This window comes from Engelhardtia mirabilis, from assembly GCF_007748095.1.
Taxonomy (GTDB): Bacteria; Planctomycetota; UBA1135; order UBA1135.
On the sequence record NZ_CP036287.1, the window covers coordinates 6,168,671 to 6,630,043 of the forward strand.

Here is a 461,373-nt window from a genome sequence, read left to right on the forward strand (position 1 = left end):
CGATGACCTGGACCTCGGAGGGCTCGTCCGGCGCTGCGTCGAGCTGGACCCAAGTGCGGGTGAAGTAGCCCGAGCGCGGATCGGCCGTCCGCGTCGCCATGGGCACCTCCGGCAGGGCGCAGAAGCCGTGGCGCACGCGCAGGGTCACCGCGCTCGGGTCGGGCGTGGTGGCGCGCACCTCGGGCCCCGGGTCGTCGCCGGTGAAGGTCAACAGCACCTCGACGGTCGAGTTGTCGGCGAAGGTTCGCAGGCCGTCGGCCAGGATCGCGCTGCGGTCGCGCGCCAGGCTGAAGGAGCCCTGGCCGGCCCGATCGAGGGCCTTGGCCACGCCGTGGGCGTCGCGCAGGGCGAGGTCGGTCAGGTCCACCAGCACGCGGCCGTCCTGCTCGGCCACGATCGGCAGGGCCGCGACGACGCTCTCCGCGAAGGCCTCGCGCGCGGCGCGCTGCACCTGTTCATCGTCCAGCGCGACCCGCGCGTCGAGGTTGGGCGCGACCAACTGCAGGCTGCGCCCCGCGCGGCGGGTGACGAGCACGAGATTGGTCCCGATCTGACCGCGGTCGAGGCCCACGTCGTTGGAGCCCAGGCCGCGCACCAGGGCCTCGACGTAGAGCATGGGGGCCGCGTCGGACGAGGCCGGAAACTGCGCCAGGAGCAGACCGGCGTCGACGTCGTGGTAGAGGTCCACGAAGCCCTCGCGGCGCTCGAGGCCCGCGGTGCGCTCGTCGATGGTCGGCAGGGGCGCGGTGGCCCATTCGGGCCGCTCGGGCTCGGCCGCGACTTCCGCCACCTCTTCGAGCGGCGGCGTGGGCAGGGGCGCGATCGGCGCTTCTTCCTGCCGCGCGGCGGCGGGGGGTCCACCGAACGTGCCGGCGGCGAGCAACAGCGACGATCCGATCCCGAGGCGGCGGAGCTTCATGCCGCCTCTTGTAACCTGGGGCCCTGCGCCAAGCACGGCGCGGCACACCATGGATCGACGCACCCTCGCCCTCGCCCTGCCATTGCTCGCCGCATGCGGAGGGAATAGCGCCGACCAGGACTCGGCGACATCGGAAGGGAGCACGGCCGGCGCTGCGGACGAGCAACGCGCGCAGCTCGTCGACTGGCTCGGCTTCGAGCCCCCTCAGACCGCCAAGCTCGACGTGCTGTACACCCTTTGGGAGGACCAACGCACGCCGCGCTCGCCCGCCGACGGCGCGGGCTCCGCGCGCTTCGTCGGCCCAGCGCCCGAGGCCGAGGTCGGGCGTCCGGCGCGCTTCGAGTTGGACTACACGGCGGGCCCCTTGGGAGTCGCCGAGGGCGGCGCCATCTACCTCCAAGCGCCACCCTTCTGGGGTTGGAGCACGCCCCAGGCCGCGGAGCCCGCCGCGCCCGGCTACACCACCTTCGAGTGCGACGCGCAGGACCTGCGCTTCGAGGCCCGGGCGATCGACACGCAGCTCTTGGTGGCGGTGGTGCGCGGGCGCGACCTGGCCCCCGGTGAAGTGGTCCACATCGTCTACGGCGCCGGGCCCGCCGGTGTGCGCGTGGATCGCTACGGGGAACGGGACACGCGCCTGTGGCTCGCGGTCGACGGCGACGGCGACGGGGTGCGCGCCCTGGTCGACGACGCGGAGCTGGCCTTCGACGTGGCGCCCGGCCCGGCCTCGCGGCTGTTGTTGCACCTGCCGGCCACGGCCCATCCGGGCGAGACGATCACGGCGACCCTGGCCGTGGTCGACGGGACCGGTAGCGATCGCGTGGAGTTCGAGGGCGCGATCGAGGTCGAGGGCCTGCCGGGCGACGAGGCGCCGCGGCGCTTCGAGTTCGGCGCCAGTGACTCCGCCAGCCGTCGCATCGAAGTCGTCCTGCCCGAGGCGATCTCGACCCTGCGCCTGGTCGCGCGGGTCCTCGACGAGGCGGGCGAGGTCCTGACCGAGACCGAGTCCAACCCCTGCCGCGTGAGCCCCGCCAAGCGCGTGTTGTTCTGCGACCTGCAAGGGCATTCGGGCCTCTCCGACGGCACGGGCACGCCCGACGACTACTACACCTACGCGCGCTACGTGGGCGGGCTCGACGCCGTGGCCTTGACCGACCACGACCGTTGGGGCCTCGAGCCGCTCGAGACCACGCCGGAGCTGTGGGACACGATCCTGGCCGCCTCGCAGGCCCACGACGAGCCGGGGCGGTTCCTGGCACTGACCGGCTTCGAGTGGACCAGTTGGCTCTTCGGCCACCGCCACGTGGTGCACCTGGGTGCGGCGCGACCGCTCCTGTCGGCCTTCGACCGCGACTACGACACGCCGCCGGAGTTGTGGGCGGCTCTCGATGGCACCGACTCGCTCTCGATCCCCCACACCCTGGCCGGCGGTCCGGTGGCGGTGGACTGGAGCGCAAAGCCACCGCTCGAGATCGAGCCCGTGGTGGAGTTGGTCTCGGTCCACGGCTCCAGCGACACGCCCGCCGATCCGCGACGGATCTACTCACCCGTGGACGGGCACTGGTTCGAGGACGTGCTCGGGCGCGGCTACCGCTACGGCATCATCGGCAGCGGCGACGGCCACGACGGGCACCCAGGCATGGCGCACCTGTCCGCGCCCTGTGGAGGTTTGGCGGGGATCCTGTCCGAGGACCTGACCCGCGCCGGCTTGCTTGAAGCTCTGCGCGCGCGGCGTTGCTACGGCACCTCCGGCGCGCGCATCGTGCTGCGCACCAGCCTCGCCAGCCAGCCCATGGGCGCCCAGATGTCCGCCGCCGACGTGGGGCCCGAGCCGCAGCTCCTGATCGAAGTCTTCGGCACCGCGCCCCTCGAACGCATCGAGATCGTGGACGAAACCGGGATCGTCGTCGCCGTCGACGGCGCCAAGGAGCTCGAGCTGCGCGCCCTGGTCCCGATCCCGCCGCCCGCCGCCGGCGGCCTGTTGCGCGTGCGCGTGCTGCAGACCGACCGGCACATGGCCTGGTCGAGTCCGTACTACTTCGATTGAGCGGGGTAGACGCGCGTGGCGTGTCGCAGGCCCGGCCGGCGCTCTTCAGGCCAGCCCCGTGGTCTGGGCCGGCATGAAGTTCTGCGACCAACGGATCGGATCAGAGACCAGGGCTACTGCTGTCCGAGCACCACGTCGAGACCGTTGGTGAGCATGAGTGCTCCACCGACGTCCAGGGAGGCCGCTTGGCTGTAGATCGCAGCACCAACGATCTGACACGAATCGGGGATCTCAACCTGGAACGACACGCCGGGATTGGCGCTCAAGATCAGCCGCGACGCCGAGAGGTCGCAGAGCAGCGTTCCCAACGAAGGCAGGGGAACATTGGTCGCGACCGCCGAGACCACGAGGAAATCGACCACGGCACCAATCTGGAAGCTCGAATGATCGACGACCGGGTCCCAGACGGTTCCGACCACCGGACCCTGGCTCTGACCTATCAGTAGGGCCGCGGGATTGGGAGGCACCCCGAGGCGGACCACCTCGGAACTCGCCAAGGACGAGACGAGCGTAGTCGAGACAGCCGGAGCAGTTGGAACAGCCTCCCAGTTGCCAGCCTCGTCCTTCGCCCTAACGGCGAAGCCATAAGTCGTGTCGAGCACGCCTGGATAGCTTGCGGACTGTTCAGCGGTCGTCAGCCAAGGCTCGAGCGTTCCACCGTCAACACTGACGTACACCCGGTGGAGTTCGATTCCGGACCCGATGTCGGTTGAGCTCCAAGTCAATCCCACCTCGGCGCAGCCCGCGATCGTCGGGAGCAGCCCGACGACGGTCTCGGGCGGATCGACATCCAGCGTGTTCGTCCAACTTGGCGTCAGGATTGGCTGGTTCGAGTCGAACGTGATCGACGCCACGTTCTGGATGACGGTGCCAGTTACGAGGCCGGCCGCGGGAAGGACGTCGAACAAGACAGCGCCCTCACCGTCCGGGGGCGTCAGGTTGGGGGGCAAGAACCCGCCGAACGGGTCCTCGGGAGGGAGACCCGTAGCCGGATCTACCGAACGGAATCGCCAGGTGACTTCGCCGCTCGAGGGCTCGAGCTGACCGAAGACCTGCACCTCCAACGCCGTCGATACGGGTACCTGTAAGGCGAAGGACGTCCCTGCCGGCGGAAGTGCGGCCTGATCTCCGAAGGAGACGGCGCCGAATCTGAAACTCGACAGGTCCACGAGGGCGGGATCGAGCGTATCCCGGATGACCACTTCCTTCGCCGGAGCGGTGGCCATGTCGGGGTCGTTCTCGAACTGGATGGTGTACCGCAGAGGCTGCGAAGCTGCGACGTACGCCTGCGGCCCCACGCCCTTGGAACCGCCCTTGGCATTGGGGTCCCACGAGTTGATGACTTCGATCACGTGGGCCTTCACGTTGGACGAGATATCGAGTGCCGCGATCTGGCCGACCAGCACGTCCCCGTTGAGTCCGAGCAGTTGGCCCAAGCCCTCGACGAGCCCGCTGGAGTCGTAGTAGCAGACCTCCCCTCCCTGGGTCCCAGGAGCAGTCGTGCAATCGAAAGTGGCGAGTAGCTCCGGCGGCAGCAGGGGGCAGAACGTCTGGCCTGCGGGCGACGAGGCCGTGCACGACGAAGTCGAGACGGCCGCGCAGCTCACTGTGGGGTAGAGCAGCTGGAGTGCCAGACCGAGGCAACTGATCGAGCTGGGCTGACAGCCGGGGTTGGCGAAGTCGTGCCCATACCAGGGGACGAACTTGGCCGCGAGCTCGGCGACATAGGCCGGCATCTCGGCCTCGGGTTTCGGCGCAAAGCCGAACATGTGCTGGTAGGTGTAGCTCTGTTCGCCAACAACGTAGGTCCCGTTGGCAGAGAAGGCACTCTGCAGCACCTTGTCGCCCGCGAGCGACCAGTAGAGGTCCCCATTAGGCGAGAGAATCGCGAGCTGCTGCTCCCAGGTGCCGTCGGGCTTCTGGACCATGAAGAAGTGGAGATACCCGGGCGAACCGGGATCCCCCGGGCCCACAGGCTTCTGACCTGCGGTGCCGCCGACGCTGCCCGGCAGAGCGGGCAGAGCGGGCAGAGCAGGCAGAGCAGGCAGAGCGAGGTTGGATTCGGAGACTGCGACTTGGGCGTTCAGCGAATCGAAGAACGACTCGGCGATCGCCGTCTCCAGGGCCACCGCTCCGCTCGCCGGTCCGATCAGGCGCAGCTTCACCGCCCTCCCCTCTCCAGCCGCCAGGCGTGGAATCAAGATCGACTCGGTCACGTCCTCGGCAGGCACGACGAAACCCACCTGCTCCCCAAGCTGGTAGCCCACCCCGCCCGGGATAGTCACGCTGACCACCCCCATGTGGGCATCCGCGTTGCCGCTGTTGCCGTAGGTCAGCCAGAAGTTCTGCTCGCTCCCAGCGAGAATCTGCCCAAACCCGGAGATGTCGACCCAGAGCTCTGGACCGGTCGACGGCACCACCTCGAATGACATCGGCACCACGAAGACTACTTGCCCGCCTTCTTCGACGACGACGTCGCGCAACCCGAGTGGTTGGCCTGCGAGATCGAAGGTTGCTTCGAGCGAGCTCCCAGTCACGCTGACCTCTGTGGCAGCAGCATAGAGGTCGGGCGCAGACCCCGAAGCGAGGCGTACCTGGGGCAGGAGGGGGATTGAAGGCCCGGAGACGACGACTGTGACGTATTCGCCTTGACCGCCCTGGCCCGGATGGACTGCCCCCTCGACGCACTTGCCGAGACTGCCAGCGGCGTGGATCGCCGCCACTTCCTCCGATTCCAGTGCGCGGCGGTACAGCGACACCTCGTCGAGGGATCCGTCGAAGAAGCCGATGTTCTCGGCCTGACCGAGAGTCAGAGGTGCCGAGACCTGAGGAATCGTCGTGCCGACGATGGCAGAGCCGGCTGCCACTCCGTCGACGAAGATCGTGAGCTCGATTCCGCGCCGGACGACGGCCAGGTGGTACCACTGACCAACGGTCGGAGTGAAGGGCACCTGAGGGCTGAACGACGAGGGCGTGGAGGGTCCGTTGATATGAAAGTTGAGGGCTCCTCCGCCGAGCGCGAAGAACCACTTCTCTTGGTTACCCGGGCCCTCGTCCTGCCCGATCAGAATGTCACCGGGGTGCCCCACGGACCCACTGCCAGCGGTGTCGAATCTCGCCCACAGCTCGATCGTGAAGTCGTCGCCACCGAGGTCCCAGACCGGACTGTCCGGGATGCTGACGAAGTCGTTGGCACCGTCGAAGGACAAGGCGCCCGCTACCAGCCCGGGCACCGGCGTCGGCCCATTCGCGTGGGCGCCGTCGAGCCCAGCGACGAGATCTTCGGCTCCATCCGTTGAGGTCTCGTCGAGCGGCCACCAGGCGACCGCATTCGTCGGGAGTGGCAGGCACTCTTGCACCGCGACCGGATAAGAGTGCAAGAACGACGCGAAGGCCATCGCGCACAACAGCTGCAACATGAGTATCTCCAGGCTTCTTCGGGGCGGTCGAATGACCGGACTCAAGGTCTCGAGCGACCCTAGCCGAGTCCTCGGGAGACCGCAACTCGGCCAGTCCTGACCAACCGGACGACGGAGCGCCGACTCACAAGGACAGGCCCCCGGACTTGCGCCTGGCCCGTGGGGCGTCCCAGAAGGGCGCAGGCCAGCGGCCCGCCCGCCGCCGCGATACTCGCCGATCGCTCCGACGCTCGCACGGGGGGGGGGGCGAGGTGCGACCCATGCCCCCAGGGCCGCGCCCGCCGCCGGCGGCCTGTTGCGCGTGCGCGTGCTGCAGACCGACCGGCACATGGCCTGGTCGAGTCCGTACTACTTCGATTGAGCGGGGTCGACGCGCGTCGTCACGCCGCGCGGGACGTGGATGTCGAGGGGCCAGGACTCGATCAGCTCGCCGCCCTCGCCTGCGTAGAGCTCGAGCACGAGTTGGCGCGCGCCCTCCGGCACGACGCTGAAGTGGACGCAGGCGGGGGTGTCGGAGCGCAGGGTGCCGAGTTGGGCCGGCGTCGGCTCGGGCGAGTCGGCGGCAACCCATTGCAGCAGGGCGCGAGCATTCGGCGGCAACGTCAGGTCCGCGGGGAGCTCGACGTCCAGAGATCCGGACCATAGCTCCAGCTCGAGGGTGTTCGTGCCCTCCGCGAAGCTGCGCCGGGCGCCCAGGGGGATGGGGTAGCTGCCCAGGTCCACGCTGGCCCGCAGCGGCACGTGCGCCGGCACCGACAGATCCAAGCGGCCGTCCCCGTCGAGCCCGCTGCCCCACTGCCTCTCGGCGTCTGCCGTCAATTCGAAGAAGGCGCCGGCCGCTGGCTCGCCGTTGTGTCGCAGGTGCACCGCGACCGTTGCTGCGGGCTCGGCGTCGAGCTCCAGCGCGACGGCGCGAGTCTCGCCCGGACCGAGCGGCACGTGGAAGTGGGTGGCCCAGTCGCGCGTGATCACGCTCTCCCCGAACTGGACCAACAGCAGGTGATTGCCCGCCGGCAGGCCGTCGAGGATGAACGCCCCGTCGGCGTCGGTGGTCGCCTCGAAGGGCCCGGTCTCGATGATCGAGACGCTGTGGCCGGCGAGGTGGCGCGCCGGCGGTCCGACGATCCGCCCCTCGATGCGGCCGGTGGGCTCGAGGTCGAGGTCGCCGAGGTCGAGGAATCCGGAGGGAGCCCTGCGGAGCTCGGTCAGGCGCGCGAAGCGGTCGTCCGCCGTCCGGGCGTGGACGCGCATGGCCAGGGGCGCGAGGTCGTCGAAGTGGAAGCGACCGTCCTCGCCGCTGGTGGTGGTCCGCCGCTTCGGTCCCCTGGTGAAGCCGATGCCGCCCAAGTGGACCGCGGGGGCCGCGGGGTCGCCGTCGAAGCCGCGCACGGACGTGCTCGAGTAGCTGTCCTGATTGCGAAGGACGGCGGCCATGGGATCGGAGTCGAAGGCTTCGACCCCGTCGATCCCCTCGCGCACGGGTTCGACGCGACCGAGCTCCCCCTGGGCCAACACGACCAGGGCGCCGGCGACCGGCGCGCCGTCGCGGACCACGCGACCGCTGAGCGACGGCGCCCGTGCAAGACGCAGGATCTGCCCCTCGCCCGCGGCCCGCTCGGACAGCACCACGGCCCGCGATGCGTAGCCTTGGGCGGCCACGTCCAGGACGTCACTCCCCGGTTGCGCGTAGAACTCGACCCAACCCTCGTCGGTCCGACGCTCGCTGCGGGCGGCATAGGCGAGTCGCGGCGTCGGGTCGGTGCGGTACTCGGCGGCGAAGCGGTCGACTTCGATGACCACGAACGCCAGGGGCTCACCGGTCGCATCGTCCACCAGTCGCACGCGACAGGGCGGACCCAAGGGGAACAGGACGAGCTCGATGCCCTCGGCGCCAGGCTGCACGGGCATCCCGAAGTAGGGCTCCTCGTAGCCGGCCGCCCGGGCACTCAGGATGCTGCCTTCGATCGACGGCAGGGGCACGTCGAAGCGCCCGTCCTGGTCCACCTCGAAGCTCCAGCCCGGAGCCCACCGTCGAGTACTGACGACGGCGCCGGTCAGGGGCGCGCCGGAGGGGTCCAAGACTCGACCGCGCGCGCGCGGCGCCCGCTCGAGCCGGATCTCGCCGACCTGCAAGGCCTGCAGCGCCGCGACCTCGACCGACATCTCCCGCTCCAGAAAGTTGGCTGCGAGGACCGTCGTGCGCCGTTCGCCGGGCTCCACGTGGTCGCTGGTGAAGTACCCGTCGGGGTCCGACCGCACTTGCGGCGCGCCGGAGACGAGCACGATCGCGTCCGCGAGGCCCACACCCTGGTCGTCGACGATGCGACCGGACACGACCCCGGCGTCCTGCAGCACCAGATCGCCGACGTCAGTCACCGCGCCCTCGCGCGCGTCGAGCTCGGCCCATTGGGCGGAGCGCTCGGCGCTGAACTCGACCTCGCGCTGCTGGACCGTCGGTGGGCCTTCGAGGCGCAGGAATGCCCGCGGCGCGCCCTTGCCGGGCACTTCCAGGAAGAACGAGCCGTCCAGCGCGGAGGTCGCGCTGACCGACCAGTCGCGGCCGCTCAGGTGGAGCGACACGGCTGCGCGCGGACTCCCGTCACCGTCCACCACTCGACCCACGAGGCGCGCCGCGGCGGCGCCCGGCTCCGCGCTCCGGTCGGCGAACACGCTGGCCTCGCGGCGAGCCTGGGCGACCACGACCGCGGGCCCGCCCGGCTCGATCGAGACGGGAGCCATGGCCAGCTCGGGTTCCACGAGCGGCGCCGTGAGTCCGGCGGGCGAGCTGGCCCGCTCGTCGGGGCCGCGGTCGAGGAGGACGAACAGGGTTACAGCGCCCAAGAAGAGGGCGGCGACGAGCTTCGACATGACCAGGACTCCGGCTCCGAGGGTTGCCGTTCCGGCGGCCAACTGCGTGGCTCCGGTGGGCGCGAGATCGGGTCGGATGGAGATCGGAAGCGCCGGCACGATCGCGGCCAGGCCGCCCCCGGCCCGGTCGCGCTCGAGCGAGTCGCGCAGCAACTCGAGCCCGCGGCGCACGCGCCAGCGCACGGTGTCGGCGGGCACGTCGAGCGTTCGGGCGATCGCCGCATTCGAAAGCTCGCCCTGGAAGCGCAACAGGAGCGTCGACCGGAAGGGCTCTTGCAGTGCCTTGAGGTGCTCCCACACGCGCTGACGCTGTTCGCCCACCTCGAGCAGTTCAGCGGTCGAGGGCAGGGCCTCACTCGCCGCCACGGCGCGTTCGCGCCGAAGACGCCGTCCGTCGGCCCGTCGCACGCGCCACAGGAAGCGGCGCAGGCCGAGCAAGAGCCGCCCGCGGTCCACCGCCACGGTGCCACCGCGCGAGGCCGCCAACCAGGCCTCCTGGCAGGCGTCGTCGGCCAGGGTCGGGTCCGACACCAGCCGCAGGGCCAGGTTGCCGAGCCAGCGCAGGTCCGCCAGCTCGCGCCCCAGGCCAGTGGCGTCACGCGCCGCCCTGTCCGAATTCCATTCCATCCAGCACTCGAAACCCCGCCCGCGCCGCGAACGCGAACGGCAATCGGAGGAATCCTGGCTCGCACGGTAGACGATCCACGGCCGACGTGGCGACCCGGAGATCGTCGCCTCCGAGCCCGGGTCGTCGGCGCGGCCTGGCGAACGATGCGGCCTATCGCGGCCGCAGCAGCAGGTCCCGATCCGCCTCGCGCGCCGCGGCCCGTCCGGCCTCGATGTCGACGCGCTTGAGGATCAGGCCGCCCACCACGAAGAAGGGCAGGACCGAGAGGATCGCCAGGCGCGGCTCGTCCGTCTGCCGGACGACCAGGAAGAAGGCCGCCGGTCCGAGCACCCCGGCGAACTTCTCGAGCACCGCGAAGATCGCGAAGAACTCGCCTGACTTGTGCCTGGGAATCATGCTCGCGAACAGGGAACGCGAGAGGGCCTGGGTTCCGCCCATCACCAGCCCCACGCTGATCGCCAGGACCAGGAAGTGGGTCTCGTTCTGCATGCCGTAGGCCAAGAGCGTGATCAGCAGGTAGAAGCCGACGCCGACCAGGATCGCCGGCCTCGTTCCGATGCGTGCCGCCAGGCGGCCGAAGCCGATGGCGCAGGGCACGCCCACGAACTGCACCAACAGGATCGACAGCAGCATCACCGACTGGTCCAGGTCGAGCAGGCCGCCGAAGAAGACTGACATGCGGATGATCGTGCCGATGCCGTCGTTGTAGATCAGAAACGCCACCATCATCAGGAAGGCGTGGCGGTAGGAGCGCAGCTCGCGCAGGGTCTCGCCCAGACGCACCACGGCCACGCGCAGGGATCCGCGATCACCGGTCTCGTCGGGCTCGATCAGCCGCGGCGGCTCGGGCACGCGCAGGAAGAGCGGGATCGAGAAGACGCCCCACCACAGGGCCACGGACAGGAAGGCCAAGCGCGTGGGCAGGGTCGCTTCGGCCGGCGTCAGGCCCTCGCCCGAGGGCAGCCCGAACAGCTCCGGCTTGATGATCCAGGCCAGGTTGAGGGCCAGCAGCAGCCCGCCGCCAAGGTAGCCCAGGGAGTAGGCGCTGGTGGACAGGCGATCCATCTCCTCGCCCTCCGCCACGTGCGGCAAGAGCGCGTCGTAGAAGACGAAGCTGCCCGAGGCGCCGATGTTGGCCAGTCCGAAGAGCACCACCGCCAGGTAGGCGTCGCCCGGTCCGATCAGGAACATCGCCGCCGTGGCGGCCACGCCCAAGACGAGGAAGCAGCCCAGGAGGCGTTTGCGGATCGCGCGGTAGTCGCCGAGGGCTCCCAGGAGCGGCGCCAAGAGCGCGATCGTGAGCAGGGCGATGGTGGTGCCCAGGCTGAACAGCTCGGCCGACTCCGAGTCGGTCAGCCCCTCGGAGGCGACGCGCTCGAAGTAGATCGGAAAGACGGCCGTGACGATGACGGTCATCATCGCCGAGTTGGCCCAGTCGTAGAGGGCCCAGGCCCGCTTGGGCGGGGAGTCGAGGGCGAGGCGCGAGAGCACGCCCCCACCCGCGGATGCCGGCCGGTCGTCGCTGGGGTTGGTCAAGGTGGCGCGAGGCTAACCCGCCCCCGCGCCGATGCGAAGTGGCGGCCCCGAACGGCGCGCGGCCGCCGGCGGGATCTTCCGCCGGCGGCCGCGAACCGCGTCGCCCGGCCTCAAGCCGAGCGCAGCTTGGGCGTCAGCCCCGGGCTGATCGTGACCCGGTTGCGTCCGCCCGACTTGGAGCTGTAGACCGATTCATCCGCCAGCCGCATCAGGTGATCGATGTCGACGATCCCCGGCTCGTACTGCGCGACGCCGACGCTGACCGTCACGTTGCGCTTGAACTTGCCGAACTCGACCACGTTCTCCTCCACGGCCGAGCGCACCCGCTCGGCGATGTGACTCGCGACGTCGACCGCGACGCCCGGGCAGATCACGAGGAACTCCTCGCCACCCATGCGGGCCGCCAGGTCCTGACGCCGCAGGGATTGCCGCAGCACGCGGGAGGTCTCCTGCAGCACGACGTCGCCGACGTCGTGTCCGTAGTCGTCGTTGACGCGCTTGAAGTGGTCGATATCGAGGGCCACCACGGAGATCGGCGTGTCCGTGTCCATGGCGTGCTTCCAGGTGCGCTCGAAGTGAGCCATGGCGCAGCGCCGGTTCGGCAGCTTGGTCAGGAAGTCCGTGTTCGCGGCCTCCTTGAGCTGTCGGTTCAGGCGCGTCATCTGCATCGCGTTCTTCATGTGGATCTCCTGGTCGCGCTCGACCTGCTCCTGCAGGCGCACCAGTCGGATCCCCGCCCGCAGCCGCGCGAGCAGCACGCGCGGGATGAAGGGCTTGGTGATGAAGTCATCGACGCCGGCCTCGAAGCCCTCGAGCACGCGCTCTTCGTTGCCGTCGCCGGTGAGCAGCAGCACGTAGATGCGCTTACCGAAGCGCGAGCGGCGCAGGGCCTTGCAGAACTCGAGCCCGTTCAGGTCGGGCATGTTCAGGTCGGTGACGATGATCTGCGGGCGCAGCTTCAGGGTCATCGCCAGGGCCTCGCGACCGTTGCGGGCAGTGTGGACCTCGTGGCCGGCCTCCTTCAGGTGCCGCGCCAGGACGCGCAGGGAGAGGGGGTCGTCGTCCACGGCGAGCACTCGCACCGGCAGCTCGGCGGCCTCGACGACCTCGATCACCTTGTTCCCGGACAGTTGCTGCTCGAGGTTGGCCGAGCGCACCCGCTCCGCCATGTCCTCGGTGGGCAGCTCGAGCACCGCCCCCCACTCGACCCAGTCGGCGACGACCTCGTCGCAGAGCTCGGCCAGGTCGATGTCGCCGGCGTCGAGTCGGCGACGCAGCAGGTTGAGCTGCTCGAGCAGGACCGGATCGGCCTGGCGGCCGGCCATGCAGTACTTGGCGATGATCGCGCCGTCCACCAGCACCTGGAAGAGCTGCATCGAGCTCTCGTCCAGCGAGTCCTCGCCGGTCTCGTCCTCCAGGTACATGACCACGTCCTGGAAGCGCTCGGGCAGCCCCCAATCGGCCATCAGCGACGCGGCGACCTCGCAGTGGTTGATCCGGAACGCCTCGGTCTCGAGCAGCTTGCGGTCCAACCCGGGGTCGGACGCGAGGCGATCGATGATCTCGGCGTAGTCCTCCGGATGGGTGCAGGCCAGGGCCAGCTCGCCGATCGCCGCCATCAGGCCGCAGGTGAAGGCCTCCGCCGGATCGGCGCGCCCCAGCTCACGGCTGAGTTTGGACGCCGCGATGCCGCAGGCCAGGGACTCCGACCAGTAGCCGTCGTAGTCGAAGCGGGTGCAGGCGCCGGACCGGTTGCCGGTCACCAGGGTGAAACCCAGCGCGACCGTCGAGACCGTCTTCAACCCCAGGCGCATCGCGGCCTCGTTGAGGCTCGAGATGGGACGGCTGGTGGAGACCTGCGCCGATGTGGCCAGCTTGACGATCCGACCGGTGAGGGCCGGGTCCGCCTGCATTGTCTCGATCAGCTCGTCGATCGAGCAGTCCTCCTCCTGCGTAAGGGTGAGAATGCGCATGCCGACGCCACTGGGCGAGGGCAACTGACCGGTGGCTTTGAGCTCTTCGAATTCCTTACGGAACATCGGGCGGGGGGCGTTGGGGTAGAGCGGGCGGGTGGAGAGAAATGTCGCCTTCGCGACTCAGGCCAACTCGGCCTCGAGGGCAGTGCGAACGCGCTCGTATTGGGTCTTGGACTGCTCGACCAAGGGACGCGCGCCATCGACATCGCCGCCCCGCCCGGCGCTTTCGATCGCTCGGCACAGCTCGGCAAGGGAGAAGGCCCCGAGGTTCCCGCAGCTGGACTTGAGCGCGTGGGCCACGCGGCTCAGGGCCTCCGAATCGCCGGCGCTGAGGGCCTCGTCCATGGCCTGCAGACGTGCCGGCGTGTCATCCATGAACATTGACACCAGATCGGCGAATAGCTCCGGATCGTCGTCGCCGCCGAGAGCCTTGAGGCTGGCGACGATCTCGAGATCGAGTAGCGACTTGTCGTCGGAGTTGTCCAAGGGGGCCGAACCGGGGGGGGGGGTGGATGGCGAGTTCCTGCAGACGGACCAGCTGGGGTCCGACTGCAACCGATCTGGTTTCGGCGTCGCCGAGGTCCACACTCAAGACGCGTCGGCGAATCCGGGACCCGGTCGCCCGCCAGACCTAGAACAGCGGCCTGGGAGGGGTTCTGGTCCCTCAGCGGTGCCCGAAAACCCCGCGCACGTGGCGCTCGAGGTGGGCCTCGAGCAGGGGGTCGTCGGCCGGGACCTCGGCCAGGTCGGCCACCCGCCCCATGACCCCGGGTTCCAGCCCACAGGGTCGGAAGCGCTCGAAGCCGGCCAGATCGTTCGAGACGTTCAGGGCCAGGCCGTGCCAGGTGACCCAGCGGCGCACGGCCACGCCGATGGAGCAGACCTTGTGGCCGCCGGCCCAGACCCCGGTCAGGCCCTCCCGCCGCTCGCCCTCCACGCCCAGGTCCGCCAGGGTCCGCAGGACGACCTCTTCGAGGTCGCGCAGGTAGGCGTGCAGGTCCCGCCGGCCGAGCGGCAGGAGGAACAGGGGGTAGGCCACCAACTGCCCGGGTCCGTGCCAGGTGGCCTCGCCGCCGCGCTCGATCTCGACCAGGGGCAGGTCGAGCCCGTCGGCCGCGCCCTCGGGAGTTCGGCGACCGAGGGTGACGACTTCCGGGTGCTCCAGCAGCAGCAGCTGGTCGCAGACCTCCCCGGCTGCCCGCTGGGCGACCAACTCCTGCTGCAGATCACGCGCGCGGGCGTAGTCGAACCGCCCCAGCCGCCGAACCTCGAGCTCGGGACCCAGGGGCGGCCGGGGCGTCGGCGGTGTCGCCGGTCCGCCCGTCACTCGGGCTTCTGGTAGATGTGAACGGCCATGCGGTGCACCGCCTCGGCGGCCTCCATCATGGCCTCGGGCAGGGTCGGGTGGGCGTGGATCGTGCGCGCCAGGTCCTCGGTGGTGGCGCCCATCTCGATCGCCAGGGCCGCCTCGGCCACCAGCTCGGTGACCTCGGGCCCGACCATGTGGACCCCGAGCACCTCGTCGGTCTTGGCGTCGGCCACGATCTTCACGAAGCCGTCCGTCTCCATCAGGCTCATGGCCCGACCGGACGCGGCGAAGGGGAACTGGCCGGTGACGACCTCGATGCCCTTGCTCTTGGCCTCGTCCTCGAGCATCCCGACCGAGGCCATCTCCGGCGCGGTGAAGATCACCGCCGGTACGCAGCGCACGTCGTAGCGCTCGTTCTGTCCAGCGATCACCGCTGCGGCGACGAGGCCCTCCTTGCTGCCCTTGTGGGCCAGCATGGGCTGACCGGCGATGTCACCGATGCAGTAGATGTTCGGGACCTTGGTCCGCATCTGATCGTCGACGGGGATGAAGCCGGGCTTCTCGGTCGAGAGGCCGACCTTGTCCAGGCCCAGGCCCTCGGAGAAGGGCTTGCGACCCACGGTGCACAGGATCTGGTCGCACTCGATCACGCGCGACTTGCCCTCGACTTCGATGCGGACCTCGAGGCCCTTCTTCTTGGCCTCGTAGCCCTTGGCGAAGGCGTTCGCGATGAAGTCGATCTTCATCTTCTTCATCGAGCGCTCGATGACCTTCACGCAGTCGCGATCCTGGCCGGGGAGCGCACCCGCGGTGGCCTCGACCACCGTGACCTCGGAGCCCAGCTTGCGGTACATCATGCCCAGCTCGAGCCCGATGTAGCCGCCGCCGATGACCAGGAGGCGCTTCGGCAGCGCCTTGGGCGCCAAGGCCTCGGTCGACGACCAGACGCTCTCGCCGAACTCGAACCCGGGGATCGCCAGGGGCACAGAGCCCGTTGCGATCACGATGTCGTCGCACTGGATGGTCTGCTTGCCGTCCTTGCCGGTGACGCTGACCGTGTTCTTGTCCACGATCGTCGCCGCGCCGTAGACCACCTCGCAGCCGTGGTTCTTGAGCAGGATGCCGACGCCGCCGGTCAGCTTGGCAACCACGCTGGCCTTCCAGGACACCAGCTTTTCCACGTCCAGGCTCATGCCCTCGACGGTCAGACCCAGGGCGCTGGCCTTGCCGATCTTGTCCATCAACGAACCGGCCGCGATCATCGCCTTGGAGGGGATGCAGCCCACGTTGAGGCAGGTCCCGCCCAGGGCGTCCTTCTCGACGACGGTGACTTGTTGGCCCAGTTGCGCCAGACGGATGGCGCAGACATAGCCCGCGGGACCGGCACCGATGACGACGACTTTGCGGCTCTTGGCCATGGAGAGTGAGGAGGCTTCGGAGGTTGGAGCTTGGGTCCGCTACTCGCGCGGGATACCGAGCCAGAAGGCGGAGTAGACGAGCGGCGCCAGGAACAGGGCCGGCAGCCAGAAGTAGGCGATCGGGGCGGTCACCAGGAACAGCCCGAAGAACACCGAACGCACCACGCTCACGTCCAGACCTGCGGCGCGCGCCAGGGCGGCGCACACGCCACCGAGCACGGAGCCTTGGCGAGGACGGAGGAAGGTGCGATCGGAGCGCGGCATGGCTTGGTGCGGGAAGACTCTGTTCCGAGGGCTCAGGGCCGAGGGCTCAGGGCCAGAGACCGAGCCTCGTGCCAGGGAGGCGGCCCCGGGAATGCGGTACCCGGATTCGCAGGCCCCGGAATGGATGACTTGATTCGGCGCGACTAGAGCGGGAAGGCGCCGTCGCCCTTCTGGGCCTCGCCGTGCTTCTCGGCGACGCGCAAGAAGTCGTTGTACTGGCGTCGCAGGTGCGTCGGGACCTCGGCGTAGATGTCCTCGACCAGCGAGCGCAGGGGCATGGGGTCGACGATCTCCTGGGCGTGGATCTCGGCATCGATGGTCGCTTCGTGGCGCGCGCGCAGGCCGGCCAGCCCGCCCTCGGGCAGCGAACCACGCTTGGTCAAGAGGCGCTCGAAACGCAGGATCGGATCCCGGTCGCGCCACAGCTCGACCTCGGCCTCGTCGCGGTACTTGGTCGGATCGTCCGAGCTGGAGTGGCCCATCAGGCGATAGGTGCGCAGCACCAAGAGGGCCGGGCCGGCGCCTGCCCGGGCGCGACCGATCAAGGCCGCCATGGCCTCGTGCACGGCTACCGCGTCGTTGCCGTCGACTTGGAACCCGGGGATGCCGTAGGCCTTGGCCTTGGCGGCGTAGGACACGCTCGCGGTCTGGGCCGACGAGGGCACCGAGATCGCCCAGCCGTTGTCGACGCAGACGAAGACGCAGGGCGCCTGCCACACACCGGCGAAGTTCATGCCGCTGTGAAAGCCCGAGGAGCTGGTGGCCCCGTCGCCGAAGAAGATGGTGTGGACCTCGTCGGTGCCGCGCTGCTTGGAAGCGTAGGCAGCACCGACCCCGTGTGTGATCTGCGTGCCGATGACCGACGACCAGCTCGGGTAGTTGGTGCCCTTGTGCTGGAAGTGGTTGCACATCTGCCGCCCCTTCGCCGTGTCCATCGAGTTGCAGTACATCTGCGCGATGTACTCGGATAGCGGCAGCCCGCGCAGCAGGGCGGCGCCGCCCTCGCGCAGGCCCGACCACATCCAGTCCGTCGGGCGCATGGCCCGCGCCGCCCCGGCCATGGTGGCCTCGAGGCCCAGCATCGACCCCACGAAGCCGATGCGCCCCGCGCGCTGCAACTTGAGCATGCGCTCGTCGACGCAGCGCACGAAGAGCATCTCGCTGAACACTTCGTTCAGCCATGCGTCGTCGTAGCCCGGGAAGTCGGGCGACAACTCGCCGGTCTGGTCGACGAAGCAATCGTGGATCTGCACGGTCGATTCCAAGGGTGCGTCTCGAGGTTGGTCGGTTCGGAGGGAAGGGCCCGCTGCGGGCTCAGAGGGCCAGGAGCACCGGGTCCTCGAGCAGTTCCTTCATCCGCACCAGGAAGCGCGCACCGTCGGCGCCGTCCGCCAGGCGGTGGTCGACGCTGCACGACAGGTTCATGTAGTGGCGCACCTCGAACACGTCGCCGTCGGGCGTCTCGACCACGCCCGGACGCTTGACGATGCGGTGCACGCCGAGGATCGCGACCTCGGGGAAGTTGATGATCGGCGTGGCCAGGATGCCGCCGATGTTGCCCGCATTGGTGATCGAGAAGGTGCTGCCGGACAGCTCCTCCGGCTTGACCTTGCCCTCACGGGTACGGCCGGCCAACTCGTTCAGGTCGCTGGCGAGCTCGAGCACCGCCTTGGAGTCGGCCCCGCGGATCACCGGCACGATCAGCCCGTTGGGCGTGTCCGTGGCGATGCCGAGGTCGACGTAGTTGTAGCGGACGATCTCGTTCGTGCTCTCGTCCAGCTTGGCGTTGAGCATCGGGAAGTCACGCAGTGCGAGGGCCGCCGCCTTCATGATGAAGGGCATGTAGGTGACCTTGATGTCGCGCTTCGCGCCGTAGTCCTTCGCGCGCGCGCGCACCGCGACCAGCTCGGTCACGTCCAGCTCCTCGACGACCGTGAAGTGCGGCGCCGTGTACATGGAGCGCGACATGGCCTCGGCGATCTTGCGCCGCACGCCGCGGAAGGGAATGCGCGTCTCGCGCTCGGTGGGCGCGAGGGAGACGGGTGCGGGCTTGGGACTCGCAGCTGCCGGCTTGGTCGCGACGCTGGCCTTGGCTGCGGTGGTCGCAGCCGCCGGGGCCGCAGAACCGCCGCTGGCGAAGGCCTCCACGTCCGCGCGCCGGATCACGCCGTTGCGCCCGGATCCGGGCACGCTGGACAGGTCGATGCCCAGATCGCGCGCGACCCGACGGGCGCTGGGAACCGCCAGCACCTTGCCCCCGGGACGCTCGATCGGCGCGTGGGCGCCGTTGGAGCTGGGTGCGGCCGCCGCAGCCGCCTTCGCGGGGGCTGCTGCGGGCGCGGCCGCGGCCGGAGCTGACGCCGACGAGCCACCGCCAGCGGTCTGCAGCACGAAGATCACCGAACCCACCGGCACCACGTCGCCCTCGTTCGCGCGCAGCTCGCCGATCGTGCCGGCGGCCGGCGAGGGCACCTCGACCGTGGCCTTGTCGGTCATCACCTCGACCACCGCCTGGTGCTCGTCGACGGCGTCGCCCGCGGCTACCAGCCACTTGACGATCTCACCCTCGGCGATGCCCTCGCCGATGTCGGGCAGCTTGAACTCGAGCGTGCCGCCCGTCGCAGCCGCCGGAGCGGCGACCGTGGCCGTGCCCCCACCACCGGAGGCGCCGCTACCACCGCCCGCAGCACTCGCGGCCGCGCTGGCCGGTGCCGACGCAGCGGCGCTGCCGCCACCGGAGGTTTCGAGCACGAAGATCACGTCCCCCACCGGAACCACGTCGCCCTCACCGGCGCGCAATTCGGCGATCGTGCCGGCCGCTGGCGAGGGCACCTCGACCGTGGCCTTGTCGGTCATCACCTCGACGACCGCCTGGTGCTCCTCGACGACGTCGCCGGCAGCGACGAGCCACTTGACGATTTCACCTTCGGCGATGCCTTCGCCGATGTCCGGCAGCTTGAACTCGAGAGCCATGGATGGTCGGTGGGGTGTTGGCCGAGGTGTCGGCCGTGCAGGTGTGCGGGCGGGGTGGGCGGACGGGGGCGGGCAGGCGAGGGCGGGCGCAGCCTGCGCTAATAGCGCGCGGTGCGCTCGATGGCATCGAGCACGCGGCGGGCGTCGGGCAGGTAGTGGTGCTCGAGGGTGTTGGGGAAGGGCGTGTCGAAGCCTGCGACGCGGGCCACGGGCGCTTCCATGTACTCGATGCAACGCTCGGCGATCATCGCGCTGATCTCGGCGCCGAAGCCGCAGAAGCGCGGGGCCTCGTGCACGACGACCACGCGACCGGTGCGCTTGGCGGCCTCGATCACGCCGTCCTCGTCGAGCGGCAGCAGCGTGCGCAGATCGACGATCTCGGTCTCGATCCCGGACTCGGCCGCCGTGCGGGCCGCTTCCTCGCAGACCGCGACCATCGCGCCGTAGCAGAAGACCGTCACGTCGCCGCCCTCGCGCACCATACGCAGGGTGGACAGGTCGACGGTGTACTCACCTTCGGGAACCTCGCCCTTGATCTTGCGGTACAGAGCCTTGGGCTCCAGGAAGAGCACCGGATCGGGATCCTGGATCGAGGCGATCAGAAGCCCCTTCGCATCGTAGGGCGTCGACGGCACCACGACCTTGAGGCCGGGCGTGTGGCAGAAGTAAGCCTCGCCTGACTGGCTGTGGTATAGCCCGCCGCGGATGCCCCCGCCGAACGGCGTGCGGATCACCATCGGCGCCGTGTACTGACCGCCCGAGCGGTAGCGCAGCTTGGCCGCCTCACTGACGATCTGGTCGAAGGCCGGGAAGATGAAGTCCTGGAACTGGATCTCCGCCACCGGACGCAGGCCGTTCATGGCCATGCCGATCGCCGCGCCGACGATGCCGTCCTCGGAGAGGGGCGTGTCGAAGCAGCGGTTCTTGCCGAACTCCTTGGTCAGGCCCTCGGTGGCGAGGAACACGCCGCCCTTGGGGCCCACGTCTTCGCCGAACACGCAGACCGTGGGGTCGGCGGACATCGCGGTGCGCAGGCCGTCGTTGACGGCTTGGATCAGGGTCAGGTTGGCCATGGGTCGGTTCGGTTCGATCGGGGGGGCCGACGCGTGATCGGACGTCGGGGTCGGGTCGGGGATGTCTGGGGGCCCGAATCGCAGTCGTTGGAGCGCAGACGGTGGAGCAGGACCAGCGAGGCGCAGTCGGCGCCTCGCTACCCGCGGCTCGCCGTCAGAGCGGGAAGGAGCCGTCGCCGGCCGCCGCGTCGCCCTTGCGGGCGGCGAGGTCGTAGGCCTCCTGGCCCTGGGCGCGGAGGTGGGCGGGGATCTCGGCGTACACGTCGGAGAAGATCGTCTCGAGTCCGGGGTCGGCTGCCGCCTGGGCCTCCTTGACCGCGGCGTCGATGCGCGTGCGCGCCTCGGCGTGGAACTGCGCGCGGGAGTCGGGCTCGACCAGGCCGCGGCTCTGCAGGTAGCGCTCGAAGCGGTCGACCGGATCCTTGGCCTTCCACTCCTCGACCAGCTCGGCCGGCACGTAGCGGGTCGGGTCGTCGGAGGTCGAGTGACCGCCCATGCGGAAGGTCTTGGCCTCGATCAGCGTCGGCCCGTCACCGGCGCGCGCGCGGGCCACCGCGTCGGCCACCACCTGGTGCACGGCCAAGAGGTCGTTGCCGTCGACGGTGACGCCGGGAATGCCGTAGGCCTCGCCCTTGACCGCGTAGCCGTCCGAGGCGGTCTGCTCGTCGGAGGGGCAGGAGATCGCGTAGCCGTTGTTCTGACACAGGAACACCACCGGCGACTTCCACACGCCGGCGAAGTTCAAACCCGAGTGGAAGCCCAGGCTGGACGTGCCGCCGTCGCCGAAGCTGCAGATGGCGACGGTGTCCTCGCCGCGCTGCTGCATGGCGTAGGCCGCGCCCACCGCCTGGGGGATGTGGGTGCCGATGGGCGAGGAGATCGAGACGAAGTGGATCGGATCGACGAAGCTGAAGTGCACCGGCATCTGCCGGCCCTTCGCCGTGTCGCGCTCGTTCCCGAACATGTTATGCATCATCTCGACGGGCTCGACGCCGTGGTACAGCGCCATGCCGAAGTCGCGATAGCTGGGGAAGAACCAGTCGCTCGCACGCAGGGCACTGGCAGCGCCCACCTGGGTCGCCTCGACGCCGAGGTTGGGGATCGAGAAGTCGATCCGGCCGGAGCGCTGCAGCTTGAGGCAGATCTCGTCGAAGACCCGCACCATGATCATGGCGCGGTAGCAGCGCATCAGCTCGTCCTTGGACAAGGACGTCACGTGGCCGTTGACGCTGCCGTCGGGCTCGATCACAGAGAGGGGGCTGGTACTGGTCATGGTCGTTGTCACGCGCCGGGGATGCGGTCGAGCTCCCGGGCGGGGTCGTAGGTCTCGGGGAGAGCGGCGGCACGATCCTCCATCCGCGCGCGCACCATGCGCTCGGCGAAGAACTCCGCCGCCTTGTAGCTCGAGCGAACCAGGGGGCCGGCCGCGGTGTAGAGGAATCCGAGCTCGTCGCCGAGCGCGCGCAGCCCGTCGAACACGGCGGGCTCGACGTACTCGCGCACGGGGGCGTGGTTCGGGGTCGGCCGCAGGTACTGGCCGATGGTCAGGAAGTCGACGCCTGCCCCGCGCAAGAGACCCATCGCCTCGCGTAGCTCATCGGTCGTCTCACCCAGGCCGACCATGATCGACGACTTGGTGAAGACCGTGCCCGACTCTGCCTTGGCCTGGGTCAGGGTCTGGAGCGAGCGCTCGAAGCTGCAACGCGGGTCGCGGATCTTGCGCTGCAGGCGCGGCACCACCTCGACGTTGTGGGCCAGGACGTGGGGCCGGGCCGCCATCAAGGTCGACAGGGGCGCGCCGATGTAGTCGGGCACGAGGGTCTCGACGATCGTGTTCGGGCTGCGCTCGCGCAGGGCGCTGACGCAGGCGGCGTAGTGGCCGGCACCGCCGTCGGGCAGGTCGTCGCGGTCGACGCTGGTGATCACCAGGTACGAGAGGCCCAACTCGGCCACGGCCTCGGCCACGTGGGCCGGCTCGGCGGGGTCGGGCGGCGCGGCCTGCTGCACCGTCTTGACCGCACAGAAGCGACAGCGGCGGGTGCACTCGTCGCCGAGCACCATGATCGTCATGGTCGCCCGCTGACCCTTCCAGCACTCGCCCACGTTGGGACAGCGCGCCTCCTCACAGACCGTGTGCAGGCCCAGCCGCCGCGTCATCTCCTTGAGGCGCGTGTAGCCCTCGCCGCCGGGCAGCGGGACCTTCAGCCAGGGCGGCTTGCGCTCGAAGCGCGGACGCGTCGGCGCGGTCGACCCAGCGGTGGCCCCGTGGTGCTCGCTCCTGGGAGCGGACGCGTCGCTGGCGGGGGCGCCGGACGCGGGGTGGGCCTGGTCTTCGGGGGACTCCATCGGGGCGAATTTTGGCCCGAGAGAATAGCACAGCGGGGGGGGCGGCCGGCGCCCTCGGAGGCGGGGGCGGCCGGCCCCGCGCCGATGAGCCATCGGGGTCACCGGACCCAAGCGAAGGGGGCTTCCAGGGCGCGCTGGCACCCTGGAAGCCCCCCTTGCGCGGGCACGGCGATCCCGGAGCCTTGCCGGCCCGGGTCGGCGAATCAGTTCACGAAGGGATCGAGCTCCCGACGCAGGGTCGGGGTGTCCAACTTCGACAGGGCGCGGACCTGGATCTGGCGCACGCGCTCCACGCTGACCTTCAGGTCGTCGGCGACCTCCGCCAGGGTGTGCTCGCGCTCGTAACCCAGGCCGAAGCGCTTCCTGACCACGAACTGCTCGCGGTCGGAGAGCTTCGCCAGGGCCTGCTCGAGTCCCTCACCCAGGGTGACGTCCTCCAAGCGCGTCGAGTAGGGCCCGTCCTCGTCCTGCTCCTCGGTTAGCAGGTCACGCAGGCGGTTGCCGTCGCCGTCGTCCCCGCCGAAGTCCGCGTCCAGGGAGTAGGCAGAGCGCGCCGCGCCCAGGGCCGACTTGACCAGGTTCTCGGTCAGGTCGGTGATCTCGGCGATCTGTTCGGCCGAGGCGTTGGTGTCGCCCAGGCGGATCTGCGCCTGGTTGATCTGCTTGAGCGCCTTCTGCAGGTACACGGGCACCCGCACGGTGCTGCTGCAGTTGTAGAGGTAGTTGCGGAAGGCCTGGTTGAGCCAGTGCACCGCGTAGGTGCGGAACAAGAGCCCGCGGCGCCAATCGAAGCCATCCACGGCCCGGAACAGGGCGGCGCTGCCCTCCTGGATCAGGTCCGAGCGGTTGATCGAGGAGTGCGTGTAGCGCTCCACGTTGATCAGGACCAGGTAGAGGTTGCGCTCGACCAGCTCCGTGCGCAGGGCGTGGAGCTCGGCCGCCCGCCGCAGGGCGCGCTCGTCGGCCTTGTTCTTGCGCGGGGTCTCGCGGCCCAGGTCGAACCACTGCACGGACATCTGGCCGATGCCGTCCAGGAGCTCGCCCTCGTGGCCGGCGGCCTCGCGCGCGACGCCCAGCCGCAGCCGCGCGAACTCCACGCGGCGGGCCAACTGGGCCTCGGGCTCACGCCCGATGGTCTCGATGCGCTCGATGTCCCCGCGCAGCTGCTCCAGCAGTCCTGCGGCCGGACGGCGGGCGCCCTCCGGCAGGGCTCGGCGCCAAGTGGTCGGGTCGGAGATCTCGAGCAGCATTCCGTCCCGGTCGAGCTCGGCGATCAGTTCGAGGCAGCGGGCCTCGAATGCGTCGGGATCGGCGGCGAAGCCGTCGAGAATCGGGTCGAGTTCGCGGTGGGAGAGGATCTTTGCAGCCATGGGATGGGTGGCCCTGCGGCCTGCAGGTCCTACGAGCGAATCGCAGGGAGTGCAGCCGCGGATTCCAGAAAAATAACTCTACAGAGAGCTAACGCTGGCGCCGGTACGGGCCCTGCTCGACATAGCCTCGCAACACCTGTGCCGCCGGAAACTCCAGGGGCCATCTAGCGTTCAAGTTCAAGTCAGAGTCCCGGTTCACCTAGGTGCTCCAGGCCCGTAGAGGCGCTCGACCGCCCAGGGTTCCTGACAGTTGTAGAACCCTCTCGTGAACAGCCGAGCCGATCGCGGTTGCATACGCATGGCCGTCGGGGAGGCTGACTGGAATCCGAGAGAAGTGAACCGATCGGTCCTGAACCCGGGTCGAGGGCGTCCTAGCCCACGTCGGTCACCAGGATTCGGGCTAGCCTGCGAGGGACCCTCGCGTCTCGATGCCCGTTCCCCAGCCCACCGCCGCCGACTCTCGGGCCTCTACTTGGGATGCCGTCCAGGGGACTTTCGACGTTGCCATCGTCGGGGGCGGCGTGGGCGGAGCGGCGGTCTTCAGCGAACTCGCGCGGCGGGGCTACCGCTGCCTGCTCGTGGACCGAGGCGACTTCGCCAGCGGAACGAGCCAGGCCTCAGGGATGCTCGTCTGGGGCGGCCTGCTGTACCTGCGGCGCCTTGAACTCGCGACGGTCGTTCGACTCTCGCGCGCTCGTGACGAACTACTGCTCACCGATTCACACGCCGTCCGAACGGCGGCCTTCCGCTTCTTCACACGCCCGGGCGGCCGACACCCCTGGATGGTCAGGGGAGCTCTGGAGGCCTACTGGTTGCTCGGCGCCGGCCGGCGGGGACGCCCCCGCCGGGGAGGAATGCCGGGGACCCGCGACGTCCTGGCCCCGGACCGCTTCGGCCGCTCCTACAGCTACGAGGAGGGCTACCTGGCGACCTCCGATGCCCGCTTGACCCTGGATTGGATCCTCGCCGCAAGCGATGGGGAGCGCGTCGCGATCAACCACGCCGAGCTGGTCGGTGCGGACCGCTCTGCAGGACGGCGCCCGTCTTGGGAGCTCGAGCTCGTCGACCGGCGGACGGGCCACGCTCGGACGGCCCGAGCCCGAACCCTCGTCGTCGCCGCCGGGGTCTGGGCCGACGACGTGGCGCGCCGCTGCCAGCTCGCCACGCGCCACCGGCACGTGTTCTCCAAGGGGGTCTACCTGGGTCTTCCGCGGCCGCAGGGGCTCGAGGAGTTCCTGGCCATCGACATGGGCCGCCACGGCGACACCCTGACCCTGACCCCTTGGGGGCCGATCGCGCTCTGGGGCCCGACCGAGACGGGTATAGAGACCATCGACGAAGGCCTCGCGCCCACGCGCGACGACGTCCGTTTCCTCCTGGACGCGGCCAACGAGAACCTCGCCGGACACTTCACCGGTGCCAATGTCGTCTCGCTGCGCTGCGGCATCCGGCCCCTCGCGGTGCCCGACAGCTACGACCGCAAGGTCTACCCCCTGGATCTCTCTCGGCGCTGCGTCGTCGACGTGGACGCCGCGCGCGGGGGGCTGACGCTGTACGGCGGCAAGATCACCTCCGCCCGCGACCAGGCGCGCCGGGCCGCCCACGCGATCGGGCGCCTGGTCGAGCCGACCGGGACGCCGGCGGCGGGGCGGACCACGGCCGATCCTCCGATCACGGACCTCGGCCTCGGCGGCCATGCGTCGCCGGTCGTCGACCCTGAGCACGCCCGCGATCACGAGTCCTGCGCGACCCTCGACGACTACCTGCGCCGGCGCACGACCATTGCCCAATGGATCCCTCGCTTGGGCTTGGGCCGTGCCGACGAGAATCGTGCGACCCTGCAGCGCGTGGCCGGGATCATCGAGGGCGCCGACCGGGCCAGCGCCGCAGTCGACGAACTCGCGGACCGGGCGCGGGCTCAAGACGACCTCCTGGGGCTGCTCTGATTCCACCTTCCTGCGCCGCCATGAAACCCACCGTCGACCTGCCCCACGAGCCCACCTGCGCCTGGCCGTTCTTCGACTCGGACGACGAGGCCGCGGTGCTGCGGATCCTGCGCGACGGCAACGTCTCGACCCATCCGGTCATCCGCGAGCTCGAAGCCGACTGGGCGCGCTTCACCGGGCGCCGCCACGGCCTGGCCCACGCCAGCGGGACCGCCGGGCTGATGGCGGCCTTCTTCGCCCTCGACCTGCAGCCAGGCGACGAGGTGCTCGTGCCGACGGCGACCTTCTGGGCTTCGGTCCTGCCGATGTTGTGGTTCGGGCTCGTACCCGTCTTCTGCGAGAGCGAGTCCGAGCGACTCGGCCCCTGTCCGGTCGACATGGCGCGCCGCATCACGCCGCGCACCCGCGCCATGGTGGTCGTGCACCTGTGGGGGCTGCCGGCGAAGATGAGCGAACTGCGCGCCCTGGCCGACCAGCACGGTCTCGCAATCGTCGAGGACGCCAGCCACACCCACGGCGCCACCTGGCGCGGGCGGGCCTGCGGTTCCCTGGGGGACGTCTCGGTGCTCAGCCTGCAGGGCGACAAGCTCGCGCCGGCGGGCGAGGGCGGGATCCTGCTCACCGACGACGACCAGATCCACGAGCGCGCGACCTGCCTGGGCGACATCACGCGGATCATCGAGCTGGACTCCGTCGCGCGGCGCTTCGCCGCGACGTCCTTCGGGGTCAAGACGCGCATCGCGCCGCTGTCGGCCGCGCTTGGCCGCTCGCAACTGGCGAAGCTGCCGGACTTGAACGCGCGCAGGAACGCCAACCACCGGCGCCTGTGCCTGGCGCTCGAGGCGCTCGGCTTCGAGACCTTCCTCGGCCCCGACCACGTGGAGCGGGTCTGGTTCGAGTTCATCGTCCGGCACCGCGACCCCGCGCGCGACGTCGACGCCCTGATCGAGCGGCTCACACGCGAGGGCTGCCGCGCCGCCGCGCCGCGCTATCCGCTGCTGCACCAACAGCCGTTCTTCGCCGAGGGCCACTGGCGTCAGATCGCGCGGGTGCCGTCGAGTGACGCGACGATGGCAGGCGTCGACGAGCTGGCCGACACCGCCCGCGAGAACCGCCGCCTGATCCGGCTCCCGAACTTCCCCGGCCCCGACAACGGCATCGTCGACCAGTACGCAGAGGCCTTCGCCCGCGCCGTCGAATGAAGCTGCGCCTGGCGAGTGCCGCACTGCACCTGACCCACCTGGCGGTGATCGGCTTCTCGACCCTGGGCTGGCTGTGGGCCCCCGCGCGGCCCTACCACTTGGCCCTGGCCGCGCTGATCGCTGCGTCTTGGTTCGTGCTCGGGCCGCTGGTCGGTCAGCCGGGGCTGTGTGCGGTGACCGCGGTGCAGCACCGCATCTGGGAGCGCCTGGCAGTCGAACGCCCGCAGAGCTACGTGGTCTTCCTGGTCGAGCTCGTCACCCGCCGCCCGGCGAACCCCGTCACCGTCGACCGCATGACCCAGGCAGTCTTCTACGCCACCACCGTGGCCTCGATCGTGCTCTTCGCGACCGAGCACTGAGCGGACCGTTCGCTCCCCGTGCCGAACGCGCGCGGCGGCGTCCCCCGCATCGGAGGGACGCCGCCGCGTCTCGATCGTCGCTCAGGGCCGAAGCGGCCCGGCCGAGCTCACTCCGCGATCGCCTCTTCTTCGGAGTAGCTCTTCTGCTCCTCGGTCGGGATGTAGGGCTCGATGTGCGCGAGCTGCTCGGACTCCTTGATCAGGTTGCGCGCGATCACGAGGCGCTGGACCTGGTTGGTGCCCTCGTAGATCTGGAGGATCTTCGCGTCCCGGAAGCACTTGGCGATCGGGTAGTCCTCCATGAAGCCGTAGCCGCCGAAGATCTGCACCGCGTCGGTGGCGACCTCCATCGCCGCGTCGGTGGCGAAGCACTTCGCGATGGCCGCGTTCTTGGTGATGTTCTGCTCACCGGCGTCGACCGCGGCGGCGCAGGAGTAGACCAGCCAGCGCGCGGCCTGGGTCTTCATGGCCATGTTGGCCAGCATCTCCTGGACCATCTGGAACGAGGAGATCGGCTTGCCGAACTGGATGCGCTTGTTGGCGTAGACCGTGGCCAGCTCGAGCGAGCCCTGGGCCGCGCCGACGCCCTGGGCAGCGACGCCCGGACGGGCGTGGTCGAGGGTCATCATGGCGTGCTTGAAGCCCATCCCGGCGCGGCCGCCGAGTAGGTTCGCATGGGGTACGCGGACCCCATCGAAGTGCGTCTCCACCACCGGCACGGTGCGGATACCCATCTTGTCCTCGACCTTGCCGATGGTGAAACCGTCGGTGCCCTTCTCGACCAGGATGGCGCTGATGCGGCGCGACTTGCTGGTCGGATCGGTGACGCAGAAGACGGTGTAGATGTCCGCCACGCCGCCGTTGGTGGTCCACTTCTTCTCGCCGCGGATGATCCAGTCGCCGTCCTTGCCGCCCTCTTGCTCGGCGCGCACGGCCAGGCCGCCCGCGTCGGAGCCGGCGCCCTTCTCGGACAGGCAGAATGCGCACAGCTTCTTGCCCTCGGCGACGAGCGGCAGCCATTTCGACTTCTGCTCTTCAGTGCCGCCCAGGACGATCGGGAAGGAGCCCAGGGCGTTGACCGCGAAGGCCACGCCGAAGCCCGAGTCGGCCCGCGCCAGCTCCTCGGTCACCATCGCCAGGGCGAGCACGCCGGCGCCCACGCCGCCGTACTCCTTGGGGATCCACGTCTTGAGCAGGCCGGCCTCGGCCACTGCCTGCATCGCTTCGTGGTTGTACTCCTGCGCCTTGTCGAACTTCGCCGCGTTGGGGCGGACGTGCTTCTCGGCGATCTCGCGGGCCTTGTCGCGGAGCTCGAGGGCGAGGTCCGAGAAGATGACGTTGTGGGGCATGCTGGCTGGCTCCCCGGTCGAGCTCAGAGGGGGGACGACCGGTCGGGGTTCCTGTGGGGTCGTCGGGAACCGCGGGGGTCAGATCCGACGAGCAGAGCCCCGGATCATAGCGCCTGGCGGGGCCCGGCTGACCGCGCGACGACCAGGAGGCGACCGGGTCCGAAGCCGGGGAGCGTCCGGGTCTCGATCAGGCGGGCTTCGTCGAAGCCCGAGGCCGCCAAGCGGCGCGAAATCTCGTCCCAGGTGTACAGGCGCAGGCGCTCGACCCAGGCCGCCACCGGATCCCGGCCGCGCTCGATCCGCACCCGCTTGACCACGGTGGAGCCGCCCGCGAGTCGACGGCCTTCGCGCAGGGTCAGGCCGCCGACCCGCCGGACCGAGCGCGGCACCAGGCGCGCGGCCGTGTCATCGGGGTCGGGCAGGTCGAGCACCAGGCTGCCCCCGGGCCTCAGCACGCGGGCGAGTTCGGCCAGCACGGCCAGGTCGCCGTCCTCGCCGTGGTAGCCGAAGCTCGAGAAGAGCGACAGCACCAGATCCACGCGGCCGGGAGCCAGGGGCAGCCGACGCAGATCCGACCGCACCAGGGACGCTGTGGGCCTCCGCCGGCGGGCCTGGGCCAGGCGCGCCGCCGAGAGGTCCACGCCGACGCTCCGGAACCCTGCGCCCAACAAGGCCCCGAGGTGTCGCCCGGCGCCACAACCGGCGTCGAGAGCAAGTGGGGACTGCCCCTGCTCGGGCCCTCCCCCGGGGGGCCAACCGAGGACCCGAGTCAAGGATTGGAGTTGGACATTGGCCTCGAATGGCCCGCGGTGGCCATAGGCGACCTCGACCAGTGGGCCGAACGCGGCTCGGTACCAATCGTCACGGCGAGGGGTGGGCATGGCGGCAGTTGGCGCTTCGGGATGGCCCGGCGAGCTGGACGAGCGTAGGCAATCCGCGACCCACTCGGACCTGCTGCCCCGCCCCCGACGCTTCGCGGCCTGACGGCTAAATGACGTCGGCGACAACGCCCCCTTCCCCCCCCACCAAAGCGCGCTAGGCTCGCTGGAGACCCGCCCCCCCACGATCGGACCTCAGCTCGAGGCACCAACCTCGACCTGCCCCCCCGAATGGGCGGGGTAGGCTTCCACCGGACTCCTCGCTACCCGGATAGACGTCTATCCAGCCAGTGCTCGGCACACTGGCGCTGTCAGCAAATCTGACGGCCGACGAACCTGCCAGACCCGCCTGCCCATGCAATTCATCAGCACAATCAACGCAGCCAACGCCGCGCGGAGTCTTCCGCTCGCGCTGATCGCCGCCGCCAGCCTCGCCGCCTGCTCCGGCGGAAACGGCGCCGTCGAAACTCCGCTCCAGCTCCAGATCGGATCAGTCGATCCTCAGTTGGCCCAGATCGACCTGGGGCGAAAATTCTTCTTCGACGAGCGCACCTCCGCACCGCAGGGAGTCTCTTGCGGCATGTGCCACAACCCCTCCAAGGGTTGGGGTGATGACCGCCCTCAGGGCAAGGGCGTGCAGGACCACACCCTCGCCGGTGACGTCGACGGTGACGGGATGCCTGACCACGAGGGCACCCTGGCCGTGGCCGGCAACTACTTCAAGACCATCCTGACGCCGCGCAACACACCGACGATCTACAACGCGCACGTCTTCCCGAACATCTTCTGGGACGGGCGCGCCGGTGACCTGGTGCACCAGGCGCAGTTCCCCGTCGAAGCCGGGTTCGAGATGAACACGAGTTGGGACGCCCACGTGCTGCCGATGATCTCGGCCGACCCCGAGTACACCCAGCTCCTGACCGATGCCTACGGCGACGGGGCGGCGACGAAGCAGCGACTGATCGAGGCGATCGGCGCATACGAAGCCACCATCAGCGTCTTCGACACGCCCTTCGACGACTACGAGGCCGGCAAGCTCTACGCCCTGAACAAGCAGGAGAAGCGAGGCCACAAGGTCTTCTTCGGCAAGGGTGGCTGCTTCCAATGCCATCCGGCTCCGCTCCTGACCACCACCGGCTACGCCAACACAGGCGTGCCGACTGCCGGCAGCTTCGCGCTGAACGGCGGCGTCGACCTGGGCCGCGGTGTGTACACGGACCTGACCCAAGATCCTCCGGTCGACATCGACAACCCCGCGGACTACGCCAAGTTCAAGATCCCGCAGCTCCGCATGGTTGGTGTCACGGGCCCCTACATGCATAACGGCGCCTTCTCGACCCTCGAGGAAGTGGTCGAGTTCTACGACCAAGGCGGAGGACCCGACCTCTCGGGCACTGGTACCAAGGATCCGCGCATCGTCCCGCTCGGCCTGTCTCCAGGCGAGAAGGCCGCGCTGGTCGCATTCCTCGAGTTCGCACTGACCGGCGACGAGATCAAGTGAGAGGGAAGGAACAAGCGACCATGAAGACCACGACCAACTGCCTTGCCGCCGCCTTCGCCGCGGCCGCGCTCGCGCCCGCTGCCCTGGCGCAACTGCCCCCCACCCAGACCGACGCCGGTGGACGCAACGTCCCCAACATCGGTGTGCACGACATGAAGAAGACCGCCGCCGAGAACGGCGGTCGGATCCCCTCCGGCGGCATCACGCTGCTGCCCGGCACGGTGCTGCCCAACAACCCCAAGCCCCTGGGCTGGGTATTGACGGCGGCCAACCTGTACCTGCCCGACACGGCCGAGCCCGGGGTCGGTGATCAGGCGGCGCTCAACGCCACCTACGCCCTCACCAGCGACGACCAGTACCCCCTCGACCTCGACTTCTCGAACTCGGACCCGAGCGGTTCGATCGACAACTCGGCCGTGGACGTGAACGGCGACCCGATCCACTTCAACCTGCACTGGCCGCAGGGCGAGCCCGACAAGTTCTGGCTCACGGATGTGGGCCTCGAGCCCAATTCGCCGGTCGACGATCTCGAGGAGATCGTGAACGACATCTACAAGACCGGCAACCAGTCGCGCGTGCAGGAGGCCCTCGACATCCTGCTCGGCACCAACGTCTCGGGTGCGCTGACCAACCGCGCCTACCTGGGCTTCGAGCTCTTGCACTACAAGGGCCGCAAGGACAACCAGACCTTCGACCCGGTGACGCGCAACCTCGAGATCACCCAGCTGTGGTACGGCAACGAGATCCGCTCGAGCCACAACATGGTCAAGGTCCCGGCCCACGGTGACTACACGATCACCTGGAAGATCCGCGGCCTCGGCGATCCGGGCCCGAACCACGAGTTCGCCTTCCCGATCGACGAGTTCACGGCGATCCCGATGAAGAAGACGGCGAACTCGCTCTTCTGGTTCAGGAACGCCTGGGTCTGGAAGTGGTTCGATGTGGTCGACCCGCTGCCCGGTGACGTGCGCAAGTACTCGCTCGAGCAGTTCTTCCAGATCCACACCGGGACGCCGTTCGACGAGTTCGGCCAACCGGTCCCGAGCTACGCCGACGTGAACCCGGGCGACGCGCGCTACTGGCTGTACGTCAACCGCAAGATGGACATGGGTTCCTACGTCGGGGGCCAGGGTGACATCACCAGCCTGACGCGCTTCCAGCAGTACGACCTCGACCAGGACGGGCGCATCGGCGGCTACCTCGCCAACGGCACGGACACGGGCCTCGCCTACGACGGCGCGACCAACTCCCAGGCCCAGTTCAACAGCTACGGGAACCAGGAGTACGCGGTCCCGCTGCTCGACTGGAGCCAGGGCCCGACGACGATCCCCTTCTTCGGCTACGACTCCAGCTTCACCACCGTGCGCAAGGGCCAGGGCTTCGACCTGACCGTGCGCTACGGCCAGGGCCTGTCCCAGGCGGGCATCTACGTCTGGGGTTGGCGCGAGCATCCGCCGCGCATCAACTGGCTCGAGTCCTACGCCGAGGGTGAGATCCTCGCCTCGGGTGCGCCCAAGGACTGGCGCTTCGGGCACAAGTGGGACGAGGTCCAGGCCCTGGGCGTCGACGCGATCGGTGACCTGGTGCCCGAGAAGGCGCTGCACAACGCTCTGATCGAGTACGGCGCCAGCGCCGGAACCTCGGCCGACCGCCGCACCTTCCTGCGCAAGACCAAGAACCTCATGCCGCAGATCGCGGATCGGCGCGGCCTCCCGGCGACCCCGGGTGTGCTCGCGTTCCCGAACCCCGAGGCGGACCTGAACCTCTTCTACGGCAACCTCGACATCTGGGGCGACATCGAGCGCATCTCGGCCGCCGGCAAGAAGACCTGGACCGAGGGCGACAAGATCAAGGTCACGATCTACAACGACGACGCGGTCACGCGCTACTTCCGCGTGGTCGACTTCGGCACCACCGACTACCAGTACAACGGCCTCGACATGGGTCTGCTCGACTGGAAGCCGGTCTTCGGGTTCCCGCAGATCGCGGCCATGGCCTGGAGCGGCCTGTTCGGCGCCCAGGGCTACGCCGTGGACCACTGGTCCACGACGGCGCTCAACGGCACCGGCAACCCCTTCTACGTCGACCCGATGTTCGCGGACCTGCCGAACTTCTGGCAGCCCGGTGTGCGCGACCTGAAGCACGACTACGACGACCTGACCGGCTTCAGTGGCCCGGGCTTCCACGTGGTCCAGGACGGGGTCTTCTCGGTCTGGGGCAACAACCAGTTGGCCAGCAAGCCGACCGGCGACGCCAACATCTGGAACTACTCGTACGGCAAGCCGATCCCGCCCAAGTCGGTGCGGACCTTCGACGTCGAGATGCCCCGCGCCGCGGCCCTGAACAACGGCGCGATGTACATCTTCGACCCGCAGTTCCACTTCACCTCGATCTTCACCAACCACCCGGTGGCCGAGCTGGTCCCCGAGGGTCTGGGCGAGTGATCCATCGCGGGGTGGATCCCGGGATCCACTCCTGAGCGACCACGCGGGCGGGCGGGCCGAAGGGCTCGCCCGCCCGCGGTCGTTCGGCCGGAGTTTGCGAACAGTGCTGTAACCACGGGGGGTGCCGATCGTCCTGGTGGGGGCGCCACCGACTATGCTGCTGACCACCCCCGCCGATGGACCCGACCGATCACTTCACCGTCCCGCTCCTCGACCGCGCCGCCAAGGAGCGCCGCGAGTTGGCAGAGCTCGCGCCCTTCGCCCTGAAGTCGGCCCAGAGCGGTGGCCGTAGGGTGCCGGAGGGGCCGGACCTCTTGCGCACGGACTTCGAGCGCGACCGCGACCGGATCGTGCACACGACCGCCTTCCGGCGGCTGATGTACAAGACCCAGGTCTTCGTCAATCGAGAGGGGGACCACAACCGCACGCGCCTGTCCCACAGCCTCGAGGTGGCCCAGGTCGCGCGCTCCGTGGGCGGGGCCCTGCGGCTGAACGACCCCCTGTGCGAGGCCCTGGCCCTGGCCCACGACATTGGCCACCCGCCGTTCGGGCACCGCGGCGAGTGGGCCCTCGACCGCCAGATGAAGGACCACGGCGGCTTCCGTCACAACGCCCAGGTGCTGCGCGTGATCGACATTCTCGAGCGCAGAAGCCCGGACTACGCGGGGCTGAACCTGACCCGCGAGACGCGCGAGTCCCTGCTCAAGCACGAGAAGGCGGAGGACTGGCCCGAAGAGTTCGGACCCAAGCCGCGCCACCCCTACCTCGAGGCCCAGGTCGTCGACCTGGCCGATTCCACCGCCTACAACGTGCACGACGTCGAGGACGGCCTGCGCGCGCAGATGTTCAGCGAGGCCGACCTGGAGGCCGGCTCTCGCCTGTGGCGCGAATCGCGCGAGCGAGTCGAGGCACGGCATCCCGGTTTCTTGAGCAACACGGCGGACCGCCAGTTGCGCGTCAAGCGCATCTCGAACGAGCTGATCAAGCGCTGCATCGAGGACCTGATCGAGGCCTCCGCCCACGCCATCGCCGCAGCCGGTCTGCAGCAGCCGGACGACGCCCGCCGTCGCCACGAGATGACCATCGGGCACTCCGCCGAGCTGGCGCCGGAGGTGGCCGAGCTACAGCAGTTCCTGTACCGCTCGTTCTATCGCCACCCCCACCTGCAGCGCCTGACCGAGTACGCCTCGGACGTGATCGACGTGCTCTTCCAGGCCTACCTCCGCGCGCCCCAGGACCTGCCCCCTTGGTACCGCTCCTGGATCGACCAGGTGGGTCTGGAACGAATGGTCTGCGACTACGTCGCCGGCATGACCGACCGCTTCGCCGAGTCCGAGTACGAGCGCATCACGGGGCGACGGCCGTTCGGCCCCTCAGGCACCTGACGCCGTCAAGGCGCGCGGTCGACCCGCGCCGTGTTGCTCACGGAGGTGACCGAGCCACCCTGGGACGGGTCGAGGGTCGCGAAGGCGAAATCGAGACTCATCCCCGCGAGGCCGGGAGCGCCCGCGGCGACGCCGATGGCGGCCATCGCGCGGCCCAACTCGTCGAGCTGGCCCAGAGTGTTCATGAAGGGCAGCGTGTTCGGAGAGCTGAGCAGGCAATCGAACACGAAGTCCTGCACCAGCGGAATCGTCAGCCCGCCGATCGCGGCTCCGGGTGACGTGCCACGGCCCAGGGCCGGGTTGACGTCGCCAGCCGCGCCGAGCCCGCGTGGAGCGTGAAGTCCACCGTGCAGCCGATCGAGACGCCGACTACCGCAAGCTTGATCGCGAGGACCTCGACGGCGACCCTCGCGACCGATCCCAGGGGGTACTGGCAGACGACGTTCAGGACCGACGAGCCCTCCGCGGCCAAGCGGACGCACGGGCCGAGCCGTTGCCCATGCCGTCCACGATGGTGAAGAGGGACCCAACCAGGTGGCCGGGCGTCAGGGTCGGATCGCAGCTGTCCGCCATGGACTCGAGGCGCAGGCCGTGGATCGGCTCGAATCGCCAGCGCGGCTCCACAGCGGGCCCAGGGTCGAGCCCGTCAGGTAGCTCGAGATGGAGACCGGGCGTGGAGTGCTGGACTTCGTTCATCGAAATCGCGATTCCCGTCGGCCTCGATCGATCGCTTCCCGCCGACGCCGTGTGGCGCGACGCGGTGCTCGCGCCGCGTGTTCCGTCCCGGCCTCACCCCGGCCCCGAGCCTCACTCGCGCGCGACGACCAGCTCGCAACTGCCGGGACCGACGCCCTCGCGTCGCATGCGCTCCACGAGTCCGCTGGGCTCGTCGGGGTCGGGCTGGAGCAGCACCAAGTCCACGAGCTCCTCGGCGGCGACGTCGAACTGGAAGCGGCCGTCCGCCCGCAGCCACCATTCAGCGAGGACCCGCTCGCCGCGGACGAGTCGCACCAGGTTGCCCTCGACCGGGGTCCCGTCGTCCAAGCGCACCGACCCGACCAGGGGCTGGGCCTCGCGTAGAGCGAGTTCGACTTCGCGCGAGCCGACCACGACGTCCAGGGGTCGCGAGGGCGCCCAGCGGCTTCGAAGTTCGCCTGGCAGCAACTCCACAGAGGTGGTCAGCTCAACCATCTCGGCGTCGAGACCGGTCAGCTCGAAGCGTCCGCGATGGTCGCTCACGGTCCTGGCCCAAAGTCGGCGGGGCGCCGCGGGCGGGGCCACGGTCTCGGCGACGGGTGCCGCCCAGCTGGCCTCGACCAGCACCTGACCCAAGGCTCGACCCGCCGCATCGCGGGTCGCGCCGGCGATCGAATCACCGCGCCGCAGCTCGAACTCGAGGTGCTCGACGACCCGCGCCCGCGGGACGATCACCGAGCGCTCGAAGCCGCGGTTCGAGCCCGGCTCGCGGATCGACACACGGTAGGTCCCCGCGGCGAGGTCGCCGAAGTGGAAGCGGCCCTCGCCGTCGGTGTGGCCGCGTCGCTCGTAGGTGAGGTAGCTGCCCTGAGACTCGTCCAGGTCGCGCCGCAGCAGCCCGCGCCCTTGGTCGTAGCCGGCCAAGACAGCCTCGACTCCCGCTCGAGGCCGTCCCTCGCCATCGACGACGCGGCCGCGCAGGATCGATCCGCGCGTCAGGTCGATCACCGACAGGTCGACCGATTCCAGCTCGAACTCGTCCTCGGGAAAGTCGACCACGCGCGTGCCGAACTCCTCGTGCCGCACCAGCAGTTGGTGGGCGAGGTCGGGGTCGAGCCGCTGGAACTCGAACACGCCGCGCAGATCGGTGGTCGCGTCGACCCAATCGGTTCGCACTCCGTCGATGTCCGACGCCGCCGCCACGGCCACGACCAGCACGCCCTCCAGTGGCAGGCCTTCGTCGTCGACGACTCGCCCGAAGGCCCTGCGAGCGGGACGCAACTGGAAGTCGAGCTGTACGTCGCTATTCGGTGCCGCTGGCGGAATCACCCGCTGGGCACTGCCGTGCTCCGGCGCGCGCACGTGCAGCACCGACTGGGGCCGAGCGGCCACGCCCCTCAGCCGGTACTCACCGCTCCGGTCGCTGGTGGTAGGCACGCGGAAACGCCAGTCATCGGCGATCTCGGCGCCGGCGATCGCCTCTCCGCTGATGGCATCGGTGATGCGCCCGAACACGTCGACCCCCGGAGCCAGGGCCTGGTCGACCCGCCGCGTCTCGTTCACCGCCAAGTCCACCAGCCGCTGGGAGACTCCGACGACGGCCGGGTGGGCGATCGACGCCACGGCCCAGCCCCCGGGGAGCTGGGACGCCGAGAAGCGCCCCTGGTCGTCGGTCTCGCCGCTCGCCAGGAGCCTGCCGTCCCGCACCCACAGATCGATCGTCGCACCGACGAGGGGCGCCCCGTCCTCGGCCCGAGTGAGCACGAACTCGACCGCGGCGCCCGGGCCCAGCCGTGTGCGCAGGGTCGAACCACCATAGGCCTCCTCGACGATCGCTGGCGCGAAGCCTGGCGCTCGGACGCAGACCTCGTAGATGCGCGCGGCGCGCACCGCCGCGCTCCATTGGCCGGCCTCATCGGTGCTCGCGGCCGTGATCTCGATCCGGCGGTCGAACAGTGCGGCGTCGAGCACCGCGAAACCTGCCAGGGGTGCGATGGCCAGGGTGATCTGCGCGCCGGCGACCGGATCGCCGGCGCCGTCGACCACGATGCCCTCGAGCAGCTCGAAGGGATCCTGGGCCTGTTCGGACTCGACTTCCTCCTCCACCGGCTCCGGCGCTTCCACGACCCCCGTCGACCCGATCGGCAGGTTGGGCTCGACGTACCGCTCCCCGGGCAGAACGGCCCAAAGCAGGCCGCCGGCGAGCAGCAACAGGATGAGGATCGGCAGGGAGCGCAAGGTTGACCTGGGGGCGCTTCCGGCGCGGGCGGGCTGGAGGCGGGGATTCGCCCACCGCAGACATCGGGACCGCGTCGGTGTTGTCAGCTTTACCCGACCGCGTCGCCGCGGTCACGCCTCCAGACACAGACGGCACTCTGTCGGCCCCGGCCCGAACGGCGAGCGGGCGCTCAGAGCGAGGTCCGAGGACCCGTTCCGAGCGCCCGCAGCGCACCTGGCGCGTCAGGGGACGAGGTCGAGGTGCGTGGCGTTGCTGACCGTCGACACGAAGGGCAGCGGGCTGAGGCCGATCGTCAGGTAGGCGAAGTCGAGGCCGACACCCGCCAGGGAGGTGGCTCCGGCCGGCACGGTGACCGTCGCGGCCGCGCGGCCCAGGTCGTCGAGCGTCCCGAACGTGTTCGAGAAGGGCGCGACGTTGGCCGACGTGAGGGTGTAGTTCAGGAAGGCGTCGAAGTTGAGCGGCAGCACGAGGCCGTCGAGGGGCAGTCCGGGCGCCGTGCCCGAGGCGCTACCGAGCACGAAGTAGAGCTGGCCGGCGCGCTTGCTGCCCGCACTGAGCTGCAAGGTGTGCGTCCCGCCGGCGGCGACCGAAACCTCGGTCGGCGCGGCCGCGAGGCGCCGGGCGCGGACCTTCGAGATGCTGCCTTGGCCGTTCGTGTAGTTCATACGCAGGGTCACCGAGCCGTCGTCCTGCATGCTGAGCGGACGACCGCCACCATTGCCGAACTGGACGCCGCCGCCGCTAGTGGGGCTCTCTACCACACCGCCGCCGAGGTCGAGCAGGCTGCCGTCGGCCAGGTAGACGATCCGCAGACCGTCCGTCGGATCCCAGTGCCACTGGCCGCTGGTCACCGGCCCCAGCAGCGGATCGGCGGTCACCGACGGCGCGAAGGCGATCTGGCCGAAGTTGTTCATGTAGTGAGAAATGCCGTTCAGGCTGCGCCAGGTGAGGCCGCCGGTGCCGGGAGCGACGTCGCCTTCGCGGGCGATCAGCTCGATCGCACCGGGCTGGCCGGTGAACATGCCGGTGTCGTTGAAGTCGTCGATGCCAGGACCCGAGAAGATGCCTTGGAAGGCGACCGTACCGTTCTGGCCCAGGGCCAGAGTGCTGTTGTTGAAGCCGGTGAAGACCGCGCCGGGCACACCGGGGACCGGATCGCCCACGCGCATGATCCCGACGTCACCGAGCAGGGAGACCTTGACCAACGCCGAATCGCCGGGCCCTCCGTTGAGGCCGGCGTTGAGCAGCGCCTCGCCTTGCGCGTTGAAGGCGTTACCGCTGGTGCTGATGTTCCAGTTGAAGCCGAGGGGCTCGGTGTACTCGACGCTCGAATAGGGCGACGGATCGCCCTCCCGGATCAACTCGACGTTGCCGCCGCCGGGGATGTAGAGCAGCAGGGCGCGGTCGTTCGAGTCGGCCACGGGCACCGGGCCGGAACCGATCACGTAGCTCACGTCGAAGAGCATCAGGTCGGACACGTTGATCTGGGAGATGAAGGCCGGGCTGACCCGGTCGATCAGCTGACCCGCACCCACCGGATCGCCCTCGCGCGCCACGATCGAGACGTTGCCGGGGGTGCCGATGAACCAGGCGTTCTCGTTGACGCCCGTGACGACGTCGCCACCTTGCAAGCTGGCCTTGAAGAAGGCGATGCCGTTGTCGTTCAGGCCCGACGTCTGGTGGCTGAGGCTCGAGAAGCTCTGCTTGTAGGTCGCGCCGACGGTGCCGGGGGCCGGATCGCCCTCGCGGGCCAGGACCTGGAAGTTACCGGGGGTACCGAGGAACAGGGCGCTGTCGTTGGTCGTGTCGATCGTCACGCCACCGTCGTTCAGCGGGCTGGCGAAGAGGATCGTCCCGTTGCCGCTGATGCGCTGCGAGCTGCTCAATCCGGCGGAGGTGCTGTTCAAGGTCGCGCCGGGGATCGTGCCCGACGGCTCCGGATCACCGGAGCGCAGGATCAGCGTCAGGGACTGGGGGCTGTCGCCGTAGAACAGCGCGCGATCGGTGGTCGAGGTCGCCGACCCACCGGCGAAGCGCCCGCGGAACAGGACCTTGCCGCTGTCGTCGACGACGGCCGAGTCAAGGCTCGAGAAGGTCTCGCCGGCCGCGAGGCCGGGCACGGTCGCGGTCTCGACCGCCAGGTGAACGGCCTGGTCCTGGAGCAGGGTCTGGGACAAGGCGGCTGCCGGAGCACAGGCCACGAGAGCCGCGGCGAGCAGAGGTCGGGTGTAGCTGGACATGGCGAGGTTGGACTGTGGCCGCGAGCCGGCGGCCGTCGGTGGTTGGGTGGGGACTCACTAGGGCGATCCCTCGCTCCCGATTCTGCCCGGAATCTGGCTTCGCGGGGATTCCCCCAGGGAAAACCCTGCGGACACATGAGTTCCGCCCGAATCAACCTGAAGCTGCCCCTCCCCAGGCCGTCCGAGCGCTGGGGAGGGGTGGAAGGCGCCCACCGAAAGACACCCCGGCCGGAGGCTCCCGATGGGCGAGGCGCCTGGGAGAGCCGGGCGCCGGTTCGGTGCGGACGGGGCTGGCGGGCATCGAGCCCACCCGGCGCCGTCCGTTGACGGATCAGGGGCGCGGGCTGCGGAAGCCGAGGATCAGCCGCTTCCACCAGCTCTCAGGGGCTGATTGGGACCCGCTGGAGGCTGTCTGGGTGGAAGACTCCTCGATCGACCCGGCCCGGCCCTCGAGGGCCGTGAAGATCGGCTCCACCAAGTGGTCGTGGGGTCGCGCAGTGTAGTCGGAGCGGTCGTCGGGCACGGCGTTGCAAGGGTACCGCACCCAGCACCGCGCGGGGGCCACGTGCGTCGACGGGACGACGACGCCCTGGGCCCGCCAGGGGCACTTCCTCCCCGCCGCCCGGCTGCCCATACTCCCGCTGCGCCCATGGCTCGTACGCCCTATCGATTCCGCGACCCCCGACTGCTCGAGCTCGCCCTGACCCACGCGTCGTCCACGGGGGGCGAGGACAACGAGCGCCTGGAATTCCTCGGAGACGCAGTCCTGGACCTCCTGGTGGCGGAACACCTGTTCCAGGTGGACCCCCGGGCCAGCGAAGGCGAGCTGACCGAGCGCAAGGCCATGGTCGTGTCGCGTCAGAGCCTGGCCCTTGCAGCCAAGAGCCTCGACCTGGACCGCGAGGCGCGGGTCGGCCGCGGCCTGCGCGACAGCACCCTGCCGCGCTCGGTCTTGGCCAACCTTTACGAAGCCATCCTGGGGGCGATCTACCTCGACGGCGGGCTCGAAGCCTCGCGCGAGTTCGTCGACGAGAGCCTCGGTGAGGCCCTGGGGGTGGCCGCGCGCCAACCCGGCGGCGCCGAACCCAAGCAACGCCTGCAGCACCTGGCCCAGACGCGCACCGGATCGCCGCCGACCTACGTCGTGGTGGCGGAGCGGGGTCAGGCCCACGCCCGCGCGTTCCTGGTCGCGGCCCAGATCGATGGCGACCGCTTCCCCAGCGCCTGGGGGCGCACCCGGAAGGAAGCCGAGCGCTGGGCCGCCCTCGAGGCGCTGCTGGTGCTCGACGACGGGAGCGGCGTGTGAGCCCGGGGTCCACCGTCGCCGATCGGGCGGCGATCGGCGCGGCGCTGGCGGCGACGGCGACGTTCGCGCGCCTGGTGGACGCCCTGCAACGCGATCAGGGGGTCTCGGCGGGCAACCTGTGGGGCTCGTCCCAGGCGTTGGTCCTGTCGCAGCTCCTCGGTCGCCACCAGGGGCCGTGGCTGGCGGTGACCTCCTCGGAGGCCGAGGCCGAAGCCTTCACGGCCGACCTCGTCACCTTTGGCTGCGAGCCGCTGCACCTGCCCGCCCGCGACAGCGAGCGGATGGGCGACGTGGACGCCAGCGCCGTGCGCGCGCGACTGCAGCTGGCCCAGGCCCTGGCCGGACCGCCGGAGCGCCGACCGCGGCTGATCGTCGCCTCCCAGCTCTCGATCCTGCAGCCCCTGCCCGACGCGACCCAGCTCGAAAGCCAGTTCCTGCACCTGCACGTGGGGCAAGAACTCGACGTGGAGGCGCAACTCGAGCGTTTGGTGGCCGCCGGCTACACCCGCGAGCCCCTGGCCGAGGCGCCGGGCGAGGTCAGCCTGCGCGGCGACGTGCTCGACGTCTTCGCCTTCGCGGCCGACGTGCCCCTGCGGATCGAGCTGTTCGACGACCAGGTCGAGTCCCTGCGGACCTTCGACCCCGAGACCCAACGCTCGATCGAGAACCAGAAGCGCGCGGCGATCTGCCTGGCCGCCGACGTCGGTGGCATCGAGGACGGCCACGGCGCGGCGCCGGCGGCGCTGCTGGCCCCCACCGCCGTCTTCGTCGAGGTCGAACCCCTGCGGATCGAGGACTGCCGCGGCGGCCTGCGCGGACGCTCGACGTCACACTCCCACGCGCTGGCGCAGTTCCTCAAGGTCCTGGCGCGGCACCCGTTGCTGCAGTTGCAGAGCCTGCCCACCGGGCGCCTCGACTTCGACGCGAAGACGGTTCAACGCCTGGCGGTGGGCCTGCCGGCCTCCCCCGGCGCCCTGCAGTCGGTGGCCCGCGCCGGCCGCGAGCTGCACGTGTTCTGCAAGAGCGAGGTCGAGCTCGAGCGCTTCGAGGCGCTGCTCGCGGAGCACGGTCACATCGACGGCCTGCAACTGCGCCTGGGCGAGATCGCCAAGGGCTTCGAGCTGCCCGACGCCGGCATCGTCTGCGTCAACCACCACGAGCTGGCCGGGGTCGGCTCCGCGCGACGGGTCAAGGCCGAGCACCGCCCCCACCGGGTGCGCGCCCTACGCTCGTTCTTCGAGCTGAAGATCGGCGACCTGGTGGTGCACGCGGTGCACGGCCTGGCCCGCTACCTGGGCCTCGAGCGCATGGCGCGCTCGGGCGGCGAAGAGGACCACCTGCACCTCGAGTTCGCCGAGGAGGTCTCGGTCTTCGTGCCGGCCTGCCGCATCGACCTGGTGCAGCGCTACATCGGCACGGGTGGCTCCGCGCCGAAGCTCGACAAGCTCGGCAGCGGCGCCTTCCGCAAGCGCAAGGACAAGGTCGAGAAGGCCCTGCAGGACCTGGCCGCCGACCTGCTCGAGCTGCAGGCCGTGCGCGAGACGCGCAAGCGCGAGCCCTGGGACTCCGACGACAAGCTCGTGGAGGACATGCTGCGCGCCTTCCCCTACACGGACACGATCGACCAGGCCTCGGCCGACAAGGAGATCACCGCCGACCTGACCGGCACGCGACCGATGGATCGCCTGCTCTGCGGCGACGTGGGCTTCGGCAAGACCGAGGTGGCCGTGCGCGCGGCCTTCCGCGTGGTGGCGGCGGGCGGACAGGTGGCGGTGCTGGTGCCCACGACCGTGCTCGCGGGGCAGCACGAGCGCTCCTTCCGCCGGCGTCTGGCGGGCTTTCCCGTGCGCGTCGAGGCCCTCAGCCGCATCAACAGCGGCAAGACCGGCAAGACCATCGTCGCCGACGTGGAGTCCGGCCGCGTCGACATCCTGATCGGCACGCACAGGATCCTGTCCAAGGACGTGCGCTTCCAGCGCCTGGGGCTGGTGATCATCGACGAGGAGCAGCGCTTCGGCGTCAAGCACAAGGAGCACTTCAAGTCCCTGCGCGCGACTGTCGACGTGCTGGCCCTGTCGGCCACGCCGATCCCGCGCACGCTCCACATGTCCCTCTCGGGCGTGCGCGACATCAGCGCCCTGTCGGTGCCGCCCGAGGGGCGTCACGACGTGGAGACGAAGATCTGCAATCGCGATGACCTGGGCCTGATCCGCGACGCGATCCTGCGCGAGAAGGAGCGCGGCGGGCAGGTCTTCTTCCTCCACAACCGCGTGACGACGATCAACGGCTTCGCGGACGAGATGCGCCAGCTCGTGCCCGAGTGCACCTTCGCCATCGGCCACGGCCAGATGAGCGCGCGCGAGCTGGCGCGGGTCATGGGTCGCTTCGAGCTGGCCGAGGTCGACGTCTTGGTGGCCACCACGATCATCGAGAACGGCATCGACATCCCCGCCGCGGGCACGATGTTGATCGACGACGCCGACCGCTTCGGCCTGGGCGAGCTGCACCAGTTGCGCGGCCGCGTGGGTCGCGGCGGGCAGAAACCCTACTGCTACCTCTTGGTGGATCGCACGCGCCCCATGCGCGCCATCGCCAAGGAGCGGCTCAAGGCCCTCGAAGAGCTGAGCCACCTGGGAGCGGGCTTCCAGATCTCGATGAAGGACCTCGAGATCCGCGGCGCCGGCAACCTCCTGGGCCCCGAGCAGTCCGGGCACATCGCGGCCATCGGCTACGACATGTACTGCCGTTTGCTGAAGCAGACCGTCGACATGCTCAAGAGCGGCAGCCTGTCCACCGAGAGCATCGTCGCGGCGGACGTGGGCCTGGCCCCGGGCGAGAGCGTCGAGCTCGAGCTGGGCGTGCGCGCGTACATCCCCGAGGACTGGGTGCCTGCCTCGGACGACCGGCTCGAGCTGCTGCGGCGCCTGGACTCGATCCACGAGCCCGCCGAGGCCGTTGCGGTGCAGGAAGAGCTGCGCGACCGCTTCGGCCGCGTGCCCCCGGAGACCCGCATGCTGCTGCGCGTCTTCCGCCTGCGCGCCGCGTTGTTGCCGATCCAAGTCACACGCCTGGCCTGGCGCGAGGACTGCTACCTGCTCGAGTTCGCCGACCGCGTGCTGCTCGAGAGTGCCTTCGCGCGCGACGGGATCGAGATCCGCCCCCTGCGCCAGGGCGTGGCGCTCTTGGTGCTACCCCGTGATGTGAAGGGGCCGGAGGCCGGTTTGGCGTGGCTCGAGAAGCTGCTGCTGTGAATCGCCGGCCTCAGCCCCCCGAGGATTCCTGGCGGACTCCGAGCTCTTCGATCAGGCCCGCCACGAGCTGCTCGGCCCAGCGCGCCGACTCCTCGTCCGAACGCTGGCGGTAGAAGACCGCTATGCGCCGCTGCTCCCACAGGAGGCGCTCGGCGTCGGTCGTCGCCTCGCGGGAGAACTGCACCAGCCCCTGCTCGAGCAGCCGGCGCGAGGACTCGCGGCCACCGGCCACGTGCTCGATCTGCGATTGCATTAGCAGGGCCTGGTAGGGCAGCTCGAGGGGCCCCTCGGTCCCACGCGCGGAGCTGACCTCTGTGAGCAGTGCCCCCAGCTCGGACTCGCGCCCCAGGCTCGCGAGCGCGGCCAGGTGGGTGTCCTGGGCGCGGGCGGGCCAGCGGCCCAGGCGCGCGCCGGCCAGGTCGAAGCGCTCGCGGATGCGCGCGATCTCGTCGAGGTGCGACTCGATGCGCCCCATCCGCAGTTGGTTCCTGATGCACCTCAAGCGATGGATGTCGGTCACCAGCGCTTCGGGGCCGCGCACCACCTCCGACAGGGCCACGGCGTCGGCGAGCAGCACCTCGGCCTCGTCGAGACGACCCATCTGGCTGAGCAGCTCCCCCACGTCCCCGAGACCCGCGACCGACTCCGGGTGCTCCCGGCCGTGAACGCCGAGGGCCGTGTCCAGGGACTCCCGGGCCAGCTCGAGCGCCGGCTCCAGCTGACCCTGGAACTGCAGCAGATCACCGAGGAGCCCGCACAGGTAGCCCACCCGGGTGCAGTTGTCGCCGCAGCGCGCACGGGCCCGCGCGAGGCCCTCCTCGTAGGCGGCGCGCGCCTCGTCGTAGCGACCCGACTGGGCCAGGGCCGCGCCGAGCCCGGTCAACGCCTGCACGAGGTCGAGCTCCAGATCGGCTGCGCGGGCGATCTGGAGCGCCTCACGGTGCAGGTCGATCGCCAGCTGCTTGTCCTGCGAGTAGACGTACACCTGCCCCAGGACGTTGAGCGCCTTGCACTGATCCGTCGTGGTCAGGATCTCGCGCTCCTGCAGGAGCGGCTCCAACAGCTCCCGCGCCTCGTCCAGTCGCCCCTGCTTGCCGAGGGTGATTGCCAGGCCTACCCCCAGGGAAGCCAGGGCCGCGCGAGTCTCGGCCGTATCGTCCCGCCCCCCCTGGGACTCGAGCAGCTCGATCGCCCGGCGCAGGTCCTGCTCGGCCAGGTCGAAGCGACCGATGGTGCGATTGGCCGTGGACAGCACGCCGCGCAGCTCGGCCTCCACCAGCGGGCGATCGCCGAAGCGCTGACCCGCGGCAGCCGCGGCGGCATCGATCAGCTCGGCGATGGTCAGGCCGCCTCCCGCATCACTGGCCAAGTGGCCCTCGAACAGCTCGACGAACAGGAACTGCATCACCTCCAGCCTGGCGGCAGCCGACTCCATGGCCCGGGTCTCCGCCTGCTCGGCGACAGCTCGGGCCCGGGCCTCGCGGGTGCGTTCGCGTTCGAGCTCCAGGTTCTGCAGCGCGACCAGCGTGCCGGAGACGACGACCGAGACGAGAGCCACCAGCGCCCAAGCACAGGCCGCCCGGTGCAGGCTCGCGAACTTGCGGAGGTCGTAGAGGGCGCTCGGCGGGTGCGCCGAGACGGGCCGACCGTCGAGGACCCGGCGGATGTCGTCGGTCAGCGCAGCCACGCCCGCGTAGCGCTCCGCCGGCCGCGGGGCCAGGGCCTGGGCGACGATCGCGTCGAGCTCGCGGGTCAGAAGGCGCGGCAGGCCCAGGTCGCGGGACGCCAGTCGCCGGAAGTGCCCGCTGGCCTGACTCGCCAGGGCCGGGCCCACGCCCGCTCGGAAGTCGAAGGGCAGCTCACCGCCGACCAGCTCATGGAGCAGCACGCCCAGCGAATAGACGTCGCTGCGCGCGTCCAGCCCGGCGCGCACGCCGCGCAGTTGCTCCGGCGAGGCGTAGTCGACGGTGCCCAGGAACTGCCCGCCGCCGGTCTGACTGACCGCGCCCGTCGACTCGCCGCGGTCGACCAGGGCCAGGCCGAAGTCCAGCACGACCGGCTGGTCGTCCTGGTCCACGAGGATGTTCGAGGGCTTCAGGTCCAGGTGCAGCACACCCCCCCGGTGGGCGTGCTCCACGGCCTCGCAAACGCGCAGGAAGCAGCGCAGCACACGGCGCAGGTCCGCGGGCCATTCGCGAGCCTGCCGCCAGCGATCGAGCCGCACCCCGTCGACCCAGGCCATCGCCAGCAGGGGCACCCCGTCCACGTGGTCGTAGCCCAGCACCGTGACGATGCCCGGGTGGCGCAACCGTGCTGCCGCCTCGATCTCGCGCTCGAAGCGACGCAGGGCCCCCGAGCCCGCGAAGCGCCCGTCGACCAGGCGCTTGATCGCGAGCTGGCGACCGGTACTCGACTGCAGCGCGCGGTAGACCACGCCCTGGCCGCCGCGGGCCACCTCCTCGACGATCTCGTACTCGCCGAGAGGGCCCAGCTCGAGGGGCTCGAGGGCCAGGGCCAGCTGCGCCAGCCAGGCGTCGTCGCTCTCGTCGCTGCCGAGGCCGAAGCCCGCGAGATCGCTCTCCCGATCACGACCGACCATCGCCGTCCTCCTCCTCGCTCAACTGCTCCGCGATGCGTTCCCGCAGGAAGCTCCGCAGCCGCGTGCGGACCTTGTACACGGCGTCCACGGTGGTGGCTTGGCCCGTCGCAATGGCCTCTGGCGACTCCCCGGCGAGCAGCCGCTCGAAGGTAGCGATCGAGCTCTCCTCGAACGCGGCTCGAGCCTTGGCCATGGCCAGGCGCAGGTGGTGAGCGCGCCACTCCGCCTCCCACAGGTCGTCGACGTCCTCCGCACCGGCCGCCAGCTCGTCGATCGGCACCGCATCGGAGCCGGACCGGCGCCCGTACAAGCGAGCGACCTCGTTGCGCACGCAGCGCCTCAGGTAATCGCGGAAGCGCCCCTGGCCCGAGTCGTAGCGAAAGCTACGCAACCGCTCCGCCAGGCGCATCATCACCGCCTGGCGGACGTCCTCCGCGTCGCTGACCTGCAGACCGCGCCGGCGCGCGTAGCGCACGATCAACTCCCGGTACGTGACATCGAACTCACTCCAGGCGAGGTCGTCTGCGCAGTCGCGTACCCGCGACAAGAGGCTCGCGCGGGTACGCTGCTCCATGGGCCGCCAGTGTAGTCCGACCACGTGTGGCGCGGGCTCGACGGCCATCGCCGACTCAGCGTTGGTTGGTCAGGACGCTGATGGAATCGGCGCCGAAGTCCGCGCTCACCAGGTCCGGGCGCCCGTCGCCGTCGACGTCCGCGAGGGCCAGGTCGCGGGGCAGCTCTCCCAGCGCGAACCGCATGGGGGCGTCGAACAGGGCGCCATCCCCCGAGCCGAGGAACACGAAGGCCGCGTCCTCGGCGTAGCTGCAAGCGGCGAGGTCCGGCAGACCGTCCCCGTCGATGTCCAGGGCGGGGGTCAAGTGCTCGAGCCCGCCGGGCATGTCGAAGGCGACGGGCGCGGAGAAGGCGCCGCCGCCCGTGCCCAGCATCACGGCCACTCCCCCGGCGGTGGACACGGCGAGATCGCCGACACCATCCAGGTCCAGGTCGGCCACTTGCGCCGACCGGGCCGCCGAGCCCGGGTCGAGCCACACCGCCGGCGCGAAGTTGCCGTTGCCCAGTCCCCGAACCAGGGCCACGCCGGCGCCGCTCGGAACGCAGACCAGCGCGTCGGGCTTGCCGTCGCCGTCGTAGTCGCCCGCGGCGATCTTGGAGCTGTTCCCGCCACCCTGCTTGTACGCGGGCGACTGCAGCGTTCCGTCGCCGACGCCGCGCAGGTAGGCGAAGGTGCCGAGCGCGCAGCTCGAGGCCACCACGTCCAGCGCCCCGTCCTGGTCGAAGTCGGCCAGGGCCAGGGAGCAGGGCGCAAGGCCGGCGGCATAGGCCACCGGCGATTGGAAGGTCCCGTCCCCCAGGCCCAGGAAGACCGACGCCTGGCTGGTGTTGGAGCTGGCCACGATCAGGTCGAGGTCCCCATCACCGTCGAGGTCGCCCGCGACCAGGTCGTCACCGCGTCCACCCGCGAAGTACTGCGACGGCGGGCCGAAGCTCCCGTCGCTCTGACGCAGGACCACGGTCAAGGTCCCCGAGAGCAGGTTGACGGCCGCCAGATCGATGTCACCGTCGCCGTCCAGGTCCGCGGGGACCACGGCCCCGGGGTCGTAGCCAACAGCCACGTTGATCGTAGGCTCGAGGCCGCCCGAGCCGTCGCCGAGGTAGAGCGAGGTCGCGAGCGCTGCATCGATCGACGCGGCCACGTCCGGCACGCCGTCCTCGTTGAAGTCGCCGATCGAGACCGAGCTCGTGTTGCCGGTGCCGACGGCCACGGGCGCCGCGAAGCTCCCGCCGCCGAGGCCGGTCAGGTAGTTGACGCCGACGAAGTCGCTGGCCGAGGCGACCACGAGGTCGTCGATCCCGTCACCACCCAGGTCGACGGCGACGATGTCGCGGAGGAAGGGCCCGCCGTACACGTCGACGGGTGCCGAGAAGGTCCCGTCGCCGTTGCCCCGACGCACCTGGATGTAGACGCTTCCCGTTACCGCCAGGTCCAGCACGCCGTCCTGGTCCACGTCGCTCAGCGCAACCGCGGCCCAGGCCTCGTAGCCGGTCGGCAAGTTGAAGGTCTCCGCCACCGTGAAGGCGCCGCCACCCTGGTTCACGATGGACGTGATCTCGGCCGATCCGCCGGTGACGAGGTCCGGCAGGCCGTCGCCGTTGAGGTCTCCCACCTGCATGGACCCGATCAGTCCGGGCACGGCCGGGCTCGACGGCGCCAGGAGCTGGCCGCCACCCAGGCCGATGTGGATCGTCAGACCTTGTCCGGATGCCAGAACCAGGTCGGTGATCCCGTCGCCGGAGAAGTCCGCGACGGCGCTGTCGTAGACAGTCCCCAGGCCACTGACGACCTGCTGGGCGGCGAAGCCACCGCCACCCGTGCCCGGCAGGATCCACGCGTGGTCGGTGAAGAAGAAGGTCAGGATCAGGTCGGGGATTGCGTCCCCGGTGAGCTCGCCGACCTCGATCGACGACACGTCGGGGGCGTCGATCGCGGCTTGGGCCACGAAGCGGCCGTCGCCCACCCCGAGCAGGGGCACGACCCGCGCGAAGTCATCGATCACGACCAGGTCGTCGATCCCGTCGGCGTTCAGGTCGCCGACCGCGGCGCGACTGCCCTCGCCGGCCTGGCGCCCCGGGAACAGGGGCAGGTCGCCCTCGCCGAAGACGAGTCGCACGGCCCGGGTGAAGGCGAAGCCGCCGGTGGCGGCGGGATCGAGGAGCACCGACTGTCCCACCACCTGCTGTCCACAGAAGCTCGCGGGGATCGCGGCGATCGGCGCGAGGGGCGCCGAGCTGCCGGCGCCGTCCAGGGTCACGGGCAGGACCGCGACGAAGGGTGTGGGGTAGGCCGTCGCGCCGAAGGCCGGCAAGGGCAAGGGCACCGCATCGAGTCCGATCACCAGGGCCCCCAGGGCACCGGCCGGTCCCTGCGACACCCGGAACGCGATCGGCTGCCCGATCAGGGGCGCGCCGCTGCTCGAGAGGCGCGGCATCCCGGCGCTGCCGGTCGTTCCCTGGCCGAGGAACTCGTGGACCGCAGGACAGGCGGGGGTGGTCTGGGCGCCCGCTGCCGACGGCGCCAGCAGCAGGGCGGACGAGGCGAGGGCAGCTTGGGCGAGTCGTTGCGTTTGAAGGGTCACGTTGGGTCCTCGTGCAGATGGCGAGCAAGGTCGTCCGGGCGCGGACCCGGCCCCGGGGGCCGGTGCACCGAGGGGACTATCGAGGCTGGACTGCGGAACGGACAGGGAAACGAGGAACAGCGGCCACGCGCTCGCAAGGTCCAGTCGACGCGGAGCTTGCGCGCGCGTCGCCGGCGCCCCGGCCGCGCGCGCGGGGTCGCCCGGACGCTCGCGACGCGGGCCGGCGATCTGCGGGCCGGTCCCTCAACGATCGAGACACGGCGCTAGCCTCTATCCCGCGGGCGCCCCTGGCGCGGCGACGCCCGCGGACGCCTCCTTCCCCCACTTCCCGACCGACCATGCTCTCTTCCGTCTTCCTGGCTTCGATCTCCAGCGCGGCCCAGCTCGCCGAGTGGGCCGTTCCCCTCGCCCCCTCGCCGCAACCCGCGACCGCCGAGATCGAAGCGTACCGACCGGTCCTCGACGCGCTCGGCGGGCTCGTCGGTCGCGACCGCGTGCGCCTGTCCGGCGTGCCCCTGGCGGACGGCGGCACCGTTCGAGTGAACCTGCGGTCGATCCGGCTCGATCGACTCGAGCTCGGTCTGCGCGTCGATGGTCAGCCGGCGCCCGACGTGCTCGCCGGGCTGGACCTGAGCCTGTGGCGCGGAACGGTCGACGGGGATCCCGGCTCCGACGTGGCCCTGAGCTTCTCGAACCACGGCGTGCGCGGCTGGGTGCGCGCTGGCGGCACGCTGACGCACCTCCTGCCCGTGCCCGCGGAGGGCGGCGATTGGTCTCGCTCGACCACCTGGATCCTGTCCGAGGAGGAGCTGGCCGAGTTCGGCTTCGAGAGCGACTTCGCCTGCCACGCGGACGACGCGACGCAGGCCGCAGGACGTACGCCGCGAAATGCCACCGAACCCGCACGCCACGGTTCCCCGCCCTTGGTGCCCAAGGACGTCTCCACCAGCGCGGACAGCCCCTGCCTGCTGCGCACCTGCTCGATCGCGCTCGAGACCGATTTCGAACACAACCAGCTCTTCGGCGGCAGCGTCCCCGCCCAGGTGGCCTACACGACGTCGCTGCTGGGGGCCATCTCGGACCTGTACGAGAGCGAGCTCGGCGTGCTGCTGACCTTCCCGTACCTGCAGCTCTACACGACCCCGGCCGATCCGTGGAGCACCCCCGAGACCGGCTTCGCGGTCCTCGACTACCTGTTCGAGGTCAAGGCCGCCTGGGAGGGCGCGATCCCCGGCGGCGCGCGGCTCGGGCACCTGCTCTCCGGTGCTTTCCTGGACGGCGGCGTGGCCTTCATCGACGTGCTCTGCGAGGAGTCCGGCGCCTACCCATTCGGCGTGACCGCCAACCACGACGGCTCCACGAGCTTCCCGGTGGCGGTCGGCCCCTTCAACTGGGACTTCACCGCGACCTCCCACGAGATCGGACACAGCTTCGGCGCGCACCACACCTTCGCCTGGCAACCGATCATCGACGACTGCCCGTCGGTGTGCAGCTCGAGCGGCACGCTGATGAGCTACTGCCACCTCTGCCCCGGGGGTATCTCGAACATCCAACTGGCCTTCCACCCGCTGGTGCGCGAGTACCTGCTGGACGAGATCGTCCACTGCCTGCCCCTGGCGTCGGGCGTCGTGGTCGAGCCGCCCCTGGCCTGGGATCCGAGCGCGTCGACGCCGATCGTGGCCCGGGTCGGCGGCACCCCCGTGGGCCCCGTGGAGCTCTCCTGGCGCTTCGCACCCGCCGATCCGTTCCAGCAGCTCGCGATGACCGACCTCGGCGGCGGCCTGTGGAGCGCGGACCTGCCGCCCGCGCCCTGCGGCACGGCGCCGGAGTTCTTCGTCGGCTACACCGACACGGGTTGTGGTGCAGCGAGCAGCCCGGTCTTCACCCCGCCCGTCGCGCACGTGGAGGTCGTCTTCGAAGACGACTTCGAGACCGACAAGGGCTGGACCGGTGGCCTCGCAACCGACACCGCGAGCGCCGGTCTGTGGGTGCGCGCCGCGCCGGTGGGTAGCTACGCCGAGGCCTACGAGGACCACTCGAAGGCGGGCACCCTCGCTTGGATCACCGAACCCCACGCCGGGGGCGAGGCCTTCGCGAGCGACGTGGACGGCGGGGTGACGACCCTGGTCTCGCCGCTCATCGACCTGTCCGCCGGCGACGCGATCGTTCGCTACGAGCGCTGGTACCACAACATCGCGGCCATCGCCCCGGGCCTCGATTCGTTCCAGGTGGACATCACCGACGACGGCGGCCAGAGCTGGGTTGCGGTCGAGACCGTGGGTCCCTTCGGCGAGCAGGCCACGGGCGGCTGGCATCCGCACCAGTTCCTGGTCTCCGACTTCGTCGCACCCACGGCCCAGGTGCAGGTGCGCTTCGTGGCCAAGGACTCCTTCGACACGACCGTCGAAGCCGGGCTGGACGACTTCCTCGTCTACCGCGCGAACTGCACTGTGTGCCAACAGGACCTGGGCTTTCAGGGGCCCGGCGACCTCAGCCTGAACCTGTGCGGCGATCCGCTCGCGCCGGGCGGGAGCGCCGACCTGGTGCTCGCGGGCGCCGACCCGGGCGCGCCGGTCTGGCTCGTCGGCTCCCTGGTCACCAATCCGATCCCGATCTTCGGGGGCACGCTCGTGACGGTCCCCAACGTGCTCTTGATCGTGGGCAACGCCGATGCAGCGGGGAACTTCGAGTTGCCCGGCCTGACCAGCACGGTCGCGGTCCCGTTGACCCTCTACCTGCAGGGCCTAGCGGTGGACCTGGCCCTGCCCGAGCTGATCGAGATCTCGAACGCCCTCGCGGCCCAGTACCTGCCGTAGCGCACGGGCTTCGGTCGGCGTCGCGGTCCCGGACGGGACCCGGTGGCCGACCGCGCGGGCGGCGAGCCTGTTGCGGCACGCCCGGTGGACGGGCGAAGATGGCGCCCATGATCGCCGCCAGCCTGCTGCTCGTGCTCCAGACCGCCGGACCGCCGGTGGCACCCGGTGCCGCCGCCCAGGGCGCAGAGTGGATCGCCGTCGACGGTGTCCTGGCCGTGGCCGGGGACCGCGTCATCACCCGCCAGCAGTGGGACCGCTCGGTCCAGATGGCCAAGGCCCAGAACCCGGTGGCCACCCTCGAGCAGGAGCAGGAGCTGCGCTTCGAGGTCATGCGCTCGGAGGTCATGGCCCTGCTCACGGCCCAGGCCGGCGAGGAGCTGGAGGTCCCGGCCGAGATGGTCGAGGCCCAGGTGCGCTACCGGCGCGAGATGGAAGAGGACGCCCGCGGGGTCGTCGGCTACCGCGACGCCCTCGAGGCCTCCGGCATCGACCCCCTGGACATGGAGCGCGCCACCCGCGACCAGCTCTACCGCGGCCAGTGGGAGGCCTACGTGGTGGGCGACGAGAACTACGCCGGGGGGCGGCCGGAGGTGGACAGGTTCATCCGACCTGGGGAGCTACGGACGGTCTACCGACTGGCCAAGGACACCCTGTCGCGGCCCGAGACGGTGACCCTGCAGGTGCTCGAGCTGAACAACAGCGCCACCGGCGGCCAGGAGAACTCGGAGGCCATGGCGGCCCAGATCTTCGACGAGCTCGAGGCCGGCGCCAGCTTCCGCGAGATGGTCGACCTGTACAGCGCCGCCCACCGGGAGACCGACGGGGTGGTCGAGAACGTGCCCGTGCCCGCCTTGATCCCGGCCCTCAAGACCTTCATCGAGGGCGCGACGCCGGGCGCGATCTCCGAGGCCCTGCCCCTGGTGGACCGCACCGGTGGGATCAACGGCGTGCAGATCGTGCGCCTGTTGGAGCGCCAGGAGGGCGAACCGCCGCCCGAGTTCCGCACGCCGACCCTGCAGCGCAAGCTGCGGGACCAGGTCACCGAGCAACGCGAGCAGCGCCTGCTCGAGATTCGGCGCCTGGAGCTGGCCCGCAACTCCTACTCCTGGATCCACCCGATGATCCAGCCGCCGGCCCGTCCGCAGGGCCGGTGAACCCCATTCCCGGGTCCCTCCGAGGGGGTCAGGGGGAGGCAGGCGAAATTCTCGCCGCTATACTCTGAACCCCTCGAACCGCCGACCGTTGGGTCCGAACGTCGAGGGGGGATCCGTCCGGATCACTCCGAGTCGGGCCAGCTCCGAGGGTGGCCGGAACCGGAGGAGCGGCGAAAGGGCGCCCAAGGATGCGGGTCGAAAGGGCTGGACCAGACGGTTCAGCCAGCCGGCTCGGTCCTAACGTCCGATTAGGCCCCCCCCCGTCCAGACCTCCCCGTCCAGACCTCCTCGTCCAGACCTCCTCGTCCAGACCCCCCATCGCCGGGCCGTCCCCACTGACTCGGTCAGCGTCGCGGCCTGAGACCCGACCCGCCCGAGACCCGACCCGCCCGAGACCAGCCCGCCCGAGACCAGCCCGTCCGAGACCCAGCCCTCCCCGTTACCGGCCTCGCCCCAGCAATCGGCCCCCACCCACCGGTCATGAGCCAACAGGACTACAGCCACATCCACGTCGAGACGACCCTTCCCAAGCCCTGGGAGGAGGAGCAGACGTTCAACGACGTTCTGTACGACTGGATGGGGCGCGCTCCGTGGCTGGCGATCTCGTTCGCGGCCCACATCGTCTTCTACTTCATCCTCGCCGCGATCCCGTGGGACGAGATGAGCAAGAAGGAAGAGGTCATCCTCCAGGCCGACATCATCACCCCGCCGGAGGAGATCTTCGAGGAGCCCGAGGAGGAGGAGATCGAGGAGATCGAAGAGGAGATCATCGAGGAGCCGATCATCCAGGACTCCGAGGTGGTCGAGGAGACCGACGACGTCTCGGAAGACCTCGATTCGGACCTCCCCGAGAGCCCCTTCGACTCGAACCAGTTCAACGACGTGATCGGTATCGGCGGTGGCGCCGGTGGCGGTGGCGGCAAGACGGGCGGGCGTCGCTCGGGTCGCAAGAAGGTCGGCAAGGGCGTCGAGAAGGCCCTCCTGGCCGGGCTCGAGTGGCTCAAGGACCACCAGAGCGAGGACGGCCACTGGGACGCCGACGACTTCCCGGTCGAGTGCGACAAGGAACCGCCCTACTCGGACGGTGAGGGCTCGGCTCTGCACGACGTCGGCCTGACCGGCCTGGCCCTGCTCGCGTTCCTCGGCTTCGGGGACACGATGAACGACGGTCAGTACCACGAGACGATCCGCTCCGGGATCTCCTGGCTGCAGAAGCAGCAGGATCGCTCGACCGGCCTGATCGGCGAGCAGACCGCCAGCAACTTCATCTACAACCACGCCATCGCCGCCCTGGCCCTGTGCGAGGCCCAGTACGGCGCGCCGAACCCGATCCTGAAGAAGTCGGCGCAGAACGCGGTCAACTACATCCACCGCGCGCGCAACCCCTACTCGGCCTGGCGCTACCAGGTCCCGCCGGACAACACCAACGACACGTCGGTGACCGGCTGGATGGTGTTCGCCCTGTCGGCCGCCCAGGACGCCAAGTTGAACGTGGAGACGGACGCTTACCGCGGCTCGCTCTCGTGGTTCGACGAGGTCACCGACCCCACCACCGGCCGCACCGGCTACACCCAGATCGGTGAGGGCAGCGCGCGTCCGCGCCACCTGCAGGAGTTCTACAAGGCCGAGTACACCGAAGCCCTGACCGCCGTGTCGGTGCTGTGCCGCGTGTTCATCGCCAACATCCTCAATGAGCCGATCAAGGACGACGACCGCCAGAAGGAGCTCGTCGAGCGCGGCATCGAGTTGATGATGGAGCACCTGCCGGAGTGGAGCGAGGACGGCTCCCTCAACGACATGTACTACTGGTACTACGCTAGCTACGCCCTGTACCAACTGTCGGAGCAGTACAGCAGCGCCTGGACCAAGTGGGAGAAGGCCCTGTCCGATGCCCTGCTGCCCAGCCAGCGCACCTCGCCGCCCTGCTTCGAGGGTAGCTGGGACCCGATCGGCCCCTGGGGTCACGAGGGTGGACGCGTGTACTCCACCGCCATCGGCGTGCTGTGCCTCGAGGTGTACTTCCGCTACGGCAAGGTGCTCGGCTCGCGCTGATCCGCGCGATCATCCACGCGCTGAGCGAGTGCCCAGGCGAGGCCCGCCGGTCCCCGGACCGGCGGGCCTCGTCCGTTCGGCGCGCCTGCGCGGATCGGCAGCCGGCCTTAGACTCGCGCCATGGTCACGATCCGCTCGCACTTCGTCGCCGCCACGCTGCTGTTGCTCGTCCCCGGCTCCGCACTCGCCGCGGGCCCGCCCCAGGAGCCAGACACCGGAGGTGGGCAGACCGGAGTCCTGGGGCTCGGAACCAGCGGCGAGTTGAAGCGCCGGACCGGCGCCCTGGACCGGCTGCCACGCAAGACGTGCGCGGCGGTGGACCGCGGCCTGGACTGGTTGGCCCGTCACCAGCGCCCCGACGGGGCCTGGGACGCCGACGGCTTCGGCAGCCTGTGTGCGGACGAGCCCTGCGGTGGCCCCGGCCCGAAAGATGGCGATGTGCGGGCCACGGCCCTGGCCCTCTTGGCCCTGACCGGCGGCGCCCAGTCCCTGCGCGACGGCGAGCACGCGGACGCGGTGCGCGCCGGCGTCGCCTTCTTGCGACGGCAGCAGGACGCCGAGAGCGGAGCCATCGGCCGCGCGGAGACCGCCCCGGGTCTCGAGATCGCGCCCGTCCCGCCGGCCCTCGCCCTCGAGACCCACGCCCTCGCCACCGCGGCCCTGTGCGACGCCTGCGCCCTGACCCGCGATCCGATCCTGGCCCCCTCCTGTCGGGCTGCGGTCGAGCATCTGGTCACCGCGGTCGAGGGCTCGCGCGCCGACGGCGACCGAGCAGCCGGCGAGGGAGGCTCGGCGCAGGGCCGCCCGGTCGCAGCCACCGATAGGGCTCGCACCGAGCGCGATCTGCCGGCCGGCGCGATCCGTTGGCTGCCGCCGGTCGTGGCGATCCTGCGCGACGCCGAATTCACCGTCCCGGCCGACGCCGTCGGAGCGATGGTCGCCAGCCTCCGCGCCGAGGGCGCCGAGGGCGCCGAGGGCGCCGAACTGCGACCGATGGCTGTCGCCCTGGGCCTGCGCCTGTTGCCCGCCGGCGCCGAGATCGATGGCCGGCGCGCCGCGATCGCGGCCGGACTGACGCCCGAAGGCCTGCAACCCCTGGTCGCCGATCCGGCCGAGCGCTGGTGTGCGGCGTGGCTTCTGCGCGAGCTCGACGACGCGGCGCGGCAGCCCTTGGAGCGCGCCCTCGACGCCGCGATCCTCGAGACGCGCGGCTCGCTCTCCGGTTGCATCGGCGGATCCTTTCCACCCGTGGCCGGGCTCGACGGCGGCCGCGTCGAGGCCACCGCCCTGGCGCTGCTCGCGATCGAAGCGCGCGCCGGGAACGAGCCGCTCGATCGAGATTGAACCTGTCGGGCGATCGCCCGTTCCGTACTGCACGAGACAGGAACCGCGGCTTTCTCCTCGATTCGAGGCGCACCGGCGCCGCGCGCACAAGGCGCGCGGTGCGGACGCCAGGAATCCGAATCACGGAGGGCTGCGATGGTGCAGCGTTCGACACGTGGCGTCGATGCAATGGGCGCGAGCTCGATCCGGGCCTACGAGCCCGAAGACTCGTTCCACGACGTGCTCTACGACTGGATGGAGCGGGCCCCGTGGCTCGCGATCTCCTTCGCGATGCACCTGGTGTTGTACTTCATGCTCGCGGCGATCCCCTGGAGCGCGATGCAGAGCCAAGAGGTTCCGATCCTCAACGCGCGCATCGATCCGCCCGACGAAGTCTTCGTCGAACCGGAGGTCGAGGAGATCATCGAGAAGATCCCCGTGCCGATCGAAGATCCGGTGCAGGTCGTCGAGAACGTCAGCGACGTCGACGCGATCTCCGAGGACCCGGCGGAATCCGACGACCCGTTCGAAGCGCCCTTCGCGCCGTCGAACAACAACAACGCCGTGATCGGGATCGGCCCCGGCGGGGGGTTGGGCGGCGGCGGAGCTGTCGGCCGCCCCGGTCGCAGGCCGCAGACCCCAGGACCCGTGCTGACGTCGATCGCACTCGGCCTCGAGTGGCTGGCCGAGCACCAGTCCCCCGACGGCCACTGGGACGGCGACGACTTCGCCTACCAGTGCGACCGCGGTGGACCCCCGGCCGACGGTGAAGGATCGCCCCTGCACGACGTGGGCCTGACCGGCCTCGCCGTGCTGGCCTTCATGGGCTGGGGCGACACTCCGGAGAGCGGCGACTACGCCGACAACATTCGCCGCGGCCTGGCCTGGCTGCGGCGCAGTCAGGACACCGACTCCGGTCGGATCGGTGTCGCCGTCAGCTCGAATTCGATCTACGACCACGCGATCGCGACCCTCGCCCTGTGCGAGGCGCAGGCCATGGCGCCGGCGCCCATGCGCGGGCGCGCGGCGCAGAGCGCGATCGACTTCGCCCAGCGCGCGCGCTCGGCCTACACCGGCTGGCGCTACCAGTACCCGCCCGACGGCACGGCCGACACGTCGGTCACCGGTTGGATGGTCCTGGCCCTGTCGGCCGCGCGCAAGGCGGGGCTCGCCACCGATCCGGCCGCGTTCCGCGACGCCCTGGGGTGGATCGACGAGGTCACCGACCCGGCCACCGGCCGCACCGGCTACATGCAACCGGGCGAGGGTGTGGCGCGACCGAAGCACTTGATCGACGTCTACCCGGCGGAGCTCAGCGAAGCGATGACCGCGGCGGGCCTGCTCACGCGCGCCTTCGCCTCCGACGCCCTCGACCAGCCCTTGGCCGCGACAGACCATTCGCGCGAAGCGATCGATCGAGGCGTCGAGTTGCTGCTCGCCCTGCCGCCCCATTGGACCGAGGACGGCGCCGGCGTCGACCTCTACTACTGGTACTACGCCAGCTACGCCCTGTTCCAACTGGGCGGGAGCCACCCGTCGGCTTGGAAGCGCTGGGAGAAGGCCCTGGTCGACACCCTGCTGCCGGCCCAGCGCCAGTCACCCGCTTGCTTCGAAGGGTCCTTCGATCCGATCGGACCCTGGGGCGAGGACGGCGGGCGGGTCTACGCCACAGCGATCAGCGTGCTGTCGCTGGAGGTGTTCTTCCGCTACGAGCGCTTGGACGAGCACTGAGCCGTCCGGTGGCTGGGCGTCCGGTTGGGCGTACGGTGGCGTGGGCCAAATGGTCCCGCCACCGTACGCCCACGCCACCGTACGCCCAACCGGACGCCCGGATCGTTCAGACCACGCGTCGGTGCAGCAGCTTCATGAACTCGACGATGTTGGCCTTGTCGCACTTGCGCAGGCCCCCGTCGGACTCAGAGCGCAGGGTCACCGTCGTCGAAGGCACGCCCTCCGGCCCCTCGACCTTGATGGTCACCCGCGAGTTGCCGCTCAAGGGGCGGGCCTTGCGCTCGCAGTTGAGCACCCCATTGGCCTCGTCCTCCGACATCAGGCTCCACCCGGGGAGATCCTCCACCAGCTCCTTCGCCGTGGCGTAGATCCCGTCCTTGAGGCTCGGGACGCGCAGGGGCTTCAGGTGCTGGTGCGATTGGTTGTCGCTGGACTCGAACGAGCTGGCCATGGAACTGGAGGGTCTCGGGGCTCCCGATCCGCTCAGGCTTCGATCGTCGCGACGCGCTTGGCGAGGCGGCTCTTGTAGCGCGCCGCCGAGTTGGCGTGGATGATGTGCTGCTTGGCGGCCTTGTCGATCTGCTTGGCCGCAGCGCGCATGGCTTCGTTGCCGGCTTCCTGCGACTCGGCGACCAGCACCTTCTTCATCGCCGTGCGCATGCGGGTGCGCAGGGTCTTGTTGCGAAGGCGACGCTCCTCGTCCTGACGGTGGCGCTTCTTGGCTTGTGCGGTGTTCGGCATGGGGTGTGGGTCGGGGCGCCGTCGAGGCGGGCCCTCAGGTTGCTGTCTTGGCTACGCCTCCCGATGCGCGGGAAGCGGAAGTGGATCTGTCGCGGCCGGAGCCCCTAGCGCAGGGACTCCATCTTCTGGCCGACCTCGCGGAAGCCGATGTCGACCTCGAAGACCCTCGCGAACCAGACGCGGGCGGTCTCGCGGTCACCTTGGCGCTCGGCGAGGAGCCCCAGAGTGTACAGGATGTCCTTGGCTCGCTCCTCGCTGTCCTTGAGCCCTTCGAGCGCCTTCTGGAACTCCTTGGCGGCCAGGTCGGGGAAGTCCTTGGCCAGGAAGCAGCGCGCCTTGACCTCGGGCACCTCGCGCCGCAGACGGGGGTCGTCCTGGGCCTTCTGGAGCTCGGCCAGGGCCCCGTCGGGATCCCCCGACCGCAGCAGCCGCCGGGCCAGGCCCAGGCGCAGGGTCGCGTCGCCGGGGCGCAAGGCCGTGCGGGCCCGCAGGTCCTCGAGTTCGTGGGCCTCCAACTCGGCCTCCAGCTCGGCCGCCCGGGTGGCGTCGCCGTCCTTGTCCGCCGCGCTCATCTGGCGCTTGAGCACCTTCGAGCGCAGGTCGCCGGCCCGACTGACCAGGTCGAAGTCGTCGCGGCGGTAGTCCTTGGCCCGATCGATCAGGTCCCAGGCCGCCTCCGGATCCCCGAGCTTCTCGTGCATCTCGGCCATCTGCACCATCAGCGCCGGGTCCGAGGGGTTGTCCGCGAAGCGGTCCTCGAGGCGCCGCAGCTCGTCGCGCAGCTCGTCGTCCGACAGGTGCAGGCGCTTCTGGCGCTCCAGCACCCGGGTCTGGTCGGCGTCGGCCAGGCGCTCCCGGCTGTGGCTGGCCGTGTCCAGGTTGCCCTGGGTCAGGGAGATCTCCGCCGCCAGGTTCTTGCGCGCCTTGAGGGCGTCCTGGTCGCGCGGATCGGCCTGCAGCGCCCGCTCGTAGAACTCCAGGGCCCGGGTGTGGTCCCCGGTGGCCGACATCATCGCCCCGGCGCGCTTGAGCCCCTCGGCGTTCTTGGGGCTGATCTCGGCCACGAACTCGTAGACCGCCTTGGCCGAGTGCTTGTGGCCGGCCAGCTCCAGCGACTCCCCCAGGAGCAGGTTCGCCTCCTCGTCGAGGGGCGCCGCCTTCAGGTAGTCCTCGAGCGCCCGCGCGGCGGCCATGTATTTCTTGGCCTTGAACAGGGCGTGGGCCTTGGACAGGGGCAGGGCCCCTCGCAGGGCCTTGCTGAAGCGGCCCGGCGGCTTGGCGTCGTGGCGCTTCTTCAGGGCCGAGCGCAGGCCGGCCCGGGCCTCGCCCTGATCGGGATCGACGTCCAGGAGCTGACGGTAGAGCTCGACCGCGAAGTCGAAGTTCTTGCGCCGGATGGCCTCGTCGGCCTTTTGCAGGTGCTTGGAGAAGTCCACGGATGGGGCTAGGTGGGCCCTGAAAAGGGCGCGGGAAGGTATCCCGGGGGGTCCCGGGGGTCAACGCAGGCGCGCCGCTGCCCCTTCCTACCCGCGCGGCGGCGGCCTACTATCGTTCGCTTCGCCCGGGGCCGACCGAATCTCCGACCGCCCCCCGCGCGGCGCCCCTTCGCCCTCCAGTCAGCCTCCCGACCAGCGCCAACGATGGCCGACGAGCTCGAATTCGACCTGACCCTGTATCCCGAACCGGTCCTGCGCAAGCGGGCCGAGGCGGTGACCGACTTCGACGCCGGGTTGAAGGCGATCGTGGAGGCCATGTTCCGCTGCATGGCCACGGCCGGGGGCGTAGGCCTGGCCGCGCCCCAGGTGGGCCTCAAGCGGCGCATCCTGGTGGCCAACGCCACCGGCGAGCCGGGCGACGACCTGATCCTGGTCAACCCCACGATCTTGGAGCGCACCGGGTCGACGACGGTCTACGAGGAGGGCTGCCTCTCGTTCCCCGGCATCTACGCCGAGGTCGAGCGCCCCGACCGTTGCAAGGTCCGCGCCCAGGATCTCGAGGGCAACGAGTTCGAGGCCGAGTTCGAAGGCTTCCCCAGCCGGATCGTCCAGCACGAGTACGACCACCTCGAGGGAGTGCTGCTGGTGGATCGCATGTCGCCGGCGGACAAGACGCGCCACCGGGCGGCGCTCGAGGAGTTGGTCTGCGAGTTCAAGCACCGCCGGGCCCAAGCGACCGCGGCCAAGTCCGGCGTCGCGCCGCGCCGCGGACTGCCCGGCGCGCGCCGCTGATCCGGCGCTCCCCCGGACGAGCGGTGCAGACGACCTTCGAAGCCAAGCGACTGAGCCCCCCGCCCGGCGGCTCGGTCGTCTCGATCGGCGTCTTCGACGGGGTCCACCTGGGGCACCAGGCGATCCTGGCCCGCAACGTCGAGGTGGCCCGCGAGGAGAGCGCGGTGCCCACGGTGGTGACCTTCCGGCGGCACCCGAAGAAGGTGCTCCTGGGGCGCTCGCCGAAGCAGATCACGACCCTCGAGTACCGCATCGAGCTGTTCCGCCGCCTGGGGATCGAGCACGTGGTCGCGCTCAATTTCGACCAGCGTCTGCGCGACCTCTCGGCCGCGGACTTCACCCGCGAGCTCCTGGTGGAGGGTCTGGCCGCCAAGCGCTTCGTGCTGGGCTTCGACAGCAAGTTCGGGCGCGGCCGCGAGGGCTCGCCCGCCTTCCTCGAGAGCCTGGGCCACCGGGTCGAGGTGGCGCCCAAGGTCGTGGTCGACCAGCGGCCGGTCTCCAGCACGGCGATCCGCGAGGCGGTCGAGCTGGGGGACCTCTCCGGCGCGGCCGCGATGCTCGGCCGGCCGGTCTCGGTCCTCGGCCGCGTGGTCCACGGCGACGCCCTCGGCCGCCGCTTGGGCTTCCCCACGGCCAACCTCAACCTGATGCAGGGCCTGCACCCACCCACCGGGGTCTACGCCTGCTGGGCCCGGGTGCTGGCCGACGACGAGACCCGGCCCCGGGGCCCGGCCCTGCGGGCGGTCACCAACATCGGCTTCCGCCCCACGGTCACCGACGGGTCGATGGACTCCGATCCGCGGGTCGAGGTGCACCTGCTCGACGACTCCATGGACCTCTACGGCCGGCGCATCGAGGTGGAGTTCGCGGCCGCCCTGCGGGGCGAGATGCGCTTCGACAGCGTCGACGACCTGGTGGCCCAGATCGCCCTCGACGTGCGCGCCGCCCGCGAGCGGCTGTCGGCCTGAGGAAGACTCGCGGACCCGCATCGACGGGCCGAGTGGTGCCCCCGAAAGTGCCCTGCGAAGTTATTCGTCCACTCAGGTCGAGGAGCCTGGTTGACGGCGCCCCCGGCCATCGGGACAATCCCCGGCCGCGAACGGCCAGATAGCTCAGTTGGTAGAGCACTTGACTGAAAATCAAGGGGTCGCCGGTTCAAATCCGGCTCTGGCCACCACTCGCGCTCCCCGTCGGTTGCACGCCAGTTGCGGCGCTCTCTCGCGCGAACGCGCCGCGGGGGTGCGCGAACGCGCCGCGGGGGTGCGGGGGCCGAGACCGAGTGACGAGCCGTAGTCACGAACGACCGAGTCACGAGCAGGTGTCGACATGACTGCCACGGATCGCCACCGACCGCGGGTCATCACCAAGAGCGACCCGACCAAGCTCGCCATCGAATGGGCCGACGGCGGCTCGACCACATTCACGGCGGTCGAGCTTCGCAACCTCTGCCCCTGCGCCCACTGCGTCGACGAGCACAGTGGCATCCGTCGCCATGACGCCGCTACCACGCCCGCGGACCTGACCACACGCGACGTAGCGCTGGTCGGGCACTACGCCCTCTCGATCGACTTCAGCGACGGGCACTCCACGGGGATCTTCCCCTACCGAATGCTGCGCGCAGCGGGCGACGCGTGAGCGGCGAAGCAGCACCGGCCGCCGCGCTCGAAGCGGCGATGGGCGCGCTGCAGCGCAGCCTCAGCGCTGGGGTCGAGCCGAACCCGGCCCTGGCCGTGGCGGTGCTTGTGCCCCTCGGACGGCTCTTGCTCGAGGGCTCCCTCGACGGCGTCGACCAGACCATCTCGGTGCTGGTCGACCTGGTGGACCCCAGCGGCGCCAACTGGCGCGAGGCGGTGGCAGTCGGCGTCATCGCCCGCGAGCGGGACTTCGCGGCGCTGCTGGACGACCCCACCAGCGACCCGGCCGACCTATCCGACGCACGGACCGACCTCGAGGCGCTGTTCTGCGCCAGCGACGCCCTCGGCGAGCCGGTCCCGGAGGCGCTGCGCGAGCGGGTCTCCGCCCGCGACGGCGAACTGGAAGCGCGTCTGTAGCCGGAAGGGCGAGGAGGACGCTCTCCCGCAGGCGGGCGCCCCATGCGCCGTGCCCCTGACCGCGGTCGGCGCCACGAAACGCCCGCGAGGACCCTTCGCAAGACCGCCCCCGCTGTGTCACGCTTGCACGCAATGCGTCGACGCCCCGCGTGGGCGACGCCGCGCTCCGAGGGATCTGCGCGTCAGGTTCTCTCGATGGAATCCCCATCCCGCGATCGTTCCAACTCGGAGCTTCATCTCATGAGATCTCTCTTTTTAGGAGCCACCCTCGCTGTGGCCTGGGTCCCCACCGCCATGGCGGGGAACGAGGCCGACAACGACTGGCTCGAACTCGACTCCCAGCTCGGAGGGCTGGGGGGTCCAGCGGCCTATCAGGGGTCAGGAGTCGACGTCGGCGTGCTCATTCGCCCGGCCTACGTCGATTCGTCCGACTTCCCGAACGTCGATGGCGAGAAGTTCGGCGGCTTCGTCCTGGACGACGCGCGCCTGTTCGCCTCCGGAAACTACGGCCAGTTCGACTGGCGACTCTCGATGGACTTCGCCGAGGGGGCAGGTGGCCTCCCGGTCGAGGCCGGTCCGCCCCCCGACGGGCAGACGTTCCAAGCGGAGCTGCTCGACGCCTACGCGCGCTGGCAGTTCTCCGACGCCTTCGGCGTGCAGATCGGTCAGTTCAACTCGCGCGACGCCTTCTCGGGTGACGTGTACCAGGGCCGACTCCTGTTCGCCGACCGCAGCATCGTTGGACGCCAGTTCAACGAGTTCGACCTGGGTCTGCAGATCGACGGCTCCTACGGCAACCAGGAGTATCCCGAGCTGGAGTGGGCGCTCAGCGTCCTCAACGGCAACGACGGCCCGGAGGACGATCTCGACCTCCGCGCGCGCATCGACATCAACGCCCTCGGCAACGGCGGCAGCGTCACCGAGGGTGCTTACGGCGTCGAGAACGAAGCCAACGGGACCTTCGGCCTGTTCTGGGGCAGCGACGGTGACGTCGACGGCGCCGGCAGCAGCGGCACGATCTGGGGCGCCGACTACCGCGGGAACTACGGTCCCTTCGGTCTGGGCGTCGAGTACTTCGACTTCGACGACGACGCGGCCCTCGCGGCCGACTTCGGCATGGACTCCGCCCAGGTGCTCGGCGCCTACGCCAGCTACCTGTTCGGAGCCGAACAGAACTGGGAAGCCGGCGTGCGCTGGGAAGACGTCGATTCGGCCATGGGTCCGACCCGCTGGACCGTGGGCCTGAACTACTACGTCTCCGGCCACGACATCAAGTGGCAGCTGAACTGGGTCGACACGGACTCCGACGTGGCCGCCGCCAAGGGCAGCTACCTCAAGCTCGGCTTGACCATCGGCATGTCCGCCGAGGCCAACTAGACACGCCGCCTGCGGGCGGAGCGTGAACGACGAGGGGGGCCCCGCGCGCGTCGCGGGGCCCCTTTCACGTTCGGGTGCGCGCCCGGACCGGGCAGTCCGTCAGTCGCTCGCCGTCGGGATCACCGGGGCCAGGTCCCAGTCGAACAGGGCCGGGACGCCCGTCTCGCCGCGGAAGAACTCCAGGTACTCGGCCAGGGGCTGCAAGCCGACCTCGGCGCGGCGAGCGTCGACCCCCACCGGATCGATCAGGGGTGCGACGACCTGGGGTTGCTCGCCCATGGAGAAGATCTGCGAGCCGTAGAGCTGGGGTCGACCGAGCCCCAACTCGAGCCGGTCGTACATCAGGGCGAAGTGGCCACCAGGCACTCGCCCGGCCTGCCACTCGGCGCGCACGAAGGGCAGGGCGGCGGCCATCAACGCCTTGTCGCCCGAGTGCTGCACGATCAGGAAGGCCGCCCGCGCCGCCTCGTCGCCGAAGCGCTCGGGGTCGATCCAGCCGACCTCACCGAGCAACTCGACCATCCGCGCGGTGTTCTCGCGGTCGATGGCGACCATGCGCGAGACGACGTCCGACGACGAACCGGACTGCAGCTCCTCGCGCACCGCCTGGTCGCGCTCGCCGCGCTCGATCAGCTCGGCGGCGATGGCTTTGCGCCGATCCGCGGGCAGCTGCGGCGCCTCGACCACGACCAGGGGCTCGAGCTCGAGCGCCGCCGGCTTCAAGTTCGAGGGGCGATAGAGCACTCCCGGCTCCGTCCCGACGAGCAGGCCTTGCGAGGTCCGCCGCACGGGCACGCGATCGATGCTCCCGTAGAGGAAGAGGTCCAGTCCGTGCTCCGTCAGCCGGGCCAGGTGGTACTGGGTCTGTCCGTCGCGCCGCCAGACCACGCGCCCCGGCGCGATCGAGAGGACGTTCGCAGCATCGGCCTCGGCCGACTCCCACACCCCGACCAATGCCCGCTCCCCGCCGACCGGGCTGGCGCAACCCGCGAGCAGGAGTCCCCCGGCGGCTGCGAGGGCCAGGGCACGGAACAGGGGCGAGGCGAGCTGGCGGGGGCGCACGCGGGCGGGCCGGGGCTGAGCAGTCATGGGATCGCCTACGCGGGCTGACCCTGGATGTTGTGAACTGGTCCGCAACCCGCGCCCCGAGCACGCCCCACCGCCCACCGCGCCCATGACCGACTCCGACCGCCCCGCCAATCGCCTCGCTAGGGAGACCAGCCCCTACCTGCTCCAGCACGCCCACAACCCCGTGGACTGGTACCCGTGGGGCGCAGAAGCCCTCGAGCGCGCGCGGAGCGAGAACCGGCCGATCTTCCTGTCGGTCGGCTACTCCGCCTGCCACTGGTGCCACGTGATGGAGCACGAGTCCTTCGAGAACGCGGAGCTCGCGCGGCTCATGAACGAGCACTTCGTGAACATCAAGGTCGACCGCGAGGAGCGACCGGACGTGGACGAGCTCTACATGAAGGCGGTCCAGGCCATGACCGGCCAGGGCGGCTGGCCCATGAGCGTGTTCCTGACGCCACAGCTCGAGCCCTTCTTCGGCGGTACTTACTTCCCGCCGGTCGGACGCCAGGGGATGCCCGGCTTCGGGCAGATCCTGACGGCGATCGGAGAGCGTTGGGCGAAGGACCCCGAGCTGCTGCGGGGGCAAGGTCGAAAGATGGCGCAGATGTTGAGCCAGGAGGCCCGAGCCGCCACGGCCACGAGCCTCGACGAGGGCCTGCTCGACAAGTCGCTGGAGCAGCTCACCGAGAACTTCGACGCCACCTGGGGCGGCTTCGGCGACGCGCCCAAGTTCCCCCACGCGATGGACATTCGCCTGCTGCTGCGCCACTGGAAGCGCAGCGGTTCGAAGCCGGCGCTCGACATGGCGCGGCTGACCCTCGATCGCATGGCGGAGGGCGGGGTCTACGACCAGCTCGGCGGCGGCTTCCACCGCTACAGCACGGACGAGCGCTGGTTGATCCCGCACTTCGAGAAGATGCTGTACGACAACGCCCTGTTGATCCCGGCCTACCTCGAGGCGCACCTGATCTGCGGCGAGGGGCGCTACGCGCGGGTGGCGAGGGAGTGTTGCGAATGGGTCCTGCGCGAGATGGTCACGCCCGAGGGCGGCTTCGCCAGCACCCAGGACGCCGACAGCGAGGGCGTCGAGGGCAAGTTCTTCGCCTGGACGCAGGAGCAGTTGAACGAGGTGCTCGGACCGCAGCGGGGTGGCTGGGCCGCGGCCTGGTTCGGAGTCACGCCGGACGGCAACTTCGAGCACGGCTCCTCGGCCCTGTGGCGCCACGGCGCGCCCGATGAAGTGGCCCGAGAGCTCGGCGTCGACGTGGATCGCCTGACCGGCGCCATGGAGGGCGCGCGGGCCGAGCTGTTCGCCGCGCGCGAGCAGCGCGTGCGCCCGGCCACCGACGACAAGGTCCTGGCCGCTTGGAACGGGCTGATGATCGGCGCCTTGGCCCGGGCCCACCAGGTGCTCGGCGACGGGCGCTACCTCACCGCGGCTCGGAACGCGGCGCGCTACCTGCTCGAGGGCATGCGCCAGGACGACGGGCGCCTGTTCGCCACCGCGCGCCACGGGAGGGCCCACTTGGATGCCTATCTCGACGACTACGCCTTCACGATCAGCGGCCTGCTCGACCTCTACGAGTCGGACTTCGACCCGCGCTGGATCCGCGAGAGCCTGGCCCTCGAGCGCGTCCTCGCAGAGCGCTTCCGCGACGACGAGCGGGGCGGCTACTTCACCGTCGGCGCCGATTCCGAGCAGCTCCTGGTGCGGCTCAAGAACCCCCACGACGGAGCCCTGCCCGCCGGCATCGCGGTCCATGCCGGCAACCTCACGCGTCTGGCGGCGCTGACGGGTCGCGCCGATCTGGACCAGGAGGCCAGCCGGGTGATCGAGTCCGTGGGCGAGCTGGCCAACCGCTACCCGATGGCCTTCGGCCAGCTCCTGCAGGTGGTGGCGTGCCGCGAGGCCGGCCTGCGCGAGGTCGTCGTCGCCGGAGCCGCGGACGATCCCCGTGCGGCGGAGATGCTGGCTGCCCTGCGCGCGCGCTTCGACCCCGATCGCGTGGTGGCCCTGGCCACGGCTGAGGGCGACGCCGAACTGCTGCCCCTCCTGGCGGGACGCGCGCCGAAGCGGGGCGAAGTCCGCGGCTACGTGTGCCGCCGGGGCGCTTGCGACCTGCCGGTGGACTCGGCGGCAGCCCTGGTGGCCCAACTCAGCTGAGGGCCCCTGGTCCGCGAGCGAGCCGCGCGGGTCGTGTAGACTCCGCGACCCGCGCCGTTCCGGCCCCCCCCGAAAGACCACCATGGCAGCCCCCCGAGTCCTCATCACCGGCGGCGGCCGCGGCATCGGCCGCGCCATCGCCCTGCGCTTCGCCCGCGAGGGCGCCCGCGTCGTCGTCGCCGCCCGCTCCTCCGACCAGCTCGACGCGGTCGCCAAGGAGATCGACGCCGCCGGCGGTCAGGGCCTGGCCGCCAACATGAACGTGGCCGACCACGGCTCGGTCGAGGCCGCCGTGTGGCGCGCGATCGAGTTCATGGACCAGGGCATCGACGTCCTGATCAACAACGCCGGCGTGTTCGACGTGAAGCCCTTCGACAAGGTCCGGCCGGGCGACTGGGAGTTCATGATCGGCACCAACCTGACCGGCGCCTTCCTGGTCACCTCGGAGTCCCTCGAGTACCTCGAGGACGCCGAGCGGCCGCACATCATCAACATCGCCTCGGTCGCCGCGCGCCAGGGCTTCGCCGGCAACACCGCCTACTGCGCCAGCAAGGCCGGCCTGGTGGGCTTCTCGAACGCCCTGCGCGAGGACCTCAAGGCCCAGGGCATCGACGTCACCACCGTCTACCCGCCGGCCACGGACACCACGATCTTCGACGGCGTCGACGGCGACTGGGATCGCTCGAAGATGCTCTCGCCCGAGGACGTGGCCGAAGCCGTGTACCAGGCCTGGGCGGCAGCCGAACGGCCGACGGACGTCGAGATCCCGGCCAAGGGCTGACGCATCTCCGCGGGGCTGGACGGCCGCAAGTAGGCGGAACGAACGGTGGGTGGGCGCAGGGCGCCCACCCACCGTTCCATTTTCGCTGGCCCGTGAAGATCGGAGCCGGCCGCGTGTCAGCCGCCGAGCGTGGCCGCGAGGGCGTCCGTCAGCTCGATCGGCGCGGGCAGTCCCAGGTCGATCGCGACCGCCTGGAGCCACACGGTCGCGCCGGCGAGTTGGGGGTCGTCAGGAATCGCCACGGCGAAGTTCGCGCCGCCCGACGCCAGGTCGCCGCTCGCCAGCAGCAGCGGCGGCAGGCTGAGCAGCCACTCGCCCAGCCCCGGGAGCGCGAGCCCGCAACCGCCCAGGTCGAGGCCAGAAGCGCCGGCGAAGAGCAGCGCGGCGCCGCCGATCGCCTGTCCACCTTCGACCGACAGGTTCAGGCTCCCGCCCAGGGGCGCGACCGGTGAGCTGGACGCGAGAGTTGCGGGGTTGCCGGCACAGCCCGTGACCGCGAGCACCGAGGCCGGTCCATAGCGGGCCAAGGCGGCGTCCCCGGCGGTGCTGTTCCTGAAGGTGCCGCCGACGTAGAGCTCAGCCTCGCCCGCGACCGACGAGACGTGGAGCGCGAGGCCCTGGTGGTCGAGGCCCGCGCCTTGGTCGACCCATTGCCCGCCGGTGAGGCGCGCGACTCGCCCCTGGCTCGGACCGAGGGGCGGACCCGGACCCACGGCGGCAAACAGCGCCGGCCCCGCCCTATCGTCGAAGCTCGTCAGGGCAAAGACCGTGTCGCCGTCGTCGAAGTCGTCGTCCTCGCCGACGGGCGCCCACGTGCTCCCGTCCCAGCGCCGGACGAAGCCCAACCCGGGGCTGTTGCCGCCCCGCCCGACATAGAGCGCCGGGCCCGAACCGTCGTCGAAGACCGCCAAGGACCGCGCCGTGTTGCCCACGCCGGACCCCACGGCCGACCAGGTCGAACCGTTCCAGCGCCCGATCCCGTTGACCACGACGCCACCCGCCATCGTGATCCCCCCGGCCGCGTAGAGTTGCGGACCGGTCCCGTCGTCATGCACGACCATCGCGTAGGCCGGGCCGCTGAGCCCGGTGCCCACCGGCGTCCAGCTCACGCCGTCCCAGCGGGCGATGTACTTGGCCGGACCGCCGCCCGCTTCGACGAAGGCGCCGCCGGCGTAGAGGGCCGGACCCGAGCCGTCGTCGAACACGCACAGGGAGTGGATCTGGCCCGTGGGGCCGTCCGTCCCCACGCCTGAGAAGCTCGCCCCGTCCCAACGCAACAGGTGCCCGGGCCCTTGGAAGAGTGAGGAACGGAAACCGCCGGCGTAGAGGGCCTCGCCGCTGCCGTCGTCCCATGCCAGGAGGGCGTTCACGAGCACGTCGCTGAACGGGTTGCCCAGGGGGCTCCAGCCACTGCCGTCCCAGGCTGCGATGGCGTTGACGGTCGAGCCCCCCGCGCTGACGAAGGTGCCGCCGGCCACCAGCAGGGGTGTGCCGCCGACCGTGAAGTCGGCCAGGGCTCGAACCTCCCCGCCGGAGACCGCCGTGGTCGACTCAGGCACGGCGGACCAGGCGCTACCGTCCCAGCGGGCGATGTCGTTGACCGCCTTCGGCATGAACGGCCCGGTGTTTTCGAAGTCGCCGCCGGTGTAGAGCTGCTGACCGGCGCCCTGGTCCCAGGCCGCCAGGGCGCGACTGGTTCCGACGGGGCCGTTCCCGAGCTTCGCCCACGTACTGCCGTTCCACTGCCTGGGCACCCCGTCGAAGACCGGCCCCTGCATTGCGAAGACCCCGGCAGCGACCAGGTGCGGCCCGCTGCCGTCGTCCCACACCTCGAGGTCCCGCACGCCGAGGTTGAGATCTTGCCCCACCGCTAACGTGCCGACGGCGCTCCAGGCGCTGCCGTCCCAACGGGCCACGTCCGATGCCGGAGCTCCTCCAGCCTCGCTGAAGTCGCCGCCGACGAAGAGCGCGGGGCCCGTCCCGTCGTCGAACGTCCGCAGGGTCTGGACGTAGGTGCCCGTCGACGAGCCGATCCCATCGGGCCCACTCGGCAGTGGCGTCCAAGTCGCCCCGTCCCAAGCGACCACGTGGTGAGGGACCGGATCGAATCCAGTTCCGTTGAACTGCCCACCCGCGAACAGGCGTGGACCACTGCCGTCGTCGAAGACCTCCAGGTCGCGCACGCCGCTCGAGGGGTAACCCACCCCGGAGCCCACCGGGAACCACTGGGTGCCGTCCCACTTGGCGATGTTCAAGACCGGGGTCGAGCCCGCAAGGGTGAAGGTGCCGCCGACGAAGAGCGCGGGTCCGGAGCCGTCGTCGTGGACGATCAGCGCCGAGACCAAGGGCTGCACGCCGGTGAAGACGGAGGACAGACCGCCACTGAGGGCGGTCCAGGTACTGCCGTCGAAGCGTGCGATGGAGTCCGCCGCGACACCGCCCGCGGTCGCGAACCTGCCGCCGACGTAGAGCGCGGGACCCGTGCCGTCGTCGAAGCTGCAGATGGCGTTGACGTAGTTCACCGGACCGCCGCCGACGCCGCCGCCCACATCGCTCCAGGCGGAGCCGTCCCAACGGGCGACGTTCGAGGCGGGGACGCCTCCGGCCATGGTGAAGTCGCCGCCCGCGTAGAGGGCGGGACCCGTGCCCACGTCGAGCAGGGCCAGCTCGGCGACGTAGCCGTCGGTGCCCGGCTCCGCACCGAAGGTCGGCAGCCAGGCCAAGCCGTCACCGGGCGCTTGACGGGCCCCGGCGTGGGGCGAATGAACGAAGAGGGCGCAGGCCAGGGCCAGGCCGGTCGCGTTGGAAAGGTTGAGCATCGTCGACTTCTCGAGGGAAGGTCGGAGCCCAGTAGCGGCTCCGAAGGCCCTTCGACGTTAGTCGAGGTGGCGCGCTGCCGATAGCCACGCCCGCCGGGTTCGACGCTCAGGGCGCGGTGCCGCGCTCGGCGTCGAGTTCGACCGCGCAGTCGGGCCCCTCCCACAGGCGCAGGCGTGTCAGTCGCGCGCTCCCCAGACCCGCCAAGCCCTCGGCGAGTTCGGCCCACAGGGCCAGGGCCACGTTCTCGACCGTCGTGATCGTGCCCTCGAGGAAGGGCACGTCGCGGTTCAGGTGCTTGTGATCGCACGGCTCGTAGACCCGCTCGCGCACCACCCGCATCAGGTCCACCAGGTCGACGACCATGCCCGAGCGCGGATCGACGGACCCGCGCACGCAGACTTCGAGGTGGAAGTCGTGGCCGTGGTCGCCGTAGCAGGGCCCGTAGAGGGAGCGGTTCTCGGCCTCGGAGAGGGAGCGGTTCTCCAGCCGGTGGGCGGCGCTGAAGCGGGTGCGGTGGATCAGTTCGACTTCGGGGTTCGTCACGGGGGGAATGTAGACGCTTCGCGGCGTGTGTAGGCGTTCGTACGGTGCCAGGCACAAAGCCGCCGCCTAACGGGGTCCGGCTGCCGCCGACGGCGGCAGCCGGACCCCGTTAGGCGGCGGCTTTGTGCCTGGCACCGTACGAACGCCTACACACGCCCAAACCTCCCGCGCACGGTAGATTCTTGAGTCGGCGGTCCCTCGGGTCGATGAGATCGCTAACCTGCCCGGCTCGGCGTCCCCGGACCGACTCCCCGGCGCCACCTCTCCCGATGAGCATCAAACGTGTCTGGATCGTCGAGGGCTGCATCTCCTGCAACCTCTGCGAAGACCTCTGCCCCGAGGTCTTCGAGGTGCCCGCGGGCGACACTTCGCGCGTGGTCAAGGGCCACGAGAAGCTCCTGACCGGGGATGCGGACATGGACGACAAGATCCGCGAGGCGGTCGAGTCCTGCCCGGTCGAGGTGATCGAGATGGACGAGGACTGAGCCGCACGCGGGGGCCCGAGCCTCCCCGCGAACACCACAGCGGGCCCGCCGAGGACTTCCCCGGCGGGCCCGCTGCCGTTCGACCCGCGCGGGTCGCTCCGTCCGCCCCTGGTTGGTGGGTCTAGCGCGGCCCGCCCCGTCCCCGTTCGGTCGCGGGTTGGGGCGTCGGTCGGGGGCGCTCGCCGCTCGGGCGCTCGGTGCCGCCGCTGGGGCGGCTGGCCGGCTGCTCGGACGGCGCGGAGCGACCGACCGGGCTCGCGCCGCGACTGGTGGCGGGCGTCGGTCGCACGACGGGCGCCGGCTGGCCGCCGGGCGCAGGGCTCGCTCCGCCGCCCGGTCGAGCGGTGGGGACGGCGCCGCGCTCGGACTCGGCGCCAGGCGCGCCCTGGGACGCGGCGCGGCGCCGGGCCGCGGGTCCCGCCGGCGGCTCGCTGGCCTCGAGGGCCCGGATCTGCTCCTCGGAGGGCAGCGCGTCGCTGCGCGCGTCCTGGACGCGCCGAGCCCCGGGCCCGCTCGGCTGGTTGTCGCCCGCCACGCTCGCGCGGTGCTGGGCTTGGGCTTGGAAGGCCCGCCTGAAGGCCTCGATGCGGGTCGTCTCGGCGTCCAGGTCGGGTGCCGTGCGCTGGCCCGCGGCGTTCACCAGGCGGCGGTAGCCGACGATGAACTCGTCCCGCGACACGGAGCCGTCGGTGTCGGCGTCGAAGGCGCGGAACTCGCGGCTGGAGAGCCCCGTGCGCACTGCCTCGAGCCAACCGATCGAGCCGTCGCGGTCGGAGTCGGCGCGACCGAAGGTGGCGCTGGCCCGGCGCAGGTCGTGGCTGGCGGCATTGGCGGCGCTAGCGGCCCGGCGATGGCCGGCGGGGCCAGGCAAGGGATCGGCGACGGGCTCCTGCTCGGTCAGCCGCACTCCGGGCCCGTCGGTCGCAAGCTCCTGACCGGCGCCTGCACCGGGAGCCCCGGCGGCGAGCAGCGCCAGCGTGAGGCCGCCGAGGGCGATCTGGCCGAGGAGGTGGTGCATGGACAGAAGTCCTGTCGGAAGGCGCGCGGGCTGACTGACCAGCGGCGGCGCGGCGTTCCGAGGGCTGGAACCGACCCCAGGGGGAGCGGTTGGCCCTGAGAGACGAGCGAAGCCTGTGCCAGCGCGCGGCCAGGTGCCCGGATCTCACCGAACCCCCTGGCGGCCATGGCCTTGCGCCTGCGTGCCACCACGGGGTCGGGTGCGGCAAGCGGCCCCCAACGTCCTCTCGAGGGGACAACGGCTGCCATCCCCGCACTGCTATCCTCCGCCCTCGTGCGCTCTACCCAACCGTTCACCCTCCGTCGAGCCCCCCGCGCCGGCTTCGCCCAGGCCGCGACCCTGGTCCTGGTCGGCATCCTGGCCGGCCTGGTCCTGCAGGCCGTCTTCGATCGCTACGCCACGGACACCACCGCGCGCCAGGTGGCCGAGGTGGACCAGGTCCGCGGCCTGATCGAGCGCACCTTCGTGCAGCCCCGCGATTCGGAGCAGCTGCTCGACGGCGCCCTGCGCGGGATGCTGGGCGAGCTCGACCCCTACTCGAAGTACTACGACAACACCGAGACCGGCGACCTCGAGCGCCAGACCTCGGGCCTCTACGACGGCATCGGCGTGCTGTTCGCGCCCATCCCCGAGCGCTGGCGGATCCTGCACCCGCTGCCCGAGTCGCCGGCCCTGGCCGCGGGCTTTCGCGTCGGCGACCTGCTCGTGACGATCAACGGCGAGCCCGCCGCCGAGCTCGAGCTCGAAGCCGTCCGCGCCCACTTCGCCGATGGTTCCAAGGGACCGGTGGCGGTCGAGGTCGAGGGCCTCGACGGCGAGCGGCGCGAGCTCGAGGTCCAACCGGCCCGCACCACCGACCCCACCGTGCGCCGCGTGCGCATGATCGATAACGGCGGCGACGCCTTCGACCGCGTGGGCTACGCCTCGATCGGTTCCTTCAGCCGCCGCACCCCGGGCGAGTTCGACGAGGCCGTCGACGGCCTGCGCGACCGCGGCGCCCGGCGCCTGGTGATCGACCTGCGCGGCAACCGCGGCGGCGTGCTCGGCGCGGCCCTCGCGATCGCGAACCGCTTCGTGGAAGAAGGGGCCCTGCTGCAGACCGAGTCGCGCGCTGGCCTCGAGGTGACCTACGCACAGTCCGGTTACGCCAAGTACGCCGACATGTCGGTGGCGGTGTTGATGGACGGGATCTCGGCCAGCGCGTCGGAGGTGCTGGCGGGAGCGCTGCAGGATCACCGGGCGGCGGTGCTCGTGGGCGAGCGGAGCTACGGCAAGGGGACGGTGCAGAGCCTGACGCCCCTGCACGAGTTGGATGGGGTCGTGCGGATCACGACGGCCGTGTACCGCACGCCGTCCGGACGGCTGATCGAGCGCAGCTTGGGTGGAGCGTGGAAGGCCGGGCTCGAGCCGGACCTGGCCGTGACGCCGGCCAGCGACGAGCAGGCCCAGCTGATCGCCCTGTACCTGTCGCGCTACGGCCCGCCCCTGGAGCACTTGAGCGCGGTGCTCGCCTGGCAGGAGAGTTCTGGGTTGGCGCTCGTGGCGCCGCCCCCGCCGGATCCGGTGCTCGACGCGGCGCTGGAGCTGCTCGCCGGGCGTCGACCGGTGCACGTCGCGGAGTCCGGCCAGTGAGGCCCGACGGCCCGATCCTCGGGATCGAATCGTCCTGCGACGACACGGCCGCGGCGGTGGTGCGCGATGGGCGCGAGGTGCTGTCGTCGATCGTGCGTAGCCAGATAGAGGAGCACTCGGCGTTTGGCGGGGTGGTGCCGGAGGTGGCGGGGCGCAGCCACCTGGACCACATCATCGCGGTCGTGGATCGGGCGTTGGACGACGCGGGGGTCGGCCTCGATGACTTGCGCGCGATCGCGGTGACGACGCGGCCGGGGTTGATCGGCTCGCTGCTCGTGGGCCTTTCGGCTGCGAAGGGGCTCGCCTTTGGGCGCGGCCTGCCGATCGTGCCGGTACACCACATCGAAGCCCACGCGTACGCGGGGACGATGGAGTTGGACGAGGACCCGTACCCCTGCGTGGCGTTGGTGGTTTCGGGCGGGCACACGGCGCTGTACCGCATGGAGGGCCACGCGCGGATGGAATGCCTGGCTCGTACGCTCGACGACGCCGCGGGTGAGGCGTTCGACAAGGTGGCGAGCTTGCTCGGGCTGCCGTATCCCGGCGGACCGTCGATTGCCGCGTTGGCTCCCGAGGGGAACCCCAAGGCGATCCAGTTCCCCCGCTATCGAGCCAAGCCGGAGCGCCCGAGCTTCTCGTTCAGCGGATTGAAGACCGCGGTGCTCTACCACCTGAGGGGCCAGAACGCGCTGAACCCCACGCCCGCCCCCGAAGACATCGCCGACCGCGCCGACGTGGCGGCCAGTTTCCAAGAAGCGGCCGTCGACGCCCTGGTCAAGCCGACGATCCAAGCCGCCCGCGACCAAGGCGTGCAGACGATCCTCGTCGTCGGCGGCGTCGCGCGGAACGAGCGCCTGCGCGCCAAGCTCAGCGAAGCCGCCGAGGCGGCGGGCCTGCGCGCGGTGTATCCCGCGCCGACCTACTGCACCGACAACGCGGCGATGATCGCCGGGCTCGGGCATCACCTGCTCGAGGCCCATGGGCCGGCGGATCTCGAGCTGGACGCCAGCGCGCGTTGATCGGACCTCGCACTCAGGGACCGAGCGACTAGGCTGCAACGCCCATGGCCCTCTCGATCCTCTTCGTCCTCGCAGGACTCGCCGTGCTGATCTTCGGCGGCGAGCTGCTGATCCGCTGCGCGACCCGCATCGCGAGCCTGGCCGGTGTCAGCCCAGCCGTGGTCGGCCTGACGATCGTCGCGGCGGGGACGTCGATGCCCGAGCTCGTCGTCTCGGTGCGCAGCGCCCTGGCCGGCAGCGATTCCCTGGCCGTGGGCAACGTGATCGGTTCGAACAGCTTCAACATCGGCGTGATCCTGGGCCTCGCCGCGCTGATCGCGCCCATCTCGATCGCCGGCCGAACGGTCCGGCTGGAGTGGCCGGTGATGCTCCTGGCCGCGGTCCAGCTCTACCTGCTCGCGCGGGACGGCCAGGTGGACCGGATCGAGGGCGCGGCCTTCCTGGTGGCCTTCGTGGCCTTCGTCGCCTACACCCTGAAGATCGCGCGCAGCGAGATGGTGCCCGCCGAGATCGAGCAGTTCGCCGCCACCGCCGGGCCGCCGGCCGAGCCGCGGCCCTGGACCCGGAGCATCCTGGGCGTGATCGCCGGCTGCGCCCTCCTGGCCGGCGGCGCCGAGCTGCTGGTCATCGGCGCCACCGACCTGGCCCGCTCCCTCGGTGCCTCCGAGGCCGTCATCAGCCTGACCATCGTCGCCGCCGGCACCAGCCTGCCCGAGCTCTCCGCCTCGGTGATCGCCGCCCTCCGCGGCCGCGGCGACGTCGCCGTCACCAACGTGATCGGCTCCAACATCTTCAACGTCCTGGGCATCGCCGGCACGACGGCGACGATCTCGCCTCTGAGCGTCTCCACCGAGCTGATCGAGCGCGACCTCCCGTGGATGCTGGGCTTCTCGCTGCTCCTGTTCCCGCTAATGCGCAGCGGCTACCGCATCAGCCGGGTCGAGGGCGCGCTGCTGTTGGTGGGGTACGGGGTTTACCTGGCCCTGCTGCTCGGGACGTAGTCCGGGGCGCTCCGTCCACGGCCACTCGGCCCGCGAGCGGACCGCGCCGCCGCCCGGGAGCCGGCCAGAGCTCGATCCACGAGTTCGATCCCGGAGCGACTACCGTTGCGGTCCCGGCGTCCTCCTCCCCACAGCCAGCGCGCGGCGTCGCGTCGTAGGATTGCCCGTTCCTGCCCGTGCCCCCCCCTCCCACCATCTCAGCGCCCCCCGCTCCCGGATCCCGCGTCCTCGCGCGGGACGAGGAGTGGATCGTGCGTACCACCAGGCGCGCCTCGACCGGGGGTCACGCCGTGTACGTCACCGGGACCTCGGACCTTGTCCGAGGGCGCGACGCGGTCTTCCTGACGGCCCTGGACGCGATCGAGGAGCTGCGGCCGGAGGAGACCAGGCTGGTGGCCGACGGTTCGCCGCGCTTTCGCACCAGCCGGCTGTATCTGGAGAGCCTCCTGCGCCGCACCCCGCCGGCGGGCACGGCCCTGTCCCTGGGGCACCGAGCGGCCCTCGACCCAGCGGACTACCAGCTCCAGCCGGCCGTGAAGGCCCTGGCCCAGCCTCGACCGCGGATCCTGATGGCCGACGGCGTGGGCCTGGGCAAGACGGTCGAGGTCGGGATCCTGCTCGCCGAGCTGATCGCCCGCGGCCGCGGCGACCGGATCCTGGTCGTGTGCCTGAAGTCGATCCTGGCCCAGTTCCAGAAGGAGCTGTGGTCGCGCTTCACGATCCCGCTGGTACGCCTCGACTCGGTCGGCATCCAGCGCGTGCGCTCGAAGATCCCGTCCACCGAGAACCCCTTCTACTTCTTCGACCGCGCGATCATCTCGATCGACACGCTCAAGAAGGACCGCAAGTACCGGCGCTTCCTCGAGGAGAGCCGCTGGGACGCGATCGTGATCGACGAGTGTCAGAACGTCGCCGATCGCTCGGGCGCGCGCACGACCAGCGCAGGCGCGTCGCAGCGCTATCGCCTGGCGAGGCTGCTGGCGCGCACGACGGACGCGTTGATCCTGACCTCGGCGACGCCGCACGATGGCAAGCCCGAGTCCTTCGCGAGCCTGATGAACCTGCTCGAGCCGACGGCGGTCGCCGACCCGTCGAACTTCACCAAGGACGAGGTCGAGGGCTACTTCCTGCGGCGCTTCAAGAAGGACGTCGCGGGCGAGGTCGGCGAGGCCTTCCGCGAGCGCGAGCTGCGGCCGCTGCACATCGACGCGGGGCGTGAGGAGTGCGCGGCCCTCGCCGCGATCCAGGCCGCGACGTTCAAGACGGTCGAGCGGGTCAAGCACGGCAAGGGCAAGGGGATCCTGTTCCGGACGCTGCTCCTGAAGGGCTTCCTGTCGTCGCCGGCGGCGTGCCTGGAAACGATCGGTGAGCGCCTGAAGAAGCTCGACGCCCTGGATGCCGCCGGCCAGGACGCGGAGAACGTCGCGCACGACCGCGCCGCGCTCGAAGCCATCGCCGAGAAGGCCGGCGCCGTCGAGCCCGCGGTGTTCTCCAAGCTCGCGCGTTTCCTCGACGAGATGCGGCCGCTGCTCGACGACGGCGAGCGCGTGGTCGTGTTCTCCGAGCGCATCGCGACCCTCAAGCTCCTGCAGGAGCGCCTGTGCGCCAAGAAGGGCGCCGGCGGCCTCGCGCTGAAGGCCGACGCCGCGCCGATCTTCCACGGCGCCCTCGACGACCAGCGCCAGCGCGAGCTGCTCGAGTCCTTCCAGGCCGCCGACTCCAAGATCCGCGTCCTGCTCGCCTCCGACGCGGCGTCCGAGGGCCTGAACCTCCACTTCCACTGCCGCCACCTGGTGCACTTCGACCTGCCCTGGTCGCTGATCACCCTCGAGCAACGCAACGGCCGCATCGACCGCTTCGGCCAGCCGCGGACGCCGATCATCACCTACCTGATCACGCGCACGGACGACGAGGCGCTGAAGGCGGACCTGCGCGTGCTCGACGTCTTGTGGGCCAAGGAGCAGGTCGCGCACGAGCAGCTCGGCGACGCCGCGATGCTGATGAACCTGCACGACGCGGAGGCCGAGGAAGAGCACCTGGCGCAGACGATCGAGGAGGAGGCGGATCCCGAGGGCGCCTTCCTGTCGCCGGCGCAGGCCGATGCGCTGCTGGCGCTGTTTGGAACGGGCTCGGAGCCGACGCCGGAGCGGCGCGAGCCGCTGCGGCTGTTCCCCGACGACCTCGACTACGCGCGCGAGGCGTTCGAGCAGGCCCTCGGGCCCGACACCGACCTGATCGAGTGGCACGAGAACCTCGCGGGCTTCACCCTGCGCCCGCCCGACGACCTGTTGCGCCGCTTCGACTACCTGCCGCCCGAGCTGATCCGCGCCGAGGGCAAGAAGCAGAACGCCGAGCTCAAACTCACCACCGATCGCCGCCGAGTCGCCGACGCCCTCGACGCAGCGCGGGCGAAGAGCGACGCCTGGCCCGAGTGGCAGCTGTTCTGGGAGCTGAACCCGGTCAGCCAGTGGCTCGACGACAAGGTCCTCGAGGGATTGGCGCGGCACGAGGCGCCGGTGATCCCGGTGAGTGAAGGTTTGGCCGAGCGCGAGGTCTGCTTCGTGTTCCAGGGAATCCTCTCGAACGAGCGCGGCCGCGCCGTCGTCGTCGAGTGGTTTGGCGTGAGCTACGCCGGCGGGAGGAAGACGGGGATCCGTTCGCTCGAGGCGCTGCTCGAGGCCACTGGCCTCCGCGCGGGGCCGCCGAACCGTGGCGGACTCGATCAGGAATTCCTCGACGCTCTGGGAGAACTCCGCCGCTTCGCCGTCGGCTCAGCACGAACTCACCTCGAGAGCGTCGCCAAACGGCGCGAGTCAGAACTCGCCGACCTCCTGGACGAGGGCCTGCACCGCCTCGAGGCCTGGCGCGCCAAGCGCGTCGCCCAGCGCGAAGCGCGCCGCCGCAAGATCGCCGAGAAGGGCCGCCAGGCGACGACCTTCGAGCGCAAGCGCTTCGAGGCGGAGAAGCAGAACGAAGACGAGATCCACGCCGAACGGAAGGCGTGGATCAAAGAAGAGATGACAACCGTCGACAAGCCGTTCGTGCGGTTGGCGGCGGTCTTGATCAAGGAGAAATGAAATGCCTAGGAAGCGAAAGGAGAAGGAACCTATCGACTATGGCCCGAAGCAAGCGCTGAAGGACCTGACAGACGAGATCAGGGCGGTCGAGTGCAAGATCCGGAACCTGATCGGCGATGCTCACTGGGGCACTGACGGCGCTCACAAAGAAGCCGTTCTTCGAGCACTGCTTCGCGAGCGGCTACCAAAATCGCTCGACGTCGCAACGGGGTTCGTCCTTCACCGCGATCAACGCTCAAGACAAGTTGACATCCTAGTGATCGAAGGCTCGAAGCCCGTCTTCATGCGCGACGGCGACTTTGTGATCTGTGGAGCCGACGCGGTCGTCGGGATGATCGAGGTCAAGTCCGACACGACAAGATGGGCCCCCGGGGACTGGAGCGACGCCATCTCTCACCTGCAGGATTCCGCGACGCCGTGCCGCCAACGCGCGAATGAGCATCGTACTCGTCCGCCGTTTGTCGGCCTGTTCGCCCTCCACGGAAACGAGAACGCGGCGAATAACGCCATGAAGGCGGCGGCGTCACTTGGGGACCCCACCACCTCGTCAGTCAACCATCTCTGCGTAGGGTCCGAGTACTTTTGCCGGATCGAAGAATCATCGGATGGCCCGACCACACAGGGCGGCGACACGACCTACGTCTGGCAAGGCTACGAGCTGACAAGCCTGGCTTTCGGCTACTTCATCGGGAACCTGATGGCTTGGATCGACATCGCCCACGGCGACGAGCACGTCTACCGCTATTTCCCGGTCGATAAGCAGGACGGACCGAAGCTCGACGCGGTGCGCGTGTTGGATTGAACCATGCCCCTCTCCCTCCCCGGCATCCACAACGACGGTGAGTTCTTCTCCGAGCACTACCTGCAGGCGGTGCTCGAAGGCGACCTCGCCCCGTTGTTCAAGCGTTGGGCGGAGGAGCACCAGGCCGGCGCGCGCGCGCGCCTCCCCCAGGACGCCCTGCTCGGCCTCGCCGAGAAGTGGTTCGCGGCGCGCGCGCGGGCCGACGAGGCGGACGGCGCGTCCGAGACCGACACGCTCGCGCGCCTCGACGCCGCGCGCGACTTCCACGCGCACCTCCTGGAGGCGCTCGGCTACGACCGGGCCCCCGACGCCCACGTGCTCGAGGACGGCAGCGCCCTCCCTGTCGCCCTGACCCTCGAGCGCGACTCGCGGCCCTTCCTCCTGGTCTGCGAGACCGCCTTCGCGCGCGGCGACGACGACGACCCGCTCGACACGGCCCCCTTGCGCGCGCAGCTCCCGCCGGGCACGCCCGAGACCACGCCCCTGCCGAAGCTCGGCCGCGGCGCCGCCACCTGGCGCGAGGTCCTCGACGAGCTGGTCTTCCGCGAGGAGCGCGCGCCGCGCTTCGTCCTGCTCCTCACCGGCGGCGAGGCCGTCCTCGCCGAGCGCCACAAGTGGGGCCAGGGCCGCGCCCTGCGCTTCGACTGGTCCGAGCTGTTCGGACGCAAGGACAAGGCCGCCGCCCGCGCCGCCGCGGGCCTGTTGCACGCCGAGGCCCTGGCCCCCGACTCCGGCCCGCCCCTGCACGACGAGCTGGACGAGAACAGCCACCGCCACGCCTACGCCGTCTCCGCCGACCTCAAGTACGGCGTCCGCCGCGCGGTCGAGCTGATCGGCAACGAGGCCGTGCACTTCAAGCGCGAGCGCGACCGCGCCGCCAAGCAGCGCCAGGAGGTCTTCCACGAGGGGCCCGAGTTCGAGGCGGAGCTGACCCGCGACTGCCTCACCTACCTCTACCGGCTGCTGTTTCTGTTCTACGTCGAGGCGCGCGGCGCCGAGCTGGGCGTCGTGCCGATGCAGAGCCGCATCTACCGCGACGGCTACAGCCTCGAGAGCCTGCGGGCCCTCGAGCTCGTGCCCCTGCACACCGACGCCGCGCGCAACGGATTCTTCCTGCACGAGAGCCTCCAGCGCCTGTTCGGCGTCGTGCAGGGCGGCTTCCCGCCTGGTGCGACGGACGACCCCGCCGACCTGTACGCGACGGCCCACGACGACGAGAAGCCCCTGCACGACTCGTTCCTGATGGACGGGGTCGCGAGCCCGCTGTTCGACGACGCGCGCCTGGGGCCCCTTGGCGGCGTGCGCCTTCGCAACTGGGTCGTGCAGGAGGTCCTGCAGCTGTTGTCCCTGTCCGCCGAGCGCCGGGGCAAGAGCCGCGGGCGCATCTCCTACGCCCAGCTCGGCGTGAACCAGCTCGGCGCGGTGTACGAGGGGCTGCTCTCCTACACCGGCTTCTTCGCCCAAGACGACCTGTACGAGGTCGCGGCCAAGGCGGACGTGCCCAAGCTCGAGAAGCCGGAAGAGCGCGAGAAGGTCCGCACCTACTTCGTCGGCGCCTCGCGCGCGGGCGACTACCGCGAGGACGAGTTCGTGCGCGACACAGGCGGCTCGCGCGTGGTGCACGAGCGCGGCACGTTCCTGTTCCGCCTGGCGGGGCGCGACCGCGAGAAGTCGGCGAGCTACTACACGCCCGAGGTCCTGACGCGGTGCCTGGTGAAGTACTCCCTGCGCGAGCTGTTGTACGAGCCGCAGAGCGAGGAGGAGCTCGGCCGCGCACCGCTCGTGTTCAAGCTGTCGGCGCGGGAGATCCTCGACCTGACCGTGTGCGAGCCGGCCATGGGCTCGGGCGCGTTCCTGGCCGAGGCGGTGGACCAGCTCGCCGATGCGTACCTGGCGCGGCGGCAGGAGGAGCTGGGCGAGACCCTGCCGTCGGACCGCTACGCGCGCGAGAAGCGGCGGGTGAAGGCGCGGCTGGCGACGAACAACTGCTACGGCGTCGACCTGAACCCGGTGGCCGTGGACCTCGCGAAGACGAGTCTGTGGCTGGCGACGTTGTACGAGGGCGGCAAGTGCCCTTGGTTCGGGCTGCGGCTCGCCTACGGCAACAGCCTGGTCGGGGCGCGGCGCGAGGTGTTCAGGGTCGGCGACCTGACGACCAAGGGCTCCAAGGCCGAGCCGAACTGGTTGGGGCAGGCGCCTGAGGCCGTGCCGTTCGTGAAGGAGGGCGGCGAGCTGCCGCGCGAGGCCGACTTCGCCGCGGGCGGGGCCGATTGGTCCCTGCCGCCGCGGCCGAAGCACAGCGTGTACCACTTCCTCGTGCCGTCGGACGGCATGGCGCCGTTCGGCAAGGACAAGGTGGTCAAGGAGCTGGCGCCAGAGGACGCCGAGCGGCTGCGGAAGTGGCAGAAGAAGTTCACCGTGCCGTTCACGAAGGACGAGGCGCGGCGCCTCGAGCGCTTGTCGGACGCGGTGGATCGGCTGTGGGCGGAGGTCTGTCGCGAGCGGGTGTTGGCGACGGCGGCGACGGACGACCGCATTCCGGTGTGGGAGGAGCCGGAGGCCGAGGGCGAGCTGTGGCGGGAGGATCTGGCGGCGACGGCGAGTGGCGGGGACGCGACGGCGAGCCTGGCGGCGGAGGGGTCGTGGTCGGGTGGGGACGACGGCGGGCTGGCGGATCCGGCGGGCTCGAGCGACGAGGAGCTGTCGGGGGAGCAGTCCGAGGCCCGGGCCGAGCGGCGGCGGGACGCGCGGCTGAACCCGCGCGTGCAGGATCAAGAGGCGGTCGCGGCGCGGCTCGAGGAGGCGTCGAGCGCGAGTCGGCGATTGCGGCTGATCATGGACGCGTGGTGCGCGCTGTGGTTCTGGCCGGTGAAGGAGTCAGCGCAGCTGCCGAGCCGAGCGCAGTGGTTGGCGACGCTCGAGTTGGTGTTGACGGGCAAGTTGGATGCGTCGGTCACCGATCCGCTGATGACCCAACAGCTCACGTTCGGGGACGAGGCTGTGGCGCCGAGCGAGGGCGCGGTCGCCCCCGCGAGTCTGGCCGACCCCGCGAGCGGCGCCATGGCCGCCGCATCGACGGCGACGTTGACCCTGCCCGAGGTCGATGGCCGGAGCCTCCCCGCCCCCCTCGCGCGTCTGAGCGAGCTCGAAGACGAGCTGGCCCAACTCCGCGCCGCGCACGGCGAAGCCCTCGGCACCGCCGACGTGGACGCGATCACCAAGGCGACGCCGTGGCTTCAAGTCGTCGCCCGCCTCGCGACGCGATACCGATTCCATCACTGGCACCTGCGCTTCGCCGAGGTCCACGCGCTCCGCGGCGGATTCGACCTGATCCTCGGGAACCCGCCGTGGATCCTCGTCTCCTTCAACGAGCAGGCCGTCCTGGCCGACTTCGAACCCGCCGTTGACCTCCGGAAGCTCAGCGCCTCAAAGGTCGCGAAGCAGCGAACACGCATCCTCGATACGTTCGATGCGGCGAACCTCTACATCGGCGAACTCGAGGCTCAGACCGCCACGCAGGACTACCTCGGTTCGATCCACAACCAGCCCCTCCTCCAGGGGATGAAGGCGAACTCGTACAAGGCCTTTGTCACCGTGGCCTGGCAAGTCACCAGCGCTCCAGGCACCGTCGGAATGATTCACCCTCCAGGAGTGTTCGACGACCCGAAAGGTGGGGCTCTCCGACTCGAGGTCTACCGCCGACTTCGGCTCCACGCGCGGTTCGTCAACATCCTTGCACTCTTCGAGATCGGAGTACTTCGCCCGTACGCATTGAACGTCTACGGCCCACGACAGGAAGATCAGCCCTTCCTCATGATCTCGAACTTGATCCATCCAAGAACAATCGACTCGGCTGTCTCTCACGACGGTCTCGGGGTCACCCCCGGCATAAAGAGCGCCGACGGGGCCTTTGAGACTCGCGGCCACCGCCGAAGGCTCGTCTACGTCGGCCTATCCGAACTCGCACTCTTTGCAAGGCTCTATGACAAACCCGGAACTCCAGCCTCAAGCGCCCGACTGCCGACGGTTCACAGCATCGAGATCTTGTCGGCACTGGGCCGTCTGTCTCAAGGCTCAACTCGACTTGGCGACGTGGCCCATTACTCGACGCAGCTCTGGAACGAGACGAATGCACAGGACGACGAGACGATCGCTCGGCAGACGACCACACCAAAGGAGGAGGCTGGCCTAATCATCCAGGGCCCTCACTTCTACGTTGGATCGCCGCTCTACCAGACCCCCCGTGAGAGCTGCAAGAGCAAGGGCGACTACAACAGCATCGACCTCACCGCGATCCCCGACGACTACCTCCCCCGCACCAACTACGTCCCCGCCTGCCGCCCGACCGTCTACGCCGAGCGCACCCCCAAGGTCCCCTGGAACGGCCGCCCGGTCACGGACTTCTACCGCTACGTCAATCGTCGAGCGATCAGCCCGACCGGCGAGCGAACGCTGATCCCGTCGATCATGCCTCCGGGAGCTGCGCACATCGACGGCGTGCTTTCGGTCACCGCGGAGCTGGAAGTCATCGCGACTCTTGCAGCGTTCGCCGTTTCCCTTCCAGCGGACCTGTTCATCAAGACCACAGGCAAGTCGGACTGCCGCAACGACTTGCTTTCCCGACTCCCGCTACCAGAGGCCTGCGGCGCGCCTCCGGCTCGACTGCGACTTCTTCGACTTGTCTGCGTCACCTCTCACTACGCGGACCTGTGGAGCGAGCTTCAGCCCGACGCGAGCAAGAGTCAGGTCTTCGCGTCGAACGACCCTCGGCTGGAACACTTGGGTCTCGAGCGATGTGGGTGGTCGCGGTCAGTTCCACTCCGCACCGACCTCTCCCGCCGCCAAGCCCTCGTCGAGCTCGACGTCCTCGCCTCTAACGCCCTCGGCCTCACCCTCGACGAGCTGCTGACGATCTACCGCGCGCAGTTCCCGGTGCTCCAGCAGTACGAGCGCCAGAACCGCTACGACCAACACGGCCGCCTCGTCCCGACGTCCGAGACCATCGGCGACGAGAAGGGCGTGAGCCTCCTCAAGCTCGCCGACCGCCTGGCAGAGCAGGTCGGCTTCGACTCGACCCGCCCCTACCCCGACGGCGCCCCCGAGACCGAGGAGCTCCTGGCCGGGCGCGCCCACCTGGCCAAACGCGACGCCGAGATCCTCGCCGTCCCCGAGCGCCCCACCCTCCGCGACCTCATGACCCCCACCGAGGTCACCTACCACGACCACCCGACGCCCCCGAGCGCCGGCGCCACGCGCACCCGAACCGAAACCCTCTGGGCCCTCCGCTACACCGACCCCGGCCTCGAGCCCCGCCTCGAACGCACCTACCCAACCCCGTGGACCCGCCACGACCGCGAGACGGACTACACACGTTCGTGGCGTTCGCCGCTGATCCCATAACTCAACGTCCATAGAATCGAGGAGAGACAATGCCGGAGCACGACGCTGCCCCTGAGATTGAAGAACTAGCGGCAACCGCCGTAGACACCGAGCCTGACCGCCCTGGACGACTCAGAAGTATCCTCGTCCGCAACTTCCGAGCAATCGGCGCCACAGGGGTCGAGATTGAGCTGGATGACATCGTGGTCCTCGTTGGACCGAACAATGCAGGTAAGTCATCGATTCTTAGGGCCTATGAGCTCGTGATGGCGGAAGGAACGGGAGATGAAGCGCTCGACCTCGACGACTTCCCCAATCGACAGGTCATTGAGAACGCCCTCCCAACGATCGAGACGACAACCGCTCTTGGGGGTGGCCGTCCACCCGCCGCAAAGTACATCTATGCCGACACGGAAACAGGAGAGAGGCTCGTCAAAGAACGCTGGGTTTGGCATATCCCGGGGGCCAAGCCGGTCCGGCAGGGCTTCGATGTCGAACTCGGTCAATTTGTCGATGAGAAGCCCTGGGGGTTCGCTGGAGTAGCGAAGCCGAATCGTCCGCGGCCTCACGTAGTTGGCCCCTTCATGACCCCAGCGGACATCTCGGATCGCGTATCAGGGATCCTGTCTTCCGCGCTGAAGAAGCGACAGAAGAACCTCCGCGAAGACGAGGGACCTAATGGCCAGGCATACCGTGAGCTCACGGCCCAGCTCGCTTCACTCCAGAGCAGCCTCGCGGAAGCCGAACGCGGCGCTGTCGCTGGCATCGAGGCTCGAATATCCGAGCACCTCGGCAGCGTCTTCGGCGGCTTCAATGTCCGAGTGGACGCCCGAGCAGAAGATCAGCTCGAGAAGTCGCTTTCGCTTTTCAAGTCAGCGCCCATTCTCCGCATGGGGCGAACAGCTGAACAGGCAACCGATCTTTCGCGTCAAGGAAGCGGAACATGCAGGGCCCTCTTCTGGGCGACTCTGATGGCCCTAGCAGAGTCGAGCGCGGACGGTGAGACAAACATGCCGACAGACCTCCTCATCGTTGATGAACCTGAGCTGTCGCTCCACCCTGACAGGATTCGGTCGGCCGCCGACGCACTCTACACTCTCGCCGAGCGAGATGGCTGGCAGGTCATGATCGCCACACACTCGCCAGTCTTCGTCGATTTTCGCCGCGACCACACATCGATCGTCAGGGTCGAGATCGACGACGACCACACCGCCACGGGCTGCACGATCTTTCGACCCTCGAAAGCTCATTTTGATGACGACGACCGACAGAACCTAAAGCTGCTCAACATCTGCGATCCGCACGTGGCCGAATTCTTCTTTGGCGGCCGCGTCGTCGTAGTCGAGGGCGACACCGAGTATGCAGCCCTCCAACTTGCAGCAAATTCGATCGAAGACGATACGAGCGACGTCCACGTCGTTCGGGCTCGCGGCAAGTGGACAATCGCGTCCGTAGCGAAGATCTTGAATCAATTCAACGTAGGATACTCAGTCCTTCACGACTCAGATGCGATTAGCGACGCCCCGCAGTCGCCATGGGCGGCCAATCAACGAATACTGGATGCCACTGCGCCCGGGCGCGAAACTGAGCGGGTTCGGCTTGTTGCGTCGGTTCCCAACTTCGAGGAAGCGTACCTTCAGTCAACAGCGACCGCCGACAAACCCTACCGAGCCGTCAAGAGGCTTACCGAATCGCCAGAAGCCATGGCGCGTGTTCAGCAGCTGCTCAGGTCACTTCTCTCTCCGGACCAAGCGATCCCCGAAGGCGCCGTTGAGTGGAGCAGCATGGACGACCTTCGCCATGCGGTAGCCGAGGCTGCAGCAGCCGTGCAGCCCACGGTGGGAGCACGAGTGGAGTAGCTGCCCTCCACAACCGCGTCCGCGCCAGGGCCGCCGCGGCGAGGGCGGCTAGCGCGCGGTTGGCGGCGCTGTCCAGGCTCTCGGTGACGCGGGGGACGTCGAAGCGAGGCTCGGTTCCGAGCGGCGCGTCGAGGCCCGGGCGCAGGAGCGCCGCAAACGTCACTTGAAGCCCACCCTCTCCGAGACACGGTCGGGTCCGAATATGGGTGGGTGGCGCACCTCGCCATGCCACTCCAGGACGCGATCGACCTCGCCGAGTTCCTCGTTGATCTCACGTGTCGGTGGTATCGTTCCAGGCTCGGTGCGCCGACCGTCGGAGGCCCGATCGAGATCGCCGCGATCGAAGAGCACCAGGACGTTCGCTGGGTCGAGCGCAAGTACGACGACCACGCGGACCTGATCGCCACGGAGCGCGATGACCAATGACCGACCGATCGAGAGGAGAGTTCGAGGACGGCTACTTGGCGGCTGACGCGGAGCTCGCTCCCGGTGGGTTCGCGGCCACGGTCGTGCTCAGCGGCATCAGCCTTGGCGCGATCCAGGGCCCTGCGCCCGCGCCGATGACGATTCGATTCAACTTCAGCGAGGACGCCGCAGCGATCGCTGACGACCGGCCGACCTTTGCGGAGGTCGCCGCCTACGTTCTGGACAAGAACGCCGAGCTGCACCGTCGCCTGAGCTAGTGCGGATCTTCTGGGAGGAAGAAGTGCTGGGCTGCGCGGCCTGGTCGCGAGCACCTCGACGGCACCGCTCTGGCGCGGGTTCGCTACCGGTCTCGGCGTGCCGCGGATCGCGGCCGTCCGCTGAGCCACTGCACGCCCGCTCGAAATCTCGGGTCTCAGCGGTAACCTTCTGGGCCGCGGGCCGGTCTAGCTGGGCGGCAGGGCGCCTCGCCCTCTGCCCTCCCCCAGCATGGCCAAGCCCGTCGACAGCTCGGATTCCGAGGACCGCGAGGACGGTATGAGCCGGCTCCAGATCGAGAACTTCGCCCACCTGCGCTCGGTGGACATCGCGTTCGGGGACCTGACGGTCCTCGTCGGGCCGCAGGCGTCGGGCAAGAGCCTGACCCTGCAATGGCTCAAGGCGGCGCTCGACGGCCGGAACATCGTCAAGGCGCTGACCGACGCCGGGCACCCGGCGGACGAGCCGGCGCACCTCGTCGATCTGATCTTCGGCGTCGGCATGGGCAGCGGCTGGAGCGCCGACAGCTCGGTCCGGTGGGAGAACCGCGCCGTCGATCCGGGCTCCCTCTCGAGGCGGGGCGACAAGCAAGGCAAGGCGCGGCTGCTCTACATCCCCGCCCACCGCGCGCTCCTGATCAACGACGGCTGGGCCCAACCCTTCCAGAAGCTCGGCCCCGACACGCCGGTGGTGGCACGCCTGTTCAGCCAGTGGCTGTTCGAGCTGTTCCGCCCAGCCCTGGACGGCGGCGCCCTGTTCCCACGCGAGCGCGTCCTGAAGAGCGAGTACCGCGACCGGATCGACGCCGCCGTCTTCCACGGCGGTGAGGTCTCGCTACGGGAGGACGAGGGGCGGGTGCGTCGGCTGCATCTCACTCACGGGGACGTCCAGCTCCCGTTCATGACCTGGACCTCGGGACAGCGTGAGTTCACGCCGCTGCTCTTCGGTCTCTACAGCGCGCTCCCTCCGCGCAAGCAGACCAAGGACGAGCACCTCGAATGGGTCGTGATCGAGGAGCCCGAGATGGGCCTGCATCCCGAAGCGATCACGGTGGTCCTCCTGCTGTGCCTCGAACTGCTGTCCCGCGGCTATCGAGTGGTCGTCTCGACGCACTCGCCGCTGGTCCTCTCGGCGGTCTGGATGCTCCGCCGCCTGCGTGAGATCGGAGCGGGCCCCGAGTTCGTCTGCGACGCCTTCGACGTCCCGGCACGAGGGAAGACGAAGGACGTCGCGAACGCGGCCCTGGACAGGGGTCGCTCCCTGCGGACGTTCCTGCTCAAGCACGGGCCTGACGGTGTGGTGTCGAAAGACATCTCCAGCCTGGATCCGGGGTCCGAGGACGACGACGTGTCCGGCTGGGGTGGCCTGGCGGGGTTCGGCTCGCACTTCGGCGAGACGGTCCGGCGCGCGGTCGAGGCGTCGCGGCGATGACGGGGCCGGTCGAAGGCGCGCTGAAGGCGAAGAGCCCGCTCCGGGCGCAGGTGAAGGCCGGCGTGCGAGCCATGCGACGGCGCGATCGCGGATCGATCGAGAAACCGGCTCGACCGATGATCGAAGACAGCCTCGACCTCGACTCGGCGACGGCGGCGTCGCGCGGGACCGCGCGGTCGTGGGACTACCTGCTCGGCGCTCGAGAGACCGGACGCCTGGTCGCGGTGGAGATCCACCCGGTCAAAGCCGGCAACGTCACGGAGATCCTCGAGAAGCGCCGCGCGAGCGAACGGCTCCTCGCGCGGGAGCTGCGTGCGAGCGAACGCGTCCATGCCTGGGTGTGGATCCCCTCCGGCCGCAGCGACTTCGGGCCGTTCGAGAGAGACCGCCTGCGGCTCGACCAAGAGGGCGTGCGCCTGGTGTCGAGGCCGGCCTCGGCCGCCCGGCTCGGGCTGAACGGCGTCGCCCCTCGACCCCGCCGTCGCTGATCGCCCGGCGCGGTTCGGCGCCCGTCGATCGCGCCGGCGACTCTCCGTCAGGGCCCCACCGCGAGCGCCAGCCCCTGACTCAGCGCGAACCCGAGCGCTGCCCCCGGATCCAGCACGGCCGCCTGCAGGGTCAGGTCGAATCCCCCGGGCACCACCGGAAAGCTGGTCGTGAGGGTCACCTCGCCCGAACCGGCGCCCGCGCCCCCCATCGGGAGCGCCCACGGCCCCGGCAGGATCGGGTCGAGGAGGATCGTGCAGCCGCCGGCAAGAGGCAGATCTCCGGCCCCGCCGCCGAAGACGACGAACGCGACGCTCGGCGCCACGGCGTTCGACACCCCGAGCGTGAAGCGCGCACCGGAGGCGAGGCAGCCGTCCAACGTCAACGTCGGCACGAAGCCGCCCGTTCCGGCGCAGCCCGTGCCATAGCTCGCGACCGACCCGGGACAGGGGTCGAGCAGGTCGAAGACGTAGGCGGCGCCGGTGCCGGTCACCTGGACGGCCCGGTAGGCGCCCACGAGGAGTCGCTCGCCCGCAAGGGCGACGCGGTAGCCGAACTGGTCCCCGCCATTCGCGTCGGACGCCGTCAGCTTCTGGACCTCGTTCCACCCGGCGGCATCACGCTCGAACAGGTAGGTCGATCCGGCGTCGACGCCGCCGGCGTGGTCCTCGAGGCGCGCGCCGGCCGCCAGACGGTCGCCCTCGACCGCGACGGCGACACCGAACTGGTCGTTGGAGCCCGCGTCCGTCGCGACCAGCTTCGCGGACTGGCTCCAGACGGACCCCGTCCGAGCGAAGACGTAGACCGACCCCGCTCCACCACCGCCGGCGTGGGAGTCGCGATAGGCCCCCGCGGCGATGGTGTCACCGTCGATCGCCACCGCTTCGCCGAGCTCGTCGAACGGCTCGCCATCGTCCGCCACGAGCTTGGCGTCCTCGGCCCAACCGCCGGCCTCGCGCTGGAACACGTAGACCGCTCCGACACTGGACCCATCCGACGTGTCGGCGTATGGGACGCCGACGACCGCCGTGTCGCCGTCCAAGGCGAGTGTTCGCCCGAACTGCAGGAGGTCGTTCGAGTCCGACGCCGTGAGCTTGGCCGTCTCCACCCAGCTCGTGCCGCCGAACTCGAAGACGTAGACCGCCCCGGCGCGCTCGAAGCCGCTGTGGTCGTCCTCTTCAGCGCCCACGAGGATCGTGGCCCCGTCGACGGCGACCGACCACCCGAAGAGGTCGCCCGCCGCCCCGTCGGCCGCGACCAGCTTCGCCTCCTGAACCCAGCTCCCGCCCGTTCGGCGAAAGACATAGGCGGCTCCGACGTTGAGCGCCGCGCCCTGGTCAACGCGCGGCGCGCCGACGACCGCCACTTCGCCATCCAGGGCGACGTCGTAGGCGAAAGCGCCGCTGCTCGCTGCGTCCGATGCGAAGAGAGCCGCTTCCTCGATCCAGACACCGTCTTGCTCGACGAAGATGAACGCCCGGCCAGCGTTCGTCGACGAACCCACGCTGGCGCTCGAGTCGCCGATCAACGCGACCGGGCCGTCGAGCGCGAGGGCGCTGCCGAAGCCGCCTCCGGAAGCGGCTGTCGTGGGCAGCAGCTTGGCTACCTCGGTGGCGTAGATGGGATCGTCGGACGGGAGCGCGAGCAGCGCGAGGGGCAGCGCGGCGAAATGGGTCCACATGTTGGCGAGACTACCCACACGGACGGCCAGGATGCGAGCCTGCGGGTCATGGGTCGAGGAGCGACTGCGCCCGGTCGTGATGGGCCCACTCGTCGAATCGAGAGAACTGGGCGAGCCCTGTCGTGGCCGACTCATCCAGTGGCGACGTCGGGCAACATGGGGCGACCCCCGCAGCCGTGCCGATCGAGGTACTCGGTTGTCGCCAGCTCCGGCGCGAGCGCCACGTCTGGAGTGAGCAGGACGGACCCGTCAACCCGTTGGCCGGCCCATCGCAGCGAGTCCCGGTAGATGTGCGCGCTCGCCATCGCGTCCATCAGGCTTGCTCGCGCCGTGCGGTACTTGGCGTCGTAGACGCCGAACCGGAGATCGCGGCCGTCGGCCTCGTCGACGACCACGATGTCCGGGATCCGCGACTTCGAGATCGACCAGGGCCCCGCCTCGCACCCCGAAGGGAGGCTCGGGAACCTGGGCTGCAGGAGGATGGTGAGCCGGCGGCCATTGGCTTCGCCGCTCCAAGCGGCGTCGGCGTTCACGTGCAGGTCGCGGGGCACGCTCCGGGTCCAGGCCAGCTCGGCGTGCTCGTCCCGTAGCTCCCGAGCCATCCGCACGAAGCACCATCGCTCGTACACCTCCCACGTCGGGCTCAGCCAGTGCCGCTCGGCGTTGCGCTCGCCGCCGATGCCGCGGCGCAGGGCGCGCCACCCACAGCTCCACGCCCGCGCGTAGGCCGGGTCGGCGTCGACGGCGACCAGGCCCGCCGACGTCACCTCGTGGCGGCGGACGGACGGAAACGGCTGGCGACGCAGGCGGCGGGTCAGCTCGCGCTCGACGCCGACGAGCACGCGCCGACGCTCGGGCCAGCGCTTGGCGAGGGCGCTGCGAGTCGCGCTCTCCTCGTCGTCGGCCAGCGCGAGGCGCTCCAGGACCCGCAGAAGCGACCGCGTCCGCGCCAGGGCCGCCGCGGCGAGGGCGGCGAGCGCGCGGTTGGCGGCGCTGTCCAGGCTCTCGGTGACGCGGGGGACGTCGAACCGCGGCTCGGCACCCGTCGGCGCCTCGAGGCCCGGGCGCAGCAGCGCCAGCGTCGCGGGGTTCCGTAGCGCCGTGCGCGCCGTCCCGCGATCCACGCGGCGCACCCGGTGCGCCGGCCGGTCCTCGCGCTCGGCCACGAGGCGGGCGCGCGGGCGCCGTACCACCTCGTCGAGCGCGCGCAGGAACGCCGGCGCGTTGCGGCGCAGGCGCTCGAACTCGATCCAGGGGTTCTGCGCCGCGTCGAGGCGCCCGACGCGGGTGGTGGCGGGCTCGACGCCGAGGACGAGCGCGGGGTCCTCGGCCCACAGCTCGTCGACCATGGCGTCGAAGACCTCGCGGCCCGCCTTGCGCGGGTCGGGCGAGACGTCGAGGCGAAAGCGCGCGACGGCGCGATCGCCGATTCGGGCCTCGGCGGCGACCTCGCCGGCGTAGAAGCCCGGGAGCCAGCGCCACGCGCGCTCACCGAGGCGGGCGTTCGGCGCGGGCTCCAGGGGCTCGTCGTCGACGACGACGGCGTCGACGGTGCCGGTCGGATCGACGAGTTCGTAGCGGCCGATCTCGCGGAAGCCGCCGGTGACCTCGGGCGCGGGGACGACGCGCTCCGGCGCGCCCTCCGGATTGCCGGACGTCGTGCGCACCCGCAGCACGGTCGCGACTGGGCGCGGCGGCTGATTCGTAGTCCCGGCAGCGGCAACGCTCGGATCGTGAGGCAGGGACTCGCCGGCCAGATGGACCCGTCCGGTGGAGTGCGAGTTTGCAACACTCGCGCCCTACTCGCTCGTAACGCCGCTCGAGCTCTCTCGTGACAGTCGTCGGTCAGCTCAAGCCGATGCCTAGGTTGCCTGCTCTGATCCCCCGTGCACCGTGGAACCAGCGCGAATCAGCGACTCCATCGACTGCACCGCGTCGGTTCTTCCAGACCAATCAGCCGGAGCGGAAAGGGCGGCGAGCCGGTCGGCGATACGTCGAGAAAGTACAGGATCCTCGGTCGCCGCTCGGGTCAATCGTTCGACAGCTTTGGCCGAGTCCCGAAGGAACCGCTTGGGTGAAAAGAGGAGAAAGTGAGCCGGCACCCTTACGCGGCGGCCCTCCGCCGCCCACGACCAGTAGGCGCCGCTGACCCGACGCAGGTGCTCGACGGTCAGCCCCTCGAAGTCGAAGTCGAGTGCTCGGTTCTCGGAGTCGATCAAGCAATAGCTCAGAACCAACGGTCCGGCGACCGAGGCCACGTCGTGCTCCTCGATCGTGACGTTCCTGGGCCCAAAGAGGTGAAACGCTGGGTAACGGAACATGGCGCCCAAGACCTGCGCGTAGGCCGCGTACCGCAGGTCGAACCAGGTGGCTAGGAACGCTTCACGGAGCTGCTGCAGATTCTGGTCATCGGTCTTCTCCACCTCCGAATCGGCAGTGAGCTGGCAGAGGTGATCGAGGCACGCGAAGCCGATCCTGACCGGGATCATGCTCCAGTGGGTGCCGATGGACTCGTTGACCAACGGCGCAGCGGACAACGGCAACAACCGTCGCCCGACCTCGTCGAGGTGAACCCGAAGCCCTTCCAAGTGTTCGATTGCCGAGGGGTCCGCTCTATCCCGACCGCGTTTCCGCCGTGGATGGGGGATCAGTGCGAGGATCTTGTTGGTGACTCTCGAAGCTGCCGTGGCGCCCGGGGGAACGTGATCGGCTCGGACCTCTCCCGCGGCCTCGCTCGACAGGCTTCGCGGGAGCCAACTCCATGCAGGGACGTTGTCGTCGATCGCTCGCCGTAGGGCGACGGCCGAAGACGGCTCGAGGTTGTCGATCAACTCCTCCAGGGTGGGGCGCGCGATCAGCCGAAGGATCGACTCGTACACCTCGAGCTGCTGCCGAGGGGTGAGAGGTCGGCCGCTAGGGTGACGCTCGGTCGCGCCTATCGACATGACCGCGACCCTTGCCTCGAGAGGCGGCGTGTCTACCTCTCGGGGCTCGGCGTGCAGCTCGTCGAGCGTCTTCGGAGCCAACTGCGTGCCGAGCGTGACGGCCCGAGGCTCCGCTACCTCCTGCCAGGCCTTGTTGAAGTGCTCGAGACGGTCAGGCTCCTCTATCACCTCTGCCATCGCGATCGCCGCGGCCTTGGCCTCGACGAGCAGGACTCGGAAGTTGACCTCGATCTCCTGCTGATGTTCAACTTGCTCGCGACAGCGCACAGCTTCGGGCTCGGAGTCACTCCAAGTCGGCACAACAGTCACGACCCTGTCCCGTCCGTCGAGCGAGGATTGCCCCGCATGAAACGTAGCTCGTCGCGTGCCCAGCCCGTGGGCAATCGGGTTGCGGCAAGCGCGATACAGCGCCAAGGCAAATGGCCGGAGCTCCTGCAGGTAGAACTTGAAGGTCCTCATGCCGGCGCCCTGCTGCGTCGCCGTACCAGAATCGAGCGCACCCAAGTACTCGATCGCGGCAAAAGCCGACCGCGCGCCGTGCTCGGCTGGATCGACCAGCCGGCTCGCGGGCGAAGCTGCAGCCAGGTCCAAGATCCGGATCTCGGACTCGATCGACGCGGCCACGCCTTCGAGGTGCAATCGTGCCTCGGAAGGAGAGAGCGCTCGCCGAGGCTGGCCCGCGACCCCCGGGAGGTGCGCGAGGGCTATGCCAGGGTGCGGCCGCATCTCCAGCGGGCGCTCGCGCTGTCGAGTCGCCTCTTGGCGCTCAGCCGCGAGCGATTTGAAGGCCATGCGCGCGTCGGCCGCCGCCGCCGTCATCCACGATGGGAGGCCGACCTCCTCGATGATCGTGGGCAGGTCAGGCCAGTCTGGCTGTAGGTAGATCCACGCCGCTGTCCTAGCGATCTTCAGGTGGACTTCGCTAGGGTCCTCGAGAAAGCACTTCGCATACTCGTAGAGATCAATCTTGAGATCTGCGTCTCGGAACCAATCGGGCCACTCGCCAGTTCGCTCTTTGATCTCACGACACGCTTGAAGTCGCGCACTATCTTCGATGAATCCGCGGACGAGGCTGAGCGCGCCGCTCACGTCGTCGGGAGGCCGATATCCGTCCCATCGATTCTCCATGTCGTGTGGGACCGAGGGGTCAAGCAGTCGCTTGCACCAGCACATCACGGTAGCCGGATCGGTCAGGCCGTTGATCGACGGCCGCATGGGCATTGACTGAGGGGTCGGCGCGGCCTGACGCCTGCGGGGCTTGCCCGTCTGCTTCGACGCGCCCTGTCCTCGCTGCTTGCGATTCTTCTTCGGTCGCTCCTTGCCACGTGATTGGCCGCTCCGCTTCTTCTTCATGATCGATAGATTAGCCGTCGACGATCACAACGGAACTCGACTCCAAGATTTGGCGCGGGCCCGCACGGCAACCCTCGGTCTCACAGGCGAGCATCCGGCAGCAGCCCTCGAGCCCCTTGCTCCCCCGAGTCGATGCCGATCCACCACGCCATCTGGAAGACCGGCGACATGCCCACCCCTCTTCTCCCGCGCTCGCCTGGCCACCGAGCTGGACCTTGAGCGGATGATGGAGCAAGCGCCGGCGATCCTGTCCGGCGAGTGGATGCTCACCGACCGCCAGGTCCGGAACGAGCACGGCGAGTTCATCGACCTCCTCGCCGTCGCGCCCGACGGCTCGCTCGTCGTGATCGAAATCAAGCGCGAATAGACGCCCCGCGAAGTTCTCGCCCAGGCGCTCGTCTACGCGACCTCGATCGATAGGCTCGTCGCGACCGACGTCATCCGGATCTACCGCGCATACACCGACGGCCGCAGCCTGAGCGAGGACTTTCACGCCCGCTTCGGTGCGCCCCTCGATGAGGACACGCTCGGTGACACTCACCAGATCGTCATCGTGGCCGCCGAGCTCGACCCCGACACGGAGCGCATCGTCGACTACGTCGCTTACCGCGGCATCACGATCAACGTCGTGCTGTTCCAGGTCTTCCGCCACGTGTGGCTGGACGCTCCACTCCGCGAACCACTCGCGCCAGCCCTCGTCGTCCAACGCCGCGGCCGGAAAGCCGAATGCGTGCCGACTCAACGGGACGGGATGGTCGATCCACAGCCGCCGATGCAGCTCTAGGTCGGCGCGGCCCTCACGATCGGCGGCGAGCCAATCGGCGACTAACTGCTCGAAGTCCGGATACCACGGCAGGCGCTCGGCGAAGACCTCGGGCTCGGCGAGCAACTCGTCACACGCGGCTCGCAGGCCGGCATCGGTCGACAGGTCGGGCATTGGCTCTCCTTCTCGAACCGGCCTCGGCTAAAGATCATCACTCGTCAACAGCTTCAGGTACCGCGGAAACACGAACAGCTTCTCGCGCCCGTGCACCTCCTCGCGCAGGATCCCGATTGTCGCGAGCTCGCGCAACCACTTCGAAGCCGTCTGGCGCACGACTTCGCAGCGTTCCGTGACGTCGCCGATCCGACAGTAGGGCCGTTCGAATAGCAGTTGGACGAGTTCGTGGCTGTAGAGCTTCGGTGCCGCCTCGCGAAGCTCCGCGGCCGTCTGGCCCATCAGGAGCTCGATCGCCTCGACCCTCGCCAGGGTCCACCTCGACGTCTGAGCGATCCCGTCCAGCACGTACAGGATCCACGGCTCCCAAGCGTCGTCGCTAGTGACCGCGCGCAGGCTGCAGTAGTACTCATCGCGGTGCGCGATGATGTACCGGCTCAGATAGACGATCGGCAGGGGGAGGAGGCCCGCCTGGACGAGGAACAGGCTGTTCAGGATCCGACCGGTCCGCCCGTTGCCGTCGATGAAGGGGTGGATCGCCTCGAACTGGTAGTGGGCGACCGCGAGGCGGACGAGCGGGTCCGGCTCCTGCTCTTCGTTGACGAAGCGCTCCCAGTTGGCGACGAGCTGTCGCAGGTGCCCTTCGCCGCTCGGTGGCGTGTACACGACCTCGCCGGTCTGGGCGTTCCTCAGGGTCGTGCCGGGGACCGACCGTACGGTCATGTCGATGCCGCGGAGCCGGGTGCAGATGCGCTCGGCGAGGCCGGTGGTGATCGGTCGCCGCTCCAGGTCGCCGAAGGCCTCGAGCAGGGCCTGCGCGTAGCGACGCGCCTCCTTCGTCGCGGGGTCGCCGGCGACGTCGCTCGCGACCTCCCGGAACAGCGCGTCCGTGGTCGTGACGATGTTCTCGATCGCTGAGCTGGCTTGGGCCTCGAGCAGGGGCATCGTCCGGATCAGGATCTCTGGGCTCGGGAGACGGCCGGCGGCCTGGCCGACCTCGGCGAGGGCACGACTGGCGTCGATGCACCGCTTGAGGACCGCCTTGGTCTCGAGTTCGCCCGGGGGGGGCAGTAGGGGGAGCTCGTCGTAGGGGCGGGTCGGATCCCAGGGAGACATGGCGGGTTGGGGGTCGGAGCCGGGCGGCCTCAGGACGTGTTAGCCCGAGTGACAGGTCGGCCAAACGCGTCAAGAACCGAGGCGGAAGTTACCACGTCCTAGCAAGTACCAGGCAGCACGCTCCGACAGGACGCGGGCCCGGGAACGGCCGGCAGGCCGAATCGTGCCGGCTGCTTCAGGCCCAATGGGTGGTGTCTACGCGTTTCGCGAATCCCGCAACCTCCTGTCTTTGAAGCCCTTGGACATTGTCACGGCGCTCTACCTGGCCGGCCAGGAGCTCGCGACCGCCCTCGAGCTCAGCCTCTCGGAAACCAAGGCGTCAGTCGACCGAGGCGTCGCGGCCGGGATCCTGGGACCTGGGGTGCAACCGAAGGCCAAGCCGTCCGTCATTCGGGGGGCGCTGCTCGAGTTCCTGACCCATGGGGCTCGGTACGCCTACTTCGTCTCGCCGGGTCGGGTCGGCCGAGGGTTGCCCACCGGTCGCAGCGCCCCGCCACTCTCCGACCTGGACCAGCCGGGCTCCGACCCGCCCCTGGTCTGGGCCGACCCCGATGGCGAGGTCCGAGGACAGGTGATCGAGCCGCTCTATCGCACGGTCCCGGCGATCGCGCGCAAGGACCCGGCCATGTACGAACTGCTCGCCCTCGTCGATGGCGTTCGGTGTGGCGCGACGCGCGAACGGGGACTCGCCGTCGCGGAGCTCGAGCGCAGGCGCCTTCATGATCCGAACTGATGATCCGAACCCCGCGCGGCTCGAGGCGGCCGCCGCTCGGCTCGCGAGGCTGGTCGGCCATCAGGCCTTCGCCGTGGAGGTCCGCGACTACTGCGCGCGCGGGCCCCGCGCAGGCAACTGTCACGCGCTGCACGTGTGTCACGCAGACAGTCGCACGCGGCCAATGAGGCCCACTGAACAGGAACCCTCAGCTCGTCAGGAGCCCAGCAAGAGCCGCGGCAACTCCCGCCGCATCGCATCGGCCATCTGTGCCGCCGTGGGCACCGCAGGCCGTTGCTGTCGAGCGATCTCCGGCGCACGCGAGAGGTCGTCGTTGTCCGCCGAACAGAACCGATCGATCGACTCGCGGATCTTCTTCGCGCGCTTCGCCGTGAGCTCGGGCCGCAGGACCGACGCCCGATCCACCAGCACGCCGAGGTCCGGGGCGAAGAGGGTCAGCGTGTCGAAGACGTACAGGAGGTCCTTGGAGCGCTTGTGCTCACCCGTGCGGTGGTTCGGCCCGGCCTCGCGCTGGGGAAGCACCAACATCTTCTGGCACAGGTACGCGATCGGGTTGACGACGTGCAGGGTCTCGTCCCCCTCGGACTCCAAACGGCAGGTCCAGGGCTCGTGCAGCAGGAGATCCACTCCTTCCAGGCGCTCGGCGACGACGCCGCCGAAGGCCTGGGGTTCCCGTGCGAGACCGCCGGTCCTGGGCGCGATGAACTCGAGGTAGCCCTCGGTGCCAGGGAGGACGTAGCGGTGCTTGGCTCGCTCGCTGCCCGACAGGGCCTCGACGAACCCTGACGCTTCGAGGGCATGCAGGATCCTCGCGTCGCTCCGCAGGGCGACCTCGAGGTCGCGGTTCGCGGCGATGTCTACATCCTCGGTCCGGACCGGCTCGAAGGCCGCGGTCGAGGCCAGCTCGTGGTGCCTGAACAGGCGATGGGCCGTGCCCCCGACCACGACGAGACGATGTCCCTGGCTCGCCAGGGCCCCTGCGGCACGCTTCAGCACTTGCTCGGTCACGACCCCCCCTCGTCCAGGAGCCCGATCCGTTCCATGATCTCTTGCGCCTGCTCGGCCCCGCGGGTCGGGTGGTCCACCACGTCGAGCCAGCACTGCAGCACGTCCGCCGTCGGCACCCCGTCGCGGACGACGGCGCCCCTGAAGACCGACTGCGGCGCCGTCGGTCGTCGAAGGTAGATGTCCTGTGCTGACCGATCATCGACTCGGTGTAGGCCGAGGCTGTCGAGCCGCGGGGTCAGGGTCGTGTCGGGATCCTCGTGGTAGAAGTGGATCGGGCCACCGAGCACGTGGCCAAGGCCCAGGCTGCGGCACGCTTCGAACAGGCCGAGGCACATCCAGGGACGGCGATGGCCCGGACCTTGCTCCAGTTGCCGGCGGCGCTCCTTCGATTCGAGTTCGAGCAGTCGCCGCAGCTGCTTCGCGGGGTCGCCCGACGGTAGGTCGAACCGCACGCGGACGTCTCGCGCCTGCCCTACCGTGTCGCTCCTCCATGCGTCGAGGAGATCCCGGAGTCGAACCAGGCGCAGGGATCGCGTCGAGCGTTCGAGGAAGCCGTGGTCCTCGAGATCCGCGAGGAAGCGCGAGACCATCGACGTCGACACCCGGGCGCGGTCGGCCAGGTCGGTCGCGTTGCGGATCGGACCGCGATCGGCCGTCAGCAGGTCCTCGTCGACGCGTGGAGCCAGGAGGACCTTGAGCATCCATTGGCGGAGGTCGGTGAAGAGCTTGGCTCGGGCCGCCGGCTGCGCGGCGGGGTTGGTGCGAGCGGAGTCCGCTGCAGGTTCGGCGCTGAGCAGAGCTCCAGCGCCGCCCTCGGCGTGCTGCGGATCGAACAGACTCACGATGCCGTGGGGGTCCACGACGCCCCAGGCGGCCTCGCCGTCGACCCAGCGGCAGTACTCGCCGAGCCTCTCGATCATCGCGGCCGAGATGGGCGTCGCGACGACGATCGCCATCGGGCGACGACCTCGTTCGCGGCTCGCCGCCTGGCCGGTCAGCAGGCCGTCGGCCAGGGCGCGGCGCAGGGTGTCGAAGCCGGCGCTACCCACCGCGCCCCGTAGATGGGCTTCGTAACGGTCGTTGGCACGACCGAATGGGATAACTGTCGGGTGTCGCGACCCTCGAGCTCCATCGACCTCGAGCTCGACCGGATCGTCGACGGTCCAACCTTCGCCTTCGAGGACGCCCGAGAGTCGCGTCGAGGCGGCGGACAGGAGCAGTTGGATCTTGCTGGTCATGGGGAGCCCGGGTCATCGGCGATCATGGGACCTTATATAGGCATGTTCCTCCATATACGCAACCTTGCCCATATACGCAGGAGCCCGCTCCCTGGAGCTACCCTCCCACGAAGCTTCCATGAGACCGCCCATAGGAGCCGTAACCTCCTGATTGGAAGCCCGTTGGCACAATGCCTCGACCGAGGCCACGTCCGCTTCCGCCCCGCCCACCGTTAGCACCCGCTCATCCCCGGCCGGCCATTCGACGCCCCCACAGGCCCGTCATCCCCTGCCCTGCCCCCCCCAATGCTCCCCTCCGTCCTTGCCCGCGAGACGCGTCAGGCCGTCCTCGACTACCTGCGGACCACCCTCTCCCTCGCGGACGAGGACCTCGAGCGCGCCCTCTTCGACTTCCTCGACGGGCCCGACGGGCTCTTCCGCGGGCCCTTCGTGGATGTGCGGCTGCCCTTCCTGGTGTCGGCGGAGCTCGACGACGAGGACGCACCGATCGACGTCCGCCCGCCCTTCCCGCCCTTCGCCCACCAGCTCGAGGCCTGGGAGCGGCTGTCGACCAAGATCTACCCGCAGCCGCGCCACACGCTGGTGACGACCGGCACGGGGTCCGGCAAGACCGAGTGCTTCCTGATGCCCATCCTCGACCATTGCCGGCGCGCGGTGGCGAAGGGCGAGCCGGGCATCAAGGCGATCATCCTCTACCCGATGAACGCCCTGGCCACCGACCAGGCGCGGCGGCTGGCGAAGGAGCTGTGGGACCGCGACGACCTCGACGGGGTCAGCGCGGGCCTCTACGTCGGCGGCGAGACCGACCAGAAGAAGCCAACCCGCGAGCACCTGATCGGCGACCGGCACACGCTCCGCAAGGACCCGCCGGACATCCTGCTCACGAACTACAAGATGCTCGACTTTCTGCTCCTGCGGCCGGAGGACCGCGGGCTGTGGGAGCAGAACACGTCCGACACCCTGCGCTACCTCGTCCTCGACGAGCTGCACACCTACGACGGCGCCCAGGGCTCGGACGTCGCCTGCCTGATCCGGCGCCTCAAGGAACGCCTCTCGATCGAGCGCGGGCGCCTGTGCTGCGTGGGCACCTCGGCGACCGTCGGCGACGGGGACAGCGAGAGCCGCAAGAGCCTGGTGCGCTTCGCCGAGCAGCTGTTCGGCGAGCGCATGGACCCCAAGGCCGTCGTGGGCGAGCAGCGGCTGTCCGTCGACGACCTGCTCGGACGCCGCAGGCACGCGGCGACCTGGCCCGAGGCCGACGCCGCCGACCTCGCCGCCGACCGCTTCGACGACGGCGCCGCGTGGATCGCCCGCCAGACCGAGCTGTGGTTCGGTGAGCGCGTCGATGACCCGCGGGACCTCGGCGCGCGGCTCCTGGAGCACGGCACGCTGCGAGCCCTGCTCGAGGCCCTGGGCGGCCGCCCGGCAGAGTGGCCGGAGCTGGACGCGCGCCTGGTCGAGACCCTCGACGGCTGGGGTGGCCTCGACGCCGAGCGCCGCTGGCTGCTGGTCCAGTCGTTCCTCGGCCTGGTCTCGACAGCCCGCGATCCGCACAACACCGCTAGCCTGCGCCCCTTCCTCACCGTTCAGGTCCAGCTCTGGATCCGCGAGCTACGGCGCCTGCTGCGCGAGGTCACCGACGCGCCCTCCTTCGCCTGGGCCGACGCCCTGCCCGAGGACTCCGGTCCCGGCCTGCGCCGCTTCCTCCCCATCGGCCACTGCCGCGAGTGTGGCGCGAGCGGCTTCGCCTCGACCACACGCGAGGGCACGCCCGTCCTGTCCGACGACCCCGCCGACGTCGGCCGCGACTGGGTCGAGCACAGCCGGCGCGCGCGCTTCCTCGTGCCGCGCCCGGGCGAGGCGACCGGCTTCGGCGTCGAGCGCAACACCCTCGAGGTCGCCGAGACCGACACGGGCGCCGCGGACCGGCGCGACGGCGCGGCCTGGCTCCCGGTCCTGATCTCCAGCGAGGTCACCGACGGCAAGCGACCGAAGTTCCGCGGTCGCTGCCCCGAGTGCGACTCGGACGACGCGCTGCTGATCCTCGGCTCGCGCGCGGCGGCGCTGCTCGGCGTGGCGACCAGTCAGATCTTCCAGTCGCCCTTCAACGACCAGCGCAAGCTGCTGGCCTTCTGCGATTCGGTTCAAGATGCCTCGCACCGTGCCGGGTTCCTCGGCGCCCGGACCTTCCGCTTCGACCTGCGCGCGGCGATCCAGGGCACCCTCGAGGCGCGCGCTGAGGGCGAGCCGCCGCGCCTCGACGCCTTCGCGCGCGACGTGCTCGAGCACTGGACGAAGCAGGAAGGCGCGTCGCGGGCCATCGCGAGCCTGTGGCCGGCCGACCTGCGCGACCGCGGCGAATGGGCCCGCTTCCACGACGCGAACGGCGAGGGCGCGCACGCCGACCTCGCCGAGCACCTCGTCGCGCGACTGTCGTGGGACCTGGTGCTCGAGTTCGGCCACCGGGCGCGCCTCGGGCGCACCCTCGAGCGCACCGGCTGCTCGACCGTCCGGCTCGACCCCGCTCGCTTCGAGAGTTGTCTCGATCAGCTCGCCCTCGACGTGACCGAGCGCGGCCTGGGCGACGGCCTGTTCGCCGAGCTCGACCGGAGTGCCCTCGCTCACTTCCTGTGGGGTTTGTTCGACCGCACGCGCCTGCGCGGCGGCGTCATGCACCCCTTCCTCGGCGCCTTCGCGCGCGAGGGCGGCGGCTGGTTCCACCTGACGCGGCGCCGCAACCCGTTGATCTCGCCCTTCGGCAAGTTCTCGCGCCTGCCGCGCCTGTTGACCGACACGAAGGGCGGGTCCGATTCGACCTTCGACCTGGTCCCCGGTGAGGGCCGCCACCGCACCTGGTTCCGCGACTGGGCCGAACGTGCCCTCGGGCTGCCGGCCGACGCGGACTCGGTGCGCGAGCTGTATCGCTTCGCGCTCGACCGTGCGCTGGGCGCCGGACTGCTCGTCGATACCGTCCAGAAGCGAGGCGGCCGAGCCTTCGGGCTGAAACCCGACGCACTCGAGCTGGTCCGCGATCCGGTCACCCTGGCCTGCGACACCTGCCGTCGCACCCTCGCCGTCGACGTTCCCGACTCCCGTCTCGGGCGCGCCTGCCCGCAGTACCGCTGCACCGGACGCCTCGAGCCCGAGTCTGCCCTGCGCCGCCGCTCAGACCCCTTCGGCTACTACCGGCGCCTGTTCCGCTCGGGACGCCTGTCGCGGGTCGTCGCCGCGGAACACACTGGCCTGCTCGACCGCAAGCGCCGGGAGCAGCTGGAGGACGCCTTCAAGGCCGACGGCGACGAGCGCCCGATCGACGCCCCCAACCTGTTCGTCTGCACGCCGACGCTCGAGATGGGGATCGACATCGGTGATCTGTCGGCGACGGTGCTGTGCTCGGTCCCGCCGGCTCCCGCCAACTACCTGCAGCGCGTCGGCCGCGCGGGGCGCAGCACGGGCAACGCCTTCTGCGCGACCCTCGTCCTGTCGCGGCCGCACGACCTGTACTTCCGCGCGGAGCCCCAGGAGATGCTCGCAGGCGAGGTGCTCGCGCCGGGCTGCTTCCTCGACGCGCCGCACATGCTCGAGCGGCAGCTGACCGCCCACGCCATGGACGCCTGGGCCCTGGAGGCGTCCGCAGACGTGAAGCTGCCCAAGACCCTGGAGGCCCTCGGCGACAAGCCAGAGGAGTCCGCCTTCCTGCAGTCGTTCCTCGCCTTCCACGGCGAGCGTCGCGGCGAGCTCACGGACCGGTTCGTCGCGCGCTTCAAGGAGGCCATGCGCGACGGCGACGGACTCTCGGACGGCACCGTCCGGCGCATCGAAGAGCTGGGCCGCGGCACCAGGCTCGTCGAGCGCGTCGCCACGGCCCTGCGTCGTTCGTCCGACGAGCTGCGCGAGCTCGCGAGCAAACAGAGGAAGGTCCGGCGCAGGCTGGCCGAGCTCGAGAGCGCCCCTGACGCCAAGGAGGTCGAGGCGGAACGTGACGAGCTGGAGACCACGCGACGGATGCTCGGCCGCCTCAAGGGTGAGCTGGCACGCAAGTACCCCCTCGCGATCCTGGCCGACGAGGGCGTGCTGCCGAACTACGCCTTTCCCGAGGCCGGTGTGACCCTCGAGTCGGTCGTGGCCGAGCGCCCCGATGGCGACGGCAAGCCCCAGTACCGGTCCTACGAGTTCGTGCGGCCCGCCAGCAGCGCCCTGCGCGAGCTCGCCCCTTTCAACACCTTCTACGCCGACGGGCGCCATGTGCGCATCGACGAGATCGACGTGGGCGGCAAGAACCGCTCGCTGCTCGAACGCTGGCGCCTGTGCGCGAGCTGCCACCACTCCGAGCGCGTCGAGGACGACGCGCCGCCCGCCGGGGCCTGCCCGGCCTGCCGCGACCTGGCCTGGGCCGACCAGGGCCGCGTGCGCACCCTGGTGCGCTTCCGCCGCTCGCGCTCGCTCGCGAACTTGGCCGAGGTGGTGACCGCCGACGACTCCGACGACCGCGACGAGGCCTTCTACGAGACCTTCGGGCTGATCGACGTCGAGCAGCGGCACCTGCACGGCGCCGTCGCGGTCGAAGACCTGCCCTTCGGCGTCGAGTACCTGGTCGACCTCGAGCTGCGCGAGCTCAACCTGGGCGCCAGCGGCGAGACGAACGCGCGCGGCTTCCCCCTGGCCGGCGAGGAGTTCGGTGGGCGTGGCTTCGAGGTCTGCACCGAGTGCGGCAAGGTCCGCATGGGGCCGGGGCTCGACGTGCGCCACGCCGCCTACTGCTCCGGCGGCAAGACCGGAAACAAGGAACGGCTCGAGACCGTCTTCCTGTACCGCGAGCTGACGTCCGAGGCCCTGCGGCTGCTGGTTCCGGCCGTCGTGCTCGACGACCAGGCGCGGCGCGCGAGCTTCAAGGCCGCCCTCGCGCTCGGCTTCCGGCGCCACTTCCGCGGCCGCCCGGCGCACCTGGTGATGCGCGAGGTCGAGGAGAGCCTGCCGGGCGGCGCCAAACGGCACTTCGTCGTCGTCTTCGACGCGGTCCCCGGCGGCACCGGACACCTCGCGGGCCTGTGGAGCGGCCGTAAGTTCATGGACGTCCTGGCTGCGGCGAGGACCGCGCTCGAGGCCTGCGGGTTCTGCAACGAGCATGGCACCGACGGTTGCTACCGATGCCTGTTCGCCTACGAGGATCAAGGCCGCCTGCCGCTGCTCTCCCGTGCCACGGCGCTCGAGATGCTGGAGACGATCCTCGCGCGCGCCGCGGACCTGAAGCCGGTGAACTCGCTGTCGGAGGTCAGCGTCGCCATCCGCCAGGACAGCGAGCTCGAACGCCTGTTCGATCGCGCCCTGGTGGCCTGGGCCAAACGCACCGAGGACGTCGTGCTCGAGGACGACCCCCAGCGCGGCGAGCACCGCTGGCGCCTGACGGTCGGCGATTGCGCTTGGGCCGTCGAACGGCAGGTCCGCGTCCTCGGAGATGGTCGCGCTCTACACGAGACCGTTCCCGACCTGGTCTTCCGTCCTGCGGACGGCAATCCAGAGGTATCGACCATCGCCGTCTACCTGGACGGCGCCCTCTGGCACGTCAAGCCGGGCAAGGAACTGGGGGGTATCGCCGACGACATGCGGCGCCGCGACGGGCTGCGCCACGGAAAGGGTTGGTCGGTCTGGTCCTTGACCTGGCAGGACGTCCAGGCGTTCCTCGACGACGACCCGGCCTGCGCTCCGCTGCCACCCCTGCCGAGCGACTCCGCCGCCAATCGCAGGCAGGCGGCCGCGAGGCTGGGCGAGAACGAGCTCGCCCAGCTCGTCGAACGCGGAGCGCTGGCGGGACTCCTGGCCCAGCTGCGCGATCCGAATCCGATCCGCTGGAGCCGCCTGTCGGACGCGATCCTGATCGGCTGGACTGCCGCCGGCCCCAACCTCGGCGCGGCGGCAGCCGAGACGATCGAGTCCAGCCTCGAGCACGACGCGGGCCTGCCCGACCTGACCCCCCGAGCCGCGGCAGCGCCCGATCGGGCCTTCCGCCGCGCCGCAGGCGACCGCTGGCGAGGGGTCTTCGCGTCGATTCCGACGGCCGGCGTCGCCTCGGGCGACCTGAGCAACGCACGCGCCCTGCTGCGCCTGCAGGACGACGCCGAGGCGCGGGCGAACCCCGATTTCCTGCCGACCTGGCGGGCCTACCTGCACGCCACGGGCTGGCTCCAGTTCATGTCCGGCGAGCTGCGGGTCGTGACCACCGAACAACTCGATGCAGCCGTCGTCGACCCTTACACCGTCAACCGCGGGACGGCGAGTCGCGCGGCTGAGCACTAGCAAGCTGAGAAAAATCGTCCGCCACGGTCGCGACGCAGATGGTTCGAATGGGTCGCCGCGCCCTGGCACTCTCGGCCGCTCTCGTCGTCACCGGGCTCGCGGTGCTGATTCTCGACGACGGACTGCCTACTCCGTTGCTCGAACTGCATCGCGAGCCCGGACTGCATCAGCGCCATCGTCGGGCTCAGCCGACTTCGCCCTCTGCGCGTCGATCCTGAGCCAGGCGGTCTCCGGCCGCAGGCTCTGGCCGCCAGCGATGCACGGGTGGTCGGCGACGAAGCCTCGCACCCGCTCGCGCGCGGCTTCGTCCGGCGGCTCGGGGAACTCGGACGGAGCGCGCACGGAGGCCGGTTCTCTCCCTCGCCGATGAGCTGGCCGCCGGGGGTCCGGACGCGACCCTGCTCCCCGTCAGCCCCGAGGAGGCCGGGCAGGGGTTCTCAGGAGCGGCGACATCTTTCGGCCGGACGCCAACCAACTGCAAGAAATTGCAGTCCACCCGGCAGTCCACGGTCACCACTCGCGCCACGGGAGGTGAACCCACTCGCGGGGTCCGTCTTTTGCGGCATGTCGTCGGAAGAGGGGCGCCGCCATCGGCCCCAGGAGGCCCCTCCCATGATTCGCGTGCTACTCGTCGCCGGCCTCTCGGCGATCTTGATCCAACCCGTCCTCGCCCAGTGCGAGCTCGAGCCCCTCAGCCCCCAACTCCCGGCCACCTACGCAGAGTTCGGCGCTTCGATCGCGATGGCCGGCGACACGGCGGTGGTCGGGCAGCCGGGGCACTTTGCAGACCAGGGGCGCGTCAGCATCTTCCACCGCCAGGGGCCCGCTTGGGTGCTGGAGGCCGAGTTCAGCGGCTTCGACTCGGTGGTCGGTGATCGCTTCGGCGCGGCCGTCGACATGGTGGAGTTCGATGACTGGGTGGCCGGCTCGGCGGACAGGCGGCGCATCGCGGTGACGGCGCCGGGCGTGGACCTGCCGGGCAACGCCGCGGGCGCCGTGTACGTGTACGAGTCGCGCACGAGCGTGAACGACGGCGCGTGGGAGTTGATCGGCGTTGCCCAGGATCCCGGCTCGACCACGACGGTCGGCGGGTTCGGCGCGGCGGTGGCTATCTCGAAGGAGCTGCTGGTGGTCGGCAGTCCGCTCGACGACGCCGCCGGCGGGCCCGCCGGCGCGGCCCACGTGTTCGAGGTCGACAGCGAGCTCGTCCAGGTCAACCACACCATGGTCCTGTTCGACCCGAGCCACCATCCCTACCAGCGCTTCGGCGCGGCGTTGGACGTGCGTAGCTACTCGATCCTGGTCGGTGCGCCCGACGACCACGCCCTCTCGTCGGGAGCAGGTAGTGCGCACCTGTGGAGCGCGCAATACGGCGCCACGGTCAGCTACAAGGGAGAGTTGCAGGCGGACCCGACCGTCGACCAGGCCTTCGGCAGCTCCGTCTCGATCTCCTCTCCGCCCTCGAGCAGCTTGACGCTGGTCGCCGTGGGCGCGCCGCACCGCTCACCTGGCCAGGCCGGTCGCGTCTACATCGGAAAGTTCGGGTACGACTACTTGACCGGTTCGCCCTACTGGGGCTCGGAGATTGCCGAGATCGACGCCCCCGACCCGCAGGCGGGCGACCGCTGGGGCTGCCAGGTGCTGGCCGACGGCGACCGGCTCTTCGTCGGCGCCGGCGGCGCCGAGCTCGTGGCCGAGTTCCACGCCAACGACGTCCTCGAGTACGAGCTCGAACGCCAGTGGTCCTCGGTGACCGCGCCGGGAACCTCGGGCTTCGGTGAGCTGCTCGCCGCCAGCGATGACGACCTGCTCGTCGCCCTGCCGGGCGCCCACGGCGAGGTCGCCTACGGCGGTACCGTGCGCGACTTCCCGCTGGTCGGCTGGCTGTGCCCCGAGATCTGCGACGGGCCGCGTCTGCCGCTGTCCGGCGACGTCGCGGACGGCACCGGCTCCGCCGTGGCCCTCTCCGGCAAGACGCTGGTCGCCGGCGCTCCGCTGGCTCCGGGTGGCGGGTCGGCGACGATCTTCCGCCTCGACGGCGAGTGTTGGAGCGGCGCGCCGCTGCCGAGCCCCGAGTACCTGGATGCCGGCGATCGCTTCGGGGCCTCGGTCTGGGCCGACCGACACGACCGCTTCGCCGTCGTCGGCGCTCCCGGTGACGACAACTACGGCGCCACGGGCTCCGCACCCGGACCCGGCAGCGCCCACCTCTACGCACGCTCGAACGGCGAATGGCACTACGAGGCGAACCTGTGGAGCTTCGCCGTCCCCCAGGGCGGCGAGTACGGCCGCAGCGTCGTGGTCGGCGAACAATCCATCTTCGACGACTACGCCGCGGTGTCCTACATCGACTGGGACGGTGCCGGCGCCGTGCGCACCTTCCGCAGGGCCGGCCCGGGGAGTTGGGTGCAGAGCCTAGGACTGCGCGCGCCGAACGCCGCGCCCGGTGACGACTTCGGCGCCTGCATGGCCGCACGCGCCTGGGCCCTCTTCGTCGGCGCCCCCGGCGCTCGGGAGGTGCACTGCTACTCGACCAACCACGGCAACGCCGAGCACCTGCTGACGATCGGCGCCCCCGTCGACGCCGCGGGCTTCGGCGAGCGCATCGCAACGAATTCCAAATGGCTGCTGGTCGCGGCGCCCGAGGCCGGCCGGGTCTTCGCCTGGTGGCGCAACGACGAGCTGGACGGGTGGAACTACATCGGGGAGATTCCGCCTCCCACCGACGGCTACGACCTGGGCTTCGGCGCCGACGTCGCCGTCGCGTCCGAAGGCCTCTGCGTCTCGGCGCCCGGCTCGGGCGCAGTCCACGTCTACGAACGCAAGGGCGGCCAGTTCGTCCACCTGCGCCGCTACGACGCCCCCGGCGCGGGCCCCGGGGCCCAGTTCGGCGCTCGCATCCACGCCTTCAACGACCGACTTGCGGTGGGCGCCCCGGGCCAGGCTGAGGTCTACGCCTATGGCACCAAGCTGCCGCCCGGCTCCTTCGAGGGCGACGTCCACGCGATCTCGCTCAAGACCGGCGGGGTCCAGCCCCTGCGCCTGGACGCCGGCGTCGAGCGCGCGGGCGACATCTACTGGGTGCTCGGCTCGGTCACCGGCGTCGGCTCCACGCCCTTCCTCGGGGTGGACCTGCCGCTGGTTCCGGACGCCTACTTCAACCTGCTCCTGACCGCGCCGGGCGCCTCGCCGTTGCAACCGTCGCTCGGCCTGCTCGACGACGAGGGCCGCGCGACGGTCCAGGTCAGCGTGCCCCCGGGCCTGGGCCCGGAGCTCGACGGCCTGTGGGTCTGGCACGCCTTCTTCACCCTCGTCTCGCCCTTCGCCAGTGAGGCCGAGCACGTGAAGCTCTACTTCTGAGCCCTGATGCGCGCGAAAGACGGCACCGCCGGCCCAACCGGGCTGGCGGTGCCGCCTTCGTTCGGGGCCTGCTTCGACGGGCAATTGCGGGGGGTGGCTCACGAGGCCACCACAGGTCCGTATCCTGCGCCGCCGACGCCCCACGACCGAAAGCACCGACGCCACCCCCGGATCGCCAGCATGATCGTCTCGGTCGCCCTCGTCCTCGTCGGTCTGGCTCTGTTGGTCCTGGGTGGCGAGGTCTTGATCCGCGCCGCCAGTCGCATCGCGGACCTTGCGGGGGTCAGCCCGGCGGTGGTCGGCCTGACCGTCGTCGCGGCGGGGACGTCGATGCCGGAGTTGGTGGTGTCGCTGCGCGGGAGTTTGGGCGGGAGCGACGCCATCGCCGTGGGCAACGTGATCGGCTCGAACTCGTTCAACATCGGGGTGATCCTGGGTGTGTGCGCGTTGGTCGCGCCGCTGAAGATCACCGGTCGCACGGTTCGGCTCGAGTGGCCACTGATGCTGCTGGCGGCGTTCCAGCTCTACTTGTTGTCGCGGGACGGGCGAATCGATCGGCTGGAGGGGACCTTCTTCCTGGTGGCCTTCGTCGCCTTCGTGGCCTTCTCGCTGAAGATCGCGCACTCGGACATGGACCCGGGCGAGCGGTCGCAGTTCGCCGCGGCGGGAGTGCCAGGGCCCCGGCGGCGGCCGCGTGCCCTGGGCTACTCCGGGCTGAACGCCGCGCTCGGCTGCGGCCTCTTGGCGGGCGGCGCCGAACTCTTGGTCGTGGGCGCTACGGACCTGGCGCGATCGGTGGGCGCCACCGAGGAGGTCATCAGCCTGACCATCGTCGCCGCGGGCACCAGCCTGCCAGAGCTCTTCGCCTCGATCGCGGCGACGCGACAGGGCCGCGCCGACGTCGCGATCAGCAACGTGATCGGGTCCAACATCTTCAACGTCCTGGCGATCGTCGGCGTGGCCGCGACCGTTCGTCCGCTGAGCGTCTCTGCCGAGCTGATCGCTCGGGACTGTCCTTGGATGCTCGGGTTGTCGGTGCTGCTCTTGCCGCTGATGCGTAGCGGCTATCGGATCAGTCGGGGAGAGGGGTTGTTGCTGCTCGGAGCCTACGGCCTCTACCTGGAGATCCTGTTGAAGAGCTGAGGCGAGCCCGTCTCGACCGGGCTGACGCGCATTGCGCGAGGGGCGGTCCCGAGTTCCGTCACGACTAGGAAGTTGCGGACTGCGCTACGAGTTCCTCGATCGCGGGACCGCTCGCGCCGACGATTGTCCTTGTTGGGCACAAAGAATTCGAATCGGGCTGAAACCCCCTTCCGTGCCTGTCGGTAATGGTGGGCCAGACAATCCACCGTGTCCGACGGGAGGCCGAAATCATCATGCGGAAGTTCACCGTTTTCATTGTCGTCGTTGTCGCCGTGGTCGTGGCCCTCCTGCTCTCGACGGTCGGGGATGGGCGGTCGGCCGCCCACCCCCCTGCATCGAGTCGGCACGCCGAAGCTGGTTCGGTCGAGCTCGCTCCGATTCAGCAACCCGCGGCGCGAGGATCGGAACAGGAGGTGCGTGAGGAACAGGCTCCGCCCATCGCCCCGGCCGCAGATCAGGCTCCCGACGAGGAGCCTGGCGGCCCCTACTGGATCCGAGGCAACGTCTTCGATCGCAGCACCGACACGCCGGTGGCGAACCTGGTCGTCTGGACCGAGCGAGCCCTCACCCTGGAAAACGGGGTGCCCTATTCGGTGACCGACGAGTTCGGCGCCTTCGCGATCGAAGTTCCGCCGGGCACCCATGTCCTTGTCTTCCCACAACCCTTGGAGGGCGTCTTCTCTCCAGCCCCGGAGGAGGTCGTCGTGATCGGTGCCGACGTGTTCGTCACTTGCTACACGTACTCCGGTCCGCTGGCGACCCTCGCCGGCCACCTGCTGAGCGACGAGGGAGCCCCCCTGCCAGGAGTTCGCCTCGAGTTCTCGCCGTTCGAAGAGATGGTCGAGTTCCAGGGCAGGTCCTTTCCCCGCGCCGCGGCGACCCTACTCGGGACGGCGCAGACCCAGGACGACGGCTCGTTCCGCATCGAACTCCCGCCCGGCGAGCTCGTCGTTCACTCGAACGACTTCAAGGCCAACCCCTCCACCTCGCTGGGCGACGTCTTCAAGTCGGTCGTGATCGAAGCTCGACCGGGCACCAATCCGCCTCTCGAGTTGACCGGCGTCGCTGCGTCGGCGTGGGAGGGAGAGATCATCATCAACGGGAGCGTGAACCTGAGTCAGTCCTACATCCTCGCCTCGACTCCCGCGAGGGGCGAGTTGAGGGTGCATTTGGACGAGACCAGGACGGGGGCCCGGTGGGTGGCCGGCCCGCCATTCCAACTCGGCTCCCTCGCCCGAATTCATCTCGTGCTCGACGACGGCCGTGAGATCGTCCGAGAGCTTCTTCTGGTCGAGGGCCGACAGGAGATCGACTTATGAATTTGAAAGCACTTCTGGCAGGCACGGTGCTCGCCGTCCCCGTCTTCACATCCAGCGCGTTCGCCGGCCAATGGGCCGAGTACAGCGAGGGCTATCACTTCGGATGGCCCGGACACGACGGCTGGCCGGGCGACACCCCGGCCGGCCATCCGGGTGCCCCTCCCGGATGCCCGCCCAACGGTGGCCCGGGCGGCCCATCCCTACCCGGCTGGCCTGCTCCCGAAGGGGGCGACGCTGGTCCCGGCGGCGTCGCAGGCATGGGGGGCCCGGGATATCCCGGGACCTCGGGCCAACCCGATGGCGGCAACGGTGGTCCCGGTGGTGCGGGCCATGGCTACTCGCCGCCAAGCAACCAAGGTGGTCAGGGCGGCCCCGGCGGACCCGCATTTGGCATCGGCAATGGTGGCAGCGGTGGCATGGGAGGGGACGGCGCACCCGGCGGCACGGGCGGAACGGGCGGCCACGCTGCTGGAGGGGAAGGCGGCACGGGCGGACCAGGGGGTGACGGCAACGGCCAGTGGGCCGAGGGTGGAACCGGCGGCAAGGGCGGCAATGGCCTCGTGGGTGGCGATGGCGGCCCAGGCGGCACGGGAGGCGATTCCGGTCTAGGCGTCGGTTCGCTGGACGGCAACGGTGGAGATGGTGGTGACGGTGGCAACTCGCCTGCCAATCCGGGTGACGGCGGGCCGGGCGGCGAGCCCGGCAACGGAGCAAGCACGGGCTACGAGTCGTCCGGCGAACCTGGCGAGCCGGGCAATCCTGGTAAGGCCACTGGCGTCGCGACACCGGGCGCGCCGGGGCCCTCGAGTGGTCCCTCTGCATGGGAGGTCGGGTGGTCCTCCGTCATAAGTTCCGTCGTCGATGAGGCCGTCGAAATCGGTGTCGGCTTGTTCACCGCAAAGTGGCTGAAGAAGAAGTGACTGGGCTGGCGCGTCCTGTTGCGTGTCAAGGGGAGGCTCCGGTTCACTGCCCCTTGGCTCGGAGCCCCTTGGGAAGTGAGAGGCTCGACGTAGCTCCCACTGATCCCGGCTACCGTGTCATCGCGACCTGATCTCGGCGCATCCTTGGCACTTCGCAGTGTCGCCGTGTCCGTGTGGTTCGTCGAGTCGCGTAGTTGGGCGTCCCCCGATCGCTACATCGGGGGACGCTCGATCAGGCGTCCTTCAGCGGCCGCCGCCCGTCGGGGCCGAGGCCTCGGCGGTCCGTTCCTCGACCGGCGGGCTCTGCCACAGGATCTGGTGGATCTTCCACGTGTCGTCTTCCTTGACGAGGTGCAGGTAATCCTGACCCCAGTCGGCGATGAGCTTGCCGCAGGCGGTCTTGTCGGCGACGTCGTAGACCTTGATCTGGAAGGGCTCGAGCTCGCCGAGCTTGTTGCCGGCGTTCCAGGTGGTGGCCAAGCTCGTGGCCTGGTCGAAGGTCATCAGGCTGGGGCCCTGGTACTCGGCGGAGTCGTCCTCTCGCCAGTAGCCCATCTTCTGTACATCGGGCGAGAGGGCGTCCTCCAGGCGCTCGGGACGGGCCTCGTAGAAGGCGAGGACGTAGTTCTCGATGGACTCGTGAACGGCCTTCTCGTCTGCCGTCATGCGCTTCGCCTGCGGAGTGGCGAAGGCGATGGAAGCGGCGGCGAGGGCGATGGCGGAGATCGGGATGAGTTTGTTCATGGTTTGCCCTCCTCGGGCTGGTGCGGACGATACGGGGCTGCCAGCGAGGGATTGCGGCAATCCGGGTTCGCACACACGGCTTGCGCGGACGTGACCCATTCGAAACTGGGTTCTCGGAATCGGATGGAACCCGTCGCGCCGGTCCCGACGGTGGAGCCCGCGGGTTGCGTGCGAGTCAGCGCCGCTCGAGTCTGTGCGCGAGCCAGGCACGGGCGAAGGCCCAGGCTCGATCCGCGGACGTGGGCGGCAAACCGAGCACCCCCGCCGCATCACGCAGGGTGAGCCCCGAGAAGAATCGCAGACACACCAGCTCCGCGTGCAGCGGGTGCGGTCCACGCAATGCCTCCAGGGCCTCGTCCAGATCCAGCAGGGCGCCAGGATCTTCCTCGACCGAGAGGCTCGCGTCGTCGGCGGTCAGTCGCCGCCAACCTCCACCGCGCTTGACCGCCCCCTTCTCGCGCGCGCGATCCACCAGGATCCGTCGCATGGTGCGGGCCGCGACGCGGAAGAAGTGCGCGCGGCTGGCCCAGCCGACGCTCTTGTCCACCAGCCGCAGGTAGGCCTCGTTGACCAGGGCCGTGGGCTGCAGGGTGTTGCCGGGTCGCTCGCCGGCTAGTTGCAGGTCGGCCAGGCGGCGCAGCTCGTCGTAGAGCACGTTGAACAACTGCTTCGACGCGGCCTCGTCGCCGGCGTCGACCTGTTCGAGGATGCGGGTGACGTCGGTCAAGATCGGGCCTCGCCCTTGTTGCCCGCGCCGGCCGCTTCGAGTTTGGCCAGGATCCCGCGGGCCTTGTGGACTTCCAGGTGGTCCGGCCCGACCGCGGACTCGAGCAACTCGCAGGCGCGGCGCACGACGTCGAAGCCCTGCGCGCCCTCCCCCGCCGCCACCAGTGCTCGACCGTAGCTGAGCAGGATCGCTCCTCGCCGGGGGTGGCCCAGCGGCAGGCCTTCCGAGCGCGCCACGCCGTCCGCGCCCAACGCCACGGCACGCTCGACTTGCCCCATTTCGCGGGCCGCGCCTGCCACGTCGGACAGGGCCGCCATGACGAGCTCGTGCTCCCGTCCGAACTGGGCCTCGAGCCCGGCCAGGGCTTCCTCCAACGTCGACAGGGCCAGCTCCGCGCGCCCCGCATCGAGCTGGGCACGGCCCAGGGAGACCAGCATCAACAGCGTGTTCACGTGCTCGTCGCCGAGGACTAGGCGCGCGCGGGCTGCAAGGTCGGTGAGCTGCTCCACCGCGGTCTCGTGGTCGCCGAGCACCGATAGCAACCGCGCGTGGTTCCCCGCCAGGCTGAGGGTGTGGATGTCGTCCGCGCCGTGTACGGCGCGGCTGCCGGCCAGGCCCTCGCGATAGGCCCGGGCCGCCTCCTCGGTCCGACCGAGCTGTTCCAGCACCGCGCCGAGGTTGCTGAGCGCGCGCACCACCGTGATCGAATCCGCCCCGAGGGCGCGGCGCCCGGACTCCACGGCCCGGCGAAAGTGCCGCTCGCTGGCGACCCAATCACCCTCGTTCATCACCAACACCCCGAGGTTGTTGTGGGCGTCGATGGTGCGTTGATCGTCTTCGCCGGCCACCGCCGTCCAGCCCTCGAGGCAGGCCTCGTAAAAGGGTCGCGCCTCGATCAGGCGGCCCAAGCTGCGCAGGCACACCCCGTACGACTTGAGGCTCTCGAGGGTCTCGGGGGCGCTGAGTCCGAGGCCTTCGCGGCGCAGATCCACGGCGCGGGCCAGGGGCGTGGTCGCGCGCTCGAAGAGACCGAGTTTCAACAGCGCCTCGCCCTGGGACTGCAGCAGCGTGGCCTGAACCAGGGGTTCTGCGGACAACTCCGCGTCGATCGCTTCGCTGGCGGGATCGAACACCACCAGGGTCGAGACGCGCCGCGCGACGGTGGTGAAGTTCACGTGCTCGAGCCCGGCTTCGAGTCCGGCCAGCAAGTCGGCGCGGCGATCGTCCGCAAACCCAGCGCGTTCGAGCCCAGCGGTCGCGGCGAGCAGCAGCTCCGAGCGCATCGTGCTGCCGAGTTGCGCGGGATCCACACCGCTCAGGCGCGAGCCCTGGAAACGCGTGACCGGGTCCAGGGCCCGCTCGGCCCGCTCCAGCTCGCGCGCGAAGGCCGCTGCCGTGGGGTGGCGCCGACCGGGATCGCCTTCGGTCGCGCGGCGCACGATGGCGTCGATGTCGCGCTCGCAAATTTGGCGCAGGTGGGTCACGTCCACCGCGCAGCGCTCGATCTGGCCCAGCTCGGCCAGTCGCTGGCTGGGCACGATCGGGACACGCTGGCCCACTCGCCGGCGCAGCTCGGCCAAGTCCAGTCCCGCGAACTCCTTCGCTGGACTCGGCGTGGTGCCCGTGACCAACTCGAACAGCAACACCCCCAGGGCGAACACGTCCGCGCGCCCGTCGACGTCGTCCGGACCGGGCGCCAGGGCCTGCTCCGGCGCCATGTACTGGGGTGTGCCGACGAAGGCCGAGCGGCCGAGCCCACCCTCCTCACCCAACGCCGCCGCGCTCGCCACGCCGAAGTCGATCACCTTGGGCACCGGCTTGCCGTCCACGTGGGCCACCAAGACGTTGGCTGGCTTGAGGTCCCGGTGCACCACGCCGTTGCCGTGGGCGTGGTCCACCGCCAGAGCCACCTGCCGCAGGAGCACCAGCCGTTCGCGCAGAGCCAGGCCGCGCTCGTCGGCGTAACGAGTCAGCGGCGCACCGTCGACGCGCTCCATCACCAAGAAGGGTCGCCCATCCTCGGTCACGCCAGCGTCGATCAGGCGCGCGATCGCGGGATGGTCCATCAGGGCCAGGGCGCGCCGCTCCAGGTCGAAGCCATCGAGGAACGCGCCGCCGGCTCGGCTCCCGCGCAGGACCTTCAGCGCGGCCGCGGGCAGGTCCGTCCCATCGCGCCGGGCGAGGAAGACCTCACCACCCCCGCCCGAGCCCAGCCGCTCGAGCAGCCGGTAGGCCCCGACCCCATCGCCGGGACCCAACTCGGTCCCGTCGGCGCCCGAGAGGAACCCCTCGGCCTCCGCGTCCGCCGCCAGGAGGCCCTCGACGAAGGCACGCAGCTCGGGTCGCTCGGCGCAGTGGCGATCCAGGAACTCGCGTCGCGCCGCGGGGTCGGTCCGCTCGCGCGCCCCGTGGAACAGCTCCTCCTCGTCAGACGCTGGGAGCGGGAACGAGGAATCGGCCATGGTTGCACCCGCCGAGCCGGTGCGGGGCCCGCGGCGAGGGCGCGATCATAGCCAGGCGCGCCCCGCCCGTGGCGGGACGCGCCGCGCACCGATCACGGCCCGACCGTGACCTCGAGGCTGTCGCTCCAAAGCGGCGCGAGCTGGGCGTCGAGGCCCAGATCCAGCCCGAAGCGGAAGGTGTAGGCGCCGGCCGGCAACAGCGCGCCCGTCAGGATCGACGTCGGGCCGAGGGGCACGATCGGAGCCCACAGGGTCGGCACGGGCAGGGCCGAGGGCAGCCAGGCCAGGCTCGGCGTCAGCCAGAAGTTCCCGAAGGGCGTCTCGGCCCAGACCCACCACTCCGCGGGTGTGAAGAAGTAGTCGCCGGGGTCCAGGGACGCGCTGACCGTCAGGGGCGCGCCGGCGGCCAGGTCCAGGAAGCCCCCGACGCCGTTGCCCACGAGGGTCGGCGCCGGGGCGAGGGCGAACTCGTGCAGGTAGATGTCCTGCCAGCCGTTGGTGTCCGGTCCGGCCAGGTTGGTGGCGACCGACTCGAAGACCACGGTGCGACCGTCGGCAGACAGGGCCGGAGTCTTGGAGTGGTTGTTGGCCTCGCTACCCGACTGCGCCGGCGAGCGGCGCGTGTTGACGCCGTTCTGGCGATCGAACACGAAGACGTCGTAGAAGCCGCCGACGTCGCCGACCACGAGGTCCTTGGCCCAAGAGCCAAAGGCCACGAAGCGACCGTCGGCCGAGATCGACGGATCGTGACTGATCCCGGAGCCCGCGTCGCCATCGAGGGCAGTGCTCACGCGGATCGTGGTACCGGCCAGGCGATCGCGCAGGAACACGTCGAAGGCACCGTTCGTGTCGCCGGTGAATCCCACGCTCGCGCGGGACTGGAACGCCACGAAACGCCCGTCGGCGGAGATCGAGGGACCCTGGGAATCCGAGGCCGCTTGCTGTCCGAGGGGGCCGACACTCACGCGCTCGAGCGTGCCCAGGACCCGGTCGAACACGAACACGTCGGGGCTGCCGTTGGTGTCACCGGGCACCAGGTTGCTGGCCTGGGACGTGAACGCCACGAAACGACCGTCGTCGGAGAGCACCGGGTCGTAGCAGTTGTTGTCGACCTGCTGCCCTCCCAATCCGATCGTGATGCGCTCGAGGGTCCCCGCCCCGAAGTCGCGCACGTAGATGTCCCGGCCGGTGGGGTCTGCGGGCGCGAAGTTGGTCGACAGGGTCGAGAACGTCGCTACCGAGCCGTCGGCGTCCAAGGCCACCCAACTCGCCCCCTGGTCGGCGATCTCCCCGCCCAGGTTCCTGCTGAGCATGATCGTCGCGCCGGTCACAAGGTCGTGCCGGAAGACGTCGGGGTCGCCGTTGGTGTCGTCGTCCACCAGGTTGGTGGCCGCGGACTCGAAGGCTACGTAGCGACCGTCGCGGGAGATGGTGCAGCGCGAGCTCTTGCCGTTGGCCTGGGCGCCGCTCGAGCTGACACTGGCGCGCTTGGTGATCCCGGTTCCGCGGTCGTGGACGAAGATGTCGTCCACACCGTTGGTGTCCCCGGCGACCAGGTCGCTGGCGCCGGAGAGGTAGACGACGATCGAGCCGTCGCCGGAGATCGCCGGCGTCCAACTACTGAAGTTCGAGGGGCCCGAGCCGGCGTCGACGCTGATCAGCTCGGTGACCGAAGGGAGCTGGGCGGCGGAAGTAGCGGACAGGGCCAGGGCGGCGAGGGCGGAGCTTGCGGCGGGAGAGAAGGACATGGCTGGCACGGTTGGATGGGAGCTCGGGGCCGCCGATCGCCGGCGGGGACCCACTCGGAGCCCCATCCGACGACTCCGGCGCCTGTGGCGGGCAATCCGCTGAAATCTCCGCGAGCGGGGCGGCCCGCGCCCCGGCCCGCTCAGCGGCGGACCTGAGCCGTGCCCTTGCCCCGCGTGACCGGCCCTCGGGCCGCTGCTAGGACGGAGGCCCTCGACCCCACATCTCCCACTGGCCCCGAAGGAACCGATGCTCCCCGCTCTGCTCCTCGCGCTCCCCGCCGTCTCGCCCTCGCCCGTTCACCAGGAGGCGCCGGGCCCCGACGAGCCGACCGGCGGCGACCGCTTGATCGCCACGGTCCCCGACGACTACGCCCTGACTCGGAGCTACCAGCTCCCAAGTGGCTCCACCGGGAGCTCTTCCCTGCCCGTGACTTGGAGCCCAGATGGCACGCGAGTCGCCTATTACGGCGAGCGCGAGGGCGAGCTCTACGCGATCCTGAACGAGGAGCCCACCGGCGAGCAGGCCGACCTGGCCAACGCGCCCGTCTTCTCCGCCGATGGAGAGCACGTGGTCTGGTCCCACGCGAAGTCCAAGCGCGGTGGCAAGGAGGAGTGGCGCATCGTGGTCGACGACAGGCTCGCGGCCAAGGCGGACTGGGCCGGGCTGCCCGCCGTCTCCGAGGACGCGAGCACCGTGGCCTTCTGGACCAGGCCTGGTCACGAGGTCGACCAACAGGGCATCAGCGACATGCGGGACATGGTGCTGGTCTGTGCCCAGCGCAAGGGTGAGCGCTACAAGACCGTCGAGAGCGATGAGTACCCGTCGGCCGCGGTCATCGAGGCCCCGAGCCTGATCGAGCGTGGGCGGCGGGCGGCGGCTCCAGCGTTCGACGGCGTCCGGCTGGTCGTGGCCGCCGTCGGCGGCAAGCGCGACGAGCTGCTCTTCGAAGCCACCACCTTCGTGGTCCAGACCCTGCTGCACGGCGACAAGCCGCGGATCGCCGTCGTCACCTGGGATTGGGAAGCCACGCAGCCCGAGGGCACGCCCGAGGGCTTCCGCGCGCTGAGGCTCGAGGTCGACGGCCGCAACCTGGCGACCAACGCCGACGCGGCGGGGTCGCCGGCCTTCAGCGCCGACGGCAAGCACGTGGCCTTCATCTACAACCGCGCTGACAAGTTCGGCGTCGGACTCGACTCGACCCTGCTGCCGACCGGCGAGCACCCGATCACGCGAGTCGAGCCGTCGCCCGACGGGAAGCAACTGGCTTGGATCGCGCACCCGGGCGGGTCCTTGCAGGTCGCATCGTGGCTCACGCCCCAAGCCGGCCAGGTCGTCATGGGCGGCAAGGCACTCGTGGTGCGCGCGGCAACGAAGAAGAGCGCCGATCCCGAGGCCGGCCCCGAGTTCGACCACATCGGCCAACTGACCTACTCGCCGAACGGCGCGCACCTGGCCTACACCGCGCGCGACGGCGAAGGTTGGCACGTGGTGCTGGACGAGGAGCGCGCCGGGCCCTTCGAGCAGCTCGGCGAGCTGCACTGGACCGCCGAGGACCGCGTGGAGTTCGGCACCCGCGCCGGGCGCGAGCTCCGGTGGTGCGGGCTGGCGGCGAACTAGCCCCGCCCCGAGGACGCCGCGTCGGTGGCTCGATCCCCGGCGGGGCCACCCCCACCGGCGATGGGGCCCGAAACCCGGCCGGGGGCGCGAGGTCGGCGGCCCAGGCCCGCCCCTCCGGACGCTATAGTCTTCGCCCGTATGAGCGCAGAGATCCCCGCGTGGTTGGCCCTCGAGAGTGGCCTCGTGATGCAAGGGCGCGCCGTCGGCGCCGAGGGTGAGAAGGGTGGCGACCTGGTCTTCAACACGGCCATGTCGGGCTACCACGAGATTCTCACCGATCCGTCCTATGCCGGGCAGGTGGTCCTGATGACCTACCCGCAGATCGGCAACTACGGCGTGGTCGACGAGGACGCCGAGAGCGCGCGCGCGTGGCCGGAGGCCTTCGTGATGCGCGAGATGTCCTCGATCCACTCGAACCACCGGGCCACGAGCTCGCTGCCGGCCTGGCTGAAGGAGCAGGGCATCGTGGCCATCGACGGGATCGACACCCGCGAGCTGACCAAGCACGTGCGCGAGCGGGGCAGTCTGCGCTGCGTGGTCTCGACCACCGACGGCGACACCACCAGCCTGGTGGCCAAGGCCAAGGCCACGCCCTCCACCGACGGACGCGACCTGGCTTCGGTCGTGACCACCGGCGCCCCCTACACCTGGGCCGAGGGCTACCACGAGAGCTACCCCCACGAACTCGGGCGGGCCTTCGACGGCGCCGGCACCAAGGGCGGCGGCGAGCGCATCCGCGTGGTGGCCTACGACTTCGGCATCAAGCGCAACATCCTGCGCAGCCTGGTGCACTGCGGCTTCGACGTGACGGTGGTGCCCGCCGGCACGCCCGCCGACGATGCCTTGGCCCACGACCCCCAGGCGATCTTCCTCTCCAACGGCCCCGGCGACCCCGCCGCGGTCTCGAGCGGCATCGCGGCGGTCAGCGATCTGATCGGCAAGCGACCGATCTTCGGCATCTGCCTCGGGCACCAGATCCTCTCGATCGTGCTCGGCGCCAAGACCAGCAAGATGCCCTTCGGCCACCACGGCGCGAACCACCCGGTGCGCGACCTGCAGACGGGCAAGATCGAGATCACGAGCCAGAACCACTCCTTCGCGGTCGAGACGGACTCCCTGCCCGACCACCTGGAGCTGACGCACCTGAACCTCAACGACCACACGGTCGAGGGCATGCGTCACAAGACCGAGAAGGTCATGAGCGTCCAGTACCACCCGGAAGCCGCACCGGGCCCGCTGGACGCCGGACACCTGTTCTCGCGCTTCCGCGAGTTCGTGGCGGGCTGAAGGCCGCCGCGCGGGTGCGGACGCGCCGTTGCCGCCGGTCACGTGTGGTGGCGGTAGGAGCCCGGTCCGGTTGGCGGCCGTGCGCGGCAGATCTCGGCGATCGAGGGTAGCTTCGGGGCAGGCCCTGCTCCTCCCGGACAACTGCGCGAAACCGCCGCCAATGCTCCCCATCCTGCTCTGCGTTCCGCTGGCCTCCGACTGCGCCCCGCCGATCGCGCCCATCGCACTCGTCGGTCAGCCGACCCCCGATGGCGGGTCCCTGAGCATCGTCGTCGACCTGGCCGTCAACTCCTCCGGCGACTGGCTGGTGGTCGCCGACACGACGGCCACGACGAACATCGTCGACGACGTCGTCCTGTCTCCCACGGGCGTGGTCTACACCTGGGGCCAGTCCTTCGCCGAGCCGCCCGGCTCGACGCTGATCGCGGTCGCCCAGGAGCTGCAGCTCTCCGACGACGGCGTCGTGATGGCGCTCTTGCTGCTCGACGACCCGGCAGCCCTGCCCTCCTACGGCGGCCTGCACGTCGGCAACACGCTGGTGCTGGGAGAGGCGGAGCCGCTCGCTCTTGCGCCCTTCGCGCCCGGGAGCACCCTCGACGCGGGCAGCGACCTCTCGCTCGTCAGCGCGGGGAAGTTCGCCACGCAGGGCTTCATCACCCAGCCGGGCATGCCCGGCACGATCAGCGTCCTGATCACCGCCACGGTCGATCCCAAGACCGGCGCACTCCAGTCCCTGGCCGTGCCCTTCACCGAGGGGGACACCCTGGGGGGCGGCCAGGTGATCGGGTTCAACCAGTACTCCCCCGTGCTGAACGAGGCCGGGCAGCTCGCCTTCTCCGCGCTGATCGACCCCCCGGGCCCCCCCGCGGCTCGCTCCGCACTGTTCATCGACGGCCAGCTCCTGCTCGAAGAGCTGACGCCCGCGCCGGGGGTCGGGGTCACCCTGTCGAAGCTCGGGCGCTTCGACATCAACGCCTCGGGCCAGTGGGCGGCGCGCATCGCGGTCGCCTCGAGCTCGGACACCGACGGCGTGCTGCTGGTGGGTGGCGAGGTCTTGGCCCGCGAGGGCTCGCTCCTGTCGGGGAACCCCGCCCTGCCCCTGCGCACGATCTCCGAGTCGCCGGTGTTCCTGTCCGACGTCGGCAACGTCCTGTGGGCGGGCGATCTCGGCCTTCCCGTCCCCTCGGGCCAGCGGCGCGCTCTGTTCGTGGGCGACCAGGTCCTCGTGCGCGAAGGCGTCACCGTCGTCGACGGCGCGACCGTAACCCAACTGGACCTCGGTAGTGACGGCTTCGCCCAGAGCTCCAGCGGGCGCTACGTGATCTTCGAGGCCAAGCTCTCCGACGGTCGACAGGGCGCCTTCCTGGTGGACCGCGAACCGTCCCTCGCCAGCCCCGTCGCCGGCGTCACGGCGCTCTTCGGCTGCAACCCACTCGCGAGCTGCCTGGCCCCCACCGGTGGGTCCCTGGCCCTCGGCGCCAGCCTCCAGCTCGGACTCGCGGGCGGTCAGTCGCCCTCGGCCTCGCCCTTCCTGCTCCTGGCGGACGCGCCGCTGTTCACCCTCGCCCCCTGCGGACTGGAGCTCCCGGGCATCGGCGAGCTGCTGCTCTCGCCGGCGCCCCCCAACCCCTTCCTGATCCTCCCGGGCAACCCCGGCGCGGACCCCGCGCCCTTCACGCTCACGGTGCCGAGCACGCCCGGCCTCGCCGGCGTCCCCGTGTGGACCCAGGGCCTGTTCGTGGACTCCGGTCCGCAGCCCCTGCGACTCTCGAACGCGCTCGAGCTGCTGCTCGTGACCTGACCCGTTTCGCTACGCGAGCCGTGGCCGCGCCGGTCCGCGGATCGCCGCCGCGGACTGGTGCTCAGGGCAGTCGCCAGTGCCAGCGCAGGACGATGCAGGTCAGCGCGAGGAGCGCGGCGAGGACCACCCACACCGGACGCGCGCATTCCGCCGCCGGGTTCCGCTCGGCGCGCTCGTCGTCGATCAGGGCCGCGACCAACACGTAGGGCATCAGCGGTACCCAGATGCGACCGGCCTCGCCGCGCACGACCCCCGACAGGTCGAGCAGCAGCAGGCTGATCGCGAGGGTCCAGGCCACCGACGCGGCCAGGCCGCCCTCGCGCCGCGTCAGGCGCGCGATCAAGAGCACGCCTAGGGGCGGTCCCGCAAAGACGAACAGGTCCCAAAGATTGAAGAGGACCCAGGCCCCGTAGGAGCGTCGCGAAGTGAATTCCTCGGCGTGGACGCCCAGGGCCGCGCGCAGGCCGGCGATCGGGTCATAGCCGACGAGCATGGGCACGAAGAAGCCCAGCGCACAGACCGCGGCCGCCAGGGCCATGGGCGCTGCCACATCCCGGCCCGGGCGCGAGCCCCGCGCGAGTGACGACGCCGCGGCCATCAGCCCGCCGACGGCCATGAAGATCGGCGCGCCGAAGGAGCAGAACACGCACACACCCGCCAGGGCTCCGGCGCTGGTGGCCAAGGCCCAACGCTGCGCGGCGTTCCGACCGGGCGCGGTGGCCGTGGCCAACAGGGCCACCACGGTCAGTAGCAGCGGCACCAAGAGCTGGTCGAAGGTCGGCGTCATCAGCGCCAGGCCGGGGACCAGCGCAGTCAGCGCTCCGATCCCCGTGGCCCGCGAACGGCTCGCACCGAGGGCGCGTGCGAAGGCGGCGCAGGCGAGGGGAGCGAGGCTCGCGACGGCCAGCAGAACGAGCGCGCCGAGTAGTGCCGAGGCCACGTGAGCGTCCTGGGTCGGCGGTCCGCGTAGTGGCTCTCGATAGCCACCCGCCTCGCCGCGAGCCACGAGTGCGCGCTCCAGGCCCGGCGACGACGTGACCAGTCCGTGCAGTGCGCGATAGAAGACGATCGGGCCCGGCGGGTGGGCGCGGGCGTGGGTCGGCAGGTCGGGCAATAGCTCGTCGAAGCGCGCGAGGAACACGCCCACGTCGCGAGCGTCCTCACTGACGGCCACCGTGTGGTACGAGGTGAAGCCCTTCGACAGGGTCCGGCGCACGAGCACGTCGACGGCTCCGTGGCCGTCTTCCATGGCCGCCAACGACGTCGTCAGGCCAAGGCTGCCGATCGAGGCCGCCAGCAGCCAACCCGTCACGACGAGCCGGCCGGCACGATCGAGCCTCGCGCTGCCTGCGCCGACCACGAGGGCGATCAGCACCACCGACCACAGCACCGCGCCGGCCACCCCGTGTTCAGGGGTGGCCTCGCGCAGGCCCCATTGCCACTCCGGCGGCCAGGGCGCCGGGCCGCGCAGCAAAGGCGTGGCGTCCCCGGCTACCGCCGCCAGAAGCGCCACGGTGACAGCGGCGGCTGCGATGGTGGCTACGCGGGGGGAAGAGAGGACGCGGGGCATGGAGTCGCGGCGAAGACGCGTCGTCAGCGGGGCCGGCTGACCCCGACCGGGCCATCGACTCGTGCCTCCGCACGACGGGGCCAGGACAGTAGCCGGTGGGCCCTGCCGGCGACAGCCGCGGCGCACGGGCGGCGATGGACTCGGGGCGCCCGCCGAGTCCAAGATGCTCGCTCTCCCCACTCCCCATCTGCCCGAGAGCGACCCCATGCCCCTGATCGAGATCAAGTCCCTCCCGCCCGCCGACCCCCTGGACCGTTCCGCAGTCCTTGCGCGGGTCAATCGAGCGGTCGCCGACGCCGCCGGCCTGCCGATCGTCGCGGTCTGGTCCGTCTGGACCGAGCTGGAGCCCGGTTGCTACGTCGAGGGCGAGAGGGCCGCTTCCGAACAGCCCACGGGCACCCATCCGCCGATCGTCCGCATCGTGGCCTACGAGGGTCGGCGCAATGACACGGTCGTGGCCATGCTCGAGGCCGTGGCCCAGGTGCTGGGGGATGCCCTCTGCGACGGTGAACCCAATGTCTTCGCAACCTATGAGGAAGCTCGCTCCGGACGGGTCTTCACCGGCGGCAGGGTGCGATACACCGACTCGGCCGACATCGCGCCGCCCGCCGAGGCCTGAGGATCTCCTGCCCCCCGTCCTCCCGACCGGCCGACGACGTCCTCCACTGCTAACCCGACCCCATGAACGAACCTGTCCTCTACTACACCCCTGGCACTTGCGCCCTGTCCGAGCTGATCTGCCTGGAGTGGATCGGCGAGCCCTACCGCCTGTGCCGGGTGGCCCGCGACGAGCGCGCTAGCGAGGCATTCCTGGCGCTCAACCCCCACGGCTCGGTGCCCGTGATGCGCTTCGGCGACCGCGTGATGGCCGAGAACCTCGCCCTGCTCCTGCGCCTGGCCGACACCAACCCGTCCGCCAAGCTCGCCCCCCCGGCGGGCAGCCCCGAGCGCGACGAGCTGCACTTCTGGCTCTCCTACATCGGCAGCCGCTTCCACGTGGCCTTCTACCCGGTGTTCAAGGCGTCGCGCTACTCCGACCGTGAGGACCTCGCCGAGCACCTCAAGCAGCAGGCCCTGCTGCAGGTCGGCAAGGAGCTGGCCTTCCTCAACGAGCGCTTCACCGGGCGCCAACACGCGGTCGGCGACTCGCGTACCGTCGTGGACGCCTACTTCAGCGCCACCGGGCGTTGGGGTCGGCGCTTCTTCGACTACCCGGCCGTGAGTCCCGAGTTCGACCGCTACCTGAAGGGCCTCGAGGCTGACCCTGGCGTGGCCCGCGCCCTGAAGATCGAGGCCGGCGAGATCGAAGGGCCCGACGGCGCTCTGCTCGGTCACGTCGCACTCGCCTGACGAAAGACTCACGATGCGCCCGCTCGCTCTGCTCTCGATCCTGACGATGTTCGTCGCCGCCGCACCCGCCGCAGCGGCCCGCCAGGACGAGCCCGAGCGCTGGCGCTGCACCCTGGACCTGGGCGACGAGGAGCTGCCCTTCGAACTCGCCATCGAGGGCGAGCGGGCGTTCATCGTCAACGGGTCCGAGCGCATCCCGGTGGTGGAGTTCGAGCGCACGGCGGAGCGCCTGGCGCTCGGCTTCCCCCACTTCGACTCGAGCATCGAGGCCACGCGGCGCGCGGACGGTTCCTTCGAGGGCACCTGGCGCAAGCACCGGCGCGGCGACGACGTGGCCCAGGTGCCCTTCCGCGCGACGCCCGGCCTGCCCTGGCGCTTCGAGCCACGAGGCGGCATCGGCCCCGCGCCCGACCGGGTCGCCGGGCGCTGGCGGGTGGACTTCGAGTCTGACGACGCGGACGCCGTGGGCCTGTTCGAGCCTACCGGTGACGGACTGGACGTGTCCGGTACCTTCCTGACGCGCACCGGCGACTACCGCTACCTGGCCGGCGAGTTCGCCGCCTCGACCCTGCGCCTGTCCTGCTTCGACGGGGCCCACGCCTTCCTGTTCGTCGCGACCCTCGAGGGCTCCGGCAAGCTGTCGGGGCACTTCCGCTCCGGCAACTGGTGGCGCGAGGCCTGGACCGCGGTGCGCGACGACGACGTGGCCCTGCCCGACGCCTTCGGCGAGCTCGACCTGCTCGAGTCGGGCAGCGTGGACGAGGTGCTGGTGCTCACGCCCGACGGCACCGAGCACACCCTGGGCGCCCTCGCAGCCCCCGCGGACCGACCGGTACCCCGCGCGACCCTGGTGCAGATCCTGGGCACCTGGTGCCCCAACTGCCTGGACGAGACCGAGTACCTGAAGCAGCTGCACGCGCGCTACGCGGACCGCGGCCTGTCGATCGTCGGTCTGTGCTTCGAGCTGTCCGGCGACGCCGCACGCGACCGGGCGCAGATCGCGCGCTACCGCGAGGTGCGCGGTGTGCCCTACCCCATGGCCCTGGCCGGCGAGGCCGACAAGCCGGCGGCGGCCGCTGCCCTGGGCCTGGTCGATCGCGTGCTGTCCTTCCCGACCACGCTCTTCGTCGACGGTCGCGGACTCGTGACCCGGGTCCACTCGGGCTTCAGCGGCCCCGCCACCGGCGAGGCCCACGCGCACCTGCGCGAGGAGTTCGAGGGCACGATCGAAGACCTGCTCGCCGCGGAGCCGACCCAGGACGCGACCTGGGCCGAGTTGACCAGCGAGGACTGGTTCGACTGGAGCGCCTTCGCCGGCGCCACCTGGACCTTCCGCGACGCCGCCGACGGTGTGCGAGAGGTCCACGAGGACGTGCACGGCAGCGGCGTGCCGACCATCCGCGAAGAAGTGCATCCCGTGCGCTTGGCCGGCAGCACCGTGTTCATCGGCGAAGAGCCGTGGATCCTCGATCGTCGCGCGCGGGTCCTGCGCCGGGCCGGCCAGCCCCTGCGGCGCCTGTCGCGCGACTCCATCGCGCCCCTGGTGTTGGAGGACTCCACCGAGCCGGCCGAGCTCTTCGGGCTGCTCGAGCACGAGTCCGCCCTGAAGCGCCGCGAAGCGCTGGTAGCCATCGGCTACATGGCGCGCTATCGCAGCGACGTGACCCTGCCGGACCTGGCGCCGTTCATCACGGCCGAGGACCCGGCCGTGCGCCGCGTCGCCGCCGCCATCGCCGGCGCCGCACGCCAGGGCGCCTCGCTGGAGGCCCTGGCCGCGGCCCTCGACGCCGCCGATCCGCGCCTGCGTGCGATCGCGGCCCACTCCCTGGCGCTGATGGGCGAGTTGCCGGACGCGTACACGCAGCGGCTGGCGCGGGCGGTGGCGACCGATCCCTTCCCTTCCGTGCGCGGCGAATGAGCGGCGCGCGGCTCGGGTTCACCCGGAGCCCCGCCCCGTTCCTCCCGGCTGCCCGATAGGTTGGCGGATCCGCAAGCTGCGGACCCTGCCACCTGATCGAGGCCCTTGAATGAAACTGCGCATCGCCCTTGCCCTCGCTGTCTCGCTGCACCTCGTCGCCTCCGCGCGGGCCCAGAGCTCCGAGCAGGGTGGCGTGCAGCTCGAGACCCTCGCCGCGACATCCTCCGACTACGCCGCCAACGACAGCGCGTACGCGGTCGCGGCCCACGGCGGCGTCGCCTACATCGCGGGCGAGGGGAGCAGTCCCTACGGCAGCCGCTGGTTGATCCGCGCCCGATCGATCGCGAACGGTGCGAAGCTCTGGTCGGTGGACTTCGCCCTCCAGTCGGGCATGTTCGACGCGGAGGTCAAGGACGTGGCTCTCGCGCCGGATGGCACGACGCTCTACGTCGCCGGCCGCCTCGCCGCCTCTTCGCCCTTCGACACGGACGCTACGGTCCTGGCCCTGGACACCCTCGACGGAAGCATCCGCTGGGTGGCGCAGATCGACGGCGCGGGCGCGGGGGACGAAGCGGCGGCCCTGGCCATCTCGCCGGACGGGCAGAGCCTAGCGCTCACCGGCCACGTGGTGGACGGGACCCCCGGCCTCGGACACCGCCTGCTGGTGGCCGTGCTGGAGCCCGCCACCGGCGACGTTCGATGGGACTGGCGCTTCGACGCCGATCCGGCCACCGACGACGTCGACAAGGGCGTCGACGTGGCCTTCGCTCCCGATGGCGCCGCGGTCTTCGCCTGCGGCATCGTCTCGCCCCCGCAGAGCGGCACGGTCTACGGGACCTACGCCCTCGCCTCGGCGACGGGCCAGCTCGCGTGGTCGCACCACTACACCGGCGCCTTCGCGACCGAGAGCGCGCCCCTGGAGCTTTCGACCAACGGCAGCCAGGTGGTCGTCGTCGGCCGCCACGAGTACACATCGAGCTCCGCCGTGCTCGACGGGACCCTGGCCCTGGATGCGAGCTCCGGCCAGCAACTGTGGACCACCTCCGGCCCTGGTCAGGTCGGCATCAACAGCTCCCGCGCGATCGACACCGACGGCGCCGACTTCTTCGTCGCCGAGGCCAAGGCCAACACCTTCGAGGGCTCGAAGTGGATGGCGGTCAAGCTCGACGGCGCAACCGGCGCGCGCCTGTGGGAGAGCCCCTTCACCCTCTCCGCCTGGCCCCTGGCCAGCCTCGATCCCGTGGCCGTGGCCCACGACCCGGCGACGAACACGGTGCTGGTCGCGGGCACGCGGGACCTGAACGGGCTCTCGGCCAGCGACGACATCAACCCGATGACCCTGGCCTACGACGGAGCCACCGGCGCCGTGCAGTGGCTGCGGGTCTGGGACTCGCCGAGCTCGACCAGCGACCGGACCTTCGACCTGGCCCTGGACGGCGCGCGCCTGGTCACCGTCGGCTCGAGCTTCGTGCCGGCCGAGGGTCTGGGCATGGGCGTGCGCTGCCGCGAGATCGCGAACGGCAACCCGCCCTGGAGCACGATCATCCAGGCCCAGGGGGCCGCGGCTGATCGCCCCGATGCGCTGGTGATCGACCCCCAAACGGGCGACCCCTTCAGCCTCGGCATGCTCTTCGGCGGGGCCAAGGCCGTGGCCAAGATCGTTCGCATCGAGCGCGCTTCGGGCGCGACCCTGTGGAGCTACGTCGACGACCCGGGCACGGTCAGCGGCGGCACCTTCCTCGCAGGTCGCCTCTCCGCGGACGGGCACACCCTGTACGCGCTGGGCTACGACGGCGAGGACGTGCTCGCGGTGGCCCTCGACGCCCACACGGGCGCGCTCCTGTGGCGGCGGACCATCGACGGTCCGGCCGGGCGCAAGGATCGCGGCCGGGACCTGCTGCTCTCGGCCGACGGTCAGACCCTGTTCGGCCTGGCGACGGTCGACTCGTCGACGATCGTGGTCAACCCGGGCGAGGAGGAGGCCATGCTGACCCTGGCCCTCGACGCTGCCAGCGGTGCGGACCTGTGGTCGGCGGTCCACGACCCCACCACCGAGGACGAGAAGGGTCTGCGCCTGGTCCTGTCCCCCGACGGGTCGAAGCTGTTCAGCCTGGGCACGCGCGACACGCTCGTCGGCGCGCCGCTACAGGACGACATCGAGGTCGCCGCCTACGACGCGGCCAGTGGCGCCTTCCTATGGGCTGGCGGTTACTCGGCCGGCGCCGTGCCGATCTCCTCGTGGAACGACAAACCCCTCGCCGGCCGGGTCAGCGACGACGGGGCGCGGCTGGCGATCGTGGGCGCGAGCGACGGCTCCTGTTGTGACGACGGGCGCGCGGCCCTGTGGGTCGTGGACACGACCAACGGCGCGCTGATCCTGCGCACCTTGGCGCCGCTCCCCGGCGAGGACTTCGAGCCCCGTGCCGCCGCGTTCACGCCCGACGGCTCGCGCGCCGTCGCTGTCGGTAACGTGGGCAGCTCGCTCGGCACGGGCGCCGTCGCGATCGACATCGCGAGCGGCCTGGCGCCGTGGGCGTCGACCTACCCGCTCGGCGGCCCGACCCCACCGGCCGTCTTCACCAGCCTCGACGCCGTCGTCATCGCGGCCGACGGGGCTACGGCCCTCGCCGCCGGCCGCGACCTGGACCACCGCCTGTTGACGATGGGGATCGACGTGGCTTCCGGGACGGAGCTGTGGCGCGCGGTCTTCGACCCGCCCGGGGCCACCGACGCCGTCACGACCAAGGGCGCGCGGGCGGTGGCCTACGACGACTTGCGACGGCTGGTCTGGACGGCGGGCGACGGTCCGCTCGTGGGCACCGACGTGGACGGCCTGGTCCTCGGCTATCGCGACCCGACGCTGCTCGGCCAGGAGTCGACTCTGTCCCTGTCCGCCGGTGGCAGCCAAGCCCTGACGGCGCGCGCGGGGCCCAACTTCGCGGGTGACTTCCACCTGCTGCTGGGCTCGCTCACTGGAACGACTCCGGGTTTGCCCCTCGGGATCGGCACCCTCCCGCTGAACGTCGACAGCTACACCCAACTGACCCTGAGCGAACCCGGCTCGAGCTTCCTGCCGGGGTCCTTGGGCGTGCTCGACTCGACTGGCAGCGCGAGCCTCGCGCTCGTTGTCCCCGCGGGCACCAACCCGGCACTGGCCGGGCTCACCGTGCACCACGCCTTCGTCGCGCTCCACGTGAGCGCCACGGAGCTCTCGTTGTCCCTGGTCTCCAACGCGATCGGCGCGACGCTGGTTCCCTGACCGCCCCGCTACGGCGCGAACACGACCTCGTCGAAGCGCGCCACCACCTCGGGCGGCGAGCTGAACGAATAGGCCATCGGACCGACCTGCACTGTCGCAGGGAGTCCGTTGAAGACACTCGTGTGCAGCAGCTCCCAGGTGGAGCTGCCCAGGTCGCGGTGCCAGGCGGTGACCGTGTCGCCGGTCCGCACCAGGCGCAGCTCGCGGTGGGTGTCCGCGGCGGCCGACACGACCCACTGGCTGGAGGAGGCGTGGGTTTCCTTCCACTCGACGCCGGCGGGCTGGCCCGCGCCCCCGCTGCCAGTGGCCACGTGGCACCACTCGTGGGTGCCCGCTGCGAGCGCCGTGGGGTCGCGCAGGACCAGGCCGCCCAGGCGGTAGCCAGTCGCGGGCGCGGCGCCCGTGTCCCCGGGCGTGTGGACGTTCACCGTGCAGCGCACCTGGAAGTCGCCGGTCACCTCGCGCAGCACCGCCAGCCCCTCGCCGTCCTCGAACCACATGTCGGGCAGGCCCGCGGCCGAGGGCGTCAGGACGAGTTCACCGCCGGTGATCTCCACCGCACCGAGGTCGGGGTGCAGGGTCGACCAGCAGGCGTCGAGCTGGTCGACCGGCGGCTCCCAGGTCTCGCCCAGGCCAGCGATCGAGGCCACGCTGCCGCCCACGGCTCCGGTCGCTCCGAAGTCGACGAAGCCGCCCGTGAGGTCGATGGTCACGCCCTGGCCCACCGCGACGAACGGCAGGGGCGCGCCCGACGGGATCGGCGTGACGATCGTCGTACGGCCCGTTCCGTCGAGCACCGCGGGGCCGAGCAGGATGAAGGGCTGCACCAGGACCAGACACGCGTCCGCGTCGATGCAAAGGCCCATCGCAGCCGCGCCGGTGAAGCTGATGCCCAGGATGGCCGTGGCGCCGGGGGGGCCGTCGTAGATCTCCCAGCGGGTCGAGGCCCCGACGTAGAGGTCCTTGACCGCGAGATCGGGGCCGGTCTGGAGCGGGGACAGGGCACAGAGCAGGGCGGCGGTGGTCAGCATGGTGGTCGACTCTCCTGGGTGGATCCTAGCCCGCGGCGCCTGATAGCGCGTCGCCGCAGCCCCCGCCGCCGCGACCCGGGCTACGCGCGCGCCTAGTGGGTCTCGACGATGCTGTACCCTGCCGCCCCCATGAGCCCGATCGCCCGCATTCCACGCCCCAGACGGGCCCTGCTCGTCGCCGGCCTGACGCCGCTCCTCGTCCTATTCGCCTGCAGCGATCCGGAGCCGGATGCACCGAGCGGGCCCGCCGCCGGTACGGCCCCCACGGTCAACATCACGCCCGCCGACCTCGAGCCGCAGGACGCGATCCAGCGCATGCGCTTCGAGAACACCCTGGGCCAGGCCTACGGTGCGTCGCCGCCGACCGACGACCTCTTGGCCCTGGCCGCGGACCTGGGCCGCAGCGCGCGCGTGATCGACGGCAGTGTGGCCCTCACGCCCGACCGTCGGGCGACCACGGCCCAGGTGCTCTTGCCCGAGGTCGGGCTGCAGGCCAGCCTCACCGCCGACCCCCGCTCGCTCGAGATCTACCTCGTGCAGGCTGCGAACTCGAGCGACGCGACCTTCGCCCACCGCAGCCTGCGTATCGGCGTGACCGTCGACGGCAACGGTCAGGTCGAGTCCGGGCACGTCACCGTGCTGCACCACTTCGATCTCTCCAACCCGGCGGTGCTCGAGAAGTTCGGCGACCTGACCTACGCCGTGGGTTGGGCCATCACCGGCTCGACCTCGCGCGGCCTGCGCGCCGACCCGACCCTGGCGCGGCGGGAAGTGGGTCCGGACGGGGAGCCGACCCTGATGGTCGGACCCGAGGCCAGCGGCGCCTTCACCGCACCGGGCCGGCCGACGGCGACCGTGCGCCCCGGCGACAAGAACCTGACCGCCTGGTCGAGCTGGGCGGCGCTGCACGCGCGCCTGGCCGGGCGCTAGTCGGAGTTCGGGGCGGGGGCGCCCCCGCGGCCGGGGGAGCGTGGTAACACACTATGACCTCGTATTCGGCCCCCTGCCCCCTGCCCCGCCATGCTCCGATTCCAGCTCGCCGCCAGCACTCTGCTGCTGGGCCTCGCGGCCGCCCCGGCCTTCTCGCAGCAGTCCTTCGCCGACGCGACGTCCTCTGCCGGCCTGGTCTACAAGCACAAGGTCCTGGCGCCCTGGCCAATGCAACAGATGGCCGGCGGGGCCAGCGCCGGCGACTTCGACCGCGACGGCTGGGTCGACCTGTACCTGCCCAGCGACGGCATCGCGACCGAGCAGCTCTTCATCAACCAGCAGGACGGGACCTTCGTGGACCAGGCCGCGAGCTTCGGCCTGACCGGCAAGTTCCGCGGGGTCGGCTGCAACGCCGCCGACTTCGACGGCGACGGCTGGATCGACATCTACGTCACCTCCATGGGGAGCGACCCCGCGGAGTCGACCAACGGCGTGCATCGCCTGTACCACAACAACGGCGGCACGGGCTTCACCGACGTCGCCGTGGCAGCGGGGGTCGCGTCGACCAACGCGATTCCCGACGGGTACGGGCCCAGTTGGGGCGACTACGACCTGGACGGTGACCTCGACCTGTGGGTCGGCGGTTGGCACCACCTGGCCACCAACCCGCTCGTGAACCTGGGCACGCGCCTGTTCCGCAACGAGGGCGACGGCACCTTCACCGACGTGACCGTGTCGTCGGGTGTGTTCGACTTCGCCGTGCGCAGCTTCGCGGCGATCTTCGTGGACCAGGACGGCGACCGCTATCCGGAGCTGCACGTGGCGGCAGATTTCGGTACTGGTCAGTACTTCAAGAACAACCGTGACGGCACCTTCACCAAGCTCAACTGGTTCCTGCCGAACGGCGACAAGGTCCACAACGGGATGGGCACCGCCATCGGCGACTTCGACCGCGACGGCGACGCCGACTGGTTCGTGACGGCGATCTTCCCCTCGTGGAAGAACGCAGGGCCGCCCGGCAACCGGCTGTACATGAACGACGGCCAGCACCACTTCACGCCCCTGCCACCCAGCGGCGGGGTCGACGACGGGGGCTGGGGTTGGGCGGCGGCGGCGCAGGACTTCAACCACGACGGCTGGACCGACCTGGTCCACACCAACGGTTGGCCCCAGCCGGACCCGGTCACCGGGGGTGTGTTCACCGACGACCCGACGGTGCTGTTCATCAACAACGGTGACAACACGTTCAGCGAGACGGCCATGGCCTGGGGACTCGACCACACCGGCCAGGGGCGCGGGCTTTTGACCTTCGATCCCGACCGCGACGGCGACATGGACGTGCTGATCTGCACCAACAAGGGCGACCTGCAGTACTTCCGCAACGACCTCTCCGGCGCGGGGACCCATTGGCTGAAGGTGTGGCTGGACACCACGGGTCACCCTGGCGTCGCCCCCGACGGCATTGGCGCGCGTTTGGTGGCGGACTCGGGCGCTGGGGTGGTCCAGACGACTTGGATCACCGGCTGCTCGAATTTCCAGGCCAACAGCGAGCTGGTGGCCCACTTCGGATTCGGGGACCTGGCGAGCCTGCCCCGGCTCGAGGTGCATTGGCCCGACGGGTTCAAGACGGTGCTGAACGACGTGGCCCTCGACCAAGAGCTGACGGTTGCGGCAGTGCCGCCCTACTCGCACACGCCGCTGGTCGGCGGCCAGGTCAGCGACCTGGTCGTGGCTGGCCTCGAGCCCGGCGAGGTCGCCGTGTTCCTGGTCAGCGTGGACACGAGCCTCGCGGGCGGGACCTGCTATCCTTTCCTGGGCGACCTCTGCGTCGACCTGGTGAGTCCCTTCCAGCTGGGCTACGCGTTCGCCGACGCCAGCGGCACGGCGAGCTTCGCGGTGCCGATCCCCGCCGGGCTCCCGCCGGTCCCGATCGCGTCCCAGGCCGTGGTGCCCCGCGGACCCGGGTTCGAGCACTCACTCAAGACCAACGCCATCGTGGCGACGGTTCAGTGAGCGCCTGGGGCGCGCCCCGCGTCTCGTCGCGGTGCAGCACGGCGTGGGCGCTCTCGAGCTGATTTCGCCCCTTGCCCCTGGACGCCAGCCTCTTCGAGCTCGATCGGACCGCGTACACTCGACCTGTCTTCTTCAACCGCCTACTCGGTAGCACTCCATGAGAATTCTGATCGGACTGATCGCACTCGGCACTTGCCTGACCTCCCCTTTCCTCCTGCTCGGCGCAGCCACGGAAGCCGCGCACGTCGACCAGCGACAGGCCGCGACCGAGAGGGCTCAGGACCCTGCCCCGCTGCAATCCACGCCGTCGTCGCCGGCCCTGGCGGATTCCCCGCTATCGGGGGTCGCGCTCTTCGGCTCCGACCAAGCGGAGCTCGTCTCCATGGACCCCGAGGTCTGGTTCGCAGCCATGGCCGACCAGGACCCCGAGGTCTACTACTTCGACCCGGCTGAGTCGGACGACGGCGACATGGGCCCGCCGACCACGGTCAAGTGTGGGGACGGCATGCTGAGCTACGAGGATTGGCTGTCCTACCCGCCCGTCTGCGGGGCGACCCCCCAAGCAGCCATCAACAAGGCGAAGGCCAGTACGCTTCAGTTGATGATGAACAAGTTCAAGTGCGAAGACTGCCTCGGGGGCTACTGCTCCATCGGCATCAGCACGCTCCCCGGGAGCTGGGTCATCCACCCGGTCACCCCGGGCGGCGGGGGCCCGTGGAGCCTGTGCGGCGCGAACGAGTTCACGACCTGGGCCTCCTACAGCGGACCCTACATCGTCTTCTGCTCGGACTGCCCGGTCGACTAGACCGCCTGCGGGACGGTCTCGACCCCGCCGTCTGGTTCGCGCAGGCGTTCGTCCGGTGGCAGGCGCCGAACCGCCACCGACCACACCCCCTCTTCGATCGAGCGCCGATCGCCGAACGCGGCTGGCCTGGGTCGATGCTGACCGCGGGACCACTGACGCTCGCCCTGATCGCGCCTCTCGCGGCGGGCACGCCCGCCCCTCAACCCAGCGTGAGCGGCGGCGCCCAGCTGGGCAGCACGATCGCGGTGGACGGCGACTTCGACTCCAACGACGTCTGGACCGCCGTGGCGATCCACGGCGCGACGACGTTCGCCGCCGGGACCTCGTCCGCGCCCTACGGCGCGCGCTGGCTCGTCAGCGCTCGCGACCTCTCGAGCGGCGCGCTCTTGTGGTCGACCGACCTGTCCCTGTGCCCGGGGCTCGTGGACGCGGCGGTGGCCGATGCGGTCGTCGCCACCGACGGCGGCGCCGGCGTCCACGACCGGGCCCAGGCCCTGGCGCTCTCGGCGGACGGCGGCACCCTCTTCGCTGTGGGCCTGGGCAACGCGCCCTCGATCTTCGGGAGCTCGGCCACGGGCGCGCCGGCCTGATATTGGCGCTCGATTCCGCCTCGGGCGGCCTGTTGTGGGCCGACACCCACGACCCCACCGACCAGGACGAGGAGTTCCTCGCCCTGGCCCTCGCGCCCGACGGCGCGACGCTGTTCGCCGTCGGGACGCAGGACGTGCTGCCCTCGGCGGTCAAGGACCTCGACCTGGAAGCGGTGGCCTACGACGCCGCGGGCGAGACCGCAGTCCTCGTCGGCGCCGAGAGCTCGATCGTGGGCGGCGTGGCAGCCGGATTCGACCTGCTCGCGGGGCGGCTCCTGTGGACGCGCTCCTTCCCGGACTCCTTCGGGGCCTACCTCGACCGGGCCGCGCTCTCCGCCGACGGCAACACGGCCTACCTGGCCGGCGGTGACGACGACGGGCGCGTGGTGTCCCTGGGCGTCGACGCCGCCTCGGGTGACGAGCTGTGGCGCGGTGTGTTCGAACCCGCGGGCGCCGTCTACCTGGTCGCCGCTGACGACACTCGGACGGCGACCTACGACGACCAGCGGCGCCGCTTCTGGTGCGGCGCGTCAGAGCCCCTGCACGGGACGGACGTGGACGGGCTGCTGCTGGGTTACGACGACCCGACGCTCCTGGGCGACGAAGTCGAGCTCTCCCTGGCTGCCGGCGGGACCCAGCCGCTGTCGGCGCGGACGGGGCCGTCTTTGGCGGCGACGTGTACTTGCTGCTCGGCTCGCTCGGCGGGGCGTCGCCGGGGGTCGCTTTGGAGGCGCAGACCCTGCCACTCAACGTCGACAGCTACACCCTGCTGACCTTGAACGAGCCCGGCTCGGTGTTCCTGCCCGGCTCGCTGGGGACCCTGGATCCCGACGGCGGCGCCGACCTGGGGCTGGTGGTCCCCCCGGCCACGAACCCGGCGCTCGCGGGGCTGACGGCCCACCACGCGTTGGTCGTGATCGACCTGGGCTCGCCCTTCCTTGCGGTCGTCCACGCATCCAACGCGATCGCCGCGCACCTGATCCCCTGAGTTGGCCCCGGCACCCTGGCGCCGACCGGGACGGGGCGCCGTCGCGAGCCGTTGGCGCGCTCAGTTTCCCTCGGTGGTCCTCGGCGAGGTTGCGGCGAGGAGCTCGTCGACCACGCCCTCCTCGATCAAACGGCGGGCGATGGTCGTGGCCACCACGCGGTGCCCCGCCGCGCTGTAGTGCCAGGGGTCCTCGATCCGCGCCAGGGACTCATCCGCCCCGGCGTAGTCGGCACCGATCGTCGCGCGCCCGTCGACCATCAACATGCCGCGGCGGGCGATCTCCTCGCGCAGGGTCGTCATCTGCTCCAGGTAGTCGACGGCGGCGTCGATCACGAGCGGGCGCAGGCCGGCGGCCGTCACCTCGGGGAGCCACTGATCGCGCCAGAAGGAGAGCGGCGAGGGCGGGGTGTGCTGGACCTGGATGATGGTCGGCATCACGGCCAGGGCCAGCCGGGCCGACCTCGACTCCAGCTCCCGCGTGATCGTCGCCACGCGGTAGCCGCGGATGCGCCAGATGCCCGCGTAGCGCGGGGCGAAGGGGTTGGGGACGATGTCCGTCTCCAGGGCATTCCACAGGGCGGGCGGGATCGCCGCCTCGAAGACGTCGTAGAGGGCCAGCACCAGCGCGCCCCGTCGATCCTCCTCGACGAACTCCCTGGCAACCTGTTCGAAGCACTCGACGAAGATCCCCGGCAGGTCGAGTTGCGCGGCGCCGGGGTAGCGCTGGGCCACGGTGGCGCTGAGGCTCGCGAGGGCGGCGGCGCCGCGCTCTTGGCCGAGGAGCTCGAGCAGCACCGCCTGGCTGCCGCCCAGGAGCACCGTCCAGAAGCGTTCCTGAGCGCTGCCCGCGGGTGCCTTCGCGCGCCACGTGGGCAGCGGGATCCAGCGGTTGATCACGTGCTCGTTCAGCATCGCGAAGATCGCGGTGCGTGACTCGAAGCGGCGCGGCGCCTCGCCCGTAGGCACGTGGATCAGGTCCACGAAGCGGATGTCCTTGGCGACGGTCGCCCACAGCAGGAGGTCGGGCTCGAAGGGCCGGATCCGGTCCTCGTAGGTGCGCGCCATCTGCTCGAGGGTGTAGGCCTCGACCGCGAAGTTCAGCACGAACACGTCGCGCTCCTCGCCGCGCGCGTCGAGCTCGTCGTTCAGGAGCTGCTCCAGCACCCGCGGCCAGGTTTGCTGCTCGGTGACGCCGCTGCCGAAGGTGAGCGAGTTGCCGAGCACGGCGACCTTGAGCGGTGCATGCCTGCCCTCTTCCCGCTCGGCCTCCGCCTCGAGGAAGGCCCAATCGCGCTCGTCGCGGAAGCCCTGGGCGTTGATCCGCTCGCGCGCCACGGCGTCCAAACCCCACTTCGACTGGTTGGGCACGAGCACCCAGCCGTAACGTTCCGTGCGCTCCTTGATGGTGCGCTTGCCGAAGTCGCCGACGTGGTAGAGGCCGAGTTCGAGGGACAGGAGCGCCACGACGACGACGACGGTCCGCGCTCCGATCCAGAAGCGCCGTCCCGCGTCGTCTTGGCTCGCGTGGGGCTCAATCAATCGATCGTCTCCGTGGGACGTACGGTGACGTGGGACAAATGATCCCGCCACCGTACGACCCACGTCACCGTCTCGGGCGTCCTCAGCCCGCCGCGCTCAAGGCGCCCCGCCGCAGCAGGCCCCGAATCGTGATCACGTCGGCGGCGAAGCTCAGCATGTCGATGAAGCCGATCGAGTCCTCAATCGCGTCCAGACCAGGCTCGTCGTCGCCGAGTTGGTCGAGTGAGCGGTGGGTCCGCGCCAGCTCGCGCTCGAGGAACGAGACGTAGCTCGCGTACCCCTCCAGCTCGTCGCTCGCGGCATCGAAGCGAGCGCGGCGCTCCTCGGCAAGCTGCTGGGCCAGGTCCACGGACCGTGACAGGTGCGTATTGACGCGCTGCTCGTCGGCGAGCTCGAGCTGCGCCTGCAGCAACTCGTCCGAGATCACCGCCAGGTCGCCCTCCAGGCTGTCGATCCGCGCCAGGGCCTCCGAGTACTTGCCCTCCCACTTGGCCGTCAGGTCGGCCTCGATCTCGTCGTGTACCCGCTGGCGATAGCTCACCACCCGCGAGCCGATGATCGCCTGGAGGTCGGCCGGAGTGCGGTCCCACCAGGCCGAGTCCGCCGCAGCCAGCCAGTACTCGACGGCGGCCTCGTCCGCGCCGACCAGTTCCAGTGCCTGGGCCGAGAAGACCGCGGCCAAGAAGAACGGCTCGTCGGCCCCGGCCGCGGCCAGACCCATGCGGGCTTGGTCCATGGAGCGCGCCACCTCGGAGGCCAAGGCCGCGCTGGGCTGGCCCTGTTGGCTCAAGCGCGCGTAGTCGAGCACCGCGGTGAAGAACCGGCGGTGCACGCCGAGATCGGGAAGGAGCGCGACGGTGTCCGGATGCAGCACCGCGCCGGGCCGCTCCATGGCTGCCTGGATCGGCGCCGTGTCGAGCCCATCGAGGGCCGAGTAGAGCTCGTCGACCTCGGCGTCCGCACGCCGCCCGAGGGTCTTGCGCAGCTCCTTCACCACCGCCAGGTGCGTCTGCCCCCCACGACTGAGGAACAGCGACTCGACCCCGGCCGCGTCGAACAGCCCCGCCGCGAAGGCCGCGCGGTCGCGGTAGACCTCTTCCTCGACCCAGTAGCCGAGCTGGTCGCAGGTGCGGTCCACCCGCCGCGAGCGCAGCCCGGCCGTGACCCAGGTCCGCAGCTCCCCGGCGGAATCGAACTCCACCACGGGCCCGTCCAGGGCCGACCCCGAGGGCGCCCGCCCGGGTCCGGCGCCTGCCCCGGACCCCGGCGAATGGCAGGCGCAGGTGGCGGCGAGGGTCAGGCACAGGGCAGCGGCATTGAGCTTCACGGGACCTCCGGGGTGTCGACGGACGCCGGGCGAAGGGGCCCGAGTCGCGGGGGTCGATCCTAGCCCGTCTTCGCCGCCGCTGCCTCTGGCCTGGAGCCTCAAGTGGACTTGCCTCACCATCCGACTGCCCCGCACCGGTCACCAGGGTCCATGCCCAGCACGTCCAAGCTACGGCCTGCATCCGGCCCTCGCCCCCTGGCCCCGGATCCTTGCGATCGATGCGGGCTGGGGCAGCAACTCGATCATCGTCGGCGGCGTGGCGTCGTTGGAGCTCGTCGAGCCGACGACCAGTGCGGTGAGGGTCACAGTCGTGCCGACAAGGGTCGATTCGTCGATAGTGGGCGGCTGGCTGAAAGTAGCCCTGGGCATCCGTGACGCCGACGAAGCCCTGGAAGGCCGGCGTGCCAATCAGGCTCCATCGGGCGACCGTCAGAAATGAGCGGCAGGAGGAGGGAGGTCGCGCTCGCTAGCAGATCCAAGCCCGGCTCGGAGCCTGTGCCGTTGATCCAGAGCGCGTAGAAGGAGACTCCTGCGAGCACATGGCACCCGCGGTGTCTTCGCGCGGGCATCCGGGCACCGCCGAGATACCACCCCGTCGGACGCTGGACTAGCGCCGCTGCCCGAGCGCCTCTAGCCGGGCAAGCAATCCTTCAGCTACTTCGCGTTGCGCGCGTAGCGAGACCGGAAAGACCGCGACACAGCCGTCTGCGTAGCCCGCGGCGAGCTCGCTGCCGGCAGGATCGAAGGCCAAGGCCGTAACGGTGCTCGGACCCGTGCTCGAGTCGACCAGAATCACATCGAACCTCAGCCCGCAAATGGCGACGGGCCCGTCGTCGTCGCCGATCGCCAACATCGACGAGCGAGCGTCGAACGCAAGGGCCGTCACCGCCGAGATGCCGCCTGGCCGAGCTAGCTCGCGCCAATCCCGATCGCCCGTGCGGCGCGTTCGTATCGAAATGCGCCCGCCCACCGCCGCAAGCCAATCACGGTCGAGCGAAGAGGTCACCAGCGAGGTCTCGCCCCATTCAGGCTTCCACCCCGAGGGGACCGCAACCGAGGGAGACAGTGCCGTCGAAATCGCGTCCACGGACTCCGGTCTTGACTCCGACGCCGACCAGCCGCGCGGCCAACTCCGGATCGCACCGTCCTCGAATCGAGCGATCAAATCGCCGCTAAGTTGGTCGACTCGCAGATCGACGACGCCGTCACCACTCACGGTCAGCCGACTTCGCTGCGCCTCGGGCAGGAGCGGCGGGCGCGTCGAACCGGATCGAGGCCCTTGCAGCACCCGGCTCGCGCCACGAGCGCGTCCTTCAAGAACCTGAACGCGCCCCAGCATGTCCGCCACCGCGATCCAGGCCAAGTCCTCGGTCGCCGCGATCTGGTCGACGGGGTAGGTCCCCAGGTAGATATCGCCAAGCGGAGCCACGTCGTGTGCAGTCCAAAGGTGGACTCTCCCGCTGTCACTTCCGCTCACGACCCACCGACCGTCGCGCGATTGAACGGCGCTCGAGACGCGCGAATCGCCGGCTCGACGAGGAATTCCGAAGAACCCCATCTCGGGCGGATCGACTGCTGCAGAGATGAACTGCCCCTGCCCATCCACCGCAAGCAATCTCCGCTGGTCGGCGAATCCCTGAATCAAGTAAGAGCCGTCACTTCTGTCCAGCAGATCGCCCGACGCCGCACTGTGGAAGCGCATCTCCCAACTGGCTGACGACGCGATGATCTCGCCGTCGGTCGAGGTCGCGAGGCTCAGCCTCTGATTAGGGGGGTAGCTCGTCAGCAGCTCCACCTCGCCAGCGGCCCCCGAGGGGGTCCCGATGACGAAGACGCGGCCGGCGATGTCGCCGATTACCACGCGTGTCGGTCCGGCGCACGCCAGCGATTGGATTCCCTCGTCGCTCCCGACCGACCTCCCGGTGATTGCGCCAGTGCGCGGATCAGCCCAGAGCAGATCGCCGCGGTTCGTACCGATAACCAGCGCACCGACCGCGTCGAATGCGATGGCGGTGCCCTCGACGTCGCGCACCTCCACGGCCGCCCCGAGACTCTCGACGTCGACGACGAGGACCTGACCCCGTGAGGTGAGGAGGGCGAGGGTGCTCCCGCCCGGCGCAAACGCCATGCCGAGCAACGGGCCGTCGAAGCGCCCGAGCACGAACCGCTTCTCGGCAGCCACAATGGCACGTGCCAGCCCGATTCGAGCCGTTGGAGGGGTCGGGAGCCACGACGGTCGGACGGCATCGAGTGCCGCCTCCAGGGCCTCGCGCTCGGCACCGACCGTGTCCGCGAAGGCTGCCGCGCGATCCGACCCGGCGTTTCGACGAAGCATCTCGCGCGAATAGCCGATCGTCAGCACCGCGCCCGCCGAGAGCGCGAGCGTCACCGCGCCTACGGTCGACAGGGCCAGAACACGTCGTGCCCTCCGCCGCGCCGCGGCAACGAACTCGGTGGCCAACTTCGACGGACGCGGAAGGAGCTGCGGGTCGACTGCGGCACGGGCGGTCCAGGCCTCGAAACGACGCAGATCTCGGCCATCCAGGTGAGCGCTCCTGCTGGAAGCCTCCGCCCATTCACGAGCCGCCCGCAGAACCTGCGAAGCGAACCTCGACAGGACGAAGTCGGTTCGAGCCGCAGCCGCGATCGCCCGCGCAGACTCACCCACGGCGGGCCAGGTGAGGACCCACTGGGCGGACCGCACACTCAGGGGCAGACCCTCGCCCTCACAATCCGGATCGATCCGGACTGGCACCAGCCTCTGCCCCCACTCGCCCGCCAGTTCAAGCTCTCGTCGACACTCGGACGAGGATTCGAGTGACCTCGATACGAGCACGACCATCGCATCCGAGGACGCGACAAGATCGTCGATCTCGGAACGGAAGTCCGGGCTCCCTGGCGTGAGAAGCCAGTCGCCGACCGGCTCGATCCCGGTGGCGCCCAACGCTGTCGCAAGGGCAGCACGCTCACTACCGTCGTCGTGGGCATAGCAGACGAAGACCCTGAGCCCCTCCGCGGCACCACCAGCTTCAGCGTCCTCTTCCATGCCCACCACGCTTACGTTCTTCTGTCTGCCACGCGCGAAGTCATCGGCTGCAGCCAGAGAGTTCCATACAGCTTCGGAAGGCTGTCACAGCATCCCCATCGGATCCACGTCCACGCCGATGCGGGGGCGTGCGGTGGACTCCGCCAGCTCGAGCAGCAGCTCGCGGGCGGTGGCGAAGCGCGCCGAGCCCACCGGGGTCTTGACCAAGAGGTGGTGGCGGTAGCGGCCGCGCACGAGGGACATCGGCGCCGGGGCCGGGCCGAGGACGACCGCGTCGGTGCCGTCGAGGGCGGCGTGCAGGGCTTGGCAGGCGGAGTCGGCGACGCTGGCGGCTTTGCTGCCGTCCTCGTCCTCGAAGACGGCGCGCAAGATCCTGCCGAAGGGCGGGTAGCCCAGTTCGCGGCGCGAGACCAGCTCGGCCTCGGCGAAGCTCGTGAAGTCGTGGCGCGCGGCGAAGCGCACGGCCGGGTGCTCGGGGTTCTCGGTCTGGACCACGATGTGGCCGGCGAGGTCCGCGCGGCCGGCGCGGCCGGCGACCTGGCTGATGAGCTGGAAGGTGCGTTCGGCGGAGCGGAAGTCGGGCAGGTGTAGGGACGTGTCCGCCGAGACGATGCCGACCACGGTGACGCGCGGGAAGTCGAGTCCCTTGGCGATCATCTGGGTGCCGACCAGGAAGTCGAGCTCGCCCGAGCCGAAGGCCGAGAGGGTGCGCTCGTAGTCCTCGCGCCGGTGCATGGTGTCCGAGTCCATGCGGGCGACGCGCGCGGAAGGGAACAGCTTGCGCAGGGTGCGCTCCACGCGTTCCGAACCCGCGCCGATCATGCGGCCGCCGGGTGCCGAGCAGGTCGGGCAGTTGCGCGGCACCGCCGTCTCGTTCTGGCACAGGTGGCAGACCAGGCGGTCGATGTCGCGGTGCCAGGTCATCGGCACGTCGCACTGGGCGCAGCGCACGGTCGTGCGACAGCCCGGGCACCACAGGACGGGCGCGTAGCCGCGGCGGTTGAGGAACAGGATGCCCTGCTCGCCGCGCTGCAGCGCGCCCTCCAAGTGCTGACGCAGGTTGCGGGAGAACAGCGCGCCGAACTCGCCCGTGGGCTCGGTCCGCATGTCGACGATCTCGACCCGCGGCATGGGGCGGCCGCCAACGCGCTCGGGCAGGGACAGGTGCGCGTGGACGCCGGTGCGCGCGGCGTGCCAGGTCTCCAGGGCCGGGGTGGCCGAGCCCAGCACGCACACGGCCCCCTCGCGGCGCGCACGCTCCAGGGCCACGTCGCGGGCGTGGTAGCGCGGCGTCGAGGCCTGCTTGAACGACGGCTCGTGCTCCTCGTCGATCACGATCACGCCCAGGTCCACCACCGGCGCGAAGACCGCCGAGCGCGCGCCGACGATCACCCGCGCCTCCCCGTGCCGCGCACGCCGCCAGGCGGACAGGCGCTGGGCGTCGGTCATGCGGCTGTGCAGCACGGCCACGTCGTTGAAGCGCGAGCGGAACCAGCCCACGGTCTGGGGCGTGAGCGAGATCTCCGGCACCAGCACGATCGCCGAGCGCCCCGCGGCCAGGGCGCGCTCGATGACCCGCAGGTAGACCTCGGTCTTGCCGCTGCCGGTCACGCCCTCGAGCAGAAAGCTGCGGTGCTTGCGCGTCTCGACGCAGTGGCTGATGGCGTCCACCGCCCAGGCCTGGGCCTCGAACAGCTCCGGCGGCGTGCTGCGCTCGCGGCCCTGCTCGCCCACCTCGAAGGGCTCGAAGGCGGCCGAGCGCAGCTCGACCAAGCCCTTCTTGGCCAGGGTCCGCGCGGGCGACTCGGACAGCCCCAGCTTGTTCGTCAGGTCGCGCAGGCCGATCTCGCCCTCGATGCCGAGCAGGGTCCGCAAGAGGCGGTGCTGCTCGGGGCTCTTCTCCTCCAGCTCGGCCAGGGCCTCCGGCGTCGCTGCCTCGGTCGCGCGCGCCATCCAGATGCGTTTGGTCTGGCGCTCGCGCTTGAGCGGCGCCGGCAGGATCGCGCCCAGGGCCTCGCCCCAGGCGCAGCCGTACTGGGTCGCCATCCAGCGCGTCAGATCGAGCAGCGGCGCGTCGACCACCGGCTCGGTGTCGAGGCAGCGCTCGATGGCGCGCAGCTTGTGGGCCGCGGCCAGATCCTTGTCGCTCGGCGGACCCACCGCCACCACCACGCCGACCTCGGTGCGCCGCCCGAAGGGCACGCGCACGCGCACGCCGAGGGTCACGGCCCCTTCCAACTCGACGGGGATCGTGTAGCTGAACTCCGTGCGCACGGGCCGCGCCAGGGCCACGTTGGCGACGACCTTGGGCGGCTCCACCGGGGGCGCATCGACCTTCGGCGCAGCGGGTTTCTTGGCGCGCCTACGAGGCGGCCTCGGCTCGTCGTCGAGTTCTCCGAACAGGCCGGTGGCCACGGTAACGGGGGGCCCCTCGAGCCCTCAGCGGTCCTTGTGGTGGCCGGGCACGCCGTCCGCCAGGTACTTGGCGCGCACCGCGTCCTCGAGGTCGATGCCGCGCATGGACGCCAGGCTCGCTAGCCAGGCGAAGACGTCGGCGAACTCCCCCGCCAGCTCGTCATCCGGCGCCCCGCGGCGCAGGTCGCGGGTCAGCTCGCCGACCTCCTCGGCGAACCACATGTAGGTGCCCTCGAGGCCGCGCTCGGTGTCGCGCTCGAAGTAGAGCTGTCGGATCAGGTCTTGGAACTCGCGGATCTGCATGGGTCAGTCGTCCCTCCGAACAGTGACGACCGAGAGGTCCGCCGGGAACACCTCATCCGCGCAAAAGGCTTCGAGGTCCGCGCGCAGGCCGCGCAGGAAGCGGTCGGTCGACAGGCCCGCGCGCCCCACCACGAGCTGGTAGAAGCCGCGCTCGCCCAGCTCGTCGCCGTTCTCGTCGGGCAGGCCCGCGGCGGCGGCGCCGGCCAGGACCAGCCGGTCGCCGGGGGCCACCTCCAGGCGTTGGACGTCGAGCCGGCGCGCGAACACCGGCCCCTTGTCGAGGCCCAGCGCGAGGCCGCCGGGCTGCAGCACGCGCAGCTTGCCGTCCGCCGCGCCGATCCGCAGCACCGGCAGGCGGTGCCCGGCGCAGACCACCGTGGCCGCGTCGCCGCCGGGCTCGAGCTGCACGTAGAGGGCGCTGACCCAGGTGCCGCGCAACACGTCGCGGGCCAGCTCGCGGTTGACCTCGGCCAGGGCGGCGGTGACCTCGTCGCCGCGGCGCAGGGCCGAGCGCAGGAAGGCGCGGGCGGTGGCGCCGATCAGGGCCGCGGGCGCGCCGCTGGCGCCGACGTCGCAGACCAGCAGCCCGAGGGAGCCGTCGTCGAGCTCGATGAAGTCGTGGAAGGCGCCGCCGAGCTCGGGCCCGGCCAGGTGGAAGGCGCCCACGTCGAAGCCCGCCAGCAGGGGCGTGGCCAGGGGCATCAGCGCGTCGCGCACGGCGCCGGTCAGCTCCGCCTCGCGCTCTCGGGCGTCGAGCTCGAGCTCCGCCTCGCGGGCTTCGGAGAGCTCGTCGCTCATGCGGTCGAGCGCACGGCTGAGCGAGGCGATCTCGCTGCCCCCGCCGCCGACCCGCCCGCGGTAGCGCGGGTCGTGGATCGAGATCTGCCGCACGGACTTGATGATCGCGCGCAGGGGGCTCGTGAACTGGCTGGCCGCCCACCAGGCAACGCCCACGCCCACCAGCACCATGGCGGCCAGGATCGGCAGGACCAGGCCGAGCAGGGTGCGGCCCACGTCGTCGCGCTCGGCGGGCACGAACAGCCGCACCTCTGCGGAGCCCTCGCCGGCGCGGAACAGCTCGGCGTCCACGGCTCCGTCGACGCGCACGGGCTCGCTCGACACGCCCCCCTCGTGCCGCTCGCCGCGCCGCGTGCCCGTGCCGCCGGCCGCCCGCCAGGCGCCCGACTCGGCGCGCTCACTCAGCGCCACCGAGCTGGCCAGCAGCCGCTCGGCGTAGTTCTCGGTCACCGCCGTCGCGCTGCGCACGATCAGGTAGCCCGCCCCGCCACCCACGAGGACCAGCGCCCCCGCGATGGCGAAGGTGAAGCGCGCGGCGAGGCCGATGCCCCCCGAGCGCTCCGCTCCGCGTCCCCGACTCACCCGACCAGGGTCCAGTTGGCGGGCTCGAGCAGCAGCAGCCTCGCCGCCGCCATCACGGCCAGGCCGTAGAGCCCGGCGACCACGTCGTCGAGCAGGATGCCGTCACCGCCGCCCAGGCGCTCCATGCGTCGCGCCGGCGGGGGCTTGACGATGTCGAACAGACGGAAGACGAAGAAACCGACGATCAGCGTCAGGTAGGTCGGGCTGCCGAGCCACCAAACCGTGACCAGGTAGCCCACGACCTCGTCGAGCACGAAGATGCCCGGGTCCTTCTTGCCGGCGTAGGCCTCGGACCAGTCGCCGAGGCTGCGGCCGACCAGGTACACGAGCACGGCCGCCACGAGGCTCCACACGGCGAAGTTGCCGGTGAAGGACAGGCCCCAGGCGATGGCCACGCCACCCAGGGTCCCGAAAGTCCCGGGGGCGAAGGGCGAGCAGCCCAGGTAGCCGCAGGAGACGATGCCGAGCTTGAGTTTGTCCACTACGACACCATCCGCTGCAACTTGAGGACGTAGGTCGCGCCGGAGCCGACCGTGGTGATCAGGGTGCCCCAGACGGCGACGTGGGCGATCAGGCGCACGGCTTCGTACAGCGGCGTGGGCCACGGGATGCCGTGCAGGCCGAGCATCGCGCCGATGGCGATGCACTGCACGATCATCTTGAACTTGCCGAAGCGGTCGGCGCCGAACTCCAGGCCCTGGCTCTCGGCGTAGCCGCGGATGCCGGTCACGAGGAACTCGCGCGCCAGGACCACGACCACCACCCAGGCCGGCAGGAAGGGCTGGGACCAGGGCAGAACCGCCAGGAAGACGAAGGTCCCGACCACCAGCACCTTGTCGACGAAGGGGTCCGCGATGCGTCCGAAGGTGGTCACGTGGCCGTCGCGGCGGGCCAGCCAGCCGTCGACGAAGTCGGTCGAGGCCACGAGGATGAACAGCCAGAAGGAGATCGCCAGGGGCACGAACAGCTCCGTCGGCGGGCGATCGCCCATCCAGGCCAGGATTGCGAACAGGAGCAGGGCGCCCACGAACCGGATCGCGGTGATGCGGTTGGGCCAGTAGGCGAAGATGCCAGCGCTGTCGCGCCCGGTGGTGCGGACGGGAGCGGGAGCTTGCGGGGACTCGCTGGGCACTTCGGCGGCGCTCATTCGTCGTAGTCCGGCTCGCAGATCAGGTTCAACTCGTCGTCGACAGCGATCGGGATCCCCACGATACGGTCGCCGACGTCGATATCGACGTCCGCGGGCAGATCGACCAGGGCCAGGAGGTCGACCTCGGGGGCGTCGCGCTCGGGGCGGCAGACGGCGCGCAGGCCGGGCTCTGCGTCGGAGCCCGCCGGGTGCAGCTCGTCGATCAAGAGCACCTGGGGCTTGCCGATCAAGGCCTCCTGGCTGGCGCCAAGGACGCGGTCACGCGCGGCCAGGACGGCGCGCACGCGCTCGTCGGCCACGGCCGGGTCCACGCGCCCGGGCAGGTCGAAGCCGGTCGTGCCCTCCTCAGGGGAGTAGGTGAAGGCGCCCAGCCGCCCGAGGCGGTACTCCTCGACGAAGGCGGCCGCCTCGGCGGCGTCGGCGTCGGTCTCGCCGGGAAAGCCCATCAGGAGGGTCGTGCGCAGGGTCAGATCCGGGACCTCCTCGAGCAGCCGGTCGAGGATCCGACGCACCTGGTCGCCGGAGCCGTGGCGGCGCATGGCGCGCAGGACCGGCGTGGCGATGTGCTGGACCGGGATGTCCAGGTAGTTCGCCACGCGCGGGTGGTCGCGCAGCAGTTCGGTCAGGCCCCAGGGGAAGCGGTTGGGGTAGGCGTACATGACGCGCACCTGGTGCTCGCCGTCGAGGTCGGCCACGGCGCGCACCAGGTCGGGCAGCTCCAGATCCATGTCGCGGCCCCAGGCGGTGGAGTCCTCGGCCACCACGACCAACTCGCGCACGCCCGCGCCGATCAGCTCCTCGGCCTCGGCCAGGACGGCGGGCAGGCGCTTGGAGCGGTGCTTGCCGCGCATGATCGGGATCGCGCAGAAGCTGCACTGGTGGTCGCAGCCGTGGCTGATCCGCAGGTAGGCGTAGGAGCCGGGCGTCGCGAGCAGGCGCGCGCCCTCGCGCTCGTCCCCGCGCCCCTCGAGGGCCTCGAGGTAGGCCGGCACCCGCTCGCCGCTGCCCAGCTTGAAGATCGACTTGGCCAGCTCGCCGTAGTCGGAGATCTCCGCCCACAGGTCCACGTCCGGGTACTTGCGTTGGAGCTGGCGCTTGTAGCGCTGCACCAGGCAGCCGGCCACGGCCACCGCCTTGATGCGCCCGGCGCGCTTGTGGGCCAGCTGCTCGGCGATGGCCGAGTTCGACTCCTCGCGCGCCAGCCCGATGAACGAGCAGGTGTTGACCACGACCACGTCGGCCTCGGCCGGGTCCCCGGTGACCATGCAGCCCGCTTCCGCCATCCGAGCCAGGATCAGCTCGGAGTCGATCAGGTTGCGGGCGCAGCCCAGGTGGACCAGGGCGGTGGTGACGGGGCTCGCGGTGGGTTGGGCGGTGGAGGAGGGAGGCACGGGCTGGCTCGGGGCTCGCTGAGCGGGCGGGAGGGCCCGGATTCTATCCGGTCGACACCCCGCTCCGGCCAGCGCCGCGACGCCACGAGTCCGATCCGGGGGCCCCACCCATGGCCGCCGATCGAGCTGGACTCCCGCGTCTCGCCCTGGGGGTCCCGCGATACGAGCCGGGTCGCGGAGCCTCGCCCCGCGACCCGCTCGGCGGCCTCGATCTCAGCCGTATCCGTCGGCCGGTCGGGCGGATCCAGTCACCCCAGCGCCTTCAGATGCCTGCGGCGTCGTGGACCTCGTCCGCTCCGCGATCGACCATGCCGAGGGCTCCGGAAATCCGCGGATCACCGTCGATGTCCTTGTTGGTCAGCAGGGGCGTCGTGGAGTTGCCCGTGTCGACGCAGGGCGAGGTCTGGGTCAGGTGGTAATCGTCACCGAGCAGATTGACGAAGAGCGGATCCACGAAGATGTCATTCGAAACCGAGGTCCAGAGGTTGTTGGCGTCGGCCTCGATGCAGCAATTGTAGGTCCGCGCCTGCGCCTGGTTCCCGGCGGCGATCGATCCGCCTGTGTGGTTCCAACTGATCGTGTTGAAGATGATCAAGTTGCCTCCCGGGGACACGTAGAGTGCCGAACCCGACCCGCCGCTCGTGGACCCGACGCAGTTGGCCAGCGTATTGGAGGTGATCGATACGAAGCTCGAATCGACTTGGATCCACATGCCCGACCCCACTGGAGCCTCGCAGCGGGCAATGAGGTTGTTGTCGATGCGGGCCCCGCTCGGCATCAGGTCGAAGCGCACCCCCCCGCCGCCGCCGGCGGCGTAGTTGCGGAGCAACTCGTTGCGCAGGATCTCCACGTCCGCCTTCGAGGCGTAGATGGCACCGCCCTCGGCGGGCGCGACGCCCACCTCACCGTTGTCGAAGAATTGGCTGGTGCGCACGATGGCCTTGCCGAGCCCGCCGCCGGGCACGGCGTCGGTGGCCGTCACGAACACGGCACCGCCCAGGTCCGCGGCCTGGTTGTCCCTGAACTCGCAGTCCTTGACCCGCACGATGCCCGCGCTGTTCAGGCCTGGATTGCGGATCGAGACCGCGCCACCGCGCGCTACGCCCGGGTTGCCGGGGATCAGCGAAGAGCTCGCGCTGCAGCCCTCGAAGTAGCACTCATCGACCTCCACGTCGGAGTGGTGCACGTAGACACCGCCGCCGTCGGCCGGCTCTCCGGCGCCCCCGCTGCGTGCCTCGCAGTCGATGAACGAGCAGTCGGTGACCGTCACAGCCGATTCGCCGACGATGGCCAGAGCGCCTCCACGTCCCTCGCTGAAGCAACCCGCAAAGGCGTCGTGGAAGAAGCTGGCCGAGCCGCTCATCACGCAGACACCGCCGCCCTTGAGCTTGCTCGTCGGGTTGACCGCCGAGATCCGCACGTCGCCCTCGATCTGGTTGTCCTGGAAGGCGACCTCGGCCTCGTAGACCAGCACCGCTCCGCCGTTGGTGAAGGCATTGCTACTGCCGAACAGGTTGCCGCGGATCACCACGGGGCTCTCGCCGGTCTCGATCACGGCGATGGAACCGCCGCCGACCGGGTCGGTCGCCGGCATCTGGTCTTCGGCGCACACGTTGACGTAGAACTCGTTGCCGGCGATGACCGTTGACACATCGCCCCACACGAACACGGCTCCACCGCGCTCGGAGGACTCGTTGACGAGGAACAGGCTGTTGGCGATCACGGCCGTGCCGCCGCTGGCCAGGTTGTCGATGATGCGAATCGCACCTCCCGCGCCCGTGCCCGAGTTGTTCCCCGCGAAGTAGCAGTCGGAAATGAAGGGGCTCGAGGCGTACGAGCTGATCGCGCCGGAGACGTCCAGGGTCGGAGAGCCGAGCACACCGTCGCTGAACGTCGACGAGCCGTTCCCGTTCTGGAAGAAGTCACACTCGAGGATGCGGGGAGCCGACTCGCGGATCACCAGCGCGCCGTGGTCGCTGCCGCCGAGGCTGCCACTGCCGAAGAGGTCATCGCCGAACTGCAGGTTCTGGAGCAGGGTGGCCGAACTCTGTCCGCCGGCGATCGTGCACAGGGGCGCGGTGTGGACGCTGGGAGGGATGATCATCGGGGGGTCGGTGGCGACGCCGACGATCTCCAGGTCCTTGATGCCGAGGTCGAATTCCTCGCGGTAGATCTCTGAATCGAGGACCTCGATCCGGTCGCCGCTCGAGGCGCTGCTGATCGCGGCGCTGATGCTCAGGAAATTGCCGCTGCCGTCCTTGGCGACGGTGATGGTGCTCTGGGCGAGGGCGGGCGCCGCCAGGCTGGCGACGACGAGAGGGAGAGTGGTGTGCAATCGCATTGGATTCGGGTTCTGTGATTTGGACAGGGGGGTCGGACGCGGGTTGGCGTCGTGACCTGCCCTCCGAGTTTCTGGCATTGGCCAAAAACTCGAGCCCCGGCCCGCGACCGAACGCAGGCGGGCCGCGCAGCTCATCGCTGCGCGGCCCGCCTGAGGTCGGACCGGCGACGGCTCAGCTCGAGGTGCCTGCCACGAGGGCCGTCCACTCGTCCTTGGTGATCAGGATGTCCCGGCGCTTGCCGCCCAGGTAGGGCCCGATCAGGCCGCGTTGCTGGAGCTCGTCGAGGATCGCGGTGGAGGTCTTGAAGTCGAGCTCGTAGCGCTTCTGCAGCATCGACACGGCCACGCGCCCCTCGTCGAGGAACATGCAGCCGGCCTCGTAGACCAGCTTGTCGTGGTCGGAGCCGAAGTCGATCGGCTGGCTCGGCAGGGAGGTGCGGGCGGCGGGCTCGAGCACGACGTCGGCCGATTCGGCGGCTGCTGCGACCGCCGGCTGCTTCGTCTTCGGAGCGGCAGCGGCCTCAACTACCGGAGCGTCGGCCGACTCGGCGTCGGCCTCCTTGTCGGCCTTCGCGCTGGCCTTGGCTTTCGAAGAAGTCTTCACCTTCGGTTCGGACTTGGCCTTGGCCTTGGGTTCAGCCTTGGGCTTGGATTCCGCAGTCGCCTTGGGCTCAACCTTGGACTTCGGCTCGACCTTCGCCTTGCCCTTGTCAGGTGCCTTGGCCTCGGGCTCGGCCTTCGCTTCGGCCTCGTTTGCGCCCTCGGTGACTCCGGTGGCGGCCGGCGCCTGGACGTCGGAGGCGACATCCTCGACAGGCAGCGCTGCGGGCGCGGTCTCGACCACCGGCTCCGGGTCGATGGCCTGCGAAGCGACATGTGTAGCGACAGGTTCCGGCTCGACGCTCGCTCGAGGGTCGGACTCGCTCTCGTCGGACGACTTTGACCCTGCCTTGGCGGTCGCCTTCGACTTGCCCTTCGACTGGGCCTTCGACTGGGAGCCGGCCTTTGCCGCCGGCTGGGGAGTCGCCTCTGCCACGGCTTCGTCAGCAGGCTCGTGGACCACGCCGGACTCGTCCAGCTCGGAGAACAGCCCGCGCTGGGCGGGCCCCGAGGCGTGGGCGCGGACGACTTCACCCTCGGCTTGCGCCTCGGAGGTCGTGACCTCCGTGGGCACCTTGGCCGTGCTCTTGCCGGTGTTGCCGCCCTTGTTCTTGGCGCCGCCCTTCGACTCCGCAGCGGGCTGCTCGGCGACGAGTTCTTCGGAGTCCGTGGCTACAGCCTCGTCCTCTTCGTCCTCGTACTCCCACTCGCCGTCGTCCTCTTCGTCCTCTTCCTCGTCGTCGTCCTCGGCGTAGACCTCTTCGGCCTCGTCTTCCTCCCACTCCTCGTCGTCTTCGTCCTCTTCGTCGCCCTCGGCGACGACCTCATCGTCGTCGTCTTCTTCGACCCACTCCCACTCCTCGTCGTCTTCGTCGTCCTCTTCCTCACCCTCATCGAGCTCGGCGACGGCGTCCTCGTCCTCTTCTTCTTCGTCCCACTCCTCGTCGTCGTCCTCGCTCTGGACGGCGGCCGGGGGCGTGGTGACCTCGTCCTCCTCGGACTCTTCCTCGTCCTCGAGCTCCTCACCGGCGGCGAGGGCTTCGGCGGCCTCGTCCCAGTCGTCCTCGTCGCCGTCGAGTTCCTCCTCGGCGTCCGGCAGCTTCGCGGCGAAGCCGCCCGGGTCGGCCTCCGTGGCCGCCGACAGGGCGTCATCGACTGCGTCCTCGCGCGCCTGCGCCGCGGCGGCCTCTTGCGCGGCCAGCAGCTCGCCGACGGTCGGGGGTGCGACGTCGGCTGCGGCCGGCTCCGCCTTCGTCGAGTCCTCGACCCGACGCATCGGCCGCACGTTCCCCACGCTGCCCTCGTCCGGCGCTACGACGACCGCGTCCGGCTCGGAAGGAGCATCGGTCTTGGATCGCCCGCTCCCCGCGCCGGTCAGGTCGACGGGTTGCTCGGACGTCGCCGCCGCGGCGGCCGCTGCGGCTGCGGCGGATCCGAACGGACGAACGCCGGCCCCCATATCCGTTGCAGCGGGCTGGCCGGACCGGTCAGGTCCACCGCCGGCGCCTTCGAGGGGTCGCGCCACGTGAGGCGCGGGAGTTTTGGTTCTTGGTTCTGCACGTTCTTGGGTCCCGGGCTTCGGGACCGCTTTGGAAGCCGGGGAGGATGCCGACATCGGTCGGACCCCGGGGGTGTTCACGCCGGTGGAATCCGAAGAGGTCTTGCTCTCGGGAACGGCCTCGACGGCCGCACCGGACTTCGCTGCGCTAGGCGACGCCTCGACCTCGATCCTCGGCTGCGCGCTGGGCTGCGGCTTGTCGCCGGCACCCTTGCGACGCCCCTTCGCCTGGATCGGCCTGGCTTCGCTCGGCGCGGAAGAAGTCCCGCGTTCCGTCTTGTCTACATCGCCGCGGACCCAAGGTTTCGCCCCCGGGGCCAGGCCGAAACCGACCGCCACCCCGTAAGCGCCTGCTGCGAAGGCGATTAGCCCCAGTGCCAAGCCCAGGACGACGATCGCCGTTCCGCTCTCGGCGCCCACCAGGACGGCGCCCAGGGCGCCGCCGGCGGAGCCACCGGTCAGGGCTCCGAAACCCAGGCTGAGCCCCACGAGCAGAGCCGCTCCGCCCGCCGCCGTGGGCGCGGGCTTGACCCTTCGAGGGCTGACGAACAGCAGGGCGCCAAGCACCAAGAGCCCGATCGAGATCACCAGCAGGGGCCAATGCCCCGCCAGGCCGATCAAGCCCACGACCAGGCGGGTCAGCGGATTGAGGTTCTCGTCGGCGGTGCCCTGGAGCAGGCCGGCGACGGCCGAGGCCGCCACGAGGGTGCCGACGGCGAAGAGGGCCAGGCCCGCGTAGTCGCGCGCACCGAAGCGGGCGCGCCGTTCAGTTTGTTCAGTCATCGTCGACTCCGGAGCCTGCGGCAGCGCCGTACATCTCTTCCCACTGCTCGAGGGTCAACAGGACCTCACTGGCCTTGCTGCCCTTGTGCGCGCCGACGACACCGTTGTCGCGCATCATGTCGATCAGTCTGCTGGCCCGGGTGTAGCCGATGCCCAGCGCGCGCTGGAGCAGGCTTGCCGAACCACGCTTGCTCTTGAGGATCACGCGCACCGCGTCGTCCCACAGGTCGTCCTGCTCGGACGGATCCTTGTCGGCCAGGGTCTCCGACCGCGACCCGCTGGCGGCCTGGATCAGCTCCTGGCTGAAGGTCGGCGCCGACTCCTGCTCCACGAAGTCCACGATCGCCTGCAGCTCGTGGTCCTCGACCAGCGCGCCCTGCACCCGCTTGAGCGAGGAGGACTGCGGCGGGTTGTAGAGCATGTCGCCCTGACCGAGCAGCTTCTCGGCGCCCATGGCGTCCAGGATCACGCGGCTGTCGATCTTGCTGGCCACGGTGAAGGCGATGCGCGTGGGCAGGTTGGCCTTCAGAACACCAGTGATCACGTCCGTGGAGGGGCGCTGGGTGGCCACGATCACGTGGATGCCGACCGCGCGCGACTTCTGCGCCAGGCGCGTGATGGCCTGCTCGGCCTCCTTCTTCGAGATCATCATCAGGTCGGCCATCTCGTCGATGATGATCACGATGTAGGGCACGTGGCGCGGGGTGCGCTCCTCGTTGAAGTCGTCGCCCATGCGCTCCTTCAACTTGTCCTCGCCCAGGGCGTTGTAGCCCTTGATGTTGCGTACGCCGGCGTTCTTGAAGAGGTCGTAGCGCCCCTCCATCTTCTCGACGGCCCACAACAGCACGTTGGTCGCGTGCTTCATGTCCGTGACCACCGGACACATCTGGTGCGGCACGTTCGAGTACATCGCCAGCTCGACCATCTTGGGGTCGACCATGATCATCTGCACCTCGTGTGGGGTGCGGGTCAGCAGCAGGCTGGCGATGATCGTGTTGATGCAGACGGACTTGCCGGCGCCGGTCTGACCCGCGATCAAGAGGTGCGGCATGCGCGCCAGGTCCTCGACGATCGGGTTGCCCTCGGCGTCCATGCCCAGGAACAGCGGGAGCGCCGCGAACTTGGGATCGTAGGCCTCCTTGCAGATCAGCTCGCTGAAGCGCACCAGGCGCCGCGCACCGTTGGGCACCTCGATGCCGATCGTCGAGCGGCCGGGGATCGGCGCGATGATCCGCACCGAGCGGGCCTTGAGCGCGGCGGCGATCTCCGAGCTGAGGGTCGTCACGCGGTTCATGCGCGTGCCCTGGGCCACCTCGAGCTCGAACATGGTCACGGACGGGCCGATGGTCGAGCCGACCACGTTGGCCTCGACGCGGAAGGAGCGCAGGGCGTTCTCGAGCTTCTCGGCCTGGGCCTCGATCTTGCCGCGGGCCTCCTCGGTCACGCCGGAGTTGACCGAAGGCGGCTCGAGCAGGTCGAGGGGCGGGAACTTCCACGGGCCCGGGGGCGGCGTCGGCGGATCGAAGGGCAGGGAGATCGGCGCGTTGAAGGTGGGCTTCTTCTTGGGCAGGGCCGCCGCGGGGACGATCGGCTCGACCTCATCGGCGTCGGCCTCTTCCTCGTCCTCGTACTCCCACTCCTCGTCCTCGTCCCAGGCCTCGTCGCCGTCTTCTTCCTCCCACTCCTCGTCCTCGTCGCCTTCCTCCCACTCCTCGTCGTCCGAGGCCGCGGGCTCCTCGTCCCACTCCTCCTCGGCGCCTTCCTCTTCCCACTCGCCCTCTTCGTCGTCCTCGTACTCTTCGAACAGCTCGGGCTGGGCCTCTTCCTCGGCCTTCTTCTTGGAGGTCTTCTTCGGGGTGGTCTTGGTGGCCTTGGCCTTGGCCTTGGCCGCAGCCGCCGGCGGGGCCTGGGGCTCGAGTTCGAGATCGGCCCCGCGCAGGAAGTCCCACCAACCGCGCAGGGTGCGACCCGCGAAGCCCTTGACCGCGGCCCCGGCGCCCTCGCCCTGGCTCTCGCGGCGCTCACCGAGCCAGTCCAGCAGCGCACGAATTGACGGGTAGAAGGTGCGCTCGGTGGCCAGCAGGAACGAGCTGAGCGAGATCCCGAGCAGCAGGATCCACAGGCCCGGCCGGCCGAACTTGGCGATCAGCACCGCCGGAGCGTCGGCCGAGTGGTTCTCGCTGGGGCCGATCAGCTCCCGCGCCAGCCAGCCGCCGGGGCCGTAGGGCAGGTTCGACGAGCCGCCGGCCAGCATCCGCTCGTGGAAGCCCTCACCCAGGGAGAGCTGCAGCAGCAGGGCCGTCGAGAACAGGAAGCAGAGCGTCCCGAAGACCCGCAGCAGGGGCCACCAGACCTCCCGGCCGGAGACCAGCACGGCCCCCCAGGCGATGCCCAGGGCCACGCACAGGTACCCCGCCAGACCCAGGGCGACCAGCACCCACGACGCCAGGTAGAAGCCGAGTTGCCCGCCCCAGTTGACCCCCGAGTAGGCCGCGCCGCTGGCGTCGCTGTAGGGCTGGTGGAAGCTGAACAGGGCGATCCCGAGCCAGACCGCGAATCCGATCAGGAGCAGGGCCCCGATCTCGCGCAGGTGCCCGTGGGTCTCCTCGTCGTCGGCCCCGGCGACCAAGCCGCCGACGAGCTGGCCGATGCGCCCCAGGGCCACGCGAATGCGCCCCGGACCGGGCGCAGCACCGCGCTTGGCCTTGGACTTGGCCTTGCCCTTCTTGGATGTCGACTTGGAGGCAGCGCGTGCCATGGATCGGATGCGGGAAGCTCGGGACGCCGGCCATTCCCGGAGTCGGTCCTGCCCGCGGACGCATGGTCGCAACCGCGAGGGGACGGTTCAACGACGGCGACGCTCCTGCAAGCGGACTGAACCGAAGCCGGCGAAAGGCCGGAGGTTGGCTCGATGGACTTCGATGAGACCACCCGCGTCTCTGAGGCCAGGGCGCCGGTCGTTGGCCGGCTTCCGGGTCCTGCCGGCGAATCAACCCAAGGTGCACGACCGGCACAGGGGCAGCTCGCGGCGCACGAAGCGCGCGACGACTTCCGCGTGGCGGCGGCCGCGCCAGATGTCGGCGAAGTTCTCCTGGGCCAGGTTGCCGAAGGTCGTGGTGCCGAGGGCGTCCATGCAACAGGCCACGACCCGACCGTCGGAGAGGATCGAGGCGTGCTCGAGCTGCGGGCAGAAGCGCCGGTTGCGGTAGAAGCGGCCGCCTCGCTCGGGAACCTGGCGGGAGCCCTGGTCGGGGGCGGCGCCCGGCGTGGGGCCGTTCGGCCCGGCCCCATCCCGCTCGTCCCCGTCGGAGCTGGCGCCGGTGGATCCGTCCTTGCCGGAGCCGCCCCCGCCGGAGCCCGCGTCCTGTCCATGCGACCCCGCCCCGACGCCGATGGACTCGACGAACTGCGCCGCGGCCACCTCCGTCCGCGCACGCAACTGCGGGTCCAAGCGCACTCCGAGCGCCTCGCCGCGGGAGTAGTCGTGGAAGTAGGAGGGTCGCTTGAAGCGGATGCGGTCGGCCCCGAGGCTTCGGAACAGGACTCGCAGCTCCTCGCGGCGCGGGAGGTTGTAGGGGAACAGGATCGCCTGGAGCTGGACCACGGGCTCTCGCGCGCCGCGCGCACTCCGGGCCTCGACCAGCCGCCGCACCCCGCCGACCACGCGCTCGAAGTCACCGCCGCGGCGGTAGCGCGAGTAATCCAGGGCGTCGGCCCCGTCGATGTCGATCGAGATCCCGCTCAGCCCGCTGGCGAGGATCGCCTCCAGCTTCTGACCGACCAGCATGCCGTTGGTTCCGAGCCACGACTTGACCCCCAGCTCGCGGCAGCGCGCCACGATCTCGAACAGCTCGGGGTGCACCGTCGGTTCGCCCTGGATGTGGAAGCTGATCTCGGCCAGGGAGCCGCGGGTGCTCTCGAGCACGTCGAAGGCCTGATCCCTGCTGAGGAAGCGGGATTCACGTGGCACGAGGTGCGTCGGGCACAGGGGGCAGCGCAGGTTGCATTGGGTCGTCACCTCGAGGTTCGCGAAGCGCGGCAGGCGGCGCGCGACGAGGGCTCCCACCCAGCGCGCCGGCAGCAGTCGATACAGGGCCCGGCGAACGAGGCCGAAGAACCTAGCTCGCATCGGAGGCCAGCATCCGCGGCCGACTGGGGCGCGCGGCGAGCCGTGGGCAGCCCAAGCTCGCGGGGATCACCTCGACGATCGAACCGCACTGACTGCGAACTCGGAGTCGTGCGGGATGCGTTCGACGCACTGGGCGGCGCCCGCGTCCGAGTTCGACGCTTGGAACGGCGACCAACTCGGCCGGTGCGGGCTCAGCACGGCCCTTCGACCGCGACTCGCGGTCGCGGATGCGATGGGTCGAGGTCGGCGAGAGGCAAGGCAAGGGCATCAGGGCAGGGGTCAATCGAGGGTCGTGGCCGCGAGGCATGGAAGCGTGGGGTCGCCCCCGCGTCCCGCCCTCCTGGTCACGGGCGCCAGGCCGTTACGGCGGGCGCTCGATCACTCGTTCGCACCTCGGAAGCGCAGGGCCGAGGCAGAGTTCGCCGTAACGCTCGAGCCCCCGCGACCAGGGCTCGGTGGCTACACCCCCGCGGCCGCCCGGAGAGCCCGTGCTCGAGGCCTCGCCTTGCCTTCGCAACCCCAGGAATCGACCCCGATGCAGCTCGCCGACCTCTCGATCCGCCACCCCCGTTGCCTCGCCATGCTCGTCCCGCTGGTCGTGGCATCGGCCAACCTGGCCGCGGCCACGGCTCAGAACGACTACACGGTGCCCATCGACGGCGTGCAGATGGAGACTCCGTCGCCGGGCACGGGCACGGTGCAGATCACCCTCGACCCGACGAATGGGCTGGTCACCGCCCAGGGCACCTTCGCGGGGCTGATGGGCGAGGTCTCCGGCGTCCACATCCACGGACCCGCGCTCCCCTTCGAGCACGCGCCGGTCAAGTTGGTGCTGCAGTTCGACGGGACGACCAACGGCACGATCTTCGGCAGCGACAACCTGGCCAACCCGACTCAGGTCAAGGACATGCTGAACGGCCTCTACTACGTGGTCGTGCACACCTGGGAGTTCGGCGGCGGCGAGATCCGCGGGCAGATCGTGGCCGAGCCGGCGGTCGTGACCCTGGGCTCCGGTGTGAACCCGGCCGGCAGCCTCACGATCCTGGCGGGCGCTCCGGTGGTGGGCACGACCCTGACCTTCGGCATCGACAACCCCACGGGATCGCAGACGGCGCCGGGGACGGGGATCCTCTACATCTCGACCGCTCCCGATCCGTTCTTCTCGCTGACCGGGACGGGGCTCATGGTCGAGGGCCTCGGCATGGGCGGTCCGGTGGGCGAACTCTTGATCAGCGCGTTCCCGCCGAACCCGATCCTGGCCCTGCCCGCCTACGGTTGGCAGGGACCCGGCACGCCCCTGCCGCGGACCCTCGACATCCCGAACGAGCCGAGCCTGATCGGCTGGCGCGCCTACGCCCAGGGCTTGCTCGTCGCGAACTCGACCCTGGGCCTGACCGAGGGCGTGGAGCTCTACTTCGGCATGTGAGCGGCACCTCCGCGCTCGGGCTCCTACGGCTCGAGCGCGGTGGGGATCGCGTTGCTGGTGAGGGTGACTTGACTCGCCGCCAGGTCGAAGGCGGCGAAGGCGTGGTGCACCGTCGCGCCGGCGAGCGCGGTGGGCAGGGCGCCGGCCGGGATCGTCAGGGAGGCCGAGCCCGCGCCGGCGCCGTCGAGCAGGCCGATGCCGGCCACGAGCGGTCCGCCGCCACCCAGGGTCTGCAGCAAGTAGCCGTCGACGTTCAGTGGCAGCACCAGCCCGTCCACCGGCAACCCGGGGGCTGTGCCGGAGAGGGATCCCAAGAGGACGTACAACTCGGCCGCGTGGGTTGCTCCTGCGCCGAGCGCGAAGTCGACCGTCCCGCCGGCCGCGATCGAGATGCTCGCGGCACTGGCCGCGAGGGCCTGGCATTCGTCCGGCGTGCCCTCGCCGTCGAGATCGAGCGAGGTCCCGGCCGCCAGGTCCAACAGGTCGGGCGAGCCGTTGCCGTTGCAGTCGCCGCCGAGGGGATAGGCGTAGACGGAGCCCGCGTGGACGAGGCCGTCGATGTCGTCGTGGGGCGCCCCCACCAGGACCAGGTCGTCCGCGACGGCGACGATCGAGCCGTAGTTCTCCGAGTCGCTCGCGTCGCTGGCGGTGAACTTCGTCAGCTCGGTCCAAGCGCTTCCTTCGCGCCGCAAGAGGTAAGCCGAGCCCGCATCGAATCCGCCCGCGTGGTCGTCCTGGGCCGCGCCCACGGCGAGCAGGTCCCCGTGCAAGGCCACCCGATGGCCGAAGGAGTCGCCGGCCTCGGCGTCGCTCGCGGTCAGCGCGGCCTCCTGGCTCCAGGCCGCGCCGTCGCGGCGGTAGACCAGCACCGTGCCCGCGTCGGGCGCGCCGGGCAGGTTGCGCCGGGGCGTCCCGACGACCGCCGTGTCGCCCTCGAGGGCGACGGAGCTGCCGAACTCGTCGCCGGCAGCCAGACCGCTCGGTGCGAACTTGGTCACCTCGCTCCAGCCCGCGCCATTGCGTTCGAACAGGTAGGCCGAGCCCGCGTCCACCACGCCGGCCACGTCGTCGAAGCGCGAGCCGATCAAGGCGGTTTCGCCGTCGAGGGCGACGATCCAACCGAAGCCGTCGAGGGCCGCCGCGTCGGCGGGGTTCAGCTCGGCCTCTTGGCTCCAGCTCGCGCCGCTGCGCCGGAACACGTAGACGGACCCCGCGTCCGCAGCGCCGGGAGCGTCGCCGTAGAGCGCCCCCACCAGGGCCAGGTCCCCCGCGATCGCGACCGACACGCCGAAGTGGTCGCCCGCAGCGGCGTCGCCGGCGGTCAGCTTGGCCTGTTGCGACCAACCGCCGGCGTCCCGCACGAAGACGTAGGCCGAGCCCGCGTCGATGCCGCCGGCGTGGTCGTCGTTGCGGGCGCCGACGAGCGCCGTGTCACCGAAGATCGCGACGGCGTGCCCGAACACGTCCTCGGCTTCGGCGTCCGCCGCGGTGAGCTTGGCCTCCTGGACCCAGCCGTCGCCCTGGCGCAGGAACACGTAGGCCGAGCCCGCGAGCTCCACGCCCCCGAGACCGTCGAAACGCGACCCCACCACGACCCGCTCGCCCCACAGGCTCAAGGTCCGGCCGAAGTGGTCGTGCAGCCCCGGGTCGCCAGCGAGGAGCTTGACCTCGTCGCTCTGCTGGGTCGGCACGGCGGCGGCGACGCTCCCGATCAGGAGCGTCTGGGCGAGTGAGGTCAGCGCGTGGTTCATGGATGACGTCTCTGAGCGGGACGGCCGACCTACCCTGGTCCGAGCCAGCACCACCGTTACGGAGCCCAGGCCGGTGTGGCGGGATTGGCCCGGTTCGGTCACCAGGATCCGCGCCCAGCACGCCCAAACGGCGGCCTGGGGACTCCTCGCATCCGCTGACGGAACTCTGCGCGCCGTCCCGTCTCCGGCTGGGCGCGACGGCCCGCCCGCTGGGGCCCGGCTCACGAGTCACCGTGTGCGGACGAGGTCGTCGCCCGGGACCCGGACGCTGGCGACCGACGCGGGCCACAGTCGCCCAGATGCCTCGACGTCGGCGAACCTACGGCCCCGACGTGCAGGACTCCGGGCGACTATCAGAGCTGCACGAAGACGCCCAGGTGACGATCTCCAAGCAGTCCTTCCACTCATCCCCCACCTGATAGTGGCAGTTGGGCGAAAACTCGGCCTCGACCTGCTGCGCCCCGCCTTCGGGCACGGAGATCGACCCGAGGCCTACGCCGGCCACCATGAAAGTGCTGACCGCATTCAACTGGTAGTTCTGCAGCGTTCCCTGGCAGCAGTCGTGAGCGACCTGCGTGCCCAGCGGACTTCCGATGGGAATGTCGACCTTCGTCTCGAAGGTGATGCCGCCCGCCGCGTTCACATGGTAATCCGAGTTGCCGGTGAGGCCGGCAGAGGCCAGCCACTCGACGATCCCATCGACACCGAGGCTGAGCTCGGCCTGGAGCTTCGCGATCAACGAAGTCGAAATGGAGAGGCTGAATCCGGCATTGATCGACATCACCGTGTTGGCCGTCGTCCTCCCGCAATTCACGAGGCATGAGGTATTGGGCAGGCAGAGCTTCGACTTCTGAATTCCGATCTCGACCTCGGACTTCGGTGAAGCCGACGGGTCGACGTAACCGCCATAGAGCCAGTTCAAGATGCCGACCACCCCCGCATCGCTCGGGTCCGTACTCCCCAGCCAAACTTGTTCTTGGCCCTGGGGAATAGAGATCCCCACTCCGTTGAGACCGGTCGATTCGACATCCCAAGCCACCATGCTCGTCACGGGGTCGATCGTCGCGCTCGATCCACTGGGGAGCACCTCGCCCGCCGCGCTGTCATAGCTGCGGGGCACGACCAACGTCGAGTCCGTCACGAACGCCCCACTAGCTGAGGGGGTGGTCATCCAGGGAAAAATCGTCACCCGTATGTCAGCGCCCAGATTGGCGTCTGGCAACAACTTGCCCTGGGCATCGCGGAGGGCCAGATGGAAGTAGCCCAACTGGTACTCCTCGACGTCATTCGCGAGGCCCTTCCACGCCGTCGCCAGGGGGCTGAAGGGTGTGATGTCCAGGTAGCCGTCGAAGGGCATCGCGCCACCGGGCACCTCGACCTCCATGTAGAACTGATTGCCGTCGACCTGTCCCATGAGCTCGAATGTCCCCCCGACTGCGGCCTCCACCAGCGGGGAGAGGTGCTGCCCGATCATCGGCAGCGTGACGAACAGTTGCATGTTGTCCTCGTCGAGGAGGTCCCGAACGACGATCGGAGCATGCCCCCTCGACTGAACCTGGAACGTCACTTCGTCGCCGTCGGGCGGCAGGTAGTGGACGAAGGATGCGAGCCCGGACGCTCCGGTCACCCCCATCGCGGAGGAGTGCGACGACAGGATCGCTGCTCCTTCAACAGGCGCTCCCGTACCGGCGTCGGAAACGCGGATATGGGTCTCCCGGTTGACCGAGATCACTCCGCCCTGAGCGACGGCCGAGCCGCCCCCTACAAGCGTCACGCCCGCGATCGACGCCAATAGGGTCCACGCCCGCACTAGAGTCCTCCAGAGACTTGGCGGCGGGGTCGCTCGGTCGTGCGTAACTCGCTCGCTAATGCCATTCATCACACAGATGCCGGCGAGCGAAGGAAGCTCGAGGAGAATGAGAAAGGGAAAGGTCAGTCGCATCGAAGGCTCAGTGGGAAGTTGCGAGCGAAACTAGTGACGCCATTGGCCAGGCCACGGCTTAGCGCAACCTACCCCCCCCCCTTTTATCTCGTCTACAGAGATCACCCCAGATTCGGCTCTTGCACGGCGCTGCGGCCCCGGTCCACCAGCCGATTTCGGATCCCCAAAGGCCTGGACGGAGGAGCAAAGGGCCGAGTGAGTCCAGCCAGAACCTTCGCCACGGCCGCCTTGGACTTGTGGGTCAGCGTCTTCGACGCTGCCGTCCACGCCCAGGATCGTGACCGTGTTGTGGTCCGAGCCCGGGGCGCTGCGCTCCATGATGACTTGGCGGCGCTGTCGCGGGGCAGATCGGCCAGTGACCGTTGCCTTCCGCTCTCGCGGGCTTCAGGGTTCACCGAGCGACCGCAGTCAGTCTGGGTGGGGTTGCTCGCAGCTCGCGCCACTTCGATGCTACTTGGTCCACCAGCTCGGGCGGAACCCCATCGGAAGCGCCGGGCGGTTGGGCTGCGAACTCGACCAGCTCACCGACCGGGATCGAGATGCTCAGTTCACTCTCGCCTGGCGGAACGTCGAGGACTCTCTCAATGTAGGTCTGCTCACCTGTGGCGATCCTGAGGGCAATGGCGATTCTGCCCCCGGCCGGGGCCCTCAGCGGCATCCTCCAGCGCTGACCCGCGACGGCGCGAACTCCGCCGATGGCTGGCTCGGTCGCCTCGGCCCCCGAATAGGGCATCCATGTCGGATCCACTGCGCGGGCGGAGATCCAGAACACCATCTGGTTGGCGGACGAGCCTGGCGTGGCCCCCGTGATCTCGACTCGTCCGTCCAGGATTCGATCGGAGGCGTCGAGATCGATGTCGAGCCGGCTTACCTCGCCGAGCGACAACTCCAGCGCCTCCGGCGGCGAGGCCTGAACCCAGCCAACTGGACGGAGATCTCGCTCGGCTTGCACCGTGACAAGCACTGCTGGAAGGCCCTCGAAGACGAACCAGCCCGACGGGTCGGGCACGACGGACTGATTCCGGCGATGAACGGTCGGACATGCAGCGCCGAGTGGCTCCCACGACGCCACGATGCGGAGCCCGGCGTCGGACGCCGGCTGCCCGGACGCGCTGACGACACCTTCGACTCGACAACCATGCCCTAGCTCTACTCGGATGGGGATCAGCGTCGTCCCGTCCAGACTCGCGTAGGTGGGCGCGAAGCCCTCGGCGGTTACGGCGAGGCTCCCCACGAGGGGCTCGCCCGCCCGCCAGAGCAGCTCAAACCTCCCGTCGGCCTCGGTCTGCCCTTCCGGGAGCAACGAGCCGGCCCCGAAGATCTCCAACTTGGCCGCGGGGACGCCCTGGCCGGACTCGCCGTCGACGACTCGTCCGGCGATGCGATCAGGCTGGGTGACCTCGATCGCGACCGCGACAACCGGATGTTCACCGGCTTCGACCGGCCAGGGGCCACTTCGGAACTGACCCAAGCCCTTCAGTGTCACGAAGATCGTGACCTCGACATCCGGCCGGTCGGCCACGAAGAACTCACAGCTCGACCGCCCTCGCTCGATCCCTGCCTCTCGAGTGTTCGATACCGCTCCCTCGCCACTGAGTTCGATCGTGACCTGCGCGGACGCCGGAAGGGCGACCTGATTGGCGTGGAACGTCAGGTCGAGGGTGGCCGCCCGTCTCGAAGCATCGAGCCGCACCTCGACGTAGCGCTCGGCTGGAGCGACGTCGACCGTCTTCGCTGCGCCGAGAGGCCCCACGGCACAGAGACGGGTCGCCTCGCCCGGCATGACGTCGCGGACAATCGCGAAGCGACCGTCACGCCCGGTCAACGCATGACCGACCGGAACGTCGACGGGGAGCGGACGGTCCTCGATCACCCTCGATGCCCAGAGGGTGACACGCGCACCCTCGATCGGCTCGCCGTCGCGAGCGCTCGAGACGACGCCTTCGAGGAGCGGGAGCAGCGCACGCTCGACTCTAGCGACTCCCGGCGCACCGTCTCGCGACTTTGGATCGGCGCGCAGACCGCCCCCTTTTGGATTCCGAACTACCAAGCACTGCCAGATCCGCAACGTGCTTGGGTCCGTCAGCCTGCGCAGTGGCAACGCCCCCGCTCGGCGCGGGGACGACGCCGGACCGTTGGCCGAAGAGCAGCCATCCGACAAGGAGCAGCGCGAGCGCTCCCACAGGGAGAAGGACCTTCATCAACCACCGATCGGATTCAGGCCAACGGAGATCGAACGACCGTTCACGGACAGCTCTCCTTGGTGGAGTGGCAGCCGGCAGACAGTAGAGGGTCCGCATGGGCTCGCCCCATCTTCACGTACCTCGCTGGACCTTGGCGGAGATGCCTTTCTCGCTTCCGTCGACGGAACGCGTCCCTGTTCCTCTTCGGACCCAGCACGACCTCCTGCAACTCGCTCGCGAGCCCTCGTCGGAGAAGGTCGGTCATCACCCTTCGCGGGCTCCTCCTCGAGCAGTCCGCAATCAGGACTGGTCTCGCCCGAAGCGTCTCGACGCCTGTGGGGCAGTCTCGGCCGGTCGCCCGCGGGCTTGAGCCACTGTCTCGACTCCGCTCCGGAACTTCGTAGATCCCTTGGCTGCGATCAGCTGCTCGGTGGCGCGGCGAGTTCGGAGACCCGACCTCTGGTGAGCTGGATCGCAAGAGTCAGTGACGATCGAGCGCGGCCAGCACCTTCGCCACGGCCGCCTTGGACTTGTTGGTCAGCTTCTTCGAGCTGCCGTCCGCGCCCAGGATCGTGACCGTGTTGCGGTCCGAGCCCAGGGCGCTGTCGTCGTTGAGGACGATGTAGTCGGCGTTCTTGCGGCGCAGCTTGGCCAGGGCGCGGCGCTCGCCGTCGCCGGTCTCGAGGGCGAAGCCGACGACCATGCGCTCGCCCTTGGACTTGGCGACCGTGGCCAGTACGTCGGGGTTCTTGACCAGGTCGATCGACGCGGTGTCGGTGCCGTCGTCCTTCTTACGCCACTTGCCGGAGAGGCGTCGCTTGGGGCGCCAGTCGGCGACGGCGGCGGCCATGTAGAGGGCGTCGGCGCGGCCGAAGTGCAGGCGCACCTCGGCCAGCATCTCGCGCGCGCTCATGACGTCGATGCGGCGCACGCCCTTGGGCGTCTCCTGGTGCACGGGCCCGGCGATCAGCACGACCTCGTCCCCGCGCGCGGCGCAGGCGGCGGCGATGGCGAAGCCCTGCTTGCCGCTGGACTCGTTGGAGAGGTAGCGCACGGGGTCGACGTACTCGCGGGTGGGTCCGGCGGTGACGACGACCTTGCGGCGGGGCGCCTTGCGACTGCGCTGGGCCTTGGGCTTGGACTTCGTGCTCACGGCCTTCGCGAGGGCCGCGGCGGCCTTGCGGCGCTGGCGCGGCTTGGTGACCACGCCGGCCGCCTGGGCGGCCTTCTTCGGTAGCGGGCTCACGCCCCCAGCACCTTCGTGACGACCTCGACGATCTGCGCCGGCTCGGCCAGGCGCCCGCGGCCCTTCACGCCGCAGGCCATGTGGCCCTCGCCGGGCTCGACCACCTGCCAACCGTCCTCGCGCAACTGGTCCAGGTTCCGCGCCACGGCGGGGTTGGCCAGCATGTGGGGGTTCATGGCGGGGCACAGGATGCGCGGCACGTCCTGGGGTGTGGCCAGGGCCACGGTCGACACGAGGTCCGCGCCCAGGCCGTGGGCCAGGTTGCCGATCAGGTTGGCGCTGGCCGGCGCGAACAGCAGCAGCTCGGCCCACTCGGACAGGTCGATGTGGTCCATGGCCGTGCGGCGGCCGGCGCCGAACTCGGCCACCGAGGCGGGTTGGCCGGTCAGGGCCTCGAAGTGCTGGGGCGCGATCAGTTGGGCCGCGTGGCCGGTGAGCACGCAGCGCACCTCGTGACCCGCCTGGGTCAGCTTGCTGGCCAGGTCGGCGCCCTTGTGGAGCGCGGCCGAGGCGGCGCAGCCCAGAACGATGTGACTCATCGACCGCTCCCCTCCGGCGCGAGGCCGGCCAATTCCTGGACCCGTGCGTAGGCCGCCTCGAGATCGTCGTTGACCACGATGTGATCGTAGCGGCGGCGCTCCTCGCGCTCGTCTTCGGCCTTGCGGACGCGCCGCTCGATGACCTCGGGCGAATCGGTGCCGCGCTCCTCGAGCCGCCGGCGCAGCTCGGTGATGTCGGGCACGTCCACGAAGACGTAGATGCCGTCGACGCCGAGCTCGCGCAGTTGCAGCGCGCCCTGGACGTCGATCTCGACCAGGTAGACCTTGCCCCGACGGATGGCCTCCTCCATCGGCGCGCGCAGGGTGCCGTACATGTTGCCGTGCACCTCGGCCGACTCGATGAAGGCGCCGGCGCGCTGCAGCTCGATGAAGCGCTGCTTGTCGAGGAAGTGGTAGTGCTTGCCGTCGACCTCGCCGCGGCGCGGGGGGCGCGTCGTGGCCGAGACCGAGAAGACCACGCGCGGATCCTCGAGCAGGCGGCGGCAGATGGTGCTCTTGCCGCTACCCGATGGGCCGGAGATCAGCAGCATGCGGCCGGGCTCGGGCGCCTTGTCGGCGTCGCCCGGGTCGGGCTCGCCGAAGCGCGATTCGTACAGGGCGCTCACTCGACGTTCTGCACCTGCTCGCGCAGGCGTTCGACGTGGGTCTTGGCGTCGACCACCCAGTGGGCGATCTGGGCGTCGTTGCACTTGGAGCCGATGGTGTTGACCTCGCGCAAGAGTTCCTGCACCAGGAAGTCGAGCTTGCGACCGACCGCGCCGCCTTGCGCGCAGAGCTTGTCGAGCTGGACCAGGTGCATCTCGAGCCGCGAGATCTCCTCGGACACGTCGGCCCGGTCGGCGATCAGCGCCAACTCGCGGGCCAGGTCGCGCTCCTCCACCGGCCGCTCGGGACCGAGCAGGGCTTGGACGCGCTCGTGCAGGGTCTGTTGGTGGCGACGCACCACCTCGGGACTCGCGGCGGCGATCTTGGCGCGGATCTCGCCCAGAGCGCCGGCGTGCACGGCCAGGTCCGCCGCCAGGGCCGCGCCCTCGGTCTCGCGCATCGAGATCAGGGCCGCCAGGGCCTGGTCCAGGGCCGCCATCACCAGCGGGCGCAGTTCGTCGTCATCGGCCGTGAGCGGACCGGACTGCAACACGCCCGGCAGGGACACGAGGCGCGAGACGTCGAAGCCCTCCTCGAGGCCGAGCTCGCCACTGAGCTGCATCAGCGCGTCGGCGTAGCGCCGCGCCAACTCTCGATCGATCTGCACGCCGCCGCTCGACGCCGCGGCTTCGAGGCGCACGGTGACCGAGATCGAGCCGCGCGTCAGGCGCTCCTTGATGGCCGCCTCGACCGCGCCCTCGAGGGCCAAGAGGTCGCCGGGCAGGCGCACCTTGGCCTGCAGGAAGCGGTGGTTGACCGCCCGCAGCTCGACGCGGATCGCGATCCCGGCGCCCTCGGCCGCGCCGGCGCCGAATCCCGTCATCGAGCGGAGCATGGGATGGTGGGGAACGGTTGCGGGCGGATCTCAGAGACCCGGGCGGCTGCCGGGCTTGATCGGTTCCGTGCCGACGAACTCGGCGGGCACGTCGTCGGCGCTCCAGGTACGCGCTTGGACCTGAGCCAGGCTGACCAGTTCGAGACCCACATCGGCGAAGGGCTGGCCGCCGGAGCGGTTGACCACCGAGCCCACGCCCACGACCTCGGCGCCCATGCCGCGCAGGAGGGTGATGACTTCCTTGGCCGAGCCGCCGGTGGTGACCACGTCCTCGACCACCAGCACCTTCGTGCCCGGGGCGATCTTGAAGCCGCGGCGCAGGGCGAACTGGCCGTCGACGCGCTCGGTGAAGAAGGACCGCAGCCCCAGGGCCCGCGCGACCTCCTGGGACCAGACCACCGCGCCCATGGCGGGCCCGACCACCAACTGCGGCGCTTCGATCGAGCTCGCCGCGAGACGCTGGGCGAAGGCGCGCGCGAGCTTGTCGGCCGCCACGGGGTTCGCCAGGGCCAGGGCACACTGGAAGTAGCGATCCGAGCGCAGCCCCGACGAGAGCAGGAAGTGACCCTCGAGCAGCGCGTCTTCGGCGCGCAAGAGGTCGAGCACCTCGTCGGTGTCCACGATGCCTTTGCCCGCGTCCATCTCAGCCACCCTGACCGGTGCCACCCGTCGGAGCGCCACCACCCTGGCCACCCAGGGGCGCCTGGATCGTCGGGGCGATATCGCCCTCGCCGACGATCGAGTCCGACTGGCGGGTGTCGGTCTTGTGGATCGCGATGGCGAGCGCGAGCATCGCCGCGCACACCACGGCGGTGAACTTGGTGATACCGCTGGTGCCGACCCCGAAGGTCTGCTGACCGGCACCGCCGAAGGCGTTGCCGAGGCCGCCGCCCTTGCCCTCTTGGACGAGGACCACGGCGATCAACAGGAGACAGGCGAAGACGAAGACGAGATTGAGGAGGAGGACCATCGGTCGAGCCACCGCGGACAGCGGGGGCACGTCGTTGAGCTCAGTACTGGGGCGAGGCGGCGGAGACTTCGGCGGGCAGCTCGTCGAGCAACGAGCCGCTCATGCCGCCGTCGGCGACCGCCGTTCCCAGGGCGCTGAGCAGGAAGATCGCGGCGCTCCACGCGGTAGCTCGGCCCAGCGTGCCCGACGGCCCGGAGGGGGTCGACGCGGCACGCGAAGCCACGGACGCATCGCTGCGCGCGGGGCTTCGATCCTGGATCAGGATCAGGGCGATCAGAGCGATCGCGGACAACACCGAGGTGAGATAGAGAGCGGTCTGCAGCAGCATCGCGGCAGCAGTGGGGTGAGAGACAGACGAGTTGTCGCGGGGGGGCGTCCCCCCATCGACCGACGCGGATCGAACCACCGATCCGCGCGGACGAGCCCGGGTCCGTGGGGTTCAGCCCCGCGCGCGCGCGGCGTCCACGATGCCCATGAAGTCGTCGGCGGTGAGCGCTGCTCCCCCGACCAAGGCACCGTCGACGCCGGGCGCGGAGAGCAGCTCCGCGGCATTCCCCGGCTTGACGCTGCCACCGTACTGAATGCGGACCCCGTCGGCGACTCGCGCCTCGTACAGTCCCTCCAGCAATCCGCGCAGGTACAGGTGCACCTCGGAGGCCTGCTCGGGGCTGGCGGTGCGGCCGGTGCCGATGGCCCAGACCGGCTCGTAGGCGACGGTCACGCGGGCCATCTGTTCGGAGGTGACCCCGTCGAGGCCACCCTGGAGCTGTTCGCGCACCACGGCCTCGGTGCGGCCGGCGTCGCGCTCCTCGAGCAGCTCGCCCACGCACAGGATCACGTCCAGGTCGCCCTCGAGGGCGGCGCGCAGCTTGGCGTTGGTCAGGGCATCGTCCTCGCCGTAGACGTGGCGGCGCTCGGAGTGGCCCACGATCGCGAAGCGGGCACCCACGTCGCGCACCATCGCGGCGCTGACCTCGCCCGTGAACGCGCCCTCGGCCCGGTCACACACGTCCTGGGAGCCGACGCGGACGCCGCTCTTGCCCAGGGTCTGGGCCACCAGCTCCAGGTAGACGAAGGGCGGCGCGACCGCCACATCCACCGAAGACAGGTCGCCGGCGCGGTTCCTGAGAGCCTCGGCGAGCTCGAAGGCCCGGCGGCGATCGAGGTTCATCTTCCAGTTGCCGGCGACGTAAGGGGTCCTCAAGGGGAGGTCTCCTGCAATGCGGTCGGAGCTCGCGCCGACCGTTGGTCGCCGGCGCCGTGCTGAGGGGGGGGATTGGCGGGGCGCGATGGCCCATCCGTGCGGCGGCAGCCGGTGGGGGTCGGGTCAGACCCCCTTGCCGACCAGCTCGCGACGAGGGGCGGCCAGGATACGGCCGTCCAGGGCCAGGATGGCCCTCGCGTCGGCCGCAATCTGCGCCAAGTCGTCCAAGGACACGGCCTGGGGCGCGTCCGAGCGGGCTTCGTCGGGTCGCGGGTGGGCCTCGATGATCAGGCCGTCGGCGCCGGCGGCCAGACCGGCCCGGGCCAGGGCCGGCACCAGGTCGGCGCGGCCGGCCGCGTGGGAGGGGTCGACGATCACCGGCAGGTGGGTCGCGCCCTTGAGGTGCGCCACGGCGCCGAGGTCGAGCAGGTTGCGGGTGACCCGGTCGAAGCCGCGCACCCCGCGCTCGCACAGGATCACCTGATCGTTGCCGGCGTCGAGCACGTACTCGGCCGCGAGGCAGAACTCTCGCACCGTGGCCGCCAGGCCGCGCTTGAGCAGGACCGGCTTGCCAGCCAGGCCGACCTCGCGCAGGAGGGCCGCGTTCGCCATGGAGCGGGCGCCGATCTGGAAGGCGTCGGCGCTGCGGCCGACCAGCTCCACGTCGCGCGGGTCGAGCACCTCGGTCAAGATCGCCAGGCCGGTGGCTTCGCGCGCCTCTTCGAGCAGCAGCAAGCCCTCGGCGCCCAGGCCCTGGAAGGAGTGGGGCGAGGTGCGGGGCTTGAAGGCCCCGCCACGCAGCACGGTGGCGCCGGCGCGGTGGGCGGCGTGCGCGATCTCGAGCAACCGGTCGCGACTCTCGACGGCGCAGGGTCCGGCGATCAGGGAGGCGTGACCGCCCCCCAGGACCGCGTCGCCGATCCGCACCACGGTGTCGGGGCGCCCGTTGCGCTCGTGCAGCTCGCGGGCCTGGCCGGGATCGAGGATCTCGCGCACGACCTTCAGGTCCTCGAGGCGCGAACGCAGGTGCGGGCCGCGGGCGCCGACCAGCTCGGCCACCCGGCGGCGCTCGTCGAGGAAGCGCAGCTCGAACCCGCCCTCGTCGGCCAGGGCCCGGAGGGCCGCGAGCTGGGCGTCGTCGGCGTCAGGGCGGAGGCTGAGGAGCATGGGGATCGACTCGGGTCGGGGCGGGCCGCGGACAGGTGTCGAGCGAGACCTCGCCGGACGGCGCCGAACCCGGGGACTATAAGCTGCCTCCGTCGGCCCCACAACGCGCCCAGGCGCCCCAACCGGGGCGCAGCCCACCCCGCCTCCGCACCTTGACCACCCTCGACCGCCTGCTGACCCTCCTGGCCCTCGACAGCCTGCCCCGCACCGGGTGGCTCCAGGCCGGGGTTCCGGCGCCGGAGTCCGTCGCGGCGCACAGCTTGGGGGTGGCGCTCGTGGCGATCGCGACGGCGGATCGGGTCGCGCCGCCCCTGGACGTCGACCGCTGCGTGGCCCTTTGCATCGTGCACGACGCTCCCGAAGCCCTCCTTGGCGACATGCCCCGGGCCGCCTCACGCCTGCTGCCCGAAGGAGCGAAACGGGCCGCCGAGAAGGGGGCGGCTGTCGAACTCCTGGGTAGTGCGGAGCGGGTCGCCGCCCAACGCTGGGCGGAGTACGCCCAGGGCGTGACGCGCGAAGCCCGCTTCGCGCGGGCCTGCGACAAGCTGCACCTGGGGTTGAGGGCCCTGGGCTATGCGCGGGCCGGATTGGGCGAGTTGACGGACTTCTCCCGCGGCGTGGACGAGCTCGATTGCGGCGAGTTCGAACCCCTCGAGCAGCTCCGGGCCGAACTCAGCGCCGCGCTGCGCGAACGACTCGATCGCCGGTGAGGGGGCGCCACCCCGGTTGGTCCCACCAACGGGGCGGATTCACGGCTTCTGCGCGCCAGGACCGCAGGCCTGCATGCCGGCTCCTCGGGGCTGCGTAGCATCGCAGTGTCACCACCTTGCCCCCTGGGCGCCTGCCAGCCCGGACCGCGCCCGCTCGCCATGAATCGCCAGCTTCGGATCAATGTTGAAACCGCGGATGACGACCGCCGCCGTCGGCTGTGCGCGCTCCTCGAGAGCGTCACCGACCGGCCGCTCGCCTTCGTGGACGGTCGCGACGCCGACCTGATCGTGCGCGATCCGACGCGACCCGAAGACGCGGCGGGGGACGACGGGAACTGGTCGATCGCGATCAACCTCGACGGCGCCGACCCCGGTGTCCGCGCGCGGCGGGCGATTCGCGTGGCACTGGACCACGCTCGGATGCGGCGGGAGCGCGAGGCCGGTCGCACGCCCCTCGACGCCTTCTTCGACTTGCCCCATGCGGCCTTCGCGTTCGTCGGCCGGCGCGGGGCGCTCCTGCGCGCCAACCGGCATCTGGCCGAGCTCCTGGGCACCAGCCCGGAGCGCTTGGTCGGCGTGCACGTGGACGACCTCTTGGCCAAGGGCGAGCTGCCCCACGAGCTGCGTCGCTTCCGGACCCGCAGCACGGTGACGGCGGTGGTGCACACGGGCGAGCGTCGCTACGGCGTCGAGGGACGGGAGCCGGTCGGATTGCACCTGGTGATCACGCGCGTCACCGACACGGCGGGTCGGCCGGCCTACTACTTCGTGCAGGCCTCGCCCGTGCGCGAGCGCGCCGCGAACGACTGGACCGGCAACGACAGCGTCGCGCTGTTGGCGGCCATTCGCCGCGTGCAGGCCATGGCCATGCGTGGCTCGCACCCACGCATCGTCTTCAACGAGATCCTGCGCCACTACCAGAAGCTGACCGGGAGCGCCGACGCGATCCTGGCCCTGGTCGAGCAGGAGTTCGAGTTCGAGCTGCAGCTTCGCATGGTCGCGGTGCAGAGCCCGAAGGGCTACCTGGGCTACGACCAGATCGGCACGGCCGACGGCATTCCGCTGACCGAGACCTGCCAGGTGATCCGTCGCTCGATCGAATCGGGTCAACCCGCGTCGGCGGTGGCGCCGGGGCGCCTTTGGTCCGACCTGGACTCGGACTTCGAGGCGCGGAACGCCCTGATCCTGCCGCTCAAGCAAGGCAGCCGCGTCGTCGGGCTCGTGATCCTGACCAATGCGTCGCCGGACTACGCACCGGAGTTGGTCGAGAACCTCAAGCCCTTCACGACGACCTCGACCAGCATCCTGGCCTCCCACGTCGAGGCCGAGCGCCGGGTGCGCGTCGAGGAGGAGCTGCTGGAGAGCAGGCGGACCTTCGAGACTCTCTTGGCGCACCTGCCGGGCATGGCCTACCGCTGCAACGACGACGATCAACGCACCGTCCTGTTCGCCAGTGAGGGTTGTCGTGAGCTGTTCGGAGTGGGGCCCGACGTGTTGGTCAACGAGCGTGGCGGCTCGCTGCTCGAGCACGTACACCCGGCGGATCGACGGGCCGTGCTGGAGGAAATCCGCTGGACCGTGCTGCAGGGCCGACGCTTCGAGTTGACCTACCGCGTGCTCGCCGCCGACGGGGCCGAGCGCTGGGTCTGGGAACAGGGTCAGGGAGTGCGTAGCACCGACGGCGAGCTGCTCTTCGTCGAGGGCTTCGTGACCAACGTCACCGAGCACCGACGCGCCGACGAGGAGCGGCGCAGACTCGAGGCGCGCATCCGCCGGGCCCACAAGGTCGAGAGCCTCGGGGTGCTGGCGGGCGGGATCGCCCACGACTTCAACAACCTCTTGATGGGCGTGCTCGGAAACGCGCAACTGCTGCGCGAGCGCCTCTTGGGCGACTCGGACACCCACTCCGCCCTGACCGAGATCGAAGACGCCGCCCAGCGAGCGTCCGAGCTGACCGACCACATGCTGTCGTACACGGGCCAGGGCGCGGTGACCCTGCACCCGATCGAGCCCACGGAGGTGCTGCGCCGAACCCTGGCGGTCGTGGAGCGTCTGATGCCGCCGAGCGCGACTCTCGAGGTCGACCTGGTCGGCGGACTGCCGGGAGTGATGGGCGACGCCGGATTGATCCAGCGCTCGGTGGTCGAGCTGGTCCGAAACTCCGTGGACGCCTTCCCGAACGGCGTGGGCCGCGTCAGCCTGCGCACCTCGGCGCGCCAGGTCGCGACCGAGGAGCTGATCGAGTCCTGGCTCGGCGCGCGACTGCCTTCCGGGCTGTACGTGACGATCACTGTCTCAGACGACGGACAGGGGATGGACGAGCAGATCCGGCAGCGCGCCTTCGACCCCTTCTTCACCACCAAGGGCACCGGGCGCGGCATGGGTCTGGCCACGGTGCTGGGGGCCGTGCGGGCCCACGGCGGGGCCGTGCACCTGTCCAGCGAGGTTGGAGGGGGGACGCGCGTGACCCTGATCCTGCCGCCCGCCGAGGAGCCCGCCGTGGAACTGCGACCGGCGGCGAGCCCGACACCGATGGAGGCCGGCTCGCCCTCCCCCACGATCCTGGTTGTCGACGACGAGGTCGTCGTGCGCGAAGTCGCCCGCAGAGCCCTGACCCGCGCCGGCTACCGGGTGCTCTGCGCCGTCGACGGCGAGGACGCCATCGCCCAGTTCGACGAACACGGGGCTACGATCGACGCGGTGCTGCTGGACCTGACCATGCCGCGACTGAGTGGCGAGCAGACGCTCAACGAGTTGCGGCGGCGGCGTACAGACCTGCCGGTCCTGCTCTCCAGCGGCTTCGCCGAGCACGCGGTGATGGACCGACTCGCCGGTCGGGAAGGCGTGCACTTCCTGCACAAGCCCTACCGCTTGGGCGAGCTGGTCGAGAAACTGAGGGCAGCGCTCGCCGGAGCCGAGCGCGTGCCTTGATCCGCTTCCGCCGCACATTCATCGTCGCCACCCTGGTCGGCCTGGCCATCGGTTTCGCCCTGCAGCGCATCCGCGCCCCGCAGTTGGGCGGGGTCGGGACTGGCTTCCCCTTCGAACGGCGACTCCCGGCGCTGGTGGCGGCGTCGGGCCCGGACCGACTGTCCGGACAGGTCGTCGACTCCGGCGGCACCGCGCTGCCCCAGGTGGCGGTGACCGTGGTCGGCCCCGCCGGGGTGCACTCGGTCTGGAGCGGCACCGACGGGGAGTTCTCGATCGACGGGCTGGCCCCGGGGGCCCACGAGGTGCACCTGGTGTCGACCGATCGTCCGGGCGCGACGGTCGCCGTCACGGTGCCGAGCGACGGGCCCCTGAGGCTGGTCGCCCCCGATCCGTGGCCGGTGCTGGAGACCCTGCCGAGCATGGAGCTGGCGCCGATGAACGGGCGCATCGAGCCCCTGCCCGTGGGAGGAGCCACGGGGTACGTCGTGCTGCTGACGCCTGAGGGTGCGGCCGTCGAAGCGGGGCTGGCAGGCCGGTTGCAGCGTCGCGCGGTGGTGGGTGCGGACGGTGAGTTCCGCGTGGAGCGGCTGACCCTGGGCAGCTATCGGGTCTCGCTGCTCCCGCCCTGGGCAGGGGGCGGAACCTGGCCCGAGCTCGTGGTGAGCGGCTTCGAGCACCGAGGCGACGGCACACCGTTGCGACTGCCGGGCAGCTCGGCGGAACTCGTCGGGCGAATCGTCGACCAGGGTGGCGAGGCCGTCGCGGGCGCGCTCGTGACCCTGCGCAGCTCGACCCAGCCGGAACGGCGCTGGCCCTCGGCCGAGACCGGCTCCGATGGCCACTTCCGAATCGGTGACCTCCCCGGCGGCAGCTACGAAGTCCGCGTGAGCGCGGGCCGCGCGCGCTTCGAACGATCCCTGCGCGTGCCGGACCTGCGCTCGGTGACGCTGGAAGTTCCGCCGCTCGACGTGGCGGCGCCGCGCTGATTCCGAGCTGGCGCGGTCGGTCGGGCCGGTGGCCTGGCCCCTGGGCAACTGGAACGGCGAGTGATCGGGCCGGGTGGCAGGATGCCGCTTCGCGGAGCGACGAATCGTCGGGTCAGCGTCCGAGCAATCCGGCGGCGAAGGCCAGGAGTTCCGCGGGCCGGAAGGGCTTCGCGAGGCACGCGAGCTCGGCTCGATCCTCCGCGACCGGGCCCTGGCTGAAGCAGCCGATGGCCGGCCCGCGGGGGCTCGTCAACTCGTCGACGAGGGCCAGCGCTTCCCTGCGGCGTTGCACGCCCTCGCCCTGGTCCACCAAGAGGAGATCGAAGGCGCGCTCGCCCGCGGCCGCCCGCGCGCCCGCCGGATCCGAGCAGGTGGTGACCGCGTAGCCACCTTCGCGCAGGACGATTCCGACCAGCTCGGCGAGCTGCGTGTCGCGTTCGAGGACGAGCACCGACGGCGCCGCGCTCGCCGCCGGGGCGGCGAGCGGGGTCGCGCCGCCCTCAGGGGTGTCCGAGGGTCCACGCTCGAGGCCCGCCAGGTTGACTCTGAGGGTCTTCGAGGGGCCGCTCGAGTCCTCGTGGTCGGCGGGGACGATGCCCAGTGAAGACCAGACATCGCGGTCGAGTTCAGAATCACGCCCGTCGCCGAGCTCGACGACGAAGCCCGAGGGCGAGCTTCGCGCCGCCATCCGATAGGTGTTGCCGCGCCCGACGAGGGCGGACTCGACTCCCAGCACGACGGCCAGCTGCAGGAGCGCCCTCGAAACGAGCACGGCCGGCATGGCCGACGGGAGGTCGACCTCGATCGAGAGGCCGGTGGCCTGGCAGACCGGCTCGAGGAGCTCGCGCGCCTGATCGAGGGCGAAGCGGGCGTCGACCTTGTCGGGCGGGCCCTCGGCATCCTTGGCGAAGCTGGACAGGAATCGCACCAGCCGCACCACGGCGCGGGTCTGGTCGTCGACCGTCGCTGCGAGCTGCTTGACGGCGGGCGCGGCAGGCTTCGCCCGCACCAGCTCCCCCAGCCCGACGACGGTCGCCAGGCCATTGTTCAGGCGATGGGCGACCGCCGGCACGAGCGCTGCCAGCGCGGCATCGCGTCGACGGGTGAAATCGGGCCCGAGGCCGCAGTCGTGCTCGCTCTCGACCATGATCTGGGGCGGGTTCCGGGGCTGAAGGTGTGCGGTCCCGAGCAGCCGTGGTGCGGTCCGGCCCGCTGGCCATTAGTCTGCGCCGTCGGGTGCGGTCGTCCCAGGCTTCACCGGGCCGACCCTCCCGAAAATCAACACCGATCGGTTGAAGCGCACCACCGCCCTGCTCCTGGCCCTGGCTCTGCTGGTGGCCCACGTGCTGACCCTGCAGCAAGACGCCGCGGGCCATCTGGCCCAGGTCGGGGAGCGCGGGCATGCCGTCCTTCGCCTCGCACGGCAGATCGTGCACGAAGGCACCCTGGCCTGGAACGCCGGTGGTCCTGTGGTGGACGCGTACCCCTCGTGGGCCTGGCTGGCGACCGCGGCGACGGCCGAGCGTTTCTACTGGCCAACTCCGTGGATCCTCCAGGCGACGGGTGGATTCGCGGCTCTGATGCTGGTCTTCGTTCTGGCGCGCTTCAGCCCGGCGCGGATGACCGGCGTGATCGCGCCGCTGCTGCTGGTGGTCAGCGGCCCCTTGGCCGCCGCGGCCCTCTCCGGCGTGGAGTGGACGACCTTCGCCCTGGCCGCCTGCGTCGGCTTCCTGGCCCACGAGGGCCAGCGACCACGCTGGTGTGCCGGCGCCATGGCTGCGGCGGTGTTGATCCGGCCAGAGGGCATGGGCCTGGCCCTCCTGTTGGCCGCGTTCGAATGGCGCAGCGCCGTGCGGCGCGGCCCGCGCGTGGGCTGGCTGCCCTTCGCGGCGCCCCTCGTAGCCGTCGTTCTGACCACCCTGATCCGACGGGCAGTGACCGGCGTCTGGCTCAGCCCCCTCGCTGCCGACGCGCTGCATTACGACCCCGCGCGCATTCGGGTGGGCCTCTCGTACCTGCGCAGCTTCCTGCTCCACAGCGGCGCCCCCCTGACCGCCGTCTTCGCCAGCCTCGCCCTGATCCTGATGCGCGGCAAGCCCCGTCGCGCCACCCGGGCGGCGATCCTCGGCTGGGCCTGGTGCCTGTGGATCGCCTGGAACGGCGGCGACGACGAGCCCTTCTGGCTGGCCCTGGCCCCGGCGCTGCCGGCGCTGTTCCTGTCGGTCCAAGGGGTCATCACCCGCGCGGTCGACTCCGACTCGCGTCTGCTGCACGCCAGCGGGTGGGGCCTGTTCGTCCTCGGTGGCTTGGCCGGCATCCTCGCCAGCAAGCTCCCCGGCAACATCGGGCCGATCCCCCTAGAAGCGGCGCAGCACGCCTGGATGGGCCAGGGCCAAACGACCGTCGCCCCCGGCCTCGACGTCGGCCTCGCGCGACTCGGCAAGCACGCCGACCTCGCTCGCGTCGAGCGACTGCGAACCATCGGCATCTTCCTGCGCGACGAGTTGCCCGCCAACGCGACCGTGTTGACCCCCTGGCCGGGCGCGATCGGTTACCTCTCCCGGCGTCGCGTCTTCGACCTCGCCAACCGCGTCGTGCCCCCCCCCGGCACCCGCCGGACCCATTCGTGGCTCGGCCCCCCCCAGGGCGACATCCTCGCGGCCCTCGAGCGCGAGCCCGAGTACGTGATCCCCTCGACCCAGCTCGACGAACCCCTGCGCAGCCTCGAGCAAGTCGCCGAACTCTGGCTGGACCAGTTCGACAGCGAGCCGCGCACGCCCGAGCGCGAGGCCGCCGTCGCCGAGGCGTTCCAGGCCTACGAGTTGGTCGGTGTGCCGATCGCAGTCGACAGTCGCCAGCCCCACCTGACGGCACCCGATCCAGTCTCCATCCTGCGCCTGCGCCGGTTGGGGTTGACCCCGGAACTCGAGATCGAGCACGACGACACGACGTTCGCTATTCGGGTCCGTCACCGTGGTCACCGCCAGATTGCCGACTTGGAGGTGCTGCTCGTGGATCGAGAGGGTCGTGAGTGGACCCTCCATCCGACGGGGGAATTCAGGGTGTCCTCGCCGGCTCGGGCGCGGGTGAGGTTGTTGATCTATCGGTCGGGGAGGCGGCCGGTGGAGTTGATTTCTGGGGTACTGCCGGAGGGGGGGGAGATTCGTGCCGCCCTGCGGTTGCCCCACTGATGCTGACCCAGTTCGCTGGGGTAAATCCGAGTTGGACCCGTAACCACGGCGGCTCTCGATCGGTCCTTCGGACATGGACTCGATCATCTGGCAAGCTGGGCGCGACGAAGACCGTCTCTCATTCGAGCACTTCGTGCCCCTCGAGTGTCCGTGGAGCAGCTGCCCCTCGCGGAACAGCGAGGCGACCTACCGAGCTCACTCAAACGGCTCCTTCCTGAGGAAATGCGACGGAAGGAGGGTTCCACGCTTCCGATGCCCCGCCTGCAAGGCTGGCTTCTCGGCACAGACCTTCCGCGTCGACTACCGACTCAAGAAGCCCCAGCTTCTTCGACTGCACATGGAGCTGTTTGTCTCCAAGGTCACCCTCAGGCAGACGGCTCGGATATCGGGCGCGAACTACGACACGGTCGCGCGGCATCAGCGCCTCCTGGGAGTCCACTGCCGCGCACTCCAACGCTCGCTTCTCATTCGCTCCAGAGACGCCACCTCGAGCGGGAGCGAGCTGGGCGGTAGCGCTCCGAGCGACGGCGATCAGAACAGCCGCATCACAACGATCGCATTCGACGAACTCGAGACCTTCGAGACCGACCGGGTGAACAAGCCGGTCACTGCCGCGGTCGTCGTCGACGCGAAGTCGCTGTTCATCTTGGAGGTGGAGGTCGGGGCTCTTCCGCAAAGGCGCCGCCGTGGCTCGAAACGGCGAGATTCGGGGCAGGCGGGTTCGAGCGGGACGACTCGTCGCTCGGGATCCAGGCGTGCCGTGCGGTCTGCGCTCCGACGAACGGCCGAATGGCTCGGCACCGAGGCGCGTGTCGTCGCGATCTCCGACAAGAAAAGGACCTACCCGGCAGCACTGAAGAGGGCCTTTGGCACCAGGTGCATCGCACACGTCCAAGTGAGCTCGAAGGCACGCCGAATCAACTCGAATCCCCTCTTTCCCGCGAATCTGACCCTGGCAATGCTGCGCGACGGCGTGTCGCGGCTCGTCCGGCGGTCGTGGGCCCACTCGAAGCTTCGATCTCGCCTCCGACTCCATCTCTGGATCTGGATCGCCTGGCGCAATTGGTGCCGCGATCGAGTCGTTGGCTCGCGCGGACACACGGCGGCCATGGAGGCTGGACACGCGAATCAACCGTTGAGTCGGGGCCGACTCCTCGGCTGGCACGGCCGATTCACCTGGCTAGCAGGCCGTCCTTGATTGGCGGATGGAGCGGTACGACGGGACCCACTTCGGCGGACAGACCCCAGCGAAGTGGGGCAGCATCACTTGATGTCGTAGCGCTTGAGCTTCCGATACAAGGTGCTCTTCCCGATCTTCAACAACCGAGCCGCCGCCAACTTGTCCCCCCCCGTGTGCTCGAGCGCCCGCAACAACGCCTTGCGCTCGAACGACTCCAATGAGATGGGCTCCTCCTCGACCGCCGCCGCCTCGACCCCGTACTGGGTCCGCGGGGCAGGCATCGGCGACACCGGCGTGAGCACGTGCGTCCCCGTCGGTCGATCGGTCCTCGGTCGCTGGGGCGCCATCTCGTCATTGCGGGTGAGCGAGGCGTGCAGGTCCCGCAACTTGCGCGGCAGCTGATCGACATCCACCACCGGCTCGGTCGCCGCCCGGCAGGCGCGCTCGACCATGCTCTCGAGCTCGCGCACGTTCCCCAGCCAGTCGAAGGACTCGATCACCCAGAGGGCTTCGTCGCTGAATCGGGGTCGGCCGAGGTGAACGCCGTAGCGCTGGGCAAAGTGCTCGGCCAGCGGAACGATGTCCTCGCGGCGCTCACGCAGGGGCGCGAGACGCAGCACGTGGTTGGCGAAGAGCTTGCGCAACTCGGGGTCGAAGGTGCCGGCTTCGACGCGGCTGGTCAGGTCGCCGGCATCGTGGGCGATCAGTCGGCAGCTCAAGCGTCGCTGGGTCGCATCGCCGACGCGCGTGGTGCGTCCGGTGGTCACGGCTTCGACCAAGCGCCTCTGAAGGGCAGAGGGCATCAGGCCGATGTCAGCCAACAGCAAGGAGCCGTGGGAGGCTCGCTCGAGCAGGCCCGGGGCGGCCTTGTCGGCGCCGTCGAAGGCCCCTGCGCTGTGGCCGAAGAGCTCGCGCTCGAGGGACTCGGGCGCCATGGCGCCACAGTCGACGGTGAGGAACGGCCCGCGGCGGTTGGAGCCGTGGTGCAGGGCACGCGCGGCGCGGTGCCGTCCAGTGCCCTCCTCACCAACCAACAGGACCGGGTCGGATTCCTTGGCGAGCTCCGCCAGTCGAGCGCGGAGGTCGACCGTGCTATCCGCTTCGCCCACCATGTTGCCCGGGTGGAAGACCGAGCGGGCCGCTTCGATCAGCGGCGCCAACTCCCGATCGCGGCGGTCGGCGACCGATGCGCTGCGCTCTTGGATCAGGACGATCCGAAGGCCCGGGTCGGGGTGGCCCGGGCGCGGAACGAGGGGGATCACCGACGCGGTGAGGCGCAGGGTGTCGCGGGCGGAGGTCGGCCGCAGGTCGAAGCGGAAGCCGTGTCGAGGCTCGGTGCGTGCGTCGCGGACGAAGGCTTCGAGGCCCGAGCCCACGGCGAGGGAACCCAGATTGCGGCCCTCGACGTCGCGACCGAACAACTCGCGGCCACCGCGATCGACCAGCCGTACGAGGCCTTCCGAATCGACGACCATCAGGGCATCGAGAACCGCTGAATCCCCGCGCGGACCGCCCTTCGCACCGCCCTCGCTGGCCCGCAGGGCCACCTCCAGATCAGCCCCGCGACGACGCTCTTCGAGTAGCCGCCGGTTGTGCTCGTCCAGCAGGCGGTTCTGGAGGTGCAGGTCGTCCTGCAGCGCCTTCGTCCGCAGCATGGCGCGCACGACGTCCTCGAGCAGGGTGTTGTCGCCCTTGATCAGGAACGAGTCGCAACCGGACTCATAGCCACGGTGAAGCTCGTCGCGCCCCTTCACCTGCCCGCTCACCAGCACCACCGGAACGGCGTGCACATGGGGCATGGCCTTGATGCGTCGGCAGACCTCGTAGCCGTCGATGCCTGCGCCCAGCATGACGTCGACGAGGAACAGGTCGAAGCCACCAGCTCGGGCTTCCATGACGCCCATCGCCCCGGTCGGTGCGATCACGACGACATGCCCTAAGTCCTGCAGGCGACTTTGGAGTAGGAGCTGGGTCCCTGGGTCGTCTTCGATGACGAGGATTCGTGCCACGGGGGTTTCCGCTGGTCCCACGAGGTGGAAGCGGGTGGGGGGATTGGGGGGTTGGGCGAGCGAGCGCGAACCCGTGCCATGGAGTCAGAACCGGGAACGCGAGGCGGGGTGACGAGGGGAGGGAGATGGCAGTGTCCCTGGAGATGAGTTAGCAACTCGCGTTGGACGGATCCACGACCGATCCGAAACCGTATCCGGGAACGCTTCCCCTATCAGGGAATGGCGCAGCGCAATCAGGCGATCGGGCCCGCCCCGATCGCCGTCATTCAGCGCAGGCCGTGCTCCTTCAACTTGCGGTAGAGCGTGCTGCGGCCGATGCCGAGCAGCCCTGCGGCCTCCTTCACGTTGCCCTGCGAGCGGCGCAGCGCCTCCTCGATGATCAGGGGCTCCCCCATCTCGAGCCGCAGCGGCTCGTCGACCGGGATGTCGAAGGCGATCGACGCCGAAGGATCGACGCCCACATGGGTCCCCGGCGTTGGGCGCTCCATCGGACGGGCGGGCATCAGGGTGCCCCTGCGCGCGAGCTCTTCATGCAGGTCGCGGAGCTCCGCCGGAAGATCGGAGACCTCGATCAGCGACCCACGGGCCATTCTGCAGGCCTCCTCGACCGCCGCGTCGAGTTCGCGCACGTCCCCCGGCCAATCGTGGTTCTCGAGCACCCAGGAGGCTTCTTCGCTCAGATCCCGCGGCGCGGACTTGGCCGAGAAGCGCGCCAGGGCGAAGCGGGCCAGGTCCAGTACGTCGTCTCGCCGCTCGGAAAGCGGAGGCAGGACCAGGGTCTCCGCCCCCAACTCGTCGGCCAGGGCCGTGGCGCGCGCCTGACCCCCGACAACGCCGACGAGCATCCGTGCCGCACTCTCCTGGCTCAGGGCGCGCAGCGATCGACGCCGGACAGTGGAGAGCCGATCGATGTCTTCGAACAGCAGGGTTCCATCGCCGGCCCGCTGGACCAGTTCGCGTAGCTCGGCGTCGCCACCGCCTTCGGCCTCGAGCACCGCACAGGGCACCGGGACGATCGGCCCGCGACGCTCACCGGTGAAGTGCAAGATGCGAGCGAGGCGCCGGATCTGTTGCGAGGTCGGGGCCGCGAGCACCAGCGGTCCGTTCTGGGTCGCGTGGCGCAGGAGGGCCGAACGCACCTCCGCAATCGCTGCGCTGCGCCCCACCAAGGTTCCGGGCTGGAACGCCTGACGCAGTTCGTCGCGACGCTCGGCCAGCTCCCAGGCGGCCCCCTCGCCAGCCTCGATGCCGCCCACCACGGCGGGCCCGTCGACCTGTTTCAGCAGCACGATGCGGGCATCGCGAGCCTCGCCCACCGCCGATCCCGGGAGGGGAATGACCGTGGCCGACACGCGCCGCGCCGGGATGCTGCCGCGCTGGGCCAGGGCGAACAGGTGCCCGGGGCGCAGCTCGTCGCGGGAATCGCGAACCCAGGCCTCCAGGCCGGTTCCGGGCGCCAGGGCCCCGACGTGCCGACCGCTGACCTCGCCGGCGAAGAGGGTGTGCGAGCCTCGATCCGCGGCGGTGACCACGCCGTCGGCGTCCACCACCAGCAGCGCGTCGGGCTCCACGACCACCTCGGCACCGTTCTGCGGATCGTGGTGGACCTTGTGCCCCCGCTCGAGGCGCTGGTTCTGGAGCTCGAGCAGTTGGTTCTGTCGGGCGAGTTCGTCCCGCAGGGCCTTCAGACGCAGCATCGCCCGGACCACGTCCTCGATCAGGGGGTCCTCGCCCTTGACCAGGTAGGAGTCGCAGCCGGCCTCGTAGCCCAGGTGCAGCTCACTGCGGTCTCGAACGCGGCCGCTGAGCAACACCACGGGCACTCCCTGCACCCCTGGCATCGACTTCAGTCGACGGCAGACCTCGTATCCGTCGACCCCCGGGCCGAGCTGGACGTCGACCACGAAGAGGTCGAAACCACCCGCGCGCGCCTCCATCAGCCCCATGGCTCCGGTAGGCGCGGTTACGACTTCGTGACCCAGGTCCTGTAGTCGACTTTGCAACAGGATCTGCGTGCCCGGCTCGTCCTCGATCACCAGGATTCGGCCCATGATCTATTCCCTCCCTGCCCGGTCTCCCGGGCGCTCCTCCTCGAATTGACGACTGGCTCGTTCCTCGGCGATCCGGCACCGAAGTACCGGGACCATTGGGGGCCAGCTTCCCTCTATCGTTACAGTCCCACCTCGAGGCCCCGCTGATGCAATGAAGCCTGGAACCCGGCGAGATCGTCTCGCTGCCGAAACACTTCTGGCCGAAGCCTTGGCGTCCACGGGCGAGGGGGAGCCGCAACAGCTCCAACTTAGTCGTCACCTGCGCCGGCTTGGCAATCCCGCTCTCGCACTGGAGGCGCAGGGGCTCTTCGAGCTGCGCCGGAGGGCCCGCCGCAAGCTGGCCGGGAGCGACCGCATCTTCCTTTCAGCAAAGGGATTGGAGCAGAGCTCCAGCCTCGCCGTCGCAGCCTGGCGAGCGGCCCGAGTCAATGCGTTGACGGCGCCCCACATGCCGCTGGTCGACCTCACCTGCGGGATCGGGTCCGACGCGGCGGCGCTGGCCGCTGGAGGACGCCCGGTCCTGGCACTCGATCGCGATCCCGAGACAGTCCTACTCGCGAGCCTCAACCTCGAGCGCCTGGTGGGCCCGGGGGCGCTCGCGGTGCGCGCCGACGCGAGCCGGCCGCCCCTGCGAAGCGAAGTCCTGTTGATGCTCGACGCCGATCGCCGACCGGAAGGTCGCCGCGAGCTTGACCCCGAACGCTGGGCCCCGGCCTGGTCCGCGGTGCTCGCCACGATCGCCCGCGCGCCCGGCGCCTGCATCAAGCTCGCACCAGCGGTCGAGGTCGACACGCTCGACGCAACCCTCCCGTCCGACCTCCCCCGCCGCTGGTCCTGGGTCGGCCTGGGCCGCGAGTTGGTCGAGGTCGTGCTCTGGACGGGGCAACTCGCGCCGTCGGACGCTCCGCCGTTCGAGGCCCTGGTGCTCGAGCGGGACGGAACCCTGCGCGGCGAAGTCGCGGGCGATGCCTGGGCCCGGAACCTCGCCACGCCCCTGACCGCGGCCGAGGTCGAAGCCTGCGCCTTCATCGTCGAGCCCCACGCCGCGGTCGTCCGCTCGGGCTTGATCGGCGCCCTGTGCCCCCAGCTCGGCGTTTCACCCCTGGGTCCGCGCCTGGCCTTTCTCGGCGGCCGGGAGCCGGTGCCCCACCCCCTGGCCCGGCGCTGGCGGGTCCTGGCCTCCTGCGCCGCCGACCGACGCCGGGTGCGGGCCATGCTCCGCGAGGCGGACGTCGGTCCGATCGAGGTCTTCACCCGCGGCCACCCCACCCCGCCGGAGAAGCTCGCCAAGTCCCTGCGCGGGCCCGGCCACTGCCCGGGAGTGGTCCTGATCGCGCGCCTGGCCGAAGGCCATCGGGCATTCCTGGTCGAAGAGGCCTGAACGCGGGCCGGTCCCGCGGCCGGCCGCCCTTATCCTGCCCGCCGCTCGTCCTCCCCATGTCCGACGGTCCCCCCACCGCGAAGCAAGAGTCCGGCTCGCTCGGCTCCCTGCTCCGCCACTCCCTCAACTACAGCCTGGTTCCGGTCGTCGGGCGGGTGATCTCCGTCGTGATGATCGCCTTCTACACCCGTTGGTTCGACACCGACGAGTATGGGACGGTCGACCTCGCCGATCTGCTGCTGGCCGGGCTGGTCCAGTTCATCGGCTGGAACCTGCTCAGCGGGATGCAGCGCTTCTACTTCGAGCGCACCGATCAGCGCGAGCGCAACGCGGTGGTCAGCTCCTGCGCGATCCTGCTGACGGCCGTGGGCTGGACCGTCGTCGGCGCGCTGTTGATGTTCCGCCACGAGCTGGCGCCGATCCTGATCTCGACCGAGGGCAGCGCCAACGTCTCGCCCAGCCAGATCGTGGACGTGGCCACCGTCGCGCTGCTGATCGTCCCCTTGCAGCTCTCGAGCCAGGCCGGCTTCTTCTACCTGCAGATCCAGAAGCAGTCCGGGCTCTACGCCAAGGTCGCGCTGGTGAAGCTCGTGTTCGAGCTGTCCCTGCGGATCTGGTTCCTGTTCGGCCTCGAGTGGGGTCCCGTCGGCTACCTCCTGCCGGTCCTGATCGGCGAGGGGCTGTGCACGATCTTCCTGACCGGCCACGTGCTCTGGCGCGTGGGCCTGGCGATCCACTGGGACATCCTGCGTCCGATCGTCGCCTACTCCCTGCCGCTGATCCCGGTGGGCGTGTTCCAGCTCGGGCTGCACTACGGCGACCGCCGCATGCTCGACCACTTCGCGGCCTCCGACGGTCTGGATCAGGTCGGCATCTACGGCCTGGGCTACAAGCTCGGCTTCCTGGTCACGATGGCCATGCTCGGCCCCTTCGTGCAGATCTTCCACCCCTGGCTCTACTCCGAGCAGGATCCGCAGGAGCAAGCCAAGAAGGTCGCGCGAGTCAGCACCTACGGGCTGGTCGCCATGAGCGCCGCGAGCCTGCTCGTGATCCTGTTCGGCAAGCAGGGCATCGACCTGCTGGCTTCCCAGGCCCAGTACCTGCCGGCCTGGCGCGTGGTGCCCCTGATCACCGTCGGCTACACCTTCTGGGCCGTCTACCACATCACCCAGATCCCGCTCTACATCGCCAAGGACACCTTCCCGCTGATGTGGATCAACGCCGCGGCCCTGTTGCTGAACGTGCTCTTGAACTGGTGGCTGGTTCCGCGCTACGGCTTCGTCGGCTCGGGCTGGGCCACGCTGGTGACCTTCGCTGCCTTGGCGGCCGGGGGCATGTTCGAGGCGCGGCGCGTGATGAGCGTCCCCTTCGAGCTGCGACGGCTGTCCTTGACGGTCGGAGCCGTGGCCGCGGCGGCCGCGGCCGCGCTCGAGCTCGACGCCAACCTCCCGGTGGCGACGATCGGCGAGCTGGCCCTGGCCGTCGCGCTCAAGGGCGCGATCGCGATCACGCTGCTCGCGGGCCTGTGGGCCGTCGTGCTCGAGCGTGACGAGCGCAGTCAGGTGACCGCATGGGCCCGCGCGCGCCTGGGTCGAGGCGGGGAGCGCGCCGCTTGAAGCTGGCCCAGTACGCGGTGATCTTCTGGACCCTGGGCCTGCTCGCCGCGGCCGAGCTGGCGCTCGAGTACCGGGCCCACGCGCGGGGCTGGGAGACCCTGCTCTTCGGCGGCCCGACCTACTCCGAGCTGCCCGTCGATTCCCCCTTCGGGCCGACGCCCGACTACCCCTTCCGCTCGCGCATCGTCCCGCGCGAGAAGCCCCCGGGCGTGCTGCGGATCTGGGTCGCCTCGGCCTCCTACGGCGAGCACATCTTCCTGCCCGCCGACCAGATCTTCCCCGTGGTGCTCGAGGACGAGCTGCGCGAGCGCGGCTTCGAGGTGCAGGTGCTGAACGCGAGCCGCGCCAGCCTCACCGCGCGCGCGGCGGTCCGCGACCTCGAGCTGGTCGCGCCGGCCTGGCAGCCGGACGTGGCCCTGATGTACCACCTGTCCAACGACCTCGACGGGCTGACCGCGCGCATGCTCGCGGTACGCGCCGACGAGGACGCCGAAGTGGTGATCGCCTCCGAGCGCGCCGAGACCCTGGCACCGACCGCCGAGGCGGCCCACCACGAGGGGCAGGCTCCCTGGCCGACCCGCCAGGCCCGTCGCACGACCCTCTACGAGCAGGCCAAGAACCAGATCGGCGCGCGGCTGACCCCGGCACGCATGCTCCGCGACCAGGTCCCGGACGAGGTGGCCGACGTCTTCGAAGCGCGGGCCGCGGACTTCATCGACGCCGCGCGCGCGCTGGGCGCCGTGCCGGTGCTGGTGACCTTCGCCACCAGCCATCCGCCCGGGGACCCCGACCTCTTCCCGGCGGGCTACCGACGCAACCTCTACCGCCACAACGGCGTGCTCTCGGTCGCCGGCTGGCGCGCCGGCGCCGCCGACTGGAACCGGCGCCTGGCCCGGCTCGGCGCCTCCAGCGGCACGACGGTCGTGGACCTCGCCGCCGCCGTCGCCGGCCACTCCGAGTTCTTCATCGACTTCGTGCACTTCACCCCCGCGGGCCACGCACAGGTCGCGCGCACCCTGGCCGACGCGCTGGCGCCGGTGCTCGAGGAGTTGCGAGCCAGGTGAGCTTCAACTCGGCCGAGTACCTCCTGTTCCTGCCGCTCGTGCTGATCCTGCACGGGCTGCTCGAGGGCCGTGAGAACCGGCGGCACTGGCTGCTGTTGGTCGCCAGCTACGGCTTCTACATGAGCTGGAACTGGCGCTACGCCGGCCTGATCGCCCTGTCGACCCTGGTCGACTTCTGGGTCGGCAAGCGCATGTCCCGCTCGGATTCCCCCTCCGAGCGGCGCCTGCTGCTGATGCTCAGCCTGGTGCTCAATCTGGGCATGTTGGCGGTCTTCAAGTACTGGGGCTTCTTCGCCGGCAGCGCCGAGAGCGTGTTCGAGCTGTTCGGCTCGAACCTCTCCCTGCCCAAGCACGACCTCCTGCTACCGGTCGGGATCAGCTTCTACACCTTCCAGACCCTCAGCTACACGATCGACCTCTACCGCCGGCAGATCGACGTCGAGCCGAGCCTGACGCGCTTCGCGCTCTTCGTCAGCTTCTTCCCGCAACTCGTCGCCGGCCCGATCGTGCGCGCCTCCGACTTCCTGCCGCAGCTGCGCGAGGAACGCTCCGTGCGCGCGGACCAGGTCCGCCGGGGCATGGCCCGCATCTTCCGCGGCCTGATCAAGAAGATCGTCTTCGCCGACATCCTGGCCGTGGCGTTGGTCGACCCGATGTTCGCCAGCCCCGGCGACTACGGCTCGCTCGACCTGCTCCTGGGCCTGTACGCCTACGCCTTCCAGATCTACGGCGACTTCTCCGGCTACAGCGACATCGCCATCGGCTCGGCCCTGTGCCTGGGCTACGAGCTGCCCGAGAACTTCAACCGGCCCTACCTCTCGCAGAACGTGCGGGAGTTCTGGACCCGCTGGCACATCAGCCTCTCGAGCTGGCTGCGCGACTACCTCTACATCCCCCTGGGCGGCAACCGCGTGGGGCCGCGGCGCACGGCGATCAACCTGATGCTGACCATGGGCCTGGGCGGCCTGTGGCACGGCGCCGCCTGGAACTTCGTGCTGTGGGGCATCTACCACGGCTTGCTGCTGATGTTCGCGCGCTCGAGCGACCGCCACGCCGAGGGCCAGCGCGATTCCACGGCCACGGTGCTGTGGCGCCGCATTGTGTGCTTCCACCTGGTGGTCGGCGGCTGGCTGTTGTTCCGCGTCAACAGCCTCGAGAACCTCGCCGACTACGCCACGGGCCTGGTGAGCATGCGCGGGGGCCTGCAGTCGAGCCCACTCGCGATCGGGGTCCTGGCCCTGGCCGCCCTGGCGCACTTCTTCCCGAAGGACGTGGTCGACCGCTGGCAGGAGCGTGGCGCGAGCTCGACCCCGGCCTGGCTCCAGGGCGCGGCCTATGCGGCGCTGATCGTCCTCTTCGTGGGCGCGACCTTGGACACGGCCGCCTTCATCTACTTCCAGTTCTGACCCGGCTACGGCCGTCCGGATCCGAGCCGCTCGCGCGAGCGGTGACCGACCCTCCAATCACCTGGCGGTCACGTTGACGAGCCGGCCCGATCGGCCGACGGGGCTACACTCGGATCCCTGCTGCGCGCGACATCGATGCCTCCCACCAAGACCATCACACCGGCCCGGCGTGCGATCGCCCTGGCCGTCTTCGCGAGCCTCCTGGCGGCGGTCGTCGTCAAGGATCGCGCGAGCCGCAGCGCACCGGTGCCCTCCAAGGGGTCGATCGGATTCCGACTGCGCGAGGTGTCCGCGGAGCACGGACTCGAGTTCCAGCACCGCGTGGCCCCGGTCGACGCCCAGATCGAGCACGTGGCCGACCACATCATGGCGGTCGGCGCCGCCGTCTCCGCCAGCGACTACGACCGCGACGGCTGGGTCGACCTCTACGTCACCAACTCCGACTTCGGCGCCCCCAACGCCCTGTTCCACAACCGCGGTGACGGCCGGTTCGAGGACGTCGCGGCCGCCGCGGGCGTGGCCGACCTGAACCTCCCCGGCCGCGGGGTCTCGATGGGCAGCGTGTGGGGCGACTACGACAACGACGGCGACGAGGACCTCTTCATCTACCGCTTCGGCTATCTGGCTCTGTTCCGCAACGACGGTCGAGAGGGCGGCAACTCAGGCGGAGGCGGCTTCGTCGAGGTCAGCCGCGAGGCGGGTCTCGAGCGCTGGATGAACTCCAACGGCGCGATCTGGTTCGACTACGACCGTGACGGCTACCTCGATCTGTTGGTCTTGGCCTACTACAGCTCGAAGCACGACCTGTGGCACCTGGCGACCACGAAGATCATGCACGACAGCGGGGAGTTCGCCACCAACGGCGAGCGCAACCTCCTGTTCCACAACAACGGTGACGGCACCTTCGAGGAGCTCGGCGAGCGGCTCGGCATGGACAGCCGCATGTGGAGCTACGCCGCCCTCTCCGCCGATTTCAACCGCGACGGCTGGCCCGACGTCTACGTGGCCAACGACTACGGCTCCGAGGAGCTGTGGCTGAACGTCGAAGGCCAACGCTTCGAATCCGCCGAGGCCAACCTCGGCCACGACAGCAAGAGCGGCATGTCGGTGGCGCTGGGCAACGTTCGCAACGACGGGCGCAACTCGGTCTTCGTCACCAACATCTCGAGCCCCGGCTACGTGTTCCACGGCAACAACCTGCGAGAGAGCCGCATGGATGGCGCCGGCGTGATGGTCCAGAAGGCGCGGGGCGCCCTGGTGGACACCGGCTGGTCCTGGGGGGCCCAGTTCGGCGATCTGGACCGCGACGGCTTCCAGGACCTGGTGGTGGTCAACGGCTTCATTTCGGGCGATCGGGACCGCAGCTACTGGTACGACTCCTCCAAGCTCTCCGGCGGGGCCGGCGGGATCATGGCCGACGCGGCGAACTGGCCGCCCATCGAGGGCCGCAGCCAATCTGGCTACGAGCGCAGCGCGGTGCTCCACAACAACGGCGACGGCACCTTCGCCGACGTGGCCGAGGCGGTCGGGATCACCGACACCTACGACGGCCGCGCGGTGATCCTGGCGGACCTGGAGAACCGCGGCGCGCTCGACGTGGTCGTGGCGAACCAGAAGGGGCCGCTCTTGCTGTACCGCAACGAGCCCGCGGGCGGCGCGTGGATCGGCTTCGAGCTAGAAGGCACCGTGTCCAACCGCAGCGCGATCGGCGCCGAGGCCGAGTTGACCTTCGGCCCCAACGTCCAGCGCCAGGTGGTGAACGGGGGCACGGGCTTCTCATCACAGAACGACCGCCGCCTGTTCTTCGGCCTGGGCGAGAACGATCGCGACCTGCACCTGACCCTGCGCTGGCCGTCCGGGCGGGTGCAGGAACTCGACGGCCTCGAAGCCGGGCGCTACCACCACCTGGTCGAACCCGAGGGCGACTGAATCCGCCTCCGGCCGAGCCACGAACCCGCCCGGACCCGCCAACAACGACCATGACCACCGCCCAACCCACCCTCCAGCAGCCGCGCCCGAGCTCGCCCCTGCAGTGGGCGGCGTCCCTGAACCCCAAGTGGCTGATCACGATCCTGATCACGCTGATCCTGGTGGTGGCCCAGGTCTCGGTGGACCTGTTGTCGGACATCTGGATCCTCCCGGCGGCCCTGGGTGCGGCGGTGCTGACCGAGAGCGTGCTCTCGTTGGCCCTGCGCGGGCACCTGGTCAGCATCCAGAGCGCCTACATCAGCGGCATCTCGATGACGATCCTGACCAAGCCCCAGCAGGGCTTGATCTGGCCCTTCGTGCTGGGCGCCGCGATCTCGATCGCCAGCAAGTACGCCCTGACCTACCGCGGCCGACACCTGTGGAACCCGACCAACTTCGGGATCAGCATCATGCTGCTCCTGGCACCGGGCTCGGTGGCGGTGCTCTCGACCCAGTTCGACAACTCGATCTGGCCCCTGCTGGTGATCTGGACCGTCGGCCTCCTGGTGGCGAGCCGGGCCAAGATTCTGCACGTGACCGGCGCCTACCTGGCGTCCTTCGTGGCCCTGGCGGGGATGCGCGCACTGCTGACCGGCGACTCGTTCGTGACCGAGCTGGCTCCGGTGACGGGGCCGATGTACCAGCTCTTCCTGTTCTTCATGATCACGGACCCGCCCACGACGGTCTCCACCAAGCGCGGCCGGATCGCAGTCGCGATCACCATCGCCGTGGTCGAGTGTGGGATCCGCCTGCTCGACGAACTCCCGGTCGAGACGCCGCTGCACGTTCTGTTGCAGGCGCCGCCGATCTTCGCCCTCGCCATCGTGGGCCCGATCGCCAAGGTCATCGACCTGCGTCGCAAGGCCTGACAGCTGGGAGCCCCGCCCGCTCGCCAACGGTGCCGAGCGCCGCTTCCGCTCGACCGTCCGGAACGACGACTGCCTCGGTCCGACCCGCGATCCCCGGCTCGTGCGAGCAGGCCCCTTGCGGGCAAACAGGGCGGTCGGCGAGCCGACCGCCCCGATGCCACGTAGCTTCTCCAGGAGGGGTTCTCCGCCTCGACGGGCGAGCCCGTTCGCGACGATTGAGAGCCAGAGAAATAGGTAGGGGAGGACGCCCCCCCGGGGTCCTCCCCATTTGGTCCGTGGAAATCCGGACCCGACGCTCCCGGCCTGCCCAGCCGGGGTTGGCAGCGACCGAAGCCTCCAACATGGATGCTCGCTCGCTCACCAGGGCGACGTCGCCGCGCCTGGCAGAGGGATCTACGGTCGGGCGCTGACCCGGTTACCGAGCGGCCCCGAAAAAATCCCGCGAGTGGTTGTCGAACGCTCCCACGGATGCGCCGCAGGCCCCTGGGGCGCATCAGGGGCGCTCCCCCGCGCCTCGGGCCCGCGGGAGAGTCTCAGATCCCGAAGCGGTAGCCGCCGTCGACCGGCAGCAACACCCCGGTCACGTTCTCGGCCTCGAGCAGGAAGCGCACCGCCCGCGCCACATCGAGGGGGCTGCCCTCGCGCCCGCGCAGGGTCGCCGCACGGTCGTCGTCGGCGCGCTCCTGGGGGTAGTCCTGCGGAAACAGCACGGGCCCCGGCCCCACGGCGTTGACCCGCACCCTCGGGGCCAGGGCCTTGGCCAGGCCGTAGGTCATCGAGACCACCCCCGCCTTGGCCATGCAGTAGGGCAGGCTGTCGGGCCAGGGGCGGTCGAAGGAGACGTCGGCGATGCTCACGATCGCTCCGCCGCCGCGGGCGCGCATGCGGGTGCCCAGGGTCTGGGCCCAGAAGAAAGGCCCACGCAGGTTGACTTCGAGGGCCGCGTCGAAGTCCTCCTGCTCCAGGTTCTCGATCGCCACGTGCGGCCAAGTTGCCGCGGAATTCACCAGCCAATCGATGGGCCCCAATTCGCTCTCGGCCTCGTCGCAGGCCGCGCGCACGGCTGCCACGTCGCGCTGATCGGCTGCGACGACGATGGCGCGCCGACCCAGGGCCCGCACGGCCTCGGCCGTCTCCTCACCCGGTCCGTGGGAGCGGTTGACGTGGATCGCCACATCCGCCCCGGCCCGCGCCAACTCGAGCGCGATCTCGCGCCCGACGCGCACGCCGGCGCCCGTCACCAGGGCACGCCGCCCCGCTCCGACCCTTGACTGCTCTTCCATGGCCGGATCATCGGCCCTCCCGCGCACGCTTGGAAGTCGCCGGGTCAGAGGGACAGCAGGCCACTCTCGCGCAGGAAGATCAGCACGCCCATCAAGAGCAGGAACACCGCAAAGCCGCGCGTCAGGGTGCGGTGCGAGACCTTCTTGCCGAGGGAACGCCCCCAGAAGCTGGCCAGGGCCCCGACGCCGATGAAGGCCCCCAGCAGGCCGAAGTCGAGCTCCACGTGCTCGCCGGCCGACAGGTACCAACCCACGAAGCCGGTGAACGACTTGGTCGAGATGATCGCCAGGCTGGTGCCCACCGCGCGCTTCATGTCCAGCCCACCGAGCACGACCAGGGCCGGCACGATGATGAAGCCGCCGCCGACGCCGACCATGCCGGTCACGAGGCCGACGATCAGCCCGTCGAAGACCATGCGCCAGGCAGTCCGCTGAACGCGATCCTCCTCGGCCTCGAGTTCGGCCGGATTCGCCATGAACCAGGCGGCGGTGAGCATCATCGCCGCGAAGAGGCACAGCTTGATCGGACCGTCGCGACCGGGGAACCACTGCCCCAGCAGGGGGGCCAGGTACTTCCCCGCCTCGTAGGTACCGACCATGCTCGGCACCCCGAACCACCCGACGCTGCGCCACTCGACAGTGCCCTTGCGCGCGTAGGGCAGGCAGGCGAAGAACGAGATCCCGCCCACCACGAACAGGGCGCCGGTGAAGGCGGTGTCGACCTCCTGCCCGCACAGGTAGCGCAGGATCGGCACCATCAGGATCGACCCGCCGGCGCCCAAGAGGCCCATGGAGAGCCCGATCAAGAGTGCGCCGATGACGACGGGCATGGCGTCAGATCAGCGAGCCGCGACTGCTTGCGCGGCCCGATCGCTCTGGGTGAGCGGCTGGCTCACGGGGTGACCGAGGGGGGCGGCGAGGGACATCGGGTGCGAGAGGATACGCCCCGTCCTCGGTCGAGTCAGGTAGCCGAGCTCCAATCGCACCCGGATCGGGAGTGTCCGGACGACAGCCCTTCGCCGCGTGTCGGCGATGGCACGGCGATGGCACGGCGAGCCTACGGCCGCGCCGCTCTCTCGCGGGGTCGGAGCCGATTCGATCGGAGAGGGAGCCTTGGTGGCGCGGTCGAGGCTCCCGCAGCAGTCTTCGGCGCAGCCGCGGGAGGTCGCGCGACTCGAGCCGCGCGTGCCGGCGAGCGATCTGGGGCCGCGGCGGCGTCGAAGAGTGAGGACTTGCAACCAGACGGACGAGCACCCGCAGCCCGTGTGGGATCCAGCCGCCTGATTCGGATCAGGGGCACTGCGGTAGGCTCCTGCATGCCCGTCGAAGGTGGACCACCGGCGTTCGAAGCCGAGCCGAGCGAGGAGATGCAGCAAGGGACCGCCGGGGCCCCCTCGAGCACGTGCGGGTCCGCCCAGGCGCCCGTCGACCCGTGGACGAGAGAGCTGTGAGCTTCGATCCAGTCCGACCGAAGCGGACATGGTTCGCGTTCGCCATCGTCGGCCTGTTGGCTGCGGCCCTGATCTACGTCCTTTGGAGGACCTCGGAAGGTGGATCGCCACCGACGACCGACTCGCAGCCGGAGGCCGATCCGCGCACCGGCGAGCCTGCCGGCCTGGTTCGACTTCGGGCTGGCGATCCCGAGCAACGGTCGATCCCGGTCGTCTCGAATGAGGTCGAGCTCCGGCTCGCCTACCTGCTTCCCGACGGCTCCCGCGTCGATCAGTTCCCGGCACTCGCATCCTCGACAGGTGGATCGGGCCCCATCACCGTCGACCCATTCGTCTTGGTCCGCAAGAGCGACGGTGAGTACCGCCTGGCACGTGCCCGTCGCAGCACCCTTCGCCTCCCGATCCCGGAGTACGAGGGATCGACGGTCATCCGGGCCTATGGGCCTTCGCGAGTGCTGCCGGCCGTGCAGGGGATGGCGATCGTCGACGCCCCCGGGCAAGAGGTGACCTTCTCCGCCCAGGGTTTCGAGCGAGACGACCTGCTGCGGGAACGACTGGTCGAGTACGCGCCCGATGCTCCCGAATGGGAGAGGATGGCCATCGTCAGCGAGTGCCCGCCAGGGCCAGATCTCGGGCGAGTGATGCCTCTGTCGACCATGGACAATCACCCCGATGGCGGGTGGATCTCCGTCGACGCCGGGCCGTGGCGCCGCTATGGAGCTGGCGCTCGCTTTGCCTCGGTCAGGGACGCGGTCACCAGGGCACTGCGTCCGTCCACCCCGGTGATGTGCGACCTCGACCAACTCGACCCCGCGAGTTGGGGTGACGACCCACGTGGCTATCTCGAGGTGTTCACCCGTCAGAGTGCTGCATCCGTCTACCGGCCGGCCTACTACCTGGATGTCCGAGTCGACGGCCCCATACAACTCCCGCTGCATGAGGGTTCGGAGTTCATGGTCGAGCTCTTCGAACGCGAGTCGGGAATCCTGCGGGCAAGGGGTGAGTGCGGCCCTGGATGGACCGGGACGGGTTGCCGCATTGGCCTGACGGCTGTTCCGGATGAGCGCGAGCTCGGTCGACTCGTCGGCAGGATCGACTTGAGAGGCGGACGGACCCTGTCGGAGCTTGAGCTGCACTCCATCCATCTGTTCAGGCAACCGCGTGTCGCGGGCCGGAGCGTCTCGATGCCATCCGAGCTCGTCACGGGACAGCAGGTCCTTGCCTTCGACCTGGCCCTGCCGTCTGGCGACTACACGTTTGACTTCCCCGCCATCGGATTCTCGAAGGACGTATCCGTCCATCAGGGCCTGACGTCGTCGGTGGAGTACCAGGTGCCGGCGCCGGTGACCGTCTCTCTGGTGAGCGGGGCAGACGACGGCGAGGAAAGGACACCGTTCGAGGTCCTGAGCCTGAGGGGCGTCGACTTGTCGCGCGCTGCGACCGTCGAAAGTCCATCCCAACTGACTCTCTCCCCAGGCCGCTACGCTGGGACCCTACGCTCGGGTCAATCGAATCGACTCGCTGTCAGTTTCGACGTACCAAGGGGCGGCGGGGTGGTGGAGGTCGAAGTCAGGGAGCGAGAGCTCTTGGCCGTCCAGTCGGAAGCCGGCGTCGACCTGGGGGGCGACACCGAGAACGCGATGCTCTTCGATCGGGGGGGCGACCCGATCGAGGCACGGGTGGTCGGGGTCCGCGGCGGCCTCGATGTGGAGGGTCGCGCGGTGAACCAAGAGCTTCGATTCGAGTTGGTGTCCGGCGGGGCCAACGACTTGGCGACCCTCTTGCTCTGGACGCCCCATGAAGACGGAGAAACGTCGATCTGGCGAGTCGGGGAGGACCTGGCGCCGTGGATGGCCGTCGAGCTTGCTCCGTAGTGCGGGGATCACGTCGGCCCGGTGGGCGCGTGCCGCGACGCCTCGGTCGGCACCGCCGAGTCCGGCGGCGCGCTCGCCGGTGTGCTCCGCCAGCGTGAAGGCGTAAGAGGCAGGCTCGGCTCGCCGAGTCCATGCACCCCGGGCTCGGGAGGTCCGAGCTCAGCCCTTCGCGGAGCCTGCGGACTCCACGGCGAGCATTCCGCCGCGCAGCTCCATCACAGGGCCGAAGCCCTCGCGCTCGAGGATCGCGGCTGCCGGCGACGAGCGGTAACCGCTACGGCAGATCAAGAGCAACGGCCGATCGCGCGGCAGCTCCGCGGTCCGGCCGGCCAGCTCGACCAGGGGCACGTGGACCGCGCCGTCCAAGTGGCCGTCGGCCCATTCGCCCGGCGCGCGGATGTCCACCGGCAGGGGCGCGCCTGTGCCGGACAGCAGCGTCGGCAGCGCGCTCGCCTCGACCCGCGGGAAGCTGCGCACCAGGTCCGGGCGCGCGGCGAAGGCCTGCTCGGCCCCGTCGAGGTAGCCCAGCACGCGGTCGAGGCCGACCCGCGCCAGGCGCACGGCGACCTCGCGCTCGGTGCCGGGCTTCGTGACGACCACGATCGGGCGCTCGAGGTCGAGCAGGCTCCCGGCCCAGGAGGCGAAGCGACCCTCGAGGCCGATCGCGTCGCTGCCCGCGAGGTGGCCGGCGGCGAAGGCCTCGGCCCCGCGCACGTCGAGCACCTGGGCACCCTCGGCCTGGGCGGCGAGCACCTGGTCGAGGGTCATCGCCGGCGGTCCGTCCCCGACCAGCCGGTCGAGGCCCTCCACCTGCCCGCGGTTGAGGGTCGCGTCGTGGGCGAAGTAGGCCGGCGCGGCGGGCTGGCCGGTCGTGAGCTCCGCCACGAACTCCTCCTTGCCGAGGGGCCGCAGGGCCGGGTTGGTGGCCCGCTGCTCGCCGATGGTCGAGCGCTCCGCGTCCGACAGGGACTTGCCGCAGGCGGACCCGGCGCCGTGACCCGGGTAGACCACGGTGTCGTCGGGCAGGGCCAGGAGCTTGTCGTGCAGCGAGTCGTACATCTCGCTCGCCAGCTCCTGCGCGGTGACCCCCACCGACGCCATCAGGTCCGGCCGCCCCACGTCGCCGATGAAGAGCGTGTCGCCGGTCAGGGCGTAGAGCGGCACCGCCGCGTCGGGCGCCAGGTCGCGGACCAGCCAGGTGACCGACTCCGGGGTGTGCCCGGGGGTCTCGAGGGCCTCGATCGACACCTGGCCGAACTCGACCCGGTCGCCGTCGCCCATGGGCCGGAACTCGTAGTCCGCCGTGGCCCTGCGCCCCAGGTACAGGGTCGCCCCCGTGCGCCGCGCCAGCTCCAGGTGCCCGGCCACGAAGTCCGCGTGGAAGTGGGTCAGGAAGACGTGCCGGATGGTCGCCCCGTGGCGCGCCGCCGCCTCGAGGTAGAGCTCCACGTCCCGCCGCGGATCGACCACGGCCGCCGTCTTGGTGAGCTCGTCGACGATCAGGTAGGAGGCCTGGGACAGGCAGCCGAGGTAGTGGCGCTCGAGGATCACGGTTGAGTGGGGGTTGGCCCAGGGGGAAGCTCAGGGGAGTCCCGAAGGGGACGCGGAGCGAGGATCCGGCGGCCGGCGCCCCCGCAGATCGGGCATCGAAGGTCGCCAGGCAAGCCGGCCCGGCAGATCCGTTCCAGCCACCGGGTGCGGCTACCCGATACGGCGGATGGTGGGCGATGAGGGATTCGAACCCACGACTTCTTCCTTGTAAGGGAAGCACTCTGACCAGCTGAGTTAATCGCCCCCGAGGCCCGGCAGGATACCCGCCCGAGCCCAGAGAGGGACCCTGCGAGCCTGCCGCCGGGGGCTGGGCCGGGTATCCTCTGCCGCTCGTTCCGCCGGACGGGAGCCTCCGGGCCCCCTCCAGCCCCCAGACCCCCCCCTACGATCCATGCGCATCGCAGTCATCGGTACCGGCTACGTAGGACTCGTCGCCGGGACCTGCTTCGCCGAGAGCGGCAACACGGTCACCTGCGTCGACATCGACGAAGAGAAGGTTCGCAAGCTGAAGGACGGCCACGTCCCGATCTACGAGCCCGGCCTCGAGGAGCTGCTGAAGCGGAACGTCCACGACGGCCGCCTGCACTTCACGACCAACTACGCCGAGGCCGTCCCCGGCGCCCACGCGGTGTTCATCGCGGTCGGCACGCCCCCGGGCGAGGACGGCAGCGCAGACCTGCAGTACGTGGTGGCGGCGGCCAAGTCGACGGCCGAGTCGATGACCGGCTACACCGTGGTGGTCGACAAGTCGACCGTGCCGGTGGGCACCGCCCGCAAGGTCCAGGCGGCCCTGGCGGAGAGCACCAGCCACCCCTTCGACGTGGTCTCGAACCCGGAGTTCCTCAAGGAAGGCGCCGCCATCGACGACTTCCTGAAGCCCGACCGGGTCGTCATCGGCAGCGACAGCCAGCGCGCCGCCGAGGTCATGGACGAGCTCTACGCGCCCTTCGTCCGCACCGGCAACCCGATCATCCACATGGACGTGGAGTCGGCCGAGCTGACCAAGTACGCCGCCAACGCCATGCTGGCCACGCGCATCTCGTTCATGAACGAGATCGCCAACATCTGCATGCGGGTCGGCGCCAACGTCGACCAGGTCAGGAAGGGCATCGGCTCGGACGACCGCATCGGTTCGCGCTTCCTCTTCGCCGGCCTGGGTTACGGGGGCTCCTGCTTCCCCAAGGACGTCAAGGCCATCGTCCAGACCTCCCAGCAGCACGGCTACGAGTTCAAGATCCTGCAGGCGGTCGAGGCGGTGAACGAGAACCAGAAGCGGCTGCTGTTCGACCAGGTCTCCTCCCACTACGGCGGGCAGCTCGCGGGCAAGCGCATCGCGATCTGGGGCCTGTCCTTCAAGCCCAACACGGACGACATGCGGGAGGCCCCCGCGGTCGTGGTGATCGACCACCTGCTGGCCGCCGGCGCCGAGGTCGTGACCTACGACCCCGAGGCCATGGACGAGGCCAAGCGCTGGCACCTGGCCGACCGCGTGACCTACGCGACCGCGCCCATGAGCGCCCTCGACGACGCCGACTGCCTGGTCCTGGTCACCGAGTGGAACGAGTTCCGCCGGCCCGACTTCGACGAGGTCAAGCAGCGCCTGAAGACCCCCGTGATCTTCGACGGCCGCAACATCTACAACCGCAGGACCCTCGAGGCCCAGGGCTTCACCTACTACGGCATTGGCACCTGACGGCGGTGGCGTCAGCACCTGACGGCGGTCACTGACCAAGGTCGGAGTCGGACGCGACGAACGACACCTGGTTCCATCGGCGGGCGCACCGAACTTCGGTCCCCCCAACGCGGCGCGGTGTCCCCGATCGGGGAACCGCGCCGCTGTCGTTCGGGCAAAGTTTTTTCGGGGGCGGCGCCCCGCGCGGGGAGTTCTGCGGGCAGCCGGGGTGCCTCGCGCGGCTCGGTGAGCGCATGTCGCGCCGGCCCTCGACGCTCCCGCGGCGCGCCGCACTCGACGTGGTCGGAGAGGTTCACTCGGCCCGCGCGCGCTACGCGTCGGAGCGATCTTCAAGGGCCACGTCGCGGAGCGCGAGCGGCTGCGAGCGAGGCCGCGACGTCGCGGCGTGGCCACGGTCGCACATGACACGCGACGGCCGAAAATCGTCCTTCTCGGCTACGTCAGGGCCGATTTGGAATCACGCGGCGCCGGTGCGCGGCGGCGTGGGCCGTTGCGCGCGCGAGCTTGTCGACCGCTCGTTCACCGGCGCCGTCCACCAATGGAACGACCCGCGCCCAGCGGAAGGGCACGGGTCGTTCTCGGTGTCGTGTCGATCGATGAAGACCTGAGCTCGGAGCGCCGCGACCAGTGATCTGGTCAGCCGAAGAATGAACAACGGCGCTCCGTCCCGTGCCTTCTGCAAATCCAAATGAAGGATCGGACGGAAGATGTCAAGAGCTTGTGCCTCGGCAGAGGAGAAGTGCCCAGTTGTGCGACCACGCATCCGCGCGGGGAACGCGAGTGGATCAACGATCGTCAGAGTCACGTAGCCGCGCGTCGAACGCGGCGCAGCGCAGCTCCACCACTCCGCGCATCCGCATCAATGCCCGGCGTACGCGGTCGCCGCTCGGCGTGTCTCGGGCGGCGACGGCCTGGTGGTGGTGGTGGCACGCATCGATCCAGCCCGCCGCACGACCCAGGTCACCGGCAGCGACGTCGGCCAGGACCAACTCGTCGAAGGCCCGCACGCTGTAGACGGGATCACGGGCATCGTGCGCCAGGGCCACCAAGACCCGCTCGGCCTCCTCGCCGCGACCCAGGGCCAGGGACATGCGGGCCGACCACAGGCGCGCGTGGTCGCGATCGCCCTCGTCCAACTCACGGTCCTGGGCGCAGGCCGCGTAGGTCGCCGCCGCGCTGCGAACCTCTCCCCGCCGACGCTGCAGGTCGGCGAGCTCGAGACGCCAGCGCGCGGCGCTCGGTCCGACGGCCACGGCGTCGAGGGCTCGCGCGATCTCCACTGCGGCCTCGTCCAACAGACCCAGGGCGCGCAGCTCCCCCGCGGCCGCCGCAGCAGCCGCGGCAGCGCTGGCCGAGTCGCCCTGGTGCAGCTCGCCGACGGCGTGCAACGCGTCCACCGCCCGCAGCCGGCCGAGCAGGCGCGACCGTCCCTCGAGGGCCCGGGCCCGCTCGAGCTGCTGCTGCGCCGCGCGCAACTGCGCGGCGCCATCCGCAAGAGGTGTGGTGCTCGAGGAGGACGTGGCGCCGCACAGCTCGCAGCGCCGAGGCCCCTGCGAGGGGCTCTGGCTCGAGCCCGTGAACGCCATCAGTGCCGCGAGCAGCGCGGCGCTGGCTGGTCCGGGCGGGCGGGCCCCTCGGCACGCGCTCCACATGTCGGCCGCTCGAAGACCGATCACGCCACCGCCTCCCGCTGCCGGCCTGCGTGCAACGCGACCTCGCGCTCGAACAGAGTTCGAAGACGGGCCCGCGCGCGGAACAGGCGCACCTTGAGCGTCTGCTGTGCAACGCCGTGGCGCTCGGCGGACTCTCGACAGGGCCAGCACAGCTCGTAGTGCTCGAACAGGAGCTGCCGATCGAACGGGACTAGGCGCGAGCGCGCCCGGGCGAGCAGGCGACAGGCGGTGGCGAAGGACAGGGGCTGGCCGTCCTCCAGCCAGAAGTCCTCACCCGGCTCGAGGATGTCGGGCGGCTCGCACTCGCGGCCGAACGGCTCGGCCCCCAGCTCGCCCCCCACGTCCTCGATGGCGAAGAGGCTGCGCCGACCCGCGTCGATTCGGGCTCGGTCGACCAACACGTTGCGCGCGATTTGCACGAGCCAGGGCCGCAGCGGTGCGCCCGAGCGCAGGGCGCTCGCGTAGCGCAGGGCCCGCAACAGACTCTCCTGCACCACGTCGTCGACCTCGTGCGAGTCGCGGCAACGACGAGCCACGGCCCGCGCCACCTCCGGGCGCAGGCGCGCGAGCTCCGACCGCACCCGCGCCGACTCGAACTCGCTCCTTGACTCGGCGGAGTCCGGACAGGCCCCCGCGACTCGATCCGCGGCCCGCTTCGATAGCGCCGACATGGAGCGCCTCCTCTCCGCCTCCCGGCGGTGCGAGCACGCCGCCCCATGCGACGCGCGGCTGCACGAACGCACACAGGCCCGGTCGTGTTTCGACGACCGCCATACTCCGGGGGCCCGCTCAGGGAGCGCGCCTCGCAGAAGGAGGGAATCGACGGCAATTCCGCTCTTCCTCAGCGGGTCGCGAACCGAAGTGGAGCGGCTCCGAACGGGAGCGGGCGGCGCCGGGTCATCCCGTCGCCGCCCGCGCCCCTCGCCTGGCGAGGATCTCGCCCCGCCGTCAGCGGGATCGCCCCCCTACCTCCATCCGTCAGCGCACGTAGCGCTTGGCCTCGTCGGCCCAGACGCTGTCGGGGTAGCGACGCTGCACCTCGCGCATCATCCGACGGCCCCGCGCCTTGGCCTGCTCGTCCTGGTTCAGGTCGGCGAGCTGCAGGAAGCAAGAGCCCGCGTGGAAGGTCGCCTTGGAGGCGTAGCGCGCTTCGTCGCCGTAGAGCACGACCACGCGCAGGTAGAGCATCTGCGCCCGCTGCAGCCCCGCAGCGTCGTTGGCCACGGAGGCGGGCAAGAAGTTGCAGTCGCCCAGCCCGACGGTCGCGCCGGCGCGGGTGGCCGGCAGGGCTCCGTCGGATTCCAGGGCCTGCTCGAAGACGGTCCGCGCGGAGTCCAGGTGCGCGGCGCGCTCGGCGGGGTTGGCGTTGGCCAGCTCCAGGTAGACCTCGCCCTGGGCCACGAGCGCGCGGTCGCGGACGGTCGGGTAGGTCGACCCCGCCTGGGCTTCGAGCTGCTCGAGGGCCTCGATCCGCTTTGCGCCACTGCGATCGCCGTCGATGGCCGCCAGCTCGACCTGCGCCGCCAGGGTGTAGCGATCGGAGAGGCCGCGGGACTTGGCCAGCTCGGTCAGACCGGTCAGGGTCGCCCGCGCGCTCTCGCGGTCACCGGACTGCACCTGGGCCTCGGCCTTGGCCAAGTAGGCATCCGGCACGTGGCGCGACTCGGGGAAGCGCGCGATCAGGTCGGACGCGGCCGCCTGGGTCGCGGCGAGCTTGTTGCTCGAGGCGTTGATCTCGACCGCCCGCTTGGCGGCGGCCGCCGGCCCCCAGGGGAAGCGCTTGTCGGGGTTCGTCGAGAGGCTGGCGTCGACGTAGTAGCCGAGCTCGACCAGGGCCTGCTCCACCTGACCCTCGGCGACCAGCGCGTCGGCCTCGTCGATGGCCTGGGGCAGGCGGTCGTACTCGATCCGCAGGACCTGGTGCGTGGGGACCTCTTCGCGGTCGTTGCGCTGGCGGTAGCGGACCACGGCGAGCTCCTCCGACTGGATCGTGACATCCGCGATCTTGCGGCCGTCGACGAGCGTGATGGTGTCGGCGCCGACGGTCTGGGCCGCGACGAGGAGGGTCACGGCGGCGGCGAGGGAGGTGCGGAGGCTGAGCATGGTCTGGGTCGGTCGGTTGGTCCCGTCGCGCCGGAGGGGAAGCCGGACGATGGACGGAGCGGGGCTTCGCGGGCGGCGTCGGCCCCCCCTGTACCCCTCCCGTCGCGGGAGGTTGCAGGCCTGGTGGCGGCGGATCCGCCGGGCGGATGGGCCGAGCAGGATAGGAGCGCTCCCGCGAGACTGTCAACGCGACCGGGCTTGCTGGGGCCGCGTGGAGCCCTCCAGGACCCCGCGACGTCGCTTGATGGCGCCATCGCGCCCGGGCCCGGGCCCGGGGGGGCCTAGGCCGGCCTCGGACCGCTGCGGCGCGCGGGGGCCAGGCTCGGCTCCGCGTCCGCCGCCGGGGCCTGGGGCACCGGAGCGCCGCGCCGCACGGCGATCATCTCGGCCACGACGCTGACGGCGATCTCGGCGTGGTCGCGCGCGCCGATGGCCAGGCCCATGGGACTGCGAACGTGGGCGAGCCAAGCCGGGTCCACGCCCTTGGCGCCGAGCTGGGCCTCGATCTGGGCGCGCTTGGCGCGGCTGCCGATCATCCCCAGCCAGCGCGGCTGGCAGCGGGCCTGCCACAGGGCTTCCAGGATCTCCGCATCCCCGTCGTGCCCGCGGGAACAGACCACCAGGAAGCTCGCCGCGTCCGGGGCCAGCTCGGCGACCGTTTGCGACCAGGGGCCGACCGCGAAGGCCTGGGCGTCCGGGTGGCGCTCGGCGCTCGCGAACTCGGCGCGGTCCTCGGCCACGGTGACGTGGAAGCCGACCGAGCGGGCCACGTGGGCGATGGCGCCGGACACGTGCCCGCCGCCGAACAGGACCAGTCGCGCTTCGGTGATGGGTTCCACGTAGATCTGGAGTCGGCCGCCGCAGATCAGGCCGGAGTCGGGGTAGTCGCGCTCGTTGAGGGCGAACTCGAGCATCCGCGGGCGCTCGTCCCCCATGGCGTCGAGGGCGGCCTCGAGCACCTCGGCCTCGAGGCAACCGCCGCCGACGGAGCCCGCGAAGGAGCCGTCGTCGCGCACGAGCATCTTCATCATCGCCTTGCCGGGCGTGGAGCCCTTGGTGGAGACGATGGTGCACAGGGCGCAATTGCGGCCCTGGGCCCGCAGGCGCACGATCTCGGAGTAGACGTCGGTCACGTTGGGGCTGCGGCCGGAAGCGGACGCCCGGCCACTATAGGTCGGGCGCGGCGCGGGTTCGGCGGGCGGGTCGGGATGAGATTGCCGGGCCGCGCGCCGGCGGTGGCGGGTCCGGGGCTCGGGCGGGCCGACCCGCGCGGGCGACCACGGCCCGGCACGCAGGTCGCTCACGTCGGAAGTTCCGGACTCTGCTCAGCTCTCGGGGAGTGCGATCAGCATCGCGGCTTGGAGCTCGGTGGCCTTCTCGGGGCCGACCCAGCGGCGCACGAGCTCGAGTCCGAACTCCAGGGCCGTGCCCGGGCCTTGGCTGGTGACCACGGGGCCGGTGCCCTGGCCGATGCCCTGGGCAGTGACGACACGCGGCATGTCGAGCACCGTTGCGCCGGCCAGCATCCCGCGCACGCTGGGGTGCGAGGTCAGCTCGAGGCCGCTGACGATCCCGGCCTCGGCCAGGACGCGAGGAGCGGCGCAGATGGCGGCGACGGTCTCACCGGCCGCGTAGAGGCGCCGCACGAGGTCGACGATGCGCCGGTCGGCCATCAGGTTGGTGGTGCCGGGCATGCCCCCGGGGAGCACGATCGAGGTCACGGTCGCCAGGTCGACGTCGGCCAGGGCGGCGTCGGGGACCATGGCGATCTGGTGGCTGCCGGTGATCGGGCCCGGAGCGAGGCCGGCGACGGTCACGCGCAGGCCCGCGCGCCGCAGGACGTCGATCACGGCCACGGCCTCGGTCTCTTCGAAGCCGTCGGCGAGGGGGACGAGGATGTGCTGTCGGTCGGGTTCGGTCACGAGTGGGCTTCCGTGGGTTAGGGTCGTGCTCACGGTAGCGATGAACGACGAACACGAAAGGCCGGAGCGCGTGCTGGTCAGCGCCTGCCTGTTGGGGCGGAGCTGCCGGTACGACGGCAAGGACAACGGGGATCAGGTGCTCGGCGCGGAGCTCGAGGCGCAGGGCCTGGTGGCGGTGCCCTTCTGCCCGGAGGAGCACGGGGGCCTGGGCACGCCGCGGCCGCCGGCTTGGTTGACGGCGTCTGCGGAGGCGGTGCTGGACGGGGAGGGACAGCTCGTGACCGACGCGGGGCGCGACGTGACGGCGCAGTTCCGCGCGGGGGCCGAGGGCGCGCTGGAGGTCTGCCAGCGCGAGGGCGTGCGGCGGGCGTTCCTCAAGGAGCGTTCGCCGAGCTGCGGCTGCGCGCAGACCCACGTGGACGATCGCGTGGTGCAGGGACCGGGGCTGACGACGGCGCTGCTTCTGCGGGCGGGGATCGAGTGCCGGGGCGTGGAAGGCCGGCGCTCGCGTGACGACGCGGATTGAGCGTCAGCCGCCGCAGATGCGGCGCAGGTCGTTCTCGCTGAGCTCGATCCTGAAAGGCTCCTCGCCGGCAGGGACGTCGATGGTGAAGGGCTCGACGCCGCTCCGGAGGGGCCCGAAGGGGGTGATCTGGTGGCGGCCCGGCGTGTCCAACGTCCCCCGGCTGGATTGGCTCTCCGGCTTGAAGGTCAGGTGACCACGGTCCCACGAAGGGTCGGTCGAGGCGGTCGAGAGCCACAGGCCCTGCGGCCAGAAGTAGCTCGAGCCGAGTTCGTCCGCAACGATCGACTCCCAGCTCTCGGGGAACACCAGCTCTGCTGACCCTCCACGATCCAGTTGGACCGCGCACTCGTCGCCGACGATCGGCGCCCACCGACCCCAGAAACCCTTTGCCGTGAACCGGAGTCGATCAACCTCCGCGCAGAGGGTGAGCTCGACCTGGCCGCCCGAGTCCGTCCAGGCAGGGAGGACCCAATCTCCATTGAAGACATGGCGGTGCGTGCGGGCCTCGGCGTGGCGAATCGGGTTGCCTTCGGCGTCGTGAACCCGGGCTCGGATCGATCGGAGTCCAGCGCCGATTCGGATCGGCGGCAGTCGATTGTCGACGCCGGCTTCGAGCTCCACCCCACGCAGCACTCGGAAGACGTCGCGACTCCCCCAACTCTCCACCCACAGCTCGAAGGGTCCCGTCTCGTCCACCGCGAGCGAGAGGGCCGACTCGCCTTGATGGCCGGCGCTGGCGACGACTCGGCCCCGCTCGTCCAAGAGGCAGACGAAGAAGTAGTCGGGAGCGACCCAACCCTCGACGGGCTGCAGCTCGACCGTGACGGTCGTCGGCGCGGGAGCCCTGACGACCTGTCCCGACTGTCCAGGGACCAACTCCCACCGGTGGGCCGTGCGCACGCCCTCCTCGGCCGGCAGGCTCACCGACAGGGGGGCGCCGTCGATCGAGGGGAAGTGGCGGACCTCGAAGCGACCCTCGGCATCGGTTCGCGCGAAGGGCAGGCCCTCGCTACCCCGCTCGCTAAAGAGGACCAGTTGACCGGCGAGCGGTGCTCCCGAGTGATCGAGCAGAACGGCCGAGGTGGTCAGGGGCGCCGGGCCGAGCGCCACGTCGCCGAGCTCGAGCACCGGGCCGCCCGAGCTTCCGACTCGCAGGTCCGTCGGGAGCGGCACCACCGCCCCTCCCAGCTGCGCGACGCGGAACCGCAGCTCGATGTGTTCACAGCGCGTGGGCACGCGCAGGAGCGGCTCGGTGACGAAGTGGCCTCGGGCGTCGACTCGCAAGCCCGAGTGCTGCCCGAACCCGCCGAGACCACCGACGGCGACCGTCCGGCCGTCGAGCAGGCCGACAAGGTCCCAGGTCACGAACTCGGGCCGCAGGGAAGCGCCCCGCTCGTCCACGAAGTGGCCTTCGAGGCGCACGAACTCGGGGGGGTCGGTCTGGATCGCATCCAGGGGTTCTGCTCGGCCTTGGAGCGCTGCGATGACGAGCGAGGCCAGCACGCGGGGCCCGGACGATCGGGGCGCGCAGATCTTTCAGGCATCGGGGCCGTTCGTTCAGCGCCCGCCGAGGAGGCGGAACTCCGCTTCGGTCAGGCTCACGACGACCGGATCGTTGGTGTAGGGGACCTCGATCTCCCGGATCAAGACGGCGTCGCGTCCCCCCGGCCGCAGGAGCTGGTAGGACCCGGCCCAGGGGACTTCGCCGGTCCAGGCGCGGCTCGCGCGATCCCAGCTCAACGTCACCTCGCGCGAGCCGTTGGGTCCGTCGCGACGGAGGATGGCTCGCGGCCCCTCTGCGACTTCGGGCGCTAGCGCGGGCGGAGCCTCCAGGCGGACGACGACGGCCCGCTTCGTCAGACGCACCTCGAGCGGGCCGGGTCGGAGAGGCTCCAGTGCCCAGCGAGGGTCGAACCCGTCACGGACGACGACGACGTCGAGGTCCGCAGGTGGGGCCGAGAGGCTCGCTCGGCCGGCCGAGTCCGTCAAGGTGACGGCGCCGAAGGTCGTACCCGCCGATCCGAGACGGACGCTCGCTCCCGGCACGGGCTCGCCGCGCCCGTTCACCACATCGACGTCGGTGCGGCGCAACCCGTCGCCTACGCGAATGGGGTCGAGTCGGATGACCTGGTCGCGACCGATGCGGAGCTCCTCGACGGCGGCAAGGACCCCCGCCCCCGAGGGCGAGAGCACCCACAGGTCGTAGGTGCCCGGGTGGTCGAGCTCGAACGACCATTCGTCCCCGAATGGGACCGGGGAGGAGCCTTGCATGGCGCCTGTCTCCGCGTTGGTCACGCAGACCAGCGGGGGCTCGCTCGGAATACCGGTGCGGGCGCGTTCGAGCACGAACTCGATCCGCGGTGGAGCGGCGAGCCGCACGAGGTTGTCGCGGGAGCCCAACTGCACGCGCCAGCTCTGCTCCTCGACCTCGATTGTGACCCTGGCCTCGGCTCCTTCGAGGGGTATCGGGTGCTGGATGGAGAAACGACCCTCGGCGTCGGAGACCGTGCGCCCGAGCGACGGGCCATCGACCACGCGCAACTCGACCGGCACCCGCGAAGCCGGTCGATCGAGCGGGAAGGTCAGGATCCCGGCCGTGGTCAGCAGCGATGAGGACATCGCGAGGTTCCCGAGATCGACGAGATCGGTGCCGAGCGCGGCGACACCAAGTTCGTCGGGAAGGCGCGCGACGGCGAGGCCGTAGCGCTTCGAGACGACGCGGAGCTCGGCGAGCTCGAAAGAAAGGGGCAGGAAGTCCAGGGGCCCCGTGCTGAAGCGACCGTCGCGATCCACGTCGATCCTGTGGGAGGCGACCCCGGCAAGGTCGTTCTCGTCGAATGACTGTGCCCTTGACCCGCCGGAGCGTGTGACGATCTCGAACTGGTGCAGGGTGAAGCGGGCGGGTTCGCCATCGCCGTCGACCAGGCGGCCTGTGAGGCCGGCGCGGACAGTCGGCCCGACGATCGACACCTCGACGTTCTCGCCATCGGTGGTGGGTCCGGCGAAGGTCCGGGTCGCGACGGCGGTCGAGAGCTCGAATTGCCGACCGAGGCCGACGACGGCCAGGCGGTAGCTCCCGGATTCGTCGAGCTCGGCGTCGAAGTCGGACCACGAGTCGGCCAAGCTCAGCGTGATCCGAGAACCCGCTCGGAGGGGTACACCGTGTTCGTCGTGCGCAGTTACGAGGATGGAGCCGTGGGGCGGCAAGGTCGCGACCAGGGGCTCGTCCCAGGAGGCGGGGAATTCCAAGCGCGGCCCTCGATCCGCGATGCCGAGGGACTCGACGGCCAGGACGAAGGGGCCGACCTTGCCGGAGGCGTCGACCGGTGCGACCACGAAGCCCGCTTCGTCCGTGGGCTCCTCGCTCCACCGGCTCCCGCCGCCCAGGGAAGTGCCGCGGGTCGCGAGACGCACCGCAGCCCTGGCGCCGACCACTGGGCGGCCATCCTCGCCCAGAAGCTCCAGGGGCACGAGCGGCTTGGTATGGATCGCCAGGCGCAAAGGCTCGTCGGCGCCGGAGGTCGAACGCTCGCGGGACGCGACCAGCTCGGCCAGGGCGCCGAGGTCGATACGCCGCCAAGGGAGTCGGACGCTGAGTCGATTCTCCGCAGGAGCTACTTGAACCCGGGTCCGGCCGAAGCGATCGGTGACGCCTGCCTCACGCCACCGCCATCGTGCCCTCGACGAGCGGTCGGGGTCGCTTTCGTCGTCCGCGCGGGCGAGATCGATCCGAGCATCCGCCACCGGCAGGCCGTGGACCTTGTCCACGACGAGCATCTCGACCTCGAGCGGTGCGGCGGCATCGATGGCGGTCGCGGCGCCGCCGAAGGATCCGAGCTCCGTGCGACCCCTGGCGCTCGAACGCGGTTCGACCGGTCGCAGGCTCAGCTCGTCGCCCTCCGGGCGGGCGTCTGCCGCGACTTGGTCGGAACCCTGAGCGACAGTCGGCGACGCCGCCGCACCTCGGCCATCGGGCTCGGACGAGTCGAGCCAGGCCCAGAGCACGGCCCCGGCGAGCAGGCAGGCAATCAGCAGACCTGCGGACGTTCTTCCCATGACGTCCTGATCCTAGTCCTCAGAATCCGAACGGGCGGGGTGGCCGGGTCCGAGCTCGACGCCACCCCCCCTCGATCGGCCCGTAGCTGGCAGACTGAGAGGGCTCCCCCGCCCCTCTCCGACCGCTCCATGCTGACCACGATCTTCTGTCTCGCCGCCCTGGCCCAAACGACGCCGCCGCAACCCGTGCACTTCAACTGGGGCAGCGACGTCAACGAGGAGGCTTGGCTCTGGGAGGCGCCCGGGGCCAGTCACCTGGTCTGGTACCTGCCTGGCGGTTCCTGGAAGCAGGGCCCGGGTGGATTCGCGCCGGCCGCCATGCCGTCGATCCTCGAGCCGCTGCTGCAGGCTGGGATCAGCGTCGGGCTCTCGGGCTACGACACCGACGACGCCTTCCCCCTGCCCGAGCTGGCCCTCGGCGGGCTGGTGACCTACTCGCGCGGTGTGTTGGGGTACGGCGACGTGACCCTTCTCGGCCGCTCTGCCGGTACGCACATGGCCCTGTTCAACGGCTTGGTCCCGAGCGGTCCCGACGCCGCCGACCGGGTCTGCGCCATCTCGACCCCGGCCGCCTTCCTGCCCGCCTTCGCGCCCTTCCCGTCGAGCCCGGTCCTCGACCACTTCTGGGCCGGCGCGCAGGCGCTGCCCCAGGTGCCCACGCAGGTTCAGGTCAACGCTTCGTCGGCCTACTGGCCGCTCGTGTTCCCGCCCAAGCCGTCGACGCGCTTCGCGATCGTGGGGATGCCGAAGGCGCTCGAAGCGCCATTGCTGCCCCTGCCCCTCGGCGTGCTCTCGTTCGGCGCCGACGCCCACTCCACCTGGAGCTCCCAGATGCAGGCCTACACCATGGAGCTCGCCGGTTGGGACGTGACCTTCCTCGACTCCTGGGGCGGCGGCATGCCCCTGGATCCGGTGGTCCGCGCGCAAACGTGGCTCTTGAGCGAGCTGGCGCCGCAGCAGCCCTAGTCGCCGAATCCGCCGCGGGGATCGCGGACGTGGATCGGATCGATCAGCGCTGCGACCAGTCGTCGAAGAGCGTGCTGAACTGATGGTCGTTCAGGCGCAGCTCGATCGCCTCGCCGCTCTCGGGCGCGTCGAAGCGCAGGATCTCGGTCTCGGTGAACGAGTGGTCGTCGCGCATGACGATGCTGTAGGTCCCGGTCTCGCTGAGGTGCCCGGACCACACCCCTCGCTCGGAATCGAACTCGCAGCGCAAGGAGCGTCCCGCCGACGTGTGGCGCAGGCTCAGGCCGCCGAAGTTCGCGTCATCGGTGATCCGCTGCTCGGGGGGAGCGATGGACACTTCGAGCGCGGCCGGTAAGTGAATGTCGATTCGGTTCGAGACCAGGCGAGTCGCGGCCGTGCGGTAGCCCGGGGCGCGGACGACCAGTCGCTCCACCTGGGGAGCGGCGAGGACAGTCGTCCGTCCGGAGCCCATGGTGCGGGACGTCGCCCCAGAGCTTCCGTGCAGCTCGAGGCTGACGTGGGCGTTGCGTATGGGCCTTCCCTGCGAGTCCGCGACGTGGACCTCCACCTCCCTCAGGCCGACCCCGACGCGCAGGGGATCCAGGCGCACGACCTGGCCCGGTTCCACTTCGATTCCCTCGACGACCTGGTAGATGTCGGCGTTGGAATTCGAGCGAACCCAGAGGTCGAAGCTGCCGGCGCGATCGAGCTCGAACCGGATGTCGCCGCCCATGCGGATCTTCCGCTGGCTCACGAGGTTGCCTTGACCGTCGAGCAGGCAGAGCTCGAGGCGTGCGACAGCCGGGATCTCCTCGTGGGCTCCTTCGAGCCGCACGTCGATGGATCCACCGGCCTCGAGCTGCAGCACGTTCTCGAGCGAGCCGATCTCGGCCGGCCAGAACTGCCGCCCGACGCTGAACTGCGCGCCCGACAGGGAGCCACCGGCGAAGGGCATGTGAGTCAAGACGAACCGGCCCTCGTCGTCGCAGCGGGCGAATTCGAGCTCCTCGCCTTCGCCCCGTCGCAGGGTGACCAACTGGGTCTCGAGGACCTGCCCAGGCGCGGGGAGGAGCTGCCCGCCCGTCGTCACGCCGGACGGCACCAGCGTGAGGTCCCCGAGGTTCAGCTCGTCGCGACCGAGTTCCGCGACGCCCAGCTCGGCCGGGACTGGCGCGCAGGCCAGGCGAAAGCCGCTCGAGAAGACGCGCAGCTCGGCGCCCTCGAAGCCGTCGGGGAGCTGCTCGAGTCCGCCGAGCACGAACTGACCCGCCTTGTCGACTCGGACCTCATCCCCGTCGCCCAGGGCCAACTCATCCTCGTCGAGCTCGTGGGCCTCGCCGTCGAGCCGATAGCTGAGCGCGAACCTGGCGGCGGAGAGTTCGGCGCTGCCCACATCGGGGCCGACCAGCCGACCAGTCAAGCGAACGCGCCGCCCGACGCCGACGAGGTTGACCGCAACCTCCTCGCCGTCGGCGACGGGACCCGCGAGCGTCCGGGCCTCGGCATGGGATCGAATCTCGAAGTGAAGGCCCAGGCCGACGACTGCCTGGCGGTACTGGCCCTGGTCATCGACCCGCCCCCACAGCTCCTCGTCCGACTCCACGCAGCGCAGCACCAGACCTTGGCCGGGGGCGGGGAGCGCCCCGTCCGCATCCCGCACGGCTATCAGGATCGAGCCGTGGGGCGGGAGCGCAGCGGCCAGGGGCTCGCCCTCGAAGGCCATGGGATCCACCGGCGGACCGGCGCTCTCGATCCCGAGCGAGCGCACGGCTACGGCGAAGGGGCCGGTTCGGCTGGGGGTGTTGAACAGGGCGGGAGCCACGCCGAACGGATCGGAGGGCTCGAAGCCCCAGGACGCGGCTCGTCCCAGTGGCACTCGATCCGGGCCGAAGACCACCGCCGCCAAGGCCCCCACCACCGGCCTACCGTCGGGACCGACCAGGCGCAGCGGCAGGGATGGCGGCGAGTCGACCTCGACCCGCAGCGGCGAGTCCGACTCCAGCTCCGCGGTGCCGACGAAGGCGCGTCTTCTCGCCACGCTCAGCACGAAGTGCCCCTCGCCCGGCTCGGCAGCCACACGAGCGCGACCGAAGAGGTCCGTGATTCTAGCCATCCGCGGCACCCTTCCATGCCTCGGAGGCTCGAGGCGGAAGCCAGCGGACGGCCCGCCGGCTGGCACCTGTCCCGCGCCCGACTGGACGACCTCGATCTCAACTCCAGCCACCGGAAGGCCGTGGATGCGATCGGTCAGCTCGACGTCCACCTCGCGCGCGCCCGCTTCCCCGACGTCCAGGTGAACCCGGGAGCCTGCGGCGGTTCCCGCCACTGGATCCGGACGTCGCAGCAGCGGTTCGAATGCGTTGGATGCCTCGGAACTCGCAGGCTGCTCGGGGCCGGTCGATCCGGTGTTCGGAGCGCTCGAAGCGTCGGCGAGCGGGTACTGCGGCCCCGCTAGCGTCCACAGCGCCACGCCCAGCAGCACGCCGATCGCGGCCAAGATCCACAAGGACTTCCCCACGGCGGAATCACTCTACTGCCCGACCCCCGTGTCGATCCGCGCCTGCCGAGCCCAGCGTCCATCGGCGGCCCTGCGCTCCCCTGGGGGCCTCGCGTCGTGGGCGATTCTCGTTCCATCCAGCCCCGAGCCATCCGGCCGCCAGCGAGAGCGACTCCCCTGGTCGGATGGATCCAAACGCCGGTCCAGCGCGGTCGCGCTGGGACCCACCGCCCCCAGGTCCGCAGGAGGCGAACCAGCATCGAATCGGCGCCTGCTCGACGGCGGTTCCCCGCCAGCCCAACGGCCGCTCGGCATCTGCCCGACCGCTGCCGTGCGGCTGATCGCAGGTCGACGCTACCCCAAGCGTCTTTCGACCTCGTGCTCGCCGCTGCCCGTCCCATGAACCCCAAGCGATGGAAACTCCGCGCCCCCGCGTGGAGACCCAGGACTTCGATGGCTTCCGGAGACGATCGCGCGGATCCTGGCGGTCGGGCTATCGAGAGGGCGACACAGGTGGAGCACCGGGCATGAGCGAGAAGAGCGAAGAGAAGAGCTGGCAGGACCTGGAGCGTCTGGTCGGCACGTCCGACATGAGCGGGGCCGAGGCGCTGCTGGCGGAGATGTCGGCGGGCGAGACGGCCCGGGCCGTCTCGCGCCTCGACGTCGCCGATCGCGACCAATTGCTGGCCTCGATGTCGGCCGAGGGCGCCGCCAACCTGGTCGACGAACTGCCCGAGGCCCAGGCCGTCGAGCTGCTCGAGCGCATGGACCCCGAGCGGGCCGCCGACGTGCTGCTGGAGCTGTCGAGCGACGAGCGGGCCGACCTGGTCACCGAACTCGACCGCGACGACGCCGAACAGATCCTGGCCGAGCTGCCACCCCTGGAAGCGGCCCAGATCCGCGCTCTGGCGGCCTACGACAAGCATGTGGCCGGCGGTCTGATGGCGACCGAGTTCCTGGTCTATCCCCAGGACGCCTCCGTCGGCGAGGTGGTCAACGACCTGCGCCGTCGGGTCGACGAGTACGAGGACGAGGACATCCAGTACGTCTACGTGATCGCTTCCACCGGTGCCCTGGCCGGGGTCCTGCGCCTGCGTGACCTGCTGCTGTCGCCCAGCCGCCTGCAGATCGGCGGGCTGATGATCCCCGAGCCCCTCACGGTCCTGCCCGACGCCAGCCTCGACCAGCTCGCCGACCTCTTCGACACCCACGCCTTCCTGGGCTTGCCCGTCGTGGACGCCATCGGCATCCCGATCGGGGTGGTCCAGCGCGCCGACGTGGAGGAGGCGGTGGGCGGACGCTCGGACAGCGACTACCTGAAGACCGCGGGTATCGTCGGCGGCGAGGAGTTCCGCTCGATGCCCCTGTGGTCGCGCTCCCTGCGCCGCCTCTCTTGGCTGACCCCGAACATCGCCCTGAACCTGATCGCGGCCTCGGTCATCGCCGCCCACGAGGAGACCATCGCGGCCGTGGTGGCCCTGGCCTTCTTCCTGCCGATCATCTCCGACATGAGCGGCTGCTCCGGCAACCAGGCCATCGCCGTCAGCGTGCGCGAGCTGACCCTGGGTCTGGTGCGCCCGACCGAGCTCTTCTACGTCTGGGTCAAGGAGATCCGTGTGGGCCTCATCAATGGCCTGGCCCTCGGCCTGGTGATGGCGGGGGTCGCCTGGGCCTGGCAGGGCAACGGCTACCTGGGCCTGGCCGTGGGTGCGGCGATGTTCATCAACACCCTGGTCTCGGTCTCCATGGGCGGCCTGATCCCGCAGATCCTGAAGCGCTTCGGCCAGGACCCTGCCCTCGCCTCCGGGCCGATCCTGACCACTGCCACGGACATGTGCGGCTTCTTCCTCCTGCTGACCTTCGCGTCGCACCTCTTGCCCTACTTGACCCCCTCCTGACCCAGGAGCGGCCAGATCGACGATTAGATCCGGATTGGTCCACCAGGCAGCGGTCGCGCCGTGCGTAGATCAGGGGCTCGCGATCTCGGCTCGAGTGCCGATCGCGCCCACGGAATGATGATCGCCACCGTCCAGAACAACGCGCGCGAAGGTGCCCACGGCGCTCGAGGGCGATTCGTCACCCGCGAGGAGCCCGGAGCATGACCCTCCCGCTCTTGCTCTCGGTGCCCCACGCCGGCGTCCAGGTGCCCGACTTCCTGGAGAACCGCTGCGTGCTCTCCCACCACAGGATCGAGCTGGCCGGCGACATCGGCGCCCGCGCGATCTTCGACCTGGCCGGGGAAGTCGCGGCGTTCGTGACCACCGACGTGGCGCGGGCGGTGCTCGATGTGGACCGGGCGGAGGACGATCGTGGCCGCGACGGCGTGGTCAAGACCCACACGGGCCTGGCCGACGCCGTCTGGTCCAAGCCGCTCAGCGAGTCCCTGGTCCAGCGGCTCCTGCGCGAGCACCACCGCCCCTACCACGACGTGCTCACGGCCCGGGCCGGCCGCACCGCCCTGGCGATCGACTGCCACACGGTGGCCGCGGTAGGCCCTGCCGACGGCCCTGATCCCGGCGCTGAGCGTCCCATGGTCTGCCTCGGCGACGGCGGCGGCCTGTGCCCTGCCGACTGGATGGAAGCCCTGCAGTCCTGCTTCGCGCGACAGTTCCAAGGTCGGGTGAGCGTCGACGAGCCCCTCGGGGGCGGCTACGTGACCCGCACCCACGGGAACGAGATGCCCTGGGTCCAGCTCGAGGTCTCGCGCTCGCCGGAGATGAACGTGAGCCAGAAGCGCGGCGCCCTGCTGGCGGCCCTGACCGAGTTCTGCGCCTCGCGGAGCTGGTAGGAACACCGCTCTCCGAGTCGGGCCGCTCGCGCGCGCCCGATCAGGCCCAGACGCCGCCACCCGGGGGTAGCTGGGGCGGGCGACGCGCGACCTGGGCCTGTCGCCCCTCGCGCGCCATGCACTCCCGCCCGGAGGCCTCGCGCACCTCCACCGACGGCAGGCGCTTCGACCTCAGGCCGAAGATCTCGCAGGCGTAGGGCCACTCCACGTCGTAGGTGACGGCGAAGTGCCTGCAGCCGTGGCAGCCGCCGGGGGTCGGGTTCGGTTGGGACGACACGGATTGCGAGCCTGCCCGAGTCAGAGCGACGCCCGGGTGAACGGACCGTCGTGACAGAAGGCCAGGTCGCGGCTATCGACTGGATCGGGCGGCTCCTGGATAGCCACTCCGGCGAGCCTGGCCTGCCCGATCTAAGCGGTGCGCTGGCAGGCTCTTGGGCGCGCCAAGCGGGATCCCACATGAGGTTCTCCGCGAGTCCTCCCGAGGACTTGCGCGGTCCGTGCCCAGGAACTCGGGTCCGCTTGAGACAGGGCACCGCGCCATTGGCCCGCATTCTCCGCGACTCCGCTGGGAATGACCGCGGCGGACGGTCGCTCCTCGGCGACGGACTTGTGCCGCAGTTCCGGTCCTCCGCGACGGGCCGATCCACGAAGGAGCCTCCCCGGCGCGGTGCCTTCACGTGACGCTGGTCGATCCCGATCAACCGTTAGAGTTGCGCCGATGCTCCCCCCCAAAGCCGCGACCCTCGGAGGCGCCCTGCTGGCGTGCCTCGTTCCGCTCACGGCGGCTGCCGCGCAGGACTCCGCCGCGCAGGACTCCGCGCCCAAGGGCACGGCCCAACCCGCGGCCGAGCGCGAGCCGGGTCTGACCCTGCGCCTGTTCCAACTCGAACAGGCGCCCGAGGAGCTGCCGATCCTCGTGCCCAACCAGACGCCTAACGTCGACCGCGTCGTGGCGACGCTCGAGCTTGCCGGTGACGACTTCGCGGGCGTCGCCTCGCCGCACCTGACCCGCGCCCTGGGCTGGCTCCAGATCGACGAGCCGGGCAGCTACCGCCTGATGCTCGCCAGCGACGACGGCTCGCGCCTGTTCCTGGACGGCGAGAAGGTGCTCGACAACGACGGCCGGCACGGGGTCATCAAGCTCATCAGTCGCCCCCTCGAGCTGGCGGCGGGCGCCCACGAGCTCTTGGTCGAGCACTTCGACTCGGGCGGGTCGCGCGAGCTGTGGCTGGGCTGGGAGCGGCCGGGCACCGGGACCTTCGAAGTCGTGCCCCGAAGCGCCCTGCTCTGCGAGACCGACCCCACCCGCGTGACCTCGCCCGGGCCCAAGGCCGTGATCGACGCCCGCAAGCCGGGCGACGGCCTGCCCGTCCCCGGCGTGCACCCTGCCTGGCGCGTGGAGACGATCCGCCCCGAGGGCTTCGAGGCCCAGGTCGGCGCCATGGCCTTCCTGCCCGACGGTCGCCTGGCCTTCGGCACCTTCGACCCGCTGCAGCGCGACGAGGTCAAGCTGCCCGACATCGACGCCAAGGCCCCCGACGTGATCTGGGCCCTGGACCTCGCTACGTCCGAGTTGTCAAAGATCGCCACGAACGTCTTCGAGCCCAGCGGCCTGTGCGTGGTCGACGGCGAGCTCTACGTGGCCCAGCGGCGCGCCGTCGTGAAACTGACGGACGGGGACGGCGACGGTTACATGGAGACCCACGAAATCGTGGGCGAAGGCTGGGAGGGCTGGAACTACCACCAGTTCTGCTTCGGGCTCGTGTACCGCGACGGCTGCCTCTATACGGCCCTTTCGACCGCGATGGCGCCGCCCAACTGGGAGGGCATGCACTCCAACTCGGGCTCCAACGGCCCCCTGCGCGGGAGCTTCATCGAGATCGATCTGTCGAGCGGCGACACCCGCGCCATCGCCGGCGGCGCGCGTACGCCCAACGGCTTGGGCCTCGACGGCGAGGGCCGACTGCTCTACGCCGACAACCAGGGTTCGTGGATGCCGGCCAGCGTGTTGGCCGAGGTCGTGCCCGGCCGCTTCTACGGGCACTACAACTGGACCCAGTTCGTGCCCAAGGTCGCGGAGCGCTTCCCCGACGGCGGCCATCCGAGCATCTTCAGCGACCGCCCGCGCAGCGCGCCGGCCCTGTGGCTGCCCCACGGCGAGGTGGTCAACTCGCCCACCGAGCCCCTGGCGATTCCGAGCGGTTCCTTCGCAGGCCAGCTCTACCTCGGCGAGCTGACCGGCGGCGGCATCAGGCGCGCGTTCCTCGAGGAGGTCGACGGTGTGCTCCAGGGCGCCCTGTTCCGCTTCACCCAGGGCCTCGAATCGGGCGTCAACCGCATGGAGTGGGGCCCGGATGGAGCGCTCTACGTGGGCGGCATCGGCGCGGGCGGTAACTGGAACTGGAACGGCACGCGCTTTGGCCTGCAGCGGCTGGTGCCGACGGGCGCGCAGGTGTTCGAGATCCACTCGGTGCGCGCGACGCCGACGGGTTTCGCCGTGCGCTTCACCGAGGCCATCGACGCCGACCTCGCGGACGTCCTGGCCAACGCTACCTGCAAGTCGTGGACCTACGCCCCGACGCGCGAGTACGGAGGGCCGAAGGTCGACGAACGGGACCACGCCATCACGCGGATGGAGCCCACCCCGGACGGTATGGGCCTCGAGCTCGACGTCGATGGCCTGCGCGAGGGGACCTGCGTGCACCTGCGCCTGGACCCGCGCTCTGCGAACGGCGACGCCTTGTGGTCGGCGGAGTGCTGGTACACGCTCAATCACATTCCGATGGGGTCGGGCGGCGATCCGCTCGCCGGTGTGCCCGTCTGGAACGGCAGCAGTGGACCGACCATGCGCCTGGAGGGCTCGCCGCCCGAGGCCAACCTCACCCAGGCGGAGCTGATCGCGGCGGACCCGTGGATCACGCTCACGCCCGCGGGAGCGGACCTCGTGACGACGACCTCCGTGCAGTCACCGAAGGTGCACCTCGAGTGGCGTCTCGCCGATCCGCAGGCTCCCCTGCCGCAGGCGTGGGTCGAGTGGGGCGACTTCGAGTACCGCCTCCCGCTCGATTCAGCGATCGACGGCTGGCAGGAGTTCGATGCGAGCTGGTTCGAGCTGGGCTCCCACCCCTCCACGCCGGCCTTCACCGACCCGACACGCCAGACCCGCCGCGGCACGCGAGTCGGCGGAGGCATCGAGGCGGACGGCGAGGCGCGGACTTGCCCCGTGGCGATCCGCGTCGAGGGCTCGGCGGAGGCCGGGGCGATCCAGGTCCGCAACGTGCGCCTCAGCGAGCAGTGGCCGCGCGGCGGGTTCACGCCGGGGCCCTGGCGCGAGATCCTCGCCGACGATTCGGCCTGGGAACCCCGCGGCGGGGCTGCCGTGTTCACCCTCCAGGACGGCGTCCTGAGCGGCGAGACGCGGCCGAACACGCCCAACACCTTCTGGACCAGCCGCGAAACCTTCCGCGATTTCGAGCTCGTCTACGACGTGCGTATCGACCCCGCGCTCAACAGCGGCGTGCAGATCCGCAGCGAGGTCATCGGCGGCTTCGACAACCGCGACGGCGGTCTGAAGGGCTACCAAGTCGAGATCGACCCGTCGGAGCGGGCCTGGTCCGGCGGGATCTACGAAGAGCGCGGCCGCGGCTGGCTGCATCCGCTGCACGCCGCGCCCTATGCACGGCGCGCCTGGCGCCAGGGCGAGTGGAACCACTTCCGCGTGCTCTGCGAGGGCCCGACGATCCGGACTTGGATCAACGGCGTGCCGGCGGCCGAGATGATCGACCACGGCCGCGCTGCGGGGCACATCGGCTTTCAGGTCCACGGCGTGGGTGACCGGGCCGAGCCCCTGCAGGTCGCGTGGCGCCACGTGCGACTGCGCAGGTTGATTCGCGACTGAAGCCGGGAGGGGTGGATAGGCGTTCGTACGGTGCCAGGCACAAAACCGCCGCCTAACGGCGGCCCGCAGCCGCCGATGGCGGCTGCGGGCCGCCGTTAGGCGGCGGTTTTGTGCCTGGCACCGTACGAACGCCTATCCACCCGGCGGGCGCGGGGCGGCGGGGTCAGACCACGAACCAATGGGCGTCGACGCGGTGGCGCACGGTGAACTGCTCCGGCTTGTGAATCACCAGCAGCTCGGCCAACGCCGCGTCGAAGCGCTCGATCTCCTCCGCAACCAACGACGCCCCCACGCCCCGGCTCGCGCGCATGCGGCCACGCCAGGTCTCGTGGGTGTAGGCGATCTCCTCGTCGTAGACGAAACAACCCGCCCACTCGACCAAGCCCTCCGCCCAGCTCGGTCGCAGAGGCACCTCGCCGGTGAAATCCGCGGCGGACCAATCGGGGTTGAACTCGAGCACCAAGTCCTCGGTGAGACGGACGAACTCGTCCTCGCGCGGCAACCAGTTGTGGTGGCCGGTGACGAGTAAGCCGCCCGGCACCAACACCCGGCGCAACTGCTCCACCACGCGTTCGGCGTCGAAGTAGAGGAAGCACTGGGTCGCCGTCGCGAGGTCGAACTCGGCCCGACCGAAGGGCAACTCCTCCGCCGGGCCGACCCGGAAGTCGATCTCGAGCCCCTGCGCCCGCGCCAACTCGCGCGCCGCCGCGATCTGCCCGGTGTCCGGGTCGATCCCGGCCACCCGCAGACCCGCGCGCGCCATGTGCGCAGCGACGAAGCCGGGCCCGGTGCCGAGGTCCAGGAGCCGCTGGCCCGCGAGGCCGATCCCGTGCCCGGCCAGCGCGCGGTACCAGCTCGCGGGAGGCCCGCTGCGGAACGTCACGTAGGCCTCGGAGGCGCGGCCCCACTCGACCCGTCGATCGCCGTCCTTCGCCCCGAGCCCGTGCATCGACTCAACCGCCGCTCAGAGCGCCGAGCACGTGCACCCGTTCGACGCCGTCCAAGACCTCGTTCGCATCGCGACACGCGCGCCGGTCCAGGAACAGTGCGATGTGCGGGCGCAGGCCCCCCTGCTCGTCCAGCACGCGGAAGGCGAGGCCCTTGTGGCGCGTCTCCAAGTCGGCGAAGAGCTCGGCCACGGTCGCGCCCGATCCGCGCACGAGCTCCGCGCCGCCGGTGTACTCGAACAGGATCGAGCCCACGCGCACTTCGACCTCGCTCACTGGCGCGGCACCGTGCGGACGCTGTGGATGTAGGGCAGGTGCTGGGCCAGGCACTCGAACTTCTCGCCGCCGTCGCGGCCGATCCAGACCTCGCCCGAAGTCGTTCCGAAGTAGAGCGTGGGCGACTTGGGATCGCTGTCGATCGTCAAGGCCTGACGCAGCACCGTGTGCCAACCCTGCTCGGGCAGGCCCTTGTCGAGCCGCGTCCAACTGCGACCGGCGTTCGACGTGCGGTACAGGGCCGGCTTGCCGCCGGGGCTGGTGCGCGGCCAGATCTGCGTGCCGTCCATCGGCAGCACCCAGACCGTGTCGCGGTCGGTGGGGTGCCCGACCACGCCGAAGCCGATGTCGCCGACCTTCTTGGGCATCTTGGCGCCGATCCGCACCCAACCCTCGCCGTCGCCGACGGTGCGGTCCAGGCGGTAGATGCCGCAGTGGTTCTGCTGGTAGAGGCGATCGGGGTCGGCCGGGTGCAGGATCACGCAGTGGGGATCCTGGCCGAACTCGGGGTACTCCTCGGGGCCGAAGGTGACCTGCACGCCGCGGTTCAGCGGGCGCCAGCTCGCGCCCTGGTCGGTGCTCTCGAAGGTCCCGCCGGAGCTCATCGAGAGGTACATGTGGGCCGCGTCGCGCGGGTCGATCAGGATCGAGTGCAAGAGCGAGCCGATCGGCGAGCCGTCCTCGGTGATCGACCATTTGGCGTAGTTCGGGTTCAGGTTGAAGCCGTCGACCCCGGCCCAGTTGTCACCCCGATCCTCGGAGCGGAACAGGCCCTGGGGGCCGGTGCCGCAGTACCAGACCCCCGGCTCGGAGGCGTGCCCGGGCTCCAGCCAGAAGTTCATCTTCACGGTCATGCCGCGCGAGGTGCCGTCCTCGCGCTTTTGCCGCTTCGAGCCCTCCGGCAGTGGGTCGAAACGCGGCGTGGAGGCGACCTCCGTCCACTTGCGGCCGAGGTTGGTGGAGCGATACATGGTCGGCCCCAGGTGCCCCAGCCCGCCGGTCATCAAGAGGGTCTTGCCGTCGCGCGGATCCAGCCGCAGGTCATGGACCTGGGTGCCCAGGACGAAGGGCCCTTGCAGCTTCCAGCCCGAGCGCCCGCGCCCGGCTTCCAGGATGAAGCCACCCTTGCGGGTCCCGATCAGCAGCCGGTGGGGCTCGGCCGAGCTCGGACGGGGGGTGCTTCGACGGGCGGACGCTTTTTTCGACATCGGTCGGGTCGGTGGGGTTGGGACCTGTGGGCGGAGCCCGGACAAGGGGCGCCAATGCTAGCCACAGGACCGTTCTCAGTCGCTGGGGAGCCAGCCTGCCTACAACGGTCCGAACGCCCCCCACCCCCCTCCACGGCCCCAGGGACGGCGGTTTGATCCCCCCTCATCGCCGATTGCGGCGTAGCCTTTCACGGTCCCCTCCCCCCGCGCCGGGCCCGGCAGGCCCGCTGACCCTTCCCTACCCGCTTCTCCTTTGACCAGGACGACGATGAGACCTGTCACGTCCCTCGCCGCGGTCGCCCTCGTGGGCGCCGCCGCGACCCCGGCCCTGGCCTCCGACCTCAAGCTCAACGGCCAGGCCTCCGCCTCGGTGGGCCTGGGCTCGAGCGTCCAGATCGACCTCACCGGCAACCCGGGCCTCGTGTCCGTGATCGCCCTCGACGTCAGCGCTGGTCCGGTGGCCTACCTCGGCGAGAGCCTTCCGATCGGCCTCACCCCGGCCCTCACGAACATCGCGATCGGCGTCACCGACGGCACCGGCCTGTTCAGCTTCCCCACGGCGGTCCCGAACGACCCCGTGCTCGAAGGGGTGACCTTCTACCTGCTCGGCGCGGTGATCGATCCCGGCGACGCCAACGGCATCGACTTCTCGAACGGCGCCGACCTGACCATTGGCGGCGAGCCGACCGAGATCGACCTGGTGGGCGTGGTGCGCGCCGGCTACCCCTACTTCGACTGGATCACCTCGGTCCGCGAGGGTGATGACCTGATCATCGCCCTGGATCCGGCCCAGCACCCGGCCCTGGCGGGCCAGACCCTCGACGTTTACGTCGTGGCCGACAAGACCAAGGCCCAGTGGGACGCCGACGCGACCCTGACCGACGTCAGCGGCGGCGCAACCCAGGTGACCTTCACCGCCACCGACATCCAGTCGAACACCTTCGTGATCGACAACGGCACCCTGTCGGGTGATGCCGGCGCTGGCCTCGGCGTGGGCTACGACGTGATCGTCGACGTCGACGGCAACGGCCAGCTGTCCGCCGCCGACCTGGTCGACGGCTACGAGGCCCCCGTAGGCCTCTACATCTGCGCCGACCCGGCGGTGGGCGGTCCCTACTCGGTGGTCGAGACGATCTACACCGGCGGGACATTCCTCGGGCAGGACCTGTACTACCCGTCCAACATCGCCGAGCTGACCGACGTGCCCGTGGTCATCGTGAGCCACGGCAACGGTCACAACTACCAGTGGTACGACCACATCGGATACCACCTGGCCTCCTACGGCTACGTGGTCATGTCGCACCAGAACAACACGGTGCCCGGCATCGAGACGGCGTCGACCACGACTTTGACCAACACTGACGCGTTCCTGGGCAACCTGGGCGTGCTCGCCGGTGGCGTGCTCGCGGGTCACGTCGACCCGCACAACGTCACCTGGATCGGCCACAGCCGCGGTGGCGAGGGCGTCGCCCGCGCCTACGACCGCATCGTCGACGGGACCTACGTCCCGAACAACTTCACGGCGGACGACATCACGCTGATCTCGAGCATGGCGCCCACGGACTTCCTGGGCACCAACAGCGCCAACCCCCACGACAAGCCCTACCACCTGTGGGTCGGCGCCGGTGACTCCGACGTCTCGGGCTGCGCCAACACCGACATCGTCCAGTCCTACCACCTGCTGACCCGCGCCGAGAACCAGCGCCAGTCGACGACCCTCTACGGCGTCGGCCACGCCTGGTTCCACGACAACGGCGGCACCACGTGGTTCACGGGCCCCTGCGCCCTGAACGAGAACCTGGCCCACGGGATCATCCTTGGCTACCTGCTGCCGCTGGTGGAATACCACGTGCGCGGCAACGCGGCCGGCAAGGACTGGCTCACGCGCCAGTACGAGGACCTGCACCCGCAGAGCGCCCCGATCGGCAACCCCTGCATCGTGGTCAACATGCAGTTCCGCGAGGGCGTCGAGAGCGGCAAGCTCGTGATCGACGACTTCCAGACCCAGCCGAGCGAGCTGATCGCGAGCTCCGGCGCGACGGTCACCTCGACCCTGACGACCCTGGTCCAGGGCCAGTTGAACGACCCCGACTCGGACTTCACCCACTCCAACGCCGAGACCTTCAACGGCATGACCCAGTGCAGCAACTCCGACCCCGAGGTCGGCCTGGTGCTGGGCTACACCAGCGTCGACGCGGAGCTGGTCTACGACCTGCTCCCCGCCGATCAGGACTGGAGCGACATGCACGCCCTGTCCTTCCGCGCCTGCCAGGTCACGCGTCACCCCAACACCACCTTCGAGCTGGCCGACACCATCTTCGAGGTGCGCCTCGTGGACACCGACGGTGACTCCAGCACGATCCGCCTCGACGCCATCGAAGCGGGCATCGAAGAGCCCTACCAGCGCACGAGCTGCGGCTCGGGCGTGGGCTGGGGCAACGAGTTCGAGCAGGTCCGTATCGGCCTGCGTGGATTCACCGTGGGCCAGCCGGCCCTTGACCTCGATTCGATCGACCGCGTCGAGTTCCTCTTCGGTCCCTCCCACGGCAGCAGCGCTGGCCGACTGGGTCTGGACGACATCGAAGTCACCGCCAACTGACCCACAGGACCCGAGCCAACACCATGCGTAATCGATCCATCGTCGCAGCCGTGGCCGCCGCCGCCCTCCTGGGTGGCGGGGTCATCGCCTACAACAGCGACACCAACAACCCGACCCAAGAGCCCCTGGTCAGCGCCCCGCAAGAGGCGCCGATCCGGCTGATCGAGGCCCAGCCCTTCGAGGTGCTGACGCCCCTGACCCACTACATGCGGGCCGAGCAGCCCAGCTACACGAAGGGCATGCTGCTGGTCCTCAGCGGTGACCCGACCCTGCTGCGGCCGCGTCAGTCCCTCGAGAACGTGCTCTACGTGGGCGCGGAGACCGCCGAGCGCATCAACACCGGGGAGCAATCGGGCTACCTGGTGGTGGTCGTGCCCGGTGAGGTCGACCTGGCGAGCTCGCCGATCTTCCTGGGCTCGCCGGCCCTGCCCGAGCAGGTCACCGCGGCCGACGCCCAGCGCCAGCTCGAGATCGCCCTGGACTCCGGCCTGACCGGTCAGAGCGTGCCCGTGGCCGACCCGATCCAGGTCGCCGACGGCTACGAGCTGCACCGCTTCGCCAGCTACCTGGTCGAGCGCTACGCGCCCGACGAGGCCGACCTGATCAGCGGCCTGCGGGCCCAGCGGATCACGTTCCAGTAAGGCGACTGCCAAAGGGCGGACGCCAGGTCCGCCCCGGTCGCCGGCGAGCTCGCCGGCGGCCGGAGTCATCGAGCGAGCGGGGCCCGCGCCTTCCACCGAAGGCCGGGCCCCGCTGCATTCCCGGGGCGCTTCGACCCGACCTGTGGCCGCCCCTGGCCGGCGGGCGGAGCTGCGCGACCCGATCCGCCGCACGCGCGGCGCGGACCCCCGGCTGCGGGGATCGGGATCACGGGGCATCGACGGCTGACGATCCGTGGGCACTGGCCGCGCAAGTGGATCACCGATGCGGGCCTGCGCCCGCCGAAAACCCCGCCCGGCGCGCCGCGCATGGGCCCACGCCGCCGACCGCCGGCGGCCTCGACTCCAGCACGAACGATCCGACCATGCGTCACCTCCCCGCCGCCTCGCCCTGCGTCCTCGCGACCGCCGCCCTGGCCGGTCTGGCCCTGACCGCCCAGGCCTCCGACCTGACCCTCGACGGGCGCACGTCGACCGTCGCGCAGCTCGGGTCGAGCCTCGCGATCGAGCTCACCGGCGCGCCAGGCCAGGTGGCCCTGGTCGGCGTGGACGTGAGCCCCGGCCCCGTGGACCTGTTCGGCCAGAGCATTCCGATCGGGCTCACGCCCGCCTTCGCGTTCGTCGGCGACGGCCCGACCGACGGCTCGGGCAGCTTCGGCTTCAGCCTGGTCCTGCCGAGCGACCCGGCCCTCGACGGCGTGACCTTCTACCTGGTCGGCGTGCTCGCCGATCCGACCGGTTCGGCACCCCTGGATTTCTCGGGCAGCGCCGACGTGACCCTGACCGTCGACCTCGCCCCGGTGGCGGACGAGTTGGTGGGCGTGTCGCGTCCGGCCCTGCCCCACTTCGACTGGATCACGACGGTGCGCGAGGGCGACCCGCTCGAGTTCGCGGTCGACCCGGGCCAGAGCGGCTTCCTCGCGGGCCAATCGGGCACGGCCTACGTCACCGCCGACCGCACCCGCGCCCAATGGAACGCCAACCCCGCGTTGGTGGACCTCTCCGGCGACGGCCCCGACGCGATCGCCTTCCCCGGCGGCGCCATCACCCAGAACCGCTTCACCGTCGACGCGGGCACCCTCTCGGGCGACGCCGGCGCGAGCCTGGGCGTCGGCTACGACCTGGTGATCGACCTGGACGGCGACGGCCAGCTCTCCAACGGCGACCTGATCGACGGCTACGACGGCGCGGGCTTCTTCGTCGCGCGCGACCCGTCCCTGCCGGGGCCCTTTGCGGTGACCGAGATCCTCTACTCGGGCGGCCAGTGGCTGGGGCAGAACCTGTTCTATCCCACCAACATCGCCGAGCTCGACAACGTGCCGGTGGTCATCGTCAGCCACGGCAACGGGCACAACTACCAGTGGTACGACCACATCGGCAACCACCTGGCCTCCTACGGCTACGTGGTGATGTCCCACGAGAACAACACCGGCCCGGGCATCGGCACCGCCTCGACCACGACCCTGACCAACACCGACTACTTCTACGGCAACCTCGCGACCATCGCGGGCGGGGCGCTGGTCGGCAAGCTCGACAAGTCGCGCACGACCTGGATCGGCCACAGCCGCGGCGGCGAGGGCATCGTGCGCGCCTACGACAAGCTGTTCGACGGCGTCTACGTGCCGACGAACTTCTCGATCGGCGACATCACGCTCCTGTCGAGCATCGCGCCGACCGTGTTCTTCGGTAAGGGCAACTCCGCGCCCCACGCGGTCGACTACCACCTCTGGGTCGGCGCCGGGGACTCGGACGTGTCGGGCTGCGTGGTCGCCGACGCGACCCAGTCCTTCCAGCTCTACGGCCGCGCCGAGAACGAGCGCGCCGCGATCAGTCTCTACGGCGTGGGCCACGGCTGGTTCCACAACGGCGGCGGCAGCGCCTTCGTCAACGGCCCCTGTCAGATCGGCCGGCCCGAGACGCACCGCATCATGCGCGGCTACCTGCTGCCCCTGGTCGAGTTCCACGTGCGTGGCAACCCGGCGGCCAAGGACTGGCTGTGGCGCCAGTACGAGGACCTGCACCCGCAGAGCAAGCCCGACAACCCCTGCATCGTGGCCAACATCCAGTGGACCGAGGGCGCCGAGACCGGGAAGCTCGTGATCGACGACTTCCAGGGCGACGCGGACCCGTTCACGACCGTCGGCGGCGCGCTGGTCACGACGGACCTGGTCGAGTGGGAGCAGAGCCGGCTGCAGGACGACACCACGAGCCTGACCTACGACCCGCTCGACATCATGAACGGCATGACCTACGGCCAGCCGGCCGACAAGGAGGCCGGGGCGGTGCTGCGCTTCGACGGGCTCGCCGACTACAGCCTGGTCTACGACCTGCCCGCCGCCCAGCGCGACTGGAGCGGGCACCGCTGGCTGACCTTCCGCACGGCCCAGCGCACCCGCGACCCGCTGACCACGGCGCTCTTGGCCGACGAGGTCTTCGAAGTGCGCCTGGTCGACACCGCCGGCCACACGAGCACCCTGCGCGTCGATGCGCTCCTGGCCGGCATCGAGGAGCCCTACCAGCGCAGCGGCTGCGGCAGCGGCGTGGGCTGGATCAACGACTTCGAGTCCGTGCGCCTGGGGCTGCGCGGCTTCGCCGTCGCCGAGCCGGAGCTGGACCTGGGCCAGATCGAGCGCCTCGAGTTCCTGTTCGGCCCGAGCCACGGCAGCACGGCGGGCAGCCTGGGCCTCGACGACATCGAGCTGCAGGTCGAGTAGCGCCTGAAAGGGGGGGGCCACGGCTCCCCCTTCGCCCCTGTTGCTAGATGGTCCCCGCGCGCGACTCGCGCGCGATCGTCAATGACCGGCGATGACGATCGCGCCGTCGGTCGATTGGGTCAGGAGCTGGCCCATCAGCCAGTTCTTCTCGAACTCGAGGTCGTAGATCTCCGGCCGCTCCGCGGGGTCGATCACCAGCTCCACGAGCTTGTTCCGGTCCTCGGTGCTCTGCCAGCAGCGCACGATTCGCTCCCGATAGCGATTGGCCGTGATCGGCAGGCCGCGCAGGTACTCCTGATCGCCGTCGTACACCGGCATGGGCACGACCCGGGCGAGCCCGTTCGACTCCAGTCGCTCGAATTCCGACTCGACCTCGATCTCGTAGGCGTTCGAAACGGCCTCGTAGGCGCTTTGCAGCTCGAGTGGCGAGAGACCGCGGTACTTGTCCGCGAGGTCGTTCGGATCCGGCCGCAAGAGGGGCACGCCCTCGATGATCGGATCGGACGGCAGCCCGATGACTTTGGAAGTGCGATCACCCCAGCGCTCCGTCGGCGCGCGAACAGGCGGATCCTGAACCGGCGGCAGTGCCGGCTCGGTCAGCGTGACGAGAGCCTCGTCCAGCTGGCCGACTGCGCGAGCGTCCGCCTCACCGCCGGTCGGCCAGAGGGCGCCGTCGACGACCGGCGTGGCGCCGAGCCAAGTGCGTACCGCGATGGTCAGCGCAGCGAGCAGGACCACGGCTATCGCCCATCGGGTGAAGCTGCATCTCATTGTCGATCGGACGCCATTAGGACGAGTCGGCGCCCGCGCTCAATGGGCGCCGAGGCTCGCGTCGCTCGAGACTACTTCGGCTCGCCCAACACGACCACGTGGAAGCCGAAGATCGACAGGCCGGGCGTGGCGCAGATCAGACGGTCCAGGCCGATGAAGGCCTTGGTGATCAACGCGTTGCCGGGGATGAAGCGCAGGAAGCCCAGGTGGTCGGGGAAGCCGACGAAGGTGTAGGCCAGGATCCCGTACTTCTTGACCTTGGTGACCTTGAAGCCGGCCTGCTCGCAGAGCGAGACGATGCCCTTCTTGGTGAAGCCCTGGTCGCCGACGTCGAAGTGCTGGCTCTTCTAGTAGAGCAGCGCCTGCGCCATGCCGATGATCGGGTTCTCGTTGCCGGGCTCGCTCATGATCAGCACGCCGCCCGGCCGAGGGTCGCTGTCACGGCAGATGAGCGACTCGCGCCGAGATTCGAATCCTCAGGTCCTCGCGATAGCGCACAAGCTCGTCGATCTTCGGTCCGACCGACGGATCTTCGCGCCAATCGATGGTGTAGACCCCCATGAGAAGGCTGCACGACCCGGAACCGCCGAATACGACGGAAAGCTCATGGGGGCTCAAGAGCCTGGGCGGTTCGCCGGCGTTCGGGTCGCGGATGGCCCGCACCGGACCGAAGAACAAATATCCTCGTCGAGGCCGGCTAAATCGGTTCACTCCGCTGAGATTCGATGCAAGCCCGGCCCGCACGACCGCCTGGAGATCGAGTGTGCGCGACCTCAGCTCCTGAAGCTCGTGGACAAGCCACTCGCCCGTGGATGCCCACTCGGCAGACTCGCGATCGAATTCGCGCCCATCGGGGTTGTGAACAGCAGAGCTGGCGACCGCCGCAATCACCTCCTCCGGCGACGTCCCCGTGCTTCTCGGCGTCCCGGGCAATCCACGCAGGAGACGCTGCGGGAGGTCGACCAGATCCAACCACTCCACCGCGAGATCAGGCAACGAGGCAAGGCATGCGTCAACATCGCCCAACTTGTCGCTTTCGGTGTAGACCCAATCCCACTCGTCGTCACCGAGCAGCAGCGGTTCGAGGTAGGGCCAATCGTCTCCATGCCAATCAGCCATCACTTCGGGGCCCGACCGCCCGGCAACGCGAATGCTGGTGGCGTCAGGAACCCAGGGGATCAGCGCTGCAGCGTCATCCTCGACTCCATTGGAATCGCCATCGACTTGAATGCGGGCCGGGAGGTCCCCGATGGGTGAGATGGCCACAGCAGCCCGAGGCTCGGATCGAATCGCGATCGACTCGGTTTCGGGTACTGCCGGCCTCCCCCACCCCCTCCACAGGAGGCCAACCGTTGCCGCGATCACGGCCGAACCCGCGACGTAGACTGCAAACTTGGTAAGCGGCCGATTCACAACTCTAGTCCTCGCTTTCAGCTGAGAGCTTCCCGATTCAATGCGATCGCCAGCTCAACCTACTGCGGAGTAGGCGGGCAATCGGCGCACGACGCAGCAGCATTCTCCGCGTAGTGCCCAGAAGGCTCGCAGGAGGTGTCGATCGTGACGGTTGACACCCACTGAGAATTGCAGGCCAGCTCGAGCGCGAAGGAGCCACTTGCAACCTCCTCGGCAGCCATCGTGATGTCGTACGTCTCGCTCCCGGACCCGCCTCCAGGATCGTCAATGTCATGGAGAGGGCGATAGCGTTGAGCATTCGAGTAGTCGGGCTGTGGTGAGCTGAAATGACGACGATGGACAGTACCCCCCCCCGTATTACCGCGTCAATCGCCTGAATCCAGGCACGACGATCGATGCCTCGCCCCGCCTGGAGCCCACGGGCTCGAATGCTGGCCGCTCCATCCGCCTCATCGACGAACTTCGGCGCCAGGGACCTAGTGGGGTGAGTCAAAGCTTCGACTCATTTGTTTGCCGGGAACGAGTGGCGTTCGCTGTGTCGCAGTAGCGGCGGAGGCTGGCGAGGATCTGGTCTGCGGTCTTGGTCCAGACGTACGGCTTCGGCTCGTCGTTGTGGGCATCGATGAACGCCCTCACGTCCTTCTCGAGCGCAGCCGTACTTCGATGGACGCCGCGCTCAGTCACTCGCCGGGAGACGATCGAGAACCAGCTCTCGACGAGGTTGAGCCAGGACGACGTCGTCGGCGTGAAGTGCACGTGAAATCGGGGTCGGCGTAGCAGCCACCGCTTCACGGCTGGCGTCTTGTGCGTGGCGTAGTTGTCCATCACGAGGTGGACGTCCAGCTCCTTGGGCACGGACTGCTCGATCTCGCCCAGGAACTTCAGGAACTCCTTCGACCTGTGTCGACGGAAGCACTTGCCGATGACTCGCCCCGTGGCGATGTCGAGCGCTGCGAACAGCGACGTCGTCCCGTGGCGCACGTAGGTATTCGAGCGTCGCTCCGGGTGCGTCGGCGTCATCGGCAGCAGGGGCTGAGTGCGATCCAGTGCCTGCATCTGGGACTTCTCGTCGACGCAGAGCACGAGCGCATTGTCCGGAGGGCTCATGTACAGGCCCACGATGTCCCGGACCTTCTCGACGAACTGAGGGTCGCGGGACAAGGAGAAGGACTCGCTGCGGTCTGGACGAAGGCTGAAGGCCTTCCAGATCCGCGCCACAGCGCTCTGAGACAATCCGAGCTCGTTCGCGACTTGGCGGGAGCTCCAGTGGGTCCCGGTTTTCGGTTTACGGTGGAGCGTCATGTCCACGACGCGGGCGACATCGTCATCTGAGACGCTCCTCGGCCGTCCGATCCGAGGCTCGTCGTACAGCGCGTCCAGACGCTCCTTCACGAATCGGCGACGCCAGCGACCAACGGTCTGAAAGTGCAGCCCCAACTCAGCGGCGACATCGGTGTTGCCCAGCCCCTTCGCACAGCGAAGGATGGCGCCCGCCCGCTCCGCCACTGCCGCAGGCGTCGAGCGACGCCGAACCAGCCGCTTCAACTCCGCGCGCTCCTGCTCGGACAACACGAGCTTCGCCTTCGGCCGTCCCGTCTTGGTCGTCATGATGCAACCATCGGCACGGCCGAGCCCGACTTGCCCGAAACTCGACACTCATGAGTCGAGTATTTGACTTAACCCACTAGCTCGTAACTTCTGCCTCGGCAGCGGACGGACCAGGCTCGCCCACCACCACCACGTGGAACCCGAAGATCGACAGGCCGGGTGTGGCGCAGATCAGACGGTCCAAGGCGATGAAGCCCCGCGTGATCAGCGCGTTGCCGGGGATGAAGCGCAGGAAGCCCAGGTGGTCGGGGAAGCCGGCGAAGGTGTAGGCCAGGATCCCGTACTTCTTGACCTTGGTGACCTTGAAGCCGGCCTGCTCGCAGAGCGAGACGATGCCCTTCTTGGTGAAGCCCTGGTCGCCGACGTCGAAGTGCTGGCTCTTCCTGTAGAGGATCGCGCGCGCCAGGCGGATGATCGGGTTGTCGTTGCAGGGCTCGCTCATGATCAGCACGCCGCCCGGCCGCAGGGCCTTGCGGCAGTGGGTCAGGAAGGCCACGTGGTCGCGGGTGTGGTGCAGGCTGCCCTTGCAGAAGACCACGTCGAACACGCCCGGCTTGAAGGGCAGCTTCTCCGCGTCGCCGGTGACCAGGCGCGCGTCGGGCACGTACTGGTCGGAGACCTTCAGCATCGCGTGGCTGATGTCGAGGCCGACGGAGCCCGGGTGGTGCTGCTCGAGCTCGGCCAGGAAGAAGCCGGTGCCGCAGCCCAGGTCGAGGATGCGCTTCGAGCCGGGGGGCACGTGGCCGATCATCTCCGCGTGCCAGTCCTGCTGGAACAGGCGCGAGAACTCGAAGGAGTAGCGGTACGCGTAGCGCGGGGCGAGCTCCTTGTGGAGCTCGATCTGCGCCCGGGCGTTGGCCTCGGAGGTCGCGGGGGCTTGGGCAGTGCTGGACACGGGGGCGTGGGCGGGTGGCGGCGAGGGGGCCGGCGAAGGGCCCGGCGAGCCCTGAAGTCTAATCCGCGTCGGAGGCCGGGGCGGCGGCCGGCAGGATCCCCATGGCCAGGTGGCCGAGCAGACCCAGCAGGGCCACGTTGGCGAGCTGGACCAGGTGCACCGCGAAACCGGTCGACAGGGCCAGGCCGCCCTCCACGCCGATCAGCATGAAGCCCACCTTCCAACCGGCCTCCTGGGTGCCGAAGCCGGCGAAGCCGTTGATCGGCAGCAGGTTGAACAGCACGGCCAGGCTGGCTCCGAAGGTCGCCCGCACGTAGGAGAGGTCGGCGCCCAGGCCGGCGCCGCGGGCCAGGACCGCGTAGAAGAGGAAGACCATCGCCCACAGGCCCAGGCTCAGGCCCAGGGCGACGACGAGCTTGCGCCTGGCGGCCGCGGCGCGCAGGGCGGCGCTGACCGTCTCGACCTTGGCCAGGGCCGCGGCTCCCAGGCGCATGCGGCCCAGGCCCAGGCGGCGCGCGACGGCGGCGGCGCCGGCCGAGAGCAGCTCCGGACGGGCGCAGACGATCGACAGCAGGACCGCCGCGGCGAAGAGGCCCGCGGCGAGGGGCACGACCAGCGGCCTGAAGTCGGGAGCGACCTCCGCCCGCAGGAACAGGGCCGCCGCGGCCACGATCGCGCACAGGGTCGCCAGGTCGAGCAGGCGCGAGACCAGGAGCGTCGCCAGCCCCGCCGCCGCGCCGACGCCGCCGTGGGAGCGCAGGTACACGATCAGGCTGGCCTCGCCGGTCTTGGCCGGCAGCACGTAGGCCGCCAGGTTGTGGGAGGCCGAGGCGGCCAGGACCGCGGCGAAGCTCGGGCGCTCCGCCCGCGGCATGAGCGCCAGGAAGCGCGCCGAGCGCAGGAGGTAGATGCCCACGTGGACCGCGAGGGCCAAGAGGTAGGTCGAGAGGGGCAACTCGCCCACCGCCGCCATCAGCTCGCCGGGCGAGACGCCACCCCACCACATCAGGATCGCCAGCAGGAAGCCAGCGACCGCGAGGCTCAAGAGGATCCGGGCGGAGGCGTTCAAGGGCGAGCGGGGCAGCTGGGCAGGCGGGCAGCCCGAGGGCCGCAACGATAGCGTTCGGGGTCTTCGGCAGGGAGTCCGGCGGAATCTGAGGGTTCAGGTGAAACCGAACCCGGTCCTGACCGTCCCCAGGGTGGGCGGGGGACCGCGGTGGTTAATGGGGCCTGCCGAGAGTGAGCGCTCGACCTCGCCGTCCTGCCGATCGACCTCCCGCCGACCGACCTCCCGCCGATCGTCCTCCCGCCGACCGTCCCTCAGCGCACCTGCTGGTACTCGCCGCCCGAGTCCGCCGCGAGATTCCGCAGCAGCTCCAACTGACCACCCACCGCGATGCAGTGGATCCGGATCCGGCGCTGGTCGTTCCAGCGCTGGATCTCCTGGCGAATCCGCCCCGGGTCGCGGATCTCGCCCGCGCTGGGTTCGCCGTCGGAGAGCAGGAAAATCGTGTCCACGTCGACGTCCTCGAAGGCGGTCTTCATGGCGCCGTAGATGTTCGTGCCCCCGTTGGCCTCGAGGCGATCGACGTAGCGGAAGGCCTTGTCCACCCCCGCCTTCTGGCCGCGCAACAGGTCCTTGGACCAGGGCCGCACCACGTCCGAGAAGGACACGATGTTGAACAGGCTGCCGGGCTCCAGGCGCTCGAGGCAGCGCTTGAGCTCGATCTTGGCGATGTCCATCCGGCGACCGTCGCCGTAGCCGCGATTGTCGGAGCCGCTGACCGGGTTGTCGGCCGCCCAGCTGGTGGGCTCGGCCATGGAGCCCGAGGTGTCGATCACGAAGATCACCCGCGCCGTGTCCACGCGCACGCCGAAGAAGGTGGCCGCGGTGTCGGCGGTGTCGGCGCGGTGCCTCGCCTCCGCTTCGAGCAGGATCGAGTCGCGCTCGTCGAGCACGGTCAGATCCGCGCGGTTGTCGTCCCACCACTTGCGCCAGATCTCCGTGCGCAGGCGGAAGTCCTCGCCGGTCAGCCGCCAGAGCAGGCCCACCGTCTCGCGCAGGCCACGGCCGGAGAGCTGGGGCAGGACGTCCACCAACAGGCCCACGTCCGCCACCTGGCGCCGCTCTTCGAGAGTCGCGAGGGCAATGCGCGCCAGGGACCAGTCGCTCGACACCAGCGCCGATTCGAGCAGGTCGCGGTTGCCCTCCGGATCGCGCCTCAACAGGGCCTCCAGCGCGGCGCCGCGCACCTCGGGGCTCTCGTCCTTGGTCAGCTCGCGCAGCTCTTCGAGCCAAGCGCCCTCGTCCACCGCCGCCGCATCCATGGCGCGCAGCACCTCCGCCCGCTCGCCCAGGTTCTCGGCGCGTTTGAAGGCCGATTGGAGTTGATCGAAGGCGTCCTCACCCCCGCGCTCCGCCAAGACGCGCACGGTCTCGCGACGCAGGGTCGCCGAATCGGACTTGAGCAGCTTGCGGAGCTCGCTCACCAACTTGTCGCTCGGGGTCAAGACCAGGGTCTGCAGGCTGAACAGCTGCTCCGCCACCTCGCCGCGACCGAACGCCTTGTAGAGCCGGTTGATCAGGATCGGCGAGCCGTTGGCGGCGACGGCCTCGGCCAGGGCCAGACGCCCGTCCCAGGAGGTCTGCGGCCGGCAGCCCATCTCCACCAACTCGGCGCAGGCCTCGTCACCACCGGCGCGGGCGAAGATCCCGGCCGCCACCAGACGCTCCTCGCGGGAGCTGGCGTCGCGCGCCCATCGTTCGGTGGCCATGGGCACGGCGCGCTCGTGACCGCGCTCGGCCAGAAGGGCCAGGGCGCGCGCGCGGATCGGCGCCAGCTTGTCCGTCATGGCGTCGATCAACTCGTCGTCCGTGAGCTCCTCCTCGAGGGCGCGGAAGGCGCGCAGGCGCAGGTCGTCGGTGACCTGCTGGACCTCGCCCTCCTCCGGCTTGGGCGAGACCATTCGGCGCTTGGCCGGCGGGTCGTAGAGCTCCCGGTACCAGGGCCCCGAGTCGCCGTCGCGCGTGGCCGCGTGCAGGTCGAAGGCTCGATTGCGAACGACCGGGTCGTCGGCGTAGTCGACCACGATCGCCAGGTACTGGCGCCCGCGCGGCCCGCCCAGCCCCAGGGCCTCGACGGCCTCGAGCCGCAGGGCGCGCTCCTCCGCCTGGGTCGCCACGTCGAGCATGCCGACGAAGGCGAACTTCTCCAGCTCGCCCCTGTCGACGAAGTCGGGCAGCTCGCGCAGGGCCCGGGCGCGGGCCAACAGCGAGCGGAGCCCACCCTCGTCGAGGGCATCGAGCAGGGCCTCGAGCGCCTCGGGCGCGCCACTCGCGCCCAGGGCCTCGAAGACCGCCACGGGGGTCCGGTCGCGCTCGAGCTCGAGGGTCGAGATCAACGCGGCCAAGTCCGGTTCTTGGCCAGCACCAATGGCCCTGATCGGCGTCGACGTCGCCGGTCGGACCGCGCAGGTTGCGGCCGCCGCGGGCTCGGCCAGGGTGAGCATCGCCGCCGCCGGGGCAGCGATCGCGATCATGGCAGCCAGGGCCGCAACGATCGCACGCGAGAACAGCGGGCCGCGGGCAGCGCGGTCTCCGAGATGAAGATCCATGGCAGGCTCGACGGTGCGCCCGTTGAGGGGGGGGGCGGGCGCCCTGGGAGAGTGGTGGGCGGGACGGTAGAGGCGCTCCGGTGCGAATCGGGGGGACGACCGGTTCTCGAACCGCCGACGGGGGCTCGGCGACGCGCGCGGGAGAGGATAACCCGTCACCCGAGGCCGGTTACCGATCGCCGCCGACGTGACCGCGGAGCGTCCCCGAACGGGTCGCGGGCGGCTCCCGACCGTGGTCGGAAGCCGCCCGCATTGCGGCCGGCGCGCACTCGCGCGAGCCGGTCGACGAGGCCCAGCCGTGCGCGCCCTCGCGCGCGGCCCGGCCGACAGGGCTCAGTTGCCGTTGATGTAGACCTCGAGGCCCTCGGTGGTGATCACCGGGAGGCCGCTCGAGTCACCGTAGAGCTGCCACTGCAGGTAGACGGTCGTCCCGACCAGGGCCTGGTTGTCGGGGACCTTGATGACCGCGACCGAGCCGGGGCCGTTGTAGAGCTCGAGGTCCTGGCTCACGAGCAGCTCGCAGCCGGGAGAGCCCCAGGGGGCGAGGCTGAGGGGCAGCTCGAAGCCGGACCACTGCTTGGCAGAGAAGCCGAGCATCAGGCGGCGCACCACGGCGTCGGTGTTGTTGACCACCACGCTGAGGTCGACGCCGGGGGCCGCGATCTGCTTGGTGTAGACGCCCGGTGCGCCCAGGCTGCCGGCGCAGGCCGAACCGAAGGTCGTCGCGGGGCGGTAGTAGTAGATCGAGCCCAGGGCCGACGTGTTCACGTTGCCGGCCAGGTCGCGGACCTGGACGTCGACGTGCTTGGTGCCGGTGGCCGTCGAGCCGCCGTAGGAGGTCAGGTTCCAGTTCGTCGTCGGTGCATAGGGCACCCAGGGGCCGAAGCTCCCGCCCTCGTTGCGAAGCCGCATCTGCGACAGACCCGAGTGCAGGTCGCTGGCGCCGATCGAGACGATCACGCTGGTGCTGGTCGTGCTCGTGATCTGGCTGACCTCGTTCCAGAAGGTCGGCGCGCCCACCGTCGGCGGCGTGACGTCGACCAGGAACGGCCCGGCGCTCGTGTACTCGGCGTCCCAGTTGCCCGCCTCGTCCACGGTGCGGATGTTGAACCAGCGCTCGATGCTCGAGGACCCGAAGGTCTCCGAGGTGCTGGTGACCGCGCCCAGGTCCTGGACGTTGGAGGGCGCGTTGGGCCCACCGTTGCTCCAGAACACCCCGTAACCCGCGACACCGGAGTGGGCGTCGGTGGCCGGGATCCACTGCACGTCGATCTCCGCGTCGTTGGTCCAGGTCCCGGTCAGGTGGCTGGTGGAGACCAGACCCGTGACCGTCGCCGGATCGACCGTGTCGATGAAGTAGGGACCGGCGGTGGCGTGGCTGGCGGACCAGTTGCCGCTCTTGTCGACAGCGCGCAGGCTGAAGTACCAGCCCTGGCTCGAAGTCGCCATGACCTCGGAAGTCAGGGTCGTCGCGCCCAGGTCCATGGTCGGCCCCGGGGCTCCGGTACCGTGCGAGACGAAGACGCCGTAGCCGGCAATGCCCGAGAGGTTGTCCGGCGCGTGGTTCCAGACGAAGTGCACGTCGTCCTGCGAGTACCACTGGTTCGTGAAGTGGCTCGAGGACTGCAGGTTGACGGGGATGCCGGGCCCGGTGCCGTCCACGGTCACGTCCACGCTCGCGCTGCGGTTCATGCCATTGTCGCTGTCCGCGTCGACGCTGAAGGTCTTGACGCCCTCCGAGGCCCAATCGACGGTCCAATCGACCTCGCGGGTCCAGCCGTGGCGCACGTTGCCCACGGTTGCCTGCCACCCCCCGTTGTTGTTCGGGTTGTCGGTCAGGTCGGCCAACTGCCCGTCGAGCAGCTCGGTCGTGGCGGCCAGGAGGTTCGCGCCCTCGGTGCCGGTGACGTTGAGCAGGACCGCCGAGGCCACGTGCTCCGTATTGCCGACGGTGGCGGTCACGACCACGTCCTCACCGGGCTTGACGAAGACGTCGTCGGCGCCCACCGCGAGGCTGCCCGAGGGCGTGGTGTCGCCGTAGATGAAATGCACGGTGACGCTCATCTTGACGTTGGTCGAGGCCGACACCGGGTGCACCTTCCAACGCCAGGTGCCCGGCGTGGGGTTGTTGACGGCGCGGATCTCGGTGTTGTTGATCGAGGACTGCTGGGCCAGGTAGTCGCCCTGGTCGATGGGGGCCGAGAAGGGCGCGTAGTCGAGCACCAGGTCGAAGTCGTTGACCAACGCCTGGGAGGCGCCGCCGCCGGACGCGGGCTCGATGTAGTGCATCACGACGACCACGCGCTCGACCGAATCGGAGACGGTGAACTCGTCCCAGGCCTGGTCGGACGAACCCAGGCCGAAGCCCCAGTTCAACCAACCGTGCTGGCTGTCGGTGTAGTTGGCGCGGTAGGCGTCGATGCGCCCGGCGCCGTAGGTGTCCAGGTGCGACGCGCTCGGGCTCGAGAGGGTTGCGTCGGCCTTGGTCAGGGCCGTGGCCATGACCAGCGAGGCCACGCGCTCGGGCCGGTAGCGCAGGAAGGCGTGGTGGTCGACGAGCTGCGCGACCACGCCTGTCACGTGGGGCGAGGCCATCGAGGTGCCGGTGCCGGCGTTGAAGCCGTTGCCGGTGTTCGCAGTCACCGAGACGATGCTGGTGCCCGGGGCGACCAGGTTCGGCTTCCAGCGGTTGTCGCCGGTCGGGCCGATGCTGGACGCGCTGCCGCCCAGCCACAGGCTGCCGGGCGCGCCGGAGCTGAGCGACTGGTAGGGCACGACGTTGCCGACCGTGATCGCGTTCTTGGCCGAGGCCTCCTGACCCAGGGTCGAGGCGCCTGGACCTGAGTTGCCGGCCGCGAAGACGTAGACCTGGTTCTCGTTCCAGACCTCTTCGTCCACCTCGCGGCTGTTGGCCTCGGAGCCGATCCAGCCGCCGTTGGTGGCGCCCGTGCCCCAGGAGTTGTTGATCACGTGGGGCGGCGGCGCGGTGGTCTGGCCGTCGCTCCAGTCGTCGCGCATGAGCGAGAAGCGCTGCTCGAGCGACGAGCCGCCGACGCCGATGCAGTTGTTGCCGGGGTTCGGGTTCTTCTCCATGAACTTCACGTTGCGGAAGGCGCGGTTCAGGGTGTCGCCCAGGCCCGGCGCGGCGCCGGAGAGCTCGCCCAGGGGCGCGCTCGGCGAACCGATGATCGTGCCCGCCACGTGCGAGCCGTGGGGGCAGGTGTCGCTCCAGGCGCTCTGGCCCGTCAGGCTCCAGCCCAGGTACCAGGCGTGGTTCAGGGCCGAGTGGGCGATGTCGACGCCGGAGTCGATCTCGCCGGCGATGGCCTCGCCGCTCCAATCGCCGTCGTAGGTGGCGCGCACGTAGTCGGCGCCGAGCATCGGCATCGAGTCGTCGTGCATCGGCAGGCTGGGCAGCTCGGGCTCGACGAACTCGACGAAGTCGCGCTCGACCAGGGCCAGGGCGTCCTCGGGGCTGGCCTGGACGCGGAAGGCGCGGATGTTCGGCAGGTACTCGACAACCTCGAGGCCGAGGGCCTGGAGCTCGGCCTGTTGCCAGCCGTTCGACGTCCAGCGCTGGCCGCGAGCCTGCTCCGTGCGACGCACGTCCGGGCCGGCGACCTCCGTGGCCGCGACGGCCTGGACCACGGCCTCGGCGCCGCGGTCGTCGTCGAAGACCGAAACGATCATCGGCACGCGCTCACCCGGCGCGACGTTCTGCAGCGACTCGGCCAGGGCCGGGTGCAGCTTCTGCCAGGGGCGCGCGAAGCCGAGCCAGTGCACGGCGGGGTGGTCGGTGAGCTGCGCCAGGGCGGCGTCGGTCAGGGCGACCGAGAAGGCCTGGTGCGGGCGGAAGGCGATCACCCGCGCGCCGGCGGCTTCGAGCTCGGCCATGCGTGCGGCGTTCACGCGCTTGTTCAGCATCACGTAGGCGTAGGTGACCGGCTCGGGCCGCCCGTCGGTGGAGCCGGAGAAGATCCGGTCGACGAGGGCCGGGTCGACGCGCTCGCCCGCCGGCGGCCGGTAGGGGCCGGCGCTGAAGCCGAGGAAGAAGGGATCACCGGAGCCCTCGGCCACCAGCTCGTCGGCCAGGTCACCCGGGGCGTAGACGGCCCGCTGGGGCAGGGGCAGGTCGTCGGCGAAGTGCGCCGGCTCGATCCGCGGCAGGCCGCGGTCGATGCCCGCCTGGGGTGCCTCGACGGGACCTGAGGGCAGGACGCCGTCGACGACCAGGCGCGGAACGGCCGGCAGGGCGTCGAGGCTGGCGCTGGCCCCCTCGTTCTCCTGGGCGGCGAGGGCCAGGGGCGCGGTCAGGAGGACCGGAGCGGCGAGCAGCACGCTCGCGGCGAGGCCGCGGCGCTGGAAGACGAAGGGATGCGAGCGATGGCGTGACATGGCTTCGAGGGGGTGCTGGGTCGGTTGGAGGTAGGTGGATCGCCCGGAAGGCGGGCGTTGATCGGTGTGGGGCCGCCTCAGGGCCCACCGCTCCACGCCGCAGGGCCCCGCCGCGCCCGACACGCTTTCGCGCGATTCCTCGCGCCGCTGACCCGATTGCCCGCGCGATGCCGGGCGCTCCCCCGGGGCTCCTGGGGGACTCCTGGGCCTCGATAGCCGCCCATTCGGTCGCCGCCGAGGCCCCGGGCTGTTCGCCAGCCCCCCACCGGCGCGTTGGAAGCCGCTGTCCGAGCTACGATTCCCTGGCCCCCGCCCGCCCCACGCCCCCATGGCCTCCCAGCTCACCTCCGAACAGGTCACCCAGCTCCTCGAACGCGTCCGCGGCGGCGGCGACGAGGCCCTGGGCGAGCTGCTGCCGGCGCTCTACGACGAGCTGCGCCGCATGGCCGCGGGCCAGCTCCGCAAGGAGCGCGCCAACCACACCCTGCAGCCCACCGCCCTGGTCCACGAGGCCTGGTTCAAGCTGGTCGACCAGCGCTCGCGGGACTGGCAGAACCGGGCCCACTTCCTGGCCATCGCCGCGACCGCGATGCGGCGGATCCTGGTGCACCACGCCGAGGCCGTGGGCGCCAAGAAGCGCGGCGGCGATCGCGACCGGGTGACCCTGGTCGACGCGCCCGCGGAGCTGGCCGGGTCCGATTCGCTCGACATCCTGGCCCTGGACGAAGCCCTGACGCGCCTCGCCGAGAGGGACCCGCGCAAGGCCCAGATCGTCGAGCAACGCTTCTTCGCCGGGCTCTCCAACGCCGAGGTCGCCGAAGCCATGGGCGTCACCGAACGCACGGTCGAGCGCGACTGGCGCATGGCGAGGGCGTGGCTCCGCAAGGAGCTCGAGCGCGACGGCACCGCGGGGGAGTAGCAATACGGCAATCCGGTGGGGCACCGTATTGCGGGCAAACGGATGTGGGTGCGAATGGGTACTCAGGGTGTCCCGAGTAGCACCGGGCCACCGTGGGCTCGAACCGTCAGCATCCGGTTGCCCAGGCCACTCGCGGTGACCGCTTCGAGGCTCGCGCTGCCCGCCCAGAGGTTGAGCACGCCATCCTCGGGCGTCTCGGCGACGGCCTTGGGCAGCCCGTCCGTCGAGCTGGAGCTCATCGACCAGGGGCTGGCGGCCGCGCCGTAGACGAGCGTCCCCAGCGTCGGAGCGGCCCACACTCCGAGGGCGCGGTGCACGTCGAGGATGCCGCCGGTCACCGTCTTGCCGGCCAGGGTCGGCTGTGGGCGGGCGGCATTCATGATGCGGCCCTTCACCCGCCACCACTCGAGCTCCGGATAGCGCGACATGATCAGCCCTACCGCACCCGCGACGTGCGGGGCCGCCATGGAAGTCCCGCTCGCGTAGCCGTAGGTGCCGCCGGTGATCGTGCTGTAGACCTGGTACCCCGGAGCGCCGATGTCGACCGTCGTCGCGCCGAAGCTCGAGTCGAAGCCACCGAAGAGCCCTGCGGTCGCGATGTCCCCGTCGCTCTCGATCGCTGCCACGGAGATGATGTTCGCGAGGTCGATGCCGTCGGGGTAGTGGGGTGTGACGTCGTTGTCGTTCCCCACGTTGCCCGCCGACGCGACGAAGACGTGCCCAAAGGCCTGCGAGGCGAGGACCTCGTCGTGCTCGACCTGGCTGAAGCTGCTCCTGCCGTAGCTGTGATTCGACACCCGGGCGCCATTGGCCACCGCGTAGTCGAAGGCCAGCACCGTGTTGACCAGCTTGTCACAGTCGTCCGGATCCTGGCACTTCAGGGCCATCAGGCCGCACTGCCAGTTGACGCCGACGACGCCGAGGGAGTTGTTGCCCTTCGCACCGATCGTGCCAGCGACGTGGGTACCGTGGTCGGAGCAGCCCGGACTCGGGTCGTTGTCGCCGGGAGCCGAGCCCCAACATGCCGTGACGGCGCCGGTCCAGTCGACGCATTGGGACATGTCGCTGAAGTCCCAGCCGTCCACGTCGTCGACGTAGCCATTGCCGTCGTCGTCGATGCCGTTGTCCGCCACCTCCGCCGGATTCGTCCAGTGGTTCGCCGCCAGGTCCTCATGGTCGTACTCGAATCCGGAGTCGACCACCGCGATCGTGATCCCCGCGCTGCCCCGGTGCTCGTCCCAGGCGAACTCGGCATTCGACCCTCCGGCGTAGTCGTACCGGTCCTGCATGCCCCAGAGTGTGTAGTCGACGAAGGAGGGGTCGTTGGAGTCGAGATCCCGCCGTGCCCGATAGTTGGGCTGCGCGTAGAGGGTTTCCGGGTGGTCCAGGTAGCGCTCGATCGTCTGCTCCACGGCGTAGCGATCGACGCGCACGAGGTACAGGTCGGGAACCAGGCGCGAGGCCCACAGGACGTCGCCGATCCCCGCCATCGCGTGGGCCGCCTCGCGCGCCGCCGTCGACGCGCCGGGAAGGAAGCGGACAAAGGCAGTCTCGGGGTCGTAGATGCCCGGCTCGATCACCCGAAACGACTGCCTGTCGTAGACCGGGGGCTCGTCGAGGATCCAATCCAATCTCGGCTCGAGTCCGGGCACGTCGCGGCGGACCGCTTCGGCGCGCGATAGCTGGTAGACCTGAGCCCAGGCGCCCGAGGCGAGCAGCAGCAGCCCGCCGAAGGCCGGCGGGAGGAGACGGGTGGAGTTCATGTCCGTGATCCGGTGCAGCGAGAAGAGGAGCGGGGAGGCGGGGAGGCCGCCTCGCCCTACTTGACGACCACGACGCCTGCGGACGTGTCGTTGTTCATGAGCCCGGCGGGCACTTCGATCGCCGGCGGAGCGGGCTGCCCGGGCCGGACCTCGTCGTCGTCACCGTTGCCCACGATGATGTAGCTGACGGGCGCACCCATTCGGTGCCGCGCACCGACCTGCTGGTCGACCAACCGGTTGGTGTGCGGCACCGTACCTGCCGTACCTGGTCGTCGAACTCACCGGAGTGCAGCCCTCACCGTGTGAGGATCGTCGCCCCGTCCAGGGCCTGGATCAGCGTCGGAAAGTCGAGGACCAGGGGAGTGGACTGACCGCTGACGCCACCCTTGTAGGTGCCCGACTCCAGCTTGAGCGCGATGGGCGACCAGGACGTCCCGAGCGACAGCGGCGTCGTCGCGGGGAACGACAGCACTTGTCTCGCGTCGGACGGGTCCGTGTAGCCGTGCAGGATCCACTTCTCGGGGAGCGGCTGCGCGGCGATCTCGAGGCTCGCGACGTTCTTCCAGAAGGGGTCGAGGTCCGTGCCCTGCATGACCGGCGCGCTGCCGCTGTTGGACAGGATCATCTTCCCTCCGGACCACGACTCGTCCTCGTAGAGCTCCACCACCATGCCCGGAGGCAGCTTCCAACTGAAGCTCTGGACCACGTTGGAGAAGTCGCAGACGGTCCCGAAGAACCCCCCACAGGGTCCGGGCAGGGTCGAGAAGTGGGCCCAATCCTCGAAGAGGTGATCGGCGAAGGTCCACTCGACCCGATACCCCCCGAAGTTCGGCTCCGAGTACAGCACGACGTGGGCCGTCTCGTTCGTGGCCGGAAGGAACGGGTCGCGCGGATTGTGGTATTCGCCGAAGGCAACGTAGTCCTGCTGGGTCAGCGGAGTGGTCGCGGCGTTGTAGTTGTAGACACCGACGGCGTAGTGCTCGACCGTATAGACGAGTAGCTCCCCCTCGGGGCTGACCCAGACGGTCGATCCGGCGTTGAAGTTGCCGCAGTACGCGTCCTGATCGTTCAAGACGTTGAGAGTCGCCTCCACGTCGTCGGCCGCCGATTGGAACCCTGCTGCCGAGGCCAGCTCGAGAAGATAGGTCGCCGCTACGCCCGGGCCGGCCGGTTCCGAGTCCACGTAATACACCGCCAGGATGTCCGTTCCCCTCAACACCGGCGCGAGGTTGGTGTTGTTCCACATCCCGGCCAGGTAGATCCCGCCGGCATCCTGGAGCAACGCGTAGTTGTTGAAGGATCCGAAGAGGTCGTTGTCGCTCAGGAAATCTCCGAAGAGCGAAGTCCAGAAGTTCTTCGCCTCGACGATGATCGTCGCGTTCGTGACCCAGGGTGGCCAGAAGAGTGCAGCCCATGGATCCACAGTCGGTGGATCCAGATCGCCGGTGCACTGTCCACCGACCATGCTCCCCGAGCAGTAGTCCGACGCGGGATGAGGCCAGTCGTGAGGAGCACTGTTCGTCCGGACGTGTGCGAGGGTAGTGATGTCATCACCGATGGTCTCGAACCAGTAGAGCGCTCCGAATTCCACCGCCGCCATGAGGAGGTAGCTGCCGTCGGCGCGTTGGATGAAGCCGACTGCGCCGACGTTGTTCCCCCCTGAGGGCATCACGAGATTCTGCTGCCCGGCCACCGAGGTGTTCAGGTCCACGAGCTGAGGCGCGATCGGGTTCGAGATGTCGTAGATCTCGACGTAGCCACCCGTGTACGGCACCGCCAGATAGTCTCCGGCAGCCTGCATGCCGCCAGGATGAAAGTGGTCGACCTCTTTCCACCAGACGACCTCGTCGCCGCCGAAGGGCGGGCTGACGACGACGTTCACACCGCTCACGAGTCGATTGCTGCGAAGGCGCGACGATCCGAGGAGGTCGGCCGACTGGATCTTTACCGCTGCGAGTGTCGGCGTCCCGCCGGAACCCGACGAGGCGCTGACGTAGAGCACACGCGCCGCGGGGTCGGGATGTCGGGCGATCCCCTGGAAGTGCGACGCCTTGTTGTCGAGGAGAGGACCCGGCAGCGGCATCGCGCCCCTCCAGAAGGCCATCGGAGTCGGCTGCGAGTCCAGGGCTTCGATCTGGGCGACAACGTCGTGGGCCACGGGCCCCTGGGCGGCCAGGACCGGCGTGGTGCCCAGCAGGAGCGCACCGAGCGCGGCGCGCAGGAGCTTGGGAGAGCGCCTCATCGTCGACGCCCTCACTGGAGGTTGACCAGCACCAGCACGAGGCCGGCGCCCTCTTCGAGGTTCGTCATGGCCTTGCCGATCACCGCGCCGTCCCAGCGGCCCGAGTCGGTGGCCTTCATGGCGTGACCGGCCAGCGCGGCCGTCGTCAGGCGGTCACCGGCGAGGATCGGTCCGTTCTCGGTCGAGGCCTTGACCCACACGCGGCCACTCATGGCGACGGCGAACTCCCCGTCCAGGACGCCGTCCTGACCCAGGTGCAGGCCCGGGTTGACGCCGTTCGCGCCGGAGACGATGCCCGCCACCCGGCGGTCGTAGGCCTCGCCGCTCGCGACCAGCTCGCCGGGGTTCTGCGTGTCGATCACGACCACCGTGCCCGGCTCGAGCCGCTCGCTGGAGTCGAAGCCCTCGACGATGTCCGCGCCGCCGCGAATCTCGAGCACCGGCACGCTGAATTTGTCCACCGCGCCATCGACGCGCAGCTCGTTGCCGAGCCCCACGTACCAGAGGCGAGCCTTCTTCGAGCCGAGCTCGTGGCTGAAGGCGATCTGGGCGTTCCCCCCGATGCCGCCGACGATCTCGATCTCGGTCTCGGCTCCGTAGGGGCTGGCTTCGCGACCCATGTGGACGCCCTGCACCGTCGGTGTGATCGTCGTGTTCTGCCCGGTCACGCTCAGACCACCCTGGGGTGCGTCGGTCGATCCGACGCTCACTCGCCCCGCCACGGTCATCTGCCCCGCCACATCCATCTGCCCCGCCACAGTCGCGTCTTGCACCATGGTGGTGGCGCCGAGGAGGGCCGTGCCTGCGGTCAGGTTGCTGACGGATCCGTCGGTCGCGGCAAGGTAGCCCGGGACGGAGAGGTTGAAGATGGAGGAGTTCTCGAGCGGATCGGCGACGTCGATGCTGTCGGCCGTGACCGTATCGAAGCGCCCGCTGCCTTCGACGTGCAGGGTCGCCTGGGGATCGTCCGTGTTGATCCCGACCCGACCGGTTGCTCGGTCGATCACCATTCGGTTGACCCCGGCGACGAAGTCGCGGAAGTAGAGGTCCTTCTCGACGGCGTGCATGTAGATCGCCCACTTCGACGCTGCGTCGGCGGTCTGCATCAGGATTCCGGGCGACTCGCTGGTCACGAACACGGGAATGCCTGTGGTCCTCCTGACCTCGAGCGTCGAGCCCGGCGTCGTCGTTCCGATGCCGACGGCGCCGGCGGTGTAGACGGCCGTGGAGCCGTTGAGGCCGAAGGGCGAGGCTCCCTGGGGGCCCTGCGGGCCCTCGGGACCTACCGGCCCCTCAGCGCCGGCGGGCCCTTCGGGTCCGGTGGGTCCCTCCGGGCCGACCGGTCCGACCGGGCCTTCCGGACCAACCGGCCCTTCCGGACCGGCCGGTCCCTCCGGCCCCACGAGCCCGCTGCTCGGGCCGACCCAGTTCCCGGTCGGATCGACGACCGGCAGGCCGTTCACGGCGATCGAGTTGGGCGTGATGTCCTTGCCGTCGACGTTGACGGCTTGGCTCGCGACGCCGGCGTACAGCGCGTAGGGCGTGCTCGCCAGGCGCTGGCGCGGGACGGACTCCGAGTCGGCGCCGTAGGTCACGCCGAGGAACAGCGTCGCGTGGTCCTCGAACAGCGCGGTCGGGAAGGAAGTCGAGCTGCCGACCAGGGCGCTGAGCAGACCGTCGGCGACGGCCAGGGTCTGGGTCTCGCTCCACAGGGGCGCGCCGCCGGCGGGAAGGGTGTACAGGGCGAACGTCACGTCGAGGGCCGGGTCGTTGACTTCGCTTCCGGTGCCGTCGAGCAGGCGGCCTTGGAACTGGAGCAGCGCCGGCGGATCACCCGCGGCGGAGACAGGAGTCAGAGCGGGCGCGACGGGGAGAGCGAGGCCGCAGAGCAGGGCGGAGAGCCCGAGGTAGAGGGGTTGCATGGCGAGGATCGATGGGAGGGGGGAGCGAGCTCAGTTGCCCAGCGGGGTGACGAGGCGGTTGGTGAAGGAGCCGCCGAGCGGCGCGAACGAATCGATCTCGAAGCCCTGCCACTGGAAGGCCTTACCGGCCAGGTTGGGGTCGTTCGGGAGCGGGAAGGTCCAGACCTGCGGGCCGGCACCGAGGAACACCGTCGGCGTCGGGCTGAAGAACAGCGCGACCAGGTCGAAGGCGCCGTCGATGCCGGCGAGCGGCAGGGCGAAGCCGGCCAGGGGCAGGCCGATGTAGAGGCCGATCAGGCTTCCCGGCGCTCCGTAGAAGGCGATCTGGTAGGGATTGCCGAGCGTCAGCGCCGCGGGCGCCACGAGCGCGGGCTCATAGCGATAGGCGCCCTCGGCGGTCGAGCTGTCGACGCCGTTCGAGACCGTCACGTCGACGATCGCGCGCGGGTTGCCGAGGGCGTCGACACCGGTGGGCGTGACCAGCGTCAGGCGGGTGTCGCTCAGCACGGTGAGCGAGCTCGCGGGCAGTCCGTCCATGCTGGCGGTCAGGGGCCCGGCGCCCAGGAAGCCGCTGCCCACGACCGTCTCGAGCTGCCCACCGTCCTTGGTTCCGCCGCCCGAGAGGACTCCGAAGACCGCGGGCCCGGGCGGCGCGAAGCTGGAGTCGACCCAGGCGGTGCTGCCGAGGAAGGCGTAGTTGGACGAGGAGGCGACCTCCCCGCCCGAGAAGGACGCCAGGGCGGCCTCGGCGCGGTAGGCCGCGCTCTGACTCGATCCCGCCGCGCCGAGCAGCTCGCGAGCGGGCGCGATGTGGTTCTCGGAGCCCGAGGCACCGGACTGCGCCAGGGCGGGCGCCGCCGCCAGCAGGACGCTCAGGGGAGACAGGAGGGTTCGCATCGGTGCCTTCGATCGGGCCGGGGGAAGCGTCGGACCTCGGCTGAAGGGCGAGGCTCGGTGCAGACACGGAAAGCGCCCCCCGATCGCGCAAGGCACCTGCGCGAAACTCCCCACCGGCACCGCTCGCAGCCGTAACCCCCTGGGATGGGTTACCTTTCGGATGCAACTTCCATGGATCGACCCGACACAGCCCCGGCCCCCTCCGAGCGCCGACGCCCCTCGCTCTCGGTGGACCGAGCGCTGGTCGAAGCCCAGCCGCCGGGCAAGGTCAACGAGCTGCTGCCCCTGGTCTACGAGCGCCTGCGCGACATCGCCCGGCGCTTCGTCGACTCCCCCGGCCGGTCGACCCTGCAGCCGACCGCGCTGGTCCACGAGGCCTACGTGAAGCTCGTGCGGGCCGAGCCCGATCGCGACTTCGACCAGGAGCACTTCCTGTGCCTGGCCGCGCGGGCCATGCGACAGATCCTGGTCGACCACGCGCGCGAGCGCGGCGCCGCTAAGCGCGGGGGCGGCTGGAACCGGATCAGCCTGAACCTGGGTAGCGGAGCGCCGGACTCGGTCGTTCCGGCGGTCGAGCTGGCCGAGGCCCTGAGCCGGCTCGAGAAGCTCGACGAACGCCAGGTCCGGATCGCGGAGCTGCGGGCCTTCGGCGGCATGACCGTGCCGGAGATCTCGCGCGCGCTGGGCATTCCGCCGCGCACGGTCGACGCCCAGTGGCGGATCGCCCGCGCCTGGCTGCAGGCGGAGTTGAGCACGGAGTCCTGAGGCGCCCGTGACCGACGATCGCGAGCTGCACCGCCGCGCCGGCGAGGTGTTCGAGGCGGCGCTGGAGGTGGCCGACGACGAACGCCGGGCCTTCTTGGACCGCTCCTGCGGCGACGACGGGGCCCTGCGCGCGGCGGTCGAGCGCCTCCTGGACCACGATGACGACGAGGGGATCCTGCGCGACCGGGCGCTCGACTCCAACCGCGCGGCCCTGGGACACCTGCTCGAGGGCGACCTCGACTACGTCGACGTGGACGACCCGCTGGGCTCGACGCGGGACCGCATCGGCCCCTACCGCATCCTGCGCCGCATCGGCGAGGGCGGCATGGGCGTGGTCTACGAGGCCGAGCAGGACGCGCCGCGCCGACGCGTGGCGCTCAAGGTCAACCGCCCGGTGCACGACTCGGACCGCCGCTTGCGTCGGTTTCGGCGCGAGGCCGAGGTCCTTGGACGGCTAGAGCACGCCGGCATCGCGCGGATCTACCAGGCAGGCACCTTCGAGCACCGTGGGGCCGCACGGCCCTACTTCGCCATGGAGTTCATCGAAGGTGTGCCCATCACGACCTTCGCCACCCGCGCCCATCTGCCGCTCCGCGCCCGCCTGACGCTCCTGATCTCAGTCCTCGAGGCGGTGCAGCACGCCCACGACAACGGCGTCATCCACCGGGACCTGAAGCCCGACAACGTGCTCGTGCGCGGCGACGGCTCGCCGGTCGTGCTCGACTTCGGCGTCGCGCGGCTGAGCGACAGCTCCACCGCACTGACCTCCTTGGACACCCTGAACGGCGAGATCCTGGGAACCCTCGCCTACATGGCACCGGAGCAGCTCAGCGGCGACCCGGACGCCGTCACGCCGCGCTCGGACGTCTATGCCCTCGGCGCCCTGGCCTACGAGCTGCTCGCCGGCCGGCCCCCGCACGAGCTGGGCGGCCTCGCGTTGACCGCCGCCATGCGCGTGCTGACCGAGCGGGAGCCGCCGCGCCTGGGCCTGCTCGAACCGAACCTCGCCGGCGACGTCGAGACGATCGTCGGCAAGGCACTCGAGACCGATCCCGCCCGACGCTACGCCTCGGCCGCGGCGCTCGCCGCCGACCTGCGGGCCTTCCTCGAGCACCGCCCGATCGTCGCCCACCCGCCGAGCCGCCTCTACCTGGCCCGCAAGTTCACCCGCCGGCACAAGGGCCTGGTGGCCGGAGCCGCCACGGCCTTCGTCGCCATCACCCTGGGACTGGTCGCGTCGCTCGTGTCGCTCGCCGGCGAGCGCGAGCAGCGCGAGCTCGCGGACGCGAGCGCGGAGCGTGCGCGGCGCGGCGAGCGCGCCGCCATCGGTCATCTCTACCGGGCGGTCCAGGACCACCTCGACGACGGCGAGCTGTGGGCCGCGGCCCAGCTCTACGCCGTCGCCGACCACCGAGGCGGGGGCTGGGACGACGCCTTCCTGGCCCGCGTGATGCCGAACATGCTGCCCGCGGACGTGTCCAGCGCCGGCGCCCGCTGGCTCGACGACGAGCGCATCGTCGTGCCGGCCCGCATGGGCGGCGGCGCGCGGATCCTCGCGGTGGCCGACTGGACCGAGGTCGGTCGGCTGCTGCCCTCGGAGCCCCTCGCCAGCGCGACCGTGCTGCCCGGGCATCTCGTACTCTGCCGGCCGCTGGCCCCCTTCGGCTCGATCGTCACGGTCGACGCGCGGACCGGCGCCGTGCGGGAGCGGCGGCCGAGCCCCTTCTCGGGCGGCGCCCCCCGCCACGCCCCGTCTGCCACGCTGGACGCCGACGGGCGCCTGGTCACCGCCTACCGGAGCGAGGACGGGCAGACCATCGTCGTCGACCGTGGCGAGGGCGCTTCGCTGGGAATCGACGTGGACGGCCGAGAGGATTGGCTCCCGATCCCCATCGCCGGCAGTCGGTTCATCGCCATGCGCGCGGACGACGGCCGACTGAGGGTCCACGAGCTCGACACCGGGACCCTCCTGGGCGAAGTGGACGGGCTGCGCCCGTCCGCCGGGACCTACTTCGCATCGCGGCGCGGCGGGCGCGCCCTCTTGTCCTCGGACGTCGAGGATCGACTGGTCGAAGTCGACCTCGAGCGCCGCGAGGTCGTTCGGCGCTGGGAGCACATCCGCAACCGCCCCTTCGATCTGTTCGAGCTCTCCGCCGACGAACGGCTCCTGGCCCAGGGCCCGGGCGCGCGAGTCGAGATCTGGGACCTGGAGCGCGAGGTGGAGGTCTGGTCCGGTCCGGTCGAGCTCCTGGCCGGTGCCAGCCACCGCGTGCACCTCTCGCCCGACGGCCGGCGGGCGATCGTCGGCGCCGACGACGTGATCGGGTTCGTGCTCGACCTCGATCGCCCACCGGTCGACCCCGCGGACCTGGGCACCGACCGCGACCCGCGCGCGAACACCTTCCGCGGTCACGACTCGTTCGTGTACCACCTGGCCCTGTCACCCGACGGGCGCCTGGCCGCCTCCCTGTCCGTTTCGGACGGGCGCCTCGCGATCTGGGACCTCCACAGCCTCGAGACCGTCGCCACGCGCCTGATCGGAGAGGACGGCGCCCACGAGTTTCGACGTCGATCCAACCTGATCGCCTTCGACGACGACGGGCGGCGGCTGTGGTTCTCGGCACCGCAGTCCGGGTACGGCGCCGAGTTGCGGTGCTGGGACCTGTTGACCGGCGAGGTCGAGGTCCGCGCGGCCGTCGACGGGGCCTCGCTGAACCCTCACCTGGCGCTCTTGGACGACCTGCTCGAGCGGCTCGGTCCCGGCCCACCGAAGCGCCTTGGTCGCAAGGCGGCGCGACTCGCCGACGGACGCGGCCTGGCCGTCCAGCAGGCGGCGGGCCTGCGGATCCCGGACGGGGAGCGCTGGCACACGGCCCCGCCCGGCAACTCGGAGGAGGGTCTGGCCCTGTCCCCGGACGGCGGGCGCGTCGCGATCGCGGCGGCGCGCGCCATCCGGGTCGCCGACGCGACGTCCCCCGACGAGCTCTACCGCACCCGCGGGCAGGCCTATGCCGCCGCCTGGGCTCCCGACGGACGCCTGTTCGCGACGGCGGGCGAGGACGGGCGTATCCGGCTGTTCGACGGCGAGCTCTTGATCGAGCTCTACTCCTTCCCGGCCCACGACGACTACGTCTTCTCGCTCGCCTGGACGCCCGACGGCACCCGCCTCGTCTCGACCTCCGGGGACGCGACCGTGCGCGTCTGGGACCCGCGCACTCCGGAGGCGCGCGAGGCCGACCACGCCGGCTACCGCCGCCGCTACGAGGCGCTGCGCGGCGAGGACAGCGCGCAGCTCACCGCCCGCTTCGGCGAGGCGATGTCGGTCGACGAGCGCGGCGCGATCCTGCGCGCCGCGCTCGACGCCCGGCGATGACCGGCGGTGGAGCGGCCCCGAATCGCGCCAACTGGTGAAACCCTCACCCTCCCGGCTGGCACCGGTGCTGGTGGGCGCGCCCGCGCCCGCTCTCCATTGCACCCCGCAACCGGGACCACGTCCCTCTGCCTCCAAGTCGCATTCCCCATGCTCGACCGACTCCCGCTCTCCATCGCGCCGACCTTGGTGGTCCTGGGCCTCGCTTCTGCCGCCACGGCCCAGGTCAGCCCCTATCCGGCCGGGGCCTACGTGCTCAGCGCGCCTTCCTCGGGCAGCGCCGGCGACGACGCGATCTTCAGGCTCGCCCCAGACGGGTCGATCAGCACCCTGGTGGCGCCCAACGAGCGCCTGAACGGCTTGCGTGAGCTCGTCTTCGACCAGGGAGCGATGAATCTCTACGCCCTGCAGTCGAACGCCTGGACGCGCACTCACCGGGTCCTGCACGTAGCGCCTGACGGGACCCTGACGCCCGTCGCCGGAGGCTATGGCTACGTGCTGGCGACGATGGCCATCACACCCGACGGGCGCCTGAACGTCCTGCAGACCGGCACCAACACGTCGACGCTGATCCGCATCGATCCCGCCAACAACTTCGCCGACCAGCAGGTCACACTCGGCCCCCCCATGTCGATCCGCGACGTCGACGCCGGACCGGACGGCAGCCTCTACTTCACGGGTGGACCCCTGAACGACATCGGGGTCTGGCGCATCGGCCCGGACGACTCCCTCTCCAAGCTCCCGGCCTTCTCGAAGGGCACGACCTTCTCGCCCCTCTCCAGCCCGGGCGGGATCCACTTCGACCAAGCCAGCGGCAAGCTGTGGGTCACCCAGGCCGCTCCCGGAGCAGAGGGGTCGATCTACACCCTCGACCTGGCCAGCGGCGACGTCGAGCTCTGGTGCAAGATCGCCGGCTATCCACAACCCGGCATGCGCGGGGTCACCTTCGACCCCGTAGCGCAGCTGCCGCTCGTCGGACTCATGTCCTACACAACCGTGGGCTACTTCGATCAAGGCGGGACATCCCAGGCCTCGGTCCGACTCCCCTGGCCTTCGGACGTCGACCTGCGTTGAGCACTGACAAGACGGCACCGACGAAGTGTGCGACTCCGTACTGTTGGTGCTACGCCCTATCGCAGTGGCGCAGGATCTCGGTCAGGAAGTCCTGGTCGGCGCCGCGACGGGCGAGGATCTCGACGATCGGTTCCAGACCTTCCAATCCTCCGACCTCGGGTCGACGACGGTCGATCGCGATTGCACGCCACCAGCCGCTCCAACCCTGCACGAAGAAGGGTGAAGAGCAGGCGGTGAAGCCGAAGTGCCGGAAGCGCTCGACCGCCCAACCGCGGCATTGGGAGTAGACGACCTCGACGCCGAGCTCCTCGACGATCCGCGCCAGGATCGCCCACATGGTGCCGTGCACCACGGCCCGATCAGTTCCGCGCGGGCCGGTGTAGCCGCCCACGTCGATGGTCTCGGCCGGACGCGGTAGGCCAACCACGTCTTCGTAGAGCGACGAGAAGCCGTCGATCCGGTAGTGGAGCCGCAGGCGCAGGAACCCGACCGGCCCATCGATTCCAGGCTGCCGGGCGACGATGAACTCCACGTTGTCCCCGCCGTAGTGGTCGAGGTAGGGGTCAGGATCGAGCAGACCCCAGTTGCCGTCGCTGCGCTGCAGCTCGATGTCGAGCGCCTGCAGTTGCTCGCGCTCACCGGGCGTAGCGATCCGGGCGCAGACGCCGCTCGGCGAGGTCAGGACGAGGTCACGGAAAGGCGAGAGAACATCGCGACGGCGAGCGTCACAGGCGGGTGGCTGCATGGGGATACCGAGGGCGAGGTCGGTGTTGCGCGGACCGTCGGCGGTTCCACTCCCATGGGGCCCGCGGGGACGACGGCCCACGTTCGAGCGGCGACGCCCAGAGCAACCGAACGCAGCAATGCGGTGCCGCACTGCTGGTATCGACGTCAGCCGCTGGCGACCGGGTGCACGGCGACGGTGACCTGCACGAAGTCCTGGCGCCGGGGGTCGTCGCGCTCGATCAGGAAGGCCTCGAGGTCGGCGATGCGGCGTTGGAGTTCGTCGCGATCCGCTGTGGAGAGACGAGCTTGGTGTTGGTGGAGCGAGAGGTTGCGGCCGCGGCCGCGGCGGACGGTGCCCGGTTGCTCCAATGCTCCGAGGTAGCCGCGCTCGAGGGCGCGGAAGCGCGTGCGCAGGGTGCGGCGGAACTCTTCGGTGGCCTCGGCGTCCCCGGGGTCGGCCTCGAGCACGACCTCGCTGCCGGTGAGCTCGTACACGACCTCGTCACGCCCGCCGGTCGAGCGGCGCTCGCACGCGCGCAGCGCCCCGGCCCCGACCAGCCTGCGGACGTGGTAGTAGAGCGAGCCGGCGGGGACCGCGGTGTGCTCGGCCAGCTCGGCCACACTGGCCCGACGCAGGCGCTCCATCACGGAGATCACCTGGTGGGCGACCGGGCTGCGCGCGGCACGGAGTTGATCGACACCGCTCAGGCGAACGGGCTCGGGGGTCTTGGCCATGGCCTTACTGTAACGCTGGCGCTTTCTACAGAAAGAGACAACAGGCGGGATCGAGCCCCGTAGGGTCCCCTCTCGGAAGCGTTCCCCCCTTCCCATGGACCTGCGATGACCCTCACGACGCTCCTGCTCCTCCCGCACCTCTGGACCGCCCCCGCGCCCTGGCCCGTCTTCTTCCGCCACGATCGCGACCCGAGCGCGGCCCTCGAGCTCGGCCGCCGCTTCGACGCCACCGTGCGCTGTGGACCGGGGGACTCGGGGACCTTGGTCGCCGAGCGCTGGGTCCTGACCGCCGCCCATGTCGCGCACGGGCTCTCCCCCTTCACTCCCCTCGTGACGGTGGGCGGGGTCGACTACCCGGTCGTGCGCCGCGTCTTCCACCCGGACTCCGTCGATGAAGAGCACCCCGCCCGGGCGATCGACCTGGCCCTGCTTCAACTCGGCCGGCCGGTCGAGGACCTGCGCCCGGCGCCCCTCTACCGCGCCACGGACGAGGTCGGCCAAGCGGTCTTCGTAGTCGGCTTCGGCGACTTCGGTGCGGCGAACGGCGAGATCCGGCCCTTCGACGGCCAGCGCCGCGCGGTCACCAACCGGGTCGAGCGCATCGAGCTGGGCCATCTGCTGATCGACTTCGACGCGCCCGGCGATGGCGCCACCGAGCTCGAGGGCATCGGCGCGCCCGGGGACAGTGGCGGGTCGCTGTACGTCGAGACGGAGGCCGGCCCGGCCCTCGCCGGAGTCAGCTTCGCGGGCCTGGACGACCCGCCCAACGGCTACGGGGGTCGCGACCTCTACGTGCGGGTCTCGAGTGTCGCCAAGTGGGTCGACGCGACGATCGCGGCGAACCTCGAAGCGCCGCTGCCCCGGCCCGATTGGATCGACGTCAGCCACGGCTTCCCCTCGGACGGCGCCGGTGAGCTGCTCTCCGAGTTCTTCGCCGCGGTCGACCAGGGCGGCGCGCAGGCCGCGCGCTTCGCCGAGCAGCGGCGCTCCGCGGGCGCTCGCCGCGGGGCCCCCAACGCCGAGTTCGTCGAACGGCTGACTCAGCTGCGCGGCGAGCTGGGTCCCCTGCGCCCCGACCTGCTGGCCCCCCTCGAGGGCGGCGAGTACGCCGTGCGCGTCGCGGCCGGGGAGGAGTGGCACGCCTTCTACTTCCTGCTCTCCGAGGGCCCCCGATTGGAGGACTTCGACTTCCGGCCGGAACCCACGCCGAACTGAACTCGGGAGGAGGACCGCGCCCATGGCGCGTCCCCCTTGCCGCGCTTGCCTCACCTTCCCCAGCCACCCCGACCCTCGAGGCTCCGGTTCCATGCGCGAACACATTCCCGGTCTCCCGCGCCCCCTTGCCCCGGCTCTGATGGCCCTGTGCCTCGCCTCCGCGGCGGCTGCCCAGGTCAGCCCGTACCCTTCCGAGGGCTACGTGCTCAGCTCGCCGTCGTCGGCCAGCGCGGGCAACGACGCCATCTACGGCGTGGCCGACGACGGATCGCTCACCACCTTGGTCGCGCCCAACGAGCGCTGAACGGCCTGCGCGAGCTCGCCTTCGACAGAGGTTCGATGAACCTCTACGCCCTGCGGTCGAACCACTGGACGCGCACCCACCGGGCCCTGCTCGCAACGCCCGACGGGGCATCGACGACGGTCGCCGGTGGCTACGACACCACCCTGATGGGCATGGCGATCACCCCAGATGGCCCGATCAACGTCCTGCAGTTGACCGACGACGCGACCAAGCTGATCCGCATCGACCCGGCCGCCGGCTTTGCCAACCAGCAGGTGACGCTTGGCCCCGCCATGGCCGTCCGCGACATGGACGCGGGTCCCGACGGCAGCCTGCACTTCACCGGCGGTCCCCTGGACGACCTGGGCGTCTGGCTCATCGCCCCGGACGGCGCCCTCGCCAAGCTCCCCGCGCTCATCCCGGGCCTGCCCTTCTCGCCCACCTCGAATCCCTCCGCGATCCACTGCGACCAGGCCAGCGGCACCCTCTGGGTGGCCCAGAACTCTCCGTCGGTTGAGGCGCGGGTCTACACCATCGACTTGGCCAGCGGGGATGCGGCCCTGTGGTGCCAGATCGCCGGTTGCCCGCAACCCAGCGTGCGCGGGATCAGCTACGACCCCGTCTCACGACTGCCGATCGTGGGGCTCGACGCCTACGCCACCGTCGGGTACCTCGACCAGAGCGGAGTGGCGCAGGCGTCCATCCGGATCGCCCGGCCAGCCGACGTCGACCTGCGCTGAGCCTCGGCTCGGGCGACGATCCACGTTCGCGCGGCGCTGCCCTGGGCACCGAACGCGGTTCGCGGCAGCGCGGCGGGAGGCGGCGCGGCACGCAATTCGGAGGTGACCGGCCGCGCGGACTCGGCATGGAAGTTGACCCGCACGGACGGCAACACCGCGGAGGCCATCGCGCGCGTCGAGGCCGTCAGGACCTGCCGGGCCCGTGTCGCGCTCACGGACGACATCGATCGACCGGCCGCGGCTGCACACCCGCCCGGCCGCCTCTACCTCGCGCGCAAGCTCACTCGACGCCACAAGGGACTCGTGGTCGGTGGGGCCACGGCCTTCGTGGCGATCACCCTCGGCCTGGTCGCCCGACGGGCGCCTCTTCGCGGTCGGTGGCGATGATGGCCGCATCCGGCCCTTCGACGGCGAGCTCCTGATCGAGCTGTACGCCTTTCCCGCCCACGACGACCACGTCTTCTCGCTGGCCTGGACGCCGGACGGCACGCGCCTGGTCTCGACGTCGGGGGACGAGACCGTCAGGGTCTGGGACCCGCGCTCCTCCGAGGAACGCGAGGCCGATCACGCCGTGTACCGCCGTCGCCACGAAGCGCTGCGCGGTCAGACGCGCGCGGCGCTCGCCGAGCGCTTCGGCGAGGCCGAGTCGACGGCCGAGCGGGGCGCCATCGTGCGCGCGGCCTTGGACGCCGGGCCGTAGCCCGCCGGAACGGAGCTGCAAGGTCTGCGACTCCGCATTGCGGCTCTCGATCCCGGACTGGATCCAGGTTCTGGACGCCAGCGGGGCCAGCGGGGGCCACGGCGCTGCCAAGGGCAGGTGGAACGCGAGTTGCCGGCGCATCGGAGCGACCCGTCGTCCCCAACCCACTTACCATGAAGATCCCTGCCCTCCCCGTCGCCGTCCTCCTCTCGCTGGCCCCCGCCGCCTTCGGTCAGGCGGACTTCCACGAGCCCTTCGAGCACTCCGGGCCCAACTTCGGCGCGCCGGGACCGCCGGACCTGATCGCCAAGGGCTGGACCTTCCGCAACCAGAGCGAGCCCGTGGTGGGCAACGCCTGGTTCAACGGGCCGGTCCTGGAGAGCTTCGTCTGGACCTTCGATCCCCAGGCGGGCGACCACTACCTGGCGGCCAACGGCAAGGCGACCGACACCTTCAACGGCGGCCCCATCAGCACCTGGGCGATCCTCCCGCAGGTGCCCGGCCAGACCGCCGGTGATGCGATCACCCTGTGGGCCCGCGAGAACCCGGCCCCGCAGAACGACACGCGCATCGAGGTCCGCTACTCGCCCACCGGCGGGATCGGCACCGGGACCTCCGCCACCGACGTGGGCGACTTCACGACGCTCCTCGCGGCGATCGACCCGATCCCCACCCAGGCCTGGAGCGCCTTCGAGGCCGAGGTGCCCGGCCCCGGCCGGCTGGCCCTGCGCTTCCACGTGCCGGCCGAGTGCGGCTGGTCCGTGTCGAGCTGCAGCGCCGTCTCCTTCGTCGCCGTCGACGAGTTGCACGTGGGGCCCGCCACGGCTCCTCCGTGCAACGCCCCGCCGACCCCCGTCGTCGGCCAGACCACGGTCTGGCCCGCCTCGGGGTCGCCCTACGAGCTCTGCACCGAGATCGTGATCCCCGCCGGAGCGACCGTCGCGGTCGAGCCCGGGGTCCACATCGAGCTCGGCGACCACAGCCTGATCGTCGAGGGGCGCCTGGAGGGCTTCGCCGCCGGTGCCGCGCCGATCTCGCTCCACTCCGACAAGCTCGCGCCCTACGCCATGACCATCGCGGGCGAGGTCGAGCTCGAGGGCGCGGTGCTCGACCTGCCGATCGCCATGAGCGAGGTGGGCTCCAGGCTCGTCCTGCGCCACTCGACCCTCGACACGCGAGACGCCGGGCAACTGAGCCAGGACGACGACGGCCCGACCGCCTACGACCACGTCCTGCCGGTAGTGCTGCTCCAGGACGTCCTGGTCCTCGACGACGGGGTCGGCACTGCGATGTACCTACCCCAGGCGCAGACCTTCCTCCAGGACGTGACCTGCGACCGCGGCCTGATCTGGTGCGGCGGCTACGTGTACGCCGACGGGGTCACCGTCCACGACTCGCCCACCGACGGCCTGCGCCTGGCGTCGCCCGACGGCGTCTACGTGGACGGCCTGACCGTGCTCGACGCAGCCGGGGCCGGGGTGGTCCTGACCGGCTACGCCTGCGGGTTGGGGCCGGACGTGACGATCCTGGGCTGCGACTACCCCATCGCCGCCGCGGGCCTGCACTTCGACGCGAACGTGCCGCAGGCCGGCAACGACGTGAACGCGGTCTACGCGCTCGGCGGCGGCTACTGGCCGAATCTCGGGCTCCCGTGGCACGCCACGGTCTCGATGGGCGGCATGGTCATCGAGCCGGGTACGACGGTGCTCTCCGGGCCGGGCACGAAGCTCAGCCCTGGCCGCGCGCAGGGCACGCCGACCCAGCCGATCACCTTCGGCGCCCTCGACCCCACCAGCACCTGGGGCGGCCTCTACGTCTCGGCGCGGGTCCTCGCGAACCTCGTCGTCGAGGACGCGGACTTCGGCATCCAGACCGTGCAGTCGAACCTGTGGGTCTGGAACACCATCGTGCGCGGCTGCGAGATCGGCATGATCGCGACCTCCGGCGGGGTCCTCGTCGCGCGCTCCACGACGGTCGAGGGCAACCAGATCGGCGTCAAGACGACCAACGCCGGCGGCGCCAACTTCTCGAGCCCCGACAGCCCCAACGTCGTGGCCGGCAACGTCGTCGGGATGGTCGCGGAGGACCCCTCTTCGGACGTGATGGAGTGGATCTGGTGGGGTGACGCCAGCGGTCCGCAGCAGCCCGACAACCCCGGCGGTGCGGGCGACAGCGTGGAGGGGTCGGGGGCGGACGACGTCGACGTGCTCCCGTTCCTCACGGCTCCGCCCGCCGCGCCCGACCTGCCGCCGGTGATCCGTCTGGTCGGCCACCAGGGCAAGGCCCAGATCAACGGCCTGACCCTCGACCCGGGCGACCACGTCTTCATCGAATGGGAGTCCTTCGACGACCACCAGGTGGCCGAGCACCGCATCTACTACTCCCCGATCAGCCAGCACCCCAGCACCTGGTCCCTGATCGACGTGCTGCCCGGCGACCAGACGACCTACGACTACGTCGCGCCCGACGTGGGGCTGTTCAACTCCTCGCCCTACTTCATCGTCGAGGCCGTCGACGACGCAGGTCAGCGGACGATGGACTCGGTCGGCCTGGTGATCCTCGACAACGCCGACGAGCCCACCGAGGGCGTCGTCTCGCCCGACCACGCCGGCGAGTCCTTCGCCCCGGGCGTGCGCATCGACGCGCCCGGCTGGGCCTACACCACGCCGGGGATCATCGAGGGCGACCCGGAGCTGTGGGTGATCATGGACGCGACCGAGACCTGGATCCCCCTGGGCTCGACCGAGCTGTGGTGCGACCTGCCGATCACGAGCACCGACCGCGCCCGCTTCGGGATCGTCAAGAAGAGCACCACCAACCGGCAGAAGTGGATGTTCGGCGACTACTTCTCGGTGCGCCCCGACGCCCTGATCGCGGACGCGCCGCCGACGGTGACGCTCACCTCCCCGGCCAGCGGCCAGGCCTGGGTGGGCGGCTCCGACGTGACGATCACCTGGCTCGCCTCCGACGACGAGGGCCTGCGGGCCTTCAACCTCCAGGCGTCCACCGACGGGGGCAAGCGCTGGCGCACCTTCGCCCGCGACCTGCCGCCGACCCAGACCAGCTACACCTGGACCCTGCCGCCGACCCAGGGTCTGGACGACGTGCGGCTGCGGGTGGTCGCCTTCGACCTCCGGAACCAGAACAGCTCGTCGGACCTGGTGCCGGGCATCGACGTGCTGCCGGGCCAGGGCCCGGTCTGCCAGGCCGACCTGGGCTTCGGCGGCCCGGGGAGCCTCGCGGCGACCCTGTGCGGCAGCCCCCTGGACGGGGTCGGTACCGCTGAGCTGGAGCTCGTGGGCGCCGCGCCCGGCGCGCCGCTGGCCGTCGGGGTCTCGTTCCTGTTCCAGCCGGCGCCGCTGTTGGGCGGCACGATCGTCCTCGGTCCCGACGCCCTGCTGCTGCCCTTCCAGGCGGACGCCACGGGCGAGCTGCACCTGCCCCTGGTGCTCGGCGGAGTGCCGGCCACCCTCTACCTCCAGGCCGTCGCCGCAGACGCCACCCTCCCCGGGGGCTTCGCGATCTCGAACGCGCTGCAGGTCGAGCTGGTGCCGTAGGACCGGCAAGACGCCAACAGGGCGGAGTCGCACACCTCGCTGTTGCCGAACAACCAGGTGTGCAACTCCGGATCGCCGCTACTGGATCGTCGCCACGCCACCCGTCGTCGTGATCGTCATCGGCTGGTCGAGGACCAGGACCGACTCGCCGAAGACGTTCGGATAGAGCGCGAGCGTCCAGCCGGCCGCCACGTGGGGCAGCGCCGCGGAGACGGACGCGAAGGGGAGCGGCTCGGTCCCGTCCGGGTAGGGGACGGGGTCGACGGACTTCGCGTAGACGGTTCCGCTGGCGGGGTCGAAGCAGGACGCTGCCGTCGCCGCGTTGATCACGGGGACCGTCGACTGGCTCCAGCTGATCCCGATCAGGGCGCAACCGATCGTATCGATCGACGGACACATGATCTGGCACGAGTCACCCGAGCAGGTCTCGAACAGGCCACTCCCCAGGTGGTTCGCGCCCAGGTTGTGACCGAGCTCGTGGGCGGTCAGCCAGCCTCGGAACTTCATGTTCGAGCTGAAGGTCGTCTGGGACAGCCCCGGAGCCAGGGTGTTGATGACGTCGGGGCAGCTCTCACTGTTGTTCGTACCACAGGTCACTCCGACGGTCGCAATACCGATCGTCGAGCCGTCAATGTCACGTCCCGTGAAGAGGTGCCCGAACTCGGCGTCGAAGCCGTAGTTGGCGCTGTTCTTCCAGTCGGTCCGGAACTCGCACAACAGGCTCGCTGCATCCGTGGACGGGTAGAGGTTGCCCGGAGAGACCTCGAGGATCGCCCCGGCGAAGTTGAACTTGAACGGGTTGACGCCGTTGTCGTCGTACTCCGAGGTCACCTGGTCGAGCAGGGCCTCGATGTCGTTGACCGCCGCGCTGGTCGAGTTGCCGGCCCACTGGAAGTACTGGTTGTCGACATAGCACGCCACGCCGGCGGCGCGGTACGACACCGTCTTGGCCACGAGCGGCCCGTCGTCTTCGCGGTCCGGACGCGCAGCACCACGGCCGTGGACGTGCCCGGGCGAGCCGTGGGCCGGTGACCCGTGCCCACCCTGCCGCTCGGGTGCCCACGGAGCCGACGACGCGTCGTCGACGCCGCAACGTCCAGGGCTGGCCATGATGTTGAGGTAGGAGTAGACGGCGTGCGAGCGGGGCCCGGCCCCCTGCACGAAGTCGTCGAGGGGCTGCACGTACCAGGCACTCGTCTCCGTCTCGAGCGTGGCCGACAGGCGGCCCAGCTCGTCGAGCGTGGCGCGCACCTCGGAGCCGGGCCGACCGACGATCTCGCCGTGGTACAGGCGCGACGGCGGCGGGACGACCTCGCGCACGACTCCGTCGGCGCCGCGCTCGAGGAGCTTGAAATCGGGGGTGCGGATCGAGTGGGGCACCAGGTCGACCTCGACCCACGCACCGTCGAAGGGCAGGACGGTCCGGAAGGGCTCGGGCCTCGCGAACTGGGGCAGCGTCAGCTCGAGCTGCAGCTCGGGGCGCCAAGGCGACCCGTCGCCGCGCACGAGCGGCCCGTGCTTGCCGTGCCAAGGCAGGCGGTCGGCGCCGTCCTGGGCGAGGCCCGCGGCGGCGAGGCCGCCCAAGGCGAGGAGGGTGGTCAGAGCAGTTCGAAGGGTCATGGAACCGATCCTCACTGCAGGTTGACCAGGACGAGCACCAGCCCCGCGTCGGCGTCGAGCGCGGACATGGCCTTGCCGATCACGGCGCCGTTCGCGCGCGCGTCGTCGGTGGCCCTCATGGCGTGGCCGGCGAGGGCGGCGGTGGTGAGCAGGTCGCCAGGCGCGATCGCGCCGTTCTCGGTCGAGGCCTTGACCCATACGCGGCCGCTCATGGCCACGGGGAACTCGCCGTCGAGCACGCCGTCCTGGCCCAGGTGCAGGCCCGGGTTGACGCCGTTCGCGCCGGAGACGATGCCGGCGACCTTGCGGTCGTAGGCCTCGCTGCTGGCGATCAGCTCGCCGGCGTTGATCGCGTCGATCACCACCACGGTTCCGGGCTCGAGGGCCTCGGTGGAGTCGAAGCCCTCGACGATGTCCGCGCCGCCGAGGATTCGAAGCACCCTGACCTCAAACGTCCCGTCGGTGAGCAGCGAAGCATCGGCGCCCCCGTCGTTGGTGTAGAAGCGCAGCGGGCTGTTCGTCCTGGTCCCGAAGAAACACCCATTGCCCGAGATGGCCGGTTCGACCGGAAACGCGGTCGAGACCGATCGCGTGAGGTTCCCGCTGACGCCCTGAGCCTTGGACAGCACCCGCTACGAGCGTCTGGCCGAGGTCTTCGCCCGCGCCCTCCCCCTCGCCGGAGACGAGCGCGCGCGCCTGCTCGACGCGGCCTGCGCCGACGACGCCGAGCTGCGGCGGGAGGTCGAGGAGCTGCTCGCTTCCCACGACAGTCCGCGCAACCCCGTCGATGGCGGCGGGCTGCGCGACCACCTCGCGCCCCTGCTCGACGGCGACGAGGACGAACCGGCCCTGCCCGACGCCATCGGCCCGTACCGGATCCTGCGCCGGATCGGCGCCGGCGGCATGGGCGTGGTCTACGAGGCCGAGCAGGCCCGCCCCCGCCGCCGCGTCGCGCTCAAGGTCCTGCACCCCGCCCACGCCCACGGCGCGCGCCTGCGGCGCTTCCGGCGCGAGGCCGAGCTGCTCGCGCGGCTGCACCACCCGGGCATCGCGCAGGTCTACGCCGCCGAGACCGTCGACCAGGGCCACGGTGAGCAGCCGTGGTTCGCCATGGAGCTGGTCGAGGGCCTGCCGCTGGTCGACTACGCCGAGCGCGCCGGCCTCGACCGCCGCGCGCGGCTCGAGCTGGTGGCCGAGGTCTGCGACGCGGTCCAGCACGCCCACGACCGCGGGATCGTCCACCGCGACCTGAAGCCCGACAACGTGCTGGTGGACGCGGCGGGCCGGCCCAAGGTGCTCGACTTCGGCATCGCCCGGGCGAGCGAGACGGACGCCCTGCTGTCGACGATCCACACCGGCCAGGGCGAGCTGCTCGGCACGGTGACCCACATGGCACCCGAGCAGCTCGGCGGCGACCCGACCGCCGTCGGACCGGCGGCCGACGTGTGGGCCCTGGGGGTGATCCTCTACGAGCTGCTCTCCGGCCGCCTGCCCCACGACCTGGCCGGCCTGTCCCTGACCGCCGCCATCCGGGTCCTCGGCGAGCGCGAGCCCCGGCGCCTGGCCGCGCTCGACGGCGGCCTGCGCGGCGACCTCGACACCATCGTCGCCAAGGCGATGGCGATCGAGCCCGAGCGGCGCTACGTCACGCCGGCCGCCCTCGCCGCCGACCTGCGCCGCCACCTGGCCCACGAGCCGATCCAGGCCCGTCCGGCGAGCGCCGCCTACCGCCTGCGCCGCTTCGCCCGACGCCGGCCCGCGGTGGTCGCGTCGCTGGTCGTCGGCCTGGTCGCCGTGGCCGCCGTCCTGCGCTTCGCCGTGCTCGAGGGCCGCGCGCGCGCCGAGGCCGAGCGCGAGCGGGAGCTCGCCCAGCGCAGCGACGTCGAGAGCCTCTCGGCCCTCCTCCAGTCCCTGCAGGTGATCGTCGGCGCCGACCCCTGGCGGGCGCGCGAGATCCTCGAGTCGATCGACGAGGTCGATCGCGGGTGGGCCTGGGCCTGGCTGCGACGCCAGGCACCGTTGACGTTCGCGGTCGACGACGTCGCGGCCGACGGCATCAGCTTCGGCGACTACTTCCTGGCCGACGCGCGCCACCTCGTGGTCCCGATCTACCACCCGAACGAGATCTCGCTCCATCGGGTCGACCTGGCGCGGCCGCGGACGCCGCGCGAAGTCGGCCGCTATCCCGGCCAGGCCGTGGGCGCCCTCGATGGCGCCCGGATCCTGGTCTGGGGGGAGACGCCGGGGACCGACCACTGGAGCGAGTCCAAGCTCGTCGACCACACGACCGGAGCAGTCGTCGAGACGATCGTGCTCGACGCCCCCCCGTGGGTCCCCTCCGTGCCCAGCTCGACCGCCGATCGGGTCCAGGGCGACCGGGTCAGCAGCATCCGGTCCCGGTCGCCGACCACCGGCGAATGGCTCGTCTTCACCCAAGAACGCAGAGGCCCGGCGAGCATCGCCCCCGGCGGTCGGTTCCTGGCCTGGGGGGTGGGTGCGCTGCTGCAGTGCTTCGATCTGGAGGACGGGACCCTCGCCTGGGAGCGGCCACACGACCGCACCGTGCAGGCGGTACTCGTATCCCCCGACGACTCGCGGGTCGCCAGCTTCGACGGAGTGGAGCTGCGGATCTTCGACGTCGGGACGGGCGAGGAGCTGGGGCGATTCGGCGAGCTCGGGCTCGACGCCGCCGGGCAGGCCTTCGACACCCTGTCGACCCTCGCCTGGTCGGCCGACGGGTCGTCGCTCGCGCTCCAGGGGGCGCGGGGCGGCGTCCTGCTCCTCGACCCGACCGACGGGCGGATCCGCTTCGACTTCGGCGAGCGGCGGTTGAAGGTGAACGACGCGGGCAAGCTCGCCCTCGGCCCCGAGGGTCGCATGGCTGTCCTGGCCGCCCTCGACTCGGACGCGCCGTGGGTGGTCGACACGCAGGGTGACGAGGAGCGGCGCTTCACCGCGTTCGAGGAGCTCGGCAGCTACGTCTACTGGCTCGCGGTGTCGCCGGACGGCGGGCTGGTGGCGGCCGCGGCGCCATTCGGTCGGACGATCGGGCTCTACGACGGGTGGACCGGCGAGCTGCTCACCCGCCTCCCGCTCGAGGCCCCGCGAGACCACGACGCGATCCTGGGCTTCTTCGACTTCTCCGCCGACGGCCGGTACCTGGTGTTCACCGACGGCGGCGGTGGGGCGCCGGTGAGCGCGCGGCGGCTCGACCTGGTGAGCGGTGCGGTCGAGCGTGGGCCCGAGCGCGCCGCGGGCGAGCTGGCCAACGTCCCCTCGGCGCTGACGGCCGACATGGCCGAGCTGACGGGACGGCGCGCGCCGACCCTCAACGGACGCACGGTCTTCCACCCCGACGGGAAGCGCCTGTACGTCGCCAAGCCGATCTCGTCCTTCGCCGGCGTGGCACGCCCCCTGGCGCTGGAGTGGGAAGTGGAGGGTCTCGAGCCGGCCCTGGTGTGCGGCCTCGACGTCTCCCCCGACGGCGAGCTGCTCGCGGCCGGCTTCGTCGCGGGCCAACCCGCGAGCCTGGTCGTCGTGCGTAGCGACGACGGCTCACCCGTGGCCGAGCGGCCGCCGATCCCGGCCGGCGAGGTCCTGGCGGTGGAGTGGTCCCCCGACGGGCGGGCCCTGGCCCTGGGCATGCGCAGCGGCGAGGTGCGGATCCTCGAGACGGAGTTCTTCACGACCCAGGTCACCCTCCCGGCCCACGACGACTACGTCCTCGACCTGGTCTGGTCCGACGACGGCGAGCTGCTCTACTCGGGGTCCGGCGACGGCACGGTGCGCCTGTGGGACACCGTGCACCCCATCGCGCGGCGCTTCCGGGTCGAGGACCGCGCGGCCGCTGCGACCGAGGCGGCCACGCGCCTGGCCGAGCTCACCACGGACCTCGGCGACCCGGCGACTGCCGCCGAGACCCTCTGGTACGCCGCCGGCGACGACGCCGAGGCCCGCGTCGCCGCCCGACGCGCGTGCATCGAGGCCCGCGCTCCCGCTCGGGACCGACGCCCCGAGTTCCCGGCGCCTCCCCGTCGATCCGCATCGAGCGCGGCTCAGCGTCCCTCGAGCCGCGATCGATAGCCGGCAGCAGCGCCCGAGTCCCCCACCGAGTCGTGGTAGTCGGCGAGAACCTCGAGGGCCTCGGGGTACCGCAGGCTCCGCTGTCGCTCGAGCACGCCCAGTGTGCCCGTCAAGAGCTCCAAGCCACCCTCCACGTCTCCCGATCGAAGGCGTGCCTCACCGATCATGCTGTCGACAGAGGCAGTCTGCAGACCCAGCGCGAGTCGCAGGTCGCGGGCGCGCTCGAGGCTGGTGAGCGCCTCGTCGAAGCCTCCACCTCGGAGGTGGGCGAGCCCGAGACCGAGCTCGATGCGCGCGAGCATCGCCGCGTCGACCCCGTCACCCAAGCGAGCCCTCCAGTCCTGATCCAGGGTGAGCGCCTCCTCGAGCCGGCCCGCCCGGACCATCAGCGTCACCGCGGTGCCGACGGACTGGGCCGTGTACGGATCGGAGGGGCCGAGGGCCTCCGCGCGAAGGTCGAGGGCCCTCAGGGCCGCGGCGACCGAGTCGTCGGGGCGGTCCGAGCTGTCGTAGAGCCAGCCCAGCTCGGCCCATGCCGCGGCCTGGATCCGGAGGGCCTGCACCGACTCGTCGGACGGCGCCTCGACCACCTCGCGCAGGAGCTCGAGCGCCCGCCCGACCTGCCCGGCGTCGACGGCCATCCCGGCCAGGTTGACCCGACTCGTCAGGGTGTCGGGGTGGGTGGCCCCCTGGAATTCGATCGCGATCGCCAAGTCGGCCTCGTGCGCGGACAGGGCCCCGTCGAGCTGACCGAGTTGCATGTGGGCCACGCCGATGGTGTTGTGGATGGCGGCCAGCGACGGCCACAGCTCGGCGCGGCGCTCGCTGCTCTCGAGCTCGTCGCGCAGGGCCGTCAAGAGTTCCATCCCATCGGCGGTGTCGCCCGTGCGGAGGCGCTCCCAACCGAGCAGCCGGCGGGCGACCAACGACGACGGGTCCAGGGGCCCGAGGGCCGCGATCGTCGGGTCCGTCCAGCGCTCCAGGATCGACCGCGCGCGGCCCGCCTCACCCTTCTGGCTGAGGGTCTGCGCCAGCCCCACCTGACCGCGTAGCCAGCGGTGATCGTCCCAGGCGACGACCCCGCGCGCCGTCTCGAGGTACGACTCCCACAACCGGAGGGCCTCGTCCTGCGCTCCCGAGGCGGTCGCGGCCTGCGCCGCGGCCAGCATCGCGAAGAGGCTCGCATCCGGGTCCGCACCACTCGCGGTGGAAGCGGGCGGCGCCGGTGCGACCGACGTCAGACCCATCTCCGCGACGGCCGTCGCCTGGTCGAGGAAGCCCGCCAGTCGATAGCTCTGCCCGAGGTTGGAGAGCAGGAGCACGCGCGTCTTCGGGGACAAGGAGTCCGCTCGCGCCAGGAGGTCGCGGGCGGGTTCGAGCTGGGTCAGGCGCGTGAACTCGCGGCCTAGGTCGGCCACATCGATCGATCGCAGCTCGAGGTCGAGAGCAGCCGCGCGCCGTGCGCGCTCATCGGCCGAGAGGCCCTCCCGAGCGAGGGCGGCGTCGGTCAGCTCGCGGTCGGCGCGCCGTCCACATGGATCAGCCCGTCCAGCTCCTCGCGCCGGCGGTCGCCGCCGCGCTTGACGGCGCCACGCGCCCGCTGGCGATCGACCAGGACGTTCCGCATCGCGCGGGCGGCGGCCCCGAAGAAGTGGCCGCGGCCGTCCCAGCCGGGGTCGCCGTTCTCGACCAGGCGCATCCAGGCCTCGTGGACCAGCTCGGTGGCCTGGACCGTGTTGCCCGGGGGCGTGCGGGCCACGCGCGCGGCGGCGAGCTGGCGCAGCTGTTCGTAGAGCGCCGGCAGCAGCTCCTCGGCGGAGCGTGGGTCACCGCGGGTGCTCCGGTCGACAAGCTCGCGGATGCTGTCCTCGAGGTCGTTCGCCACGCAATCGGATCATGCGGGGGGCGCTCCAGACTGCCAACCGGGCCTCTGGGCGGGCCTTGCGAGGCCGGCGCCGAGCCCGCTGGGAGTCGGTCGCTGCTACCCTCCCGGCCGTCGGACGCCCGCCCCGTCGCCACCGCTCGCACGAATTCTCGCGGGATTCATGAGGTGGCGACCGGAGCCCTGCCGGATGGGTCGCCGACGGGAGACGCGACGCGTCAAGGGGCCAGGCCCCCTCACTCCCGCGATCCACCTCAACCAGGTCCCTGAGAGAGAGCGCCATGACTTGCCAGACCTCCCTCGCCGCCGCCCTGTTGGCCGCCGCCCCCCTCAGCCCCCCGGCCGACGCTTCGAGCGCCGGCGGCGAGTCGCTGCCCGTCGTGGAGTTCGTCTACGACTTCGACAACTCGGCCCGCGGCGACGTGGAGGGCGAGTGGGCGGTCTTCGCTGAGTACGGATTCGTGCAGTTCACCCGCTTCCTGCCGCTCGTCGGTTGGCAGGCCGTGCCCGAGCTCACCCTCGACCGGTACGTCCTGGGTGAGGACCTCATCCACCGCTTCCTCGACGCGGAACTCGACGGCGATCGCCTCGCGGTATCCCTCAGCATCGTCAACGGCGGCGCCAACGGCGTGATCGTCTTCGAGTGGGACGGGACCACGTGGGGCCAGCTCGGATCGACGATCACCTCGCCCGCGCCGAAGAGCGAGGGGAGCTTTGGCGGCTACGACTTGGCGCTGGAGGGCGACGTGCTCGTCGTCTCGGACGCGAACCAAGCCGGCACGGGGGTGTGGAAGGGGGCCGTCCACGTCTATGAGTGGGACGGCTCGAGCTGGGTCCTCGGAACCTCGCTCGCGCCGCCGATCGACGGCTCCGGCTTCGGCTCGGAGCTCAGCATGGACGGAGGGCTCCTGGCCGTGACCCAACCCCATGCGTTCCCGCCTTCGGGCGACGTCGGGGCCGTGCACATCTACACGGGTGGCGGCGGGTCGTGGACCCATGCAGACACCCTCTTTCCCTTCCCTCAGAGCGGCAACGGGGAGTTCGCCTCCGACGTGGCCGTGGACAACGGACGCGTCGCGGTCGGGGCTCACTACTACGAGGCGGACGGCGCCTCCACGGAGAAGCGAGGAGCGGTCTACTCCTTCGTTCAGCAGGACGGTGCATGGGTCGTCGAGGCCCTCTTGCAGGTGCCCGAGCCCGAGTTTTCCTACTTCTTCGGACTCAGCGTCGACATGGCCGCCGGCCGCCTGCTCGTCGGAGCGAGCCCCCATCCGCGCAGCTACGAGCTCGCGGGAGGGGCGTGGACCGACCAGGGCTTCGTCGACGAGCTCTCCTACCCCTTCGGCTACCTCAAGCTGTCCTCCGATGGCGTCCGCAGCGTCCACTACCAAGGCGGACCGTCGAAGCCCGAGAGCATTGCTCGCTTCGAGTCCCTGCCCCCTCTGACCTGCCAGACCGACCTCGGCTCGCAGGGGCCGGGCTCGGCGCAGCTGCAGGTCTGCGGAGAGGGCCTCGCGACGGCCCTCGACCTCAACACCCTGCTGCTCGAGACCGACGTGAAGGTCAAGCCGACCTTCCTGGCGCTCTCGCTGCCCGGCAACCCGGACCTGAGCCTGCTCGGCGGCACCTTCGTCTCGGGCACCGGCCTGCTCCCGAGCGGGCTGTTCGCCTTCAGCACCGACGGCGACGGCGACCTCGCCCTGACCGTCCTCGGTCAGCCCACGGCCATCGACCTGGTGGTGCAATGCGCCACCCTCGACGTCAGCCAGCCCCTTGGCTGGACGGTCAGCAACGCCGTGCTGTTGCAGTACGGCCAGTAGTAGCAGAGTCGCCGGGCGCCGCTTGCTCAGCCACGCGGCGCCCGCCAGGACGCGACGAGGGAACTGAGGACGGCTCGGAGTCACTCGCTCCGTCGATCGGCGACATCGATGCGCGCGACCGCGTATCGTCCACGCCATGACCGACCACGACTCCATCCGCGAGGTCCGCGACGCCGACGAGCTGCGGGAGGTCCTGGGCCCCGTCGCGCCCGCGGCGCGCGACAAGGTGCGTGATCGCTTGCACGAGCTGGACCGCCAGTGGCTGGCGCGCTCGCCGTTCTGCCTGGTGGCCACGTCGAGCGCCGACGGCAGGTGCGACGTCTCACCCAAGGGTGACCCGCCGGGCTTCGTGTTGGTCCTCGACGAGACCACCGTCGTCCTGCCGGAACGACCCGGCAACCGTCGCGCCGACGGCTTCCGGAACGTCCTGGAGAATCCGCACGTCGGGCTGATCTTCTTCATCCCCGGACGGGGCGACACCCTGAGGATCAACGGGCGCGCGCGGCTCTTGCGGGAGGCGCTCTACTTCGACCGGATGCGCGTCCAGGGACACCGCCCCCAGCTCGCGCTGGAGGTGGTGGTCGAGGAGGTCTTCCACCACTGCTCGAAGGCCTTCCTGCGCTCGGACCTCTGGGACCCCGGGACCTGGGCGCCGGAGCTCGTGCCCAGCCGCGCCACCATCGCCGGGGCGCTCGAGCGTCGCCACGAGTCGCCGGAGGAGCTCGCCAGGTACTACGGCCCGGGCTACGGCAAGGACCTGTACTGAGGGTCGGAGGCGTCCTCCGCGGAGCCACGAACCCCGGCGGGGACCCCGCATCGCGCGGGTCGCCCCCCCGGCAGCCGTCCCGCGGTTGCGCCCTGGCCCATCCCTGGGAGAATCGGATTTCCTGTCGGCTCCCGCTGCGTCTTCCGGCGTGGGGGTCTGGAGGCCCGCCCTGTCCCGCGGGCCCGATCCGAGAGCCCTGCCATGAACACCCGAGCCTTCCTGACCTTCTCCGCGCCCCTGGCCCTCGCCGGGGCGGCCGCCGCCCAACAGACCTGGGTCCCGCTCGTCGCGGGCGTCCCGGCGGGCAAGCCCGCCGAGCTGCGCTTCGTGCCCGGGGCCAGCAACACCTTCTCGACGACCCTCGAGCTCGAGATCTTCGGCTACTGGTCCGAGCCCGTGGTCGGCCCCGACAACGTGGCCTACCGCCGCCTGACCTTCCCCGGCATGGGCGAGCTGGGCCAGACCGGCGCCCCGGAGCTGCCGGCCATGCGCACGCGACTGGCGGTGGCCACCGACGTGATGGACACGACCCTGCTCGGGGTCTCCGTCGCCCCCGGTGACCAGCAGAGCTTCTCCATGACCCTCTACCCGGAGCCGATCCCGGCCCTGGATGGCGGTGACCCGGGTCCCGGCGATCCCAACGGGAGCCCCGAGGTGTTCCAGAAGGACGCGGCGATCTACGCCACCAACGCCAGCTTCCCGACCCTCGACGGCACCCCCATCGCGCCGGTCCGCAAGACCTTCGGCGCGATCCCGACCTCGCTCGTCGAGCTCTTCCCGGTCGACTACAACCCGGTCGCGAAGAAGCTCGTCGTCAACCGCCTGACGACCTACTCCTTCCGGCACGAGGGCACGCCCGTCGTCGCGCCGCCTTTGACCCTGGACAAGCTCGCCCTGGCCGAGGCCTCTTGCCCCAACTGGCCCACCGCCGCGCCGTGGATCCAGGGCAACAGCACCAGCTACGACGGTCGCTACCTGATCGTCACGCCCGAGGCCTACCTGGACGCCCTCGAGACCTTCATCCAGTACCGCAAGAGCACCGGCTACGCGGTCACGGTGATCACCCTCGAGTCCCTGCCCTTCGTCACCTGCGGCGAGATCCGCGGGGCGATCGACACCTGGTACCAGGCCGGCGCGGCGAACTTCGACCACTACTGCCTGCTGGTCGGCGACGTGGACGTGATCCCCTTCTGTCCCTCGGCCACCCCCGGCCTGATCGACGGCGACGACCGCTACGGCTCGCCCGGCGGCATCGGCGACCTGGACGAAGAGGTCTTCGTGGGTCGCCTGTCGGTGGACAACGCGGCCGGCGTCACGCACCAGACGACCAAGATCATCGACTACGAGACCGACGCGACCGCGACCCACGACTACGGCGACGTGGTGCTGGTGGCGCACAAGGAGGACGCCCCGGGCAAGTACGTGGGCGCCCAAGAGGAGGTCGCGAACGCGGCCTACGTGGTGCAGCCGAGCTTCGTCAAGCGCTACGGCAGCGTGTTCGGCGTCGACAACACCGACGTGCTGGCCGACATCGACATGAACGTGGGCCTGGTGGCCTACCGCGGCCACGGCTCCACCAACACCTGGTCCGGCTGGAACCTCACCGGCGAGAACTTTCACAAGGACTCGATCGGTCCGCTGACCAACAGCCAGCGTCCGGTGGTCTGGTCCTTCTCCTGCACCAACGCCAACCTGAACTGGAGCGACTGCATCGCCGAGACCTGGCTCGAGGCCAGCGACGGCGCGGTGGCCCACTACGGCTCGACCGTGGCCTCGGGCACGAGCAAGAACCACACCCTCGACAAGAAGATGTTCGAGGCGGTCTTCACCCACGGCCTGACGACCCACGGCCAGGCCATCGCCTGGGCCGAGGACCAGATGGAGCTCCTGCACCCGAACAGCACCTGGCAGAACGCCTGGATGTACCTGCTGCTCGGGGACCCGGCCATGAAGGTGCGCCGCAACAAGCCCAAGCAGCTCGACCTGGTGCTGCCGCCGGTGGTGCCGGTGTGCCCGATCGGGAGTCCGTGCTTCCTGACCGTGCAGGTCGTCGACGGCGGCGGCAACCCGCTGCCCGGCGTGCTGGTCACCGCCTACAAGGAATCCTTCCCCCCCGGCGGGCCCGACGAGATCTTCTTCACCGGCTACACCGGAACCGGCGGCACCACGGTCGTGCCCGGCCCGACCGAGCTGGGCTCGATCAACGTCACCGGTCGCGACGACGACGGCAACGTGGTCACCGAGGTCACCGCCGTGGAGAGCGGGGCCTTCACCAGCCTGGGCAACAGCCTGCCCGGGGGCTTCGGGGCGGCCGCGCTGACCTCGACCTCGACCCTCGACGCCGGCACGCCGGTCACCCTGTCCCTGAGCCACGCGGCGCCCAACTCCCCGGGCCTGATGGCCGTGGGCTTCGTCGACTCGGCCGTGCCGCTGTTCGGCGGCATCGTGCACCCGCTGCCCTCGGCCCTGGACGTGCCCGTGACGACGAACTTCCAGGGTGAGTGGACCTACGACATCCCGCTCTGGCCCGGCGGCCTGCCGCCCGGCCTGAAGCTCTACTGGCAGGTCGGCATGCTCGACTTCGGCGCGGTGCAGGACGTGGCCCTGTCGAACGCCCTGCGCTCGACGCAGCCCTGAACGTCGGCCATCCTTAGGCACTGCCATGCCGCGGATGGAGCAAGAAGCGGACTGGGACCGGGTCGAGGAGCTGTTCCACGCAGCCCTCGACCTGGCCCCGGCCGAGCGCGAGGCTTTCCTGGCGCGCGAGTGCGGCCAGGACGAGTCCTTGCGCGCCGAGCTCGACGACCTCCTGCGCGCCGACGACGAGGCCGAGACCTTCCTGGGCGAGGTCGACCGTGCGCGGGCGGCGGCGCCCCTCTTGGCCGAGGAGCTGCCGCGCCGCCTGGGCGCCTACCGCCTGCTCGAGGTGGTCGGCGAGGGCGGCATGGGCGTGGTCTACCGAGCCGAGCGGGCCGACGGCGCCTTCGAGCAGCGCGTGGCCGTGAAGATGCTGCGCCCGGGGCCGGCCACGTCGGGACTGCTCGCGCGCTTCGACGCCGAGCGCCGCACCCTGGCGCGGCTACAGCACCCGGACATCGCGCGCCTGTTCGACGCGGGCGAGGACGAGCGCGGCGCGCCCTGGCTGGCGATGGAGTTCGTCGCGGGCGAGCCGATCGACGCCTGGTGCGACCGCCGGCGCAGCAACCTGCGCGAGCGGGTCGAGCTCCTGGCGCGGGTCTGCGACGCGGTGGCCCACGCCCACGACCAACTCGTGGTGCACCGCGACCTGAAACCCCAGAACGTGCTCGTCGACGACGACGGGCGCCCGCGGCTGCTCGACTTCGGCATCGCCAAGGTGCTCGAGAACGAGGACGACCCAGGCGGCCTGACCGAGACCGGCGAGCGGGCCTTGACTCCGGCCTACGCGGCGCCGGAGCAGTTGCGCGGCGAGGCCGTGGGCGTGCGTACCGACGTCTTCGCCCTGGGGGTGCTGGCCTACGAGCTGCTCAGCGGCCAGCGGCCCCACGGCCGTCGCACCACCAGCCGCGGCGAGTTGGAACGCGAGATCCTCGAGCGGGCGGCCGAGGCGCCGAGCGCGGCGTTCGGGCGCAGCGACGAGGCCGGCGCCATCGCGGCAGCGCGCTCGAGCGATCCCCGCACCCTGCGCCGCCAGCTCGCCGGCGACCTCGACCGCATCTGCCTCACCGCCCTACGCAAGGAGCCCGAGCGGCGCTACGGCTCCGCGGCGGAGCTGGCCGACGAGCTGCGCCGCTGGCTCAGAGGTCTGCCCGTGCGCGCCCGCGGCGACGGGCTCGGCTACCGCGCCTCGAAGCTGGTGCGGCGCCGGCCGGTGGAGACGACCCTGGCGGTGCTCTTGGCCTTGGTGGGTGTCGGCGCCGCGACCACCTTCGTCAAGGCGAGCCTGCGCGATCGCGAGCAGCTGGGCGAGATCCAGCGCCTGGGCGACCTGGAGTACCTGGCCGAGCTGCGCGAGCGGGCGGACGAGCTCTGGCCCGTGGGGCCTGCGCTCGTGGGCCCCCTGGAGAGCTGGCTGTCAGAGGCCCGAGCCCTCTACTCGCGCCGGGACCTGCACGCGCGCACCCTCGAGCGTTGGCGCGCGAGCTCACCGGACGAGTTGGAGGCCGGCGGCGTCCTGGGCTGGAACTCCTGGCGTGCCGATCAACTCGAGGACCTGGTGCGCGAGCTCGACGAGTTGAACGCGCAGGGTCCCTTCGGTCGCAACATTGCCGCCATCTCGTCGCGCCTGGCGCGCTCGCGGACCCTGGTGGAGCGCTCGATCGCGGCCGAGCGCCCGGCCTGGGACGCGGCCCTCGCGCGCCTGGCCGCGGACCCGCGCTTCGCCGAGCTGACGCTCGAACCGATCGCGGGGCTGGTGCCCCTGGGCCCCGACCCCGACGGGGGCCTGGAGGCCTTCTGGCCTGTGGAGACGGGCGCGCGACCGGCGCGCGACGAATCCGGGCACCTGGTGCCGAGCGCCGAGGGCGGGCTGGTCCTGCTCCTGCTGCCTGGTGGCGAGGTCACGGTCGGGGCCCAGGCGGACGACCCGGACGCGCCGCGCTACGACCCCCAACTCCAGGTGGACGAGGGTCCTTTGCAACAGGTGCGGCTCGAGCCGTTCCTGCTCTCCAAGTTCGAGGTCACCCAGGGGCAGTGGCTGCGTTGGACCGGCACCAACCCCAGCGACTACCTCGAGGGCTCGATGGCCGGCGGTCGCGGCTTCGGGCCCACCAACCCGGTGGAGCGGGTGAGCTGGACCCAGGCCCGCGCGGCCCTCACGGGCCTGGCCCTGGACCTGCCCACCGAAGCCCAGTGGGACTACGCCAACCGCGCCGGTAGCGACACGGTCTGGGCCACCGGCGACGACGAGCACAGCCTGGGCGGCTTCGTCAACATCGCCGACCTGTACGCCAAGACCAACAGCGGCGAGGCCCGCTGGCCCTTCTCGGAGTGGCTCGACGACGGGCACTCGGTCCACGCCCCGGTGGGCAGCTACCGGCCCAACCCGTTCGGTCTGCACGACATGCTGGGCAACGTCTGGGAGTGGTGCCGCGACCGCTTCTTCCGCTACGACGAGGCCGCCGCGCGCCCCGGCGACGGGCTGCGCGGGGCGGACGTCGAGGTGCCGACGGACCACCCGATCGTCGCGCGGGGCGGGGGCTACGGGAACTCGCCCATGAACCTGCGTAGCGCGGAGCGGTACCCGACGAGTCCGACGCTCGAGAGCCGCAGCACGGGCATTCGCCCGGCGCGGGCCTGGCGCTAGTGAGCAGTAGGCGGCGGTTTCGTGCCTGGCACCGTACGAACGCCTACTGCTCGGACGTCAGAACGCCAGCAGGATCGACAGCACCCCGCTCGTCGCGCAGGTCACCACCAGGTCGACCTTGCCGTTCCCGTCCACGTCGCCGGCCGCGATGTCCGTGGGCCGACGACCCACGGGGTAGGTCACGCACTTGACGAAGCCTCCGGCGCCGTCGCCGCAGAACAGGGTCACGCTGTCCCCGTCGCGGTTGGCCACGGCGAGGTCCTGGTCGCCGTCGCCGTCGAGATCCGCGATGGCCACGCTCTCGGGGAAGGCACCGGCGGGGAGCACCGTGGGCGGCCCGAAGCCCCCGGCGCCATCCTCGAGTAGCACGGCGATGGCGTTCATCCCGCGGCCGCAGACCACCAGGTCGAGCCCGAAAACCCCGTCCAGATCGGCGGCCGCGACCTCGGCGAAGTCGCCGGCGAGCAGCAGCACGTCGTCGTTGGGACCCGCCGGCCAGTGGCTGCGAAACAGGCCCGCCGAACCGGTGACGAAGGTCGAGTCCCGCCCCTGCCCCTCGATATCGGCGAACAGCAGGCGCGAGCCGAAATCGGGCAGGCCGGGCGGCTCGACGAAGGAGCCTTCGGCGAAGCTGCCGGTCCCGTCGTTGAAGCCGTAGTCCAGGTACCAACTGCTGAAGTCCCTCACCAGCAGCACCGAGTCCAGGTCTCCGTCGCCGTCCACGTCGGTGAAGCCCACCGCGTGCTGGCTGCCGCCGTAGGTCGGCAGGAACGGACCCGGCCTGTGGGTCAGATCGCCGTTGCCGACGTAGCTCTGGGTCGCGTAGAGCGGCGAGAGTCCGAGGTCGGGCACCCCGTCGCCGGTGAAGTCCGCTTCGGCCATGGTCGACTGCTCGATGTAGCCGAGTTGGGCCAGCCCGGGGAGCACCTCCACTTGGATCCCGCTGGCCGTGAGCCCCAGGGTCGTCAGGTCGTAGACGCCAACGCCCCGGTTGACGAGGACCGTGACGTCCGCGGTGGGCCCCGGATCGAGGTTGCTCACGAGCACACGCTCGGGGCTGCCGTTCAGGGGCAGGTCGAGGCGGGAGAAGCCGGAGGTCTGCGGCGGGACCGCAATCGGCGCGCAGGCGAGCAGGGCAAGAATCGGGATCATCGGAGGCTCCGAACGGTGATGGGACGAGTCCCGCCGATGGCGGGCGTCGAGCGACCGAGCAACCTAAACACGAGCAAGGCGTTCGCGGTGCCCCGATAGAAGGGGATCCGCTTCGCGAACGCCCACGGTGGCCGGGCGACGGGTTCGTTCGCAGGGGCGCGTTCCTGCGCCGGCCCCGCCGTCCGCGGTCCCCGCCACGGAGCGCGACTGGCGTTGGTGTAGAGTCCGGGGCCCGCCACGAAACTGCGGACAAACCGGCAACCAAGATGTCCTTTCGAGAACTCCGCCCCTGGCAGCACGACCACACCTTCGGCCAGGACGCGCGCCGGCCGGGCGAGTCCAGGACGATGCTCGTCATCGCCCTCACGGCGCTGATGATGGTGGTCGAGATCGGGGCGGGGCTCGCCTACGGCTCGATGGCCCTGCTCGCCGACGGGCTGCACATGGCCTCGCACGCCATCGCCCTGTCCATCGCGGCCTTCGCCTACGTCTACGCCCGACGCCACGCGGCGGACGAGCGTTTCAGCTTCGGCACCGGCAAGGTCAACGCCCTGGCCGGGTTCGCCGGCGCGGTGCTGCTGGCGGTGTTCGCCCTGATGATGGCCTGGGAGAGCGTCGCCAGGATCCTCTCGCCGGTCGGCATCGCCTTCAACCAGGCCATCGGCGTGGCGATCGCCGGCCTGTTGGTGAATGGCCTGTCCGTCGTCCTGCTCGGGCACCACCACGGGGAGCACGACGACGAAGATGAAGAGGATCGCCATCACCACCACGACCACAACCTGCGCTCCGCCTACCTGCACGTGCTCGCGGACGCCCTGACCTCGGTCCTGGCGATCTTCGCCCTATTGGCCGGCAAGTACCTGGGCCTTTTCTGGATGGACCCGGCCATGGGTGTCGTCGGAGCCCTGCTGGTGGCTCGTTGGTCGATCGGCCTGCTGCGCGCCACCGCCGAGGTCCTCTTGGACCGCCAGGCGCCGCCCCACCTCACCGACTCGATCCGCACAGCCATCACGCAGGACGCCGACACCGAGGTCGCGGACCTCCACGTCTGGTCCGTGGGGCCCGGGATCTACTCGGCCATTCTGTCCGTGGTCACCGCTACCCCCGAGCCGCCCGAGCACTACAAGCGCCTCTTGCCCGAACACGAGCGCCTGGTCCACGTCACCGTCGAGGTCCACGGCCGCGAGCACGACGTGTCCGCTCGCACTTGACGCTCCGGGCCAGCCGCGTGACGACCACCGAAGACGGCCCTGAGCTGCGTCGCGTCGTCCGATCCGTCGCGCTCCTCAACCTCGCCTACTTCGGCGTCGAGTTCGCCGTGGCCCTCGGCATCGGGTCGGTCTCGCTGATCGCCGACAGCGTCGACTTCCTCGAGGACGCTTCGGTCAACCTGCTGATCCTGGTGGCCCTGGGCTGGAGCCTTCGTAGGCGGGCGCGGGTGGGCATGGTGCTCGCCGGCCTGCTGCTGGTTCCCGGACTGACGACCCTCTGGATCGCTTGGGACAAGCTCACAACCCTGGCTCCCCCGCAGCCCGTGACCCTCACATTGACCGCCGCCGGAGCGCTCGCGGTGAACCTCGGCTGCGCGCTGATGCTCGCCCGCTATCGACACCACACGAGCAGCTTGACCCGCGCCGCGTTCCTCTCCGCCCGCAACGACGTGCTGGCGAACGTCGCCATCATCGCCGCCGGACTCGCCACGCTCCTGGTCGAGTCCGCCTGGCCGGACCTGATCGTCGGGCTCGCCATCGCGCTGCTCAACGTGGATGCGGCGCGGGAGGTCTATCGAGCGGCGCGCGCCGAACACCTGGCCGCGCTGCCCTGAACCGATCGGCGCTCGCCACACGTCCCCCGGCGAGCGAATCAGTCGTCGGCGCCTGCCTGCTCGATCGCCTTCAGCTTGTAGTACCAGTCATAGGCCGCTTCCTGGGAGCCGCCTGCTCCAGCCTTGCTCTCGTCGTAGGGAGCGATCTTCAAGCCGTAGGTCCCGTCGCCGTTGAACGCTGGCATCATCGTCGTCGAATTGGACTTCGCCTCACCCAAGTAGAAGCCGTGGCCGACGGGACCCTCCCGGTGAAAGACCTGCCCCTCGCGAGGGCGCAGCTGAACGGCGCCGTAGAGATCACCGAGGCGATCGCTTTCTCTGGCTGCAAAGCTGATGGATGATCGAAAGTCCACCTGTCCATGAGACGACGTGGCCGCCTCGTCGTTCCAGCGAAGCAGGTAGCCCTCGTCGCTTATCTCGAATCCGACAGTCACGCCCTCGCTCCCTACAGAGAACTCTCCGACCAGCGCTCCATCCTGTTCGCGCACCGACTCCTCGACGAGCTCGGCCTCGAATGCAAGCTGCTGCCAAACGGACGCCCAGCCATGGAGGTCCGGCTCATACCCGTGGAAGGACTCCAGGTAGATCCCGGCTTCATTCTCGAACCGACCGCCGAGTTGGCCGGTAGTCACCTTCGCCACCTCGACCGCCCCGGTCACTGACTGCCCTGTCAGGGCAGCTTCTGGAGCGCCGACTGGAAGCTCCGAACTTCGCATCTCGGCTCTCGCGGCCGCAGGGCCGGTGCCGGCGTCACTCAGCGGGACGGCGTCGCCACGGCCGCCAAGGTACGGGGGCGGCTCTTCGTCGGACTCGATCCCTCGTCGACCGTTGCCGAGCGCCCAAACGACCATGACCATGGCGGCAAGTGCGAGCCCGCCCCACGCAACCTGCTTGTGCCCCATCACTCGCCCCCCACTCCCTGTTCCCGACTCTCACGACACCCTGGCCCGAGAGGCGCGGGCTTCGCCAGTTGAGCCCGCGCGTGACCACATCCCGATTCGTTCGAGCTCGCCAATGACGAACTCGCCCGACTCAGGGAATCGCGACCGTCTCGCCGCCCGAGTCCTTCGCCAGCCACTCGAGGATCTTGAACTGGCCGCCCACCTGGACGGTGTGAATGATCACGTGGCGCTCCTGGTTCCAGGTGGCGACCTGCTCGCGGATCATGCCGGGCTCGGTGATGTCGCCGACGCTGGGCTCGCCGTCGGAGAGCACGACCAGGGTGTCCATCTCGGGGTCGTCGAAGGCCGCCTGTAGGGCCGAATAGAGGTTGGTGCCGCCGCCGGCGCGCAGGCTGGAGATGTACTCGGACGCTTCGGCCTTGGCCTCGACCGAGCCGCGGGTCAACGCGTCCTTCCAGCCGTTCACGTCGAAGGAGAAGGTCAGGATGTTGAACAGGGCGGCGGGGTCCAGGCGCTCGATGGCCAGGTCCAACTGCTTCTTGGCGACGTCCATGCGCTTGGGGCCCTTCTCGCCGGCGTAGCGCGTGAGGGTCGGCTCCTCCATCGAGCCCGACACGTCGACCACGAAGGTCACGCGTGTGCTCTCGATCCGCAGCCCGAAGAAGTCGGGGGCCTTGGAGCTCTCCTCCAACCGGCGCCGCTCGCGCTCCTCCTCCAGGGCGCGCAGGGACTTGGGATCGATCGGCTCGAAGTCGCCCTCGTGATCCTTCCACCAGGCGGCCCAGGAGCGGCCGTTCTTGGCGAAGGGCTGGCCCGTCAAGCGCCACAGGGTGTCGCCGAAGGCGTCGGCCATGCGGCCGGTCTCGTTCTGGATCTGGGCGATCATCAACCCGACCACGGCCTTCGTGCGCAGCTTCTCCAGGGCTTCGAGGGCGATCAGGCGCGTCGACCAGTCTTCGTGGACGAGGGCGGCCTCGAGCTGCGCCATCGACTTCTCCGGCGAACGGCTGCCCAGCACGCGCACCGCTGCGTTACGCAGGCCCTGCAGGTCGGAGCCGGCGAACTCGATCAGCTTCGCGTTCCAGGCCTCGTCGCCCGTACGCAGTCGCGAGATCGAGTCGATCAACTGGGCGAACTCCGGCTCCGAGTAGTCGTCCGCCTTCTCGTCGGCGGCGGCCTCGAGGGCGTCGGCCAGGACCTCGTCCAGGGTCTCCAGGAAGGACGGGTCGCCGCGGTCGGCCATGGTCTTGATCACGGCCAGTCGCACGGTCATCGACTTGTCCTCGAGCAGCTTGATCAGCGCCTTGCTGACCTTCTTGTCGGAGTAGCCGACCAGCGAGCGGATCGCAAAGAGCTTCTCCGGCGTGCCGCCCTTGCCCAGGCGCTTGGCGATGTCCTTGAAGATCTTCTCGTCGCCGAACTCGACCACCAGGTCCGCGCAGCCCTGGACCTCTTCCATCGATGCGTCGCGCCGGCCGCCCTCGTCGACGACTTCACCGATCCAGTCGTCGCGCGCAATCTCGAGCAGCACCCGCGCCGCGGCCAGGCGGTTCTCGGGCCACTCGTCGCGGCGCTTGAACATGCCCTCGGCGGCGCTGAAGGCCTCTTCGGCGCCGCGCCGGTGCAGCTCTTGCACGGCGGTGCGCCGCACGGTGCGGCTCCAGTCCTCGACCGACGGGACCAACTCTTCGACGCTCAGCCACTCGGCCAGGGCGATGAACGCCAACTCGCGCACCTCGGGCAGCCGGCGGACCTCCTGCTCCTCCTCCTTGTCCTTGCCCCGCGGCTTGCCGTCGGTCTTGGGCTCGGTCTCGAGCATGCGCCGGTAGAAGGCCTCGTCGCTGCGCTGCTTCTGCTCGACGTGCAGCTCCATGGCGCGCTTGCGAACGGCGTCGTCGACGGGGAACTCGACCACCATCGCCAGGTACTCGCGACCCAGGCCGGCGGCATTGGCCAGGGATTGCAGCGCCTGGTCGCGCACCTCGATCTCTTGCTCCACGGTGGCCACGTCGAGCAGCTTCTGCATCGCCGCCTGCTCCGCCCCCGCGATGCCCCCGAAGCGCGACAGGGCCTTCAGCACCTCCAGCCGCGCCCCGAGCGAGCCGAGCACCCGCAGGGACTTGACCAGGGCCTGGGCCGCCGCCGGTTCGCGACTCTTGCCCAGGGCTCGAATCGTGTCGTAGCCGGCCTCGTCGCGCAGGCTCTCGAGTCGCTCGATCAACTGCTCGGTGCTGAAGCCGGAGACGTCGACTTCATCCTGGCCGACGGCGAGCCCGGCGGCGGGCTCCGCGAAGACCGGCTGGCAGAGGGCGAGGGGGCTGAGCAGCAGCAGGAGACGAAGTTGCATGGGTCGTTGCAGGTCGGGGGGTGAGGCGCGGGACGAGGCTACCCCGGCCCTGGGTCGGCCTGGGGTGGGACTTCCCGGATGCGGGCCCCAGCGGACGTGCCGACCGGCGGGGGCCGTCGAGTCTAGGGGAGCGCCGCGCCGATAGCGGAGTCCCCCGAGACCTCGAATGGACCACGCACAACCCCAGACCACTTCAGGGACGCCGCCCACGGCGCGCCTGAGGACCCTATTCGGCAAGCTCCGCGACCTGGACCTGCGCGTGGGGCGCATCGCCGTCGCCACCGGCCTGGAGGTGGTCCTGGAGGGCTGCGCCAGCCTGGACGACTCGGCCGGGCGCCCCCTGCGCTACCGCCTGCGGAGCTGCCGGGGCGACGCCCACCTGGAGCTGCGCCTGGTGGACGGGATGATCGAGCTGGAGCGCCAGGACGACCAGGGCGAGGTCCTCGGCTCGCGCCGAGTCGAGCTGGCCGGCGGCGCCGAAGGCCCGGTCACCGCCGCCTCGATCCAAGCCCGCATCGACCCCGACGCCGCCGACGCCCGCGAGACCGAGCGCTTCCTGCGCCGGATCGTGCGCGCGGCGTTCGTCTGAGCGCCGTCAGCGCTCTGCCACGTAGGTCTCCAGCCAGCGCAGCTCGTCGCGCTGGGCGTAGATGGCCGCGAACTCGTCGCGGTCGAGGGTCAAGGTCAAGGCCACCGGGTCCGAGCCGCGCGCCTCGGCGGGGTCGTGAACCACGCGGGTGATCAGGGTCGGATCCGCGTCGGGGTCGAGGGGCACCAGGCCGCCGCGGGCGAACAGGGTGCGCTCGCCGTCGCCCCGCGCGCGGACCAGGTTGAAGGCCAGGTCGCAGGCCGCCGTGAAGCCGCCGCGCAGGCGGGTCAGCTCGGCCTCCAGGCCGGGACGATCGAACCCGCCGTAGCGGGCCAGCAGGTCCGGAGAGGCCTGCTGCTGGCGCTCCAGGTCGTCGGGGGTCTCGAGCACGATGTAGACCGAGCGCTCCGGCGGGCGCCCCAGGCCCAGAAAACGCAGGACTTGGTCGCCGAACTGCCACCAGCCAGCCCCGCCGAGGAGCACGATCGCGGTCCAGATCGCCCGCCGCCGGGCGGAGAGGGGCCACAAGAGGACGCGGAGGAGGAGGCGGAGCACGGTCTCGGAGGTGGGGCGTCGTGGAAGCGCGCCCGGGATTCCAGGTGAACGCTGGGTAACGAGTGGTGCCGCCGGTGGCGCCTCTCGCGAGGTGGTCTAAGGTTAGGGGCTCCCCTCGTCCCGAGCGAACCTCCCATACCCATGCCCTCGACCCAGCGCCGGCCCCGTTCGGCCTTCCGCATCGCCTCCGTCGCGTCCCTGACCCTGCTCGCAGCCTGCGGAGGAGGAGGCGGCGGCGACTCCAGCGGCCCCGGCGGCACGCCCCAGCCGATCCAGCTCGCCAGCCTCTCGGGCGTCGTGGTGCGGCCCGGCGGTTCGGGGATCGAGGGCGCGACAGTGCGGCTCGGCAACTTGGTCGTGGAGACCAACGCCGACGGCGCGTTCGTGATGGGCTTCCCGGAGGCACTGCCCAGCAAGAACGTGGTGCTGACCGTCGATGGCGAGCCCGCGGAACTCGTGGGCGAGAGCTTCGGCACCGAGCGCTACGGCTTCACGGTCTCGGCGACCGACGAGCGGCCGACGGTCCCGAGCACGATCGTGCTACCCGACCGCAACAGCCCCGACGGCGACAGCGCCACGCTCACGATCAACGGCAGCGGCCAGGTGCAGAACGGCACGATCCTCAACGGCGGCGGCGACCTCTCGCTGGTCATCGCCGCGGGTACGGTGGTGTCGATCGCCGGCAAGGCCGCGCCCACCGGGCTCGAGGTCTCCATGGTGCGCGTGGACGGCGAGGAACTCGGCCACCCCCTGCCGTCGAGCATCGCGGCGGCCGGCTTCGCCGCCATCGGTCCGACCGAGGCGCGCTTCAACCCGGTCGGTGGGCTGAGCGGCCTGAGCGCGGTGCTGCCCAACGAGATGGGCTTCCCGCTCGGCACCGTCGTCGACATCTGGGCCTGGGACGGCGACAGCCTCGCGTGGGTCAACCGCACCGCGCAGACCGGGCAGTCGGGTCTGGTGATCAGCGTGCCCGGCGGCGGCACGGGCATCCAAGCCATCGGCGTGGTCGTCGAAGGCGGCATCTACGCCGGCGGCCTGATCGCGAACAACGGTTTCTCGACCACCATCTCCGGTCGCCTGCTGAACACCGATGCCCAGCCGATTCGCGACGCCACCGTGGCCCTCGCGACCGGGCAGTCGGGCCTGACCGACGAAGACGGGCGCTACAAGATCACGGGCGTGCCGGCCTTCAACTTCACCGCCGCGCTGGGGAGCATTCCCACGCCGGTGCCGGTGGCCGTGGGCTACCGCATCTCGACCGCGGCGGAGGACGGTGCCCTGGTGCTGCCGAAGGCGTCGGTGCCGGCGATCGGCATCACGCCCGGGGGCACCACCAACGTCGGCGACACGACCTTCTCGATCCCGAAGGTCGGCGCGCTCGTGGGCGTGCTCACCGGCGAGCAGGAGATCCCCGGCACGCCGGTGACCCTGGTCGGACCGACGGGCAGTGAGTTCATCACGGTCGGTGAGAGCAACCAGTACTTCCTCCTGAACCTCGAGCCCGGCTTCTACACCTCGAGCACGGTCTTCGCGGCCGGCGGCAACCCGGTGTACGCGTCGGCGGTCGTGACCGAAGGCCAGACCAGCGCGGTGACCCTGTCGCCCGAGGGCGGCACCGGCTCCCAGAACGTCAGCGTGTTCGTGGGCATCGAGGACGGCGCGAGCACCACGCCCCTGGTGCCGGCGCCCGGCGCGCAGGTGCTGCTGTTCGGGACCGACGCCGGCTCGGAGCAGGGCGTGCTGCGGACCACCGACGCGTTCGGCCTGGCGAGCTTCCAGGGTGTCGACGGGCCCTTCGTGGTCAGCGCCGAGTCGACGGCGATCGTGAGCGGCGCCAGCCGCCGTCTGACGACCACCGCCTATGCGATCACGCCCCCGGGCGGCTCGATCACCCTGGCCCTGGACGGCGTGACCCAGCCGGTGGTCAACGCGACCCTGCAAGGGACCCTGTCGGACCTGCCGAGCCTGGCCGCCGGGCAGAGCCTGGAACTCCTGGCCGTGGCCCGCGGCGACGTCGCCGGCGAGCGCTGGGTCGCCTCCACGCCGATCGATCCGGTCAGCGGTGCCTACAGCATCGCCGTGCCGCCGAGTCAGGCCCTCGACCTGGCCCTCGTGACCTGCGACAGCGCCATCGCCGGTGCCGACTCCGACCTGGCGCAGATCGTGGCCCTGCCGACCCACCCGAACCCTGTCAGCGCGGGTGGCATCGGCACGTTCGACGCCTCCTTCAACGACGGCCCGGCGATCGCCTTCGACCAGCTCGTGGACCTGGACCTGTCCGGCGGACCGACCAAAGCCTCCACCGCGTCGGTTGCCCTGGACCTGACCCTGCCCGGCGCGACGGGTGTGAATGACACGGTGCGGTTGCCCGTGGTCCTGGGCGAGCTGAACGCGAACGGCGGCGTCCTGGCCCTGCCGTCGATCGATCCGCTGGTGCTGGCCGGCTACGGCCTGGTGCTGCGCGTGACCGAGGAGGGCTTCGACGAGGAGCGCTCGGTCGCTTCGACGCCACTGACCGCAGCGACCGGCGGCATCGAGCTGACTTTCGACCAGCCGCCGCTCGTGGACGACCCCTTCGACGGCGCGACCTTCACGGCCAGCGACCTGGCGGTCGCCGCGCTCGACGTCGACGTGAGCGAGTCCTCAGGCGCGTTGGTGCGCCTGCGCCTGGCGGCCAGCGGCGCGCCGATCGCCCTGGGCATCGACGAGTCGGTCTGGACCATCTGGGCCCCTGCGAACGACATCCCGGCCTACCTGCCGACCCTCCCGATGCCCATGTGGGTCTCGGGTTCGCAGGTCACGCTGCAGGCCAGCGTGCTGCGGTCGGAAGACAGCCCCCTGAACCTGGGTCAGTTCGCGGCCAAGGCCCCGATCCTCGCGGGGCTGGACCTGTCGAAGAGCGAGACCCTGGCGAGCGGGCGCTCCGCGGTCTCGACGATCACCGTCGACGGGGAGTAGCCCGGCGTAGGCGTTCGTACGGTGCCAGGCACGAAACCGCCGCCTCGCCCTAGGCGGCGGTTTCGTGCCTGGCACCGTACGAACGCCTACACCGGGCCGACCGGAGCTAACCCGCGATGTCGAGGTCGTCCGAGTCCTTCGCTCCAGCGCGGGCGCCGTCGAAGAGCCTGCTCTTGCCGCGGGCCTGCTTGCGGCCCTTGGAGCCGGTCCGGTGGGCCTGGCGGCGTTCGTCGGCGGCGAGCAGCTCGCGGTAGCGTGGCAAGAGGTCCGTGCGGCCGGAATCGGTCAGCGCCTCCTCGACCTTGCGGCGTCCCTTCGGGTCCTTCCAGCGCACCAGGGCCTTCTGCTGGCTGCGCTCGCGCTCGGTGCGCGGGACATGGACCTCCTCGCCCGTGAGCGGGTCGCGGCCGGCGGCGTACTGCACCGCCGCCCGCGTCATCGGCAGGGGGATGAACTCCTGGGCCTGCTCGGGGCTGTAGTTGCGCTCGAGCAGCTTCTCGAAGAGCTGCACCGCCTGGGCCAGGGTCGTGCCCGGGTGGCCGACGATGAAGTAGTTGGCGAGGTACTGCTCCTTGCCCTGGCTCTCGCAGGCGGTGCGGTACTCCTCCTCGAACTGCTCGTACTTCTCGAAGCCGGGCTTGTTCATCAGGCGCAGGACCTCGGGGTCGGAGTGCTCCGGCGCGAGCTTCATGCGGCCCGAAGTGTGCTCGCCCACGAGGGTGTCGTGCAGCGGCAGGGTCTCGCCGTCCTTGCCGCGCAGCATGTCGTAGCGCACGCCCGAGCTCACGAAGGCGTGCTTGACGCCCTTGCTGCGCTTCACGAGCCCGAGCAGCCGCCGGTAGCCCTCGGTGGTCTTGTCCAGGCGCAGGGCCGGGCAGGGGTCCGGCGTCAGGCAGTCGCGATCGAGGCAAGGCTTGCCCTTCTCGAGCAGCTTGCAGCCCAGGCCCCACATGTTCGCCGTCGGCCCGCCGACATCGGTGATCGTGCCGCGGAAGTCGACGTGCTCGGCCAGGGTCGCGGCCTCCTTCAGGATCGACTCTTCGCTGCGGCTCTGGATCGCGCGGCCCTGGTGGAAGGTGATCGAGCAGAAGGAGCAGTCCGCGAAGCAACCTCGGTGGGTGTTGATCGAGAAGCGCACCGCCTCGAGGGCCGGCACACCCGGCCCCGCGTGGTCGGGGTGCACGTCGCGCCGGAAGGGCAGGTCGTAATAGCTGTCGACCTCTTCAGCCGTCGAGGGCGCCAGGGGCGGGTGCTGGAGCACCACGCGGGTGCCGTGTCCCTGCGCTACATCGACGCGAACGCGATCCGGGCCGGGGCCGCGACGAGGGTCGCCGACCACGAGTTCGAGAACGCTCGGGCCAACTTGATCCGGTGCTCGCCCCTCTGGCTGACGCGGACCTGGGTCGAGGAGCGCGCCCTGGCGCTCTCCGGTGAGCGACGCTGCTCGACCGCGGCGGACCTGGCGGCCTTCGGACCGCGGCGCGGTGAGAACCTCGAGTCGCTTTGTGAGTTCGTCGAGGCCAGGCATCGGCGCGGATTTCGGACCCCTCGAAGACCTCGTCGGGTTGACGCCGACGGAGATCCAACACTGGATGGGCCGCAAGGCGATGCTGGCCGACGGGACGGAGGTGGGGCTGTGTGTGTGGCGTCGGCGGCCTACGGCGGGCGATCGATCGTGATCGAGGTCGGCGGGGCGAGTGGTGGATCGACCTGGATGGCTACACGGGCGGGGTCCGACCTCGTCTCGACGGCACTCTTGCGGGCGCCCTGCGCGCTCCCCTGGCCCGGGCCGCGAACCTCTCCGGATCAGCGTCGTCCACGCGCGCCGGCGGGTCGAGATCCAACATGCCGCGGTGGCGCGCCATCCCGTCCACGGGCCGCGGGTAGAGCAGACTGCGTCGAATGCCGTCGCGAGGGGATTGCCGCTCTCGGCGTGATCTGCAGGGTCGCCCGGGTATGCGGCACTTCCCTGCGGGAGCTTCCGCAAGGCATCCGTGACGCGAGCGCCTAGCAGACGTCTGACAGGCGAACGTCAAAGGATACTCGGGTGACCATGCCTAATACGTGAGCTACGGCGAGTTCGCGAGCCGATAGCGTTCAGTCCTAGATCTTGGCGGCACCTTACTGGGCAGCTGCGGCGCCGTTGCCGCGCTGCGACCGACCCCGGCGACCAATACGAACCGCGTGTTCCCTCGTCGGCGCGAGAACGCCCCTGTTGCGGCAATCGGCCCGGACGGATAGCGTCCCCTTCCCGCCCGCTGTCGGTGCGACCGACAGCGGCGGTCGATGGACCAACCGCCCGTCCCGAAGTTCCAGAAGCCTGGATTCGACAGAATGAAGAAGCTCGCGAGCCACGTCTGCCTGGTTGCCTTGACGCTCCTGGTCGTCGCGACGGTGAGAGCCGCGTCGGACCCGATCCCCTTCCCTTCGCCCACCGAAGAGGCGCAGGCCGAGCGCGATGAGGGGATGCAGGAATCGAACCAGTGGCACGAGAACGACGGCGAAGGCCAGGAGTGGGAGTGGGCCGGTGAGAACTTCATCTACGAGGGCGAGGTGAAGTCAGAGGCGGCGGAGTGGGCCGTCCACGAAATGGTCGAGGACGGGTTCCTTACCGAGTCTCATGCCAAGGAGGGGGCGAAGGAGTGGTGGAAGAACGACCGCGAGAGCCCGCTAAATCGCGAGCCGTAGTAAGGAGGCCGCTACCCCCGGCCGGACGACGAGCCGTGCAAGGCGTACCCGGGTCAGCGCGGCACTGGGCGCGGAAGTGAGAGACCCCATGGCGGCTCGATCGAGCCGTCCGGAGTGGGTCTTGCCTAGACCTCCCCAGGTCTCACGTTCGGAGGGTGGGCGTCGAGGTGTGCAGCAGATGCCGTTCTCGTTCGCCCAGGCGGCGCGACGGATGCTGCGTCGGGGGGGGGGCTACTCGACCGCTGGTCCGCCCTAGGGTCACGCTGTCCGTGTCAATCGATCACGGCTCCGCCGACTAACTCGACCATGCACCTTTCCCGTCAGCAACTGGCTCGATTCTCGAGAGCCCAGCGGCGAAGCTTGCAACGGTTTCTGCCGGTCAGCCTGCTGGTCGGCGTTGCCCTCCTCCACCACTGGCTGGTGATCAAGGACGGCCTAACGCAGTGGAAGGGCGGCGGATTCGGGATGTTCTCGACCGTGGACTCCGGCGGGACGAGGGCGATCAGCGTCTTTGCCAAGTGCGGAGAGTGGAACTTCCGTGTCTCCATCCCCGCCGATTTACGAGGCCGACGCTCACTCGCCAAACGGCTTCCGTCCGAAGAGATCGTGCAGCTCATGCTGAAAGACCTCAGCCGTCGAGTCTGGGTCGTCGAGCGGTATCATGCGGTTCCACGGCGGCAGACTCAGCTCGGTCCGCTCGACTCGCTCTACCTTTCCCATGACGACTTGGTCAGTGCCGGGCGCGGTGCTGGCAGAATCGAGGAGTGGCGCCCCGATAGCACTGCGGTCCCCTCCTACGTAATTCCCGTGCGATTCGAAGCGGAGGTCTACAGGCTCGAGTACGACATTTCCGCTCGTACGATTCGACGCACTCTCCACTCGAGCTATTCGCGCCCGGGAGAACGACTCGAGATAATGGCCGAACTGGCCGGGCTGCCTCTATCGCAACTCGCGCGGAATCTGGCTCCTTGCTGCAAGCCGTGACGCGGCGTCTCGAACGGGCTATCCATGAGCTGCATAGCCTCGATCCCCGGGACGTGTCTGCCAGGCTGACACTGTTGCTCTTGGTTCTCTACGGGCCGGGGTACTGGGACCTTAGCGTTCCAACGGTCATGCTCGCCGCGGCCGGGATGACGATCCCCCCCCTGGCGCGGCAGCCGTACTTCTGGGGAGCGCTGACTCTCATCCAGGCCGTGGGGGTCATTCCGAGGGTCTACGTCATCGACAACCATAAGGTGCTGATGGTCTACTGGTGCCTCGCACTGTCGTTGTCGATGAAGTCGCGTGCACTGCTAGCGCACCATTCGCGGCTGCTGATCGGGTGGTGTTTTCTCTTCGCGGCGTACTGGAAGGCCGTGACCCCTGGATTCGTCGATGGGTCCTTCCTCCACTTCACGATGCTCACCGACACCCGGTTCACCGGGTTCGCGCAGATTGTCGCTGGCATTGACGCCGGAGTTCTCGATGAGAACAGGAGCGCCCTTCGTAGCACGGTGTCTGGCGACGTGGCGAGCGCGCGCCTCTTGGATAGTAGATTCGCTGGACCCTTGGCGCTCTCGATGACCCTCTGGACCCTGGTGTCCGAGGTTCTAATTGCTGTTACCTTCCTCCTGTCGAAGTGGATTCGGTTGGCAAGGAACCTGCGCCACGTCGTCCTGGCGCAGTTCGTGTGCTTCACCTATCCGGTTGCGACGGTGGTCGGCTTCGGGTGGTTGCTCACGATCATGGGCTACGCTCAAACGGGCAGAATGGAGGGCCGGTCCAGGATCGTCTTCCTGGGTCTGTTTTTGGCGATGCAGCTCTTCCTGGTTCCTTGGGAGCGATTAGTCTTGGGGAAGTGAAGCTGGAGTCGTCGGTCCTGAACGGGCGGGCATCACGCTGGTTGCTCGCCTCCTCGTCGGTTTGCTCCCTGGCCGCGCTCAGCGTCGCGGCCTGGGCAATCGTCGGGGCCGTGTCCGGGCGCTCGTCCGCGCGGTCGGAAGGGAGCGAGCGGGCCATGCGCTTGATGCAGGCCGAAGTCGCCGAGATCTCTCGGCGGGCGGCGGAGGCATGGGGACGCGCTCGTGCAGTTGCCTTGGGGCCCGGTGCCCGTCGAGCGGTAGGCGCGGAGCCGCTGGCCCTGCGGGACCGGCTCGCCCACCTCGAGCGGCGGCTGGCGGAGCTCGAGCGATTCTCGTCCATCAAGCCACGGCTCCTGTCGCTCGAGGACATTTCGACCTCGGATCCGTCCCTGGCGGACGAGCTGTTCTCGATCGCCCACTACCGATCGGTGATCTTGGATTCCGAGTCCGGCGTCGAGGAACGATCGCGCGCACTGCTCACGTTGTCGCGGCTTCCCAATCCGGATGCCCACCTCGTGGGAGAGGTCGAGGATGCCTGGCTCCGGGACCAGGGGCTGGCGAACGACGAGCGGAGCCAGACCCAGCTCATGCGGGTCTATCGAGGTGTCCGAGCGGGCGAGCGCGTTCGGGACGCTCTGCTGTCCACGGCTCGATTCTCGCCCTTCGAGACCGCTCGCGACCAAGCGATCAACTCGCTGAATCAGCACTACGACGATGACCTGGTGCGACAAGTCGTGAGCGAGGCGCTCGAGTACGATCCTTCCGCCTCGGTCAGGGAAAGAGCGCGGGACTTTCTCCGGCGCCGGGACGCCTATGGTGATCGGTGAGGCATGCGAATGAGGAGAGAGCCTTCACCGCTGATCGGCCTGGCCCTCGCTGTGCTCGCGCTCGTGGGGGCGGCGGCAGCCCTGGCCGTCGCGAATCGACGGGCGCCCAGCGGTCAGCCGGATCTCGACCTGGAATTGATCGAGCGGGACGTCGCGCGTTTGGAGGCACTGCAGTCGGCGCTGCGGTCCGAACTCGACGACTTCGCGGAGGCGGCTAGTCAGGCGCCGGTCACTACCCCGCTCGCGGCGGGCGAAGCGGCGCCCGAAGACGTCGTGCTCGCCTTGGCCCAGCTCGAGACGAGGGTCGACGAACTCGAGGAGGAGTTCGCCCTCGGAATCTATGGGCCGGTGGCGGACGACTGGAATCGACGCGAGGCGCAAGCACTCGAGTTGCCTCGATCGTCGTTGGCGCGGGATGGTCTCGAAGCCTACCGGGTACAGCTCTCGGACGCCGCGAACCGCGACGACGAGCGGCTGGGCGCGCTCCGGATGCTGCAGCTCTTCCCGGACGAGATGGTCGAAGGCGACTGGCTCGTCGCTGCCGCGATCGACCTGATCCGGACCGCGCAGGACCCGGAGGTCGTCGAGAACGCGGTCGAGGCGGTCGCGCGCGAGCGGGATCCGCGCTACCTGGCAGCCCTCGTCGAAGTGCTCGAGGGCAGCGCCAGCGAGGGAGCACGGTGCGAGGCTGCGGACGCGTTGCGAGACTACGTCGGCGATCCGCGCGTCGAGCTCGCGCTGCGGACGGCATCGGACACCGATCCGTCTGCCGACGTCCGGAAACACGCGCGGCGGGCGCTGGGGAACTGAGGACCCCCGCTCGAGGAGAGGCGCTCGGCCCGTCACCGCGCGGATCGCGGTGGCGGGTGCCTCTCGGGGCGGCGGTAGAGCGGTGGGCCTACCATGACCTCGCTGCCGTCGCCGACCCGGTTCGAGAGCACGTTGGACCGACTCGTCGACGATCCACCGGCGCCGCACGCGGTCAGGACTGAGTGCGGGCGTGGGCGCGCCTCGACCGCGAGCAACCCGGACCGCACCGACGACGGCGCAAAGGACGATCGGGTCGAGCGCGCCGACGGGGCGGTCCGCTCGACAGCCGAGGAACCCCGGTGCTGGGCGCTCGCGGCGAAGGCGCAGTTCGGAGCGCGTCTCGTGCTCGGCCCCGAAGACCCGGCGATGGCCAGGCCATCGGGTCCGTGGCCGGAGGGCTCCGGAGAGGCGGTTCCCAGGAGGGCAGCCAGAGCGCCGCTCTCCCTCGACGAGTTCGCGACCCAGGCGCCCCTCCTGGGCCTGGTCAACCTCGCCGCGACCGACACGCTCGCCCGCGGCCGCTCGGCGTCGACGACGGTCACGGTCGACTGACGGCGAGACGCTCGCCGGACCGCCGGTCCCTGTCGAGTCCGCCGGCGGCGCGGTTAGGGTCGGGCTCCGCGCCCGCCTCCGAGTTCGCGCTCGCCATGTCCTACCACTGCCTCACGCCGCTCGACGAACTGGTCGACGCCGACGGTCGCTTCTGATTCCTGTGGGACGGCGATCTGACCCTCGACCAGTTCCGCGTGATCCTCGCCGGCGACGACGCCGAGCAGCGCGCGCGGATGATCGGCAAGCTCCTGCGCGAGGCGCGCCCCGACGACGCCTTCCACTTCCTGACACCGAACGACATCCGCGCCGAGTGGCCGCGCATCGAGCGCGACCTGGGCCGGCGCCGCGAGTTCTGGCGCTGGCTGCTCGACGAGTGGGAGCGGATGGGTGTCGCGTAGTCGGCTGTCGCCGCTCCAGCTCCGCGTCCTGCGGGCCCTGGCCGACGCCGAACCTCTCCAGCCGGGCGCGACGTTCCACCGCTGCCGCGTCGCCCACGGAGACGACTCGGTCGTCGTCGACCTGGTCGCCGATCCGGTCGCGACCGTCGAGGTGCCCGTCGTGGGTGCGATCGACGGCGTGCCCGTGCGAGTCGACACGCCGCACGAGATCCTGGTCAACAACCTCTGCGCACTGCTCTCGCGATCCGAGGTCCGCGACCTCGTGGACGCGCGCGTCCTCCTCGCGAGCGGCGGTGACCTCGACCGCGCGGTCCGCGACGCGCCGACCAAGGACGGCGGCTTCTCGGCGCTGGTGCTCGCCGACGTGCTCCGCGGATTCCCGCTCCAGGCCGCCGAGTTGGATCCATCGCTCCTCGAGGGGCACGCGGCCTTCCGCGACGACCTAGTGACGCGACTGCTGCGCGGTTCGGTGCCGGGCTGAGCAGGACCCTTAGCCAGCCAGGTCCATGTCCCCGCCGTCGCCCGCGCGGGCGCGGTCGAAGAGCTTGCTCTTGCCGCGGGCCTGCTTGCGGCCCTTGGAGCCGGTCCGGTGGGCCTGGCGGCGTTCGTCGGCGGCGAGCAGCTCGCGGTAGCGTGGCAAGAGGTCCGTGCGGCCGGAATCGGTCAGCGCCTCCTCGACCTTGCGGCGTCCCTTCGGGTCCTTCCAGCGCACCAGGGCCTTCTGCTGGCTGCGCTCGCGCTCGGTGCGCGGGACATGGACCTCCTCGCCCGTGAGCGGGTCGCGGCCGGCGGCGTACTGCACCGCCGCCCGCGTCATCGGCAGGGGGATGAACTCCTGGGCCTGCTCGGGGCTGTAGTTGCGCTCGAGCAGCTTCTCGAAGAGCTGCACCGCCTGGGCCAGGGTCGTGCCCGGGTGGCCGACGATGAAGTAGTTGGCGAGGTACTGCTCCTTGCCCTGGCTCTCGCAGGCGGTGCGGTACTCCTCCTCGAACTGCTCGTACTTCTCGAAGCCGGGCTTGTTCATCAGGCGCAGGACCTCGGGGTCGGAGTGCTCCGGCGCGAGCTTCATGCGGCCCGAAGTGTGCTCGCCCACGAGGGTGTCGTGCAGCGGCAGGGTCTCGCCGTCCTTGCCGCGCAGCATGTCGTAGCGCACGCCCGAGCTCACGAAGGCGTGCTTGACGCCCTTGCTGCGCTTCACGAGCCCGAGCAGCCGCCGGTAGCCCTCGGTGGTCTTGTCCAGGCGCAGGGCCGGGCAGGGGTCCGGCGTCAGGCAGTCGCGATCGAGGCAAGGCTTGCCCTTCTCGAGCAGCTTGCAGCCCAGGCCCCACATGTTCGCCGTCGGCCCGCCGACATCGGTGATCGTGCCGCGGAAGTCGACGTGCTCGGCCAGGGTCGCGGCCTCCTTCAGGATCGACTCTTCGCTGCGGCTCTGGATCGCGCGGCCCTGGTGGAAGGTGATCGAGCAGAAGGAGCAGTCCGCGAAGCAACCTCGGTGGGTGTTGATCGAGAAGCGCACCGCCTCGAGCGCCGGCACGCCGAGCCCCGCGTGGTCGGGGTGCACGTCGCGCCGGAAGGGCAGGTCGTAGTAGCTGTCGACCTCTTCAGCCGTCGACGGCGCCAGGGGCGGGTGTTGGAGCACGACGCGGGCGCCGTGGGTCTGGGCCAGGACGCGGCCGTCCGGCTGGTTCTCCTCGCGCACGGCGTTGAACAGCTCGACCAGCTTGCCCCAGTCGGCTTCGAGCTCTTCGAACGTCGGGACCCAACGCACGTCCGCGGGCACGTCCTCGGGACGCACGAGCTCGCAGGTCTGGGCCAGGCCGCGCAGGGGTCGGCCCGCTTCGCAGGCCCGCGTGACCTCGAGCGCCGAGCGCTCGCCCATGCCCCACACCAGAAGATCCGCCTTGGCGTCGACCAGGATCGACCGCCGCATCTTGTCGTCCCAGTAGTCGTAGTAGGCCAGGCGCCGCGGCCCGGCCTCCATGCCGCCGATGATCACCGGCACGCCCTTGAAGTGGTGGCGCGCCTTGGCCGTGTAGCCGATGGTCGCGCGGTTCGGTCGCCCGGGCGCGCCGCCGGGGCGGTAGACGTCCGTGCGCCGCTTGCGCTTGGCGGCGGTGTAGTTGGTGACCATCGAGTCGATGGTCCCGGCCGACACGCCGACCCAGAGCAGCGGCGTGGGCAGGCGCTCCCAGCCCGAGCCGTCGGGCTCGTAGTCGGGGCAGTCCAGGATCCCGACCCGGTAGCCCTTCGACTCCAGGAAGCGCGCGATCGCCGGCACACCGAAGGAGGAGTGGTCGACGTAGGCGTCGCCGGTGACGAGCAGCACGTCGAGGGCGTCCCAGCCGAGCTCCTCCATCTGCGCGCGGGTGCGCGGCAGGAACGGGGCCGGGGAGGGAGTCGAGGACGTCATGGCGGGGCTCGCGGGAGTTCTACGGTTCGGGTCCGAACCGAGCAGGATAGTCGGGGCGGGTGCGGTGGCGCCCGGGGACGTACGGTGGCGGGATCATTCGTCCCACCGGCAGCCGACAGCGCTGCGCTTCGCAGCGCTGTCGGCTGCCGGTGGGACGAATGATCCCGCCACCGTACGTCCCGCGGGCGGGCGGGGTTCCACGGTCAGGTGTCGAGCGTGTCGCTCCAGGGCTGGCAGCCCTCGCTCGTTCCCGCGCACCGTCCCGCGAGTTGCCCCACGTACTCGCCCACGAAGACGTTGTTCTGCCCCTCGTAGCGCCAGGAGGGCAGGCCCGCGGCGCCGGCGAAGGAGCAGGTCTCGGGCACGCCGACGGGCAGGCCGGCGTCGGCGCCCAGGGGCTCGTACCAGCGGTGCTCCTGCATCGAGCAGCAGGATCCGTCGGCGATCGCGTCGCCGGCCAGGCGGATCACGTCGCCCACCTGCACCGCGAAGGCGTTCCCGTCGCGCTCGAAGCTCACCGGCTGGGCCTGCACCGACCGCACCGAGCCGACCGCCTCCCCGTGCGCGGCGTCGAACCAGGCCCGGGCGGCCTCGAACTGCGCCTCGCCCCCGGGGGCATCGATCCAGACCGCGCACTGGCGCTCGGCGCCCGTGGCCAGGTTCTCCCGGCCGCTGACGGCGGCGACGACCCGCGCTCCGGCGAGGTCCACGCCGTCCACGGTCCCCTCGGTGATCGACCAGGCCATCAGGGCCTGGCGCCCTTGGCTGTCGGCTTCGCTGGCCACGTGGCAGGCTCCGGCGAACACGGAGGCGCTGCGGGCCTCGACGTAGTCCGCGCGCACAGTGTCCGCGCGCACAGTGTCCGCGCGCACAGTGTCCGCGCGCACAGTGTCCGCGCGCACAGTGTCCGCGCGCACAGTGTCCGCTCGCAACTCGACACCGGCCGACGCCCGCTCGCCGACGACCTCGAAGGTCACCGCGGACGAAGGTCCCCGAGCCGGAGCCAGAGTCGGTGCCGCCGAGCCCTCGGGCAGCAGCAGCGGGCAGGCGATGAGCGGCTCGCTACCGCAGCGATCGCAGTCGAAGGCGGTCAGGGCCCCGGCGCTGCCCACGGCGGCGACGGAGAGGGCGATCAGGATGGCTTTCATGGTGGACCTCGATGGTTCCCGGCGCGGAAGGGGGCCCGCGGCGGCGACCCCCGTCTATAGCAGCTTCGGCCGGAGCCGGGTCCGGGCTCCAACGATCCCCGCTCCGAAGCGGTTCACGGATTCTCGACCCGCGAGTCACGGACCGCCGCCTGGGCCGTCGCGCGCCGGCCGATCTGCCAACCCAGCACGCCCTGCATCGGGCCGATAGCGATGTAGGACAACCCCGCCGGGCCCGGAAGCCCCGCGCTGGCCAATCCGATCGAGAGGCTCGAAACCGCGATCATGACGCCGTGCGAGGCCAGCTCGCCGCGGGAAAGCACGCGCTCCACGGCGTCCAACTCGAAGACGTCGCGGCGGCGCCAGGCGCGCAGGGTCATCACGAACAGGCACAGGTAGATCAGGCCGAAACCCACACCGTAGGCCTGCATCAGCCAGATCACGTTCTCGTGCCCCAGCTCGCGCAGGCTGAGGCCGTCGCCGAGGTCGGTGAAGCTGTTGACGAGCAGCGTCGCCAGGAGCTTCAGCGGGTAGATCCCCAAGAGCAGCACGAACAGGAAGGCCGCGTTGAGCCAGACCGTGACCCCGTCCTCCAGGCCGTAGCGGCGGTGGAACAGGAAGTGCGACTGCCAGACCATGATGATGAAGGCCACGCACAGGGCCATCACCGGAGCGCGCAGGAGGATCGCCTCGAACTGGGCGAAGCTCTCCACCCCGCGCACCTCGAAGGGCACGACCAACAGGGTCATCGCCAGGGCGAAGACGCCGTCGGTCAGGCTCTCGAGGCGCGAGACCTCCCCGCCGCGCCAGCGGAACAGGGCGTCGCCCCGCTGGGCGCGATCGAAGAGGTGCTGACGCAGCAAGGGTCTGCGGCGCTCAGGTCAGCGAGTCGAACAGCGAGCGGAAGCAGCTGCGCCCGCTGCGGCACAGCTCGGGCACCGCGACCTCGCGGTCGGGACCCAGGACCTGGTTCGTGCGCCGGCACCAGCAGTGGTTGCTGGCGTCGAGCACGTCCTCCTCGGTCATCGGAGGCTTCGAGTTGAGCAGGAGCTTCTTGCTGCCGAGGTCGGCGCAGAAGGGCGAGAGGCGCGGCCGGTTGGTGCTTTCCATGGTGTCGACCTCCTCAGGCCAGGCTCTCGAGTGCGCGGGTGATCAAGCCCTTGGTGAGGGGCACCTTGTAGCCGTTCTCGGCCAGGGGCTGCGCGCCGAACAGCGCCGCCTCGCGCACCTGTGCGACGGTGCGCGGGTCGATCTCGTTGTCCTCGAGCAGGCGCTCGGCCGACTCCACCCGCCAGGGTTTGGGCGCCACACCGCCGAGCACGATGCGCGCCCGATTCACGCGCGCGCCGTCCATGCCCAGGACCAAGGCCACCGAAGACAGGGCCCAGTCGTAGGACTCGCGCTCCTTGAACTTCAGGTACGTGCTGCGCGTCCCCGCGGCCGGAGCCGGCACATGAACCTTCGTCAGCACCTCGCCCGGACGGCGCACCGTCTCGGTCGAGATGCCGCCCTCGCGCGGCAGCAGGTAGAAGTCGGCGAGGGGCATGCGGCGCTCGCCCTCGGGCCCCACCAGGGTGACCTCCGCGTCCAGAGCGATCAGCGCCGGCGCCAGGTCCGAGGGGTGCACGATGTAGCTCGGCCCGCCGCCCAGGATCGCGTTGTACTTGTTGCGCCCGACCGCCGCGAGGCAGGCGAGACCGCCCTTCTTGAGGCAGACGGAGGCCTCGTTGCGGTAGTACCAACAGCGCGGGCGCTGGTTGAGGTTGCCCCCCACCGTGCCCACCGAGCGGATCTGCGGCGAGGCGATCGAGGTCGCCGCCTGGGCCAGCACCGGCATCTGCTCGCGGATCGCGCCGTGCTCCTCGAGCTGGTGCAGACGCACCATGGCGCCGATCGTGAGGTTGCCGGCGCCATCGCGCTCGATCGCGTCGAGCCCGGGCACGCGCCCGAGGTCGATCACCGTGTCCGGCTCGGCCAGGTGCTCTTTCAACTCGGTCAGGAGGTCCTGACCGCCGGCCAAGAGCGCCGCCGGCCCCTTGCCTCCGCCGATCGCGCCCTCACCCTCGGCCAGGGCCATCACGGCCTGGTTCAACGTCGTCGGCCGCGCGAGTTCGAAGTTCTTCATGGAATCGTCTCCGAAGCTCAGGCGCGCTCGGCCAGGGCGGCCAGCACGCGGTCAGGGGTGAAGGGCAGGGAGCGCAGGCGCGCACCACAGGCGTTGAAGATCGCGTTGGCGATGGCCGAGTGCCCCGGGATCACCGGCGCCTCCGCCATGCCCGTGGCCAGGTTGCGCCCGTCGTCCTCGTCGAGGATCACGCGCAGGCGCGGCATCTCCTTGGGCCCTGCGATCTTGTAGCTCTCCAGGTTGTCGCTGAGCAGCCAGCCCATCTCCGCGTCGAGCACGCGCTCCTCGAGCAGGCCGTAGGACAGGGCCTGGATCATGCCGCCGTTGATCTGGCTGGTCAGGGCCAGGCGGTTGAGCGGAATGCCCTGGTCGTGGGTGGCGACCATGTCGAGCACCTCGACCCGACCGGTGAGCGTGTCCACGCGCACGCGCGCCGCCTGGGCGCCGTGCAGGGAGCCGTCGGCGTCGAGGCTGCCGTCGTACTCGCCGCGCACCGACAGGGGCTGGTTGCCGAGCAGCGCGCAGACCTCGCCGAAGCTCATGGTCATGTCGCCCTCGCCGGCGACGCGCACGCGGCCCCGGACCCACTCGTAGTCGCCGACCTCGGCGCCGAGCACCGGCACCAGGCGCTGCTCCAGGGCTTCGCGGGCGCGGTGCGCCGCGACCTTCAGGGCCGGCGCGAGGGCGCCGGTCGTGACGCTGCCACCCGAACCCACCGACGGGGGCAGGTCGCTGTCGCCGATGCGCGCGGTGACCGCGGACAGGGGCAGGCCGAGCTCCTCGGCGATGATCGCCGCCACCAGGGTGCGCGAGCCGGTGCCCAGGTCCTGCACCGCGCAGCTCGAGGTGACCGCGCCGTCGGGCGTGATCCGCACCTCGACCTCGCAACCCGGGCGCCCGCCGGCGCGCCAGGTGGCCAGGCCGAAGCCGATGCCCTCGGCCCAGCCGTCGGCGCCGGCCTCGCCGGGGGCGGTGCGGTTGGGATGCGCGTCCCAACCGATGGCGTCCGCGACCACGTCCAGGTGGCGACGGTAGACGTCGCTCTCCACGTTGACCTTGCGGACCTCGACCGGGTCGAGCCCGGCCGCGTAGGCCAACTCGTCCAGGAAGCTCTCCTGGGCGAACGACGCCTGGGGATGGCCCGGCGCGCGCATGGCGCGATTCGAATCCAGGGCCGTGTGCACCGAGCGCGTGCGCGCGGCGTTGGTCTCGCAGGCGTAGATGTAGGGCATCAAAGGGAAGGCCCCGCCCCCGGTCCCGCCCAGGCGGTCGACCTCGGCGAACTGCCCCACCAGGCGCCCCTGGGCGTCGATGCCGCCGCGCATCCGCACCCAGGTCCCCGAGCGGTTGCCCGCCATCTGGAACTCCTGGGGCCGGTCCAGCATCAGGTGCACCGGCCGCAAGAGCTTCTTCGCGATCAGACAGCAGATCGCGCCCTCGAGCCCGATCCCGAACTTGGCGCCGAAGCCGCCACCCATCACCGGCGTGAGCACGCGCACCTTGTCGGCGGGCAAGCCGAGGTTGCGCGCGAACTCGTCGACGCTGCCCGAGACGGCCTGGGTCGAGGCGTAGCAGGTCGCGCTCTCGCCGTCGTAGTCGACCACGTGCCCGTGGGTCTCGAGGCACACGTGGTGCTGGATCGGCAGCTCGTAGACCTGCTCGACCACGACTGCGGCGCCCTCGAGGGCCGAGTCCACGGCAGCCTCGTCGCCGCGATCGCGCGCGCCCGAAGTGTTGCCGCGACCGGTGATCGACGGCGCGCCGGGCGACAGGCTCTGCTCGCGCGTGACCATCGGCGGGTAGTGGTCGCGGAAGGCCGCGCGCACGGCGCGGGCGGCGTCCTTGGCGGCCTCGGGCGTCTCGGCGGCGACGTAGGCCACGATCGAGTCGTCGCCCAGGTAGACCAACTCGTCGCCCGCGGCCTTCTGGGCCTCCACCAGGACCACGCCGGGGATGCGCCGCGCCGGCTCCAGGTCGAGCGAGGTCAGCTCGGCGCGGGGGTAACTGTGCAGCACCAGCCGCGCGTAGACCTGGCGCGGCAGGCGCACGTCGTGGGAGTAGACCGCGCGGCCGGTGACCTTGTCGGGTCCGTCGAGGCGCGCGTAACCCGTGTTCAAGAGGGTCATCTCCCCGCGCGGCTTCCACTTGGGTGTGGGGCTCATCGTCCACGCCCTCCGCTCTTGCTCGCGGCGCTGGCCGCGGCTTCGAAGATGTGCGGGTAGGTGCCGCAGCGGCAGAGGTTGCCCGAGAGCTCGTGGCGGATCGTCGCGTCGTCGGGCGCGGCGTGCTTCGCCAGGCAGGCGGTCGTCGCAACCACGAAGCCAGGGGTGCAGAAGCCGCACATGGAGGCGTCCTTGTCGCAGAAGGCCTGCTGCACGTCGGACATGTCGTCGGGCGAGCCGAGGCCCTCGACGGTGGTGATCTCGGAGCCCTCGAGGGTGCAGGCGAGCTGCAGGCAGGAGTAGACCGGGCGGCCGTCGACCAGCACCGTGCAGGCGCCGCAGTTGCCGCGGTCGCAGACCTCCTTGGTGCCGGTCAGCGCCGGGTCGAGCCGGTGGCGCAGGGTCGAGAGCAGGGTCGTGCGCGGCTCGACGGCGACGGTGCGCTGCTCGCCGTTGATCTTCAGGCGCACGTTGACCAGGCCGGCCAGGCGACCGTCGGTGGATTCCTGGGCCTCGGCCGCGGTGGCGGCACCGGCCAAGCCACCGGCGAGCACGCTGCCGGCAGCGGCGCTGCCGGCGGAGACCAGGAAGGAACGGCGGGAGAGGTCGGGACCCTGGGGGTCGGACTCGCGGGGCTCGCGCGGGCGCTTGGCCATCGGTGCTCCAGGTGCGTGGGCCCCGCGGGAGGGTGCGGGGCCGGGGGGAGGGGCCCCTCTCATACCAAAGGGGCGGCGCGGGCGCTGGATCACATCCGCAAACCCTTTGTGCGGAAGTATTTGCAGACCGACGTCGAAGTTCCGGGCGGGGCCGGGGGAAACCTGACTACAACTGTGGTCTAGACCACAACTGTAGTCATGAACCACGATCAACCCGACCCCGAGACCGTCGCCCAGCGCATCACCGAAGCCGAGTGGCGGGTGATGGAAGCCCTCTGGGACCGCTCGCCCCGCACGGCCGCGGACCTCGCCGCCGACCTCTGCCCCGCTTCCGGCTGGAGCGAGCGCACGGTCAAGACCCTCGTCGGCCGCTTGGTCAAGAAGGGCGCGGTGTCCTTCGAAGCCCTGGGCAAGCGCTATCTCTACGCGCCGCGCATCTCCCGCGGCGAGTGCGTGATGGCCGAGGGCAAGAGCTTCGTCGAGCGGGTCTTCGGCGGCTCGACCAAGCCTCTCTTGGCCCACTTCGCCCGGGAGGGCGAGCTGTCGGCCGACGACATCCGCGAGCTGCGCGAGCTGTTGGACGATCTGGAGCGGCGCGAGGGCGGGCGGTGAGCTGGCTCGATTCCGTCGCCCCCGAGCTGCTCGGCGCCCTGTGGCGTACTTCGTGGCAAGTGGCACTGCTGGTGGCGGGTGTGCTGGCGATCGAAGCCCTGCTCGGTCGCAGCCTGACGGCGCGTTGGCGCTATCGGCTCTGGCTGCTCGTGTTCGTGCGACTGCTGCTGCCGGCACCGATCGCGATCGAAGGCGGCCTGGTGCCGTGGACGTCCATGGAGGACGACCTCGGCCGGCGGACCCAGCAGACACCGGACGCCAACGACGCGCCGTCGCACGCGCCCCTCACCATCGGTCCCCGCCCGCGCGCGGTGGCCCCGGCTCCCGAGGCGCGGTCGGCAGGCGTTCGTACGGTGCCAGGCACGAAACCGCCGCCTGAGCGCCCCCGAAGAGCCGCATTCGGCGGCTCTTCGGATGGGCGCTCAGGCGGCGGTTTCGTGCCTGGCACCGTACGAACGCCTACCGACCCCCTCGATCCGATCGAACGCTTCGGCTCCACCACCGTCGCGGTCTGGCTCGCGGGACTGATCCTGTGCCTGCTGCGCCTCGCCGCGGGAGCCCTGCGATTGCGCGGGAGAATCGCGCGCGCAAGCAGGGTCGACGAGCCCAGGCTGCTCGCCGCCCTCGACGACGCCGCGCGCCGCGCGGGCCTCGCTCACGCCCCGCGCGTGCGCTGCCTACCGACGCTCAGCGGCCCGGCCGTGGTCGGCGTGCTGCGCCCGACCCTGATCGTGCCACCCGACCTCGTCTCGCGCCTCGCGCCAGCGGACCTCGAGCGCGTGCTCCTGCACGAGCTCTTCCACGTGCGGTCTCGCGACGTCGCCGTGAACCTGGCCGCCGCAATCGCGGGGGCGGCCTTCTGGTTCCACCCCCTCGTGTACCTGGCGCGCGTGCGACTGCGCGCGGCCCAGGAGTCCGCCCGCGACTGGCAGGCCCTGGACGCGGCGCAGGCCGCGCCCATCGGCGGCTACGCGCGGGCACTGGTTGACCTCTCACAGGGACGTCACTCCGTCGTGCCGTCCACCGCCCTTCCCCTGTCGCGCGCCGGTCGCGATCTCGAGCGGAGAATCCTGATGATCGACAGCTACAAGAATCGACCCCACCGCTCTTGGCTGGTGGGCGCGCCGCTGGTGCTGGCCCTGGCCTGGACCGGTCTCACCGATGCCGCGGTTCCCGCGGTCCTACAGCGGGAGGCGAGCGAGGCAGCCTGGCGCGAGATCCCCGTCCAAGCTGTCCGCACCGAGCCCGCCTGGGCCCAGGAACTGCGCCAGCGGCTCAACGAGCCCGCGGCCATGCCACCGATCGGCGAGGGCGCGACGTCGAGCGACGTGATCGAGATGCTGCGAGCTGCGCTCGGCGTGAACATCGTCATGCACCAGGACGCACGCACTGCCCTCGAGGAGATCGAAAATCCACGCTTGCGGGGCGCATCCACGGGGGCCGAGATCCTCGATCGACTCGTGCGCCAGGTGGATTCGGACTACCTGCTCTGGTGCCTGACCGGCCACGCCATCTACATCGCTCCGACGTGGCAAGCCCCGGATGCCTTCGACTTGCGCCTCTACGACATCGGGCCGCTGCTCGACCTCGGCTACGAGCTCGACGAGATCGAGGAGTACATCGTCACGGCGACTTGGCTGCCCTACTTGGACTGGGACCAGCCCTGGGTCTCGATCGATCGGGTCGGCAGGACCTTCGCGATCTCGCACACGTCGAGCCGGCACGAGGAGATCCGCCAGGCCCTCGAGCGACTGCTGAACGGCGGACGTCGTCCCCCCGGCGGTGAGCTCAGCCCCTCGATCCTCGAGTCGCTCACCGACGAGTTGATCGAGCTACACACCGACGACGCCACGACACTCGGTGAGACGGCCGATTGGCTGTCGCAGACCCTCGATGTCGACATTTTGATCAGCGACGGCTATCAGGACGACGAGGCCGGTGTCTTCGACCTGATCGGCGTGCCGGCCAGCGATGCCATCGCCTGGCTCGCCCGCGCCCACGGCCTCAACATCGTCGAGCAGCTCGGAGGCATCGAGTTGCGCGAGATGCCCGGCGGCGACGTGGAGACCGAGTTCTTCCGGCTGGATGCAGTCGTGAGGTCGGTCATGGCGAGCGAGGGCGAGGCCTTCGGCGACGAGTACCCCGAGTGGGCCTACGACGAGGTGACCAACCTCTTGCGGAGCCAGGTCCAGCCCGACTACTGGGACCAGGTCTCCGAGGCCGCAATCAGCCGCTTGGGCGACTTCCTGATGGTGCGCGCGACGCCTCAGGTCTTGGGCCAGGTGCGCCAACTGCTCGCGTCGCTCGAGGCCGTGTCGCGCTGACTGTGGGACGTACGGTGGCGGGATTTTTGGGACGTACGGTGGCGGGATCATTTGTCCCACCGGCCGCCGATAGCGCTGCGTTTCGCAGCGCTATCGGCGGCCGGTGGGACAAATGATCCCGCCACCGTACGTCCCAAAAATCCCGCCACCGTACGTCCCAGTACGTCCAACGTCAGACCCGCGCCGAACTCAACAGCCCCGCCAGCTCCTCCGCCAGCCGCACGTATTGCTCGGGCGTGTTGTAAACCTGGCCCGAGATCCGCAGCAAACGCCGGGGCGGCTTGGGCCAAGCCATGATCGGCACCTCGATGCCCCTCGCCACCAAGGTCCGGTGCAACGGATCGACCCACAGTCCCTGGTCGTAGCGTCCGTCGTGGGAGTCCGGCAGCGGCACGGACGCCGTCGAGCCGATCATTGAATCGGGCGCCGGGGGCTCGATTTCGAGCACCTCGCACAGAAGGCGTCGCCCCTCGAGCACGAGCGAGCGGTTGTGTGCGCGCAGCTCGCGGAAGCCACCGGGCAGTAGCCCGCGCAGGAACTCGATCGCGCAGGGCGTGGCCAACCAGGGCGTCGGATCGACGGTGCCGATCCAGTCGGCTTCGATGCGGAAGCGCGAGCGGTCCTCGCGCGTGGAGTTGGCGCCGTGGCTGATCGCGAGGGGCCGCACGCGATGCTGCAGGTCGCGCCGCACGTGCAGGATCGCGGAGCCTTTCGGGGCGCAGAGCCACTTGTGCGCGTTGCCCGTGTAGTAGGCCGCGCCGAGTGAATCGAGGTCGAGGGGCACCATGCCCGGCGCGTGGGCGCCATCGATCAGCGTCTCGACCCCGCGCGCTCGCAGCACGGTGACGAGCTCCTCGACCGGCATGATCAGGCCGGTCTGGCTGGTCACGTGGTCGATCAAGAGCAGCCGCGTGGCAGGCGTGACCGCGTCGAGCACCCTTTGGACCACGTCGCCGGGGCTGGCGATCGGGAAGGGCAGCTCGACCATCCGCACGGTCGCCCCCGCGCGCTCGGCGACGTAGCGCAGGACGTTGGCGCTGGCGTTGTACTCCTGGTCGGTGACCAAGAGCTCGTCGCCCGGCTCGAGCTCCATCGAACGCAGGATCGTGTTGATCCCGACCGTCGCGTTGGGGACCAGGGCCAGATCGTCGGGGTCGGCGCCCAGGAACGGGCCGAGCACCGCGCGCACCTGGTCCAAGAGCCCCTCGAGGTCGCGGGCGAAGAACTTGACCGGCCCGGCCTCCATGCGCTCGCGCCAGGTCTGCTGTTCGGCGAGCACGACCCGCGGGCTGGCACCGAAGGAGCCGTGGTTGAGGAAGTCGACCTCGGGGTCGAGGGGCCAGTGGCGGGCGTGGGCGGAGCCGGGCATCGGTGATCTTGGCTGGGGGTGGGCCGCAGGATCGCACTTCACGGGTCGCCGCGCCACGGCTCCGGCCCATGCGCCGCCGGGCGGGAATCTGACCGCGGCCCGGTCGTAGTGCCGTCGGCCCACTCGGGCCCGGCCCCCACGCCCCGCCAATCCGATCCTCTGTGAGGAGACCGCCATGTGTCGTCTGCCCCTGTGCCCCGTGAACCGCTCCCTCCTGCTCGCCGCAGTTGCCCTGGCAGCCGCCAGCCAAGCCGCCCAAGCTCAGTCCTTCAGTCAGCTCGCGCCACCGGTCGGGATTCCCGGCGACACCATCGTGGTGCACGGTTCGAACCTGGATTCGGTCACCGCCGTGCGCTTCAACGCCGTGGTGGGCGGATTCGTGGGCCAGGCAGCGATGGACGCCCCGGCCACGGTGATCGATTCGAACACCCTGTTGGTGGACGTGCCCCTGTTCAACAGCTTCGCGCCCCCCACCGCGATCCCACCCGGCTCGGTCGACGGCTTCCTGCAGCTGCTGACGCCCGGTGGCCTGACGGGGAACCAGATCGTGTTCACTTTCCTCGAAGCGACCCAGGGCCAGATCGTCACCTACGGCCAGGGCGGCAGCGAGGCGGGCGCCTTCGATCCGCGCATCGGCTTCCGACTGCAGTTCGGCCTGCCCGTCGCCGGCAACCCCAGCTTCGACGCCCGCGCCTTCGACCTGCCCCCGGGCTCCGCGCCCTTCCTGTTCATCGGCCTGCCGGGAACCTCGCCCTACCCGCCCTTCGCGGGCGGCGAGCTGCTGCTCGACGCCGCCGGCCCCGTGATCGTCGTCCCCGGCGCCATCCCGGCCACCCAGACCATCGGCGAGACCTTCGTCCAAATCGCCATCCCCCCCAGCGCCGCCGGCGCCACCGTAGGTCTGCAATGGATCGCGATCGACGGGAGCAACTTCACCCTGGCGATCACCAACGCACTCCAGGCGACGCTTTGAACTCGAGTGCCGGGCAGCGCGTGTCGAGTCCTCGACAGCAGCCACGTGGCACCCGGGTCCCGTAGTCTGTCGGGCCGCGCCGCCAGCTCGGCGCGGCCCGCTTGAGCCCTCCCTCATCGCAGCTCCGCCCCGCGGCCGGTTGGCCGGCCAGCTTGCTCGTCGCGATCCTCGCCGGGTCGGTGTTCGGGGTGCTGTACGGCCTGGGCGATCGGTCGGCCCACTTCGGTGACCACGGCTACTTGGTGCGGGTGGTGACGGCGCGGGGCGAGAGCTACCACGGGCTGATCACCCTGGCCATCGCCCTCAAGGCCTGGACGGGGATGACGGCCGAGTCGACCCTCGACCTGCTCGCAGCGACTTCGGGGGGCCTCTCGGTCGGCCTGGTGGTGGTCCTGGCACGCTGGCGACGGCTGGGCACCGCCGACGCCCTGCTGCTCGCCGCGGCCTTCGGTGCGACGCCGGTGGTCTGGTTCTTCGCCACGGCGATCGAGGTCCACGCGCCGCAGTTGGCGCTGACCCTGATCGCCCTCGCGATCGTCCTGGCGACTCGCGATCGCGGCGTCTTCGCCTGGCGCGCGGCCGGCTTCCTGGCGGGGGCCTTGACCCTGATCGCCGCCCACCCGATCTCGGTCCTGGGGCTGCCGGCCCTGGCGGCGTTGGTGGTTCCCGATCGGCGCGCGCGGCGGGCACTGATCGCGGTCGCCCTGGCGGCCTCCGTACTCGGCTTCGCCGTGGTGGCGCTGATGCCGTCCGGAGTGGTCACCGATCTGATCCCGGTCAGCCGCACCGAGACCGATCGGCTGCAGCGCGTGGCGATCTGGATCAGCTCGATGTTCGAGCACGGCGACGTCAACGGGCACATCGACCTGGCGTACGTCCTGGAGCACAACGCCCTGGACTGGTTCTGGATGCACGGGCTGATGCTGCTGCCCCTGGTCACCGCCTTGCTGCCCCGTGCGCCGCTCGACCCGCGCACCCGCGCCGCAGCCCTGGCGGCGATTCCGCCCTACCTGCTGGCACCGCCGCTCCTGCGCGTGCGCGAGCTCGGCGGCTACTACGCCCTGCCCCTGGCCCTGGCTCTGCTGCTCGCCCTGGACCTGGCCGTGAGCGCGCGCCGGACCAGACCGCGAGCACTGCACGCCCTGTTGGCCCTGGCCTTGGCCGTCCAGGCCCTGGTCGCCTGGCAAGTCACCGCCGGCTGGTCACGCATCGGCCCCGACGCGGTGCGCGAGCAGGCGATCCTGACCGCCGTCGAGCAGGATCCGCGACCGACCTGCGTCTTCACGCCCTCGCCGACCTGCGTTTCGGAGCTGCTCGGCCACCCGCTGCTGGCCCTGGTGGACCTGCGCTACGCGTCCGGCGTGATGCGCCCGGGTGACGCCGATGACGTGGCGCGACGCACCGTCGAGGGCATGGCGACGGCCCTCGTCACCGGCCAACGGGTGCTGTGGGACGACGGACTGGACCGACTGCGCGGCCCCTACGCTCCACCCCTGCGGCGCCTGTTGAACGCGATGCGCGCCCAGATGGCGAGCGTCGGCATGACCCTCGGCGAGGTCGGCGACGGCGTGCCCGCCCCCTTGCGCGAGGTGCGTTGGGAGCGACCGATCGTGCAGCCCGCGCGACGTTGAGGCGCGCACGCGCCGTCTACAACCGCGACTTCTTCTCGATCAGGTCCGCCAGCAGGCCCACGCTCAAGACCTGCACGGTGGCGACGAACAAGAGCACGGTCTTGTCGCCGAGGTTGGCCGGGGTCTCGATGAAGATGTCGTGGTAGAGGCTGATCATCAGGCCCAGGACCAGTACGCCCGCGGCGGGGTAGAAGACCTTGAGCGGGTTGAAGTACATCACCGTGCGCACGATCAGCGCGGTGAAGCCCAGGGTGTCGCGGATCGGGCGGATCTTCGACTGGCCGTCGCGGTGGGCGTAGTTGATGTCGACGTAGTCCACCCGGTGGCCGTTGGTCAGTGAGGCCAGGGTGATCGTGGTCGTGAAGCTGAAGCCGTCGGGCAGGATCGGCCGGTAGGTCAACACCAACTCGCGGCGGAAGGCGCGCAGGCCGCTGTTCAGATCGGGGATGTGGGTGCCGGCCAGGAAGGAGGCCAGCATCCGCAGGGCGGCCTTGGCCGGGCGGCGGATCAGCGGGATGTGGACGTCCTCGCCGCGGCGCGCGCCCACGGCCATCTCGGCGCCGTCGTCGATGCGCGCCAACAGGTCCGGGATGCGGTCCTCGGGGTAGGTGGCGTCGGCGTCGGTGATGATCACCACGTCGTACTTGGCGGCGGCGAAGCCCGTCTTGAGGGCGGCGCCGTAGCCCCGGTTGACCCCGTGTCGAATCGCCCGCAGGGGCTCGAAACGGGTCTCCAGACGCTCCAGCAGGGCTGCCGTCCCGTCGGTCGAGCCGTCCTCGACCACGAGCACCTCGAGCGGCACCCCCAGGTCCAGGGCGCACAGGCGCTCCATCACGCCTTCGATGCCCAGCTCCTCGTTGTAGGCGGGCACGACCACGGTCACGCCGCGGCGGCTGGGACGGTCGGTGAGCGGCGAGTCGGCGAGAAGGTCTTGATTGGGAGGAGTCATCGCGTGGGGGCCGGCGGGCGGGGCGAAGGGTACCCGGAGGGCGCCCACGGGCGACCGCGCGCTTCGCAGTGATCTGCTCGCGAGCGTCGGCGGCGCGACAGGAAGTGCCGTCGCCGGGCCAGATCGCCGTCGGCGTCCCGGTTGGCGCGAACCCACTGGCTGGCCCGCTTCGGGGGTCACTTGCGTCGACGACCGAGCCGTTCGGAGGCTGATTCGAGGGCGCGACTCGCGGGGTTCCGCCAGCACAGATGCCCTCGCATGGCCGCGAGGAAGTCCCGGGGCGCAGGCTGCCGGGCGATCTCGAACCAAGTCGATGGAGGGACGACCGTGGCAAGCTAGGAGCCTGCGCCACAGGGTGCCTCGGCCCGGGACCTGGGGCGGGTTGCCGCAGCGCGACCTGGACTTGGTCGGCGGGCAGCTCGAGGCGGTCCTCTGGCTCGCCAAAGTCGAGGCCTCCAGCGATTGCGACCGAACCTTCGATAAGGTCGAAGAGGGTGTCGCAGCTCTCGATCGGCGGGTCGGGGGGGACTCCAGCGAGGTTGAGCACCGCTCGAGACAGCCTCGCTGACCGAGGCCAACGCGAAGATGCGCCCGCGGCTCGGCGTGGTACCTGGGCACCGCACGCTTGTCCGTAGCGGTCACCACCGACCACGCCGAGATCGATCGACCTGGTCGGGCGCATGACCCCCGGGCCCTGCGGTGCGAGTATTTCCCTGGGGCTTCGAGGCGCCCTGTCACAAAGGCGGCCCCGATCGGCTGCGAACAGCTCATCGGGGCCTCGGGGGTCCGCCGGGGAGAGCGGCTGGAGGGAGGGCAGGCCGCTTCGGTCAGCCGTCCATCGCGGCCAGATCCTGTTCGATGCTGGCCTTGAGGGCGGCATAGGTCTGGTCCTCGTTGGACTCGTCGATGTTGGCCTGGGCCTCGATCTGGGCCTCGTCCGCGGTCACCAGGGGAGGGGACTCCGCCTCGGCCGGGGGCATGGAGTTGTCGGCGCTGGCGTGTCCGTCCGACATGCAGCCGGTCAGCACCAGGGGCAGGGCGACGAGGGCGGCGAGCGACATGCCGAGCCTGGTCGAGGTGTAGTTGAGATGGGTCATGGGGATTCTCCTTCGTTCAAGATCCGGTCTCGAGTTCGTCCACGACGGCGCTGAAGGTCCCCGGGTCACCCAGGGCGGCGTCGCCGTTCTCGATCAGGCGACGGTGGCGCGCTCGCTCGACCTCGCGCAGTCGGTCGACCTCTTCGGTCCGCGCGGCGTCGGAGCGCAGACGGGCCAGTTCGCCGAGGCGGTCGAGTTGCGCCAGGCGCATGCGATGCTTGGCCACGTCGTTGAACATCTCACGCATCACTTCGTTGCGCTCGAGGCTCGCGAGGGTGCGCAGTCGTGGACTGCGGACCTGACGCGACGGATCCCTCAGCTCGGCCATGCTCGCGCGGTAGCGGGGCAGGGCACCAGCCGCTTCGAGGCGACGACGCAGGGGCTCGTCGGCCTGGTCGGCCCGCATGCGCGGGAGGACACCGGCCGCTTCGAGACGCTGCTGCAGCGCGCTCTCGCGACCGGACATCGAGAAGGCGCGGCGACGGGATTCGTCACCCGTGCGGGCCGCCTCGATCCGAGCTGCCTCGGTGCGAGCTGCCTCGGTTCGAACACTCTGGGTGCGCGCGGTTTGGATGCGCGCGGTCTCTTCCCTCGCCGCTCGGGTGCGAGCGGTCTGCGTACGGGCGGTCTGGGTGCGAGCGGTCTGCGTGCGAGCGGTCTGCGTGCGCGGCGACGAGACCGGCGCCGCTTGGGCGTTGGAGCCTCGACCGCGCTGCTGCGCGATCATCGAGCGACCGGGCTCCCCCACCGACGTCGGAGAGACCACCGACGCGGCCCCGAAGGCCACGGCGCTACTGGCCACGGGTTGCGCCACGGCGGTGGGGGCGAAGACCATGCCGACCCCGATCGCCATGGCCGGGATGAGGCGTTGTCGGATCGAACGGATCTGCATTGTGTGTCGCTTCATTGGATGTCTCCCGTGTTGGTTGGAAGAAGACGTCCAGACCATTAGCAGCAACCGTGCCATGGTGTCCGACCCCACACAGGGCCCACGAGAGCCCTCCCCCCCGCGGCCGAGCCCCCGGTCAAATGGAGAACTTGCCGCGTAACCTCCGATCGCGCCGGCCCCGCAGCGGAGCTGCCTACATGGCACACACGGTGAACGTCCCCCGTAGAGGACATGGGTGCCTGGCAGAACGTTGGGAGCGCGATGCGAGCACCCGCAGTGGCGACTCCAGGGGACAGCAGCGACTGTCGTCACCGCGCTGTGGCGCACGCGCTCCGCGCGCCGGGTGGCGGACTCCTTCAGGAAGCTGATGGAGAATGCGAGCGGCGCCGCGGTCGCGGCGCCGCCGCCACTCGAAGCCCGCCTCGGTCAGTTGCCGTCCATCGCCTGCAGGTCCTGCTCGATGGCCGCCTTCAGCTCCTCGAACGTGGCGTCGGCGTTCTGCGTGGTGATGGACTGCTCGGCGTCGGCGTTGGCCTCGGCGGCGCTGGGCAGGGGCGAGGGCTCGGCGGCGGAGGCAGATCTGCTCGCGGAGTCTCCCCCGGTGATGCAACCCGTCAGACCGGTAGCGAGGAATGCAGCGGCCAGGGGGGCGCGCGCGATCGAGATCATTCGTCTTCGTTGCATGGGCTCGGCTCCTCGCTCAGCGCCCGGCGGGGCGGGTCTCGAGTTCCTCGACCACGGCGTCGAAGGTCCCGGGAGCACCGAGCACCTCGTCGCCCCGCTGGGTCACCCGGCGCTGGCGCGCGACCTCGAGCTCGCGCAGGCGACGCACCTCCTCGACGCGCGTGGCGCTGCCCGATTCGCGGGCCAGGCTCTCGAGGCGATCGAGCTGCGCGAGGCGCACCCGATGCTTGGCCTGCTCGGCGAACATCGTGCGCAGGAGCGTGCTGCGCTCCATCTGGCCCAGGCTCGACAGGCGCGGGCTGCGCTGTTGGCGCGAGGGTTGGCGCAGCTCGGCCATGCTTGCGCGCACGCGCGGCAGGACGCCGGCAGCTTCGAGGCGCGCGCGCAGGGGGCGGTCGCCAGCGGTCGCGCCGCCGCGCTCGAGCACACCGGCGTTCTCGAGACGTTGCTGCACGGCGCGCTCGCGGGGTGAGGCTTGGTAGGCGCGGCGAGCCGAACCGGCGGCGCCGCGGGTTTGCGCGCCGGCGCTCGCCTGATCCTCGCGCGCATTCTGGGTCCGAGCCTGCTGCGTGCGAGCCTGCTGCGTGCGGGCTTGCTGGGTGCGAGCTTGTTGCGTGCGGGCCTGCTGTGTTCGCGCGCTGCCGGCGCGCGACTGCGACGACCCGCGGCTGCGCTGAGCCAAGACATCGGGCGCGCTGAACGCCGTCAGCACCAGGGCGAGGGCGGGAACGAACAGGCGGCGCAGGCGCGGTCGGGTCACAGGATGCATCTCGAGTCGACTCCAGGGTTCGGGGTCCGTCGCGGGTCGTCGCGCGCGCGGGTGTCGCTGTGAGCTGTACCTGCGCGGGGCGCGGGGGGCATTATTGCGAGTCGTGGCCTCGCCGTGTCGAATCGCAGCAGATTGGACCGCCCGTCACCGCTCGGTGTCCTCCACTCAGTGCCCGCCGCCCAGTCCACGCGGACTCATCGGACTGCCCCTGTCCGCCCGCCATCGCAGGGCCGGCCGCGGCCTTCCACGGCCTCGCGCCCCGCTGCTCGGCGCCGAGGTCCTGGCCCCGTCGCTCCGACGAGAGCCGCTCTGCACCGTCCGCGCTTCGACGCGACACTGAGCAGCGCGGGGGCCGAGCGCTATCGAGGCTCGATCGGAACCACGACTCGCTCCCCTGTGCTCGATTCGACGGAGACATCCATCGCACCCTTCAACGTGAGCACGCGAGCGGACATAGCGCCGACGGGCAAGGCGCCCAGGGAGACGCTTTCTCCGCCGCGCGCCGTCACCTGGATGAGGTTCAGCACCTCGATGCGGCCCAGGTTCGACGTTGTCTGAATCGTCACGAGGTCGCCGAGCTGCTCGCTGAGCTCGAAGACCACCTCCGCCACGCGGACGGCGATGCCGCTGTCCGCGCGTCCGAGCGCCAGGGGAACGAAACCGTACGAACCGAATCGGCCGACCAGGACGTTGGGAGGCACGGGCCCTCGCCCGCCCAAGCGGACGCGACCGGCGTGGTCGACGGCGAGAACCCTGCCTGCCGGGTTGAACGAGACCCGCTCCGGATCGATCGACCAGATCGGCTGGACGACCAGTTCGGCGGGATCGATCCCCTCGACGTCGAGCACGAGCTCCCGCATCGGGCCACCCATCGGGGGGAGCAGATCGATCGTCAACGAGGCGTCCTCACCTTCCGACAGGGAGAGCCACCAGGGATGCTCGCCCCAATAGCTCCGAGCCGACAGCGACCCCGCCTCGTCCACGTGGCCGAGGAAGTACTGCCCCGCGGGCACGAGGGGGAACACGAGGTCGTCACCCGAGACCTGCAGCGGGCAGGGCCCCGAGGTCTCACCGACCAGCACCAGCTCGGTCGCGAGTCTCCGTCCAGCGCGAACGGTGACCCGCGCCGTCCGATCCAGGTGCGCCGTGACCTCGCCCGGGGCCCGCTCGACGTCGTCCGGTCGCACCAGGGCGAGCGCCGCGCTAGCGACACCGAGTCCGCGAGCGCTGGGCGTGCCGGCCCACAGCTCGAAGGGCATCTGCTCGAGCGGCACCGCCGCGTCGCCGTGGGAATCGAGCCTGACCCGCCCGAGGATCTCCGCGCCCCCGGGCGTGCGGAGCTCGAGTTCGAGGCCCGCGAGCGGGTCTCCCTTCCGGACGAAGGTCACTTGCTCGACCGGCAGGCGCGCGAGCGCCACCGTCACGTCATTGCCCTGGCGGAGCTGCTCGGCGAGGTCGTCGTCCACGGCTCGCGCGAAACCGGGGGCCTCCACGGTCAGGCGAAGGTCGGTCTCGCCGACGAGGACGGGCCCGAAGTCGTCCGCGGCGATCCGACCGCGGCGGCTCTCGATCCATTCGAAGTCGAACCACTGATCGGGCACCTTGCCGCCGAAGCGCTCCAACGAGCCGATCCGTGCCCGGAAGTGGTCGAGCTCTCGGGCGTCTTCGCCGTCGACGCAACGGATCGTGGGCGAGTGGACCCGGGACAGCCCGAGCACGGTGGGCCGCTCGACCCGCAGCTCGACCGACGCGGTCTTCTGGGCTCGCTTCAACTCGACTTCGGCTCCCGCTTCCGCGCTGAACCTCCAACCGGGCGACTGGACCAGGGCGACTTCCGCCGGGCCGGGCGGGAGCACGAATCGCCCGCTCTTCGACTTCGATCCTTCGAGCACCAGACGCAGCGGCACGTGCAGATGCTGCGTCCGCAGGTCGAGCTGAATCGGGAGCTCACTCGTCCCGTCCTCAACGCCGAACGCCTCGAAGCTGAGGCTGGCCGCCGGAGCGAGCTCTAGCTCTGCGTCGCCGCCTGGCCCGATCAAGACCCACCCGCTGGATCGATCCGGCGCGGTCGCCCTCGCGAAGGCCTCCCCCGTCCACGGAATCCGGAAGGCCCCGTCCGCGTCCGAGACCGCACTGACGACTTCGCGACAGTTCGGCCAACGGGTCAGGACTCACACGTCCGCGCCCGCGACCGGACGTCCGGCGTCGTCGACGGCTCGCCCACTTCGGTGCTCCTCGGGCGCGAGGAGGATCGTCCCCAGATCGATCCGAGCTTCGCCCCCCGCCACCTCGCCATCGAACGCCGCGTAGCCGGGTGCGCTCACGGTGACTCGACCGCCCGCGTCGACGACAGTCAGTTCGAAATCTCCCGTGCCACGATCCGCGAGCACCGCACGGCGGCCACCAGGCCCCGTGACCTCGATCAAGGCCGTCAGGCCATCCCCGGTGATCGAGTCCACGACGCGGCCGCGCAGCTCGACGACGGTACCGGAGACCGATGGCTCTCCGCCGGCTCGACCGCGAGCTTCCGGTGCAGCGATGGGCTCGAGCGTCCGCGTCTCCGCCTGCCCTGGCGAGCGCTCCACGTCCTGCTCGAGCCCCGCTTCCCCCGTGGTGTCACCGTCGCCGTAGCCCAGGAAATCCGTCGCCTGCGCGCGCATCCAGATCCCGAGCGCCGCGAACAGCAGCGAGCCGGCGAGGATCGACAGCAGGATGTGCGAAGACTTCATGGCGCTTGGGTCGAGTTGGTCAGTGGGGACGCCGCTGGCGACTGCCGCTGGTCGGGATCGATGACGCGGCCCCGGCCGGGGCCCCCAAGCATGCCATCTAGACCCACCCACCCGCGAACGGCCGACGCAGGATCTTGCGAGCCATGCCCGTCAGGCCGAGCCCGGCCAGTTGCTCGCGGTGGATCCAGGCCAGGTCGCCGCCGACGGGGAGGGCGCCGCCGGGGGTCCACAGCTCGCCGCGGCGCACGCGGGCCTTGATGCGGTGGACGGTGATGCCGTGGCTGAGCTTGCCGAGCTCCTCGTGGGGCTGCAGGCCCGCGTGGGCGTACTCGGTCGGCCACAGACGCCCCGCGTCCGAGGCCAGCTCGCGCGTGGGCAGCTCCCACAGGCCGGCCATGCGGCCCTCGTCGGGGCGGCGTTGCAGGAGCACGCGGTCGTCGTCGCGCACCAGGAGCACTTCCAGCTCCACCTCGACGCTCGGCGGCCGGACCTTGGGGCGCGGCAGCTCGCGCTCGAGCCCTTGCAGGCGCGCCTGGCAGAAGGACGACACGGGGCACAACAGACAGCGCGGCTCGCGGGGCGAGCACAGCACAGCACCCAGCTCCATCAACCCCTGGTTCCAGGAACCCGGCCCCCAGGGGCCGATGCCGTCGATCGGCACCAACATCCCGGCCAGGTCCCACAGGGCCTTCTCCATCAGGCGCGAACCGAGCGGCGCGTCGAGGGCGAACAGGCGCGCGAAGACCCGCGCCACGTTGCCGTCGACCAGCGGCTCCGGAAGGTCGAAGGCGATCGAGAGCACCGCGCCGGCGGTGTAGCGGCCGATGCCCGGCAGGGCCAGGACCTCGTGGCGGTGCGTCGGGAAGCGACCGCCGTACTCGCGCAGGATGACCTGGGCCGCGGCCTTCAGGCTGCGCGCGCGGCGGTAGTAGCCCAGGCCCGACCAGGCCGCCAGCAGCTCGTCGTCGTCCGCCGCGGCCAGGTCGGCGACGGTCGGGAAGCGCTCCAGGAACGCCGTCCAGTAGGACTCGACCGTGGCCACCTGGGTCTGCTGCAACATCGCCTCGCTGATCCAGATCGCATAGGGATCGTGGGTCCGGCGCCAGGGCAGGTCGCGGGCCTCGGCGTCGTACCAGGTGAGCAGCGCCAGGCGCAGGGCCTCCACCCGCTCGGTGGCCAAGAGGTCCGGGGTCGCCTGCTCTCGGATCGGGGATTGGGCCGGTTCGGCGGTCATGGGGAGGGTGGGGCAGGCCCCCGACGCAAGGGTCCTGTGAGGACCGCACGGATCGGCCGGGGCGCGGTAGGGTAACGCCCCCGAGCGCCGACCCGAGCCGTCCGTGCGCCCCCCGCGTCTACCGGCCCCGCGGGGGGCCGCGGTCCGTGAAAGTGCCCCCCGCACCGGCCCATCGGCCCGGCTCAACCAAGCCATTTCAGATCACGGAGTTATCCAAAGTGCACACCACCGCTACCGCCGCCTCCATCGCCGCCGCCCTCGCGCTCGGCTTCGCCGCCGGCAACTACGAGCCGACCCCGTCCAAAGCTCCCACGGGCCAGGAGCCGTCGATGGACGAGATGATGGCCGCCTGGGAAGAAGCCGGAACCCCCGGCGACCACCACCGCCTGCTCGACCCCTTCGTCGGCACCTACACGGCCAAGGCCAAGTTCTGGATGGCGCCGGGCCAGCCGCCGACCGAGTCCGCCGGGAAGATGGTCACCGAGTGGATCCTCGACGGGCACCAGCTCAAGCAGACCTACCACGGCGACATGATGGGCGAGGAGTTCGAGGGCCTCAGCCTGTGGGGCTACGACAACGCGGCCAAGACCTACCGCGGCGTCTGGGTCGACTCGATGTCGACCGGCATGTCGATCTCCGCCGGCTACGTGAGCGACGACGGCAAGGTCTTCACGATGTTCGCCTCCGACACCGATCCGATGACCGGTGAGGAGATGCAGAGCGAGGACCGCATCGAGGTGATCGACAACAACACCCAGAAGTTCACGCGCTGGGGAATCATGGGCGACGAGCGCATGAAGATGATGGAGATCGTCTACACCCGCACCCAGGCCAAGTGAGCCGGGTCGCGCGCGAGCGCGATTCGGATCAGCACACGGGCCCCGTGGGACGTTCAGTCCCGCGGGGCCCGTGGTCATTGCAGACGCACTACGGTTGAATGCGCGCAGCCGTTGAACCTGCGCCGTCATCGATGCACCGCGGCGTCGCGGGCCCGTGCTGTGCGATCCGCAGCGACGGCGCCACAGGCGCATGGCGACCGGCGAGCATCGCCGAGCTTCGAGACCCGCCCCTACTGCGCGTCCTCGACCGCGCCCGCCAACTCTTCAACGTCCCAACTCAACTCGCCCGCGAGGCTGCCGCCTGCGTGTCGGTCGAGGCCGTCGAGGACCAGCATCAGGAGCGCCGCGGTGCCGACCACCGTGGGGTGCAGTCCGTCGCCCTGGAGGAACTCCTCCACGTCCTCGCCCTCGAAGGTCTGGCCGCGCAGGGTCAGGTCGCGGCCCGCGCGCAGGTCGGCGAGGAACTCGGCCATGGGCACGATCACCACGTGCTCACGCTCCGCCGCCCACTGGGCCAGGCGGCCGTTGGCCCAGGCCACGGTCTCGTCCTTGGCGCGCAAACTCGGAGCGACCATCCACTCCGCGACCTCCGGCCCCATGGTCGGAACGGTGCCCAGGACGAGATCGCCGAACTCACCGTCGAGGGAGTTCAAGAGCCACTCGAAGGCGTCGCGCCGATCGCGGTCGCCGCGGTAGGGGCCGTGCACGAACCAGAAGGGCAGGTCCACCGCGAGGGTCGCTGTCGGACCGAAGGCGGCCGCGGCCGCGATGGCCTCGCCACCCCGATCGAGGGGTGAGCTGAACAGCATCAGGTCGGAGGCGTCCAGGAGCGCGGCGGGCGGGGTGACCAGGGCCAGCTCGAGGAAGTCCGCCATGCTCGCGGCGCGGCCGAGCTCGGCGTTCAGGTTGAAGCCTCCGGTGGCGCTGGCGCCGAGCAGGGCGATGCGCTCGAGAGTCGCTGGAGCGACCGGCGCGGCGCCGCTGCCAGCCCCGCTCTCGACGACGGGCGCGTCCGCGATGGCAGGCACTGTCGCGGCAGGCACGTTCGCGGCGGGCACGCTCGCGGCAGGCACGTTCGCGGCGGGCACGCTCGCGGCCGGAGCAGCATCGGTGTTCGCCGTCTCGCCCGGGCCCGTCGCGGCCGGACTGGCCACCTCGATCGGACCCGGGACCCGGGTCGGCCCCGCGTCACCCTTCTGGGTCGCCGACGGCGCCGCGCAGGCCCCCGACACGAGGGCCAAGAACAGCGCGAGGGCCAGCGGCCGCCGACCAGAGTCCTGTCGTCGATTCATGGTCCGGATCCTCGTCCTCGCTGATCGCACGCCGACCGAGCCGAGACCGGGCAGCTCGGCCGGGCTAGTCGGGGGACGCGCGAGGGCCCCACGCTAACCTGCGGGGCCGCGACCGCGTAAGCCAGCTCCCCGATGCGCTACCTGCTGCCCGTTCTCCTTCTCGCCCTGGTCTTCGCGGCCTTCTCGGCCTCCCTGGGCGGGGAGTTCGTCTACGACGACCGGTCCGCGATCCAAGCCAACCCGCTGATCCGCGACCTGGGGAACCTGCCGCAGTTCTTCAGCGGCGGCTACTGGGACTTCCTGCGACCGGAGGAGTCCGCGCGCATCGCCCAGTGGCGGCCCCTGACGGCCACGACCCTGGCCCTGGGCTACGCCCTCGGTGACGGCTCGCCCCACGGCTTCCGACTGACGTCGATCCTCGTGCACCTCGCGGCGACCCTGGCGGCGTTCGCCCTGGGGCGCCGCGTTGGGCTGGGAGCGCTCGGCGCGACCCTGGCGGCGGCCGTCTACGGGCTGCACCCGGTGCAGGTCGAGGCGGTGGCCTGGTCGAGCTCGATCGCCGATCCCTTGCTGGGTCTGTTCGGCCTGGTCTCGATCGAGCGCTGGATCGCCTGGCGCCAGCGGGGCTCTCGGGGACTGCCCCTGGGGTTCCTCACGGCCACGGCCCTGGCGCTCTTGTCGAAGGAGGTCGGTCTGGTGCTGTTGCTGGTGCCGTTCCTCGTCGATCGCGTGCTGCGCCCGACGGCCGCGGCGCAGGGCAGTGCGCCGCAGGCGAACCGACGGGGGCCACTGGTCGCCGTGGCCGCCCTGGCAGCCCTCTACTTGGGCGCGCGAATCGCCGTCTTCGGCCAGCTCACGGGCGGCCTCGGTCGCGTCAACGGCATCACCGAGCTGCCCCTGGCCCGGCGCATCAGCCTGCGCTTCGATGTCATCGGCGACGCCCTCGCGACCCTCGTCGCGCCCTTCGACCTGCGCGTGTTCCACACGGTCGATCCCCTCGGCGGCGGACTGTCCGACGGACGGGTGATCGCTGGCCTCGCGGCCGTCGGCGCGATCGCGGTCGGGCTGTGGGTCCTCGCTCGACGCCGCTCGCGCCTGGCGCTGTTCGGCGGTCTCTTGACCTTGCTGCCGCTGCTGCCGATCGTCGCGCGCCCGGGCGCCCTGGGTCGCTTCCCCCTGTCCGACCGCTACCTGGTCCTCTCGACCGCCGGGCTCGGGTTGCTGCTCGCCGCCCTCGTTCAGGGACTCGCGAGCCGGCCGGCGCGGCGCAACCTGGCCCAGGGAGCCTTGGTCGTCTACGCGCTGCTCCTGGGCTTGGTCAGCTTCCGGCGCGTCCCGGTCTGGCACGACGACGAGACCCTGTTCACCACGGCGGCCGAGGAGAGCCCGGAGAGCCCCTTGCCCCACTGGTCCCTGGGTCGCGTGCTGCTCGAGCGCTTCCAACAGGAGCCCGCCCTGGACTTGGCCGAGAGCGCCCTCTCGCGCTTCGAGCGGGCGCTCGACATCGCCGAGGACTTCCGCCAGGACCGCGCCCACGCGATGGTCAGCTCAAACGACGTGCTGCAGTCGAACATCGGCCTGGGTTGGAGCTACCTGCTGGTCGCGCCCTTCGATGGCTACGGCGACTACGAGTCGCCCCAGCGCATCTTCGAGTTGCAGCTCGACGCCAGGCCCGACAGTCGCGAGGCCTGGGTCGGGCTGGGAGCGACTTTGAAGGCCCAGAAGCGCTTCGAGGAGGCGATCGACGCCTTCGGGCACGCGATCCAGATCGATCGGCGCTTCGCCGAGGCGCACTTCGACCTGGGGCAGGTCTACATGGAGATCGAGCGCTTCGGCTTGGCGCGCGCCAGCTTCGAGCGAGTGCTGGAGCTGCGCAGCGGCGTGCTCGACGACTACCTGTGGGCGGCGCGCGCGGCCATCGAGGAGCGCCAGCTCTCCCTGGCCGAGGGCTACCTGGCCACCGCCGATCGACTCGCTCCCGGCGATCCCCAGGCGCCGACCCTGCAGTCGACGATCGCCTTCCGCCGCCGCGACTACCCGGCCGCCCTGGACGCGGCCGACGAGGCCCTGCGCCGCGACGGCGAGCACGCCTGGGCCCACAGCGAGCGGGCCAAGGCCCTGCTGCAGCTCGGCCAGGACGACGACGCCCTGCTGGCCTTCCGGCGCGCCTGCGACTTCGGCCCGGAGCAGTTCGAGCCCCACTACAACGTGGCCGCGATCCTGATCGGGCGCGGGGCGACGGAAGCCGCCCTGCCGTACCTGCGTCGCGCCTACGAGCTGTGTCCCGACTCGGGCCTGCGCGGCAACCTGCGCGGCGACCTCTCGCGCGCCTTCGCGCAGGACCGGGCCGGACTGATCGAGCTGGCGCGCCTCGACGGTGCCCGCGGCGACATCGATTCCGGCCTCTACTGGGCCCAGGGCGCGCTCAACCTCGATCCCGACGACGTCGACGCCCTGCGTCTGGCCGCGGAGCTGCTGCGCCGCGACGGTCGACCGGCCGACGCCGCGCAGCTCCTGTTCCGAGCCGTCGAGGTGCGCCCGGGCGCGTTCCCGATCGTGCGCGAGCTCGGGCTGGCCCTGGTCGAAGCCGGCGACGGCAATGCTGCGCGCCCCTGGTTGCAGGAGGCGCTGGAGCTGCTCGACGAGGCCCTACCCGGCGACAGCGAAGCCGCCGTCAAGTCGCGCGAGCTGATGCGCGGCCAACTCGAGCACAGCCTGGAGGCGATCCCCCTCGGCCCCACGCCCGCGCCCTCGAACGACGGCGAGTGAGCCCGGACCTGTGGTCGGCGCATGGCGCAGCAGGCACGCCCTGCCTATCGTCGCGCCAACATGAGTGATTCAGCTGCAACGGCCGGGCGTTGGCACCGGCCGATGGTGCCGCGCAAGCCCGACGAGCTCCACCGGGCGGCCACGCCGCTCGAGCTGCTCTACGACCTGTGCTTCGTGGTCGCCATCGCCCAGGCAGCGCAGTCCCTGCACCACGCGCTCGCGCACGGCGAGGGTTGGCACGCGCTGGTGCCGTTCGGCATGGTGTTCTTCGCCATCTGGTGGGCCTGGATGGGCTTCACCTGGTTCGCGTCGGCCTACGACACCGACGACGTGCCCTACCGGCTGAAGGTCCTGCTGCAGATGTTCGGGCTGCTGGTGCTGGCCGCCGGTGTACCGCGGGCCTTCGAGCACCAGGACTTCCGCTTCATGGTCGTGGGCTACGCCATCATGCGCGTCGGCCTGGTGGCCCAGTGGCTGCGGGCGGCGCGGTCCGATCGGGGGCGGCGCAGCACGGCCCTGCGCTACGCGACTGGGATCAGCGTGCTGCAGGTGGCATGGATCGGCATGCTGGCTCTGCCCGCGCAGTGGCAGGCGACGGTGTGGCTGCTCTTGGTTCCCGCGGAGCTGGGCGTGCCGGTCTGGGCCGAGCGCGCGGGCGCCACCAGTTGGCACCCCCACCACATCACCGAGCGCTACGGCCTGATGACGATCATCGTCATCGGCGAGTCCGTGCTCGCCGCCACCGTCGCGATCCAAACCGCGCTCGACGCGGGCGCCTTCTCGGCCGCCCTGGTGGCCGTGATCCTCAGCGCCCCGGTGATTCTCTTCGCTATGTGGTGGCTGTACTTCCAGCGGCCCGCGGTGGCCGCCGAGCGCACGAACTGGAAGGCCATCGCCTGGGGCTATGGCCACTACTTCGTCTTCGCAGCCGCCGCGGCCACCGGCACCGGACTCGCTGTCGTCGTCGACCACGCCGCGCACAGCGCCCACATCAGCTCACTCGCGGCCAGCCTGACCCTGGCGATCCCCGTCGCCCTCTACGTCATCAGCCTCGCGCTCAACCACATGCGCTGCGGCGATGGGGGGTGGAGGCACTTCCTGATCGCGCTCCTCTGCTTGGGGACCGCGTGGTTGCCGCTCGGCCCGGTCTGGATCGCAGCCGCGCTCGCCCTACTCACCGCCATCGAAGTCGTGGACGAGAACCGGCGTGCGATCCAGCAGGACGGCGCGGCCGCGTAGGTACCGACCAAGCGCACGAAACCAGCGGTCGGGTGCTCACGCACTCGCCGCCCCTCAACCGAAAAGCCCGAGCGGCTGATGGACGTGCCCGGGGAAGACGGCGTCGAGGTCGCTGACCCCCATGCCCTCGAGCAGGATCTCGCCCAAGAGGTCGCGGTAGTCGGTGGTGACGGCGAGGTCGCCCTGATCGAGTTGGGACTCGGCCAGGCCGGGCCAAGGGCCGTGGACTTGGCCGCCGTGCACGGCGCCACCCTGCACGAAGATCAGGCCGCCGTGGCCGTGGTCGGTGCCGGCGCTGCCGTTCTCGGCGACGCGGCGCCCGAACTCAGAGTGGGCCACGAGAACCACCCGGTCCGCCACCGGAAGGGTGTCCTGGTCGAAGGCCGCGAAGGCGCGCGTGAGGTCGTCGAGCATGGCCGACATCTGACCGCCGTTGGGCCCTTGGTTGGCGTGGTGGTCCCAGCCGCCGTAGTCGAGGGTGATGGCTTCGAGGCCCACGTCGGCCTTGATCAGGGCCGCGGCGGCGCGCAGCTGCTGGCCGAAGGTGCTGTCGGGGTAGGTGGCTGTCGGCTCGGGCTGGTAGCTGGCGATGCCCAGTGAGTCGAGCAAGTCGATGCCGCCGAAGGTCGTGCCCGCGGTCACGTTCAGGGGCGGGAGCGCGGCGGGGTAGGCGGCTTGGATGGCCGCGCGCCGTCGATCGGCGGTGAAGGCGGCGCCGGGGAAGGCGAAGTTCGCGGGGTCCGGCACGGCCAGGGTCTTGGGCGCCTTGGCCAGGGTCCTGGGCAGGAGGTCCTCGATCGCCACGGCTCGCAGGCCCGCGGCCGGCGCCGTGGGCGGCGCGTTCACCAACGCCCGGGCCAACCAGCCGGAGTCCACGTTGCCCAGGGGCTGCTGCGGCAGGCCGAACTCGATCTTGCTGAAGGCCAGGAAGTGCGAGCGGGTCGGATCGGTCGATCCGGCCGCGTGGACCAGGGCCAGGCGGCCGCCGGCGAATGCCTCCTGCAAGGGCGCGGCGGCGGGGTTGAGGCCGAAGAAGCCGTCCAGGTCGAGGGCGCCACCGGACTTGCCCGGCGCCGGCACCGCGAGGCTCGGCCGGGCCTGGTAGTAGCCCGCGTCGCCGTGGGGCACGCAGACCGAGAGGCCGTCCATGGCGCCGCGCAGCAGCACGTAGACCAGCGTCGTGCGCGGCGCCGCTCCGCCCGCGGCCCGCGCCACGCCCGGCAACCACAGGGGCGCCGTCAGGGCTCCCGCCCCGGCCAGGGCGCCGCGCCCCAGGAACTGGCGCCGGGAGAAGCTGCGGTACTCGTCGCAGGCGCCGTGGTCGTTGCGGCCCGGCGCGCTCTCGTCTCGGTGTTGGTCTGACATGGCTGGCTCGCTGGGTTCGGTCAATAGAGCTGGAAGTGCGGCATGGAAGCCGCCAGGGCCACGGCTTCGCGCACGAGGAAGCCGGTCAGGAGCGTGAAGTCGTCCACGTAGCGCTGCACCAGGGCGACCTCGGAGCTCGGCGAGCGCCCGCCGGTCAGGCGCTCGTCGATGGCGGAGGCCAGCTGCGACTTGGGCGGGTTGCCGATCGCGACCAGGAAGGCGTCGGGGTCGAAGGAGCAGCCCAGGTAGACGCCGGCCAGGAGGTTCGAGGCGAACTCCCAACGGGGCAGGAGCGAGCTGCCCCAGGCGCCGAGCGAGTCGGGGTAGCCGTTGGGCGGCGACCAGTCGTAGGGCACCTGCCCCATGCGCCGCAGGCCCTCGGTCATCAGGTAGGTGCTCTGCACCTCGATCCCCGCGGCGCGCAGCAAGGACGCGGCGAAGTGCAGGGGGCGCTTCAGCTTGGGCTGCTCCCAGGGCTTCACGCGCAGGAAGTGCTCGGGCCGCAGGGTGGCGCGCACCATCTCGCGCAGGTCGCCACCGCTCGAGTGGTAGACCTCGGCCACCCGCTCGACGATCGCCGGCGGCACGTCGTAGCCCAGGAACCAGCGGCACAGCTTGCCGGCTACGTTACGAGCCGTGGAGTCGTGGCCAGCCAGGATCGCCAGGACCTGACTGCCGTCGCTGAGCCCGCCGAACTCGGGCAGGTCGACACCCAGCACCGTCTTCTCGCCCTGGTCGTGCAGCAGCCAGGTGAACTTGAAGTCACCGAAGCCGGGCCCCGGCGTGGTGTCGAAGGTCCAGCCGGTGAAGGCCCGCGCCACGTTCTTGACGTCGTCCTCGGTGTAGCCGCCGTCGACACCCAGCGTGTGCAGCTCCATCAACTCGCGGGCGTAGTTCTCCTGGGCGCCGAGCACCGTGTTGGCGTAGTTGTCCAGGTAGACCGACATGGCCGCGCTGCGCGCCGAGGCGACCAGCAGCTCCGGGAAGCGCCCCAGGGCGTGGGCGCGGATCACTTCGCGGTCGTCGACGGTCTTGAGCAGCGTGCAGAGGCCGGCCTGGTGGTAGACGTTGAAGTGGTCGGAGAACAGCTCGACCACGCGCTCGAAGAGCTGCCGCTTCGAGAAGGCCGCGCGCAGCACCGCCGCCTGGCGCAGCTCGAGCAGGGGCACGATGCCGAGCTCGCCGTAGGCCGCGAGCAGTTGCCCGGCGCTCAGGTTCAAGCTGCCCAGGCCGACGAGCTTGGCGTCGAGGGCGCTGTCGTCGATCAGGTTCGGCGTGAGGTGGTACTCCACGTAGCCTTCGAAGCCGAGTTGGCGGGCCAACTGGAACTCCTCGGGGCACAAGCCGTTCGTGACGCGGTCGACGAGGGCGGCGAGGAGCTGGTCCTCGCTGGGCATGGACAGGGTCCGCGCGGCCGTCGGATCGACGGCGGGCTGGGCGATCTGCATCGCTCCTCCGGGGTTCGGCCGGGATGCCCTGGGCACCGCCGACGACTGGCGTGAAGGGCGAAGGCGCAGCGAGCGACGGCGCGCGCGACTTCACCAACCGGACGGACGCGCGTGGACGGGGGGCGTGAAAAGAGAATCGCCCCTTCGCGACAGGAAGCTCCCCCACGGCGTCGCGCGCCCGATCCAACCCTCCCTCGAGCGAACCCGCCGCTCAGCGCGGCGCAGGCCCTGCGCCCGGCGCCAGCTGCGTGAGGCCGTCGAGGCGGTCGCTCACCGAGCCTGCCACTCGCCGCGCAGGACCGCGTAGAGGATCACGTCCTCGAAGCGCTCCCAGCGCCGCTGGCGTTGGCGTAGGTGGCCTTCCTGCTGCATGCCGAGCTTCTCGAGCACGCGGCCCGAGCTGGGGTTGCGGGCCACGTGGTGGGCCTCGACGCGGTTCGCGTTCCAAGCGCCGAAGCACCAATCGATCACCGCGCGCCCGGCTTCGGTGGCGAAGCCGCGGCCCCAGGCGTTGCGCCCGAGCCAGTAGCCGAGCTCCGCGTTGCGGCAGGGGGCGTCGAGCTTGGCCAACACGCCGCCGCACAGCCCGTTCAGGCTCCCGGGCGGCGTCTCGATCGGCTCGATGGCCCAGTGCACCGCCTGGCCTGCCTCGGCCAGGTGCCGTTGGCGCTCGAGCTGGCGCCGCGCGTCGTCGAGGCCGAAGGGGTGCGGGTAGCCGGCGGTGAACTCGACCACCTCGAAGGCCTCGAGCAGGGCCGTCAGGCGCGGCGCGTCGTCCTCGACGAAGGGCCGCAGGCGCAGGCGCGCGGTCTCGATCACGGGCGGGGCCGAGAGGTCGATCGATCGTTCGTCGCTCACCGGCGCAGGGTAACCGCGGCGGGCCGGCCTTGAACCGCGCGCTCCGGTGGGCGATGGTCGAGATCCGTGACGACCCCGCACCCCCTGGCCCCTCCCCCCCGCGACGAGCGGCGCGCACGCCTGGCGGCCGGCGGCCTCGACGTGCTCGTGATCGGCGGGGGCATCACCGGCGCCGGCCTGGCCCTGGACCTGGCGGTTCGCGGCCTCTCGGTGGCCCTGGTGGAGCGCGGCGACTGGGCCGGCGCGACCTCGAGCGCCTCCTCGCGCCTGGTCCACGGCGGGCTGCGCTACCTGGAGCACGGGGACCTGGCCCTGGTGCGGGAGTCCTGCCTCGAGCGGGCGCTCTTGCTGCGCAATGCCGCCGGTCTGGTGTGGCCGGAGACCTTCGCCTTTCCCGTGCGACGCGGCGACCGAGTGGGTCGGCTGAAGCTCGCCGCGGGCCTGGCCCTGTACACCGCTCTGTCGGTACCGCGCGCCCTGGGTCTGCCCAAGCTGCTCTCGGCCGCCGACGTGCGCGCGCGCGTCCCCGACATCGAGGCGGACGGCCTGCGCGGCGGCGGCGCCTACCTGGACGGCGCCACCGACGACGCGCGCCTGTGTTGGGCGGTGGTTCGCACGGCGATCGCCCAGGGTGCGGTGTGCCTCTCGCGCTGCGAGGTCGAAGCGGTGCAGGACGGCGCGGAGGGCGTGCGCGCGAAGCTGCGCGATCACGAGTCCGGCGAAGCCTTCGACGTCACGGCGCGCGCGAGCGTCCTGGCCGGTGGGCCGCTGGTGGAGGAGCTGCGCGGCCGCGCCGGGCTCGGCGGACGTTGGATCGCGCCGACCCGTGGCAGCCACATCGTCGTGCCCCGCGAGCGCCTGTTCACCCACGGCGCGGTGATCTTCCCGTCGAGCGTCGACGGTCGCGTGATGTTCCTGATCCCCTGGCCGCGGCACACGGTGATCGGCACCACCGACCTCGACGCGCCGGCCGGAGCTCCGCCCTCGGCCACGGGGCAGGAGGTGCGCTACCTGCTGGACTCCGCCAACGGCTTGGCGCCCGGGGCCCAGCTCGACGCGGACGACGTGCTCTCGACCTGGTCGGGGTTGCGGCCTCTGCTCGCGGCGCCCGAGGAGGACCCGGGGGCGCGCAGCCGCGAGGAACGCGTGGAGCGCGACGGCAACCTCTACACCATCGCCGGCGGCAAGCTCACCGGCTACCGCTCGATGGCCGAGAAGCTCGGCGCCAGGATCGCCCGCGACCTGGGCACCGGGAACGGGCACGCCAAGTCCCCCACCCGCGACCTGCGCCTGTGGGGAGCCCTCGACGCGCAGGTGGCCCAACCGGACTGGTCCGGGCGCATTCCCGAAGGTGACGCGATCAGGGCCCAGGCTTGGGTCCGGCGCTACGGCGTGCATGCGAGCGCCGTGCGGGCGGCCTGCGACGACGCCGATTGCGCCGACGCAGCGGGACTCGACTCGGATGCGTCGACGCTCCTCGATCCCGAGACCCTCGCGGGCGAGGTCGACTGGGCCGCCCAGTGCGAGGACGCACTCGGTGCCTGCGACGTGCTGCTGCGGCGCACCGACATCGCCTACGGCCCGCGCGAGAACGTCGAGCGCGCGGCGCCGCTGGTGATCGCACGCCTGGCACGTCGGCTCGGGTGGGACGGCGTTCGCGTGGATAGCGAACAAGCCCAGGTGCGAGCAATGCTCGAGCACCTGCACGGCTGGCGCGACCAATAGGCGACTTCCTCGCTGCCGCACGGATTGGTCGCGGCGGGCTCGGTCGCGAGCCACAATCGCGCCCGCCTGTCGACACCATCGTCGACGACGCCGGACACGCTCCGGCGGGACGCCCACTGCTCGCTCCAGGATCTTTCATGCTCAGCGTCGCCCTGACCCTGCCCCTCTTCGCAGCCACCTTCGCACCGATCGACGTCTTCCCCGGCGATCCGGCCGCGCTGCAGAACGCGATCGACGCCGCCGCTCCCGGCGCCACGATCCTGGTACACGGCGGGACCTACGACCCGATCGTGCTGAGCAAGGCGATCAACATCGTCGCCTCGCCCAAGGCCTTCCTGCAGATCACGCCGATCTGCCCGTTCACCACGTCGTCGAAGCCGATCATCAGCCTCTCTGGGCCCGGCTCCGGGCGCGCGACGATCAACAACTTCGGAGTCAGCGGCGGCGTCGACGGCTTCTTCTACTGCAACGGGCCCGAACCGCTGATCGTCGGGGGCGGCTTCGACGAGTTCTGGATCGTGGATTCGGTCATCGGCGCGACCTGGTTCGGCCTGACCGGACAGGCTCCGGGGGCGCCGGCGATCCAGACCAACGTCGGCACGCTGGTGATCTCCGGCTCGACCATCTCGCCCATCGACGCGGACACGGACTTCTATCCTGGACCGCCCTCGCCGGTCGGCATCAGCGCCCCCGGCTCGACCGTGATCGTGACTCACTCGTCGGTGCGCGGCGGCTCCTACTTCGCGTTCGAGAGCCCCCACTGCCCGGGTCCGCCTACTTCCGGTTCTTCGGGCACCGGCATCGTCTGCAAGCTGCTGTTCCAGACCGGCTCCGAGGTGACCGGCGGGCCCGCGGTGACATGGACCTGCGGCGGCTTCCCCCAGGGGACCCTGCCGGCGGGGCCGGCCTACGACGCGAACCTGGCCACGGACATCTTCGCCAACCTGACACCGCTGAACTCGACGGTGCGCGGCACCAACTGGCAGTTGCAGGCGATCACGACCGGCGCCGGCGGGTTCCTGTTCGTCAACTACGACACCGACGACGTGGAGTTCAAGCCCGGCCTCGGTTGGGACTTCTTGACGGTCGCCGAGACCTTCCTGACCCAGGTCGTGGCCCCGGGCACGTCGACGCTCTCCTTCCCGATCCCCGACGTGGTCGACCTGGTCGGCTTCGAGCTCGGCCTGGAGCTGCTCGACTTCAACCTGAGCCTGTTCGGCGGGCCGGTGATCACCCAGATCCGTTGACCGCGGGGGCCGCGTAGGCTGTCGCGATGGCAATCCTTCCCATCGCGGCGGCGATCGCGGCCCTGGCCACGGCGCAACAACCGGCCACGACTGCCACCTGGGAGCTGCTCGACCTCCCCGCGGCAGCCGGATCCCTGGCGCCACGCATCGGGGTCTTGGACGACCGGGTGTTGGTCAGTTGGCTCGAGCCGGCCGAGGGCGAAGGCCGCTTCGCCCTGCGCGCGGCGGATCTGGCGGGCGGCGTGGCCCGGCCCCTGGCGGCGCCCGCGGTCGTGGCGGATGACCTGTTCGTCAACTGGGCCGACACGCCGGGGGTGGTGCCCGCGCCCGGTGGCGCCCTGGTGGCCCACTGGCTGCAAGAGCTCGGCGGTGACAACTACGCCTACGGCGTGCAGCTCGCGCGCTCCACCGACGGAGGCGAAAGCTGGGAGCCCCTGGGCTCGCTGCACGCCGATCAACAGGCGGTGGAGCACGGCTTCGCCAGCTTCGCGCCCGGGCCCAGCGGGCTGACGGCCGTGTGGCTCGACGGCCATGGGACCGCGGCGGAGGTCGGGGACGGCGTGGCCAAGGGCGCGGACGAACACGGGCACGACGGTCGCGGCGCGATGACGCTGCACACGGCCCACGTGTCCGACGGCGTGCGCCAGGAGCTGGAGCTCGACGCCGACGTGTGCGACTGCTGCCCCACGTCGATCGTGGCGACGCCTGCCGGGCCGGTCGTGGCCTACCGCGACCGAGTACCCGGCGAGGAGCTGCGTGACATCGCAGTCGTGCGCTGGCTGGGTGACCGCTGGTCGGATCCGGCGCTGGTGCACGCCGATGGTTGGGTCGTTGCCGGATGCCCGGTCAATGGACCGGTGCTGGCAGCCCGAGGCCAACAGGTGGCGCTGGCCTGGTTCACGGCCGCGGACCGGCCCGCGATCAAGGTCGCCCTCTCCGCCGACGGTGGCCAGAGCTTCGGACCCCCGCGGGAGGCCTTCGTCTCGTCACCCGGCTCCCTGGCACTGGGCCGCGTGGCCCTCGAGTTCGATGCAGGCGGCGCCCTACACCTGGTCCACTTGGTGCAGTCGGGTGGCAGCGCCGAGCTGATCCACCAGGCGCGCGAGCCGGGCGGACGCTGGAGCGAACCCCAGGCGATCCTCGAATCTTCGCCCACTCGGCGCAGCGGCGTGCCCGTCCTGCGCCGGACAGGCGACCGCCTGCTCCTCGCAACCACGAGCGTCGGCTCCGAAGGCCGAACCCAGGTCCAACTCCGCAGCCTTCGCGCCGACTGAGCGGCTCCGCGTCCGGGCCGCGACCCGCTTCGCGCTCGAGACGGGCCCATTGCGGCATGACTGGACCGCGAGTGGCGCTCCTGGCGTGAGCTGCCGCCAAGCGCTCGGACGGGGCGAGCCGTTGCCAGGATCTGGCCCACTTCGGTCGCCGAATTCGGGGACGCTGCCGAGGCCCGCAGGAGCCCCGAACGAGGACGGCCCGCGGTGCCAGGCACTGCGGGCCGTCCGGGATCGCTCTTCGGTCAGGCTCGAATCAGGTGCCCGGGACCGTCGAGTCGTCGGTGTCGGGGCACCAGCGGATGCTGTCGACACCACCCGAGCCCGAGAAGATCAGCTCGGCGCGACGGACGCCGCTGACGCCACCGGGCTGGAAGAACTCCTGCACCGAGTTGTCACCGATGGGGCCCAGGTCGGCCTCGAGGATCAGCATGTTGTTCGAGTCGAACAGACGCACGGCGTCGATCTCGGTGCTGTCCACGTCGATCACCTTGAAGCTGATCAGGCGGATGTCCTGGTCCCAACCCATGAAGATGATGCCGCCGTCCTGGTTGTCGTCCGGATCGTCGACGAGGCCGTCGTTGTTCGCGTCGACGTCGTTCTCGGCGATGATCAGCAGGTTCCCGAGGAAGGTGTCGTTGTTGTCACCGTAGCCGGGGGTGCCGAGGTCGTCGTCACCGCCGGTCGGGTTGCCCGAGTCGAAGATGATGCACTTGTCGGGACCGCCGGGGGTGCCGTTCAGGGCGGCGAAGGTCAGACCGACGTCGTTGTACTGGTTGGTCATCTCGGTTCCGGCGGGGAAGTCGAGCGGCTTGCCAGTGGGGGTCTCGTTGAAGTCGACCGTGATCGGGCAGGGCTTCAACGCGATCTCGGCCAGGGCGCCGGAGCCACCGAGGTCGAGCTCGACCTTGGTCACGTTGGTCAGGCGCATGACGATGGTCTGCACGCCGTTGTCGCCGACGTCGACCAGCGGGTAGGTGGTGACACCCAGCCCGTCCTGCGTGACGCGGATCTCGCTCATCTGCGCGTCGTCGATGTCGACGACGGTCATCGAATCGATCTCGGTCGGCTCGGCGAAGTCGAACACCAGGATGCCGCCTTCGCGCTCGTCGTCCGGATCGTCGACCAGGCCGTCGTTGTCGGCGTCGACCGAGTTCTCCGCGATGATCAGCAGGTTGCCGAGGGCGGTGTCGTTGGCCAGGCCGTAGCCGGGGGTCGCCAAGTCGGTGTCGCCGCCGGTCGGGTTGGCCGAGTCGAAGATAATCGCCTGGTTGGGGCCGAAGCCGTCGTTGATCGCGCTGACCACCAGGCCGATCTCGATGTAGTCACCGACAATCGTCTGACCCGCCACCGGCTCGTCGAAGCCCGGGGCGTAGTCGAAGTCGAGCGGGATCGAATTCGCGGTCTCGGAGATCGGCAGGGGCGCCGTGCTGCCGAGCCAAACCTGACCCTGGCTGGCGTAGCCGGCTGCGACGGCGAACTGGGTGCCCGCCGGCAGGGCGCCGGGGACCGGGACCGAAACGCTGGCGCGGCCGGCGCCGTCGAAGAAGCCTTCGGCGACGATCAGCGAGGCGCCGAGGTCGATCGCGCCCGCCTGGGCCTCGACGTCGATCAGTTGGGCGAAGAGGGCGAAGGGGGCGCCTGCCGGACCCTCGAGCTCCGCGTACGCGGTGGTTTGCACACCGACGCGCTTGGAGTAGGCGACCAGGGCGTCACCGCCGGGAAGGGGGTCGATCGGGACCAGGGCAGGGGCGAAGAGGGCGAGCGTTGTCAGCATGGCCGAGTCGGATGGTTGAGAGTCAGCGCAGCGCAGCCGCGCAGTTCGGGGGCAGGTGCTCGGGCGACCGGTCCGGGGCAGTTTGGCCCCGGGAGACGTCCCGCTCGATGATTCGAGGCAAGACGCGCTGGGGGTCGGACCTACTTCCCTCAAGAACGGCAGGCTCGGCCGGAGCGATTGCCGCAAATCGAGAGAAGCTCGGTCCTTGTCGCATGAATCTGGCCTCCTGGCAACAGGGGCTCGACAACCCTCGCCGGGCCATTCGCCCGGCGCTGGCGGTCCCCGCTGCAGACCTGTACATGGGAAACCGATCCCACATCCGGCCTCCCGAAGAGGTCACTTGTCCTGAATCCGAGGCCCTGGCGCCGGGGCCCCCGTCCGCCCGAACGCGCGCGACCCGCGAGCGCCAGCCCGCGGGTCGCCAAGGGTCCGGCCTGGACCCTCCTAGGAGTCTGCGTCGACTCCGAAGACTCAGAGGGCCGGCTCGCCGCCCTCGTCGTCCAGACACCAGCGGAAGTTGTCGACGCCACCGGACCCCGCGAACTCGAGCACCGCACGGCGCACGCCCCCGAACCCGCCGTTGTCGAATCCGAACATCTGCACCGAATTGTCGCCAATCGGCCCGAGGTCGCGAACCAGGAGCAGGTTGTCGAACTCGTCGTACAGGTAGAGGAAGTCGAACTCCTCGCTGTCCACGTCGATCACCTGGAAGCTCAGCACGCTCACGTCCTGGTCCCAGCGGAACTCGATCTTGCCGCCTTCCTGGGCGTCGTCGGGATCGTCGACGAGGCCGTCGTTGTCGGCGTCCACGTCGTCCTCGGCGATGATCAGCAGGTTGCCGAGGAACTCGTCGTTGCCGATGCCCGGGCCGGGCGTCATCAGGTCGAAGTCGCCGCCGGTCGGATTGCCCGAGTCGAAGATGATCGCCTTGTCGGGTCCGAAGGGGCTGCCATTCTCGGCGGAGATGCGCAGGCCCAGTTCGTCGTAGTACTGGTCCGTCATCTCGGTGCCGGCGGGCATGTCGAGCGGACGTCCCATGGTCGACTCGTTGAAGTCGGCCGTGATCGGGCAGGGAATCATGCCGATCTCGGCGATGCCCCCGGAGCCTCCGAAGTCGAGGGCGATGTTGGTGACGTCCTTGAACTGGACGAACACGGTCTGGACCCCGTTGTCGCCGACGTCGACCAGCGGCACCGTGGTCACCCCCGGTACCCCCTCGCGAGTGAAGCGGATCTCGCTGAACTGCGTGTCGTCGATGTCGACGACGGTCAGCCAGAACACGTCGGCCGGCGGATCGTAGGTGAAGCGCAGGATGCCGCCGCCCTGCTCATCGTCAGGGTCGTCGACCAACCCGTCGTTGTCGGCGTCGACGTCGTTCTCGGCCACGATCAGAAGCTGACCGTAGGCGACGTCGTTGCCGAGTCCAGGACCCGGTGTCAGCAGGTCGGTGTCGCCCCCGGTCGGGTTGGCGGAATCGAAGATGAGCGCGCGGTTCGGTCCGCCGCCCTTGTTGAGCGCGGAGATCCGCAGGCCGATGTCCACGTACTCATCGGTGATCTCCTGTCCGGGGACCGGCTCCTGGAATCCCGGCGCGAAGTCGAAGTCGAGGGCCAGGGCGTTCTGCGCTCCGCCGATCGGGAGCAGGGCAGCATCTGTCTGCCAGAACTGACCTTCGTCCAGGTACACCGCTGCGACCTGGAAGCAGGTGCCGGCGGGGAGGCCGGCGGCGTTGGGGACGCCGACCGCCACGCTCGCAGTGCCGGCGCCACCGAGGTAGCCGTCGGCGAACTGGAAGCCGGTCGAGTAGTCGAAAGCCTGGCCCGTCGGCTGGGCCAGGAGCACGTAGGGCGCGCCCGCGGGTCCTTGGACCTCGACGTAGGCGGTGAGTTGGTCGCCGACGCGCTTGGAGTAGGCGACCAGCGAACCGTCTGCCTGGAGCGGGTCGACGGGCAGGACTGCGGGCAGGAACAGTGCGATCGAGGGGATCATGGCCGTGTCTGTCTCGAGATGGGTTTCCCCGGGGGCCGCTGCGAGGCTCCTGGCGGGCGGGGGAAGGGTCGTTCGATGAGATCGGGGGACGCAGCGACGACTCCTCGCTTCGATTGCCGTTGGGCGAACTCGTCTACCCTCCGGCGTCCTGTCGCGGTCCCCACGACCTCGAACGCCCCGAGCCTAGCCCCGATTCAAACTATTCGGGATCTTCTTATCTGCTAAATACTCCCACCCACCGTGGGCCCCGTGAATCCCCCTCCCATCGAGACCGAGTACTGCTGGGTGGTTCTGCCTCCCGATACCCGATCGACCCTGGACGCCGTGGCCTCTGCCACGCGCCTTGGCGCCCTGCACCTGGAGCCGCTGCCACCTGTCGACATCGACGACACGATCCTGGACCGGCCGGACGGGGCCCTGGGCGCACTGGGGCTGACCCTGCGCCTGCGGATCGAGGGCGGAGCGCCCGCACTCCTGACGATCAAGGGGCCGACCCGGCTGACGGCCGACGGCGCGACGACCCGCGCCGAGTTGGAGCGGCCCTTCTCCAAGCCGGCGTTGATCGCGGCCCTGGCCTTCCTGGAGGGTCTCGGAGGTCCCCCGACGCCGGCGCTCGACGCCATCGGCGAGCTCGGGTCGGAGCCCCGGGCGGCCCTCGCGCAGCTCGGGTTCATCGAGGTCCAGCGGCGACGCAACCTGCGGCGGCGGTCGATGCTCCTGGGGCCGGATGGGTCTCGACTCGCCGAGCTCGCGATCGACGAGGTCCGCTTCCGCGCTGGCGAGCGTGAGGTCGGGCACGCCGAGCTCGAGCTGGAGCTGGTCGGCGGGACCCCGGACCAGGCGGCCCCCGCCATCGCCGCCCTGGAAGAGCTGGCGCGACCCCACCTGAGAGCGTGGCCCCACTCCAAGACGGCCCTGGCGCGGTTGCTGGCGGACGCGGCCCGAGACGGACGCCTCGCGGGCTGGCTGGACCCTGGCGGCCACCTGACGGCCTCCGCCTACCCAGAGCTGAGCGCACTGCTCGGCGCCTGACCCACCCTGGACGCCCGTGATCCCAGGCACGGGCTGGGGCGCCGAATGGGCAGCCGCGGCGCCCTGATTCCTCACGAACCGAGGCCTGGCGGTCGATTTACAACCAGGACCGCCGTTGGTGGCCTATACAACCACCCGGGCATTCCGCCGCTCCGGAGGCGCTCCCGCGCCCCGATCTCCACTTCGATCCGTCACGACTGCCATGGTCCTGCTGATCCTGCTCCTGGCCCTCTTCGCCGCCGTCGCCCTGCTCTTCGTCGGGCAGACCTGGCTCGGATGGGCGGCGCCCATCGGTGCCGTCCTGCTCTTCTGGGGCGCGAGCACGAGCTTCGCTTCGACGCTGTTCTGGGTCGTAGCCGTGCCCTTCGCGCTCCTGGCCTTGGTCACCGGCGTGCCGACCCTGCGGCGGGCGGTCTTCGCCGGCGCGCTGATGAAGGCCCTCGGCCCGATCCTGCCGCGCATGAGCAAGACCGAGAAGGAGGCCCTGGAGGCCGGCACCGTCTGGTGGGACGGCGAGCTGTTCAGCGGCCAGCCCGACTGGAAGCAACTGCTCGACTTCAAGAACCAGCCCTTGACGCCGAAGGAACGCGCCTTCGTCGACGGACCCGTCGAGCGCCTGTGCGAGATGCTCGACGACAACAAGATCGTCTCGTCGGGCGACCTCTCGCCGGAGGTCTGGCAGTTCATCAAGGCCAACGGCTTCTTCGGGATGATCATCCCCGAGCAGTACGGGGGCCTGGGCTTCAGCGCCATCGCGCACTCCGCGGTGGTGACCAAGATCAGCTCGCGCAGCGTGACCGCCGCCGTGACGGTGATGGTCCCCAACTCCCTCGGCCCGGCGGAGCTGCTGCTCCACTACGGCACCCAGGAGCAGAAGGACCACTACCTGCCGCGCCTGGCGAGCGGCGAGGAGATCCCCTGCTTCGCGCTGACCGAGCCCAACGCCGGCTCCGACGCGGCTTCGATGACCAGCGAAGGCGTGGTCTTCCGCACCCAGCTGGGCGGCGAGGAAGTCATCGGCATCCGACTGAACTTCTCGAAGCGCTACATCACCATGGCGCCGATCGCCACGGTGGTCGGCCTGGCCTTCAAGCTGCGCGACCCCGACGGCCTGCTGGGCGACGAGCCCGAGCTCGGCATCACCTGCGCGTTGATCCCGCGCAACACGCCGGGCATCGAGATCGGCCAGCGCCACGATCCGCTCGGCATGCCGTTCATGAATGGCCCGCTGCACGGCAAGGACGTGTTCGTCCCGCTCGACACGATCATCGGCGGCCCCGCCAACGCCGGTAAGGGCTGGAAGATGCTGATGCAGTCCCTGGCCGCCGGCCGGGGCGTCTCGCTGCCGTCCATGTCGGTCGGCGCGGCGCAGATGGCCACCCGCGCGGTGGGCGCCTACGCCACCGTGCGCGAGCAGTTCGGCATTCCGATCGCGAAGTTCGAGGGCATCGAGGAGCGCCTGGCGCGCATCGGCGGCCTGACCTACGCCATGGACGCCGCGCGCGTCCTGACCGCCGGCTCGATCGACGCGGGCGAGCAGCCCTCGGTCATCTCGGCCATCGTCAAGTGTTACCTGACCGAGTCCATGCGGGTCGTGACCAACGACGCCATGGACATCGTCGGCGGCGCGGGCATCTGCCGCGGACCGCGCAACATCATCGCCCACGGCTACCAGGCCCTGCCGATCGCGATCACCGTCGAGGGCGCGAACATCCTCACGCGCTCGATGATCATCTTCGGCCAGGGCGCCCTGCGCTGCCATCCCTTCGCCAAGGACGAGGTGGCCTGCTTCGAGCGCCGCGACTCCGCCGGCCTGGAGCAGGCCTTCTTCGGCCACGTGGGCTTCGTGTTCCAGAACGCCGCCCGCGCCTTGGTGCACGGCCTGACCGGCGCGCGCTTCGCGGGTACGCCCATGTCGGGCGAGGCCGGACGCTACCTGCAGCAATTCGAGCGCATGAGCTCGGCCTACGCCTTCCTGGCCGACACGGCCATGGGCACCCTGGGCGGCAGCCTCAAGTTCCGCGAGAGCCTGACCGGCCGCCTGGCCGACGCCCTCTCGTGGATGTACCTGGGCACCGCGACGGTCAAGCGCTTCCACGACGGCGGCTGCCGCAAGGAAGAGCTGCCCTTCATGCGCTGGGGTTGCGACCACGCGCTCTTCGAGATCCAGAAGGCCATGGAGGACTTCCTGGCCAACTTCCCCTACCGCCCGATCGCCTGGGGCCTGCGCCTGGTGCTGTTCCCCCTGGGTCGTTCCTACCGCGCGCCCTCGGACGCCCTGGGCGCCAAGATCGCCCGCGCGATCACGGACGGCGGCGCCCTGCGCGAGGAGTTCTCGCCGGACGTCTTCGTGCCGCCGGTGACCGAGCTGGGCCTGGGCCAACTCGAGGAGGCCTACGGGGCCGTGCTCGAGGCGCGTGCGGTCGAGAAGGTCGTGCGCGACGCGATCAAGAAGAAGCACCTGGCCAAGAAGCCCGGGCACAACCTCTACGAGCGCGCCCTCGAGGCCGGCGTCATCGGCCCGAGCCAGATGGCCGTGCTCGAGCGCGCCAACAGCCTGCGCGACCGCTCGGTGGCCGTCGATGCCTTCGAGCCGGGGGCCTACGCCCAGCAGGCGGGCTGATCGACCTCCGGTAGCGTGGGACGTACGGTGGCGGGATCATTCGTCCCACCTGCCGAGGCGAGGAGCGGCCGCAGGCCGCTTCCTCGCCCCGGCAGGTGGGACGAATGATCCCGCCACCGTACGTCCCACCAAGCAGTCAGCCCCCGCCGTGCACCGCCACTCACCCATCGCCGCCTTCGCTCTCCTCGTCGTCGCCGGCTGCGTGGCCGGTGAACCCACCGGACCGCCGGTCACGATCCTGACCGTCAGCACCCGCTCGGCGCTCGACGTCGGCGAGATCGCGCCGGGTGCCTCGGGCACCGTCGTCGAGTTGAACGCGGGCGACAGCGATTGGAACCGTCTCGCGCGCCTGATGTGCGCCGACGCGCCCGCGGTGGACGACGGCCCCTTCCCGCTGCTGCCCGGGTCCGCGGCGACCCTGGCCGAGCGCGCCAGCGACGCGGGCTTCGAGACGGCGGCCTACGTCACCGGCGAGGCGACCCGCGAGGAGGGCGGGCTCTTGCAAGGTTGGTTCCACGGCTACGACGGGCCGAGCCTCGAGAGCCTGGCCCCCGGATCCGCCGAGCGCCTGGCGGCCTACCTGGGCGCTGACTTCGTCAAGTCGAAGCTGCCGCGGCCGATGGAGGACGCCAGCTTCCTGTGGGTGCACCTGGACTTGACCGGCTTCGACGCTCCCGCCGCCGCCAAGTTGGCCGCGGATGCCTGGCGTCAACTGGGCGAGGCCAGCAGTTCGCGCCCCGATGCCGTGCGCGTGCTGGCGCTGCTGCCCGCCGGGAGCACCAGCGTGACCCTGGCCTCGACCGCCGGCACCCCGCCCTCGGACGCGAGCCTCTACTCGTTGATCTCGGAACAGGCGGCGCTCCCGCCCCTCGAAGCCCGCGCGACGGGGCACGAGACCTGCACCACGCACCACCCCACCGGCGAGGTCTGGAGCGTGCGGCGCTACCTCGACGGCAAGCCGAACGATCCGTGGATCGTCTGGCACGTCAACGAGCTGCCCCAGTACGAGACGGACTACGCCCGGGGGGCGCGCAGCGGTCATTGGTTCAGTCGCGCGGAGAACGGCTATCCGCTGTTCGAGCGCCACTACGCCGACGACGAGCCGAGCGGTGAGTGGCTGCGACGCCGCCCCGACGAGTCGATCGTGTCGCGTGGCAGCTTCGAAGGCGGCCACCGCGTGGGCATCTGGAGCGAATGGCATCCGGGCGGGCAGCTGGCCCTCGAGGTGACCTTCGACGACCGGGGACGCCCGGTGGGCGAAGTTCGGCGCTGGAGCGCGAACGGCGCTCCGATCGCGCGCTAGTCCCTTGCGCGATGGGCGGCCGCCGGGCGACGCTCGCGGCCATGTCGCGCTCCATCCGCCTGCTCGTTCCAGCGCTGCTGCTCGGAGGTCTCGGTTCCTGTGTCTCGCCCCTCGTGTCCTACGGCGGTCCGGTCACGGCCGAGGGCATCGAGGTGACCGTGGACGGGGTCATCCGGCGCTTCGGACGCGTGCTCGCCGTCGAGGGCACGGCGCGCAACGTGGGCCAGTCCGACCAGGGCCACCTGCGCCTGGTCTTCGAGCTGCTGGACGACGACGGCGCCAAGATCGGCGACGCCACCGCCCAGTCCGAGGGCCTGCGCGCCGGTCAGCTCTGGCGCTTCGATGCGGCGGCCACCGTGAAGTTCCACGCGCGGGTGGACCGGGTGCGGCTCGACCGGGTGGAGCTGGGGCCGGCCCTGAAGCTGGACTGACCGGGCACCGGGGACGCCGAGCACTGCCGCCCTTGAACCCCACGCGTCCAGGGTCGTTCCTCCCACGCCACGCCGGGAGTCGGCGCCAAGAGTCTCGACCCCCGCGGCGTTCCTCGGTCGGGGCGGCGCGATCCTTGCGACTGCGGAGCGACGACCCCTGGGCCCTTCCATGGCTGAGACAGACCAACCGTGATCCGACTCCGAACAGCCCGCCGCCGATCCGCCGACTCGTCGATCCGCCAGTCCGCCGCCTGGGGCTTGGCCCTGGCGGGGCTGCTCGCCTCCTGCGCCGGGCAGGGCACCGACCCCGAGCCGCAGCCCGATCCTGCCCCCGTGCCCCCGGTCACGGTCGAGGCGGCCACCCTGCTGCGCGAGGGTCCAATCGCCTGGGAGCCGGAGGACGAGGTGTTGGACAGCGAGGGGGCCTTCGAGAACTCGATCACCGTGAGCGGGGGCGCCGGGGGGAGCTACGGCGGCCGCGCCGGCGCTGTGATCGCCGAGCTGAGCGGTGGGACGAGGCCCTCGCCGCCCGCGTCCGCTTCTCCGCCGGTGGAGACCGAGGCCCTGCGAGCCCTCGGCTACGTCGGCGGCAACTCCGACGACGGTTGGGTCACGGAGTTGGGCGAGGAAACCGACGGGGAGCGGGCCAAGCAGGCCCTCGCCCGCCTCTGGCAGCGAGCGACCGCCAAGCCCAACACCTCGCGCCTGCTCGTGGGCGAGGACGACTCCCTGCCCCTCGAAGGCGCGTCGACCGAGGTCTGGATCGAGGGCTTCCGCGCCCGCGTCGTGGTCGACCTGGTCTACCGCAACGACCGCGATCGCCAGCTCGAGGGCAGCTTCCAACTGCGCCTGCCTGACGGCGCGTCGCCCTACTACCTGGCCTTCGGTGCGGAGACCTGGAGCCCGCAGACCCCCGACGACACGTGGACGCCGCGGCGCGACGCGGACGAGCGCGCCCAGTCCGGCTCCTCGCCCGCCGACATCGCCCGCGCCCGTGCGCCCTTCTGGGCCGGGGTCAAGGAGGCGCGCATGGTCACCCGCGACCGCGGGGCAAAGGCCTACGAGGAGACCGTCGCGCGCCAGGTGGACCCGGCCCTGCTCGAGTGGGCCGGCGCGGGCGTCTTCCGCGCGAAACTGTTCCCCCTCGTGCCGGGCGAGCTGCACCGGGTCGTGCTCGGCTACGAGCTGGACCTGTCGCGCGTGCAAGCCGCGGAGTTTCAGCTGGCCCTCGGCTTGACCTCGGCGCCGACCCATCCGGTCGACGTCCACATCGATCTGCCCGCCGGCGCCCGGGCCGAGCTCCTCGCGGGTGATCTGCACCAAAGCTTCGGCGCCGCCGGGGGCGTGCACGAACACGTGCAGCTCGACGGCGCGACCATCGATGGCCTCGCGATCCTGGTCTCCGACCTGGCCACGCCCCTCTTGGTCACGCCCGGAGTCGCCGGCCGCGGCCTGTTCGCCACCACCGTGCAGCCGGCCCTGGAGACCGCGCCAGCCGAATCCGCGCAGCGCGCGGTGATCCTGCTCGACACCTCGCGCTCGGCGGCCGCGGGCTACACCACGTGGATGGCACTGCTCGAAGCGCTGCTCGGCGGCGAAGCCGCGCCGCGGGAGTTCGCGCTCTTGGCCTTCGACGCCGGACAGACCTGGCTGACCCGCGGTTTCGTGACCAACGACGCCGCCGGCCGCCGCACCGCCCTCGAGGCCGCGCGGGCCCAGTGGCTGGCCGGTGCCACGGACCTGGCCGGGGCCCTGAGCGAGGCCGTCGCGCCCGCCTGGTGGAACGGCCCCGTCGACTGGGACCTGTTCCTGCTCGGCGACGGCGCCAGCACCTGGGGCGAGGCCGACCCGGCGCGCATCACGGCCGCCCTGGATCGAGCTCCACGAACGTCCCTGTTCGCCTACCGCACGGGCCAGGCCGGCGGCGACGTGGCCCTGCTCGAGCGCCTGGTCCGGGCGTCGGGCGGCGCGGTGTTCAACGTCGCGGGCGACAGCGCGGTGGCCGCGGCGGCGACCGCTCACAGCTCGCGTCCGTGGCGCCTCGTGGAAGCGCGCGTGGACGGCGCCAGCGACCTGTTGATCGCCGGACGGCCGCGCTTCCTGTTCCCCGGCCAGGCCCTGACGGTCGTCGGTAGCGGTGCGCCGAGTGCGGGTGCGGTCTTGGAGCTCGACCTCGAACGCGACGGTCAGGTGCTGACCTGGCGCACGCCGCTCACCCAGCAGATGACCGGGAGCCTGGCCGAGCGCGCCTTCGGGCAGATCGCGGTGGCCCAGCTCGAGGAGCTCGAGCCGGCCTCGCGCACCGAGGCCGAGGACTTCGCCCTGCACTTCCGCGTGCCGGGCTCCTCCTGCTCGCTGCTGATGCTGGAGACCGAAGCGGAGTACGAGGCCTACGGTCTGGGCGAGCGCGACACCTGGGACGCCGTCGCCGAGCTGGCGGTGGCCGCGACGATCGAGCGCCTGTGGCGCGAAGCCGGCGCGTCCCTCGCCGATCCGCGGGCACGCCTGGCCAACTTCCTCGAGCGACTCCAGAACCTGCCCGACGTGAACTTCGAGTCCGCGGGCGAGTTGGTCGCGGCCCTCGCGACGATCGATCCCGCGACCCTCACCATCGCGCCCGAGCCCCTGGAGACCACCCGCCGCGCGGAGGACGTCGCCGAGGCGATCCGCGCCGCCGTGGGCGCCGAAGAGGTGCTCGAGTCCGAGGTGCGCGAGGCCACGGCCGCGCAGGCCGACGCGGGACGGCTCTCCAAGGCCGATCGCCTGCGCGCCCTCTCGACCGTGGCCGAGACCCACGCGGGCGAGCCGGCGGCCGCGCGCGAGCTCGGCTTCGACGCCCTGGCCCTGGGCTACCCCGGCCACGCCTACCACCAACTGCTGCGCGCCGCCGAGGCGCGCCCCTTCGAGCCCTCGACCTACCTGGCCCTGGCCGAGGCCGCCGCCGAGGCCGGCAACTTGCAACTGGCCTGGATCTGGTTCGAGGTCGCCCTGGGCGGCCAGTGGAGCGGGCGCTTCGGCGACTTCCGCCAGATCGCGTCCGTGACCTGCCTGCACTGGCTGCGCGAGAACGCCTCGGATCTGCCGAACGCCGCGGCCGAGCGACTGCGCGGCCTGGCCGGCCAGATCGCCGCCGAGGCCGGCTTTGCGGAAGCCGACATCGTGGTCTTCGTGCAGTGGAGCACCGACCGCACCGACGTCGACCTGCACGTGCTCGAGCCTGGCGGCGAGCGCTGCTACTACGGCCACAAGACCACGGCCCAGGGCGGCCGCATCTCCACCGACGTCACCCAGGGCCTGGGCCCGGAGATGTACGTCCTGCCGCAGGCCGGCCCCGGCGACTACGGCATCGGCGTCAACTACTTCGCCAGCGACCGCAACAAGACCGAGCTGCGCACCCGCGTCCACGCCACCGTCTTCCGCAACTTCGGCCGGCCCACCGAGCAGCTCGAGCGCCGCGCCCTGACCCTCGAGGACGCCGGCGGCATGCGCGACATCGGGATCCTGACCATCGAGTGAGCGGCGAGCGGCGCCGGGTCCAGGCTCGCTCCATCGGCGCGGTCCATCGGGTGTCGGTCGTCGGCCGAGGCGGCCGCCATCGAGTCCCCGGATGGGACTCGCCCTCGACGACGCGGGGCCCATGGCTTTGTCGCAGGTCGGTCGAGCCCGGGTGCGCCGCCTGACACCCGGAGCGGTCCGAGGTCCTGGGCGCGGATCTTGGTGGCCGAACCGGGCTAGGGTTGCTGGGGATGACGTCCTCCATTCGACTGGCCCTGGCCCTCCTGTTCGCCTTCGTCGCCGCCGTTCCGTCGGTCGCTGGCTCGCAGAACCGCGCCCACGACCGCGACCGTGACGCGCTGCTGGGCGAGCTCGAGACAGCTCCCGCGCCCGGCGTTCCCGGGCGGCTCACGGTGTTCGGCGAGGGGGCCTTCGCGGTGCTCGCGCCCGAGCGCGATGGTGCGCCGCGGGCGGTGATGGCGGGGGCGACGGTCGGTCGCAAGGGGCACTTGGTGCTGTTCGGGCACGGGGGCTACCTGGGCCTGGGCAGCGCCGAGCGCGAGGACGGGCGCGAGCTCCTGCGGCGCAGCTTGGAGTGGGCGGGCCAGGGCCTGCCGCGCAGCGCGCGGCGCCGGGTCGAGTTGGTCGACGCCGCGCCCCTCGCGCCGGTCCTGGCGAAACTCGGCTTCGAGGTCAGCCTGCGCGATGCGCCCGGCGCGAAGCCGGCGCTGGTGGTGCTCGGACACTCGCACCCGAGCGCGCAGGAGCGTGCCGACCTCGCCGCGAGCATGGCGGGCGGCGGCGGCCTGTTGTGTGCGGCCACCGGTTGGGGCTGGCAGCAGCTCAACCCGGGACGCGACATCGCCACCGACCTGCCCCTCAACCTCCTCTTGCAGCCCTTCGGCCTGGCCGCGACCGGCGGCTCCAGCGGCGGCGACGGGGACGGCGCCTTCCGAGTCGCGCCTGCGCGGTCGGCGGCCGAGGGCGACCTGGCCCACGCCGGGCGGACCCTCGAGCGCTTGACCGCGGGCAAGCTGGCGGACCGGGACGGGGCGGCCGCCCGCGGCGTGCTACTCGACGCGGCCCTCGCGGTGCCCGAGGACGAGCCGCGGATCGGCGCGCCCATCGCCGCCCTGGCCGCGGAGCGCCTGGACCTGTGGCGCGCGGGCCGCGCGACGCCCCTGTCGCCCGATCCGCGCGATTCTCTGAGCGTGTCGATCTGGACGCGACGTTGGGAGCGCGCGGCACCGGACGACGTCCCCGCCGCGCCGGGCATCGAGGCCTTCCCCGGGTTGCTCCCGTCGGGCCTCGAGCTGGTGGATCGATCGGTGACCGTGCCCGCGGGCCCGCGCGGTCGGCGCAGCTTGGGCCTGTGGTCGCCGGCGGGGTCGGTGGTGCGCGTCGAGGTCGCGGGTGGGCAGGTGCCGGCGCGGACGGCAGTGCGCGTGGGCGCCCACTCGGACGAGTTGTGGCACAAGCCCCGTTGGGAGCGCTGGCCGCGGATCTCGCGCGCGGTGCCCCTGATCGACGGGCAAGTCGAGCTCGCGACAGCCTTTGGCGGACTGCTGTATCTGGAGCTCGATCAGGCCTTGGGCGACGACCTGCGCCTCGAAGTCAGCGGCGCCGTGGCCGCGCCGCTCCTGCGCGCGGGGGCGGACGACGCCGAGCTGGCGGCCTTTCGCGCGCAACTCGAGGCCCTGCCGCCCGCGGCCACCGCGCCCTGGGTCGAACTGGCCGGGCGACACGTGATCCTGACCGTGCCCGCCGACGCCGCGCGGGCCTGCGCCGATCCAGCCGGTGCGATCGCGTACTGGGACGCGACTTGGGAGGCCCACGTGGCGCTGCTCGGTGCGCCGCTCGCCGACCGCCCGGAGCGCTTCGTCTTCGATCGACAGATCTCCGCCGGCTGGATGCACTCGGGCTACCCGATCATGGCCCACCTGGTCAGCGCGCGCGACGCCCTCGACACCTCGCGCCTGCGCCGCGAGGGCGATTGGGGCCTGTTCCACGAGCTCGGGCACAACGCCCAGGACCGCGCCTGGACCAGCGCCAACATGGGCGAGGTGACCTGCAACCTGTTCAGCCTGCACGCCATGGAGCGCATGGCCGGGATCGGTGTGGGCGACAACGAGCGCGGCGGCGGGTTGCTGCCGGCGCTGCGCGCCCACCGGGCGGCGGTAGCCCAGGGCGAGGCGGGCTTCGATGAGCTGCGCGGCGACCCCTTTGCGATGCTCGCGCCGTTCGTGGAGCTGCAACTGGCCTTCGGTTGGGAGCCGTTCACTGCGGTCTTCGCCGAGCACCGCGCCGTGGCCGCCGATGCGGGCGCGGATCCGCTCGGGCTCGGCCCGCCACGCGGCGCGGGTGCGGCGCGGGATCAGGCGGTGCGCGACCAATGGGCCCTGCGCTTCAGCCGCGCGGTCGGTCGCGACGTGTCGCCCTTCCTGCGCTCCTGCGGCTGGCCCCTGTCGGAGTCGGTGGGAGAGTCGCTCTCCGACCTCGATGGGTGGATGCCGGGGCAGTGAGGTGGTAGGCGTTCGTATGGTGCCAGGCACAAGACCGTTGGGCGGCGGTTTTGTGCCTGGCACCGTACGAACGCCTACTACCGGGCTCCCCAATCGCGCGCGGGGTCACGCCGTCGGGGCTTGACCGCACCCTGTTCCTGACGGACCCTCGATCCATGGAAATCGGCCTCGCGATCATCGTCGGCTTACCCGTGCTCGTCGTCATCGTCGGTTTGATGCTCCCGGCGGCGACCGACATGGTCGGCACGGTGCGACTCGCCGTCCCGCCCGACGTGCTCTGGCAACGACTCCTCGACGGCGAGCACTACCCGGTGTCCTGCGCCATGGCCCGTGGCGTCGAAGTCCAACCGACCGAGCACGCCGGGCCCGCCTGGCTCGAAGACATCGGACACAGCAAGGTCCAGGTCCGCACCCTCGAGGCCGACCCGCCGCGCCGGCTGGTGCGCTCCCTGGGCGACACCACCGTCTCCATGTCGGCGCAGTGGACCTTCTCGATCCTGCCCGACGGCGAGGGCTCGCTGGTCAGCCTCGAGAACCACACCATCGTCGACCGCGGCACCTGGCAGGTGCCCTTCTTCCGCGTCATGACCCGCGTGTTCGGCGCCGCGCGCAAGGGCATGGAGCAGTACGTGCGCTCCCTCGCCGGCGGCGAGGACCTGCAGTTCGACTGGAGCTGAGCCCGACCGACCGGCTCACTTCCCGCGGTCCGCGACCCGCACCACGAAGCGCAGGGCGGACCAGGTCTCGTCGATCGCGCAGACCTTGTTGTCGACCAGGCCCAGGGCCAGGCCGCGGCTCTGCACCGCGTCGAAGTCGAGGTCGGTGACGACCCCCGAGGACTTCTTGGGCCAGGCGACCCACAGCCCGCCGGCCTCGTCCAGGGCGCGCCGCAGGGCCGGCAGGCGCCGCTCGAGTCGACGCCGGTCGGGCGCGAAGGACACGAGCACGTCCCGCGCTCCACGCAGATCCCGGCGCAGGACCACACCCTCGGGCAGCGGCTCCAACTCCCCGCCGAAGCCCTCCGGCGCATCGATCAGCGCCACGCGGTGCCCCGGCTTGATGCCGAGCTTCTTCGCCAAGGGGGTCCCGGAGTAGCCGGCCATCGGACCAGGTTAGCGGGGAGCCCTGGGGAGCGGGTCTCGAGAGTCAGAAGGCGTCGAGGCCCAGCTCGAACACGTCGCCCCCGCGCTACGCCGGGCTCACGAACCTGGAGCGTCCGTCGTCGTCGGCCATGGGGACGCCCGAGCCGTCCGATGCGAAGAAGGGGTCTGCGGTGAAGCGCGCTCTGTAGGACCGGCCATCCTGGAGCGGCACGGCGAGCGTTCGACCCCGTGCCAGGAGGACCCTTCCGACGAGTCCTCAGCATCCCGAGCGGCTTCGACTCCTCCGAACTCGATCGGCTGCTCTGGATCCTCATTCGCCGGTGATCGACTACTGCTCTGAAGTCCGCGTCTACGTCGCGCCCGGCGTGACCGGAATGTGAAAGTCCTTCGACACGTTGGCCGCGCTGGTAGATGAGGTCGTTGCGATGGACCCGCCCTCCGATCACCTCTTCGCCTTCTGCAACCGCGGTCGCGATCGGGTGAGGGTCTCTTGGTGTGACGGTGGTGGCTACTGCGTACTGGCGAAACGCCTGGAGTCCGGACGCCTCGCTTGGCCGCGCGGTGAGGCGGATGGCGAGGCTGTGACGATGGCACCCGCGGAGCTTGCGGGACTGATCGACTGGGTGGATCGCCCGCCGCCACTCAGCGGCGGCTCGTACGACTGGGATGTGGCACGAAGTCGCCCGCCAACTGCAGATTCCCCGCGACCTGTGATCCGGCCTTGAACACATTCCGCCGATGAGTACGGTGTCGCAGTGGAAGCCGGTGAGCTCGAGAGCGAGAACGCGACCCTGCAAGAGCGGGTCGACGTGCTGGTCGCTGCGCTCGAGGCCGAGCGTCGCGAGAAGCGCGACCTCGTGCACTACATCGACTACCCGCGCCGGCGGGTCTTCGGCCCGAAGGGCGAGAGACTCGACCCCGACCAGCTGCAGATCCCCTTCGAAGATCTGGTCGATGTGATCGAGGCCGAGCGCCCGAGCGTCCCCCTGACTGAGGCGACGGAGGCCCCAGACGCCGAAAGCCCCGAGGACAAGATCCCGAAGCGCTTTCGGCGGAAGGGCGCCCACGGTCGCAAGGCGCTGCCCGACGAACTGCCGCGCGTGCGGATCGTACACGCCCTCGACGAGGATGAGCGCTGCTGCCCGTCCTGCTCGAAGTCGATGGCGCGAATCGGCGGCGTCGTCACGGAAGAGGTCGACTACGTCCCGACGTCGGTGGTGGTGCGCGAGCACGTGCGACCCAAGGACGCCTGCCGCGGATGCCAAGCAGGCGTATTGATCGCGCCGGCGCCGCCGCAGGTGATCGACAAGGGACGCACCGGTGCGGGCCTCTTGGCCCGGGTCCTGGTGTCGAAGTACGCCGACCACCGTGTGCCACGAAGGATTGCTGACCAGCCGCAAGGCTGGAGGAGCAGGCCGTGTTGCATGGACGATGAGGGTAGGCCCCTCGGAATCGGAGTGCAGGCTCAGGTTCCAAACCGCCTCGAGCTGCGTGGGTTAAGAGCCCAGGTGGTGAGCGTCGAAGGAAAAGGCGCGGCGTGACTGCGTCAGGTGAGGTCCAGGGAGACGAACGCAAGTGAACCGCTGATGACGTGTCGTGAAGTATCTACTCGACGTCGAAACCGGGCAGGGTGGTTGGCCCGGGACAAGCCCAGAGGGCACCTGTCTACCGACTGGGCGGCGTCCGGCATGAAGGCGGCGTGAACTTGGACCAGGCGTCCGTGTGGAACGTGGGAACCTGTCGTCCCGATGCGAAGGAGGGCGCCCGAGCAGGCAGACCCTGCAAGGGCATACCGACCGATGCGGGGCACAGGGGCGGAGCGACTCGTAGTAGTGGTGAAGGCTGGGAAACGAGCTGGAGCAAAGGGGTCGCGTCGTTCGGCCGCGACCATAGGTCAACCGGAAACGGGAGGAGCCTGTGGAAGTAGCAAAGCCATTTCAGATTCCGAAGAAGCTTGTTTGGGAAGCCTATCTGCGGGTCAAGTCCAGTGATGGTGGGCCCGGGGTTGATGGCCAGGCGATCGAGGACTTCGAGGTTGACCTGAAGGACAACCTCTATCGTCTCTGGAACAGAATGTCGTCAGGTTCGTACTTTCCGCCGCCGGTCAAGCTGGTGGCGATCCCCAAGGGCGACGGAGGAGAACGAAGGTTGGGAGTGCCGACGGTCGCGGACCGCGTCGCTCAGAATGTGGTGAAGACGGTCTTGGACGAGGTCGTGGAGCCTCAGTTTCATCCTGACTCCTATGGCTATCGGCCGGGCCGGTCGGCCCACGATGCCATGGCGCGAGCCAGGACGCGCTGTTGGCAATTCGACTGGGTTCTAGACCTCGACATCCGCGCCTTCCTCGACTCCCTCGATCACCACCTGGTGATGCGCGCAGTACGGCGCTACACGAGCAGTCGCTGGGTCCTCCTCTATGTTGAACGGTGGCTGAAAGCACCCTTGCAGCTCGAGGATGGATCGCTTGAGGAGAGGGATTCAGGGACTCCCCAGGGTGGGGTCATCAGTCCGGTTCTCGCGAACATCTTCCTGCACCTCGCGTTCGACACCTGGATGGCCGAGCGCCATCCGGACGTGCCGTTCGAGAGGTACGCGGATGATGTCGTGATTCACTGTCGGACCGAGGCCCAGGCAATGCAGGTACGCCGAGCTATTGTTCAGCGTCTCGCTCACTGTCGACTCGAGGCCCACCCGGCCAAGACAAAGATCGTCTATTGCCGGGACTCCAATCGGAGAGGGCCGTACCCGAGAGTCAGCTTCGACTTCCTCGGGTACACCTTCCGGCAGCGTCGCGCGCACAACCGGGGAGGTCAGCTCTTCCTGAGCTTCTCTCTGGGGGTCAGCGACAAGGCCGCGAAGGCAATGCGACAGGAGATGCGACGATGCTGGAGGGTCGCGCGGCGAACTGACAAGAGCCTGATCGATCTGGCGAACATGTTCAACCCGAGCATGCGGAGCTGGATTGCCTACTACGGAGCGTTCCACCGCTCGGCGCTGGTGCCGGTCTTTCGCCCGCTCAACTACGCTCTCGTGCGTTGGGCGCAGCGGAAGTACCGGAAACGGTTCCGGCGTTGTGGACGACAGCCGTGGCGTTGGCTGGCGGGAATCGCCCGCCGCGACCCCACGCTATTCGCGCACTGGGCAATCCTTCGGACTGGAATGGCTGAACGATAAAGGCCGTATGAGCTGAGAGGTTCACGTACGGTTCTGGGAGAGCGCGGGGGTGCAATTCCCCCGCGCCACTCACCTTCCTCTGCACCGCCAGGAGGTGATCTTCGAGCGGCACGGCTACGCGCTCAGTCGCTCGACGATGTGCGACTGGGTCGGGGCCTGCGCCGAGCCGCTCTTCCCCGTCGTCCAGGTGATGCGAGAGCGCATCCTCGCATCGGGGTACGTGAACGCCGACGAGACGCCGGTCCTGATGCAGACCAACTTCGAGGGCGGCGGCAAGCAGTGCGCCTGGCTCTGGGGCTACGCCGATCGCGACGGCGATGTGGTCTACGACTTTCGAACGAGCCGGGGCCGTGATGGCCCTCTGTAGTTTCTCGATGGATTCCAGCGCTACCTGCAGATCGACGATTACGCCGACTACAACGAGGTCTGTCGCTCAGATGGCGTGACCAAGGTCGCGTGCTGGGCCCATGCCCGACGCAAGTTTTGGGAAGCGCTGACAAGCGCGACGGCGGACGCGTCGACAGTCCTGGCCAAGATCCAGCGCCTGTACCGCGTGGAGAAGGAAGCGCGCGATGCGGGCCTGGCTCCCGATGCGGTAGGCGAGCTGCGCCAGTCGAAGTCGAGACCGATCCTCGCGTCGATCCACCAGGACCTCGAGCGACTCTCGAAGTCGGCGCTGCCCAAGAGCCCAGTCGGCAAGGCAGTGGCCTACACGCTCAACCTTTGGGAGGAGTTGGTCCGGCACGTCGACGATGGCCGGATCGCGATCGACAACAACTCGATCGAACGAGCCATGCGCGCGGTGGCCGTAGGCCGCAAGAACTGGCTCTTCTGCGGCGGCGAAAGCGGCGGGCAGCGAGCGGCCGTCATCTACTCCCTCGTCGAGACCTGCAAACGGCTCGACGTCGAGCCCTTCGAGTATCTCCGCGACGTGCTCTCGAGGATCCGCGAGCACCCCGCCGATGGACTCGAGAGCCTCACGCCGCGTGGATGGCGGGACGCACGCTCCCGCGCGGTAGCCACGATCGCAGGCTGAGAGTCGGGGCGCCATCGCGTCCCCGGCCAATCGCCAATCCGAGCGACCGGGCGAATTCCTGTCGGCTGCACCTCTTGGCCGGACGGATACGGTGGTGCGGGGCTGCGAGGCTTACGCCGAGGACCACTGGCGGCGTCTGCGCATCGGCGACGCCGAACTCGAGGTCGTCAAGCCGGCCTCGCGCTGCGTGTTGGTCAACGTGAATCCGACCAGCGGCGAGCGCGACCGGCGCGGAGAGCCCCTACGAACCCTGGCCGGATATCGACGAACGGCCGGCGGCAACTACGCCCACAAGCCCGATCGCATCTACCTCGGCGTGCGTGCCAGCGTCGCGCGGCCGGGCCGGGTGCAGCGCGGCGACATGCTCGAGATCCTCGACTGAACCCGCTTCCCACCACTCGGTCCGCGACACTCGGCTCGCCAACCGCCTCGCCGCCAGCAACGTGCCCAGCCGGAGCGGCTGGGCCTTCACTCCCTGCGGGCGAACTCCAGCCTTCGCTCCTAATGCGCTTCAGGACTCATGGCCACAGCGATAGCCATGGCCAGACTCTCGAGCCGATTCGCCTTGCGCTGCGCAGCGATCGCCCCAATGGGATTCGAATCCAGGGCGAGGCTGCGCCAGATCCCCTTGGACACGGCGAACTCCGAGAAGCGCCAGTCGCGCTTCGCTTCTCGTTCGCTGACAACCAAGCCCGGCTCCGCGTAGGTGACTTGCTCCCGCCAACCATCGACGCGAGCAATCAGGTCGTCCATGGACTGCGCGAGCTCAGTCCCCGCGGCCTTCAGATGGGCCCGTTCGAACCAGCCACTCTCGACCGCACCAGGCAGGTAGGTCGCGAGGTCGACAGCCATCCGCTGAAGCTCTCGGGGCTGACCGACGTCGAGGAACGGTTCTAGTTCGAGCGGTCCCCGACTGGAGCCAAGCCGACCGAGAAACGCCAGGCGCAGGCTCTCACCGCGAAGATCGACAGGAGTGTCATCGTTCGCAGCCAGTTCTTCAGCGAGCGCTTGACCCGCGGGCGCCATGTATCCGCGCCACAACCCGCGCAGCGCCGCAATCCGAAGATCGGAGGACAGGACGTTGTCGCGAATAAGGCCGACGAGCGCAACGGCGGTGGATTGGTCGGCGAATAGCCCCGCGGCCTTCAAACTGATGGCCGGATGCAGCGAGTTCGCTCCCACCAGCTCGGCGATCTCAATGCGAGCCTGGTCAGGCTCGAGCGAGACGAGATAGGTCTCGAGTAGAGCGAACTGTCGATGGCGGGGGGCGCGCGCGATCTGTTCGAAGAGCTCGGAAAGTGCGTCGGCCCCGTCCAGATGGACGAGGCCTTCCCCGAGTAGCTCCGCGTTGCGATCGTCGGATTCCGTCGCGAGCGCCGCGCCGAAAGTGTCAGTCAACCAGGCCCGGTGTTCGACCTCGTCGCACAGTCTGATCCGCAGGCACTCGAATGCAGCGAAACGCCCCGTAGAAGTCAAATGTGATTGAAGTGACTCACCGACGGTCAAGCGCGTGCTATCGAAGCGCGGGTCAGCGAACAAATAGCCGAGCCGCAACGCAGCCGGGTTGTCGGACTGCGCCAGGATCGGAAGCGCCAGCGCGTCGTAGTCTCGCCCCTGCTGAACGCAGGCCATCGACAGGAATGCCGCAAGGTCTTCGCCGAGCTCGAACGAATCATTGGCTGCCTTCGAGTAATAGTCGAAGAGCTCGACAATGAGCGGGATCGCCTCGGGGTGAGTCGCTCGATTGCGATCGATGTGGCCGAATGCGCCCCACGTCAGCACCGCCTTGATCAGTGGGTCTGTCTCCGCGACGGCGGCCCGCGCAACATGTTCGATCGCGACGTCGTCGTCCAACTCGGTCAGAGGCTCCGACCAGCGGCAATCGGTCGCGATTCCGGCAGGAGCGAACTCGGCTTCGATCACCGCGCGGCGCGTCGTCGTTAGATCGAGGTAGAGCTCTTCGTACTTGATGAGCGGGTCAGGGCCAGCGGTCAGTTGCGACTGCACGCGGGCAGGTTCCGAACTCGATGGGCCGGCAGACACGAGGACTAGAACGACCACGATGGGATACACGCGCCCGTCCAAGATCGACGATGGACGATGCCGGGGCGATTCGAATGCGAGGAGGTCGCTCATTGCCCATCCCCTCCACCGCTGCCGCCACCGGACCCGTTCTCCTTGGCTTCGACTTCGTCGTCGAGCGCCTTCTTGTGTTTCTCGGCTTCCTCGTCGGAGCACAGCGGGTGCGCGACGCAGTCCTGCCAGTTCTTCAACAGTCGACCGATCTTCGATTCCTGCTCGCCGGTTGTCGCGGCACTCGTCAGGGCGATCGAGGGGAGGTTCAAGCCTGAACCGATCGTCTGCACCTCGAGCCGGGCGGCGCGATCGCTCTCGTTACTACCGTCCGAGGACATCGCCATCGTCGGGGCGCAGAAGGTCGAGATCGCATAGCTCGCAGCGATCGCCGCCACCATGCCAATTCGTCGCCTTGCCCAGACTCTCCTCAGGGACCCATCGCCGAATCGACGTACCCGCGACGATGCGGTGCCGAACAGATGCAACCACGGAGGACGCCTTTCGGCCGCTTCCATGCAGGTCGGCACCACGCGAGGAACGCTGCAAGACCGCACCGCCCGACCTTCCCGAAACCAGCCTTCCCGATGCTCGTACCCCAGAAGCCTGTACCCCAGAAGCCTGTCGAGGGCGACTGCGAACGACATCGGGGGGGCAGGTTCAGGTCTGGCCGGGACGACGTTTGGCAAGGGGGTCGTGCTCCGTTCCATGGCTCCTCCTATTGAGCCCTGTAATTTCACGATTCGGGGGCCTGCGGGCGGGCCGGCTGTCCAGTCCGCCTTGTGCTCACGAGGGTGATGACCCACGAGATGCTCGCCCCCACAAACGGCATTTGGGGCGGTCAAGACCCAAAAAGTGTGAATTATCAGCCGAGAGGCCTTGCATTTTCCGGATCCAGAGCCTTCAGCCCGAGCGGCCGGGTGAACGATAAGAGGTGGATGTACCCCGCATGGAGGACAAGACGGGTGTCTATTGGCAGGGCATGTTCCACATCTGAGAAGAGTCCGGGTGTGGCCCCTGCGGAGAGCTTCTTCGCGGAACAACCCCGATCGATCGACGTCACCCGCGAGAGGGCCATTGGAGGTTGCAGGCACACCTCCGGCCGTACCCTCCAGGGATGCTTCAGCAACCGAGAAGGAACGATCTCTTCTAGCGCTGAGGCACGGGAGTTGATCGAATCGGCTTCCGAGCCCGTCGAAGGAGGCCCTTGGGAAACTCGATCGTCGCAGCCAAAGTCGAGGCACAAACGCAGCATCGTGGTGCAGCAGTGACCAGCCGGACTGGGAATTCCGCCGTCGTGGGTACCGCAAACGATCGTCCTGCAGCCGAAGCCGGCTCTGAAACGACCAAGGAGCGCGGCGGGACCACGCTCTCCCAGCGTGCGTTGATAGGGACCGCGGTGATCCTGGGCCTTGGCCTCACCTACTCGTTCCTCGTCGGCCCCTTCCTCAACGCAAGGGCAGCGAGGGTCGAAGTCCAGTCATTCGCGCAGCTCGCCCTTGGGGAAGATCGACCGAGCGACTTCGATCTTCGAGTGATGCTCGCGACGACAGCCGACGCCGGCCGTGCGCGCGGTGCGGCGCCAGTGGTCCTCACCGGACTCGCCAAGACGGCACGACGCCTGTCCGAGCGATCGACCCAAGTCGGCTCGATCGAGGCGAATAGCATGGTCGCGGCGATCCTGATCGAGCACGCGAAACTCGCATCCTTGTCCTCTGATCGCGCTCGCAACCCGAGTCGGCCGGAGTTCGATTTTCAGAACGCTGACCTCCGAGCGCTCGACCTGTTCGAGCTCGGCGAACCGATCGACCTGGGAGGTTACAACTTCGCCGGATCGATCTTTGGCGACGCCCCCTTGCAGCCGCGAGCCGACCAAGGGGTCAGCCTGCGCGGAGCCGATCTTTCAGACTGCGTGTTCGCCGTTGCTCACATGCGCCACGCAGACCTGACAGGAGCCAAGTTGGAGGGCACGGTATTCCGGGGTACGTGGCTGAACGGGGCCTGTTTCGACGGCGCCACATTGATCAGCGCTCGGTTCGATGGGATCAGAGCCGATGGGACAACCTGGCGGGGCACGCAACTGCGAGACGTCTCTTTCGGATCTCGATTCGATCCTAGCGGAGTCGTCAAGAATGACGCCACAGCCGGCACATCGACGAACGCCACGGGAATCCGACAGGGATTCGACCCCAGTCAAGACACAGTCTGCAACCTCGTCGACTCGGCGTTCTATGCAGCAAGACTCATCGACGTTTCCTTCAACGATGCTGTCATGCACCGTGTGAAGTTCGGTGCCGACACAGTGCTCGAGAACTGTCGGTTCCTCGATTGCTCACTTCTCGATGCCGATTTTCGCGGAGCACGGCTGCTCGGAACCACGAAGCTCGGGGGGGCCGGGCAGCTCCTGACAGGGGCTGTGTTCGCCTCCGCGCACGAGAAGGCCCTGACAGACTTCAACGGTCGGGGCATCGGTGCCTCTCTCGTGCGATTCGACCCGACCGACCGGCCTGCCGGCAACCCCTGATCGGCGCCCTGGGCTCGCGCGAGCGTCAGACGGCCCAAGCCTGGCGCACGCCTCCCGACCAAATCTGAGCCTCGGTCACAGACGACGCCGTTAGACTCGGCTCGAAGCGAGGGCTGAGCCGACAAGGTGCGTCGCCGCCGCTTCCTAATGCTCGCCGAGGGAAGAGAAGGGGGACGAATTTGGAGCGACTGGTTGACCAGGTCCGTGGCTTGCAGCAGGTCGTCGTCCTGCTCTCGATTCTCTTCTACATCAGCTGGATCCCGCCGCGATACGAGCTCGACGCCCGTGCCGAGGAGTGTCTCAGGCCGATCATCGCGATCGATGCCCTCCGCGACCTCCGGGCGGTCAGGTCGATTCACCGAGTGGGTGGACGAGGCGCGCGGGTCTACCAGCTGAGAGAACTAGAGCAAGACTTGGGGCTGCTCGTCGACCTGCAACACCGCGAGTGGAAGGGGCTCGAGCTTCGAACCCACCAGTTTGCAGCGTCGTACACCGATGGGAGCTTCGCCGCAGGGACCGAGGCTCGCTCGATACAAGCGCAGATTGCTAGCGACCCTGCGCGAGCCAAGCCCGGCGGACAGCGCCCCCCCAGCGTGACCCTCGATGCAACGGCATTGCTGCTCGCACCGGAGAACTCGAGGCACCGCTTGCGGCCCATGCTCGTCGCGGATGGCGTGAGCGCCGCCAATCCGGAACTTCGATTCGAGCTTCGACCGGGCGAGCCTGATGTTGAGGAGCTGCAACACTACGGCTACTGGCTGCTGCTCGCCGAGGTCTGTGTCGGCTTCGACGATCGAGCACCGAGTGAGTGCCCACTCGTCGTGATCCCGCCGCCCTACTCGGACGGCTCGTGGACTCAGAAGGACAGCTCGCTGCAAGAGGCTGTCGAGCAAGTCTTGGCAGCTCCGCACGGAAGCCAAGCACCGATCCTGCTATTGAGCCCAGAGACCTGCGCCCGCGGCAGCGCGCTTCCGGCAGTCGACCCGAGGACCACATGGATAGTCGTCGACGGTCTCGATGCGGCGAGCCTCGAAGTTCTCGCGTCCTCTTGGCTTGGCGTGGAGGTGGCCGGCGAGCGCGACGTCACCGAACTCGGGCAGCGCGTTGGAGCCGAGATGACGTCACGGTGGATCGATCGGACTTTCGAGGCTCTGGCCCCCAGCCCCGACGATCGCAGGCTTCAGGACGCGGTCGACGGCATCAAGGAGATCCTCAAGAACATCGACGGCGCGACCGGCAGCTTTCGCGTCGCGGAGAACTCCACGATCGAGACCGCGCAGGAAGCGCTGCACGGCGACTTCACGATTCCGACGATCGGAGTTCCGATGAACCGGGCGACGGCGCGGACCGGGCTCGCCATCGCCATCCTCCTCCTGACCTTCCGTGCGATACAGCACCTCCAGGCGGCGCGCGATCGGCTCCTCAAGTGGGTCAAGTCCAGCGAGCGCGAATCCTCACCAGCGACCGACGGCGACGACGACCTCTCGTGCGAACCCGCCGATGCGCCCTGGTTGCAGGACTCATCGGCACCGATCTTCGCGGGTTTCCTCTTCCTGACGCCGGGCGTCTTCGCGTTCCTCCTGCTCGGCAATGCGCGCTACGCCGGACTGGAGAACGACGGCGATCGATTGGCGCTGAGTTGTGTCCTCTTCATCCTGCTCGGCTCGATGGCGATGTCCGGATTCCAGAGCTGCCGGGCTGCGTTGCGCAGCGGATCGGGGGTCGGCACCATGCCCGCGGAGGATGGCGGCTGACCGACCGGAGCCGAAGCTAGTCGGAGCGCCGCCAAGACTTCTTGAGGTTCTCCTGCACCTTTAGTGGAAGCCACCGGGGCGCGTTCGAGGGGGAACCCAGCGATTGGAGGTCGTTGCGCGGAGCTTAGGGGTGATCGGTTGATGCGCACGACGAGGACGCCAGACTCGGGGTGTCATACGCCCATATCCGGGACCCCGTCATGCGCGCCACAACCCTACTCCGTGTTCTGCTCGCCATCCAGCACCTCATCGTCCGGCGATGCGCTCGTCGCGTTCGACAAGCTGCTCGCGCAGCCGATCGTTCTCCTGCAAGAGCGCGTCGGGCGACATGCACGCGTTCTATATTCCCCGCGCACTCGAGATCAAGGCCGTATTGCGAAGTTCGCCGAGGTCACCGTACGAGTGTCACGTTTCCAAGCACGTGCCTTCAGCTCCTTCGCGTCCAAGCCGCCGAGCAACAGCGCGAGCTCTTCGCTGCGCATCTCGACGCGTCGTTCCCCGGACGTCGGTGACGGCCACTTGAAGGTCCCACGCTCCAGCCGCTTCGCGCAGACCCACACCCCCGACTCGTCGACGTACAAGACCTTCAGCCGATTGCGCAGCCGGTTGCAGAAGACGAAGAGATCGCCCGACTTCGGATCGCCCTGCAGCGCCGAGCGAACCACGCCGCTCAAGCCGTCGAAGGACTTCCGCATGTCCGTCGAACCTGCCACGAGGAACACCCGTCGGCCCGCTCCCAGCGTCAGCATCGCGACAAGAGGCGCAGCAGACGCTCGAGCGCGGCCGCGTCGAATCCGGCCTCGAGCTCGACCCGCAGCCGGTTGTCGATCGTCAGCACGATCGGAGCCCGCTGCCTCATCCCGACCTCGTCGTCGGTGACCTGCACCTCCACGAGCTCGCCGGCCTCCACCTGGGCCGAGGCCGCCAAACGCCTACGCCACCCGTAGAGCGTCGCTGCCGAGACGCCGACCTCCCCCGCGAACTCGGTCATGCTCAGCTCGCTCTCCGCCTGCTCCTCCAGCAGCTCCCGGTAGTACTTTGCCAGGTCTGTTCCGCCACGCGATCTCGCTCGTCCTGTCGTCATGCCACCATCGCAGCCGCCGAATCGGTCGCCGGCAACGGCCTGTTGGACTTCGGCGTCGGACGCTTACGACCCAAGTACGCCTGCCGTGGATGCCAAGAGGGCGTGCTGATCGCGCCGGCGCCGCCGCAGGTGATCGACAAGGGACGCCCCGGTGCGGGTCTCTTGGCCCAGGTCCTGGTGTCGAAGTACGCCGACCACCTTCCTCTGCACCGCCAGGAGGCGATCTTCGAGCGGCACGGCTACGCGCTCAGTCGCTCGACGGCGTGCGACTGGGTCGGGGCCTGCGCCGAGCCGCTCTTCCCCGTCGTCCAGGTGATGCGAGAGCGCATCCTCGCATCGGGGTACGTGAACGCCGACGAGACGCCGGTCCTGATGCAGACCAACTTCGAGGGCGGCGGCAAGCAGTGCGCCTGGCTCTGGGGCTACGCCGATCGCGACGGCGATGTGGTCTACGACTTTCGAACGAGCCGGGGCCGTGATGGCCCTCTGTAATTTCTCGATGGATTCCAGGGCTACCTGCAGATCGACGATTACGCCGGCTACAACGAGGTCTGTCGCTCAGATGGCGTGACCAAGGTCGCGTGCTGGGCCCATGCCCGACGCAAGTTTTGGGAAGCGCTGACAAGCGCGACGGCGGACGCGTCGACAGTCCTGGCCAAGATCCAGCGCCTGTACCGCGTGGAGAAGGAAGCGCGCGATGCGGGCCTGGCTCCCGATGCGGTAGGCGAGCTGCGCCAGTCGAAGTCGAGACCGATCCTCGCGTCGATCCACCAGGACCTCGAGCGACTCTCGAAGTCGGCGCTGCCCAAGAGCCCAGTCGGCAAGGCAGTGGCCTACACGCTCAACCTTTGGGAGGAGTTGGTCCGGCACGTCGACGATGGCCGGATCGCGATCGACAACAACTCGATCGAACGAGCCATGCGCGCGGTGGCCGTAGGCCGCAAGAACTGGCTCTTCTGCGGCGGCGAAAGCGGCGGGCAGCGAGCGGCCGTCATCTACTCCCTCGTCGAGACCTGCAAACGGCTCGACGTCGAGCCCTTCGAGTATCTCCGCGACGTGCTCTCGAGGATCCGCGAGCACCCCGCCGATGGACTCGAGAGCCTCACGCCGCGTGGATGGCGGGACGCACGCTCCCGCGCGGTAGCCACGATCGCAGGCTGAGAGTCGGGGCGCCATCGCGTCCCCGGCCAATCGCAAATCCGAGCGACCGGGCGAATTCCTGTCGGCTGCACCACTTGGCCGGACGGATACGGTCATCGCGCTCATCACGAAGCCTGACGTCATCCGCAGCATCCTCGAGCACGTCGGCCTCCCCACCGATCCACCCGTCCTCAAGTCCGCGCGTCCCCCGCCAGGCCCCGAGTTCGACTGGGCCTGAGCGACGCTCCGCCCCTTCACTGCTGTCGATCCGGCCCGCCCCGGAGGCTCCCCCATGCCTGCTCCGCGCGAAGAGCGGTCCAAGCCAAGGGCTTTCCTCAGGCCCAGGCCCCGCTTTCGACCTGCCGGCGGCGAACGAGGCCCACCGTGCAGACCACCGCCTTCCTGAACCAAGGGTCTCCACTCCCGAGCGCCCGCCGCGAACTGCCCCCTTGAATCACTTCTCCTCCAGCGCGCCGGAGAGGAGCGAACGGTGTTTCATAGGGGGTGGGGGCCGGACCTGACTGCCACAAGCTAACCGGAAGGCGCGCTTTCAGGGCCCTCTGGCGCCCGGCCAAAGCCCGAGTGCTCACCAGGGGCCTCCAGCAGCTAGCCTCATGCTCGCGCCGTCCGCCCGAGCCCCACCCCTCCATGAAACTGATCCTCGGTTCGAAGAACTATTCCAGCTGGTCCCTGCGCGCCTGGATGGCCGCCGTACTTTCCGGATTGCCCTTCGAAGAGGTCATGGTTCACTTCGACGAGGACGCGGACCGCAAGCAACGCCTGCGCCACTCACCGACCGGCAAGGTGCCCGCCCTGGCCGATGGGAACTTGACCGTCTCGGACAGCCTGGCGATCGGCGAGTACCTCGCGGAATTAGCCCCCGAACGAGGCTTGTGGCCGAAGGACCGTTCGGCGCGCGCCCACGCCCGATCGATCTGCGCCGAGATGCACTCGGGCTTCCTGGATCTGCGCCAGGACATGCCGATGAACATCCGCATCGAGCGCCCGTGGCGCGAGCGCGCCCCCGGAGTGATGGCGGACATCGCCCGCATCGATCGCATTTGGAGCGAGACGCGCAGCGATTTCGGAGCAAAGCTCGGCGGACCGTTCCTGTTCGGCACCCCCACCCTCGCCGACGCCTACTACGCCCCGGTCGCGGCCCGGTTCCACAGCTTCCACCCGCCCCTGTCGCCGGTGGCTCAGGCCTATGTGGAGACGCTCTGGGCCTTCGAACCGATGCAGCGCTGGTGTGCTGCTGCCCGCGAAGAGGGCCACGCTCTGCCCAACTACGACGCCAAGGCCTAGTCCTCGACCGGTTGGATCCAGCCCGTTTGGCGACCCGCTCCTCACTCGATCCAACTCGGTCTTCGGCAAACGGCCTCCCGCCCCCGCCTCGCCGGGGAGCGCCGCCCCTCTCCGACCTCGACCAGGGAAAGCCTGAGGGACCGGCGGGGCCTTCCAGCCCCGGTTAAGGCGCGTCGGGTTAGCATCCGAGGGTCCGCAGCGGAGCTGCGTCCGCCGGACTTCGTCCCGTCGCGGAACCTCGGACCGCTGCCATCGGTCCGATGTAGGTCAGCCCCCCCGCGCGACCTCTCCCCGCACCCCGTCCCCATCCCCCATGCGTCATCGCACTGCGTCGCTCGAGCGCCGCCGGCGGCCCCGTTCCGTGGCTGCCCCCCTGTTCGCCCTGGCCGGCCTGACCCTCACGGGCAGCGTCCTTCCGGGCACGGCCCTGGCCCACGAGGGCGATCCCAAGCTCCGGGACCGCCAGCCCATGTACGAGGGCGCCGGTTGGACGGTCGGGTCGACCCGCCGGGCGGCGGGCAACCAGGGCCTGGTCGCCAGCGGGATCCAGTTCCCGGCCAGCGGCGTGCAGCTCCTCTCGTGGCTGTCCCTGTCGGACTTCGGCACCGGCGCCACCAGCGGCAACGACTCCTGGGGCTACACCTCGCCCAGCGGCCGCGAGTACGCCCTGATGGGCCTCTCCAACGCCACGGCCTTCGTCGAGATCACCGACCCGAGCAACGCCCAGATCGTCACCACCATCTCCGGCGTCGAGAGCCTGTGGCGCGACATCAAGACCTACGGCCCCTACGCCTACGCAGTCAGTGAGGGCGGCGGCGGGATCCAGGTCTTCGACCTGACCGCGATCGATGCGGGGGTCGTCACCGAGCTCGCGAGCGTCACCACCGGCGTGGGCACCTCAGCCTCCCACAACGTCGCCATCGACACGGTCTCGGGCTTCCTCTACCGCTGCGGCGGCGGCAGCGAGGGCCTGCGCATCTACAGCCTGGCCAACCCGGCCGCGCCGACCTACGTCGGCGAGTGGGGCGACCGCTACGTGCACGACGCGCAGATCGTCACCTACACCAGCGGCCCCTTCGCCGGGCGCCAGATCGCCTTCGTCTGCGGCGGTTTCAACGGGGGCTTCACCGAGACCTCGATGGACGTGCTGGACGTCACCGACAAGAACAACATCGTCGTGCTCAAGCGCGTGTTCTGGTCCGGCGCGGCCTACAGCCACCAGTGCTGGCTGAGTGAAGACGGCCAACTGCTGTACGTGAACGACGAGCTGGACGAGAACGGCTCGTTCAACACGAAGACCATCGTCGTCGACGTGTCCAACCCGGCCAACGCCTTCTACGTCACCTCCTTCTTCGGCACCAACACCGCGGTCGGGCACAACCTCTACACCTCGAACGGACGCATCTACGAGGCCAACTACCGCAGCGGTATGCGGATCTTCGACACGGCGGCGAACCCCACCAACCCGCCGGAAGTGGCCTTCTTCGACACCTATCCGGAGGACGACGCGGCCTCGACCAGCGCCCTGTGGAACGTCTACCCCTACTTCGAGGACGACATCGTCATCGGCTCGGACCTCGAGAAGGGTCTGTTCGTGTGGTACGTCGGCGCTCCGAAGGTGAGCTTCGAGTTCCCGAGCGGACTGCCGCAGTTGTTCGACCCGGCCGGTGAGACCATCCAAGTGCGCGTGCTCGAGGCCAGCGCCGGCGCGCTGCAGGGCGGCTCCGCCCAGCTCTTCTTCGACTACGGCAACGGCTACCAGTCGGTGCCCCTGACGCCGCTCGGCGGCGACCTCTTCGAGGCCAGCCTGCCGAGCCTGCCCTGCGGTGCGGCGCTCGAGTTCTACGTGTCGGCCACGTCCACCGACGGGCTGGTCTGGAACGCTCCGGACCTGGGCTCGAACCTGCCCTACCGCGCGCCGATCGGCACGGGTGAGACGCTCGTGGCGAGCTTCGACATGGAGTCCGGCGCCGGCTGGACCAGCGGCGCCGCCGGTGACGACGCCACGACCGGCATCTGGACGCGGGTCGACCCGGTCGGGACCGAGGCCGCGCCCGAGGACGACCACAGCGCCGCCGGCACCCAGGCCTGGATCACGGGCCAGGGCTCGCCCGGCGGCTCGGTGGGTACCGACGACATCGATGGCGGCAAGACGACCCTGCTCTCGCCGGTGCTCGACCTGGCCGGGATCGCCGGCGCCCAGGTGCGCTACTGGCGCTGGTACTCCAACGGCTTCAACGGCGTGAAGGACGACGTCCTCGACGTGGACATCTCCAACGACGGCGGCTCGAGCTGGGTCCCGGTCGAGCGCCTCGGCCCGGCCGGTCCCGGCACCGACGGCGGTTGGGTGCCCTACAGCTTCGCGGTGGCCCAGTACGTGCTGCCCACGAACCAGGTGCGCCTGCGCTTCGTGGCCCGCGACACCGGCGGGGGCTCGATCGTCGAGGCCGGCCTCGACGACTTCACGGTCGTCGACCTGGGCTGTGCGGACTGTGACGGCAGCGGCAAGTCGGACGGCATCGAGGTGCTGCTCGGCGCCACCGCCGACATCGACGCCGACTTCGTGCCGGACTTGTGCGAGCCCCTGGTGGGCGCTCCGTCCGTGATCTCCCTGGCCAGCGGCGGCAACCACGCCCTGAGCCTGCACGCGGGCGCGGCCTTCGCGGGCGACACCTACATCGTGCTCGGCAGCCTGAGCGGCACCGCGCCCGGCGTGGCCATCGACGGCGTGGTCCTGCCCCTGAACCCGGACGCCTACACCACGGCGACCTTGACCGGCGCCCTCGCGCCGCTGTTCGTGGGCACCTTTGGCCAACTCGACGGCAGCGGCGCCGCGAGCGCGTCGATCGTGTTGAACGCGGGGCTCGATCCGTCCTTGGCGGGCCTGGTCCTCGACCACGCCTATCCGGTGCTCGACACCGCCAGCTTGACGGTGGTCTTCGCGAGCAACGCGGTGTCCTTGGAACTCGCGCCCTGACGCCCGCAGCAGCAACAGGGCCCCGCGGCGTGACGAGTCAGTCACTGCGCGGGGCCCTCTTCGTTCGCGGCGGCAGCTCGGCTCGCGCGCGCTCCAGCGCTACGGGCGCAGGCACGGACGAACTCAGCGCACGGGCCGGCGCAACTGACCGGGCAGGGGCGCGGAGTCCAGGCTGCGCAGGAAGGCCTCGAGGTCGGCGATCTCGCGCTCGGACATGGGCACGGCCTTGAGGGTCACGCCCCGGGCGCGGGCCTCGACCGTGTTGCCCACCGACTCCGAGTAGAAGCGCAGCACCTCGCGCAGGTCGGCGAAGCGGCCGTCGTGCATGTACGGCGCGGTGCGCGCCACGTCGCGCAGGGAGGGCGTTCGCACCAGGCCCGGGTTGGTCTCGCGTTGGCCCGCTTCGAGCTTGGCGAGGGGGTCGTCGGGGTCCAGGCCGAAGGCCATCTCGGGCAGGTCCGGCAGGCCTTGGTCGCGCACCTTGCCGTCGCTGAAGTTCGGGCCGCCGTGGCAACGGTTGCAGGCGGCCCGGCCGTGGAAGAGCTCGAAGCCGCGGCGGGCGTCCGCCGCCAGGATCGAGCGCGACTGGTCGGCGGCGGCCTCGTCGAAGCGCGAGGGCCCGCCCTCCAACTGGCGCAGGTAGGCGGCCAGTGCGCGGCCGAGCTCATCGAGGGTGCGGCGCATCTCGTCGCGACCGTCGGCCTTGGGCGGGTTCCCGAACAGCGATCGGTGCTGTTCCGCCAGGGCCGCGGACTGGGCCACGAAGCGTAGGGTCGACGGCAGCGATCCACCCAGCACGTCCTCGTCGCCGAAGCCGTGCAGGCAGGCCTGCTCCAGGCTGTCGACCTCGCCGGACCACATCCAACTCGTGCGCCGCGCGACCCCCACGAGGGGCGGCACGTCCCGCGGCCCGAAGCCGCGCGTGTCGATCGCCGCAGCACCCGAGAAGGCGCGGTCGGGGCGGTGGCAACTGGCGCAGGAGCGGCGCTGGTCGAAGGACAGGCCGGTGGTGAAGAACAGCGACTGGCCGTAGGCCGCCAGGTCGGGGTTGCCAGCGAGGGAGTCTGACGAGGCCGGCGCGGGCGGCAGGGGCGAGAAGCCCTCGGCGTTCGGCAGGGCCGGGCCACGGGGAGTGCAGGCGGCCAGGGGCGCGACCAGCGCCAGGGTCACCAGGGCCTTCACTGACCGCCCTCGCCGGACCCTTCGCCCGCGCCGCCCCCGGCCTTGGGCACCAGCTCGTCCAGATAGGCGCGCGGCCCACTGGCGCCCACCAGGCGGCCGTCGGCCTCGACGATGGTCAGCAGGTGGTTGCCGAAGTCGATCACGACCAGCCGTCCCTCTTGGCCGAGGGCCACGCCGCGGGGCTCGCGGAACTTCGCCACGCCGGCGCCCATTCCTCGGCCCAGGCTGCCGGCTTCGGCGAAGCCACCGTCCTCGCGCGGGGTGAAGATCCGCAGGGCGCGTTGCACGCGATCGGTGACCAAGAGTCGCCCCTGCGCGTCGAATGCGATTCCGCCCGGATCCACGTCGTCGATGCGCGCGACGAGGACGCCGTCCGCATCGACGATCAACACCGCGCGCTCGCCCTGGTCGGCGAGGGCCAAGCGCCCCGACTTGTCCAGGGCCAGGTCGACGCCGCGCCGGGGCGCGGGGACCCTCTCGCCCGACAGGGTGCGCGCGCTGCCCCAGTCGGCCGCCACCTCGATCACCCGGCGCCCGGCCGCGTCCATCACCAGCACGCGACCGTCGGGCGCCAGGGCCAGGGCGTCGGCGCTGGCCAGGTCCGGCACCAGGCCGGTCAGGTCGATCGAGCGGGCGAAGGCCGCCAGGCGCCGGTCCATGCGCGGGCCGTCCTCGCCCAGGGCTCCCACCTGGAACTCGGACAGACGCCGGTCGCGACCGTCGAGGGCCAACAGGCGCTCGCCGTCGGCGGACAGGGCCACGTCGACCAGGCCGCGGAACTGCCCCGGCCGATCGCCGAAGCCGCCGGCGCGGCAGACCAGAATCGGCGTGCCGCTGCGCGAGCCCAGGTCGTGCAGGTGCACCTCTTGGGTCTCGGGCTCGATCGTCGCCACCAGTCGCCCGGCGGCGGCGACCACCGGACCCACGTGACCGGAGCTGTCGGCGCCCAGGGTCGCCGGATCGGTGCGGTAGAGCTCCGGCGGCCCGACCGCCGGGCCGAAGTACTGCACGCGCCCGGCGAAGGCCTCGGCCACCACGGCAGCGAGGCCGTTCTCGAGCATCGCGACGGCGCCCGGGTAATGCAGGTGCCCGTCGCCCTGGCCCGGCGCGAGGGCGTGCTTGCCCCACTCGTAGAGCAGCTCGCCACCGGGCGTGAAGACCTGCACGCGGTGGTTGTCGCTGTCGGCCACGTAGAGGCGACCGCCTACGAAATCCAGGCCGCTGGGGCGTGAGAACTGACCTGGGAAGTGCCCGAAGCCGCCGAAGCGCAGGCGTTCGGCGCCCTCGGCGTCGTAGACCACGACCTCGTGCAGACCCGCGTCGGCGACGGCCGCCGAGCCCTCGTCGTCCAGGAAGCACAGGTCGATCGGGTCCAACAGGCCGCCGGCCGCGAGGGGTCCGCCGAGGCCCAGGAAGCGGGCCTGGCCCTCTTCGATCACCACCACCCGGCGGTTGCCGCGGTCGCACAGGCCCAGGCGGCCGGCCCGCGCGTCGAGGCCCTCCGGCCAGCGCAGGCCCAGGTCCACCGCGCCGCCGAGTCCGACCTCCACCCGCTCGAACTCGCCCCCGGCCGAGAAGCGCACCACGCGGTCGTTCTCGGTGTCGGACACGAGCAGGTCCCCGCCCGTGTCGATCGCCAGGCCGCGGGGAAAGCGCAGCTCGCCGGCCCCGTCGCCGAAGCTGCCCGCCGAGCCGATGCGGCCCGCCCTCGCCTCGAAGTGCGAGACGCGGTGGCCGTCGCTCTCGAGCACCCAGAGCGATCCATCCGGCAACAGCTCCACGTCCATCGGGGCGCGCAGGTTCGGGTAGGCGCGCACGAACGGTCCCAGGCGGCCCTCGGGCGCGGGCGGCGGACCATCCTTCGACTCGCCTGCCTGGGCCACGGCGAGCAACAGCAGAGCGCTGGCGATCATGGGCGGATGCTAACCGGGATCGTCGGACCGTCTCCGCCCGCGAGAAGGGTCGGTCGCGCGACTGAACGAATCGCCCTGGGCCTCAGGACTCGGGCGCTCGGCGGCCGAACCAAGGAGGAGGTCGGCGCGACCCTTGCCGCCGACACCGCGATGCGCCCGAGCACCAACAGTCCGAACCGACGCCCCCTGGCCTTCCTGTGCCCGCGGCGGGTCAGCCCGGACCAGAGCACCCGCTGGCGGCGCGCCGGGTCCGTGGCCACCGGGGTGCCGCTGATCCTGGTCGGGGTGCTGTTGATCCCCACGCCCCTGCCCGGGGCGGTGCTGATCGCGACGGGGCTGGCAGCCATGAGCCGACACTTCCGCGCCGTGCGGCGGCTGACGATCTCGATCCAGTGGCACGTGCGCGCCTGGCGCCAGCGCCGCGATCCGGTCGCGAGCTCGGGCTGAGACCGGGGCCGGCCCCCGAAACGGCGTCGTAGCCCTCGGACGGGCCCACCCATCCGCGTAACCTGCCCGCCCGTGCGGATCCTGTTCCTCTCCCAGCGGGTCCCCTATCCGCCCAACCGCGGGGACAAGATCACCACCTGGCGCATCGTCGAGCGGCTGGCCCGACGGCACGAGGTGCGCGTGGTGGCCTTCGCCCACGACGAGGACGACGAGCGCGCGGCCAAGGCCCTGGTGGCCAAGGGCATCCCCACCACGGCGGTCCCCCTGGGTTCGTCCATGCAGCAGAAGCTGCGCGCCCTGCCGCTCTTGGCGACGACCAAGCCCCTGACCCTGGGCTACTACGGCTCGCGCGAGCTCCAGGCTGCGGTCGACGAAGAGGCCGGCTCGGCGGACCTCGCCTACGCCTACTCCTCGTCCATGGGCGCGTTCCTGCTGCCGCACCCAGAGCTGCCCTGGATCATGCATATGGCCGAGCTCGACTCGGACAAGTGGCGCCAGTACGCGGCGCGCGAGCGCTGGCCCATGTCCTGGGTCTACGCCCGCGAGTGCCGGACCCTCGAGCACTTCGAGCGGCGCGTGGCCGCCGCCGCGCGCACCAACGTCTTCTGCACGCCGCTCGAGCGACGCATCTTCGACGAACGCATGCCCGGCAACGCCTCCGCGGTGCTCCGCAACGGCGTGGACCTCGCGCGCTTCACACCGGCGCCCGAGCGCGCCGAGCCGGACCACTGCGTGTTCGTCGGGGTGATGGACTACCTGCCCAACGTGGACGGGTGCCTGTGGTTCGCGCGCGAGGTCTGGCCGCGGGTGCGCGCCCAGCGTCCCGAGGCGCGCTTCACCATCGTCGGCTCGAAGCCCACGGGCGAGGTCACGGCCCTGGGCCAGTTGCCGGGCATCGAGGTCACTGGCTTCGTGGACGAGCCCCGCGACTACCTCGAGCGCGCCGCCCTCTCGGTGGCGCCCCTGCGGATCGCGCGGGGCATCCAGAACAAGGTGCTCGAAGCCCTGGCCATGGGCCTGCCCACGGTCGGCACCACCTGCGCCACCCAGGGCGTGGAGGGCATCGCCGGCCGGCACTTCGTGGTCGCCGACGAGGCCGAGCCCTTCGCCCGCGAGGTCGTGCGGTTGCTCGACGATCGCGAGGCCGCCAGCGCACTGGGCCAGGCGGCGCGGGCCTTCGCCCTAGCCAACTACGACTGGGAGCGGGTGCTCGACGTGCTCGACCAGATGGTCGAGGCCGCCGGCGAGCGCTGAGGCGCCCGCCGGGTCCCGGTGCTCCCCGACCTACTGGCAGGCGCGCATCTGCAGACCGGTCGAGTAGCGCACGCCGCCCCAGACCGAGGGGGCGTAGCGGCCCGCCTGCATGAACAACGAGATGCCGGCGAAGGCCGGGATGTCGGGCAGGGTCACCAACCAGTCCGACTCCCCGGCCGCGTCGAACACCAGGGGTGCCACGGCCGGCGAGGTGGGGTCGACCAACAGCAGCCCGAAGGACAGGGGGATGTAGGCCGAGGCGGTGGAGATCATCATCAGCCCCACCGCGGTCTCGGGCAGGTCGGCGTCGCTGACCTCCATCAGGATCGGGTAGCCCGGGATCGGAGGCGTGTTGGCGCGCAGGTCCATGGTCAGCCAGAGCTCGGACGGGCTGCCGTAGCTCGTCCAACCGCAGACGGTCTCGTCGAACCAGGGGCCAAAGGCGCGCAGCTCGGCCGCGGTCACGAAGGCGTCGGTGCCGCCGGGCGTGCCGCCGATCCGCACCTTGCGCGCAACGACCGGGTCGAAGGCGATCGAGAAGGTCTCGTAGGAGAGCCCGCCGCCGGGGGTCGGCGCGCCGGGATCCGAGAACAGGCCGGTGACCGGCGTCCAGGGACCGCCGGGGTCGAGTTGGGTGCGCACGTGAAGGTCCTCGAACCACCCCCCACCGGGGAAGTGCAGGCCCTCCTGGAACAGCAGTGACTCGATCGTCTGGGGCTCGTCGAAGGCGTAGCCGAGCCAGTCCTCGCCGGCCTGGTCGCCGTTGTGGAAGGTCGAGAACTGGGCCCATTCGCTGGTCGAGCCCACCTGGGGCATGGTCCCGTTGCGCAGGAGCTCCACGTCGGGGTTGCCGAGGCCGAGGCTGCCGGGCGGGACGAGTTCGTCCACCAAGAGCTCGATCGAGCCGAGGTCCGACAGGTCGCGCCGCTCCAACTGGTAGGCGGCCGAGGTGATCATCCCGGCGCGCAGCTCGGAGCAGGTGATGTAGCCCAGCGTCCCGCCGGGCGTGCCGCGCAGGCGGATGCCGTCGCCGTACTGGGGTGTGAAGTGGAAGGTGAAGGTCTCGAAGTCGTCGCCGGGGGCTCCGGCCGGGTACTCGGGCACCGTCACCAGGCCGTCGACCGCGGCCCAGCGGCCGCCGCTCAGGATCTCGACGTCGACGTCCTCGAACCAACCGCCGCTCGGGTCCGCGGGCCCCTCGGTGAAGGTCAACGAGACGAAGCGCGCGTAGGGCTCGGGGCGCGAGGGGATCACCATGCCGATCCAGTCGTCGCCGCCTTGGTCGCCGCCGTGCTCGGTGGAGAAGTAGTCCCCGGACGCCGCCGCGGGCTGGGGCACGACGCCGTCGCGCACCACCTCGGTGTCGGGGTTGCCGGCGCCCTGGGGCATGGGCGGGCTGAGCTCGTCGAGGCGCGAGACCAACTGCGCCGTGCCGATCGGATCGAGCAGGGTGTCGGAGGGGAAGTACCAGGCGCGGTCGGTGACCTTGGCTCCGTCGAGCTTGGTCGCGGTCAACAGCACCTCGTAGAAGACGATCTCGACTCCGCCACCGTGGGGATCGAGGTTGGCGGTGGTCGAGGTGGCGCTGGGCCCGGTGGTGATGTCGCCGTAGACGTCCGGGTGCACGTGCACGTTGTGGTGCAGGTCCACCTGCCAGGCGAACTCCAGGTCGCCGCCGCCGGAGTCCGAGCCGATCCCGAACAGATCCAGCGAGGTGGCGTGGGGATCGACAGTGCTCCCGGTGGGCGGCGAGGTGATCGCCACCTGCGGGGGCACGCTGTCGACCGCGATCAGGACCGACGTCTCGTCGAACAGACCCGACGGATCGGTCACCCGCAGGAGAGCGTTGTAGATCCCGCTGGCGGTGTAGGTGTGAGAGATCGTCGGCACGCTGGTCTGCTGCTCGGGGCTGCCGTCGTCGAAGTTCCAGGTGTAGGCCAAGGCCTGGCCCTCGGGGTCGTTCGAGGCGGATGCGTCGAATTGCACCGTGTGCGGCGACGTACCCGTGGCCGCGTCCACCGTCAGCACCGCCGCAGGCGAGAGGTTCTCGCCGTAGCGCAGGTGCACGATGTGGCCGTCGCCCCAGGTCGTGCCCATGTCCAGGTAGTAGATGTCGCCGCTGATCGGGTGCACGGCGATGTCGACCAGGAGGTCCACCGCGTTGTTGAAATCGCGCACGGCCACCGGGTTGCCCGCGGCGTCGAGCTCGAGCGTCATCAACTTGTCGCTGGCGTAGTCGCCGAAGAACAACAGGCCGTCGTACTCCGGCGGGTAGCTGCCTCCCGGGTAGACCGCGCCGCCGATGGAGCAGGCGCCGACCAGCGAGGTCGTCGGCTGGCCGTCCGTGCCCAGGAAGATTCCCGCCGGGAAGGTCTGCGCCCCATCGAGGTGGTGCCAGGCCACGATCGGATCGGTGGGGATCCCGACCTTCGGCGAGGTGCAGTCGAGGTAGCCGAAGGGGTTGGGGTTGACGGGCGGCAGCTCGACGAAGTCCCCGGCCGGCTTGTCGCCCTCGCGGCAGGGCCAGCCGAAGTTGAGGCCCGGGGCGTCGACGTAGTTGAGCTCCTCGAAGCGGAAGGAGCCCACGTCGCCGACGATCAAGGTGCCCGGGTCACCCGCGGCCGGGTCCGTGGAGCCGGTGCCGGGCACCAGGGCGAAGCGGTAGGGATTGCGCAGGCCCAGGGCCCAGATGCGCGAGGGGTTGCTTGTGGGATCGCCGTCGAAGAAGGGGTTGGAGGGCAGCCCCGCCCCCGTCTCCGGGTCGATCCGCAGCACCTTGCCCGAGAGCGAACGCAGGTCCTGGGCGCGGAAGGCACCGCAGTCCTGTTCCTTCGGCAACTGCCCGCGCAGGCCCGTGACCGGGTGGATGAAGTCGTCGTAGGCCGGATCGTCGAAGCCGCCCTGGTCGTTGTAGTCGATGTGCGCCCCGTCCCCGTGGCCGATGAAGAGCGTCCCGTCGGGGGCGAAGATCAGCGCACAGGATGCGTGGGCCGTGTGGATCGAGGCGAAGGCATCGGGGGAGGAGCCGTCCGCCAGGCGCTCGCCGAGCAGGTACTGGACCGCCGCCTTGTCGGCGACGATGTTGCCGCCGACCGTGTCGACCGGGTAGCGCACGAGCACGCCGTGGCCGTACTTGTCGTCCGCGTTGTACGCGGGATCCGCGCCCAGGGTCGGCGACTCGGTGAAGGCCGCGTAGAGCCAAGCCGTGCTGCCCCCATCGGGGACGAAGCCCGGGTGCAGGGCGAGGCCCAGGAGGCCGCGCGACGCAGCGTTGTAGACCTCGTCCTGGATGTTCAGGACCGGCGTCGACTGCAGCACCTCGTTCACATAGACGTAGACCCGCCCGCGCTTCTCGGCCACGAACATGTCGCCCACGGGGCTGAAGGTCAGTTCGACCGGATAGACCAACCCGCCCGGGATGTCCACGCCTTCGAAGGACGGCGGGAACCCGCCTTCGCCGTCGTGGACGGGAGCCGGACTGAAAGCGCAGTGGCCGATCGGCGCGGCGAGGAGCAAGTGGCCGGACGCAAGGACGGCGCAAAGGATCGAGTTCATGGTTCGAGTGACCTCGTTAGCGAGCGTGACGCCGGAGTTGGCAAGAGCATCGCGGACGGCAATCGGCGTTACGCGCCGGTCCGCGACCCGGGCCTCGGGGGAGTCGATCCGGTGTCCTGGATCAGAACACTAGCAGGGGTCCCATCGGCTCGGTGGTCGGCCAAATCGGGCGTCCTACCATCACTGGCACACGCCCATCTCCAAGGCCGTGGAGAAGCGCACGCCCCCCGGATAGGTCGGTGCGAAGCGACCGCACTGCAGGTAGAGCGAGACGCCTACCAGGGCCAGGTCGTCGGGGATCGTCGCGAACCAGCTCGCCTGCCCCAGGGCGTCGAAGGACAGGGGTGACAGGTTCGCCAGGGACGGATCGATCAGCAGCAGCGCGCTGCCCAGGTTGATGCTCGCGGACTGCGCCGCGATCAACATCGCACCGGGCGCCGCCTCCGGTTGCTCGTCGTCCGCGACCTCGATCAGGATCGGATAGCCCGGCAGGGGCGGGGTCTGGGTCTCGAGCGACATGTGGAGGTGCGGATTCGACAGATCCCCGTAGGCGCTCCAACCGCAGACGGCCTGGTCGAACCAGGGGCCAAAGGCGCGCAGCTCCGCCGCCGTGACGAACTTGTCCGCGCCCCCGGGGATGCCGAGGATGCGGACGTCGCGCACGATCGTGGGCGCGAACATCAGGTTGAAGGTCTCGTAGCTCTGGCCGCCCTGGAAGCCGCTGCGGAAGCTGGGATCGATGGACAGCCCGGCCAGGGGCTGCCAGGGGTCGTCCTTGGTCAGCCTGCCTTCGGCGCGCAGGGTCTCGAACCAACCGCCGTTCGAGAAGTGCAGGCCCTCCTGGAACAGGATCGACTGCAGCGTTTGCGGATCCTCGAAGCGGTAGCCGAGCCAATCCTCGCTGCCCTGGTCGCCGCCATGGAACGTGGCGTACTGGGCCCACTCGCTGGCGGAGCCCACCTGGGGCATGGTCCCGTTGCGCAACAGCTCGCGATCGGGATTACCCAGGCCCAGCGACCCGGAGGGGTTCAGGAAGTCGACCTTGAGCAGCAGTTCGCCGAGATCGGAGAGGTCGCGACGCTCGGTGTCGTAGGCCGCCGTGGTCAAGAAGCCCACGCGCAGCTCCGAGCAGGTGATGAACCCGTCGACGCCGCCCGGCTTGCCGCGCAGGCGAATGCCCTCGCCGTAGCGCGGCGTGAAGCTGAACTGGAAGGTCTCGAAGTCCAGGCCCTGGTCGCCCACCGGGTAGGGCGGCGCGACGACCAGGTCCTCGACCGGCGTCCAGGTCCCGCCGCTCAGGATCTCGACGTCGACGTCCTCGAACCAACCGCCGTTGGTGAAGTTCGGACCCTCGGTGAAGGTCAGCGACACGAAGCGCGCGTAGGGCTCCGGCCGCGCCGGGATCACCATCCCGATCCAGTCGTCGTCGCCCTGGTCGCCGTTGTGGAAGGTGTCGATCCAATCGCCGACGTGGGTGCCGACGTCGGGGAGCTGCCCGTCGCGGATCACCTCGAGGTCGGGGTTGCCGAGTCCCAGGGAGACGGGCGGCGACAACTCTCCCAGCCGCGACACGAGCTGGCCGGTGCCGATCGGATCCAGGAGCTGGTCGGCGGGGTAGTACCACGCGCGATCGGTGGAGCTGGAGCCATCGGACTTCGAAGCCGTCAAGAGCACCTCGTAGAGGATGATCTCGCTGCCGTTGCCGTGGGGGTCGAGGGGCAGGACCGTGGTGCTCGCGGTGGCGTTCGGCGTGGAGTCGGCGTAGATCGCCGGGTGGACGTGGACGTTGTGGTGCAGGTCCACCTGCCAACCCAGGTCCACCGGCCCGCCCAGGGAGTCGTTGCCGAAGCCGCTCAGGGTCAACGAGGTCAGGGTCGAGTCGATCGCCGTGCCCGTCGCGGGGGATGCGATCGACACCGTGGGCGCCAGGCTGTCGACCGCGATGGCCACGGTCGCGAGGTCGAACAGGCCCTGGTCATCGTCGACCCGCACGACCGGGTGGAAGACGCCGCTCTGGGTGTAGGTGTGCGCGATCGTCGGCACGCTGGTCTGGACCGTAGCGCTGCCGTCGTCGAAGGTCCAGGTGTAGGCCAGGGGCTGGCCCTCGGGGTCGGTGGAGGCGGAGGCGTCGAACTGGACCGTGTGCGGCGAGGGCCCGCTGGGTGCGTCGACGGTCAGCACCGCCGTCGGCGAGAGGTTCTGCCCGTAGCGCAGGTGCACCACGTGGCCGCTGGCCCAGTTCGCCCCCATCTGCACCAGGTACAGGTCCCCGGTCACCGGATGGGCCTCGATGTCGACCATGCGGTCGTTGGCCACCGAGAAGTCACGCACCTCGATCGGATTGCCGGCGGTGTCGAAGCGCAGGGTCTTGATCCAGTCGCCGGAGTAGTCGCCGAAGAAGAACAGTCCGTCGTACTCGGCCGGGTAGCTGCCGCCCGGGTAGACCGCGCCGCCGATGATGCAACCGCCGAGCAGTCCCGGCAGTTGGTTGCCGTTCTCGTCCTTGTAGACCCCGGGCGGGAAGGACTTCCAGTTGTCGAAGTGGTGGTAGCCGATCATCGGATCGGTGGGGATGCCCTGCTGCGGCGTCGAACACACCGGCCAACCGAAGGGGTTGGGGTCGGGAGCCGTGAAGATCTCGTAGCCGCTGTTGGGCTCGTTGCCCTCGCGGCAGGGCCAACCGAAGTTCAGACCCGGAGTGTCGAGCCACTCGATCTCCTCGAACAGCCCGGCGCCCACGTCGCCGACGAGCAGCGTGCCCGGATCGCCGGCGGACGGGTCCGTCGAGCCCGTCCCCGGCACCAGGGCCATGCGGAAGGGATTGCGCAGACCCAGGGCCCAGACGCGCGAGGCGTTGCTGGTCGGGTCCCCGTCGAAGAAGGGGTTGCTGGGCAGGCCCGCGCCGGTGTCGGGGTCGATCCGCAGCACCTTGCCCGACAGGGAGCGCAGGTCCTGGGAGCGAAAGGAGCCGGAGTCCTGCTCGCGCGGGATCTGACCGCGCAGGCCGGTCACCGGATGGATCCAATCGTCGAAGCCCGGCGCGTTGACGCCCCCGGGGTCCTTGAAGTTGTGGTGCGCGCCCTCGCCGTGGGAGACCAACAGGCTGCCGTCGGGGGCGAACACCAGCGTGCCCTGGGCGTGCGAGTTGTGCAGCGACGCGAAGGCGTCCGGCGCCGAACCGTCGGGCAGGCGCTCGCCCAGCAGCGTCTCGCGCGACGCGAGAACGGCGACCAACTTGCCGCTCGAATCGTCCACCCGGTAGCGCGCCAGCACACCGTGGGAGTACTGGTCGTTCTCGTTGTAGGCCAGGTCCTGGCCGGGCACCGGCGACTCGGTGTAGAGCACGTAGAGCCAAGAGGTGTCGCCCAGGTCGGGCACGAACCCCGGCGAGAGCGCGATGCCCAGAAGGCCCCGGTCGCCGTCGTTGTTGACGATGTCGCGGATGTCGAGCACCGCCTTGGTCTGCAGCACATCGTTGCGGTAGGCGTAGACCCGGCCCAGCTTCTCGGCCACGTACATGTCGCCGTTGGGCGCGAAGGTCAGGTCGACCGGGTAGACCAGGTTCCCGGGAATGTCGACGCCCTCGAAGGACGGCGGGAATCCGCCCTCGCCTTCGTGGGCGGGCCCTGCTGCGGCGGGCAATCCGACGCCCGGTGCCGCGACTGCGGGGACGAGCCTCGAGGGTGCCGACGACGCCCAGGAGGGTTCGGCGACGGCGGATCCAGCTACGAGAGCCCCAAGGGCCAACGGGGAGAGCGTGCGAGCGAGCATTGGAGAGGGTCGGAGCGCAAGGTCGGGGTCGAATGGAGGTCCGTTGAAAGCGTCGCTTGGAGGCTCCACGGGTGTGCCTTTCCAAGAAAACCTAGCACCAGATCGCTCCAGCGGCGGTTCGATGACGCAATCAGCCGAGCAGGCCCTCGATCCAAGCCTCGACGGCGCCGGGGCTGCGCAGCCGAACGTGCTTCAGGCCGGCCAGACGGGCCTCGTAGCGACGCCTGCGACCCAGATGGACGCGCCACATGAAGAACAGGATCGAGTCGGTCGGGTGCAGCAGGCGCCACCAGCGCTCGCGGTTGCCGCCACAGACCTGCTCGCCTGTCCACGCGCGTCGGATCGAGCGCGCCAACAGGCGACGGGTGAGCACCCCCAGGTCGAGGTCGAGCCAGACCACGACGTCGGCCCGGTGCAAGTGCGGCGCCGAGAGGCTGGCGTAGTTGCCGGTGACCACCCAACGCGGTACCTCGAGCTGCTGGGCCAGGAGCTGCGCCGTCTGCGCCTGGGGTCGCTCACGCCAACCGGGCAGCCAGTGCAGCTCGTCGAGGTCGATCCATCGGGCCCCGAGCTGCGGCGCCAGGCGCGCCCCCAGCGTGCTCTTGCCCGACCCGGGCTGACCCAGGATCCAAAGTCGCTCGGGGGCGCCCATCGGGGCCAGGGTGCCAGGGCACCGATCGGGCCGCTATGCTCCACCCGCCGTGCACAATTCTCGCGATCGGAGTCGACCGGAGGAGCCGACCTCGACGCATCCGAGCGAGGCTGAAGCCGCGCGCGGCTCCGCCGCGGGTCGAGAACCGCACATCGACCTGGCCCTGGCCCGCGCCGCCCTCGCGGGCGACGCCGCAGCGCGGCGGGGCTTCGCCGAACGAATGCGCTGTGTCCCGCGCATCCTGACCGCCCGCAATGCCCAGATGGGAGGCCCCCTGAACGCGGACGACGTGGCCGACCTGGCCCAGGACGCACTGCTGCGCCTGTGGAAGAAGCTCGGAACCTTCGCGGGTCGGTCATCCCTGGAAGCCTGGGCCTATGGCTTCTGCTCCCTCGAGCTGATGAACGAGCTTCGGCGGGCCCAGCGACGGCCGCGGGGCCTGCCGGTGGAAGCGGGTGCCGAGGTCGAGCCGGCCGCTCCGAGCGTGGACCTGGACGCCGGGCTGATGCGCGAAGAGGGTGAAGCCTGGCTCGCGAACTTGCCCGAGCGCGAGCGGCAGATCGTTCGACTACGGCACTTCGAAGGACTCGAGGCGACGCAGATCGCCAGCTCGATCGGGATCTCGGTCTCGAGCGTCAAGACCCACTACTACCGCGCGCTCGAGAAGCTGCGACGCTGGATCCCGGACCCCGACGCCCCGAGCGCCGATAAGGAGCGAGGCTGATGGCCGACGACCCCCGAGATGACGAGCTGATCGACCGTGCCGAGCGGCTCTGGGAGGGCGCGGACGATGCGGAGCTGGCCGAGTTGCGTGGCGTCCAGGAGCGCTTGGAGGCCGACGGCGCAGCGGCCCGCGAGGCATTCGCGCGCCAGGCCCTCGCGAGCGGGCCGGTGGAACACGAGGACGACGCCATCGCCGCCCTCTTGGAGGCGATGGAGGGCTCGACGCCGATCGACGCCAGTGCGCGCGGCGCGGCGCCCGAGCAACCCTGGCGCGCCCCGGGCGGCCCGATGCTCTCGTGGTGGTGGATCGCCGGCGCGGTAGCGGCGGTCGTGCTCGCCGTGCTGGCGCCGACCTTCTTCCCGGAGGGCAGCGGCGTCGGCGAAGGCCTGATGCTCGATCAGGGCGCCGTCGACCGCCAGTTCGCACCGGTCGGCGAGGTCGAGACGATCGACGCCTTCACCTGGCGCGGCGGACCACCGGTCGGGCTCACCCATCAGGTCAGGGTCTGGCTCGCGCCCCGGCCCTCGGGCCCGCCCGACATCGTCGCCGAGGTCTACGATGCGCCGCGATGGGAGCCCGACGCGGAGCAACTGGCCCGGATCAACGGGGCGCCGGCGGGAATCTGGTGGGAGGTGGCGGAGATCGATCCGGTCAGCCTCGACGAGGTCGTCATCGGCTCGGCGGCGTCGCGCTCGCGCTGAACCTGCTCGCGCTGCTGCTCCCAGTTGCGCCCCTGTGGGCGGCGCCGGGCGCTACGCCAGCGGCGGTCCGACAGCAGCGCGCGACGGTCCGGGCCACGGAGCTGCTGGCGCGTCTGCGACCGGAGGAGTCGGACGCCGCAACCGAGGCCTCCGAGTTGATCGCCGAACTGGAGCGGGCCCTGCAAGGGGATCCGAGCGCCGGGCTGGTGGGCTCGCCGGTCGAGTTGGCCTGGGCCTTCGCCCGCTTGGTGGGCGCGGTCGCCCTCGATCACCCCTCGGCCCTGCCGCAGAGCGACCTCGACCGCCTGCTGGCGCGGGCCGTCGAAGTCACCGTCGACGATCCTGCCACCCACGCGTGGGTCGCGGGGGTTCGCATCGAACTGCTGCTCCGGCGCGAGCGCTGGGCGGCGGTCCTGGAGATCGGTTGGCCCCTCTTGGACGACGAGCAGGTGGACCCGACCTACCGCGCGCCGATCGCGGTCGGAGTGGCCGTCGCGGCGCGCGCCGCGGGCTCGCTGGCCGAGGCCGACCGCGCCTGCGAGCGGGCCGCGGAGCTGCTCGCCGAGCGCCCGGGCAGCCTGCCGCAGCTCGAGCTCAGCCTGGGGCTCCAACGCTGCGCCATCGCGCGGCTGCGGGGTTTGATGGACGTTTCCGCGCGGCACTGGGCAGCGTTGGCGTTGATCGCCGCGGATTCGGGCGATGCGGGCTTGCTGGCCCAGGTCGCCGAGGAGCGGGCCAACTTCCTGCTCGCCGCACAGCAGCACGACCGGCTCGATGACCACGTACGGGCCTTGCTCGAGCAGCCTGACACGGCGCAGTTCCCAGCCACTGCGAGCGCCCTGCGCCTGGTACAGGCGATCAGCCTCGGCGTCCGCGGCGCGCAGGACTCCGACTCGCAGGAGCGGTCCATGGCGCTGCTGGTGCAAGTGGAGGAGGACCCCGCCACACGGCCCACCGATCGCCGCCTGGCACGCCTGCGCCTGGCGACGGCCCAGGCCCGGCAAGGTCGTCTGGACCTCGCCACGCGCAGCCTCGAGTCGGTTCGAGCCAGTGCGGACGGCCCCCTGCCGCGCTCGGACGAGGCCCAATGCGCGCGGCTCGAGGCTCACCTGGGCCGACGCCTGGCCACGTCGCCGGCGGAACTGTTGGGCGTGCTCGAGCGGACCGACGCCGCCTTCGATCGCTTCCTGGAAGCCCTCACATCGGACCCCCCACGACCCGGAGGCCTGGGCTTCCTGCAGTTCGAGGAGCACCGTGGCTTCGTCGGCGAGCTGATCGAGCTGCTGCTCGCGGTCCACGGACCCGAGCGTGGCGCCGACCTGGCCCTGGACCGGATTCACCGGCTGCAGGCGACGGGATCGCGCGCGCGACTGGCGGGCTACGTCCCGGGTACGGTCGAGGAGCTGCGCGGCACCCTGTTGGCCGAGGGGCAGGGGCAGTTGATCTACCTGCCCACGGCCGTGCAGACCCACCTCTTGACCGTCGATGCCGCCGGCACGCGGCACCACCGCTTGCCGCCGATCGGGCGCTTGCACGAGCTGCGTGCTCGCTTCCAACAGGCCTTCGCCCCCGATCGAGCGGCGCGGGCCTGGACGGCGCAAGCCGCGCGTCTGCGCGAGGCCTTGTTGCCGCAGGACGCCCTGGAGCGGTTGCTCGAATGGCGTGCTGTGACGGTGATCGGACTCGACCTGGTGCGCTACGTGCCCTTCGAGCTGCTGCCGCTCGAGGGCGGCGAGCTGCTCGGCGAGGTCCTCGACCTGGGCTATCTGCCGTCACTCTCCACCGGGATGCGTCTGGCGCGCCGCCCGGCCCGGCCGGACCGCGGCGGCCGCCTGGCCCTGGTCGTGGCGCCGACCTTCGACGATCCGCTGCTCGAAGCGATCCCCCTGGACGACGCGGTGCTCGAGCGACTCCTCGGCGGCGCGACGGACCCACTGGTCCTGTCCGCCGACGAGGCCGGTCTCGCGGGCCTCGCAGCCGCGGAGCTCGAGCAACGGGACCTCCTGACGATCGTCACCCACGGCCGCTTCGACCGATTGCGCGAGCTCTCGAGCGGCCTGGCACTCGCCGCCGGCCCCGACGGCCCGTCGACCCTGTGGCCCGAGGACGTGCCGACCATCGCGCCCTTGCCGCCGGTGGTCGTGGTCGCCGCCTGCAAGGCCGCCCGCAGCGCCGCGCGCATGGGCGAGGGCGGCCTCGACGGCTTGATCGGTGCCCTGATCGACGGGGGCGCGAGTTGCGTCGTGGTCGCCCACGAAGACGTGGAGTACGCGGCGCTGCTCGAGCTGCTCGAGGTCCTACAGCCGCGGCTCCTGACGGGCGAGGTCAGCGTCGCCCGAGCCCTGGCCGAGGCCCAGCAGGCACTGCGAGCGCGGCGACCGGAGACTCCGGCCGCCGCACTCCTGCACGCCTACGGGCTGGTCCATCGCGTCCGCTGAGCGGCGGGCGCCCCTGGGCTCACGGGCAGTCGCAGGGCGTACCCAGGCCGATCGGCTGGGGCGTCGGCCCGACGTCCTCGGTCAGGCACAGGCCGAACTCCGGCGGCGGAGCGCCGCCGCTGAAGAGGTAGGCCAGCATGAAGATCGCATCCGCGATGTTGATCGGTCCGTCGTTGTTGATGTCCGCCGCCGCTGGGCACGGAAGGCTCGGTGATCCGGGCACGAACAGGGCGTTCAACAGGTACGACGGGTCCGAGATGTCGAAGCACCCGTCCGCGTTGACGTCGCCGCGCCGGAAGGCGATGAACTCGTCGGCGCCGCGGTCGGCACCCGTGCTGGTCCCGAGGATGAAGCGATCGATCACCCGCGGGTGGAAGTCGAGATCGACGCCCAGGAACAGGGTGATGCCATCCTCGGCCTCATCGATCACCGGACTGAATCCGTCGGCCAGGTGGTAGTCGGACGGCAACAGCAGCGGAGCCGCGTCGTCATTCGCGACCCCGATCAAGTCGGCGCTGCCTGGGGGCACGACCAGGGTCATCTGCGTGAAGCGCAGGTCGTCGACCACGCCGGGTTCGCCGAACCAGTTGTCATCGTTGCCTTCGACTCCCGCGATGCGGTTGTGGAAGATGATGTTGCTGGAGCCGTCGAAGCGAGTGGGCGCGGTGAAGTGAACCCCCGAACCATCGCCCGCCGCGCCCGTGACGTCGTTCCAGGCCAGCGTGTTATGGAACAGCTCCCCGGTGACCGGCGGCGTGAACGTCGAGGGGTTGTCGAGGTAGAAGCCGCCCCCAGCGTCGGGAACCGTGTTGCGAATCGCCGCATTGCCGAACAGGCTGACTCGGTCGCTGTCGTCGTTGCGCTCCACGTCGCAGTAGAGGCCTCCACCGACGTCGTCGACGACGCTCGTGGTGAAGCCCGGGTTGGCGACGGTGTTGTCCAGGAGTCGATTGTCGAACAGGGTCGCGCTGATGCTGTTGTCCGGGAAGGGCACCGTGGCCACACCACCGGGAGCCGGCGACGTGGTCGACGAGTGGGCGAAGAAGCCCCCGACGACGATCGGTCCTTCACCCCCGTGATCGATCAGGCCGCCGCTCGAGCTACGCGCGCGGATCCAGACGCCTCCGCCCCGGTAGGCCTCGTCGATGGAGATGCCCTTGGGGTTGTCGCTGGGCGACCAGGACTCGTTGGCTGCGGAGATGTTCTGCTGCAGGTGCCCCTGGGAATGGCCGCCGTTGGTGAACAGCTCGATCCAGACCCCGCCCCCCTCCTCGGCGGCGTTGTGGTGCACGTAGTTGCCACACAGCTGGGCCAGCTCGACGAAACCTCCGCCGGTCAGGGTCGCGGCGACGCCGCCGCCCTGGCGCGGGGGCTCGGGCTCGAGGAACAGCATCTGCTCGCCGAAGTCGTTGCCGTGCACGATGTTCGCCACGTAGTCCACGCAACCACGCAACTGGTGGACGCCGCCACCACGCAGGGGGTTGCCGGCGTAGTTCCCGAACGCGCCGGCCGTGTTGCCCTCGATCTCGTTCAGCGCCACGACTCCCTGGGAGACGTCGCGCAGGTAGATGCCGCCGCCTGTCTCGCGCGCCGCGTTGCCGGTGACCACGTTGCCGACGATGTCCAGGCGACTGCCGTAGCCGGGCACGTGGATGCCTCCACCATCCTCGACCGTCAACAGGATGTTGTCGGCCACGCCGCCGGTGATCGTGAAGCCGTGCCAACCCTCGTAGTCGGCGGGCGGCAGGAGGTCATCGACCCCCGCCCCCGGATCCAGGGACGCGGTCGCCAACCCGATCCGCAGGGGCCCGCCGCTGAAGGAGAAGTTGTCCACGTAGATCGCCGGCTGAACGCCGCCGCCGTCGATCGTGGCCGTGTCGGGCCCCCACTTCGATACCAGCGTGAGGCCGAAGGGGAAGGAGTCGGAGTAGATGATCAGTGGGTCGTAGACCTCGACGACACCCGGGGCGGGCTCGAGGTCGGGGCCGACTTCGATGACCCAGTGCTCGGTCTGAGGGAAGGGCGGGAACAGGGCCAGCTCCTCGATCTTGCCCTGGAGTTCGTAGCCGCCGCCGGCGACTCGAAACTTGGTGAAGCCACCCAGGTCGCAGGTGGAGGCGGCCAGGTCGCAACCGGTCAAGTACTCGGACGGCTGCGCGGCGAGGAGATCGTTGACGCACTCCTGGGCGGTGACGCTCGCTGCTGCGAGGCCCAGTGTGGATGCAGTCAACAGCGAACGGCGGACGAGGCTTCGAGGTGAACAGTACATGGTTTCGAATCGGTGGAAGAACGGGGTCTCGGCGGTCGCCCGGGTGACGGACGACGGACGAGGGCGTCGATGGCGCGACGTTCGGCCGACAGCGATTCCAAAACTCGACCTCGACGCGCAGCGGGCGCGCCCCCGATGGGGGCGCGCCCGCTGCGCGATCGACGAGCGTCCGAGGCTCAGGGGTTGACCGGCGTCGGATCCGGCGGCGCGGGGGGCGGCGGCGGCGGCGGCACGCGCGGCACGGGTCCGGTGCCCGACGAGCCGACCGTCGAGGCGCCGAAGGACGGTGCTGGCCCGCCCCACAGCGTGCTACCGGGCAGGGACTGGAACGCGACCGAGGTGAAGTAGCTCGCCGCGACCACGGACATCCCGGCGGGCAGTAGCTCGCCCGTGGTCGAATCCGCCAGGCAGAACTCGGCGTACCACACGGGGTGTTCGGCGGCGCCGATCTGCAGGTCGTACTGCAACTGCAAGGGCCAGGAGTTCGCCGGGACCGTGACTTCGATGGAGGGCGTCGGCGCCACTCGCGACAGGCCTTCGCTCGGCCGGTGCCACAACCTCAACAGCACCTCGTCGCCACCCGCGCTGACCGCCGGGGGGTCGAACTCCAGCTGCACCCGATAGTCGCCGGACCCACCCAGGGCCCACGCACCGCTGCCCCCTGGGTCGAGCATGGGCGCTCGATTCGAAGCCTCGACGCCGTCGCCTCGTTCGATCACGAACTCGGCTCTGTCGGTGTCCGAGCGAAACTCGATCAGATCGGCGTCGCCATCATTGTCGAGGTCGACCACTGCCGCCCCGGCGGCCAAGGCAGTCTGGATCGGCGCGAATCCGACCGGCGTCGCGACCAGCCGCAGCGACCCGCCGCCGGCAACCGAGTAGCGAGGCGCCGAGGCCCCCGTGGTCGTCGCACGCAGCAGGTACAGGGCCCCCTCAGCGCTGTCCACGAAGGCCAGGTCGGCGCGTCCGTCCCCGTCGAGGTCGCCGCTGTCCATGGCCAGCACCTGGTCGACGGCCGGATCGGCGTCCGCGCGGATGAAGCCCTGGCCCACGGTCCACAACTCGGCTCCGCCCGCGGGCTGGGCCAGCCATGCGAGCTGCTCGCCGGTCGTCCCTTGGTCCACCAACACCGCCAGCGCGTCCGGCGCGACGGAGGCGACGCCGCGGGGGTAGTCGGCCACCACGAGGCCCAGGTAATTCCTGATCCGCAGACCGAAGTCGCCCACGGCGGCAAGCTCGGCGAGTCCGTCCCCATCGAGGTCGACGGCGGCGATTGCGTTGGCCCACTCCGGCAGATTGAAGCCGGGCATGGCGGCGAAGAAGTTGCCCGACCCGCCCAAGAAGATCAGCGGCACCACCGTACGCAGGTCCTCCTTCAGGCCGTAGGCGATGCGGTAGTTGCTCGGCACCGGGTTGCCGACGGCGACCCGTGAGTAGGCCTCGCCGGGGGCGGTGATCCCGGTCGGCAGCAAGGCGTCGACGGTCGCGCTCCAGCGCCAGTGGAGGATGCCCCCGGTGCCCGCGGAGAGCAGCGCATCGCCCGGGCCGCTCGAAGCCAGCAAGGCCATGTCGGCCACATGCTCGGAGCCTCCGCCCGTCAGTTCGTACAGCGTCGTTCGCCCCTGTCGCGTACCGACCGAGTCGACCAGGAAGGCCCGCCCCTCACTGGTGCGAGCCACGGCGTCGACCCGGCCGTCGGAGTCGAAGTCTCCAGCCAGCAGCTCCACGGCCGACTCATGACCTCCGTGGACGCCCTCCCAGTCCGTGACCGGGTCCGGGCTGAACTTTGCGGGAAAGGACTGGGTCGCGGCCGATGAGCCGACGAGGACCACGGCCACCGAGGCGGCCCACAGGGACGGGAGGTGTTGGGGCTTCATGGCAGGCACTTGGTCGGACTCTCGCTTCGCGTTTCTACCGGCTGCGAAGGTCGACACGATTCCCGCCTTTCCCGATCGCGACCGGCATCTCCCCCGCAGGGCCCGACGGACGTATCCTGTTCGGCCCGAAATCACGCCGGGCCACCCCGTCGGCGCCTCACGAGCCTCTGCCATGGCCACCGAACACACTGCGAACGCCCCCGATGACGAGCCGGCCGAACGCCTCAATTTCATCGAGGTCCAGGTCGAGGCCGACCTGCGCGCGGGCAAGAACGGAGGGCGCCTTCACACCCGCTTCCCCCCCGAGCCGAACGGCTACCTCCACATCGGGCACGCCAAGGCGATCTGCGTGAACTTCGGGCTGGCCGAGCAGTACGCCGGCCGCTGCAACCTGCGCTTCGACGACACCAACCCCTCCAAGGAGGAGCAGGAGTACGTCGACGGAATGCGCGAGGACATCGCCTGGCTGGGTTTCAGTTGGGGCGACCGCGAGTACTTCGCCAGCGACTACTTCCCGAAGCTCTACGAGTGGGCCTGCGACCTGATCCGCGCGGGGCTGGCCTACGTCGATGATCAGAGCGTCGAGGAGATTCGCGCCAAGCGCGGATCGGGTCACGCGCCGGGCGTCGACAGTCCCTTCCGCGCTCGCAGTGCGGAGGAGAACCTGGCGCTCTTCGCGGCCATGCGCGCGGGTGAGTTCCCCGACGGGGCCAAGGTGTTGCGGGCCAAGATCGACATGGCGGCGGCCAACATGAACATGCGCGATCCGGTGCTCTACCGCATCCAGCGCGCGCACCATCACCGCACGGGCGACGAGTGGTGCATCTACCCGCTGTACGACTTCGCCCACGGCCAGTCGGACGCGATCGAGGGCATCACCCACTCGCTCTGCAGCCTGGAGTTCGAGAACCACCGGCCGCTGTACGAGTGGTTCCTGGACCACCTGGACGTGCCCTATCGCCCGCGCCAGATCGAGTTCGCGCGGCTGGAGCTGGAGTACACCATCACCAGCAAGCGCAAGCTGCAGCAACTGGTGTCCGACGGCTTCGTGTCCGGTTGGGACGACCCGCGCATGCCGACCCTGCGCGGCCTGCGCCGCCGGGGCTACACGCCGCAGTCGATTCGCACATTCATCGACGACGCGGGCGTGGCCAAGTTCAACGGCACGATCCCGCTGGTCAAGCTGGAGAACGCCCTGCGCGACGAGCTCAATCTGAGCGCAGAGCGCCGCATGGCGGTCCTGAGGCCACTGAAGGTCGTAATCGAGGATTGGCCCGCCGAGCAGGTCGTGGAGCGTCAGGCAATCAACAACCCCGAGGACGAGTCCGCCGGCACGCGACCGGTGCACCTGGGTCGGGAGCTGTGGATCGAGCGCGACGACTTCATGGAGGACCCGCCCAAGAAGTACTTCCGCCTGCAGCCCGGTGGCGACGTACGCCTGCGCTACGGCTGCGTGATCACCTGCCGCGAGGTAGTCAAGGACGCCAGCGGCGAGGTGGTCGAGCTGCGCTGCACCCACGACCCCGAGACCTACGACGGCAAGCAGCCCGCGGACCGCAAGGTCAAGGGCGTGATCCACTGGGTCTCCGCCCACGACGCGGTGCGCGCCGAGGTGCGCCTGTACGACAACCTGTTCCGCGAGCCGGCGCCGCTCGACGTGCCCGAGGGCGAGTCGTTCACGAGCAACTTGAACCCCGACTCGCTCGAGGTCGTCACCGATGCGGTCGTCGAACGCGCTCTTGCCGCCGTCGAGCCCGGCCAGTCCTACCAGTTCGAACGCCTCGGGTACTTCGTCCCCGATTCAGGCGACCACTCACCAAGCCGCCCCGTCTTCAACCGCTCCGTGTCCCTGCGCGACAGTTGGAGCAAGCAGAACAAGAGCTGACGATGACCCGCGACAAGATCGCCGAGACCTTCACCCAGTGGGCCGAGGCCGGCCGCGACCGCGACATGGAGACCGGCCACGGCGACGTGGTCGGCCAAGTGATCGAGAGCCTGGACGTGAAGCCCGGCCAGCAGATCCTCGACCTGGGCTGCGGCAACGGCTGGGCGACGCGCATCCTGGCCAAGCTGGGCCCGGGCGTGCAGGCGGTGGGCGTCGACGTCGCGCCCGGCATGTTGAGCCGCGCGGAGGAGCTGCACAGCTACACGATCCGCGCGCGCTACGAGCTGATGCCCTTCGAGGAGCTGGAGTTCAAGGACGGGCACTTCGACCGCGCCTTCTCGATGGAGGCGCTGTACTACGCCACCGATCTGGACCGCTGCCTGGCCGAGCTGTTCCGGGTCCTCAAGAGCGGCGGGGAGGCCGACGTGGTGATCGACTACTTCACCGAGTCCCCGATCACGGCCCGCTGGGCGGAGCTGGTGGGTGTGCCCATGCAGCGTCTCTCGGAGGCGGAGTGGCGGGCTGCCTTCGAGCAGGCCGGCTTCGGCGAGGTCGAAACTCGCCGGGTGGTCGACAGCCGCGGCCCCGGCGACGAGGCCGACTTCGAGGCCAGCCGCTGGTACGAGAGCTTCGCCGAGAAGGTGGCTCGGCACGACGCGGGCAGCCTCTGGATCCGAGCTCGCAAGGCCTGACGTCGAACCTCAGGCCTGGACAACCGCAGAGCAATCCCCGAGCCGAGCGCGGGGATCGACCCCGATGCTGGGGTTCCGGCGGGGAGGGCCTACAATCCCCCCGTGAGGCTCGTAGAGGGGGGCCAAGAGGCTCCTCGATCGGGCCTCGTGGCGTCCGAGCGGCGTCGGGAGCACAGCGGCCGCCTTGGGGAGGCCCTGAACACGGCTCCAGCATCGCCGGACCCATCACGACCATCGTCGCGTTCGATTTCACCGGCCACCGGGCCAGGCGTCGATCGGTCGCCGACGCGCCTCTCGCACCGCGACGCAGTTCGTTTCGTTCCACCGGACGATCCAGGGGCGGCTCTGCCGTGACCCCGTTCCGATCGCCCTGCTGCGACCGGCCACAACTCAAGCACCGGCTCGCCGCTCCGCGACCCACTTCGCCAGTCGAGGCGACGGTCGCGCCTTCAATTCGACCTCCACATGTTGACCGCCATCCTCGAGCGCGTCGTCCAGGGTCCCCTCGATCACGAGGCCCACGAGCGCCACATCCGTATCGAGCCGACCTGCGAAACCAATCGGCCGGACACCTTCCCGACCCAAGCCGTGGTCGTGACCACCGCCGCGCGGCGGATCATCGACCTCTCCAAGAACGGTGACAAGGTCAAGAGCCTGGTCATCACCGGGGATCGGGATCCCATGGAGCACGGGGACTTCCGCGAGATCGCGGAGAACATCAAGGAGCTCCAGAAGAAGTGGTTCCCCAAGGCGACGATGGTCCTGGAGACGCGCGGTTTCCACATGGACACCGCCGACCTGCGCCACACCCTGAGCCTGTTCGACCGGCCCCTGGTGCGCTTCGAGTACGGCACCCAGAAGAGCTTCACGGCCCTGACCGGGCGCAAGGGCACCGACCTCAAGGACATCGTCGAGAACCTCGACAAGATCGAGCTCGAGCGTTGGGTCCTGACCGCGACCTTCGTGCGCGGCGCGGCCGACAACTCGACGCCCTCGGAGGTCAAGAACTGGCTCAAGTACGTCGAAGACTTGAAGCCCGGGGGCGTGCGCATCGGCACCCTCGCCAAGGAAGACAAGGAGCGCAAGCTCAAGCCGGTCACCAAGACCCGCATGGACGAGATCGAGGCGCAGATCGCCGAGAAGACCGGTCTGCAGGTCGAGCTCGCCAAGCCGATCTGACGCTCGCCCGCTCGGTAGCCATCGCCCGATACTCGACCACTCGGTACTCGCCCACGAAAGGGAGTCAACACCGTGTCCCTAGGCAGCAAGGACAAGTCCAACCGCCAGCTCGCCAACCGCTCGAACCGCGAAGGGCCCCTGACCAACCGGTTCGAGTCGCGTGACGGCAGCGTCGTGATCGACGTGGCCGAGAGCGCGGGCTACTGCTGGGGCGTGGAGCGCGCGATCGACCTGGCCGTGGAGTCCGCCGGCGACACCAGTCGCCCGACGGTCACCCACGGCGAGTTGATCCACAACTCCTACACGGTCGACAAGCTGCGCCAGGAGTACGACATCACCCACGTGTCGAACCACTCCGAGGCGCCGGACGGCTCGGCCCTGGTGATCCGCGCCCACGGCGTGCCGCCGGCGGTCAAGCGCGAGGCGGCGGCCCAGGGCCTGACCGTGATCGACGGCACCTGCCCGCTGGTGGACATCATCCACCGCAAGGCGGTGCAGCTCGTGAAAGAGGGCTACGAGGTCTTCGTCATCGGCCAGGCCTCACACCCCGAGATCATCGGCATCCTGGCCTCGGTCGAGGAGGCCGGCGGCAAGGGCACGGTGCTGGAGACCGACGAGGACGTGGCCAACGTGCCGCCGCTCAAGAAGGCCGGCATCGTGATCCAGTCGACCTTGATCGCCGAGAAGGCCGGCAAGATCGCCGCCCAGCTCGTGCCCAAGTCGCGCGAGGTCAAGGTGGTCAACACCATCTGCCACGTGACCACCGAGCGTCAGGAGGAGGCCGACCACCTGGCAGCCACCGCCGACGTGATCCTCGTCGTCGGCTCCCAGCACTCGTCGAACTCGCGCAAGCTCAAGGAGGTCTGCGGCAAGGACGGCGCGCCGACCTACCAGATCGAGGGCCTGGCCGACCTGGACATGGGTTGGTTCGTGGGCAAGCGCCACGTGGGCATCCACGCCGGCGCGTCGACGCCGCGCGAGATCATCGAGCAGATCGTCGCGCACCTGCAGGAGCATCTGGTCCAAGGCGCGGCCTGACGCCGTGACGGACGGCGCCGCAGAGGCCGGGGACAGGTCAGGAGCTGACGGCCGCAGGGTCGTCGCGCGCCTGGTCGGCGTCGAGCGCCGCTTCGGCGAGGTCCACGCCCTGCGAGGCGTCGACCTCGACGTCTTCGCAGGCGAGGTGTTCGGCCTCCTGGGTCCCAACGGCGCGGGCAAGACCACGGCCGTGCGGATCCTCACGGGTCTGCTCGCGCCCACCGAGGGCCGAGCCGAGGTCGCCGGCATCGACGTCGCCGCCCAGCCCCTCGAGGCGCGCCGGCACTTCGCCTTCGTGCCCGACGGCGCGCCGCTCTACTCGCAACTCAGCGCGACCCAGCACCTGGCCCTCGTCGGCCGCCTGCACGGTCTGGACGAGGCGGAGATCGCCACGCGCACCGCGCGCCTGCTCGAGGGCTTCGAGTTGGCGGACCGGGCCGACGACCCCATCGGCGGATTCTCGCGCGGCATGCGCCAGAAGGCCGCCATCGCCTGCGCCCTGATCGCGGAGCCGGACCTGTTGGTGCTCGACGAGCCGCTGACCGGCCTCGACGCGCCGTCGACTGCGATCGTCAAGGAGCTCCTGCGCGCCTGGGCCCGACGCGGCGGCGCGGTGATCTACACCAGCCACCTACTCGACGTGGTCGAGAAGGTCTGCGACCGCATGGCCATCGTCACCGACGGCCGCGTCCTCGCCATCGGGGGCATGGCCGAGCTGCGCGCCCGCGCCGGCCATGACGGCAGCCTCGAGCAGCTCTTCGGTGCGCTGACCGAAGCCGACGACCCGGCGCTGCGAGCGGCGGCGATCCTGGGCGACTGATTCGCGCGGTGGTCCGGCCGGCCACCATCGTTCCCAACGCGATGGCCGGCGTCACCGGACTCCGCGCCGCCCGCCCTCGGACTTACGGCACGAGCTCGATGGTCGACGGCCCGCCCACGTCGGCGATCGCGCCGCCGGCGTCGATGGTGACGAAGGCGTGGGTCACGGTCAGACCGGCCAGCGCGGGATCGCTGGCGGTGGGCAGGGTGAGCGTGGCCGTGGCGGTGCCGAGTGAATCGAGCTGGCCGAATCCACCCGCGAGGAGACCACCCCCACCCGCGAGGGTCAGGCTCGTGTAGGCGTCGGCCACGAGCGGAAGCACCAGGCCGCCACCGAGCGGAACCCCGGGTGACCTGCCGGATGCGCTGCCGAGGACCAGGTGCAGATGCCCCGCCTCGGCTGAACCGGCGGCCAGCAGCAGGTCGACCGACCCGCCCGCGGCCACCGAGATCGAACCCGCGCTCTGGAACAGACTGTCGCTGTCGAAGGTGCGAATTTCGCCGGATTGGGTCGCCAGGGGCCCACCGTAGCCGGGCTCGCCCACGAAGAGGGTCTCGGCGTCCTTGGCCAGATCCCAGCCGAAGTAGCGAATCTCGCCCGGGTTGCCCTTGCCGTGGTCGAGCACGGTGGACAGTTCCCATCGATTGGGGGTGGCCCTCTCGTAGACGTAGACCCGTCCGTACGAATGGTTGGGATCGCCGACGATCAGGCGCTGCGCCTCGAGGACGATCGAATAGCCGAAGGTCCCGACTTCAGCCGGCGGACCGACGATGCGGTCGAGGTGGGTCGGCCCACCGGCGGCAGTGACCTCGAAGACGTCCACGGCAGCGACGTCGGTCGCCCCCACCGCGACCAGCAGGTCGCCTCCGACTTCCAGCGCCTCGACGCGGATCCCGAAGTTCTGGTCCCCGGTCAGGTCGAGGGGGTGCAGCGTGGAATGCAGGGGCCAGGAACCGTCGCTCCGGCGGCGGTAGACGAATGCCGTCGGCGTCTGCGTTCCGGTGTCGTCCGCCGCGCCCACCACGAGCCAGTCCCCGACGATCGCAACCGAGCATGCGAACCATTGCGCAGTCGGCGCAGGAGGCAGCACCTCCGCCTCGACGGCCCAGGTCCCGTCCTGCTGACGTGCGAAGATCACGACTTCCTTCGGCGAGGTGGATGACACGCCGAAGTTGCCGACGGCCAGTCGGCCGGAGTCGACCGAGAGCGAATCTCCGAAGGACGCGAAGCTCGTGGGGCCTGGCGGGCCGAGGACTTGAACCAGGGGCCAGGAGCCGTTCGATTGGCGGCGGTAGACGTGCACTGCCCCCTGGTCCACGGCGAAAGTGTCGTCGGCCGTCTCCGCGACGAAGACGGTGTCACCCTCGACGGCGACCGCATCGCCGAAGAACCCGAGCAGTGTCGGCGTGGGCGGCAAGAGGGTCACAGCCTCCAGCCACGAGCCGTCGGGCTGGCGCTCGAAGATGGTCGCGGTCCCAGCGGTGGTCGCGATCTGCGAGTAGGCCCGCGCGCCGACGACCAGCACGTCGCCATCGATTGCCACGGACTCGCCGAACTTGTCTCCGGTGGTCGATGTGCTGGCGGTGATCGTGCCGGTCGGGACGGCGACCTGGGCAGTTGCCGGGCCGAGGAGGACGAGGCTCGTGACGAGCGCGGACGTCGGATCGAAGCTCATGGCAAGGTCGAATTGGGGTCGTCAACGGCGAGTCGCCGCTGCAGTGGTCGCAGCGAACACGCGCTCGCAGTCGGTGAACCCGACCCCAACACGACCCTCACGGAGGTGCAACTGCCCAATCCTCGCAATCGGGTTCGCCCCCGCCTCGGGCTGTACCGCCGACCCGCCCGGTCGACGGTGGTCCGCCTCTCCCCCGCAAGTTCTGTGCAATCGCGCCTGCGCCACTCGGGCGACGCGCCACGGGGCGCGCGTACGTCCCGGCCGCCAGTGTGATCCAGCGCCGGTCGATCGCAGCGATTCGGCCCAGGTCCCGCGGGCGCCGCCGACGGTACCGGGGCTGGCGCGTCCTCGCGGAACCGAGCCGTGCTCTCGAAGGCGGCTTCGGCCGCCTCGAGGTTGAATCAGCCGACTTCGTGCTCGGATTCCGCCGTCCGCTTGGCCGACGGCAGCGCCTGCGAAACGCCTTCCAGCACTGCGGCCCTGGTCAGCCCACAGATCCGCGATTCCAGGTGGCGGATGTAGACCGCGGCCATCCGCAGCAGGGCCAGCTTGTCGATTCGATCGTCGGCAAGGGCCACGTCGAGGACGTGGGGTGACTGCTTGGTCTGGACCTCGATCATCTTCTCCACCTGGGCGAGCGTGCAGAAGCCTTCCTTCACGGCGATCTCGCCGAACAGCGCGGTGGGATCGTCCGCTTGGCGACCCAGGATCACACCGACCTGGTGGACCGACAGGAGCTGCCGTTCCAGCATCATCCGACCGATGGGGTTGACCGGCCTCGATGCCTTGTCGCTCAACTCGGCCGCAAGGTCCGCGTCGACGACGCCGCTGTTGTTCAGGATTCTCAGGAGCGGTTCCATGGATGGTCTCAGATGGATAGGAAGGTCTGGCTGCTTCTGGTCTCGCGCGCGGCGAGGGTGTCGTGACCGGGACGCCCCGGGGCGGGGCACAGCCAGCTGGGCCGAGGGGACTCGCGCAGCGAGTGCTTCGTTGGGAGAGCGTCTTGCGTGGGTTTCGGAGCACCGCGGTGCAAGGGTGTCTTCGAGCGCATGCGCCCAACTTCTTGACCCTCGGGTTGGAGCTTTCTTTGGGCCTTTTCCGCTTGTGACACAGGCTCGCATCTCCAGGGAAGCGGGCTCGAACCCAGGCGACCAATGACGCCGCGCCTCACGGATTCGACGCCGCCCCCCGACCGGGGTCACCCGTCCAGCGGAGCTCGAATGGTCGCCACCATCGCCAACCCTCGAGCGACCTGGGTCCGCCGCAACCCCATCGCCCCTGTTCAGCGATTGGACGCTGTATTGCAGCTTTGTAGGGGAATTGGCCCCTGCGGCCGAGGAACGACACCTACGTCGGTCCTCGGAGCGCTCGATGTCGTCCGGAAGACTCGATCAGCAGTGTCTTCCAGCCCCCTCCGGAGGACCGACTCATGCTTGTGCCGCACGAGTACAAAGCGCTCGACGCCACGCGCCGATCAAGTCCACATCAGCGCCCGATTAGCCGACCAGGTCCCCGTGTAGATCGGACCCTCGGCCTCCGCCATTCCGACTTACTAGGACGGCCATTTCGATCGCGAAAGGACACTCGATAGCCCCGGCGGACCCTGAACACCCTCCGCTGGCCCTTCAGCCGAGTTGGATCTGCGAAGACCCGCGCGCCCGACGGCGGTCTGCGGGTGGAGCGACTACCCCTCGGGCAGTCGCACCTCGCTCCCCCACCGCATCAATTTTGGGGAGAGCGTCACCCGGCGCCCGTTGCTCGCCGGCAGATGCGTCGAACTAGCCGGGCAGCGCTGTCTTCCGGATCGATCCCCGCCGACGGGGTCCCATGACCGATGGGGAAGGGTCGGCCCCCATCGTCGGTCGGCGGGCGAAAGACGGCCGCAGGACGCCCATGGGACACACCGGACGTGGATCACCACGACCGCCAGGGATCGCCCCACGCGGGGCCGCGGCGGCAGGTCCGCACCCCGGAAGCGGGATTGCCCCGTCCCGCGCCCGATCGACTTGTGGCCCCGAGCCTCAAGTCCACGGATTGAGGATTCGAAGAATCGCTGTCCGGAGGCACTCCTCCCCCTCCGGCCTGCACCCCTCTCCGACTGCCCCTCCGTCCCGAGCAACCCCCCGAGCACGGCTCGAGTTCCCACTCGAGCAATCGCGTGCGTCCTCCGAGATGATCAACGAGAAGCTACGCTCGCTCGCAGCCAATGTTGTCCTCGCGCAAGCGTCGGACCTGGCTGCCATGGCCAGTCTCCAAGGAGAATTGGCGGTCGTCTCCGAGTTGGCTCGCGCGGAAGGGCGCGGGGGCGCGCACGAGGCCACGATCGAGGCCCTCGCTCGACTCGACGCCTTCCTCAAGGGTGAAGAAGCCGACGGCGATGCAATCCTGACAGCCGTCAGTGCCGCGGTCGACGCCGTCCAACGCGAGCTCAACGCGGTGCCCACGGATCCCGAGGAGACCCAAGGAGACAGCGAAGACCTGGCGATCCTGGCCGACTTCCTCTCCGACCAGAAGTCCGCCCTCGACGAGATCGAGGAGCTCGCCCTGACGCTCGACGACCCGGACGGCGCGGCTGACATCGACACGCTCAAGGGCCGAATCCACACGCTCAAGGGAGAGTCCGGAGTCCTCTCCATGTCCGATGTCAGCGCACTCTGCCACGAGGTAGAGAGCGCGATCGAGGCCTCCGAGGGGCGCGACCTGCAGGAGTACCTGCTGAACGTCGTCGATTGGCTGCGGCGCCGCTTCAAGGCCTGCGAGCTCGGAACTGCGGCTCCCGCGCCCTTCCAGGCCAGCGTGGTGCCCGTCGAGCCCGAAGCAAGCAGCGCCCTCGACGCGACCGCTCCCGATCCCACCAGCGACGAGGCTCCCGCGATGGCGGCCGAACCCCCGCCCGCTGAGGAGGAGCCCCAGGTCGACGAGCTCGAGCCCTGGGAATTGACCGGCGACCCCGAACTCACCGGCGACTTCATCGTCGAGGCCCGCGAGCACACCGAGGCCGTGGACCACCAGCTCCTGACCCTGGAGCGTGATCCCACGAACGCCGAAGCGATCAACGCGATCTTCCGAGCCTTCCACACCATCAAGGGTCTGGCCGGCTTCCTCGAGCTCGACCCGATCCAGCGACTCGCCCACGAGGCCGAGACGATGCTCGATCGCGTGAGAGCGGGTCAGATGGACCTCGCTGGTCGCCCGCTCGCAGCCACCTTCGAGGTCAACGACGTCCTCAAGGGTCTGCTCGGCGCCGTCGAAGTCGCGCTCACCTCGGGCGACCGCATGAGCATCGACGCGGGCCTACCCACGGCGATCAGGTGCCTCGAGGAACTGCTGCGCGAGTCTTCGGGCAGCAGCTACGCCGCCCCGTTGAACGCCTTGGCGCCGCAACCGGCGCCTACCAGCGCGTCGACCACCGCCGAGGTGAGCGACGACGACCCCGGGCCCGAGCAGGCGACGCCGGCCCCCGCGGCCAAGCGCGCCGCGCCCGCCGCACGTCAGCCCGCCGACCCGGAGGCTGGTTCGAAGAAGGTCGCGATCCGCGAGATGATCAAGGTCGACGCCACGCGCCTCGATGCGCTCGTGGACTCGATCGGAGAGCTCGTGATCGCCGAGGCGATGGTGAGTCAGTCCGAGGAACTGAACCTCGACAACGCCACCCGCCTTCCGGGCCTGCTCAACCGGATGGACAAGATCACGCGGGAGCTGCAGGAGATGGCCATGTCCCTGCGCATGGTCCCGATCCGCTCCACCTTCCGCCGCATGGCGCGCCTGGCGCGCGACGTCGCCACCAAGGTCGGCAAGCAGGTCGAGTTCCACACCTTGGGTGAGGACACCGAACTGGACAAGACGGTCGTCGACTCCATCGGCGATCCGCTGATTCACATGGTCCGCAACGCCGTGGACCACGGACTCGAGGCCACCCCGGAAGACCGCATCGCCGCCGGCAAGCCGGCCTGCGGACGCGTCGAGCTGCGCGCCTTCCACCAGGGCGGCAGCATCCACATCGAGATCGAAGACGACGGTCGCGGGCTCGACTCGGAGCGCATCCTCGCCAAGGCGCGCGAGAAGGGCATCATCGGCGAGAACGAGAACCTGACCGAGAGCGAGATCTATGACCTCGTCTTCGCGCCGGGCTTCTCCACCGCCAAGGTGCTCTCCGACGTCTCTGGCCGCGGTGTCGGCCTGGACGTGGTCAAGCGCAACATCGAGGCTCTGCGCGGCACGGTCGAGATCCGCTCAACACTCGGCAAGGGCACGATCTTCAGCATCCGCCTGCCGCTGACGCTCGCCATCATCGATGGCATGGTCGTGCGCGCGGGCGGGGAGCGCTACATCTTCCCGACCGTCTCGATCGTCAGGATGGTGCGCCCGGAAGAGGAAAGGCTCACCCAGGTCTTCGATCGTGGCGCGCTCTTGAAGGACGGGGACTCCCTGGTCTCGCTCTTCCACATCTCGCGCATCTTCAACCTCCCGGGACCCGACACGTCCCTGGAGCGCACATCAGCCGTGATCGTCGAGCATGGGGATCGCCGTTGCGCCTTCCTGGTCGATGAGATCCTCGGACAGCATCAGATCGTGATCAAGCCGCTCGGCCCTGCCTTGGCGGGAACTCCGGGACTCGCTGGTGGCGCCATCATGCCCGACGGGCACGTTGGATTGATCCTCGACATCGCGAGCCTCACTCAGCTCGCGCGTACCGGAAGTAACGACGCCGAGGCTTTAGCCGAGGCACCCGTATCGGTCGAGAAGATCGAAGCAGTCCCCGCGACCTAGGCCCTCCGGGGCGACAAGCACAGGCCGGCATTCACGCCAAACAACCAACAGACCCATGTCGAGCGACAACTCAACCACCACTCCTGCCGTCGAGAAACTGGCCGGCAAGTACCTCACCTTCCGAATCGGCGAAGAGGAGTACGGCCTCGAGATCCTCAAGGTGCGGGAGATCATCGGCCTGATGGACATCACGCCCGTGCCGCGCACGCCCGTCTCCATCCGCGGCGTCATCAACCTCCGCGGTCGCATCATCCCGGTCCTCAACCTGCGGGTGAAGTTCGAGATGAGCGCCATCGAGGACACGGACGAGACTTGCATCATCGTGGTCGAGACCAGCTCCGACGGAGTTGCGAACCAGATGGGCATCCTCGTGGACACCGTCAGCGAAGTGCTCGACATCGTCGTCGACGAGCTCGAGCCCACGCCTTCCTTCGGCGAGGGCGTCGATAGCGACTTCATCCTCGGCATCGCGAAGTGCAAGGGCTCGGTGAAGATCCTGCTCAACACCGAGCGCATCCTCGACACCGACGGCCTGCGGACGCTCAACGAAGCGTCCTGAGATTCAATCACCCCCCACGGATCATCCGCGTTCCCGCGCGGCCGGTTCGAATCAAGACAAACATCCCCTCCAAGCCCTACGAATAATGAGCACCCAGCCCAATTCGGCCACCGCGACTGCCCCCAGTCAACACTCCACGGACTCGCAACAAGAGGTCGCAGCCGACAACCTCCTCGAAGCGAACGCCAAGCTGGAGGCGATTGGCAAGTCGATGGCCGTGATCGAGTTCAACCTCGACGGCACGATCGTCACCGCCAACGACAACTTCCTCGCAGCCATCGGCTACAGCCTGGACGAGATCGCGGGCAAGCACCACAGCATGTTCGTGGACCCGATCGAGCGCTCGAGCCCCGAGTACCGGGAGTTCTGGGCCAAGCTCGGCCGCGGCGAGTTCGAGTCGGGCGAGTTCAAGCGCGTCGCCAAGGGCGGTCGGGAGATCTGGATCCAGGCCTCCTACAACCCGATCCTCGGTCTCGACGGCAAGCCGATCAAGGTCGTCAAGTTCGCCTCTGACATCACGGAGAGGACGCTGCAGACCGCGAACTACGAGGGCCAGCTCGCGGCCATCAGCAAGTCGCAGGCGGTGATCGAGTTCGAGCTGGACGGCACCATCATCACGGCCAACCAGAACTTCCTCGACACCCTGGGCTACACCCTGGCCGAGATCGAGGGCCAGCACCACGGCATGTTCGTGGACCCCGTCTTCCGCGCCAGCGCCGACTACCGCGACTTCTGGGCCAAGCTCAACCGCGGGGAGTTCCAAGCCGCCGAGTACAAGCGCCTCGGCAAGGGCGGCAAGGAGGTCTGGATCCAGGCCTCCTACAACCCGATCTTCGACCCCAACGGCAAGCCCTACAAGGTCGTCAAGTTCGCCACCGACGTCACCGCGACGAAGCTGCAGAACGCCGACTACGAGGGCCAGATCGCGGCCATCGGCAAGTCCCAGGCCGTGATCGAGTTCGAGATGGACGGCACGATCCGTACCGCCAACGACAACTTCCTGTCGTGCCTCGGCTACACCCTGGCCGAGGTTCAGGGGCAGCACCACGGCATCTTCGTCGATCCCAAGTACCGCGCGTCGGGCGAGTACACCGACTTCTGGGCCAAGCTCAACCGCGGTGAGTACCAGGCCGCTGAGTACATGCGCCTGGGCAAGGGCGGCAAAGTCGTCTGGATCCGCGCCTCGTACAACCCGATCTTCGACATGAACGGCAAGCCGTTCAAGGTCGTCAAGTACGCCACGGACATCACCGCCCAGAAGGACGAGCAGATCGAGACCGAGCGCTTCGTCGAAGAGGTCGGGGCGACCCTCGAGCGAGTCGCGGAGCAGGATCTGACCGTGCGTATCCGCAGTGAGTTCAGCGGCAGCCACGGGATCACCAAGGACCACCTGAACCGCGCCCTCACGACCCTCGAGGACGCCCTGACCCAGGTGGCCCACGTGGGCACCCAGGTCTCCACGGCCAGCGGCCAGATCGCCGCCAGCAGCACCCAGCTCGCCAACGGTGCCAGCACCCAGGCCAGCTCGATCGAGGAGATCTCCGCGTCCCTCGAGCAGATGTCCTCGATGACCACTCAGAACGCCGACAACGCACGTCAGGCGCAGGCCCTGGCCGACTCCGCCAAGGAGTCCGCCAACCAGGGCGAGTCCGAGATGGCCAAGATGCGCCAGGCCATCGACGCCATCAAGGCCTCGAGCGACGAGACGGCGAAGATCGTCAAGACGATCGACGAGATCTCGTTCCAGACCAACATGCTCGCCCTCAACGCGGCCGTCGAGGCGGCTCGGGCCGGCGACGCGGGCAAGGGCTTCGCGGTCGTCGCCGAAGAGGTGCGCTCCCTCGCCCAGCGCAGCGCGCAGGCGGCGAAGAGCACCGCGGAGCTGATCGAGGGCTCGTCGCGCAACGTCGACAACGGCGTCGCGATCACCCAAGGCGTTCAGACGATCCTGACCGAGATCAACGAGGGCTCGTCGAAGGTCACCGACCTGATCACCGAGATCGCGGCCGCCTCCAAGGAGCAGGCCGAGGGCATCGGGCAGGTCAACACGGCCGTCGACGAGATGAACCGGATCACCCAGGAGACTGCGGCCAGCAGCGAAGAGTCGTCTGCCTCCGCAGAGCACCTGGACGGTCAGGTGGCCCAACTCCTGAGCCAGATCGGGCGCTTCACCCTCTCGAAGTCCGCGGCTGAGCCCGCCGCTGCGGGCGGCGCGGCAGCTCCGCGTCCCGCAGCCCGGACCACGCCCCCGGCAACCAAGCCGGCGGCTCGTCCCGCGACTCCTCCGCCGTCGAAGAACAAGGCTGCGGCCTTCCCGCTCGACGACGACGAGCTGACCGACTTCTAGTCCGAGCCAGCTCGCAGTCATTGCCGGGGCGTCACCTGCACGGGTGGCGCCCCGACCGCCCCCACCTCGACGACGTCACAGCCCAACTAGAACATGAAGACCGAGGTCTTTGAGGCGCTCCGCGAGATCGTCTACGACAACAGCGGGATCCTCCTCCGCGAAGGCAAGGAGAGCATGGTCTCCTCTCGAATCGCGCAGCGCCTGCGGGCCCTGAAGTTGAGCGACGAGTCGGCCTACCTCGACTACCTCCGCGCGGACCTCGCGACGGAGCTGGTGCAGCTGCTCGACGTCATCTCGACCAACGTCACCAACTTCTTCCGCGAGCCGGAGCACTTCGATTCGGTCGCACAGCACCTGTCGGAAACCCTCGCCGGCGGGCAGAGCCGCCTGCGCCTGTGGTCGGCCGCCTCGTCGACCGGTGAGGAGCCCTACTCGCTGTCGATGACCGTGCTCGACGTGGTCGAAAAGCACAAGAAGCCCGTCGACGTGAAGATCCTGGCGACGGACATTTCGACCCGCGTCCTCGAGACGGCCAGCAATGGCTTCTACGAGGCTTCCAAGATCGACCCGATCCCGGACAAGTACAAGCAGCGCTACATGGAGGTCGAGGGCGAAGGCTACCGCGCCACGCCCAAGCTCCGCGAGCAGTTGGTCTTCAAGCGCTTGAACCTCTCCAAACCGCCCTTCCCCATGAAGGGCCCGATGGACGTCGTCATGTGTCGGAACGTGATGATCTACTTCGACGAGGCACTGCGGGCGGCGATCGTCACCGATTGCCACCGTCTGCTGCGACCGGGCGGCCTCCTGGTCGTGGGCAAGTCGGAGAGCATCGTCAATGCCAACGAGCAGTATTCGCGCGTCGCCCCGTCGGTCTACAGGAAGCGCGAGTAGGGTGTCGTCTTCACCGACACAGGCCGGCATCGGTGCCGCCACCTTCCCTCCGACGGATCGGTCGCAGCTCCAGATCGTCGGGATCTCCGAGTTCAAGGTCTCGAACGACCCCAACGACGTTCTGGTGACTTACTCGCTCGGCTCCTGTATCGGCGTCACGGTGCACGACCCGATCGCCGGTGTGGGCGGCCTGATCCACTGCATGCTGCCCCTGTCGAAGGGCGCGCGCGAGGGCTCCGCACCCAAGCCTGCGATGTTCGTCGATACCGGCGTCATCCTGCTCCTGAACGCCGTGTTCGATCTGGGTGCGACGCGCCAGAACCTGGTTGTCAAGGTCGCCGGGGCGGGCAGCCCCATGGATCAGTGCAATCGCTTTCGAATCGGCGAGCGCAACATCGTCATCCTGCGCAAGATCCTATGGAAGAACGAGCTCATGCTTGCCGGTGAACACACTGGCGGGACCCGTCCCAAGACCGTGTTCCTATCGATCGCCACTGGCCAGGCGGTAGTTCGCACCCCTGAGGAGCAGACCAACCTGTGACCAACCGCGATCAAGTCCTGGAAGCTGTCCAGCAGCTGCCGCCGATCCCCGTCGACGCCTGCGAGCTGGTGAGGCTGCTGCAAGACCCCGAAGTCGATCCGGCGGAGCTGGAGCGCGCCATCAGCCTGAACCCGGCCCTGACGACCCATGTGCTCGCCACGGCCAACTCCGCCATCTTCGGCGCTCGAGCCGAGATCTCCACCGTGCGCCGCGCCTGGCTGCAGCTGGGCAGTGGTCGGATTCAAGCGGCGGTGATGAGTGCCATGGTCGGCCCCATGGCTTGCGAGCCGGTCGAGGGCTACAGCCTGCCCGGCGACGCCCTCTGGGAGGGCGCCCTGGCGATCGCACTGGCCACCGAGGAGCTCGCCTTGAAGACCGGCGGGCCGCCGCCGAACGAGGCCTTCACCGCTGGCCTGCTCGTAGACATCGGCAAGACCGTCTTTGGCCAGGTAGCCCAGACGAAGATGTCCGAGATCGCCGATCTCGCCTTCGGTGGGAACATCTCATTCGAGAAGGCCGAGGAGCAGCTCGTGGGGATCAACCACGCCGAGGCGGGAGCGATCATGCTCGAAGCCTGGGGACTTCCCGAGAGCATCATCCAGGTCGTCCGTTGGCACCACGAGCCCGAGATGTGTCCGGAGGAGTTCCGCCCCATCGCGGAGCTCGTCCACGCCGCCCAGTACCTGTGCGGCATGGTCGGGCTCGGCAACGGCGAAGACGGCAACTACTACGCATCCTCCGAGGCCGTTTTCAATCGTCTCGGGCTCTCTCCGGACGCGATCGAGAACTGCCTCTGCCAGACCCTCTCCAAGCTCGATCTGGCGCGTGAGGCCTTCGGCTTGGAGAAGAAGAGCTGACCGCCATGACATTCAATCTACTGATCGTCGACGACTCGAAGACGGTCCGAGCAGTCATCAAGAAGGCGCTTCGGATGGCCGGCGTGCCGACCAACGAAGTGCACGAGGCCGCGAACGGTCAAGAAGCTCTGGAGGTTGTTGCCGACCACTGGATCGATCTGATTCTGGCCGACATCAACATGCCAGTGATGAACGGCATCGAGATGATCCAGCGCCTGTTCGCTGACGACTCCACCTCGAGCATCCCGGTCATCGTGGTGTCGTCCGAAGGCAGCACGACCCGCATCGACGAACTCAAGAAGAGCAATGTGTGCGGTTACGTACGCAAGCCCTTCCAACCCGAAGAACTGCGCGAGGCCCTCTTGGCGGCCCTGGGTAACCCCGATGAGTGACGAATTCAAGGAGCCCCTTGCCGGGGCCTTCACGCGCGTCCTCGAGGAGGTCGCGATGATCTTCGCCGATCAGGTCGACGCCGCCGAGCTCGAGGCACCGAGTGGATCGTGCCTCGCGATCAACGTGGGCTTTGGCGGGAGCGGAACCGGCAACATGCGCCTCATGACCACCGCCGACATGGCGCGGGAAGTGGCGGCCGGTGCCCTGGGACTCGACGCCGACGAAACCAGCGACGAGGATGCGATCGACGCACTCAAGGAGCTGCTGAACGTCGCTCTCGGTCAGTTGCTTACCGATTTGGCTGGAACCGAGGCCATCTTCGACCTGACCGCGCCCAGCGCGGAGGTGGGACTGGAGTCAGACAGTTGGGACGCCCTGAAGCTCGAAGAGGGCGCCGTGGGGATGCTCTCCGACGAACACCCAGTTCTGCTGAGCCTCACGGTCAGCAGCGGTCCCTTTGGAAGTGCAGGCCAATGACCGATCCGAATCGGCCCGTTCGAGTTCTGATCGTCGATGACTCCGCTGTCGTCCGACAGGTCTTCACCAAGGAGCTCTCCAAGGACCCCGGTATCGAGATCGTCGGCACGGCAGCCAACCCGTACATCGCGCGGGACAAGGTCGTCGAGCTGAAGCCCGACGTCATCACCCTGGACGTCGAGATGCCGCGCATGGACGGCATCGCGTTCCTGCGCAAGCTGATGCAGTTCCAGCCGGTGCCGACGATCGTCGTCTCGTCGCTGACCGAGGCCAAAGGACCCATGGCCCTCGAGGCCCTGCGCGCTGGCGCCGTGGACGTGATGTGCAAGCCGGGCTCGGCCTACACCGTGGGCGAGATGTCCGTCGACCTGGCCGAGCGGATCAAGATCGCGGCCAAGATCAAGGTCGAGCCCCGCAGGTCCTCGGAGGGCAAGCACGCCAGCCCGATCGCTCGCACAGCTCTGGCCCGCACGACCAACAAGATCATCGCCATCGGGACGTCCACCGGCGGGACCGAGGCCCTGCGTCGCATCCTGCCGGCGTTCCCGAAGAACTGCCCGGGGATCGTGATCGTGCAGCACATGCCCGAACAGTTCACGAGCTCCTTCGCCCAGAGCCTCGACCGAGACTGCGAGATCGAGGTCCACGAGGCGATCGACGGCGAGCTGGTCACCCCGGGCAAGGCCATCGTCGCCCAGGGTGCCCACCACCTGCTGCTGCGGCGCTCCGGCGGGGACTACCACGCCCAGGTCAAGCCGGGCCCGCTGGTCAGTCGCCACCGGCCTTCGGTTGACGTGCTGATGCATTCGGTGGCTGCGGCCGCCGGCGCCAACGCCGTGGGCGTGATGATGACCGGCATGGGCAGGGACGGAGCCGAGGGCATGAAGGCGATGTTCGACGCCGGCGCCCACACCGTGGTGCAGAACGAGGCGACCTGCGTGGTCTACGGCATGCCCAAGCGGGCCGTTGAGCTCGGTGGCGCCCGGGAGATCGTCCCGCTGGACGAAATTCCGAATGCCGTCATGCGCGCCGTCAACGACGCCCGAAGCGCGGCCTGAGAGCGGCCCGTGGGGCCTGCCCCTGGGCGGGCTCGCGCGGCCTCGTGTGGGTGCCGACAGGCGCTGGGCTCTCTGAGTCCAGTGCGTCGACGGGCAACGAGACCGGGCGGCGCCGTCGCCCCGCGGCAGGCGGCCGCCGGCGAGCCCTACGAGTCGGGCGCGAGAGCTGGCCACGCGGCCGCGGCGAGTTCGGCTTGCCCGTGCTCGACGGCACGTGTGGTCGCCGCGGCGATCGAGCTCGCCCATGGAGCGGCGCGACGCAAGTCGGCCCGTCGCGCGCGCCGCAACTCGAGTCAGTCGCTCGTGCCGGCAGGTCGCCCCGAACCGCTGGGATCGCCGCGGGGCGGACCCAGCCCGGGCGTTGCGAGAGCCTTGGCGCCGACCCCGTAAGCACCCTGCCGAGGGCATCGGGAGCAGGCTCACTGCCCCTCGCCGCCATCGCGCCCTGCGCATCGCGAGGCGACGTCTGGTAGGAGCCGAACCGTTCGACGACCCCTTGGGCTGCGCCCACGTGCGAAAGGGGCGCACGGCTCCGCGGCCGCCGACGGCGCTGCGGTCAGTCCCTGGGCCGGAGATCGGCGGGCCGGACGCGAGTCCACCCCCGATGCACGCACAGGAGTCCAGTGCCCGTCCTTTGGGGTGCTCCCCGTGAGCCCCGGTCACGGCGGGCCCCCTGGCCCGCCCAGCGCCGATCACGCAACCGCGGTCGGCTCCAGCGAATCCCTGCCTACAGCGCCCCGGCCATGGCTTCGGGCATCAGGCACCAGGCCTTGCCCACGGCGCCGTTGGCCTCGACATCGACCGAGACGCAGGCGATCCCGGTCCCCTCGGGGATTCGGGGCGGCTCCGCGAGGTTCAGCTTCACCCGCAGGTGCTCGACCGACTGGGAGATCCGCAGCTCGTGTCGGGCCGACTGCAGGGCCTTCGTGGCCGACCCACAGAACAGGTTCATCAGCTCCTGGGCGGCCTCGACCTGCTGCTCGTTGGCCTCGTCCAGAGTGAAGCCCTCACCGGGCAGCATCATGGCCGCCGCGATGGCGGAGGCGATCAGCTCGTTCGGGAACACGAAGAGTGTCCAGCCGGAAACCGGTCCGTCACCGCGGGTTGTGACCAGGACGCTGTTGGCGATGATGCGCCTCAAGAGGTCCTCGGAACTCTTGAGGACCCTCACCAGCGGCTTCGTCGTCACGGCCTCGAAGCCGAACATCTGAGTCCAGTCGTCGAAGCCCTTCTCGAAGATCTTCACGACGGCCTCGGCCAGCTCAGCTCGCGCTTGGATATCTAGGGTGCTCACTGACTGCCTCCGGGGGGGGGACAAGGCTGATCTGCCTCGGGGAGAGGCAGGCCGAGTGCTCAGACGACCTCGCGAATGGCGTCGCCGAGCTTTTCGGGTGTGAAGGGCTTCGTCACGTAGCCCCGGGCCCCGGCCTTGCGAGCCTCGGCTTCCTTCTCTCCGACGCTCTCCGTGGTCAGCATGATGATCGGGATCTTCGAGAACTCGCAGGCGTGCTTGACGAACTCGAGGCCGCCCATGACCGGCATGTTCCAGTCGCAGAGCACGAGTTCCGGGGAGTGCGCCTTCAGGGCCGCAAGGCCCTCTTCGCCGTTGGCAGCCTCGAAGGTCTCGTCGACGCCGAGGTCTGCTTGACGCAGGGCTCGGACGATCATCTTTCGCATCAGGCTGGAGTCGTCGATCAGGAGCACTTTCATGGCGATCTGCTGCTATTGGGGTCGAATCGGGCTCGGACCTGCTCGGTCGCGGCGGCAGTGTTGCCGGTCGATGCGCGCGGGGCCGGTCGTGGTTGGACGACGGTCCCGGGCTGCAGGGCCGACGTCCAACGAGCCTCTTCGGCCCCCGATCTCGACGGTCCTGAGTCGATCCGCTCGAATTCCCGAGCCCCCGGTCTGGCCCTTCGGGGGGGTAGGCGTTCGTACGGTGCCAGGCACGAAACCGCCGCCTGCTCTGGGCCGAGGATCAGTACAGGGGCGACGGGACCTTGTTGGCGAGAGGCACCTTCTGCCCGCCCTCGTCGGTCGCCACCATCGTCACCGTCGCGCTGGTCACGGGCACGCGCGTGTTCGAACCGTGGCGCCGCTGGGCCCACACGTCGACGCGGATGGTCACCGACGTCGTGCCCGTGTGCTCGGTCGACGTGTAGAAGCTGACCAGGTCGCCGACGAAGACTGGCCGCTTGAACTCGATCTTGTCCATCGCAACGGTGGCCAGCCGCCCGGGATGCCAGCGGTGCGCCTCGATCGCGGCCGCGAGGTCGATCTGGGCCAGGATCACGCCGCCGAAGATGGTGCCGTTCGCGTTGGTGTCGCGGGGCATCATCATCACGCGGATGGCGGGACTGACGCCCTCGGGCGGCGTCGTCGGCTCGACCTCGGTCCGGGCGGCGCGCTTGTCGGGGCTCATCGGTCGTCTCCCTCGAGTTGGCGCAGCGCCCAGGCGTGGACGCAGCTCTCGAGCTCTTTGGTGTAGCGCATGAAGAAGTGGTCGGCCCCGGGGATCTCCTCCGCCTCCACCTGCGCGGGCAGGTGGGGGTACTGGGCCTTCAGGTCCTGAAGTGCGCCGAACTCGTCGCCCGCGCCCCAGACGAACAGGGTCGGAATGCTGAGCTCGTCGACCCCAGGAAGGTCATAGGCCACTAGGGGAAAGCCGACCAGCACCAGCCGCTCGATGGTCGCGTCGCGCCGCGCCAGTCCGAAGACCGTGCGCGAGCCGAAGGAGAAGCCGGCGGCCCAGCGCGGAACGCCCGAGTGCTTGTCGCTGAGCCAGCCCAGTGCGGCGGCGGCGTCCTGCTCCTCCGCTCCTTTTCCGTCGTGCTCCCCTGCCGACCCCTGGACCCCGCGGAAGTTGAAGCGCAGGCAGGCCAGGCCGGCGTTCTGCAGGGCACGGGCGATCTTGAAGGTCACCGTCGAGTGCATGTTGCCGCCCTGGTGCGTGGTGTTCGGATCCAGGAGGTCCGGACGCGGATGGGGATGGCAGACCACGGCCACGCCGCGGGGCGCGTCGGCGCCGCCGCGGGGTTCGTGGTAGATGGCCTCGAGCGGGCCGCAGGGACCGGGGATGGTGAGCTGCATCCCGCGTACTCTAGCCCGCAGCGCAGACGAGGTTCCGCCCCCCGGACGCCCGAGCGGCGGCCAGCGGACGCGCACGCCGCGAAGCCTGCCTCCCGATGCGGCTAGTGTCCTGGATCAGGGCATCAAGACCAGTGGCGCCGGACCACCGACCGCAGTGATGGCGCTCGCGGCCCCGATCACGACGTAGGCGTGGTGGACAGTCAGTCCGGCCAGGACCGGATCGCTGCCCGCGGGCAAGGCGAAGGTCGCCACCGCATCGCCGAGCGGTCCCAAGGTCCCGAAGTTCCCGCTCAATAGACCTCCACCGCCGGCAAGGGTCAGGTCGGTGTAGGCATCGAGGACCAGCGGCAGGGCGAGCCCGCCGGGCAGGGGAATCGAAGGCTGGGTGCCGGAGGCGCTGCCGAGCATCAGGTAACTGGCACCGGCGGACTGGGGTCCGGCGGCGACCAGCAGGTCCTGGCTCCCGCCCGCGCCGAGCGAGAGCTCGGGCAGTCCATGGAAGAGCCGGATATCGCTGAACACGTGGACCTCGCCCGTGACCTTCGACGCCGGGCCACCGGGTCCCGGCTCACCGGCCAACAGGGCGGATCCGTCCAGGGCCAGCGACGTCCCCAGCTCGCGCCAGTCGTCGGGCACCGCGAGGTCGTCCTCGAGGATCTGGACCAGGCTCCATTCGTCCGGCGCCGTGCGATCGAAGACGTAGATCCGGCCGGTGTCGTAGACCTCGACGCCGGTGCGGAACAGCGGATCGCTGGCGATCAGACGCTCGCCCGTGAGCAGGACGGCGTCGCCGAACGTCGAGTTGCAGCAGGGTCCCGTGGACACCTCAACCTGGTCGAGCTCTTGCACGACTCCGGAGGTGTCGACGTCGAACAGGAACACGCGCCCGGTCGGCGGCGCATGGGCAGCACCGATCGCGACCAGCGCGCCACCCGCATGCAGCTCCAGATCGACCGCCGCTCCGAACTCGTTGCCCGGCGCGCCACCAGGCCAATAGAGGTTGGCGAGGGGCAGCCAGGAGCCACTCGGGTCCCGACGGAAGACGTGGGCCACGGGCAGGAAGTCGAGCAACTCGCCGACGGGACCGACCACCGTCTCGTAGTAGTTGGGCGATCCGACCACGAGCCAGTCCGCTTCCATGGCCACGACGCCCGGGAAGTGTCCGAACGAGGTCGTGGTCGTGGGGCTGATTACCTCGTCCTCGAGGGCGAAGGTCCCATCCGGCTGTCGGAGGAAGATCGAGACCGGGCTGGGCTCGTCGACGGCCCCGCCAGACGCCACGGCCAGGCGCGGGCCCCAGGCATCGAGGTCCGCGCCGAAGGTCCGACTGTCAGCGAGGTCAGCCGGACCGAGCGTTTGGATCAAGGGCCAGGTGCCATCGGGCTGACGCTCGTAGACGTAGACCGCGCCCTCGTTCGCGCCGAAGACGTCGTCGTTGCGCTCGGCCACGAAGACGTTGACTCCGGACACGGCGACCTCGTCGCCGAAGAATCCGACCACCTCCGGAGTGGGTGGCGAGAGGACCGCGACCTCGAGCCAGGAGCCGTCCGCCTGCCGCTCGAAGACGACCGCCTGCCCGGCGGTTGGAGCGAGGTCGGCATTGGCGCGGGCGCCGACCACCAGGACGTCGCCGTCCACGTCGATCGAGTCGCCGAACTTGTCACCGACGTCCGTGGTGGAGGAGAGCAAGGTTTCACTGGCAAACCCGACCTGGGGAGTGGGGGGCGCCAGCAGGGGCAGCAGAACGAGCAGATGGAGCATGTTGGGGTCGAACAGTAAGAGGAGCCGGTCAGACCACGGGCCGCGCCCGTGCAGCCTCGACGCAGGATAGGTGAGCCGTCTCGCTCGCGGGGAGTCGAATTCCACCACTGGAACTCGACCGATCGCTCGCGTCCGGACAACGCGCTCCAACCCGCGTTGCGGCAACGGTGGTCTGCGCTGGCACAATCTGCGCGCCCATCTGGAGCCCACCGCCCACCCGATGTCCGCACGCGTCCGCCCCATCTTCGTGGCCGAACTCGCCGCCCTGAGCGGTGGCGCTTCCCTCGTGTCCACGGCCGGCACGCACCTGCTGGTGGCGGGCCTCTTGGGCGGGATCGTGCGCGGCGAGATCGGCGCGTTCGCGTTCGCGGCCTACGCCTACACGGTCGCGGCGGGGCTGGTGACCCTGCCTCTGCTGGGCGAGCTCGGCACCTGGCTGCGCACGCCCTCGGCGCCCGAGTGGACCGCGAGCCTGCCGTGCACCGCCCTCGATCGAGCCCTGGCGCGGCTCGCGGTGTTGTTGGTCGCGGTGGGCGGCCTGTCGATGGGGTCGCTGCTGCCCCTGAGTCTGCTCGCGCCCGGCCTCGACCTCTCGGGCCGATTGGTCTTCGCGGCCTGCGGACTCGGCGCGACCCTCAGCGTGGCCTCGGCCCTGCTCCTGTTGCAGGCCCTGCTCGAGCGCGTCGCGCCGGCGCTCCTGGTGCTCCTGCAGACCGCCATGACCGTCGTGGTCGCCGGGACCCTGCTGCTCGGGCTGCCGCTCGCCCTGCGCCTGACCGCCTACGGCCGTTTCGGCGACCTCGACGGGAACCTGGCCCTGGCGCCGCCCTTCTGGTTCGCCGCCCCGATCACACCCGGCGGCGTCGACGCGACGGCGCTGTGGATGCCGGCACTGTGCACGGCCATCGCCCTCGTCGGCGCGTGGCTCGGCCTGACCCTGGCGGGCAAGAGCGTCGCGCGCATCGCCGGTGGTGCGCCCCCCATCGACCGCGTGCTCGAGCCCCTGCGGCGCGCGGCCCTGGCCCTGTGGGTGCGGCGCGAGGAGCGCGCCACCTTCGACCTGGTCTTCGCGGCCATGCCCCACGAGCGCGAGGTGGCCCTGCGCACCGCGCCGCTGTTGGCCGTGCCGCTGATCTTCGCCTGGGTCGCACTCGGCAAGGAGCCGGGCGCCGACAAGGACGCGTTCGTGGCGCTGATCCTGTTCACGCCCGGCTTCTACCTGCCGGTGCTCCTGTCCCACGTGCCGGCCTCGGCCAGCTTCGCCGCGCGCTGGCTGCTCGACAGCGCGCCGGTCGCGCCGGCCCACTTGCAGCGCGGCGCCTTCAAGGCCGTGTGCGTGCGCTACGTGATCCCGCTCCACATCGCCCTGGGCTTCCTGGCCTGGCAGCAAGCGGGCGGCGCCCTCGCCCTGCGCCTGGCCCTGCCGGCGATGCTCGTGTCGATCCTCGTCTGCCGCGTGCTCTACACCGCGACGGTCGACCAGCCGCCCCTCTCGATCCCACCCGAGGAGGCCGGCGATCCCCAGAAGCTGACCGGCCCGCTGATGGCGGCCGGCATCAGCCTGGCGATCGTCGCCATCGTCGCCGAGCACTTCGTGACGACGCCGGCACTCGGCCTCGTGCTCAGCGCGGCGCTGCTCGGGGTCCTGGTGCTCGAGGAGTACGTCCCGGTGCCTCGACCCGACGCGAGCTGAGCAGCCGCCGCCGCTCAGTCGATCCGCTCGCGTCCGGCGAGAAACTGACGCATGTCCTCGGGGATCGGGCTGCGCACCGCGACCATCTCGCCGGTCTTGGGATTGCGAATGGAGATGTGGTGGTTGTGCAGCGCGTGGCGATTGAGGCCGAGCAGCACCTCGTCGGCGCGGGTCGTCTCGCCCTGGGACGCGCGCAGGAAGACCTGTTCGTCGACGCCGTAGAGCTTGTCCCCCACCAGGCTGTGGCCGATGGCGTCCATGTGCACGCGGATCTGGTGCTGGCGTCCGGTCTCGGGCTTGCAGGACACGAGCGCGCAATCGGTGTAGCGCTCGAGCACCCGCCAGCGGGTGCGCGCCTCGAGCCCGGCGGTGACCGCCGCCATCTTGATCCGCACCTGCGAGGTACTCGCCGGCCCCAGGGGCAGGTTGATGTCGCCGCTGTCGACCTCGGGCACGCCGCGCACGATGGCGTGGTACTCCTTGTCCACGTCGCGTCGCTCGAACTGCTTCATGATCGCGGAGTGGCTGACGGGATCGCGAGCCATGAGCACGATGCCGCTCGTCTCGCGATCCAAGCGGTGGCAGAGCTTGATGCGCCACTCGCGATCGAGCTTGCGCTGGTCGTAGGCCGCGTGCACGCGCTGGATCAGCGTGTCGGACAGGTGCCGGCCGCTGGGGTGCACGGGCAGGATCGGCGGCTTGTCGACGGCCAGGATCTGGTCGTCCTCGTAGAGGATCGTGAGCTCGCTGGCGGCCGAGGTCGCGCGCTGGATGCGCTGGGGTTCGGGGATCACCACCACCACGCGCGAGCCGTGGAGCAGGCGCTTGCCCGGGCGCAGCTCGGCGGTGAGTTCCCCGCGCCCGGCCGGGTTGGCCGGGTCGGAGGGGTCGATCAGCACGAAGCCTTCGCGGATCAAGCGCTGGATCGAGGTGCGCGAGCGCCAGTGGATGAACTGCCCCAGGAAGGCGTCGAGGCGCACGTGTACCTCTTCCTCCGGCAGCTGCAGGTCGCTGCCGCGCACGACGAGCTCGACCCGATCAGGGGGCTGCGAGAGGTCGCGGTGCTTGGGGAAGAGGCGCACGGATCGGGTTGGGGGGCGGCTCGGGGAGGTACGGTGCCGCGGGACGTACGGTGCCGGGATCATTTGTCCCGCCGGCCGCCAAGGATGCTGCGAATCGCAGCATCCTTGGCGGCCGGTGGGACAAATGATCCCGGCACCGTACGTCCCGCGGCACCGTACCTCCCGAACGCCGGCGGGCGCCGTGCCCGAAGACACGGCGCCCGCCGGAGGCCGGCTGCGCCCGGGCGACGGGACGCAGCAGGCGGTGTGCTACCGCTCGAACTTCAGCGGACGCGACCGCCGGCTCGGCGTTGCGCCTTGCGGGTCGCCTTCTGGATCGTCCGGATCCGCTCGCGGCGCTCGCGCCGGCGGGCGTCTGAACGCTTCTCGTGCCACGTGTTGGCCTTGGCCATGCGGAAGACTCCGCCGTAGTTGCACTGGCGCTTGAAACGGCGTAGTGCGGCCTCGAGAGACTCGTTCGGACGAACCTGGACTTTGATCGACATGAAGTGAGGTGAAGCGGTGCTTGTGCGGTTGGTAGCGCGCGAGCCGACCGTCCCATCCCGGCGGCTCTCCGCGTCTCGCTTCCGAGGGGAAGCGCTCGCGGAGCCAGGGAAACCCGCTCATCGATAGAGCGTTCTGAGGTGGCTCGCTGACCCGATCCCGTCCGGCAGGCCCGGAGTCGCCCGGGATCGAGGGTCGAACATTGTGCGGCTCGGCCGCCGGAAGGCAAGCTTCTAGTGCCACCGGTAGGGGTCGGCGGGACCCGCGCGGCCCCCCGTGCGCCGCTCCCCGCCCCACGCCCCTTTCGGGGCCAACCCCGACCCCGCCCCTTGGACGAACCGGCCAACGACCTACCCACCGTCCTCGAGGGGGCCGTGGACCGGGTGACCTTCCATTCGGAGGAGAGCCTGTACACGGTCCTGCGGGTCCGGGCCGAGGGCGCGCTGCCGGCCGAGCTGAAGAGCGGCTCCCTGGTCTTCGACCCGGTGGTGACCGCCGTGGGTCGCTGCCCCCGGCCTTCGGAGGGGCTCGGCGTGCGGCTCGGAGGGATCTGGACCCGCCACAAGACCCACGGGCTGCAGTTCGAGTTCGACCGGCTGGAGCTGCGCGCCCCCACTGACCGCAAGGGGCTGGTGCGCTACCTGGCCTCCGACCGATTCGAGGGCGTGGGCGAGGTCCTGGCCGGGCGCATCGTCGACGCCCTGGGCAACGACGCCCTGGAGCAGATCCGCGCCGACCGCTCGTGTCTGGACGCGATCAAGGGCCTGGCGCCCCCGGTGGCCGAGAACCTGCACCAGGCCCTGGTGGTCGAGAAGGGCAGCCACGCTCTCTATACCTTTCTGCTCGGGATCGGCCTGGGGCCCTGGCAGGTGGAGGCGGTGATCGAGAAGTACGGCCAGCAGGCCGAGGCGCGCCTGCGCCACAACCCCTATCTCCTGTCCAGCGGGATCGCCGGGATCGGCTTTCAGACCGCCGATCGGGTGGCGCGGGAGCTGGGTCTGCCCGAGGACGGCCTCGAGCGACGCCGGGCGGCGATTCTGCACGTGCTCGAGAAGGCCAGCGGCCAGGGCCACTGCTGCCTGCCCCTGGAGCGCCTGGCCGAGGCCGCCCGCGAGCTGCTCGGGCAGCAGTTCGACGACGCCGCCTTCGTCGAGGCGGTCGAGGGCCTGCGGCGCATGGACGACCTGGTGATCGACGAGGCCGCCACGGGCGAGCCGACCTCGGCCGACGGCGCGGGCACGGGCGACAAGCGCGCCTGGCTGCCGGGCTTCTTCGCCGCGGAGGTCGGCCTGGCCGAGCGCCTGGCCGGTCTGGTGGCCGCCGGTCCCGCGCGAGCTTGGGCCACCGAGGCCGACCTCGCGCGCAAGGAGCAGCAGCTCGGGATCACGCTGCACACGCGCCAGCGGGAGGCGGTCCTCGGCCTCTTGAGCGCTCCGGTGGGCCTGCTCACGGGCGGACCCGGCGTGGGCAAGACCACCATCGTTCGCGCAGTCGTCGACCTGGCGCGGGCGGCCGGCGCGCGGGTGCTGCTCGCCTCGCCCACCGGGCGCGCCGCCAAGCGCCTGGCCGAGGCCACCGGCGAGGAAGCCTCGACGGTGCACCGCCTGCTCGGCTTCGAACCCGGCACGCGGCGCTTCCTGCACGACGACGAGAAGCCCCTCGAGGCCGACCTCCTGGTGGTGGACGAGATCTCGATGCTCGACCTGAGCCTGGCCTACTCGCTGGTGCGGGCGGTGCGCGCGCCCACGCGCGTGATCCTCGTCGGCGACCCCGACCAGTTGCCCTCGGTGGCGGCCGGCAACGTGCTCTCGGACCTCCTGGCCGCCGGCTGCCTGCCGGTCTTCCGCCTGACCCAGATCTTCCGCCAGGCCGCCCACAGCCTGATCGTCGACAACGCCCACGCGATCCTCGAGGGCCACATGCCGCGCTTCCCTGGCGCCGACGAGCCCCTCTCCGACTTCTACTTCTTCCCCACCGAGGGCGAGCAGGCCACGGCCGACCGACTGGTCGAGGTCGTCACCCGGCGCATCCCCGAGAAGTTCGGGCTCGACTGGCTCGAGGACGTGCAGGTCCTGGCGCCCATGTACCGCGGCGAGTGCGGGGTCGACCGGCTCAACGAACGCCTGCGCGAGCAGGTCACCGGCTCCCGGCGCGAGGGCCGCCTGCGCGGTCGCGTGTGGCGCGAGGGCGACCGCGTGATCCACACCCGCAACGACTACGAGAAGGAGGTCTTCAACGGCGACATGGGGCGGGTGGTCCGCATCAACGCCGACGGCACGGGGCTCTCGGTGCGCTACCCCGAGCGCGTGGTGTTCTACGAGCCCGAGCACCTGGGCGACCTGCAACCCGCCTTCGCGATCACCGTTCACCGAAGCCAGGGCGGGGAGTTCCCGGGGGTCGTGATGCCGCTGGTACCGCAGCACTACCTGATGCTGCAACGGCACCTCCTGTACACGGCGGTGACGCGGGCCAAGCGGCTGTGCGTGCTGGTGGGGAGCCGGCGCGCGCTGGAGATGGCGGTGCAGAATGCGGAGCAGAAGTTGCGGCTGTCGGGCCTCGAGGGGCGGTTGCGTCGGGCGTGTGGGGATCAGACCGCGTCATGATTAGGCGTTCGTACGGTGCCAGGCACAAAACCGCCGCCTAACGAGAGTCGCGCAGCCGCCAAGGGCGGCTGCGCGACTCTCGTTAGGCGGCGGTTTTGTGCCTGGCACCGTACGAACGCCTAATCACGACCCCGGCGCGCGGGCGCGCGACCGAACGCGCGAGGCAGGATGAACACTCTGCCGCCCCCTCCCATCGCAGACGCCGGGTACCTTCTCCGTTGATCGAATCTCTTGTTCCGCGCTGCGCCCCGAGTGTCGGAGACCCAATGCCCGCTGAACTTGTCCGATGACCGCCCAGCCCGATCGCCCCTTCACCGTCCGCGATGCGTCCATCGCGGTCGCGCTCGGATTGGGCTGCGCGCTCGGGGCCGCCTGGCTCCATCAGGGTTGGTTGCTCGGCGACGCCGCTGCGCTGTTGGAGAAGCTGAGGCCCCTGCGCGGACCGCACGAACTCGGGAGCCACGCCCTCTACCTGCCGCTCGGGCGCCTCTTGGGATCTGTGGCGCAGCTCGAGGCCTACCACGCCCTCGCCGCGCTCGGTTGGCTCAGCGCCGGCGTCATCGCCGCGTCTGTCTTCAGTAGCGCTCGACTCCTCGGTGTCGGAGCCCGAGCCGGATCGGCAGCGGCGCTCCTGGCCGTCGCCTCCCCCGGGATCGCGTTCCACACCACCGTCATCGAAGTCCACGCCCTGCACGCCGCACACGTCGCGGCCGGCTTGACGCTGATCCTCGCGGTCGACTCCCGGCGCCCTCGAGCCGTCCTTGCAACGGCGTCACTCGTCGCCGGCACGTTGATCCTCACCCACCGCTCGGGTGTGCTCTGCGCGGCACCCTTGACCCTGCTCGCCTGGGGGCGAGCTGGCGCCGCCAAGCCGCGAGCGGCTGGCCTGCGCTCGCTGATCCTGTCGGCCACCGCCGTCGGCGGCGGAGCGCTGCTCGGCGTCGCGCTCGACCAGGCCCTGCACGTGATCTTCGGTGGCCCCGACTGGTTCCAAGCCCGCGAACTACTCGCGCGTGAACAGACCGGCCCCTCGCTCGCGCTCGTCTTGAAGGAGGCGGTGCTCCCCTTCGGCGTGCTACTACCCCTGGGACTGGTCGGCTCGCTCTGGCCGCGGCGCTCCACCGTGACATCGGCGTGGCTGCTCGTGGGGATCTTGGTCCATCCCGCGGCGGTGGTGCTGTTCGGCGTGCCGACGCGCGGGGGCTACGTGTCGCCCGCGATCGTGTTCGCGGCAATCGCCGCGGCTCGTGCCCTGGACGGGCTGCGGGGGCGAGTCGTCGTCCTGGTGCTGTTGCTCCTCGCAGCCCAGGGCTGGCTAGGCCTGCGCGCGATCGACACTGTCGAGGCCAGGACTAAACGGCGCGCCGCCGAGCAGCGCCTGGAGCTTGCCCGAGCCCTGCTCCCAGACGGTGGGCTGATGGTCACCGCCGACCTGGGCTATCAACTGGTGACGGGTCGCCTGCCGGGGATCCGCGAGTTCAACCTGGGCCACGAGCTGGGGCGCGCGATTGCCGCCGGGACCTCGCCGTCGGACTTCGACGCAGCCGCGACTGCGCCGCTCATCGACCTGATCCGCGACTCGGACAAGCGCGTCGTCTGGGTTCGGGACTGGGCCGCCGATCCGGCGATCCGCACGGCGGTAGCTCCCTACATGGTCCCCATCGAGGAGGCGCTGCGTCGCGAGTTCGGCGGGCGCGACGTGAACGCCGATGGCGTGGATGCCGTCGTCCTGCGCCCTTGAGCCCCAAGGGCTGCCCCACGAACTCCCGGCAGAAACGCCGGAGGCCCGTCTCTAGCGGTAGAGCCGGGCCTCGCGGTGCGTCACGGTTCGAGACTTGGGTGGCGGTTTCGGGGCGCGTGAAGCGCCCTTTCGCCGTTCACCCGATCCTCGGGTCGGGGCCGCTACGAGCGACCCGCAGGCAATAGACGGTTCCGCGGGCCCCGAAGCACGCACCGGATCCCGAAATTCTGCCGGTATTACGCATCCATTCCGTGTTTCGGGGCAATTCGGGCCTCAACGCAGGCCCAGGGCGAGTGACAGGCCTTCGGGCGAACCGATGACTCGAGCCTCTCCAGACTCCAGCCGAACCTCCGACGAGCACCCCAAACGACTCGTCGACAGCAGATCCACCCACCCGCCAGGTGTCTCGCCCATCTGAATCCGACGCGGGCCAGCGGTGCGAACCGAGACCTCCGCCTCGGGCGACAGGTTCCAGGACCCGTCGCGGCCGAGCGACGGGTCGAAGTAGATCGCGAGCCCCTCCTCGGTCTCGGTCACCACCGGATCGGAGACGCCGGCGCCCGTGGCCACCTCCACGTCGATGTCGCTGACCAAGGGCGTCGAGAGGGCCACGATCGCGAAGGATCGAGCCCCATCGGTGACCGGCACGTCGAATGACGCGACCAGCCGATCGCCCATGCGCGCCACGGCGACCGAGCGCGTCGAGGCCGCGATGCCCCGGGCCAGGGAGTGGGCCGCGCTGCGAGTCGCCGCCGCGTCCATGCCTCGGCCGGGCATGGCCGCCATCCAGGGGCCGATCTGCTCCCAGCCACGACCTGCGTCGGGCAACAGATCGAAGTCGACCTCGGAGCCGTCGGCGATCAGCTCGGCGACCAGGCCGTGACCCCAGAGCTGTCGTTCGGAGACCAGCATCGACGCGTAGTCGTCGCTCACCAGGCTCAGCCGCGGACGGGAGAGGGCGTCCCGCAGGACCATGGAAAGGGTGCCTCCGCCCGACTCCAGCGTCTGGGTGAGCTCGAGCGGAGCCGACTCGACTTCCACCACCATCAGTTCGTCGCCCGAGGTGCCCGCCAGATCCCAGCGCGTCCGCGCCAGCAGGGCCCGGCCGGCGGGCACGTGGGTACAGAGTCCCAGCGCGCGGGTCAGGGTGTCCTGGTGCTGCACGGACAGGGGCAGGACGTTCACTTGGCGCAGGTTCTCCCCGTTGCCGCCGGTCGAAGCGGTGATCGTGCCGACCTGCATCTGCTCCTCACGCACCGGGCCGATCGCGTCGGTCCGCGTCGTCACGATGGACAGGTAGCCTCCGTCCACGCCAGGCACGAAGCGTGCCACGACCTGGGATCCGGTCAACTGCTGGATCACCGTCGGATCGACGATCGAGACGTTCGAGGCGATCTCCACGTCGTAGTCGACGATCGCGGACTGACCGGTCCGCAGGTCCACGGAGCCAGTGCTGCCCAGACGCAAGCTGATGGTCACCTCCTCGTCGAGCGACGACTGGGACTCCTCCAACAGGCGCGCCAACTCCGCCGTGCCGATCGTCGCCCCCAGTGGGAGCTGGTCGTAGCTCCCGTCGCTGGTCTTGTACCAACGCACGCGAACCTTCGCGCTCTGCGAGAGCAGCGCGTCGAGCTCCCCCAGGGTCGCGGCCACGCTGTCGCGCAGGGCCTGGGTCCCGCGCACGACCAACTGCCGCTCGCCGTTGGTAGTGATCATCGGGCTGCGTTGCTCGGCGTCGCGGTAGCGCAGTTGTTCCTCGTGCAGGCGCACCAAGATCTCCTGCAGCGCGCCGATCGAGACCTCCTCGGAGCCGATGCTCCCGCCGGCACCGGAGGCATCCTCCAGCTTTCCGTGTTGGTCCAGGATATCGATGTCGTAGACCCCGGCATCGACCCGCCGGAGCAGGCCGGTCAAGTCGAAGACGGCGATGCCGAGTTCATCGCCGTCCTGGGACGGCGCGGCGAGAGCGGTCGGGGCGGCGAGGGCCAAGAGGCCCAGAGTTCGAAGCAGGTTCTTCACGGCAGTTCGTCTCCGTCGGTTGCGGTCAAAGGCAGCATCGGTCGCAGCTCGCGCGCCAGGCGCACGAGGCTGCTGGAGGAGTAGTGGGCGAGCACGTCATCGAGTTCGCCCGTCAGGCCATCGGGCTCGGGCAAGAGCGCCAGGGCGCCCTCGATCCCCAAGCCCCGCGCCAGGGCCACCAGCGCGGCGGCGGCGATGCGCGCGTCGTCCGGCGCGCTGGTCCGCACCAGCCCACGCAGGGCCCGGGCCGAGTCGGGATCGGTCGCGTCGGTAGCGCCGAGGGCCATCAGTCGCAGGTCCGAGGCCAGGGCCGTCGAGCGCGCCAGCTCGGCCAGCGCGGCCGAACCGTCGAACCTGGGATCGCCGAGCAACAACTCGGCCAGGGTCACCGCCAACTCACGCTCGCCGCGCACCGAGCGCGCCAGGCGCAGCCAGGCCTGGGGCTCGTCGCGAGCCGCCAGGGCGGCCTCGACGGCCGCGACCGCTGGGCGCCCGATGCGACGCATCTCGAGCAGCGCACGCCCCGCGGGCTCGCCCGGGATCTGCGCCAGGGCGCCCAGGGCGCCGTCGGTCAGGCGCGGATCCGTGGCCGCCGAGGTCAGGCGCGGCACGAGTCCCTCGCAAGCGGTGACCCGCGCGAACTCGATCAGGACCGTGTCCATGGACCGGCCGTCCGCGGCGGCGAAGAGCTCGTCGCCGTGGCTCGGGTCCAGGGCGGCGAGCACGGGCTCGAGGGGCAGCTGCCCAGAGCCGATGCGCTCGAGCAACTCGACCAGGCCCTGCGCGCCGAGGTCGGCCAGCAGGCCGGCGGCGGCGGTGAGCCGCGGCGAGCGGTCCCCGCGTCGCGCGATGCGCTCGCAGGCGCGGCCGAGTTGGCGCGCCGCCGCAGGATCGGCGACCTCGCCCCAAGCCGCGAGAGCGTCGTCCGCGAGCTGCGGGTCCGCGAGCGCCGCGCCGAGGCCCGACCATCCTTCGGGGCCCAGGTCCACAAGGGCCGCGAGGGCCGTCCCGCGCAGGCCCGGATCGGCCAACGCGTCCTCGATCGAGCGCGCACTGAGCTTGTCGCCCTGCGCTCCGAGAAAACGCAGTGCCCCGCGCGCGACGCTCTCATCGGTGGTCGCGTCCAGGACCCGCTCGACGTCGCGCAGGGCGACCCAAGTGTCGCCGTCGCGTTCCAGGAGAGCGGTCAACTGCGCCGTTCCAGCTCCGTCGTCGCTGCCGAGTGAGGCCAGGAGCGTGCTCAACGAGGGAACTTCGGCCGCCGCGAGCTGCGCTTCGCCGCCGCTCGGATCCGCGTCGTCCGAGGGGTCGACGGACCCACCGCGGCCCGGCGAGTCGCCCGGCAGATCGCGCGGCAGTTCCGCCAAGGGATCGCCGAACGGACCGGCCGCCGGATCCGTCGCCGGAGCGGTCGACCGGCCAGTGAAAGAGTCCGCTGCCGGAGCGACCGCCACGTCGAGCTCGGCTCCCGCTTGCCGCTGCGGCCCTGCTTCGTCGCCGTCGATCGACCGCTGCCACAGCAACGAGCCGGCCAGGAGGACCAACGCAGCCGCCGCCAGGCGCACCGGCGACGCCCAGCGCGGCAGGGACCGCAAGCGCCCACGCGGCGAAGCGTCGCCGCCGCCGGCCTCGAGCCGCGCGCGAATCGCCTGCAGCGCGGCGCCCGTATCGACCGACTCGGCCGGCGGCTCCGCCAAGCCCTCGAGCAGGCCGTCCAAGCGCCGCTGGCGGCGGGCGAACTCGGCCAGCTCCGGATCCCGCGCGAGCCGCTGTTCGAGCTCCGCCTGCCTCGCCGCGCTCAGACTCCCGTCGAGCTGGCGCAGCACCCACTCGCGACCGTCGTTGCGTGTCACGTCGTCGACTCCTCGTCCAAGAACGGACCCATGCGGCGCTCCAACTCGCGCCGCGCCTTCATGACCTGGATGCGGACGGTCCCCGGCCGGCGCCCCACCAGCCGCGCGATCTCGTCGTAGTCGAGCCCCTCGAAGACCCGCAGCACCAGCGCCACGCGCAGCCGCTCGGGCAACTCGCCCAGGGCCTGGCGCAGGGCGCGGTGCAGATCCGCGCCCCGCAGCCGCGCGTCCGGCGCCGGCTCACCGCTACGCCGCTCGATCGACTCGAGCCCGGCCAGCTCCTCGCGCCGCAGCCGCCGCCCGCGCGAGCGGTGGTGATCCCGGGCCAAGTTCAGCGCCACCCGCCGCAGCCAGACCAGCGCCCCCACCTCGTCGACCTCGCCACCCCGACGCTGGGCTCGCACGAAGCACTCCTGGGCCAGGTCGTCCGCGTCCTCGCGGTTGCCCACCAGCCGGAACAGGAGCCGGTGCACCGCCAGGTAGTGCGCCGCCACCAACCGCGCCAGGCGGTCCCCGCCCCCCACCGCCCCCCCGGGGCTCGGCGGGCGGCTCTCCGCGGTTTCCCTGGTGCGTCGGCTCTCCAAGTGGATCGTGCTCGCCATCGATTGCCGCCCGCAAGACCCGCGCGGCGGGGATGGAGACGACACGGCGGGTCCCCTGTTTATCGCCCAGCGCGACAAATCCGGCGGACGGGCTGAAACCAATGGGCGCGGAGGCCGGTCCAGCAGGGTGGCTGGGCGGGGGTTGGTGGGCCTGCGGGGGGGGGAGGTTACTGGCCGAAGGAAGTGCCGCTGAAGGTGCGTGTGGATGGAGCTGTGGAGGAGTCGGCGCAGGGGCCGGCGCGAAGACGGCGGCGTAGGCGGCAGCGGAGGCTGCGCGGCTAGACTCCGGACCTGTCGGGCGCCACGGCGCCCCACTCGGCCATGGGAACTGATCCACTCGACCCCCGCGCGGCCCGCGACGCTCGCACCCAGGTGGACCTCGTGCGCGAGGCCCAGGCCGATCGCGGCGATGCCCTGGCGCAGCTCGTCGAGCGCCACTACGCGGCGGTCCTGGCCATGGTGCGACGGCGGCTCGGTCCGCAGCTGCGCCGCTTCCACGAGTCCGGCGACGTGGTGCAGGAGGCGCTGGTCCAGGCCGTGCGTACCTTCGATCGCTACGACCTCGAGGACGAGGACGCCTTCCTGCGCTGGATCTCGACCGTGGTCGAGAACCGCATTCGCGACCTGGCCAAGTTCCACCAGGCCCAGCGCCGGGGCAGCGGCGCGGAGCGGCGCCTGGGCTCGATCGACGTGGGCGGCGCGATTCAACCGGCCCAGGACAGCGCGGCGGGGCCGGCGACTCGCGCGGAGTTGGACGATCGCGACGAGCGCGTGCGCGCCGCCCTCGAGCGCCTCGACGAGCGTTCGCGACGGCTGGTCGAGGCTCGCACCGAAGGCCGCGCCTGGACAGCGATCGCCGGCGACCTGGGCTACCCCAGCGACGCCGCCGCGCGCATGGCCTACTCCCGCGCCCTGATCGCGTTGACGCGCAACCTGCCGTCGTGAGCGAGCTGGACGAGCGGGCGGAGGAGCTGGTCGCCGAGTACATCGCCGCGCGCGAGGCGGGCGAGGGTGGCCGCTTCGAGGACTGGATCGCGGACGAACCCGATGGCCTGCGCGCGGTCGCGGGCCAGTTGTTCGACCAGGTGCGCGAGGTGCTCGGGGGTCTGGCGCCCCTGCCGCAGGCGGAGTCCGGCTGGCGCTACAGGATCGGCTCGGAACTCGGCCGCGGTGGCAACGGGCGGGTGCTGGACGTCTTCGACAGCACCCTCGCGCGGCACCTCGCGATGAAGGTCCTGGTGACCGACGGCGAGCATGGCGACGGGCGTCGGCGCCGCGCTCGCTTCCTCGCCGAGGCGCGGCTCGCCGGTCGACTTCAGCACCCCGGGATCGTCGCCGTGCACGACCTGGGCCGCACGCCGCAGGGTGAGGACTTCTTCACCATGCCGCGCGTGCAGGGGCGCACCTTGGCGGAGCTGCTGACGCTGGCCGCCGAGGGCGATCCCGAGTGGACGCGGGCGCGCCTGGTCGACGTCCTGGTTCGAGTGGCCGAGACCCTGGCCTACGCCCACTCGAGCGGAGTCGTCCATCGCGACGTGAAGCCGGCGAACATCATGGTCGGCTCGTTCGGCGAGACGTATCTCTTGGACTGGGGCCTGGCGAGTGTGGACGGTGAGTCGATCGACGACGACGAGGTCGCGGCCCCGCTCGAGCTCGACGCGGCCTTGACCGGCCGCGGCGACCTGCTCGGCACGCCCGCCTACATGGCGCCGGAGCAGGCCATCGGCCGGGCCCGGGACGCCGGCCCGGCAGCAGACGTGTATGCCCTGGGCGCGACCCTGTTCGAGATCCTGACCGGCCAGCCGCCCTACGGTGCGGGACTCGACGGGCTCGCGACGCTGAAACGCATCCGAGCCGGTCCACCGCCGCCGCCGATCGACGAGGTCGCCCCCGAGACTCCGGCCGAGCTCGCCGCCATCTGCGCCCGCGCCATCGCCCGCGAGCCGGGTGACCGCTACGGCGGCGCGGCCGAGTTCGCGAGCGACCTGCGTGCCTTCCTCGAGGGCCGCGTGGTCAGCGCCTACGAGTCGGGCGGCCTGGCCGAGCTGCGCAAGTGGATCCGGCGCAACCGGGGCTTGGCGGTCGCGCTCGGCGCGGTGGTCCTGGCAGTGTTGGGGGGCATCGCGGCCGCGGTTTCCCTGCGCGCCCAAGAGCGCGCGCGGGCGCTGCGCTTCCTCGATCTTCAACTGGTGGCGGAGGCCAAGGAGAGCGCACGCGGCCTGTGGTCGATCGACGCGCCCGACCTCTCGCCGGCGCGCGCCTGGTTGGCGGAGGCCGAGCAGTTGCGCGCGCGGACCGAGCGCCACCGCGCCGAGTTGGAGACGCTCGAGCGCACCGCCGAGTCGCGTCGCGAGCGCCGGCGGGGCATCGACGACGAGCGCTGGACCTTCGCCGATCGCGACGCCCGTTGGCGCCACGAGAAGCTCGACGAGTTGGTGCGCGCCCTGGAGCGCTTCGCGGCGCCGGGTGGAGCTTTGGATCGGGTCGCTTCGCTGACGAGCCGAGTCGAACGCACTTGGCCCGAGGCACTGACACAGGACGCGGCGGGTTGGGAACGCTTCCGGCGCCACTGGGAAGCGGAGTTCGACGACTTCGGGCCAGCGCCCGGCAACCTGCTCGGCCTCACGCCCCTCGGGGTCGATCCCGACTCGGGGCTGTTCGAGTTCGCGGTGACCGGCAGCGGCGAGTTGCCCGCGGGGCCCGGAGCGAGGCCGCGCGCCGGTGATGCGATCGTGTTGGCCCTGGTCCCCGGCGGCAGCTTCGAGTTCGGCCTCGACGCGGCGGACGACCCCTTCGCCCTGGGCAACGAGGGCGAGCCGCGGACGGTGGAGCTCGCGCCCTACCTGCTCGGGCGCACCGAGCTCTCCCGGGGACAATGGGCTCGCCTGGTGCGGTCGCAGCCTGTACCCGATTCCACCGCCCTTTGGCCCCAGGCCGAGCTGTCCTACCGCCAAGCCATCGACGTGCTGCGCGAATGGGGCCTGGCCCTGCCGACCGAGGCGCAGTGGGAGCGCGCGGCGGAGCTCGGCATCGATCGCGCCGCCATCGAACGGCTCGACCTGGCCCAGCGCCTGGCCCGCGCCGACGCCCTGCTGCGGCCCCTGTCCGCGATCGACGCCCGCGCGCCCGACCTGGCGGGTTTTCGCGACCTGCTCGGCAACCTGGCGGAGATGTGTGCGGACCCCTTCCTGACCGGCCCCGCGCCCGACCTGCGCCCCGGGGACGGCCTGGCGCTGGCCGGTCCCCGGAATCCGCAGGTGCCCGAGCGCTACCCGGTCCGCGGCGGCCACTACGGGCTGGTGGTGCTGTCCCAGCCGAGCCAGACCATCGCCTTGGCCCGACCGGAGACCCGACTCGTGGCCACGACGGCCGAGCGCGCGGAGCGCTACGGCGTGCGCGTGTGTCGCAGCCTCTCGCGCCCGCTCACTTCACGGTGAACAACACGGCGCCCGCGGGGCCCACGTGCAGCAACCGCAACCCGCCGTCCACCGCAGTCACGCGCTGGCCGGGTCCCACGTCGACGCCGCCTGACATGGCGACCCAGGAGTTCGTGCCGGCGATGTGTCGGTAGGACACGGCTCCCGCAGCGGAGTCCGGCGGCGGCCACGGCTCCAGCTCCAGACCGCCGACGACGTAGTAGACGATCACGGGGCCGACCGGTGGACCGTCGCCGAAGGTCGTCGTCGGCTGCGTGCCGGGGAACTTCGTGACCACCGGCCCGGGGATGCAGACCTCCTTGCCGTCGATGACCAGGCCCATGGAGCCCGGACCGGCGAAGCTGGCGTTCGACTGGACCTCGTAGCGCTCACTCGAGGGCAGGCCGACGAGGCCGAGGCCGCCCGGGCCCAGTTGCGCGCCGCCGGCGATCAACAGGTCGCCGTCGACCGTGTCGACCTGGGCGTGGAAGGCGCGCGGCTCCAGAAGCGGGCCGCCGGAGGTCCAGGGTCCCAGGCCGTCGCCAGTCCACACGCTCGAACTGGGCAGGGGCCCGCCGGGAGCGGGGCCGATGCCGCCCGAGATCAGCACCGTTCCGTCGGCCATGGCCGTGGTGGCGTGGCCCATGCGCGGCGCCGGAAGGTCGGGAACCACGAGCCACTGCTTGCCGATCGGATCGAAGCGCCGACAGTGACGCGAGAGGGGTCCTTGCAAGCTCGCCGGTAGCCCGAGCGGGTGCAGGTCGTCGAAGGACGCGGTGCCGCCGGCCACCAGCACGCTCCCGTCCGCGAGGACGTTGACCGAGTGCAGGACGCGCGGCTCGTCCATGGGAGGCAGGGCCTCGAGCTGATCCGTGGACGGGTCGTAGAGGTACGCGGCGGAGGACACGCTGCCCCCCGGGCCGACGCCCCCGCAGACCAGCACGCGTCCGTCGTGCAGCCGCGCGATCCCGGGGCGCCAGATCGGCGCGGTCAGCTCCGCTGCGCTGGCGACGAAACGCTGGGACTGGGGCTCGTACCACTCGAGGGCCAGGGGCGCCGGCTCGCCTGCGATCGGCCGCCCCCCAACCAGCAACACCCGCCCGTCGGCCAGGGCCAACTGCCCGTGGTCGGCACGCGTTGCGAGCGGAGCGCCTTGCGTCGAGACCGCGTCGCCGAGGCCGGTGAGCCGCGCCGAGACCGGCTGGCTGAGCTCGCCGAAGCAGGCGGATCCGTTCAGCAGCTCGACGGCCTGGGCGCGGATGTCGACGCCCACCAAGGCGGGGTCCGCCACGAGAGCGAAGTCTTCACCTGCGACTCCGTCACGGTCGAGCAGACCCGTTCGCGCCAGGGGAAGAAGGTCCAGACCCACGTCGAGCAGCCGCGGATCGTTCCGATCGAAGAGGGCCAGGGGCGTCGGCCCGGCCTCGAACGAGGGGATCAACAGGTAGGGCTCGAGTGGCTGGCCCTCGACCTCGAGCGACCAGGTCCAATCGAGCACCCCGCCCGACCAGCTCAGGTCCAACTGATTGCCCTGGGCAGTGGCGGTGGTCAACAGGAGCGCCGCGGTGGCGCGCATCGTTCGACTTCTGAGCAGCATGGCAGGAGTGCTCTCGATTCGCGGGGCCGGATGGGGACGGGGCAGGGAGCGGGGCGAGCGTCGCTGCCGGTGAGGCCGGGTGGCAGCGGAGCGCGGGGCACGGACCAGCTCTCGCGCGGCAACCCCGACGGGGTCCTGGCGCTGCCCCATCAGAGACGCCGAAACCCGAATCGAACAGGTTTTCTGCGCTCCGTCGACGGGCGCCGGATTCGTGCCGCCTGGGCGTTCGATCGACCCCGCGACTTCTCCACCAACTGTGGCCCTGCCACACGGGTGGCCGGGCGATCCCCGACCCGAGACGCCGCGCTCGCGGCCCGCACTTGGAGAAGACTTACATGCGACTCAAGTCCTTAGCGACCGTCGGTCTCGCCGCTTGGGCGACCCTCGGTGCCCCCTACATCGATGAGGCCGAGGCCGACCATCCGGCCGTCGCGGTCGCGGCGATCGGCGGCATCGTCTTCATCGGCACCGTGGCGATCATCGGGGTCGTCGCGATCCACGCGATCGACAACGACGCGAGCCTCTCGGCCGAAGGCAACACCAAGGAGGGCACGATCTCGGTCGAGGTCAACACCAGCGGCGAGGACCCGCAGGAGAACTCGCTGGCCGGCAACGTCGCCTACTTCCCCCAGGAACTCGGCTTCATCCCCTCGCCGGCCTACCAGATCCAGGAAGAGATCCGCGTCGAGGAGCTCGCCGGTGAAGGCGTGCACTGGTCCAGCGCAGGCCTGGTCTGGGACGCGGACGTGCTCACGCCCGGACATCGGGACAACGTGGTCGACCACGACATCCAGCGCATCGGCGAGGCGCGCTTCGTGCGGCAGCCCGGCACGCCCGCGGGCGTCAAGGCCCGCGTCGATCTGCAGGTCGACATCGACAACCTGCACGTGAGCACCTCGCCGATTCCGAAGACCCACGGCTTTGCCGGCTACCAGTACCGCATCTCGAGCCCGCAGCTCGGCGTGCTGTTCGAGGCCGGGGGATCCGTGCACCAGGGTCAGCAGCCGATCTACTCGGGCGCGATCCCGGCCGGCGCCTACCAGGGGCAGCTCGGCGAGTTCACCCTGCCCGCCTTCCACCAGAGCTTCACCATCGACATCCCCGGGGATCACCCGGTGGTCGACGTCGTCTACGAACTCCACACCTTCGGGACCGGCGTCAAGGAAGAGGGGCAACTCGACCTCGCCTGGAAGGGTGGCCTGCTGGGTGAGAGCCTGGACTTCGAGCTGACCGGGGACCCGCTCGAGATGGCCTACCACATCGTCAGCTTCGACAACGGGCCGACGCCCCTGTCGGCGACCGATCCCCTCGACCCGCGCTCGCTGCTGGTGGGCGCGGCCGACCCCCAGCTCTCGGCCTTCGTGCAGCTCGGTCCGGACGGCGTGGCCCAGCACTCGATCGCCATTCCCGGCCTGCCCTTCATCGCGGGCATGGAGGTCTACTCCCAGGCGGTGACCATGCCGGGCCTGTCGACCATGGTCGACAACGTCAGCAACCCCACCGCCACCGTGCTGGGCGAGCAGGGCACCCAGCACGCCAGCCTGCCGGGTCAGCCCCTCGATCGCCGTCTGCACACGGCGACCGAGCTGCCCGACGGCCGCGTGCTCTTGATCGGCGGCATCACCGGCGTCGGCGGCGGCGTGGTGCCCATGTCGTTCTACGACGCGACGACCATGGCCATGGCCCCCGCCGGCGCGGGCTTGATCGGCGGTCCCCGCGCGGGGCACGAGGCGGTCCTGCTGCAGAACGGCGACGTGTTGGTCTTCGGCGGCACGCGTCCGAATGGCCAGCCCGTGCTCGCCTGTGAGCGCGTCAAGGTGGCCGGCGACGGCTCGCTCGTCGTGCAGCCGGCGGCGCCCCTGCCCTCGCCGCGGACGCTCGGCCAGGCCACGCTGCTGAACGACGGGCGCGTGCTCTTGACCGGTGGCGCGACCCAGCCGCTGGCCGGGGACGACCAGGCCAGCTTCGCTTCGGCCACCTCCCAGAGCCTCGCCTACGACCCGGCCGCGAACGCCTGGCAGCAGGTGGCTTCGCTGCGGGTTCCGCTGTTGGGTCACGGCCAGAGCCTGCTGCCGGACGGCACGGTGCTGGTGACCGGCGGGATCGTCCCCGACCCCGCGGGCTTCGTGGCCACCGCGGCCACGTGGATCTTCGACCCGGCCACCGACTCCTGGCAGGCGGGGCCGCCCCTGCCCGAGGCACGCGCGCTGCACAGCCAGATCCCGACCTTCGACGGCGGCGCCTTCGTCGCCGGCGGTGGCGGCATCGCGCCGCTGGCCGGCAACGGCTATGCGCTGGTCGCGGAGGGCGAGACCTACGTGTACTCGCCCACGGGCGACGCCGGGTTCAGCGCCGGCGCGGACCTGCCGACGTCGATCCTGGGCCTGCGAATGTGCTGGATCTGCCACGGCCCCGACGAGGGCTACGGCGGGACCTGGTACTGCGGCTTCCCCTGCATCGGCCCGATCGGCGACGGCCCGATCATCCTGAACCCGGGCACGACCACCGCGAGCTCGTCGGACCTGGTCATGTACGAGCAGGGCTTCTCGGTCCAATCGACCATCGGCGCGACGCTCTTCCCGCGCGCGGGCGGGACCCTGAACCTGCTCGCCGGCGAGGATCGGATGCTGATGACTGGCGGCGGCAACGGCGCCCAGCCGGCGGAGATCTTCGTCACCGGCAACGGTAGCCAGCTCTGATCCCGAGCTGACGCGCGGCGCGCCCCGGGGACTCGTTCCCCGGGGCGCGCTTCGCGTTCGGGAGATGGGTCGAGGTCAGGCCCCACGGCTGGCCTGGAGTGGGACCTCGAGCGGGCCACCGAGGATTCTCGCGCTCCGCGGCCCCACACCGAACTGGCGCGGATATCAAGGAGCACGATCGAGTGAGCAATTGAAAGCTCCTGTGCCTTCCCCAACACGAGGCCGTCTCACCATGCACCTGACTCTCCCCTCGCCCCTCTCCGCCGCGTTCGGACTCCTCGCCGTCCTCGGCGCCTCCACGGCCCGGGCCGACACCCTGTTCGTCGATCCCGTCGGTGGCGACGACGGGAGCGGGAATGGATCGCAGGCGCTGCCCTGGAAGACCTTGACCCACGCCATGGGTCAGTTGCCCGCGGGTCCGAACTCGGTCTTCCTGCTGCCCGGCGAGTTCAGCGAAGCCTCGGGCGAGGTCTTTCCGATCACGGTACCGGTAGTCGACGACCTCGAGCTGATCGGCCAGGGCGTGGGCGTGACCGTGGTGCGCTCGAACGGCGCAGGCGGGGCCTTGGCCGTCAATGGGTTCGGGACCCCCGTGCCGACGGATGCCCACTCGGTCGACCTGCGCGGGATCACCTTCGACCGGGTCGGGGTCAGCGTCACCGGCTCGATCTGGGGCGTCGAAGCCACGGTCGAGGACGCCGAATTCCTCGACACGCCGGGCAACGCCATCTCGGCCTCGGGTGGCTTCGGCTTCGCCCTGGTCACCGCCGACCGCTGCCGCTTCGAGCGCTGCCTCACGGGCGCCAGCGCGTTCGCGGCGGGCGGCGGCAGCGCGACGATCTACCTGCGCGACTGCCTCGTGCTCGACGGGTCCGTGGGCGTCAACGCCGACGGCCTGGCGACCCTGGGCGGAGGAGGCGCCGGGGCGGGCATCGTGCTGCTCCGCTCCCGGATCCAGGGCTGCACCGTCGGCGCCCAGGCCTTCGGGAATCTGGAGGCGGGCGGGGTCGGCGTCGGCGACATCTCCCTGCGCGACTCGATCCTGTCCGGCAACCAGATCGCCTTCTACGGCTCGGACATCGCGAACCTGCAGCTCGACCGCTCGACCGTGGCCGGCAACCTCACCGCGGTGCAGGCTGTCGGCTCGAACCCGGCGGACGTGTGGGTCCTCTCCCGCAGCAGCATCCTGTGGGGCAACGGGTTCGACGTGGACCCGATCAACGTGGTCTCGATCCAGTACTCGAACTTCCCCGCGGGAGTCTTCGGGGTCGGGGTGACCCACGTGGACCCGCTGTTCGTGGACGCCGCGAACGGCGACTTCCACCTGCAGGTCGGCTCGCCCCTGATCGACGCGGGCAACCCGAGCGAGGCCCCGGCGGACCTGTTCGAGGGTGACCTCGACCCGCGCCTGATCGACGGGGACGGAGACGGTACAGCGCGGGTCGACATGGGCTTCGATGAGTGGAACCCGGGGCACCTGGACCTGGCCGGCACGGCGCAGATCGCAACGGTGGCGACCTTCACCACCAGCGCGCCGGCCGCCAGCGCCTACGCCCTATTGGCCTCGCTGGGCACCGCCCAGGTGCCCTTCGGGCCCAGCGGAGCGGTCTTGATCGACCTGGGCAGCTCCTTCGTGCTGTCGGCGGGCACGGTCACCGGCGTCGATGCGATCGCGATCCCGAACGATCCGGTGTTGATCGGCTTGGAGCTGTTCGCCCAGGCCTACACCAACAACGGCTTCGACGAGACGCTCACGAATCGGGTCGATCTGACGCTCGCTCCGTGAGCGGCGGATCGCGGTCGGGCGGCTCGAGGTAGCGCCTCCCGACCAGGCCCGGCGGCAGGCAGACCATCTCCTCGCGGGCGGCCGGGTCGTCGTGGGCGTAGCGGTAGCCCTCGCCGTAACCCAGGGCCTTCATCAACCCCGTCGGGGCGTTGCAAAGGTGCAGGGGCACCGGCTGGTTGACGGTCGTCCGCACATCCTCGATCGCGGCGGCCAGACCCTTGTAGAGGGCGTTGCTCTTGGGCGCGCGGGCCAGGACCACCGCCGCCTGGGCGATGGCCAGCTCGCCCTCGGGCGAGCCCAGGCGGCGCCAGGTCTCCCAGGCGGCGATGCACTGCTCGAGCGCGCGGGGGTCGGCCAGGCCCACGTCCTCGACCGCGATGCGCGTCAGGCGCCGCATCAGGAAGTCGCGGTCCTCGCCGCCCTCGAGCATGCGCGCCAGCCAGTAGAGGGTCGCGTCCTCGTCCGAGTTGCGGATCGACTTGTGCAGCGCACTGACGATGTCGTAGTGCTGCTCGCCGCTCTTGTCGTAGGCGACCTGCTTGCGCTGGATGGCGCGGGCCAGGACCTTGGGCGTCAACTCGCCGCCGCGTCCGGCCAGGAGCGCGCAGGTCTCGAGCAGGGTCAGGGCCCGGCGCGCGTCGCCGTCGGCCGCCCGGGCCAGCTCCTCGAGGGCGCGGTCGACGGCGACGAGCTGTCCGGCCAGGCCGCGCTCGGGATCGTCGATCGCGCGCCGCAGGAGGCCGACGATGTCGGCCACGGTCAGCGGCTCCAGCACCAGCACCCGCGCGCGACTCAGGAGCGCCGAGTTGACCTCGAAGCTCGGGTTCTCGGTGGTCGCGCCCACGAGCAGGATGTCACCGTTCTCGACGTAGGGCAGGAAGGCGTCCTGCTGCGCCTTGTTGAAGCGGTGGATCTCGTCGACGAACAAGAGGGTCCGCGAGCCCTTGCGCCGACGCCGCTCCTCCGCCTCCTTCATCACGCGCTTGATGTCGGCGATCCCCGACAGCACCGCCGAGAAGGGCTGGAAGCGGTGCTCGCTCGCCGCCGCCACGAGGCGCGCCAGGGTCGTCTTGCCGACCCCCGGCGGCCCCCACAGGATCAGACTCTGCTCGAGTCCACCCTCGAGCATCGTGCGCAGCACGCCGCCTTCTTCCAGGAGGTGCCCCTGCCCGGTCACCTCCGCCAGGCAACGCGGCCGCATGCGCTCCGCCAGGGGCGCGTCGGCGGGCGCCGGCGCCAGCGCGTCGGGACCCGCGGGCTCGTCGTCTTCGAACAGTCCGGCCATAGCGGGAGAGCCTACGTCGGGCAGCCCGCGCCGACGCCGGCTTCGGCGCGGCAAGTGGCGGCGGCCGGCGACGCTGGCCTTCTCAGCTCCCCAGGGCTTCCACCACAGGTGCAGAACAGCCAGTTGCGTCAAATTGGAGCACGCGATCGGGCGGCTGGCGACGGTGCGAATCAGCCGAACGAGCCACCTCCGATCGAAGCAGGTCGCTCCGCTGTCCGCCATTGCCGCCGCGGCGGCGTACTCGAGCCTGGCGGCGTCGTCGATCTACCGAGAGGCCTTGCTCCGAATCATCGAAACCGTCCTCGGGGACCGGATTCGCACCACGCTCTCTGGCCGTACCTGGTAATCCAACACAGGTGGATGGCCCGCCTCGACCAGCGCTCTAGTCCGAATCGTGGGGGCCGTCACTTGAGCGCGAGCTCGAGCGTCGTCGTCTCCCCGGCCACGATCTCGAATGGCACGAAGATGTCACCGCTCAACGTCCCTCGCTGAGGCTTGAGCAAGTAGCGACCTGGGCTCAGCCCCTCGACGCGGTAGGGAGGTTCGTAGTCGATGACCACTCGCATATCCTTGAAGGAAAGGCCCTCGTCGGTAGACACAACATTCCACTCTTCCGTGTAGTGCCCGGTAAAGGCGCCGCCGAACCGAGCGCCATCAGAACCGGTGGTCGCCGAAACAAGCAAGGAGCCGAGTCGAGGGGCGACGATTGTGATCGCCGCCCCACTTGTCGGGTGAACCGTGATCGGGCGTGGCAGCTCACCGGCCGGTGGAAGCCGAAGGTCGTTCATATGAGAGTCGAACGAAAACGTGTACTCGCCGGCCGCGACGCCGTCGAAACGCACGGGATTGGCCGTGTTGTCGGGCGGTACGTGGAGAAAGAGCGGCTTCCCATCCGCGGGGACGAGCAGCAGCTCACCGAATGCCAAGAGTCCTCCACTGAGAAGGTCCCCGCCTGCGTCGCGGGCCTCTAGCTCTATCCACGACAAGCTCGGTCCCGCCCCGAGCATCACGACTCGATGTTCGTTGGGCCCAACCCAGACAGGAAGAGCGTCGATAGTAGTCTTGGCCAGCTCGAGTCCAGGTACTTCAATCTCGACATCGACGTCTGTTACCGGAACGCCAAACGGCACTGACCTCATCCAGAGGCGTGACCACCTGGGCACTGCATCCCAGCCAAGTTCCTTCTCCAAGTAGAGCGAGGGCACGTCGTCCCCACGAACGACCCGACCTAGGTGCTGATCAGGCCGATCTCCAAGGCGGAGATAGGGGGAGCGCCCACCGAGCTCGAGTGGGACGTCGGAACTATCGACGAGAACCAGGTCCACCGACGCGACGCCTTCCACTGCCAGCTCCAGATCGGAGCGACCGTTAAGCTCATCGATCAGGAAGCCATCCGATGGCCCAGCGACGCCGGCTCCCGCTGCATAGACAACGACGCGGCTCCCATCTCGAATCCCAGAGATACTGAAAGATCCGTCCGTCGCGGTCTTGGTCCAGTGCCAGCCGTGCCCCGCGCCTTGTGCGTCGCCGTCAAACAGCTCCGTCCAAGGGGGCACCACCCCTCCATGGTCCACCTCCCGCACCATGACCATCACGCCGGACATGGCTGCCCAACCGTCTTTCAAGAAGACGGTTCCAGCCACAGCCCCCCCTGACCTTCCCACGACTGTCAGGGCACCTTGGCTCAGATGAATGGCCTCTACGACCGCGGTGGCGGATAGCCCCCCTCCCCTCACCTGGACCTCTGTGCCTTCCGAGACCTCGACCTGGATCGTCCCGGCAGCGCTAGTGGTACCGAGCTCTAGCCACCCGTCAACCGCAAGCGCTGACGTCGCCGCATCCCTCCAGGCGCCGCCACTCGACGTGACGGCCGTGACAAGGATGGTCGAACTCTCCCTCGGAACAGCCTTGGGCGATTCACTCTCGTCAGGCAGGTGGATCGCCTTCCGCCCCCGAAGGCGAACTTCCACAACCTCGTCTCCTTGAGGTCGACTCAATCGGCGATCATTGACCTGTGCCGGCAGTTTCGATGGCGCTCGCCCCGCCGATGGCGCGCGGAGGTATGCGGTCAACCCCAGTAGCGCTGCGAACACTAGAAGTGCGATCCAAGTGGTTGTGGGCCGTAGGTTCATGGTGCAGAGGCGTCGCTAGCGATCTCTCGCTGGGCTCTCAATACGGATTGGAAGGAACGGCCCATCGCGTCCATCGTCGTTGAAATGGAGCTACTCTGGCTCGCCCGTGCACCACGCTTTCCATTTCGTCACTATTGGCTCCGTACCGGTGACAGTTGCGGAGAACGCGCAAGTCCCGCCTGCACACTCAGCGATCTCCGGATTGCACCGCCCCACTCCAAATGGAACCGGTTCTTGGGCGGGAACGAGCACTACCTTCACATGACAACAGTCCGAAACGACTCCGCCGCATGCGCACTCGACGGTCTTGGTGTTCGGGATCGGAGGAATGAACTTCAAGGCGCAGTCCGTCGGATCGCAGCCGTTCGGGGTGCAAGGCATGGCGAAGTTCGGGCTGCCCTGTGTGATCGTGACCTGGCCGAAACATTCACCGCTTCCTTGGCCAAGCTGAGAGCTGGCAAGCGTGGCTACGAGCGAAACCGCGAGCGCGAGAAGAACGGCCTGACGAATCATGGGACCAGTGATCGCTTGAAGGTGAATCATGGAATGGCAAGCACCTATCCGCGGTGCCCCCCGAGAGAGTGTTGCGCAGCCGACACGTCCACCTCAGCTTGAAGAAGATCGCTCTTCTGCACCATCGGTGGGAGCCGAAGGGCACAGATCAGGTCTCGCCGGGACGTTCAGTGGGTGAGAGGCGGCGGGGTCGGAGCAAGGGTTATAGCACCTTCGATTCCCCCGGATGCGCGGCTGGCTCTGTAGTTCGAGAGCGCTGAGCCTGGGCCTGGGCCTGGGCCTAACCCATAGCTGTGGCTTAGATTGGGTCTCCACAGATTCTGGATCCCCAGCTCCTTCGATGGATAGTTCCTAGCCGCATCCGCCTGACGACCCGCTGCTCGCCGCGGCCGGGGCAGCCGGAGAGGAGGACAGCCTTGGACGAACGGATGCGGTGGTCCTTGCCCGTCGAAGAGGTCTTGGGAGGGTCCGCGATCCGGAGGAGCGTCGAATGACTAGGGGTCGAACCGGACGTCCGCGGTCCGCGCACCCATCCTGGGGTCCTGAGAGGCCGCCCAGGGGGGCATTGCAGAAAGGGGGGCCTTCTGGGGCCTCGGGTTTTCCACGAAGGGTGCAGGAGATCCGCCCTTCGCAGGCCGGCTCCTGGGAGGGCGGCCGCAGGCCGATTGGTGAGGAGCCGGCGGCAGCGCAGCCCGATGTCCCCGAGCGCTGCTCCGCCCGCCCGATGACCGAGATCGTCATCCGCCTCCTGAAGGGCGAGAACAACGATCCGACCATCTCTGACTGATTGGCTGGCCGGCCACAGAGCACTGGGCACGCTCGCGCGCTCCCGCGCAACTGCTCGACGGCGGGGTCGGAAACGCGCCTATCGATCGTGGGGACGGGGGCGAGCCAGCCGGACCGAGGTGGCGTGGGTTGCGGGGCCCGGGCTCAGTGGGACTCGATCCGCGTCCCGTCCTCGATCAGCTCGCTGGGGAAGAGCACGACGCGCTCGTCCGCGGTCAGGCCGGAGCGGATCTCGGTGGCCAGGCCGCTCGTGCGGCCGACTTCGACGCGGCGGCGGCGGGCTCGGTCGCCCTCGACCACGTAGACGGCCCACTCGCCCCCGTCGCGGAAGAGGGCGCCGGCGGGGACCTGCAGCACGTCGTCGGCTTCCCAGATCACGACGCGCAGCTCGACGCGGAAGCCGTCGCCGAGGGACGACCAGGCGGCGGCGTCGCCGGTGGGATCGACGAGGATGTTGACGCGCTGTTCTTCGACGCCGAGAGCCGAGACCTTGGTGAAGCCGCTGGGCTCGACGCGGCGGACGACGCCGCGCAGGGCGGGTGCGTCGGTGGCGCCCCAGCCCTCGACCAGGACTTCCATGCCCGGCTCCACGAGCACCGCCTCCTGGGTCAGGAAGTCGGCCACCAGCTCGAGGGCCGTGGTGTCGCCGACGTCGAGGATCGGTGCGCCGGCCGGCAGGGCTCGCGCGCTGCGCTCGCGCACGCTCAGCACCACGCCGTCCACCGGCGAGCTCAGGGTCAACTCACCCTCGCCGTCGCGGTCCACGCCGCGCAGCTCGAGGCCGCCCGCCTCCAGGGCCAGGTTGGATTCGTCCGGCGTTCCGATCAGCGCCGTGCGCGCCAAGGCCACGTCGAACGCCGCCACGCGCTGGCCGAACTCGGCCGCCGACACCGCGGCTTGCGCCTGGCGCAGGTCGCGACGCGCGCGCTCCAGGGATTCCGGGGTTTCGCTGCCCTTGGCGGCCAGGGCTTCGATCCGCTCGGCTTGGGCGGCGGCGTAGTCGCGGTCGGCGATCGCACTCTCGAGGGCGGTGCGCGCTGTTCCCGCTGCGGCGCTGGCGCGCTCAACCTGGACGCGGGCCTGGGCCAGGCCACGGGCGTCGAGCAGGCTCGGATCCGCGGGGCGGAAGCGCACCAGCGGCGTCTGGCCGGCCACCACGGGATCGCCCGGATCCACGGACACGCGCACCAGGCTGCCGGCGATCGGCGCCGCGAGGGTGAAGCGGTCGACCACCCGCGTGCGGCCGTCGTCGTCGACGGTGACGCGCAGGGCGCCGCGCCGGACCTCTCCGAGGTCGACCAGCACGGAGGTCGGCGTCGCGGCCTTCCAAGCCAGGGCGGCGAGGAGCAACAGGACCACGAGCACGGGCCAGCGATGGGCGAGGAGTGAGCGCAGGAAAGTCATGGGAACGGGATCAGTCGCGAGCTTTGAGCACGTCGACCAGGTCGACGCGATCGAGACGCCGGCGGGCGGACCAGGCGCAGGCGACCCCTGCGGCCAGGACCACGCCGGCGCTCAGAGCGTAGGTCCCCTGGTCGATCACCAGAGGCATGCGGAACTGTTCGGTGTCGAAGCCCGGCGTGCGGACGAGCAGGCCGGCGAGGCCGCGGCCGGCGAAGAGGCCCATGACGACGCCCAGGACCAGCAGCACCGCCAGCTCGCCCACGAGGATCGCGGCGACCTCCCGGCGGCGGAAGCCCAAGACGCGCAGGCTGGCCAGGTCGCGCGAGCGCTCGGCCAGGGTGATGCGCGCGGCGTTGTAGAGCACCCCGAAGGCCATCGCGAGGGAGAAGCCGATGGTGATCGTCAGCATCGTGCCGAGGTTCTCGTCGAGCATCGTGCGGACGTTGGCGAGCACCGCGTCGCGCTCGACCAACCCTGTGATCAGCGGCGTGTTCTCGATCGCTGCGTGCAGCGCGTCGATCTGTGCGCCGTCGACGCTGAGCAGGGCGCCGTTGGCGCTCTCGGTCTCGCCCAGCCAGCGACACAGGTCGTGCAGAGGCGCGTAGGCGCCGATGCCCACGAAGGTCTCGGCCAGGCGCGCGACGGGCAGCTCCAGGCGTCGCCGGCGGCCCTCGAGCACCTCCACCTCGACCCGATCGCCGGCGCCGACGCCGAGCAGCTCGCCCAGCTTGCGCGACAGGATCAGACCGCCGGGCGCCAGCTCGAGCGGCGCCAGGTCGCGGTCCAAGAGGGCCACCAGCTCACTGTCCGGGCGCCAGGCCGTGATCGCCGTGGTCTTGCGCCGCGTGCCCGCGATGAAACGCACCGGCGCCGTGCGCAGGGGTTCCGCGCGTCGCACGCCGGGTAGGTCCAGCAGGGACGAGAGCACGCCCAGGTCCCGCGGCTCGGCCAGGGCGACCTGCACGTCGTCGCGCTTGGACAGGCCGTACTCGACGTTCAACATGAAGTTGATCGAGTCGAGGGTGAACGAGTTGGCGATGGCCAGGGCCGTTGCCGCCGCGATCCCAGCGGCGGAGAGCAGCGCGCGCCCGGGCCGGCGTTCGAGCTCGCGCAGCACCATGCGCGCGGCGGTGGGCACCGCGCGGTCGAGCCCCAGGCGCTCGAGCAGCGTCGCGCGGTAGACAGGAGGCGCCGGCGGGCGCAGGGCCTCGGCCGGGGGCAGGCGCACCACGCGCCGCACGGAGCCAAAGGTCCCGACGCCGGCGGCGATCAGGGCGGCGACCGTGCCCTCGAGCACCTCGCGTGCGCCGAGCTGGAAGCTCAAGGTCGGCAGGCGGTAGTAGTCGCCGTACATGTTGGTCATCCAGCCGCCGATCTGCGCGCCCACCAGGACGCCGCAGAGCGTGCCGCCGAAGATCACCAGGCCGGCCAGCTCGGCGTAGTGCCAGCCGACCTCGCGGTCGCGGTAGCCCAGGGCCTTGAGCGCCGCGATCTCGGGCCGCTGGGTCGCGACCAGACGACCGAGCACGACGTTGAGCAGCATCGCCGAGACGGCCAGGAACAGAATCGGCAGGGCGCGCGAGAAGGTCTGCAGCTGGATCAGTTCGTTGGCCAGGAAGAAGGCGCTGACCTGGTCCTCGCGCGCCACCGCGCCGATGCCGCCGTAGGGCTCGAGTAGCTCGTCCACGCGCGACAGGACCATCGGGACTCGCGCGTCGGGCGCAAGGCGCAGGGACACGTCCGAGAAGGCGCCCTCCAGGTCGAAGGCGGCGGCCAGGGGCGCGCGGCGCAGGAACAGCACGCCGAAGCGGCGGTCGTCGGGGAACAGGGAGCCCGGCCCCAGGGCGTAGGTGTACTCAGGGGCATTGGCCACGCCGACCAGGCGCAGTCGTTGCAACTGGCCATCCATCAACGCGGTGAGCGAGTCCCCCGGATGCAGCCCGTGGGCTTCGGCGAAGGCCTCCGAAACGACCGCTTCGTCGGCGGACTCGGGCTCGGGCAGCCGGCCGGCCGAAAGGGCGATGTCGTTGACGGCCGGGCGGCCGCGATCGGGCAAGGAGACCAGGCGCGCGCTGATGACCTCATCGGCGCCCTCCACGTCGAGGGTCGCGGCGGCCACGACTCGCGTCTCCACGACGACCACGCCCTCGATTTCCGCGAGCTGGCGCGCGACGCGCTCGGGCGCCCGGACCAACGTGGCGAAGACATCGCCGAAGCGCGTGTGGGCGTAGTAGCTCGCCCGCGCCTCGAGCAGCGAGTTCATCGTCGAACGCATTCCGACGTTGATCGCCACGCCGCAGGCCACCACCAACACGATCGCGACCAACTGCCCGCGCAGGCGCAGGGCGTCGTTCAGGACCTTGCGGTGCAGGGCGCGCATGGGTGGTGCTCTACCAGGCGATGTCGGACGGGGGCGCCGGCGTCGCGTTGCGCTCGACGGAGGCGATACGACCGTCGCGCAGGCGCACCACACGGTCGGCCATGGAGCCGATGGCCTCGTTGTGGGTGATGATCGCCGTGGAGGAGCCCAACTCGCGGTTGACCCGGTGCAGGGCCTCGAGCACGAGCACGCCGGTCTTCACGTCGAGGGCTCCGGTGGGCTCGTCGCACAGGAGCAACTGGGGCTGCTTGGCCACGGCGCGGGCGATGGCCACGCGCTGCTGCTCGCCGCCGGAGAGTTGCGCCGGGTAGTGGTGCAGCCGCTCCGACAGGCCGACCAGGTCGAGGGCCGCCGCCGCGTCCATGGGGTGCTCGGAGATGTCGGTCACCAGCCGCACGTTCTCCACCGCGGTGAGGCTCGGGATCAGGTTGTAGAACTGGAACACGAAGCCCACGTGGCGCCGGCGGTACTCGGTCAGCTCGTCGGGTCCGGCGCCGGTCAGGTCGTGGTCGCCGTAGGTGAGCTCGCCCTCCGTGGGCACGTCGAGGCCGCCCAGGATGTTGAGCAGGGTCGACTTGCCGCTGCCCGAAGGCCCGAGCAGCACCAGCAGTTCGCCCGCGAGCAGGTCCAGGTCCACCCCGCGCAGGGCGTGGACCACGGTCGCGCCCATCTGATAGCGCTTCGACACGCCGCGCAGGCGCACCACCGCGGCGCCGGCCGATGGTGGAGTCGACGCCGGCTGATTCCGGACTCGAGGGTCGCTTGCCATGTCGCGTCGGAGTCTACGGCGGGGAGAGACCGCGGCGCGGGAAGTCTGTGGGCCCGAAGGCGGCGATGCGCGCGATGTTGCATGGCTCGCGCGCACACCCGCTTCGGACCTGTGTGCGTCGCGGGAGCTCGACGCGGGATCGCCTACGCAACTCGAACGCCGTCGCCCGTGTCTTCGCCGAGGCTCACTCGCAGAAACTGAAATTCAACGGAACACGCCGCGCGCCGTGGATCAGGATCGAAGTCGCGCCGCGATGGAACCCCTTCCCTCGCACCGACCGAGGATGCCCTTGCGCTCGAAAGCCCCCGCAGTTTCCCACAGCTTCCCGCCCTGCCCGGCGATCCCTGCCGGACAGGTGCTTGCCACACCGATTGCGTTGGTCGCCGGCAACGCCGCCGGCTTCCAACTCACACAGATCACTGACGCTTCGGCGTCGGTTGACCCTGGGGACACAGGCCCGGTGGCCGCCGGCAACCACCGCAGTGCTTCGCTCGGCCGACTTGGCGCGGTTCCGATCGCGGACCGCAGCCCACTCGGCTCGAGCCTCCCTGCTCCCGGCGACCTCGTTCCCACGGGCCCGGGTTCCACTTCCTCCTCGGTCGAGTGGGCAGGCGCCTTGCCGCGCCTTCACACCTCGATCACTCCTGTGGACCCGCCCTGACCCGATTCCCCGGGTCGGGGGCCCGTTTGCCCTGCGACTTCTCGTTGCCCTGTGATTGTCAGACTCGGGCGGCGGCGAACGCGAGCAGCGTCGCCGCCGCCATTACGTTCAGGGACTCCACCGCGCCGGCCATGGGGATCGACACCAGGTCGAAGTCGCCGTCGAGTGACCACTCGCCGGTCTCGCCGGACAGCCACAGGGCCACGGGGCCGCGCCAGTCGTAAGAGCGATAGTCCTGGCCCCCGCGGGTGGCGGCGCGCACCTGGCGCAGGCCGCGGCCGGCGAGCTCGTCGGGGCTTGTCACCTGGAGCAGGGGCAGGCGCAACAGGCTCCCCATCGATCCGCGCAGGGCCTTGGAGCCGGTCGGCGAGGCGCCCGCGCCACAGAAGCCCAGGGCGCTGGCCCCCGCGGCCTCGGCCACCCGCGCGCAGGCTCCCAGGTTGCCGGGGTCGGCGATCCCGGCCACGACGACCACGAGGGTCGAAGCGTCGACGGTCAGTTCGGCCACCGGTCGCAGGCGGGGCGCCTGGGCGATGGCCAGGACCCCGGGCGGCGTTCGCAGATCGCTGGCGGCTTCGATCACCTCGGTCGTTGCCCGGCGCAGGGCCGGGTGGGCCGCCAGGGCCGGGGCGGGCGTGTAGTCCTCGGCGACCAGGATCAGCTCGAGCTCGAGACCGCTGGCCACCGCGTCGGCCACCAGACGCTCGCCCTCGAGCAGCACCCGATCGGGCACCTTGCCCGCGCGCACCTCGCGCGACCGCTTGATGGCCGGGTTCGAGCGCGAGCGGATGGTCTCCTGGTCGATCACGCCCGCGAGCATAGCCGCCGAGCGCGGACCTCCGCGCCCACGCGCGCACCTAGAATGCGCCAATGACCCAGGCCCCCGAACCCGAGCGCGCCGACGAGCAGACGATCCTTTCTCAGCTCCCGGCCGGAACGCGCTTGGGTCGAGTCCTGCGGGGCGACGCGCGGGTCTACCACGTGTTGATCGACGGCGAGGTGATCCAAGCCGCGCCCCGCGGGCGGTTGTTCGAGGAGCTGGGCGAGGTGCGCACGCCGGTGGCCGTCGGCGATCGGGTGGCGGTGTCCCTCGACGGCGACCCGCCCGGGGTCGAGCTGGTGCTGCCGCGCGACAACTACCTGTCCAAGGTCAGCTCCTCCCACGACCCCCGCGAGCAGATCCTGTTCGCCAACGTCGACCAACTCATCAACGTGGCCTCGGTCGGCCAGCCCGGGTTCTCGTCGAACCGCACCGACCGCATCCTGGCCGCCTGCGAATGGCAGGAGATCCCCGCCAGCATCGTGCTCAACAAGGTCGACCTGGACGCGCGCGGCGACGTGGAGGGGATCGTCGAGACCTACGAGCGAGCCGGCTACGAGGTGATCCAGACCAGCGCCGAGAAGCGGGAGGGTCTCGAGCGCCTGCGCGCCAAACTCGACGGCAAGACCACGGTGCTCTACGGAGCCTCCGGCGTGGGCAAGTCGACCCTGATCAACGAGCTCTACGGCATGAAGTTGAAGATCGGGAAGATCAGCCGCTTCTGGTCCCAGGGCAAGCACACGACCACCTTCTCGCGCGCCATCCCGATCGACGGCGACACTTGGGTCGTCGACACCCCCGGCATCCGCGTGTTCCGCCTCTACGGCCTGAACAAGGGCCAACTGCGCCACCTGTTCCCCGACTTCGCCCCCTACAACACCAAGTGCCGCTTCCCCAACTGCGCCCACGACCACGAGCCGGACTGCGCCGTGGTCAACGCCGTCGAGGCGGGCGAGCTGGCGACCAGCCGCTACCTCAGCTACGTCGAGATGCTCGACGAGCTCGCCCCGCCGCCGGAGGACGTGGCGACGTACGGGGAGACGGGGGAGGAGAGCGAGGGCTAGTGTCCTGGATCAGCCCTCGCAAGGCTCGACCGCCCCCCCAACTCACACTTCAACGCGGAGAACACAGACGTCGCGCGACCGAGATCCGCGCTCTATTCGAACGCGGAGTAGATCGGGTGCGTCGGATCGAGGGCGATGACGAAATCCTCCGAATGCTGCGGCCCGTACTCGAAGCCGATCGAGGCGGCCTCCGCGAGGGAACCCGACCAAACGCCCTCGAAGTAGCCATCGTTGGCGCCATCAGTCCAGATGAACCAATAGTCCCCTACGGTCGCCGTCAGCAGGCGGCCCAGCATTGGCGCTTCGCGAATCGTCAAGGACTCGACGCTGCTCATCAACATCTGCGATTCCTGTGCGCTGCCGGCGACCGGAAGAGCGATCGTTCCCGCCAGAACGGCCGCGGGAGTCACGTCAAAACGCACCAGAGCACCTGCGGTCGTGCACGCGAAGAAGAACCGGAGTTCCGGGTCAGCAGCCAGCTCCTCGATACCTGAACCCAACACGCCCCTGAAGAGCTCGACACGGGTGGCGGTCAATGAAGGCTCGCGAACGATCGGAGGCAGATAGACCCCGCCACCTCCAACCACCCGGGCGGTGACCGTCGAGGTGGTAGCCAACGGAGAACCGGTCGGCACTGGCCCGCCAGACGTCAGTCGAGGCTCATAGGAGCCTTCGTTCCCATGGAGAGCCCAGAACTCCACGACATCTTCGCCGGTCCGGAGCACCTGCCCCGCCACGAGCAGCCCCTGACCCGGCACCACCGTGGCCGCGCGGAGCGCATAGGCCACGTCGAAACGCTCCTCCCACGCGAACCACGGATCCGACTCGCCCGCCCTCTCCTTCACCTGCACATGGAGAGCGTTGTGTTCGGGTGACCCATACACGGACATTCGCAAGTTGTCGGCGACTACGAGAGCCTCGAAGAACGACTTTCCGATCGCAGCAGACTGCGGTGCGGGCGCGGAGGCGGTGACCGACAACGACATCAGGACGCTAGCGCTGAACATTTGCATCTTCATTCGAGCACGCTGGTTGACTCGTCGCGGTAGACGTAGCGGCCAGTGAGAGAAACGAGGGACAAGTGACATACTGACGCGACTCAATCGAAGGCGCGCGCGGGACGCAACCGACCTTCTCACAGATCTCAGCCCAATCCCCCCTGATTGCCGCTCCGCTAAGCCCTCCACCGGGCATTCGTCGCCGACCATCCGGCCGGCCCGGTGGGATCGGGCATCCAGGCTTGGGCCCAGAGGCCCGTTCCAACGACTGCCGGGAAGGTCCACGGCGCGATCAGCTCGAAGCTGCCGGCTGGGTCCAAGACCAGCGGGATGATCGTGTCCGGCGAGGGCACCAGCAGGCCGCCCAGGATCGGCAGGTCGATCTTGGAGAGGCCCAGTGCCAGGAGCGCAGGGTTGCCGGGAAGGCCGTTCTCGATCCGCATCACCACGGGCGATCCGGGCGTCAGGGTTCCGTAGCAGCGCAGGCGCGGCTCTCCAGCCGCATGGTTGAAGTCCGAGTACAGGCGCACCGACGACTCCCCACTTGTCGCTCGCACGCCGGCGACGACCTGTGGGCCGGCCGGCCCCTGCACCCAGTCGACGTCGGTCACCAGGTGGCCGCCCTCGAAGGTGTACTCCTGCAGCACCGCGCCGTTGGGCGGGCTGATCACCGTGATCCGACCTGGAGCGTCCGATGCGGAGCCCCAAATCCCCTCGCCTCCGACCACCAAGTCGGGCGAGCCGTCCCCGTCCGCATCGATTCCCCCGACCAGCGAATCCCCGAAACCCGACCCATACTCCGGGCCGGCCACGGCAGACAACTGAATGCCGGTGGCCCCTGAGAAGACCAGGACGTGGCCGAACTTGACCGTGTCGTCGGTCAGGGCGCCGGTGCTGGAGCCGACGGCAAGATCGCGAATGCCATCTCCGTCCCAATCACCTGCGCCTGCGAGGGCGGGTCTGAACCACTTGTTGGTGGAGGTGCCGGTGGGGAGCAGCTGCAGGAACTCGGCGCCACTGGCGCCGGAGTAGACCCGCACCGGTCCGCCGAGGTAGTTCGCGACCATCAGGTCGCCGACGAGGTCACCGTCGATGTCGCCGGGAGCTCCGAGGGTGTAGCCGAAGCCGAGGTCCTCGGGTGCCGGCGTGATCGTTTGGAGTAGCGCGCCCGTCGCTCCCGACTGGATACGCACGGGCATCGCGGCGCTGGTGAACCCCGACCCCACGGCCACGTCGAGCGCGCCGTCACCGTCGACATCCGCATAGGTCGCCACACTTTGGCCGTACTTCTCGCCGACCTGGAAACCCGTCGACCAGATTAGTGCGCCGGTCTGCCCCGACAGCATCACCGCGAGCTCCGAGCTCTGAAAGACGGCGCACAGGTCCGAGACGGAGTCGCCGTCGACGTCGCCAGCGTTGACCAAACGGACAAAGAGACCGCTGGTGTACGCGCTCGTCCAGAGCTGGGAGCCATCGGCGCCGGAGTAGGCGGAGATCGGCCCAGAGGTCGCGACGTCCGGTACCCCGTCCTGGTTCAGGTCGCCCATCGCGACGACGTCGTTCGCGAAGTAGAAGCCGGAACCCGGATCAGCCACCGCGAGGTCCAGCCGCGGATCCAATCCACCGCCCTCGTCGGTCCATTCGAGCGGCAGGAACTCGAACTGACTCCAATCGGCCACACCTGGTCCGAGGGAACAATCAGTGCTGCCGACGCCCAGTCCGAAGACGTCGCCGGCCTTCACCTCGAAGACGAGGTCGAAGTGCCCGCTGGGCCAGTCGAACTGGCTACTGGGAGGCAGCGGCACCTTCGACACGACCCCGTTCAACACGAACATCGGGTAGTCGTAGTGGACCCCCGAGTCCTGGTTGTCCCACGCGACGTGGGCCGTGACCGTACCGTCGAAGTTGGCGGTGGTCGTGAAGGCTGCGGTCTCACCGCCGGAGCAAGGGCAGTGGTCCGGCCCGACGATGTGGATGACCTCTGCGCTCACTGTCCCCGACGAGCAAGACGTCCCGACAAATGACCAGCCCAGGTCACCGACCTTCAGGGCCTGCGCGTGCAGGGGAGCGGCGAAGATCGAGAGGGCGAACGCACCGGTAACGAAAAGGCGGATGGAGTTCTGCATGGCGATACTCGGAAGAAAACCAGACCGCCTGCATGCTAGGGCGAAAGGGGTGGCGCCACCGCCAGCGCCGGTTGATCCCGATACTGGCCACCGCGGCGCACTGCCCCCGGTCCAAAGACCGGACCATCAGCCCGCGCCAAATCCCCGTCGCGCGCCCGACGGCAAGGTCCGGGTCACGCCACGAACAAGTTGAACCCCCACGCGAACCAGGAAACGACCATCGCCGCGAGGGCCAGGACCACGAAGGACTTCCCCTGCGGTCGGCGCTCGACCGAGCGCAGTTGCTTGAAGTCGGAGTGGGCCCAGTAGATGGCGAAGGGGTGGGTGAATCCGAACAGCACCGCCCAGCAGATGCGCCGGCCGACCGCGGACAGCTCGCCCTGGCGCTGGTCCTCGGCGGTGGGCTCGTCCTCGGACCCCGCCCATTCGCGGTCCCCCATCTCGTGCAGGGCATCCCGGGCCTGCGCGTCGTTCTGCTCGAGGGTCGCGAGCGCGCGCTCGCGGTGCGCCAGCGGAACCTGGAGCGTGCAGGAGAACGAGTTGGCCCCGGTGATGAACGGGTCCCAGAGCTTGATGGTCGCGTCGGGGATCGTGCTCTGGATTCCCTCTTCGGCGAGCACGCCGCGCAGGATCTCGAGCTCCGGCAGGGGCCCTTGTCGGATCGTGACGAGGTTGAGGCTGATCCACTCCGAACTCATGGGGCGCGCTCCGAATCGATGTCGGCTCCACGGACTCGGGGCGGACTTCGCCGTCGATATGGGCTGCGAGCGCTCGCTAGATCCGACGGGGAGCTGGGCGATGGTGCGACTCGAACCCTACGGCAGCTCTCTCGTTCGAATCAGACCCCGATCGCGATTCGAGCCCGGATCAAAGCTCCGGGGCCCATGCGACGGGCGGGGCGGCGCCCCGAACAACGACATCGCTCGAAGTGGGCGTGATCCGCTCGGCGGACCGTCCGCGCGCTCAGCCCCCGAAGTCGTACAGGTACGACAGCCGGGTCTTGTTCAGCACCACGTAGTCGAGCTTCGACAGGGTCTCGAGGTCCCGGTCGCCCGTGAGGTCCATGCCGCGGATCTCGGGGCGGTTCATCACGAAGAAGCGGCGCGTCGATCGATCGTCGACCTCGTAGGCGCCGGGGCGGACCTCGCCGGCCAGCTCGACGTTGAGGTTGCCGGTGTAGAACACGCGCACCCGGCGCAGGGGCTCGGGTTGCTCGCCGGCCAGGCGGGCGATCGATGGGTCGGTGGTCGAGTCGAGGAACTCGTGGGCGACGAGGATCTCGTCCACGTTCACGTGCAGGAGCGGCGTCTCGATGCGGTCCCGGGTGCCCAGGTCGATCAGGGTCGCGTCACGGACCTTCAGGAAGTAGCGCCGGTACTCGTCGAGCATCTGGCTCAAACGGGCGTACTTGTTCTCGACGCGCCCCTTGATCAGGAAGGCGTCGGTCAGCAACAGGTCCGAGACGATGGTCAGCATCGAGTGCGCAGGTCGGTCGGGCCGGCGAGCTCGCGGCGCAGGGCCCCCGCGAGGTGCAGGGAGCCGACGACGAAGACCCAACGGCCGCGCGCGGTGGAGGCGGCTTGGTGGAGAGCAGCCCGCGGGTCCGGGGCGTTTTCGACCCCGAGTCCTGCCGCCGCTGCCATTTGCGACAGCTCCTCCGGAGGGAGGTGGCGACCGGACCCCGCAGACGTGCAGACAGCCCTATCGGCCACGCGAGCCAGGGCCTTGAGCAACGGTTCGGCCCGCTTGTCCCGACCCAGGGCCAGCACGGCGACCGCGGGACCGGGCAGGGAGGCATCCGCCAGCAGCTCGTCCGCGACCAATTCCAGGCTGGAGGCCACGTGGGCCCCGTCCAGCACCACCGGGACCCCGCCGAAACAGAAGCGCTCGAGGCGCCCGGGCAGGGGCGCTTCGACGCCTTCGAGGGCCCAGGCCCCCAGGGGTCGCGACCCGGCCCGGTCGCGATGCCCCGCGCGTCCCAGCTCCTCGAGCACGATCCCCGCCAGGTGCCGATTGCGCTCGCCGATCGTCGCGGCCGTGGGCGGCGCCCAGCGCACCGGCACCGAGAGGGCGGCGGCGCGGGCGGCCACCGCCACGGCGGCGGGGTCGTCCCCGGCCAAGCCGTTGGGCTCCGCCAGGGCTGCGACCGCCCGCGCCCCCGGCTTCAGGATCCCGGCCTTCTCGCCGGCGATCGCGGCCCGGGTCGGACCCAGGACCGCCGTGTGCTCCAGGTCGATCGAAGTGATCGCGCAGACCGTGCCGCCCACGACGTTGGTCGAGTCCAAGCGCCCGCCGAGGCCGCACTCCACGACCCACCAATCCACCCCCTCGGCGCGGAAGCGATCGAACGCAGTGGCCGTGACCACGTCGAACCAAGTGGCGTCGGTCGCAGCCGTGCCCTCGGTGAGGGCCTGCTCGCGGGCGGCCAGGGACCGCGCCAGGGAGGCGTCGAAGTCCGCGCCATCCACGGGCTCGCCGTCGATGCAGACGCGCTCCTCGATGCGCTCCACGTGGGGCGAGCCGTAGCGCCCGGTGCGCCAGCCGGCCGCGCGCAGGCCTGCGTCGACCAGGGCGCACAGGCTGCCCTTGCCCTTGGTGCCGGCCACGTGCACGACGCGCGCGTCCCGCTGCGGATCGCCGAGCCGCCGGCACAGGTCCGCCATGGGCCCCACGTCCACGCGCATCCCCGCATCGCGGTCGCGACGCTCCCAATCGACCAGGGCGTCCAGGGCGGCGCGAACAGAGGGGAGCGGCGTCGGCATCGGGTGGGGCGCTCGGCGGTCGATAGCATAGGAGCCGCCACGGCCCCCATGTCACCGCTCCATCTGACCGCAATCGTGCTCGCGACCCTCGCCCTGATCGGCGGCGGCAGGCAGGGAGCCAAGCCGCGGCCCAACGCTGGCCCCGCCGAGCAGCCGAGTGCGGGCCAAACACCGCCGGCGAAGGGGAAGCCCGTGCCGAAGGCTCCGGCTGAGAGCGAAGCCGCGCCGCCGCCCGCCGACGTGGCCCCCAACGAGATCGAGGCTCTGGCCGCGATGCACGCGCAGCTCGTGGCCGCACCGGCGATCGACAACCTGGGCGAGATCGAGCTCGCCTGGCGCACCGCGCTCGAGCGCGCGGACAACTGGATGCGCGCCCAACCGTCCAACCGCCTTGCCCCCGGGCCGCGGGTGGAGTTCGCGTGGTTGCGACGCTGGTGCCAGGCGGAGATGGCGCGTTCCGAACGGCGACGCTGGCGACTCGACCCCTCTTGGCACGTGGAGCGTCTCGAAGAGCGCATCGAGCCCGCGCCGCCGCGGGGCGCCGCGGTCGAGGTCTGGCAGGCCTACACCGTCGAGCTCGATCGCATCCCGGCGGCCTTGCTCGCAGCCCAGGAGCAGCTCACGCGCCTGCGACCGGAGTTCACGGCTCACGGAGCGAGCACCGCGCGATCCCTCGCTCGCGCCCTCGATCCGGCGATCGTCGACCGCGCCTCGCGCTCGGGGCTCGAGGGCGAGGCGCTGACGGCATTGGGCGAGGCCACCCGCCGCGGACGTCGCGCGGCCGAGGCCTTCGCCCGCTGGCTCGACGAGGCGGAGCCGCGCCCGATCGGCGAGGCCTTGATCGGCCCGGGCGGCTGGCAGGCCCAGGCCCAGCTCGCGGCGGGTCGCTCGATCGAACTCGCCGAGCTCGAAGTGATGCTGTCGGGGGTGATCGCCTCCGGCCCGCGCAGCCATCGCCCCTCGGCCGCCGCCGCGACCGTCGCCGACGCCCAACTCGTCGTCAACACCGCCACGCGCGTGGGCGAGTCCGTGGCCGCCGCCCTGGAGTTGCTCGAGCTCGAGGGTCCCGAGGTCAGCGTCGGGATCAGCTACCTCGACCAGCCCCTGGGCCCGGCGCTGGTCGGGCGTCCACGGTCGGGCGCCGAGTGGGAGCTGGCCCTGATCCCCGCGGGTCCATCCTGGCCCAGTGAGGCCCGCGACCAGCGCGACCGGGCCCTGGCCCCCGGCTCGATCGCGGCCGCGGCCCTGGTCTTCGGCTCGCCGGGCGAGGGCTGGCTCGCGAAGAACGGCGAGGTCGGGCGCGAGGACCTGGCGACCTTCACCGACCCCCTCGGTATCGAGGGCTGGGGGCTGTTCGCCGCCCGCTGGTTGGTCAAGGCCGACCGCGAGGGGGGCCGCATCGTGAGCCAGGCGCCGCTGGTGGACGAGCTGGGCCGCCTGCGCCGGGAGGCGGCGGCCCGGACCCTGGCCAGCCTCCAGCTCCACGCCCGGGGCCAGCGACCCGAGGACGTTCTGGCGACCCTGCGCGTCCACACGGGCTGGGACGATTGGACCGCGCGCGGGGAGTTGGACGCGATCCGGGCCGAGCCGCGTCGCGGCATGGGGATCCTCCACGCCCTGGAGCTGGAGGCCCTGTGGGATCGCTGGAAGGCGACCCTAGGGCCCGAACCGGCACTGAAACGGATCCTGAGGGCCCTCCAGCGCTTCCCCAGGGCCCGTGCGAGCGACCTCGAAGCGGTCTTCGAATAGCCGCTGGAGTCGCCCCCCCACCGGCGGTCGATGGACTCCGGAGCGGGTCCGCGTTCCGTTTCGGCCCCAATCCCGCTCTGGGGAGCAAATGGGACTTCCCGTCCCGCGAGCGCGAGTCCTCACCCCATGACCGATCTCCACCACCGCGTCCGGGTCTTCGTCTTCAGCTTCCGCGAGCGAAGGCCCGACTACCTGCTGCTGCGCCGGACCCTGGGTCCGGAGTCCTTCTGGACGCCCCTGCACGGGCCGATCGGCTTCGGCGAGAAGCTCGAGACCGCGGTGCAGCGCGAGGTGGTCCAGGACATCGGCATCGCGCGGGTGGGCGAGGTGATCGACCTGCAGATGCAGACCAACCACCTGCTCGGCGACGAGCACACGGTGGAGTGGACCTACGCGGTGCGGGCGCAGGACGTGGCCCGCGAGCTGGTCCTGGACCGCACCTGGGCGGCCTACCGTTGGGAGTCGATGGAAGAGGCCTTCCCGGCCCTCGAGTTCGAAGCCGATCGGGCGGCGCTGGTGAGGCTGCACACGCTGCTGGCGGCGGCCTGAGCGTCGCCTCAGGCCTTGGCGATCAGCTTCAGCGGCTCGTAGCTGCCGCCGAGCACCGGCTCGCTCGGCGCGCCGAACAGGTCCTCGACCACGCTCGCGTAGACGCGGCGGAAGTCCGTGGTGTGGATCAGGTTCTCGCGGTCGTCGAGCTTGGTCAGCGACGGTGCGCGACCGAACTGGCCGCCGCGCACGGCCGGGCCGCAGACCAGGACCGGCGCCGCGGTGCCGTGGTCGGTGCCGCCCGAGGCGTTCTCCCCCACGCGGCGGCCGAACTCGCTCGAGACCAGCACGGCCGTGCGCCGCGCGCCGGGCATCTGCTCCAGCTCGTCCAAGAAGGCCGCCAGGGCGCCGTCCAGCTCCGACAGGTTGCTGCGCTGGCGGGAGAGCTGGTTGTTGTGGGTGTCGAAGCCGCTCAGCTCGACCGACAGCACCTCGCAGCCCAGGTCCGATTCGATCAGCGCGCTCACGATCGCCAGGGACGTGCCCAGGGGCGAGTCGGGGAACTCGACGCGCGTGGCGTGGTTGCCGATCGCGCGCCGCACCGCGTCCGACGAGCTGTGGGCGTCGCGCATGACCTCGCGCAGGAACTCCAGGCGTGAGACCTCGCCGCCCGCGTGGTCCATGCCGCCGGCGCCGACCCGCGCCGCATCGTCACCGTGGCGGGCGAAGCGGTAGTCGCGGGGTGCGGCGAAGGCCACCGCCGGGTGCAGGCTCGAGTACAGGGCGTAGGGCAGGGCCGTGCCCACGTGCACGACCCGCTCGGCGTGGGCCTGGGCGCCGTGCAGGGCTTGGCACAGCCGGCCGATCCAACCGGGCCCCGAGAGGCGACCGCTGGCCCGGGCCGTCTGCCAGATGTCGGTGGACTTGAAGTGCGAGAGGTTCGGGTCCGGGTAGCCGACCCCGTGCACCAGGGCCACGCGGCCCTCCATGAAGTGCCGGTGCAGACCCTCGAGGGAAGCGTGGAAGCCGAAGCCGTCGCCGATCGCACGCGCGTCGTCGGCCGCGGCCGAGAGCTTGGGCCGGGCGCGCCGATAGGCGTCGTTCTCGAGGGGGATGACCGTATTCAGGCCGTCGTTGCCGCCGGAGAGGCCGACCAGCACCAGGCGTGCCGGCGACGTTTCGCGGCGCGCGCCGAGGGAGCCGGCCAAGCGTACGAGTCCGCCCGGCCTGGCGTGGGCCGACGAGAGGGCCAGTCCGCCGAAGAGGCCGGCCGATCCGAGCAGCAGTGAGCGTCGATCCATGGTTCGCGGGGGCTCAGTGGAGTTGGGCTTCGGGCAGGGACAGGATCACGTGGGCGGTGCGTCGTAGGAGGTGCTCGACGTCGGGGCCGGCCTCGACCCACGGGCCCTCTTGCAGGGACAGCTCTTCCCGTTGGCCGCTGAACAGGCCCAGTACCTCGGCGCGGGTGGCCGGTCCGACCCGGGTCGCGAGCAGCTCGTCCAAGAGCCAATCGACCACCGCCTCGTCGTCGGCGGCGCCGACGCGGTCCAGGCGCGCGGCCAGGTAGTAGCGCGGCGTCCACCCGATGCTCTCGGTGCGCGTCAGGTCGCGCAGGGCAGGGTTCTGGGGCAGGTTGTCGAAGCGCTCGCCGATGCGGTCCATGACGCGATCGCGCAGACGCGCGCCGCGGGGGCCGCGCGACGCGCCGTCCTCGTCGCCGCTCATGTCGCCGTCCATCGTCGAGGAGCCCATGGCGGCCTCGTACTCGTCCGCCGGCTCGTCCAGCAGCTCACCCACCGCGACGACTCCCAAGAGCACCCCGGCCAAGTTGCCGCGCTGCATGAAGCTCGAGGTGGTGATCCAACCCTCGTTGCCCTCCCACCCCTTCACGTTGGGCGGGTAGAAGATCCGTTGACCGAGCACGCGACAGCCGGCGGCCACGAGCCGCGAGGGCGGGTCGACGCCCACACGTTGGGTCGCGCCGACCAACAGGTCCACCGGACCGGCGATGCGGTTGCCCACGACCTCGTCGCGGTAGAAATCGGGATCGAGCAGCAGCGCGCGAACCACCGGTCGGAGCTCGAGGTCGTTCTCGCGCAGGATCTGCGCGTAGCGCTCGGCGCGCTCGGGGCTCGCTTCGGTCCCCTC

At 70.4% G+C, this 461,373-nt stretch carries 326 protein-coding genes, 2 tRNA genes and 3 pseudogenes (2 of these 331 only partly in view); 158 read left to right on the forward strand and 173 right to left on the reverse strand.

Features of this window, described 5'->3' with window-relative positions; all coding sequences use genetic code 11:
- Nucleotides 1-919, reverse strand: the start of a protein-coding gene (locus tag Pla133_RS22775; RefSeq protein WP_419191868.1) for a zinc-dependent metalloprotease. It extends 1,649 nt beyond the left edge of the window; the window shows 919 of its 2,568 coding nt (coding positions 1-919); it begins with the start codon at nucleotides 917-919; its stop codon lies beyond the left edge, outside the window.
- Between the two features lie 49 nt (nucleotides 920-968).
- On the opposite strand from Pla133_RS22775, the gene Pla133_RS22780 reads away from it, so the two are divergent.
- Nucleotides 969-2,966, forward strand: a complete 1,998-nt coding sequence (locus Pla133_RS22780; RefSeq protein ID WP_145069604.1) for a DUF3604 domain-containing protein — start codon at nucleotides 969-971, stop codon at nucleotides 2,964-2,966.
- 113 nt (nucleotides 2,967-3,079) lie between these two features.
- Here Pla133_RS22780 and Pla133_RS22785 read toward each other — a convergent pair whose 3' ends face one another.
- The 14 genes from Pla133_RS22785 to Pla133_RS22850 form a co-directional block, all read right to left on the reverse strand.
- On the reverse strand, nucleotides 3,080-6,385 hold the full coding sequence (locus Pla133_RS22785) for a LamG-like jellyroll fold domain-containing protein (protein ID WP_419191869.1): 3,306 nt from the start codon (nucleotides 6,383-6,385) through the stop codon (nucleotides 3,080-3,082).
- Between the two features lie 348 nt (nucleotides 6,386-6,733).
- Complete coding sequence (locus Pla133_RS22790) at nucleotides 6,734-9,880, reverse strand: hypothetical protein (RefSeq protein WP_145069609.1); 3,147 nt, start codon at nucleotides 9,878-9,880, stop codon at nucleotides 6,734-6,736.
- Between the two features lie 151 nt (nucleotides 9,881-10,031).
- Nucleotides 10,032-11,417, reverse strand: coding sequence for an MFS transporter (locus tag Pla133_RS22795; protein ID WP_419191870.1), 1,386 nt, complete (start codon nucleotides 11,415-11,417; stop codon nucleotides 10,032-10,034).
- A gap of 110 nt (nucleotides 11,418-11,527) precedes the next feature.
- Nucleotides 11,528-13,456, reverse strand: a complete 1,929-nt coding sequence (locus Pla133_RS22800; protein ID WP_145069611.1) for a diguanylate cyclase — start codon at nucleotides 13,454-13,456, stop codon at nucleotides 11,528-11,530.
- 57 nt (nucleotides 13,457-13,513) lie between these two features.
- A complete protein-coding gene (locus Pla133_RS22805; RefSeq protein WP_145069613.1) occupies nucleotides 13,514-13,879 on the reverse strand; it encodes an Hpt domain-containing protein in 366 nt (121 codons plus the stop codon).
- A gap of 178 nt (nucleotides 13,880-14,057) precedes the next feature.
- Complete coding sequence (lipB, locus tag Pla133_RS22810; RefSeq protein ID WP_145069615.1) at nucleotides 14,058-14,720, reverse strand: lipoyl(octanoyl) transferase LipB; 663 nt, start codon at nucleotides 14,718-14,720, stop codon at nucleotides 14,058-14,060.
- Complete coding sequence (lpdA, locus tag Pla133_RS22815; protein WP_145069617.1) at nucleotides 14,717-16,120, reverse strand: dihydrolipoyl dehydrogenase; 1,404 nt, start codon at nucleotides 16,118-16,120, stop codon at nucleotides 14,717-14,719. The genes lipB and lpdA overlap by 4 nt, the downstream gene beginning before the upstream one ends.
- A gap of 39 nt (nucleotides 16,121-16,159) precedes the next feature.
- Nucleotides 16,160-16,384, reverse strand: coding sequence for a PspC domain-containing protein (locus tag Pla133_RS22820; protein ID WP_145069619.1), 225 nt, complete (start codon nucleotides 16,382-16,384; stop codon nucleotides 16,160-16,162).
- Nucleotides 16,385-16,527: 143 nt separating this feature from the next.
- A complete protein-coding gene (locus Pla133_RS22825; RefSeq protein ID WP_419191871.1) occupies nucleotides 16,528-17,637 on the reverse strand; it encodes a thiamine pyrophosphate-dependent dehydrogenase E1 component subunit alpha in 1,110 nt (369 codons plus the stop codon).
- A 61-nt stretch (nucleotides 17,638-17,698) separates the two neighbouring features.
- On the reverse strand, nucleotides 17,699-19,357 hold the full coding sequence (locus Pla133_RS22830; RefSeq protein ID WP_145069621.1) for a 2-oxo acid dehydrogenase subunit E2: 1,659 nt from the start codon (nucleotides 19,355-19,357) through the stop codon (nucleotides 17,699-17,701).
- A 98-nt stretch (nucleotides 19,358-19,455) separates the two neighbouring features.
- Complete coding sequence (locus Pla133_RS22835; RefSeq protein ID WP_145069623.1) at nucleotides 19,456-20,430, reverse strand: alpha-ketoacid dehydrogenase subunit beta; 975 nt, start codon at nucleotides 20,428-20,430, stop codon at nucleotides 19,456-19,458.
- Between the two features lie 154 nt (nucleotides 20,431-20,584).
- Nucleotides 20,585-21,703, reverse strand: coding sequence for a thiamine pyrophosphate-dependent dehydrogenase E1 component subunit alpha (locus Pla133_RS22840; RefSeq protein WP_145069625.1), 1,119 nt, complete (start codon nucleotides 21,701-21,703; stop codon nucleotides 20,585-20,587).
- Between the two features lie 8 nt (nucleotides 21,704-21,711).
- Nucleotides 21,712-22,776 (reverse strand): lipoyl synthase, encoded by a 1,065-nt coding sequence (lipA, locus tag Pla133_RS22845; RefSeq protein ID WP_145069627.1) that lies wholly within the window; start codon nucleotides 22,774-22,776, stop codon nucleotides 21,712-21,714.
- Between the two features lie 203 nt (nucleotides 22,777-22,979).
- The gene (locus Pla133_RS22850; protein ID WP_145069629.1) at nucleotides 22,980-24,146 is read right to left on the reverse strand and encodes a sigma-70 family RNA polymerase sigma factor; all 1,167 of its coding nucleotides are present in this window, start codon (nucleotides 24,144-24,146) and stop codon (nucleotides 22,980-22,982) included.
- A gap of 428 nt (nucleotides 24,147-24,574) precedes the next feature.
- On the opposite strand from Pla133_RS22850, the gene Pla133_RS22855 reads away from it, so the two are divergent.
- The 3 genes from Pla133_RS22855 to Pla133_RS22865 are packed head-to-tail and all read left to right on the forward strand — an operon-like array spanning nucleotide 24,575 to nucleotide 27,653.
- The gene (locus Pla133_RS22855; protein ID WP_145069631.1) at nucleotides 24,575-26,092 is read left to right on the forward strand and encodes an FAD-dependent oxidoreductase; all 1,518 of its coding nucleotides are present in this window, start codon (nucleotides 24,575-24,577) and stop codon (nucleotides 26,090-26,092) included.
- 20 nt (nucleotides 26,093-26,112) lie between these two features.
- Entirely contained in the window at nucleotides 26,113-27,294 is a 1,182-nt protein-coding gene (locus Pla133_RS22860) for a DegT/DnrJ/EryC1/StrS family aminotransferase (protein ID WP_419191872.1), read from the forward strand.
- Complete coding sequence (locus Pla133_RS22865; RefSeq protein WP_145069637.1) at nucleotides 27,291-27,653, forward strand: hypothetical protein; 363 nt, start codon at nucleotides 27,291-27,293, stop codon at nucleotides 27,651-27,653. Before Pla133_RS22860 ends, Pla133_RS22865 begins: the two co-directional genes overlap by 4 nt.
- 107 nt (nucleotides 27,654-27,760) lie before the next feature.
- Here Pla133_RS22865 and Pla133_RS22870 read toward each other — a convergent pair whose 3' ends face one another.
- Nucleotides 27,761-29,002, reverse strand: coding sequence for an acyl-CoA dehydrogenase family protein (locus Pla133_RS22870; protein ID WP_145069639.1), 1,242 nt, complete (start codon nucleotides 29,000-29,002; stop codon nucleotides 27,761-27,763).
- Between the two features lie 104 nt (nucleotides 29,003-29,106).
- Nucleotides 29,107-29,883: a class I SAM-dependent methyltransferase gene (locus tag Pla133_RS22875; RefSeq protein WP_145069642.1), complete on the reverse strand. Its 777-nt coding sequence runs from the start codon at nucleotides 29,881-29,883 to the stop codon at nucleotides 29,107-29,109.
- Between the two features lie 352 nt (nucleotides 29,884-30,235).
- Here Pla133_RS22875 and Pla133_RS22880 point away from each other — a divergent pair, with 352 nt between their 5' ends.
- The 3 genes from Pla133_RS22880 to Pla133_RS22890 all read left to right on the forward strand — a co-directional run bounded on the left by Pla133_RS22880 (nucleotide 30,236) and on the right by Pla133_RS22890 (nucleotide 35,210).
- Nucleotides 30,236-31,381 carry a cytochrome-c peroxidase gene (locus Pla133_RS22880; protein WP_145069644.1) on the forward strand — a complete coding sequence of 382 codons (1,146 nt, stop codon included), beginning with the start codon at nucleotides 30,236-30,238 and terminating at the stop codon, nucleotides 31,379-31,381.
- Between the two features lie 20 nt (nucleotides 31,382-31,401).
- Complete coding sequence (locus Pla133_RS22885) at nucleotides 31,402-33,825, forward strand: hypothetical protein (RefSeq protein ID WP_145069646.1); 2,424 nt, start codon at nucleotides 31,402-31,404, stop codon at nucleotides 33,823-33,825.
- 176 nt (nucleotides 33,826-34,001) lie between these two features.
- Entirely contained in the window at nucleotides 34,002-35,210 is a 1,209-nt protein-coding gene (locus tag Pla133_RS22890; protein ID WP_145069648.1) for a deoxyguanosinetriphosphate triphosphohydrolase, read from the forward strand.
- A gap of 5 nt (nucleotides 35,211-35,215) precedes the next feature.
- Here Pla133_RS22890 and Pla133_RS22895 read toward each other — a convergent pair whose 3' ends face one another.
- The 5 genes from Pla133_RS22895 to Pla133_RS22915 form a co-directional block, all read right to left on the reverse strand.
- Nucleotides 35,216-35,449, reverse strand: a complete 234-nt coding sequence (locus tag Pla133_RS22895) for a hypothetical protein (RefSeq protein WP_145069650.1) — start codon at nucleotides 35,447-35,449, stop codon at nucleotides 35,216-35,218.
- Nucleotides 35,450-35,654: 205 nt separating this feature from the next.
- Entirely contained in the window at nucleotides 35,655-35,906 is a 252-nt protein-coding gene (locus Pla133_RS22900) for a hypothetical protein (RefSeq protein ID WP_145069653.1), read from the reverse strand.
- A 111-nt stretch (nucleotides 35,907-36,017) separates the two neighbouring features.
- Nucleotides 36,018-38,144: a carboxypeptidase-like regulatory domain-containing protein gene (locus Pla133_RS22905; RefSeq protein WP_145069655.1), complete on the reverse strand. Its 2,127-nt coding sequence runs from the start codon at nucleotides 38,142-38,144 to the stop codon at nucleotides 36,018-36,020.
- 222 nt (nucleotides 38,145-38,366) lie between these two features.
- A complete protein-coding gene (locus tag Pla133_RS22910; protein WP_145069657.1) occupies nucleotides 38,367-40,385 on the reverse strand; it encodes a DUF7453 family protein in 2,019 nt (672 codons plus the stop codon).
- A gap of 331 nt (nucleotides 40,386-40,716) precedes the next feature.
- Nucleotides 40,717-40,908 (reverse strand): hypothetical protein, encoded by a 192-nt coding sequence (locus Pla133_RS22915; RefSeq protein WP_145069659.1) that lies wholly within the window; start codon nucleotides 40,906-40,908, stop codon nucleotides 40,717-40,719.
- 126 nt (nucleotides 40,909-41,034) lie between these two features.
- Here Pla133_RS22915 and rnc point away from each other — a divergent pair, with 126 nt between their 5' ends.
- Nucleotides 41,035-41,691, forward strand: coding sequence for a ribonuclease III (rnc, locus tag Pla133_RS22920; protein WP_145069661.1), 657 nt, complete (start codon nucleotides 41,035-41,037; stop codon nucleotides 41,689-41,691).
- Entirely contained in the window at nucleotides 41,688-44,942 is a 3,255-nt protein-coding gene (mfd, locus tag Pla133_RS22925; RefSeq protein WP_145069663.1) for a transcription-repair coupling factor, read from the forward strand. The genes rnc and mfd overlap by 4 nt, the downstream gene beginning before the upstream one ends.
- A gap of 10 nt (nucleotides 44,943-44,952) precedes the next feature.
- Here the strand turns inward: mfd and Pla133_RS22930 are convergent, their stop codons facing one another.
- The 3 genes from Pla133_RS22930 to Pla133_RS22940 are packed head-to-tail and all read right to left on the reverse strand — an operon-like array spanning nucleotide 44,953 to nucleotide 50,696.
- Nucleotides 44,953-47,541 carry a serine/threonine-protein kinase gene (locus Pla133_RS22930; protein ID WP_145069665.1) on the reverse strand — a complete coding sequence of 863 codons (2,589 nt, stop codon included), beginning with the start codon at nucleotides 47,539-47,541 and terminating at the stop codon, nucleotides 44,953-44,955.
- Nucleotides 47,528-48,115, reverse strand: coding sequence for an RNA polymerase sigma factor (locus Pla133_RS22935; RefSeq protein WP_419191873.1), 588 nt, complete (start codon nucleotides 48,113-48,115; stop codon nucleotides 47,528-47,530). Before Pla133_RS22935 ends, Pla133_RS22930 begins: the two co-directional genes overlap by 14 nt.
- 55 nt (nucleotides 48,116-48,170) lie before the next feature.
- Complete coding sequence (locus Pla133_RS22940; protein WP_145069669.1) at nucleotides 48,171-50,696, reverse strand: FG-GAP repeat domain-containing protein; 2,526 nt, start codon at nucleotides 50,694-50,696, stop codon at nucleotides 48,171-48,173.
- A 338-nt stretch (nucleotides 50,697-51,034) separates the two neighbouring features.
- Between Pla133_RS22940 and Pla133_RS22945 the strand changes: the two genes are divergently transcribed.
- The 5 genes from Pla133_RS22945 (at nucleotide 51,035) to Pla133_RS22965 (ending at nucleotide 59,772) form a co-directional block, all read left to right on the forward strand.
- Nucleotides 51,035-53,512: a M12 family metallo-peptidase gene (locus tag Pla133_RS22945; protein ID WP_419191874.1), complete on the forward strand. Its 2,478-nt coding sequence runs from the start codon at nucleotides 51,035-51,037 to the stop codon at nucleotides 53,510-53,512.
- Nucleotides 53,513-53,619: 107 nt separating this feature from the next.
- Complete coding sequence (locus Pla133_RS22950; protein WP_145069673.1) at nucleotides 53,620-54,666, forward strand: peptidylprolyl isomerase; 1,047 nt, start codon at nucleotides 53,620-53,622, stop codon at nucleotides 54,664-54,666.
- 480 nt (nucleotides 54,667-55,146) lie between these two features.
- Nucleotides 55,147-56,718, forward strand: coding sequence for a prenyltransferase/squalene oxidase repeat-containing protein (locus Pla133_RS22955; protein WP_145069675.1), 1,572 nt, complete (start codon nucleotides 55,147-55,149; stop codon nucleotides 56,716-56,718).
- Nucleotides 56,719-56,838: 120 nt separating this feature from the next.
- Nucleotides 56,839-58,062 (forward strand): hypothetical protein, encoded by a 1,224-nt coding sequence (locus Pla133_RS22960; protein ID WP_145069677.1) that lies wholly within the window; start codon nucleotides 56,839-56,841, stop codon nucleotides 58,060-58,062.
- A gap of 135 nt (nucleotides 58,063-58,197) precedes the next feature.
- Entirely contained in the window at nucleotides 58,198-59,772 is a 1,575-nt protein-coding gene (locus tag Pla133_RS22965; protein WP_145069679.1) for a prenyltransferase/squalene oxidase repeat-containing protein, read from the forward strand.
- Nucleotides 59,773-59,878: 106 nt separating this feature from the next.
- On the opposite strand, the gene Pla133_RS22970 is transcribed toward Pla133_RS22965, so the two are convergent.
- The 3 genes from Pla133_RS22970 to Pla133_RS22980 all read right to left on the reverse strand — a co-directional run bounded on the left by Pla133_RS22970 (nucleotide 59,879) and on the right by Pla133_RS22980 (nucleotide 61,949).
- Nucleotides 59,879-60,223 carry a hypothetical protein gene (locus Pla133_RS22970; protein WP_145069681.1) on the reverse strand — a complete coding sequence of 115 codons (345 nt, stop codon included), beginning with the start codon at nucleotides 60,221-60,223 and terminating at the stop codon, nucleotides 59,879-59,881.
- Between the two features lie 32 nt (nucleotides 60,224-60,255).
- A complete protein-coding gene (gene rpsT, locus Pla133_RS22975; protein WP_145069683.1) occupies nucleotides 60,256-60,513 on the reverse strand; it encodes a 30S ribosomal protein S20 in 258 nt (85 codons plus the stop codon).
- A gap of 104 nt (nucleotides 60,514-60,617) precedes the next feature.
- Nucleotides 60,618-61,949: a tetratricopeptide repeat protein gene (locus Pla133_RS22980; RefSeq protein ID WP_145069685.1), complete on the reverse strand. Its 1,332-nt coding sequence runs from the start codon at nucleotides 61,947-61,949 to the stop codon at nucleotides 60,618-60,620.
- 204 nt (nucleotides 61,950-62,153) lie between these two features.
- On the opposite strand from Pla133_RS22980, the gene def reads away from it, so the two are divergent.
- The 6 genes from def (at nucleotide 62,154) to Pla133_RS23010 (ending at nucleotide 66,169) form a co-directional block, all read left to right on the forward strand.
- Complete coding sequence (gene def / locus Pla133_RS22985) at nucleotides 62,154-62,741, forward strand: peptide deformylase (protein ID WP_145069687.1); 588 nt, start codon at nucleotides 62,154-62,156, stop codon at nucleotides 62,739-62,741.
- Between the two features lie 23 nt (nucleotides 62,742-62,764).
- Nucleotides 62,765-63,709 carry a bifunctional riboflavin kinase/FAD synthetase gene (locus Pla133_RS22990; RefSeq protein ID WP_419191875.1) on the forward strand — a complete coding sequence of 315 codons (945 nt, stop codon included), beginning with the start codon at nucleotides 62,765-62,767 and terminating at the stop codon, nucleotides 63,707-63,709.
- Nucleotides 63,710-63,842: 133 nt separating this feature from the next.
- Nucleotides 63,843-63,918 (forward strand) — tRNA-Phe (locus Pla133_RS22995).
- Nucleotides 63,919-64,067: 149 nt separating this feature from the next.
- Complete coding sequence (locus tag Pla133_RS23000; protein ID WP_145069691.1) at nucleotides 64,068-64,376, forward strand: DUF971 domain-containing protein; 309 nt, start codon at nucleotides 64,068-64,070, stop codon at nucleotides 64,374-64,376.
- Nucleotides 64,373-64,792, forward strand: coding sequence for a hypothetical protein (locus tag Pla133_RS23005; RefSeq protein WP_145069693.1), 420 nt, complete (start codon nucleotides 64,373-64,375; stop codon nucleotides 64,790-64,792). The genes Pla133_RS23000 and Pla133_RS23005 overlap by 4 nt, the downstream gene beginning before the upstream one ends.
- 240 nt (nucleotides 64,793-65,032) lie before the next feature.
- Entirely contained in the window at nucleotides 65,033-66,169 is a 1,137-nt protein-coding gene (locus tag Pla133_RS23010; RefSeq protein ID WP_419191876.1) for a porin, read from the forward strand.
- Nucleotides 66,170-66,268: 99 nt separating this feature from the next.
- Here the strand turns inward: Pla133_RS23010 and Pla133_RS23015 are convergent, their stop codons facing one another.
- Entirely contained in the window at nucleotides 66,269-67,258 is a 990-nt protein-coding gene (locus tag Pla133_RS23015; RefSeq protein ID WP_145069697.1) for a DUF6624 domain-containing protein, read from the reverse strand.
- Nucleotides 67,259-67,343: 85 nt separating this feature from the next.
- On the opposite strand from Pla133_RS23015, the gene Pla133_RS23020 reads away from it, so the two are divergent.
- Nucleotides 67,344-69,404 (forward strand): thioredoxin domain-containing protein, encoded by a 2,061-nt coding sequence (locus Pla133_RS23020; protein ID WP_145069699.1) that lies wholly within the window; start codon nucleotides 67,344-67,346, stop codon nucleotides 69,402-69,404.
- 82 nt (nucleotides 69,405-69,486) lie between these two features.
- Complete coding sequence (locus Pla133_RS23025) at nucleotides 69,487-70,185, forward strand: SDR family oxidoreductase (RefSeq protein ID WP_145069701.1); 699 nt, start codon at nucleotides 69,487-69,489, stop codon at nucleotides 70,183-70,185.
- Between the two features lie 116 nt (nucleotides 70,186-70,301).
- Here Pla133_RS23025 and Pla133_RS23030 read toward each other — a convergent pair whose 3' ends face one another.
- Nucleotides 70,302-73,004, reverse strand: a complete 2,703-nt coding sequence (locus Pla133_RS23030; RefSeq protein ID WP_145069703.1) for a hypothetical protein — start codon at nucleotides 73,002-73,004, stop codon at nucleotides 70,302-70,304.
- A gap of 106 nt (nucleotides 73,005-73,110) precedes the next feature.
- On the reverse strand, nucleotides 73,111-73,548 hold the full coding sequence (locus Pla133_RS23035; protein WP_419191877.1) for a 6-carboxytetrahydropterin synthase: 438 nt from the start codon (nucleotides 73,546-73,548) through the stop codon (nucleotides 73,111-73,113).
- A 269-nt stretch (nucleotides 73,549-73,817) separates the two neighbouring features.
- On the opposite strand from Pla133_RS23035, the gene Pla133_RS23040 reads away from it, so the two are divergent.
- Nucleotides 73,818-74,033 (forward strand): ferredoxin, encoded by a 216-nt coding sequence (locus tag Pla133_RS23040; protein WP_145069705.1) that lies wholly within the window; start codon nucleotides 73,818-73,820, stop codon nucleotides 74,031-74,033.
- Between the two features lie 121 nt (nucleotides 74,034-74,154).
- On the opposite strand, the gene Pla133_RS23045 is transcribed toward Pla133_RS23040, so the two are convergent.
- Nucleotides 74,155-75,051 carry an EF-hand domain-containing protein gene (locus Pla133_RS23045; protein ID WP_145069707.1) on the reverse strand — a complete coding sequence of 299 codons (897 nt, stop codon included), beginning with the start codon at nucleotides 75,049-75,051 and terminating at the stop codon, nucleotides 74,155-74,157.
- Nucleotides 75,052-75,324: 273 nt separating this feature from the next.
- Here Pla133_RS23045 and Pla133_RS23050 point away from each other — a divergent pair, with 273 nt between their 5' ends.
- From Pla133_RS23050 to Pla133_RS23100, 11 genes are all read left to right on the forward strand, one after another.
- The gene (locus Pla133_RS23050; RefSeq protein WP_145069709.1) at nucleotides 75,325-76,683 is read left to right on the forward strand and encodes a S41 family peptidase; all 1,359 of its coding nucleotides are present in this window, start codon (nucleotides 75,325-75,327) and stop codon (nucleotides 76,681-76,683) included.
- Nucleotides 76,680-77,702 carry a tRNA (adenosine(37)-N6)-threonylcarbamoyltransferase complex transferase subunit TsaD gene (gene tsaD, locus Pla133_RS23055; RefSeq protein ID WP_145069711.1) on the forward strand — a complete coding sequence of 341 codons (1,023 nt, stop codon included), beginning with the start codon at nucleotides 76,680-76,682 and terminating at the stop codon, nucleotides 77,700-77,702. The genes Pla133_RS23050 and tsaD overlap by 4 nt, the downstream gene beginning before the upstream one ends.
- A gap of 44 nt (nucleotides 77,703-77,746) precedes the next feature.
- Nucleotides 77,747-78,703 carry a calcium/sodium antiporter gene (locus tag Pla133_RS23060; RefSeq protein WP_145069713.1) on the forward strand — a complete coding sequence of 319 codons (957 nt, stop codon included), beginning with the start codon at nucleotides 77,747-77,749 and terminating at the stop codon, nucleotides 78,701-78,703.
- A gap of 251 nt (nucleotides 78,704-78,954) precedes the next feature.
- Nucleotides 78,955-81,780, forward strand: a complete 2,826-nt coding sequence (locus Pla133_RS23065; RefSeq protein WP_145069715.1) for a DEAD/DEAH box helicase — start codon at nucleotides 78,955-78,957, stop codon at nucleotides 81,778-81,780.
- A 1-nt stretch (nucleotide 81,781) separates the two neighbouring features.
- Entirely contained in the window at nucleotides 81,782-82,582 is an 801-nt protein-coding gene (locus tag Pla133_RS23070; protein WP_145069717.1) for a DUF6602 domain-containing protein, read from the forward strand.
- A 3-nt stretch (nucleotides 82,583-82,585) separates the two neighbouring features.
- Nucleotides 82,586-87,982 carry a DNA methyltransferase family protein gene (locus tag Pla133_RS23075; protein WP_145069719.1) on the forward strand — a complete coding sequence of 1,799 codons (5,397 nt, stop codon included), beginning with the start codon at nucleotides 82,586-82,588 and terminating at the stop codon, nucleotides 87,980-87,982.
- A gap of 29 nt (nucleotides 87,983-88,011) precedes the next feature.
- Nucleotides 88,012-89,820 carry an ATP-dependent nuclease gene (locus Pla133_RS23080; RefSeq protein WP_145069721.1) on the forward strand — a complete coding sequence of 603 codons (1,809 nt, stop codon included), beginning with the start codon at nucleotides 88,012-88,014 and terminating at the stop codon, nucleotides 89,818-89,820.
- Nucleotides 89,821-90,030: 210 nt separating this feature from the next.
- Nucleotides 90,031-90,246 (forward strand): hypothetical protein, encoded by a 216-nt coding sequence (locus tag Pla133_RS23085; protein ID WP_145069723.1) that lies wholly within the window; start codon nucleotides 90,031-90,033, stop codon nucleotides 90,244-90,246.
- A complete protein-coding gene (locus Pla133_RS23090; protein ID WP_145069725.1) occupies nucleotides 90,243-90,503 on the forward strand; it encodes a hypothetical protein in 261 nt (86 codons plus the stop codon). The genes Pla133_RS23085 and Pla133_RS23090 overlap by 4 nt, the downstream gene beginning before the upstream one ends.
- 229 nt (nucleotides 90,504-90,732) lie before the next feature.
- A complete protein-coding gene (locus tag Pla133_RS23095) occupies nucleotides 90,733-91,932 on the forward strand; it encodes an AAA family ATPase (RefSeq protein ID WP_419191878.1) in 1,200 nt (399 codons plus the stop codon).
- A 116-nt stretch (nucleotides 91,933-92,048) separates the two neighbouring features.
- Complete coding sequence (locus Pla133_RS23100) at nucleotides 92,049-92,420, forward strand: hypothetical protein (protein WP_145069727.1); 372 nt, start codon at nucleotides 92,049-92,051, stop codon at nucleotides 92,418-92,420.
- A gap of 47 nt (nucleotides 92,421-92,467) precedes the next feature.
- Here the strand turns inward: Pla133_RS23100 and Pla133_RS23105 are convergent, their stop codons facing one another.
- From Pla133_RS23105 to Pla133_RS23125, 5 genes are all read right to left on the reverse strand, one after another.
- Nucleotides 92,468-94,099 (reverse strand): FG-GAP repeat protein, encoded by a 1,632-nt coding sequence (locus Pla133_RS23105; protein WP_419191879.1) that lies wholly within the window; start codon nucleotides 94,097-94,099, stop codon nucleotides 92,468-92,470.
- 131 nt (nucleotides 94,100-94,230) lie between these two features.
- Complete coding sequence (locus Pla133_RS23110; RefSeq protein ID WP_145069731.1) at nucleotides 94,231-95,766, reverse strand: DUF2357 domain-containing protein; 1,536 nt, start codon at nucleotides 95,764-95,766, stop codon at nucleotides 94,231-94,233.
- Between the two features lie 195 nt (nucleotides 95,767-95,961).
- Nucleotides 95,962-98,397: a hypothetical protein gene (locus Pla133_RS23115; RefSeq protein ID WP_145069733.1), complete on the reverse strand. Its 2,436-nt coding sequence runs from the start codon at nucleotides 98,395-98,397 to the stop codon at nucleotides 95,962-95,964.
- Nucleotides 98,398-98,407: 10 nt separating this feature from the next.
- Nucleotides 98,408-99,334, reverse strand: coding sequence for a hypothetical protein (locus Pla133_RS23120; RefSeq protein WP_145069735.1), 927 nt, complete (start codon nucleotides 99,332-99,334; stop codon nucleotides 98,408-98,410).
- A gap of 27 nt (nucleotides 99,335-99,361) precedes the next feature.
- Nucleotides 99,362-100,450, reverse strand: coding sequence for a Fic family protein (locus Pla133_RS23125; protein ID WP_145069738.1), 1,089 nt, complete (start codon nucleotides 100,448-100,450; stop codon nucleotides 99,362-99,364).
- Between the two features lie 238 nt (nucleotides 100,451-100,688).
- On the opposite strand from Pla133_RS23125, the gene Pla133_RS23130 reads away from it, so the two are divergent.
- Nucleotides 100,689-101,183, forward strand: coding sequence for a hypothetical protein (locus Pla133_RS23130; protein WP_145069740.1), 495 nt, complete (start codon nucleotides 100,689-100,691; stop codon nucleotides 101,181-101,183).
- Between the two features lie 195 nt (nucleotides 101,184-101,378).
- Here Pla133_RS23130 and Pla133_RS23135 read toward each other — a convergent pair whose 3' ends face one another.
- Nucleotides 101,379-102,191 (reverse strand): GSU2403 family nucleotidyltransferase fold protein, encoded by an 813-nt coding sequence (locus Pla133_RS23135; protein ID WP_419191881.1) that lies wholly within the window; start codon nucleotides 102,189-102,191, stop codon nucleotides 101,379-101,381.
- Entirely contained in the window at nucleotides 102,188-103,429 is a 1,242-nt protein-coding gene (locus tag Pla133_RS23140; RefSeq protein WP_145069744.1) for a MarR family transcriptional regulator, read from the reverse strand. The genes Pla133_RS23135 and Pla133_RS23140 overlap by 4 nt, the downstream gene beginning before the upstream one ends.
- Nucleotides 103,430-103,714: 285 nt before the next feature.
- Here Pla133_RS23140 and Pla133_RS23145 point away from each other — a divergent pair, with 285 nt between their 5' ends.
- From Pla133_RS23145 to Pla133_RS26685, 5 genes are all read left to right on the forward strand, one after another.
- Nucleotides 103,715-109,723 carry a DEAD/DEAH box helicase gene (locus tag Pla133_RS23145; protein WP_145069746.1) on the forward strand — a complete coding sequence of 2,003 codons (6,009 nt, stop codon included), beginning with the start codon at nucleotides 103,715-103,717 and terminating at the stop codon, nucleotides 109,721-109,723.
- 612 nt (nucleotides 109,724-110,335) lie between these two features.
- Nucleotides 110,336-113,083: a hypothetical protein gene (locus tag Pla133_RS23150; protein ID WP_145069748.1), complete on the forward strand. Its 2,748-nt coding sequence runs from the start codon at nucleotides 110,336-110,338 to the stop codon at nucleotides 113,081-113,083.
- 180 nt (nucleotides 113,084-113,263) lie between these two features.
- Nucleotides 113,264-114,226 carry a calcium/sodium antiporter gene (locus Pla133_RS23155; protein ID WP_419191882.1) on the forward strand — a complete coding sequence of 321 codons (963 nt, stop codon included), beginning with the start codon at nucleotides 113,264-113,266 and terminating at the stop codon, nucleotides 114,224-114,226.
- A 233-nt stretch (nucleotides 114,227-114,459) separates the two neighbouring features.
- Complete coding sequence (locus Pla133_RS23160) at nucleotides 114,460-115,545, forward strand: peptidase associated/transthyretin-like domain-containing protein (protein WP_145168507.1); 1,086 nt, start codon at nucleotides 114,460-114,462, stop codon at nucleotides 115,543-115,545.
- A gap of 257 nt (nucleotides 115,546-115,802) precedes the next feature.
- The gene (locus Pla133_RS26685; RefSeq protein WP_419191883.1) at nucleotides 115,803-116,465 is read left to right on the forward strand and encodes a hypothetical protein; all 663 of its coding nucleotides are present in this window, start codon (nucleotides 115,803-115,805) and stop codon (nucleotides 116,463-116,465) included.
- A 243-nt stretch (nucleotides 116,466-116,708) separates the two neighbouring features.
- Here the strand turns inward: Pla133_RS26685 and Pla133_RS26690 are convergent, their stop codons facing one another.
- The 4 genes from Pla133_RS26690 to Pla133_RS23185 all read right to left on the reverse strand — a co-directional run bounded on the left by Pla133_RS26690 (nucleotide 116,709) and on the right by Pla133_RS23185 (nucleotide 122,146).
- Entirely contained in the window at nucleotides 116,709-117,209 is a 501-nt protein-coding gene (locus Pla133_RS26690; protein ID WP_419191884.1) for a nuclear transport factor 2 family protein, read from the reverse strand.
- Nucleotides 117,210-117,384: 175 nt separating this feature from the next.
- Nucleotides 117,385-117,936 (reverse strand): ECF-type sigma factor, encoded by a 552-nt coding sequence (locus Pla133_RS23175; RefSeq protein WP_145069755.1) that lies wholly within the window; start codon nucleotides 117,934-117,936, stop codon nucleotides 117,385-117,387.
- Nucleotides 117,933-120,398 carry a serine/threonine-protein kinase gene (locus tag Pla133_RS23180; protein WP_145069757.1) on the reverse strand — a complete coding sequence of 822 codons (2,466 nt, stop codon included), beginning with the start codon at nucleotides 120,396-120,398 and terminating at the stop codon, nucleotides 117,933-117,935. The genes Pla133_RS23175 and Pla133_RS23180 overlap by 4 nt, the downstream gene beginning before the upstream one ends.
- Before the next feature lie 92 nt (nucleotides 120,399-120,490).
- Nucleotides 120,491-122,146, reverse strand: a complete 1,656-nt coding sequence (locus tag Pla133_RS23185) for a TolB family protein (RefSeq protein ID WP_419191885.1) — start codon at nucleotides 122,144-122,146, stop codon at nucleotides 120,491-120,493.
- Between the two features lie 247 nt (nucleotides 122,147-122,393).
- Here Pla133_RS23185 and Pla133_RS23190 point away from each other — a divergent pair, with 247 nt between their 5' ends.
- From Pla133_RS23190 to Pla133_RS23200, 3 genes are all read left to right on the forward strand, one after another.
- Complete coding sequence (locus Pla133_RS23190) at nucleotides 122,394-123,764, forward strand: TolB-like translocation protein (RefSeq protein WP_145069761.1); 1,371 nt, start codon at nucleotides 122,394-122,396, stop codon at nucleotides 123,762-123,764.
- Nucleotides 123,765-123,902: 138 nt separating this feature from the next.
- Nucleotides 123,903-125,051, forward strand: a complete 1,149-nt coding sequence (gene carA, locus Pla133_RS23195; RefSeq protein ID WP_419191886.1) for a glutamine-hydrolyzing carbamoyl-phosphate synthase small subunit — start codon at nucleotides 123,903-123,905, stop codon at nucleotides 125,049-125,051.
- A gap of 160 nt (nucleotides 125,052-125,211) precedes the next feature.
- Nucleotides 125,212-126,852: a hypothetical protein gene (locus Pla133_RS23200; RefSeq protein WP_145069763.1), complete on the forward strand. Its 1,641-nt coding sequence runs from the start codon at nucleotides 125,212-125,214 to the stop codon at nucleotides 126,850-126,852.
- 61 nt (nucleotides 126,853-126,913) lie between these two features.
- Here Pla133_RS23200 and Pla133_RS23205 read toward each other — a convergent pair whose 3' ends face one another.
- Nucleotides 126,914-128,422 carry a hypothetical protein gene (locus Pla133_RS23205; RefSeq protein ID WP_145069765.1) on the reverse strand — a complete coding sequence of 503 codons (1,509 nt, stop codon included), beginning with the start codon at nucleotides 128,420-128,422 and terminating at the stop codon, nucleotides 126,914-126,916.
- A gap of 163 nt (nucleotides 128,423-128,585) precedes the next feature.
- On the opposite strand from Pla133_RS23205, the gene Pla133_RS23210 reads away from it, so the two are divergent.
- From Pla133_RS23210 to Pla133_RS23225, 4 genes are all read left to right on the forward strand, one after another.
- Complete coding sequence (locus Pla133_RS23210) at nucleotides 128,586-129,041, forward strand: hypothetical protein (RefSeq protein ID WP_145069767.1); 456 nt, start codon at nucleotides 128,586-128,588, stop codon at nucleotides 129,039-129,041.
- Between the two features lie 62 nt (nucleotides 129,042-129,103).
- Nucleotides 129,104-129,772, forward strand: coding sequence for a glutathione S-transferase family protein (locus Pla133_RS23215; protein ID WP_145069770.1), 669 nt, complete (start codon nucleotides 129,104-129,106; stop codon nucleotides 129,770-129,772).
- A 13-nt stretch (nucleotides 129,773-129,785) separates the two neighbouring features.
- Nucleotides 129,786-131,690: a TlpA disulfide reductase family protein gene (locus tag Pla133_RS23220; protein WP_145069772.1), complete on the forward strand. Its 1,905-nt coding sequence runs from the start codon at nucleotides 129,786-129,788 to the stop codon at nucleotides 131,688-131,690.
- Between the two features lie 109 nt (nucleotides 131,691-131,799).
- Nucleotides 131,800-134,949 carry an outer membrane protein assembly factor BamB family protein gene (locus tag Pla133_RS23225; protein ID WP_145069773.1) on the forward strand — a complete coding sequence of 1,050 codons (3,150 nt, stop codon included), beginning with the start codon at nucleotides 131,800-131,802 and terminating at the stop codon, nucleotides 134,947-134,949.
- 8 nt (nucleotides 134,950-134,957) lie between these two features.
- Here the strand turns inward: Pla133_RS23225 and Pla133_RS23230 are convergent, their stop codons facing one another.
- The gene (locus tag Pla133_RS23230) at nucleotides 134,958-135,980 is read right to left on the reverse strand and encodes a DUF1349 domain-containing protein (RefSeq protein ID WP_145069775.1); all 1,023 of its coding nucleotides are present in this window, start codon (nucleotides 135,978-135,980) and stop codon (nucleotides 134,958-134,960) included.
- Nucleotides 135,981-136,109: 129 nt separating this feature from the next.
- Between Pla133_RS23230 and Pla133_RS23235 the strand changes: the two genes are divergently transcribed.
- The 6 genes from Pla133_RS23235 to Pla133_RS23260 all read left to right on the forward strand — a co-directional run bounded on the left by Pla133_RS23235 (nucleotide 136,110) and on the right by Pla133_RS23260 (nucleotide 141,306).
- Nucleotides 136,110-136,910 (forward strand): hypothetical protein, encoded by an 801-nt coding sequence (locus Pla133_RS23235; protein ID WP_145069777.1) that lies wholly within the window; start codon nucleotides 136,110-136,112, stop codon nucleotides 136,908-136,910.
- 90 nt (nucleotides 136,911-137,000) lie between these two features.
- Nucleotides 137,001-138,923, forward strand: coding sequence for a CRTAC1 family protein (locus Pla133_RS23240; protein ID WP_145069779.1), 1,923 nt, complete (start codon nucleotides 137,001-137,003; stop codon nucleotides 138,921-138,923).
- Between the two features lie 157 nt (nucleotides 138,924-139,080).
- A complete protein-coding gene (locus Pla133_RS23245) occupies nucleotides 139,081-139,728 on the forward strand; it encodes a hypothetical protein (protein WP_145069781.1) in 648 nt (215 codons plus the stop codon).
- Nucleotides 139,729-139,862: 134 nt separating this feature from the next.
- The gene (locus Pla133_RS23250; RefSeq protein WP_145069783.1) at nucleotides 139,863-140,318 is read left to right on the forward strand and encodes a hypothetical protein; all 456 of its coding nucleotides are present in this window, start codon (nucleotides 139,863-139,865) and stop codon (nucleotides 140,316-140,318) included.
- 2 nt (nucleotides 140,319-140,320) lie between these two features.
- Nucleotides 140,321-141,091 carry a PQQ-binding-like beta-propeller repeat protein gene (locus Pla133_RS23255; RefSeq protein ID WP_145069785.1) on the forward strand — a complete coding sequence of 257 codons (771 nt, stop codon included), beginning with the start codon at nucleotides 140,321-140,323 and terminating at the stop codon, nucleotides 141,089-141,091.
- A gap of 2 nt (nucleotides 141,092-141,093) precedes the next feature.
- On the forward strand, nucleotides 141,094-141,306 hold the full coding sequence (locus Pla133_RS23260) for a hypothetical protein (RefSeq protein ID WP_145069787.1): 213 nt from the start codon (nucleotides 141,094-141,096) through the stop codon (nucleotides 141,304-141,306).
- Nucleotides 141,307-141,366: 60 nt separating this feature from the next.
- On the opposite strand, the gene Pla133_RS23265 is transcribed toward Pla133_RS23260, so the two are convergent.
- From Pla133_RS23265 to Pla133_RS23330, 13 genes are all read right to left on the reverse strand, one after another.
- Nucleotides 141,367-142,845: an SGNH/GDSL hydrolase family protein gene (locus Pla133_RS23265; RefSeq protein ID WP_145069789.1), complete on the reverse strand. Its 1,479-nt coding sequence runs from the start codon at nucleotides 142,843-142,845 to the stop codon at nucleotides 141,367-141,369.
- 82 nt (nucleotides 142,846-142,927) lie between these two features.
- The gene (locus Pla133_RS23270; RefSeq protein ID WP_145069791.1) at nucleotides 142,928-144,172 is read right to left on the reverse strand and encodes a hypothetical protein; all 1,245 of its coding nucleotides are present in this window, start codon (nucleotides 144,170-144,172) and stop codon (nucleotides 142,928-142,930) included.
- 607 nt (nucleotides 144,173-144,779) lie between these two features.
- Entirely contained in the window at nucleotides 144,780-147,218 is a 2,439-nt protein-coding gene (locus Pla133_RS23275; RefSeq protein ID WP_145069793.1) for a toll/interleukin-1 receptor domain-containing protein, read from the reverse strand.
- Between the two features lie 84 nt (nucleotides 147,219-147,302).
- Nucleotides 147,303-149,633 (reverse strand): replication restart helicase PriA, encoded by a 2,331-nt coding sequence (gene priA / locus Pla133_RS23280; RefSeq protein WP_145069795.1) that lies wholly within the window; start codon nucleotides 149,631-149,633, stop codon nucleotides 147,303-147,305.
- A 24-nt stretch (nucleotides 149,634-149,657) separates the two neighbouring features.
- Nucleotides 149,658-149,936: a MazG nucleotide pyrophosphohydrolase domain-containing protein gene (locus Pla133_RS23285; protein WP_145069797.1), complete on the reverse strand. Its 279-nt coding sequence runs from the start codon at nucleotides 149,934-149,936 to the stop codon at nucleotides 149,658-149,660.
- A gap of 3 nt (nucleotides 149,937-149,939) precedes the next feature.
- A complete protein-coding gene (locus Pla133_RS23290) occupies nucleotides 149,940-151,316 on the reverse strand; it encodes a PP2C family protein-serine/threonine phosphatase (RefSeq protein WP_145069799.1) in 1,377 nt (458 codons plus the stop codon).
- Nucleotides 151,313-151,798, reverse strand: coding sequence for a phosphatidylglycerophosphatase A family protein (locus Pla133_RS23295; RefSeq protein ID WP_145069802.1), 486 nt, complete (start codon nucleotides 151,796-151,798; stop codon nucleotides 151,313-151,315). The genes Pla133_RS23290 and Pla133_RS23295 overlap by 4 nt, the downstream gene beginning before the upstream one ends.
- On the reverse strand, nucleotides 151,798-152,463 hold the full coding sequence (pgsA, locus tag Pla133_RS23300; protein WP_145069804.1) for a CDP-diacylglycerol--glycerol-3-phosphate 3-phosphatidyltransferase: 666 nt from the start codon (nucleotides 152,461-152,463) through the stop codon (nucleotides 151,798-151,800). The genes Pla133_RS23295 and pgsA overlap by 1 nt, the downstream gene beginning before the upstream one ends.
- A complete protein-coding gene (gene rimO / locus Pla133_RS23305) occupies nucleotides 152,460-153,857 on the reverse strand; it encodes a 30S ribosomal protein S12 methylthiotransferase RimO (protein ID WP_419191887.1) in 1,398 nt (465 codons plus the stop codon). Before rimO ends, pgsA begins: the two co-directional genes overlap by 4 nt.
- 262 nt (nucleotides 153,858-154,119) lie before the next feature.
- Entirely contained in the window at nucleotides 154,120-156,198 is a 2,079-nt protein-coding gene (locus Pla133_RS23310) for a right-handed parallel beta-helix repeat-containing protein (RefSeq protein ID WP_145069809.1), read from the reverse strand.
- Nucleotides 156,199-156,370: 172 nt separating this feature from the next.
- On the reverse strand, nucleotides 156,371-159,139 hold the full coding sequence (locus Pla133_RS26695) for a DNA translocase FtsK (protein WP_419191888.1): 2,769 nt from the start codon (nucleotides 159,137-159,139) through the stop codon (nucleotides 156,371-156,373).
- On the reverse strand, nucleotides 159,132-161,897 hold the full coding sequence (locus Pla133_RS23325) for a DNA translocase FtsK (RefSeq protein ID WP_145069813.1): 2,766 nt from the start codon (nucleotides 161,895-161,897) through the stop codon (nucleotides 159,132-159,134). Before Pla133_RS23325 ends, Pla133_RS26695 begins: the two co-directional genes overlap by 8 nt.
- Nucleotides 161,898-162,128: 231 nt before the next feature.
- Nucleotides 162,129-163,268: a radical SAM/SPASM domain-containing protein gene (locus Pla133_RS23330; protein WP_145069814.1), complete on the reverse strand. Its 1,140-nt coding sequence runs from the start codon at nucleotides 163,266-163,268 to the stop codon at nucleotides 162,129-162,131.
- 535 nt (nucleotides 163,269-163,803) lie between these two features.
- Here Pla133_RS23330 and Pla133_RS23335 point away from each other — a divergent pair.
- The gene (locus Pla133_RS23335) at nucleotides 163,804-164,694 is read left to right on the forward strand and encodes a CHRD domain-containing protein (RefSeq protein ID WP_419191889.1); all 891 of its coding nucleotides are present in this window, start codon (nucleotides 163,804-163,806) and stop codon (nucleotides 164,692-164,694) included.
- A gap of 23 nt (nucleotides 164,695-164,717) precedes the next feature.
- On the opposite strand, the gene Pla133_RS23340 is transcribed toward Pla133_RS23335, so the two are convergent.
- The 12 genes from Pla133_RS23340 to aroF all read right to left on the reverse strand — a co-directional run bounded on the left by Pla133_RS23340 (nucleotide 164,718) and on the right by aroF (nucleotide 177,197).
- A complete protein-coding gene (locus Pla133_RS23340) occupies nucleotides 164,718-166,445 on the reverse strand; it encodes an FG-GAP repeat protein (protein WP_145069818.1) in 1,728 nt (575 codons plus the stop codon).
- A gap of 319 nt (nucleotides 166,446-166,764) precedes the next feature.
- Nucleotides 166,765-168,387: a hypothetical protein gene (locus Pla133_RS23345; RefSeq protein WP_145069820.1), complete on the reverse strand. Its 1,623-nt coding sequence runs from the start codon at nucleotides 168,385-168,387 to the stop codon at nucleotides 166,765-166,767.
- 391 nt (nucleotides 168,388-168,778) lie between these two features.
- Nucleotides 168,779-169,714, reverse strand: coding sequence for a carboxypeptidase-like regulatory domain-containing protein (locus Pla133_RS23350; protein ID WP_145069822.1), 936 nt, complete (start codon nucleotides 169,712-169,714; stop codon nucleotides 168,779-168,781).
- 1,337 nt (nucleotides 169,715-171,051) lie between these two features.
- A complete protein-coding gene (locus tag Pla133_RS23355) occupies nucleotides 171,052-171,816 on the reverse strand; it encodes a phosphopantothenoylcysteine decarboxylase domain-containing protein (protein ID WP_419191890.1) in 765 nt (254 codons plus the stop codon).
- Nucleotides 171,813-172,355 carry a flavoprotein gene (locus tag Pla133_RS23360; RefSeq protein WP_145069826.1) on the reverse strand — a complete coding sequence of 181 codons (543 nt, stop codon included), beginning with the start codon at nucleotides 172,353-172,355 and terminating at the stop codon, nucleotides 171,813-171,815. Before Pla133_RS23360 ends, Pla133_RS23355 begins: the two co-directional genes overlap by 4 nt.
- Entirely contained in the window at nucleotides 172,352-172,981 is a 630-nt protein-coding gene (gene gmk / locus Pla133_RS23365; protein WP_145069828.1) for a guanylate kinase, read from the reverse strand. The genes Pla133_RS23360 and gmk overlap by 4 nt, the downstream gene beginning before the upstream one ends.
- Nucleotides 172,978-173,856 (reverse strand): YicC/YloC family endoribonuclease, encoded by an 879-nt coding sequence (locus Pla133_RS23370; RefSeq protein ID WP_145069830.1) that lies wholly within the window; start codon nucleotides 173,854-173,856, stop codon nucleotides 172,978-172,980. Before Pla133_RS23370 ends, gmk begins: the two co-directional genes overlap by 4 nt.
- 30 nt (nucleotides 173,857-173,886) lie before the next feature.
- Entirely contained in the window at nucleotides 173,887-174,498 is a 612-nt protein-coding gene (gene pyrE, locus Pla133_RS23375) for an orotate phosphoribosyltransferase (protein WP_145069832.1), read from the reverse strand.
- Nucleotide 174,499: 1 nt separating this feature from the next.
- Entirely contained in the window at nucleotides 174,500-174,826 is a 327-nt protein-coding gene (secG, locus tag Pla133_RS23380; RefSeq protein ID WP_145069835.1) for a preprotein translocase subunit SecG, read from the reverse strand.
- Between the two features lie 40 nt (nucleotides 174,827-174,866).
- On the reverse strand, nucleotides 174,867-175,154 hold the full coding sequence (gene secG, locus Pla133_RS23385; protein WP_145069837.1) for a preprotein translocase subunit SecG: 288 nt from the start codon (nucleotides 175,152-175,154) through the stop codon (nucleotides 174,867-174,869).
- A gap of 111 nt (nucleotides 175,155-175,265) precedes the next feature.
- Nucleotides 175,266-176,030, reverse strand: coding sequence for a triose-phosphate isomerase (gene tpiA, locus Pla133_RS23390; protein ID WP_145069839.1), 765 nt, complete (start codon nucleotides 176,028-176,030; stop codon nucleotides 175,266-175,268).
- 123 nt (nucleotides 176,031-176,153) lie between these two features.
- A complete protein-coding gene (gene aroF, locus Pla133_RS23395) occupies nucleotides 176,154-177,197 on the reverse strand; it encodes a 3-deoxy-7-phosphoheptulonate synthase (protein WP_145069841.1) in 1,044 nt (347 codons plus the stop codon).
- A 152-nt stretch (nucleotides 177,198-177,349) separates the two neighbouring features.
- Here aroF and Pla133_RS23400 point away from each other — a divergent pair, with 152 nt between their 5' ends.
- The 3 genes from Pla133_RS23400 to Pla133_RS23410 all read left to right on the forward strand — a co-directional run bounded on the left by Pla133_RS23400 (nucleotide 177,350) and on the right by Pla133_RS23410 (nucleotide 181,824).
- Complete coding sequence (locus tag Pla133_RS23400; RefSeq protein WP_419191891.1) at nucleotides 177,350-177,907, forward strand: HD domain-containing protein; 558 nt, start codon at nucleotides 177,350-177,352, stop codon at nucleotides 177,905-177,907.
- Between the two features lie 159 nt (nucleotides 177,908-178,066).
- Complete coding sequence (locus Pla133_RS23405; RefSeq protein ID WP_145069846.1) at nucleotides 178,067-180,838, forward strand: hybrid sensor histidine kinase/response regulator; 2,772 nt, start codon at nucleotides 178,067-178,069, stop codon at nucleotides 180,836-180,838.
- A complete protein-coding gene (locus tag Pla133_RS23410; protein WP_145069848.1) occupies nucleotides 180,835-181,824 on the forward strand; it encodes a carboxypeptidase-like regulatory domain-containing protein in 990 nt (329 codons plus the stop codon). The genes Pla133_RS23405 and Pla133_RS23410 overlap by 4 nt, the downstream gene beginning before the upstream one ends.
- Nucleotides 181,825-181,936: 112 nt before the next feature.
- Here Pla133_RS23410 and Pla133_RS23415 read toward each other — a convergent pair whose 3' ends face one another.
- Nucleotides 181,937-182,971, reverse strand: a complete 1,035-nt coding sequence (locus Pla133_RS23415) for a response regulator transcription factor (RefSeq protein ID WP_145069851.1) — start codon at nucleotides 182,969-182,971, stop codon at nucleotides 181,937-181,939.
- Nucleotides 182,972-183,116: 145 nt separating this feature from the next.
- On the opposite strand from Pla133_RS23415, the gene Pla133_RS23420 reads away from it, so the two are divergent.
- On the forward strand, nucleotides 183,117-185,015 hold the full coding sequence (locus tag Pla133_RS23420; RefSeq protein ID WP_145069853.1) for a hypothetical protein: 1,899 nt from the start codon (nucleotides 183,117-183,119) through the stop codon (nucleotides 185,013-185,015).
- Nucleotides 185,016-185,088: 73 nt separating this feature from the next.
- Nucleotides 185,089-186,213, forward strand: coding sequence for a hypothetical protein (locus tag Pla133_RS23425; RefSeq protein ID WP_145069855.1), 1,125 nt, complete (start codon nucleotides 185,089-185,091; stop codon nucleotides 186,211-186,213).
- Nucleotides 186,214-186,278: 65 nt separating this feature from the next.
- Here the strand turns inward: Pla133_RS23425 and Pla133_RS23430 are convergent, their stop codons facing one another.
- Nucleotides 186,279-188,204 (reverse strand): sigma 54-interacting transcriptional regulator, encoded by a 1,926-nt coding sequence (locus Pla133_RS23430; protein ID WP_419191892.1) that lies wholly within the window; start codon nucleotides 188,202-188,204, stop codon nucleotides 186,279-186,281.
- A 266-nt stretch (nucleotides 188,205-188,470) separates the two neighbouring features.
- Nucleotides 188,471-190,255: an AAA-type ATPase lid domain-containing protein gene (locus Pla133_RS23435; protein WP_145069859.1), complete on the reverse strand. Its 1,785-nt coding sequence runs from the start codon at nucleotides 190,253-190,255 to the stop codon at nucleotides 188,471-188,473.
- A gap of 208 nt (nucleotides 190,256-190,463) precedes the next feature.
- Here Pla133_RS23435 and Pla133_RS23440 point away from each other — a divergent pair, with 208 nt between their 5' ends.
- From Pla133_RS23440 to Pla133_RS23465, 6 genes are all read left to right on the forward strand, one after another.
- Nucleotides 190,464-191,636, forward strand: a complete 1,173-nt coding sequence (locus Pla133_RS23440) for a THUMP-like domain-containing protein (protein ID WP_145069861.1) — start codon at nucleotides 190,464-190,466, stop codon at nucleotides 191,634-191,636.
- 56 nt (nucleotides 191,637-191,692) lie between these two features.
- A complete protein-coding gene (locus tag Pla133_RS23445) occupies nucleotides 191,693-193,252 on the forward strand; it encodes a lipopolysaccharide biosynthesis protein (RefSeq protein ID WP_145069863.1) in 1,560 nt (519 codons plus the stop codon).
- The gene (locus Pla133_RS23450) at nucleotides 193,249-194,316 is read left to right on the forward strand and encodes an SGNH/GDSL hydrolase family protein (RefSeq protein ID WP_145069865.1); all 1,068 of its coding nucleotides are present in this window, start codon (nucleotides 193,249-193,251) and stop codon (nucleotides 194,314-194,316) included. The genes Pla133_RS23445 and Pla133_RS23450 overlap by 4 nt, the downstream gene beginning before the upstream one ends.
- Complete coding sequence (locus Pla133_RS23455) at nucleotides 194,313-195,722, forward strand: MBOAT family O-acyltransferase (RefSeq protein ID WP_145069867.1); 1,410 nt, start codon at nucleotides 194,313-194,315, stop codon at nucleotides 195,720-195,722. The genes Pla133_RS23450 and Pla133_RS23455 overlap by 4 nt, the downstream gene beginning before the upstream one ends.
- A 135-nt stretch (nucleotides 195,723-195,857) precedes the next feature.
- A complete protein-coding gene (locus Pla133_RS23460) occupies nucleotides 195,858-197,651 on the forward strand; it encodes a CRTAC1 family protein (protein WP_145069869.1) in 1,794 nt (597 codons plus the stop codon).
- Nucleotides 197,652-197,701: 50 nt separating this feature from the next.
- The gene (locus Pla133_RS23465) at nucleotides 197,702-198,559 is read left to right on the forward strand and encodes an RnfABCDGE type electron transport complex subunit D (RefSeq protein ID WP_145069871.1); all 858 of its coding nucleotides are present in this window, start codon (nucleotides 197,702-197,704) and stop codon (nucleotides 198,557-198,559) included.
- A 533-nt stretch (nucleotides 198,560-199,092) separates the two neighbouring features.
- On the opposite strand, the gene Pla133_RS23470 is transcribed toward Pla133_RS23465, so the two are convergent.
- Both Pla133_RS23470 and Pla133_RS23475 read right to left on the reverse strand, forming a co-directional pair.
- Nucleotides 199,093-199,842, reverse strand: a complete 750-nt coding sequence (locus Pla133_RS23470) for an SDR family NAD(P)-dependent oxidoreductase (RefSeq protein WP_145069873.1) — start codon at nucleotides 199,840-199,842, stop codon at nucleotides 199,093-199,095.
- A gap of 44 nt (nucleotides 199,843-199,886) precedes the next feature.
- Nucleotides 199,887-200,672 carry a sulfite exporter TauE/SafE family protein gene (locus Pla133_RS23475; RefSeq protein WP_145069875.1) on the reverse strand — a complete coding sequence of 262 codons (786 nt, stop codon included), beginning with the start codon at nucleotides 200,670-200,672 and terminating at the stop codon, nucleotides 199,887-199,889.
- A 602-nt stretch (nucleotides 200,673-201,274) separates the two neighbouring features.
- On the opposite strand from Pla133_RS23475, the gene Pla133_RS23480 reads away from it, so the two are divergent.
- Entirely contained in the window at nucleotides 201,275-203,167 is a 1,893-nt protein-coding gene (locus tag Pla133_RS23480; RefSeq protein ID WP_145069877.1) for a hypothetical protein, read from the forward strand.
- Nucleotides 203,168-203,326: 159 nt separating this feature from the next.
- Here the strand turns inward: Pla133_RS23480 and Pla133_RS23485 are convergent, their stop codons facing one another.
- The gene (locus Pla133_RS23485) at nucleotides 203,327-204,718 is read right to left on the reverse strand and encodes an MBL fold metallo-hydrolase (protein WP_145069879.1); all 1,392 of its coding nucleotides are present in this window, start codon (nucleotides 204,716-204,718) and stop codon (nucleotides 203,327-203,329) included.
- Between the two features lie 167 nt (nucleotides 204,719-204,885).
- Nucleotides 204,886-204,962 (reverse strand) — tRNA-Val (locus Pla133_RS23490).
- Between the two features lie 147 nt (nucleotides 204,963-205,109).
- Here Pla133_RS23490 and Pla133_RS23495 point away from each other — a divergent pair.
- Entirely contained in the window at nucleotides 205,110-206,411 is a 1,302-nt protein-coding gene (locus Pla133_RS23495) for a UDP-glucose dehydrogenase family protein (protein ID WP_145069881.1), read from the forward strand.
- A gap of 440 nt (nucleotides 206,412-206,851) precedes the next feature.
- Here the strand turns inward: Pla133_RS23495 and Pla133_RS26700 are convergent, their stop codons facing one another.
- The 6 genes from Pla133_RS26700 to Pla133_RS23520 all read right to left on the reverse strand — a co-directional run bounded on the left by Pla133_RS26700 (nucleotide 206,852) and on the right by Pla133_RS23520 (nucleotide 212,109).
- Nucleotides 206,852-206,980 carry a hypothetical protein gene (locus Pla133_RS26700; protein WP_419195410.1) on the reverse strand — a complete coding sequence of 43 codons (129 nt, stop codon included), beginning with the start codon at nucleotides 206,978-206,980 and terminating at the stop codon, nucleotides 206,852-206,854.
- Nucleotides 206,981-207,196: 216 nt separating this feature from the next.
- A complete protein-coding gene (locus Pla133_RS23500) occupies nucleotides 207,197-208,087 on the reverse strand; it encodes a hypothetical protein (RefSeq protein WP_145069883.1) in 891 nt (296 codons plus the stop codon).
- Nucleotides 208,084-208,755, reverse strand: coding sequence for an RNA polymerase sigma factor (locus Pla133_RS23505; RefSeq protein ID WP_145069885.1), 672 nt, complete (start codon nucleotides 208,753-208,755; stop codon nucleotides 208,084-208,086). The genes Pla133_RS23500 and Pla133_RS23505 overlap by 4 nt, the downstream gene beginning before the upstream one ends.
- A 307-nt stretch (nucleotides 208,756-209,062) precedes the next feature.
- On the reverse strand, nucleotides 209,063-210,187 hold the full coding sequence (locus Pla133_RS23510; RefSeq protein WP_145069887.1) for a YfgM family protein: 1,125 nt from the start codon (nucleotides 210,185-210,187) through the stop codon (nucleotides 209,063-209,065).
- Between the two features lie 281 nt (nucleotides 210,188-210,468).
- The gene (locus tag Pla133_RS23515) at nucleotides 210,469-211,320 is read right to left on the reverse strand and encodes an XdhC family protein (RefSeq protein WP_419191894.1); all 852 of its coding nucleotides are present in this window, start codon (nucleotides 211,318-211,320) and stop codon (nucleotides 210,469-210,471) included.
- A 192-nt stretch (nucleotides 211,321-211,512) separates the two neighbouring features.
- Nucleotides 211,513-212,109 carry a DJ-1 family glyoxalase III gene (locus tag Pla133_RS23520; RefSeq protein WP_419191895.1) on the reverse strand — a complete coding sequence of 199 codons (597 nt, stop codon included), beginning with the start codon at nucleotides 212,107-212,109 and terminating at the stop codon, nucleotides 211,513-211,515.
- A gap of 40 nt (nucleotides 212,110-212,149) precedes the next feature.
- Between Pla133_RS23520 and Pla133_RS23525 the strand changes: the two genes are divergently transcribed.
- Nucleotides 212,150-212,635, forward strand: coding sequence for a 2-thiouracil desulfurase family protein (locus Pla133_RS23525; protein ID WP_145069891.1), 486 nt, complete (start codon nucleotides 212,150-212,152; stop codon nucleotides 212,633-212,635).
- A 3-nt stretch (nucleotides 212,636-212,638) separates the two neighbouring features.
- Here Pla133_RS23525 and Pla133_RS23530 read toward each other — a convergent pair whose 3' ends face one another.
- Entirely contained in the window at nucleotides 212,639-214,138 is a 1,500-nt protein-coding gene (locus Pla133_RS23530; RefSeq protein ID WP_145069893.1) for a hypothetical protein, read from the reverse strand.
- Nucleotides 214,139-214,192: 54 nt separating this feature from the next.
- On the reverse strand, nucleotides 214,193-216,691 hold the full coding sequence (locus tag Pla133_RS23535; protein ID WP_145069895.1) for a carboxypeptidase-like regulatory domain-containing protein: 2,499 nt from the start codon (nucleotides 216,689-216,691) through the stop codon (nucleotides 214,193-214,195).
- Between the two features lie 129 nt (nucleotides 216,692-216,820).
- Between Pla133_RS23535 and Pla133_RS23540 the strand changes: the two genes are divergently transcribed.
- Complete coding sequence (locus Pla133_RS23540; protein WP_145069897.1) at nucleotides 216,821-217,657, forward strand: hypothetical protein; 837 nt, start codon at nucleotides 216,821-216,823, stop codon at nucleotides 217,655-217,657.
- 43 nt (nucleotides 217,658-217,700) lie between these two features.
- On the opposite strand, the gene Pla133_RS23545 is transcribed toward Pla133_RS23540, so the two are convergent.
- Entirely contained in the window at nucleotides 217,701-220,175 is a 2,475-nt protein-coding gene (locus tag Pla133_RS23545; protein WP_145069899.1) for a carboxypeptidase-like regulatory domain-containing protein, read from the reverse strand.
- A gap of 506 nt (nucleotides 220,176-220,681) precedes the next feature.
- On the opposite strand from Pla133_RS23545, the gene mgtE reads away from it, so the two are divergent.
- Both mgtE and Pla133_RS23555 read left to right on the forward strand, forming a co-directional pair.
- Nucleotides 220,682-222,052, forward strand: a complete 1,371-nt coding sequence (mgtE, locus tag Pla133_RS23550; protein WP_145069901.1) for a magnesium transporter — start codon at nucleotides 220,682-220,684, stop codon at nucleotides 222,050-222,052.
- A 200-nt stretch (nucleotides 222,053-222,252) separates the two neighbouring features.
- On the forward strand, nucleotides 222,253-222,942 hold the full coding sequence (locus tag Pla133_RS23555; RefSeq protein ID WP_145069903.1) for an N-formylglutamate amidohydrolase: 690 nt from the start codon (nucleotides 222,253-222,255) through the stop codon (nucleotides 222,940-222,942).
- Nucleotides 222,943-222,982: 40 nt separating this feature from the next.
- On the opposite strand, the gene Pla133_RS23560 is transcribed toward Pla133_RS23555, so the two are convergent.
- Nucleotides 222,983-223,219, reverse strand: coding sequence for a hypothetical protein (locus tag Pla133_RS23560; protein WP_145069905.1), 237 nt, complete (start codon nucleotides 223,217-223,219; stop codon nucleotides 222,983-222,985).
- 441 nt (nucleotides 223,220-223,660) lie between these two features.
- Between Pla133_RS23560 and Pla133_RS23565 the strand changes: the two genes are divergently transcribed.
- Nucleotides 223,661-226,840: a 3-keto-alpha-glucoside-1,2-lyase-like domain-containing protein gene (locus Pla133_RS23565; protein ID WP_419191896.1), complete on the forward strand. Its 3,180-nt coding sequence runs from the start codon at nucleotides 223,661-223,663 to the stop codon at nucleotides 226,838-226,840.
- Between the two features lie 163 nt (nucleotides 226,841-227,003).
- On the opposite strand, the gene Pla133_RS23570 is transcribed toward Pla133_RS23565, so the two are convergent.
- The 3 genes from Pla133_RS23570 to Pla133_RS23580 are packed head-to-tail and all read right to left on the reverse strand — an operon-like array spanning nucleotide 227,004 to nucleotide 229,271.
- Nucleotides 227,004-227,789 (reverse strand): class I SAM-dependent methyltransferase, encoded by a 786-nt coding sequence (locus Pla133_RS23570; RefSeq protein ID WP_145069909.1) that lies wholly within the window; start codon nucleotides 227,787-227,789, stop codon nucleotides 227,004-227,006.
- Between the two features lie 4 nt (nucleotides 227,790-227,793).
- Complete coding sequence (locus Pla133_RS26705; RefSeq protein WP_419191897.1) at nucleotides 227,794-228,063, reverse strand: MoaD/ThiS family protein; 270 nt, start codon at nucleotides 228,061-228,063, stop codon at nucleotides 227,794-227,796.
- Nucleotides 228,060-229,271 (reverse strand): WD40/YVTN/BNR-like repeat-containing protein, encoded by a 1,212-nt coding sequence (locus Pla133_RS23580; RefSeq protein WP_145069914.1) that lies wholly within the window; start codon nucleotides 229,269-229,271, stop codon nucleotides 228,060-228,062. Before Pla133_RS23580 ends, Pla133_RS26705 begins: the two co-directional genes overlap by 4 nt.
- 268 nt (nucleotides 229,272-229,539) lie before the next feature.
- Here Pla133_RS23580 and Pla133_RS23585 point away from each other — a divergent pair, with 268 nt between their 5' ends.
- The 3 genes from Pla133_RS23585 (at nucleotide 229,540) to Pla133_RS23595 (ending at nucleotide 235,243) form a co-directional block, all read left to right on the forward strand.
- Nucleotides 229,540-231,870: a poly(ethylene terephthalate) hydrolase family protein gene (locus Pla133_RS23585; protein ID WP_145069916.1), complete on the forward strand. Its 2,331-nt coding sequence runs from the start codon at nucleotides 229,540-229,542 to the stop codon at nucleotides 231,868-231,870.
- 23 nt (nucleotides 231,871-231,893) lie between these two features.
- The gene (locus Pla133_RS23590; protein WP_145069918.1) at nucleotides 231,894-232,511 is read left to right on the forward strand and encodes a hypothetical protein; all 618 of its coding nucleotides are present in this window, start codon (nucleotides 231,894-231,896) and stop codon (nucleotides 232,509-232,511) included.
- A gap of 383 nt (nucleotides 232,512-232,894) precedes the next feature.
- Nucleotides 232,895-235,243 carry a poly(ethylene terephthalate) hydrolase family protein gene (locus Pla133_RS23595; protein ID WP_145069920.1) on the forward strand — a complete coding sequence of 783 codons (2,349 nt, stop codon included), beginning with the start codon at nucleotides 232,895-232,897 and terminating at the stop codon, nucleotides 235,241-235,243.
- A 78-nt stretch (nucleotides 235,244-235,321) separates the two neighbouring features.
- Here Pla133_RS23595 and Pla133_RS23600 read toward each other — a convergent pair whose 3' ends face one another.
- The 7 genes from Pla133_RS23600 to Pla133_RS23630 form a co-directional block, all read right to left on the reverse strand.
- The gene (locus tag Pla133_RS23600) at nucleotides 235,322-235,981 is read right to left on the reverse strand and encodes a hypothetical protein (RefSeq protein WP_145069922.1); all 660 of its coding nucleotides are present in this window, start codon (nucleotides 235,979-235,981) and stop codon (nucleotides 235,322-235,324) included.
- Between the two features lie 471 nt (nucleotides 235,982-236,452).
- Complete coding sequence (locus tag Pla133_RS23605) at nucleotides 236,453-237,280, reverse strand: hypothetical protein (RefSeq protein WP_145069924.1); 828 nt, start codon at nucleotides 237,278-237,280, stop codon at nucleotides 236,453-236,455.
- 636 nt (nucleotides 237,281-237,916) lie between these two features.
- Complete coding sequence (locus tag Pla133_RS23610) at nucleotides 237,917-239,035, reverse strand: IS630 family transposase (RefSeq protein WP_145069926.1); 1,119 nt, start codon at nucleotides 239,033-239,035, stop codon at nucleotides 237,917-237,919.
- A 76-nt stretch (nucleotides 239,036-239,111) separates the two neighbouring features.
- Nucleotides 239,112-239,930 (reverse strand): class I SAM-dependent methyltransferase, encoded by an 819-nt coding sequence (locus Pla133_RS23615; protein ID WP_145069928.1) that lies wholly within the window; start codon nucleotides 239,928-239,930, stop codon nucleotides 239,112-239,114.
- 58 nt (nucleotides 239,931-239,988) lie between these two features.
- The gene (locus tag Pla133_RS23620; protein ID WP_145069930.1) at nucleotides 239,989-240,999 is read right to left on the reverse strand and encodes a lysylphosphatidylglycerol synthase transmembrane domain-containing protein; all 1,011 of its coding nucleotides are present in this window, start codon (nucleotides 240,997-240,999) and stop codon (nucleotides 239,989-239,991) included.
- A gap of 251 nt (nucleotides 241,000-241,250) precedes the next feature.
- Nucleotides 241,251-243,545, reverse strand: coding sequence for a VWA domain-containing protein (locus Pla133_RS23625; protein WP_145069933.1), 2,295 nt, complete (start codon nucleotides 243,543-243,545; stop codon nucleotides 241,251-241,253).
- A gap of 333 nt (nucleotides 243,546-243,878) precedes the next feature.
- The gene (locus Pla133_RS23630) at nucleotides 243,879-247,940 is read right to left on the reverse strand and encodes a S8 family serine peptidase (protein ID WP_145069935.1); all 4,062 of its coding nucleotides are present in this window, start codon (nucleotides 247,938-247,940) and stop codon (nucleotides 243,879-243,881) included.
- 328 nt (nucleotides 247,941-248,268) lie between these two features.
- Here Pla133_RS23630 and Pla133_RS23635 point away from each other — a divergent pair, with 328 nt between their 5' ends.
- Entirely contained in the window at nucleotides 248,269-248,859 is a 591-nt protein-coding gene (locus Pla133_RS23635; protein WP_145069937.1) for a sigma-70 family RNA polymerase sigma factor, read from the forward strand.
- A gap of 62 nt (nucleotides 248,860-248,921) precedes the next feature.
- Here Pla133_RS23635 and Pla133_RS23640 read toward each other — a convergent pair whose 3' ends face one another.
- Genes Pla133_RS23640 through Pla133_RS23665 form a run of 5 tightly spaced genes read right to left on the reverse strand, consistent with a single transcriptional unit; the run spans nucleotide 248,922 to nucleotide 255,683 of the window.
- Nucleotides 248,922-250,622: a S8 family peptidase gene (locus Pla133_RS23640; protein WP_145069940.1), complete on the reverse strand. Its 1,701-nt coding sequence runs from the start codon at nucleotides 250,620-250,622 to the stop codon at nucleotides 248,922-248,924.
- Nucleotides 250,623-250,678: 56 nt separating this feature from the next.
- Entirely contained in the window at nucleotides 250,679-250,873 is a 195-nt protein-coding gene (locus Pla133_RS23645) for a hypothetical protein (protein WP_145069942.1), read from the reverse strand.
- Nucleotides 250,874-250,917: 44 nt separating this feature from the next.
- Nucleotides 250,918-252,864 (reverse strand): LVIVD repeat-containing protein, encoded by a 1,947-nt coding sequence (locus Pla133_RS23650; protein ID WP_145069945.1) that lies wholly within the window; start codon nucleotides 252,862-252,864, stop codon nucleotides 250,918-250,920.
- An 11-nt stretch (nucleotides 252,865-252,875) separates the two neighbouring features.
- The gene (locus Pla133_RS26710; RefSeq protein WP_419191898.1) at nucleotides 252,876-254,786 is read right to left on the reverse strand and encodes a hypothetical protein; all 1,911 of its coding nucleotides are present in this window, start codon (nucleotides 254,784-254,786) and stop codon (nucleotides 252,876-252,878) included.
- Between the two features lie 30 nt (nucleotides 254,787-254,816).
- Nucleotides 254,817-255,683 carry a hypothetical protein gene (locus Pla133_RS23665; protein WP_145069948.1) on the reverse strand — a complete coding sequence of 289 codons (867 nt, stop codon included), beginning with the start codon at nucleotides 255,681-255,683 and terminating at the stop codon, nucleotides 254,817-254,819.
- 171 nt (nucleotides 255,684-255,854) lie between these two features.
- Here Pla133_RS23665 and Pla133_RS23670 point away from each other — a divergent pair, with 171 nt between their 5' ends.
- The 3 genes from Pla133_RS23670 (at nucleotide 255,855) to Pla133_RS23680 (ending at nucleotide 260,892) form a co-directional block, all read left to right on the forward strand.
- Complete coding sequence (locus Pla133_RS23670) at nucleotides 255,855-256,448, forward strand: ECF-type sigma factor (protein ID WP_145069950.1); 594 nt, start codon at nucleotides 255,855-255,857, stop codon at nucleotides 256,446-256,448.
- Nucleotides 256,449-256,455: 7 nt separating this feature from the next.
- Nucleotides 256,456-259,821 (forward strand): serine/threonine-protein kinase, encoded by a 3,366-nt coding sequence (locus tag Pla133_RS23675; protein ID WP_145069952.1) that lies wholly within the window; start codon nucleotides 256,456-256,458, stop codon nucleotides 259,819-259,821.
- A 147-nt stretch (nucleotides 259,822-259,968) separates the two neighbouring features.
- The gene (locus Pla133_RS23680) at nucleotides 259,969-260,892 is read left to right on the forward strand and encodes an NHL repeat-containing protein (protein ID WP_145069954.1); all 924 of its coding nucleotides are present in this window, start codon (nucleotides 259,969-259,971) and stop codon (nucleotides 260,890-260,892) included.
- A 49-nt stretch (nucleotides 260,893-260,941) separates the two neighbouring features.
- On the opposite strand, the gene Pla133_RS23685 is transcribed toward Pla133_RS23680, so the two are convergent.
- Both Pla133_RS23685 and Pla133_RS23690 read right to left on the reverse strand, forming a co-directional pair.
- Complete coding sequence (locus Pla133_RS23685) at nucleotides 260,942-261,637, reverse strand: hypothetical protein (protein ID WP_145069956.1); 696 nt, start codon at nucleotides 261,635-261,637, stop codon at nucleotides 260,942-260,944.
- Nucleotides 261,638-261,783: 146 nt separating this feature from the next.
- Entirely contained in the window at nucleotides 261,784-262,353 is a 570-nt protein-coding gene (locus Pla133_RS23690) for a helix-turn-helix domain-containing protein (protein ID WP_145069958.1), read from the reverse strand.
- Nucleotides 262,354-262,458: 105 nt separating this feature from the next.
- Here Pla133_RS23690 and Pla133_RS23695 point away from each other — a divergent pair, with 105 nt between their 5' ends.
- From Pla133_RS23695 to Pla133_RS23715, 5 genes are all read left to right on the forward strand, one after another.
- On the forward strand, nucleotides 262,459-263,568 hold the full coding sequence (locus tag Pla133_RS23695; RefSeq protein ID WP_145069961.1) for a S1 family peptidase: 1,110 nt from the start codon (nucleotides 262,459-262,461) through the stop codon (nucleotides 263,566-263,568).
- 91 nt (nucleotides 263,569-263,659) lie between these two features.
- Complete coding sequence (locus tag Pla133_RS23700; RefSeq protein ID WP_145069963.1) at nucleotides 263,660-263,872, forward strand: hypothetical protein; 213 nt, start codon at nucleotides 263,660-263,662, stop codon at nucleotides 263,870-263,872.
- Between the two features lie 35 nt (nucleotides 263,873-263,907).
- Nucleotides 263,908-264,591 (forward strand): NHL repeat-containing protein, encoded by a 684-nt coding sequence (locus Pla133_RS23705; protein WP_145069965.1) that lies wholly within the window; start codon nucleotides 263,908-263,910, stop codon nucleotides 264,589-264,591.
- Between the two features lie 310 nt (nucleotides 264,592-264,901).
- Complete coding sequence (locus tag Pla133_RS23710) at nucleotides 264,902-265,291, forward strand: WD40 repeat domain-containing protein (protein WP_419191899.1); 390 nt, start codon at nucleotides 264,902-264,904, stop codon at nucleotides 265,289-265,291.
- A 173-nt stretch (nucleotides 265,292-265,464) separates the two neighbouring features.
- Entirely contained in the window at nucleotides 265,465-268,848 is a 3,384-nt protein-coding gene (locus Pla133_RS23715) for a choice-of-anchor J domain-containing protein (protein WP_145069969.1), read from the forward strand.
- A 78-nt stretch (nucleotides 268,849-268,926) separates the two neighbouring features.
- Here the strand turns inward: Pla133_RS23715 and Pla133_RS23720 are convergent, their stop codons facing one another.
- Entirely contained in the window at nucleotides 268,927-270,468 is a 1,542-nt protein-coding gene (locus Pla133_RS23720; protein ID WP_145069971.1) for a zinc-dependent metalloprotease family protein, read from the reverse strand.
- A gap of 11 nt (nucleotides 270,469-270,479) precedes the next feature.
- Nucleotides 270,480-271,097: a gp53 minor capsid family protein gene (locus tag Pla133_RS23725; protein WP_145069973.1), complete on the reverse strand. Its 618-nt coding sequence runs from the start codon at nucleotides 271,095-271,097 to the stop codon at nucleotides 270,480-270,482.
- On the opposite strand from Pla133_RS23725, the gene Pla133_RS23730 reads away from it, so the two are divergent.
- Entirely contained in the window at nucleotides 271,087-274,551 is a 3,465-nt protein-coding gene (locus Pla133_RS23730; RefSeq protein ID WP_145069975.1) for a WD40 repeat domain-containing serine/threonine protein kinase, read from the forward strand. The two genes, Pla133_RS23725 and Pla133_RS23730, sit on opposite strands and share 11 nt — an antisense overlap.
- Here Pla133_RS23730 and Pla133_RS23735 read toward each other — a convergent pair.
- A complete protein-coding gene (locus tag Pla133_RS23735) occupies nucleotides 274,524-275,969 on the reverse strand; it encodes a tetratricopeptide repeat protein (protein WP_145069977.1) in 1,446 nt (481 codons plus the stop codon). The genes Pla133_RS23730 and Pla133_RS23735 overlap by 28 nt on opposite strands.
- 89 nt (nucleotides 275,970-276,058) lie before the next feature.
- Nucleotides 276,059-276,436, reverse strand: coding sequence for an ECF-type sigma factor (locus tag Pla133_RS23740; RefSeq protein WP_419191900.1), 378 nt, complete (start codon nucleotides 276,434-276,436; stop codon nucleotides 276,059-276,061).
- Between the two features lie 278 nt (nucleotides 276,437-276,714).
- Here Pla133_RS23740 and Pla133_RS23745 point away from each other — a divergent pair, with 278 nt between their 5' ends.
- The 4 genes from Pla133_RS23745 to Pla133_RS23760 all read left to right on the forward strand — a co-directional run bounded on the left by Pla133_RS23745 (nucleotide 276,715) and on the right by Pla133_RS23760 (nucleotide 284,303).
- Nucleotides 276,715-278,253 (forward strand): hypothetical protein, encoded by a 1,539-nt coding sequence (locus tag Pla133_RS23745; RefSeq protein WP_145069979.1) that lies wholly within the window; start codon nucleotides 276,715-276,717, stop codon nucleotides 278,251-278,253.
- 136 nt (nucleotides 278,254-278,389) lie between these two features.
- Nucleotides 278,390-279,019, forward strand: a complete 630-nt coding sequence (locus Pla133_RS23750; protein ID WP_145069981.1) for a pyridoxamine 5'-phosphate oxidase family protein — start codon at nucleotides 278,390-278,392, stop codon at nucleotides 279,017-279,019.
- 201 nt (nucleotides 279,020-279,220) lie between these two features.
- Nucleotides 279,221-281,656: a C25 family cysteine peptidase gene (locus Pla133_RS23755; RefSeq protein ID WP_145069983.1), complete on the forward strand. Its 2,436-nt coding sequence runs from the start codon at nucleotides 279,221-279,223 to the stop codon at nucleotides 281,654-281,656.
- A gap of 34 nt (nucleotides 281,657-281,690) precedes the next feature.
- A complete protein-coding gene (locus Pla133_RS23760; protein WP_419191901.1) occupies nucleotides 281,691-284,303 on the forward strand; it encodes a bifunctional serine/threonine-protein kinase/formylglycine-generating enzyme family protein in 2,613 nt (870 codons plus the stop codon).
- 57 nt (nucleotides 284,304-284,360) lie between these two features.
- Here the strand turns inward: Pla133_RS23760 and Pla133_RS23765 are convergent, their stop codons facing one another.
- Complete coding sequence (locus Pla133_RS23765) at nucleotides 284,361-285,455, reverse strand: FG-GAP repeat domain-containing protein (protein ID WP_145069988.1); 1,095 nt, start codon at nucleotides 285,453-285,455, stop codon at nucleotides 284,361-284,363.
- Between the two features lie 266 nt (nucleotides 285,456-285,721).
- Here Pla133_RS23765 and dmeF point away from each other — a divergent pair, with 266 nt between their 5' ends.
- Both dmeF and Pla133_RS23775 read left to right on the forward strand, forming a co-directional pair.
- The gene (gene dmeF, locus Pla133_RS23770) at nucleotides 285,722-286,666 is read left to right on the forward strand and encodes a CDF family Co(II)/Ni(II) efflux transporter DmeF (RefSeq protein WP_145069991.1); all 945 of its coding nucleotides are present in this window, start codon (nucleotides 285,722-285,724) and stop codon (nucleotides 286,664-286,666) included.
- Nucleotides 286,667-286,683: 17 nt separating this feature from the next.
- Nucleotides 286,684-287,280 (forward strand): cation efflux transmembrane domain-containing protein, encoded by a 597-nt coding sequence (locus tag Pla133_RS23775; protein ID WP_145069993.1) that lies wholly within the window; start codon nucleotides 286,684-286,686, stop codon nucleotides 287,278-287,280.
- Between the two features lie 38 nt (nucleotides 287,281-287,318).
- Here the strand turns inward: Pla133_RS23775 and Pla133_RS23780 are convergent, their stop codons facing one another.
- Together Pla133_RS23780 and Pla133_RS23785 are read right to left on the reverse strand one after the other, a co-directional pair.
- Nucleotides 287,319-288,137: a hypothetical protein gene (locus tag Pla133_RS23780; protein ID WP_145069996.1), complete on the reverse strand. Its 819-nt coding sequence runs from the start codon at nucleotides 288,135-288,137 to the stop codon at nucleotides 287,319-287,321.
- A gap of 175 nt (nucleotides 288,138-288,312) precedes the next feature.
- Complete coding sequence (locus tag Pla133_RS23785) at nucleotides 288,313-290,529, reverse strand: HEAT repeat domain-containing protein (protein WP_419191902.1); 2,217 nt, start codon at nucleotides 290,527-290,529, stop codon at nucleotides 288,313-288,315.
- Between the two features lie 166 nt (nucleotides 290,530-290,695).
- On the opposite strand from Pla133_RS23785, the gene Pla133_RS23790 reads away from it, so the two are divergent.
- Nucleotides 290,696-291,118: a hypothetical protein gene (locus tag Pla133_RS23790; protein ID WP_419191903.1), complete on the forward strand. Its 423-nt coding sequence runs from the start codon at nucleotides 290,696-290,698 to the stop codon at nucleotides 291,116-291,118.
- A gap of 6 nt (nucleotides 291,119-291,124) precedes the next feature.
- On the opposite strand, the gene Pla133_RS23795 is transcribed toward Pla133_RS23790, so the two are convergent.
- Nucleotides 291,125-291,673: a hypothetical protein gene (locus Pla133_RS23795; protein ID WP_145070002.1), complete on the reverse strand. Its 549-nt coding sequence runs from the start codon at nucleotides 291,671-291,673 to the stop codon at nucleotides 291,125-291,127.
- A 141-nt stretch (nucleotides 291,674-291,814) separates the two neighbouring features.
- On the opposite strand from Pla133_RS23795, the gene Pla133_RS23800 reads away from it, so the two are divergent.
- Nucleotides 291,815-294,631 (forward strand): carboxypeptidase-like regulatory domain-containing protein, encoded by a 2,817-nt coding sequence (locus Pla133_RS23800; RefSeq protein WP_145070004.1) that lies wholly within the window; start codon nucleotides 291,815-291,817, stop codon nucleotides 294,629-294,631.
- Between the two features lie 106 nt (nucleotides 294,632-294,737).
- Here the strand turns inward: Pla133_RS23800 and Pla133_RS23805 are convergent, their stop codons facing one another.
- Entirely contained in the window at nucleotides 294,738-296,159 is a 1,422-nt protein-coding gene (locus Pla133_RS23805) for a DUF3362 domain-containing protein (RefSeq protein ID WP_145070005.1), read from the reverse strand.
- A gap of 806 nt (nucleotides 296,160-296,965) precedes the next feature.
- On the opposite strand from Pla133_RS23805, the gene Pla133_RS23810 reads away from it, so the two are divergent.
- The 8 genes from Pla133_RS23810 (at nucleotide 296,966) to Pla133_RS23835 (ending at nucleotide 302,228) form a co-directional block, all read left to right on the forward strand.
- The gene (locus Pla133_RS23810; protein WP_145070007.1) at nucleotides 296,966-297,319 is read left to right on the forward strand and encodes a hypothetical protein; all 354 of its coding nucleotides are present in this window, start codon (nucleotides 296,966-296,968) and stop codon (nucleotides 297,317-297,319) included.
- 306 nt (nucleotides 297,320-297,625) lie between these two features.
- Nucleotides 297,626-298,303, forward strand: coding sequence for a hypothetical protein (locus Pla133_RS23815; protein ID WP_145070009.1), 678 nt, complete (start codon nucleotides 297,626-297,628; stop codon nucleotides 298,301-298,303).
- Nucleotides 298,288-299,160: a hypothetical protein gene (locus Pla133_RS26715; protein ID WP_145070011.1), complete on the forward strand. Its 873-nt coding sequence runs from the start codon at nucleotides 298,288-298,290 to the stop codon at nucleotides 299,158-299,160. Before Pla133_RS23815 ends, Pla133_RS26715 begins: the two co-directional genes overlap by 16 nt.
- 434 nt (nucleotides 299,161-299,594) lie before the next feature.
- On the forward strand, nucleotides 299,595-299,987 hold the full coding sequence (locus Pla133_RS26720; RefSeq protein WP_145070013.1) for a hypothetical protein: 393 nt from the start codon (nucleotides 299,595-299,597) through the stop codon (nucleotides 299,985-299,987).
- A 3-nt stretch (nucleotides 299,988-299,990) separates the two neighbouring features.
- Nucleotides 299,991-300,797 carry a HEAT repeat domain-containing protein gene (locus Pla133_RS23825; RefSeq protein ID WP_145070015.1) on the forward strand — a complete coding sequence of 269 codons (807 nt, stop codon included), beginning with the start codon at nucleotides 299,991-299,993 and terminating at the stop codon, nucleotides 300,795-300,797.
- Between the two features lie 366 nt (nucleotides 300,798-301,163).
- Nucleotides 301,164-301,349: a hypothetical protein gene (locus Pla133_RS26725; RefSeq protein WP_145070017.1), complete on the forward strand. Its 186-nt coding sequence runs from the start codon at nucleotides 301,164-301,166 to the stop codon at nucleotides 301,347-301,349.
- A gap of 194 nt (nucleotides 301,350-301,543) precedes the next feature.
- Complete coding sequence (locus Pla133_RS23830) at nucleotides 301,544-301,747, forward strand: hypothetical protein (RefSeq protein WP_145070019.1); 204 nt, start codon at nucleotides 301,544-301,546, stop codon at nucleotides 301,745-301,747.
- A complete protein-coding gene (locus tag Pla133_RS23835; protein ID WP_145070022.1) occupies nucleotides 301,737-302,228 on the forward strand; it encodes a nucleotidyl transferase AbiEii/AbiGii toxin family protein in 492 nt (163 codons plus the stop codon). Before Pla133_RS23830 ends, Pla133_RS23835 begins: the two co-directional genes overlap by 11 nt.
- 9 nt (nucleotides 302,229-302,237) lie before the next feature.
- On the opposite strand, the gene Pla133_RS23840 is transcribed toward Pla133_RS23835, so the two are convergent.
- The 7 genes from Pla133_RS23840 to Pla133_RS23870 all read right to left on the reverse strand — a co-directional run bounded on the left by Pla133_RS23840 (nucleotide 302,238) and on the right by Pla133_RS23870 (nucleotide 310,245).
- Entirely contained in the window at nucleotides 302,238-304,157 is a 1,920-nt protein-coding gene (locus Pla133_RS23840; protein WP_145070024.1) for a YgiQ family radical SAM protein, read from the reverse strand.
- A 203-nt stretch (nucleotides 304,158-304,360) separates the two neighbouring features.
- Nucleotides 304,361-305,305, reverse strand: coding sequence for a DUF1326 domain-containing protein (locus tag Pla133_RS23845; RefSeq protein WP_145070026.1), 945 nt, complete (start codon nucleotides 305,303-305,305; stop codon nucleotides 304,361-304,363).
- Between the two features lie 113 nt (nucleotides 305,306-305,418).
- On the reverse strand, nucleotides 305,419-306,165 hold the full coding sequence (locus Pla133_RS23850) for a TMEM175 family protein (protein ID WP_145070027.1): 747 nt from the start codon (nucleotides 306,163-306,165) through the stop codon (nucleotides 305,419-305,421).
- A gap of 13 nt (nucleotides 306,166-306,178) precedes the next feature.
- On the reverse strand, nucleotides 306,179-306,412 hold the full coding sequence (locus Pla133_RS23855) for a hypothetical protein (RefSeq protein WP_145070029.1): 234 nt from the start codon (nucleotides 306,410-306,412) through the stop codon (nucleotides 306,179-306,181).
- A 13-nt stretch (nucleotides 306,413-306,425) separates the two neighbouring features.
- A complete protein-coding gene (locus Pla133_RS23860; protein ID WP_145070031.1) occupies nucleotides 306,426-307,427 on the reverse strand; it encodes an FAD binding domain-containing protein in 1,002 nt (333 codons plus the stop codon).
- A gap of 17 nt (nucleotides 307,428-307,444) precedes the next feature.
- The gene (locus Pla133_RS23865) at nucleotides 307,445-309,589 is read right to left on the reverse strand and encodes a xanthine dehydrogenase family protein molybdopterin-binding subunit (protein ID WP_145070033.1); all 2,145 of its coding nucleotides are present in this window, start codon (nucleotides 309,587-309,589) and stop codon (nucleotides 307,445-307,447) included.
- Nucleotides 309,586-310,245 (reverse strand): (2Fe-2S)-binding protein, encoded by a 660-nt coding sequence (locus tag Pla133_RS23870; protein WP_145070036.1) that lies wholly within the window; start codon nucleotides 310,243-310,245, stop codon nucleotides 309,586-309,588. Before Pla133_RS23870 ends, Pla133_RS23865 begins: the two co-directional genes overlap by 4 nt.
- Nucleotides 310,246-310,443: 198 nt before the next feature.
- On the opposite strand from Pla133_RS23870, the gene Pla133_RS23875 reads away from it, so the two are divergent.
- On the forward strand, nucleotides 310,444-310,857 hold the full coding sequence (locus Pla133_RS23875; RefSeq protein ID WP_145070038.1) for a BlaI/MecI/CopY family transcriptional regulator: 414 nt from the start codon (nucleotides 310,444-310,446) through the stop codon (nucleotides 310,855-310,857).
- The gene (locus Pla133_RS23880; RefSeq protein ID WP_145070040.1) at nucleotides 310,854-313,181 is read left to right on the forward strand and encodes a M56 family metallopeptidase; all 2,328 of its coding nucleotides are present in this window, start codon (nucleotides 310,854-310,856) and stop codon (nucleotides 313,179-313,181) included. The genes Pla133_RS23875 and Pla133_RS23880 overlap by 4 nt, the downstream gene beginning before the upstream one ends.
- Nucleotides 313,182-313,353: 172 nt before the next feature.
- On the opposite strand, the gene Pla133_RS23885 is transcribed toward Pla133_RS23880, so the two are convergent.
- Nucleotides 313,354-314,550 carry an aminotransferase class V-fold PLP-dependent enzyme gene (locus Pla133_RS23885; protein ID WP_145070042.1) on the reverse strand — a complete coding sequence of 399 codons (1,197 nt, stop codon included), beginning with the start codon at nucleotides 314,548-314,550 and terminating at the stop codon, nucleotides 313,354-313,356.
- Nucleotides 314,551-314,749: 199 nt separating this feature from the next.
- Here Pla133_RS23885 and Pla133_RS26730 point away from each other — a divergent pair, with 199 nt between their 5' ends.
- Both Pla133_RS26730 and Pla133_RS23895 read left to right on the forward strand, forming a co-directional pair.
- Nucleotides 314,750-315,523 carry a hypothetical protein gene (locus Pla133_RS26730; RefSeq protein WP_419195411.1) on the forward strand — a complete coding sequence of 258 codons (774 nt, stop codon included), beginning with the start codon at nucleotides 314,750-314,752 and terminating at the stop codon, nucleotides 315,521-315,523.
- Between the two features lie 101 nt (nucleotides 315,524-315,624).
- A complete protein-coding gene (locus Pla133_RS23895) occupies nucleotides 315,625-317,154 on the forward strand; it encodes a hypothetical protein (RefSeq protein WP_145070044.1) in 1,530 nt (509 codons plus the stop codon).
- 16 nt (nucleotides 317,155-317,170) lie between these two features.
- Here Pla133_RS23895 and Pla133_RS26735 read toward each other — a convergent pair whose 3' ends face one another.
- The 8 genes from Pla133_RS26735 to mutY form a co-directional block, all read right to left on the reverse strand.
- On the reverse strand, nucleotides 317,171-318,103 hold the full coding sequence (locus tag Pla133_RS26735) for a glycosyltransferase family 2 protein (RefSeq protein WP_419191905.1): 933 nt from the start codon (nucleotides 318,101-318,103) through the stop codon (nucleotides 317,171-317,173).
- A gap of 827 nt (nucleotides 318,104-318,930) precedes the next feature.
- Nucleotides 318,931-319,200, reverse strand: coding sequence for a hypothetical protein (locus Pla133_RS23905; protein ID WP_145070048.1), 270 nt, complete (start codon nucleotides 319,198-319,200; stop codon nucleotides 318,931-318,933).
- Nucleotides 319,201-319,216: 16 nt separating this feature from the next.
- Nucleotides 319,217-320,107, reverse strand: coding sequence for a hypothetical protein (locus Pla133_RS23910; protein WP_145070050.1), 891 nt, complete (start codon nucleotides 320,105-320,107; stop codon nucleotides 319,217-319,219).
- Between the two features lie 408 nt (nucleotides 320,108-320,515).
- Complete coding sequence (locus Pla133_RS23915) at nucleotides 320,516-320,773, reverse strand: hypothetical protein (RefSeq protein ID WP_145070052.1); 258 nt, start codon at nucleotides 320,771-320,773, stop codon at nucleotides 320,516-320,518.
- Between the two features lie 16 nt (nucleotides 320,774-320,789).
- The gene (locus Pla133_RS23920) at nucleotides 320,790-321,533 is read right to left on the reverse strand and encodes a hypothetical protein (protein WP_145070054.1); all 744 of its coding nucleotides are present in this window, start codon (nucleotides 321,531-321,533) and stop codon (nucleotides 320,790-320,792) included.
- A gap of 368 nt (nucleotides 321,534-321,901) precedes the next feature.
- Nucleotides 321,902-323,581, reverse strand: a complete 1,680-nt coding sequence (locus tag Pla133_RS23925; protein ID WP_145070056.1) for a hypothetical protein — start codon at nucleotides 323,579-323,581, stop codon at nucleotides 321,902-321,904.
- A 132-nt stretch (nucleotides 323,582-323,713) separates the two neighbouring features.
- Nucleotides 323,714-324,271: a hypothetical protein gene (locus tag Pla133_RS23930; protein WP_145070058.1), complete on the reverse strand. Its 558-nt coding sequence runs from the start codon at nucleotides 324,269-324,271 to the stop codon at nucleotides 323,714-323,716.
- Nucleotides 324,272-324,368: 97 nt separating this feature from the next.
- Entirely contained in the window at nucleotides 324,369-325,505 is a 1,137-nt protein-coding gene (gene mutY, locus Pla133_RS23935; RefSeq protein ID WP_419191906.1) for an A/G-specific adenine glycosylase, read from the reverse strand.
- Nucleotides 325,506-325,723: 218 nt separating this feature from the next.
- On the opposite strand from mutY, the gene Pla133_RS23940 reads away from it, so the two are divergent.
- Nucleotides 325,724-326,344, forward strand: a complete 621-nt coding sequence (locus Pla133_RS23940; RefSeq protein ID WP_145070062.1) for a DUF1579 domain-containing protein — start codon at nucleotides 325,724-325,726, stop codon at nucleotides 326,342-326,344.
- A gap of 230 nt (nucleotides 326,345-326,574) precedes the next feature.
- On the opposite strand, the gene Pla133_RS23945 is transcribed toward Pla133_RS23940, so the two are convergent.
- The gene (locus Pla133_RS23945; RefSeq protein WP_145070064.1) at nucleotides 326,575-327,636 is read right to left on the reverse strand and encodes a hypothetical protein; all 1,062 of its coding nucleotides are present in this window, start codon (nucleotides 327,634-327,636) and stop codon (nucleotides 326,575-326,577) included.
- Between the two features lie 132 nt (nucleotides 327,637-327,768).
- On the opposite strand from Pla133_RS23945, the gene Pla133_RS23950 reads away from it, so the two are divergent.
- Nucleotides 327,769-330,405, forward strand: coding sequence for a tetratricopeptide repeat protein (locus Pla133_RS23950; protein ID WP_145070066.1), 2,637 nt, complete (start codon nucleotides 327,769-327,771; stop codon nucleotides 330,403-330,405).
- Nucleotides 330,406-330,465: 60 nt separating this feature from the next.
- Complete coding sequence (locus Pla133_RS23955; protein WP_145070068.1) at nucleotides 330,466-331,644, forward strand: low temperature requirement protein A; 1,179 nt, start codon at nucleotides 330,466-330,468, stop codon at nucleotides 331,642-331,644.
- Nucleotides 331,645-331,698: 54 nt separating this feature from the next.
- Here Pla133_RS23955 and Pla133_RS23960 read toward each other — a convergent pair whose 3' ends face one another.
- The 3 genes from Pla133_RS23960 to Pla133_RS23970 form a co-directional block, all read right to left on the reverse strand.
- Entirely contained in the window at nucleotides 331,699-333,009 is a 1,311-nt protein-coding gene (locus Pla133_RS23960; protein WP_145070070.1) for a DUF1501 domain-containing protein, read from the reverse strand.
- Between the two features lie 20 nt (nucleotides 333,010-333,029).
- The gene (locus tag Pla133_RS23965; protein ID WP_145070072.1) at nucleotides 333,030-334,457 is read right to left on the reverse strand and encodes a DUF1800 domain-containing protein; all 1,428 of its coding nucleotides are present in this window, start codon (nucleotides 334,455-334,457) and stop codon (nucleotides 333,030-333,032) included.
- A gap of 270 nt (nucleotides 334,458-334,727) precedes the next feature.
- Nucleotides 334,728-335,315, reverse strand: coding sequence for a GNAT family N-acetyltransferase (locus tag Pla133_RS23970; RefSeq protein WP_419191907.1), 588 nt, complete (start codon nucleotides 335,313-335,315; stop codon nucleotides 334,728-334,730).
- A 66-nt stretch (nucleotides 335,316-335,381) separates the two neighbouring features.
- Here Pla133_RS23970 and Pla133_RS23975 point away from each other — a divergent pair, with 66 nt between their 5' ends.
- The 3 genes from Pla133_RS23975 (at nucleotide 335,382) to Pla133_RS23985 (ending at nucleotide 339,561) form a co-directional block, all read left to right on the forward strand.
- Nucleotides 335,382-337,040, forward strand: a complete 1,659-nt coding sequence (locus tag Pla133_RS23975; RefSeq protein ID WP_145070076.1) for a glycerol-3-phosphate dehydrogenase/oxidase — start codon at nucleotides 335,382-335,384, stop codon at nucleotides 337,038-337,040.
- Between the two features lie 137 nt (nucleotides 337,041-337,177).
- On the forward strand, nucleotides 337,178-338,287 hold the full coding sequence (locus Pla133_RS23980) for a right-handed parallel beta-helix repeat-containing protein (RefSeq protein WP_145070078.1): 1,110 nt from the start codon (nucleotides 337,178-337,180) through the stop codon (nucleotides 338,285-338,287).
- Nucleotides 338,288-338,313: 26 nt separating this feature from the next.
- Nucleotides 338,314-339,561, forward strand: coding sequence for a hypothetical protein (locus tag Pla133_RS23985; protein WP_145070080.1), 1,248 nt, complete (start codon nucleotides 338,314-338,316; stop codon nucleotides 339,559-339,561).
- A 253-nt stretch (nucleotides 339,562-339,814) separates the two neighbouring features.
- Here Pla133_RS23985 and Pla133_RS23990 read toward each other — a convergent pair whose 3' ends face one another.
- Entirely contained in the window at nucleotides 339,815-341,335 is a 1,521-nt protein-coding gene (locus Pla133_RS23990) for a hypothetical protein (protein ID WP_145070082.1), read from the reverse strand.
- A 471-nt stretch (nucleotides 341,336-341,806) separates the two neighbouring features.
- On the reverse strand, nucleotides 341,807-343,324 hold the full coding sequence (locus tag Pla133_RS23995; RefSeq protein WP_145070084.1) for a hypothetical protein: 1,518 nt from the start codon (nucleotides 343,322-343,324) through the stop codon (nucleotides 341,807-341,809).
- Between the two features lie 249 nt (nucleotides 343,325-343,573).
- Here Pla133_RS23995 and Pla133_RS24000 point away from each other — a divergent pair, with 249 nt between their 5' ends.
- The 7 genes from Pla133_RS24000 to Pla133_RS24030 all read left to right on the forward strand — a co-directional run bounded on the left by Pla133_RS24000 (nucleotide 343,574) and on the right by Pla133_RS24030 (nucleotide 355,407).
- Nucleotides 343,574-344,356: a CYTH domain-containing protein gene (locus Pla133_RS24000; protein WP_419191908.1), complete on the forward strand. Its 783-nt coding sequence runs from the start codon at nucleotides 343,574-343,576 to the stop codon at nucleotides 344,354-344,356.
- Between the two features lie 202 nt (nucleotides 344,357-344,558).
- Nucleotides 344,559-346,979, forward strand: a complete 2,421-nt coding sequence (locus Pla133_RS24005) for an acyl-CoA dehydrogenase (protein ID WP_145070089.1) — start codon at nucleotides 344,559-344,561, stop codon at nucleotides 346,977-346,979.
- Nucleotides 346,980-347,127: 148 nt separating this feature from the next.
- Nucleotides 347,128-348,282, forward strand: a complete 1,155-nt coding sequence (locus tag Pla133_RS24010; RefSeq protein WP_145070091.1) for a hypothetical protein — start codon at nucleotides 347,128-347,130, stop codon at nucleotides 348,280-348,282.
- 41 nt (nucleotides 348,283-348,323) lie between these two features.
- Complete coding sequence (locus Pla133_RS24015) at nucleotides 348,324-348,713, forward strand: FxLYD domain-containing protein (protein ID WP_145070093.1); 390 nt, start codon at nucleotides 348,324-348,326, stop codon at nucleotides 348,711-348,713.
- Between the two features lie 189 nt (nucleotides 348,714-348,902).
- Nucleotides 348,903-352,229, forward strand: a complete 3,327-nt coding sequence (locus Pla133_RS24020; protein ID WP_145070095.1) for a hypothetical protein — start codon at nucleotides 348,903-348,905, stop codon at nucleotides 352,227-352,229.
- 230 nt (nucleotides 352,230-352,459) lie between these two features.
- Nucleotides 352,460-354,730: a M60 family metallopeptidase gene (locus Pla133_RS24025; RefSeq protein ID WP_145070097.1), complete on the forward strand. Its 2,271-nt coding sequence runs from the start codon at nucleotides 352,460-352,462 to the stop codon at nucleotides 354,728-354,730.
- A gap of 155 nt (nucleotides 354,731-354,885) precedes the next feature.
- Nucleotides 354,886-355,407 (forward strand): SRPBCC family protein, encoded by a 522-nt coding sequence (locus Pla133_RS24030; RefSeq protein WP_145070099.1) that lies wholly within the window; start codon nucleotides 354,886-354,888, stop codon nucleotides 355,405-355,407.
- A gap of 15 nt (nucleotides 355,408-355,422) precedes the next feature.
- On the opposite strand, the gene Pla133_RS24035 is transcribed toward Pla133_RS24030, so the two are convergent.
- A complete protein-coding gene (locus Pla133_RS24035) occupies nucleotides 355,423-355,833 on the reverse strand; it encodes a DUF3052 domain-containing protein (protein WP_145070101.1) in 411 nt (136 codons plus the stop codon).
- Between the two features lie 392 nt (nucleotides 355,834-356,225).
- Here Pla133_RS24035 and tnpB (Pla133_RS24040) point away from each other — a divergent pair.
- The 5 genes and pseudogenes from tnpB (Pla133_RS24040) to Pla133_RS24065 all read left to right on the forward strand — a co-directional run.
- Nucleotides 356,226-356,558, forward strand: a pseudogene (gene tnpB, locus Pla133_RS24040) (IS66 family insertion sequence element accessory protein TnpB); the annotation flags it as partial.
- 30 nt (nucleotides 356,559-356,588) lie between these two features.
- Nucleotides 356,589-357,374, forward strand: coding sequence for an IS66 family transposase zinc-finger binding domain-containing protein (locus Pla133_RS24045; RefSeq protein ID WP_145070106.1), 786 nt, complete (start codon nucleotides 356,589-356,591; stop codon nucleotides 357,372-357,374).
- A 376-nt stretch (nucleotides 357,375-357,750) separates the two neighbouring features.
- Nucleotides 357,751-359,007, forward strand: a complete 1,257-nt coding sequence (gene ltrA / locus Pla133_RS24050; RefSeq protein WP_145070108.1) for a group II intron reverse transcriptase/maturase — start codon at nucleotides 357,751-357,753, stop codon at nucleotides 359,005-359,007.
- Between the two features lie 49 nt (nucleotides 359,008-359,056).
- Nucleotides 359,057-360,043: pseudogene (gene tnpC, locus Pla133_RS24060) on the forward strand (IS66 family transposase).
- 94 nt (nucleotides 360,044-360,137) lie between these two features.
- Nucleotides 360,138-360,425, forward strand: coding sequence for an MOSC domain-containing protein (locus tag Pla133_RS24065; RefSeq protein ID WP_419191909.1), 288 nt, complete (start codon nucleotides 360,138-360,140; stop codon nucleotides 360,423-360,425).
- A gap of 119 nt (nucleotides 360,426-360,544) precedes the next feature.
- On the opposite strand, the gene Pla133_RS24070 is transcribed toward Pla133_RS24065, so the two are convergent.
- The gene (locus tag Pla133_RS24070) at nucleotides 360,545-362,179 is read right to left on the reverse strand and encodes a hypothetical protein (RefSeq protein ID WP_145070116.1); all 1,635 of its coding nucleotides are present in this window, start codon (nucleotides 362,177-362,179) and stop codon (nucleotides 360,545-360,547) included.
- Nucleotides 362,176-362,763 carry a hypothetical protein gene (locus Pla133_RS24075; protein ID WP_145070118.1) on the reverse strand — a complete coding sequence of 196 codons (588 nt, stop codon included), beginning with the start codon at nucleotides 362,761-362,763 and terminating at the stop codon, nucleotides 362,176-362,178. Before Pla133_RS24075 ends, Pla133_RS24070 begins: the two co-directional genes overlap by 4 nt.
- A gap of 560 nt (nucleotides 362,764-363,323) precedes the next feature.
- Here Pla133_RS24075 and Pla133_RS24080 point away from each other — a divergent pair.
- Nucleotides 363,324-364,640, forward strand: coding sequence for a pentapeptide repeat-containing protein (locus tag Pla133_RS24080; RefSeq protein WP_145070120.1), 1,317 nt, complete (start codon nucleotides 363,324-363,326; stop codon nucleotides 364,638-364,640).
- A gap of 413 nt (nucleotides 364,641-365,053) precedes the next feature.
- Nucleotides 365,054-366,394: a hypothetical protein gene (locus tag Pla133_RS24085; RefSeq protein ID WP_145070122.1), complete on the forward strand. Its 1,341-nt coding sequence runs from the start codon at nucleotides 365,054-365,056 to the stop codon at nucleotides 366,392-366,394.
- A 362-nt stretch (nucleotides 366,395-366,756) separates the two neighbouring features.
- Here Pla133_RS24085 and tnpB (Pla133_RS24090) read toward each other — a convergent pair whose 3' ends face one another.
- On the reverse strand, nucleotides 366,757-367,143 hold the full coding sequence (tnpB, locus tag Pla133_RS24090; protein ID WP_145070124.1) for an IS66 family insertion sequence element accessory protein TnpB: 387 nt from the start codon (nucleotides 367,141-367,143) through the stop codon (nucleotides 366,757-366,759).
- Complete coding sequence (gene tnpA, locus Pla133_RS26740; RefSeq protein WP_419191910.1) at nucleotides 367,137-367,478, reverse strand: IS66 family insertion sequence element accessory protein TnpA; 342 nt, start codon at nucleotides 367,476-367,478, stop codon at nucleotides 367,137-367,139. The genes tnpB (Pla133_RS24090) and tnpA overlap by 7 nt, the downstream gene beginning before the upstream one ends.
- 129 nt (nucleotides 367,479-367,607) lie before the next feature.
- Between tnpA and tnpC (Pla133_RS26745) the strand changes: the two are divergent.
- The 3 genes and pseudogenes from tnpC (Pla133_RS26745) (at nucleotide 367,608) to Pla133_RS24110 (ending at nucleotide 372,900) form a co-directional block, all read left to right on the forward strand.
- Nucleotides 367,608-368,639, forward strand: a pseudogene (gene tnpC, locus Pla133_RS26745) (IS66 family transposase).
- A 627-nt stretch (nucleotides 368,640-369,266) separates the two neighbouring features.
- Nucleotides 369,267-369,923, forward strand: coding sequence for a glutathione S-transferase family protein (locus Pla133_RS24105; protein WP_145070130.1), 657 nt, complete (start codon nucleotides 369,267-369,269; stop codon nucleotides 369,921-369,923).
- Nucleotides 369,924-370,236: 313 nt separating this feature from the next.
- A complete protein-coding gene (locus Pla133_RS24110; RefSeq protein ID WP_145070132.1) occupies nucleotides 370,237-372,900 on the forward strand; it encodes a choice-of-anchor B family protein in 2,664 nt (887 codons plus the stop codon).
- 123 nt (nucleotides 372,901-373,023) lie between these two features.
- Here the strand turns inward: Pla133_RS24110 and Pla133_RS24115 are convergent, their stop codons facing one another.
- Both Pla133_RS24115 and Pla133_RS24120 read right to left on the reverse strand, forming a co-directional pair.
- Nucleotides 373,024-374,082 (reverse strand): cytochrome-c peroxidase, encoded by a 1,059-nt coding sequence (locus Pla133_RS24115; protein ID WP_145070135.1) that lies wholly within the window; start codon nucleotides 374,080-374,082, stop codon nucleotides 373,024-373,026.
- Nucleotides 374,079-375,995 carry an NHL repeat-containing protein gene (locus Pla133_RS24120; protein ID WP_145070137.1) on the reverse strand — a complete coding sequence of 639 codons (1,917 nt, stop codon included), beginning with the start codon at nucleotides 375,993-375,995 and terminating at the stop codon, nucleotides 374,079-374,081. The genes Pla133_RS24115 and Pla133_RS24120 overlap by 4 nt, the downstream gene beginning before the upstream one ends.
- Nucleotides 375,996-376,145: 150 nt before the next feature.
- Here Pla133_RS24120 and Pla133_RS24125 point away from each other — a divergent pair, with 150 nt between their 5' ends.
- Nucleotides 376,146-376,442, forward strand: a complete 297-nt coding sequence (locus Pla133_RS24125) for a PGPGW domain-containing protein (protein ID WP_419191911.1) — start codon at nucleotides 376,146-376,148, stop codon at nucleotides 376,440-376,442.
- Between the two features lie 72 nt (nucleotides 376,443-376,514).
- Nucleotides 376,515-377,696, forward strand: a complete 1,182-nt coding sequence (locus Pla133_RS24130; protein ID WP_419191912.1) for a TIGR03087 family PEP-CTERM/XrtA system glycosyltransferase — start codon at nucleotides 376,515-376,517, stop codon at nucleotides 377,694-377,696.
- A 30-nt stretch (nucleotides 377,697-377,726) separates the two neighbouring features.
- Here Pla133_RS24130 and Pla133_RS24135 read toward each other — a convergent pair whose 3' ends face one another.
- The 3 genes from Pla133_RS24135 to Pla133_RS24145 form a co-directional block, all read right to left on the reverse strand.
- On the reverse strand, nucleotides 377,727-381,251 hold the full coding sequence (locus Pla133_RS24135; protein ID WP_145070143.1) for a PQQ-dependent sugar dehydrogenase: 3,525 nt from the start codon (nucleotides 381,249-381,251) through the stop codon (nucleotides 377,727-377,729).
- A gap of 180 nt (nucleotides 381,252-381,431) precedes the next feature.
- Nucleotides 381,432-384,893, reverse strand: coding sequence for a PQQ-dependent sugar dehydrogenase (locus Pla133_RS24140; RefSeq protein WP_419191913.1), 3,462 nt, complete (start codon nucleotides 384,891-384,893; stop codon nucleotides 381,432-381,434).
- Nucleotides 384,894-385,152: 259 nt separating this feature from the next.
- Nucleotides 385,153-385,674 (reverse strand): shikimate kinase, encoded by a 522-nt coding sequence (locus tag Pla133_RS24145; RefSeq protein ID WP_145070148.1) that lies wholly within the window; start codon nucleotides 385,672-385,674, stop codon nucleotides 385,153-385,155.
- A gap of 49 nt (nucleotides 385,675-385,723) precedes the next feature.
- Between Pla133_RS24145 and Pla133_RS24150 the strand changes: the two genes are divergently transcribed.
- The 3 genes from Pla133_RS24150 (at nucleotide 385,724) to Pla133_RS24160 (ending at nucleotide 389,537) form a co-directional block, all read left to right on the forward strand.
- Entirely contained in the window at nucleotides 385,724-386,398 is a 675-nt protein-coding gene (locus Pla133_RS24150) for an RNA polymerase sigma factor (RefSeq protein ID WP_145070151.1), read from the forward strand.
- Complete coding sequence (locus Pla133_RS24155) at nucleotides 386,398-387,099, forward strand: hypothetical protein (protein ID WP_145070153.1); 702 nt, start codon at nucleotides 386,398-386,400, stop codon at nucleotides 387,097-387,099. Before Pla133_RS24150 ends, Pla133_RS24155 begins: the two co-directional genes overlap by 1 nt.
- 155 nt (nucleotides 387,100-387,254) lie before the next feature.
- Nucleotides 387,255-389,537 carry a CHAT domain-containing protein gene (locus tag Pla133_RS24160; RefSeq protein ID WP_145070155.1) on the forward strand — a complete coding sequence of 761 codons (2,283 nt, stop codon included), beginning with the start codon at nucleotides 387,255-387,257 and terminating at the stop codon, nucleotides 389,535-389,537.
- Nucleotides 389,538-389,556: 19 nt separating this feature from the next.
- Here the strand turns inward: Pla133_RS24160 and Pla133_RS24165 are convergent, their stop codons facing one another.
- Both Pla133_RS24165 and Pla133_RS26750 read right to left on the reverse strand, forming a co-directional pair.
- Nucleotides 389,557-391,767 carry a dockerin type I domain-containing protein gene (locus tag Pla133_RS24165; protein WP_145070156.1) on the reverse strand — a complete coding sequence of 737 codons (2,211 nt, stop codon included), beginning with the start codon at nucleotides 391,765-391,767 and terminating at the stop codon, nucleotides 389,557-389,559.
- A 215-nt stretch (nucleotides 391,768-391,982) separates the two neighbouring features.
- Entirely contained in the window at nucleotides 391,983-393,683 is a 1,701-nt protein-coding gene (locus Pla133_RS26750; protein ID WP_419191914.1) for an FG-GAP repeat domain-containing protein, read from the reverse strand.
- 172 nt (nucleotides 393,684-393,855) lie between these two features.
- Between Pla133_RS26750 and Pla133_RS24175 the strand changes: the two genes are divergently transcribed.
- The 5 genes from Pla133_RS24175 to Pla133_RS24195 all read left to right on the forward strand — a co-directional run bounded on the left by Pla133_RS24175 (nucleotide 393,856) and on the right by Pla133_RS24195 (nucleotide 399,297).
- On the forward strand, nucleotides 393,856-395,568 hold the full coding sequence (locus tag Pla133_RS24175; protein WP_145070158.1) for a glutamine--tRNA ligase/YqeY domain fusion protein: 1,713 nt from the start codon (nucleotides 393,856-393,858) through the stop codon (nucleotides 395,566-395,568).
- 2 nt (nucleotides 395,569-395,570) lie between these two features.
- A complete protein-coding gene (locus Pla133_RS24180) occupies nucleotides 395,571-396,260 on the forward strand; it encodes a class I SAM-dependent methyltransferase (RefSeq protein ID WP_145070160.1) in 690 nt (229 codons plus the stop codon).
- 465 nt (nucleotides 396,261-396,725) lie between these two features.
- Nucleotides 396,726-397,439 (forward strand): radical SAM protein, encoded by a 714-nt coding sequence (locus Pla133_RS24185; protein ID WP_145070161.1) that lies wholly within the window; start codon nucleotides 396,726-396,728, stop codon nucleotides 397,437-397,439.
- A 72-nt stretch (nucleotides 397,440-397,511) separates the two neighbouring features.
- Nucleotides 397,512-398,477, forward strand: a complete 966-nt coding sequence (gene ispH, locus Pla133_RS24190) for a 4-hydroxy-3-methylbut-2-enyl diphosphate reductase (RefSeq protein WP_145070163.1) — start codon at nucleotides 397,512-397,514, stop codon at nucleotides 398,475-398,477.
- A gap of 4 nt (nucleotides 398,478-398,481) precedes the next feature.
- A complete protein-coding gene (locus tag Pla133_RS24195) occupies nucleotides 398,482-399,297 on the forward strand; it encodes an ABC transporter ATP-binding protein (protein WP_419191915.1) in 816 nt (271 codons plus the stop codon).
- A gap of 82 nt (nucleotides 399,298-399,379) precedes the next feature.
- Here the strand turns inward: Pla133_RS24195 and Pla133_RS24200 are convergent, their stop codons facing one another.
- Nucleotides 399,380-400,972 carry an FG-GAP repeat protein gene (locus Pla133_RS24200; protein WP_145070167.1) on the reverse strand — a complete coding sequence of 531 codons (1,593 nt, stop codon included), beginning with the start codon at nucleotides 400,970-400,972 and terminating at the stop codon, nucleotides 399,380-399,382.
- Between the two features lie 401 nt (nucleotides 400,973-401,373).
- Nucleotides 401,374-401,832 (reverse strand): hypothetical protein, encoded by a 459-nt coding sequence (locus Pla133_RS24205; protein ID WP_145070169.1) that lies wholly within the window; start codon nucleotides 401,830-401,832, stop codon nucleotides 401,374-401,376.
- Between the two features lie 1,381 nt (nucleotides 401,833-403,213).
- Here Pla133_RS24205 and Pla133_RS24210 point away from each other — a divergent pair.
- The 9 genes from Pla133_RS24210 to Pla133_RS24250 all read left to right on the forward strand — a co-directional run bounded on the left by Pla133_RS24210 (nucleotide 403,214) and on the right by Pla133_RS24250 (nucleotide 412,865).
- The gene (locus tag Pla133_RS24210) at nucleotides 403,214-405,742 is read left to right on the forward strand and encodes a chemotaxis protein CheA (RefSeq protein WP_419191916.1); all 2,529 of its coding nucleotides are present in this window, start codon (nucleotides 403,214-403,216) and stop codon (nucleotides 405,740-405,742) included.
- Nucleotides 405,743-405,797: 55 nt separating this feature from the next.
- Nucleotides 405,798-406,301, forward strand: a complete 504-nt coding sequence (locus tag Pla133_RS24215; protein ID WP_145070172.1) for a chemotaxis protein CheW — start codon at nucleotides 405,798-405,800, stop codon at nucleotides 406,299-406,301.
- 85 nt (nucleotides 406,302-406,386) lie between these two features.
- Nucleotides 406,387-408,648, forward strand: a complete 2,262-nt coding sequence (locus Pla133_RS24220; RefSeq protein ID WP_145070173.1) for a methyl-accepting chemotaxis protein — start codon at nucleotides 406,387-406,389, stop codon at nucleotides 408,646-408,648.
- A 93-nt stretch (nucleotides 408,649-408,741) separates the two neighbouring features.
- Complete coding sequence (locus Pla133_RS24225) at nucleotides 408,742-409,539, forward strand: CheR family methyltransferase (protein WP_145070174.1); 798 nt, start codon at nucleotides 408,742-408,744, stop codon at nucleotides 409,537-409,539.
- A 1-nt stretch (nucleotide 409,540) separates the two neighbouring features.
- The gene (locus tag Pla133_RS24230; RefSeq protein ID WP_419191917.1) at nucleotides 409,541-410,080 is read left to right on the forward strand and encodes a chemotaxis protein CheD; all 540 of its coding nucleotides are present in this window, start codon (nucleotides 409,541-409,543) and stop codon (nucleotides 410,078-410,080) included.
- Nucleotides 410,077-410,937, forward strand: coding sequence for an HDOD domain-containing protein (locus Pla133_RS24235; protein WP_145070176.1), 861 nt, complete (start codon nucleotides 410,077-410,079; stop codon nucleotides 410,935-410,937). The genes Pla133_RS24230 and Pla133_RS24235 overlap by 4 nt, the downstream gene beginning before the upstream one ends.
- Before the next feature lie 5 nt (nucleotides 410,938-410,942).
- Nucleotides 410,943-411,329 carry a response regulator gene (locus Pla133_RS24240; protein WP_145070177.1) on the forward strand — a complete coding sequence of 129 codons (387 nt, stop codon included), beginning with the start codon at nucleotides 410,943-410,945 and terminating at the stop codon, nucleotides 411,327-411,329.
- Complete coding sequence (locus Pla133_RS24245; protein WP_419191918.1) at nucleotides 411,322-411,807, forward strand: chemotaxis protein CheX; 486 nt, start codon at nucleotides 411,322-411,324, stop codon at nucleotides 411,805-411,807. Before Pla133_RS24240 ends, Pla133_RS24245 begins: the two co-directional genes overlap by 8 nt.
- A complete protein-coding gene (locus tag Pla133_RS24250) occupies nucleotides 411,804-412,865 on the forward strand; it encodes a protein-glutamate methylesterase/protein-glutamine glutaminase (protein ID WP_145070179.1) in 1,062 nt (353 codons plus the stop codon). Before Pla133_RS24245 ends, Pla133_RS24250 begins: the two co-directional genes overlap by 4 nt.
- Before the next feature lie 727 nt (nucleotides 412,866-413,592).
- Here the strand turns inward: Pla133_RS24250 and Pla133_RS24255 are convergent.
- The 5 genes from Pla133_RS24255 to Pla133_RS24275 form a co-directional block, all read right to left on the reverse strand.
- A complete protein-coding gene (locus tag Pla133_RS24255) occupies nucleotides 413,593-414,159 on the reverse strand; it encodes a hypothetical protein (protein WP_145070180.1) in 567 nt (188 codons plus the stop codon).
- Between the two features lie 59 nt (nucleotides 414,160-414,218).
- Nucleotides 414,219-414,575, reverse strand: a complete 357-nt coding sequence (locus Pla133_RS24260) for a response regulator (protein ID WP_145070181.1) — start codon at nucleotides 414,573-414,575, stop codon at nucleotides 414,219-414,221.
- Between the two features lie 265 nt (nucleotides 414,576-414,840).
- Nucleotides 414,841-415,284: an acyl-CoA thioesterase gene (locus Pla133_RS24265; RefSeq protein WP_145070183.1), complete on the reverse strand. Its 444-nt coding sequence runs from the start codon at nucleotides 415,282-415,284 to the stop codon at nucleotides 414,841-414,843.
- Nucleotides 415,281-415,952: an alpha/beta hydrolase gene (locus tag Pla133_RS24270; protein WP_145070185.1), complete on the reverse strand. Its 672-nt coding sequence runs from the start codon at nucleotides 415,950-415,952 to the stop codon at nucleotides 415,281-415,283. The genes Pla133_RS24265 and Pla133_RS24270 overlap by 4 nt, the downstream gene beginning before the upstream one ends.
- 114 nt (nucleotides 415,953-416,066) lie before the next feature.
- Nucleotides 416,067-417,713, reverse strand: a complete 1,647-nt coding sequence (locus Pla133_RS24275) for an FG-GAP repeat protein (protein ID WP_419191919.1) — start codon at nucleotides 417,711-417,713, stop codon at nucleotides 416,067-416,069.
- A 220-nt stretch (nucleotides 417,714-417,933) separates the two neighbouring features.
- Here Pla133_RS24275 and Pla133_RS24280 point away from each other — a divergent pair, with 220 nt between their 5' ends.
- The gene (locus Pla133_RS24280; protein WP_145070198.1) at nucleotides 417,934-419,406 is read left to right on the forward strand and encodes a hypothetical protein; all 1,473 of its coding nucleotides are present in this window, start codon (nucleotides 417,934-417,936) and stop codon (nucleotides 419,404-419,406) included.
- Nucleotides 419,407-419,420: 14 nt separating this feature from the next.
- Here the strand turns inward: Pla133_RS24280 and Pla133_RS24285 are convergent, their stop codons facing one another.
- Nucleotides 419,421-420,488, reverse strand: a complete 1,068-nt coding sequence (locus Pla133_RS24285) for an RluA family pseudouridine synthase (RefSeq protein WP_419191920.1) — start codon at nucleotides 420,486-420,488, stop codon at nucleotides 419,421-419,423.
- 263 nt (nucleotides 420,489-420,751) lie between these two features.
- Nucleotides 420,752-420,973 carry a 30S ribosomal protein S21 gene (rpsU, locus tag Pla133_RS24290; protein ID WP_145070202.1) on the reverse strand — a complete coding sequence of 74 codons (222 nt, stop codon included), beginning with the start codon at nucleotides 420,971-420,973 and terminating at the stop codon, nucleotides 420,752-420,754.
- Nucleotides 420,974-421,300: 327 nt separating this feature from the next.
- On the opposite strand from rpsU, the gene recD2 reads away from it, so the two are divergent.
- Both recD2 and Pla133_RS24300 read left to right on the forward strand, forming a co-directional pair.
- Nucleotides 421,301-423,574 carry an SF1B family DNA helicase RecD2 gene (gene recD2, locus Pla133_RS24295; RefSeq protein ID WP_419191921.1) on the forward strand — a complete coding sequence of 758 codons (2,274 nt, stop codon included), beginning with the start codon at nucleotides 421,301-421,303 and terminating at the stop codon, nucleotides 423,572-423,574.
- Between the two features lie 286 nt (nucleotides 423,575-423,860).
- Entirely contained in the window at nucleotides 423,861-425,315 is a 1,455-nt protein-coding gene (locus Pla133_RS24300; RefSeq protein WP_145070207.1) for a hypothetical protein, read from the forward strand.
- 273 nt (nucleotides 425,316-425,588) lie between these two features.
- On the opposite strand, the gene Pla133_RS24305 is transcribed toward Pla133_RS24300, so the two are convergent.
- Genes Pla133_RS24305 through Pla133_RS24315 form a run of 3 tightly spaced genes read right to left on the reverse strand, consistent with a single transcriptional unit; the run spans nucleotide 425,589 to nucleotide 429,711 of the window.
- The gene (locus Pla133_RS24305) at nucleotides 425,589-427,334 is read right to left on the reverse strand and encodes a hypothetical protein (protein WP_145070209.1); all 1,746 of its coding nucleotides are present in this window, start codon (nucleotides 427,332-427,334) and stop codon (nucleotides 425,589-425,591) included.
- A complete protein-coding gene (locus Pla133_RS26755) occupies nucleotides 427,331-429,187 on the reverse strand; it encodes a hypothetical protein (protein ID WP_419191922.1) in 1,857 nt (618 codons plus the stop codon). Before Pla133_RS26755 ends, Pla133_RS24305 begins: the two co-directional genes overlap by 4 nt.
- Complete coding sequence (locus tag Pla133_RS24315; RefSeq protein ID WP_419195412.1) at nucleotides 429,184-429,711, reverse strand: RNA polymerase sigma factor; 528 nt, start codon at nucleotides 429,709-429,711, stop codon at nucleotides 429,184-429,186. The genes Pla133_RS26755 and Pla133_RS24315 overlap by 4 nt, the downstream gene beginning before the upstream one ends.
- Nucleotides 429,712-430,110: 399 nt before the next feature.
- On the opposite strand from Pla133_RS24315, the gene Pla133_RS24320 reads away from it, so the two are divergent.
- Nucleotides 430,111-430,734, forward strand: a complete 624-nt coding sequence (locus Pla133_RS24320) for an RNA polymerase sigma factor (protein ID WP_145070214.1) — start codon at nucleotides 430,111-430,113, stop codon at nucleotides 430,732-430,734.
- Nucleotides 430,731-433,226 (forward strand): bifunctional serine/threonine-protein kinase/formylglycine-generating enzyme family protein, encoded by a 2,496-nt coding sequence (locus tag Pla133_RS24325; RefSeq protein WP_145070216.1) that lies wholly within the window; start codon nucleotides 430,731-430,733, stop codon nucleotides 433,224-433,226. The genes Pla133_RS24320 and Pla133_RS24325 overlap by 4 nt, the downstream gene beginning before the upstream one ends.
- Here Pla133_RS24325 and Pla133_RS24330 read toward each other — a convergent pair.
- Entirely contained in the window at nucleotides 433,213-434,802 is a 1,590-nt protein-coding gene (locus tag Pla133_RS24330) for a Kelch repeat-containing protein (protein WP_419191923.1), read from the reverse strand. The genes Pla133_RS24325 and Pla133_RS24330 overlap by 14 nt on opposite strands.
- A gap of 335 nt (nucleotides 434,803-435,137) precedes the next feature.
- On the opposite strand from Pla133_RS24330, the gene Pla133_RS24335 reads away from it, so the two are divergent.
- Both Pla133_RS24335 and Pla133_RS24340 read left to right on the forward strand, forming a co-directional pair.
- Nucleotides 435,138-437,501, forward strand: coding sequence for a Kelch repeat-containing protein (locus Pla133_RS24335; protein WP_145070220.1), 2,364 nt, complete (start codon nucleotides 435,138-435,140; stop codon nucleotides 437,499-437,501).
- A gap of 232 nt (nucleotides 437,502-437,733) precedes the next feature.
- Nucleotides 437,734-439,287, forward strand: coding sequence for a DUF1565 domain-containing protein (locus tag Pla133_RS24340; RefSeq protein ID WP_419191924.1), 1,554 nt, complete (start codon nucleotides 437,734-437,736; stop codon nucleotides 439,285-439,287).
- On the opposite strand, the gene Pla133_RS24345 is transcribed toward Pla133_RS24340, so the two are convergent.
- Entirely contained in the window at nucleotides 439,253-440,572 is a 1,320-nt protein-coding gene (locus Pla133_RS24345; RefSeq protein ID WP_145070224.1) for a replication-associated recombination protein A, read from the reverse strand. The two genes, Pla133_RS24340 and Pla133_RS24345, sit on opposite strands and share 35 nt — an antisense overlap.
- A 404-nt stretch (nucleotides 440,573-440,976) precedes the next feature.
- Nucleotides 440,977-442,569 (reverse strand): peptidase associated/transthyretin-like domain-containing protein, encoded by a 1,593-nt coding sequence (locus tag Pla133_RS24350; protein ID WP_145070226.1) that lies wholly within the window; start codon nucleotides 442,567-442,569, stop codon nucleotides 440,977-440,979.
- A 1,258-nt stretch (nucleotides 442,570-443,827) separates the two neighbouring features.
- Between Pla133_RS24350 and Pla133_RS26760 the strand changes: the two genes are divergently transcribed.
- Nucleotides 443,828-444,004, forward strand: a complete 177-nt coding sequence (locus Pla133_RS26760) for a hypothetical protein (RefSeq protein ID WP_419191925.1) — start codon at nucleotides 443,828-443,830, stop codon at nucleotides 444,002-444,004.
- 143 nt (nucleotides 444,005-444,147) lie between these two features.
- Here Pla133_RS26760 and Pla133_RS24355 read toward each other — a convergent pair whose 3' ends face one another.
- The 4 genes from Pla133_RS24355 to Pla133_RS24370 form a co-directional block, all read right to left on the reverse strand.
- On the reverse strand, nucleotides 444,148-445,407 hold the full coding sequence (locus tag Pla133_RS24355; RefSeq protein ID WP_145070228.1) for an efflux RND transporter periplasmic adaptor subunit: 1,260 nt from the start codon (nucleotides 445,405-445,407) through the stop codon (nucleotides 444,148-444,150).
- 10 nt (nucleotides 445,408-445,417) lie between these two features.
- Entirely contained in the window at nucleotides 445,418-447,787 is a 2,370-nt protein-coding gene (locus tag Pla133_RS24360) for an ABC transporter permease (RefSeq protein WP_145070230.1), read from the reverse strand.
- 10 nt (nucleotides 447,788-447,797) lie between these two features.
- On the reverse strand, nucleotides 447,798-448,556 hold the full coding sequence (locus Pla133_RS24365; protein ID WP_145070232.1) for an ABC transporter ATP-binding protein: 759 nt from the start codon (nucleotides 448,554-448,556) through the stop codon (nucleotides 447,798-447,800).
- A gap of 719 nt (nucleotides 448,557-449,275) precedes the next feature.
- Nucleotides 449,276-450,025, reverse strand: coding sequence for a TrmH family RNA methyltransferase (locus Pla133_RS24370; RefSeq protein WP_419191926.1), 750 nt, complete (start codon nucleotides 450,023-450,025; stop codon nucleotides 449,276-449,278).
- 62 nt (nucleotides 450,026-450,087) lie between these two features.
- Here Pla133_RS24370 and rsgA point away from each other — a divergent pair, with 62 nt between their 5' ends.
- Entirely contained in the window at nucleotides 450,088-451,101 is a 1,014-nt protein-coding gene (gene rsgA / locus Pla133_RS24375) for a ribosome small subunit-dependent GTPase A (protein WP_145070237.1), read from the forward strand.
- Between the two features lie 92 nt (nucleotides 451,102-451,193).
- Here rsgA and Pla133_RS24380 read toward each other — a convergent pair whose 3' ends face one another.
- The 5 genes from Pla133_RS24380 to Pla133_RS24400 all read right to left on the reverse strand — a co-directional run bounded on the left by Pla133_RS24380 (nucleotide 451,194) and on the right by Pla133_RS24400 (nucleotide 456,987).
- Nucleotides 451,194-452,120: a hypothetical protein gene (locus Pla133_RS24380; RefSeq protein WP_145070239.1), complete on the reverse strand. Its 927-nt coding sequence runs from the start codon at nucleotides 452,118-452,120 to the stop codon at nucleotides 451,194-451,196.
- A 155-nt stretch (nucleotides 452,121-452,275) separates the two neighbouring features.
- A complete protein-coding gene (locus Pla133_RS24385) occupies nucleotides 452,276-454,225 on the reverse strand; it encodes an FG-GAP repeat domain-containing protein (RefSeq protein WP_145070241.1) in 1,950 nt (649 codons plus the stop codon).
- Between the two features lie 173 nt (nucleotides 454,226-454,398).
- Entirely contained in the window at nucleotides 454,399-454,923 is a 525-nt protein-coding gene (locus tag Pla133_RS24390) for a hypothetical protein (RefSeq protein WP_145070243.1), read from the reverse strand.
- Nucleotides 454,924-455,188: 265 nt separating this feature from the next.
- The gene (locus Pla133_RS24395) at nucleotides 455,189-455,701 is read right to left on the reverse strand and encodes a DUF6812 domain-containing protein (RefSeq protein WP_145070245.1); all 513 of its coding nucleotides are present in this window, start codon (nucleotides 455,699-455,701) and stop codon (nucleotides 455,189-455,191) included.
- On the reverse strand, nucleotides 455,695-456,987 hold the full coding sequence (locus tag Pla133_RS24400) for a bifunctional folylpolyglutamate synthase/dihydrofolate synthase (RefSeq protein WP_145070247.1): 1,293 nt from the start codon (nucleotides 456,985-456,987) through the stop codon (nucleotides 455,695-455,697). Before Pla133_RS24400 ends, Pla133_RS24395 begins: the two co-directional genes overlap by 7 nt.
- Before the next feature lie 48 nt (nucleotides 456,988-457,035).
- Between Pla133_RS24400 and Pla133_RS24405 the strand changes: the two genes are divergently transcribed.
- Complete coding sequence (locus Pla133_RS24405; protein ID WP_145070249.1) at nucleotides 457,036-458,736, forward strand: hypothetical protein; 1,701 nt, start codon at nucleotides 457,036-457,038, stop codon at nucleotides 458,734-458,736.
- A gap of 126 nt (nucleotides 458,737-458,862) precedes the next feature.
- Nucleotides 458,863-459,285, forward strand: a complete 423-nt coding sequence (locus Pla133_RS24410; protein WP_419191927.1) for an NUDIX domain-containing protein — start codon at nucleotides 458,863-458,865, stop codon at nucleotides 459,283-459,285.
- 8 nt (nucleotides 459,286-459,293) lie between these two features.
- Here Pla133_RS24410 and Pla133_RS24415 read toward each other — a convergent pair whose 3' ends face one another.
- Both Pla133_RS24415 and Pla133_RS24420 read right to left on the reverse strand, forming a co-directional pair.
- Entirely contained in the window at nucleotides 459,294-460,526 is a 1,233-nt protein-coding gene (locus Pla133_RS24415) for a DUF1501 domain-containing protein (protein WP_145070253.1), read from the reverse strand.
- Between the two features lie 13 nt (nucleotides 460,527-460,539).
- Nucleotides 460,540-461,373, reverse strand: partial view of a DUF1800 domain-containing protein gene (locus tag Pla133_RS24420; RefSeq protein ID WP_419191928.1) — the end only. The gene runs 963 nt beyond the window's last position; the window shows 834 of its 1,797 coding nt (coding positions 964-1,797); the start codon falls outside the window, past its right edge; its stop codon occupies nucleotides 460,540-460,542.

Excerpts from the sequence above, each read along its gene's own strand:
- Pla133_RS23060 (WP_145069713.1), top strand. The coding sequence starts at position 77,747 with ATGGCCCTCTCGATCCTCTTCGTCCTCGCAGGACTCGCCGTGCTGATC.
- Pla133_RS24260 (WP_145070181.1), bottom strand. The coding sequence starts at position 414,575 with ATGAAAGTGCTCCTGATCGACGACTCCAGCCTGATGCGAAAGATGATC.
- Pla133_RS24300 (WP_145070207.1), top strand. The coding sequence starts at position 423,861 with ATGACCGCCCAGCCCGATCGCCCCTTCACCGTCCGCGATGCGTCCATC.
- Pla133_RS23025 (WP_145069701.1), top strand. The coding sequence starts at position 69,487 with ATGGCAGCCCCCCGAGTCCTCATCACCGGCGGCGGCCGCGGCATCGGC.
- Pla133_RS23190 (WP_145069761.1), top strand. The coding sequence starts at position 122,394 with ATGCTCCCCGCTCTGCTCCTCGCGCTCCCCGCCGTCTCGCCCTCGCCC.
- Pla133_RS24345 (WP_145070224.1), bottom strand. The coding sequence starts at position 440,572 with ATGGCCGGACTGTTCGAAGACGACGAGCCCGCGGGTCCCGACGCGCTG.
- Pla133_RS23100 (WP_145069727.1), top strand. The coding sequence starts at position 92,049 with ATGATCGAAGACAGCCTCGACCTCGACTCGGCGACGGCGGCGTCGCGC.
- Pla133_RS24355 (WP_145070228.1), bottom strand. The coding sequence starts at position 445,407 with ATGACTTTCCTGCGCTCACTCCTCGCCCATCGCTGGCCCGTGCTCGTG.
- Pla133_RS23915 (WP_145070052.1), bottom strand. The coding sequence starts at position 320,773 with ATGCAACGAAGACGAATGATCTCGATCGCGCGCGCCCCCCTGGCCGCT.
- Pla133_RS24340 (WP_419191924.1), top strand. The coding sequence starts at position 437,734 with ATGCACCTGACTCTCCCCTCGCCCCTCTCCGCCGCGTTCGGACTCCTC.
- Pla133_RS24220 (WP_145070173.1), top strand. The coding sequence starts at position 406,387 with ATGAGCACCCAGCCCAATTCGGCCACCGCGACTGCCCCCAGTCAACAC.
- Pla133_RS23075 (WP_145069719.1), top strand. The coding sequence starts at position 82,586 with ATGCCCCTCTCCCTCCCCGGCATCCACAACGACGGTGAGTTCTTCTCC.
- Pla133_RS22910 (WP_145069657.1), bottom strand. The coding sequence starts at position 40,385 with ATGTCCAGCTACACCCGACCTCTGCTCGCCGCGGCTCTCGTGGCCTGT.
- Pla133_RS23340 (WP_145069818.1), bottom strand. The coding sequence starts at position 166,445 with ATGAACCACGCGCTGACCTCACTCGCCCAGACGCTCCTGATCGGGAGC.
- Pla133_RS24155 (WP_145070153.1), top strand. The coding sequence starts at position 386,398 with ATGGCCGACGACCCCCGAGATGACGAGCTGATCGACCGTGCCGAGCGG.
- Pla133_RS23225 (WP_145069773.1), top strand. The coding sequence starts at position 131,800 with ATGAAACTGCGCATCGCCCTTGCCCTCGCTGTCTCGCTGCACCTCGTC.
- Pla133_RS23590 (WP_145069918.1), top strand. The coding sequence starts at position 231,894 with ATGCGTAATCGATCCATCGTCGCAGCCGTGGCCGCCGCCGCCCTCCTG.
- Pla133_RS22855 (WP_145069631.1), top strand. The coding sequence starts at position 24,575 with ATGCCCGTTCCCCAGCCCACCGCCGCCGACTCTCGGGCCTCTACTTGG.
- Pla133_RS22970 (WP_145069681.1), bottom strand. The coding sequence starts at position 60,223 with ATGGCCAGCTCGTTCGAGTCCAGCGACAACCAATCGCACCAGCACCTG.
- Pla133_RS23700 (WP_145069963.1), top strand. The coding sequence starts at position 263,660 with ATGCGCGAACACATTCCCGGTCTCCCGCGCCCCCTTGCCCCGGCTCTG.
- Pla133_RS23905 (WP_145070048.1), bottom strand. The coding sequence starts at position 319,200 with ATGACCCATCTCAACTACACCTCGACCAGGCTCGGCATGTCGCTCGCC.
- Pla133_RS23585 (WP_145069916.1), top strand. The coding sequence starts at position 229,540 with ATGAGACCTGTCACGTCCCTCGCCGCGGTCGCCCTCGTGGGCGCCGCC.
- Pla133_RS23695 (WP_145069961.1), top strand. The coding sequence starts at position 262,459 with ATGACCCTCACGACGCTCCTGCTCCTCCCGCACCTCTGGACCGCCCCC.
- Pla133_RS23425 (WP_145069855.1), top strand. The coding sequence starts at position 185,089 with ATGGACTCGATCATCTGGCAAGCTGGGCGCGACGAAGACCGTCTCTCA.
- Pla133_RS24105 (WP_145070130.1), top strand. The coding sequence starts at position 369,267 with ATGAAACTGATCCTCGGTTCGAAGAACTATTCCAGCTGGTCCCTGCGC.
- Pla133_RS24120 (WP_145070137.1), bottom strand. The coding sequence starts at position 375,995 with ATGATCGCCAGCGCTCTGCTGTTGCTCGCCGTGGCCCAGGCAGGCGAG.
- carA (WP_419191886.1), top strand. The coding sequence starts at position 123,903 with ATGAGCGCAGAGATCCCCGCGTGGTTGGCCCTCGAGAGTGGCCTCGTG.
- mgtE (WP_145069901.1), top strand. The coding sequence starts at position 220,682 with ATGAGCGAGAAGAGCGAAGAGAAGAGCTGGCAGGACCTGGAGCGTCTG.
- Pla133_RS23825 (WP_145070015.1), top strand. The coding sequence starts at position 299,991 with ATGCGAATGAGGAGAGAGCCTTCACCGCTGATCGGCCTGGCCCTCGCT.
- dmeF (WP_145069991.1), top strand. The coding sequence starts at position 285,722 with ATGTCCTTTCGAGAACTCCGCCCCTGGCAGCACGACCACACCTTCGGC.
- Pla133_RS22950 (WP_145069673.1), top strand. The coding sequence starts at position 53,620 with ATGATCGCCGCCAGCCTGCTGCTCGTGCTCCAGACCGCCGGACCGCCG.
- Pla133_RS26735 (WP_419191905.1), bottom strand. The coding sequence starts at position 318,103 with ATGACTCCTCCCAATCAAGACCTTCTCGCCGACTCGCCGCTCACCGAC.
- Pla133_RS23840 (WP_145070024.1), bottom strand. The coding sequence starts at position 304,157 with ATGACGTCCTCGACTCCCTCCCCGGCCCCGTTCCTGCCGCGCACCCGC.
- Pla133_RS23045 (WP_145069707.1), bottom strand. The coding sequence starts at position 75,051 with ATGCACCACCTCCTCGGCCAGATCGCCCTCGGCGGCCTCACGCTGGCG.
- Pla133_RS23080 (WP_145069721.1), top strand. The coding sequence starts at position 88,012 with ATGCCGGAGCACGACGCTGCCCCTGAGATTGAAGAACTAGCGGCAACC.
- Pla133_RS23185 (WP_419191885.1), bottom strand. The coding sequence starts at position 122,146 with ATGTCCTTCTCTCCCGCCGCAAGCTCCGCCCTCGCCGCCCTGGCCCTG.
- Pla133_RS24135 (WP_145070143.1), bottom strand. The coding sequence starts at position 381,251 with ATGAACTCGATCCTTTGCGCCGTCCTTGCGTCCGGCCACTTGCTCCTC.
- Pla133_RS23845 (WP_145070026.1), bottom strand. The coding sequence starts at position 305,305 with ATGAAAGCCATCCTGATCGCCCTCTCCGTCGCCGCCGTGGGCAGCGCC.
- Pla133_RS23855 (WP_145070029.1), bottom strand. The coding sequence starts at position 306,412 with ATGGAAAGCACCAACCGGCCGCGCCTCTCGCCCTTCTGCGCCGACCTC.
- Pla133_RS24405 (WP_145070249.1), top strand. The coding sequence starts at position 457,036 with ATGTCACCGCTCCATCTGACCGCAATCGTGCTCGCGACCCTCGCCCTG.
- Pla133_RS23685 (WP_145069956.1), bottom strand. The coding sequence starts at position 261,637 with ATGCAGCCACCCGCCTGTGACGCTCGCCGTCGCGATGTTCTCTCGCCT.
- secG (WP_145069835.1), bottom strand. The coding sequence starts at position 174,826 with ATGGTCCTCCTCCTCAATCTCGTCTTCGTCTTCGCCTGTCTCCTGTTG.
- Pla133_RS22830 (WP_145069621.1), bottom strand. The coding sequence starts at position 19,357 with ATGGCTCTCGAGTTCAAGCTGCCGGACATCGGCGAAGGCATCGCCGAA.
- rsgA (WP_145070237.1), top strand. The coding sequence starts at position 450,088 with ATGACCCAGGCCCCCGAACCCGAGCGCGCCGACGAGCAGACGATCCTT.
- mutY (WP_419191906.1), bottom strand. The coding sequence starts at position 325,505 with ATGACCGCCGAACCGGCCCAATCCCCGATCCGAGAGCAGGCGACCCCG.
- Pla133_RS24240 (WP_145070177.1), top strand. The coding sequence starts at position 410,943 with ATGACATTCAATCTACTGATCGTCGACGACTCGAAGACGGTCCGAGCA.
- Pla133_RS23285 (WP_145069797.1), bottom strand. The coding sequence starts at position 149,936 with ATGCAGATCCGCGAGTTCCAAGACCTGATCCGACAGCTCTACTTCGAG.
- secG (WP_145069837.1), bottom strand. The coding sequence starts at position 175,154 with ATGCTGCTGCAGACCGCTCTCTATCTCACCTCGGTGTTGTCCGCGATC.
- Pla133_RS24205 (WP_145070169.1), bottom strand. The coding sequence starts at position 401,832 with ATGGAACCGCTCCTGAGAATCCTGAACAACAGCGGCGTCGTCGACGCG.
- Pla133_RS24265 (WP_145070183.1), bottom strand. The coding sequence starts at position 415,284 with ATGAGCCCCGACAAGCGCGCCGCCCGGACCGAGGTCGAGCCGACGACG.
- Pla133_RS23765 (WP_145069988.1), bottom strand. The coding sequence starts at position 285,455 with ATGATCCCGATTCTTGCCCTGCTCGCCTGCGCGCCGATTGCGGTCCCG.
- Pla133_RS23540 (WP_145069897.1), top strand. The coding sequence starts at position 216,821 with ATGCTGACCACGATCTTCTGTCTCGCCGCCCTGGCCCAAACGACGCCG.
- Pla133_RS23810 (WP_145070007.1), top strand. The coding sequence starts at position 296,966 with ATGAAGAAGCTCGCGAGCCACGTCTGCCTGGTTGCCTTGACGCTCCTG.
- Pla133_RS24075 (WP_145070118.1), bottom strand. The coding sequence starts at position 362,763 with ATGTCGTTCGCAGTCGCCCTCGACAGGCTTCTGGGGTACAGGCTTCTG.
- Pla133_RS22880 (WP_145069644.1), top strand. The coding sequence starts at position 30,236 with ATGCAATTCATCAGCACAATCAACGCAGCCAACGCCGCGCGGAGTCTT.
- Pla133_RS23750 (WP_145069981.1), top strand. The coding sequence starts at position 278,390 with ATGACCGACCACGACTCCATCCGCGAGGTCCGCGACGCCGACGAGCTG.
- Pla133_RS23070 (WP_145069717.1), top strand. The coding sequence starts at position 81,782 with ATGCCTAGGAAGCGAAAGGAGAAGGAACCTATCGACTATGGCCCGAAG.
- Pla133_RS23635 (WP_145069937.1), top strand. The coding sequence starts at position 248,269 with ATGGCCTCCCAGCTCACCTCCGAACAGGTCACCCAGCTCCTCGAACGC.
- Pla133_RS23690 (WP_145069958.1), bottom strand. The coding sequence starts at position 262,353 with ATGGCCAAGACCCCCGAGCCCGTTCGCCTGAGCGGTGTCGATCAACTC.
- Pla133_RS23625 (WP_145069933.1), bottom strand. The coding sequence starts at position 243,545 with ATGGATCTTCATCTCGGAGACCGCGCTGCCCGCGGCCCGCTGTTCTCG.
- Pla133_RS24025 (WP_145070097.1), top strand. The coding sequence starts at position 352,460 with ATGACGTCCTCCATTCGACTGGCCCTGGCCCTCCTGTTCGCCTTCGTC.
- pgsA (WP_145069804.1), bottom strand. The coding sequence starts at position 152,463 with ATGAGCGCCGCCGAAGTGCCCAGCGAGTCCCCGCAAGCTCCCGCTCCC.
- Pla133_RS23760 (WP_419191901.1), top strand. The coding sequence starts at position 281,691 with ATGGAGCAAGAAGCGGACTGGGACCGGGTCGAGGAGCTGTTCCACGCA.
- Pla133_RS24035 (WP_145070101.1), bottom strand. The coding sequence starts at position 355,833 with ATGGCCGGCTACTCCGGGACCCCCTTGGCGAAGAAGCTCGGCATCAAG.
- Pla133_RS23155 (WP_419191882.1), top strand. The coding sequence starts at position 113,264 with ATGATCGTCTCGGTCGCCCTCGTCCTCGTCGGTCTGGCTCTGTTGGTC.
- Pla133_RS23120 (WP_145069735.1), bottom strand. The coding sequence starts at position 99,334 with ATGCCCGACCTGTCGACCGATGCCGGCCTGCGAGCCGCGTGTGACGAG.
- Pla133_RS22835 (WP_145069623.1), bottom strand. The coding sequence starts at position 20,430 with ATGGCCAACCTGACCCTGATCCAAGCCGTCAACGACGGCCTGCGCACC.
- Pla133_RS23565 (WP_419191896.1), top strand. The coding sequence starts at position 223,661 with ATGCTCCCCCCCAAAGCCGCGACCCTCGGAGGCGCCCTGCTGGCGTGC.
- Pla133_RS24225 (WP_145070174.1), top strand. The coding sequence starts at position 408,742 with ATGAAGACCGAGGTCTTTGAGGCGCTCCGCGAGATCGTCTACGACAAC.
- lipA (WP_145069627.1), bottom strand. The coding sequence starts at position 22,776 with ATGGAGTCCCCCGAAGACCAGGCCCACCCCGCGTCCGGCGCCCCCGCC.
- Pla133_RS24360 (WP_145070230.1), bottom strand. The coding sequence starts at position 447,787 with ATGCGCGCCCTGCACCGCAAGGTCCTGAACGACGCCCTGCGCCTGCGC.
- Pla133_RS23220 (WP_145069772.1), top strand. The coding sequence starts at position 129,786 with ATGCGCCCGCTCGCTCTGCTCTCGATCCTGACGATGTTCGTCGCCGCC.
- Pla133_RS23535 (WP_145069895.1), bottom strand. The coding sequence starts at position 216,691 with ATGGGAAGAACGTCCGCAGGTCTGCTGATTGCCTGCCTGCTCGCCGGG.
- Pla133_RS24015 (WP_145070093.1), top strand. The coding sequence starts at position 348,324 with ATGTCGCGCTCCATCCGCCTGCTCGTTCCAGCGCTGCTGCTCGGAGGT.
- Pla133_RS23910 (WP_145070050.1), bottom strand. The coding sequence starts at position 320,107 with ATGAAGCGACACACAATGCAGATCCGTTCGATCCGACAACGCCTCATC.
- Pla133_RS23930 (WP_145070058.1), bottom strand. The coding sequence starts at position 324,271 with ATGAAGTCTTCGCACATCCTGCTGTCGATCCTCGCCGGCTCGCTGCTG.
- Pla133_RS23985 (WP_145070080.1), top strand. The coding sequence starts at position 338,314 with ATGGCAATCCTTCCCATCGCGGCGGCGATCGCGGCCCTGGCCACGGCG.
- Pla133_RS23040 (WP_145069705.1), top strand. The coding sequence starts at position 73,818 with ATGAGCATCAAACGTGTCTGGATCGTCGAGGGCTGCATCTCCTGCAAC.
- Pla133_RS23475 (WP_145069875.1), bottom strand. The coding sequence starts at position 200,672 with ATGCCCGTCGTCATCGGCGCACTCTTGATCGGGCTCTCCATGGGCCTC.
- Pla133_RS23205 (WP_145069765.1), bottom strand. The coding sequence starts at position 128,422 with ATGCCCCGCGTCCTCTCTTCCCCCCGCGTAGCCACCATCGCAGCCGCC.
- lpdA (WP_145069617.1), bottom strand. The coding sequence starts at position 16,120 with ATGGCCAAGAGCCGCAAAGTCGTCGTCATCGGTGCCGGTCCCGCGGGC.
- Pla133_RS23815 (WP_145070009.1), top strand. The coding sequence starts at position 297,626 with ATGCACCTTTCCCGTCAGCAACTGGCTCGATTCTCGAGAGCCCAGCGG.
- Pla133_RS26685 (WP_419191883.1), top strand. The coding sequence starts at position 115,803 with ATGGGGGGCCCGGGATATCCCGGGACCTCGGGCCAACCCGATGGCGGC.
- Pla133_RS22800 (WP_145069611.1), bottom strand. The coding sequence starts at position 13,456 with ATGTTCCGTAAGGAATTCGAAGAGCTCAAAGCCACCGGTCAGTTGCCC.
- Pla133_RS23215 (WP_145069770.1), top strand. The coding sequence starts at position 129,104 with ATGAACGAACCTGTCCTCTACTACACCCCTGGCACTTGCGCCCTGTCC.
- Pla133_RS24185 (WP_145070161.1), top strand. The coding sequence starts at position 396,726 with ATGTTGACCGCCATCCTCGAGCGCGTCGTCCAGGGTCCCCTCGATCAC.
- Pla133_RS23805 (WP_145070005.1), bottom strand. The coding sequence starts at position 296,159 with ATGCCTGGCCTCGACGAACTCACAAAGCGACTCGAGGTTCTCACCGCG.
- Pla133_RS23755 (WP_145069983.1), top strand. The coding sequence starts at position 279,221 with ATGAACACCCGAGCCTTCCTGACCTTCTCCGCGCCCCTGGCCCTCGCC.
- Pla133_RS23240 (WP_145069779.1), top strand. The coding sequence starts at position 137,001 with ATGCTCCGATTCCAGCTCGCCGCCAGCACTCTGCTGCTGGGCCTCGCG.
- Pla133_RS22960 (WP_145069677.1), top strand. The coding sequence starts at position 56,839 with ATGGTCACGATCCGCTCGCACTTCGTCGCCGCCACGCTGCTGTTGCTC.
- Pla133_RS23160 (WP_145168507.1), top strand. The coding sequence starts at position 114,460 with ATGCGGAAGTTCACCGTTTTCATTGTCGTCGTTGTCGCCGTGGTCGTG.
- Pla133_RS23145 (WP_145069746.1), top strand. The coding sequence starts at position 103,715 with ATGCTCCCCTCCGTCCTTGCCCGCGAGACGCGTCAGGCCGTCCTCGAC.
- Pla133_RS23610 (WP_145069926.1), bottom strand. The coding sequence starts at position 239,035 with ATGACGACCAAGACGGGACGGCCGAAGGCGAAGCTCGTGTTGTCCGAG.
- tnpA (WP_419191910.1), bottom strand. The coding sequence starts at position 367,478 with ATGACGACAGGACGAGCGAGATCGCGTGGCGGAACAGACCTGGCAAAG.
- def (WP_145069687.1), top strand. The coding sequence starts at position 62,154 with ATGGCCGACGAGCTCGAATTCGACCTGACCCTGTATCCCGAACCGGTC.
- Pla133_RS24330 (WP_419191923.1), bottom strand. The coding sequence starts at position 434,802 with ATGCTGCTCAGAAGTCGAACGATGCGCGCCACCGCGGCGCTCCTGTTG.
- Pla133_RS23125 (WP_145069738.1), bottom strand. The coding sequence starts at position 100,450 with ATGTCTCCCTGGGATCCGACCCGCCCCTACGACGAGCTCCCCCTACTG.
- Pla133_RS23090 (WP_145069725.1), top strand. The coding sequence starts at position 90,243 with ATGACCGACCGATCGAGAGGAGAGTTCGAGGACGGCTACTTGGCGGCT.
- Pla133_RS23335 (WP_419191889.1), top strand. The coding sequence starts at position 163,804 with ATGCAGCTCGCCGACCTCTCGATCCGCCACCCCCGTTGCCTCGCCATG.
- Pla133_RS23785 (WP_419191902.1), bottom strand. The coding sequence starts at position 290,529 with ATGCAACTTCGTCTCCTGCTGCTGCTCAGCCCCCTCGCCCTCTGCCAG.
- Pla133_RS23955 (WP_145070068.1), top strand. The coding sequence starts at position 330,466 with ATGAGTGATTCAGCTGCAACGGCCGGGCGTTGGCACCGGCCGATGGTG.
- Pla133_RS23310 (WP_145069809.1), bottom strand. The coding sequence starts at position 156,198 with ATGCGATTGCACACCACTCTCCCTCTCGTCGTCGCCAGCCTGGCGGCG.
- Pla133_RS23150 (WP_145069748.1), top strand. The coding sequence starts at position 110,336 with ATGATTCGCGTGCTACTCGTCGCCGGCCTCTCGGCGATCTTGATCCAA.
- Pla133_RS23670 (WP_145069950.1), top strand. The coding sequence starts at position 255,855 with ATGGATCGACCCGACACAGCCCCGGCCCCCTCCGAGCGCCGACGCCCC.
- Pla133_RS23650 (WP_145069945.1), bottom strand. The coding sequence starts at position 252,864 with ATGAGGCGCTCTCCCAAGCTCCTGCGCGCCGCGCTCGGTGCGCTCCTG.
- Pla133_RS23030 (WP_145069703.1), bottom strand. The coding sequence starts at position 73,004 with ATGCTCAACCTTTCCAACGCGACCGGCCTGGCCCTGGCCTGCGCCCTC.
- Pla133_RS24005 (WP_145070089.1), top strand. The coding sequence starts at position 344,559 with ATGGTCCTGCTGATCCTGCTCCTGGCCCTCTTCGCCGCCGTCGCCCTG.
- Pla133_RS23360 (WP_145069826.1), bottom strand. The coding sequence starts at position 172,355 with ATGAGTCACATCGTTCTGGGCTGCGCCGCCTCGGCCGCGCTCCACAAG.
- Pla133_RS23180 (WP_145069757.1), bottom strand. The coding sequence starts at position 120,398 with ATGGCCGATTCCTCGTTCCCGCTCCCAGCGTCTGACGAGGAGGAGCTG.
- Pla133_RS24245 (WP_419191918.1), top strand. The coding sequence starts at position 411,322 with ATGAGTGACGAATTCAAGGAGCCCCTTGCCGGGGCCTTCACGCGCGTC.
- Pla133_RS23510 (WP_145069887.1), bottom strand. The coding sequence starts at position 210,187 with ATGCTCAGCCTCCGCACCTCCCTCGCCGCCGCCGTGACCCTCCTCGTC.
- Pla133_RS23200 (WP_145069763.1), top strand. The coding sequence starts at position 125,212 with ATGCTCCCCATCCTGCTCTGCGTTCCGCTGGCCTCCGACTGCGCCCCG.
- Pla133_RS24365 (WP_145070232.1), bottom strand. The coding sequence starts at position 448,556 with ATGGCAAGCGACCCTCGAGTCCGGAATCAGCCGGCGTCGACTCCACCA.
- Pla133_RS22785 (WP_419191869.1), bottom strand. The coding sequence starts at position 6,385 with ATGTTGCAGCTGTTGTGCGCGATGGCCTTCGCGTCGTTCTTGCACTCT.
- Pla133_RS22865 (WP_145069637.1), top strand. The coding sequence starts at position 27,291 with ATGAAGCTGCGCCTGGCGAGTGCCGCACTGCACCTGACCCACCTGGCG.
- Pla133_RS22850 (WP_145069629.1), bottom strand. The coding sequence starts at position 24,146 with ATGGCTGCAAAGATCCTCTCCCACCGCGAACTCGACCCGATTCTCGAC.
- Pla133_RS22965 (WP_145069679.1), top strand. The coding sequence starts at position 58,198 with ATGGTGCAGCGTTCGACACGTGGCGTCGATGCAATGGGCGCGAGCTCG.
- tnpB (WP_145070124.1), bottom strand. The coding sequence starts at position 367,143 with ATGCTGACGCTGGGAGCGGGCCGACGGGTGTTCCTCGTGGCAGGTTCG.
- Pla133_RS23330 (WP_145069814.1), bottom strand. The coding sequence starts at position 163,268 with ATGCGAGCTAGGTTCTTCGGCCTCGTTCGCCGGGCCCTGTATCGACTG.
- Pla133_RS24210 (WP_419191916.1), top strand. The coding sequence starts at position 403,214 with ATGGCCAGTCTCCAAGGAGAATTGGCGGTCGTCTCCGAGTTGGCTCGC.
- Pla133_RS23415 (WP_145069851.1), bottom strand. The coding sequence starts at position 182,971 with ATGGTCGAGAGCGAGCACGACTGCGGCCTCGGGCCCGATTTCACCCGT.
- Pla133_RS23405 (WP_145069846.1), top strand. The coding sequence starts at position 178,067 with ATGAATCGCCAGCTTCGGATCAATGTTGAAACCGCGGATGACGACCGC.
- Pla133_RS23435 (WP_145069859.1), bottom strand. The coding sequence starts at position 190,255 with ATGGGCCGAATCCTGGTGATCGAGGACGAGCCGGGCACGCAGATCCTG.
- Pla133_RS22900 (WP_145069653.1), bottom strand. The coding sequence starts at position 35,906 with ATGAACGAAGTCCAGCACTCCACGCCCGGTCTCCATCTCGAGCTACCT.
- Pla133_RS23790 (WP_419191903.1), top strand. The coding sequence starts at position 290,696 with ATGGACCACGCACAACCCCAGACCACTTCAGGGACGCCGCCCACGGCG.
- Pla133_RS24125 (WP_419191911.1), top strand. The coding sequence starts at position 376,146 with ATGCGCCCGAGCACCAACAGTCCGAACCGACGCCCCCTGGCCTTCCTG.
- Pla133_RS23715 (WP_145069969.1), top strand. The coding sequence starts at position 265,465 with ATGAAGATCCCTGCCCTCCCCGTCGCCGTCCTCCTCTCGCTGGCCCCC.
- Pla133_RS23570 (WP_145069909.1), bottom strand. The coding sequence starts at position 227,789 with ATGCACGGGCTCGGGGCGAAGGACGGCGATCGACGGGTCGAGTGGGGC.
- Pla133_RS23105 (WP_419191879.1), bottom strand. The coding sequence starts at position 94,099 with ATGTGGACCCATTTCGCCGCGCTGCCCCTCGCGCTGCTCGCGCTCCCG.
- Pla133_RS23555 (WP_145069903.1), top strand. The coding sequence starts at position 222,253 with ATGACCCTCCCGCTCTTGCTCTCGGTGCCCCACGCCGGCGTCCAGGTG.
- Pla133_RS24180 (WP_145070160.1), top strand. The coding sequence starts at position 395,571 with ATGACCCGCGACAAGATCGCCGAGACCTTCACCCAGTGGGCCGAGGCC.
- Pla133_RS23860 (WP_145070031.1), bottom strand. The coding sequence starts at position 307,427 with ATGAAGAACTTCGAACTCGCGCGGCCGACGACGTTGAACCAGGCCGTG.
- Pla133_RS23665 (WP_145069948.1), bottom strand. The coding sequence starts at position 255,683 with ATGCGAACCCTCCTGTCTCCCCTGAGCGTCCTGCTGGCGGCGGCGCCC.
- Pla133_RS26695 (WP_419191888.1), bottom strand. The coding sequence starts at position 159,139 with ATGACTGAACAAACTGAACGGCGCGCCCGCTTCGGTGCGCGCGACTAC.
- Pla133_RS23965 (WP_145070072.1), bottom strand. The coding sequence starts at position 334,457 with ATGCAGATCGCCCAGCCCGCCGTCGATCCGACGGCCGCGCGGACCCTG.
- rpsT (WP_145069683.1), bottom strand. The coding sequence starts at position 60,513 with ATGCCGAACACCGCACAAGCCAAGAAGCGCCACCGTCAGGACGAGGAG.
- Pla133_RS23325 (WP_145069813.1), bottom strand. The coding sequence starts at position 161,897 with ATGGCACGCGCTGCCTCCAAGTCGACATCCAAGAAGGGCAAGGCCAAG.
- Pla133_RS22955 (WP_145069675.1), top strand. The coding sequence starts at position 55,147 with ATGAGCCAACAGGACTACAGCCACATCCACGTCGAGACGACCCTTCCC.
- Pla133_RS23015 (WP_145069697.1), bottom strand. The coding sequence starts at position 67,258 with ATGACTGCTCAGCCCCGGCCCGCCCGCGTGCGCCCCCGCCAGCTCGCC.
- Pla133_RS24270 (WP_145070185.1), bottom strand. The coding sequence starts at position 415,952 with ATGCAGCTCACCATCCCCGGTCCCTGCGGCCCGCTCGAGGCCATCTAC.
- Pla133_RS23140 (WP_145069744.1), bottom strand. The coding sequence starts at position 103,429 with ATGACCAGCAAGATCCAACTGCTCCTGTCCGCCGCCTCGACGCGACTC.
- aroF (WP_145069841.1), bottom strand. The coding sequence starts at position 177,197 with ATGCTCCTCAGCCTCCGCCCTGACGCCGACGACGCCCAGCTCGCGGCC.
- Pla133_RS23460 (WP_145069869.1), top strand. The coding sequence starts at position 195,858 with ATGCCTCCCACCAAGACCATCACACCGGCCCGGCGTGCGATCGCCCTG.
- Pla133_RS23445 (WP_145069863.1), top strand. The coding sequence starts at position 191,693 with ATGTCCGACGGTCCCCCCACCGCGAAGCAAGAGTCCGGCTCGCTCGGC.
- Pla133_RS23020 (WP_145069699.1), top strand. The coding sequence starts at position 67,344 with ATGACCGACTCCGACCGCCCCGCCAATCGCCTCGCTAGGGAGACCAGC.
- Pla133_RS26750 (WP_419191914.1), bottom strand. The coding sequence starts at position 393,683 with ATGAAGCCCCAACACCTCCCGTCCCTGTGGGCCGCCTCGGTGGCCGTG.
- Pla133_RS24145 (WP_145070148.1), bottom strand. The coding sequence starts at position 385,674 with ATGGGCGCCCCCGAGCGACTTTGGATCCTGGGTCAGCCCGGGTCGGGC.
- Pla133_RS23960 (WP_145070070.1), bottom strand. The coding sequence starts at position 333,009 with ATGTCAGACCAACACCGAGACGAGAGCGCGCCGGGCCGCAACGACCAC.
- Pla133_RS22840 (WP_145069625.1), bottom strand. The coding sequence starts at position 21,703 with ATGACCAGTACCAGCCCCCTCTCTGTGATCGAGCCCGACGGCAGCGTC.
- Pla133_RS22930 (WP_145069665.1), bottom strand. The coding sequence starts at position 47,541 with ATGGTCGGTCGTGATCGGGAGAGCGATCTCGCGGGCTTCGGCCTCGGC.
- Pla133_RS23010 (WP_419191876.1), top strand. The coding sequence starts at position 65,033 with ATGAGATCTCTCTTTTTAGGAGCCACCCTCGCTGTGGCCTGGGTCCCC.
- Pla133_RS23800 (WP_145070004.1), top strand. The coding sequence starts at position 291,815 with ATGCCCTCGACCCAGCGCCGGCCCCGTTCGGCCTTCCGCATCGCCTCC.
- Pla133_RS23865 (WP_145070033.1), bottom strand. The coding sequence starts at position 309,589 with ATGAGCCCCACACCCAAGTGGAAGCCGCGCGGGGAGATGACCCTCTTG.
- Pla133_RS24110 (WP_145070132.1), top strand. The coding sequence starts at position 370,237 with ATGCGTCATCGCACTGCGTCGCTCGAGCGCCGCCGGCGGCCCCGTTCC.
- Pla133_RS23235 (WP_145069777.1), top strand. The coding sequence starts at position 136,110 with ATGAGCCCGATCGCCCGCATTCCACGCCCCAGACGGGCCCTGCTCGTC.
- Pla133_RS24200 (WP_145070167.1), bottom strand. The coding sequence starts at position 400,972 with ATGAGCTTCGATCCGACGTCCGCGCTCGTCACGAGCCTCGTCCTCCTC.
- Pla133_RS22885 (WP_145069646.1), top strand. The coding sequence starts at position 31,402 with ATGAAGACCACGACCAACTGCCTTGCCGCCGCCTTCGCCGCGGCCGCG.
- rpsU (WP_145070202.1), bottom strand. The coding sequence starts at position 420,973 with ATGTCGATCAAAGTCCAGGTTCGTCCGAACGAGTCTCTCGAGGCCGCA.
- Pla133_RS23680 (WP_145069954.1), top strand. The coding sequence starts at position 259,969 with ATGCTCGACCGACTCCCGCTCTCCATCGCGCCGACCTTGGTGGTCCTG.
- Pla133_RS24400 (WP_145070247.1), bottom strand. The coding sequence starts at position 456,987 with ATGCCGACGCCGCTCCCCTCTGTTCGCGCCGCCCTGGACGCCCTGGTC.
- rnc (WP_145069661.1), top strand. The coding sequence starts at position 41,035 with ATGGCTCGTACGCCCTATCGATTCCGCGACCCCCGACTGCTCGAGCTC.
- Pla133_RS23995 (WP_145070084.1), bottom strand. The coding sequence starts at position 343,324 with ATGATCCCCTCGATCGCACTGTTCCTGCCCGCAGTCCTGCCCGTCGAC.
- Pla133_RS23780 (WP_145069996.1), bottom strand. The coding sequence starts at position 288,137 with ATGGTCATGGTCGTTTGGGCGCTCGGCAACGGTCGACGAGGGATCGAG.
- Pla133_RS24390 (WP_145070243.1), bottom strand. The coding sequence starts at position 454,923 with ATGAGTTCGGAGTGGATCAGCCTCAACCTCGTCACGATCCGACAAGGG.
- Pla133_RS24250 (WP_145070179.1), top strand. The coding sequence starts at position 411,804 with ATGACCGATCCGAATCGGCCCGTTCGAGTTCTGATCGTCGATGACTCC.
- Pla133_RS22875 (WP_145069642.1), bottom strand. The coding sequence starts at position 29,883 with ATGCCCACCCCTCGCCGTGACGATTGGTACCGAGCCGCGTTCGGCCCA.
- Pla133_RS23505 (WP_145069885.1), bottom strand. The coding sequence starts at position 208,755 with ATGTCGGCGCTATCGAAGCGGGCCGCGGATCGAGTCGCGGGGGCCTGT.
- Pla133_RS23495 (WP_145069881.1), top strand. The coding sequence starts at position 205,110 with ATGCGCATCGCAGTCATCGGTACCGGCTACGTAGGACTCGTCGCCGGG.
- Pla133_RS23870 (WP_145070036.1), bottom strand. The coding sequence starts at position 310,245 with ATGGCCAAGCGCCCGCGCGAGCCCCGCGAGTCCGACCCCCAGGGTCCC.
- Pla133_RS23465 (WP_145069871.1), top strand. The coding sequence starts at position 197,702 with ATGACCACCGCCCAACCCACCCTCCAGCAGCCGCGCCCGAGCTCGCCC.
- Pla133_RS23345 (WP_145069820.1), bottom strand. The coding sequence starts at position 168,387 with ATGCGACTGACCTTTCCCTTTCTCATTCTCCTCGAGCTTCCTTCGCTC.
- Pla133_RS22870 (WP_145069639.1), bottom strand. The coding sequence starts at position 29,002 with ATGCCCCACAACGTCATCTTCTCGGACCTCGCCCTCGAGCTCCGCGAC.
- Pla133_RS24030 (WP_145070099.1), top strand. The coding sequence starts at position 354,886 with ATGGAAATCGGCCTCGCGATCATCGTCGGCTTACCCGTGCTCGTCGTC.
- Pla133_RS24280 (WP_145070198.1), top strand. The coding sequence starts at position 417,934 with ATGTCCGCACGCGTCCGCCCCATCTTCGTGGCCGAACTCGCCGCCCTG.
- Pla133_RS23885 (WP_145070042.1), bottom strand. The coding sequence starts at position 314,550 with ATGCCCGGCTCCGCCCACGCCCGCCACTGGCCCCTCGACCCCGAGGTC.
- Pla133_RS24275 (WP_419191919.1), bottom strand. The coding sequence starts at position 417,713 with ATGCTCCATCTGCTCGTTCTGCTGCCCCTGCTGGCGCCCCCCACTCCC.
- Pla133_RS24215 (WP_145070172.1), top strand. The coding sequence starts at position 405,798 with ATGTCGAGCGACAACTCAACCACCACTCCTGCCGTCGAGAAACTGGCC.
- Pla133_RS24395 (WP_145070245.1), bottom strand. The coding sequence starts at position 455,701 with ATGCTGACCATCGTCTCGGACCTGTTGCTGACCGACGCCTTCCTGATC.
- Pla133_RS23875 (WP_145070038.1), top strand. The coding sequence starts at position 310,444 with ATGAACCACGATCAACCCGACCCCGAGACCGTCGCCCAGCGCATCACC.
- Pla133_RS23245 (WP_145069781.1), top strand. The coding sequence starts at position 139,081 with ATGAGAATTCTGATCGGACTGATCGCACTCGGCACTTGCCTGACCTCC.
- Pla133_RS23210 (WP_145069767.1), top strand. The coding sequence starts at position 128,586 with ATGCTCGCTCTCCCCACTCCCCATCTGCCCGAGAGCGACCCCATGCCC.
- Pla133_RS23640 (WP_145069940.1), bottom strand. The coding sequence starts at position 250,622 with ATGAACTCCACCCGTCTCCTCCCGCCGGCCTTCGGCGGGCTGCTGCTG.
- Pla133_RS23095 (WP_419191878.1), top strand. The coding sequence starts at position 90,733 with ATGGCCAAGCCCGTCGACAGCTCGGATTCCGAGGACCGCGAGGACGGT.
- Pla133_RS23945 (WP_145070064.1), bottom strand. The coding sequence starts at position 327,636 with ATGAATCGACGACAGGACTCTGGTCGGCGGCCGCTGGCCCTCGCGCTG.
- Pla133_RS23115 (WP_145069733.1), bottom strand. The coding sequence starts at position 98,397 with ATGAAGAAGAAGCGGAGCGGCCAATCACGTGGCAAGGAGCGACCGAAG.
- Pla133_RS26710 (WP_419191898.1), bottom strand. The coding sequence starts at position 254,786 with ATGCAACCCCTCTACCTCGGGCTCTCCGCCCTGCTCTGCGGCCTCGCT.
- Pla133_RS23630 (WP_145069935.1), bottom strand. The coding sequence starts at position 247,940 with ATGTCACGCCATCGCTCGCATCCCTTCGTCTTCCAGCGCCGCGGCCTC.
- Pla133_RS23230 (WP_145069775.1), bottom strand. The coding sequence starts at position 135,980 with ATGCTGACCACCGCCGCCCTGCTCTGTGCCCTGTCCCCGCTCCAGACC.
- Pla133_RS23250 (WP_145069783.1), top strand. The coding sequence starts at position 139,863 with ATGCTGACCGCGGGACCACTGACGCTCGCCCTGATCGCGCCTCTCGCG.
- Pla133_RS22860 (WP_419191872.1), top strand. The coding sequence starts at position 26,113 with ATGAAACCCACCGTCGACCTGCCCCACGAGCCCACCTGCGCCTGGCCG.
- Pla133_RS24410 (WP_419191927.1), top strand. The coding sequence starts at position 458,863 with ATGACCGATCTCCACCACCGCGTCCGGGTCTTCGTCTTCAGCTTCCGC.
- Pla133_RS24335 (WP_145070220.1), top strand. The coding sequence starts at position 435,138 with ATGCGACTCAAGTCCTTAGCGACCGTCGGTCTCGCCGCTTGGGCGACC.
- Pla133_RS23595 (WP_145069920.1), top strand. The coding sequence starts at position 232,895 with ATGCGTCACCTCCCCGCCGCCTCGCCCTGCGTCCTCGCGACCGCCGCC.
- Pla133_RS26725 (WP_145070017.1), top strand. The coding sequence starts at position 301,164 with ATGGCCAGGCCATCGGGTCCGTGGCCGGAGGGCTCCGGAGAGGCGGTT.
- Pla133_RS24385 (WP_145070241.1), bottom strand. The coding sequence starts at position 454,225 with ATGCAGAACTCCATCCGCCTTTTCGTTACCGGTGCGTTCGCCCTCTCG.
- Pla133_RS23000 (WP_145069691.1), top strand. The coding sequence starts at position 64,068 with ATGACTGCCACGGATCGCCACCGACCGCGGGTCATCACCAAGAGCGAC.
- pyrE (WP_145069832.1), bottom strand. The coding sequence starts at position 174,498 with ATGGACGCGGGCAAAGGCATCGTGGACACCGACGAGGTGCTCGACCTC.
- Pla133_RS26690 (WP_419191884.1), bottom strand. The coding sequence starts at position 117,209 with ATGAACAAACTCATCCCGATCTCCGCCATCGCCCTCGCCGCCGCTTCC.
- Pla133_RS23980 (WP_145070078.1), top strand. The coding sequence starts at position 337,178 with ATGCTCAGCGTCGCCCTGACCCTGCCCCTCTTCGCAGCCACCTTCGCA.
- Pla133_RS23470 (WP_145069873.1), bottom strand. The coding sequence starts at position 199,842 with ATGGAAGAGCAGTCAAGGGTCGGAGCGGGGCGGCGTGCCCTGGTGACG.
- Pla133_RS22945 (WP_419191874.1), top strand. The coding sequence starts at position 51,035 with ATGCTCTCTTCCGTCTTCCTGGCTTCGATCTCCAGCGCGGCCCAGCTC.
- Pla133_RS23580 (WP_145069914.1), bottom strand. The coding sequence starts at position 229,271 with ATGTCGAAAAAAGCGTCCGCCCGTCGAAGCACCCCCCGTCCGAGCTCG.
- Pla133_RS22790 (WP_145069609.1), bottom strand. The coding sequence starts at position 9,880 with ATGGAATGGAATTCGGACAGGGCGGCGCGTGACGCCACTGGCCTGGGG.
- Pla133_RS23275 (WP_145069793.1), bottom strand. The coding sequence starts at position 147,218 with ATGGAAGAGGACGCTGAAGCTGGTGGTGCCGCGGAGGGGCTCAGGGTC.
- Pla133_RS24320 (WP_145070214.1), top strand. The coding sequence starts at position 430,111 with ATGGGAACTGATCCACTCGACCCCCGCGCGGCCCGCGACGCTCGCACC.
- Pla133_RS24175 (WP_145070158.1), top strand. The coding sequence starts at position 393,856 with ATGGCCACCGAACACACTGCGAACGCCCCCGATGACGAGCCGGCCGAA.
- Pla133_RS24380 (WP_145070239.1), bottom strand. The coding sequence starts at position 452,120 with ATGAAGATGCAAATGTTCAGCGCTAGCGTCCTGATGTCGTTGTCGGTC.
- Pla133_RS24070 (WP_145070116.1), bottom strand. The coding sequence starts at position 362,179 with ATGAGCGACCTCCTCGCATTCGAATCGCCCCGGCATCGTCCATCGTCG.
- Pla133_RS23950 (WP_145070066.1), top strand. The coding sequence starts at position 327,769 with ATGCGCTACCTGCTGCCCGTTCTCCTTCTCGCCCTGGTCTTCGCGGCC.
- Pla133_RS22780 (WP_145069604.1), top strand. The coding sequence starts at position 969 with ATGGATCGACGCACCCTCGCCCTCGCCCTGCCATTGCTCGCCGCATGC.
- Pla133_RS23720 (WP_145069971.1), bottom strand. The coding sequence starts at position 270,468 with ATGACCCTTCGAACTGCTCTGACCACCCTCCTCGCCTTGGGCGGCCTC.
- Pla133_RS23370 (WP_145069830.1), bottom strand. The coding sequence starts at position 173,856 with ATGCTCCGCTCGATGACGGGATTCGGCGCCGGCGCGGCCGAGGGCGCC.
- Pla133_RS23990 (WP_145070082.1), bottom strand. The coding sequence starts at position 341,335 with ATGCTGACAACGCTCGCCCTCTTCGCCCCTGCCCTGGTCCCGATCGAC.
- Pla133_RS23705 (WP_145069965.1), top strand. The coding sequence starts at position 263,908 with ATGAACCTCTACGCCCTGCGGTCGAACCACTGGACGCGCACCCACCGG.
- Pla133_RS22935 (WP_419191873.1), bottom strand. The coding sequence starts at position 48,115 with ATGGAGCAGCGTACCCGCGCGAGCCTCTTGTCGCGGGTACGCGACTGC.
- Pla133_RS24415 (WP_145070253.1), bottom strand. The coding sequence starts at position 460,526 with ATGGATCGACGCTCACTGCTGCTCGGATCGGCCGGCCTCTTCGGCGGA.
- Pla133_RS22820 (WP_145069619.1), bottom strand. The coding sequence starts at position 16,384 with ATGCCGCGCTCCGATCGCACCTTCCTCCGTCCTCGCCAAGGCTCCGTG.
- Pla133_RS23745 (WP_145069979.1), top strand. The coding sequence starts at position 276,715 with ATGACTTGCCAGACCTCCCTCGCCGCCGCCCTGTTGGCCGCCGCCCCC.
- Pla133_RS23525 (WP_145069891.1), top strand. The coding sequence starts at position 212,150 with ATGAACGACGAACACGAAAGGCCGGAGCGCGTGCTGGTCAGCGCCTGC.
- Pla133_RS22890 (WP_145069648.1), top strand. The coding sequence starts at position 34,002 with ATGGACCCGACCGATCACTTCACCGTCCCGCTCCTCGACCGCGCCGCC.